315 protein-coding genes, 2 tRNA genes, 25 pseudogenes and 1 riboswitch are annotated in these 354436 nt (G+C 52.2%); of the genes and pseudogenes, 183 read left to right on the top strand and 159 right to left on the bottom strand.

The window, feature by feature from the left end:
- The coding region (locus tag B9P82_RS13540) for a transposase (RefSeq protein WP_143704275.1) at positions 1-188 on the top strand (188 nt) is incomplete at its 5' end.
- 112 nt (positions 189-300) lie between these two features.
- Here the strand turns inward: B9P82_RS13540 and B9P82_RS13535 are convergent.
- Positions 301-756 (bottom strand): annotated as a pseudogene (locus B9P82_RS13535) (transposase); the annotation flags it as partial.
- Between B9P82_RS13535 and B9P82_RS28985 the strand changes: the two are divergent.
- Positions 743-955, top strand: a pseudogene (locus tag B9P82_RS28985) (nucleotidyltransferase family protein); the annotation flags it as partial. The pseudogenes B9P82_RS13535 and B9P82_RS28985 sit on opposite strands and share 14 nt — an antisense overlap.
- Positions 956-994: 39 nt before the next feature.
- Here the strand turns inward: B9P82_RS28985 and B9P82_RS13525 are convergent.
- A protein-coding gene (locus B9P82_RS13525) for an IS3 family transposase (protein WP_101700475.1) occupies positions 995-2202 on the bottom strand; the annotation gives its coding sequence in 2 pieces (ribosomal slippage) (positions 995-1881 and positions 1881-2202; 1209 coding nt in all).
- A gap of 474 nt (positions 2203-2676) precedes the next feature.
- Here B9P82_RS13525 and B9P82_RS13520 point away from each other — a divergent pair.
- Genes B9P82_RS13520 through B9P82_RS13510 form a run of 3 tightly spaced genes read left to right on the top strand, consistent with a single transcriptional unit; the run spans position 2677 to position 4989 of the window.
- Complete coding sequence (locus tag B9P82_RS13520; RefSeq protein WP_101700474.1) at positions 2677-3057, top strand: IS66-like element accessory protein TnpA; 381 nt, start codon at positions 2677-2679, stop codon at positions 3055-3057.
- A complete protein-coding gene (gene tnpB / locus B9P82_RS13515) occupies positions 3054-3401 on the top strand; it encodes an IS66 family insertion sequence element accessory protein TnpB (RefSeq protein WP_101700467.1) in 348 nt (115 codons plus the stop codon). The genes B9P82_RS13520 and tnpB (B9P82_RS13515) overlap by 4 nt, the downstream gene beginning before the upstream one ends.
- Before the next feature lie 49 nt (positions 3402-3450).
- A complete protein-coding gene (locus B9P82_RS13510; protein WP_101700466.1) occupies positions 3451-4989 on the top strand; it encodes an IS66 family transposase in 1539 nt (512 codons plus the stop codon).
- A gap of 33 nt (positions 4990-5022) precedes the next feature.
- Here B9P82_RS13510 and B9P82_RS13505 read toward each other — a convergent pair.
- The 6 genes and pseudogenes from B9P82_RS13505 to B9P82_RS13465 form a co-directional block, all read right to left on the bottom strand.
- Positions 5023-5283: pseudogene (locus tag B9P82_RS13505) on the bottom strand (transposase); the annotation flags it as partial.
- 18 nt (positions 5284-5301) lie between these two features.
- A pseudogene (locus tag B9P82_RS13500) lies at positions 5302-5778 on the bottom strand (IS3 family transposase); the annotation flags it as partial.
- An 80-nt stretch (positions 5779-5858) separates the two neighbouring features.
- Positions 5859-7535 (bottom strand): reverse transcriptase domain-containing protein, encoded by a 1677-nt coding sequence (locus tag B9P82_RS29420; protein WP_371412084.1) that lies wholly within the window; start codon positions 7533-7535, stop codon positions 5859-5861.
- A gap of 1092 nt (positions 7536-8627) precedes the next feature.
- Positions 8628-9307, bottom strand: a pseudogene (locus B9P82_RS13475) (IS3 family transposase); the annotation flags it as partial.
- Positions 9308-9370: 63 nt separating this feature from the next.
- A pseudogene (locus tag B9P82_RS13470) lies at positions 9371-9559 on the bottom strand (IS21 family transposase); the annotation flags it as partial.
- 178 nt (positions 9560-9737) lie between these two features.
- Positions 9738-10313 (bottom strand): tyrosine-type recombinase/integrase, encoded by a 576-nt coding sequence (locus B9P82_RS13465; RefSeq protein ID WP_101700464.1) that lies wholly within the window; start codon positions 10311-10313, stop codon positions 9738-9740.
- A gap of 326 nt (positions 10314-10639) precedes the next feature.
- On the opposite strand from B9P82_RS13465, the gene B9P82_RS13460 reads away from it, so the two are divergent.
- The 12 genes and pseudogenes from B9P82_RS13460 to B9P82_RS13410 form a co-directional block, all read left to right on the top strand.
- On the top strand, positions 10640-11359 hold the full coding sequence (locus B9P82_RS13460; RefSeq protein ID WP_168188444.1) for a winged helix-turn-helix domain-containing protein: 720 nt from the start codon (positions 10640-10642) through the stop codon (positions 11357-11359).
- Entirely contained in the window at positions 11356-11823 is a 468-nt protein-coding gene (locus B9P82_RS13455) for a hypothetical protein (RefSeq protein WP_101700462.1), read from the top strand. The genes B9P82_RS13460 and B9P82_RS13455 overlap by 4 nt, the downstream gene beginning before the upstream one ends.
- Before the next feature lie 268 nt (positions 11824-12091).
- On the top strand, positions 12092-12760 hold the full coding sequence (locus B9P82_RS13450; protein ID WP_101700461.1) for a tyrosine-type DNA invertase: 669 nt from the start codon (positions 12092-12094) through the stop codon (positions 12758-12760).
- 892 nt (positions 12761-13652) lie between these two features.
- On the top strand, positions 13653-14192 hold the full coding sequence (locus B9P82_RS13445) for a fimbrial protein (protein WP_101700460.1): 540 nt from the start codon (positions 13653-13655) through the stop codon (positions 14190-14192).
- A gap of 150 nt (positions 14193-14342) precedes the next feature.
- Entirely contained in the window at positions 14343-16844 is a 2502-nt protein-coding gene (pefC, locus tag B9P82_RS13440; RefSeq protein WP_101700459.1) for a PefC/AfrB family outer membrane usher protein, read from the top strand.
- Between the two features lie 67 nt (positions 16845-16911).
- Positions 16912-17598, top strand: a complete 687-nt coding sequence (locus tag B9P82_RS13435; RefSeq protein ID WP_168188443.1) for a fimbrial chaperone — start codon at positions 16912-16914, stop codon at positions 17596-17598.
- On the top strand, positions 17585-18124 hold the full coding sequence (locus B9P82_RS13430) for a hypothetical protein (protein WP_143704274.1): 540 nt from the start codon (positions 17585-17587) through the stop codon (positions 18122-18124). Before B9P82_RS13435 ends, B9P82_RS13430 begins: the two co-directional genes overlap by 14 nt.
- A 91-nt stretch (positions 18125-18215) precedes the next feature.
- The gene (locus tag B9P82_RS28270) at positions 18216-19319 is read left to right on the top strand and encodes a hypothetical protein (protein ID WP_143704273.1); all 1104 of its coding nucleotides are present in this window, start codon (positions 18216-18218) and stop codon (positions 19317-19319) included.
- Positions 19320-19392: 73 nt separating this feature from the next.
- A pseudogene (locus B9P82_RS13425) lies at positions 19393-19578 on the top strand (IS3 family transposase); the annotation flags it as partial.
- Between the two features lie 399 nt (positions 19579-19977).
- Positions 19978-20514 (top strand): fimbrial protein, encoded by a 537-nt coding sequence (locus B9P82_RS13420; RefSeq protein ID WP_101700457.1) that lies wholly within the window; start codon positions 19978-19980, stop codon positions 20512-20514.
- Between the two features lie 199 nt (positions 20515-20713).
- Positions 20714-21169: a hypothetical protein gene (locus B9P82_RS13415; protein ID WP_143704272.1), complete on the top strand. Its 456-nt coding sequence runs from the start codon at positions 20714-20716 to the stop codon at positions 21167-21169.
- Between the two features lie 45 nt (positions 21170-21214).
- Positions 21215-21445, top strand: a pseudogene (locus B9P82_RS13410) (transposase); the annotation flags it as partial.
- Positions 21446-21474: 29 nt separating this feature from the next.
- On the opposite strand, the pseudogene B9P82_RS13405 reads toward B9P82_RS13410, so the two are convergent.
- The 3 genes and pseudogenes from B9P82_RS13405 to B9P82_RS13395 form a co-directional block, all read right to left on the bottom strand.
- Positions 21475-22067 (bottom strand): annotated as a pseudogene (locus B9P82_RS13405) (transposase domain-containing protein).
- Positions 22068-22247: 180 nt separating this feature from the next.
- Positions 22248-22598, bottom strand: coding sequence for an IS66 family insertion sequence element accessory protein TnpB (gene tnpB, locus B9P82_RS13400; RefSeq protein WP_101700455.1), 351 nt, complete (start codon positions 22596-22598; stop codon positions 22248-22250).
- Positions 22595-23008 carry an IS66-like element accessory protein TnpA gene (locus tag B9P82_RS13395; protein ID WP_101700454.1) on the bottom strand — a complete coding sequence of 138 codons (414 nt, stop codon included), beginning with the start codon at positions 23006-23008 and terminating at the stop codon, positions 22595-22597. The genes tnpB (B9P82_RS13400) and B9P82_RS13395 overlap by 4 nt, the downstream gene beginning before the upstream one ends.
- An 84-nt stretch (positions 23009-23092) precedes the next feature.
- Here B9P82_RS13395 and B9P82_RS29290 point away from each other — a divergent pair.
- The 5 genes and pseudogenes from B9P82_RS29290 to B9P82_RS28480 form a co-directional block, all read left to right on the top strand.
- Positions 23093-23713 (top strand): annotated as a pseudogene (locus B9P82_RS29290) (IS5 family transposase); the annotation flags it as partial.
- Positions 23714-25124: 1411 nt separating this feature from the next.
- A complete protein-coding gene (locus B9P82_RS28960) occupies positions 25125-25298 on the top strand; it encodes a type VI secretion system Vgr family protein (RefSeq protein WP_246842129.1) in 174 nt (57 codons plus the stop codon).
- A 175-nt stretch (positions 25299-25473) separates the two neighbouring features.
- Positions 25474-25872: a hypothetical protein gene (locus tag B9P82_RS28955; protein WP_246842126.1), complete on the top strand. Its 399-nt coding sequence runs from the start codon at positions 25474-25476 to the stop codon at positions 25870-25872.
- Between the two features lie 440 nt (positions 25873-26312).
- The gene (locus B9P82_RS13380; RefSeq protein ID WP_101700453.1) at positions 26313-26864 is read left to right on the top strand and encodes a hypothetical protein; all 552 of its coding nucleotides are present in this window, start codon (positions 26313-26315) and stop codon (positions 26862-26864) included.
- Positions 26849-27007 carry a hypothetical protein gene (locus B9P82_RS28480; RefSeq protein ID WP_168188442.1) on the top strand — a complete coding sequence of 53 codons (159 nt, stop codon included), beginning with the start codon at positions 26849-26851 and terminating at the stop codon, positions 27005-27007. The genes B9P82_RS13380 and B9P82_RS28480 overlap by 16 nt, the downstream gene beginning before the upstream one ends.
- Before the next feature lie 56 nt (positions 27008-27063).
- On the opposite strand, the pseudogene B9P82_RS13375 reads toward B9P82_RS28480, so the two are convergent.
- Positions 27064-27448 (bottom strand): annotated as a pseudogene (locus B9P82_RS13375) (transposase); the annotation flags it as partial.
- Positions 27449-27669: 221 nt separating this feature from the next.
- Here B9P82_RS13375 and B9P82_RS13370 point away from each other — a divergent pair.
- The 3 genes and pseudogenes from B9P82_RS13370 to B9P82_RS13365 form a co-directional block, all read left to right on the top strand.
- Positions 27670-28152 carry a carboxylesterase family protein gene (locus B9P82_RS13370; RefSeq protein ID WP_101700452.1) on the top strand — a complete coding sequence of 161 codons (483 nt, stop codon included), beginning with the start codon at positions 27670-27672 and terminating at the stop codon, positions 28150-28152.
- A pseudogene (locus B9P82_RS28950) lies at positions 28091-28417 on the top strand (carboxylesterase family protein); the annotation flags it as partial. The gene B9P82_RS13370 and the pseudogene B9P82_RS28950, both read left to right, overlap by 62 nt.
- A 63-nt stretch (positions 28418-28480) precedes the next feature.
- Positions 28481-29723 (top strand): annotated as a pseudogene (locus B9P82_RS13365) (carboxylesterase family protein); the annotation flags it as partial.
- Between the two features lie 710 nt (positions 29724-30433).
- Here B9P82_RS13365 and B9P82_RS13355 read toward each other — a convergent pair.
- From B9P82_RS13355 to B9P82_RS13345, 3 genes and pseudogenes are all read right to left on the bottom strand, one after another.
- Positions 30434-30613, bottom strand: a pseudogene (locus B9P82_RS13355) (ISL3 family transposase); the annotation flags it as partial.
- A 361-nt stretch (positions 30614-30974) separates the two neighbouring features.
- Entirely contained in the window at positions 30975-32165 is a 1191-nt protein-coding gene (locus B9P82_RS13350; protein WP_101700451.1) for a tyrosine-type recombinase/integrase, read from the bottom strand.
- A gap of 298 nt (positions 32166-32463) precedes the next feature.
- Positions 32464-32558, bottom strand: a tRNA-Sec gene (locus B9P82_RS13345).
- Positions 32559-32848: 290 nt separating this feature from the next.
- On the opposite strand from B9P82_RS13345, the gene B9P82_RS13340 reads away from it, so the two are divergent.
- From B9P82_RS13340 to B9P82_RS13300, 9 genes are all read left to right on the top strand, one after another.
- Positions 32849-34231 carry a glycoside-pentoside-hexuronide family transporter gene (locus B9P82_RS13340; RefSeq protein ID WP_016157778.1) on the top strand — a complete coding sequence of 461 codons (1383 nt, stop codon included), beginning with the start codon at positions 32849-32851 and terminating at the stop codon, positions 34229-34231.
- A gap of 10 nt (positions 34232-34241) precedes the next feature.
- On the top strand, positions 34242-36560 hold the full coding sequence (gene yicI, locus B9P82_RS13335; RefSeq protein WP_101700450.1) for an alpha-xylosidase: 2319 nt from the start codon (positions 34242-34244) through the stop codon (positions 36558-36560).
- A 446-nt stretch (positions 36561-37006) separates the two neighbouring features.
- Positions 37007-38560, top strand: a complete 1554-nt coding sequence (locus B9P82_RS13330) for a BglG family transcription antiterminator (protein WP_101700449.1) — start codon at positions 37007-37009, stop codon at positions 38558-38560.
- Positions 38561-38586: 26 nt separating this feature from the next.
- Positions 38587-39057, top strand: coding sequence for a PTS sugar transporter subunit IIA (locus tag B9P82_RS13325; RefSeq protein WP_003842172.1), 471 nt, complete (start codon positions 38587-38589; stop codon positions 39055-39057).
- Between the two features lie 19 nt (positions 39058-39076).
- Positions 39077-39397, top strand: coding sequence for a PTS fructose transporter subunit IIB (locus tag B9P82_RS13320; RefSeq protein WP_016155014.1), 321 nt, complete (start codon positions 39077-39079; stop codon positions 39395-39397).
- A 26-nt stretch (positions 39398-39423) separates the two neighbouring features.
- Positions 39424-40515, top strand: coding sequence for a PTS fructose transporter subunit IIC (locus B9P82_RS13315; RefSeq protein ID WP_003837581.1), 1092 nt, complete (start codon positions 39424-39426; stop codon positions 40513-40515).
- A gap of 11 nt (positions 40516-40526) precedes the next feature.
- Positions 40527-41378 (top strand): class II fructose-bisphosphate aldolase, encoded by an 852-nt coding sequence (locus B9P82_RS13310; RefSeq protein WP_101700448.1) that lies wholly within the window; start codon positions 40527-40529, stop codon positions 41376-41378.
- A gap of 80 nt (positions 41379-41458) precedes the next feature.
- Positions 41459-42319, top strand: coding sequence for a ketose-bisphosphate aldolase (locus B9P82_RS13305; RefSeq protein ID WP_016155012.1), 861 nt, complete (start codon positions 41459-41461; stop codon positions 42317-42319).
- Positions 42320-42368: 49 nt separating this feature from the next.
- Positions 42369-43052 (top strand): D-lyxose/D-mannose family sugar isomerase, encoded by a 684-nt coding sequence (locus tag B9P82_RS13300; RefSeq protein ID WP_101700447.1) that lies wholly within the window; start codon positions 42369-42371, stop codon positions 43050-43052.
- A 41-nt stretch (positions 43053-43093) separates the two neighbouring features.
- Here the strand turns inward: B9P82_RS13300 and B9P82_RS13295 are convergent, their stop codons facing one another.
- Positions 43094-44803 (bottom strand): AsmA family protein, encoded by a 1710-nt coding sequence (locus B9P82_RS13295; protein ID WP_101700446.1) that lies wholly within the window; start codon positions 44801-44803, stop codon positions 43094-43096.
- Positions 44804-44924: 121 nt separating this feature from the next.
- Positions 44925-46316: a xanthine/proton symporter XanP gene (gene xanP / locus B9P82_RS13290; RefSeq protein WP_003024026.1), complete on the bottom strand. Its 1392-nt coding sequence runs from the start codon at positions 46314-46316 to the stop codon at positions 44925-44927.
- A 225-nt stretch (positions 46317-46541) separates the two neighbouring features.
- On the opposite strand from xanP, the gene gltS reads away from it, so the two are divergent.
- Positions 46542-47747: a sodium/glutamate symporter gene (gene gltS, locus B9P82_RS13285; protein ID WP_016155009.1), complete on the top strand. Its 1206-nt coding sequence runs from the start codon at positions 46542-46544 to the stop codon at positions 47745-47747.
- A gap of 42 nt (positions 47748-47789) precedes the next feature.
- Here gltS and recG read toward each other — a convergent pair whose 3' ends face one another.
- Genes recG through gmk form a run of 5 tightly spaced genes read right to left on the bottom strand, consistent with a single transcriptional unit; the run spans position 47790 to position 53663 of the window.
- Complete coding sequence (gene recG / locus B9P82_RS13280) at positions 47790-49871, bottom strand: ATP-dependent DNA helicase RecG (RefSeq protein WP_101700445.1); 2082 nt, start codon at positions 49869-49871, stop codon at positions 47790-47792.
- A 5-nt stretch (positions 49872-49876) separates the two neighbouring features.
- The gene (gene trmH, locus B9P82_RS13275; protein WP_101700444.1) at positions 49877-50566 is read right to left on the bottom strand and encodes a tRNA (guanosine(18)-2'-O)-methyltransferase TrmH; all 690 of its coding nucleotides are present in this window, start codon (positions 50564-50566) and stop codon (positions 49877-49879) included.
- A gap of 10 nt (positions 50567-50576) precedes the next feature.
- Positions 50577-52691 carry a bifunctional GTP diphosphokinase/guanosine-3',5'-bis pyrophosphate 3'-pyrophosphohydrolase gene (gene spoT, locus B9P82_RS13270; RefSeq protein WP_003024038.1) on the bottom strand — a complete coding sequence of 705 codons (2115 nt, stop codon included), beginning with the start codon at positions 52689-52691 and terminating at the stop codon, positions 50577-50579.
- A gap of 18 nt (positions 52692-52709) precedes the next feature.
- Positions 52710-52985 carry a DNA-directed RNA polymerase subunit omega gene (gene rpoZ / locus B9P82_RS13265; protein ID WP_000135058.1) on the bottom strand — a complete coding sequence of 92 codons (276 nt, stop codon included), beginning with the start codon at positions 52983-52985 and terminating at the stop codon, positions 52710-52712.
- 54 nt (positions 52986-53039) lie between these two features.
- Complete coding sequence (gene gmk, locus B9P82_RS13260; RefSeq protein ID WP_019078035.1) at positions 53040-53663, bottom strand: guanylate kinase; 624 nt, start codon at positions 53661-53663, stop codon at positions 53040-53042.
- Between the two features lie 261 nt (positions 53664-53924).
- On the opposite strand from gmk, the gene ligB reads away from it, so the two are divergent.
- Entirely contained in the window at positions 53925-55604 is a 1680-nt protein-coding gene (ligB, locus tag B9P82_RS13255) for an NAD-dependent DNA ligase LigB (RefSeq protein ID WP_101700443.1), read from the top strand.
- Here ligB and B9P82_RS13250 read toward each other — a convergent pair.
- Entirely contained in the window at positions 55601-56218 is a 618-nt protein-coding gene (locus B9P82_RS13250) for a trimeric intracellular cation channel family protein (RefSeq protein ID WP_003024049.1), read from the bottom strand. The genes ligB and B9P82_RS13250 overlap by 4 nt on opposite strands.
- Positions 56219-56474: 256 nt before the next feature.
- Complete coding sequence (locus tag B9P82_RS13245) at positions 56475-57338, bottom strand: YicC/YloC family endoribonuclease (protein WP_080859272.1); 864 nt, start codon at positions 57336-57338, stop codon at positions 56475-56477.
- A 125-nt stretch (positions 57339-57463) separates the two neighbouring features.
- Between B9P82_RS13245 and rph the strand changes: the two genes are divergently transcribed.
- Both rph and pyrE read left to right on the top strand, forming a co-directional pair.
- The gene (rph, locus tag B9P82_RS13235) at positions 57464-58180 is read left to right on the top strand and encodes a ribonuclease PH (RefSeq protein ID WP_016154991.1); all 717 of its coding nucleotides are present in this window, start codon (positions 57464-57466) and stop codon (positions 58178-58180) included.
- Positions 58181-58245: 65 nt separating this feature from the next.
- Positions 58246-58887 carry an orotate phosphoribosyltransferase gene (gene pyrE, locus B9P82_RS13230; RefSeq protein WP_016157763.1) on the top strand — a complete coding sequence of 214 codons (642 nt, stop codon included), beginning with the start codon at positions 58246-58248 and terminating at the stop codon, positions 58885-58887.
- Between the two features lie 87 nt (positions 58888-58974).
- On the opposite strand, the gene slmA is transcribed toward pyrE, so the two are convergent.
- The 3 genes from slmA to coaBC form a co-directional block, all read right to left on the bottom strand.
- Positions 58975-59571: a nucleoid occlusion factor SlmA gene (gene slmA, locus B9P82_RS13225; protein ID WP_016154989.1), complete on the bottom strand. Its 597-nt coding sequence runs from the start codon at positions 59569-59571 to the stop codon at positions 58975-58977.
- A gap of 115 nt (positions 59572-59686) precedes the next feature.
- A complete protein-coding gene (gene dut, locus B9P82_RS13220) occupies positions 59687-60145 on the bottom strand; it encodes a dUTP diphosphatase (RefSeq protein WP_016154988.1) in 459 nt (152 codons plus the stop codon).
- On the bottom strand, positions 60123-61343 hold the full coding sequence (gene coaBC, locus B9P82_RS13215) for a bifunctional phosphopantothenoylcysteine decarboxylase/phosphopantothenate--cysteine ligase CoaBC (protein ID WP_101700471.1): 1221 nt from the start codon (positions 61341-61343) through the stop codon (positions 60123-60125). The genes dut and coaBC overlap by 23 nt, the downstream gene beginning before the upstream one ends.
- Positions 61344-61515: 172 nt before the next feature.
- On the opposite strand from coaBC, the gene radC reads away from it, so the two are divergent.
- The 4 genes from radC to mutM all read left to right on the top strand — a co-directional run bounded on the left by radC (position 61516) and on the right by mutM (position 63790).
- Entirely contained in the window at positions 61516-62181 is a 666-nt protein-coding gene (gene radC / locus B9P82_RS13210) for a RadC family protein (protein WP_016154986.1), read from the top strand.
- Between the two features lie 276 nt (positions 62182-62457).
- Entirely contained in the window at positions 62458-62694 is a 237-nt protein-coding gene (rpmB, locus tag B9P82_RS13205; RefSeq protein ID WP_003024071.1) for a 50S ribosomal protein L28, read from the top strand.
- 20 nt (positions 62695-62714) lie between these two features.
- Positions 62715-62882, top strand: a complete 168-nt coding sequence (gene rpmG / locus B9P82_RS13200) for a 50S ribosomal protein L33 (protein WP_003024094.1) — start codon at positions 62715-62717, stop codon at positions 62880-62882.
- A gap of 98 nt (positions 62883-62980) precedes the next feature.
- Positions 62981-63790 (top strand): bifunctional DNA-formamidopyrimidine glycosylase/DNA-(apurinic or apyrimidinic site) lyase, encoded by an 810-nt coding sequence (gene mutM / locus B9P82_RS13195; RefSeq protein ID WP_019078041.1) that lies wholly within the window; start codon positions 62981-62983, stop codon positions 63788-63790.
- 47 nt (positions 63791-63837) lie between these two features.
- Here mutM and coaD read toward each other — a convergent pair whose 3' ends face one another.
- Positions 63838-64317, bottom strand: coding sequence for a pantetheine-phosphate adenylyltransferase (gene coaD, locus B9P82_RS13190; RefSeq protein ID WP_047358802.1), 480 nt, complete (start codon positions 64315-64317; stop codon positions 63838-63840).
- Between the two features lie 8 nt (positions 64318-64325).
- On the bottom strand, positions 64326-65603 hold the full coding sequence (waaA, locus tag B9P82_RS13185; RefSeq protein ID WP_101700442.1) for a lipid IV(A) 3-deoxy-D-manno-octulosonic acid transferase: 1278 nt from the start codon (positions 65601-65603) through the stop codon (positions 64326-64328).
- 397 nt (positions 65604-66000) lie between these two features.
- Here waaA and rfaQ point away from each other — a divergent pair, with 397 nt between their 5' ends.
- From rfaQ to B9P82_RS13155, 6 genes are all read left to right on the top strand, one after another.
- Positions 66001-67071: a lipopolysaccharide core heptosyltransferase RfaQ gene (rfaQ, locus tag B9P82_RS13180; RefSeq protein ID WP_016157758.1), complete on the top strand. Its 1071-nt coding sequence runs from the start codon at positions 66001-66003 to the stop codon at positions 67069-67071.
- Complete coding sequence (locus B9P82_RS13175) at positions 67068-68192, top strand: glycosyltransferase family 4 protein (protein WP_101700441.1); 1125 nt, start codon at positions 67068-67070, stop codon at positions 68190-68192. The genes rfaQ and B9P82_RS13175 overlap by 4 nt, the downstream gene beginning before the upstream one ends.
- Entirely contained in the window at positions 68185-68982 is a 798-nt protein-coding gene (gene rfaP / locus B9P82_RS13170) for a lipopolysaccharide core heptose(I) kinase RfaP (RefSeq protein WP_101700440.1), read from the top strand. Before B9P82_RS13175 ends, rfaP begins: the two co-directional genes overlap by 8 nt.
- A 74-nt stretch (positions 68983-69056) precedes the next feature.
- Positions 69057-70067 carry a lipopolysaccharide 3-alpha-galactosyltransferase gene (waaO, locus tag B9P82_RS13165; protein ID WP_032932027.1) on the top strand — a complete coding sequence of 337 codons (1011 nt, stop codon included), beginning with the start codon at positions 69057-69059 and terminating at the stop codon, positions 70065-70067.
- 90 nt (positions 70068-70157) lie between these two features.
- A complete protein-coding gene (locus B9P82_RS13160; RefSeq protein WP_101700439.1) occupies positions 70158-71171 on the top strand; it encodes a glycosyltransferase family 8 protein in 1014 nt (337 codons plus the stop codon).
- 11 nt (positions 71172-71182) lie between these two features.
- Positions 71183-72325, top strand: coding sequence for a lipopolysaccharide N-acetylglucosaminyltransferase (locus tag B9P82_RS13155; RefSeq protein ID WP_210404996.1), 1143 nt, complete (start codon positions 71183-71185; stop codon positions 72323-72325).
- Between the two features lie 36 nt (positions 72326-72361).
- Here the strand turns inward: B9P82_RS13155 and rfaL are convergent, their stop codons facing one another.
- The 4 genes from rfaL to rfaD are packed head-to-tail and all read right to left on the bottom strand — an operon-like array spanning position 72362 to position 76547.
- Positions 72362-73570, bottom strand: a complete 1209-nt coding sequence (gene rfaL / locus B9P82_RS13150; protein WP_019078049.1) for an O-antigen ligase RfaL — start codon at positions 73568-73570, stop codon at positions 72362-72364.
- Between the two features lie 14 nt (positions 73571-73584).
- Entirely contained in the window at positions 73585-74562 is a 978-nt protein-coding gene (gene rfaC, locus B9P82_RS13145; RefSeq protein WP_101700437.1) for a lipopolysaccharide heptosyltransferase RfaC, read from the bottom strand.
- Between the two features lie 3 nt (positions 74563-74565).
- Entirely contained in the window at positions 74566-75612 is a 1047-nt protein-coding gene (gene rfaF / locus B9P82_RS13140; protein ID WP_016154975.1) for an ADP-heptose--LPS heptosyltransferase RfaF, read from the bottom strand.
- A gap of 2 nt (positions 75613-75614) precedes the next feature.
- Positions 75615-76547 (bottom strand): ADP-glyceromanno-heptose 6-epimerase, encoded by a 933-nt coding sequence (gene rfaD / locus B9P82_RS13135; RefSeq protein WP_003827312.1) that lies wholly within the window; start codon positions 76545-76547, stop codon positions 75615-75617.
- Between the two features lie 278 nt (positions 76548-76825).
- Here rfaD and yibB point away from each other — a divergent pair, with 278 nt between their 5' ends.
- From yibB to tdh, 3 genes are all read left to right on the top strand, one after another.
- On the top strand, positions 76826-77683 hold the full coding sequence (gene yibB / locus B9P82_RS13130; RefSeq protein WP_032932023.1) for a protein YibB: 858 nt from the start codon (positions 76826-76828) through the stop codon (positions 77681-77683).
- 279 nt (positions 77684-77962) lie between these two features.
- Positions 77963-79159, top strand: coding sequence for a glycine C-acetyltransferase (gene kbl, locus B9P82_RS13125; protein WP_046275754.1), 1197 nt, complete (start codon positions 77963-77965; stop codon positions 79157-79159).
- 9 nt (positions 79160-79168) lie between these two features.
- Entirely contained in the window at positions 79169-80194 is a 1026-nt protein-coding gene (gene tdh, locus B9P82_RS13120) for an L-threonine 3-dehydrogenase (RefSeq protein ID WP_016154972.1), read from the top strand.
- 67 nt (positions 80195-80261) lie between these two features.
- Here tdh and rfaY read toward each other — a convergent pair whose 3' ends face one another.
- Positions 80262-80948, bottom strand: a complete 687-nt coding sequence (gene rfaY / locus B9P82_RS13115) for a lipopolysaccharide core heptose(II) kinase RfaY (RefSeq protein WP_101700436.1) — start codon at positions 80946-80948, stop codon at positions 80262-80264.
- A gap of 244 nt (positions 80949-81192) precedes the next feature.
- On the opposite strand from rfaY, the gene B9P82_RS13110 reads away from it, so the two are divergent.
- A complete protein-coding gene (locus B9P82_RS13110) occupies positions 81193-82227 on the top strand; it encodes a glycosyltransferase (protein WP_101700435.1) in 1035 nt (344 codons plus the stop codon).
- Here the strand turns inward: B9P82_RS13110 and B9P82_RS13105 are convergent.
- Genes B9P82_RS13105 through gpmM form a run of 3 tightly spaced genes read right to left on the bottom strand, consistent with a single transcriptional unit; the run spans position 82214 to position 86026 of the window.
- Positions 82214-83185: a divergent polysaccharide deacetylase family protein gene (locus B9P82_RS13105; RefSeq protein ID WP_047415816.1), complete on the bottom strand. Its 972-nt coding sequence runs from the start codon at positions 83183-83185 to the stop codon at positions 82214-82216. The two genes, B9P82_RS13110 and B9P82_RS13105, sit on opposite strands and share 14 nt — an antisense overlap.
- 3 nt (positions 83186-83188) lie before the next feature.
- A complete protein-coding gene (gene envC, locus B9P82_RS13100) occupies positions 83189-84448 on the bottom strand; it encodes a murein hydrolase activator EnvC (protein WP_231390992.1) in 1260 nt (419 codons plus the stop codon).
- Between the two features lie 33 nt (positions 84449-84481).
- Positions 84482-86026, bottom strand: a complete 1545-nt coding sequence (gene gpmM / locus B9P82_RS13095) for a 2,3-bisphosphoglycerate-independent phosphoglycerate mutase (protein ID WP_047501311.1) — start codon at positions 86024-86026, stop codon at positions 84482-84484.
- Between the two features lie 247 nt (positions 86027-86273).
- Here gpmM and B9P82_RS13090 point away from each other — a divergent pair, with 247 nt between their 5' ends.
- From B9P82_RS13090 to cysE, 5 genes are all read left to right on the top strand, one after another.
- The gene (locus B9P82_RS13090) at positions 86274-86705 is read left to right on the top strand and encodes a rhodanese-like domain-containing protein (protein WP_005120473.1); all 432 of its coding nucleotides are present in this window, start codon (positions 86274-86276) and stop codon (positions 86703-86705) included.
- A 51-nt stretch (positions 86706-86756) separates the two neighbouring features.
- Positions 86757-87008 carry a glutaredoxin 3 gene (gene grxC, locus B9P82_RS13085; protein ID WP_003024152.1) on the top strand — a complete coding sequence of 84 codons (252 nt, stop codon included), beginning with the start codon at positions 86757-86759 and terminating at the stop codon, positions 87006-87008.
- A 46-nt stretch (positions 87009-87054) separates the two neighbouring features.
- Complete coding sequence (gene secB / locus B9P82_RS13080) at positions 87055-87522, top strand: protein-export chaperone SecB (RefSeq protein WP_003024155.1); 468 nt, start codon at positions 87055-87057, stop codon at positions 87520-87522.
- Complete coding sequence (gene gpsA, locus B9P82_RS13075; RefSeq protein WP_016154966.1) at positions 87522-88541, top strand: NAD(P)H-dependent glycerol-3-phosphate dehydrogenase; 1020 nt, start codon at positions 87522-87524, stop codon at positions 88539-88541. Before secB ends, gpsA begins: the two co-directional genes overlap by 1 nt.
- Positions 88542-88618: 77 nt before the next feature.
- Positions 88619-89440 carry a serine O-acetyltransferase gene (gene cysE, locus B9P82_RS13070; RefSeq protein WP_016154965.1) on the top strand — a complete coding sequence of 274 codons (822 nt, stop codon included), beginning with the start codon at positions 88619-88621 and terminating at the stop codon, positions 89438-89440.
- A 181-nt stretch (positions 89441-89621) separates the two neighbouring features.
- Here the strand turns inward: cysE and trmL are convergent, their stop codons facing one another.
- The 6 genes and pseudogenes from trmL to B9P82_RS13040 form a co-directional block, all read right to left on the bottom strand.
- Positions 89622-90095, bottom strand: a complete 474-nt coding sequence (trmL, locus tag B9P82_RS13065) for a tRNA (uridine(34)/cytosine(34)/5-carboxymethylaminomethyluridine(34)-2'-O)-methyltransferase TrmL (protein ID WP_016157744.1) — start codon at positions 90093-90095, stop codon at positions 89622-89624.
- 46 nt (positions 90096-90141) lie between these two features.
- Positions 90142-91482, bottom strand: a complete 1341-nt coding sequence (locus B9P82_RS13060) for an MFS transporter (protein WP_047415818.1) — start codon at positions 91480-91482, stop codon at positions 90142-90144.
- 195 nt (positions 91483-91677) lie between these two features.
- Positions 91678-92867, bottom strand: a pseudogene (lldD, locus tag B9P82_RS13055) (FMN-dependent L-lactate dehydrogenase LldD).
- Positions 92864-93640 (bottom strand): transcriptional regulator LldR, encoded by a 777-nt coding sequence (gene lldR / locus B9P82_RS13050; protein ID WP_003024170.1) that lies wholly within the window; start codon positions 93638-93640, stop codon positions 92864-92866. Before lldR ends, lldD begins: the two are co-directional and overlap by 4 nt.
- Positions 93637-95292 (bottom strand): L-lactate permease, encoded by a 1656-nt coding sequence (lldP, locus tag B9P82_RS13045; RefSeq protein WP_016154960.1) that lies wholly within the window; start codon positions 95290-95292, stop codon positions 93637-93639. The genes lldR and lldP overlap by 4 nt, the downstream gene beginning before the upstream one ends.
- Before the next feature lie 262 nt (positions 95293-95554).
- Positions 95555-95917, bottom strand: a complete 363-nt coding sequence (locus B9P82_RS13040) for a YibL family ribosome-associated protein (RefSeq protein WP_016154959.1) — start codon at positions 95915-95917, stop codon at positions 95555-95557.
- A gap of 292 nt (positions 95918-96209) precedes the next feature.
- Here B9P82_RS13040 and B9P82_RS13035 point away from each other — a divergent pair, with 292 nt between their 5' ends.
- The gene (locus tag B9P82_RS13035; protein ID WP_016154958.1) at positions 96210-96416 is read left to right on the top strand and encodes a hypothetical protein; all 207 of its coding nucleotides are present in this window, start codon (positions 96210-96212) and stop codon (positions 96414-96416) included.
- Between the two features lie 12 nt (positions 96417-96428).
- Here B9P82_RS13035 and mtlR read toward each other — a convergent pair whose 3' ends face one another.
- The 3 genes from mtlR to mtlA form a co-directional block, all read right to left on the bottom strand.
- A complete protein-coding gene (gene mtlR / locus B9P82_RS13030) occupies positions 96429-97019 on the bottom strand; it encodes a mannitol operon repressor MtlR (protein WP_005120486.1) in 591 nt (196 codons plus the stop codon).
- Positions 97016-98164 (bottom strand): mannitol-1-phosphate 5-dehydrogenase, encoded by a 1149-nt coding sequence (gene mtlD / locus B9P82_RS13025; protein WP_101700434.1) that lies wholly within the window; start codon positions 98162-98164, stop codon positions 97016-97018. The genes mtlR and mtlD overlap by 4 nt, the downstream gene beginning before the upstream one ends.
- Before the next feature lie 128 nt (positions 98165-98292).
- Positions 98293-100206, bottom strand: coding sequence for a PTS mannitol transporter subunit IICBA (gene mtlA, locus B9P82_RS13020; protein ID WP_094168823.1), 1914 nt, complete (start codon positions 100204-100206; stop codon positions 98293-98295).
- 533 nt (positions 100207-100739) lie between these two features.
- Between mtlA and B9P82_RS13010 the strand changes: the two genes are divergently transcribed.
- The 9 genes from B9P82_RS13010 (at position 100740) to B9P82_RS12970 (ending at position 110872) form a co-directional block, all read left to right on the top strand.
- Positions 100740-101102: a DUF3302 domain-containing protein gene (locus tag B9P82_RS13010; protein WP_016154955.1), complete on the top strand. Its 363-nt coding sequence runs from the start codon at positions 100740-100742 to the stop codon at positions 101100-101102.
- A gap of 2 nt (positions 101103-101104) precedes the next feature.
- Entirely contained in the window at positions 101105-102241 is a 1137-nt protein-coding gene (locus B9P82_RS13005) for an HlyD family secretion protein (RefSeq protein WP_016157740.1), read from the top strand.
- A 70-nt stretch (positions 102242-102311) separates the two neighbouring features.
- A complete protein-coding gene (locus tag B9P82_RS13000; RefSeq protein ID WP_101700432.1) occupies positions 102312-102920 on the top strand; it encodes a glutathione S-transferase in 609 nt (202 codons plus the stop codon).
- A 98-nt stretch (positions 102921-103018) separates the two neighbouring features.
- The gene (selA, locus tag B9P82_RS12995) at positions 103019-104410 is read left to right on the top strand and encodes an L-seryl-tRNA(Sec) selenium transferase (RefSeq protein WP_016154951.1); all 1392 of its coding nucleotides are present in this window, start codon (positions 103019-103021) and stop codon (positions 104408-104410) included.
- Positions 104407-106251 (top strand): selenocysteine-specific translation elongation factor, encoded by a 1845-nt coding sequence (gene selB / locus B9P82_RS12990; RefSeq protein WP_016157738.1) that lies wholly within the window; start codon positions 104407-104409, stop codon positions 106249-106251. Before selA ends, selB begins: the two co-directional genes overlap by 4 nt.
- A 188-nt stretch (positions 106252-106439) precedes the next feature.
- Positions 106440-107591 carry an L-threonine dehydrogenase gene (yiaY, locus tag B9P82_RS12985; protein ID WP_101700431.1) on the top strand — a complete coding sequence of 384 codons (1152 nt, stop codon included), beginning with the start codon at positions 106440-106442 and terminating at the stop codon, positions 107589-107591.
- 92 nt (positions 107592-107683) lie between these two features.
- Positions 107684-109222 (top strand): aldehyde dehydrogenase AldB, encoded by a 1539-nt coding sequence (gene aldB / locus B9P82_RS12980; protein ID WP_019078065.1) that lies wholly within the window; start codon positions 107684-107686, stop codon positions 109220-109222.
- Between the two features lie 184 nt (positions 109223-109406).
- Positions 109407-109730, top strand: coding sequence for a DUF3302 domain-containing protein (locus tag B9P82_RS12975; protein ID WP_016154947.1), 324 nt, complete (start codon positions 109407-109409; stop codon positions 109728-109730).
- Between the two features lie 5 nt (positions 109731-109735).
- Positions 109736-110872: an HlyD family secretion protein gene (locus tag B9P82_RS12970; protein WP_016154946.1), complete on the top strand. Its 1137-nt coding sequence runs from the start codon at positions 109736-109738 to the stop codon at positions 110870-110872.
- A gap of 48 nt (positions 110873-110920) precedes the next feature.
- On the opposite strand, the gene B9P82_RS12965 is transcribed toward B9P82_RS12970, so the two are convergent.
- Positions 110921-111874, bottom strand: coding sequence for a LysR family transcriptional regulator (locus B9P82_RS12965; protein WP_016157735.1), 954 nt, complete (start codon positions 111872-111874; stop codon positions 110921-110923).
- 121 nt (positions 111875-111995) lie between these two features.
- Here B9P82_RS12965 and B9P82_RS12960 point away from each other — a divergent pair, with 121 nt between their 5' ends.
- Positions 111996-112736 (top strand): MipA/OmpV family protein, encoded by a 741-nt coding sequence (locus B9P82_RS12960; RefSeq protein WP_016154944.1) that lies wholly within the window; start codon positions 111996-111998, stop codon positions 112734-112736.
- 237 nt (positions 112737-112973) lie between these two features.
- Positions 112974-113447: a 4Fe-4S dicluster domain-containing protein gene (locus tag B9P82_RS12955; protein ID WP_101700430.1), complete on the top strand. Its 474-nt coding sequence runs from the start codon at positions 112974-112976 to the stop codon at positions 113445-113447.
- A gap of 36 nt (positions 113448-113483) precedes the next feature.
- Here B9P82_RS12955 and avtA read toward each other — a convergent pair whose 3' ends face one another.
- The gene (avtA, locus tag B9P82_RS12950; protein WP_049271770.1) at positions 113484-114734 is read right to left on the bottom strand and encodes a valine--pyruvate transaminase; all 1251 of its coding nucleotides are present in this window, start codon (positions 114732-114734) and stop codon (positions 113484-113486) included.
- Between the two features lie 176 nt (positions 114735-114910).
- Entirely contained in the window at positions 114911-116941 is a 2031-nt protein-coding gene (malS, locus tag B9P82_RS12945; RefSeq protein WP_101700429.1) for an alpha-amylase, read from the bottom strand.
- 315 nt (positions 116942-117256) lie between these two features.
- Between malS and B9P82_RS12935 the strand changes: the two genes are divergently transcribed.
- Positions 117257-118081 carry a protein bax gene (locus B9P82_RS12935; RefSeq protein WP_016154930.1) on the top strand — a complete coding sequence of 275 codons (825 nt, stop codon included), beginning with the start codon at positions 117257-117259 and terminating at the stop codon, positions 118079-118081.
- Positions 118082-118123: 42 nt separating this feature from the next.
- Here the strand turns inward: B9P82_RS12935 and xylR are convergent, their stop codons facing one another.
- The 4 genes from xylR to xylF all read right to left on the bottom strand — a co-directional run bounded on the left by xylR (position 118124) and on the right by xylF (position 123185).
- On the bottom strand, positions 118124-119302 hold the full coding sequence (gene xylR, locus B9P82_RS12930; RefSeq protein ID WP_016154929.1) for a D-xylose utilization transcriptional activator XylR: 1179 nt from the start codon (positions 119300-119302) through the stop codon (positions 118124-118126).
- 80 nt (positions 119303-119382) lie between these two features.
- Positions 119383-120564 carry a xylose ABC transporter permease XylH gene (xylH, locus tag B9P82_RS12925; protein ID WP_016154928.1) on the bottom strand — a complete coding sequence of 394 codons (1182 nt, stop codon included), beginning with the start codon at positions 120562-120564 and terminating at the stop codon, positions 119383-119385.
- A complete protein-coding gene (locus tag B9P82_RS12920; protein WP_016154927.1) occupies positions 120542-122083 on the bottom strand; it encodes a xylose ABC transporter ATP-binding protein in 1542 nt (513 codons plus the stop codon). Before B9P82_RS12920 ends, xylH begins: the two co-directional genes overlap by 23 nt.
- A gap of 109 nt (positions 122084-122192) precedes the next feature.
- Positions 122193-123185 carry a D-xylose ABC transporter substrate-binding protein gene (gene xylF / locus B9P82_RS12915; protein WP_016154926.1) on the bottom strand — a complete coding sequence of 331 codons (993 nt, stop codon included), beginning with the start codon at positions 123183-123185 and terminating at the stop codon, positions 122193-122195.
- Positions 123186-123550: 365 nt separating this feature from the next.
- Between xylF and xylA the strand changes: the two genes are divergently transcribed.
- The 4 genes and pseudogenes from xylA to yiaA all read left to right on the top strand — a co-directional run bounded on the left by xylA (position 123551) and on the right by yiaA (position 127371).
- A complete protein-coding gene (gene xylA / locus B9P82_RS12910) occupies positions 123551-124873 on the top strand; it encodes a xylose isomerase (protein WP_016154925.1) in 1323 nt (440 codons plus the stop codon).
- Between the two features lie 71 nt (positions 124874-124944).
- Positions 124945-126398 (top strand): annotated as a pseudogene (xylB, locus tag B9P82_RS12905) (xylulokinase).
- A gap of 166 nt (positions 126399-126564) precedes the next feature.
- Positions 126565-126933, top strand: coding sequence for an inner membrane protein YiaB (gene yiaB / locus B9P82_RS12900; protein ID WP_046275784.1), 369 nt, complete (start codon positions 126565-126567; stop codon positions 126931-126933).
- A complete protein-coding gene (yiaA, locus tag B9P82_RS12895; protein ID WP_080859290.1) occupies positions 126934-127371 on the top strand; it encodes an inner membrane protein YiaA in 438 nt (145 codons plus the stop codon).
- A 40-nt stretch (positions 127372-127411) separates the two neighbouring features.
- Here yiaA and B9P82_RS12890 read toward each other — a convergent pair whose 3' ends face one another.
- Positions 127412-128407: an acyltransferase gene (locus B9P82_RS12890; protein WP_101700470.1), complete on the bottom strand. Its 996-nt coding sequence runs from the start codon at positions 128405-128407 to the stop codon at positions 127412-127414.
- Between the two features lie 173 nt (positions 128408-128580).
- Between B9P82_RS12890 and B9P82_RS12885 the strand changes: the two genes are divergently transcribed.
- The 3 genes from B9P82_RS12885 to glyS all read left to right on the top strand — a co-directional run bounded on the left by B9P82_RS12885 (position 128581) and on the right by glyS (position 131975).
- Positions 128581-128889 (top strand): YsaB family lipoprotein, encoded by a 309-nt coding sequence (locus B9P82_RS12885; RefSeq protein WP_016154920.1) that lies wholly within the window; start codon positions 128581-128583, stop codon positions 128887-128889.
- A gap of 95 nt (positions 128890-128984) precedes the next feature.
- Positions 128985-129896: a glycine--tRNA ligase subunit alpha gene (gene glyQ, locus B9P82_RS12880; RefSeq protein ID WP_001168551.1), complete on the top strand. Its 912-nt coding sequence runs from the start codon at positions 128985-128987 to the stop codon at positions 129894-129896.
- 9 nt (positions 129897-129905) lie between these two features.
- Positions 129906-131975 (top strand): glycine--tRNA ligase subunit beta, encoded by a 2070-nt coding sequence (glyS, locus tag B9P82_RS12875; protein WP_101700428.1) that lies wholly within the window; start codon positions 129906-129908, stop codon positions 131973-131975.
- 63 nt (positions 131976-132038) lie between these two features.
- Here glyS and cueP read toward each other — a convergent pair whose 3' ends face one another.
- From cueP to B9P82_RS12860, 3 genes are all read right to left on the bottom strand, one after another.
- Positions 132039-132578 carry a copper-binding periplasmic metallochaperone CueP gene (cueP, locus tag B9P82_RS12870; protein WP_046275781.1) on the bottom strand — a complete coding sequence of 180 codons (540 nt, stop codon included), beginning with the start codon at positions 132576-132578 and terminating at the stop codon, positions 132039-132041.
- 187 nt (positions 132579-132765) lie between these two features.
- The gene (gene cspA, locus B9P82_RS12865) at positions 132766-132978 is read right to left on the bottom strand and encodes a transcription antiterminator/RNA stability regulator CspE (protein WP_000014594.1); all 213 of its coding nucleotides are present in this window, start codon (positions 132976-132978) and stop codon (positions 132766-132768) included.
- A gap of 279 nt (positions 132979-133257) precedes the next feature.
- Positions 133258-133548 (bottom strand): HTH-type transcriptional regulator, encoded by a 291-nt coding sequence (locus B9P82_RS12860; protein WP_016154916.1) that lies wholly within the window; start codon positions 133546-133548, stop codon positions 133258-133260.
- A 380-nt stretch (positions 133549-133928) separates the two neighbouring features.
- Between B9P82_RS12860 and B9P82_RS12855 the strand changes: the two genes are divergently transcribed.
- Positions 133929-134639 (top strand): DUF3053 domain-containing protein, encoded by a 711-nt coding sequence (locus B9P82_RS12855; RefSeq protein WP_016154915.1) that lies wholly within the window; start codon positions 133929-133931, stop codon positions 134637-134639.
- Positions 134640-134697: 58 nt separating this feature from the next.
- On the opposite strand, the gene ghrB is transcribed toward B9P82_RS12855, so the two are convergent.
- From ghrB to B9P82_RS12825, 6 genes are all read right to left on the bottom strand, one after another.
- Entirely contained in the window at positions 134698-135672 is a 975-nt protein-coding gene (ghrB, locus tag B9P82_RS12850; protein WP_016154914.1) for a glyoxylate/hydroxypyruvate reductase GhrB, read from the bottom strand.
- A 22-nt stretch (positions 135673-135694) separates the two neighbouring features.
- Positions 135695-136975, bottom strand: coding sequence for an MFS transporter (locus B9P82_RS12845; RefSeq protein ID WP_003827389.1), 1281 nt, complete (start codon positions 136973-136975; stop codon positions 135695-135697).
- 70 nt (positions 136976-137045) lie between these two features.
- A complete protein-coding gene (locus B9P82_RS12840) occupies positions 137046-137984 on the bottom strand; it encodes a sugar kinase (protein ID WP_101700427.1) in 939 nt (312 codons plus the stop codon).
- Between the two features lie 3 nt (positions 137985-137987).
- Complete coding sequence (locus tag B9P82_RS12835; protein ID WP_101700426.1) at positions 137988-138737, bottom strand: sugar phosphate isomerase/epimerase family protein; 750 nt, start codon at positions 138735-138737, stop codon at positions 137988-137990.
- Between the two features lie 99 nt (positions 138738-138836).
- A complete protein-coding gene (locus tag B9P82_RS12830; RefSeq protein ID WP_005133828.1) occupies positions 138837-139853 on the bottom strand; it encodes a LacI family DNA-binding transcriptional regulator in 1017 nt (338 codons plus the stop codon).
- A gap of 101 nt (positions 139854-139954) precedes the next feature.
- The gene (locus B9P82_RS12825) at positions 139955-140617 is read right to left on the bottom strand and encodes an OmpA family lipoprotein (RefSeq protein WP_016157720.1); all 663 of its coding nucleotides are present in this window, start codon (positions 140615-140617) and stop codon (positions 139955-139957) included.
- Positions 140618-140776: 159 nt separating this feature from the next.
- Between B9P82_RS12825 and B9P82_RS12820 the strand changes: the two genes are divergently transcribed.
- On the top strand, positions 140777-143110 hold the full coding sequence (locus B9P82_RS12820; RefSeq protein WP_101700425.1) for a molybdopterin guanine dinucleotide-containing S/N-oxide reductase: 2334 nt from the start codon (positions 140777-140779) through the stop codon (positions 143108-143110).
- On the opposite strand, the gene B9P82_RS12815 is transcribed toward B9P82_RS12820, so the two are convergent.
- Positions 143079-143519, bottom strand: a complete 441-nt coding sequence (locus B9P82_RS12815) for an N-acetyltransferase (RefSeq protein ID WP_016157718.1) — start codon at positions 143517-143519, stop codon at positions 143079-143081. The two genes, B9P82_RS12820 and B9P82_RS12815, sit on opposite strands and share 32 nt — an antisense overlap.
- Positions 143509-144078, bottom strand: a complete 570-nt coding sequence (tag, locus tag B9P82_RS12810; RefSeq protein WP_047358205.1) for a DNA-3-methyladenine glycosylase I — start codon at positions 144076-144078, stop codon at positions 143509-143511. The genes B9P82_RS12815 and tag overlap by 11 nt, the downstream gene beginning before the upstream one ends.
- A 159-nt stretch (positions 144079-144237) precedes the next feature.
- Here tag and B9P82_RS12805 point away from each other — a divergent pair, with 159 nt between their 5' ends.
- From B9P82_RS12805 to B9P82_RS12755, 11 genes are all read left to right on the top strand, one after another.
- A complete protein-coding gene (locus B9P82_RS12805; RefSeq protein ID WP_016154907.1) occupies positions 144238-144939 on the top strand; it encodes an autotransporter outer membrane beta-barrel domain-containing protein in 702 nt (233 codons plus the stop codon).
- A gap of 251 nt (positions 144940-145190) precedes the next feature.
- Positions 145191-146393, top strand: a complete 1203-nt coding sequence (locus tag B9P82_RS12800; protein ID WP_016154906.1) for an L-lactate MFS transporter — start codon at positions 145191-145193, stop codon at positions 146391-146393.
- A 210-nt stretch (positions 146394-146603) separates the two neighbouring features.
- A complete protein-coding gene (gene eptB / locus B9P82_RS12795; RefSeq protein ID WP_047358204.1) occupies positions 146604-148298 on the top strand; it encodes a kdo(2)-lipid A phosphoethanolamine 7''-transferase in 1695 nt (564 codons plus the stop codon).
- Positions 148299-148389: 91 nt separating this feature from the next.
- A tRNA-Pro gene (locus B9P82_RS12790) sits at positions 148390-148466 on the top strand.
- 487 nt (positions 148467-148953) lie between these two features.
- A complete protein-coding gene (locus tag B9P82_RS28470; RefSeq protein WP_137398959.1) occupies positions 148954-149190 on the top strand; it encodes a hypothetical protein in 237 nt (78 codons plus the stop codon).
- A complete protein-coding gene (dppA, locus tag B9P82_RS12780; RefSeq protein WP_016154904.1) occupies positions 149105-150712 on the top strand; it encodes a dipeptide ABC transporter periplasmic-binding protein DppA in 1608 nt (535 codons plus the stop codon). The genes B9P82_RS28470 and dppA overlap by 86 nt, the downstream gene beginning before the upstream one ends.
- Positions 150713-150873: 161 nt before the next feature.
- Entirely contained in the window at positions 150874-151893 is a 1020-nt protein-coding gene (dppB, locus tag B9P82_RS12775; protein ID WP_016154903.1) for a dipeptide ABC transporter permease DppB, read from the top strand.
- A gap of 9 nt (positions 151894-151902) precedes the next feature.
- On the top strand, positions 151903-152805 hold the full coding sequence (gene dppC, locus B9P82_RS12770) for a dipeptide ABC transporter permease DppC (RefSeq protein ID WP_016154902.1): 903 nt from the start codon (positions 151903-151905) through the stop codon (positions 152803-152805).
- 10 nt (positions 152806-152815) lie between these two features.
- Entirely contained in the window at positions 152816-153799 is a 984-nt protein-coding gene (gene dppD, locus B9P82_RS12765) for a dipeptide ABC transporter ATP-binding protein (RefSeq protein ID WP_101700424.1), read from the top strand.
- A complete protein-coding gene (gene dppF / locus B9P82_RS12760) occupies positions 153796-154800 on the top strand; it encodes a dipeptide ABC transporter ATP-binding subunit DppF (protein WP_003827418.1) in 1005 nt (334 codons plus the stop codon). Before dppD ends, dppF begins: the two co-directional genes overlap by 4 nt.
- Before the next feature lie 176 nt (positions 154801-154976).
- Positions 154977-156179, top strand: coding sequence for a sigma-54 interaction domain-containing protein (locus tag B9P82_RS12755; protein WP_016154900.1), 1203 nt, complete (start codon positions 154977-154979; stop codon positions 156177-156179).
- Positions 156180-156212: 33 nt separating this feature from the next.
- On the opposite strand, the gene B9P82_RS12750 is transcribed toward B9P82_RS12755, so the two are convergent.
- On the bottom strand, positions 156213-157511 hold the full coding sequence (locus B9P82_RS12750) for an SLC5/6 family protein (protein WP_047501356.1): 1299 nt from the start codon (positions 157509-157511) through the stop codon (positions 156213-156215).
- Positions 157512-157628: 117 nt separating this feature from the next.
- A pseudogene (megL, locus tag B9P82_RS12745) lies at positions 157629-158824 on the bottom strand (methionine gamma-lyase).
- Positions 158825-159249: 425 nt separating this feature from the next.
- Between megL and B9P82_RS28255 the strand changes: the two are divergent.
- From B9P82_RS28255 to B9P82_RS12715, 4 genes are all read left to right on the top strand, one after another.
- Positions 159250-159357: a type I toxin-antitoxin system toxin Ldr family protein gene (locus tag B9P82_RS28255; RefSeq protein WP_016154898.1), complete on the top strand. Its 108-nt coding sequence runs from the start codon at positions 159250-159252 to the stop codon at positions 159355-159357.
- Between the two features lie 226 nt (positions 159358-159583).
- The gene (gene hmsP, locus B9P82_RS12735) at positions 159584-161590 is read left to right on the top strand and encodes a biofilm formation regulator HmsP (RefSeq protein WP_032931922.1); all 2007 of its coding nucleotides are present in this window, start codon (positions 159584-159586) and stop codon (positions 161588-161590) included.
- 157 nt (positions 161591-161747) lie between these two features.
- Positions 161748-163034, top strand: a complete 1287-nt coding sequence (gene dctA, locus B9P82_RS12725) for a C4-dicarboxylate transporter DctC (RefSeq protein ID WP_003023301.1) — start codon at positions 161748-161750, stop codon at positions 163032-163034.
- Between the two features lie 222 nt (positions 163035-163256).
- A complete protein-coding gene (locus B9P82_RS12715) occupies positions 163257-164750 on the top strand; it encodes a M16 family metallopeptidase (protein ID WP_101700423.1) in 1494 nt (497 codons plus the stop codon).
- A 64-nt stretch (positions 164751-164814) separates the two neighbouring features.
- Here B9P82_RS12715 and B9P82_RS12710 read toward each other — a convergent pair whose 3' ends face one another.
- Complete coding sequence (locus B9P82_RS12710) at positions 164815-165744, bottom strand: 2-dehydro-3-deoxygluconokinase (RefSeq protein ID WP_101700422.1); 930 nt, start codon at positions 165742-165744, stop codon at positions 164815-164817.
- A gap of 230 nt (positions 165745-165974) precedes the next feature.
- Between B9P82_RS12710 and pdeH the strand changes: the two genes are divergently transcribed.
- Together pdeH and B9P82_RS12700 are read left to right on the top strand one after the other, a co-directional pair.
- Positions 165975-166742 (top strand): cyclic-guanylate-specific phosphodiesterase, encoded by a 768-nt coding sequence (pdeH, locus tag B9P82_RS12705; protein ID WP_016157708.1) that lies wholly within the window; start codon positions 165975-165977, stop codon positions 166740-166742.
- 76 nt (positions 166743-166818) lie between these two features.
- Positions 166819-168879 (top strand): AsmA family protein, encoded by a 2061-nt coding sequence (locus B9P82_RS12700; RefSeq protein WP_019078089.1) that lies wholly within the window; start codon positions 166819-166821, stop codon positions 168877-168879.
- A gap of 93 nt (positions 168880-168972) precedes the next feature.
- Here the strand turns inward: B9P82_RS12700 and B9P82_RS12695 are convergent, their stop codons facing one another.
- From B9P82_RS12695 to B9P82_RS12685, 3 genes are all read right to left on the bottom strand, one after another.
- A complete protein-coding gene (locus tag B9P82_RS12695) occupies positions 168973-170295 on the bottom strand; it encodes an MFS transporter (RefSeq protein ID WP_003023312.1) in 1323 nt (440 codons plus the stop codon).
- A 294-nt stretch (positions 170296-170589) separates the two neighbouring features.
- Positions 170590-171618 (bottom strand): inner membrane protein YhjD, encoded by a 1029-nt coding sequence (gene yhjD / locus B9P82_RS12690; protein ID WP_019078090.1) that lies wholly within the window; start codon positions 171616-171618, stop codon positions 170590-170592.
- Positions 171619-171665: 47 nt separating this feature from the next.
- Positions 171666-172565: a LysR family transcriptional regulator gene (locus B9P82_RS12685; protein WP_047358198.1), complete on the bottom strand. Its 900-nt coding sequence runs from the start codon at positions 172563-172565 to the stop codon at positions 171666-171668.
- Between the two features lie 119 nt (positions 172566-172684).
- On the opposite strand from B9P82_RS12685, the gene B9P82_RS12680 reads away from it, so the two are divergent.
- On the top strand, positions 172685-173443 hold the full coding sequence (locus B9P82_RS12680) for an SDR family NAD(P)-dependent oxidoreductase (protein WP_016157705.1): 759 nt from the start codon (positions 172685-172687) through the stop codon (positions 173441-173443).
- 548 nt (positions 173444-173991) lie between these two features.
- Positions 173992-174594, top strand: coding sequence for a helix-turn-helix transcriptional regulator (locus tag B9P82_RS12675; protein ID WP_016154889.1), 603 nt, complete (start codon positions 173992-173994; stop codon positions 174592-174594).
- 18 nt (positions 174595-174612) lie between these two features.
- On the opposite strand, the gene B9P82_RS12670 is transcribed toward B9P82_RS12675, so the two are convergent.
- Together B9P82_RS12670 and B9P82_RS12665 are read right to left on the bottom strand one after the other, a co-directional pair.
- The gene (locus B9P82_RS12670) at positions 174613-174963 is read right to left on the bottom strand and encodes a glycoside hydrolase family protein (protein WP_016154888.1); all 351 of its coding nucleotides are present in this window, start codon (positions 174961-174963) and stop codon (positions 174613-174615) included.
- Positions 174964-175034: 71 nt separating this feature from the next.
- A complete protein-coding gene (locus tag B9P82_RS12665; protein WP_101700421.1) occupies positions 175035-175589 on the bottom strand; it encodes a GNAT family N-acetyltransferase in 555 nt (184 codons plus the stop codon).
- Positions 175590-175756: 167 nt separating this feature from the next.
- Between B9P82_RS12665 and B9P82_RS12660 the strand changes: the two genes are divergently transcribed.
- Complete coding sequence (locus B9P82_RS12660) at positions 175757-177346, top strand: STY4199 family HEPN domain-containing protein (protein ID WP_016154886.1); 1590 nt, start codon at positions 175757-175759, stop codon at positions 177344-177346.
- Positions 177347-177373: 27 nt separating this feature from the next.
- Here the strand turns inward: B9P82_RS12660 and B9P82_RS12655 are convergent, their stop codons facing one another.
- Entirely contained in the window at positions 177374-179023 is a 1650-nt protein-coding gene (locus tag B9P82_RS12655) for an alpha,alpha-trehalase (protein WP_029139724.1), read from the bottom strand.
- Between the two features lie 425 nt (positions 179024-179448).
- On the opposite strand from B9P82_RS12655, the gene B9P82_RS12650 reads away from it, so the two are divergent.
- Entirely contained in the window at positions 179449-180843 is a 1395-nt protein-coding gene (locus B9P82_RS12650; protein ID WP_016154884.1) for a cytochrome-c peroxidase, read from the top strand.
- 381 nt (positions 180844-181224) lie between these two features.
- A complete protein-coding gene (dinQ, locus tag B9P82_RS12640; protein ID WP_003837776.1) occupies positions 181225-181308 on the top strand; it encodes a damage-inducible type I toxin DinQ in 84 nt (27 codons plus the stop codon).
- 66 nt (positions 181309-181374) lie between these two features.
- Here dinQ and gorA read toward each other — a convergent pair whose 3' ends face one another.
- Both gorA and B9P82_RS12630 read right to left on the bottom strand, forming a co-directional pair.
- On the bottom strand, positions 181375-182727 hold the full coding sequence (gene gorA, locus B9P82_RS12635) for a glutathione-disulfide reductase (RefSeq protein WP_046274489.1): 1353 nt from the start codon (positions 182725-182727) through the stop codon (positions 181375-181377).
- A 104-nt stretch (positions 182728-182831) separates the two neighbouring features.
- Positions 182832-183674, bottom strand: a complete 843-nt coding sequence (locus tag B9P82_RS12630; protein ID WP_016154881.1) for a 23S rRNA (adenine(2030)-N(6))-methyltransferase RlmJ — start codon at positions 183672-183674, stop codon at positions 182832-182834.
- 214 nt (positions 183675-183888) lie between these two features.
- Between B9P82_RS12630 and prlC the strand changes: the two genes are divergently transcribed.
- Positions 183889-185931 (top strand): oligopeptidase A, encoded by a 2043-nt coding sequence (gene prlC, locus B9P82_RS12625; protein ID WP_046274490.1) that lies wholly within the window; start codon positions 183889-183891, stop codon positions 185929-185931.
- An 8-nt stretch (positions 185932-185939) separates the two neighbouring features.
- Positions 185940-186692, top strand: coding sequence for a 16S rRNA (guanine(1516)-N(2))-methyltransferase RsmJ (rsmJ, locus tag B9P82_RS12620; protein WP_101700420.1), 753 nt, complete (start codon positions 185940-185942; stop codon positions 186690-186692).
- Positions 186693-186790: 98 nt separating this feature from the next.
- Here rsmJ and B9P82_RS12615 read toward each other — a convergent pair whose 3' ends face one another.
- The 8 genes from B9P82_RS12615 to B9P82_RS12585 form a co-directional block, all read right to left on the bottom strand.
- A complete protein-coding gene (locus B9P82_RS12615; protein ID WP_029139725.1) occupies positions 186791-187078 on the bottom strand; it encodes an HPr family phosphocarrier protein in 288 nt (95 codons plus the stop codon).
- 2 nt (positions 187079-187080) lie between these two features.
- Positions 187081-188253, bottom strand: coding sequence for a mannitol dehydrogenase family protein (locus B9P82_RS12610; protein ID WP_019078100.1), 1173 nt, complete (start codon positions 188251-188253; stop codon positions 187081-187083).
- Between the two features lie 17 nt (positions 188254-188270).
- Positions 188271-188969 (bottom strand): DeoR/GlpR family DNA-binding transcription regulator, encoded by a 699-nt coding sequence (locus B9P82_RS12605; protein ID WP_016157694.1) that lies wholly within the window; start codon positions 188967-188969, stop codon positions 188271-188273.
- Positions 188970-189008: 39 nt separating this feature from the next.
- Complete coding sequence (locus tag B9P82_RS12600; RefSeq protein WP_016157693.1) at positions 189009-189437, bottom strand: PTS mannitol transporter subunit IIA; 429 nt, start codon at positions 189435-189437, stop codon at positions 189009-189011.
- Positions 189434-190579 (bottom strand): PTS transporter subunit EIIC, encoded by a 1146-nt coding sequence (locus tag B9P82_RS12595; protein WP_246842123.1) that lies wholly within the window; start codon positions 190577-190579, stop codon positions 189434-189436. The genes B9P82_RS12600 and B9P82_RS12595 overlap by 4 nt, the downstream gene beginning before the upstream one ends.
- Complete coding sequence (locus tag B9P82_RS28940) at positions 190576-190881, bottom strand: hypothetical protein (RefSeq protein ID WP_246842122.1); 306 nt, start codon at positions 190879-190881, stop codon at positions 190576-190578. The genes B9P82_RS12595 and B9P82_RS28940 overlap by 4 nt, the downstream gene beginning before the upstream one ends.
- A 30-nt stretch (positions 190882-190911) precedes the next feature.
- On the bottom strand, positions 190912-191721 hold the full coding sequence (locus B9P82_RS12590) for a sorbitol-6-phosphate dehydrogenase subunit (RefSeq protein ID WP_101700419.1): 810 nt from the start codon (positions 191719-191721) through the stop codon (positions 190912-190914).
- A gap of 451 nt (positions 191722-192172) precedes the next feature.
- Positions 192173-193372, bottom strand: a complete 1200-nt coding sequence (locus B9P82_RS12585; protein ID WP_101700418.1) for an NAD(P)/FAD-dependent oxidoreductase — start codon at positions 193370-193372, stop codon at positions 192173-192175.
- A gap of 232 nt (positions 193373-193604) precedes the next feature.
- Between B9P82_RS12585 and B9P82_RS12580 the strand changes: the two genes are divergently transcribed.
- Positions 193605-194108, top strand: a complete 504-nt coding sequence (locus tag B9P82_RS12580; protein ID WP_101700417.1) for an RrF2 family transcriptional regulator — start codon at positions 193605-193607, stop codon at positions 194106-194108.
- A 200-nt stretch (positions 194109-194308) separates the two neighbouring features.
- Here B9P82_RS12580 and dtpB read toward each other — a convergent pair whose 3' ends face one another.
- Entirely contained in the window at positions 194309-195781 is a 1473-nt protein-coding gene (gene dtpB / locus B9P82_RS12575; protein WP_019078104.1) for a dipeptide/tripeptide permease DtpB, read from the bottom strand.
- Between the two features lie 281 nt (positions 195782-196062).
- Positions 196063-196500, bottom strand: a complete 438-nt coding sequence (gene uspA / locus B9P82_RS12570; RefSeq protein ID WP_003023368.1) for a universal stress protein UspA — start codon at positions 196498-196500, stop codon at positions 196063-196065.
- A 393-nt stretch (positions 196501-196893) separates the two neighbouring features.
- Between uspA and uspB the strand changes: the two genes are divergently transcribed.
- Positions 196894-197229, top strand: a complete 336-nt coding sequence (gene uspB, locus B9P82_RS12565) for a universal stress protein UspB (RefSeq protein WP_003023371.1) — start codon at positions 196894-196896, stop codon at positions 197227-197229.
- A 64-nt stretch (positions 197230-197293) separates the two neighbouring features.
- Here the strand turns inward: uspB and pitA are convergent, their stop codons facing one another.
- Positions 197294-198793, bottom strand: a complete 1500-nt coding sequence (pitA, locus tag B9P82_RS12560; RefSeq protein ID WP_016154875.1) for an inorganic phosphate transporter PitA — start codon at positions 198791-198793, stop codon at positions 197294-197296.
- A gap of 229 nt (positions 198794-199022) precedes the next feature.
- Here pitA and B9P82_RS12555 point away from each other — a divergent pair, with 229 nt between their 5' ends.
- Entirely contained in the window at positions 199023-200216 is a 1194-nt protein-coding gene (locus B9P82_RS12555; RefSeq protein WP_046274493.1) for a BaiN/RdsA family NAD(P)/FAD-dependent oxidoreductase, read from the top strand.
- A gap of 38 nt (positions 200217-200254) precedes the next feature.
- Here B9P82_RS12555 and B9P82_RS12550 read toward each other — a convergent pair whose 3' ends face one another.
- Entirely contained in the window at positions 200255-201268 is a 1014-nt protein-coding gene (locus B9P82_RS12550; RefSeq protein WP_101700416.1) for a magnesium transporter, read from the bottom strand.
- Positions 201269-201323: 55 nt separating this feature from the next.
- Positions 201324-201507, bottom strand: a riboswitch (M-box (ykoK) riboswitch).
- 411 nt (positions 201508-201918) lie between these two features.
- Here B9P82_RS12550 and B9P82_RS12545 point away from each other — a divergent pair.
- Genes B9P82_RS12545 through B9P82_RS12535 form a run of 3 tightly spaced genes read left to right on the top strand, consistent with a single transcriptional unit; the run spans position 201919 to position 206854 of the window.
- Positions 201919-202986 (top strand): HlyD family secretion protein, encoded by a 1068-nt coding sequence (locus B9P82_RS12545; RefSeq protein WP_101700415.1) that lies wholly within the window; start codon positions 201919-201921, stop codon positions 202984-202986.
- Entirely contained in the window at positions 202983-205730 is a 2748-nt protein-coding gene (gene rbbA / locus B9P82_RS12540; RefSeq protein ID WP_101700414.1) for a ribosome-associated ATPase/putative transporter RbbA, read from the top strand. The genes B9P82_RS12545 and rbbA overlap by 4 nt, the downstream gene beginning before the upstream one ends.
- Positions 205730-206854 (top strand): ABC transporter permease, encoded by a 1125-nt coding sequence (locus B9P82_RS12535; protein ID WP_019078107.1) that lies wholly within the window; start codon positions 205730-205732, stop codon positions 206852-206854. The genes rbbA and B9P82_RS12535 overlap by 1 nt, the downstream gene beginning before the upstream one ends.
- Positions 206855-206933: 79 nt before the next feature.
- Here B9P82_RS12535 and nikR read toward each other — a convergent pair whose 3' ends face one another.
- On the bottom strand, positions 206934-207335 hold the full coding sequence (nikR, locus tag B9P82_RS12530; RefSeq protein WP_005121550.1) for a nickel-responsive transcriptional regulator NikR: 402 nt from the start codon (positions 207333-207335) through the stop codon (positions 206934-206936).
- Positions 207336-207426: 91 nt separating this feature from the next.
- Positions 207427-208287, bottom strand: coding sequence for a LysR family transcriptional regulator (locus B9P82_RS12520; RefSeq protein WP_101700413.1), 861 nt, complete (start codon positions 208285-208287; stop codon positions 207427-207429).
- A gap of 99 nt (positions 208288-208386) precedes the next feature.
- Here B9P82_RS12520 and B9P82_RS12515 point away from each other — a divergent pair, with 99 nt between their 5' ends.
- On the top strand, positions 208387-208893 hold the full coding sequence (locus B9P82_RS12515; protein WP_101700412.1) for a phenolic acid decarboxylase: 507 nt from the start codon (positions 208387-208389) through the stop codon (positions 208891-208893).
- Here B9P82_RS12515 and acpT read toward each other — a convergent pair.
- The 20 genes and pseudogenes from acpT to B9P82_RS12415 all read right to left on the bottom strand — a co-directional run bounded on the left by acpT (position 208885) and on the right by B9P82_RS12415 (position 226129).
- Complete coding sequence (gene acpT / locus B9P82_RS12510) at positions 208885-209475, bottom strand: 4'-phosphopantetheinyl transferase AcpT (RefSeq protein ID WP_046274499.1); 591 nt, start codon at positions 209473-209475, stop codon at positions 208885-208887. The two genes, B9P82_RS12515 and acpT, sit on opposite strands and share 9 nt — an antisense overlap.
- A gap of 1 nt (position 209476) precedes the next feature.
- Positions 209477-210706 (bottom strand): beta-ketoacyl-ACP synthase, encoded by a 1230-nt coding sequence (locus B9P82_RS12505; protein WP_016157680.1) that lies wholly within the window; start codon positions 210704-210706, stop codon positions 209477-209479.
- Positions 210703-211434, bottom strand: coding sequence for a 3-ketoacyl-ACP reductase FabG2 (locus B9P82_RS12500; protein WP_101700411.1), 732 nt, complete (start codon positions 211432-211434; stop codon positions 210703-210705). The genes B9P82_RS12505 and B9P82_RS12500 overlap by 4 nt, the downstream gene beginning before the upstream one ends.
- Complete coding sequence (locus B9P82_RS12495) at positions 211431-211907, bottom strand: hotdog family protein (RefSeq protein WP_101700410.1); 477 nt, start codon at positions 211905-211907, stop codon at positions 211431-211433. The genes B9P82_RS12500 and B9P82_RS12495 overlap by 4 nt, the downstream gene beginning before the upstream one ends.
- Complete coding sequence (locus B9P82_RS12490) at positions 211904-213073, bottom strand: beta-ketoacyl-[acyl-carrier-protein] synthase family protein (protein ID WP_101700409.1); 1170 nt, start codon at positions 213071-213073, stop codon at positions 211904-211906. Before B9P82_RS12490 ends, B9P82_RS12495 begins: the two co-directional genes overlap by 4 nt.
- Before the next feature lies 1 nt (position 213074).
- Positions 213075-213749, bottom strand: coding sequence for a DUF3261 domain-containing protein (locus B9P82_RS12485; RefSeq protein WP_077249789.1), 675 nt, complete (start codon positions 213747-213749; stop codon positions 213075-213077).
- A complete protein-coding gene (locus B9P82_RS12480; RefSeq protein ID WP_101700408.1) occupies positions 213746-216064 on the bottom strand; it encodes an MMPL family transporter in 2319 nt (772 codons plus the stop codon). Before B9P82_RS12480 ends, B9P82_RS12485 begins: the two co-directional genes overlap by 4 nt.
- On the bottom strand, positions 216033-216638 hold the full coding sequence (locus B9P82_RS12475) for a LolA family protein (protein WP_019078114.1): 606 nt from the start codon (positions 216636-216638) through the stop codon (positions 216033-216035). Before B9P82_RS12475 ends, B9P82_RS12480 begins: the two co-directional genes overlap by 32 nt.
- Positions 216635-217057: an acyl-CoA thioesterase gene (locus B9P82_RS12470; RefSeq protein ID WP_101700407.1), complete on the bottom strand. Its 423-nt coding sequence runs from the start codon at positions 217055-217057 to the stop codon at positions 216635-216637. The genes B9P82_RS12475 and B9P82_RS12470 overlap by 4 nt, the downstream gene beginning before the upstream one ends.
- 3 nt (positions 217058-217060) lie before the next feature.
- Complete coding sequence (locus B9P82_RS12465; RefSeq protein ID WP_101700406.1) at positions 217061-218752, bottom strand: glycosyltransferase family 2 protein; 1692 nt, start codon at positions 218750-218752, stop codon at positions 217061-217063.
- Positions 218743-219096, bottom strand: coding sequence for an ApeI family dehydratase (locus B9P82_RS12460; protein ID WP_016157672.1), 354 nt, complete (start codon positions 219094-219096; stop codon positions 218743-218745). Before B9P82_RS12460 ends, B9P82_RS12465 begins: the two co-directional genes overlap by 10 nt.
- A complete protein-coding gene (locus B9P82_RS12455) occupies positions 219083-220444 on the bottom strand; it encodes an AMP-binding protein (protein WP_016154857.1) in 1362 nt (453 codons plus the stop codon). The genes B9P82_RS12460 and B9P82_RS12455 overlap by 14 nt, the downstream gene beginning before the upstream one ends.
- On the bottom strand, positions 220441-221022 hold the full coding sequence (locus B9P82_RS12450; RefSeq protein WP_101700405.1) for a COG4648 family protein: 582 nt from the start codon (positions 221020-221022) through the stop codon (positions 220441-220443). Before B9P82_RS12450 ends, B9P82_RS12455 begins: the two co-directional genes overlap by 4 nt.
- Before the next feature lie 6 nt (positions 221023-221028).
- A complete protein-coding gene (locus B9P82_RS12445; RefSeq protein ID WP_016154855.1) occupies positions 221029-221280 on the bottom strand; it encodes an acyl carrier protein in 252 nt (83 codons plus the stop codon).
- Positions 221281-221292: 12 nt separating this feature from the next.
- Complete coding sequence (locus tag B9P82_RS12440; protein WP_016154854.1) at positions 221293-221550, bottom strand: phosphopantetheine-binding protein; 258 nt, start codon at positions 221548-221550, stop codon at positions 221293-221295.
- Complete coding sequence (locus B9P82_RS12435) at positions 221531-222364, bottom strand: lysophospholipid acyltransferase family protein (RefSeq protein ID WP_170975113.1); 834 nt, start codon at positions 222362-222364, stop codon at positions 221531-221533. Before B9P82_RS12435 ends, B9P82_RS12440 begins: the two co-directional genes overlap by 20 nt.
- On the bottom strand, positions 222343-223065 hold the full coding sequence (locus B9P82_RS12430; RefSeq protein WP_019078117.1) for a beta-ketoacyl synthase chain length factor: 723 nt from the start codon (positions 223063-223065) through the stop codon (positions 222343-222345). The genes B9P82_RS12435 and B9P82_RS12430 overlap by 22 nt, the downstream gene beginning before the upstream one ends.
- A 40-nt stretch (positions 223066-223105) precedes the next feature.
- Positions 223106-224166: pseudogene (locus tag B9P82_RS12425) on the bottom strand (class I SAM-dependent methyltransferase).
- 68 nt (positions 224167-224234) lie between these two features.
- On the bottom strand, positions 224235-224612 hold the full coding sequence (locus B9P82_RS12420) for a hypothetical protein (protein WP_029139728.1): 378 nt from the start codon (positions 224610-224612) through the stop codon (positions 224235-224237).
- Between the two features lie 470 nt (positions 224613-225082).
- Positions 225083-226129 carry an AI-2E family transporter gene (locus B9P82_RS12415; protein ID WP_101700404.1) on the bottom strand — a complete coding sequence of 349 codons (1047 nt, stop codon included), beginning with the start codon at positions 226127-226129 and terminating at the stop codon, positions 225083-225085.
- Between the two features lie 133 nt (positions 226130-226262).
- Here B9P82_RS12415 and B9P82_RS12410 point away from each other — a divergent pair, with 133 nt between their 5' ends.
- Complete coding sequence (locus B9P82_RS12410; RefSeq protein WP_047358184.1) at positions 226263-227480, top strand: MFS transporter; 1218 nt, start codon at positions 226263-226265, stop codon at positions 227478-227480.
- 3 nt (positions 227481-227483) lie between these two features.
- Here B9P82_RS12410 and B9P82_RS12405 read toward each other — a convergent pair whose 3' ends face one another.
- Together B9P82_RS12405 and B9P82_RS12400 are read right to left on the bottom strand one after the other, a co-directional pair.
- The gene (locus B9P82_RS12405; protein ID WP_101700403.1) at positions 227484-228041 is read right to left on the bottom strand and encodes a DcrB family lipoprotein; all 558 of its coding nucleotides are present in this window, start codon (positions 228039-228041) and stop codon (positions 227484-227486) included.
- 72 nt (positions 228042-228113) lie between these two features.
- Positions 228114-228779 (bottom strand): 7-cyano-7-deazaguanine/7-aminomethyl-7-deazaguanine transporter, encoded by a 666-nt coding sequence (locus tag B9P82_RS12400; protein ID WP_016154846.1) that lies wholly within the window; start codon positions 228777-228779, stop codon positions 228114-228116.
- A 168-nt stretch (positions 228780-228947) separates the two neighbouring features.
- Here B9P82_RS12400 and tusA point away from each other — a divergent pair, with 168 nt between their 5' ends.
- A complete protein-coding gene (gene tusA, locus B9P82_RS12395) occupies positions 228948-229193 on the top strand; it encodes a sulfurtransferase TusA (RefSeq protein WP_003827551.1) in 246 nt (81 codons plus the stop codon).
- A gap of 46 nt (positions 229194-229239) precedes the next feature.
- Here the strand turns inward: tusA and zntA are convergent, their stop codons facing one another.
- Together zntA and B9P82_RS12385 are read right to left on the bottom strand one after the other, a co-directional pair.
- On the bottom strand, positions 229240-231438 hold the full coding sequence (gene zntA / locus B9P82_RS12390) for a Zn(II)/Cd(II)/Pb(II) translocating P-type ATPase ZntA (protein ID WP_047358183.1): 2199 nt from the start codon (positions 231436-231438) through the stop codon (positions 229240-229242).
- 74 nt (positions 231439-231512) lie between these two features.
- The gene (locus B9P82_RS12385; protein ID WP_016154844.1) at positions 231513-232139 is read right to left on the bottom strand and encodes a lysoplasmalogenase; all 627 of its coding nucleotides are present in this window, start codon (positions 232137-232139) and stop codon (positions 231513-231515) included.
- Positions 232140-232280: 141 nt separating this feature from the next.
- On the opposite strand from B9P82_RS12385, the gene B9P82_RS12380 reads away from it, so the two are divergent.
- Positions 232281-232655 carry a DUF2500 domain-containing protein gene (locus tag B9P82_RS12380; RefSeq protein ID WP_101700402.1) on the top strand — a complete coding sequence of 125 codons (375 nt, stop codon included), beginning with the start codon at positions 232281-232283 and terminating at the stop codon, positions 232653-232655.
- 84 nt (positions 232656-232739) lie between these two features.
- Here the strand turns inward: B9P82_RS12380 and B9P82_RS12375 are convergent, their stop codons facing one another.
- Together B9P82_RS12375 and rsmD are read right to left on the bottom strand one after the other, a co-directional pair.
- On the bottom strand, positions 232740-233015 hold the full coding sequence (locus tag B9P82_RS12375) for a DUF1145 family protein (protein ID WP_016154842.1): 276 nt from the start codon (positions 233013-233015) through the stop codon (positions 232740-232742).
- Positions 233005-233601: a 16S rRNA (guanine(966)-N(2))-methyltransferase gene (gene rsmD, locus B9P82_RS12370; protein ID WP_016154841.1), complete on the bottom strand. Its 597-nt coding sequence runs from the start codon at positions 233599-233601 to the stop codon at positions 233005-233007. Before rsmD ends, B9P82_RS12375 begins: the two co-directional genes overlap by 11 nt.
- Before the next feature lie 276 nt (positions 233602-233877).
- Here rsmD and ftsY point away from each other — a divergent pair, with 276 nt between their 5' ends.
- From ftsY to rpoH, 4 genes are all read left to right on the top strand, one after another.
- Entirely contained in the window at positions 233878-235404 is a 1527-nt protein-coding gene (gene ftsY, locus B9P82_RS12365; protein ID WP_101700401.1) for a signal recognition particle-docking protein FtsY, read from the top strand.
- Positions 235405-235406: 2 nt separating this feature from the next.
- Positions 235407-236075, top strand: a complete 669-nt coding sequence (ftsE, locus tag B9P82_RS12360; protein WP_003023420.1) for a cell division ATP-binding protein FtsE — start codon at positions 235407-235409, stop codon at positions 236073-236075.
- Positions 236068-237126, top strand: coding sequence for a permease-like cell division protein FtsX (ftsX, locus tag B9P82_RS12355; protein WP_016154839.1), 1059 nt, complete (start codon positions 236068-236070; stop codon positions 237124-237126). Before ftsE ends, ftsX begins: the two co-directional genes overlap by 8 nt.
- A 255-nt stretch (positions 237127-237381) precedes the next feature.
- A complete protein-coding gene (rpoH, locus tag B9P82_RS12350) occupies positions 237382-238236 on the top strand; it encodes an RNA polymerase sigma factor RpoH (RefSeq protein WP_005121585.1) in 855 nt (284 codons plus the stop codon).
- Positions 238237-238467: 231 nt separating this feature from the next.
- Here rpoH and dapA read toward each other — a convergent pair whose 3' ends face one another.
- Genes dapA through B9P82_RS12320 form a run of 6 tightly spaced genes read right to left on the bottom strand, consistent with a single transcriptional unit; the run spans position 238468 to position 242782 of the window.
- Positions 238468-239358, bottom strand: a complete 891-nt coding sequence (dapA, locus tag B9P82_RS12345) for a 4-hydroxy-tetrahydrodipicolinate synthase (RefSeq protein WP_101700400.1) — start codon at positions 239356-239358, stop codon at positions 238468-238470.
- A complete protein-coding gene (locus B9P82_RS12340) occupies positions 239358-240278 on the bottom strand; it encodes a phosphoglycerate dehydrogenase (protein WP_101700399.1) in 921 nt (306 codons plus the stop codon). Before B9P82_RS12340 ends, dapA begins: the two co-directional genes overlap by 1 nt.
- Position 240279: 1 nt before the next feature.
- Positions 240280-241134, bottom strand: coding sequence for a PTS system mannose/fructose/sorbose family transporter subunit IID (locus tag B9P82_RS12335; protein WP_101700398.1), 855 nt, complete (start codon positions 241132-241134; stop codon positions 240280-240282).
- The gene (locus B9P82_RS12330; RefSeq protein WP_101700397.1) at positions 241127-241873 is read right to left on the bottom strand and encodes a PTS mannose/fructose/sorbose/N-acetylgalactosamine transporter subunit IIC; all 747 of its coding nucleotides are present in this window, start codon (positions 241871-241873) and stop codon (positions 241127-241129) included. Before B9P82_RS12330 ends, B9P82_RS12335 begins: the two co-directional genes overlap by 8 nt.
- A 15-nt stretch (positions 241874-241888) precedes the next feature.
- Positions 241889-242374 (bottom strand): PTS sugar transporter subunit IIB, encoded by a 486-nt coding sequence (locus tag B9P82_RS12325; RefSeq protein WP_049283116.1) that lies wholly within the window; start codon positions 242372-242374, stop codon positions 241889-241891.
- A gap of 6 nt (positions 242375-242380) precedes the next feature.
- Positions 242381-242782 (bottom strand): PTS sugar transporter subunit IIA, encoded by a 402-nt coding sequence (locus B9P82_RS12320; protein WP_101700396.1) that lies wholly within the window; start codon positions 242780-242782, stop codon positions 242381-242383.
- Between the two features lie 529 nt (positions 242783-243311).
- Here B9P82_RS12320 and livJ point away from each other — a divergent pair.
- Positions 243312-244415, top strand: a complete 1104-nt coding sequence (livJ, locus tag B9P82_RS12315; protein ID WP_101700395.1) for a branched chain amino acid ABC transporter substrate-binding protein LivJ — start codon at positions 243312-243314, stop codon at positions 244413-244415.
- 157 nt (positions 244416-244572) lie between these two features.
- On the opposite strand, the gene panM is transcribed toward livJ, so the two are convergent.
- Positions 244573-244956, bottom strand: a complete 384-nt coding sequence (gene panM / locus B9P82_RS12310) for an aspartate 1-decarboxylase autocleavage activator PanM (RefSeq protein WP_016154837.1) — start codon at positions 244954-244956, stop codon at positions 244573-244575.
- 424 nt (positions 244957-245380) lie between these two features.
- Between panM and livK the strand changes: the two genes are divergently transcribed.
- The 11 genes from livK to ugpQ all read left to right on the top strand — a co-directional run bounded on the left by livK (position 245381) and on the right by ugpQ (position 255850).
- The gene (gene livK, locus B9P82_RS12300; protein ID WP_101700394.1) at positions 245381-246490 is read left to right on the top strand and encodes a high-affinity branched-chain amino acid ABC transporter substrate-binding protein LivK; all 1110 of its coding nucleotides are present in this window, start codon (positions 245381-245383) and stop codon (positions 246488-246490) included.
- 61 nt (positions 246491-246551) lie between these two features.
- Positions 246552-247478, top strand: coding sequence for a high-affinity branched-chain amino acid ABC transporter permease LivH (livH, locus tag B9P82_RS12295; protein WP_003023435.1), 927 nt, complete (start codon positions 246552-246554; stop codon positions 247476-247478).
- The gene (gene livM, locus B9P82_RS12290; RefSeq protein ID WP_101700393.1) at positions 247475-248752 is read left to right on the top strand and encodes a branched chain amino acid ABC transporter permease LivM; all 1278 of its coding nucleotides are present in this window, start codon (positions 247475-247477) and stop codon (positions 248750-248752) included. The genes livH and livM overlap by 4 nt, the downstream gene beginning before the upstream one ends.
- Positions 248749-249516, top strand: coding sequence for a high-affinity branched-chain amino acid ABC transporter ATP-binding protein LivG (gene livG, locus B9P82_RS12285; RefSeq protein ID WP_101700392.1), 768 nt, complete (start codon positions 248749-248751; stop codon positions 249514-249516). The genes livM and livG overlap by 4 nt, the downstream gene beginning before the upstream one ends.
- Positions 249517-249533: 17 nt before the next feature.
- Entirely contained in the window at positions 249534-250247 is a 714-nt protein-coding gene (gene livF, locus B9P82_RS12280; RefSeq protein ID WP_085951092.1) for a high-affinity branched-chain amino acid ABC transporter ATP-binding protein LivF, read from the top strand.
- 101 nt (positions 250248-250348) lie between these two features.
- Complete coding sequence (locus tag B9P82_RS12275) at positions 250349-250630, top strand: hypothetical protein (RefSeq protein ID WP_016157661.1); 282 nt, start codon at positions 250349-250351, stop codon at positions 250628-250630.
- A 248-nt stretch (positions 250631-250878) separates the two neighbouring features.
- Positions 250879-252195 (top strand): sn-glycerol-3-phosphate ABC transporter substrate-binding protein UgpB, encoded by a 1317-nt coding sequence (ugpB, locus tag B9P82_RS12270; RefSeq protein WP_016154831.1) that lies wholly within the window; start codon positions 250879-250881, stop codon positions 252193-252195.
- Between the two features lie 112 nt (positions 252196-252307).
- A complete protein-coding gene (ugpA, locus tag B9P82_RS12265) occupies positions 252308-253195 on the top strand; it encodes a sn-glycerol-3-phosphate ABC transporter permease UgpA (RefSeq protein WP_016154830.1) in 888 nt (295 codons plus the stop codon).
- Positions 253192-254037: a sn-glycerol-3-phosphate ABC transporter permease UgpE gene (gene ugpE, locus B9P82_RS12260; protein ID WP_003023450.1), complete on the top strand. Its 846-nt coding sequence runs from the start codon at positions 253192-253194 to the stop codon at positions 254035-254037. The genes ugpA and ugpE overlap by 4 nt, the downstream gene beginning before the upstream one ends.
- Before the next feature lie 2 nt (positions 254038-254039).
- Positions 254040-255110 (top strand): sn-glycerol-3-phosphate import ATP-binding protein UgpC, encoded by a 1071-nt coding sequence (locus B9P82_RS12255; RefSeq protein WP_016154829.1) that lies wholly within the window; start codon positions 254040-254042, stop codon positions 255108-255110.
- On the top strand, positions 255107-255850 hold the full coding sequence (gene ugpQ, locus B9P82_RS12250) for a glycerophosphodiester phosphodiesterase (protein WP_019078127.1): 744 nt from the start codon (positions 255107-255109) through the stop codon (positions 255848-255850). Before B9P82_RS12255 ends, ugpQ begins: the two co-directional genes overlap by 4 nt.
- On the opposite strand, the pseudogene B9P82_RS12245 reads toward ugpQ, so the two are convergent.
- Positions 255847-256286 (bottom strand): annotated as a pseudogene (locus B9P82_RS12245) (DUF2756 family protein). The gene ugpQ and the pseudogene B9P82_RS12245 overlap by 4 nt on opposite strands.
- Positions 256287-256404: 118 nt before the next feature.
- On the opposite strand from B9P82_RS12245, the gene ggt reads away from it, so the two are divergent.
- Complete coding sequence (gene ggt / locus B9P82_RS12240; RefSeq protein WP_046274514.1) at positions 256405-258150, top strand: gamma-glutamyltransferase; 1746 nt, start codon at positions 256405-256407, stop codon at positions 258148-258150.
- Between the two features lie 82 nt (positions 258151-258232).
- Here the strand turns inward: ggt and B9P82_RS28930 are convergent.
- The 3 genes and pseudogenes from B9P82_RS28930 to yhhY form a co-directional block, all read right to left on the bottom strand.
- Positions 258233-258344, bottom strand: a pseudogene (locus B9P82_RS28930) (hypothetical protein); the annotation flags it as partial.
- A pseudogene (locus B9P82_RS29415) lies at positions 258339-259220 on the bottom strand (hypothetical protein); the annotation flags it as partial. The pseudogenes B9P82_RS29415 and B9P82_RS28930, both read right to left, overlap by 6 nt.
- A gap of 46 nt (positions 259221-259266) precedes the next feature.
- Positions 259267-259755 (bottom strand): N-acetyltransferase, encoded by a 489-nt coding sequence (gene yhhY / locus B9P82_RS12230; RefSeq protein ID WP_101700390.1) that lies wholly within the window; start codon positions 259753-259755, stop codon positions 259267-259269.
- A gap of 457 nt (positions 259756-260212) precedes the next feature.
- On the opposite strand from yhhY, the gene B9P82_RS12220 reads away from it, so the two are divergent.
- The 5 genes from B9P82_RS12220 to gntU all read left to right on the top strand — a co-directional run bounded on the left by B9P82_RS12220 (position 260213) and on the right by gntU (position 265300).
- Positions 260213-261250, top strand: a complete 1038-nt coding sequence (locus B9P82_RS12220) for an oxidoreductase (RefSeq protein ID WP_016157655.1) — start codon at positions 260213-260215, stop codon at positions 261248-261250.
- A gap of 123 nt (positions 261251-261373) precedes the next feature.
- On the top strand, positions 261374-262069 hold the full coding sequence (gene yhhW, locus B9P82_RS12215; RefSeq protein WP_016154822.1) for a quercetin 2,3-dioxygenase: 696 nt from the start codon (positions 261374-261376) through the stop codon (positions 262067-262069).
- A gap of 223 nt (positions 262070-262292) precedes the next feature.
- Positions 262293-263288, top strand: a complete 996-nt coding sequence (gene gntR / locus B9P82_RS12210) for a gluconate operon transcriptional repressor GntR (protein ID WP_016157654.1) — start codon at positions 262293-262295, stop codon at positions 263286-263288.
- A 141-nt stretch (positions 263289-263429) separates the two neighbouring features.
- Positions 263430-263960 carry a gluconokinase gene (gene gntK, locus B9P82_RS12205; RefSeq protein ID WP_003023475.1) on the top strand — a complete coding sequence of 177 codons (531 nt, stop codon included), beginning with the start codon at positions 263430-263432 and terminating at the stop codon, positions 263958-263960.
- A complete protein-coding gene (gene gntU / locus B9P82_RS12200; protein ID WP_016154820.1) occupies positions 263960-265300 on the top strand; it encodes a gluconate transporter in 1341 nt (446 codons plus the stop codon). Before gntK ends, gntU begins: the two co-directional genes overlap by 1 nt.
- 94 nt (positions 265301-265394) lie before the next feature.
- On the opposite strand, the gene B9P82_RS12195 is transcribed toward gntU, so the two are convergent.
- Positions 265395-265841 (bottom strand): hypothetical protein, encoded by a 447-nt coding sequence (locus B9P82_RS12195; RefSeq protein ID WP_016157653.1) that lies wholly within the window; start codon positions 265839-265841, stop codon positions 265395-265397.
- Between the two features lie 486 nt (positions 265842-266327).
- Positions 266328-266921, bottom strand: coding sequence for an NAAT family transporter YhgN (yhgN, locus tag B9P82_RS12190; protein ID WP_003023480.1), 594 nt, complete (start codon positions 266919-266921; stop codon positions 266328-266330).
- A gap of 191 nt (positions 266922-267112) precedes the next feature.
- On the opposite strand from yhgN, the gene asd reads away from it, so the two are divergent.
- The 6 genes from asd to glgP all read left to right on the top strand — a co-directional run bounded on the left by asd (position 267113) and on the right by glgP (position 277952).
- Positions 267113-268219 carry an aspartate-semialdehyde dehydrogenase gene (gene asd, locus B9P82_RS12185; RefSeq protein ID WP_016157652.1) on the top strand — a complete coding sequence of 369 codons (1107 nt, stop codon included), beginning with the start codon at positions 267113-267115 and terminating at the stop codon, positions 268217-268219.
- A gap of 364 nt (positions 268220-268583) precedes the next feature.
- Complete coding sequence (gene glgB / locus B9P82_RS12180; RefSeq protein ID WP_016154817.1) at positions 268584-270767, top strand: 1,4-alpha-glucan branching enzyme; 2184 nt, start codon at positions 268584-268586, stop codon at positions 270765-270767.
- Positions 270767-272743 carry a glycogen debranching protein GlgX gene (gene glgX, locus B9P82_RS12175; protein WP_101700389.1) on the top strand — a complete coding sequence of 659 codons (1977 nt, stop codon included), beginning with the start codon at positions 270767-270769 and terminating at the stop codon, positions 272741-272743. The genes glgB and glgX overlap by 1 nt, the downstream gene beginning before the upstream one ends.
- Positions 272744-272756: 13 nt before the next feature.
- A complete protein-coding gene (gene glgC, locus B9P82_RS12170) occupies positions 272757-274052 on the top strand; it encodes a glucose-1-phosphate adenylyltransferase (RefSeq protein WP_016154815.1) in 1296 nt (431 codons plus the stop codon).
- Positions 274052-275485: a glycogen synthase GlgA gene (gene glgA, locus B9P82_RS12165; RefSeq protein ID WP_016154814.1), complete on the top strand. Its 1434-nt coding sequence runs from the start codon at positions 274052-274054 to the stop codon at positions 275483-275485. Before glgC ends, glgA begins: the two co-directional genes overlap by 1 nt.
- Before the next feature lie 19 nt (positions 275486-275504).
- A complete protein-coding gene (glgP, locus tag B9P82_RS12160; RefSeq protein WP_016154813.1) occupies positions 275505-277952 on the top strand; it encodes a glycogen phosphorylase in 2448 nt (815 codons plus the stop codon).
- A gap of 108 nt (positions 277953-278060) precedes the next feature.
- Here glgP and glpD read toward each other — a convergent pair whose 3' ends face one another.
- Positions 278061-279569 carry a glycerol-3-phosphate dehydrogenase gene (gene glpD, locus B9P82_RS12155; protein ID WP_047415950.1) on the bottom strand — a complete coding sequence of 503 codons (1509 nt, stop codon included), beginning with the start codon at positions 279567-279569 and terminating at the stop codon, positions 278061-278063.
- A gap of 198 nt (positions 279570-279767) precedes the next feature.
- On the opposite strand from glpD, the gene glpE reads away from it, so the two are divergent.
- The 3 genes from glpE (at position 279768) to B9P82_RS12140 (ending at position 281869) form a co-directional block, all read left to right on the top strand.
- Positions 279768-280094 (top strand): thiosulfate sulfurtransferase GlpE, encoded by a 327-nt coding sequence (glpE, locus tag B9P82_RS12150; RefSeq protein ID WP_016157651.1) that lies wholly within the window; start codon positions 279768-279770, stop codon positions 280092-280094.
- Positions 280095-280264: 170 nt separating this feature from the next.
- Positions 280265-281095: a rhomboid family intramembrane serine protease GlpG gene (gene glpG, locus B9P82_RS12145; RefSeq protein ID WP_016154811.1), complete on the top strand. Its 831-nt coding sequence runs from the start codon at positions 280265-280267 to the stop codon at positions 281093-281095.
- Between the two features lie 15 nt (positions 281096-281110).
- A complete protein-coding gene (locus B9P82_RS12140; RefSeq protein WP_003023499.1) occupies positions 281111-281869 on the top strand; it encodes a DeoR/GlpR family transcriptional regulator in 759 nt (252 codons plus the stop codon).
- A 41-nt stretch (positions 281870-281910) separates the two neighbouring features.
- Here the strand turns inward: B9P82_RS12140 and malT are convergent, their stop codons facing one another.
- A complete protein-coding gene (malT, locus tag B9P82_RS12135; RefSeq protein WP_101700388.1) occupies positions 281911-284616 on the bottom strand; it encodes an HTH-type transcriptional regulator MalT in 2706 nt (901 codons plus the stop codon).
- A gap of 629 nt (positions 284617-285245) precedes the next feature.
- On the opposite strand from malT, the gene malP reads away from it, so the two are divergent.
- Entirely contained in the window at positions 285246-287639 is a 2394-nt protein-coding gene (malP, locus tag B9P82_RS12130; protein ID WP_101700387.1) for a maltodextrin phosphorylase, read from the top strand.
- 9 nt (positions 287640-287648) lie between these two features.
- Positions 287649-289735: pseudogene (malQ, locus tag B9P82_RS12125) on the top strand (4-alpha-glucanotransferase).
- A gap of 80 nt (positions 289736-289815) precedes the next feature.
- Here the strand turns inward: malQ and gntT are convergent.
- The 3 genes from gntT to gntX form a co-directional block, all read right to left on the bottom strand.
- Positions 289816-291132 carry a gluconate transporter gene (gntT, locus tag B9P82_RS12120; RefSeq protein WP_003023507.1) on the bottom strand — a complete coding sequence of 439 codons (1317 nt, stop codon included), beginning with the start codon at positions 291130-291132 and terminating at the stop codon, positions 289816-289818.
- Positions 291133-291511: 379 nt separating this feature from the next.
- Positions 291512-292087 (bottom strand): Fe-S biogenesis protein NfuA, encoded by a 576-nt coding sequence (nfuA, locus tag B9P82_RS12110; protein ID WP_003023509.1) that lies wholly within the window; start codon positions 292085-292087, stop codon positions 291512-291514.
- Between the two features lie 58 nt (positions 292088-292145).
- Positions 292146-292829, bottom strand: coding sequence for a DNA utilization protein GntX (gntX, locus tag B9P82_RS12105; RefSeq protein ID WP_016157647.1), 684 nt, complete (start codon positions 292827-292829; stop codon positions 292146-292148).
- Between the two features lie 37 nt (positions 292830-292866).
- Here gntX and bioH point away from each other — a divergent pair, with 37 nt between their 5' ends.
- Positions 292867-293637, top strand: a complete 771-nt coding sequence (gene bioH / locus B9P82_RS12100) for a pimeloyl-ACP methyl ester esterase BioH (protein ID WP_016157646.1) — start codon at positions 292867-292869, stop codon at positions 293635-293637.
- A 44-nt stretch (positions 293638-293681) separates the two neighbouring features.
- On the opposite strand, the gene B9P82_RS12095 is transcribed toward bioH, so the two are convergent.
- The 6 genes from B9P82_RS12095 to greB form a co-directional block, all read right to left on the bottom strand.
- Complete coding sequence (locus tag B9P82_RS12095) at positions 293682-294644, bottom strand: Rpn family recombination-promoting nuclease/putative transposase (protein WP_075848111.1); 963 nt, start codon at positions 294642-294644, stop codon at positions 293682-293684.
- A gap of 236 nt (positions 294645-294880) precedes the next feature.
- Positions 294881-295117, bottom strand: coding sequence for a [Fe-S]-dependent transcriptional repressor FeoC (gene feoC / locus B9P82_RS12090; RefSeq protein WP_003023516.1), 237 nt, complete (start codon positions 295115-295117; stop codon positions 294881-294883).
- Between the two features lie 11 nt (positions 295118-295128).
- A complete protein-coding gene (feoB, locus tag B9P82_RS12085; RefSeq protein ID WP_016157644.1) occupies positions 295129-297447 on the bottom strand; it encodes a Fe(2+) transporter permease subunit FeoB in 2319 nt (772 codons plus the stop codon).
- Positions 297448-297465: 18 nt separating this feature from the next.
- Positions 297466-297693 carry a ferrous iron transporter A gene (feoA, locus tag B9P82_RS12080; RefSeq protein ID WP_003023519.1) on the bottom strand — a complete coding sequence of 76 codons (228 nt, stop codon included), beginning with the start codon at positions 297691-297693 and terminating at the stop codon, positions 297466-297468.
- Positions 297694-298125: 432 nt separating this feature from the next.
- On the bottom strand, positions 298126-300459 hold the full coding sequence (locus B9P82_RS12075; protein WP_016154803.1) for a Tex family protein: 2334 nt from the start codon (positions 300457-300459) through the stop codon (positions 298126-298128).
- 98 nt (positions 300460-300557) lie between these two features.
- Complete coding sequence (greB, locus tag B9P82_RS12070; protein WP_016154802.1) at positions 300558-301031, bottom strand: transcription elongation factor GreB; 474 nt, start codon at positions 301029-301031, stop codon at positions 300558-300560.
- 225 nt (positions 301032-301256) lie between these two features.
- Here greB and ompR point away from each other — a divergent pair, with 225 nt between their 5' ends.
- Both ompR and envZ read left to right on the top strand, forming a co-directional pair.
- On the top strand, positions 301257-301976 hold the full coding sequence (ompR, locus tag B9P82_RS12065; protein WP_001157751.1) for an osmolarity response regulator transcription factor OmpR: 720 nt from the start codon (positions 301257-301259) through the stop codon (positions 301974-301976).
- A complete protein-coding gene (gene envZ / locus B9P82_RS12060; RefSeq protein WP_029139732.1) occupies positions 301973-303325 on the top strand; it encodes a two-component system sensor histidine kinase EnvZ in 1353 nt (450 codons plus the stop codon). The genes ompR and envZ overlap by 4 nt, the downstream gene beginning before the upstream one ends.
- Before the next feature lie 74 nt (positions 303326-303399).
- Here envZ and pckA read toward each other — a convergent pair whose 3' ends face one another.
- Positions 303400-305022, bottom strand: coding sequence for a phosphoenolpyruvate carboxykinase (ATP) (pckA, locus tag B9P82_RS12055; protein ID WP_016154801.1), 1623 nt, complete (start codon positions 305020-305022; stop codon positions 303400-303402).
- A 378-nt stretch (positions 305023-305400) separates the two neighbouring features.
- On the opposite strand from pckA, the gene B9P82_RS12050 reads away from it, so the two are divergent.
- Positions 305401-307119 carry a DUF4153 domain-containing protein gene (locus B9P82_RS12050; RefSeq protein WP_101700386.1) on the top strand — a complete coding sequence of 573 codons (1719 nt, stop codon included), beginning with the start codon at positions 305401-305403 and terminating at the stop codon, positions 307117-307119.
- A gap of 82 nt (positions 307120-307201) precedes the next feature.
- Here B9P82_RS12050 and hslO read toward each other — a convergent pair whose 3' ends face one another.
- The 4 genes from hslO to igaA form a co-directional block, all read right to left on the bottom strand.
- On the bottom strand, positions 307202-308080 hold the full coding sequence (hslO, locus tag B9P82_RS12045; RefSeq protein WP_016157640.1) for an Hsp33 family molecular chaperone HslO: 879 nt from the start codon (positions 308078-308080) through the stop codon (positions 307202-307204).
- A 24-nt stretch (positions 308081-308104) separates the two neighbouring features.
- Positions 308105-308506: a ribosome-associated heat shock protein Hsp15 gene (gene hslR, locus B9P82_RS12040; protein WP_016154798.1), complete on the bottom strand. Its 402-nt coding sequence runs from the start codon at positions 308504-308506 to the stop codon at positions 308105-308107.
- Positions 308507-308516: 10 nt separating this feature from the next.
- Positions 308517-309185: a GMP/IMP nucleotidase gene (gene yrfG / locus B9P82_RS12035; RefSeq protein WP_016157638.1), complete on the bottom strand. Its 669-nt coding sequence runs from the start codon at positions 309183-309185 to the stop codon at positions 308517-308519.
- Positions 309186-309247: 62 nt separating this feature from the next.
- The gene (gene igaA, locus B9P82_RS12030; RefSeq protein WP_049040650.1) at positions 309248-311383 is read right to left on the bottom strand and encodes an intracellular growth attenuator protein IgaA; all 2136 of its coding nucleotides are present in this window, start codon (positions 311381-311383) and stop codon (positions 309248-309250) included.
- Between the two features lie 322 nt (positions 311384-311705).
- On the opposite strand from igaA, the gene nudE reads away from it, so the two are divergent.
- Positions 311706-312266 carry an ADP compounds hydrolase NudE gene (nudE, locus tag B9P82_RS12025; RefSeq protein ID WP_016154795.1) on the top strand — a complete coding sequence of 187 codons (561 nt, stop codon included), beginning with the start codon at positions 311706-311708 and terminating at the stop codon, positions 312264-312266.
- A gap of 58 nt (positions 312267-312324) precedes the next feature.
- On the opposite strand, the gene mrcA is transcribed toward nudE, so the two are convergent.
- Positions 312325-314877 (bottom strand): peptidoglycan glycosyltransferase/peptidoglycan DD-transpeptidase MrcA, encoded by a 2553-nt coding sequence (mrcA, locus tag B9P82_RS12020; RefSeq protein WP_047415970.1) that lies wholly within the window; start codon positions 314875-314877, stop codon positions 312325-312327.
- Between the two features lie 120 nt (positions 314878-314997).
- On the opposite strand from mrcA, the gene B9P82_RS12015 reads away from it, so the two are divergent.
- The 13 genes and pseudogenes from B9P82_RS12015 to B9P82_RS28925 form a co-directional block, all read left to right on the top strand.
- The gene (locus B9P82_RS12015) at positions 314998-315777 is read left to right on the top strand and encodes a type IV pilus biogenesis protein PilM (RefSeq protein ID WP_047415972.1); all 780 of its coding nucleotides are present in this window, start codon (positions 314998-315000) and stop codon (positions 315775-315777) included.
- Entirely contained in the window at positions 315777-316316 is a 540-nt protein-coding gene (locus tag B9P82_RS12010) for a PilN domain-containing protein (protein WP_047418319.1), read from the top strand. Before B9P82_RS12015 ends, B9P82_RS12010 begins: the two co-directional genes overlap by 1 nt.
- Positions 316300-316755 (top strand): HofO family protein, encoded by a 456-nt coding sequence (locus B9P82_RS12005; RefSeq protein WP_080859340.1) that lies wholly within the window; start codon positions 316300-316302, stop codon positions 316753-316755. The genes B9P82_RS12010 and B9P82_RS12005 overlap by 17 nt, the downstream gene beginning before the upstream one ends.
- The gene (locus B9P82_RS12000; RefSeq protein WP_016154790.1) at positions 316745-317158 is read left to right on the top strand and encodes a HofP DNA utilization family protein; all 414 of its coding nucleotides are present in this window, start codon (positions 316745-316747) and stop codon (positions 317156-317158) included. Before B9P82_RS12005 ends, B9P82_RS12000 begins: the two co-directional genes overlap by 11 nt.
- Entirely contained in the window at positions 317061-318308 is a 1248-nt protein-coding gene (gene hofQ, locus B9P82_RS11995; protein WP_101700384.1) for a DNA uptake porin HofQ, read from the top strand. Before B9P82_RS12000 ends, hofQ begins: the two co-directional genes overlap by 98 nt.
- A 404-nt stretch (positions 318309-318712) precedes the next feature.
- Entirely contained in the window at positions 318713-319234 is a 522-nt protein-coding gene (gene aroK / locus B9P82_RS11985; protein WP_003023552.1) for a shikimate kinase AroK, read from the top strand.
- A gap of 57 nt (positions 319235-319291) precedes the next feature.
- Positions 319292-320380 (top strand): 3-dehydroquinate synthase, encoded by a 1089-nt coding sequence (gene aroB / locus B9P82_RS11980; protein WP_016154788.1) that lies wholly within the window; start codon positions 319292-319294, stop codon positions 320378-320380.
- Between the two features lie 96 nt (positions 320381-320476).
- Positions 320477-321762 (top strand): annotated as a pseudogene (gene damX, locus B9P82_RS11975) (cell division protein DamX).
- Between the two features lie 117 nt (positions 321763-321879).
- Positions 321880-322716, top strand: a complete 837-nt coding sequence (gene dam, locus B9P82_RS11970; protein ID WP_016154786.1) for an adenine-specific DNA-methyltransferase — start codon at positions 321880-321882, stop codon at positions 322714-322716.
- 17 nt (positions 322717-322733) lie between these two features.
- The gene (gene rpe, locus B9P82_RS11965) at positions 322734-323411 is read left to right on the top strand and encodes a ribulose-phosphate 3-epimerase (protein WP_003023561.1); all 678 of its coding nucleotides are present in this window, start codon (positions 322734-322736) and stop codon (positions 323409-323411) included.
- Positions 323404-324162: a phosphoglycolate phosphatase gene (gene gph, locus B9P82_RS11960; protein WP_101700383.1), complete on the top strand. Its 759-nt coding sequence runs from the start codon at positions 323404-323406 to the stop codon at positions 324160-324162. Before rpe ends, gph begins: the two co-directional genes overlap by 8 nt.
- Positions 324155-325159: a tryptophan--tRNA ligase gene (gene trpS, locus B9P82_RS11955; RefSeq protein WP_016154784.1), complete on the top strand. Its 1005-nt coding sequence runs from the start codon at positions 324155-324157 to the stop codon at positions 325157-325159. Before gph ends, trpS begins: the two co-directional genes overlap by 8 nt.
- Before the next feature lie 158 nt (positions 325160-325317).
- A pseudogene (locus tag B9P82_RS28925) lies at positions 325318-325395 on the top strand (hypothetical protein); the annotation flags it as partial.
- Positions 325396-325472: 77 nt separating this feature from the next.
- Here the strand turns inward: B9P82_RS28925 and B9P82_RS11945 are convergent.
- The 6 genes from B9P82_RS11945 to tsgA form a co-directional block, all read right to left on the bottom strand.
- Positions 325473-325643 (bottom strand): YhfL family protein, encoded by a 171-nt coding sequence (locus tag B9P82_RS11945; RefSeq protein ID WP_016154783.1) that lies wholly within the window; start codon positions 325641-325643, stop codon positions 325473-325475.
- Between the two features lie 307 nt (positions 325644-325950).
- Entirely contained in the window at positions 325951-327324 is a 1374-nt protein-coding gene (cysG, locus tag B9P82_RS11940) for a siroheme synthase CysG (RefSeq protein WP_016157628.1), read from the bottom strand.
- 11 nt (positions 327325-327335) lie between these two features.
- Complete coding sequence (gene nirC, locus B9P82_RS11935) at positions 327336-328145, bottom strand: nitrite transporter NirC (protein WP_047501468.1); 810 nt, start codon at positions 328143-328145, stop codon at positions 327336-327338.
- A gap of 187 nt (positions 328146-328332) precedes the next feature.
- Complete coding sequence (nirD, locus tag B9P82_RS11930; protein WP_016154780.1) at positions 328333-328659, bottom strand: nitrite reductase small subunit NirD; 327 nt, start codon at positions 328657-328659, stop codon at positions 328333-328335.
- Entirely contained in the window at positions 328656-331199 is a 2544-nt protein-coding gene (gene nirB / locus B9P82_RS11925; protein WP_016154779.1) for an NADPH-nitrite reductase large subunit, read from the bottom strand. Before nirB ends, nirD begins: the two co-directional genes overlap by 4 nt.
- Positions 331200-331526: 327 nt before the next feature.
- The gene (tsgA, locus tag B9P82_RS11920; protein ID WP_016154778.1) at positions 331527-332708 is read right to left on the bottom strand and encodes an MFS transporter TsgA; all 1182 of its coding nucleotides are present in this window, start codon (positions 332706-332708) and stop codon (positions 331527-331529) included.
- A gap of 264 nt (positions 332709-332972) precedes the next feature.
- Between tsgA and ppiA the strand changes: the two genes are divergently transcribed.
- From ppiA to B9P82_RS11895, 5 genes are all read left to right on the top strand, one after another.
- Positions 332973-333545, top strand: coding sequence for a peptidylprolyl isomerase A (ppiA, locus tag B9P82_RS11915; RefSeq protein ID WP_003023595.1), 573 nt, complete (start codon positions 332973-332975; stop codon positions 333543-333545).
- Positions 333546-333651: 106 nt separating this feature from the next.
- Complete coding sequence (locus B9P82_RS11910) at positions 333652-333819, top strand: YhfG family protein (RefSeq protein WP_016157626.1); 168 nt, start codon at positions 333652-333654, stop codon at positions 333817-333819.
- The gene (locus B9P82_RS11905) at positions 333809-334411 is read left to right on the top strand and encodes a putative adenosine monophosphate-protein transferase Fic (protein ID WP_046275257.1); all 603 of its coding nucleotides are present in this window, start codon (positions 333809-333811) and stop codon (positions 334409-334411) included. Before B9P82_RS11910 ends, B9P82_RS11905 begins: the two co-directional genes overlap by 11 nt.
- A gap of 31 nt (positions 334412-334442) precedes the next feature.
- Positions 334443-335006 (top strand): aminodeoxychorismate synthase component 2, encoded by a 564-nt coding sequence (pabA, locus tag B9P82_RS11900; RefSeq protein ID WP_016154776.1) that lies wholly within the window; start codon positions 334443-334445, stop codon positions 335004-335006.
- Between the two features lie 85 nt (positions 335007-335091).
- A complete protein-coding gene (locus B9P82_RS11895; RefSeq protein ID WP_019078160.1) occupies positions 335092-336309 on the top strand; it encodes a bifunctional acetylornithine/succinyldiaminopimelate transaminase in 1218 nt (405 codons plus the stop codon).
- A 42-nt stretch (positions 336310-336351) separates the two neighbouring features.
- On the opposite strand, the gene B9P82_RS11890 is transcribed toward B9P82_RS11895, so the two are convergent.
- Complete coding sequence (locus B9P82_RS11890; protein ID WP_016154774.1) at positions 336352-338439, bottom strand: YccS/YhfK family putative transporter; 2088 nt, start codon at positions 338437-338439, stop codon at positions 336352-336354.
- A 51-nt stretch (positions 338440-338490) separates the two neighbouring features.
- A complete protein-coding gene (crp, locus tag B9P82_RS11885; protein ID WP_000242758.1) occupies positions 338491-339123 on the bottom strand; it encodes a cAMP-activated global transcriptional regulator CRP in 633 nt (210 codons plus the stop codon).
- Positions 339124-339431: 308 nt separating this feature from the next.
- Between crp and B9P82_RS11870 the strand changes: the two genes are divergently transcribed.
- Positions 339432-339839, top strand: coding sequence for an OsmC family protein (locus B9P82_RS11870; RefSeq protein WP_016154773.1), 408 nt, complete (start codon positions 339432-339434; stop codon positions 339837-339839).
- 93 nt (positions 339840-339932) lie between these two features.
- Here the strand turns inward: B9P82_RS11870 and B9P82_RS11865 are convergent, their stop codons facing one another.
- From B9P82_RS11865 to B9P82_RS11850, 4 genes and pseudogenes are all read right to left on the bottom strand, one after another.
- Positions 339933-340802: a phosphoribulokinase gene (locus B9P82_RS11865; protein ID WP_003827751.1), complete on the bottom strand. Its 870-nt coding sequence runs from the start codon at positions 340800-340802 to the stop codon at positions 339933-339935.
- 53 nt (positions 340803-340855) lie between these two features.
- Positions 340856-341074 (bottom strand): YheU family protein, encoded by a 219-nt coding sequence (locus B9P82_RS11860; RefSeq protein ID WP_003023615.1) that lies wholly within the window; start codon positions 341072-341074, stop codon positions 340856-340858.
- A pseudogene (locus B9P82_RS11855) lies at positions 341071-342139 on the bottom strand (hydrolase). The gene B9P82_RS11860 and the pseudogene B9P82_RS11855 overlap by 4 nt, the downstream one beginning before the upstream one ends.
- Before the next feature lie 104 nt (positions 342140-342243).
- The gene (locus tag B9P82_RS11850; RefSeq protein ID WP_049041318.1) at positions 342244-344145 is read right to left on the bottom strand and encodes an ABC transporter ATP-binding protein; all 1902 of its coding nucleotides are present in this window, start codon (positions 344143-344145) and stop codon (positions 342244-342246) included.
- Positions 344146-344277: 132 nt separating this feature from the next.
- Between B9P82_RS11850 and kefG the strand changes: the two genes are divergently transcribed.
- The 4 genes from kefG to slyD all read left to right on the top strand — a co-directional run bounded on the left by kefG (position 344278) and on the right by slyD (position 347543).
- Positions 344278-344829 (top strand): glutathione-regulated potassium-efflux system ancillary protein KefG, encoded by a 552-nt coding sequence (kefG, locus tag B9P82_RS11840; protein WP_003023629.1) that lies wholly within the window; start codon positions 344278-344280, stop codon positions 344827-344829.
- Positions 344829-346634: a glutathione-regulated potassium-efflux system protein KefB gene (kefB, locus tag B9P82_RS11835; RefSeq protein WP_101700382.1), complete on the top strand. Its 1806-nt coding sequence runs from the start codon at positions 344829-344831 to the stop codon at positions 346632-346634. The genes kefG and kefB overlap by 1 nt, the downstream gene beginning before the upstream one ends.
- 8 nt (positions 346635-346642) lie before the next feature.
- The gene (locus tag B9P82_RS11830) at positions 346643-346843 is read left to right on the top strand and encodes a YheV family putative zinc ribbon protein (RefSeq protein WP_016154768.1); all 201 of its coding nucleotides are present in this window, start codon (positions 346643-346645) and stop codon (positions 346841-346843) included.
- 94 nt (positions 346844-346937) lie between these two features.
- Complete coding sequence (gene slyD / locus B9P82_RS11825; protein WP_003023634.1) at positions 346938-347543, top strand: peptidylprolyl isomerase; 606 nt, start codon at positions 346938-346940, stop codon at positions 347541-347543.
- Positions 347544-347592: 49 nt separating this feature from the next.
- On the opposite strand, the gene B9P82_RS11820 is transcribed toward slyD, so the two are convergent.
- Positions 347593-347811 carry a protein SlyX gene (locus tag B9P82_RS11820; RefSeq protein WP_003023639.1) on the bottom strand — a complete coding sequence of 73 codons (219 nt, stop codon included), beginning with the start codon at positions 347809-347811 and terminating at the stop codon, positions 347593-347595.
- A gap of 232 nt (positions 347812-348043) precedes the next feature.
- On the opposite strand from B9P82_RS11820, the gene fkpA reads away from it, so the two are divergent.
- The 9 genes from fkpA to B9P82_RS11775 all read left to right on the top strand — a co-directional run.
- Complete coding sequence (fkpA, locus tag B9P82_RS11815; protein WP_016154767.1) at positions 348044-348862, top strand: FKBP-type peptidyl-prolyl cis-trans isomerase; 819 nt, start codon at positions 348044-348046, stop codon at positions 348860-348862.
- A 167-nt stretch (positions 348863-349029) separates the two neighbouring features.
- Positions 349030-349752, top strand: a complete 723-nt coding sequence (locus B9P82_RS11810; RefSeq protein ID WP_003023643.1) for a helix-turn-helix transcriptional regulator — start codon at positions 349030-349032, stop codon at positions 349750-349752.
- Complete coding sequence (gene tusD / locus B9P82_RS11805) at positions 349752-350138, top strand: sulfurtransferase complex subunit TusD (RefSeq protein WP_016154766.1); 387 nt, start codon at positions 349752-349754, stop codon at positions 350136-350138. Before B9P82_RS11810 ends, tusD begins: the two co-directional genes overlap by 1 nt.
- Positions 350138-350497: a sulfurtransferase complex subunit TusC gene (gene tusC, locus B9P82_RS11800; RefSeq protein WP_016154765.1), complete on the top strand. Its 360-nt coding sequence runs from the start codon at positions 350138-350140 to the stop codon at positions 350495-350497. The genes tusD and tusC overlap by 1 nt, the downstream gene beginning before the upstream one ends.
- A 7-nt stretch (positions 350498-350504) precedes the next feature.
- Positions 350505-350792, top strand: a complete 288-nt coding sequence (gene tusB, locus B9P82_RS11795) for a sulfurtransferase complex subunit TusB (protein ID WP_016154764.1) — start codon at positions 350505-350507, stop codon at positions 350790-350792.
- 125 nt (positions 350793-350917) lie between these two features.
- Positions 350918-351292, top strand: coding sequence for a 30S ribosomal protein S12 (rpsL, locus tag B9P82_RS11790; protein ID WP_003023654.1), 375 nt, complete (start codon positions 350918-350920; stop codon positions 351290-351292).
- A gap of 95 nt (positions 351293-351387) precedes the next feature.
- On the top strand, positions 351388-351858 hold the full coding sequence (gene rpsG / locus B9P82_RS11785; RefSeq protein ID WP_016154763.1) for a 30S ribosomal protein S7: 471 nt from the start codon (positions 351388-351390) through the stop codon (positions 351856-351858).
- 96 nt (positions 351859-351954) lie between these two features.
- The gene (fusA, locus tag B9P82_RS11780) at positions 351955-354069 is read left to right on the top strand and encodes an elongation factor G (RefSeq protein ID WP_016154762.1); all 2115 of its coding nucleotides are present in this window, start codon (positions 351955-351957) and stop codon (positions 354067-354069) included.
- Between the two features lie 69 nt (positions 354070-354138).
- Positions 354139-354436: GTP-binding protein (locus tag B9P82_RS11775; RefSeq protein WP_000031686.1), on the top strand; the 298-nt coding region annotated here is incomplete at its 3' end.

The raw sequence follows: 354436 nt of genomic DNA, 5'->3' as shown, positions 1-354436 counted from the left end.
CAGAACTTCAACGTGTATCTGCGGGGATGGAAACCGATGCAGCGGCAATATGTGAAGCCATAATCAGCAGGTGGAGTAATGGTGTTGTCGAGGGCCATGTAAATCGTCTGAAGATGCTGAAACGGCAAATGTATGGCCGAGCCGGGTTCGAGCTACTGAGACGACGGGTGATGAGTCCTCTGGCATGAAAATCTCCACCCAAGTTGCGGAAGACCCACTTTTTACCCGTTGTTGACAATAGCAATCGGCTTTGTTGAATAAATCGGATTTAGATAAAAGCTTCCCTTGTCGCTGACTTCCTCAGGCAATCCGTACGCTTTCTGGCATGCCTGCGCGCGTTATTTTGTTTAATGCGCGGATCATGGCCATCGCCTCCCCAACCTACGCATCATAATCCCGCAACGTAAGATGCCCACCAAACAGCTGTTTGACACGGTACATTGCCGTTTCAGCCACCGAACGTCGGTTGTAAGCCATGTGCCATTTCCAGTACGCATTGCTTCCTGTCAGCCGTTGCCGGGCAACCGCCTGATTTCTGTCGGCATATTCAGCCGGCCAGTAACCTGCGCGGGTTCGCGGCGGGATAAGCGCCCTGATTTTCTTCCGCCGCAGTTCGTCGTGGCACCGCCTGGTGTCATAAGCTCCGTCGGCTGAAGCGACCCTGATTTTCCGGTGTGTCTGGCGGATAAGCCCCGGGAATGCCTCTGCATCAGTCACGTTGTTCAGGGACAGGTCAGCACAGATAGACTGGTCAGTGAAGAATCAAGCCAGGATGCATCAACGTAATGGTGATTATCCCTATACCTCAACGAGAAATGCTCTACTGCACTGGCCTGAAACAGCTACAGCTATAGCTGTCAGATTGGGGAAGGAAGGTCTTGATATCACAGCGCCTTATGGGCTCTCCGACCTATTTGAACTGCGTTTACGACCGACTCCTGCATTTGAAGGTGAAAATGATCTTGACCCGCCATCTCCGGACAGCTTTTGTATCCTAAGTTAACGATGCCCGCTGCCGCCGGTATTCCCTCGGAGAGTGATATCCCAGCGCGCTGTGCGGGTGGTTTTCATTGTAATGCGTGAACGCTGCTGCAAGGTTTCGCAGGGCTGTTCTCACATCCGGTTTTGGCATGAACGCGATATAGTCTTCTTTCATCGTTTTCACGAACCTTTCGGCCATGCCATTGCTCTGCGGGCTGCTCACCGCTGTTGTGCAGGGCTCCAGATTCAGCTCTCTCGCGAACCTCCGCGTTTCATGCGCGGTGTACGCTGAACCGTTATCCGTCAGCCATTGCACTGGTGTGTCCGGCAACCTGTCACCGAAGCGCTTTTCCACCGACCTCAGCATCACATCCTGCACCGTTGAACTGTCGTAACCCCCGGTGCTTGCAGCCCAGTCTATGGCTTCTCTGTCGCAGCAGTCCAGCGCGAACGTGACCCGCAGCTTTTCACCGTTGTCGCAGCCGAACTCGAAGCCGTCTGAACACCAGCGCATATCGCTTTCTGCTACTGCGATTTTGCCTTTATGCTCACGCTTTGGTCGCTCTGGTTTGTCATGCAACAGCAACAGGTTATGCTCGCTCATTATCCTGTAAAGTCGTTTGGCATTAACCGGCGGCAGCCCTTCTGTGCGACGTTGCTTACGCAGAATGCCCCACACACGACGATAGCCGTAGCCAGGCATGTCGCTGATGATGTCGAGGATCTCCGACAGGATTTCAGCGTCTGCTTCGTCATTACGCCGGTTACAGCGCCCGTCCTGCCAGTCGGCAGAACGGTTAATCCGCAGTGACAGCTGCGCACGCGACACGCCCATGGTGCAGCTGACCAGGGCTATTCCCCATCCTTTGGCAACAAGGGCGCGTGCGCTATCCATTTTCGCGACTGGCCGTACTCCACGGCTTCTTTCAGGATCTCAACTTCCATCGTCTTCTTGCCCAGAAGGCGCTGAAGCTCCCGGACCTGCTTCAGAGCAGCAGTAAGCTCAGAAGCTGGAACGACTTCTTCTCCGGCCGCAACGGCGGTAAGGCTGCCTTCCTGATATTGCTTCTTCCACTTAAACAGCAGGCTGGGCTGAATACCGTGCAGGCGGGCGACATGGGAGACATTCATGCCCGGCTCCATCGTCTGCTGGATAATGGCGATCTTCTCCTGAGGAGTTTTACGTTTGCGGACTTCTTGCCCTAACAGGATCCCGGTCATCTCAAAATTGGCGTTAGTGTTAGACATATATTCAAGCCTATCTCTTATCTGGAGATACAGCTACTGTCCGGTGTTTCAGGGGGCTACATCAATTTGAAGGTGAAAAGCTGAACTCTTTTAAACAACGGGTTACTACAAAGCAATGGTTGGAACGTTATCCCAAGTTACAGTTCATCGTACCCATATAACCACAATATACAAATATCCCGGCTCTTGCGGTTCGATCGTATGATTGACAGTCCGCTTCTGGCACAAAGCTGCCCGTTGGCCAAATGGAAGTAGACACATTTGAACCTGTCGAGTATCAGCCAGTTTACTGTCGTCAGCCTGAAACTACAGAATGTACAGCTATGCGTGAACTGAACGCTGTGCCTGATTTTAGGTAAGCGTACAGCGTGAACCGTCTGGTCATAATCTGAAGTATCCGACAAAGTGGTGTCCACCAAATAAGTAGTGGGAACCAAAGTGTCAGATATGCAGAAAAATATGACGCCTGGCAGGCGTAAAGGCTGCCCTAATTATTCTCCTGAGTTTAAACAGCAGCTCGTTGCTGCCTCCTGCGAACCCGGGATATCCATCTCAAAACTGGCGCTTGAAAATGGTATTAACGCCAATCAGTTGTTCAAATGGCGCCAACAATGGCGCGAGGGAAAGCTGCTATTACCTTCTTCAGAGAGCCCTCAGCTACTTCCTGTGACTCTCGATGCCGCTGCCGTACAGCCAGAACCGCTCGCTGAGGACCCGGAAACCCTCAGTATCAGCTGTGAGGTAACGTTCCGGCACGGGACGCTCCGCCTCAATGGCACTGTCAGCGAAAAGCTTCTGACTCTGCTGATACAGGAGCTGAAGCGATGATCCCGTTACCTTCCGGGACCAAAATCTGGCTGGTTGCCGGTATCACCGATATGCGCAACGGCTTCAACGGCCTGGCTACAAAGGTACAGACGGCGCTGAAAGACGACCCGATGTCCGGCCACGTCTTCATCTTCCGGGGCCGCAGCGGCAGTCAGGTCAAACTGCTGTGGTCCACCGGCGACGGGTTGTGCCTGCTGACCAAACGGCTGGAGCGTGGGCGCTTCGCCTGGCCGTCAGCCCGTGATGGCAAAGTGTTCCTGACCCCGGCGCAGCTGGCAATGCTCCTGGAAGGCATCGACTGGCGGCAGCCCAAGCGGTTGCAGACCTCCCTGACCATGCTGTAGGCCTCTTTATCCTGGTTGTCGCAGAATAAGCCTGGTAAAATAATGGCTTATGAACGACACCTCCTCTGACGATATCCTTCTGCTGAAACAGCGCCTTGCCGAACAGGAAGCGCTGAACCTGATCCTGCTGGAAAAGCTGGCCAGCCGGGAGCGCGAAATAGACCACCTGCAGGCACAGCTGGATAAACTCCGCCGGATGAACTTCGGCAGCCGCTCTGAAAAGGTCTCCCGCCGTATCGCGCAGGTGGAAGCGGACCTGAACCGGCTGCAGACAGAAAGTGATACGCTGACCGGCCGGGTGGATGACCCGGCAGTACAGCGCCCGCTGCGTCAGACCCGCACCCGCAAACCGTTCCCCGAATCACTCCCTCGTGACGAAAAGCGACTGCTGCCAACTGAACCGTGTTGCCCGGACTGTGGCGGTGCGTTGAGCTACCTGGGTGAAGATACCGCCGAACAGCTGGAGCTGATGCGCAGCGCCTTCCGGGTTATCCGGACCGTGCGGGAAAAACATGCCTGTACTCAGTGCGATGCCATCGTGCAGGCCCCCGCGCCTTCGCGGCCCATCGAGCGGGGCATCGCCGGACCGGGGCTGCTGGCCCGTGTGCTGAGCTCAAAGTATGCAGAGCATACCCCGCTGTACCGCCAGTCAGAAATATACAGCCGCCAGGGTGTGGAACTGAGCCGTTCGCTACTGTCGGGCTGGGTGGATGCTTGTTGCCGGCTGCTGTCACCGCTGGAAGAGGTGCTTCAGGACTATGTCCTGACCGACGGCAAACTCCATGCCGATGATACCCCCGTCCAGGTGCTGCTGCCGGGCAATAAGAAGACGAAGACCGGGCGGTTGTGGACGTATGTTCGAGATGACCGCAACGCCGGGTCAGCGCTAGAGCCGGCGGTCTGGTTCGCCTACAGCCCGGACAGAAAAGGCATCCATCCGCAGACCCATCTTGCGGGGTTCAGTGGTGTGCTGCAGGCGGATGCATACGCCGGGTTCAACGAGCTGTACCGGGATGGCCGGATAACGGAAGCCGCCTGCTGGGCTCACGCCCGTCGTAAAATCCACGATGTGCACGTCCGCACGCCGTCGGCGCTGACAGATGAAGCCCTGAAGCGAATCGGCGAGCTGTATGCCGTTGAGGCGGAGATAAGGGGAATGCCGGCGGAACAACGGCTTGCTGAGCGTCAGCGGAAAACGAAACCGCTGCTTAGTACCCTGGAAAGCTGGTTACGTGAAAAGATGAAAACGCTGTCGCGACACTCGGAACTGGCGAAGGGGTTCACGTATGCGCTAAACCAGTGGCCGGCGCTGACGTACTATGCAGATGATGGCTGGGCCGAGGCGGACAATAACATCGCTGAAAATGCGTTGCGGATGGTCAGTCTGGGGAGAAAGAACTGGCTGTTCTTCGGCTCTGACCACGGTGGTGAGCGGGGAGCACTGCTGTACAGCCTGATCGGGACGTGCAAACTGAACAGCGTGGATCCAGAAGGCTACCTCCGCTATGTGCTTGACGTCATCGCCGACTGGCCAGTCAACCGGGTCAGCGAACTGCTACCCTGGCGCATCACACTGCCAACTGAATAACGCATCCCTGTCAATACGGCTCTCGCTGTACGCTTACGATTTTAGTACCCCGAATACTATATGGATTAGTTTCCGCATAACGGCTCCGACGACAAGCATCCTCGGTTTGCCTGCAAGCAACAGTCGTTGCCCGAATGACTTTATATCTGGGTTATATCTCAGTGCGACCAACGCAGGCATATAAAGGGCACTTCTTAGTCGCGAATCACCCATTTTTGACATACGCGTCTTGCCTCTGACAGAACTACCGGATTGATGGTGACGTGGATTTAGCCCCAGGTACGCAGTGACTTCTGAATCGCCACGGATAATCTAGACACTTCCGAGCCGTTGATAATACTGGTTTTCATATTCTGTCGGTGACATCTGATCGCTAGAACCATGCCGACGCTTACTGTTATAAAACATTTCGATGTAATCAAAAACATCGCTGCGGGCTTCTTCCCGCGTTCCGTAGATCTTTTTCTTTATCCGTTCGCGTTTCAACAACTGAAAAAAGCTTTCTGCAACCGCATTATCATGACAGTTACCGCGACGGCTCATGCTCCCCTCCAGGCCGTGTGATTTCAGGAACGACTGCCACTCATGGCTTGTGTACTGACTGCCCTGATCCGAATGAACCAGCACCTGTTTTTGGGGATTACGCCGCCATACAGCCATCAGCAGTGCGTTCAGGACAATGTCCTTTGTCATCCGGGATTGCATGGACCAGCCGATAATTTTGCGTGAGAACAGATCAACAACCACGGCAAGATACAGCCAGCCTTCGTGGGTCCTGAGTAGAGTAAGAGGCAGGGCGTAGTCGGACTATTTCCCTGCCTCTCCTCCCCGAACCGGACGTGCACCTTTCAGCGCATCCGGCTCTCCATTTAAACACTGGTGAACGCCATTGCCACTTCAGTGTAGCGCGATGTATACGTGTTTCTGGTTTCCGTCCTCAGATAGGGATTACCTTCGGGTAGACGCCAGCGGAACAGCTTCTTGCCTTGCCCCACCAACCGGTACAGTATTTCGCCACTGAGCTTGCCGTGGTTGGTTTTACCAAATAAAACCCACGTTTTGCTCTGACCCGGTTTCGGTGATTTACACCACCACCTCATCAGGGAAGCGATACCTGTACGGTATTTGCGGGCCAGCCAGTGAGCCAGCTTCCAGAACACGACACCGTCGATATAACCGAAGACTTTGGCCTTAAAATCAACGAACTGATAGAACATGGCCCAGCCTTTCAGTTTTCGGTTGAGCTGTTCAGCCATATCGACTTTGCTTTCACTGTAGTTGCCTGATAACAGTGCTGTCAGCGATGCGGCGAAGTTTCTGGCTTTCTCCTGCGGGATCGTTGAGACCACTCGCATCTCGCCATAACGACTGCGTTTGCGAATGATCCTGTGCCCCAGAAAGATAAAGCCGTCATTAACATGGGTGATTTTAGTCTTATCCATGTTCAGCCTGAGTTTCNGTGCTGTCAGCGATGCGGCGAAGTTTCTGGCTTTCTCCTGCGGGATCGTTGAGACCACTCGCATCTCGCCATAACGACTGCGTTTGCGAATGATCCTGTGCCCCAGAAAGATAAAGCCGTCATTAACATGGGTGATTTTAGTCTTATCCATGTTCAGCCTGAGTTTCAGACTGCCTTCGAGCACACCCCGACACTCCTCCCTGATGGCTTCCGCCTGTGCTTTGGTGCCTTTGATGATGAGGACAAAATCATCGGCATAGCGGCAGTACGCCACCGCGGGTTTCCACTGCCAGTTTTCTCTGACCGCCGTACTTCGGCCCCGCTGGATACTGTTATTCCAGTACCACCGATCTTTTCTGGCTTTCCCGCTCAGGTAGCGCTCATGCAGGTATTGATCGAACTCATTCAGCATGATGTTCGACAATAGCGGCGATATAACACCGCCCTGTGGCACACCTTCACTGGCCGCCCGAAAGAGACCGACATCGATATGTCCCGCCTTGATGATTTTCCACAGCAGAGTCATGAAACGTGCGTCACTGACCCTGCGGCGTACTGCCTTCATCAGTAGTCGATGATGTACGGTGTCGAAGTAACTGGACAGGTCGCCTTCAATCACCCAGCGTCCCCGTGTTTCACCGCAGTCGGTGAGCTGTAATTTCACCGTGCGGATCGCGTGGTGGACACTGCGTTCAGGCCGGAAGCCATACGAGAGTGTATGAAAATCACTTTCCCATATCGGCTCCATCGCCATCAGCATGGCACGCTGAACAATACGATCCCGCAACGCGGGGATACCCAGTGGTCGCAGTTTGCCGTTGCTTTTAGGGATGTAAACCCGTCTGGCGGGCAGGGGCCGGTAGTGACCTGAGAGTAATTCATCCCTGAGGATTTGCAGCTCAACAGCCAGTCTGGCCTGTAGCATTGTTTTGTTCACGCCATCAACACCGGAAGTATGCGCCCCCTTTGATGAAAGCGTGATCCGCGCCGCTTCAGCCAGCCATTCTGGTTGTGTTATCAGACGCAGCAGCCGTTCAATCCGTCGGGACGGATCGGTGGTTGCCCATGTGGCAAGCTTGCGTTGCATTTCGCTGATTATCAAAGGTCTTCACCTCATTGGGTCAGTTAATTCACGTCGCAAACACATTTAAACTGCTTCCCTTCGCCATGTAATGGGGTTTCCCCATCGCGGACTACTACGGAAGCTCCGCCAGCCAGCGCGTCATCGGAGCCATGCCCCCTTAACATCCGTCGCTGACCTTCCCCGGTTTACCTGCCTGGACTCAGACATACTGAGGAGGCTGCCCGTCGCACTCTTTATCCTTGCTTGCCGCAAGTTGGCAGAAGTCAGCAACGCGAGCGTGATAGACGCTGCTGCCCCGGTGTTTCGCATACATGTCAAAACACCTTCGACCGGCAGTGCTTACGTATCACTGCCAGTTCCTCCTGCACGGCCTGTCAGATCACGTAGGCCGTGGTGACGTTTTCAACCCACAGAGGCGGATTAACGGGTTCATGTTCTTCAGCCTTTCAGTACTTAACCTTGAGGATCATCTCGGCTTAGTGATCTCGCCNAGCGTGATAGACGCTGCTGCCCCGGTGTTTCGCATACATGTCAAAACACCTTCGACCGGCAGTGCTTACGTATCACTGCCAGTTCCTCCTGCACGGCCTGTCAGATCACGTAGGCCGTGGTGACGTTTTCAACCCACAGAGGCGGATTAACGGGTTCATGTTCTTCAGCCTTTCAGTACTTAACCTTGAGGATCATCTCGGCTTAGTGATCTCGCCTCAATCCCCGTTGTCAGCGGGTTACATCACCCTGCGGGCATGCCGCAGGTCACTGCCGCTCAGGTTCTCCNCCTCCTGCACGGCCTGTCAGATCACGTAGGCCGTGGTGACGTTTTCAACCCACAGAGGCGGATTAACGGGTTCATGTTCTTCAGCCTTTCAGTACTTAACCTTGAGGATCATCTCGGCTTAGTGATCTCGCCTCAATCCCCGTTGTCAGCGGGTTACATCACCCTGCGGGCATGCCGCAGGTCACTGCCGCTCAGGTTCTCCGCCGTCACACCCGGTGGGATTGTTGGGTTTCTCATCGTGAGTTACCGGTTCAATATTCCAGACAGACTCGTGGTTCATTTGAGCGTCCATGCTCGCCCTGAACTCCGGGCACACTGTAGGTTATGTCCGTTACCCAACGCTCATCCGGAGCATCCGGATTGAACTGTCGCTGGAGCCTGTCGGGCGACACGATACTGGCCTCGCCTTTACGTGCCCGCGGGCTCCGGTATCCGACCTGAGCCTTTATCCCGACACGTTTCATCAGTCGCCAGACTCTGTTCACTCCGCACTGTTGCCCGCTGTCCCGCAGATCCAGATGGATTTTGCGATAACCATAGACGCATCCCGATTCCAGCCAGAACTGTTTAATCTGTCCTGTCAGTCTCAGGTCTGCCTGATGGCGTTGTGAATGCGGCTGCTGAAGCCAGGCGTAAAAACCACTGGGATGTACATCCAGCACCCGACAGAGCAGGCGAACAGGCCAGCAACAGGTGTTGTCACGGATAAAGGCGTACCTCAGTCGGACAGCTTTGCGAAGTACGCCGCGGCTTTTTTTAATATGTCCCGTTCGTCGGTAACCCGCTTCAGCTCTTTCTGGAGACGGCGGATCTCGGCCTGAGCATCTGACTGTTCTTTATTAGTGGAAGAATCCGGACCGTAGCTCTTTATCCAGGCGTAAAGGCTGTGGGTGGTGATATCGAGACGCGTTGCAACGCTGGCAACAGAATAACCGCGATCAACAACCTGTTTGACTGCTTCAATTTTAAACTCTTCGGGATAACGCTTACCGCTCATGGGCACCTCTCTTTAAGCCATCTTAAATGACTCTGAGGTGTCTGTTAAACCCGTGGCGATTCAGTCCCAGACGGCCTCAAGCGGATCTTTACGTGTCCGCCAGTGACGATTACCGGTTTTTGACCACTGATCTTTTTCTATTCTGCGACCGGAGCGAATAGAGATACCGGCCTTCATGGTCGAGATATGCTGGGTTACACTTTTTTTACGCTGAGTCATGTAATAACTGACCTGATGAGTATTGAGCGTCACGCAATTTCCCTTGGGCATCATGTACATGATGCTCAGATTACAAAATCGGCCAGAATAATCAGCGCCAACCGGACTGAGTTATTGTTGTCTCATACCCCACATACGCCGACAGATTTTATCGCCAGCACTATAAGATTGGATAAATGTCTTATATTACTGGTGGCATCACATACCTGTATTACAGAACAGAGTCATGGCCTGATGCCCAGACGCGTGAAAACCGTTTGCAGTTACTGGCCGTATAATGCACTGTGTGACGGATATTACGGTGTCCCAGATAATCCTGTATCAGACGGGTGTCCAGTCCCTGATTGGCCAGAGCATAACCGCAGGAATGTCTCAGCACATGGGGATGTAGTCTGACAGGTAAATCCGCCATTTCACCGTATCCCCTTACTAGGGAATAGACCTGCTGACGCGATATCCTTTTTTTTCTGGATGAAATGAAAAGCCAGGGAGATATATTTTCGCCGAGTTTTTCCTTTCGTATATTCAGCCATTGCAGCAGCCATATTTTTTCTTCATTCTGTATCGGATGGGTTGTTGAAAAGCCATTTTTGATACGCCTGATATAAATCTCGTTACTGTCAAGTGAAAGACTGGATAACTGTATACTTGTCAGTTCGCTGACACGCAGTCCGTGTATATACATCATGATTAAAATGCACCGATCCCGTACGTATTCTTCAGTGTCCGGGATTGTTCGCATCAGTGTATTCCACTCACCCTGGGTGATATAACGCCGTGCTTTCATATCATTCCTGCTATGTGACAAATTTCATATTGTACAGAGTACTGCCAAATTGATTTGACAGACATTAAAATCGGAAATTCTAGTGAGTATGGTTTTTTTATCTGTTATTTATGTGTTTTTCACATTTTGATTCTGTTGATAAGTGTTTCTTTACCTGGGTGTACAAAACTTCACTCCTGCCTCATACTTAGCCTGATACTCTCTGTACGTCATCTCTGGTGCATTCCAGCGGCGGGGAGGCAATCTTCAGCCAGTCGTAAGGGGCGGGTAACGTCGTCAGTATGTATGTCCGGCATTGTGTTTTCAGGAAGGTTTCTGCTGAATTTATGTTCATTATCAATAAAGATGTTTCCTTCAATGAGGAAGACGGCAATCTGGAAAATCAGGTTGCAGAAGTGTCCGTTCTGATGGCGGCCTCAACCCGCCGGCTGCTGGAGGTGCTTATTAAAAATCAGGGCAACCCTGTGACGAGAGACTGCCTTTTTAAAACGGTCTGGGATGACAACGGCATGCGATCATCGAACGGTAATTTAAATCAGTATATAAGTATTCTCAGAAAACAACTGGATCAGGTGGGATTACCGGACAATACTATTATTACCATTCCCAGAGTCGGTTTTATGTTTAATCCGGATATCCTGATATCCCAGGAAATATCTGTCACAGCTGTACCGTTTCACCGGGTGAATGGGATGCTTCGCCCTATTATTTCCGGGTCACGGTACTGTCTGGTATTCGCCATATCTTTTATTTTATTTTTTGTTGTCGTGTCTGTTTTTTATTTCTATACGCGGGGGGCGGGATTGATTACACTGGATAAACTGGCCGGGTATCCTGCAAAATGTCACGTATATGCTCTTCCCGGAGAGGGGGTGGTAAATAAAATGGAACCTGTCAAGTTTATTTCTGAGAACTGTGGTTCTGGCACGGAATACTTTATTTTCATGCCTCCCCCGCCTTCTCGTGAAAGGCTTATTGTTTCCTGTGAGATAAGTTTTCCTGGGTATTTCATTCACTGCCATAACCGGCGGGATGTAAAAGAATGAAAAAGTTCATAATCGCTTTTCTTGTTATTCTTTTTCTGACAGGAGGGGCTCTGTGGTATTTCTTCCACATGTCCGGCACAGCGCTGAATTGCCAGTCCACATTTGAAAAAAATACTACTGACGGCTTTCATGCCAGGGGGGTTATCGCCTTTCACTTTTTCAGGGATCACACTGGCGTGGCAAGTGTTTCAGGGGAAGTTATTACTGAATCCGGTGTTTATATCCTGAACCGTGAGGCAGGTTTTACTTATGAGGAGGTGGATAGACGAAAAGGGGTTTTCAGAATGAAAAAAACATATTTCAACAATCTGTACCGGGATAATATACCGGCGCGGTATGCCAGTAATATTGGTATGAATATGCAGTTCAGGAAAAGCGATTATCTGATAATCAGAAAAATAAATAAAAATACGTTCCTGTTCACTTATCCTGCCGCCCCGGTGATGCTCTGCGTGACGAAATAACGGCATCAGAGTCTTCTGTCAAATCTGTGGGGAGAATGATTAGCAACCCCACATGTTATCAGGTTGTTAATTTTTTTTGTTTCCGCAATGATACCCGCCGTGTGAAGATCGGGATGCCGGCTCATTACCCCCCTCGGGTACCGAGAAAAGAGTGTTAAGCCCTTCCGATACCGGATATCCCGGTCAGCATACAGCTCTGCTGCAGGCATCCGTGGCCTGATGGCTCACCTGCAGTGTCATTCACTGTAATATCGAAGAGGATTATCTGATGACACGACGTCGCTATCTCACTGCGTACGAGGTCTCGGGCATGATGGATGCTGTCCGCTCCGGCGGCAACGGTACGCGGGATTACTGTCTCATTCTGCTGGGTTTTCGTCACGGGTTGCGCATCAGTGAACTGCTGTCCCTGCGCTACCAGGACATGGATCTGGAGGCGGGACGAATAAGTATCCGGCGCCTGAAAAACGGCTTTTCCACCATTCATCCCCTGGCGCAGGATGAACTGGTTGCCATCCGAAACTGGACCCGGGTTCGCAGCTCGTGGCGCGGGGCGGATATCACGGATTCGCTGTTCCTCTCCCGAAAAGGAGGGCCAATGAGCCGTCAGCAGGCTTACCGGATAGTCCGTGCAGCCGGAGAACGTGCTGGCACAGTCACCAGCACAACACCCCATATGCTCCGGCATGCCTGCGGTTACGAACTGGCTGAGCGGGGCGCGGACACCCGACTGATACAGGATTATCTGGGACACCGAAATATCCGCCACACTGTGCGGTACACGGCAAGCAATGCGGCCCGTTTTATCGGGCTGTGGGAACGGGAAAATTTATGTGATACCCGGCGAAATGCAGAGGTAAAGAACAGCGGTGTAATACCTGAAAAACCGGTCAATTGGGACCAAACTGTAATTATGATAACCAAATCATCACTCTAAATGCAATTTAGTCCTTAGTTAAATTGTGTGTTTTGCTGCTAACCTATTCATACGGAGTGTTTTTTACCTTAATGCTCTCCCTGCTATCCACAATCGTTTTTTCTTCCTGAATCCCCTTTGACCGGTCCGCCCACCTCCGGTATGCGACTGAAGGCAGCACACATCCCTGTGACTGTCCCTTATTCCTCACTCATCTGGTTTTTTATCCCTTAATTTTCGACCTGTCTGGTGCGTTATAACGACGGGTCAAAATGGTCCCAACTGACACGTTTTGTGACGAATGTTTCGCCACGTTTCCTGCGATGGAAATGTGGGTATCTGCGGTGAGAGGCGTTTTACTGGTCCCACTTTGAGCAGGGGGCTGAGCATAAATCATCGCCGGGGGTACTGATGTCCAGAGGGAAAGAGGCATCATGCTGGAGTACCGGTGAGCGCAACGACGTCGGTGAAAATCCGGAGCCAGGGGATACAACGGTGCCTGTCACGTCATTTTTTTACATCCGAAAACACCCGGCAGGGTGATGGGACCGTCAGGGTCGTGCGGTAGCTATGGCTTGCAGTTATATCGGGAATTAATCCGGCATTTTAATGCCAGCACAGACCGCAGCTCTGATGTTCAGTGTGGTCTGGTAGTAATGATGCACGTGATATTAAAAAGTATAAATTTAAACAAGGAAATTGAAATGAAAAAAACATTACTGGCTGTTTCAGTTTTATCCCTGATGGCCGCATCCGCTTCTGTTTTTGCTGCGGACGCAGGCNCTTGCAGTTATATCGGGAATTAATCCGGCATTTTAATGCCAGCACAGACCGCAGCTCTGATGTTCAGTGTGGTCTGGTAGTAATGATGCACGTGATATTAAAAAGTATAAATTTAAACAAGGAAATTGAAATGAAAAAAACATTACTGGCTGTTTCAGTTTTATCCCTGATGGCCGCATCCGCTTCTGTTTTTGCTGCGGACGCAGGCCTGGGTACTGTTCAGTTTGTCGGTACCGTGAACTCCACAACTTGTGACATCGTCATGGACAACGATGGCTCCATTACCGGTGGTAACTATATTGACCTGGGCTCAGCCACTGTAGGCAATAAGGGTGCATTAAAACACTTCACTATGAAAGCCAAAGCGACGGATGGTGGCACCCCGGGCTGCTCCGCTATTCATGATGCAGCGGTAGTCGCTATTACCTGGTCAGGCGGTACATTTACTGCAGCCGGTCTGGACAATGCCACAGGTACTGCAACGGGTACTGTTGCAGAAATTAAGGATTCCAATGGTGGCGGAGTGTCACTGACCAGCAGCAACAAAGTCAGCACCACAACGGGGGCAATCCTGAAGGGTACAGGTCTGATTTACGGTGTGCAACTGAGTGCGGGTACCACTCCGGGGACCTACGCGTCAAGTGCAGCGTATACCGTGGCTTACAACTGATTGTCATGTCCTTCCCCTGCCCGGGGAAGAATGCGGCATGAATAAATAAAGGTATCACGGCGCTGGTGTCGTAAAAAAGGGGGGCTCTTTTTTGATTTTCATCGTGATAACAGCATCTCCTGATGACGCAACCGGAAGGCGGATATAATAATGAGTCAATCTTCCCGAAAACATCCATCTGCCCTGTCTTTCCTTGCATTAAGTGTGGCAGCCTCTTCGGGGGGGGGGTACGCACAGGAATTTAATACCGCATTTCTTCAGGGAACGACAGACATTCCCTCGGCTCTGAAGGACGGAGTAAAATACCCGGCGGGTGAGTATTACGTGGATGTCTCCCTGAACGGAGAGCGAACCACCCGTATGGCGTTGACAGTGTCGCCTGATGATGAAAAAAACGGACAGCTTTGTCTGAGCCCCGAGTGGCTGCAAAATGCCGGTATTTATTTCCAGAAAGATGCCTATCAAAAGACATTTGACAGCGTACGGGGATGCTATGCACTGGGGCGCATGCCGCAGACGCAGGTTTCGCTTAATATGGCTACTCAGACGCTGGATATCTCGATTCCGCAGGCCTGGCAGCCGTCCAGGGGGGATGCATCTCGCTGGGATTACGGTATTCCGGGGCTGCGTATGACCTATAACGGTAACTTTAACCGGAATGTACAAAACAATAATAATGACGGCTATGACTATAACAATGACACCCTGAACGCCTATGGTAATGTAAATGCCAGCCTGAACATTGGGCGCTGGATATTGTCCAGTGACATGAATGCCTCCCGCAATACCTGGGGGAATGAGTTCACCTCCAACAGTCTCTCGCTTTCGACAGCGGTCAGTCAGATTCAGGGAGACTTGCTGCTCGGGCGTTCGCAGACGCGAACTGAGTTGTTTTCTGATTTTGGATTCTACGGGGCTGCCATTCGCTCTAACAGCAACATGCGCTCATGGGAGACCCGTGGGTATGCGCCGGTCATTACCGGGGTGGCCTCTTCCACCTCGCGTATTACCATCTCCCAGAACGGGTATACCATCTACTCGCGTGTAGTGCCGCCAGGCCCCTGGAGGCTGGATGACATTAACTCCACCAGTAACGGCACGCTGACCGTTACGGTGGAGGACAGTGGCGGGAAAAAGACGGTGACGGAATACCCTGTAGCCACTCTACCCACTCTATTGCGTCCGGGAGATTACCGTTACAACGTGGCGGCTGGTCAGCGTAATGACAGTGATAAACTCAGCGATGCCTTCAGTTCCGGAGGCGGGACGTTTGGTCTGGTCAGTTATGACTATGGTTTTCCGGGCTACACCCTGAACTTCGCCTCAATCGTTCATAACCGTTACCAGGCGGGAGGCGCGGGTATCACCCTGCCCCTTGGGGCATGGGGGGCGGTATCCGGCAGCATCAACGGCAGCCGGGCGGAGTATGACGATAACACCCGTCGTCAGGGTGTGAGCACTGGTGTCAAATATGCCAAAAGCTTCACCAGCCGGACAGACTTGCAGTTGCTGACATACCGCTACCAGAGCCCGGGGTATACTGAATTTGCCTCCTGGCGTCCGGAGTATTCGGATGTCACACTGTATGGACGTCCTAAAACCCGTTATGAGGCCCGCCTGTCCACCAACCTGGACTGGGGATACCTGAGTGCCTCCTACTGGCAGCAGAGTTACTGGAATAAAGGGGGGGGGGGGCAAGGTGCCACTCTATCGCTCAGCACGACCGCGTTCCGGGATGTGTCGGTGTTCCTGAACGCCAACTACTCTCGGAGTAAATATTACACTGGATATTTTACAGGTTACGGCAGCAGCAGTGGTAATTACAACAGTACCAGCTTGCGACAGGACAACTGGTCCATGTCAATGGGGGTTAGTATACCGTTCGATTTTGGGAGTATCCGTCATTACAGCACCAGTTCGGTGAATTATGACCAGGTGGCAGGGACGTCACTGAACGAAAGTGTGTCGGCACAGGTTAATCAGCGTCTGAACTATAACCTTAACGGCGGAATGGACGCGGATGGCTATGGCAGTGCATCGGCCGCTATGTCGTATGCATTTGACCGTATGCAGACTAACCTTGCGGTGGCTCAGAACCGTCAGTCAACTACACTGTCCGGGAACATGGCAGGCTCCTTACTGGCGACGGTTCCTACCGGTGTGCTGCTGACCCGTGAAGCTTCAGACACAGTTGCCGTGTTGAAGATTAAAGACACGCCAGGGGTGACCTTTGGCAGCTCTCTTCCGACAAGGGGAGACGGTACCACGGTCATGTATCTGAGCAGCTACACGCCGAACGTCATCACCATAAACCCGGAAAACGTACCGGACAGTGCGGAACTGCTTAATACTTCCTTTAATGTGGTGCCGACAGAGAAAGCCATAATTTATCGCGAGTTTGGTTACCAGAAAATAATGCGTTACATCCTCAGGGTGAAGGACGCTCAGGGTAAGGTCCTGACAGGTGGTAGTGCGGTGACAGAGCAGGGGCTGGATGCGGGCTTTATTGCTACTAACGGGGTGTTACTGATGAATCTGTTGAGTCCGCCGCAGACGATAAAGGTTAGTCTGTTGGACGGGCGTACCTGCCAGTTCAGGGCGGGGGGACTGAAACCGGCAGAGAACAGCGTACAGGAAGTCCGGTGTGAATAGTACCTGGAAGTGGCCTGTGAGGAAAGATGCTGCAGAGAAAGCGGAGCGATAACAGATGAGGATAAAAATGCGTTTACTGAAAGTGATGTGTGTCATGACGGCAACGCTGATGACCGGGCAGGCGGCAGCAGCGTTCACCCTGAACGGGTCACGGTTTATTTACGAGGAAGGGAAGAAAAACATATCGCTGGAAGTGACCAATAATGCGAAAGAGACCTATGCCGGACAGGTGTGGATAACCAATATCTCACAGAACAAGTCAGATGTATTTATGGTGCCAGCACCGCCATTTTTCAAAGTTGTTGCGGGGCAAAAGCAAATCATTCGACTGTCGAAGGTTAGTGATGCCCTGCCGTCAGACCGGGAGTCGTTGTTCTGGCTGAACGTACAGGAAGTGCCGCCAAAACCGAAGGTGGAGGACGGGCAGAATATATTATCGATTGCGATGAACACGCAAGTAAAGCTGATATACCGGCCAAAGGCACTGGTGAAGGCGCGTAATGACGCAGAAAAAAATCTGACGCTGGTGACTCGTGATGGCCGGATGTGGGTGAATAACCCGACGCCGTATTACTTTGCGGTGACGGAGATCAAGGTGAACGGGAAGGTTGCATCACTACCGGCGGAGAAAAAGAATGCGCTAACAATTCTGGCACCCTTTACAGCGGCAGATACAGGTCTGGCACCGGGCGGTAAGGTGTCTGTAAAATCAATAAATGATTATGGCGGGATAGATGATTATGAAATTCAGTAAACTACCTCTTATGTTGCTGTCATTGCTGGTGTCTGCAGCGGTCGTGTCTGGTGTGCAGGCTGCAACAGCCACATCAAACGTGACCATCACGGCAACATTCGTCTATCCGCCCTGCAGTATCACAGTGGACAAAACATCCGTACCACTGGGTACTATTGATATTGGTACAGATATCGATTACACGGTCGGGAATATTACCCTGAGGACGAGCTGTCAGTTTGCCGACCAGACTTCGCAGGTGTATGCCACAGTGATAACAGGGACGGTCAACGGGGCTGCAGTGAATATGGCGAAAACGGCAGACAGTACGGCATCGGGAGCACTGCTGTCACTGAAAGCGGTGGGAGGTAACTCAGCCGGTGAGGTCATCGCATATAGTCCGGTCACCCCGTTTTGCGCGGTGACATCAAGCGGTGCAGTGGCACCCGCGACACGGGATTGTGTGCTGACCCCCCATGTGGATGCCCGGAGCACCACACCAGGCGCGGTTCAGGCTGTGATGACCTTTACGGTTGTGAACAGCTGAATCCTCTGTTGCATATTCGGGACCTTGTTCGTTAGGTGACACTACCTATTTTGACATTGCCTAGGTTGGTTTATATTTGGCGGATACTAACATGAATATACTTTCAGCAAATAAAGAGTTTAAAACTGTACTATGTCGGTGGATGTTAATATTCTTTTCTCCAGCTTTGGTGATGGTTCCGAAGACTACTTATGCTGCAGGTTGGACATATAATTGCGTTATAACAAACAGGAGTGGATATCTGAGCACTCCGAATTACTCGTACATAGGAACGTCTACCGTACCGATTAAGGGTGAGCTAACACTCAGTACAACTGCGATCATAACGACGAACTCATCTGTTAATTTTGATCTGTCTGATACGTATCAGAACACGCTGAAAAATGACTTGCTTTTACCTGTTCGTGCTCTGCATTCGGCGGCGAATACTAACGGCGTGAGCGGGTCGGGAGCCGTCACAGCGTTCTTACATGCGTGGTCTGCTCCAGGAGTGACCGGAATACAAAGTCCTCCTGAAGGTGGCAGAATATCAGATGTAATTGGAGTAACAACTGCATCATATATTTCACCAGCAACAATTCATTATGAAAGTAACTCCAAGCAAATTGCTCGTACAAATTTTCATTCAGGGTTATCTACAGGCACTGACATAAGCAACCCAATTACGAATTATTCGGTCACATCAAGCATTGGTCCGTTAAACGAATATGCTCCTTCGTCAATGTCGTTTACTATAACGATGCCCACAATAGCGGGTTCATATTTAAACATTCAAAACTATCGACCTACGGGGGGGTTTAGTTATGCGCCCTCATATAATAATCTTGGTTCAGTAGTATGTTCACGCAACGCTACTCCCTTATCTTTAACTATTACCCCTCCTAATGTCAATTTTGGAACAGCTATCGTTGGCTCAACCAATATAATCGCTCAGCCTATAACCTGGAGCACTTCAGGCAGTGGTCAGGCGGGAACCTGGACGCTCACGTTTGACTCTGCGACCAAAACTGGCAACTACATCAATCTTGGCGGTGCAAATATCTCCATTCTTGATACCGCGAGCAATCAGGTACCGCTGGGAACACCGTTAAACATCGGCGGAACATCCGGTAGTTACACCCTGTCACTCGACCCATCAACCGGAACAGATGGAACCAAAAGCGCAAATCTGTCTGTAACGGTAACGGCGAACTAATGCGGGTGGGCTGGCAGAAACTTAAAAAACCTGAATTGTCCATGAACCTTAAACTAATTTGAAACATTACCGCTTTTTCCAGTTATTGAAACGCGAGCGGGTAAAGAAAAAGATCTACGGAACGCGGGAAGAAGCCCGCAGCGATATTTTTGATTACATCGAAATGTTTTATAACAGTAAGCGTCGGCATGGTTCTGGCGATCAGATTTCACCGACAGAATATGAAAACCAGTATTATCAACGGCTCAGAAGTGTCTAGATTATCCGTGGCGATTCATTCAGGCGTCGGATATGGATCACTTTCGCACCGTTGGTAACACTTGCAGTTATATCGGGAATTAATCCGGCATTTTAATGCCAGCACAGACCGCAGCTCTGATGTTCAGTGTGGTCTGGTAGTAATGATGCACGTGATATTAAAAAGTATAAATTTAAACAAGGAAATTGAAATGAAAAAAACATTACTGGCTGTTTCAGTTTTATCCCTGATGGCCGCATCCGCTTCTGTTTTTGCTGCGGACGCAGGCNCTTGCAGTTATATCGGGAATTAATCCGGCATTTTAATGCCAGCACAGACCGCAGCTCTGATGTTCAGTGTGGTCTGGTAGTAATGATGCACGTGATATTAAAAAGTATAAATTTAAACAAGGAAATTGAAATGAAAAAAACATTACTGGCTGTTTCAGTTTTATCCCTGATGGCCGCATCCGCTTCTGTTTTTGCTGCGGACGCAGGCGAGGGTGTTGTTCAGTTTGTCGGTACCGTGAACTCCACAACTTGTGACATCGTCATGGACAACGATGGTTCCATTACCGGTGGTAACTATATTGACCTGGGCTCAGCCACTGTAAACTCCGTGAGCGCAGGAAAGCACTTCTCTCTGAAAGCCAAGGCGACGGATGGTGGCTCCCCGGGCTGCTCCGCTATTGCTGATGATGCGGTAGTCACTGTTACCTGGTCAGGCGGTACATTTGGTGAGGGCGGTCTGGATAATGCAACCGGTACTGCAACGGGTACTGTTGCCATTATTAGGGCGTTCGGATCGACACATACACTGACCAGAATCAACAAAGTTGACACCACAACGGGGGCAATCCTGAAGGGTACAGGTCTGATTTACGGTGTGCAACTGAGTACGGGTCCCACTCCGGGGACCTACGCGTCAAGTGCAGCGTATACCGTGGCTTACAACTGATTGTCATGTTCTTCCCCTGCCCGGGGAAGAATGCGGCATGAATAAATAAAGGTATCACGGCGCTGGTGTCGTAAAAAAAAGGGGGCTCTTTTTTTGCGTACAGCATATGCAGGATAAATCAGATGTGACGACCTAGTTTTTGGAGCAACTATACCAGTCGTCAATCGGGGAAAACAATATTCTTCTTCGTGCCACAGTAATGAATAACAGGCCATGGACCCTCCAGGTTAGTGACACAGTAAGTGCGTATAAAGATTATGGCGACGTACCGTGGAAAGATAAACTAATCGACGTCTATACCAAGATAACAGATAAAGCGGTGAAGAATGTCCAGTTTGCGCTGGAAGGCTATCTGAATGCAGTCAGCAGTGCGCTGGCCGGGATGCTGGACAAAGCTGCCGACAGATTATTACCTTCTCTGGTGGCTCTGGCTGCGTCATATGGCATGGGACTGAAGGTGATAAGCAGCACGGGTGAGCGAAAATATTTCATCAGTGCCATCGTAAGGCAATTGGGAGAAATGACCGATCTTGAAGGGCGTATCTCAGCATCCCGCCTGCGACACTATGTCGAAATCGAAGTACGCAGGATGGAAATTGCCGGTGTATCGATGGTGGGGATTCACCAGCAGAAATCACTAGGCAGTGTCCCTTAATCACCTGAGCTATAGTAACTATCTGTTTCCACAACATATTGAACTATGGCTCGCTACGACCTTTCCGATGAAGCATGGACTATCATCCTACCCTTGCTCCCTGCAAAGCTTGCATCTCCACGGGCCGGACGCCCATGGGCTGAACATCGTATGATCATCAACGGCATGTTCTGGGTGCTGTGTTCAGGCGCACCATGGCGCGATTTACCTGAACGATACGGTCCATGGAAGACCGTTTACAACCGCTTTAACCGATGGTCAAAATCGGGTGTGATGTAAGCGTAAAGTGAGTGCCGTATTGACGGCTATTTATTGGTGAGATCTACGTTCCATGGCAGAAGTTCTGCCACTTTGTTCGATGGCCACTCCGGCAGCACGCTCAGGATATATCTGAGGTAGGCTTCCGGATCGATGCCATTCAGCCTGCACGTTCCGATCAGACCATACAGTAGGGCTCCACGCTCGCCACCATGATCGCTGCCGAAGAAGATGTAGTTTTTCTTGCCAAGACAGACCGCTCGTAGCGCGCGCTCAGCAGCGTTATTAATGGGCGACGATGGCGGGACTGCCGCAACTGGCGAGGTACCTGTGGATCGTCTTCCCGTCCGTTGTAGCGATCGCTTTCCTGCTCCTGCTGTTTCAGCAGGGCTTCGGCTTCTTCAACCTGTCGGCGAAGTTTTTCTGAGCGGGTACCGAACAGCATTCGGCGCAGTTTTTCTATCTGTGCCCGCAGGTGCTCTATTTCGCGCTCTTCGTTCTCTATTTTCTCTTCAGCGCGGGCCAGCGCCGAACGCAGGAACGACTCAGTCTCTGCAACGAGACTGAGCTGGTTGTCTTTCTGGCGGAGCGCATCTTCCAGCGCGACGATACGGGCGAGATAGTCCTGNAGGTGCTCTATTTCGCGCTCTTCGTTCTCTATTTTCTCTTCAGCGCGGGCCAGCGCCGAACGCAGGAACGACTCAGTCTCTGCAACGAGACTGAGCTGGTTGTCTTTCTGGCGGAGCGCATCTTCCAGCGCGACGATACGGGCGAGATAGTCCTGACTCATGACCCTATTTATAATGCGGTCATGTTCTTTTTACAACATTGTCAGTGAGTTAAGGCATGCTGTTTTTGGCTGACGCCAGTCCAGCTTATCGAGGAGCATAGCGAGTTGTGAGCGGGTGATCGCGATTTTACCGTCGCGTACAGCAGGCCAGAGGAACTGGCCTTCTTCCAGTCGTTTGGTAAACAGACACAGACCATCTGCATCTGCCCAGAGGATCTTCACGGTATCACCCTTGCGGCCACGGAAGATAAACAGATGACCGGAGAACGGGTTCGCCTCAAGTGCATGCTGTACCAGCTCGCCAAGGCCATTGAAGGACTTACGCATATCGGCTACGCCAGCAACCAGCCAGATACGGGTGCCTGACGGAAGGGATATCATTGGCTTCTCCCGGTCAACTCGCGGAGCAGCACGACCAGTAACTCCGGTGACGGGTTCTCCAGCGTCATTTTGCCGTGGCGGAACTCAACACAACAGGAGGTGGCATTCAGCGCTGGGAACTGATCCAGGTCTGTATTCGTCTCACCTTTTGGCGCTGGGTCAGGTATCACCTCGACAGGCAGCAACATCGGTGATGGTGAAGATTCAACTGTTGCCGGAAGACGACGTGATATGCGGCCTTCATCCTGCCAGAGCCGCAGCCATTTGAAGATGACGTTATCATTGATGCCGTTTTCGCGGGCAATCTGAGCAACGCAGGCACCGGGACGGGAAGCCAGTTCAACCATACGGAGCTTGAAATCATTTGAATAATTTTTACGGGGTTCTTTTCGCCAGGATTGGGATTCCATACTTAGATGTCCGTCTGTACAGGTGGACGTCTACGTTACCAGCACTGGCTTGATGGCTACATACGGCGCTGGGTTTACGCTTACGGTGTGATTAACATTATTTTCAATAGGTTACTTTCGACTCTTGACACCCATGGCCTCGTGGACTGGTCAGCTACTGCTCTGGATGGCAGCAATATCAGGGCGCTCAGGTGCGCCGCCGGTGCGCAAAAAAACATCCCGATATCACAGGAGATAACAGCCTGGGTCGCTCTCGCGGTGGTTTTGGCACCAAAATCCATCTGGCTACAGACGGAGTGGTCTGCCGTTAAACATCGTTCTGAGTCCCGTTCAGGCTCACGAAAGCCTGTTTGCACAACGTCTTCTGGACGGTATTGGAGTTCAGCGCCAGAACGGCAGTATGAAGCGCCGTGGTCATGCTGTACTGGCTGACAAAGCCTACTCCGGTCAAGCATTGCGTAACGAGCTGAAAAGAAAAGGCATAAAACAGTTATTCCGCGAAAATCCAATGAAAAACTGGTAGCAGACGGTCGTTCACAACTCGATCGTGATGCCTACCGTAATCGCAACGTTGTTGAGCGGTGCTTTGGCCGCCTGAAAGAATACCGTCGCATTGCCACACGTTACGACAAAACGGCGAGGAATTATCTGGCGATGGTAAAACTGGGTTGCATCCGACTGTTTTACAAAAGGTTATGCAATTAAGGGACACAGCCTAGTACATAAGAGAATTAACTTTATGTCTTGATGGTATATTGATAATGTTTTATTTCAGAAGAATGCGGGTGAGCAGGGTGTAAATGAAGTAACTGTGCGATTTTTAATTCCAAAATATCAGTAGTTAGAAAAGAGTTCAGGGGAAATGACAGGATACGCGCTGAAGTGAAAAATGTTGCCGGGTATGTCCGGATGATATAATTGCAGTAGGTAGTTTTACTGGAAGTATTAAACTTTCCGGATGGAGATTTCGTCCGATGAATTCGGTAATGACTGAACTACTGTTTAACAACGTGGTGGTATATAAACCTCCCGTTTCTTCCGGACAGATAAAAATATTATCCGTTTTGTCGTTGCCATTATCAGGGGTAAAGATAAACGGGCTGACAGGAGTGTCGTTACTCTGCCAGGAAAGGTTATTAAACTGCATGATCTTGCTCTGATTGTAGTGGTTTAAGGTGTTTATTTTCAGAGTGGGATTAGCTGACTGCAATGAAGGGGGGACACATGTCAGGGGCAATTATGGCCAGCCAGAATACGCAGACTTATTATGGGTCGACACCGTACTGTACACGGAAAAATATCCACTGATACATTATTACGGATTGATAGTGCTGGAGTGATTTTATTGATGACGACCTGCATACCCTGAGATAGAAATTTCCTGTCATTTTCACTGCGCGGAAGACTATTTATTCTGTTTTTTCTTATGCTGGTTTGTGTGTATTCTTATGTTTAATTTATGAGTTAATGGTCTTTTGAATATGATGGCGCAGATTCGTCTCAGTGTTACCGGAGCTGGCTGATAACAGGCCAGACTGCGATATGAGCGCTACCAGCAGATCGTCACGGGACGTGTGAGCAGTCCGGTTCTGACCCCGTGTGAAGTGCTGGAGTCACATGGCAGTGGATTGCCTGACTCGCAGAAGGATGGCATTGTCATCACCGGTATTCACGCCACAGGTACATACGATAAGAGCTTTCAGTTGCACTTTACCTGCATTCCTTGCAGTGAAACGGTCTGCTACCGCCCTGCCCTGCTGAACCGCCCGGTGATGACCGGCTCCCTGCCTGCGCGGGTGGAGAGCGATGAGAAGCACGACACCTATTATTATCTCGACAACCAGGGGCGTTATCGCATCCGGCTGGATTTTGACCACAACAGCACTGAACAGGGCTATGCCTACCTCTGGCAAAACCTTATGCCGGAGATACCTACGGTTTCCATTCCCCCGCTGCTTGATGGTACCGAAGTCTCGGTAATGATTGACGGTGGTGACCCGGACCATCCGAACATTTCACATGCTCAGTATGATTCTGAGCACCTTGACCACGTTACCCGCGATAACCACACGCGCAACATCTGGCGCACGGCCTGGGATAAGACAACAAATTCCGCCTGGAAGATAAACATCAGGAAAAGCATTTCAAGTTCGCGACACCGTCTGGCAAGACGCAGCTTAGCGGCGGCCATGTCGCGGACATTGCGCGTGAGCCCCGCAGTACCGGTGTTGAACTGCAAACCGATGAGTATGGGCGTCGCGCACCTGACAGGAATGTTCGTGACTGCTGATACGCAGGCAAAATGCCAGGGGGCGAGGCTTGAAATGACCCCGGCAGTAAACCGCTTCAAACAGGCCAGCCGCGAAATTGAGGCGCTGAATAATGCTGCTGAAGCAGCAAAGGTGCTGGTCAGTGATATCCGTACCTAAAACAATCTGGTGACGCAGAGTATCGCGGATTTACAGTTGACCGTGATGCTGGCGTCTACACAGCAGAGCGTTGCTTTTACCTCGGGTGAACATCTCCAGCTTATCGGTACGCAGAATACGATGCTCACTGACAGACGACTTATTGACAAGGGCGCGATGGGCAATGTTTCCGTCAGTGCAGAGCAGGAAGACGAATCGATCCTGACCCTGAATAAGGTGAAAACAGAAACGGACGCACAGAAGCAGGAGTTCTGGTTTTTACCGCATGCAAATGGCTATGTGCAGAAAATAAATAAGTTTGTCGGAATACGACCTCGAAAAGCGAGGATTTACCACGGCAGAGGACGAAGCGCCAAGCTTCTATCATCTGGATGGCAAAACGCCGCTGAAGGGGCTATATTATCCTTTGCGATTCGCAACAGGCAAAATAGTTGAGATCAGACAGGCTATAATTATATAAAAGGATGAATAAGAATAGAGGGGAATTCTAATTTAACTTACGCCTAACTTTTGTGATTGGTGTAAGGATTATTTGAAAAAATGCGCGGGAAAAGATATTTAAAACATAGAGATCAAAATTTGATCATGGTGATGTGCAAAGCAGGAAGTGGTGGTAATAATATGAGGTCAAATAATTAATGTCGTTTTTATACTAAAATGTATAAATAGCGGTTAATATGAAGAAACAATTTAATCAGTGTTGTTTATTTTTTTATAAAATGATTAAAGTTGTTAATTGTAATCTATGTTGCAATTTAATTTATGAGCATTCCAGTTTTGATAAATATGGCACATTTTTAGTGTAAGTGATTTTTATTTTGGGTGTGGGGTACTTACAATAAGCAAGAGATTTAGAACGGTAAAACACAACAAATATGAAGAAGAATGTATATTATTATCTGCCAGTGTATTCTCATGACTGGACGCGAAGGATTGGACTTGAGAGCATTGCAGGGGGATATGACAATTTGAGTTTGAGTTTGAGTTCGAAAACAGATATGTGTGATGGTACAGTCTCTTTTGTTGACTCCATTTGTAAGAGTGGGATGACTCCTGAGATGGTCATAATTGATCTGCCGGCGAGAAGTAATGTTGGACTAATTGTTACTTTAAGAAAGAACTTTCCAGAAACAGTGATGATGTTTGTACAGAAAGGTTTTTTGTACTCAGATCGCATGGTGGCGGAATACATGGGGGGAATACTTTTAAAGGAATATGATGTCATATTTGCATGTTATCCCCATTTCAGTATAACTGAGTTTATTAGTTCAGGGGATTTAAACTTTCCGCAGCCGCCAGTCAGGGTATTAGGAAAAGAAATAACTATAAAGCAGGTGCTAAACGCGTTGGACTGCTGGATAGGGCAACGACTGCCTAATATGATTTCATCTGCGCGCGGGCGAGAGATATTATGGGCTGGATGCTGAATGGTGAACCTGTAACAAAAATAGCAGTCAAGACAGGCAGAAGTAGAAAGTTAATGTATCACTACCGCTGGATGATGATGCAGACGCTGGATATTAAAAATTATAGTCGGGATTTTATTTCCTCTCTGACGGTTAAGGCGTAAGCGGATTTGTTGAATAAATCAGATTTCGGAAAAAGATCCCCTTAGCGGGGCGTATTTTAGGCGATACGAACGCTTTCTGGCATACCTGCCTTCGTCATTTTTTTCAGCGCACGCACCATCGCCATAGCCTCCGCAATTGAGCGATGATTGTATTCTGTTATTCATTTCCATCGCGCATTACTCCCACTCAACCGCTTATTCGCTACTGCACAGTTACGGTCTGCATACTCACCGGGCCAGTAACCCGCTCCTTTTCGGGGAGGGATAAGAGCGCTGATTTCTTACGCCGCAGTTCATCGTGGTATAACCGGTTATCATAAGCACCGTCCGCTGCTGCTGACCTGATTTTCGGTGTATCTGTCGGATAAGATCCGGGAATGTTTCTGAGTCCGTAACGTTGTTCAGCGACAGGATTGCGCAGAAGATTTCATGTGAGTTTGATTTATTCAACAAAGCCTGAAATATTTTGATTTTACTTCCCTATGATTTACAGGTATTAAAAATGTTAAATTCTTACTCATGCTTGGTCGAAATCAAACAGGGTAAAATAATGGGTTTTACTTTTGATGGTATTCATTCATGGCGTGGTATTCCTTATGCTACTCCACCAACCGNCCTGAAATATTTTGATTTTACTTCCCTATGATTTACAGGTATTAAAAATGTTAAATTCTTACTCATGCTTGGTCGAAATCAAACAGGGTAAAATAATGGGTTTTACTTTTGATGGTATTCATTCATGGCGTGGTATTCCTTATGCTACTCCACCAACCGGCCAACTACGCTGGCGTGCTCCACGCCCCCCTGAACCCTGGGAAAATATACGTGATTCAACCCTGTTTTCTTTTGCAAGCTGCCAGGATAGTGAATACTATAAAAAATATAATGGTGAACCAGGGATATTCTCTGAAGATTGTTTATATTTAAATATCTGGTCTCCGGCTGTACGTGGACATTCTTTACCTGTCATGGTGTGGCTTCACGGTGGTAGTTACACGAGTGGATCCGGAAGCTTACCGACCTATGATGGCTATGCACTTGCCCGTCGTAATGTTGTTGTTGTTACTATCAATTACCGTCTCGGATATCTGGGNGGCTGTACGTGGACATTCTTTACCTGTCATGGTGTGGCTTCACGGTGGTAGTTACACGAGTGGATCCGGAAGCTTACCGACCTATGATGGCTATGCACTTGCCCGTCGTAATGTTGTTGTTGTTACTATCAATTACCGTCTCGGATATCTGGGGTTTTTCGCTCATCCAGCCCTTGAAGATGAAGATTGTGTTCATAATTTTGCCTTGCTCGATCAGATTTCAGCATTGCAATGGGTCCGGGAGAATATCTCAGAATTTGGTGGTGACCCGACAAATATTACGTTATTTGGTGGGTCCGCAGGTGCTCGTAGTGTCATGTCATTAATGGCCTCTCCCCTGGCAGCAGGATTGTTCCATAAAGCCATTATCCAGAGTGNCGATCAGATTTCAGCATTGCAATGGGTCCGGGAGAATATCTCAGAATTTGGTGGTGACCCGACAAATATTACGTTATTTGGTGGGTCCGCAGGTGCTCGTAGTGTCATGTCATTAATGGCCTCTCCCCTGGCAGCAGGATTGTTCCATAAAGCCATTATCCAGAGTGGATATACATTGCCTGATACGCCCAGCCAAAAAGCTTTAGAGCATGGCATTGGTTTAGCAGAAAAATTTGGTTTGCCTAATGCAACGGCGGAGCAACTTCGTGCACTCCCTCCTGAGATTTTTAGCTCACTGAATGGCATACCAGGAAATTCTCCCACACCAATTTCTGGCGATTCGGTTCTACCTGTTCCCACACTTGATGTTTTCCTTGCTGGAAAACACCAACGTATGCCTGTTTTGATTGGTTCTAATAGCGATGAAGCAAGTGTCATGGCTGGTCTGGGTATCGATTTTTCCATGCTGATTAAAAATATTAGACATGAGAGCCGTTTTGGCTTTGAATTAATCAAGTTATTGTATTCTGGTGTGAAAGGGGACGTTGAGTTGGGGCGTGTGGTTTGTCGCGACATGGCATTTACTACACTTGGATATATTGTCATGAAGGCGCAACAGCAAGTCAATGAACCTTGCTGGCGCTACTGGTTTGATTATGTTACTGAAGCAGAACATGAAATTTATCCCAGAGGGACATCCCATGGAGATGAGTTACCGTATATTTTTGATAATTTACGTAAAACGGTACCACCACTAACGTGTATTAATAAACGTGATTCTTTATTTGCTGGGTATGTTGCTGATTATTGGGTCAACTTTGCTAGAAATGCTTCCCGTTCGTGNGCAACAGCAAGTCAATGAACCTTGCTGGCGCTACTGGTTTGATTATGTTACTGAAGCAGAACATGAAATTTATCCCAGAGGGACATCCCATGGAGATGAGTTACCGTATATTTTTGATAATTTACGTAAAACGGTACCACCACTAACGTGTATTAATAAACGTGATTCTTTATTTGCTGGGTATGTTGCTGATTATTGGGTCAACTTTGCTAGAAATGCTTCCCGTTCGTGTAATGTCTTATATGGCCCGGTTAAATGGCCTGCCTGTATTCGTGGTCGTGATAGAGTGTTAAGGATCGGGATTGATAAATATGCGGGTTTTAAAGTCGAGAAACGTTTTATGCATGCTAGATTAGCACTTTTCAAAAAGGTAATGAAAAAGCATGTAAAACTGTCGTAAATTTCAACTTGGTTGTATGAGGGGGNAATGTCTTATATGGCCCGGTTAAATGGCCTGCCTGTATTCGTGGTCGTGATAGAGTGTTAAGGATCGGGATTGATAAATATGCGGGTTTTAAAGTCGAGAAACGTTTTATGCATGCTAGATTAGCACTTTTCAAAAAGGTAATGAAAAAGCATGTAAAACTGTCGTAAATTTCAACTTGGTTGTATGAGGGGGCTATAACTCCTTTACCCCTGGTTTGTGGTATTCTGAAATGGTGCTTATTAGATATCTGTCAGATGAATTTCGGTTTGGATTAAATGTTGTAGGGACAATTCCATGATAATACTTTGGCTAAATCTATCAATGAGCCTATCAAAGGTGAATGTATCTTTCACACACGCGTGGNGGTTTGTGGTATTCTGAAATGGTGCTTATTAGATATCTGTCAGATGAATTTCGGTTTGGATTAAATGTTGTAGGGACAATTCCATGATAATACTTTGGCTAAATCTATCAATGAGCCTATCAAAGGTGAATGTATCTTTCACACACGCGTGGGAAAATAATATGTGACTGATGGTTATTGTATAGATGGAATTTATACCATGCCGAATGCATCACTCATATACAATAAGCATAGACCTGTAAATCATCTGTGCTTTTAGATAATAGTGGATTGGCCCCTATATTTCCATACACTTTTTATCACTTAACCCATTACTGGTTCGGCGCCGCCGACAACTATGAACCGATTTGCTGCGCTTAAGGCATTCAGGACATAGTGCAGTTTTACGCGTGGCACGAAGATGGGGGGTTATCCCATCAGAACTAACATTTTGTCGGCTGGATTGCCAGCCGCAAGGCAACTGCAAAAGCTTCTTAAGTGAAGGCATAGCATTGTCCATAACTTAAAACAGCTTAGATCCTTGTTAACTAGAAAGTTTCATCAATATTTCTCCACCCAAGTTGTGGAGGACCCACTTTTTACCCGTCGTTGACACATGGGTTTGAAGGGTAAATGATCGCCAGTAAATATCAGTTTATGCCCTCCGTTGATCACCTGTATTTCTTTGAGAAGTTCGACAGGCTATCGGTAAGAGGGATAATATACGGTGTGTGAATTTTTGAGCTCTGCAGTGAAATGTTTCCCCCTGGATCGCTTCACGCTAAAGTCCATGCTGCGCGGTAAATATGCCAGAAGGCTATAGAACAAACAAAAAATTAAAGAATGGCGTTCTCCACACCTTCAGGTGCGGAGAACAACCACTAACTGTTTGTCAATGAACTGAGGAGCTTGTCAATATAATCAGCGTACCACTGCATCATTTCCCGCCTTCCATCCAGATATTGAGCATGATTGTAAGTACCACGTATCGAGTTCTTATCAACATGTGCAAGCTGCGTTTCAATCCACGCAGAGTTAAAGCCCTTTTCATGCAGGATGGTGCTCATCGTGTGGCGAAAACCATGCCCCGTCAGTCTGCCTTTATACCCCAACAACTCAATGACCTGATTGATGCTTTCCTTGCTGATCGGCTTGCGAGGATCATTCCTGCCAATAAACACCAGATGGTGATGTTTTGATATCGGCTCAAGCTGTTTAAACAGTGCGATAACCTGCTCTGAGAGCGGCACAATATGGGGCCGCTTCATTTTCATTACTTCCGCTGGGATCTCCCATAGTTTTGTTTCAAAATTGATATCCTCCCAGCGTGCGAAACGCAATTCTTGCGTGCGTACACCGGTTAACATAATGATCTGAGTCGCTGTTTTCGTGATAACGCTGCCGGTATAGCCTGCCAGATCGCTGAGGAAGTGGGGAAGTTCATTGGCAGTAAGGAAGGGGAAATGTACTTTTTTCGGCGTAGCTAATGCGCTGGCAAGGTCGGGAGCGGGGTTGTAGTCGGCCCTGCCTGTGACAATTGCATAGCGGAACACCTCGCCACAGCGCTGACGAACCTTGCGCATTTTCTCCAGCGCTCCGCGTTTCTCCATTTTACGTAGTGCTTCTAGTAGTTCCATTGGTTTGATTTCAGCTATAGGACGTTTGCCGATATAGGGGAAGATATCTTTTTCAAAGGTATCGATGATTTCATCACGATAGCGTAATGACCAGCGATCGGCTTTGGTCTGATGCCACTCGCGAGCAACCGCCTCGAAAGTGTTTTTCAGGCTCATTTGCTGGGCCACTTTCTCTTCTTTCTTTACTTCGCTCGGATCGCTTCCCGCAGCAAGAGTTTTTCTAGCTTCGCTGCGCTTTTCGCGCGCATCGGCCAGTGAAACATCGGGGTAGACGCCAATAGACAGCATCTTTTCTTTACCGGCGAAGCGGTACTTCATTCGCCAGTATTTGGAACCATTAGCGTTAATCAGCAGGTACATACCGCCGCCATCAGCCAGCTTATAGGGCTTTTCTTTTGGCTTCGCGGTTTTCACTTTAACATCGGTTAGCGCCATGACATTCTCCAGCTTTTGATGAATCCATCCTCCTGGGGATTTCCGCCAGTAACTAACCTGATACCCCCAACGCACCCCTTGTATAACAAAGATGTCTTTAAATCCCATTGTTATATATCACATTTTTACCATTATGGGGGTGCTGATATTCTAAGAGGAAAATGACACCCCCGAATGCACCCCCAAAAACTGCTTGATGCAGGTTGAAGCTGGTTGACCTCAGGATATAAAGAAGGTTTGATATATAAGGAATTGCAAGGGTTTTTGTTGACACCGGGAGAGTTCAGTAGAGGCTAATTGGCGGAAGATCACAGGAGTCGAACCTGCCCGGGAACGCTGGCGTCCCCAACTGGATTTGAAGTCCAGCCACCTCACCGGAGATGACGATCTTCCGCGCCTCGATTGCTACATGGAGGCGGGGCGCATTATAGCTACTTCCAAAGGTTTCCACACCCCCTCACTCACTTTTTTAACTTCCGTTTCTCTATACCATGACCAGTTTCAAATAAATCCCCGCAAAATCCATTACTTACACTTAGACACATTTTTAGACGCTACGCTGATCACAGAAAACAAGAATCGTAATTTGATAACGAGATATCGGAATACCCGCGCTCACAGGGATGGTTTACAAGAACTGTAACCGGTATCAGGGCGTGTGAAAGTGCTAACAAGGATGCGTAATGAAAAGTGAAATTCTGTCTGTTAAAGAGAAGATTGGCTACGGAATGGGCGATGCGGCTAGCCACATTATCTTCGATAACGTCATGTTATATATGATGTTCTTCTATACCGATATTTTTGGTATCCCAGCCGGATTTGTCGGCACCATGTTCTTACTGGCCCGCGCGCTGGATGCCATCTCAGACCCTTGTATGGGGTTGCTGGCTGACCGTACCCGTTCGCGCTGGGGGAAATTCCGCCCATGGGTGTTGTTTGGCGCACTGCCGTTTGGTCTGGTTTGCGTGCTGGCCTACAGCACGCCGGATCTCAGCCTGAACGGCAAAATGATTTATGCCGCAATCACCTACACGCTGCTGACCCTGCTTTATACCGTGGTCAATATTCCCTACTGCGCGCTGGGCGGCGTGATCACTAATGACCCAACGCAGCGTATCTCCCTGCAATCATGGCGCTTTGTGCTGGCGACGGCGGGCGGCATGCTCTCCACCGTGCTGATGATGCCGCTGGTGAATCTGATTGGTGGCGAGGATAAAGCGTTCGGCTTTCAAGGCGGGATTGCGGTGCTCTCCGTGGTGGCGTTCCTGATGCTGGCGTTCTGCTTCTTCACTACCAAAGAACGCGTGGAAGCGCCGCCGAGCACCACCTCTATGCGTGAAGACCTGCGCGACATCTGGCAAAACGACCAATGGCGCATCGTCGGCCTGCTGACCATCCTCAATATTCTGGCCGTCTGCGTTCGTGGCGGGGCGATGATGTATTACGTCACCTGGATTTTGGGTAAGCCGGAGGTGTTTGTCGCCTTTCTCACCGCCTATTGCGTCGGCAACCTGATCGGCTCTGCGCTGGCAAAACCGCTGACCGACTGGAAATGCAAAGTCAGCGTCTTCTGGTGGACCAACGCTGCGCTGGCGGTAGCGAGCCTGGCGATGTTCTTTGTGCCGATGCACGCCAGCATCACCATGTTTATCTTTATTTTTGTCATTGGTGTACTGCACCAGCTCGTTACGCCAATCCAGTGGGTAATGATGTCCGATACCGTTGATTACGGCGAATGGTGCAACGGTAAACGCCTGACGGGGATCAGCTTTGCGGGCACGTTGTTCGTGCTCAAGCTGGGTCTGGCGCTCGGCGGGGCGCTGATCGGCTGGATGCTGGCGGGCGGGGGCTACGACGCCGCCGCGAAAACCCAGAACAGCGCCACCATTAACATCATCATCGCCCTGTTCACCATTGTCCCGGCTATTTGTTACCTGCTGAGTGCCGTGATTGCCAAACGCTTCTATACCCTGAAAACGCCGTATCTGACGGAAATTATGAGTCAGTTGGCTCAGGGCGCGCGCCGCAACCAGCAGGATTTCACGACGAAAGAATTACAGAACTAAGGAACTGACGATGAAAATTAGCGATGGAAACTGGCTGACCCAACCTGGACTGAATTTAATACACCCAATTCAGGTGTTCGACGTTGAACAGCAGGGTAACGAGATGATTGTCTACGTTGCGCCGCGCGATGTGCGTGAACGTACCTGGCAACTGGATACCCCACTCTTCACCTTACGCTTTTTCTCGCCGCAGGAAGGGGTGGTGGGGGTACGTATGGAGCACTTCCAGGGCGCGCTGGATACCGGCCCACATTACCCGTTGAATGTGTTGCAGGACGTCAATGTTGAGATGCGAAACACCGCTGAATTTGCCGAACTGAAGAGCGGCAATCTGAGCGTTCGGGTGACCAAAGGCGAGTTCTGGTCGCTGGATTTCCTGCGTAATGGTGAACGTATTACCGGCAGTCAGCTAAAGAATAGCGGTTACGTGCAGGATACCCACAGCGGGCGTAATTATATGTTTGAGCGTCTGGATTTGGGCGTGGGGGAAACGGTGTACGGGCTGGGCGAGCGTTTTACCGCGTTGGTACGTAACGGCCAGACGGTGGAAACCTGGAACCGCGATGGGGGCACCAGTACCGAGCAGTCTTACAAGAACATCCCGTTTTATCTCACCAACCGCGGCTACGGCGTGCTGGTGAACCATCCGCAGTGCGTGTCGTTTGAAATCGGCTCTGAGAAAGTGTCGAAAGTGCAGTTCAGCGTTGAAAGCGAGTATCTGGAATATTTCGTCATCGACGGCCCAACGCCGAAGGCGGTGCTGGATCGCTATACCCGCTTTACCGGCCGTCCGGCGTTGCCGCCAGCCTGGTCGTTCGGTCTGTGGCTGACCACGTCATTCACCACCAATTACGACGAAGCGACGGTGAACAGCTTTATCGACGGCATGGCCGAGCGCAATCTGCCACTGCACGTCTTTCACTTCGACTGTTTCTGGATGAAGGCCTTCCAGTGGTGCGACTTTGAGTGGGACCCGGTGACCTTCCCGGACCCGGAAGGTATGATCCGCCGCCTGAAAGAGAAAGGGCTGAAGGTGTGCGTATGGATAAACCCCTACATCGGTCAGAAATCCCCGCTGTTCAATGAACTGAAAGCGAAAGGGTATCTGCTCAAGCGCCCGGACGGTTCCCTGTGGCAATGGGATAAATGGCAGCCGGGCCTGGCGATTTATGACTTCACTAATCCACAAGCCTGCGAGTGGTATGCCAACAAGCTGAAAGGTCTGGTGGATATCGGCGTTGACTGCTTCAAAACTGACTTTGGCGAACGCATCCCCACGGATGTGCAGTGGTTTGACGGCGCCGATCCGCAGAAGATGCACAACCATTATGCGTACATCTACAACGAACTGGTGTGGAACGTGCTGAAAGAAACCGTCGGTGAAGAAGAGGCGGTGCTGTTCGCCCGTTCGGCCTCCGTGGGCGCACAGCAGTTTCCGGTGCACTGGGGCGGCGACTGCTACGCCAACTATGAATCGATGGCGGAAAGCCTGCGCGGTGGCTTGTCTATTGGCCTGTCCGGCTTTGGCTTCTGGAGCCACGATATCGGCGGCTTTGAGAATACCGCTCCGGCGCACGTCTACAAGCGCTGGTGTGCGTTTGGGCTGCTCTCCAGCCACAGCCGCCTGCATGGCAGTAAATCCTACCGTGTGCCATGGGCGTACGATGACGAATCCTGCGATGTGGTGCGCTACTTCACCGAACAGAAATGCCGCATGATGCCGTACCTGTATCGTGAAGCAGCGCGCGCTAATGCGCAGGGCACCCCGATGATGCGCGCGATGATGCTGGAGTTCCCGGACGATCCGGCGTGTGATTATCTCGACCGCCAGTACATGCTGGGCGATAGCGTGATGGTCGCGCCGGTGTTTAGCGAGGCGGGCGATGTGCAGTTCTACCTGCCGGAAGGACGCTGGACGCATCTGTGGCGTAATGATGAGGTGTCTGGTAGCCGCTGGCATAAACAGCAGCATGACTTCCTGAGTCTGCCGGTTTATGTGCGTGACAATACCCTGCTGGCGTTGGGCAGCAATAACCAGAAGCCGGACTACGCCTGGCACGAAGGGACAGCGTTCCAGCTGTTCCATCTGCAGGAGGGGCGGGAAGCAATCTGTGAAGTTCCGGCTGCTGACGGCTCGGTTATCTTCACGCTGAAGGCGACGCGCACGGGTAATACCATCACCGTGCAAGGTAGTGGAGATGCGCGTAACTGGACGCTGTGCCTGCGAAATATTCAGAAAATTGGCGGCATTAAATGCGGTTCGCATATGGGCAGCGAGCTGGGTGTAGTTATTACTCCACAGGGCAGTGAGCTGACGATTACCTTGTAAGCATGTGTCGACGTGGTGCCGGATGCGTCTTATCCGGCCCACGCCGCGAGCAGCGTTCCAGATCTGAAAATCAAAAACATCCCGACTTAAATTTTTACCTCCCCATATTTGCGAGCGCTATCACTCTAATTCCCGCGAAAAATGTGATCTGCGCCGTAAATATCTCACTATTTCCTCTTTTTGTCTTATTTCTGTCCGGAATACAGGACACGATTTAGTATTGTTGGCGCATCGTAGTCCTCTTATATTTATCATCACGGATTACACGTGGAGCATAAATGCTTCTTTATTACCTAAATAATTCGAGTTGCAGGAAGGCGGCGACGCAGCGAATCCCCTGAGCGTACATAAGTACGTGACAGGGGTGAGCGAGGAAAGCCAACGCACATGCAGCTTGAAGTATGACGGGTATAGATATTTAATCTGGTATGTAATAAGGGTAAATAATGCAAATGATTACCTCGCGACAAAACAGATTATTAAAGTTTCTTCTGTCCCGGAAGGAATATGTTACGCTGCTAAAAATTGCCGAATATTTATCTGTTTCAGAGAAGACCGTCCAGCGCGATCTGCGGTTACTGGAACAATGGTTATCGGAATGGAAAATATCTATCGATAAACGTGCCGGTGCGGGCGTGATATTAAGTGCCGATAACATTACTGACCTTTTATATCTGGATCAGTTATTAGGGTCGGAGGGTGATGATGCTGACGGCATGATGAATAATTCACGGCGGGTTAAGATAGCCTCGCAATTATTAAGTGAAACGCCGCATGAAACATCGATCAATAAATTATCCGAACGTTATTTTATTAGTAGTGCATCGATTGTTAACGATCTGAAAGTGATTGAATCGTGGATTACCCCGCTGGGTCTGTCACTGATTCGCAGCCAGAGTGGTACACACATTGAAGGCAGCGAGAGCGGGGTGCGCCAGGCGATGGCGTCGCTGATTAACGGTGTGATTAACCATAATGAACCTGGAAGCGTGATTTATTCACGACTTGATCCGGGCAGTTATAAAGCGTTAGTGCATTACTTTGGCGAAGAAGACGTTTTATTTGTCCAGACGCTGTTGCAGGAAATGGAGAACGATCTGTGCTGGTCGCTGGGCGAGCCTTATTACGTCAATATCTTTACTCATATTCTGATCATGATGTACCGCATTACGCGGGGCAATGCGCTACCGAGAAAAGAAGAAAGCATCACGTCATGTGATGAGAACATCTTTTCCATTGCCAGTCGCATGATTCAGCATATCGAAAAACGCATTGCCCACCCGCTGCCGGAAGACGAAGTCTGGTTTATTTATCAATATATTATCTCCTCCGGTATGGTGATTGAGGAGCATAACGATGTGAGCGTGATTGGCCATATGCACTCCAGCGACGAAGCACGCTTGATCACCCATCGGCTGATTGCCACCTTCGCCGAAATGGTTGACTGCGATCTTAGCCAGGACACTGCGCTGTATGACGGATTGCTGATCCATATTAAGCCGCTGATTAACCGCCTCAACTACCAGATCCGCATTCGTAATCCGCTGCTGGAGGACATTAAAGGCGAGTTGCAGGACGTCTGGCGTCTGACTCAGTGCGCGGTGAATCGGGTGTTTAGCGGCTGGGGCGAGCGGGCCGTGTCGGATGATGAGGTGGGATATTTAACCGTGCATTTTCAGGCCGCGATGGAGCGTCAGATAGCGCGTAAACGTGTGCTGCTGGTCTGCTCAACCGGTATCGGCACCTCTCACTTACTCAAAAGCCGCATTCTGCGCGCCTTTCCGGACTGGACCATCGTCGGCGTGGTGTCGGCAGGCAGCTTGCCCTCCGTCCTGACGGACGATATTGAACTGGTGGTATCGACGATCAATTTACCTGCCGTTGCCATACCGGTCGTGTATGTCACCGCCTTCTTCAATGATGCGGATATTAAGCGGGTAACAGAAACGGTTATTACGGAAAAATTACATCGGGCGACGTCGCTGGTCGTTGAAAATTAATGTCTGAACTCCATGAGGTATGATTTATGGACATCACGAAAATACTCAATACAAATCGCGTTATTTTGGACATGAAGGCCACAAACAAAACGGAGGTTATTGAGGAACTGACGGATATTCTGCAAAAAGATGGGGCAATTAGCTGTCGGGAAACGTTTATTCAGGATGTCTGGCAGCGTGAATCAGAAGGCTCGACCGGATTCGAAAATCATATTGCGATTCCGCACGGGAAATCCTCGGCGGTGGTCAATACCACGCTGGCGATTGGGCGTACCCGCCAGGATATTCCCTGGGAAACCCTGGACGGCAGCAACGTGCGCTGCATCATTCTGTTTGCCGTACGCCTTGAAGATCAAAACACCACCCATATTCGTCTGCTTTCGCAGGTTGCCGGCGCGTTGGCGGATGACGACATTATTGAACAACTGTTAGTCGAAAGCAGTCCACAGAAAATTATTGAGCTTTTTAGCCAATATGCTGAATCCAATGTCTGCTAAATAATACGTGGAGCATGTTATGAATATTGTTTGTGTTGCCGCCTGTACGGCGGGTATTGCGCACACCTATATTGCCCGTGAGAAGTTAATTAAAGGTGCTAAAGCGCTTGGTCATAATATAAGAGTAGAAACCCAGGGGACTATCGGCACGGAAAACGAACTGCTGACAGAGGACATTTCTGCTGCTGATGTCGTGATTCTTGCTGTGGATGTAAAAATAAAAGGGGAGGAACGATTTTTAAATAAACGTATTGTGCGAGTGAAAACTGAAATTGTCATAAAGTCGCCCATTCAGTTTCTTGAAAAGGTCGAAAAATCATTAGTTAATAATAACCAGTAGCGATCCCCATTCTGGAGGGATTTCACATGAGTGAAAATAAAATTCCGCTATCTCAGGAAATAAAAAGACATTTATTAACGGGGATTTCGTGGATGATCCCGTTAATTGTTGCCGCCGGGATCTGTATTGCTCTCGGGCAAATACTTGGCGGCACTAACGTGGGTGAAAAAACAGGAACCATCCCCTGGATGCTCAACCAGATTGGCGGTTGGGGGATGGGGTTAATCGTACCGCTGATTAGTGCGGCGATTGCGTACTCCATTGCTGACCGCCCCGGATTCGCGCCGGGTCTGATTGTCGGCTTTGTCTGCGGTGAAATTCATACCGGTTTTATCGGCGGGATGCTGGGCGGTTTTCTGGTCGGTTATACCGTCCTGCTGCTCAAGCGCTATATCCGTTTGCCGCAGTCGATGCAGGGGTTGATGCCCATCATGGTGTTGCCGGTACTGAGTACCGTCATTGGCGGCCTGTTGATGATGACGCTCATTGGCAAACCGATAGCCTGGCTGCAGGACGCGTTGATTCATCTGCTGGAGTCCATGCAGGGCGGGTCACGCTTTTTAATGGGGGCCATCCTTGGCGCAATGGCGACATTCGACTTTGGCGGACCGGTGAATAAAACCATGTCGCTCTTTGCTGACGGCATGTTGGTCAGCGGCGTGTACGGTCCGGAAGCGGTGAAGTTTGTCGGTTCGATGATCCCTCCGTTCGGCATTACGCTCTCCTTTTTGCTGACACGTCACAAGTACACCCGTGCGGAGCGCGAGGCGCTGAAAGCGGCATTCCCGATGGGGATCTGCATGATTACCGAAGGGGTCATTCCCATTGCGGCGCGCGACCTGCTGCGCGTGGTGGGGTCCTGCGTGGTGGCCTCGGCGATAGCGGGCGGTCTGATTATGGTGTGGGGCGTCGAAAGCCCGGTACCGCACGGCGGCATGTTCGTGGTCCCGCTCTTTACACATCCGCTACTGTTTTGCCTGGCGCTGGGGATCGGCACGGTGATTTGCGGCGTCATGCTGTCGTTGTGGAAGAAACCGGTGACCGAACGTGACGAAGAGTTTGATGAACTTAGCGATCAAAAGCTGAAAGACGAAGAGATCACCTTCACCCTGGAATAACCGGAGGCCGTATGTTTGCCGATATGAAAAGCATGGTGACGAAAGCCTGGCGCGAGCAGTACGCGCTGCTGGCTATCAACTGTATGAACCTGGAAAGCGCCCGTGCGGCGGTGCGGGTGGCTGAGAAACACCGTGCGCCCATCATTCTGAATCTGTATCAGGGGCATCTGGGCCATTTTCCTGCACCGATAGCGGTGGCGGTCGTCAAAACGCTGGCAGAGGAAGCGTCGGTACCGGTCGCGCTGGCGCTGGATCATGGAAAGGACCCAGTACGCATTCGCCAGGCTTTTCGCGCCGGATTCAGCGGGTTAATGATCGACGCCTCCGCCTTTGCGCTGGAGGAGAACATTCGCCAGACCCGGGCGGTGGTCGAGCTCGCGACCAGCGTTTCTCTGTGCGTGGAAGGTGAGCTGGGGCATCTGGCCGACGCCCCGCGCTATGATCACGCAGCTAACGCTGATTTGATGACCCAGGCCGCCGATGTGGAGCCCTTTATCCAACAGACCGGGATCGATTTACTGGCGGTCTCGGTCGGCACGGCACATGGCATGTACGCGCCCGGTGTCATACCCGCCATTGATTTCCAGCGACTGGAGGAAATTGCCCGTTTATCAACGGTGCCGCTGGCGCTGCATGGCGGCAGCGGGACGCCGTTTGACCAGCTACAGCGCTGCCCGACGTTTGGCGTCGCCAAGATAAACGTTGGCGCGGCGGTTTTCGAGGCCGGAAAGGCTGCTCTGCTGCATACCCTGTGTCGCGACACATCCGGTGAACTCGTTGATGCCCTGGCCCTGATGGAGCAGGCCTGCGAGGAAGCCATTATTTCGTACCTGCAGGCCAGCGGCGCTATCGACAAAGCCTGATTCGTTTTCTGTAACGCCTTCTATGCCTCTGCGACGACGCACTGGCAGGGCTTTCTACACCCTGAAACTGGAGAATTAACATGTTAGTTTCGATGAAAGAATTACTGCAACCTACCCGTCAGCACGGTTTTGCCATCGGCGCATTCAACGTGGCGGACAGCTGCTTTGTACGTGCAGTAGTGGAAGAAGCGGAAGCAACCAATACCCCGGCGATTATCTCCATTCACCCCAGCGAACATGATTTTGTAGGCGATGCGTTTTTTAGCTACGTCCGTGATATCACTCTGCGCAGCCCGGTTCCCTTTACTCTGCATCTGGACCACGGCGCTTCGGTCGAGCATGTCCTGCGGGCGATTCAGTGTGGGTTTACCTCGGTGATGATTGATGGCTCGCTGTTGCCGTATGAAGAGAACGTGGCGCTGACCCGCGAAGTGGTCAAGCTGGCGCATGCGGTAGGCGTTTCGGTGGAGGGGGAACTGGGTACGATTGGTCAAACCGGGACGTCAGTGGAAGGCGGTGTATCGAAGGTCACTTATACCGATCCTGATCAGGCACAGGATTTTATCGCCCGTACCGGCGCGGATACGCTGGCGGTGGCGATTGGAACTGCACACGGCATCTACCCGAAAGGGATGCAGCCAGAGCTGCAAATGCACATCCTGCGCGAGATTGCCGGGCGAGTGGACATTCCGCTGGTGCTGCACGGAGGTTCCGCGAACCCGGATGCGGAAATTGCCGAATCCGTTACGCTGGGCGTTGGCAAAATCAACATTTCCAGCGATATGAAATACGCTTACTTCCAGAAAGTCCGCGAAATCCTGGCGAAAGAAACCTGGTGGGACCCGAACGTTATTTACCCGGAAGCCATTAGCGCCGCGCGGGATGTGATCCGTCACAAAATGAAACTGTTCGGCTCAACTGGCAAAGCGTCACTTTACTAACCGCATACAGGCGGGGTGACCCGCCTTTTTCGCAACAAGGAAAAGTGGAATGAAGCGTTCACATATTAATTATGCCGTCGATAAAGCGCATGCCATCGCCGAGACTTTTCGGGTTTGCCTGCCTGACTTTGCGTATTTTACGGCTGATGCCTGGCGGCAACAGGATCACACTCTGTGGCGTGAAGTGATCGATCTCCAATTGGGCTGGGATATAACCGACTTTGGGCGCGGAGATTTTGCGCAAACGGGGCTGACGTTACTGACGTTGCGCAATGGTCAGTTAGGGTCAGCCAGCTACCCCAAACCGTACGCCGAAAAGATGCTGCAGATTCAGCAGGATCAGCAGACGCCATGGCATTTTCATCGCCATAAAATGGAAGATATTGTTAACCGCGGCGGCGGTGATTTATGTATGCAGTTGGCGTGGGCTACGCCTGATGACGGGTATGATGCCCGGCGCATTGTTGAGGTTAGCGTCGATGGTCAGCGGCGTTCCGTTGGCGCTGGCGAGACGCTGGTATTGAAACCGGGGCAGGGGGTATGCCTGCCGCCGCGGTTGTATCATCGCTTTTGGGCGGAGAAAGCGTTCGTGCTGGGCTGGGAGATCTCGATGGTCAATGACGACCTGCATGATAATCACTTCCTTGAGCCAGGCGGTCGCTTCCCGGCGATAGAAGAGGACGAGCCGGTGAAGTGGCTGTTGTGCAGTGAATATGCGCGCTTACAGCGATAAACGGCGACCCAGTCGGCAATTCGCCGCCGGGCCGTCAGATTTTACTGCGCAGCGGGTGGGGCGGTAACTTCACTACCGGATACCACGCCCGCCTGCATGGTTTGCGTTACCTGCTGTTTCTCCACGTTCACCGCATGCAACTGGCCGCTGACCGTTGGCTTGAGTGGCGCATCGGCTTGAATATTGCCGCTGGCGGTAAGCTGGATGTTACCGTCGCCGGAAAGCGGCAGTGCGGGCCATCCCCACTGCTGCAGAATCGTCATTGGCACGCCGCGCCCGTTCAGGCTGACCTGAGTTTGACGCTGAGGCAACTGTGAAATACTGGCAGTGGCCTCCAGCAACCCTTTTTCCGTATAGGCGCTTAGTTCGCTGATATTGATGGTGCTGCTGTTCGCCGTCAGCGCCAGCGAAGGACGACGCACGTCGGTGCGGTTAAAGGTGCCGGCAGCGGCGTTGAGGTTAGCGCTCCCGCTCCAGATCCCCCACTGATTGTTCTGCACCAGCCCGAGGTTAGCACCGTAGCCGTCCAGCGCGGTGAGCTGCCATGGGAAGCTCGGGTCGATATCAATCACCAGATTACGGCTGGCGCTGAATTTCTTCAGCGTCAGGCTGGCTAGCCAGCCTGGTAGAGGTTTCATCCACAGCTGTTTCCACTTTTCCGGCAGCGTGTACTCCAGACCGGCAATGGCAGCATCATCGAGGACCAGCGCTTTGTTGTTGCGCTGCCAGTTTCCGGATGTTCTGACCATTCCCCCTTCCCAGCGGGTGGTGAACTGACGCAGCGCTATGCCCTGCGGCGAGAACTCGGCGTTCATAATCGGATCGAAAAAGTGCAGAGAGCCGTAGATAAACTCGCTGGCGTTCATCGACAGTTTTCCTTCCTGAGTTTGCCAGTCGTCCTTGCTGAAGGTCATGTTGCGCAAGCTCAGATCGAGATCCGTCACCGCCCAGTCAGGGCCTTGCAGACGGGCATCTGTTACTTCCAGACGACCAATTTGCAGGGAAGGAATAGTGCTTAACGGAGCAAAAAACTCGGCCAGAGATTTGTCGCTTTGCAGCCGAATATCGTTCAGGCGCAGATTCTCTACTACCCAACTACCGTCGGCATTGCGTTGCGCCACGCCGGTTAATGCGCCACGCGCCACGTCTGCGCCAATATTGCTCAGCATCACACGGTCATGGTCAATACTGCCTTCAATCAATACGTTGGTCGTGGGGACGTCATTCAGCGTCAACGAACTGGCGCTGAGCTGAATTTGCGCTTTACTCCCGAGAATTTTACCCGCCTCAGGACTCCAGGGTATGACTCCGCCGTTAACGCGCTGCGCGCTCAGGGTCCACTCGCTACCGGGACTGTTAAGCGCCATATCTTGCAATTGCAGGCGATCGGCCTGGAACGGCAGCGGCGCAGTTTGCTGGGAAAGATTCAGCGTGCCGTTTTGCAAAAGGATGGTGTCTACGTGCAGCGGGTCGGTGATTTGGCGGCTGCTCAGTCCAATATCGACCGTTTTGGCGACCAGCGTTGCGGGCTGACCATCCCGGCCAAAGGTGACGTTTTCCAGCAGAATATGGGAAGGAGAAGAAAACCGGTGATCGATGGCATCAAATGCCAGATGGTAGCTGCTGTTCTGCGAAACCCAGGCGCTGACGTGCTCTGCGCCCCAGCGGGTTTGCAGTAGAAAATATAAGCCGAGGATCGCCACTGCAAGGGCGATCAGCACGTAAAGAAGCAGCTTTCCAATAAATTTCATGGTCTTCCATCCCGCGAAGTGCACATAGTCAAGTTATGCACGATTTAGGCGCAATGCTCAAGGCGGGAATGGTGAAAGAGCGTTACAGCGGCGTTGATTCAGAATCAACGCCGCATTTTGCTTATTGCTTCTCTGGTGGGAACACCAGATTCAGAACGATAGCGGTAATACCGCCTGCGGCAATGCCGGAAGAGAGCAGGTTTTTCACCCAGTCCGGAGCGAACTGCAGGATCAGCGGCTGCTGGGAAACGCCGAGGCCGACGGCCAGCGACAGCGCGATAATCAGAATTGCGCGGCGGTTCAGCGGTTCGCGGGATACGATACGCACGCCGGATGCCGCGATAGTACCGAACATCACCAGCGTAGCACCGCCGAGTACCGGCTCAGGAATATGCTGTACAAAACCGCTGACCGCCGGGAACAGGCCCAACGCGATCAGCATCAGCGCAACCACAAAACCAACGTAGCGGCTGGCAACACCTGTTAACTGAATAACCCCGTTGTTTTGTCCAAAACAGGAGTTCGGGAAGGTGTTGAATACGGCTGAAACAAACGAGTTCAGACCGTTCGCCAGTACGCCGCCTTTCAGGCGTTTCATGTACAGCGGACCAGAAACGGGCTGCTCGGAGACATCGGAGGTGGCCGTAATATCACCGATGGTTTCCAGCGAGGTAATCATAAACACCAGCATCAGCGGCAGCAGTAAGCTCCAGTCGATACCCAGGCCATAATACAATGGCGTTGGCACCATCAGCAGGTCCTGACTTACCGGCGCGGTATTTTGCGGCAGCATATCCATAAACCACGCCAACAGGTAACCTGCCGCCATCGCAATCACCAGTGACGCAACGCGCAGGTACGGGTTGCGCTGGCGGTTAAGCAGGATAATCAGCGCCAGCACGACGCCTGCCAGCAGTAAATTCTTTGGCGCGCCAAAGGTGTTGTCGCTCATTGCCGCATAGCCGCCGCCAATCGACGTCAGACCCACCTGAATCAGCGACAGGCCGATAATCATCACCACCACGCCTGAGACCAGCGGGGTAATGATACGACGCGCCAGATGCAGTACACGTGAGATAACCATCTCAGTGCAGCTTGCCAGCATCAGTGTACCGAACAGCGCCGCCATCATGGTTGGGACATCTGCACCACCGGTTTTTAGCGCTGTACCGCCCATAATCAGTGGCGCAACAAAGTTAAAGCTGGTGCCCTGAATGGATAATAGCCCTGAGCCGACCGGCCCCCAGGCTTTGATCTGAATGATAGAAGCCACGCCGGAAGCGAACAGCGACATACTGATTATGTGTTGAGTATCCTGAGCCGGTAAACCGAGCGCCTGGCAAATTAACAGCGCTGGGGTGATTACCGCGACGAACATGGCCAGCAGGTGCTGACAGGCGGCAAACAGGGTCTGGGCTAGTGGGGGGCGATCTTCAAGACGGTAAATCAGTTCACTGTTGTGAGTCTGCGCAACCGGTTGCGCATTTGTTGACTCTACGGCGTTAACGGACATCAGAGGCAATCCCATGGTGGAAAAGCGGTGATTTTATCTGACCATGGCGGAAATGCAAACGTTTGCTACCAGGTGTTCTTAATATTTAAAACGGATAAACAAACATTTTTATATAACTTTTCATGATTTTCTGCTTAAAATCCACACCGAAAACTCAATAAGAGCTAAAAATCGGTCTGGAATGCATCGTGCGTGATTGTGCTAAACGCACTAATGGAGTTGTAAATGTTTTATCTCGATACGTTATCAACGCTGGTTGCGGCAACCCTTGTGTTGCTGCTGGGACGTAAGCTCGTCCAGTCTGTTTCCTTCCTGAAAAAATACACCATTCCTGAACCTGTAGCTGGCGGATTGCTGGTGGCGATTGCGCTGCTGGTGCTGAAAAAAAGCATGGGTTGGGAAGTGAACTTCGATATGACCCTGCGCGATCCGCTGATGCTGGCATTCTTCGCCACTATCGGCCTGAACGCCAATATTGCCAGCCTGCGCGCGGGTGGCCGTGTGGTGGGTATCTTTCTGATTGTGGTTGTTGGCCTGCTGCTGATGCAAAACGCCATCGGTATTGGTATGGCGACTCTGCTGGGTCTGGATCCGCTGATGGGTCTGATCGCCGGTTCGATAACCCTCTCTGGTGGGCATGGAACCGGGGCAGCATGGAGCAAACTGTTTATTGAGCGCTATGGTTTCGCTAATGCGACGGAAGTGGCGATGGCTTGCGCAACGTTTGGCCTGGTGCTGGGCGGATTGATTGGCGGCCCGGTGGCCCGCTATCTGGTCAAACACTCTACCACGCCAGACGGCATGCCGGACGATCAGGCTGTGCCTACCGCATTTGAAAAGCCGGATGTCGGACGCATAATCACTTCGCTGGTGCTGATTGAAACCATTGCGCTGATCGCCATCTGTCTGACGGTGGGTAAAATCGTTGCACAAATGTTGGTCGGAACGGTGCTGGAACTGCCGACTTTCGTCTGCGTGCTGTTTGTTGGGGTGATCCTCAGTAACGGCCTGGCGTTAATGGGTTTTTATCGGGTGTTCGAGCGCGCGGTTTCGGTGTTGGGTAACGTTAGCCTGTCGCTGTTCCTGGCGATGGCGCTAATGAGTCTGAAGCTGTGGGAGTTGGCTTCTCTGGCCCTGCCGATGCTGGCAATCCTGGTTGTGCAGACCATTTTCATGGCGCTGTACGCGATATTCGTCACCTGGCGCATGATGGGTAAGAACTACGATGCCGCCGTGCTGGCAGCCGGACACTGCGGTTTTGGCCTCGGTGCGACACCCACGGCGATTGCCAACATGCAGGCAATTACTGAACGTTTTGGACCATCCCATATGGCGTTTCTGGTGGTGCCGATGGTGGGGGCGTTCTTTATCGATATCGTCAATGCGCTGGTGATTAAGCTGTATCTGCTGCTGCCGATTTTTGCGCAATAATGTCTGTGCGGCGGAGTCACATCCGCCGCCGCTATGAATCGACTATGCGTTGGAGTAGCGCTCGGTTTCCGGCATCCAGCGTTCAATCAGCGCCACAGCCTGTTGCGGGTAACGTTCGTGAATATGACGGGCAATGCGCTGAACTTCCGGGATAATCGCCTGATCGCGCAATAAATCTGCGACTTTGAATTCTGCCGTTCCGGTCTGGCGCGTACCCAACAGCTCGCCGGGCCCGCGGATCTCTAAATCTTTTTGCGCGATCACGAATCCGTCGTTGCTGTCGCGCAGAACCTGCAGACGTTTTTGCGCGGTTTTTGACAGCGGCGATTTGTAGAGCAGGACGCAGTGGGAGGCCACCGCGCCACGACCTACGCGACCACGTAGCTGGTGCAACTGCGCCAGGCCCAAGCGCTCCGGGTTTTCAATAATCATCAGGCTGGCGTTAGGTACGTCTACGCCCACTTCAATCACTGTGGTGGCAACCAGCAGCTGCAATTCGCCCTGCTTAAAGGCCGCCATTACCGACTGCTTCTCTGCGGGCTTCATACGGCCGTGTACCAGGCCAATATTCAGCTCTGGCAGCACCAGTTTAAGCTCTTCCCACGTGGCTTCAGCGGCCTGAGCTTCTAACAAATCAGACTCCTCAATCAGCGTACAGACCCAGTACGCCTGGCGCCCTTCATGGGTACAAGCGTTGCGCACGCGGTCAATAATATCGCTGCGACGGGTATCCGGAATTGCCACCGTGGTGACCGGCGTACGCCCCGGAGGGAGTTCGTCAATGACCGACGTGTCGAGATCGGCATAGGCGGTCATCGCAAGCGTACGCGGGATTGGGGTGGCGGTCATGATTAGCTGGTGTGGATGGAAACCCTGCTGCTGGCCTTTCTCCCACAGCGCCAGGCGCTGATGTACGCCAAAACGGTGCTGTTCGTCGATGATAACCAGTGCCAGTCCGTTGAACTGCACCTGTTCCTGGAAAATTGCGTGCGTGCCGACAATCATCTGCACCTCACCGCTGGCGATAGCTTCCTGCTGTGCCTGGCGCGCTTTGCCTTTCTGTTTACCTGCCAGCCAGCCTACTTCAATGCCCAGTGGCGCGAACCAGTTGCGGAAGTTATTGGCGTGCTGTTCAGCCAGCAGTTCGGTGGGGGCCATCAGCGCAACTTGCTTACCATGTGCGATGGCACGTAGGGCGGCCAGCGCCGCAACCAGCGTTTTACCGGAGCCGACATCGCCCTGTACCAGACGCATCATGGGGACATCCAGTGCCATATCGCGTTCGATCTCAGCGGTAACGCGGGCCTGGGCGCCGGTGGGTTTAAACGGTAGAGCCGCCAGCAGCTTATCTTTCAGCGCGTTGTTTGCGATCAGCGGCTGGGCGTGGAAACGTTGCGCCCCGGCGCGTAGTGCCAGCATGCTGAGGTTATGCGCCAGCAGTTCTTCCAGAATCAGACGTCGCTGTGCTGGATGCTGACCGGTTTCCAGATCGCTCAACTGCAGTGACGGCGGTGGACGGTGCAATGTGCGCAGAGCTTCCGGCAGGCTCATCATGCCCTGCAACAGCTCTGGCGGCAGCAGTTCGGCAATGGCGCAGGTATCGAGCAGGTCCAGCGCTTGATCGGTCAGTTTGCGCAGCGTGGCCTGCTTCACGCCTTCGGTGGTTGGATACACCGGCGTGAGCGTTTCCTGCAATTCCGGCGTGCTGAGATCGCCCTGCACGCGATACTCCGGGTGGATCATTTCTGCGCTGTATTTTCCGCGTTTGGCTTCGCCATAGGCCAGCACCCGGCGACCGGTGGCGAGACTGTTTTTCATTGCGGCGCTGAAGTTGAAAAAGCGCATGGTGAGAATGCCGGAGCCATCACTGATCTGACAGGTCATCATCCGGCGTCCGCCGAAGGTGATATTGCAGTTCAGCACTTCGCCTTCTACGGTGGCGTAAACGCCCGGCAGCAGTTCGCCAATCGGGTACAGGTGCGTGCGGTCTTCGTAACGCAGAGGGAGGTGGAGCAGAAGATCCTGCACGGTGTGCAGGCCAATTTTCGCCAGTTTACTGCTTTGCGCTGCGCCAACGCCGGTCAGAGAATTGAGTGGGATGGCATCCAGTAAACGGCCTTTCATCGCGTTTATCTCGCAGATTGCATAGTGGCCCACCACGTTGCATCGGCTTCAATTTCGCCCTGCGTGTTTACGTGGGGGTAGGGAAGACCTTTGCGCTTAGCGACATTCGCCAGCACCGGATAACCGCCTTCAAACAGCAAACGCTGCTGCTCATCTTGCGCCAGCATGCTGTTTTCTCGTTGGTACATGCCGGCGTTTTGCCGCTGGCGCTGTGCTTCGTACAGAATCAGCGCGGAGGCGACCGAAACGTTCAGCGACTGCACCATGCCAGTCATGGGAATGATGATGTCCTGATCCGCCAGATACAACGCTTCCTGAGTGATGCCGGTTTTCTCCTGGCCCATCAGGATGCAGGTGGGGCGCGTGTAATCAATCTCGCGAAAATCCACGGCTTTATCTGACAGATGTGTTGCCAGAACCTGCATACCCTGGCTTTTTAAATGTGTGACCGCATCGCCAATAGTGCGGTGAGTCTTCACCTGAACCCAACTGTTGCTGCCTGCGGCAGAAGAGGCCATGGTGCGCATACGGCTACCAGGCCAGACGGCGTGGACTTCATGCACGCCGACCGCGTCTGCAGTACGAATGATTGCAGAAACGTTATGAGGTTTGTGGACCTGCTCCATGCAGACGGTCAGATCGGGCTGACGACGTGCGAGCATCTCGCAAATACGTGCATAACGTTGAGTATTCATAAAACGTGTTCTAGTTACGGTTACGGGTGACTTTTATCACGTCCGGCATGACGCGGATTTTGCGCATGATATTCGCCAGGTGCACGCGATCGCGAGCGGTCAGGCGAATAAAGGCGCTATAGACGCGGCCATCTTTCTCTTCCGTATTCAGACTTTGAATGTTGGAGGTGGTCGTGTTGATTGCCGCCGTCAGGTTCGCCAGAGCACCCTGGTGGTTAAACATATCCACCTTAATCTCGGTGATGAACTCCTGCTCTGTCTCTTTATCCCATTCCACCGCCATAAACTTCTCTGGCTCTTTTTGATAGCCACGAATGTTACGGCAGGATTCATGGTGAATCACCAGACCTTTACCCGGGCTGACGTGGGCAATGATTGGATCGCCAGGAATCGGACGACAGCATTTCGCGAAGGTGATCAGCACGCCATCTGCGCCTTTGATCGGCAGATGACCGTGGCCAGATTGTGCTGGCACGTTTGCCGTTGCTTCGCCCTGCTGGAGGTTTTTCGCTACCACCACGCTCATGGCGTTACCCAGACCGATTTCCGCGAGCAGATCGTCAAGGGTGGCAAGCTTCATGCGTTCAAGCTCACGCTGGATGCTCTCTGGCGGGATCTCAGCCAGTTTACGGCTACCGCCTAAGGCATGGTTGAGCAGTCGACGACCCAGACTGACGGAATCATCGCGCTTGAGGTTTTTCAGCAGTTGGCGAATTTTGGCGCGCGCTTTCGAACTGACGACGAAGTTGAGCCACGCTGCATTCGGACGGGCGCCCGGAGCGGTAATAATCTCAACGGTCTGGCCACTAAAGAGCGGCTGCGAAAGCGGGTAAGGTTGTCTGTCGACGCGTGCGCCGACGCAGGCGTGACCGATATCGGTATGCACGGCGTAGGCGAAGTCGACAGGCGTTGCACCGGCAGGCAGTTCGACAATGCGCCCTTCCGGTGTGAAAACATAAATCTCATCCGGGAAGAGATCAGATTTGACGCTTTCAATAAATTCAAACGAGCTACCGGCGCTCTGCTGCAGTTCCAGCAGGCTCTGCATCCAGCGTTGAGCGCGGATTTGTGCGGTGGTGCTGCTTTCGCCGCCGTGCTCTTTGTAAGCCCAGTGCGCTGCTACACCCATCTCTGCCATCTGGTCCATGTCTTCGGTACGAATCTGTACTTCAACCGGGACGCCGTGAGGGCCGATCATTGAGGTGTGCAAAGACTGATATCCGTTCGCTTTCGGAATGGCGATATAGTCTTTCACGCGACCAGGACGAGGTTTGTACAGGCTGTGCATCTGGCCGAGTACGCGATAACAGGTATCGGAATCATGAACGATAACGCGAAAAGCGTAGATATCCATGATGGAGTGAAAACGCTGCTCTTTGAGCACCATTTTGCAGTAAATAGAGTACAGGTGCTTCTCGCGGCCACTTACGCGACACGGAATGCCTGCCTCCTGTAAACGCCCTTCGATTTCCGAGAGGATTTTTTGGATCATCTCTTTGCGGTTGCCACGAGCGGCTTTAACCACTTCTTTAATCACGCGATAGCGGTTCGGGTACAGCGCTTCAAAACCCAGCTCTTCCAGCTCGGTTTTAATGTGATGAATACCTAAACGGTGTGCCAGCGGACTATAGATTTCGAGGGTTTCACGGGCGATGCGGCGACGCTTGTCCGGGCGTAATGAGCCCAGCGTGCGCATGTTGTGGGTACGGTCAGCGAGTTTGATGAGAATGACGCGGATATCCTGCACCATCGCCATAATCATCTTGCGAAAGTTTTCGGCTTGCGCCTCTTTCTTATCGCGAAACTTAAGCTTATCAAGTTTCGACACCCCTTCTACCAGTTCAGCAACGCTTTTACCAAAAAGCTGTTCCATGTCCTGGTAGGTGGCTGGGGTATCTTCAATCACGTCATGCAGCAGCGCAGCCATCAGCGTTTCATAGTCGAGTTTCATCTCGGCCAGAATGCAGGCTACCGCTACCGGGTGCGTGATATAGGGTTCACCGCTTGAACGTGTCTGGCCCTCGTGAGCGTCACGTGCAACGAGATACGCCTGCCGAAGACGCTTAATCTGGTCTTCCGGCAGGTAGTTTTGAATCAGTTGATTCAGGCTTTCAAACAGATACAAGGGCGACCCGCTTTGTGATTAACGACGACCTTCAGCAATAGCGGTAACGGCTTGTAATTCAGCGGCTTCCTGCTCTTGCTGTTCCTGGCGCTCACGCACGTCGAGGATCTGGTTGTTGATCAGACCTTCTTCGATTTCGCGCAGCGCGATAACGGTAGTTTTATCGTTTTCTTCCGGTACGAGCGGATCCTTTCCGCCTACCTGCATCTGACGAGCGCGACGCGCGGCGACCAGTACCAGGTCAAAACGGTTACCAATTTTCTCTACAGCGTCCTGAACAGTTACGCGTGCCATACTTAAAATGCTCCACAGGTGAAGAAATGACTGGGCATGATACTGAATGTGGGTTCAGTCTGCCAACAGTTTGCTGATTAAAGCGTCATGACGCTGCTTTTGGCGGCTCATGCGCAGACGTTCGGCGCGAATGATAGTTTTCAAATCGCCCAGGGCGGTATCGAAATCATCATTCACAATAAGATAATCATATTCGGCGTAATGGCTCATTTCTGCAACAGCTTGCGCCATACGTTTTGCGATCACGTCTTCGCTATCCTGACCGCGGCCACGAAGACGGCGATCCAGCTCAATCTTAGATGGCGGCAAAATAAAAATACTGCGCGCATGCGGCATTTTTTGACGAATCTGCTGCGCACCTTGCCAGTCGATATCTAAAAAGACGTCTACGCCGGATGCTAATACTTGCTCAATGGTCTCACGCGAGGTGCCGTAGTAATTACCGAAAACCTCAGCGTGTTCCAGGAACGCGTCTCTGCCAATCATGGTTCTGAATTCGTCATGGTTCACAAAAAAATAGTGTTCACCGTGCACTTCCCCCGGGCGCGGTGCGCGCGTGGTGTGCGAAACAGAAACCTGGGTGTCATACAACGGTTGGGTCTTTAATAAAGCCTGAATCAGGCTGGATTTACCCGCGCCACTGGGGGCAGAAACAATATAAAGCGTGCCTTGAGCCATGAGTATCTTAATGTATGTGATTGTCGAAAGAGAGCCTACATACGGGCTTATTATACACGTAGCCGCTATGTGACGTAGCCCTTGTCACACTTTTTGCGCATGTTTATTGCGTTTTGCGTACCAGTTTCCTGTTTTATCCGCGATTTGCAGCAATTCGTGCAAATGTCAGGAACGTTGCTCGCAGGATGAGTTTTTGCCGCTCTGTTTCCATTTCAATTCGCGTTATACCTGCCGGGAAACGTATGGTTCAGCGGAGATAGCATGGGATTATGGAAATGCATAGGGCTGGTTTTGCTGATGTGGTATCTACCCTCATGGGCGGTATGCCCCGTCTGGTCGCCAGCCAGGGCACAAGAAGAAATTTCACGGCTACAGCAGCAGATAACACAGTGGAATGACAGTTACTGGAAACAAGGGGAAAGTGTCGTAGACGACGCTGTTTATGACCAGCTCAATGCGCAACTCATCCAATGGCAGCGCTGTTTTGGCGATGAAGCCCCATCAGATCTATCTGCGCCCCCAATAAGTGGAACAGTCTCGCACCCCGTTCCCCATACGGGAGTTCGAAAACTTGCCGATAAGCAAGCGCTACAGCAATGGATGCATGCTCATAGCGATCTCTGGGTGCAGCCGAAGGTGGATGGCGTGGCGGTCACGCTGGTTTATCGCAATGGAAATCTGATACGGGCGATTAGCCGTGGTAACGGCCTGAAAGGCGAAGACTGGACGCAAAAGGTTCTTCAGATCCCTTCCGTTCCACGTACTACCAGCGGGCTGCTCTCTAACAGTACGTTGCAGGGGGAGATATTTTTGCAGCAACAAGGGCATATTCAGCAGCAGAGAGGGGGAATGAACGCCCGCTCAAAGGTTGCTGGAATGATGATGCGCCAGAGCAACCCGGAAATGTTACGTTCGCTGGCTATTTTTATCTGGGCCTGGCCTGATGGTCCAGTTGCCATGTCGGAAAGACTTGAGCAACTCACTGCTGCCGGGTTCAGTTTCACGCAACGATATACTCAGGCCGTGAAGAGTGCGGATGACGTCGAGAAGGCGCGTGCCAGGTGGTGGACTTCAGCGTTACCTTTTGTGACGGATGGTGTGGTGGTGCGAACGGGAAAAGAACCGCGGGCGCAATATTGGCTACCCGGACAGGGAGACTGGCTGGCAGCGTGGAAATATCCTCCCGTGGCCAGGGTATCTGAGGTGACGGGTATTCAGTTTTCCGTTGGCAAAAGCGGGAAAATTGCGGTGGTTGCATTGCTGGTCCCCGTCATGCTGGATGATAAGCGGGTGCAGCGCGTCAATATTGGCTCAGTACGGCGCTGGAATGAATGGGATATTGCGCCTGGCGATCAGATTCTGATAAGTCTGGCCGGACAGGGGATTCCCCGTATAGATGAGGTGGTCTGGCGCAGCACCCAGCGTAATAAGCCAGCACCACCTGAGGGGCGCTTCAATTCACTAACTTGTTTTTATGCCACAGCGGAGTGTCAGGAACAGTTTGTTGCCAGGCTCGTCTGGCTGGGGGCCAAAGATGTGTTAGGGCTGGAGGGTATGGGCGAGGCGGGATGGCGGGAGCTACATCAGACGTATCGCTTTGAACATATCTTTTCCTGGCTTGGATTAACACAGGAGCAGCTACAGTCCACATTTGGCGTGAACAAAGGGGGGAAGCTGTGGCATCAGTTCAATCTGTCACGCCATCTTCCATTTACGCGCTGGGTGATTGCCATGGGAATACCGTTAACACAGGCAACGTTGAATGCCAGTCGGGATGGATCGTGGCAGCAGTTACGGGAACGCAGTGAACAAAGCTGGCGGCAACTTCCTTTCATGGGGGAGCGACGGGCACGACAGGTTATTCAGTGGCTGGAGGATAAAGAGATCACAGCGCTGAGCAACTGGTTAGCTGCTCAGCGGATCACGGGCTTTATGCCTTAATGGCCTTCATGGCGATAGTAAAATACCGGCAGCCCCAACTTCAGGCGCAGCGCCAGCAGTCGGGCGGTAAAGCCAAAGAGCAGGGTAGAGATCACCACCACATCGTGGCTGGAGACATAATGTTGCAGCACGATATACAGCACAGCAGCGGCAAACGAAACGCCGGCATACAGTTCTTTCTGGAATACTAACGGGATGCGTTTGCAGAACATGTCACGTAATACACCACCAAAGACGCCGGTAGTGACCGCAGCGACCACGGCAATAATCGGTCCATGACCCATATCCAGCGCCACCTGGGCGCCAATAATAGAAAAGACCACCAGGCCCAGCGCATCCAGGACGAGGAATATTTTACGCAGATAGGGCATGACGGGGGCAATAATGGTGGTGAGTACCGCAGCGGTCGCCACGATAATAACGTATTCAGGGTGCTTTACCCAGCCGAGCGGATAGTGGCCGAGAAGGATGTCGCGTACCGAGCCGCCGCCAATGGCCGTCGCGGTGGCAATGATAATGACGCCAAATGTATCCATACGGCGACGCCCAGCCGCAAGCGCACCGGTCATGGCTTCGGCAGTAATACCAATTAAATATAAAACGTGTAACAGCATGTATTCCCCCTGATTTGCTGGGGCTAAGGTTAACGATTTGTGCGCATTGTCACGATTGAGATTTTCTAAGGTGAAGCGATTTTAATAACTACAGCTAATGTGATTTTGCTGTAAATGCGTTATGGCATGCGCTTTACTTTATGAATGGTGACAATAAATGATGAGAAAATATAATTCGAACTGGATGGGTCACAACCGAAGTGTTGGGAAAAACACGTAGCCCCGCCGTTTATGGGGGGGCTACGTGGAATGGAGTTTACTCGATATTCTGAATTTGCTCGCGCATTTGCTCGATCAATACCTTCAGTTCAATTGCGGAATTAGTCACCTCGGCATTGATAGACTTGGATGCAAGAGTGTTCGACTCACGGTTGAATTCCTGCATCATGAAGTCCAGACGGCGGCCAACAGCCTCTTTTTTCTTCAGAATGTTGTAGGTTTCTTTGACGTGGGCTTCCAGACGATCTAACTCTTCTGCTACATCGATGCGCTGCGCCATCAGCACCAGTTCTTGCTCAAGGCGGTTATTCTCCAGTTGCACCTGGGCGTCTTCCAGTTTGGCTACCAGACGCTCACGCTGCCATTGCAGAATTTCCGGCATATGTGCACGCACTTTAGCGACTTCAGTGCTGACGCCTTCCAGACGCTGCTCGATCAGCGCTTTCAGCGCCTGACCTTCGGTTTCTCGCGCGATGATGAAGTCATCCAGCGTACCGTCAAGCGCGGCGAGGATTTCGGCGGCAATGGCGTCCAGATCTTGCTCCTGGGCAGCCATTACGCCTGGCCAGCGCAGGATATCAACTGGGTTAATTTCACCTTCATCACTCTGCATTTTGACCCAGTTAGCAGCGCTAACGAGCTGTTTAGCGAGCTTTTCATTTAGAATCAGCTCGCCCTGGGCGCTGGCATCAGGCTCAAAACGCAGCGTACACTCGACTTTACCGCGCGTCAGACGCGTGCGTATGCGTTCGCGAACAACGGGTTCAAGACTACGGAACTGTTCCGGCAGGCGAAAATAAGTTTCCAGATAACGCTGGTTTACCGAGCGCATTTCCCAGGTAGCGCTACCCCATTCACCCTTGATTTCACGCCGGGCGTAGGCGGTCATGCTGCGGATCATAGACGTTCCTGTTTTTAAAGATGAGATGGGAGGATTATAGCCATCCACGTCTTGTCAGGATAGGAATAACAGTCGGAAGTCCGTATAATGCGCAGCCACATTCGTTTCAAGCCGGAGATTTTATCATGCGTCCAGCAGGTCGTAGTGCCAACCAGGTGCGTCCCGTCACCCTGACCCGTAATTATACAAAACACGCTGAAGGCTCCGTGCTGGTCGAATTTGGTGATACCAAAGTGCTGTGTACCGCCTCTATTGATGAAGGCGTACCGCGTTTTCTGAAAGGTCAGGGCCAGGGCTGGATCACCGCAGAATATGGCATGCTGCCACGTGCCACGCACACCCGTAACGCCCGTGAAGCGGCGAAAGGTAAGCAGGGCGGTCGTACCATGGAAATCCAGCGTCTGATCGCTCGTGCGCTGCGCGCCGCCGTTGATCTGAAGACGCTCGGTGAATTCACTATTACGCTGGACTGCGATGTTATTCAGGCAGATGGCGGTACGCGCACTGCATCAATTACCGGCGCATGCGTGGCGTTGGCTGATGCGCTGAACAAGCTGGTTGCGAGCGGTAAACTGAAAACTAACCCGATGAAAGGGATGGTCGCCGCGGTTTCCGTGGGCATTGTGAACGGTGAAGCGCTATGTGACCTCGAATATGTTGAAGACTCTGCCGCAGAAACCGACATGAACGTGGTGATGACTGAAGACGGCCGCATTATAGAGGTGCAGGGCACGGCAGAAGGCGAGCCGTTCAGCCATGAAGAACTTCTCACCCTACTGGCGTTAGCCCGAGGGGGAATCGAATCCATTGTAACGACGCAGAAGGCGGCGTTAGAAAATTGATTTTAAAGGCGACTGATGAGTCGCCTTTTTTTTGTCTGTAATAAAGTGAGATGAGGAGCGAATCCATGAAACCGTATCAGCGCCAGTTTATTGAGTTTGCGCTTAGCAAGCAGGTACTAAAGTTTGGCGAGTTTACGCTGAAATCCGGGCGTAAAAGCCCCTATTTCTTCAACGCCGGGCTGTTTAATACCGGGCGCTGCCTGGCACTGTTAGGCCGTTTTTATGCCGAAGCGTTGATGGATTCCGGTATTGAGTTCGATTTGCTGTTTGGTCCGGCCTACAAAGGTATCCCGATTGCGACCACCACGGCTGTTGCGCTGGCGGAACACCACGATAAAGATTTGCCGTACTGCTTTAACCGTAAAGAGGCGAAGACCCACGGTGAAGGCGGTAATCTGGTAGGTAGCGCACTTGAGGGACGTGTAATGCTGGTGGATGATGTTATCACCGCAGGTACGGCTATTCGTGAGTCGATGGAAATTATTCAGGCTAACGGCGCCACGCTGGCGGGGGTACTGATTTCTCTCGATCGTCAGGAACGCGGTCGCGGCGAGATTTCAGCTATTCAGGAAGTGGAACGCGATTATGGCTGCAAGGTGATTTCTATCATTACCCTGAAAGATCTAATTGCGTATCTGGAAGAAAAACCAGAAATGGCAGAACACCTGGCCGCAGTACGGGCGTATCGCGAAGCGTACGGCGTATAAGAACTGCCGGATGGCGCTGCGCTTATCCAGCCTACGCACCGCGGGGTTCGTAGGCAAAATAGGCGAGGTCGCCATCCAACAACGGTGTTACTGCAATTGAGCGGCAACCAACGGCCAGCGGATGTCGAAATCATCCGTTGGGCGGTATTTAAATTCGCTACGTACAAACCGGGACAGCATACCTTCGCAGAAAGCCAGTAACTGGCTGGCCAGCAGCGTTTCATCCACGGTGTAGCCTTCACCTTCACGCATTCTTTTTTCTCGCAGAACCTGGCGTAACTGCGCCTCAATTCGCTCAAAAAGCTGGTTAATACGGCCTTGCAGACGGTCTTGCTCGAACATCAATGCGTGTCCGGTCAGAATTCGCGTCAGGCCAGGATTACGTTCACCGAACCCTAAAATCAGCAGTACGATCAGACGCAATCGCGCGTTAGTGTCCTTTTCATCTTTCAAAATCAGATTGATACGGGTAATCAGACTATCTTCGATAAACTCAATCAGGCTATCGAACATGCGGGTCTTGCTGGGAAAATGGCGATACAAGGCCGCTTCGGAAACGCCCACAGAGGCCGCCAGTTTAGCTGTCGTGATGCGTTGGCTACCATCGCTGGACTCAAGCATCAGTGCCAGAGACTGAAGTATTTCTTCGCGACGATTCCTTTTCGCAGTTTGCTTTTCTACCATGTTACAAAATACCCCTGAAAATAAGCTCTTGCCAGCAGGCATCCACACAGCGACCGCAAACGGGTGTTTGCGGTGTGTTATTGCGTTATTACGCTGTGAGATACTTTTCTGCGGGTTACTTGCGCCCGGAATGGCCGAAGCCACCTTCGCCACGATCGGTGGCTTCAAACTCTTCCACCAAATTAAATTCAGCCTGGACGACCGGTACAAATACCATCTGCGCGATACGTTCGCCCGGTTCAATAGTAAAGTTGTCCTGACCACGGTTCCAGATTGAAACCATCAGCTGGCCCTGGTAGTCGGAATCAATCAAACCGACCAGATTGCCCAGTACGATCCCGTGCTTATGGCCCAGCCCGGAGCGCGGGAGCATCACCGCCGCAAGAGAAGGATCGGCAATGTGGATAGCTAACCCGGTTGGCACCAGCGTTGTTGCGCCAGGCGCCAGTTCTACGGCGTCATCAAGACAGGCACGCAGGTCAAGTCCGGCAGAACCAGAAGTGGCGTACGTCGGGAGCGGAAATTGTTGCCCTACGCGCGGGTCCAGAATCTTAACGTCGATTTTTTTCATCATAACGGGTCACGATCTCGTCGAGTAATAATTGGCCCAGGAGTTCTTTGCGCTCAAGCGGTAAGACTTTATCTCCATCCTGCCAAAAAAGGTGTAATGCGTTGCTGTCGCTGTTAAATCCTTGAGTGGACAGCGAAACGTCGTTCGCACAGATCACATCAAGGTTTTTGCGGATGCGTTTTTGCCGGGCATATTCTTCCACATTATTTGTTTCGGCGGCAAACCCAACGACAAAAGGACGATTAGCATCCAGTGCGGCAACACCAGCGATGATGTCCGGGTTTTTAACCATTTTTACTGTTAATTCATCATCCTGCGTTGCCTGTTTTTTGATTTTTTCACTGGCGACTGTTTCAGCGCGATAATCAGCGACTGCGGCGCAGCCGATAAAAATATGCTGTTGTTGCACCGCAGATTGCACGGCGGCTTCCATTTCCAGCGCGGTCATCACATCAATGCGCTGGACAAAAGGCGGTGTAGGTAACGAAACCGGACCTGATACCAGCGTGACGTTTGCCCCGCGTTTTGCGGCAGCGGCCGCGATAGCAAATCCCATTTTCCCCGAGCTGTGGTTGGAAATATAACGCACGGGATCAAGCGGTTCACGCGTCGGGCCTGCTGTAATCATGATGTTGAGATGTTGCAGATCTTTGACAGGTGAAAAATGTTCTGCCGCCATATCCACAATTGTTAACGGATCCAGCATACGTCCAGGACCGACATCACCACATGCCTGACTACCGCTGTCAGGACCCCAAATGAGCAAACCGCGCGAGGCAAGAATGCCCAGATTGTGTTGGGTAGCGGCGGCGCGGTACATCTGCTGGTTCATAGCCGGCAGCACGGCAACAGGCGCTGGCGTTGCCAGACAGATCGTAGACACCAGATCGTTGGCCATACCTGCGGCAACGCGGGCAATCAGGTCTGCCGTCGCAGGGGCCAGTATAACCAAATCGGCCCATTTCCCCAGTTCAATATGGCCCATCGCGGCTTCGGCTGCGGGGTCAAGCAGGCTGTCGGAAACGGGATAGCCCGAAACCGCCTGTAAGCTCAGAGGAGTAATAAACGCTTTTGCTGCTTCGGTCATCGCCACGCGGACGTCTGCGCCGCGTTCCCGTAAACGACGCACCAGCTCAGGGGTTTTGTACGCAGCAATCCCGCCACTGACGCCAAGTACGATTTTTTTACCGGCCAGGCTCATCATGATCTTTCCTGTTGGGTTTCACCAGAAGGCGGATATTTTATCACAATCCGCAATGTGTCGTGCTTTTGCCCGCGCTCCAGTTTGCGAGGCTCTACGAAGAAGTGAAAACAGAGCGTCGATTCGCCGCTGGCGTTATGCCACTATGCGGACGCGAAAGGAGGGGAAAAGCATGGAAAATACAGGACGTATAATGCCTCGGGAAAAGCTGTTGGCGCAGGGGGCCAGTTCGCTGACCGACGTAGAGCTACTGGCTCTTTTTCTACGCACCGGGATACTGGGTAAAGATGTGCTTACGCTGGCGAAAGAGATGCTTCAGCATTTTGATTCGTTGTATGGCCTGTTGTCTGCTGATTACATGGATTTCAGCTATGTTCAGGGCATCGGTATCGCGAAGTACGCACAGTTGAAGGGAATAGTGGAGCTGGCAAGGCGCTACTACAACGTACAGGTGATAGAGGAGCGTGCGATACTTAGCCCGGAAATGGCGCGTGAATTTCTGCAAAGCCAGCTTTCGCAAGAGGAACGCGAGATCTTCTATGTGATCTTTATGGATTCTCAACATCGCGTGATTAAACACCGTAAACTTTTTTCCGGAACGCTAAGCCACGTTGAAGTGCATCCGCGAGAAATTGTCCGTGAAGCGATAAAAATGAATGCTTCTGCGGTGATCCTTGCACATAATCACCCTTCGGGGTGTGCAGAGCCGAGCAAAGCAGATAAACTCATCACCGAGCGTGTTGTGAAATGCTGTCAGTTCATGGATATCCGGGTGCTTGATCATCTGGTCATTGGGCGCGGAGAGTACGTTTCTTTTGCGGAACGCGGTTGGATTTAACGCACTTTACGCGATCCATCGGGATCTTTGTCTGTTCGGGACTTGAGCACATCGCTGACTCAGCGTATACTACGCCACCTTTGAGAATCTCGGGTTTGGCATTTGGGCCTGGCAATCGAGAGTTCGCAAATACGCAAAATCATTCTTGTTGCGTCCAATGACGAGGCAACGATGAAAGATTTAGTGTATTGAACTGCGATAACCGGGCTGAGAAGCCTGACGAGGCGCCAATACCCCATACGAAGCTCGAGCTAATTTGATTTTTGGAGAATAGACATGTCCCGAGTCTGCCAAGTTACTGGCAAGCGTCCGGTGACCGGTAACAACCGTTCCCACGCACTGAACGCGACTAAACGCCGTTTCCTGCCTAACCTGCACTCTCACCGTTTTTGGGTTGAGAGCGAGAAGCGTTTTGTCACCCTGCGTGTATCTGCTAAAGGTATGCGTGTTATTGATAAGAAAGGCATCGAAACAGTTCTGTCTGAACTGCGTGCCCGTGGCGAAAAGTACTAAGTACTAAGAGGAAATAAATCATGGCTAAAGGTATTCGTGAGAAAATCAAGCTGGTTTCTTCTGCTGGTACTGGTCACTTCTATACCACCACGAAGAACAAACGTACTAAGCCGGAAAAACTGGAGCTGAAAAAGTTCGATCCAGTTGTTCGTCAGCACGTTTTATACAAAGAAGCGAAAATCAAATAATTTCCGCTTTGATGTAAAGAAAAACCCTGCCTCGGCGGGGTTTTTTGTTTTCTGGCCGTCCCCATATTAATGAGACCTGATACACCGCCGGAGATACTATGCCTGAATTACCTGAAGTCGAAACCAGCCGCCGCGGTATTGAGCCGCATCTGGTGGGGGCAACGATTATGCACGCGACTGTGCGTAACGGTCGTTTGCGTTGGCCAGTATCAGAGGAAATCTATCGTCTGAGTGATAAACCTGTCCTGAGCGTACAGCGGCGCGCGAAATACCTGCTGCTGGAGCTATCAGATGGCTGGGTAATCATTCACCTGGGGATGTCGGGTAGTTTGCGTATCCTTTCTGAAGAGCTTCCGGCAGAAAAACATGACCACGTCGACTTAGTGATGAGTAACGGCAAAGTCCTGCGCTATACCGATCCGCGTCGTTTTGGCGCCTGGCTGTGGACTAAAGAGCTGGATGGGCATAATGTCCTCGCCCATCTTGGCCCTGAGCCGCTGAGCGACGATTTCAATGCTGGTTATCTGCAGCAGAAATGTGCGAAGAAGAAAACTGCGATTAAACCCTGGCTGATGGATAACAAGCTGGTCGTGGGGGTGGGAAACATCTATGCCAGCGAGTCGCTGTTTGCGGCTGGTATCCATCCTGACCGTCTGGCGTCATCTTTGTCGCAGGATGAGTGCGAACTGCTGGTGCGCGTTATCAAGGCGGTTTTGCTGCGTTCTATCGAGCAGGGCGGGACCACGCTGAAGGACTTTCTGCAAAGTGACGGTAAGCCGGGCTATTTTGCCCAGGAGTTGCAGGTCTATGGGAGAGAAGGTGAACCCTGTCGCGTATGCGGCGCGCCAATCATTGCGACAAAACACGCTCAGCGCACAACGTTTTATTGCCGTCGCTGTCAGAAATAACACCATTATCGGCCGGACGTAGCGAATGCCTCATCCGGCCAGACGCATTACTTCAGTTTACTCAATAATGCCTGATGAACATTTTCCGGCAGAAAGTGCGCTACGTCACCCTGGTGGCGGGCAACTTCTTTCACCAGTGACGATGAGATAAATGACCACTCTTTAGACGGCATCAGAAAGACGCTTTCCAGTTGTGGCATCAGATGACGGTTCATATGGGCCAGCTGCATTTCATACTCAAAATCAGCTACCGCACGCAGGCCACGGATCAGAATGTTAGCCTGATTATCGCGGGCAAAGTTTGCCATCAGGTCGCTGAATCCCAGAACCTCCACATTACCGAGATGCGCCGTTGCCTGTTGTGCCAGCTCAACGCGCTCTTCCAGAGTAAACATCGGTTTTTTACTGGGACTTGCGGCAATTGCCAGGATTACGTGATCGAACATGCTTGTCGCTCTTGTCACGATATCGATGTGGCCGTTAGTAATGGGATCAAAGGTTCCTGGATAAATCGCCCGTTTTTGCATGACTTGCCTCAATGCGTTTTGGATGGCAGATAAGGTTCCAGCAGCTGCAGCAGACGCTGAAGCGCGCCCTGATTTTGATACAGAACTTCAACTGCGTGACGGCCATAAAAATTACGATAATCTGCATCGGTCAGTAAAGAAGAGACCTCTTTCACCAGCGTAGTTGCGTCGGTGACGGTGATCAATCCGCTTGCCTGTTCGAGGCGGGCGCAAATATCTTTAAAATTAAAAGTATGTGGCCCCATCAGTACTGGAATGGCGTGAGCCGCGGCTTCCAGTGGGTTGTGTCCACCGCGTTCAACCAGCGAACCGCCAACAAAAGCAAGGTCGGCAATGCCATACAGCAACATCAACTCGCCCATTGTGTCGCCGATTACGACCTGGGTTCCTGATGACGGAACTTCGCCCGAAGAACGTGTCGTATAGCTTAGCCCAGCCTGGCGTACGAGGTTAATGGCATCCGGGAACCGTTCAGGATGTCTGGGTACCAGAATCAGTAAAAGATTAGGGAACTGGTTTAATAACGCCTGATGGGCGGCAATGATAATGCTTTCTTCGCCGTCGTGCGTGCTGGTTGCAATCCATACCGGGCGGTGAGGTGCCCATTGACGGCGCAATGTAATCGCTTTTGCGGCCAGCTGCGGCGTGACGGAAATATCAAACTTCAGGCTGCCGGTAACGGTGACCTGATTGCTTCTGGCACCAAGCGTGATAAAACGAGCGCCATCTTCTTCGTTCTGGGCGGCAATCAACGTAATTCGGCGCAGTAGCCTGCCAACAAACTTACCTAATTTAGCGTAGCCAGCAGCTGAGCGAGCGGAAAGACGTGCATTGGCAATGACCAGCGGAATATGGCGCTTATGCAGTGCCGCGATTAGATTCGGCCACAGCTCGGTTTCCATAATTAACACCAGCTTGGGGTCAACTTTATTCAGGAAACGGTTTAGGGCATCCGGTAAATCGTATGGCAGATAAATATGCTGAACGTCAGGGCCAAAAGCGGATTGTACGCGCTCGGAACCGGTTGGCGTCATGGTGGTGACCGTGATCGGCAAGTCGGGGTAACGATGTCGCAGAGCGCGGACTAATGGGATAGCTGCCAGCGTTTCGCCTACGGAAACCGAATGAAGCATGATACCGCCTGGTTTTAGCGGACGGCGGTAAAAGCCGTAGCGTTCACCCCAGCGTTTACGGTAGGCCGGAGCCTTACGTCCGCGCACCCAAAGCCGTATCCAGATCAAAGGCTGAATAAGGTAGAAAAGGGCGGTGTAAAGCAATTCGAGCATAATGGTAGCTGACTTATGAATGTGCTGGGGATTCTATGTATTTAGCTGTGGCTTTACCAATACTTTTCCTATTTTTAAATTAAATAGCGTCCCTCGCGGGGGATGTCCAGGGTACCAGCATCTTTTGCATCTTTACGTTTTCTGTTGATATTTTCCGGTTTAGTCGAGATAGAGGGCTAAAAATCAAAAGGTCTGAACATATTAATTCATTGATTTATATGATTTAAAATCATTGGCTGTGCAAGAATTATTCGAGTCGGAACATGGCGAAAGAAGTGATACACTAGCGCGTAAAAAATCAGTGCGATATCAGTAATCAGGTAGCTGTTGAGCCTGGGGCGGTAGCGTGCTTTTTTCTGCTTAACTTTACCGGACACTCACGATAAAAGAGCCGCTTGTGGATAAGCCAATTAATAGAATTCTGGTCATAAAAATGCGTTTTCACGGAGATATGTTGTTAACAACTCCGGTCATTAGTACGCTAAAGCAGAACTATCCTGATGCGAAAATCGACGTGCTTCTCTATCAGGATACCATCCCAATTTTGTCGGAAAACCCAGAAATTAATGCCCTTTATGGTATTAAAAATAAAAAGACAAAAGTAACTGATAAAATTACTAATTTTCTGCACCTGATCGGAACGTTGCGCGCAAACGGGTATGATTTAGTTGTAAACCTTACCGATCAGTGGATGGTTGCGATACTGATGCGGCTACTGAACGCGCCAATCAAAATCTCTCAAGATTATGCACATCGGCAATCTTCTTTTTGGAAAAATAGTTTTACATGTCTGGCTCCGCTTAGCGGTGAAAATGTGGTGGAAAGCAATCTGTCTGTGCTGGCCCCGTTGAAACTTAAATCGACTGTTACGCATACAACAATGAGCTATCCTCCGGATAGCTGGGAACGTATGCGCACAGAATTAAATCGGGCTGGAGTTGGTGATGAATACGTTGTAATTCAACCAACGGCACGCCAACGCTTCAAGTGCTGGAATAACGAAAAGTTTTCACAGGTAATTGACGCCTTACACCAGCGTGGTTTGGAGGTAGTTATGACCTCAGGCCCAGGCGAAGACGATCTGGCTTGCGTGAATGAAATTGCACAAGGTTGCAAAGAAAAGCCCGTTACTGCTCTGGCGGGAAAGATGAGCTTCCCCGAGCTAGGAGCGGTCATCGATCATGCGCAGTTGTTTATTGGGGTGGACTCTGCTCCGGGACACATTGCTGCTGCGGTTGATACACCATTGATATGCCTGTTTGGCGCAACGGATCATAATTTTTGGCGACCATGGTCAAAGCAGATGATTCAATTTTGGGCTGGTGATTATCGTCCGATGCCTCCACGCGAGCAGCGCGATCGCAATGAAATGTATCTTTCGGTGATACCCGCTGACGATGTTATTGCTGCTATCGATAAATTATTACCGGGTAGACTTGTGCCGCCACAAGCGGGGAGTCCCGTATGATTGTTGCTTTCTGTTTGTATAAATACTTCCCATTCGGTGGGTTACAGCGTGATTTTATGCGCATTGCGCAAACTGTAGCGGCACGTGGTCACCAGGTTCGTGTCTATACGCAGTCCTGGGAAGGTGAGTGTCCTGACGTTTTTGAATTGGTTCTTGTACCGGTCAAGTCCCGGACAAACCATGGTCGCAATGCGGAGTATTATTCCTGGGTCCAGGCACATTTACTTCAGCACCCTGTCGATCGGGTTGTTGGTTTTAATAAAATGCCAGGGCTGGATCTCTACTATGCTGCTGACGTTTGCTATGCCGAGAAAGTGGCACAAGAAAAAGGTTTCCTCTATCGGTTAACTTCACGATATCGGCACTATGCAGAGTTTGAACGCGCGACGTTTGAGCAGGGTAAACCGACGCAACTATTGATGCTAACTGATAAGCAGATTGCTGATTTTCAGAAACACTATCAGACAGAAGCTAAACGATTTCATATTCTTCCTCCAGGGATTTATCCGGACAGGAAGTATAGCCAGCAGATTCCGAATAGCCGTGAAGTTTATCGCCAGAAAAACGGTATAACAGAGCAACAAAATCTATTATTGCAGGTAGGTTCTGATTTCACTCGTAAAGGTGTGGATCGTTCAATACGTGCACTGGCCTCGTTACCAGAAACGCTTCGAACTAATACGCTACTGTATGTTGTTGGACAAGACAGACCGAGAAAATTTGAGGCGCTGGCGGAAAAACTTGGCGTACGCAGTAATGTCCATTTCTACTCTGGCCGTAATGATGTTGCAGAATTAATGGCTGCGGCTGATATATTGATGCATCCAGCTTATCAGGAGGCGGCAGGTATTGTTTTACTAGAAGCAATCACTGCCGGGCTGCCGGTGTTGACCACAGCCGTATGCGGTTACGCGCATTATATTGTTGATGCTAATTGTGGTATGACAATTACAGAACCATTCCGGCAAGAAACGCTGAATGAAGCCTTACGTAAAGCGCTAGTAGAGCCTTCATTGTGTTTGGAATGGAGGGCAAATGCACGACACTATGCGGATACGCAAGATTTATACAGCCTACCGGAGAAAGCTGCGGATATGATTACGGGTGGTTTAGATGGTTGAATTAAAAGAACCGTTAGCCACACTATGGCGCGGGAAAGATGCATTTGAAGAAGTTAAAAATTTACAAGGTGAAGTATTCAGAGAACTGGAGACTCGCCGTACTCTACGATTTGAACTAACGGGTAAAAGCTATTTTTTAAAATGGCACAGAGGCACTTCTCTGAAAGAGATTGTTAAAAACCTACTTTCATTACGCATGCCAGTATTAGGTGCTGATAGAGAATGGAATGCCATTCATCGCCTGAGTCAGTTAGGTGTGGATACAATGACAGGTGTGGGATTTGGTGAGAAAGGGGTGAATCCACTGACTAAAACCTCGTTTATTATTACTGAGGATCTTACACCAACTATCAGCTTAGAAGATTACTGTGCTGATTGGGCCACAAATTCTCCCGATGTGAAAGTGAAGCGTATAATTATTGATCGTGTTGCCACCATGGTGCGTAAGATGCATGCTGGTGGTATCAATCATCGCGATTGCTATATTTGCCACTTTTTATTACATCTGCCTTTTTCAGGGCATGAGGACGATCTCAAGATTTCAGTGATTGATTTGCACCGTGCTCAGATTCGGTCGACTGTTCCCCAACGCTGGCGCGATAAGGACTTAATCGGTCTCTATTTTTCGTCCATGAACATTGGATTAACCCAGCGTGATATTTATAGATTTCTACGCATCTATTGCGAGTTGCCGTTGAAAAGCATCCTAAGTCAGGAGGCTGATTTGTTCAAGGAAGCTCAGGTTAAAGCTAATAAAATACGCGAAAGAACAATCCGTAAATCTCTGTGATTAATTTATCCTGAACTATTTGAAATGCATCATGTGAGAACATGGTCTATTTCTCAAAAATTGGTAAGAGTCAAATGTCTCAATTTAGCGATAAAGAAGTTATCCTTTCTGTTTTTGAGTACGATTTTCGGGAAAATGCTTCTGCAGACTGTTTTAATATCGGTTATGGTATTGACAGGAATTTTTTATTTGGCTGCGGTGTATCAATAGCCTCTGTATTATTGTCGAATAAAAAAATCGATTTCACATTTCATATATTTACTGATTATTTCGATGAGAGTGATAAAGCCAGATTCGCCGATCTTGCTAAACAATATCAATCCTGTATCAAAGTTTACCTAATTGATTGCAATAAATTAAAAGACTTACCTAGTACAAAAAACTGGACTTATGCAACATACTTCCGTTTTGTTATTGCAGATTATTTCTATAATAAAATAGATAAATTATTATACCTGGATGCTGATATTGCTTGCCAGGGTAGTGTACGAGAACTGGTCGATTATAAGTTTTCCGCAGATGAGATCGCTGTCGTTGTAACGGAAAGAGATTCCGAATGGTGGCATAATCGTTCTGTAACGCTGGCCACTCCAGAATTAATCACCGGATACTTTAATGCTGGATTCTTACTTATCAACATCAATGCATGGCACAGTAATAATATCTCTTCCCGAGCCATCGAAATGTTGCGAGTTCCAGAATGGGTGGAAAGAATAACTCATCTTGATCAAGATGTCCTTAATGTGTTGTTAGCCGGAAAAGTAACTTTTATCAATGGTAAATACAATACACGCTTTAGCATTAATTATGAACTGAAAGATAAAGTAGTCAATCCTGTGAATAATGAAACTGTCTTCATTCATTATGTGGGACCGACAAAACCCTGGCATGAGTGGTCCAACTATCCGGTATCGAAGAGTTTTTTAGTTGCGAAAGAGGCCTCGCCCTGGCATTCAGTAGCGCTTCTCAAACCGACCAATAGCAATCAATTCAGATATTGTGCAAAGCATAAATTTAAACAAGGGTTATACGTTCAGGGACTGTGTAACTACTTTAATTATTATCTGACCAAGTTGAAAGGTTAACTGCTGGCTAAGTACATTGTTAAAATAATCAACAGCAATGCATATCTTAGCCGCTGGAAAATATAGCTGAAATAATTAAAGGTAATTAACTTGGACTTCAAAAGATTAACTAACTTCAAAGATATTATTGAGTTAGACAGACGTGTTACACCATGTGATGATCGTGACACTTTTAATATCTCATGGGGAATCGATAAAAATTACCAAACTGGTGCGGCAATTTCTATTGCCTCAATCCTTGAAAATAATAAAGAGAGTAATATTAATTTTACTTTTCATATTATTGCGGATTATTTAGATCAAGAATATATTGTACTTTTGACACAATTAGCAGAACAGTATAAAACAGTTATTAAGCTATATCATATTGATTCTGAACCGTTGGTGTCACTACCTAAAACAAATATATGGCCAGTGTCAATATACTATCGCTTGCTTTCATTTGATTATTTTTCTGAAAGATTAGATCGACTGCTATATCTTGATGCTGATATTACGTGTAAAGGCTCTTTAGAGGATCTTGCCGCACTGAAATTTGATGGGGAATATGGTGCGGTTGTAGTAGATGTTGATTCAATGCAGGATAAAAGTGCAGAGCGTCTACATAATCCTGAGTTTAAAGGCAACTACTTTAACTCGGGTGTCATGTATATAAACTTGCAGCAATGGCTTAACTCTAATTTAACGAAAAAATTCTTCGAACTATTGTCAGATGAAAGTATAGTTTCCAGAGTAAAATATCCTGACCAGGATATTTTAAATATCATGTTTTTGCATCATGCGGTATTACTACCGAGGAAATATAACTCAATTTATTCATTGAAGTCTGAGTTTGAGATTAAAAATAAAAATCACTATAAATCAGTGATTAATGAAGAGACAGTATTTATTCATTATACTGGTGTAACAAAACCATGGCACGAGTGGGCTAACTATTCCTCAGCACAATTTTTCCGCACAGTATATGAGAAGTCACCATGGAAGAATCAGCCTTATCAAGTTGCAAAACAAAAGCACGAATATAGAGAAGAATATAAACACCTTCTTTATCAAAATAAAATAATTCCAGGCCTGATCGCAGCAATTAAATATAAAACAATGTAATGGTGATCTTTATGATTGATAAAATCATATTTACTGTAACACCTATTTATTCTATTCCACCACGTGGTGCCGCAGCAGTTGAGACCTGGATGTATCAGGTTGCCCAAAGAACCAAATTCCCTAATTGTATTGTCTGTATAAAGAATGAAGGATATTCTGATTATTCTTACGTAAACGAAAGATGTAGTATTCATCGTATTGGATTTAGCTCGGTATATAAGCGTATTTTCCAAAAGTGGACTCGGCTGGATCCGTTACCTTATTCAAAGCGCATACTGAAAGTTGCCGAAAAGTTTGAGATAACCGATCAAAGTGTGATTGTTGTCCATAACAGTATGAAGCTATATCGACAAATTCGTTCGCAAGCTCCTCAGGCTAAAGTTGTGATTCATATGCATAATGCGTTTGAACCTAAGTTGCTTGATAAAAAAGTTAAGATGATCGTACCAAGTTTGTTTTTGAAGAACTATTATCAATCTTATCTTCCTGAAGCTGATATTGTTATTGTGCCTAATGGTATTGACCTGGATATCTATCAATCGTCATATGAATCAATATCAAAAAATAAATTAAGTATTCCCCCTGAAAGCAAGGTGGTATTTTTTGCTGGACGTATAGTCCCTGATAAAGGCGTTCTCTTACTTCTGCAGGCTTTTGAAAAGTTGCTGCATGAGAACAAAAATCTGAAGCTTGTGGTTGTTGGTGATCACATGGAAGTAAGTAAGAACGATAAAGGTGATTATCAGCGTGAAGTTCGGGAAATAGCTGAGCGCCTCAAACCACATTGTATTATGTTAGGTAGTATCTCACCCGAGAAAATGCACTATTACTATCCACTGGCAGATATAGTTGTGATTCCTTCTCAATTTCAGGAGCCATTTTGTATGGTGGCTATTGAGGCTATGGGCGCTGGAAGACCTGTATTAGTCAGTACTCGAGGCGGCATGGTTGAGTTTGTTAAAGATAAAATTACAGGCTATCACCTTACAGAGCCGATGACTGCAGAAACTATTGCTCAGGATATTACCAGGGTAATGGCGGAAAGTAGTTTAGCGGATACCGCCCAACGAGGTCAGCAATATGTCTTTGGAAACTATAGTTGGTCTGCGGTTACACAACGGTTTGAAGAGGTTATTTGTAACTGGTTCGAGTGAAAAAAAGGCTACATAAAGTAGCCTTTTTTTACTATTTTATTTATTCTTCAGCGCTAACAGAAAACCTGCAAAAATACCCAACAGATCTAACTCAATCTGCTCAACGTTGCCACGTATAATAAAATAACCGAAAAATGAAAGTAAAATTATTATATAAGCATTGTATGGGGAATAGTAATTCTCCCTAAATGCATGCGTAACACATTCTCTCACAATGCTAGTGTACACCAGTATTAAACCCACAAGTCCAAGTAATCCTGTACCAAACCATACAAAAAGAATAAGGTTGTGTGGTCCAATTGACTCGCGGAATGTCCAGTTTGGATAATCAACAACACGCTTGTTGTATACAGTTTTATAAGCGTTATTACCAAAACCATAACCAATAACTGGATTTTCTAAGATTAGGTCAAACGCACTTCCTTGCGTACCGTTAGTATAGCGATATGAACTGTCAGTTTGCTGCAATTTAAAGGTCAGTTTTTCTGACATATCTTTGTGTGAAAATATAGCTGTCAGAGCAACAATAGCTACGAGGATTCCTACAGTAAGCAATCGCCATTGTTTGTACATGATTATCCATGTAAGAGCAATAATGAATACAGATAACCATGCGCCACGGGACAATGTTCCAAGAATTAAAAAGGTGTATATCGCCCCTAACAACAGGAATAATATACGGTATTTCGCTGATTTAACGAGCCATAGATTCAGAAGCACTGGGAATAAAAACACCATTGCATCTGAAATTCCGCGATGTTGGTAATTAGTAAAAGGCATGATTCCTTGCTGATAGTCCTGATAATAAAGGACAAGTTCTGAAAGGCATCGCAAACTAAGAGCTGTAAGGAACGAGAAGAATATCAACTTTGAAATGGTTTCTTTGCTTTCTTCTCTTAGTAATACAGGGATCGCAATAGTGCATAATAAGACATTTTCAACAACTGAGTTGTTTATCTCTTTCAGGCTAGCTTTTAGTTCAGGAGTGAACACTAAAGAGACGAAGGTAGCGATTACAAGAAATGATACACTTGCAAAAACAAATGTTTTAAAAATAGGAATATAATGTCGAGGATTCTTACATAAATAAACTATCGTTGTGATAGTCATCAGGATGACAATCAAATGTTTATAACGCGTAATACCACCTAAGAAATAGGTGGCGACAAACAGAAATATAAGTCCTCTATTCCAGTTTATCTTCCAGTTTTTTTTCTCATCTAAAAAAAACTTTGTTAAAGCCATCATTTCTCCGACACTTACAGACAATTATTTAAAAAATCGCAATTAATTGATTTCAATACGGTCGAAGAACGTAAGTCTGAAAGATTTTCACTTCCTGAGCGACATACCACTTGATTCTTCCCATACCCACCAATCAATCCTGGGTCCGTTGGACCGTACAACGTAATATTTGGGCGATCCAGTGCAGCGGTTAAATGACTCAGGCCTGTATCAACCGACACCACAAATTTTGCCCCCGCCAGTACGCGAGCGACCTCTCCCAAAGTCATCCGTGGAAGAACATCAACATAAGAAAAACCATTTGCCAGCCTACGGGCTCGTGCTTCTTCATGAGGAGCACCCCATGGCAGTTTAATACGTATGCCAGCGTTATTTAACAAGCCAATTAGCTCCCGCCAGTTGGCTTCTGGCCAGTGCTTATCATCACGCGTTGTGGCATGCAGAAATACGGCATACTGGCCCGCATCAGCATTACGTTCTTTCAGAAAATGCTGAGCGATAGCGTAATCACCCTGCGACTGGGGCCTGGAATATCCCAGACTTTTGGCGAACAATTCACGCGTACGTTCTACCGCGTGCTGCTGTTTGGCAATGTGATGTTTGTGATTATAAAACAGGCTCGCCAATGGTTCGCGCGCCGTGCTCCAGTCCATACCATGCTTGATGCCACGTGCTAGACGCGTAACCAACGCCGCGCTTTTTACCAGACCCTGCGCATCAATTATCGCGTCATACTGCTGTAAACGCACCGCATCGCGAAAGGCTTTACGCTCGGCTTTAATCGGCGCTGAAAACCAGGCTTTACGCCAGCGGCGGATCGCCACTGGGATCACCCGGTCAACGGCTGCATGCCAGGATGGGATCTGCGCGAAGCCTTCTTCCACTACCCAATCAAATTGAATATCCGGCATGACCTGCTGCGCATCGGTTAATGCCGGTAACGTATGCAGTACATCGCCCATAGACGATGTTTTAACGATCAGTACCCGCATCCGTCAGGCTTCCTCTTGTAACAACAGGTCGTTGAGTTCTTCCAGCACGCGCTGGGGTGTGATGTCAATCAGGCTCTGATGATAGCCTTCTGCTGCATCTCCCTTGCGTACTTTGTGATAGCCCGTAATCAAGCGAATTACGCGAGCCTTGTGTGAAAGCGGCGGAGTAAAATCCGGGCTGCTGGGGCCATATAACGCTACCAGAGGTCGATTCAACGCTGCGGCAACGTGCATTAATCCAGAGTCGTTGGTGACCACCGCTTTGCAGGCGGCGAGCAGAATGACGGCCTGCTCCAGCTGTGTTTCGCCCGCCAGATTACGGCACCAGGCCTGCTGATCAACGCTCAGCGTCGCCAGGATCTCATTTCCGGCGTCATGGTCTTTTGCAGAGCCAAAAAGCACAATCTGATGGCCTTCATCGATCAGTTGCTTCGCCAGGTCTGCGTAGTGGTAATGTGGCCAGCGTTTCGCTGGACCAAATTCCGCACCAGGGCAAAAGCCGATGATGGGGCGTTCGGCAGAAAGGGAAAACTGGCGACAGGTCAGGGACTTTTCACCTTCGCTTACCTGCAACTGCGGCCATAGCAGAGGCTGCGGTAAATCTTTAGCTGACAGCATTACGCCTTTATCATAGGCCAGGGCTACATAGCGTTCGACCATCAGCGGCCAGGCATCTTTATCCAGCACGCGCGCATCGTTTAGCAGGCCGTAGCGCATTTCACCACGCCATCCGGTACGATGGGGAATGCCAGCAAAAAACGGTACCAGCGCGGATTTAAACGAGTTAGGCAGCACATAGGCGCGGTCATAGCGTTTTTCACGCAGGCTATGACCGAGTTTACGCCGCTCGCCGATCTCCAGCGCGCCGTGTCCCAGCGGCATGGCGATAGCTTCGTTAACTTCAGGCATGCGCGACAATAACGGACGGCACCATGCAGGTGCCATCACGTCGATTATCGCCTGGGGATAGCGCGCCTTAAGCGTGCGATAGAGACTTTGCGACATCATCATGTCGCCCACCCAGGACGGGCCTACCACCAAAATTTTCATACTTACGCGTCGCGGTTCAGCCAGGCCATATATTCCGTTACACCTTCAGCAACGGTTTTAAACGGCTTGTCATAGCCCGCAGCACGCAGATTAGTCAGATCGGCCTGGGTAAACGCCTGATAGCGACCTTTCAGTTTTTCCGGGAATGGGATGTACTCAATGCTGCCTTTTTTGTGGTACGCAAGCGTTGCATCGGCAACGGCCTGGAAAGATTCCGCACGACCGGTACCAAGGTTAAAGATGCCGGAAACCCCGTTTTCCAGGAACCACAGATTCACCGCAGCCACATCGCCTACGTAAACGAAATCACGCTTGAAGTTTTCACTGCCTTCGAACAGTTTTGGTGTTTCGCCATTGTTGAGCTGGGTGTTGAGGTGGAAAGCGACGCTCGCCATGCTGCCTTTATGGCCTTCACGCGGTCCGTAGACGTTGAAATAGCGGAAGCCAACAATCTGAGAATTGGCTTCTGGCAGGATCTGACGAACGTACTCGTCGAACAGGAATTTTGAGTAGCCGTAAACGTTCAGCGGTTTCTCATATTCACGGGATTCGATGAAATCAGAAGTGCGGCCGCCGTAGGTGGCGGCAGAGGACGCATACAGGAACGGAATTTCACGCTCCAGGCAGTAGTGCAACAGCTCTTTGGAGTATTGATAGTTGTTATCCATCATATACTTGCCGTCCCACTCGGTAGTGGAGGAGCATGCGCCTTCGTGGAAAATCGCTTCGATATCGCCGAAATCTTCTCCGGCCATAATCTGGATCAGGAAGTCTTCCTTGTCCATGTAGTCAGCAATATTCAGATCCACCAGGTTAACAAACTTGGTGCCATCTTTCAGGTTGTCCACCACCAGGATGTCGGTGATGCCTTTATCATTCAATGACTTGACGATGTTGCTGCCGATAAAGCCCGCGCCGCCGGTAACGATGATCATAAATGTAACCTTCGAATTTTGGAGTCAGAGACAATCTCAGACACTAATGTCTGTAATCATACCATCACATCGGCATCCCTTCAGCCTCTTAAGTAAGATGGTGGGTCGGTAGAAGGCCTATAAACACCAGTATAATAATGCTTATTTAATGGTTATTAAGTCTATTAAATTAATCTTAAATGTACTTAGTTTTTTTATATCCATCTATGTATATTATATGTACAAAAACAAAAACTATGTGATATAATATTTTTTTTATTAATGGTTTGAAAATGGTTATGAAATCGTCTACCACTATTGTGACAGCATATTTTGATATCGGTAGGGGGGAGTGGACTGTTAATAAAGGCTTCCGTGAAAAACTTTCCCGATCTTCTGATGTCTATTTTGACTACTTCAAACGGTTAGCCGCTTTAGAAAATGACATGGTTATTTTTACCTCGTCTGAGTTTGAAGACAGAGTTGCGGAAATACGCAAAGGTAAGCCCACAAAAATTATAACCATAGATTTAGGTAAAAAATTTAAGCATATTAATAATAAAATAAGACAAATTCAGCAGGATGATACCTTTAAGAATAAATTAGAGACGCGACAGCTAGGTAACCCTGAGTACTGGTCTCCAGAATATGTGTTGATCAATAATTTAAAAGCATATTTTGTAGTGAAGGCCATAAATGCAGGCTTAGTTAATACTCCGATGGTTGCCTGGGTAGACTTCGGATATTGCCGTAAACCGCAGGTTACTCGCGGATTAAAAGTATGGGACTTCCCTTTTGACCGTAATAAAATGCATCTCTTCACGATTAAAAAGGGTCTGGTTATATCATCCAGAAAACAGGTTTTTGATTTTATGATCGGAAATCATACTTATATTATCGGCGGCGCTATTGTTGGTTCACCAGAGAAATGGAAAGAGTTTTACTCATTAGTCACTGAGTGTCAAAAAGAGACTCTCAGAAATAATATTGTTGATGATGATCAGGGTATTTTTGTCATGTGTTATTACAAGCGCCCTGATCTATTAATGCTTAATTACCTTGGTCGGGGCAAATGGTTCGATCTGTTCCGTGTTTATCGGCGAACCGCTTTAGGTGCAAAACTCCAGGCATTGCGAATTTTTCTCACTCGAAAGTAGTGGCTTGAATGAGATTGAAGGGTTACCTAACCAGATAGAATGCTGCAAAGGCATTCTTCTGCTATTGCTGTTGTTTTTTTATGATTTTTTATAAAATCCAGCCAATTCAATTGGTTGCGATTCAGTGCGTCCAATGAATCCATACGACGGCATCACTGATTAGCCATGTGGGTATACGTGATTTATGCTTCATTTTGAAGAAGTGATGATGCGTCATCTCGTATCAGCGTATAGCTTTGGGTAATATGTGCTGAAATTTGCCCAGTCTGGAGAATTGAAATGCGTGGGGATTTTTACAAACAGTTAACGAACGATCTCGAAACCGCACGTGCGGAAGGATTGTTTAAAGAAGAGCGCATTATTACGTCTGCCCAGCAGGCGGATATCACCGTGGCGGACGGAAGCCACGTTATTAACTTTTGTGCGAACAACTATCTGGGGCTGGCTAACCACCCGGAACTGATTGCAGCTGCAAAAGCAGGTATGGATTCTCACGGATTTGGTATGGCTTCGGTCCGCTTTATTTGCGGTACCCAGGACAGCCATAAGCAACTGGAGCAAAAACTGGCGGCATTCCTCGGTATGGAAGATGCCATTCTTTACTCTTCCTGCTTTGACGCCAACGGCGGCCTGTTTGAAACGCTGCTGGGTGCAGAAGATGCGATTATCTCAGATGCGCTCAACCACGCTTCTATCATTGACGGTGTTCGCTTGTGTAAAGCAAAGCGTTTCCGTTACGCCAACAACGACATGGTCGAGCTGGAAGCGCGCCTGAAAGAAGCGCGTGAAGCGGGAGCCCGTCATATCCTGATCGCCACCGATGGCGTGTTCTCTATGGATGGTGTGATCGCTAACCTGAAAGGCGTTTGTGACCTGGCGGATAAATACGACGCGCTGGTCATGGTTGATGATTCCCATGCTGTCGGCTTTGTCGGCGAAAATGGTCGTGGCTCACATGAATACTGTGACGTGATGGGGCGTGTGGACATCATCACTGGTACGCTGGGTAAAGCGCTCGGCGGCGCATCTGGCGGGTACACCGCAGCGCGCAAAGAGGTTGTTGAGTGGTTGCGTCAGCGTTCCCGTCCGTATCTGTTCTCCAACTCATTGGCTCCTGCAATTGTTTCTGCCTCCATTAAAGTGCTGGAGATGGTCGAAGCAGGCAGCGAGCTGCGCGATCGCCTGTGGGCGAACGCACGTCAGTTCCGCGAGCAAATGTCTGCCGCAGGCTTTACGTTAGCGGGAGCGGATCACGCAATTATCCCGGTCATGTTGGGGGATGCGGTAGTGGCGCAAGAGTTCGCCCGCGAGCTGCAAAAAGAGGGGATTTACGTTACTGGATTCTTCTATCCGGTGGTTCCAAAAGGTCAGGCGCGTATTCGTACCCAGATGTCTGCGGCGCATACCCCTGAGCAGATTACGCGTGCTGTTGAGGCGTTCACACGCATTGGTAAACAACTGGGCGTTATTGCCTGAGGATGTGAAATGAAAGCGTTATCCAAACTGAAAGCGGAAGAGGGCATTTGGATGACCGACGTTCCTGAACCGGAAGTCGGCCATAACGATTTGCTGATTAAAATCCGTAAAACAGCCATCTGCGGGACTGACGTTCACATTTATAACTGGGATGAATGGTCGCAAAAAACCATCCCGGTACCGATGGTCGTTGGACATGAATATGTCGGCGAAGTTGTTGGCATCGGCCAGGAAGTTAAAGGCTTTAAAATCGGCGATCGCGTTTCAGGCGAAGGTCATATCACCTGCGGGCATTGCCGTAACTGCCGCGGTGGACGTACTCACCTGTGCCGCAATACGACCGGTGTTGGCGTAAACCGTCCTGGCTGCTTTGCAGAATACCTGGTGATCCCGGCATTTAACGCGTTTAAAATTCCGGACAACATCTCTGACGACCTGGCGTCTATCTTCGATCCGTTCGGTAATGCGGTGCATACGGCGCTGTCGTTCGATCTGGTTGGGGAAGATGTGCTGGTTTCCGGCGCGGGTCCAATCGGTATTATGGCGGCAGCGGTTGCCAGGCACGTTGGCGCACGCCACGTGGTGATTACCGATGTTAATGAGTATCGCCTTGAACTGGCGCGTAAAATGGGCATCACTCGCGCGGTCAACGTGTCGAAAGAGAGTCTGACCGACGTGATGGCTGAACTGGGCATGACCGAAGGGTTTGATGTCGGTCTGGAGATGTCCGGCGCGCCGCCAGCGTTTCGCGCCATGCTGGACACCATGAACCACGGTGGCCGTATTGCTATGCTGGGTATTCCACCATCAGACATGTCCATCGACTGGACTAAAGTTATCTTTAAAGGATTGTTTATTAAGGGTATCTACGGTCGTGAGATGTTTGAAACCTGGTACAAGATGGCCGCATTGATTCAGTCTGGTCTGGATTTGTCACCGATTATCACCCATCGATTCTCCATCGATGAATTCCAGCAGGGCTTTGACGCGATGCGCTCGGGCCAGTCAGGGAAAGTGATCCTGAGCTGGGATTGAATGCTCGACTTGTATTAAATGCTACCAACGGCCAGATTCTTTATTCTGGCCGTATAAAGAATAAATACTATTTGCCACGAAGCTTTCTGGATAAAGATCTTATCGCTTCTTTGAGCCAGATGAGCTTATAGATTAATCCTTTTCCTTTGATGTGAATATGATATTTTCGCTGCAAAGCTAAAATATCATTAGCCTGGCAAATCTTCATATTTCCCTTACAGGATAAGTCAATTATTCTTAATTCACCGCCTGGCGTACGAATGAAATTTCCAGGATGGATATCATTAGATGCCAACCCGGCTTTGTGAAGGCGCAGAACGCACTGCTTCACTTCATTGGCATTCTTATGGTTAATTTCTTTTAAAGGAGTGCCTTCAACATATTCATGAATAATATAAACATCATGACACTGACGAAGGCGTACTTTTTCAGCGGCATAGTAGAGATCCGCTGTACAGGCGCGCATTTCCGGGGAGAGTGTGTCCAGCTTCTTGATGAGCCTGGAATAAAAGGGGCCGGAGATAAAATTCTGCATTTTTTTCTCAAATCGAGGATCAACTTCACGGTCGTTTTTGATGATAAATTTTTGTGAGTTGTACTCGACCAGTTCTACACTGCGCATGGCGTTACCACTGCTCAACGGTTTGCCACTGATTTCTTTGTTTATATACTTATTCATCAGTGACTTAAGGTCTGTTTTGGTCTCTTTGCAATAGACCGTATAACCTTTTTCATGTGTCTTACTGATGGCCATCACTTTCCTCAATATCAGTGTACATCGCGCGTTAATTTACAGGGGTATAGTATACAGGTTGTGTCCCTCAATATGTAGACGATCTGAGCTATCACAGGCCGCTGAGCTCAGGCGCCGCATGGCATTTTCCCATACTGGTTGCTTTCGCTGCGCCGCTTCTGAAAATTAAACGTTCTAACCTTAATAATTCCTTAATGAAACTGTAGTAAAAGTCATCAGTGTACTGACAAACTTGGGTTATCTGATGAGAAACCGCACAAATATGTTGAGTGTTATTATTCCGTTGTATAACGCGGGTGATAGTTTTCGGGGTTGCATGGAATCTTTGATCGCACAGACATGGGCTGCGATAGAGATCATTATTGTGGATGACGGTTCAACGGATAACTCTGTTGATATTGCAAGACATTATGCTGATAACTATTCCCATGTCCGGTTGTTACATCAGGCTAACGCCGGGGCATCTGTCGCGCGTAATCGTGGTCTGGCAGTGGCCAAAGGGGATTATGTTGCATTTGTCGATGCCGATGACCTGGTTTATCCCAATATGTATGAAACCCTGATGACCATGGCGCTTCAGGATGACCTCGATCTGGCACAGTGCAATTCTGATTGGTGCATTTTCGAAACGGGGGACACCTGGCAATCAATACCGACGGACCGTCTGCGGTCTACGGGTGTATTGACCGGCCCCGACTGGTTACGTATGGCATTGGCTTCACGCCGTTGGACGCATGTGGTCTGGATGGGGGTTTATCGCAGAGATGTTATCGAGAAAAACAAGATAGCGTTTATTCCAGGGTTGCATCATCAGGATATTGTATGGACGACGGAGTTTATGTTTAACGCCAAACGTGTGCGATATACCGAGCAATCATTGTATAAATACTTCTTACACGATCAATCAGTTAGCCGTCTTAAAAGACAAGGCTTAAAAAATCTCAATTACCAACGCCACTATATTAAAATTACACGGTTATTGGATAAGTTGAATCGTGAATATGCGGGGCGGATTACTATTTATCCGGAATTTCATCAGCAAATAACCTATGAAGCATTACGCGTTTGCCACGCAGTACGCAAAGAGCCGGATGTCCATATTCGTCAACGCATGATTGCAGAGATTTTTGTCTCTGGTATGTATAAACGCATGATTACTAACGTACGCAGCGCCAAAGTTTTGTACCAGGCGCTGCTATGGTCATTCCGTCTCTGGAAATGGCGCGATAAAACATCCTCGCCTTCTCGTATTGCCCGTAAAACGCTTAATTTACGTTAGCGTTCATAGCGCTGGGTGAGGATGTATTCCCCCAGCCCTGCCATTGCAGGCGCATGTACTGCACCAGCGTGCTTTGGGTGATGCTTTCACCGAGCACGCTGAAGAAGCGGCTGGCGTAAACCGGCTCTAACGGCTGCTTCGGTTTGCATAATCTCACCCCGCGGAAAGGATTACGTGGCGCATCAGGTTTACCATTCTTCGGCGGTGTAAAGTTTGGTCTGGAGGTGTCTACCTGTGGTTCATTGAGCAGGCTGCTTGGGCGAACCAGCGTAATGTCCGCAGGCAGGTTATAAAGCATTTGCTGCAGGACGCGAACCGTCGAAGGGTGAGGATGCCCAATGGCAATTGCTGAACCGTTGCGGCGCGCAAGCTCAACGGCACGATTAAACTGACGGCGAATATCGGCTTCGTTTTGCGTGTCATCCAGGAAGACTTTGCGTTTGATAACCTTCACGCCGGTTCCTGATGCTGCGCGCATTGCCTGACTGTTGCCGATGGTCATACTGTCCAGGAAGTAGAGATCGTAGCGTTCCAGCGCCTGCATCACCTTCTGCATACCGAACAGGCTGGAGGTCATCGCGCTGCCCATATGGTTGTTCAGCCCGACCGCATTCGGTACTTTGCTTACCGCGTCGCGAATAATCCGCTCAATCTCTTCGCTGCTCATTTCCGGGCGCAAAGTATCTTTCTCTAACGGCTGTTTGCTCAGCGGCGCCATCGGCAGATGGATTAAAACTTCATGCCCGCTGTTATGCGCTTTAATCGCCATTTCACGCGCGTGTGGGGCATTAGGCAGAACGGCAACGGAGAGGGTGGAAGGCATCGCCAGAACCTGATTTTCGGTGTGTGGACGATAGCCGAAATCATCAATAACGATGGCAAGTTTGCCAGCAAAAACAGGTGTTGCGAAGGCCAGCACGCTGGCGAGAGAGAATAATAGACGACGAAATTGAGGCAAAACTTATCTTCCCAACCACGGCTGTGGATTGACCGCCTGACCCTGGCGACGAATTTCGAAATAGAGTGCCGGCCTGCCCTGTCCGCCGCTGCTACCCACAAGTGCAATAGGCTGCCCGGCGCGAACCTGCGTACCGACGCTGACCAGCGCGCTCTGGTTATAACCGTAAAGGCTCATATCGCCTTTACCGTGCTCAACGACGACCACCAGACCGTAGCCCTGCAACCAGTCCGCCAGAATGACGCGGCCATCGGCAATGGCTTTAACTTCGGTGCCTTCGGATGCGCCAATAACCATCCCCTTCCAACGTAGCTCACCTTGCAACTGTTCGCCATAACGATGTAGCGTTGGACCACGAACGGGCCAGAATGCCTGGCCGCGTGGGGAACCTAAACCGCCGGTACGGGACATCAGTGATTTTTCGCTTTCGGTTGGCTTGTAGGTTGAGCCTTTCCGTGACGCATCCTTCTGTTTGTCACGTACGGCCTGCGCCTCGCGAGCTTCACGTTCCGCGCGTGCTTTGGCTGCGGCTTCGGCACGAGCAATGCTGTTGCGCAGGCGTGATTCGTTGGCGCGCATTTCGCCCAGTTGCTGCTGACCCTGCTGAATCGATGACTCCAGACCCGAGAGCGTCTTCTTGCGTTCATTACGCGCCTGCTCCAGCTTAGCCTGCTGAGCGCGCTGTTCGTACAGCAACGTCTGCTGTTCGCTCTGCTTATCTTCCAGCTCGGCTTTTTGCGAGTCGACCTCTTCGCGGGTTTGTTTCAACTGCGCGATGGTTTCCTGCCGCGCCTGGTTCAGATAGCCGAAATAGGCCTGCAGGCGTTGCCCGCGCTGGCTCTCTTCCCCGCTCAGAATGAGCTGAATACCGGTGTGTTCGCCCTGGCGAAACGCTGCGTCAAGTTGGGCTGCCAGGCTACGCTCTTGCGCAGCCCGCTGTTTTTCCAGCTTCGCGAGGGCGGCATTCATCTCTGTGATTTGTGCATTCAGCTGTGCCAGCGAGTTTTGCGTTTCGCGTAGTTGCCTGGCGGCAACGGCGATGGCCTGTTCCTGAGCTTTAAGTTGAGCGAGGAGAGTGGAGCGTTGTTGTTGTTGTTGGCGTACCGCGCGTTCTTTTGCCGCGATATCAGCCTGAATAGATTTGAGCTGATCGCGCTCGTCCGCGTGGGCGGAAAAGGCGCACAGCAATACGCCAGCGCTAAGCGCGCTGGCGTAGAACAAGGGCCTGACTGAAAGCTTTCGCAGTTTCACGGCCCAAGTGATGGTATTAATCGCCTTTCCCCTCATGGGGAGGGATTATTCCACGATGAACAGCGGCTTACCAGTCATCTCTTGCGGGATTTCCATACCCATCAGCGTCAGCATCGTCGGGGCGATATCAGAAAGTTTGCCGCCTTCAACTGCTTTGACGTTTTTACCACCGACATAAATCAGCGGAACGGGCAGGTTGGTGTGTGCTGTATGCGCTTGACCGGTGGACGGATCGCGCATTTGCTCTGCGTTACCGTGGTCCGCGGTGATCAGCAGTTGGCCGCCAACGGATTCAACCGCTTTAGTCACCTGCTCAACGCAGTGATCCAGCGCTTCAACCGCTTTAACCGCAGCTTCCATCACCCCGGTGTGACCAACCATGTCGCCGTTCGGGTAGTTACAAATGATGGTGTCGTATTTTCCGCTCTGAATCGCAGCAACCAGCTTCTCGGTCAGCTCAGCAGAGCTCATTTCCGGCTGCAGATCGTAGGTCGCGACTTTCGGCGAATTGATCAGGATGCGATCTTCGCCTTTGAACGGCTCTTCTACGCCGCCGTTAAAGAAGAAGGTCACGTGGGCATATTTTTCAGTTTCGGAAATACGCAGCTGCGTTTTGTCATTCTTCGCCATCCACTCGCCAAGGGTGTTGGCCAGAGACGCTGGTGGGTAAGCAACAGCCGTTTTGATGTCGGCTGCGTATTCGGTCAGCATCACAAAGTTGAGGTTAACGACTTTCTTACGGGTGAAGCCGTCGAAGTCAGCGTTAACAAACGCACGGGTGATTTCACGCGCACGGTCAGCACGGAAGTTCATGAAAATCAGCGTATCGCCGTCTTCCATGGCGGCTTCAGCCTGGCCTTCAGCACGGATCACGGTCGCTTTCACGAATTCGTCGTTTTCGTCGCGGGCATAAGCAGCCTGCAGGCCTTCAACAGCCGTAGCGAACTGGAACTCGCCTTTTGCCAGCGTCATCAGGTCATAAGCCTGTTCAACGCGATCCCAACGGTTGTCGCGGTCCATGGCATAGTAACGACCAATGATGGACGCTACGCGGCCTTTGCCCAGCGCGGCAAATTTCTCTTCGAATTTCTGCAGCGAATGTTCAGCGCTGCGCGGCGGGGTATCACGGCCATCAAGGAAAGCGTGCAGATAGATTTTCTCAGCACCGCGTTCAGCTGCCATTTCGACCATCGCCATGATGTGATCTTCGTGGCTGTGAACGCCGCCAGCAGAGAGCAGGCCCATGATATGAACCGCTTTGCCGCTATTTTTTGCCTGGTCGACCGCATCGGTCAGCACTGGGTTAGCGAAGAAAGTCCGTTCTTTAATTTCAACATCCAGACGGGTCAGGTCCTGATACACGATGCGGCCCGCGCCCAGGTTGACGTGACCCACTTCGGAGTTGCCCATCTGGCGATCGGGCAGGCCGACTTCCAGGCCAGAGGCATCAATCAGGGTATGCGGACGTTTTGCCCACAGAGCATCCATTACCGGGGTTTTGGCATTAAAGATGGCGTTATCCTGGCTGTCTTCACGATAGCCATAGCCATCCAGAATCACCAGTACCATAGGTTTTTTAGAAACCGACATTGCGACAACCTCACACTCAATAGACAAAAATAATTGCGTAATTTTACTACAGCTGAATCGATAAAATAGCCCCAGAAGATCAAATAATCGACCAGAGCGTGTCGCAGAGGGCGCGGATTTACGTTTTTTTTTCCGTAGCGCCCCGCAAAAATGCAATCCAATGCACGCTCTGGCTGTATTTGCGCCAACGCGCAGGTATACTCCTTTCCTGGTTTTTTAATCACTAAGTCGGGAGTTGTTACCCCCCATGCAAGAAATTATGCAATTTGTTAGTCGCCACCCTGTATTGAGTATCGCCTGGATTGCGTTACTGGCGGCTGTATTATTTACCACGTTTAAGAGCCTGACTTCGAAAGTGAAGGTAATTACGCGCGGAGAAGCCACTCGTCTTATCAACAAAGAAGATGCGGTGATTGTGGATTTACGTCAGCGCGACGACTTCCGCAAAGGCCATATCGCGGGCTCCACTAACCTGCTGCCGAGCGAAATCAAAGCCAACAATTTTGGCGAGCTGGAAAAACACAAAAACAAACCTGTTATTGTGGTTGATGGCTCTGGTATGCAGTGCCAGGATTCAGCAACTGCGCTGATTAAAGCCGGTTTTGAGCAGGTATCTGTACTGAAAGACGGCGTAGCGGGCTGGAGTGGCGAGAATCTGCCACTGGTTCGCGGCAAGTAATTTACCCGTCTTCTTTCATGCCTCAGGGTAAAAGAACACTGGAGATAAGTCATGGCCAATATTGAGATCTATACCAAAGCGACCTGCCCGTTTTGCCATCGCGCAAAGGCGCTGTTGAACAGCAAGGGTGTGAGTTTCCAGGAACTTCCGATTGACGGCGATGCCGTGAAGCGTGAAGAGATGATCAAGCGCAGTGGCCGTACAACGGTTCCGCAGATTTTTATTGATGCACAGCACATTGGTGGTTGTGACGACTTGTATGCGTTGGATGCACGTGGTGGACTGGATCCACTGCTGCGTTAAGGCGTACCGAAGTATTTAAAGGACAACACTAAAGGGTTTTCTCAACATGTCAGAACAAAATAACACTGAAATGGCTTTCCAGATCCAACGTATTTATACCAAGGATGTGTCTTTCGAAGCGCCAAATGCACCACATGTTTTCCAGAAAGATTGGCAGCCAGAGGTTAAACTGGATCTTGATACCGCATCTACCCAACTGGCAGATGATGTGTATGAAGTAGTGCTGCGTGTCACCGTAACGGCTTCTCTGGGTGAAGAAACTGCGTTCCTGTGTGAAGTTCAGCAGGGCGGTATTTTCTCCATCAGTGGTATTGAAGGGACTCAGATGGCGCATTGCCTTGGTGCATACTGCCCGAACATTCTGTTCCCGTATGCCCGCGAATGCATCACCAGCCTGGTTTCCCGCGGTACATTCCCGCAACTGAACCTTGCGCCGGTCAACTTTGATGCGCTGTTCATGAACTATTTACAGCAGCAGGCTGGCGAAGGTACTGAAGAACATCAGGATGCCTGATGAACCAAAGTAATGCTTCAATGACTGTGATTGGTGCCGGCTCGTACGGCACCGCTCTTGCCATCACCCTGGCAAGAAATGGCCATCAGGTTGTCCTGTGGGGCCATGATCCGAAACATATCGCGACCCTCGAGCACGATCGCTGCAACGTCGCGTTCCTCCCTGATGTGCCTTTTCCCGAAACGCTGCGCCTGGAAAGTGATTTAGCCACTGCGCTGGCCGCCAGTCGTAATATTCTGGTGGTGGTGCCTAGCCACGTCTTTGGCGAAGTGCTGCGCAACATCAAACCGCTGATGCGTCCTGACGCGCGTCTGGTCTGGGCGACAAAGGGTCTGGAAGCGGAAACGGGACGCCTGCTGCAGGACGTCGCGCGTGAAGCGCTGGGGAATTCTATTCCACTGGCGGTTATCTCCGGTCCGACGTTCGCCAAAGAGCTGGCGGCGGGCATGCCGACGGCGATTTCTCTGGCCTCGACGGACGACACCTTTGCTGACGATCTCCAGCAGTTGCTGCACTGTGGCAAGAGCTTCCGCGTTTACAGCAATCCGGATTTCATTGGCGTGCAGCTTGGCGGCGCGGTGAAAAACGTCATTGCGATTGGCGCGGGGATGTCTGACGGCATCGGTTTCGGCGCGAATGCGCGAACCGCATTGATCACCCGTGGACTGACCGAAATGTCTCGCCTTGGCGCGGCGTTGGGTGCCGATCCTGCCACCTTTATGGGGATGGCGGGTTTAGGCGATCTGGTGCTGACCTGTACCGACAACCAGTCGCGTAACCGTCGTTTTGGCATGATGCTCGGCCAGGGGATGGACGTGCAGGGGGCGCAGGACAAGATTGGTCAGGTGGTTGAAGGCTACCGCAATACGAAAGAAGTTCGTGAATTGGCGCACCGTTTTGGTGTTGAGATGCCAATAACCGAGGAAATTTATCAAGTATTGTATTGCGGAAAAAACGCGCGCGAGGCAGCATTGACGTTATTAGGCCGTGCACGCAGGGACGAGCTGAGTCGCCACTAGCTGTAAGGAACTGTTGAATATAACGACCCGACCCGCGAAGAACGGGTCGGTCGTTTTGCTACCTTCTGGAGTACGCAATGCCGTGTGAAGAACTGGATATCGTCTGGAAAAACATTAAAGCGGAAGCCCGGGCACTGGCGGAATGTGAGCCAATGCTGGCCAGTTTTTATCACGCAACGTTGCTCAAGCATGAAAACCTCGGCAGTGCGCTGAGCTATATGCTGGCGAATAAACTCGCTTCTCCGATCATGCCCGCCATTGCCATTCGCGAAGTCGTGGAAGAGGCCTACGCGGCCGATCCTGAAATGATTGCCTCAGCGGCCTGTGATATTCAGGCGGTACGCACGCGTGATCCGGCTGTCGATAAATATTCCACCCCACTTCTGTATCTGAAGGGCTTTCATGCGCTTCAGGCCTACCGTATCGGTCACTGGCTGTGGCATCAGGGGCGTCAGGCGCTGGCGATCTTCCTGCAAAATCAGGTGTCCGTTAGCTTCCAGGTAGACATTCACCCGGCGGCAAAAATTGGCCGTGGGATTATGCTCGATCACGCCACTGGTATTGTGGTCGGTGAAACTGCCGTGATTGAAAACGACGTCTCTATTTTGCAATCCGTCACGCTGGGCGGGACCGGTAAAGCCGGCGGTGACCGCCATCCGAAAATTCGTGAAGGCGTGATGATTGGCGCGGGAGCAAAAATTCTCGGTAACATTGAAGTCGGGCGCGGCGCGAAGATTGGCGCAGGTTCCGTCGTTTTACAGCCGGTACCCCCGCATACCACTGCAGCAGGCGTTCCGGCACGCATCGTCGGTAAGCCTGACAGCGATAAGCCGTCCATGGATATGGATCAGCATTTCAACGGGATACATCATACTTTTGAGTATGGAGATGGTATCTGATTTCGAGCTATCTTACCTGGCAGATTGAACCTGAGCTGTGCTCGTCATCCTCACGTATTGCGTGTACGCTCCGGTGACTGTGCGCAGTCCGTGTTCAATCTGTCTGCGCCGATAACGCTCGAAATGAATTTCATCAAATTAATGTAGGTCGGATCAGGCGCTAGCCGCCATCCAACAATCATCAGCTACGCAGTACCGCGCCCGGATACCCTAGCTGGCGCCAGGCCTCATACACCACCACCGACACCGCATTTGACAGGTTCATACTGCGACTGTCTGGCATCATCGGAATACGAATTTTTTGTTCGGCCGGCAACGCGTCAAGGATGCTGGCTGGCAGACCGCGTGTTTCCGGACCAAACATCAGATAATCCCCGTCCTGATAGCATACCGCGCTATGCGCTGGCGTACCTTTGGTGGTCAGAGCAAACAGGCGCTGCGGATGTTCTGCGGCGACGAAGGCGGCGTAATCAGGGTGGCGCAGCACGGCGGTAAATTCATGGTAATCCAGCCCCGCGCGACGCAGGCGCTTGTCGTCCCAGGTAAAGCCCATTGGCTCTATAATATGCAGACGAAAGCCGGTGTTGGCGCAAAGACGGATAATATTGCCGGTATTTGGCGGGATTTCTGGTTCGAATAAAACGATGTTAAGCATACTGCCCCCTTGATAACGGGGGGCAGAATAGCAGAAAGAGCGGGTACTATGCGACGGTCAGCGCGTGCGGTTTATAGCGTTGCAGCTTGTAAATTGTCGCGGCAGCAGCGACCAGGGCCGGAAGGCTGAGGAACATTAAGATACTGTCTGCCTGCCATTGCAGGGAAAGCAACTGGGCGCTCATCATCGTTCCGGCTACGCCGCCGAAGCGGCCCACGCCCTGCATCCAGGCAATGCCCGTCGCACGGCAGTGGGTTGGATAAAACGTGGCGGCCAGCGTCTGCAGCCCGGACTGCGCGCCGTTCATGGTAATCCCCATCAGGAAGATCAGTGCGCCGAACAAGATGATGTGGTTATGTTCAAACCCGAGAGCGAGGGCAAACAGCATCGTCAGAATAAAGCCGAGTGAGACCACTTTATGGGCTTCCCAGCGGTCCATTAACCAACCGGCCAGCAGGATCCCCGCCGTACCGCCAAAGGTAAACAGCGATGTCAGCCAGGCGGATTCGGCCAGCGGATAGCCCATTCCCAGCATCAGCGTTGGCATCCAGCTCAGTAGCACGTAATAGATAACCAGCCCCATAAAGTAGGTCATCCAGAGCATCAGCGTACCCGGCAGCCAGGGCATACTAAATAACTGTGCCACGCTGCTTTTTTTGACCGTGATACGGTCTTCATCCAGATAAAACTGGGTAACCTGTTCCAGACTTCCCGACATAAAGCGTTGAGCAATGCGTTTAATCTGTGCAACCCCTTTACCGCGGTGAACCAGATACTTAACCGACTCTGGCAGGAACAGCACCAACAGTGCGGTGAGGACCAGCGGGGCGATCGCACCAGCAAGCAGAACACTGTGCCAGCCGTAGTTGGGGATCAGCCAGGAGGAGATCACGCCGCCGCCCGCAGCCCCTAACGGAAAGCCACAGTACATGGTGTTAATCGCCATTGAACGACAGCGTTTCGGGGCGAATTCTGACACCAGGGTGATGGCATTGGGCATTGCCGCGCCAAGCCCAAGCCCGGTGAGAAAGCGCCAAAACGTGAGCATATTCAGCGTCTGGGCATAGGCGGTTCCCAGACTGGCGAGGCCAAAGAACAGACAGGAAAAGACCAGGACGCGCTTACGACCCATACGATCGGAAATCGGTCCGGCCAGCAGGGCACCAAATGAGAGGCCCAATAGCGCGGCGCTTAACACCGGTCCAAGATCTTGTTTCTTGATCCCCCAGTCGGCTGAAAGCGTGGGGGCAATATAGCCCATCGCCGCCGTATCGAAGCCGTCAATGGCTAAAACCAGAAAACCCAGGACAATAATGACCCAGTGGAAGCGCGAAAAAGCACTGTCATCTATCGCCTGCTGGATATTCACTTTTCCGGAATAAGCCATGTCACCCTCGCCCGTTATGATGGTTGTTATATGTATAAAATGCTGTTGTATTAGCTTGTCTATACATTTGGCAGGTGGATAAAAAGTTGTCAAATATATTGGTTGTAAATGTTAACTAATCGTTATTTTTGGATAAAAAATGGTCGGGCTGAAAACAGACCGACCATTCAGAAAATGGGGTTTACGGGGATGTTGTTACGCTGCGCTACCCTGGACCAGAGGTGCCAGCGCGGCAGGCAGGCTCTTACCCAGTTCCTGTACCAGCGAATCACGGCTGATTTCGCTAATCGACTTCGCACCGGTCAGGGTCATCGCCACCTTCATCTCTTTCTCGATCAGGTTCAGCAGATTCGCCACACCGGCCTGGCCGTGGGTCGCTAGCGCGTACAGATAAGCACGCCCCAGCAGCACGCTATCCGCGCCCAGCGCTATCATGCGTACAACGTCCAGACCATTGCGGATCCCGCTATCAGCCAGAATGGTAATATCGCCTTTCACCGCATCGGCAATGGCGGGCAGCGCACGAGCTGAAGACAGCACGCCATCTAACTGACGGCCACCGTGGTTAGAGACAACGATACCATCCGCGCCAAAGCGTACGGCGTCGCGGGCATCTTCAGGGTCGAGGATCCCTTTGATCACCATCGGACCATCCCAGAATTCACGGATCCACTCGAGGTCTTTCCAGGAAATCGACGGATCGAAGTTATTCGCCAGCCAGCCGATGTAATCTTCAAGGCCGGTGGGTTTGCCCAGATAAGTCGAAATATTGCCTAAATCATGCGGGCGACCGTTCAGACCAACGTCCCATGCCCACTGTGGATGAGTGACTGCTTGCCAGTAGCGCCGCAGTGCCGCATTTGGACCGCTCATACCGGAATGGCATCACGGTAGCGTGCGCCAGGCGTTGGCATATCGACGGTAAAGACCAGCGTGGAGCAACCCGCCGCTTTGGCGCGCTCCAGTGCGTTACGCATAAAACCGCGATCGCGCAGCACATACAGCTGGAACCACATCGGACGCTTGATGGTCGGGGCGACTTCTTCAATCGGACATACGGACACTGTGGAAAGCGTAAACGGAATGCCTTTGGCATCAGCGGCGGCGGCGGCCTGAACCTCGCCCCGGCGTGCGTACATGCCGCACAAGCCGACAGGCGCGAGGGCTACCGGCATGGAGAGTGTTTCGTTGAACAGCTTGGTTTCCAGGCTCAGGTCGGACATATTCTTCAGTACGCGCTGGCGCAGCGCCACCTCTGACAGGTCTGCCACGTTACGGCGCAAGGTGTGCTCGGCATACGCCCCGCCGTCAATATAGTGGAACAAGAAGGGGGGCAGGATACGCTGGGCTGCGGCGCGATAGTCGCTGGCTGCTGAAATAATCATGTGTTGTTCTCCCTGCTATTCTCACCAGGATCACCGGGCAGGCGCGTAATACGCGCCTGCCGGGCCTGATCTTCATCAAATCGTTTAATTGTGGTGTGGACAAAACTGAGGTGCGCCATCATGGCCTTACGCGCCCCGTCGGCATCCCCGGCAACAATGGCGTCCAGCACGGCCTGATGCTGCGCCGTCAGTTGAGAAAATACCGGCGGTACCAGGTACATACGTTGGCGGCTCTGTTTTACCGAAGACTGCAGGACGTCGAAGAAACCGCGCATGGTCTGCAACAGCACCACGTTGTGCGAGGCTTCCGCAATGGCGAGATGAAAACGAACGTCAGCCTGCGAGGCGAGATCCGGATCTTCGCTTTGCGTGGCCTCGAAACAGAGCCTGATTTTCTCTTTATCCGCGGCGGTGGCCCGCATGGCAGCGTGCCAGGCGGTACTGGCTTCGATGGCGTGGCGGGCCTCCAGAATATCGAAACTGTAATCAGGATCGTCCGCCAGCAGGGTTTTCAGCGGCTGAACGATGTTTTGTTCAGACCAGGCCTCATGCTGCCAGCGGATAAACGTCCCGCCGCCACGACGGCTAATCAGTACGCCTTCACTGACCAGTTTTGCTAACGCCTCGCGCAGCGAGTTACGCGATACGCCGAGCTGTACGGCCAGTTGGCGCTCAGCGGGCAACTTCATGCCCGCCTCCAGCTGTTGTTCTTCAATCAGCGCCCGCACACGAGATGCGACTTCGTCTGACAGGCGTCTGGGCATCACTATCATGGAATCATCCAGGTTAAGACATAGGCCTGCAGCGTGGTAATCACACCCACCATGCAGGTGAAAATCAGGCTGTGTTTCACGGTAAAGCGGAACAGGTCAGACTCTTTCCCCACTAATCCCACTGCCGCACAGGCGATAGCGATAGATTGCGGCGAGATCATCTTGCCGGTCACGCCGCCGGTGGTATTTGCCGCAACCATCAGCACATCCGAAACGCCGATTTGCTGAGCAGCCGTAGCCTGCAGGGCGGCAAACAGTGCGTTTGATGAGGTGTCGGACCCGGTCAGAAATACCCCCAGCCAGCCGAGGAACGGTGAGAAGAAGGTAAACGCGCTGCCGGTGTGTGCCAGGGCCAACGCCAGGGTTGATGAAAGCCCGGAGTAGTTTGAGATAAACGCGAATGCCAGCACCATTCCGATGGAGTAAATAGGTAATGCCAGATCTTTCAGCGTGCTGCCAAAAGTCTGCAGCGCTGCGGACGGCTTCATCTTCAACCAGACGATAGACAGCAGGGCGGCAAACAAAATCGCGGTACCGGTCGCGGAGAACCAGTCAAATTTATACACCGCCGCGTAGGCTGTGGCTTCGTGTACGACCGGCGGCATACGGGCAACCAGCTTATCGAGGTACGGAACCGGAATATTGACCACCCAGTGGTACATCGCGCCGCCTGGCGCAAACAGCGCTTTAAACGGCGGTACGCTCCACAGCGTGACGGTGGCGGTCAGGAACAGGAACGGAGACCAGGCGCGGACCACCTGTCCAGCGGTATAGTGGGTGCGAGCCAGCGTCTGATCGACCTGTGAAGCGCCCATATCGCCAAAGCGGAAGATGCGTACCGGCTGCCAGCGTTTCAGGAACAGCGTCAGGCAGACCAGCGAAACCAGAGACGAGATAATGTCTGGCAGTTCTGGCCCGATAAAGTTAGAGCTGAGGTACTGCGCGATAGCAAACGAGCCGCCAGCGACCATCACCGCAGGCCAGGTCTCTTTTACGCCGCGCCAGCCATCCATAATCGCCATAATCCAGAACAACACGATAATGGTCAGGAACGGTAACTGACGGCCCACCATCTGACCAATCTCGAAACTATCCAGCCCGGTAACCTGACCGGCAACCAGAATCGGAATGCCCATTGCGCCAAAAGCGACCGGAGCGGTGTTTACGATCAGACACAAACCTGCCGCGTACAGAGGATTAAAGCCCAGACCAACCAGCAGTGCGGCGGTAATCGCTACCGGAGCGCCAAATCCTGCCGCCCCTTCGAGGAATGCCCCAAAGGAGAAACCGACAATCAGCATTTGCAGACGTTGGTCCGGGGTAATCGAGAGTATTGAGGAGCGGATGATGTCGAACTGCCCGGTTTTCACCGAGATTTTATAGACGAATACCGCGGCGATAATGATCCAGGCAATTGGCCACAGACCATAGAAGAAGCCGTACACCACGGAAGCCAGAGCGTGATCGACCGGCATTTTGTAAAACAGCAGGGCGACCGTCAGAGCGATCACCACCGTCCATGACGCCGCAACATAGCCTTTCAGCTTGAGCTTAATCAGGGCGAAGAAAAAGAACAGGATAGGGAGCGATGCGATCAGACTGGAAAGCCAGATGTTACCGGCCGGGTCGTAGTTCTGTTGCCAGAGATTCATTGCAGGTCTCCTGGGGGCCGCCGACATAATGGAATGAGTCTGTGCTCATCTCCTGGTCACATTATGTGTAAAAGTGGCCCTGCCAATATTGTTGTGTAGGGGTAATGACAATGAATGGTTAATCAAATGTTATTTATTGGCAACGGTATTGTACGCACATTTTAATGAAATGTGAGGTGCTGGTAGGATCTGGCTGAAATTGGTAGGGCCAATTGCGAGGAGAAGGGAAGGACCGGGCAAGCGAATGTTGCCCGGTGGGAGATCAGAACTCGCTCTTCGCGAAGCCCGTCATCTCTTTCAGGCCCATTTCACGGCCAAGCTCGGTCATCGGGTGAACGACGATCAGGCCGCGCACGCTCTTCTTCAGCTTGCCCATGTCGGCCTGTTCTTTTTTGGTGATAGCACGACGGAAAGGAAGTTTCGCCAGCTTTTGCGCTTCTTTGCTCAGCTTCTGGCCGTGGACGTCACGCAAACGCGCGATCTCGGTTTCCAGCGTTTCTTTCTCTTGCTCCAGCTCGGCATATTTGTCGGCGGCTTCAACCAGGGACAGGTCTGCCTGCTGGTGGCGGATAGCGTCCAGACGATCGCTCAGGCGTTTAATTTCGTTTTTTTCGACTTCTTTCATAGGATAGCTTCTGATAAAAATAGGATGAATATCCTATAGTATGCGCGCAGAGCGGGATTATTCACAACTAATCGAAGATAAATAATCAAATGTTGCAAGTATTATTCAGCTAATGAAAATACTAATATTTTGATTAATATGGAATTTTAAGTGATAAGGTCGGCCGTGGTGCTTTTTATTGACGGGTTCATAGTGAAGCACGTTTTCCTCAATATAATCGCCCAACCGATCCTAAACTTAAATGAGCAACCGCGCAGGCTGAGCGCGGTTAATACATGGAGGAGGGAAGATTATGGCGAAAATAGGTGAGAACGTTTCGGCCCTTATTGATAAGACGGTCGATTTTATGGCTTCAAGCCAGGCTTTTCGCGAATATCTGAATAAAACACCACCGCGCAACGTTGTCCCTACTGAAATACCGCAGGAGAATGCGCAGCTGTATCTGCAACGTCTGGCGTATTATCGGCAGCTGTATCGACCGCAGCAGGAAGAGAAGTAAGCCTGCAGGGTCTTATTTTTGAAAGGCTTTTTTTAAGCTGATTTTAGAAATCAGCTCGGTCAGGGAAAGTACCATCGTGGAGCGTACCATCTGCTGGTAGCGCTGAATCTGCATTGCGTGCAAACCTGAGTCTGAGGTATCAAACTGCGGTGGCGGCGGGAGTGCCGTCACGCAGTGGAGTTCGCCAAACGGGCCAAGAATTTCGTCGTCGGTGAACGCGTATTCATTACCGTCATGGTTTAACTCTTCCCGCAGCGCCATCAGAAGCTCCGCATCTTCATACTCCGGCCGGCTGAGTACGCCCAGACCGTAAATTAGCTTCAGACGAACGGAAAGATCGCCCAGCGGACCGTCGCCGTCGAGCAGGGGTTCTACGGCATATTTTACCGCATAGTCGTCTTTGCGAAATACCTGAAGCACAAGGATATTCACCGCTTCGGTGAGCAGTTCTACGGCGGTGATGAGGAAGCTGCGTACGGTTTTGCCAGCATTCAGACGCTCAAGCACACGATTTTCAAAGGCCTGCGTTTGTTCCATTATTGCCTGCATATCTGACAATCTGTCATTTGGGCGCAGGCTGACCTGCGCCACATTCTCTATCATTTGGTTGCGTTATATGCGTTAACCGCCTCCGCCACCACATCACTGTTGGCATCCAGACCGGAAACCTGCGCCAGCGCGGCCTGTGGACCTTTTTCGTCAATCAGCGCGGCCAGTTCCTGGGCCTGCGGATCTTCTTCACTGCGATAGTGCATCGCTGCAGCAATACCGGTGACCAGATTCGCGTGCGGCAGGCCATACTCCAGCGTGCCCAGCAGCGGTTTAATCAGACGGTCGCCCGCGCTCAGTTTACGCAGCGGCTGACGCCCCACGCGCTCAACGTCATCTTTCAGATACGGGTTTTCAAAGCGACCGAGGATTTTCTGAATGTATGCCGCATGTTTTGCTGCATCAAAGCCATAGCGTTTGATCATTACCGCGCCGCTCTCTTCCATCGCACCTTTTACCACTGCACGGATTTTCTCGTCGAGAATCGCGTCACGGATGGTCTGATGACCGGTCAATTTTCCGAGGTACGCGGTTATAGCATGCCCGGTGTTCAGCGTGAAGAGTTTACGTTCGACAAATGCCATCAGGTTATCAGTTAATTCCATTCCCGGGATGTCAGGCAGTTCGCCTTTGAACTGTGTTTTGTCGACAATCCACTCACTGAAGGTTTCGACGGTGACTTCCAGCGGATCGTTGGTCGCAGAAGCCGAAGGGGGAACAATGCGGTCCACGGCGGAATCGACGAAGCCAACATGTTCTTCAACCCAGGATTTGTCTTCATCTGCCAGCGCGTTCATAACGTAGCCTTTCAACTGGGTGGTTCCGCGCACCATGTTTTCACAGGCGATAATATTCAGCGGAGTGGCGATGCCCTGCGCCTTGCGTTTAACCAGCCCTTTGGCGATGGCCGGAGCGATACGCTCAAGCACGACCGGACCGACGGCGGTAGTGACTAAATCTACGTGGGCAATCAGGTCGACAACATCATCGCCGATGCTGCTTACGGCGTTGACGCCGGAAACGGTATCAACCTGCTCGTTTTCACCCACCACATGAACCTGATAGCTATGACGGGCATTCAGGGCATCGAGCACGACCTGGTTTACATCCGCGAACGTCAGTTGTATCCCCGCGTCCGCCAGCAGTTTGCCGATAAAGCCACGACCGATATTACCTGCGCCAAAATGTAATGCTTTCATAGTATTAACCTTCATTAATGTTTTTACCCAAGAGGGCTGGGGTGAGGCGTTTCCCTCAACCTAACCCTCTCCACAAGGGAGAGGATTTTGTTGGCCCGGTAAGCATGAGCGCCACCGGGCAATAACGTTTACTTACGACCAGCCAGCAGTTCCAGAACTTCATCCACGCTGGTGGTATGGGCCAGACGTTCGATCACGGATTCGTCATCCAGAGCGTTGGTCAGGCTGGTGATCACCTGGATATGTTCATTGTTACGTGCGGCGATACCAATGACCAGGCGGGCAATATCGTCTTCTTCTTCACCGAAGCGCACGCCTTCCGGGTACTGGCAGAACACCACGCCGGTTTTCAGTACGCGGTCTTTGGCTTCAACCGTACCGTGCGGCACTGCGATGGACTCACCGAGGTAAGTCGGGGTCAGTTTTTCGCGGTCCAGCATCGCCTCGACGTATTCTGGCTCAACGTAGCCGCCTTTCACCAGTTGCTCACCGGCAAAGCGAATCGCTTCTTCTTTGTTAGTGGCTTTACGGCCGAGGAAGATATTCTCCGCACCCAGTTTGAACAGGTGGGTATCACCCTCTTCAAAGCTGTCTTTCAAGTGATCGCGGACTTTCTCTTCGTTCACGTTGTGGCGCTGTGCTGCAACCAGACGTTCGGTCAGGCTGGCGTACAGGCCGCTGTCGAGGAAGTTGGTCAGCGAAATGTGCTGCGCCTGAGGCACCTGGCGCATCGCACGTTCGGTCAGGTCACGGTGAGTAATGACCAGATCGACATCCGGCGGCAGATTGTTAATCGCGCTGTTGGTGACGGAAATCTGAGACAGACCGGCATCCTGCACTTTCTTGCGCAGTACGCCCGCACCCATGGCGCTGGAGCCCATACCCGCATCGCAGGCAACGATGATTTTACGCACATGGCTCAGGTCGTTAGTCACGTCGCCAGCCGCCAGCGGAGATGCACCTTTGGATTCCGCTTTCATGTCGTGCATACGACGAGTTGCGGCATCAATGTCATCATCTTCTTTCACTTTGCTGGTTTTCAGCAGAATGGCTGAGACGACAAAGGAGACAGCCATTGCGGCACAAATAGCAGCGATGTTCGCGAAGTAAGCACCCTTCGGCGTCATTGCCAGCACGGCCAGGATAGAACCCGGAGAAGCCGGAGAAACCAGGCCGCCGTTCAGGATAGTCAGGGTAAATACGCCAGTCATACCGCCGAGGATAACGGCCAGGATCAGACGCGGGTTCATCAACACGTACGGGAAGTAAATTTCGTGGATACCACCCAGGAAGTGGATGATAGCCGCGCCGCCTGCAGACTGCTTAGCGCTGCCGCGACCGAAGAACATGTATGCCAGCAGAACGCCCATACCCGGACCCGGGTTAGCTTCAATCAGGAAGAAGATGGATTTGCCCATCTCGTGGGACTGCTGAATACCCAGCGGTGAGAAAATACCGTGGTTGATGGCGTTGTTGAGGAACAGGATTTTCGCCGGTTCAACGAAGATAGACGCCAGCGGCAGCATGTCATGGACAACCATGAAGTTAACGCCTGCCGCCAGGATTTTGGACAGTGCTTCAACCAATGGGCCAATGCCAAGGAATGCCAGAATGGCGAGGATCATCCCGATGATGCCTGCGGAGAAGTTATTCACCAGCATCTCAAAACCGGACTTGATCTTACCGTCTACCCAGTTGTCGAAATGTTTGATAGCCCAGCCGCCCAGCGGACCTGCGATCATCGCGCCGAGGAACATTGGCATATCGGCACCGACGATAACGCCCATGGTGGTGATAGCACCCACCACGCCGCCACGCTCGCCGCCAACCAGCTTACCACCGGTATAACCGATCAGCAGCGGCAGCAGATAGGTGATCATTGGGCCGACAAGCTTCGCCAGCGTTTCGTTCGGCAACCACCCTGTCGGAATGAATAATGCGGTGATAATACCCCACGCGATAAACGCGCCGATATTTGGCATCACCATGTTACTGAGGAATCGACCAAAGCTTTGCACTTTGATCTTAATATCGGATGACATAAAAACACCCCTTCTTATGTTTGCTGTCGCGCAGGCTAAAAGCCCGAGGTTTGTTAATGTAGCGGCAGGAGGTAGCCGGACCCTGTAGATACTGCGAAATCTGGCACTGAATCGTTCAACTGTCCAGTCGACGGCTTTTTATGTGACGTTTGTCACGTAAATATAGGGTGTATGGCGTTAGTTAATGTGATTTTAATCACAAAATATCGGTACAAAAAAACATCACAGGTCAAGAATTGGCTAAAAATGGGCGTTAAGTGTGAGGTTGTTCACGTTTTTGCTTTGGCTGTTTGTTGGATATTTGTGATCTACTTCGCAATAAATATTTGTCTGGATTTCTCCTGGTGTGATCTGGAGCGGATTCTGTTTCATCACCTATTTCTTGCAACTACCCCGCAAGCCATCAACCTGAAAATTTATACCCTGGTGGTATGGCGGAAATGGCTAACTGCAATTATGTTCAAATTACCAGCCATGACTCCTTTCGGCTGCCTGCAATTGAAAGCTCTGATTAGCGTGAATACGAGGCGGGTATGTTTCTAAACTATTTCGCGTTAGGTGTGCTGATCTTCGTTTTTCTGGTTCTGTTTTACGGAATCATCGCCATCCATGATATTCCCTATAACATGGCTAAGAAGCGCAACCATCCCCATGCCGATGCCATCCATACGGCGGGTTGGGTGAGCTTATTTACGCTGCATGTTATTTGGCCCTTCCTGTGGATCTGGGCCACGCTCTATCAGCCAGAACGAGGCTGGGGAATGCAGTCACACATCACGCCGTCCGGGAAGGAACCTGACCCTGAAATTGCCGCGCTGGCCGCGCGCATCACCCAGTTGGAAAATAGACTGGATGGGGAGAAAAAAAACGATAACTCCACCTTTCCGGAGATTTGATCATGGACTTGTTGATTGTCCTGACCTATGTGGCATTCGCCTGGGCCATTTTTAAAATATTCCGTATTCCGGTAAATCAATGGACGCTTGCTACCGCCGCATTAGGTGGGGTGTTTATTGTGGCGGGACTGATTTTATTAATGAACTATAACCACCCGTATACCTTTACGGCGCAAAAGGCGGTTATTTCAATTCCTGTTACCCCACAGGTCACCGGAATTGTTAGTGAGGTGACAGATAAAAATAATCAGCTGATTAAAAAAGGCGAGGTGTTATTTAAACTCGATCCCGTTCGTTATCAGGCGCGGGTCGACAGGCTGCAGGCCGACCTGGTGACCGCTACGCACAACATCGACAATATGAAAGCGCAGCTGTCTGAAGCCGTAGCCAATACCACCCGCGTTTCCGCTGAACGAGATCGCCTGTATAAAGATTATCAACGCTATTTGAAGGGCAGCCAGGCGAAGGTTAATCCATTCTCTGAAAGCGACATCGACAATGCCCGGCAAAACTACCTGGCGCAGGATGCGCTGGTCAAAGGCTCCGTTGCTGAACAGACGCAGATTCAGAGCCAGTTAGACAGTATGGTCAATGGAGAGCAATCTCAGGTTGCGTCTCTGCGCGCCCAGCTCGCTGAAGCCAAATACAATCTTGAACAGACTATCGTACGTGCGCCCAGCAACGGTTATGTAACACAGGTGCTTATCCGGCCCGGGACCTATGCCGCCGCGCTGCCTCTGCGCCCGGTGATGGTATTTATTCCGGAACAAAAACGGCAAATCGTGGCGCAATTCCGCCAGAATTCGTTGCTGCGCCTTAAACCGGGTGATGAAGCGGAAGTGGTCTTCAACGCGCTGCCAGGCCAGGTATTCTCCGGCAAGCTCACCAGCATTCTGCCGGTTGTTCCGGGCGGTTCTTATCAGGCGCAGGGAGCATTACAGTCCTTAACGGTGGTGCCGGGTACCGATGGCGTGCTGGCCACGATTGAGCTGGCTCCCAATGCCGATGTGGATGCGCTGCCGGACGGTATCTATGCCCAGGTGGCGGTCTATTCCGACCATTTCGCACACGTTTCAGTGATGCGTAAAGTGCTGCTGCGCATGACCAGTTGGATGCATTACCTTTATTTGGATCATTGAGACCGTCATCACCTGCCATTTGCACTGACCTGAGCCATACTGATATTTTTGTTGGCAAAAAGGACCCGGCATGAAACTCATTGGCAGCTATACCAGCCCTTTTGTGCGTAAAATTTCTATTCTGTTACTGGAAAAGGGCATCACTTTCGAATTTGTGAATGAACTCCCCTATAACGCAGATAGCGGCGTGGCACGCTATAACCCGTTAGGAAAAGTGCCCGCGTTGGTTACCGATGAGGGCGAGTACTGGTTTGACTCTCCGATCATCGCGGAATACATAGAACTGCTGGATATTGCGCCAGCGATGCTGCCGCGTGAACCACTGGCGGCGCTGAAGGTACGCCAGTTGGAAGCGCTGGCCGATGGCATTATGGATGCCGGTTTAGTCTCGGTACGCGAACAGGCTCGCCCCGTCGCACAGCAGTCAGAAACCGAACTGTTACGCCAGCGAGAAAAGATTACCCGTAGTCTGGATATGCTGGAAGGTTATCTGGCGGAGGGTACGCTGAAAACGGATACGGTTAACCTGGCAACCATTGCGATTGCCTGTGCCGTCGGTTATCTCAATTTCCGTCGGGTTGCGCCCGGCTGGTGTGTTGATCGCCCGCGTCTGGTCAAACTGGTGGAAACGCTCTTTCAACGCGAAAGTTTTGCCCGTACGGAACCGCCAAAGGCTTGATACACATTATACTCGCCTAAGCAAAGTCACGGTACAATCCTTCCTATATCGATATCCCTCTCCACGGTGGAGAGGGCCACCAACAGCCAGGCCCTTTCATGACAACCGACATGCGTTCACTCTACAGCCAGCTTCCTGCTATCGATCGTTTATTGCGCGATAGCGCCTTCCCAGCTTTACGTGAGTCTCACGGTCATACCCGGGTGGTTGACCTGCTGCGTCACATGCTCGACGAAGCCAGAGAAGCTATTCGCGACACGCACGCGCTCCCGGCATGGTGTGAGGACTGGGCGCAAGAGGCCTGCGCCCGGCTGGAACGAGAATCGCAAAGTGCGCTGCGTCCGGTGATTAACCTGACCGGAACGGTGCTGCATACCAATCTTGGTCGCGCATCGCAGGCCGAAGAAGCGATCGAGGCGGTGGTGCAGGCGATGCGCACGCCGGTGACGCTGGAATACAGCCTGGATGATGCCGGGCGTGGGCATCGGGATCGGGCCCTGGCGGATTTACTCTGCCGTCTGACGGGGGCGGAAGACGCCTGTATCGTCAATAACAATGCGGCAGCGGTTTTGCTGATGCTGGCGGCCACAGCTAACGGCAAAGAGGTGGTCGTTTCACGCGGAGAACTGGTAGAAATTGGCGGCGCATTTCGTATTCCGGACGTGATGTGTCAGGCCGGATGTATTCTGCGCGAAGTGGGTACCACCAACCGGACCCACACGAAAGATTATCGTCAGGCGGTAAATGAAAACACCGGTCTGCTGATGAAAGTGCATACCAGTAATTACAGCATCGAAGGCTTTACGAAGTCGGTGGATGAGGCAGAGCTGGCTACTATTGGCAAGGAGTTGGATGTTCCGGTAGTGGCGGATCTCGGCAGCGGCTCGCTGGTCGATCTCAGCCAGTATGGATTACCGCAGGAGCCGATGCCGCAACAGCTGATTGCCGCTGGCGTCAGCCTGGTGAGCTTCTCTGGCGATAAATTACTGGGAGGGCCGCAGGCAGGGATTATTGTCGGTAAAAAAGAGATGATCGCGCGCTTACAGAGCCATCCGCTGAAACGTGCATTACGGGCTGATAAAATGACGCTGGCTGCGCTGGAAGCGACGCTGCGGCTCTACCTGCACCCGGAAGCGCTGGCAGCGAAGTTGCCGACGTTACGCCAGCTCACCCGCTCGCAGGAGGCTGTCCACGCGCAGGCACAACAATTACAGGCACGGCTTGCTGATCATTACGGCGACGAATTCGCCCTGAACGTTATGCCTTGTTTATCGCAGATAGGCAGCGGTTCGCTACCTGTTGATAGGCTGCCCAGCGCGGCATTAACCTTTACGCCACATGACGGGCGCGGTAGCCGCCTCGAAGCACTGGCCGCCCGTTGGCGTGCGCTGCCCGTGCCGATCATTGGGCGAATTTATGATGGTCGCTTATGGCTGGATCTGCGCTGCCTTGAGGACGAGACCCGGTTTATGGAGATGATGCTGAAATGATTATTGCAACCGCCGGACACGTTGACCACGGAAAAACAACGTTATTACAGGCGATTACCGGCGTGAATGCCGACCGTTTGCCGGAAGAAAAAAAGCGCGGCATGACCATCGATCTCGGTTATGCCTACTGGCCGCAGCCGGACGGAAGGATTCTGGGATTTATCGATGTTCCCGGACACGAAAAGTTTTTGTCCAACATGCTGGCGGGTGTCGGCGGGATTGACCATGCGCTGCTGGTGGTGGCGTGTGATGACGGCGTGATGGCGCAAACGCGTGAGCATTTGCAAATTCTGCAACTGACGGGCAACCCGCAGATCACCGTGGCGCTCACGAAAGCCGATCGCGTGGATGACGATCGCATCAACGCGGTACGTACTGAGGTGCATACTGCGCTTGAAAACTATGGATTCGCCGATGCGGTTCTGTTCGTGACGGCTGCCAGTGAAGGTCGTGGAATCGAAGAACTGCGCGATCATTTACAGCAATTAACGTCGCGCGAGCATGCCCGCGATTGCAGCTTTCGCCTGGCGATTGACCGTGCCTTTACGGTCAAAGGCGCGGGTCTGGTGGTGACCGGGACGGCGCTTAGCGGTGAGGTGACTGTTGGTGACACGCTGTGGCTCACGGGCGTCAACAAACCGATGCGCGTACGTAGCTTGCATGCGCAAAATCAGGCCACCGATCGCGCGCAGGCGGGGCAACGTATTGCGCTGAATATTGCTGGTGATGCACAAAAAGAAGAGCTTAACCGCGGCGACTGGCTGCTCTCCGATGCACCGCCAGAGGCGTTTACCCGCGTGATTGTCTCTTTAGAGCATGCCGCGCCGCTGATGCAGTGGCAACCGCTGCATATTCACCACGCGGCCAGCCACGTCACCGGGAGAATCTCGCTGCTTGAAGGGACGCTGGCGGAACTGGTGTTTGATACACCGCTCTGGCTCGCCGATAACGACCGTCTGGTGCTACGCGATATTTCGGCCCGCACGACGCTGGCTGGCGCGCGTGTGGTAACGCTCAATCCGCCGCGTCGCGGGAAGCGTAAGCCGGAATATTTGCAGTGGCTGGCAGCGCTGGAGAAGGTACAGAGTGACGGCGAAGCTCTGGCGCTACATCTGACGCGCGGGGCGGTGAATATTCCTGACTTCGCCTGGGCGCGTCAGCTCAACGGCAACGGTATGCGTCCGTTGATTGAGCTGCATGGCTTTATTCAGGCGGGATACAGTCTGTTGAATGCTGCCGTTGCAGCGCGCTGGCAGCGGAAAGTCCTTGATACGCTGGCAACGTACCACGAGCAGCACCGTGATGAACCAGGACCTGGGCGAGAACGCCTGCGCCGTATGGCTTTGCCGATGGAAGATGAAGCGCTGGTCCTGCTGCTGATTGAAAAGATGCGTGAGAGCGGAGCCATCCATAGTCATCATGGCTGGCTGCATTTGCCGGATCATAAGGCCGGTTTCAGCGAAGAGCAGCAGGCTATCTGGCAAAAAGCAGAACCGCTTTTTGGCGATGAGCCGTGGTGGGTGCGCGATTTGGCAAAACAGACGGGCACAGATGAGCAGATGATGCGTGTGGCGTTACGACAAGCAGCGCAGCAGGGCATCATCACCGCGATCGTCAAAGATCGCTATTACCGTAATGATCGTATTGTGGCCTTTGCCAATATGATCCGCGAACTGGATCAGGAGAAAGGATCGACCTGTGCTGCCGATTTCCGCGACAGGCTTAACGTTGGACGCAAATTGGCTATCCAGATTCTGGAATATTTTGACCGCATTGGTTTTACGCGTCGCCGGGGAAATGATCATTTATTACGCGATGCTTTGCTGTTTCCCGAAAAGTAATGAAACAATTAATTCAGGAATTAAATGAATTAATACAAAATAGATATTGATTGAAATAAGCACATTAGATTATGAACCTAATGTGCTTTTTAATTGTGGGTGTTATTAAAATAACAACCACGATCATATTTTGTTGGATATTTCACTCGTATGCTTCCTGACTCTTTAGAGTAATTAAGGATCGTACAATGGCTGCTTCAACATTTTTTATTCCTTCCGTGAATGTAATCGGCGCTAATTCATTAAAAGACGCAATGAATACAATGGCGGAATATGGTTTTCGTCGTACGCTGATTGTCACGGATGCCATGCTGACAAAATTAGGTATGGCTGGCGAGATTCAAAAAGCATTACAGGAACGTGATATTTTCAGCGTAATTTTCGACGGTACGCATCCTAATCCCACGACCAGTAACGTCGCTGCTGGCCTGCATATACTGAAAGAAAATGAATGTGATAGCGTTATTTCCCTCGGCGGCGGTTCTCCGCACGATTGTGCGAAGGGCATTGCGCTGGTGGCGGCTAACGGCGGTGATATTCGCGATTACGAAGGTGTGGACCGTTCTGCAAAACCACAACTACCGATGATCGCCATTAACACCACCGCGGGCACGGCATCTGAGATGACCCGTTTCTGCATCATTACCGATGAAGTACGTCACATTAAAATGGCGATTGTGGATAAGCATGTTACGCCGCTGCTGTCCGTTAATGACTCCTCGCTGATGGTCGGCATGCCGAAGTCCCTGACAGCGGCAACCGGTATGGATGCGCTGACCCACGCCATTGAAGCCTACGTGTCTATTGCTGCAACGCCGATTACCGATGCGTGCGCGTTGAAAGCGGTCACCATGATTGCGGAAAACCTGCCGGTCGCCGTTGCAGATGGCTGCAATGCTCAGGCGCGCGAAGCCATGGCTTACGCGCAGTTCCTCGCGGGCATGGCCTTTAACAACGCTTCTCTTGGTTATGTGCACGCAATGGCGCACCAGTTGGGCGGCTTCTACGATCTGCCGCACGGTGTATGTAACGCAGTGCTGCTGCCGCATGTGCAGGTCTTCAATAGCAAAGTGGCGGCCGCTCGCCTGCGTGATTGCGCTGCTGCAATGGGCGTGGACGTTGCTGGCTTGAGCGCAGAGCAAGGGGCGGAAGCCTGCATCGCGGCGATCCGCGAACTGGCGCAGAAAGTGAATATCCCGGCCGGTCTGCGTGAGTTGAACGTGAAGGAAGAGGATATTGCCGTACTGGCGACCAATGCTCTGAAAGATGCCTGCGGTTTCACTAACCCGATTCAGGCGACTCATGAAGAAATCATGGCGATTTATCGCGCTGCTATGTAATTCGTGATACCTGTCGTAAAGCAGTAAATGGCTGGCGAATAATTCGCCAGCCCCGTCTACCCTTGTAGTACCCCTACAGCAAGGAGACGGTCATGACCAATAACCCCCCTTCAACGCGTATTTATCCCGGCGAGTATGGTTACCCTCTGAAGTTAAAAGCCCGATACGATAACTTTATCGGCGGTGACTGGGTTGCCCCGGTGGACGGCGAGTATTACCAAAACCTGACGCCGGTAACCGGGCAATTACTGTGCGAAGTGGCCTCTTCCGGCAAAAAGGATATCGATCTGGCACTGGATGCCGCGCACAAAGTAAAAGACAAGTGGGCGCAGACATCCGTGCAGGACAGGGCGGCGATACTGTTCAAAATCGCCGATCGTATGGAGCAAAACCTGGAATTGCTGGCGACGGCAGAAACCTGGGATAACGGTAAGCCCATCCGCGAAACCAGCGCGGCAGATGTTCCGCTGGCGATTGACCATTTCCGCTATTTCGCTTCCTGTATTCGTGCGCAGGAAGGGGGTATAAGCGAGGTTGATAGCGAGACCGTGGCTTATCACTTCCATGAACCTCTTGGCGTGGTAGGGCAAATTATCCCGTGGAACTTCCCGCTGCTGATGGCCAGCTGGAAGATGGCGCCCGCGCTGGCGGCGGGTAACTGCGTCGTGCTTAAACCCGCGCGCCTCACGCCGCTGTCCGTGCTGTTGCTGATGGAAGTCATCGGCGATCTGCTCCCGCCAGGCGTGGTAAACGTGGTAAACGGTGCGGGTGGGGAAATCGGTGAGTATCTGGCGACGTCTAAGCGCATTGCGAAAGTGGCGTTTACCGGCTCAACGGAAGTTGGGCAGCAGATCATGCAATACGCCACGCAGAACATTATTCCCGTCACGCTGGAGCTGGGTGGGAAATCGCCCAATATCTTCTTCGCTGATGTGATGGATGAAGAAGATGCGTTTTTTGACAAAGCGCTGGAAGGTTTCGCGCTGTTTGCCTTCAATCAGGGTGAAGTGTGTACCTGTCCGAGCCGTGCGTTAGTACAGGAATCTATTTACGAACGTTTTATGGAAAGAGCTATTCGCCGGGTGGAGAGTATTCGCAGCGGCAACCCGTTAGACAGCGTGACGCAAATGGGTGCGCAGGTCTCGCATGGTCAACTGGAAACCATTTTGAATTACATCGATATTGGTAAGAAAGAAGGGGCTGATGTTCTCACCGGCGGGCGGCGCAAGCAACTGGATGGCGACTTAAAAGAAGGTTATTACCTCGAACCAACCATTCTGTTTGGCAAGAACAACATGCGGGTTTTCCAGGAAGAGATCTTCGGGCCCGTGCTGGCCGTCACGACCTTTAAAACCATGGAAGAGGCACTGGAAATCGCCAATGACACCCAATATGGGCTTGGCGCTGGTGTCTGGAGCCGTAACGGAAATCTGGCGTACAAGATGGGCCGTGGGATTCAGGCGGGGCGTGTATGGACCAACTGTTACCATGCTTACCCGGCCCATGCGGCATTCGGTGGCTATAAGCAGTCGGGCATCGGGCGCGAGACGCATAAGATGATGCTCGAGCATTATCAGCAAACCAAATGTCTGCTGGTGAGCTACTCGGATAAACCGCTGGGACTATTTTAATTTCTCATCACTTATTGCCCGGTTTTGCGCCGGGCATATCTTTATTCTGCAGTTATATATAAACCCATATATCGTTATATAAATAAGACGATTGCATCCAATCTGGTCATTCCACTACTATTATCAACTCTATTGTGTAAATCAAATTGCAGCCGAATTTTTAATTTAAATCCCTGAGGCAAATATGTTCCTTAATTATTTTGCATTAGGAGTGCTTATTTTTGTATTCCTGGTCATTTTTTACGGGATTATTATTCTGCATGATATTCCCTATCTCATTGCAAAGAAACGTAACCATCCTCACGCTGACGCAATACATGTCGCGGGCTGGGTGAGTTTGTTTACCTTACATGTCATGTGGCCCTTTTTATGGATCTGGGCAACGCTTTATCGCCCGGAACGCGGGTGGGGCATGCAAAGCGCGGATTCTTCCCTGATCCAGTTGCAGGCCAGGGTTGCCGATCTGGAAAAGAAACTGGGTGAGGCGAAGACCTCTCCGGCGGAGTAATATCGATGGATTTATTGATCGTTCTGACCTATGTGGCGTGCGCATGGTCAATATTTAAGATTTTTAAAATTCCTGCCAATAAATGGACAGTACCCACTGCAGCATTGGGCGGTATATTCATTGTTTGCGGGCTTATATTACTGATGAATTATAACCATCCGTATACATTTAAGGCGCAAAAGGCAGTAATTTCTATTCCCGTAGTACCGCAAGTCACGGGGGTCGTGACGGAAGTGACGGATAAGAAGAATACGCTGATCAAAAAAGGTGAGGTACTGTTTAAACTTAATCCAGGACGTTACCAGGCACGAGTTGATCGCCTGAAAGCTGATATTGTCACTGCACAACATAAAGAGCAGGTGCTGGTAGCGCAGTTAGACGAAATGCAAGCCAACACGCAGCGGGCAAAGGCTACGCGTGACAAGCTAGCTAAAGATTACCAGCGCTATGCGCAGGGGAGTCAGGCGAAGGTCAATCCTTTTTCTGAACGCGATATCGATGCGGCGCGGCAAAACTATCTGGCGCAGGAAGCAGCGGTGAAATCCTCCGTTGCGGAACAACAGCAAATCCAGAGTCAGTTAGACAGCCTGGTGCAGGGTGAGAATTCGCAAATTGCCAGCCTGAAAGCGCAGTTAGCCGAAGCGGAGTTCAACCTGGACCAGACAGTGGTTCGCGCGCCCAGCGATGGTTACGTTACGCAGGTGCTGATGCGACCGGGAACCTATGCCGCCGCGCTGCCTATGCGTCCGGTGATGGTGTTTATCCCGGATCAAAAACGGCAAATTATCGCCCAGTTCCGGCAAAACTCGTTGCTGCGATTGGAGCCAGGCGATGAAGCTGAAGTGGTGTTTAACGCCCTGCCGGGTAAGGTTTTCAGCGGCAAACTGGCTGCCATCAGCCCGGCCGTACCGGGGGGGACATACCAGTCGAATGGGGCGCTGCAATCCTTAAATTCTACGCCCGGATCGGAAGGGGTGATCGCCACGATTGAGCTGAATGATAATGTGGATGTGAACGCTCTGCCTGATGGGATTTATGCGCAGGTCGCGGTTTATTCTGATCACTTCACCCATGTGTCAGTGATGCGTAAGGTTCTGCTGCGTATGACCAGTTGGGTGCATTATCTGTATCTCGATCACTAGGCGCAGGCTATTTTGCTTACCATTTTGAACCTGGTACCCTAATTTCGCTTACTCAGGCTGCTGTTCCAGCGCCTGAGTAAGTTGCTGGCGGATTTCTGCCAACATCTCATCAAGAATAAACTGTACCCGCCACGGCTGGTATTCACGTTTGCGGAAAATCACCACCAAATCCAGCCACCATTCATGTTGTTCTGAGAAACATGGAACCAGCGACCCGGATTCAACATCTTTTTGCACACTCGCATTTGGCGCAAAAACAATGCCCAGATGGTTACGTGCCAGCGCCAGTGCAGACTGTGTATTGTCGCAGACATAATTTCCGGTTACCCGATAATCGTGCATCTCCTTGCCTCCGGCAGAAGTGAAACGCCAGATATTAGCCTCATCTATCATCATGGAATCAATCAGGATACAGGAATGTTCTTCCAGTTCATCAGGGCTACTAATAGGATGTGCTTTGATATACTCAGGGCTGGCAAAAGCCGTCACCGCATATTTAGTAATGAAACTGGCAACCAGAGATTCATCTTTAGGATGCGCATAGGTAATTAAAATATCACAATCTTCAGGGAAGTCGACACCTTCAAAAAATGCCTTTCGTTCCAGGTTACATGTTTTAAGTGAGAGGCTAATTCCACCGATATCCTGAATTTTTGCGATCACATGTTGCGATAAATAAGCAATTATGCCCGTCGGAGCATATACGGTTACCCGGCCACGTTTTTCGTGCTTATAATCAGCAATGAAATTATTGAGCTGATCGTTTCTGTCCAACATGTCATTGATGTAAGGAAGCAGCGCTGTACCAAACGGTGTGAGGGTGAGCTGTCGAGTGGTGCGATCAAATACCTTTAGTCCAACTTTGGATTCAAAATCAGCAAGATACTTACTAACGTTGGCTTGTGCGATGCCGAGAACCGTAGCGGCATGACTGATGTTTTCACTGGCAGCAATTACCGAAATAATCTTCAGTTCCCGGTGTTTGAGTTGTAATTTGTTCATCGCCAAACCCAATATATATATGTTTGTATATATTACTATATAAATATGAATCTTGCACCGATGAAATTGTAAGCATTATTATGCACGCGTTTTGTATCTTATTTTAAAATGGAATGTGGGCATGTTAATTAAACGCAATATTGTGGCGCTATTCGCCTTTTCATTTATGGCGAGCGCAACTGCCGCAGAATTTTCTATTGGCGGCGGCGCTGTATATAACGAATCTCCTTATCGTGGATATAATGATAACGTTCACGCAGTACCGCTTGTCAGTTATGAAAGTGAATCATTTTATTTTAGGCAAACAACGTTAGGTTATATTCTTTCAAAAAATGAAAGTAATGAATTTAGCATTACTGCCTCATACATGCCGCTTGAGTTTGATCCGGGTGATAACGACGATCAAGCGATGAAGCAACTGAACAAGCGTGACGCAACCGCGATGGCGGGTGCTGCATGGTATCACCATGAGAAATGGGGCAGTGTGAAAGTCTCTGCAGCAGCGGATGTGCTGGACAACAGCAACGGTTGGGTTGGGGAAATGTCTCTGTTTCGCCAAATGCCGATGGGCAAGCTGACGCTGACGCCGGCGATTGGCGTGCTCTACTATGACGAAAACTTCAACGAATATTACTACGGCATCTCTGGCAATGAATCCCGCCGTAGTGGGTTATCAAGTTACTCCCCTGGCGATAGCTGGACACCGTATGTTGGCCTTTCCGCTAAATACGCATTGACCAGCAATCTGACGCTGCTGGCCAGCGCCAACTATAGTGCGCTGCCAGATGATATTAAAAATAGCCCGATGGTTGACCGTGATGACAGCTTTACCTTTATGTCCGGTCTGACCTGGCGTTTCTGATTCTCACCCGTTTGTCCTCAGGGAGGAGGGCAATCTTTTCAATGCGGTAGACTGGATAAGACCCGAAGCATCGTCATCCGGCTCATTTCCAATGAGCTGGGTTTTACCGTTCGCGATTAGGCGGATCGCCATAGTTGTTCAGGCACCTGACAATATTTAACCGTTTCCCCTGTCCGATCAAGGCGTCAGGGGCAACCTCTCTGGCACTCTGTGGTTTTCACGCAGACGGAGGGAGTAATGAACGCGTTTATTATGGCGGATGCGGCAAAATGTATTGGGTGTCGTACCTGCGAAGTTGCTTGCGTCGTCGCGCACCAGCAAAACCAGGACTGCGCGTCGGTCTCTTCCACTGCGTTTACCCCGCGCATCCGCGTGATCAAAGACGACGCCTTTACGACGGCAGTCGCCTGCCATCAATGCGAGGACGCTCCCTGTGCAAATGTCTGCCCGACGCACGCAATTCGTCGTGAACATGGGCATATCTTCGTTGAACAGGCGCGTTGTATAGGTTGTAAAAGTTGTATGCTGGCCTGCCCGTTTGGGGCAATGAATGTCGTCGCCCGCTCGTCACGGGTGCAGGCGATAAAATGCGATTTATGCTGGCACCGTGATGCGGGACCCGCGTGTGTCGAAGCCTGTCCGACCAGCGCGTTGCAGTGTATAGATGCCGTCAGTATTCAGCGCCAGCGTCTGTGTTCACTACCACAGTAATGTGAGTCCCGACCTGTGGTTAGGCCGGGACTTGCATTAGCCTTCCTGCCAGGCGCGTTCGATCTCTTCAGCCAGAATCTTCACTCCAGCTTCGATTTTCTCAGGTTCTGGCACGTAGTTCATCCGCATGCACTGATGCGTATGCGGCCAGGGTTTATCCAGACCAGGGAAGAAGTAATCACCGGGAACCATCAGCACGCCGCGCGCTTTCAGACGCTGATACAACAGTTCGGTGGTGATAGGCAAATCTTTGAACCATAACCACAGGAAAATCGCGCCCTCCGGTTTATGAATAAGGCACCGATCTTCAGATAAATAGCGGCGAATGATCGCAATCGTCTCCTGAACGCGCTGATAATAAAACGGCTTGATCACCGTCTCGGACAGGCGCAGAAGGTCGTTGCGCTTAATCATTTCGCACATGATTGCCGGACCCATTCCGCCAGGCGCGAGGCTGATAATGCCGTTCATGTTGGTGATGGCGGTGATGATTTTTTCATTCGCGATAATGATGCCGCAGCGGGAGCCTGGCAGACCCAGCTTGGAAAGGCTCATGCACAGCACAATGTTGGGGTTCCACAGCGGGCGCGCTTCGCTAAAGATGATGCCGGGGAACGGTACGCCATAGGCGTTATCAATCACCAGCGGGATCCCATGCTGGTTGGCCAGCCGGTCCAGCTTCATCAGCTCTTCATCGGTGATCACGTTGCCTGTCGGGTTTGTCGGACGTGACACGCAGATCATGCCCGTCTCTTCACCGATGTGCAGGTGTTCAAAATCAACGTGATACTTAAACTGACCTTCTGGTAACAGTTCGATGTTTGGACGCGCGGAGACAAAGAGATCCTCTTCCAGCCCGGAATCGGCATAGCCAATGTATTCCGGAGCTAACGGGAACAACACTTTTTGCGTTGTTCCGTCGGCGCGGCGTCCGGCGAACAGATTGAATAAGTAGAAAAATGCGCTCTGACTGCCATTTGTCAGTGCAATATTTTGTGGCTCGATATCCCAACCCTGCTTCTCACGTAGCAGTTTCGCCAGCTCAGTCAGCAGCTCGGTTTTACCTTGTGGACCATCGTAATTGCAAAGCGCATCAGTGACTTTGCCGTTTTCCAGCATATCTGCCAGCAGAGACTGAAAGTAATTTTGCATCTCTGGAATTTGCGCCGGATTGCCGCCACCGAGCATGATGGCGCCTGGGGTGCGTAAACCGTCGTTAAGGTCCTCCATCAGGCGTGTGATGCCTGAATGGCGGGTAAATTTGTCGCCAAAAAGTGAGAATGTCATAGCAGGTGGTCTGTCGAACTGAGTAATAAAGTGGCTAACCATAGCGCTACCCATGGCAGGGTGCAAATCAGGGGTATCAGGCCGGATTGAGATTTTGTGCTACTGATTTTTATTTGGCTGGTTTTTAATGTTGAGTAAGGCTTCCCGCTGCGTGCACAGCGAGAAGCCTGCCGGGATCAGGGCTGACCGGCCCACACCACCATCACCTTATCGTCGCCATGCTCACGAATAAATCCGTATCCCTTCGTCAGCGGCAGCGTGATTTGTTTACCGGCGCCAATGGCGGGATGTCTGGCCCTGAACTGACTGATTCGCTGCCAGTGGGCGACGCTGGCGGCAGATTTCCCGGTCACATCCTGCCAGTTCATCTCTGAGCGCGTACCCTGTAATGGGTCTGAGCCGGTTGGGCCAAAGGGGCGGGCCGACTCGTCGCCATAAAAGAGTTGAACCGCGCCAGGTGCCAGCAGCAATAGCTCGGCGGCGTTGTCTCCACCTTCGCGGAACAGACGTGTATCGTGCGAGGAGAGATAGCTCAGGACGTTGAAGTCCTGCAATTTATCCGCCATCTGCTGCCAGGTGGGGTCCATATTTGCCAGACAATCGACGGCCTTTGCCGCCTGCTCCTGGTAGTCGAAATTGATCATCGCATCGAAGCCGTGACGGTAATAGTCGCTTTGCATCACACCGTGACCCCAGGCCTCGCCAGTCATCCAGAAGGGGTTATCATCCAGCGCTTTTTCCGGATTGGCTTTCTTCCATTCGACCAGCGCCGCGCTGGCCTGTGTTTTTAGCTGCTGCCAGGCGGGAAGCTCGACGTGTTTAGCGGTGTCGACCCGAAAGCCGTCAATTCCATAATCACGCACCCACTGACTGAGCCAGTGCGTCAGATAATCCCGGGGCGCGTAATCGGCGATGGCTTTGGCGTGCGTATCCGGCTTGTGCTGATAAAAGTTTGGCAGCCCGGAAGGCGTGGTGGATTCGGTTTTCAGATCGGGCAGGAAAGCCAGCGACATCGTCAGGTCGTCAAAGCCAGGATTGTCGTAATCGCCAATATCGGTGCGGATCCAGTTTTTTCCCCACCATTTTTCCCAACCAGCTTTATCGCTAAAGTTGATGTAATCATTGAAACTGTGCCAGCTTTGCCCGGCGGATGGCTGCCAGTCCGTCCAGCGTTCCCCGAGCGTTTTTTTCAACTCATCGCCCGATAGGTACAGTGCCCCAAAATGATACTCCTGCATATCCGCCAGCGTGGCGTAGCCGGTATGGTTCATCACCACATCAAACAAGACACGGATGCCGCGCTGGTGTGCGCCATCAACCAGCGCACGCAGGTCCGCTTCGTTTCCCATATTGGCGTCAAGCGTGGTCCAGTCCTGGGTGTAGTAGCCGTGGTAAGCGTAGTGGGGGAAGTCCCCTTTGGCGCCACCGCCGACCCAGCCGTGGATTTGCTCAAACGGCGCGCTGATCCACAGGGCGTTGACACCTAACTGTTGCAGGTAGTCGAGTTTGCTGGCGAGCCCGCGCAAATCGCCACCGTGGAACGTGCCAATTTCCTGCATGCCGTCGTTGCGACGCCCATAGCTATGGTCGTTACTCGGATCGCCATTCACAAAGCGGTCCGTCAGGACGAAATACACCGTGGCGTTATGCCAGTCGAAAGCTGCGGGGGCATCGGTTTCCGCCCGTTCCAGTAGCAACAGCCCGTTACTGGTTGCGGCGGGCTGTAGGGTAATCGACCCGTTTTTTACCGTTGCCGTTTGCTGGCTGTAGAAATCACGCACCACGGCACCTTCCGGGAAGGTCTGGCTCACGTCCAGCGTTAAGGGTGAACCGTCCCATTTCGGGCATTGGCGAATCTGGGTGGTGACGGTGTCCTTAGCACTTTTTACCAACAGCATCAGCGTCGGCGTACCGGAGCGGGTATCGATTTCCAGCGTGTAATCGCCGTCTTTGAATAAACGCCACTGTGGCGGCGCGCCTTCACAAGGTTTTAGCGACAGCATCTGGTTGAGTTTTATCGCATCAGCAGGCTGCCAGCACTGTTGGTCAAAATTCAGGGTTAAAGGACGGGTACCCTTCGTCAACGCTGCATGGCTGACGAATTTACCCGTACCTTCCGCTTCGAAGGTGGGAAGTCCTTGAGACGTCCATGATGAGGCGATGGCAATGCTGGGCATTAGCGCCAGCGCAACGGCGGCAAGTTTCATAGTGCTGTCCTTGATGCTGCGATTTTCGCCAGTTTGCCAGTGAAATCAGGCCGGAAACTCCTCCTTTGAGTTGATTCCGCCAGGAGGAGAAGTGAGGGTGAGCGATCGCGAGCAAAAATGAACTGATTTTGCGATAACCTCCACATTTTCTTCGAATTAATGGCACCCAGAACCGTTAATACGTGACATAGTTTCAGAATTGGACTATTCCTGTGGGTGCTCTTGACGGCTATTTTTGATATGATTTGAGATTCATCTCTCATTTTTGTGAAAAATATAAGGTGTTGGAATGTATAAATCCGACCAGGAGACCTAATGATATTGACTCCCATTCGACGATATGGGGCAATGATTCTTATGTTACTCACCGTTGCATTTTCGGGTGAGGTGCTGGCAAAGACACACACGGCGACAACGAGTCACAAGCCCCAGATAACCAAGGCAAGTAATAAACAGGTTAGCAGTAAACAAGAGTATTCTCGCAATAGTGCAAAGAGTAGTTCACTTCCTGATTTGCGAAAATACCCTTCCGGAACACCAAGGAAAAAAGCGTTTCTCCGGACGGTTATGCCTTATATTACCAGTCAAAATGCTGCCATTACGGCGGACCGTAACTGGTTGATTTCAAAACAGTACCAGAACCGCTGGTCACCGACTGAGCGTACGCGTATGAAAGACATCGCGAAGCGCTACAAGGTGAACTGGTCTGGTAACACGCGTAAAATTCCGTGGAATACGCTGCTTGAGCGTGTAGACATTATCCCGACCAGTATGGTGGCAACCATGGCTGCGGCAGAAAGCGGCTGGGGTACGTCGAAGCTGGCGCGTAGCAACAACAACCTGTTTGGCATGAAATGTGGCAAGGGTCGTTGTAACAATGCTCCGGGTAAGGTGAAAGGCTACTCACAGTTTGAATCAGTGAAAGAGTCGGTGAATGCTTACGTCATTAATTTGAATACGCATCCGGCCTACTCTTCCTTCCGTAAGTCACGTGCGCAGTTGCGTAAAGCCGATCAGGAAGTCACCGCCACCGCGATGATCCATAAGCTGAAGGGTTATTCCACTAAGGGACAGAGTTATAACAACTATCTGTTCGCAATGTATCAGGACAACCAGCGTTTAATCGCCGCGCATATGTAATTTCGAGTGCCGGATGGCGACTTCGCCCTCCGGCTATCATCCTTATAGCAACACTTCACTGTTCACATCGCGATACTCTTTTGGCGTCGTGTCGTACTCTTTCTTGAATACCGAATAGAAATACTGCAGAGATGGGTAGCCGCACATCTGTGAAATTTCGTTGATTGAAAGCGTGGTAGAAATCAACAGGCTGCGTGCCTTTTCCAGCTTTTCGGCATGAATCACGGCGTGAATGGTCTCTCCGACCTCTTCTTTAAAGCGCTTCTCCAGATTCGAACGTGAAATCCCTACTGAGTCCAACACTTGATCAACCTTGATACCTTTGCAGGCATGGTTGCGAATGTAATGCATCGCCTGAATAACGGCAGGATCGGTAAGTGAACGATAATCTGTAGACTGACGCGCAACAACGCGTACAGGAGGAACCAGAATGCGCTGTAAGGGTATCTCTTCGTGAGCCAGCAGGCGGTGGAGTAGTTTGGCTGCCTGATATCCCATCTGTCTGGCCCCCTGAGCGACGGAGGACAAGGCGACTCGTGACAGGTAACGGGTCAGCTCTTCGTTATCGATACCAATGACGCACAGTTTTTCCGGTACCGGAATATGCAGATGTTCACAGGCCTGCAGAACGTGCCGCGCACGTGCGTCGGTGACGGCGATAATCCCGGTTTGTGGAGGTAAGGTTTGCAGCCAGTCCGCCAGCCTATTTTGCGCGTGCTGCCAGTTCTCCGGCGCGGTTTCCAGCCCCTGATAGACGACGCCGCGGTACTTCTCTTTGGCAACCAACTGGCAAAACGCATATTCACGTTCTGCGGCCCAGCGTTTACCGCTTGAAGCCGGAAGACCATAAAATGCAAACCGGTTAATCCCTTTCTCTTTCAGATGCAGGAAGGCGCTTTCTACCAGCGCGTGGTTGTCGGTGGCAATGTAATGTACTGGTGGATAATCTTGCTGCAGATGGTAGGAACCCCCAACGCCAATGATCGGAACATCCACATCGACAAGTAATTGCGCAATATCATCATCGTCATAATCGGCAATAACGCCGTCGCCTAACCACTCTTTAATGTTATCAATGCGAGCACGAAAATCTTCTTCTATGAAGATATCCCACTCCGATTGCGACGCTTGCAGATACTCGCCAACCCCTTCAACCACCTGACGGTCGTAGGCTTTATTGGCATTAAATAACAACGTAATACGATGACGTTTATAAAACATGGTTCTTTTCCTGCTGAATCATGTAGATAAGACAATGCCGGTTGCATTAACCGGCATTGAGATACACCCACTTCTTAAATTCAGGAACGACGTTTGGTTGCTGAGTCCATCCATACCGCCAACAACAATATCGCCCCTTTCACTATGTATTGCCAGAAGGTGGGGACGTCCATCATACTCATTCCATTATCGAGAGAAGCCATAATGAATGCGCCCATGACGGCGCCGGCAACACTCCCGACCCCTCCCGCCAGGCTGGTTCCCCCGATGACACATGCGGCAATGGCATCCAGTTCTGCAATGTTCCCTGCGGAAGGGGAACCTGCGCCAAGCCGGGAGCTAAGAATGAGCCCGGCAATGGCGACCATCAAACCATTAATAGCGAAGACGGCAAGTTTGGTGCGTTCAACGTTGATACCTGAAAGGCGGGCGGCTTCCAGGTTCCCGCCAATGGCGTAAATTCTCCGACCGAATGCAGTGCGCGTGGCCATAAACATCCCACCGAGCAGCAGCAGCGTCAGCAGCAGGACGGGCGTTGGAACACCACGATAATCGTTTAATAGCCAGATTGCCCCTAAGACGACAATGGCTGTGAATGCCTGGCGACCCACAGCCGACGTTGATGCGGGAGTGGCAAGGCCTAACGCCTGGCGACGCATACGGCCTCGCCATTGCCAGCCAACAAACGCCATTAAGCCGAGAGCACCGATGACAAAGCCTGTGCCATCAGACAAGTAGCTCTGACCAATCTGAGACATTGCTGCGCTGGTGGGGGATACGGTGGTGCCGTTGGTGATGCCAATCAGAATACCGCGGAAAGCCAGCATTCCCGCAAGGGTGACGATAAACGACGGAACCTTGCGGTAAGCAACCCACCATCCATTCCATGCCCCGAGGAGCAATCCCAGAGTCAAGGTTACGATCACCGTCAGCGGTAAAGGCCAGCCTAGCCAAACATCACAGATCGCCGCTACGCCGCCCAACAATCCCATCATGGAACCGACAGAGAGATCGATTTCAGCGGAAATGATCACAAACACCATACCCACGGCAAGAATACCGGTAATCGCAGTCTGTCGAAGCAGGTTCGAGACATTACGTGCGCTCAGGTATGCGCCATCAGTGGTCCACGTGAAAAACAGCATAATCACGATAATCGCCGCAATCATGACGAAGACTTGCAAGTTAAGCGATTTTATTGCTGGGAAACCACCTGTGATAGAGGGAGAAAGTTTCGCTTCAGACGGATTGTTTTTCGACATGATGTTCGCTCCTTAATGCGGCTTCCATCACCTGCTCCTGAGTCAGGTTATGATTTACCAGGTTAGCTTTCAGTTTTCCTTCATGCATCACGAGGATGCGATCGCTTAGTCCGAGCACTTCAGGTAATTCAGAGGAGATGACAATCACGGCAATGCCTTCCTGGACGAGCTGGTTGATGAGTTTGTAGATTTCATATTTGGCGCCGATATCAATACCCCTGGTGGGTTCATCAAGAATGAGAATCCGGGGATTTAACAGGAGGCAACGCGCGAGAATCGCTTTTTGCTGATTCCCTCCGCTCAGACGCCCGATCGCAAGGTCGGGGGACGATGTTTTTACTTTGAGCTGTTGAAGCGATTCCAGAATGCATTTTTGTTCAGCGGCATCATCAAGATGGCTCATGCCCCCGGTAAATTTATCGAGTGCAGCCAGCGTGATATTTTTCCCCACAGCCATCACCGGAACAATGCCATCTTTTTTTCTGTCTTCAGGCACCATGGCGATGCCATGAGCAATAGCTTGCTGGCAGTTATGGATATGCACCTGAGTGCCTTCAATAAAAATCTTTCCCTCCCAACGACCAGACCAGACGCCAAACAGACACTGTACGGCTTCGGTACGTCCTGCACCGACGAGTCCGGCAATGCCGAGAATTTCGCCCTGCTTGAGTGAGAAAGAAATGTCGTTGACGCGTTTTATATGGCGATTGACGGGATGCCAGGCTGTCAGATTCTCAACCCGTAAAATCTCTTCTCCCGTGATATGAGGCTCGCTGGGGTAAAGTGCGGTGAGCTCACGACCAACCATCATGGTGATAATATCGTCTTCAGTCATGTTGGTCGCATCGCGTGTGCCGATGTGTTTACCGTCGCGAATAACGCAAATGGTATTCGAGATGGCCTTAACTTCATTCAATTTGTGTGAAATATAAATGCAGGCGATATCATGCTGTTGTAGGTCACGTATAATATTCAGCAGTATTGCAGTTTCCTGCTCGGTGAGGGAGGCCGTTGGTTCATCCAGAATAAGTAAGCGGACCTGCTTATTCAGCGCTTTTGCAATTTCTACCAGCTGTTGTTGCCCTAATCCTAAATCGCCCACGCGCGTATCTGGCGAAATAGACAAACTGACCTGATCGAGTAATTTTTGACAGCGTAACGTCATCATCTCGTAATCAAGAACGCCGTTACGGGTCATTTCGTTACCGAGGAAAATATTTTCCAGTATTGTTAACTCTTTCACCAGGGCTAATTCCTGGTGGATGATCGCAATACCCTTACGTTCGGTATCACGAATATGGCTGGCACGGATGGCTTCGCCAGCAAAAATGATCTCGCCTTCGTAGGTTCCATGCGGGTAAATTCCGCACAGAACTTTCATTAGCGTCGATTTACCCGAACCATTTTCACCGCATAATGAAATGATTTCGCCAGCATTGATCCTAAGGCTAACGTTATCAACCGCCTTCACTACGCCGAATGTCTTGGTAATGTTTTTCATTTCAAGAAGATATGGCATAACTGCTCCACATAAGCCAATAAGAGAACCCTGCGTGGACATTCACGTATATCCGTGGCGAATTTGACACCACGTTTTATTGCCCTCTGATTTGCAGAGGGCACATGGCTTACAGATCGCTTTTCTTGTGGAATCCGTCTTTAATGACGGTCTCGTTAATATTGTCTTTGTTAACATCAATAGGTGTGAGTAGTCGGGAAGGGACGTCTTTCAGGCCATTATTCAGCGAAGTATCTGCTTTAGGCTGTTGATCATTTCCCAGTTCGACGGCGATTTCCGCAGCGGTATTTGCGAGCAATGTAATAGGTTTATAAACCGTCATGGTTTGAGTCCCGGCGACAATGCGCTTGATGCCTGCAAGGTCTGCATCTTGTCCGGAAATAGCGACTTTTCCTGATAATCCTTGCGCACTCAGCGCCTGAATCGCACCGCCAGCTGTAGCGTCATTTGAGGCAACTACTGCGTCAATTTTGTTATTGTTGGCGGTTAGCGCATTTTCCATAATCTTCAACGCATTCTCCGGTAACCAGCCGTCAACCCATTGATCGCCCACCACCTTAATTTTTCCGCTGTCGATATACGGTTTTAATACTTTCATTTGTCCAGCGCGGAACAGCTTCGCGTTGTTATCAACGGGTGAGCCACCCATCAGGAAATAATTCCCTTCGGGAACAATATTGACTAATGATTGAGCCTGTAATTCACCTACTTTTTCATTATCGAAAGAGATATAAAAATCGATGTCAGCATCATTGATCATGCGATCGTAAGCCAGCACCTTGATCCCTTCTTGTTTTGCTTCTTTGATAACATTGCTTAATACCTGGCCGTTGTAAGGGATTATCACAAGGACATCCACGCCCCGGTTTATCATGTTTTCAATCTGCGACATTTGGGTTTCTTCATTACCATTCGCCGATTGTACAAATACTTTCGCACCAAGCGATTCAGCTTTGTTGACGAAAATATCGCGATCTTTCTGCCAGCGTTCCAGGCGGAGATCATCAATCGCCATACCGATTTTTACTTCTTTGGCATGACCTGCGACACTGGTGAGTAAAAGGGATGTGCAAACAGCAAGTAAAATGTTCTTCATCTTCATAATCGTGATGCCTTTTGTAGGGGAGAAATAGCAGTAAAAGTAACAATCACAGCATAAGACGTAGCAGAGTTTTAACAGGTAACGGCGGGAAGGCAATTATAGATTTTTATCTTCCAATTACGTTTTTTGGTTTATTTCTTGATTTATGACCGGGATCGTATTTTAAATGATTCGTTACCTGGGTTGCATTTAAGTTTGATAAGTAACAATTTTTAAATTGGTCAGATTTTATTTTGAGAAGTAGCGCACACTTGTGAATTATCTCAATGGCAGTATGAAATAACATAATTGAGCAATAGGTGGGGAGTGCCCAATATTACGACATTATCCATCAACCGCCGCATTACCTGATTATGGAGTTCATTATGCCAGCCTATTTTGACCAGCTTGAGCGCGTTCGTTATGAAGGCACCAAATCAACTAATCCATTAGCATTTCGCCACTACAACTCTGATGAGTTAGTGTTAGGCAAGCGTATGGAAGATCACCTGCGGTTTGCTGCCTGCTACTGGCACACTTTCTGCTGGAATGGTGCAGATATGTTTGGTGTTGGTGCATTTAATCGCCCGTGGCAGCAGCCCGGTGAAGCGCTGGAATTAGCGAAGCGCAAGGCGGACGTGGCGTTCGAGTTTTTCCACAAACTGAACGTGCCCTACTACTGCTTCCATGACGTGGATGTCTCCCCGGAAGGCGCGTCGCTGAAAGAGTACAAAAACAATTTTGCGCAGATGGTTGATGTACTGGCGGCAAAACAGGAACAGAGCGGCGTGAAGCTGCTGTGGGGAACGGCAAACTGCTTCACCAACCCACGTTACGGCGCGGGCGCGGCCACGAACCCGGATCCGGAAGTGTTCAGCTGGGCCGCCACTCAGGTGGTTACGGCTATGGATGCCACGCATAAATTAGGCGGTGAAAACTACGTTCTGTGGGGCGGTCGTGAAGGCTATGAAACGCTGCTGAATACCGATCTGCGGCAGGAACGTGAGCAAATTGGTCGCTTCATGCAACTGGTCGTGGAACACAAACACAAAACCGGTTTCCAGGGCACTTTGCTTATCGAGCCGAAGCCGCAGGAACCGACCAAGCACCAGTACGATTACGATGCGGCGACCGTATACGGATTCCTCAAGCAGTTCGGTCTGGAAAAAGAGATCAAACTGAATATCGAAGCCAACCACGCCACGTTGGCGGGTCACTCATTCCATCACGAAATCGCCACCGCTATCGCGCTGGGCCTGTTTGGCTCTGTCGATGCCAACCGTGGGGACGCGCAACTGGGCTGGGATACTGACCAGTTCCCGAACAGCGTAGAAGAGAATGCGTTGGTGATGTACGAAATCCTGAAAGCCGGCGGCTTCACCACCGGTGGCCTGAACTTCGATGCCAAGGTTCGTCGTCAGAGTACCGATAAATACGATCTGTTCTATGGTCATATTGGCGCGATGGATACCATGGCGCTGTCGCTGAAAATTGCGGCGCGTATGATTGAAGACGGTGGTCTGGATCAGCGCGTGGCTAAACGTTATGCCGGTTGGAATGGTGAGCTGGGCCAGCAAATTCTGAAAGGGCAGATGACGCTGACGGAAATTGCGCAGTACGCTGAACAACACAACCTGGCGCCAGTGCACCAGAGCGGTCATCAGGAATTGCTGGAAAATCTGGTGAACCATTATTTGTTCGACAAATAACGGGTCTCTGAGCATGTCCGTAAGCCCGGTCAGCTCGCGCGACCGGGCCTTTCTTTAAGGAACGATGCCCTATGTATATCGGGATAGATCTTGGCACATCAGGCGTAAAGGCCATTCTGCTCAACGAGCAGGGCGATGTGGTCGCTTCGCAAACAGAGAAACTCACCGTCTCGCGCCCGCACCCGTTATGGTCAGAACAAGACCCAGAGCAGTGGTGGCTGGCAACGGATCGCGCTGTGAAAGCCCTGGGCGGCAGCATTCACTTCGCGAGGTGAAAGCGTTGGGGATTGCCGGACAGATGCACGGCGCGACGCTGCTGGATGAACAACAGAAGGTATTGCGCCCGGCTATCCTGTGGAACGATGGTCGCTGCGCCGAAGAGTGCGTCATGTTGGAGAGCCTGGTTCCGCAGTCTCGTGCCATCACCGGCAACCTGATGATGCCTGGCTTTACCGCGCCAAAGCTGCTGTGGGTACAGCGCCACGAACCGGAGATTTTTAGCCGGGTTGATAAAGTCCTGCTGCCGAAAGATTACCTGCGCCTGCGTATGACCGGCGATTTCGCCAGCGATATGTCTGATGCGGCTGGTACCCTGTGGCTGGATGTTGCGAAGCGTGACTGGAGTGATGTCATGCTGGAAGCCTGTAAGCTGACTCGTGCGCATATGCCTGCGCTCTATGAAGGCAGTGAGATTACCGGAACATTGTTGCCAGCAGTCGCCAGGGCCTGGGGAATGCAGGAGGTTGCGGTGGTCGCCGGAGGCGGGGATAACGCAGCGGGGGCAGTTGGCGTGGGCATGATGAATGCCGGTCAGGCGATGCTATCGCTGGGTACTTCCGGGGTCTATTTTGCGGTCAGCGACGGCTTTCTCAGCAAACCGGAAAGCGCGGTCCATAGCTTTTGCCATGCCTTGTCTGAACGATGGCACCTGATGTCCGTGATGCTAAGTGCGGCATCCTGCCTGGACTGGGCGGCAAAATTAACCGGACTGGCGAGCGTTCCTGCGTTGATTGCCGCAGCGCAACAGGCGGATGAACACGCTGAGCCGGTCTGGTTTTTACCCTATCTGTCCGGTGAACGTACGCCGCACAACAACCCGCAGGCAAAGGGCGTATTTTTCGGTCTGACGCATCAGCATGGTCCGGCGGAGCTGGCACAGGCGGTGCTGGAAGGCGTTGGTTTTGCATTGGCTGAGGGTATGGACGTGGTACACGCCTGCGGCGTGCAGCCCTCCAGCATTACGCTGATTGGCGGCGGGGCGCGCAGCGAATACTGGCGTCAGATGCTGTCTGACATCAGCGGATTGCAGTTGGATTACCGTACTGGCGGCGATGTTGGTCCTGCTCTCGGTGCGGCGCGTCTGGCGCAGATTGCCATTAATCCGCAGCAGCCATTATCAGATCTTCTACCTCAGCTTACGCTGGAGCAGGCGCATTATCCTGATGCCGAGCGCCATGCCCTTTACCAACAGCGTCGGGAAACCTTCCGCCGAATCTATCAGCAATTACACCCGCTGATGTCCTGACCCTAAATCCCCTCTGGTAAACAGAGGGGATTTATCAAATATATATTTCAATCTAATTAATAATTAGCGCGCATGAATTTATTCTGAAAGTCCGGCGTAGTGACCTTTTCTGTGTTGTCTTTAGCGGGTTATTCATATTGTATCCATGATGGATAAGGAGGTCCCAATGAAGACGACAAGGCTGTTGCCATGGATATTATTCTTCTCTGGTGCATTGATTTACGTTATTGGCTTATGGCGGGCATGCCCGTTATTGAGTAGCAAAGGCTATTTTTTCGCCGTGCTGATGACGGGAATGTTTGTGACGTACGTTTATCAGCGTGCAGATAATCTCAATCAGAACGATGAACACTTCGCCTCTGTATGTCAGATGGTGGCGCTCATCACGGTAGGGGTGCTGTTGGTGGGCGTATTGAATGTCCCATTATCACCCCTCGAAAAGGGGCTGTTCCCGCTGGCATTCATCGTATGTTTACTGGGGCAAGTTTTACTCATGCGTTCAGCAGAATATTTATCTAAAGGACCGGAACTCTAAATGGAAAACAGGATATCAACTTATTCACCGGCATTTAGTATTGTGTCATGGGTCGCGCTTCTCGGCGGCATTGTGGTTTATCTGCTGGGGTTGTGGAATGCCGATATGCAGTTGAACGAAAAGGGGTATTACTTTGCTGTTTTGGTGCTTGGTTTGTTTTCTGCTGCGTCGTATCAAAAGACGGTACGGGATAAATATGAGGGGATCCCGACTACGCCGATTTACTACATAACCTGTCTTGCCGCGTTTATTATTGCGGTTGCATTGTTGGTTATCGGTTTGTGGAATGCCACGCTGCTGCTAAACGAGAAAGGGTTTTACGGCCTGGCCTTCTTTTTGAGCCTGTTTGGTACCGTTGCGGTGCAGAAAAATATCCGTGATAGTGGCTTTGAGCATCCAAAAGAAACGCTGGCAGTCGCAGACGATTTTACGGAGTGATCGTATGCCCTCGATGGTTACCGATCGAGGGCTTTTATTGTTAGCTCACCAGTCTGCGCGTATCGATGCGCTGTAACAATACAGACAACAGTAAACTTCCCGCCAGCGTGGCGCTAAAAATCCACAGCATATCCAGCGGCGGCCAGTTTTTGAGTTCTACACCGTTGGTGCGTAGCGCGTGAATGATCAGCGCATGAAAGCCATAAATGCCCAGGGAGTGGCGGGAAATAAGGCCCAGTACCGGCAGAGTGCGCGTACTGAGCGTATTTTTGACCAGCGTCAGGAGGGAGGTAGCACAAATAAACACCGCCGGGCCGCAATAGAGATACCAGGTATCGGCAAAATTGCCTCGCCAACGCAGTTCATGCAACGTGCCTCGAGAAATAATAAACACTGCGGTGATAAACAACGCCGCACAGAGCCAGGTAAGCGCGCGCTTGTGCGTATCCATCATACCAATCGCTCGGCCTAGCATACCGTACACGATGTAGTAGAACGTGTCGCCACTGATGTACAGGTTGATGGGAAGCCACTCAAAACCGCCAATTTTTTGTGAGACGGTATTGGGATTGGCAATCACCCCAATCACTACCATAAGCGCCAGCAGCATCTTGCCGCTGATATTTTTTACCTGTATCAGCGGGGAAACCAGGTAGATTACGGCGATCGCGAAGAAAAACCACAGGTGATAGAACACCGGCTTTTGCAGCAGGTTTTTCAGCGACAGCTCAGCGTTGATCGAGGTAAACAGCAGAATGTAGGCCAGCGCCACGCTGCTGTAAAACAGGATGCAGAGCGCAATGCGCATGAAATGGCGCGGTTTGGCGCTGCGCTCGCCAAAAAACAGATAGCCCGAAATCATAAAGAACAACGGGACGCTGACGCGAGAGGCTGAATTGAGCACATTGGCCAGATCCCAATTCAACGGGCTGACGCTTTGCGCATTGGTGATGTACCAGGTCGTGGTGTGGATCATCACAACCATGAGACAGGCTATCCCGCGCAGGTTATCAATCCAGAATATTTTGGGCTGCATCAGTTCCTCTGTATCCATTAAAAAAAGTCTGACCGAAAATTTGCGAGCGTAGCTCACTGGAAAAATCCGAGTTCTTACGCTAAAGCTTGAGATGGTCTGATGAGATTCTCAAAATAGCATCCGTTTCCAGACACTTAATAATAAGACTGACCAGCAAACCAGGCGGTAATAAAATGATGATGAAGTATTTCTTTTCCGCGATCGTTACCCTTTTACTGGTTGCGTGCGCCGACACCCAGCCGCCTGCACCCGCGCAGAAGGCGCAAAAGATCAAAGTCAGTGCAACACGTTCGCTGGATATGGAGTCACTGTGTAAAAATGAGGCGGCACAAATCTACAACACTGGTGTGCAGAAAATTGATATCTCCGGTCTGGAACAATTTCAGGGCAGCTATGAGATGCGTGGTTCTACCTTCCGTAAAGAGAGTTTTGTCTGCTCTTTTGATGCAGACGGGCAGTTTTTACACCTTTCCATGCGCTAAGTTCCCCCTTTTTCCCGTTTCGTACTGTATATCTTGCAGCCAGCGGGTATACTGACCGCTTCCTTTAAATCCACACGTATCCAGCACGAAATAATATGCAAAAGTTTGATACCAGGACCTTCCAGGGCTTGATCCTGACCTTACAGGATTACTGGGCTCGCCAGGGCTGCACCATCGTTCAACCATTGGACATGGAAGTTGGCGCGGGGACATCTCACCCAATGACCTGCCTGCGGGCGCTGGGACCGGAACCGATGGCGACTGCTTATGTGCAGCCTTCTCGTCGTCCGACCGACGGCCGCTATGGCGAAAACCCGAACCGCTTACAGCACTACTATCAGTTCCAGGTAGTGATTAAGCCGTCTCCGGACAACATTCAGGAGCTGTACCTGGGTTCTCTGAAAGAGCTGGGTATGGACCCGACCATTCACGATATCCGTTTCGTGGAAGATAACTGGGAAAACCCAACGCTGGGTGCCTGGGGTCTGGGTTGGGAAGTGTGGCTGAACGGCATGGAAGTCACGCAGTTCACCTACTTCCAACAGGTTGGTGGTCTGGAATGTAAACCAGTGACCGGGGAAATTACCTACGGTCTGGAACGTCTGGCCATGTACATTCAGGGCGTAGACAGCGTTTACGACCTGGTCTGGAGCGACGGCCCGCTGGGTAAAACCACTTACGGCGACGTGTTCCATCAGAACGAAGTGGAGCAATCCACCTACAACTTCGAATACGCCGACGTGGACTTCCTGTTCACCTGCTTCGAGCAGTACGAGAAAGAAGCGCAGCAGCTGCTGGCGCTGGAAAATCCGCTGCCGCTGCCTGCGTATGAACGTATTCTGAAAGCCGCCCATAGCTTCAACCTGCTGGATGCGCGTAAAGCCATCTCTGTCACCGAGCGTCAGCGCTATATCCTGCGTATTCGCACCCTGACCAAAGCAGTGGCAGAAGCTTACTACGCTTCCCGTGAAGCCCTTGGCTTCCCGATGTGCAACAAAGACAAATAAGAGGCGGCCATGTCTGAGAAAACTTTTCTGGTGGAAATCGGCACTGAAGAGCTGCCACCAAAAGCACTGCGCAGCCTGGCTGAGTCCTTTGCTGCGAACTTTACCGCGGAGCTGGATAATGCTGGCATCGCGCACGGCAACGTGGAGTGGTTCGCCGCGCCGCGTCGTCTGGCGTTGAAAGTCGCTGCCCTGGCTGAAGCACAACCCGACCGTGAAGTAGAAAAACGCGGCCCGGCTATCGCCCAGGCGTTTGACGCCGAAGGTAAACCGAGCAAAGCGGCCGAAGGTTGGGCGCGTGGCTGTGGCATCACGGTTGATCAGGCTGAGCGTCTGACCACCGACAAAGGCGAGTGGCTGCTGTATCGCGCGCATGTGAAAGGCGAAAGCGCTGAAGCGTTGCTGCCGAACATGATCGCCACCTCACTGGCGAAGCTGCCGATCCCGAAACTGATGCGCTGGGGCGCGTCTGACGTTCACTTCGTGCGTCCGGTTCACACCGTGACGCTGCTGCTGGGCGATAAAGTTATTCCGGCAACTATTCTGGGTATTCAGTCCGATCGCGTGATCCGCGGACATCGCTTTATGGGTGAGCCGGAGTTCACCATCGATAATGCCGATCAGTACCCAGAAATTCTGCGTGAGCGCGGCAAAGTGATTGCGGATTACGCTGAGCGTAAAGCCAAAATCAAAGCCGATGCCGAAGACGCGGCGCGTAAAATTGGCGGCAACGCCGATCTGAGTGAAAGCCTGCTGGAAGAAGTCACCTCGCTGGTGGAATGGCCGGTCGTGCTGACCGCGAAGTTCGAAGAGAAATTCCTCGCTGTTCCGTCCGAAGCGCTGGTACACACCATGAAAGGTGACCAGAAGTACTTCCCGGTATACGCGAACGACGGCAAACTGCTGCCGAATTTTATCTTCGTTGCCAACATCGAATCCAAAGACCCGCAGCAAATCATCTCCGGTAACGAGAAGGTGGTTCGTCCGCGTCTGGCGGATGCCGAATTCTTCTTCAATACTGACCGTAAAAAACGTCTGGAAGACCATCTGCCGCGTCTGCAAACCGTGCTGTTCCAACAGCAACTGGGTACGCTGCGCGACAAGACTGACCGTATCCAGGCGCTGGCGGGCTGGATTGCTGGTCAGATTGGCGCTGACGTTAACCACGCAACGCGTGCTGGCCTGCTGTCCAAGTGTGACCTGATGACCAACATGGTCTTCGAGTTCACCGATACCCAGGGCGTGATGGGCATGCACTACGCGCGTCACGATGGTGAAGCGGAAGATGTCGCTGTGGCGCTGAACGAGCAGTATCAGCCGCGTTTTGCCGGTGATGACCTGCCATCTAACCCGGTTGCCTGTGCCGTGGCGATTGCCGATAAGATGGACACACTGGCGGGTATCTTCGGTATCGGTCAGCATCCGAAAGGCGACAAAGACCCGTTTGCGCTGCGTCGGGCCGCGCTGGGCGTACTGCGTATCATCGTTGAGAAGAACCTGAATCTGGATCTACAAACGTTGACCGAAGAAGCGGTTCGTCTGTATGGCGACAAGCTGACTAACGCCAACGTGGTGGATGATGTGATCGACTTTATGCTCGGTCGCTTCCGCGCCTGGTATCAGGATGAAGGTTACAACGTCGATACCATTCAGGCAGTACTGGCGCGTCGTCCGACTCGTCCGGCTGATTTCGACGCACGTATGAAGGCGGTTTCGCACTTCCGTACGCTGGAAGCCGCGTCCGCGCTGGCTGCAGCGAACAAGCGTGTATCGAACATCCTGGCGAAGTCTGAAGAGACGCTGAATGACCGTGTAAATTCGGCAACGCTGAAAGAGCCGGAAGAAATTGCGCTGGCGCTGCAGGTTGTGGTGCTGCGCGATAAGCTGGAGCCTGTCTTTGCAGCTGGTCGTTACCAGGAAGCGCTGGTTGAGTTGGCGGAACTGCGTGAACCGGTTGATGCGTTCTTCGAGAAAGTGATGGTCAACGTGGAAGATAAAGATCTGCGTATTAACCGTCTGTCTATGCTCGCAAAACTGCGCGAACTGTTCCTGCGCGTAGCGGATATTTCTCTGCTGCAGTAACGCTCCTGAGCTGACTTAGAAAAGCCGGATAAGCATTGTGCCATCCGGCTTTTTTGTATGTAGTTAGCGCAGCTGTAATTTTGTCAGACAGGTCTGGCTGTCTTCCATCGTCTTGATGGGATACTCCGCCGTTTTACCGTTGTAACTTACCGCGATTGTGCCTGCCATATTGCGCGGTAGCCATACCCCGACGAAGCCATTTCGACCACTCTTCATCACTTTTTGTACCACCACCTCACCCTTGTTATCCGTCACTTTGACATTGAATGCCTTCTCCGGCATTTCGCCCTGGCAGCCAGAAAGGCTGTGGTTGAAGCAAGGATGTGTTTGCCATTCATAGGGGGCAAATGACAGATAGAACTTGTCACCGAGCGGTAGGGTATAAATCTGATCGCCCGAAGAGAGCTTCAGTTCGGTACTGGTGATAGATGCTGAGTACGGCAGCGGGCGGTTCTGTGGCGACTGGTCAATGGTCTCGACGATTTGCTCGACGGATTTACCGCTGAGCCCGTGTTCCGCCAGAAAAGCAGCTTCCGGAGTTGCTGCGAACGCGCTACCGGTTGTGAGCAAACCTAAAACCAGCAGCAGTGAGGATTTCGACATAACTTCAATTCCTTGTGAATATTGTGGAATACAGACTGGCTCACTATAAAGCTTGCCCTTAGGGAAAGGTCAAAGGGAGGACGGGTAAAGTAATGCAAAGAAGCGTTTGGGCGGGGAGTCTTGCGAAGTACAGATAAAAAAAATCCCCGCCGTTTGGCAGGGATTCAGAATTTTGAGCTTTTTAAGCTTACAGGCTGGTTACGTTGCCAGCTGCCGGGCCTTTAGCGCCGCTTTCGATGGTGAAGGAAACTTTCTGACCTTCGTCCAGAGATTTGTAGCCATCGTTCTGGATAGCAGAGAAGTGTACGAACACGTCTTTAGAGCCATCGTCAGGAGTGATGAAGCCGAAACCTTTGTCAGCGTTGAACCATTTTACGATACCAGTCATTTTACCGGACATAGTGTATTACCTTTTAAAAAATAAGTGTGCCTTTCGGCGATATGGCGTGCTTTACAGATTTTTTAACAGTAAAGGAAATGCTCACTACGAAGGGTATCAACGATAACTCTTGAAGGGACTTGCCTTACTAACTGCTGTAATGGTCTGTACGTCAAACCGTTGAGGGCATTAACTCATTTTACGCATGTGGATGCAACTACTATTTTCTTTTTTGTGGATAACCCCCTTAAGGGAACGGCCCTTTTACAGGGCCGTTCATAAGTAAAATTGAAAAATAGTTCAATCCATCAGTTGCTTACTTAATCTTGGGTCTGCCTGAATCAGGCGCATTAACTTCAATTCGGTATTGGAAGGCTTTACGCGTTTAGACTCCCATTCATGAATCGTCGCGACCGTCACGCCCATCACCCGGGCAAAATCATCTGTTTTTAAACCTGTCCCTCGTCGTAGCTGTTCAAATTCGGTGAAAGGGTTGGTTTTTTGCGTCAGAGTAACCGTCTGCGATACATCTTTAAAAACAATCTGCTCCAGACTGCTCAGCAGTTCAAACATAGGATCTTTGTATTCCATTGAGAACTCCTACAAATCACACAGCGGGATCGTGAATTTCATCGAAGCTCATTAAGAGTAGTCGGAAAAAATGAAGCCGGATTTTAGGTTTGTGTGATGGATTCGTTTCAGCGGATCGTAGTCGACAATCTTTTGCAGGCTAACGAACTGATAAAGGTCGGGATCTGCGAACGATCGATCCCAATTGTAAAGATGACTAAAATATGACGTCGTGTGGTAAATGGCGCATTGTTTAGCAAAACGATGGGTGGCGGGAGCGGTTATTTTCCCCCACAAGATTACGCGGAAAGGGTATCTTGCGGGGCTGACCTGGACTATCCTTGTCAACGTCAGGCACGCGGGTGTCGTTGTGCGCATTTTTGGGTGAAAGGAGTATTAAAATGGCGACAGGTAAGTCCTGCTCTCGCTGGTTTGCGCCTGTTTTGGCGCTCTTAATGGTAGTTGGCCTGAGTGGGTGTTTTGATAAAGAAGGCGATCAACGCAAAGCGTTTATCGATTTTCTGCAGAATACTGCAATGCGTAGCGGAGAGCGTTTACCAACGCTGACCGCCGATCAGAAAAAACAGTTTGGCCCGTTTGTGTCCGATTACGCGATTCTGTATGGCTATTCGCAGCAGGTTAATCAGGCAATGGACTCCGGTCTGCGCCCGGTGGTTGATAGCGTAAATGCGATTCGTGTTCCTCAGGATTATGTGACTCAGCGCGAACCGCTGCGTCAGGCAAATGGTGCGCTGGGCGTGTTAGGGCAACAGTTGCAGAATGCGAAACTGCAGGCAGATGCTGCGCATGGCGCGCTGAAGCAGGGCGAGGATCTGAAGCCGGTCTTTGACCAGGTCTACAATAAAGTCGTCACTGTACCTTCAGAGGCGCTACAGCCGCTGATCCCTGCCGCGCAAATCTTCACGCAGCAGTTAGTGCAGGTCGGTGATTTTGTGGCACAGCAGGATACGCAGGTGAGCTTTGTCGCTAACGGTATCCAGTTCCCAACTTCACAGCAGGCAAGTCAGTACAACACGCTGATTGGCCCGTTGGCCTCTCAGCATCAGGCATTTAATCAGGCCTGGACTGCTGCGGTGAATGCCGCTCAGTAATGAAGGCGATGTAATACATAAAAGGCCGGGTAAGCGTAAGCGCTACCCGGCCTTTTGTTTATGGCGCGACCTGCGGGTTCACGCAATTCTTCTCAACGCGTCCTTGCAGCGCATCGATTAAGTTATCCACCGCACAGGCCGCCATGTTATAGCGCGTTTCATGCGTCGCTGAACCTATGTGCGGTACGGCTACCACGTTTGGCAACGCCAATAACGGTGAGTCTGCTGGTAATGGCTCCTGCTCAAACACATCCAGGCCTGCGGCATGAATTTCCCCGCTTTGCAGGGCGGCAATCAGCGCTTTTTCATCGACCACTGGCCCACGCCCGGCGTTAATGAAAATGGCGGAGGACTTCATTTTGGCAAACTGTTCGGTACTAAACAGATGATGCGTTTCTGCGGTTAACGGCAGGATCAGGCAGACAAAATCGGACTCCTGCAACAGCGTATCGAGGTCGCAGTAACGCGCGTTGAAGCGTTCTTCCGCCTCCTGGTGATGACGGCGCGCGTTATAAAGAATCGGCATGCTAAAACCAAAATGCGCGCGTTGCGCCAGCGCCAGACCAATACGGCCCATGCCGACAATCCCCAGCGTTTTGTGGTGTACATCCGTACCAAACCAGTCCGGCCCGATACTTTTGGTCCACTCGCCAATTTTCACCCGTTCAGCAACTTCTACCACGCGGCGAGCGGTGCTTAACACCAGCGCCATTACCGTATCGGCGACAGTTTCCGTCAGCACGGTTGGCGTGTGCATCAACAGCACCTTGCGCGCGTTGAGGGCATCGACGTCGAAGTTGTCATAGCCTACGGAAATCGTGGATGTCGCACGTAGCCTGGGCATTCTCTCCAGTAGGGCGGTATTGACGGCTTCACTGGAACCCAGCAGACCTTCCGCGTTGGCAAAAGCCTCTGCGTGCTGTGCGACCGTTTCCGGGCGCAGGTTAGGCACATGAGTCACAGTAAAATGCTCTTCCAGGCGATGCAGTAAATCGTCAGGTAACGCTTTATAGAGAATAATGGACGGCTTCATGCGAATCTCCGTAAGTTAAAATTTAAGCGTGGCGTGCGCCAATAGGTAATTGCTGATTATTAGCAGGCTTAACAATTAAAGTTAGCCATACTGAGACAAAAAGCGCTACCCCCATAAATATGTACGAGGCGGATGGGCTGCCGGTTGCGCCATTGAGGTAGCCGACAAACCATGAACCAAAGAATGAGCCTAGCGCGCCCATGCTGTTAATCAGCGCCATTGCACCCCCGGCGACGTTGCGCGGCAGCATTTCCGGGATGATGGCGAAGAAGGGGCCATATGGGGCGTACATTGCCGCACCCGCAATAACTAACAGCGTGTAAGAAATCCAGAAGTGGTCTGCACCCACGGCCCAGGAGCCGATAAAAGCGAAAGCGGCTATCAATAACAGCGGCCAGACAAACAGTTTACGGTTTTGCAGCTTATCGGAGGCCCAGGAGACGAGGATCATCGCCGCCGTCGCCGCCAGATAAGGTACGGATGACAGCCAGCCAACCTCTACCATGCCCAGATTTGCGCCGCCGTTGCGGATAATCGACGGTAGCCACAGGACAAAACCATAGACGCCAATACTCCAGGCGAAATACTGCATGCACAGCAGGATGACGTTACGTGAGCGGAAGGCCTCGCTATAGTTACGCACGGCTTTGATGCCTTGCTGCTCTTTTTCCAGTTGCGCCTGAAGGGCGGCTTTTTCAGATTCTGACAGCCAGCCGACCTGAGACGGTTTGTCTTTTACCAATACCCACCAGCAGAACGCCCAGATGATGGCCGGGAAGCCCTCGATGATAAACATTTCCCGCCAGCCCAGCGCCTGAATCAGATAACCGGAAACCACAGACATCCACAGGACGGTAACCGGGTTACCGAGGATCAGGAAAGTGTTAGCGCGCGAGCGCTCGGATTTCGTAAACCAGTTGCTGATATAAATCAGCATTGCGGGCATCACCGCGGCTTCAACGACGCCAAGAATAAAGCGGATGGCGGCAAGCATTGGAATATTGCTGACCATACCGGTTAACGACGCGCATGCGCCCCAGAGGATCAGACAGACAAAAATCAGTTTTCGTACGCTGCGCCGTTCTGCGTAAATCGCGCCTGGGATCTGAAAGAAGAAATAGCCGAGGAAAAACAGAGCGCCCAGCAGGGAAGAGATCCCTTTGGTAATGCCGAGGTCCTCGTTGATACCGGCGGCGGAGGCGAAGCTGAAGTTCGCACGGTCAAGGTACGCCAGGCTATACGTGATAAACACGATTGGCATAATGTACCACCAGCGTTTTGCTGCATTAGTTGAGCTATTCATAGACTGCCCTCTGGTTATGCTGATACGCCGCCTCTGTATGTAGGGTACAGAGACAGAGTTGGCCGGGAGTTTATTCCCCTAATTGTTCACGTGTGGGTAATCCTTCGCTGTCGCCCTGAACCTGAATGGCCAGTGCGCCGATTTTATTGCCGCGCGTCACCGCCTGATGCAGCGAACGGCCTTCCAGCAGGGCACTGATAACGCCCACGGCAAAGCCATCGCCTGCGCCGACCGTATCGACCACGTTGTCGACTTTTACCGGTGCAACGCAACCTTGTTCACCGCTGGCTGTTTTGTACCAGGCACCATCAGCCCCGGTTTTGATGATCACGGCCTTCACCCCGTGGCGCAGATAAAAGTCGGCGATGGCTTCAGGCGTCTGTTGGCCGGTTAAAATCATCCCCTCTTTTAATCCAGGTAAAACCCAGTCAGCCTGGAATGCCAGCTGGTTCAGTTTTTCCACCATTTCGGCTTCGTTTTTCCACAGCACCGGACGCAAATTTGGGTCGAACGAGATAGTTTTCCCCTGGGCTTTCAGCGTGCGGGCGGTGTGCGCCAGTAGTTCATAGGAGCTGGCAGAAAGCGCTGCCGCCACGCCGCTCAGGTGCAAGTGGCGCGCGCTGGCGAAATAGTCCTCGTGATAATCCTCAACGCTGAGGTGGCTGGCGGCGGACCCTTTGCGGAAATACTCCACAATGGGATCGGTTCCATTTTCGACCTTAGATTTAAGCTGAAAGCCGGTAGCGTAACGCCCGTCCTGGGTAACTCCCTGCGCATCTATCCCTTCTTTTTCCAGCGACTTAACGATAAAACGACCAAAACTGTCGTTGCCTACGCGGCTCACCCAGCCGACCTTCAGGCCCAGACGAGCAAGACCGGTCGCCACGTTGAGTTCAGCGCCTGCAACGCGCTTGATAAACTGCTCTACATCCGTGAGTTCGCCGGTTTGCGTGGCGACAAACATCGCCATCGCTTCACCAATAGTGACCGCATCCAGTGAATTTTTCATGTGTTACTCCTCGCGTAACAGCTCGACGTAGTGGCGGGTAACCGCCGTCAAATCCTGCCCTTCCAGGGGGAACTCAATACCGCGCGGAACATCGTTGGGCAGCGTTTTTAACAGCGCCAGCCAGCGTGAATCTGCTTCATCAGGCGGTATGGCACGGTAGCTATCGCGATGCGTAACTGCGGCTTTGACATGGATATATCCGACGGTTGGCGCCAGGTTCTGCGCGGCCTGTTCCGGGGAGTCGCCAACCCACAGCCAGTTGCCCATATCGAAAGCCAGAGATATCGGCAGGTTTTGCGTCTGACAGGCTTCATTGAAACGTTGCATCGGCTGCAGGCGTCCGCAGGCGGTCTGATCGTTTTCCACAACCAGCTCCATTCCGCTGTTGTCCAGCCATTCACGTAAATCGTCGAACTGTTCGGTATGGGAAAAATGACCGAGAGAGACTTTTAACCACAGCGCCTGTAGGGCCTGCGCTTCTTCGAGAAGCTGCGGAAGTCGGGGATTCAGGTTCCCATCCTCAAGGAATAACGGTTCAGGCGCTGAATAACAGGCCAGCAGGCCGAAGAGTTCGATTGCAGAGGCCATTGTGGACAGCGTTTTCAGCTCGGCGTCGGTTAATAACTCGCGGCGGATTTCGACGCCGTCAGCACCGGCTTCGGCAATGATGGGCAACATTGCCGTTTGCCCGCCTGCGGCCCGCACCTGGTCGTAGCCGTAGGCGGCGGTAACCACCATAATTTTTCTTTTCATGGAAACTCCAGACTAGCATTCTTTTTATAACGCTAGATGGAACCGGTTCCAAAGAAAAGCTCATGATGTCGAATTTATGATCACCATCACGAAGGAAATTTAACGGGCGGTTGAGCCGCGCACGATCAGCTCGCCGGAGAATACCTGTTCCTGAATGGCAGCAGAGCCGCCATCAATTCGGCGTACAACCTGCTCAACGGCGGTGTAGCCAATCTGCCATGTGGGTTGTTTCAGCGTTGTGATACCGACGCCCGCCAGCTCCGCCCATTCCAGTTCGTCAAAACCGAGCAGGCCGATATCGCTGCCCCAGTTAAGGCCAATGCGCTTCAGGGCGCGGGCAACCTGCAGCGTGAGAGCGCCGTTGGCAGAGATAACGGCTTTGCGCATCCCCCGATGCTGCTGGTGAAACTGGCGCAGCGTGTCATCCAGTTGCGTATTGTCCGTTAGCGGGACTTCGGCATTTTGCGCGATAACGCCGGGGTACTGTGCGAGCGTGGCGCGAAAAGCGCTCAGGCGTTCGCGGCGGGTATTCACCATGCCCAGCGGTTCGCTGAGGAACAGGATGGCTTCAAAACCTTGCTCGACCAGATGTTCAGTGGCAACCGTTGCCGCCTGGGTGTTATCCAGCCCGACCATATCACAGGCAAAATCGGGAATTTTACGGTCAATCAGAACCATCGGCAGCGCAGACTGTTGCAGGCGGTTCAGCCCCTCTTCGCGCATTCCAACGGCGTTGACCACAATCCCTTCGACCTGGTAGCTGCGCAGCAGGTCGAGATAATGCAGCTCCTGATCCACTTCGTTGTTGGTGTTACACACCAGCGGGGTAAAGCCCTTATCGCGACAGGCGGCTTCAATACCGCTTAACACGTTGACGGAGTAGGGATTAGTAATATCGGCGATGATCAGGCCAATCAGGCGGGTACGACCGTGTTTCAGGCCTCTTGCCATCAGGCTGGGACGGTAGTCGAGATCGGCAATGGCTTGTTCAATGCGGGCCAGTAGCGCGTCGGAAAGCAGGTGCTTTTCACCGTTGAGGTAGCGTGAAATGCTGGTCTTGCCGGTTTTTGCGGCTTTCGCCACATCGCTGATGGTTGCCCGTGTTGATTTGCTCATCGCTGATTTCCCTAAATTTGGTGACAACACCTTAACGCGAAAATCAACGATGGCAAGTGCTTCATGCCGGATAAGACGCTGCCATTATCCGGCACAAAACGTTACTGGAGCGGGCTTAAGGTGATCTCTACGCGGCGGTTTTGTGCTTTACCTTCCGCCGTGCTGTTACTGGCGATCGGGTTTGCCGGGCCCATACCCTGAGTGCGGATACGGTTAGCGGCGACGCCTTGAGTGATTAAGGCGCTGGCCACAGAGTCCGCGCGCTGCTGCGACAGGCGCATATTTAGATCCTGACTGCCGGTGCTGTCGGTGAAGCCGAGCACGTTGACGGCGGTTTTATTGTACTCTTTCAGTACCATTGCCACGCCGGTCAGGGTGTTGGCACCCGCAGGTTTCAGGTTGCTGCTGTTGCTGTCGAAGGTGACGTTATTTGGCATATTCAGGATGATGTTATCGCCACTGCGCGTCACGCTGACGCCCGTTCCCTGCATTTTGTCGCGCAGTTTTGCTTCCTGCACGTCCATGTAATAGCCGACACCGCCGCCAACGGCCGCGCCAGCCGCCGCACCAATCAGAGCGCCTTTGCCGCGATCTTTCTTCGAGGAAGAGAGTGCGCCAATACCCGCGCCGACCAGAGAGCCAATACCCGCGCCAATGCCGGATTTACCCGCTTCGCGTTCTCCGGTGTAAGGGTTTGTTGTGCAGCCAGAAACCGCCAGGGCGCCGCTCACGATGGCAGCAATAACAAAAACACGTTTCTTCATCTTAATTCCTTAATGACTTTTTCTTCTTTGCCACAGCGACCGTGGCGGTTGATTATGACGTGTGAACATGAAGAAAATTCCAGGGAAGACTCTGAAATTTGTAAGTAACATTGAACGGCATAATAAATAAGCCGTCACATCGCATTCAGGAGCGCCATCTTGGCTAATTCACCCGCACATTACTCGGTGTTAACCGCCGCCCACTGGGGACCTATTCTCGTCGAAACCGATGGCGAGACGGTTTTCTCCTCTCGCGGCGTGCTGCCCACCGCCCATCCCAACTCTTTGCAAACCGTGGTGCGCGACCAGGTACACAGTAAAACGCGGGTACGTTTTCCCATGGTGCGTAAAGGCTTTCTCGCCTCGCCGGAGGATCCGCAGGGTGTGCGCGGGCAGGATGAATTTGTTCGTGTCAGTTGGGACGACGCGCTGAATCTTATCCATACGCAGCATAAACGCATCCGTGACAGCTACGGCCCGGCCTCGATTTTTGCCGGTTCCTACGGCTGGCGTTCCAACGGCGTGTTACACAAAGCAGCGACCCTGCTACAGCGTTATATGGCGCTGGCGGGTGGTTATACCGGGCATCTGGGGGATTACTCGACGGGTGCTGCGCAGGCCATCATGCCGTACGTGGTGGGCGGTAACGAAGTTTACCAGCAGCAGACCAGTTGGCCGGTGGTGCTGGAGAACAGCGAAGTGGTGGTGTTATGGAGCGCCAATCCGCTGAATACCCTGAAAATTGCCTGGAACGCCTCCGACGAGCAGGGCCTCGCTTACTTTGAGGCACTGCGTGGCAGCGGGAAGCGGTTGATCTGTATCGATCCGATGCGATCGGAAAGCGTCGATTTCTTTGGCGAGAAGATGGAATGGATCGCTCCGCATATGGGGACCGACGTGGCGCTGATGCTGGGTATCGCGCATACGCTGGTGGAAAACGGCTGGCACGACGCGGACTTTCTCGCTCGGTGTACGACCGGATATGACCGTTTTGCCGACTATCTGCTGGGCAAATCTGACGATGTTGCAAAAACGGCAGAATGGGCCGCTGAAATTTGTGGTGTTCCGGCGGCGAAAATACGTGAACTTGCGGCGATATTTCACCAAAACACCACCATGCTGATGGCGGGGTGGGGTATGCAACGCCAGCAGTATGGCGAGCAGAAACACTGGATGATTGTCACGCTGGCTGCCATGCTCGGGCAAATCGGGACGCCTGGCGGCGGCTTTGGGCTGTCGTACCATTTTGCCAACGGCGGCAACCCAACGCGCCGCGCTGCGGTGCTGGCTTCAATGCAGGGCAGCGTTAAAAACGGCACCGACGCGGTGGATAAAATCCCGGTGGCGCGAATTGTTGAAGCGCTGGAGAACCCGGGTGGTTTTTATCAGCACAACGGTATGGACCGCCATTTCCCGGACATCCGTATGCTGTGGTGGGCGGGCGGCGCTAACTTCACCCATCATCAGGACACCAACCGTCTGATTCGCGCCTGGCAAAAACCGGAGCTGGTGGTTATCTCAGAGTGTTTCTGGACAGCCGCAGCGAAGCATGCCGATATCGTGCTGCCGGCGACGACGTCTTTTGAGCGTAATGATTTGACCATGACCGGCGATTACAGCAACCAGCATCTGGTGCCGATGAAGCAGGTTGTATCGCCGCAGGATGAAGCGCGAAATGATTTTGATGTCTTTGCCGAGCTGAGTGAACGCTGGGAGAAGGGCGGGTATGAGCGATTTACCGAAGGCAAAAGCGAGCTGGAATGGCTGGAGACTTTTTACAACATTGCCGGGCAGCGTGGGGCTAGCCAGCAGGTGACGTTGCCGCCATTCACCGAGTTTTGGCAGCGGAATGCGCTGATCGAAATGCCAGAAAACGCCGCCAGCGCGGAGTTTATCCGTTTCGCGGATTTTCGCCGCAACCCACAGGCGCATCCGCTGAAAACGGACAGCGGTAAAATTGAAATCTACTCCGCGAGGATTGCCAGTTACGGTTACGCGGACTGTGCGGGGCATCCGATGTGGCTGGAGCCGGATGAGTGGTTCGGTAACGCCGAGCCGGGCCAGTTACAGCTGCTTTCCGCCCATCCGGCGCACCGTTTGCACAGTCAGCTAAATTACAGCGCGTTGCGCGAACAGTATGCGGTAGCGGATCGTGAGCCCGTCACGATTCATCCGCAGGATGCCAAAGCGCGCGGTATTGCGGATGGCGACACGGTCAGGGTGTGGAACCAGCGTGGGCACGTTCTGGCGGGAGCGGTCGTGACGACGGGAATTAAACCCGGTGTCATCTGTATTCATGAGGGCGCCTGGCCTGATTTGGATCTCGCCGCCAACGGTATTTGTAAAAATGGCGCCGTCAACGTGCTGACCAAAGATCTCCCCAGCTCGAAGCTGGGGAATGGCTGTGCGGGCAACACTGCGCTGGCGTGGCTCGAAAAATACAGCGGACCAACGTTGACGCTTACGGCGTTTGATCCGCCTGCCAGCCCATAATCCACGTGGGATGGTGAGTCTCTTCCTGCCATGCGCCATCTTCAATGCGAAAACCCAGCGCATGGTAGAAGTTCACCGCTGATTGATTCTTCTGGTAGACCTCGAGGCTGAGTAACGAAAAGCGCTGCTGTACATGCTGCACCAGCGCTTTGCCGATCCCGCTTCTGATGGCGGCAGGCGCGACGAACAGCGCGCCGAGAAAGCGGTCGTCAATGACGCTGGCAAAGCCTTTGAGCACCCCTTCTTCTTCCCATACCCAGGTTTGTGCGGCTGGCAGGTAAACATCCCGCACGATGGATTCACTTTCGCGCCAGTAGCGTTCTTCGATAAACGGATGGGCATGGATCGTGCTTTCCATCCACAGCGCCAGAATCGACGGTAGATCGTCAGCCTTTGATTCACGAATCATGTTGTTCTCCCGGGTAACAGATACAGCTGGTGACATGGTCGTTGACCAGGCCGCATGCCTGCATAAAGGAGTAACAAATGGTGGTGCCGACAAACTTAAATCCGCGTTTTTTTAACGCTTTAGACAGAGCATCTGACGCAGGTGTAGAGGTGGGAATATCGCTCAGGTTGGCGGCGCGGGTCAGTTGCGGTTGGTTATCAACAAACGACCAGACGAACTCGCTAAACGATTCTCCGTTTTGCGCCATGGTCAGAAAGGCGCGAGCGTTGCCGATAATGGCCTGAATTTTTCCTCTATGGCGAATAATGCCGGCATCCAGTACCAGTCTTTCCACATCCTCTTCGGTCATGGCCGCCACTTTTTCCGGGTCAAAATGGTGGAAGGCGTGGCGATAATTTTCCCGTTTCTTAAGCACAGTGATCCACGATAAACCGGCCTGTTGGCCTTCCAGACAGATCATTTCGAACAGCTTGTTGCCATCTGTTTCGGGGACGCCCCATTCCTTGTCGTGGTAGGCAATGTAAAGTGGGTCCTGGCTGACCCATCCGCAACGCTGCATATTCTTCCTCGCTGTTTTTACTGGCGTAAAAATTTCATTCGGCCCGCCTTGACGCGCCAGCTAAAAAGACAATATTTAATACAGGGCCTGATGGGCCCGATATCCTTCACACAATGACAATAATATCGCCGAATTCGGCTCTTTTCTGGAGTCGCGTTGATGATTATAAGAAACAGTAGTGGTCGCCAAAGGTTAACTCTGGCGAGCGTCGTAGTTTGTGCGCTGTTCATCAATACAGCATATGGCTGGCAACAAGAATATATCGTTGATGCGATGTCAGGGCATACGGCTGAACGTTATACATGGGACAGCGATCACCAACCACGTTATAACGACATTCTGGAAGAACGTATTCGCTCCACTCAAAACGTGGCGGGTCCCGTGGTGAATCTGGCGGATGAAACGCCTATGGATGCGACCAGCGGCATGAGTATGGGCTGGAACTTTCCGCTTTCAAGGCAGGTGATGACTGGTCCGGTGGCCGCGCTGCATTATGACGGTTCGACCACGTCTACTTACAACGAATTTGGCGATAGCGTGACGTCGGTAACGCAGAACGATCCGCTGTGGCATGCCAGCGTCAGCACGTTAGGCTGGCGAGTCAATTCTCAGTTCGGTGATGTGCGACCGTGGGCGCAAATCAGCTATAACCAGCAGTTTGGCGAGAATATCTGGAAAGCGCAGTCGGGCCTCAGTCGCATGACGGCGGCGGGTCAAGACGGTAACTGGCTGGATGTTACCGTTGGCGCAGATATGCTGTTGAACCGGCACATGGCGGCTTACGCGGCGCTTTCGCAGGCGGAAAATAGCACCAATAACAGCGACTATATGTACACCATGGGAGTGAGTGCCAAATTTTAACGCAAACAATCATCATATAAACATCTCTGTTACATATTGAGATCAACAATCACACGCCCCTCAGCGATAGCGTGTACTAACTCTTACGATAAAATTCAGTAACCCGACTTTTTGTCTCGTCATTCATTCCGCATTCCAGGCATTTCATTCCGTCCTGGTGGCATTTCATGCCGTTTTCTCCTGGCCATAAAAGCGCTTCGGTATGGTTGTTGGCAGAGAATTTCCCATTTTGCTTATGCAGGAAGACTGCCATGAAAACTTCTGATTATCAGCGCACTCGCTGGCTAACACTGATCGGCACGATTATTACCCAATTTGCTTTAGGTTCTGTTTATACCTGGAGCCTGTTTAATGGCGCGCTCTCTTCTAAGCTCGATGCGCCGGTCAGTCAGGTGGCATTTTCTTTTGGCTTGCTGAGCCTCGGGCTGGCGATTTCCTCTTCCGTTGCCGGCAAGCTGCAGGAACGTTTTGGCGTGAAACGCGTCACCATGGCCTCCGGTATTTTACTCGGCGTCGGTTTCTTCTTAACCGCCCATTCCAACAGCCTGATTATGCTGTGGCTGAGCGCCGGTGTGCTGGTTGGTCTGGCGGATGGTGCAGGTTACCTGTTAACGCTTTCCAACTGCGTAAAATGGTTCCCTGAGCGTAAAGGGCTGATTTCCGCCTTTGCCATCGGTTCTTATGGCCTTGGCAGCCTCGGTTTTAAATTTATCGACAGTCAACTGCTGAGCACCGTGGGCCTGGAAAAAACCTTCATGATTTGGGGCGCGATCGTACTGGTGATGATCGTCTTTGGCTCCACGCTGATGAAAGATGCGCCGAATCAGGAAGTGAAAGCGAAGAATGGCGTAGTTGAGAACGACTACACCCTGGCGCAGTCCATGCGCAAACCGCAGTACTGGATGCTGGCAGTCATGTTCCTGACGGCGTGTATGAGCGGTCTGTACGTCATTGGCGTGGCGAAAGATATCGCACAAAGCCTGGCGCATATGGATGTGGCGACGGCGGCGAATGCGGTTACCGTCATTTCTATCGCGAACCTGTCGGGTCGTCTGGTGCTGGGGATTCTGTCCGATAAAATCTCCCGTATTCGCGTGATCACCATTGGTCAGGTCGTTTCGCTGGTCGGTATGGCTGCACTGTTGTTCGCGCCGCTGAATGACGTAACCTTCTTTATGGCCATTGCCTGTGTCGCATTTAACTTTGGCGGCACCATCACCGTATTCCCGTCACTGGTCAGCGAGTTCTTCGGTCTGAATAACCTGGCTAAAAACTACGGTGTTATTTACCTGGGCTTCGGTATCGGTAGCATTTGCGGTTCCATTATCGCCTCGCTGTTTGGCGGGTTCTATGTGACCTTCTGCGTCATCTTTGCGCTGTTAATCATTTCGCTGGCGCTTTCTACCACTATTCGTCAGCCACAACGTAGCGTCTATACCGAGGCGCACGCCTAAATCTATTAGTAGTATGATTAATACCTGGCGCATATATTTACAAAAATTTATGCGCCATTTTCATTCTCTATAAGCACTTTTGCTCCCTCCTGTGGTCTACTTACCCGCGCCCGTAGACATTTCACCTCTGCTGTTGTCGCATTTTTCCTCTGTCAGGTCTGATTGATCGCTGCTCAGGGTTTTTTATCCCGATTTCCAGGGTTTGTTTGCATGAGATACATTAAGTCGATGACGCAGCAGAAACTCAGTTTCTTGCTGGCAATCTATATCGGTTTGTTTATGAACTGTGCTGTATTTTTCCGTCGTTTTAGCGGATATGCGCACGATTTTACCGTCTGGAAAGGACTTTCCGCGGTTGTTGAATTGGCCGGCACTGTGCTGGTGACCTTCTTTTTACTACGACTTCTCTCTTTGTTTGGCCGCCGCGCCTGGCGTGTCCTGGCAACCTGTTTGGTGCTGTGTTCTGCCGGCGCCAGTTATTATATGACCTTCCTGAACGTGGTAATTGGTTACGGTATTATCGCCTCCGTAATGACCACGGATATTGATTTATCGAAAGAAGTCGTCGGCTGGCATTTCATCGTGTGGCTGGTTTCGGTCAGTATTATTCCCTTGGTGCTGATTTGGAGTAACCGCTGCCGCTACACGTTGATGAGACAAATTCGTACACCGGGCATGAGGTGGCGTAGCGTAGCGGTGGTTTTGTTAGCTGGCCTGATGGTATGGGTACCAATTCGCCTGCTGAGCATGCAACAGAGAAGCGTGGAGCGAGAAACTGGTATCGATTTACCCAGCTATGGCGGGGTTGTGGCGAACTCTTATTTGCCGTCAAACTGGCTCTCTGCGCTGGGTTTGTACGCCTGGGCACAGGTGGATGAATCCTCAGACAACAAATCGCTGATGAACCCGGCGAAGAAATTTACCTATGTTGAGCCCAAGAACCTCGACGACACCTATGTGGTCTTTATTATCGGCGAAACCACCCGCTGGGACCATATGGGGATTTTTGGCTATGAGCGAAATACCACGCCAAGGCTCGCCCAGGAGAAAAACCTGGCCGCGTTCCGTGGATATTCCTGTGACACAGCGACCAAGCTTTCGCTGCGCTGTATGTTTGTGCGTGAAGGTGGGGCGGAAGAAAACCCGCAGCGTACCCTGAAAGAACAAAACGTCTTTTCCGTGCTCGGTCAGTTAGGGTTCAAGACAGACCTCTACGCGATGCAAAGCGAGATGTGGTTCTACAGCAATACCATGGCGGAGAACATCGCTTACCGAGAGCAGATTGGCGCAGAGCCGCGTAACCGTGGCAAGAACGTTGACGATATGCTGTTGATTACCGAAATGCAGCAGTCTCTGCAACCGAATGACGATGATGGCAAACGTCTGATTATTCTGCATACCAAAGGTTCGCATTTTAACTACACGCAGCGCTACACCCGCGACTATGCGCAGTGGAAGCCGGAGTGTGTCAATGTGGATAGCGGTTGCTCGAAAGCCGAGATGATTAACTCTTTTGATAACTCGGTAACCTATGTTGATCACTTTATTACCAAAGTGTTTGATCAACTGCGGGATAAGAAAGCGATAGTGTTCTACGCCGCCGATCACGGTGAGTCGATTAACGAGCGTGAGCACCTGCACGGTACGCCGCGTAAAATGGCTCCGCCAGAGCAGTTCCGCGTTCCTATGCTGGTGTGGATGTCAGATAAATATCTGGAAGACCCAGACCATGCGAAGGCGTTTGCACACCTGAAGCAAGAAGCTGATATGAAGGTGCCGCGTCGTCATGTGGAACTGTACGACACTATCTTGGGTTGCCTCGGTTACACCTCGCCAAATGGCGGTATTAACGAGAATAACAACTGGTGCCGTATCCCGGACGCGAAGAAGGTTACGGCTCAGTAATTGGGCTGCTGACTTTCTCGCCGATCAAATGGCATTTTGATACTAAGGGATTGACGGGGGCGCGGCTGAGCAGTAAGATGCGCCCCGCATTCGGTGATTGGCGCAGCCTGGTAGCGCACTTCGTTCGGGACGAAGGGGTCGGAGGTTCGAATCCTCTATCACCGACCAAATTCAAAACCCTGCTCAACGAGCAGGGTTTTTTGCATTAGTGGCGAGTAATCCTCTCTCTCCGACCAAAATTGACCTTCCTTTTATCTGCAAAAATTGTGCACCACTTCCCACTGACTGTTAACGATTCTGTGACATATTCCATTGCCTTTTTTTATATTTGCTTGAAACTTTTTTTGCGCTACTTATGGCTGAACTTGGCATTTTCCGCTGTGCGCTTTAGCGTTCATGGCATTAATCGCTCAGATATGCAGCATTAATTTAGAAAGTTTTAATAATTTGCATAAATGTTAATCACCAAATGTTGCGAAATATGAAGATGTTTATTCTGGCATAGTGCGCGTAGCACAAATTTCCCTGCTGAAAATGTCCTTCTGCACTTTTTTTAATCTTTGTTTGCGAATTCTCACCGTTGGTGTAAATCACGGTTACCTGTATTGACGTTTTCACATTCTGTTGACAGATTGTAGGGCATGAGGGGCATTTCATGGAGAATCCGCACTGCAACTCAGTCGCTTATGTGAACGGAATCCCTATCCTCTTAACGCCGACCCGGCCGGGTAAAAAACAAAAAAGGCCAGGCGGTGCAAACCCACTGCAAAGGGTAAAACAACAAACATCACATTTGGAGCAGAAGAATGAGTATTTCCTTGAAGAAGTCAGGGATGCTGAAGCTTGGTCTGAGCCTGGTGGCTATGACCTGCGCCGCAAGCGTACAGGCTAAAACTCTGGTTTATTGTTCAGAAGGATCTCCTGAAGGCTTTAACCCACAGCTTTTCACCTCTGGCACGACCTATGATGCCAGCTCCGTACCGATCTATAACCGCCTGGTCGAGTTCAAAACCGGTACAACTGAAGTGATCCCGGGCCTTGCTGAGAAGTGGGAAATCAGCGAAGACGGTAAAACCTATACCTTCCACCTGCGCCAGGGCGTGAAGTGGCAGGACAACAAAGATTTCAAACCGACGCGCGATTTAAACGCCGATGACGTGGTGTTCTCTTTCGATCGTCAGAAAAATGCCCAGAACCCGTACCACAAAGTCTCTGGCGGTAGCTATGAATACTTCGAAGGGATGGGTCTGCCAGATCTGATCTCCGAAGTGAAAAAAGTGGACGATAAAACCGTTCAGTTCGTGCTGACTCGCCCGGAAGCGCCTTTCCTGGCTGACCTGGCGATGGACTTCGCTTCTATTCTTTCCAAAGAATATGCAGACAACATGCTGAAAGCCGGTTCCCCGGAGAAAGTGGATCTGAACCCAATTGGGACCGGTCCGTTCCAGCTGCAGCAGTACCAGAAAGACTCCCGTATTCTGTATAAAGCATTCGAAGGTTACTGGGGCACCAAGCCACAGATTGACCGTCTGGTCTTCTCCATTACGCCTGACGCTTCCGTGCGTTACGCCAAACTGCAGAAGAACGAGTGCCAGGTGATGCCGTACCCGAACCCGGCAGATATCGCGCGCATGAAGCAGGATAAAAACATTAACCTGATGGAGCAGGCCGGTCTGAACGTTGGCTACCTCTCTTTCAACACCGAGAAGAAACCGTTTGATGACGTGAAAGTCCGTCAGGCGCTGACCTACGCGGTGAACAAAGAAGCCATCATTAAAGCGGTATATCAGGGCGCTGGCGTTGCCGCGAAAAACCTGATCCCACCGACCATGTGGGGCTATAACGACGACGTTAAAGACTACACCTACGATCCTGAAAAGGCTAAAGCGCTGCTGAAGGAAGCGGGTCAGGATAAAGGCTTCACCGTTGAGCTGTGGGCCATGCCGGTACAGCGTCCTTACAACCCGAACGCCCGCCGTATGGCGGAAATGGTTCAGGCTGACTGGGCGAAAATTGGCGTTCAGGCCAAGATTGTGACCTACGAGTGGGGCGAATATCTGAAACGCGCCAAAGCGGGTGAGCATCAGGCGGTGATGATGGGTTGGACCGGTGACAACGGGGATCCGGACAACTTCTTCGCCACCCTGTTCAGCTGTGCGGCAGCGAAAGACGGTTCCAACTACTCTCGCTGGTGCTACAAGCCGTTTGAAGATCTGATCCAGCCGGCGCGTGCGACCGACGATCACAACAAACGTATTGAACTGTACAAGCAAGCTCAGGTTGTTATGCACGATCAGGCCCCGGCTCTGATTGTTGCTCACTCCACCGTGTATGAACCAGTGCGTAAAGAAGTGAAAGGCTATGTGGTTGATCCATTAGGCAAACATCACTTCGAAAACGTCTCTGTCGAATAATTAAAAGCAAGCCAGGCAGCGCTACGGACCGTTAAGTCGGGTCACCGTAGCGCCACCTGACAGTAATGCTTTATCTCCCTCTCGCTGGAGGGGGAGATAAGATTTGTGAGCAATACAGATTCACGGTTCCAGGCCGTGCGTCATTAGAGAGAATCCGGGTTATGTTGCAGTTCATTCTCCGACGTTTGGGACTCGTCATCCCCACGTTTATCGGTATCACTCTTCTCACCTTTGCTTTCGTTCATATGATCCCCGGCGATCCGGTAATGATCATGGCGGGTGAGCGTGGAATTTCCCCTGAGCGTCATGCTCAACTGTTGGCTGAACTCGGTCTGGATAAACCGATGTGGCAGCAGTACCTCCATTACATCTGGGGGGTTATGCATGGTGATTTAGGTATCTCGCTGAAAAGCCGATTACCGGTGTGGGAAGAGTTCGTTCCTCGCTTTAAAGCAACGCTGGAACTTGGCGTCTGCGCGATGATTTTCGCCGTTGCGGTGGGTATTCCGGTGGGTGTACTTGCCGCCGTTAAGCGCGGCTCCATTTTCGATCACACTGCCGTTGGCCTGGCGCTGACGGGTTACTCCATGCCGATTTTCTGGTGGGGCATGATGCTGATCATGCTGGTTTCCGTGCAGTGGAACCTGACGCCGGTTTCCGGTCGGGTGAGCGACATGGTGTTCCTTGATGATTCCAATCCCCTGACCGGTTTCATGCTGATTGACACCGCCATTTGGGGTGAAGAGGGCAACTTTATCGATGCGCTGGCGCATATGATCCTGCCGGCAATGGTGCTTGGCACCATTCCTCTGGCGGTAATTGTGCGTATGACTCGTTCATCAATGCTGGAAGTACTGGGTGAAGATTACATTCGTACCGCACGCGCCAAAGGCCTGACCCGTATGCGCGTCATCATCATTCACGCTCTGCGTAACGCGATGCTGCCCGTTGTGACCGTTATCGGCCTGCAGGTCGGTACGTTATTGGCTGGGGCGATCCTGACCGAGACTATTTTCTCGTGGCCGGGACTGGGACGCTGGTTGATCGATGCGCTACAACGCCGTGATTATCCAGTGGTACAGGGCGGGGTACTGCTGGTCGCGACGATGATTATCCTCGTCAACCTGCTGGTAGACCTGCTGTACGGCGTGGTGAACCCGCGTATTCGGCATAGGAAGTAAGGGGCCATCATGTCACAGGTTACTGAAAATAAAGTTATTGCTGCACCGGTGCCCATGACCCCGCTGCAGGAGTTCTGGCACTATTTTAAACGCAACAAAGGTGCGGTTGTTGGGCTGGTGTACGTTGTCGTGATGATCCTGATTGCGGTCTTTGCCAACGTCCTCGCGCCGTACAACCCGGCAGAGCAGTTCCGCGATACGCTGCTGGCTCCTCCTGCGTGGCAGGAAGGCGGTACCATGGCGCATCTGTTTGGTACTGATGATGTGGGCCGCGATGTGCTGTCCCGCCTGATGTACGGTGCGCGTCTGTCTCTGTTGGTCGGCTGTCTGGTGGTGGTGCTCTCCCTGCTGATGGGCGTGATTCTCGGGCTGATTGCCGGTTACTTTGGCGGGATTGTCGATAACGTCATCATGCGTGTGGTCGACATCATGCTGGCACTGCCGAGCCTGTTACTGGCGCTGGTGCTGGTGGCGGTATTTGGGCCCTCGATTGGCAACGCCGCGCTGGCGCTGACGTTCGTGGCATTGCCGCACTATGTGCGTCTGACGCGCGCCGCCGTCCTGGTGGAGGTTAACCGCGACTACGTTACCGCATCCCGCGTGGCCGGAGCCGGTGCGATGCGCCAGATGTTCGTCAATATTCTTCCTAACTGTCTTGCGCCGCTGATTGTTCAGGCGTCGCTTGGCTTCTCTAACGCCATTCTCGATATGGCTGCCCTCGGCTTCCTGGGGATGGGCGCACAGCCGCCTACGCCGGAATGGGGCACCATGCTCTCTGACGTGTTGCAATTTGCCCAAAGCGCCTGGTGGGTCGTGACCTTCCCGGGGCTGGCAATCCTGCTGACGGTGCTGGCATTTAACCTGATGGGTGACGGTCTGCGTGACGCGCTCGATCCCAAACTGAAGCAGTAAGAGGTTCGAGATGGCGTTATTAAATGTAGATAAATTATCGGTGCACTTCGGCGATATGGGTTCCGAATTCCGTGCCGTAGACCGCATTAGTTACAGCGTGAACCAAGGGGAAGTGGTTGGCATTGTAGGGGAGTCCGGCTCTGGTAAGTCCGTCAGCTCGCTGGCGATCATGGGATTGATTGACTACCCAGGCCGCGTTATGGCCGAAAATCTGGAGTTTAATGGTCGTGACCTGAAGCGCATCTCTGAGAAAGAGCGTCGCCAGTTAGTGGGCGCGGAAGTGGCGATGATCTTCCAGGACCCGATGACCAGCCTTAACCCGTGCTACACCGTCGGCTACCAGATTATGGAAGCCATTAAGGTGCACCAGGGCGGCAACAAAAAAACGCGTATTCAGCGGGCGATTGACCTGTTGACGCTGGTGGGGATCCCCGATCCGGCCTCGCGTCTGGATGTCTATCCGCACCAGTTGTCTGGTGGGATGAGCCAGCGCGTGATGATCGCGATGGCGATTGCCTGTCGTCCAAAGCTGTTGATTGCCGACGAACCGACAACGGCGCTGGATGTGACCATTCAGGCGCAGATCATCGAGCTACTGCTGGAATTGCAGCAAAAAGAGAACATGGCGCTGGTCTTAATCACGCACGACCTGGCGCTGGTGGCCGAAGCGGCGCACAAGATCATTGTGATGTACGCCGGGCAGGTAGTGGAAACCGGGGCCGCGCAGGATATTTTCCGCGCGCCGCGTCATCCGTATACCCAGGCGTTGCTGCGCGCGTTGCCGGAGTTCGCTCAGGATAAAGCGCGTTTGGCTTCGTTGCCGGGCGTGGTGCCTGGTAAATATGACCGCCCGACCGGTTGTTTACTGAACCCGCGCTGCCCCTATGCGACTGACAAATGCCGCGCTGAAGAACCTGAACTGAACCTGCTGGAAGGCGGTCGTCAGTCGAAATGCCATTACCCACTTGATGATGCCGGGAGGCCTGGGCTATGAGTACGCAAAAGGCCGCTTTGCCACAGCCGCTGTTGCAGGCAATTGACCTGAAAAAACACTACCCGGTGAAGAAGGGGATGTTCGCCCCGGAACGCCTGGTGAAAGCGCTGGACGGCGTCTCCTTTACGCTGGAACGCGGCAAAACGCTGGCGGTGGTAGGCGAGTCGGGCTGTGGGAAATCCACCCTTGGTCGCCTGCTGACGATGATTGAAGTCCCGACCGGCGGCGAGCTGTATTACCAGGGGCAGGATCTGCTTAAGCACGACCCGCAGGCGCAGAAGCTGCGCCGGCAGAAAATCCAGATTGTGTTCCAGAACCCTTACGGTTCCCTGAACCCGCGCAAGAAAGTAGGGCAGATTCTGGAAGAACCGCTGCTGATCAACTCCACGCTAAGCAAAGAGGAGCGTCGTGAAAAAGCGCTGGCGATGATGGCGAAAGTGGGGCTGAAAACCGAGCACTACGACCGCTATCCGCACATGTTCTCCGGCGGTCAGCGTCAGCGTATTGCCATCGCTCGCGGGCTGATGCTTGATCCAGACGTGGTGATTGCCGACGAACCGGTCTCGGCGCTGGACGTTTCTGTTCGTGCGCAGGTGCTGAACCTGATGATGGACTTGCAGCAGGAACTGGGGCTGTCATACGTCTTTATCTCGCATGACCTGTCGGTGGTAGAGCACATTGCCGATGAGGTGATGGTGATGTATTTAGGCCGTTGCGTGGAAAAAGGAACGAAGGATCAGATCTTCAATAATCCGCGTCATCCGTATACGCAGGCGCTGCTCTCCGCGACGCCACGCCTGAACCCGGACGATCGCCGCGAGCGTATCAAGCTGACCGGTGAGCTGCCAAGCCCGCTGAATCCACCGCCGGGCTGTGCGTTCAATGCCCGCTGCCGTCGGCGTTTTGGTCCGTGTACCCAGCTTCAGCCGCAGTTGAAGGATTACGGTGGACAACTCGTGGCCTGTTTCGCTGTTGACCAGGATGAAAATCCACAGCAATAAACGTGGGTTATGACCTGATAACCGGAGCCTTGTGCTCCGGTTTTTTTATATTTTGTTTTTACGTCCACAATGTGAGTCCTCTGGCAGAACATTATTCCACAGCGTCTAAAATGTAGTCAGATTTCCTCTCGTCACAGAAATATCTATTTCGCAGTTGCTAACTGTCAGGAGCAAATGTGGTCACGATACGCTGGGATATTAAAACAATTGATCGTCTGTCGATGGTTGAGGATGTCCTGAAGGAATTTTCCTGCTGCGATATCAATATCATCTCTATGAAAGTCACGCCTGGACGGATCCTGATTAAATCCTGGTGCCGTCAGTTACAGGATATTTCCTGCGTGCAATCCTGTTTAGGCCGGCGCGCCGATATTATTAACGTCGCTTACCTGTGTGAAGAGATAAGCGAACTGTCAACGCCTGAGCCGGAACGCCCGCGCTATTTCTCTGACATTATTTGTAGCAGCCAGAGCATGCACTCGCTTATCGAAAAGGCGATAAAAATTGCCGACAGCAAATATACCGTTTTGATCCGCGGCGATACGGGTACTGGCAAAGAACTGCTTGCCCGGGCTATCCATAATTCCGGGCAGCGACGTTTTTATCCGTTTATTCCGGTCAACTGCTCTGCGCTACCTGAGTCGTTGATGGAGAGTGAATTCTTTGGCTATGAGAAAGGGGCTTTTAGCGGTGCAGATTGTAAAGGCAAAAAAGGGCTGTTTGAAATGGCCGATAAAGGCACCCTTTTTCTCGATGAATTTGGTGAAATGTCGCTGAGCTTACAGGCTAAATTACTGCGCGTACTTCAGGATGGCGGGATCCGTCGCGTTGGCGGGGCGCAAATTATTCCGGTCAATGTGCGCATTATTGTGGCAACCAACGCCAATCTGGAAGAGATGGTGGAACAACGTCTGCTGCGCGCCGATCTCTATTACCGCATCAATGTACTTTCACTGACCATTCCGCCCCTGCGGGAGCGCCCGCAGGATATCAGCCTATTGATTCGCCACTTTGTGCAGAAATACGCGAAGGAATTCCAGCGACGGATCATTCTGGATAAAGCCTGCTTTGATGCCCTGCATCATCACACCTGGCCGGGAAACGTTCGCGAACTGGAAAATACCATCATTCGCCTGATGCTGATGGCGGAATCCGATGTCATTACGCGGGAAGAATTAGGGATGGTGAATTTGCCTGCTGTTGAGCTGACGCCGACAGAGCGTCCTTTTAAAGAACAGGTTTTGTGTGCTGAACGCCAGCTTATTGAACAGATGGTGGAAGAGAATGTGTCGTCGCGGCATATCGCTAAAGCGCTGGGGGTGTCACATACCACGGTACTGAATAAAATTCGCAGCTATCAACTGGAGAGTGTGAGTTAAGCGCCGTCAGTGACTGACGGCGCTGTAAACGGATTAGTCAATCAGCTTCAATAATGGCGACAGGCACAGCAGGATCCCGTACAACAGGATTAGCCAGGTTTTCAGCCCGCGTAGTTTTTCCAGTTGCGTTACTTTATAGATCAGGAAAAACGGAATAATACAGGACACAATCCCGTAAAGTGGGCTGCCCAACTGGAAGAACACCAGTACCGATACACGAAATGACACCCAGATCACCAGGGTGATAACAATAAAGGTGCAAATACCCAGCGTAAGCACCAGGGGATTAATTTTCTCCACATCAATAACGCGGCTCAGAACATTAAGAATAATACCCTTAATCGCCTCGTGGAACCCCAGATAAATACCAAAGAATGCGGTTAATACGGCGAAGATATTTAGCACCGTTGAGGTGATATGAATAATTTGCCCAGGAATGACTTGCGCTGCCAGCGCCAGTGCGGAAATATTTTGTTCGAAGGCCGAAACGGCCTCTTCATGACTAATAGAAAAGGTAAAAGAGAATGAGAAAAACAGAATGACCGCAATCAGCGTAATGTAACTGATGCGATGTGTGCGTATTGCCATGCGGGTGGCGAGAACCCGGTCCGCTACCCGCTTGCGGTAGGCGATGTTCATTGGGTTCAACACCTGAATAAACACCGCCGAGAAGAAGCAGAACGGGATGGTCAGCAGCACGTCGCGAAAAAAGACCGATGCTTCAGGGAATGCGCTGATATTAGCGAAGTTCCAGTGCGGAACCATCGCAAAACCAAACACGATGATGATCCCCACTTTGACTACCACCATCGGGCCGGAGATTTTAAACAGCAGCTTTTCTCCTCCGGAAGCAATGGCCACCAGCACGGCAAAAATGGCCACTTTATAGATTATCGATTGTGAAAGATCGGCATCGGTTAAACCGAAGGTTTTGATATATGAGGCACTGTCAAAAACCACGGATAAGGAATAGATAAATATGCCGTGAATAATCATCAAAAAATAGATGACGCCAAGAAATACACCCCAGTTTTTTCCCAGGTAATGACTGATAATATCGGTATAGTCATTACAAGTTTCACTTTCTGATAATGTTTTTAAATAAATATCCTGCACAATATAGGTTGCTGGATAGGCAATAATAAAGGCGACGATAAATACCCAAATGCCTGTTAAGCCTATTTGTACCGGCATCAGTACCGTTCCAGCACCAATTGCCATACCGATACACAGTAATACCCAGCCAAAGTCGTATTTCGTAAACGGTATTTTCTTTGAGAATGGTACGGTGGTTGCTGTATTGTTGCTTAGTTGTAATGTGTCGTCCTGCATAGAACCCCCTGCCCAAAATACGCGCACTCCCCGAAACAGGATTGCGCGTATTACCAGACTGTTGTGCCTTGATTCTCAACAACCTGAACCGATCGGCGTCGGTTCAGGTCATAATGGTCAGAATGTTGCCTTTCTGATGGCGTGTTCAAGGTCGTTAATAATATCTTCTGGATCTTCAAGACCTACAGAAAGACGGATAAGCCCGTCGGTAATACCTGCTTTAAGCCGTTCCTCTGGCGCAACGGGCGAATGTGTCATAGACGCTGGGTGCTGAATGAGGGTTTCGGTATCACCGAGACTGACCGCGAGGAGGCACAATTCTACAGAATTGATCATCCGTCTGCCAGCCTCGAGGCCGCCAGCGATTTCGAGCTGATAATTCCTCCTGGCAGGCTCATCTGTCGCTGGCCCAGCTCATACTGCGGGTGTGAAGACAAGCCAGGATAATAAACGCGGGTAATGGATGGATGCCCCTCGAGGAAGCGGGCGATTTTCAATGCGTTTTCACAGTGGCGTTCCATACGTATACCCAGTGTTTTAACGCCGCGTAGCGTCAGCCACGCGTTGAAAGGGCTCATGCAGCCGCCGGTGATATCTTTCAGACCAACAAACCGCGCCTGGTCAATAAACTCCTGCTTACCAACAATGATGCCGCCAATCACGTCTCCGTGACCGTTGATATATTTAGTGACGCTGTGTACCACAATATCCGCGCCTAGCTGTAAAGGCTGCTGGCAGTACGGTGACATAAAGGTGTTATCCACCACCAGCAATGCGCCTTGTTGATGGGCGATACCGGCTACTGTTTCAATGTCGACCAGCGACAGCGTCGGGTTAGCGGGCGTTTCGATATACACTACTTTGGTTTCCGGGCGCATGGCGGCGCGGATTTCTTCAGGCTTTGCCGCATCGACGAAGCTGACGTTAATCCCAAACTTCGGCATGCTGTGCGACAAAAACGCGTGGGTGCAGCCGTAAATCGCGCTGGCGGAAACGATATGGTCGCCCTGCTGGCACAACGTCAGCAGCGTGGTGGTGATGGCAGAAATACCGGATGCGGTTGCCAGCCCGGCTTCACCTCTTTCCAGTACCGCCAGCTTTTTCTCCAGCGCATCGGTGGTGGGGTTACCCAAACGGGTGTAAATGTACCCGGACTCCTCGAGCGCAAAGCGGGCGGCACCTTGTTCGGCGCTGTCAAAAACAAACGTTGAAGTCTGGAAAATAGGCGTACTGAGCGCGCCAGTAGAAGGGTCGGGTTGTTGCCCCGCGTGAACGATCTGGGTGTTGAATCCGTAAGTACGACAGTCAGACATGATATCTCCTTTGATTCGGAACAGAACAGCTCACAGTCAAATAGCAATCGCTGTGCCAGAAAATGAAGGTATAGATATCAATGAGATATGTCTTTTTCTGTATTGAAGAGCGGCAGGAATGTTGCCAACTGGCAAGAATCTTTCCAGCGTAATGGTGAGAAAACAGGTGAAATGCGAGGCGCTACGCAGAGCCGTATATTGCGCAGTGATATGGCAAGTAGGCTACCGTAGAATCAGCGGCAAGCCGGGAATTCCCGGTGAGGCGCAATGTTGCGGGGGCTTGATCCCCGGCGGCATCGGTTGCTGGAAAGAGAAAACCCCCGCACGTTGTTCGGTATAAACCTGGCAACAAAACGGGGGCTAACTTGAACCTGAACAACTCAAGAATAGCCGTGAACAGTTGCCATTGCAACACAGGCGGCTATATGACGCTCGCACAGTTAGGCGTGGCCTTCTGGCACGATTTAGCGGCTCCGATCATCGCTGGCATTATTGCCAGCCTGATTGTGAGCTGGCTGCGTAACAGGAAGTAATGCACCTTGCGGGCGTCTGTCTGCCGTGATGGCAACATGCGCCCGAACCAGGCCGCAGGGGGTAACTTTGCGGCCTTTTTCGGCTTAAATGCAGATAAATCTCGTCGCCAGGTGCCTATCCTGTCGGGATAATGCATGCTGGGAAGTTTTCAGATACCGCCTCTCTTAATACCGCTACGATCGGGTATACTCTGACGGCAGTTTCGTCTATCCGTGGAGAGTCAGTTTGCGTGTCAGTCGCTCGTTAACAATTAAGCAGATGGCAATGGTTGCGGCCGTTGTCATGGTGTTTGTGTTTATTTTTTGCACCGTTTTGTTGTTCCATCTGGTCCAGCAGAATCGCTACAACACGGCTACGCAACTGGAAAGTATCGCTCGCTCCGTCCGTGAGCCTCTGTCGGGCACGATCCTGAAAGGGGATATTCCCGAAGCAGAAGCTATTTTAAGAAGTATTCGACCAGCAGGCGTGGTCAGCCGCGCCGATGTGGTGCTTCCCAATCAGTTTCAGGCGCTGCGGATGAGCTTTATTCCTGAACGCCCGGTTCCGGTTACGGTGACTCGCCTGTTTGAACTTCCGGTACAAATTTCGCTGCCGGTCTATTCTCTTGAGCGTTCAGCGAATCCGCAACCGCTGGCGTATCTGGTGCTGCAGGCGGATTCGTACCGTATGTACAAGTTCGTGATGAGTACGCTCTCAACGTTAGTGACCATTTACTTACTTCTCTCGTTAATACTCACGGTAGCCATCTCATGGTGTATTAACAGATTGATTTTGCATCCATTACGTAAAATAGCGCGTGAGCTGAACGACATTCCCCAGCAGGATCTGATTGGCTATCAGCTGGCATTGCCGCGTCTGCATCAGGACGACGAGATTGGCCTGCTGGTGCGTAGCTATAACCTCAATCAGCAACTGATTCAGCGCCGCAGTGAAGAGCAAAGCGACCATTCAATGCGATTCCCGGTTTCTGAGCTGCCCAACAAGTCGTTTCTGATGGCGCTGCTGGAGCAGGTTGTGAACCGCCAGCAGACAACGGCGTTGATGATTGTCACCTGCGAAACCCTGCGTGATACCGCGGGTGTGTTATCCGAGACCCAGCGGGAAATCCTGCTGCTTACGCTGGTTGAAAAGCTGAAGTCAGTATTGGCCCCCAGAATGGTGCTTACCCAGGTGAGCGGCTATGACTTTGCCATCATCGCACATGGTGTAAAAGAACCCTGGCACGCTATTACGCTAGGTCAGCAAGTACTCACTATCGTTAACGAGCGATTACCGATTCAGGGCATTCAACTCCGTCCAACCTGCAACATTGGGGTGGCGATGTTTAATGGCGATTTGACCGCAGAACAGCTTTACCACCGCGCACTCTCAGCCGTGTTAACGTCGCGTCACAAGGGTAAAAACCGGATTCAGTTCTTTGACCCGTTGCAGATGGAAGAGGCGCAACAGCGTTTGACGGAAGAGAACGATATTCTTACCGCGCTGGATAACCATCAGTTTGCGCTCTGGATGCAGCCGCAGGTGGAGATGTCCAGCGGTAAGGTATTGAGCGCAGAAGCATTATTGCGAATGCAGCAGCCAGACGGAAGCTGGGAGCTGCCAGAAGGGTTAATCGACAGGATTGAGTCCTGTGGCCTGATGGTGACGGTCGGTTACTGGGTGCTGGAGGAGACATGCCGCCAGCTGTCAGCCTGGCAGGAACGCGGCCTGATGTTGCCGCTCTCGGTGAACCTGTCTGCGCTGCAGCTGATGCACCCGAGTATGGTGTCGGATCTGCTGGAATTGCTAAACCGCTATCGCATCAAGCCTGGGACGTTGATTCTGGAAGTGACCGAAAGCCGGCATATTGATGATCCTAACGCCGCTGTGGCTATTTTACGCCCGCTGCGCAACGCGGGCGTGCGTATCGCGCTGGACGATTTTGGTATGGGGTATGCGGGTCTGCGACAACTGCAGCACATGAAGTCGCTCCCGGTGGATGTACTCAAAATCGATAAGATGTTTGTCGATGGCGTCCCTGAAGATTGCAGCATGATCTCCGCCATCATTCAGTTGGCGCATAGCCTCAATTTGCAGATGATCGCTGAGGGCGTCGAAACCGAAGCGCAACGCGAATGGTTATCACAAGCGGGGGTAGAAGTGGCACAAGGGTTCCTGTTTGCCCGGCCGGTTCCGGCGAATATCTTCGAAGAACGTTATCTGACGCCGAAAAACGCTGATTACAAAAGTTAAAAAAGGTCTCGCTTGTGCGAGCCAGCTCAAAATTTTTAACATTTCTGTATCAATTATGATCCAGGCGCATTTCTGTCATGTTGTGTGGGTGTTACTTTAAGGCCGCAGGTTAAACAAAACCTTACAAGACCTGTGGTTTTTACTTTAAGGACACCCTATGAAAACCTCTATATTCAAAAGCCTTTACTTTCAGGTCCTGACAGCAATTGCCATAGGTATCCTCCTTGGCCATTACTACCCTGAATTAGGCGCCCAAATGAAGCCACTTGGTGATGCTTTCGTGAAGCTCATCAAAATGGTCATCGCACCTGTCATCTTCTGTACTGTCGTGACCGGCATTGCAGGCATGGAAAGTATGAAAGCCGTAGGCCGCACCGGTGCGGTTGCACTGCTTTATTTTGAAATTGTCAGTACGATTGCGCTGATCATCGGCCTTATCATCGTCAACGTGGTGCAACCCGGTGCCGGTATGAACGTCGATCCGGCGACGCTGGATGCCAAAGCGGTTGCGATTTACGCCGAACAGGCAAAAGACCAGGGGATCGTAGGCTTCCTGATGGATATTATCCCGGGTAGCGTCATTGGCGCGTTCGCCAGTGGCAACATCCTGCAGGTATTGCTGTTTGCGGTTATGTTTGGTTTTGCGCTGCATCGTTTAGGTAGCAAAGGCCAGATGATTTTCAACGTGATTGAAAGCTTCTCGCAGGTTATTTTTGGCATCATCAACATGATCATGCGCCTGGCGCCGATCGGTGCTTTCGGTGCCATGGCCTTTACCATCGGTAAATATGGCGTCGGGACGCTGGTGCAGTTGGGTCAGTTGATCATCTGTTTCTACATCACCTGTATTCTGTTTGTGGTTGTGGTGTTGGGCTCGATTGCGCGCGCAACCGGCTTCAGCATTTTCAAATTCATCCGCTATATCCGTGAAGAACTGCTGATCGTTCTGGGCACCTCTTCTTCCGAGTCCGCGCTGCCGCGTATGCTCGATAAGATGGAAAAACTGGGCTGTCGCAAGTCGGTTGTCGGGTTGGTTATACCCACGGGCTACTCGTTTAACCTCGATGGGACATCAATCTATCTGACGATGGCGGCGGTGTTTATCGCTCAGGCCACCAACAGCCATATGGATATCTTCCATCAGATAACCCTGCTGGTGGTGCTCCTGCTCTCTTCAAAAGGTGCTGCGGGTGTGACCGGGAGTGGCTTCATTGTTCTGGCCGCGACTATCTCCGCTGTGGGCCATTTGCCGGTTGCTGGCCTGGCGCTGATTCTCGGTATTGACCGCTTTATGTCTGAAGCCCGTGCGCTGACTAACCTGGTCGGTAACGGTGTGGCAACTGTTGTAGTAGCGAAATGGGTGAAAGAACTGGACCATAAAAAGCTGGATGATGTGCTGAATAATCGTGCGCCGGATGGCAAAACGCACGAAATATCCTCTTAATCTCTCCACTTATGCCCGTAGTCCCTTCCAGGACTGCGGGCGTTTGCGCATAATTAACCCCTGTGCCTGAAACCGCCGATTCGGCGGCGTCGGGATTTTTTCACTTCCTCCGTGACATTTTTATGTTCTTGCGGTCTAACACGAAGTGTTTTTAACGTCATATTCAGAGAGCCCTCTCGCGGGCTGTCTTTTTATTTCCAGGATAGTTGATCAGGGGTTCACATGCAGGGCACAAAAATTCGACTTTTAGCGGGCGGCTTGCTGATGATGGCCACTGCCGGCTATGTGCAGGCAGATGCGCTCCAGCCTGACCCGGCGTGGCAACAGGGCACGCTGGCAAATGGGTTACAGTGGCAAGTTTTAGCCACTCCCCAGCGCCCCAGCGACCGTATTGAGGTTCGCCTGCTGGTCAATACCGGTTCACTCACCGAAAGTACACAACAGAGTGGTTTCAGCCATGCGATCCCGCGTATCGCGCTGACGCAAAGCGGTGGCCTCGATGCTACGCAAGCCCGTTCTCTGTGGCAGCAGGGGTTCGATCCCAGTCGTCCCATGCCGCCCGTTATCGTTTCCTATGATTCCACGCTATATAACCTCAGTCTGCCTAACAGCCGCAACGATCTGCTGAAAGAGTCACTTTCTTATCTGGCGAATATTTCCGGTAATCTGAGCATCTCCCCTGAATCGGTCAATCATGCGCTGAGTAGCGAAGATATGGTTGCAACCTGGCCGTCAGATACCAAAGAGGGATGGTGGCGCTATCGTCTGAAGGGATCGACGCTGCTGGGTCACGATCCTGCCGATCCGCTGAAAACGCCTGTTGATGCGACGAAAATCCAGTCCTTCTACCAGAAATGGTATACCCCGGATGCGATGACGCTGATTATCGTCGGTAACGTAGATGCGCGCAGCGTGGCTGATCAAATCAATAAAACCTTCGGCGAATTAAAAGGTAAACGCGAAACGCCTGCGCCGGTACCCACGCTCTCTCCGCTGCGTGCAGAGGCCGTAAGCATAATGACCGATGCGGTACGTCAGGATCGCCTGTCTATTATGTGGGATACGCCGTGGCAGCCGATCCGTGAATCTGCCGCGCTGTTACGTTACTGGCGCGCTGATTTAGCCCGTGAAGCGTTGTTCTGGCACATTCAGCAGGAGCTCACCAAAAACAATGCTAAAGACATTGGCCTTGGCTTTGACTGTCGGGTGCTGTTCCTGCGCGCGCAATGTGCCATTAACGTTGAATCACCGAACGGTAAGCTGAACGCGAACCTCAGCACGGTTGCGCGTGAGCTGGCCAAAGTGCGCGATAAGGGGCTGCCGGAAGAAGAATTTAATGCGCTGGTGGCGCAAAAGAATCTGGAACTGCAGAAGCTGTTTGCCACCTATGGTCGCACCGATACCGATATTTTGATCAGCCAGCGTTTGCGCTCGCTGCAAAACCAGGTCGTGGATATTGCGCCTGAACAGTATCAGCGTTTACGCCAAAGCTTCCTGAACAACCTGAGTGTTGAGATGCTGAATCAGGACCTGCGTCAGCAACTGTCGCAAGATATGGCGTTAATTCTGTTGCAGCCGAAGGGTGAACCTGAATTCAATATGAAGGATCTGCAGGCGACGTGGGATAGCATTATGGCGCCGGCTACCGCCGCGGCAACGTCGGTAGAAACGGATGAATCACATCCTGAAGTGACGGACATCCCGCCGGTGCAATAAGGGAATCGTGACCTGCAGGCCGGACGCGACGTTAACGTCTAATCCGGCCTGCCAGAACGCCAGATTACTGCGGCATGGCGTCGCGAGGAATAATCGCCCCGCGATGCTGAATAACGGTGCTTGCCGTCAGGTGCCCGCGTTTTGCGGCATCAGCGGCATCGCCACCGGTCAGACGTACCGCCAGATACCCGGCGCTGAAGGAGTCTCCCGCAGCGGTCGTATCGATAACCTTCTCTTTCGGTAGTTTTACGGCCGGAACGTCGATGAGTTCTTCGCCTGCGATGGAAACCAGGCAAGAGTCTGCACCGCGTTTCACAACCACTTCCTGTACGCCAGCCGCGTGAGTACGGGAAATCACCTCGGCAACCGGTTTTTCACCCCACAGCGCGTCTTCATCATCCAGCGTCAGAAACGCGATATCGGTGCATTCCAGCATTTGCTGATACACCTGCTGGGTCTCTTCTTTACTGCTCCACAGACGTGGGCGGTAGTTATTGTCAAAAATGACCTTTCCACCGTTGGCGCGGCATTCTTGCAGCAGCGACAGCAGCTTGTCACGACTTGCCGGGCTTAAAATAGCCAGGCTGATTCCGCTCAGATACAGATAGTCAAATGTCGCCAGTTCTTCGCAAATAGCGGCGGACTGTTCGCTCTCAAGCCAGAATTTTGCGGCGGCTTCATTACGCCAGTAATAGAAGGTGCGCTCGCCGGTGCTATCGGTTTCAATGTAATAGAGGCCCGGCAGGCGGTTTTCCATGCGTTGGGTTAATGAGGTATCCACATTTTCGCTCTGCCAGGATTCCAGCATTTGTTGGCTAAAACTGTCGGTACCCAGTGCAGTCACATAGTGTACGGAAAGTGCCGCAGCATCGACCTGACGGGCGATATAAACGGATGTATTCAACGTGTCGCCACCGAATCCGCGCTGAACGTCAGCGCCTTTCTGTGACAGCTCAATCATGCATTCGCCAATCACGGCAATCTTTCTGGACATAGTCGTAACCTGCTCTGAAAAAAATTAGCGTTAGTGTGCGCTGTGGGTGTTAAGTGGTCAACTATATTAAAACATCGTTCCATTATTTTTTTGAGCCAGCACGTGTTCTGCGTCGTTTTTTGCCGCTTAGTTTCTATTTTGCGTAGGGCTGAACGTAAAGTTCTTCGCCTGAGCGCCGATAACCTTTGACGAGTCCGGTCAGTCACACTCTTATTTACAGGACATCTCAGATGATAAAGCAGGTTACCCAGCAGCTAATTACGCTCGATGCGAGTATTGAAAACTTGCAGGAGAGACGCTATTGGCTGCAGTGCGAGCGTGCTTACACCTACCAGCCGATTTATCAGACCAACGGACGGCTGATGGCCGTTGAGCTGCTGACCGTCGTGAGCCATCCTGAAAACCCCTCCCAACGTATCGCGCCGGACCGCTATTTCGCCGAAGTGGCCGTACGACATCGTGTAGATGTGGTGAAAGAGCAGCTCGTACAGCTTGAACAAAAAGGGGCGTTTTTCAAAGCCCACGATCTGCTGGCATCCGTGAATGTCGACGGGCCAACGCTGATTGCAATGCGCCAGGATCCCGAAATCCTGAAAATCATCGAATGTCTGCCGTGGCTGCGCTTTGAACTGGTGGAGCATATCCGCTTGCCGAAAGGTTCGTCGTTCGCCTCAATGTGCGAGTTTGGCCCGCTCTGGCTGGATGATTTTGGTACCGGAATGGCAAACTTCTCGGCTCTGAGCGAAGTGAGTTACGACTATATCAAAGTGGCGCGGGATCTGTTTGTCATGCTGCGCCAGACGCCGGAGGGCCGCAATCTCTTTACGCTGCTGTTACAGCTGATGAACCGCTATTGCCGCGGTGTGATTGTCGAAGGCGTTGAAACGCTGGAAGAGTGGCGTGATGTGCAAAACTCACCGGCTTTCGCTGCGCAAGGCTATTTTCTCTCTCGTCCAGTGCCTCTGGATACCCTTGAAGACGTAATTCTGTCGCTTTGATAAGGATGTAGAGCGCCTCCTTTCCTCTGCTGGACTATCTTTAGGACAGGCAAGGAAGAAAGTAAGGAGGTTAAACATGACGAGAACAGGCAAAATAACCACTTCAGTAATAGGGGTTTTCTTGTTGTTGATCGTCGTACTCATCATCGTGATTGCGACATTTGACTGGAACCGGCTCAAACCGACCATCAACCAGAAAGTCTCTACAGAACTCAACCGTCCCTTCGCCATACGGGGTGACCTGGGCGTGGTTTGGGAACGCCAAAAACAGGAAACCGGCTGGCGTAGCTGGGTTCCGTGGCCGCATGTTCATGCTGAGGATATCATCCTCGGCAACCCGCCGGACATTCCTGACGTCACCATGGTGCATCTCCCGCGCGTTGAAGCCACGCTCGCCCCACTGGCATTGCTGACAAAAACCGTCTGGCTCCCGTGGATCAAGCTGGTAAAACCCGATGCGCGGCTTATCCGCCTGTCGGAGAAAAACAATAACTGGACCTTTAACCTGGCAGGGGATGAAAACCGCGATCCCAATGCGCCGCCATCAGCCTGGTCTTTCCGGCTGGATAACATTCTGTTCGACCAAGGTCGCATCGCCATTAACGATAAGGTGACGAAGTCAGAGATTGAGATCCTGGTCGATCCGCTGGGTAAGCCGTTGCCCTTTAGCGAAGTGACTGGCGCAAAAAGTAAAGAGAGCAACGCCCACATTGAGGACTACGTGTTTGGCCTGAAAGCGCAAGGCCGATATAACGGCGAACCGCTAAGCGGTAGCGGGAAGATAGGCGGAATGCTGGCACTGCGCGGTGAAGGAACTCCTTTCCCGATTCAGGCTGATTTCCGTTCGGGTAATACGCGTGTGGCGTTTATGGGTACGATAAACGATCCGATGAATATGGGCGGGGCGGATCTGCGGCTTAAATTCTCGGGAGATTCGCTAGGGGATTTGTACGATTTGACCGGCGTGCTGCTCCCGGATACGCCGCCGTTTGAAACCGACGGACATCTGGTCGCGAAAATTGACCCGGAAAAATCCTCTGTTTTTGATTACCGCGATTTTAATGGCCGAATTGGCGACAGCGATATTCACGGAACGCTGGCCTATACCACCGGTAAGCCGCGCCCAATGCTGAAAGGGGATGTTGAGTCACGCCAACTGAGGCTGGCTGATTTGGGGCCGCTGATCGGTGTGGATTCAGGCAAAGGGGCGGAGCGGGCTAAACAATCTGAACAGCGCAAAGGTGAGAAGAGCGTCCAGCCCGCGGACAAGGTCTTGCCGTATGACCGTTTTGAAACCGACAAATGGAACGTGATGGACGCTGACGTACGTTTCAAAGGACGGCGTATTGAGCACGGCAGTAGCCTGCCGATCAGCGATCTCTCCACCCATATCATCCTGAAAAATGCCGACCTGCGCCTGCAGCCGCTGAAATTTGGCCTCGCGGGAGGCAGCATTGTCTCCAGCATCCATCTGGAAGGGGATAAAAAGCCGATGCGGGGGCAGGCGGACATCCAGGCTCGCCGCCTGAAGTTAAAAGCGCTGATGCCGGATGTGGAGTTGATGCAGAAAACGCTCGGTGAAATGAACGGTGACGCCAGGTTTAGCGGGAGCGGAAACTCGGTAGCGGCGCTGCTTGGTAACAGCAATGGCAACCTGAAGCTGCTGATGAACGACGGTTTGATCAGCCGGAATCTGATGGAAATTGTTGGCTTGAATCTGGGCAACTATCTTGTTGGACAGATATTTGGTGATGACGAGGTGCGGGTGAACTGCGCGGCGGCGAATCTGGATATTGTTAACGGCGTAGCCCGCCCGCAGATTTTTGCCTTCGACACGGAAAACGCGGTCATTAATGTCACTGGTACGGCGAGTTTTGCGTCGGAGCAACTGGATTTAACCATCGATCCGGAGAGCAAAGGCATTCGTATTATTACCCTGCGTTCGCCGCTGTATGTTCGCGGCACCTTTAAGAATCCGCAGGCCGGTGTGAAGGCCGGGCCGCTGATTGCGCGCGGTGCGGTTGCTGCCGCGCTGGCAACGTTAGTGACGCCCGCGGCGGCCTTGCTGGCGCTGATTTCACCTTCTGAAGGAGACGCTAATCAATGCCGGACCATTTTGTCGCAAATGAAGAAGTGATTTTTGCCGTTGTCGGATGGCGCTAACGCTTCGCTTCTGCGGCCTACATTTCATGCTCAACGTAGGCCGCAGACGGTGCTTACAACCAAAGAATCACAATGATTGATGGCGGGTTTCGTGGGTTAACAGCAGCGCAATCAGCGTTAACGCCGCCATTGATGCCAGATACGTACCGACCGCCGCCAGGCCGTAATTCGCCTGCAGCCATGCGGCAATGTAAGGGGCAACGGAAGCACCAAGAATCGACGAAACGTTGTACGAGAACGACGCCCCCGTGTAGCGCACTTCGGTCGGGAACAGCTCCGGCAGTAGCGCGCCCATCGGACCAAATGTCAAACCCATCAGGCTCAAACCAAGCAACAGGAAGGCGAACACCAGCACCGGATTGCCAGAGCCGAGCAGCGGTTTAAAGGCAAACAGCGCAAACAGAATAATAAGCGTGGTGATGATGAGCATGCTCTTGCGACGACCAAACGCATCGGCCAGCAGGCCTGCCACCGGCACCATGACGCCAAAGCCAATAACCGCCATCATCAGCATCCACAACACTTCATTACGCGGTAGGCCAAGCCCTACAGGCGCCGCGGCGGTGCTGAACGTCATGGAATAGACGGTCATGATATAGAACAGCGTATAGGTCGCCAGCATGATGAACGTGCCGAGGATCGTCACGCGGACATGTTTTGTCAGCAGGGTACCCAGCGGGATTTTCACCTGTTTTTTCGCCGCAGCCACTTTGGCAAAGACCGGGGATTCATGCAGCGAAACGCGAACGTACAGACCGATAATCACCAGCACCGCAGAGAAGATGAACGGTACGCGCCAGCCCCAGCTCATAAACTGCTCGTCGGTCAGCAGCCAGGAGAGCAGCAGGAAAGTGCCGTTGGCGAAGAAGAAGCCGATAGGTGCGCCCAACTGCGGGAATGATCCGTACAGCGCGCGTTTACGCGGCGGTGCGTTTTCCGTCGCCAGTAACGCCGCGCCGCCCCATTCACCGCCCAGTCCTAAACCCTGACCAAAACGCGCCAGCGCCAGCAGCAGCGGGGCGAAAATACCGATAGTTTCATAGCCCGGCAGCAGGCCAATGACAACCGTCGAGATCCCCATAGTGAGCAGTGAGGCAACCAGCGTGACTTTACGCCCTACGCGATCGCCAAAATGCCCGAACACAGCAGAACCGATAGGCCGTGCCACAAAGGCGATGGCAAAGGTGGCGAGGGACTGCAGCGTTGCCGCGGTCGGATCCCCCTGCGGGAAGAAGATATGGGGGAACACGATCACCGCGGCGGTGGCGTAGATATAGAAGTCGAAGAACTCAATGGCAGTGCCAATGAGTGAGGCGACGACGACTTTATTGCGCGAGTTGACCGGGGTGTGTTCCTGTTCGTTGTCGAGCGTTGTGGCTGTTGCTTGCATAATATTTTCTTATTTTTGGTCGAACGAAAGGTCATATTACGCACAGCAAAAGAGACATTTCAATCTGTAACAAACCTTGCGATCGGTCAAAAATAGAGCAAAAAGGGGATAATTTTTAGGCTGGAGATTTCACTTCCATGAAATGCTTCACATAATTTAAAACTTGGATGATAAAACTGGTTTTTGGTTAAACAAAAGTTACGGACTGGATTTTAATTCTGATAATGCGCAGGATTTCGACGTAAGCATTGGGTTGGCCGGATAAGCGCAGCGTTATCCGGCAGTTAACAAAGATTAGCGGTGGGTTTTCCCCGGCATTCGCGGGTCGTCTTTGTATTCTGCTGTGGCAATCCAGGCAGCGCAAAACAGAGTCAGACGGGCGAAGAAGTAGAAGAACGCCATCAGTCCAAGTACGGAACCAAACGCCGCTCCTGACGGCGATTGCACCAGTGATGGCAGCGTGTACGTCATGATCATTTTGATGACTTCAAACCCCAATGCTGCGATAAACGTGCCGCGAATGAGCGCTTTTTTGCGCGGTCGGTGACGCGGTAGCCGCCAGAAAATCCAGAAGAATAGCAAGTAGTTGGCGAAAATAGAGATGGTCAGGCCGATCAGCCGCCAGGCGGGCTTCAGCCATTCGATGCCGTCGAGATACAGCGCAGAGATAATCATCTGCTGGGCGGAACCGGCGATGGAGGTAATGGACAGCGTAACAATCAGCGCAATCAGCAAGCCAATCAATGAGACAAAATCACGCAGATATTTGACCCAAATTTTTTCCTGATCCTGTGGGGTCCGCTCCCAGACATCCCGCGACTGGGCACGAATAGCTTCGCGCAGGTTTCCCATCCAGTTAATTCCGGAATAGAGCGCGATGGCAAGACCCACCAGACCGACGGTGGTGCGTTGCTGAACGGCGGTATTGATGGTGTTTTTCAGCGTGGAGGCGAGCGTCGGATCGCTGACGTTGAGCAGGATTTTGCTGAAGATATCCTGCAACAGCGTAGGGTGCGAAGCGAGAATAAAACCCGCGGCGGCAAACGACACCATCAGGATAGGGATCATCGACAGAAACGAGAAGTAGGTAATGGCGGCGCCAAACTGATTTCCCATACGATCGTTAAATCTCTCCGCGGCGCGAATCAGATGGGCAATCATGGGCTGGCGTTGAATTTTATCGGCGAAGGTCAGGGCGGTTTTCAGCGCCTGGTTGGTCTTACCGTTGGTTTCTGTATTTTTACGCTCCAGGGGCTCAATTTTTGGGATTGGTGCGTGCTCAAGTTCCTGAATGGGGCGTTTAATCTCTTTTTCCTGCGTCATCAGGGCAGTAATCCTTGTTCTGTTCATTCTCAGGACAGTATAGCTTGTCAGTCCACATAGTCTTTCATCACGCCGGTCAGCCATTCCATAAACAGATGTACGCGGCGGGAGAGGTTACGGCGATGCGGATAGAGCAATGAAACCGGTAATGGTTCGGCGCGATATTGCGGCAATACTTCAATCAGCGTACCGGCGCGCAGGGCATCACGCACGCCCACGCGCGGTACCTGAATAATGCCCAGACCGGCAAGACATGCCGCATGATACGTTTCGGTACTGTTCACCGTCAGCATGCCGCCGGTTTTAACCCATTTAGCACCGTTGTCTGTCGCCACTTCAAAGCCTTGCGCACGCGTTCCCAAATTGACTGAGTAGTGCACCACCGCATGCGAGGCTAAATCCTCCAGGCTTTCCGGATAACCAAAGCGGGCGAGGTATTGCGGGCTGGCGCAGTTAATCTGCGTGAGTTTCCCCAGCGGGCGCGCAATCAGCCCTGAATCTTTCAGCGTCCCCACGCGTACCACACAGTCGAAGCCTTCGCGGATCAAGTCCACCAGGCGGTCGCTGCTGCTAAGTTCGAGCTCAAGCCCCGGATACTGATGCAAGAAGCCCGGTAAGCGGGGCATCACCAGATTTCTCGCCACACCAACCGGCATATCGACGCGCAGCTTGCCGCTGATGCTGGCCGGGTCATGATGGAATAGCCCATCCAGTTCATCGAGATTGCTCAACAAATCTTTCGCTCGTTCGTAATAGATCATGCCGTCTTGCGTGAGCTGAACGCGGCGGGTTGTGCGGTGCAACAACTGTGTGCCCAGATGATTTTCCAGGGCCTGGATTTGACGCGATACGCTACCTTTAGGAAGTCCGAGGGTGTCTGCCGCGCGCGAAAAGCTCTCCAGTTCTGCGACGCGGATGAACAACTGCATTGCGTGAATTTTATCCATTCTCATGCCCTATTGTTGTTCTAAATGAAACAGTAATGCGCAGTTAGCGGTATTTATTGTTTTTCTACCACCTAATAAGCTTTGTCTCAATCTTCACAACACCTGAAATGAGGTTTCTTATGACGCAACGTATCGCATTGGTGACCGGCGGCGGCCGTGGACTCGGTAAAAACGCGGCGCTAAAGCTGGCGAGTAAAGGCATTGGTGTCATCCTGACGTGGAACAGCAATGAAAAAGAAGCGCAGCAGGTTGTGGATGAAATTCGCCAATCTGGCGGTAAAGCTGCAGCATTACCGTTGAACGTCGGAAATATTTCCACTTTCCCTCAGTTTGTCAAACAGGTGCAGGAAACCCTACAAACGCACTGGCAAAGCGACACCTTTGATTATTTATTGAACAATGCCGGAGTTGGCATTAACGCGCCTTATCCGGCGTTCACTGAAGCGCAATTTGACCAGCTTTTGGACATCCATTTTAAAGGACCTTTTTTCCTGACACAGAACTTGCTGGCGTTGATCAACAACGGCGGACGCATTCTTAATGTCTCGACCGGATTGTCGCGCTTTGCGCTACCGGGTTACAGCGCTTACGCTGCCATGAAAGGGGCGATGGAGGTGTTAACCCGTTACCAGGCGAAGGAGCTGGGAGAGCGCGGCATTACGGCGAATATTATTGCGCCTGGGGCAATCGAGACGGATTTTAGCGGCGGAAACGTGCGGGATAATGCGCAATTGAATGCCTACATTGCATCGCAGACGGCGCTGGGGCGTGTTGGGTTACCGGACGATATTGGCGACGCCATTGCTGCGTTGCTCAGCGATGAGCTGGCCTGGATGACGGCACAGCGTATCGAAGTCTCTGGCGGGATGTTCCTCTAATCGACTGCCTCTTACTTAGCCTTTTGAGCAATCGAAAACTGGCGCGCCATCAGAAATCAAAATATAGCTGGTGGCGTTTGCCGGTATTATTTGGAATCTGATACTGCGATCAGCGGTGCTGAAAGAGAGGGGGGATAAACGTTCTGAAGAGTTCATTCTTCTTCGGGAGTGGATTTGTTGCATCAGAAACTATGATCACCTTCCCATTCTCATGTCCGTATGATCATTTAATGCGATATTTTGTTTTGTAACATATTTGTCTGTTATCGTGAGTTCCTTATTTTTAGCTAAGAATATAAACTTTGGATTATTAATATTAGCAATCCAGTTTTGAACATCAAATATTAAGGATTTTCTGAACATTTGACCCCGATTTTGATCCTTTGTGTGATTCTTTGGTTTCAGCTGTAACTATTTATAACGTCTGCTTCTTTCTTCTCCGTCTATCGGTAAAATGGCCTCCGCCAAATGGTGACTTCATATTTTGCCCTTCGGATAATACCCTTCCGCGTGTTAAGGCTAATATCTTATTCAGACGGAGATAAATAATGCAGTTAATAATGTTTGACAGGCAGTCAATATTTATTCATGGAATGAATGTAATTTTGCAAGAGCGTATTCCAGGAGTGAATGTTCAGGGTGTCAGTCAGGCAGATGATCTTTGGCGGACGCTGGAAGACAATCCTGATGCACTGGTAATGCTGGATGGAGATTTTGACGCTGAGTTCTGCCGTAGCTTGCTGCAACAGATAGCAGAGCGCTTTGCGAAGGTAAAAGTGCTGGTAACCGCAACGGACTGCCGTAAAAAATGGCTACAGGAAGTCACACAATTAAACGTGCTGGCCATTGTTCCGCGCGATTCTGATGCGGAAACCTTCACGCTGGCACTCAATAGCGTCGCGATAGGTATGATGTTTATCCCCAGAGATTGCATCACAGCGACCGAATGTGGCGGGCAAAATATCAGATTGCTCAGCGCGCGTCAGCGGGAGATTCTGACGATGCTGGCCGCCGGAGAATCTAATAAACAAATTGGTCGATTATTAAATATCAGCACTGGAACGGTAAAAGCCCATCTTGAATCGCTGTATCAGCGCCTGGAGGTAAAAAACCGTACGCAGGCGGCAATGATGCTAAACGACACCCTATAATGGGAAAATATTTCACAGTCAGACTGTTTCTGGCTGTGAAATAGCCCCCGGCCAGAATTCAGCAGTGCAAAACCGGCTAATCCCCACGCTGAGCATCCATGCAATTAACGCTTCCTGTTGAAACCGATCTTGTATTTGCGGCATTTCCTTATGGATGAATGCCTCGCAGATATTTATATCCGCGAGCAGCAATGTTTCGGCTTGCATCAGCATAATTGGCGCATCAAAGGATTCATCTGCGGTGATTTCGTGCCCGTAGCCAATGACCCAGATCCCCTTTTTGTCCTGATACTTTTCCAGCGACAGGCCCTGCCATTGCTTAATAAATGCGATACAGGCGGGCGTGAAATGCGTCGAATGCAGCGGCATAATAATCTCTGTACAAAGAGACCTATTTTAAGAAACACACCCCGTTACGCCAGCCGCCATCCAGCCATTTTTTACAGCAAAACGCCTGATGGCGCGGGCGGCTGATATTCCTGTTTTAACAGGCCGAAAATCCAGTCATCATGCCAGGTTTGATGTAGCCAGTAGCTTTCTCGCAGCGTGCCTTCGAGAATGAACCCGACCTTTTCCAGTAGACGCCGTGAGGCATCGTTTCCTGCGGTGACGCAGGCCGTCAGTCGGCGTAGTCCTCCGGCGGTAAACGCATAATCGCAAACGGCATGCAGGGATTCAGCGCCATAACCTTTGCCCTGCGCCTCGGGAGTGAGCAGAAAGCCGACCTCGGCACATTCATTTCTATCCTGAATATATCCGGTTACCCCAAGCGGTACGCCCGATGCCTTATCGCACAGGACCAGGCACAGCCAGTGTGGACTGCCGGGAGACCATTCAGGCAAGCGGGAGTCAAAGACTGTCCGTATCTCCTCTTCGGTACGCGAGTCAGCGACAAAGCGCATCACATCTGCGTTCTGCTGTAGCGTTAAGAAAAACGCCCAATCGTCATGTGTGAGCGGGCGGCAGATCAAACGCGAGGTTTTCAGTACAGGCACAGGCTTATCTCCAGAATAATTTTCAATGATTGTGTGGAAGTCACTGTAAAACATATTTATTTGCTATATGAATGTGTTTTAGTCTGTGGCGGCACAGCGCTGCATTTAAAAAAGATAACTACACACCATTGTGAGGCCGCACTTTTTGGGTCCTTTTAGGGAAGATAATGACCAATAGCGCGTTACAGGCGACATGTACACCATTCGAACATTGTTTGGGGATAATCCGGCAGGCCTCGGTAGAAATTTTACTGATGCTTGGCGTGCGCGTCGCAGAGGGTAAAGATCCACGCTGGTTTCTCGAGCAGCTTGACCAGGCGCGATTGAATCTGGGAGGTTGGGGTGTTGTCGCCAGGCGGTTGCAGATGAATGACGCGCAATTGAGTCAGTTCACGTTGCGGCTACGCCATCTTCAGCAGAGCGTGCCGCAATATGAAAATGGCCAGGACGTCAGTGAAAACCAGCTGATTTCTGCGCTGCGCTTTGTCGCTTCTCTGGAACAGTTGCGCCAGCAACAGCCCCTCCTGAAGTATCCAACCGAGATTGAACGTGCAGAGCCGGATGCGCAGATGCGGGCGCAGCGTCAGCTTCGCGCAATAGAATTAACCCTCAAATCGCTGATTGCGCGGGTATGGCCGGATCAACATCCGCTCAACAGCTTCCTGAAACAGCACTTTGGCGGTGAACGTCTGCGTCGCTGGTTAAAGCTGGGGGAAAGTCGGGATGCGCTGGACGGCATGATGTTTAGCGAACTGGCGCTGATGGTTGTCGATAAGAAGTTATTCGTTCGGCATTTTAGCGAGATTTTTAACGATACCTCGGTGCTCATGTCGTTTGTTGAGCCACGTATCACGCTGAGGATGTTCCTGGATGACTGCCGCCTGGCCCGTAACTGCGTTATCGCGCAGCAGCCGCTAACCTCAGTACAACTGCTGTTGCTGGATTGCCAGTACCGACAGATTACTCACCCTGTGCAGCGGGCATTTGAAGAACGGCGTACGCGCATTAATCCTGCGTCGTATCTGGCGTCCGATGAGGCGACGGTTCGCCAGTTTTGGGAAAACGCAAAGCAAAAAGACGAGCAGGCAGGGGGCGATAAACAGGAAATCGCAGACAGTATCGATCCGCCGGAGAAGCGGGCCAGGCGCACGGCGGAAGAACGTGAACAGCTGATTTCCGGCATGTTGTGGGTAGCGGTCGGTGTGATGGTGCTGGTGATTTCGCTGGGCGCGTTCTGGTTATTCACTTCGCCAGCGCCACAAGCGTCTTCCGGGCTATCCGTTGAAATCGTGCAGGAGGAGCCACGGCGTGATGCCCCTGGTGCGCGGGAGTCGGTGACCCGAATGGGCATCACCTGGGATGCCTTTAACATGCGCGCGGCTATCGAGCGCAACGACACCCGTGTGACGTCACTTTTCCTACAGGGCGGGATGGACTGGAAGCTGGCGTGGACGGAGCAGGCATTCTCGGCAGGCAATACCGAGGTGTTGAGGCTGCTGCTGCGTTACCCTTCGCAGATGAGTGAGAGTAAGCCATGTCGGCAGTTTATGACCACGGTCAGCCATGCGATGGCGAATGGGGCGTCACTCACATCGCTGCATAAAAGCTATCTGCAAAGTTTTTGTTCGGTGCCGGCGGTTGTCGCGCGTCAGCAGTATGACCTTGAACAGGCCGAGCTACGCGTTCGCGCGCAGCCAAGCCCAGAGAACAAGAAATGGCAGAAAATTCACGCCGAACTGTACGATGCGATTAACTGACCGTCTGATAATTCAGACCGTCAGCTGCTAGGGTTCGCCATACAGACCGATGAGTCGGCGCACCACGCCATTGGTCCAGCCAAAGCCGTCCTGCAACGGATATTCTCCGCCGCCGCCTTCGCGCGGCGCGGCGTCGGCGATGTGGTATTTTTCGATAAGCTTGTGGTGTTCCTGATAAAAGAGATTCACCGTTTTCAACCAGTTACGGGCGATTTCATCCCCTAGATGGTCGTCGCCGTAAAGTTTGAAACCTTGGATCGCCATCCACTGCAGCGGCGCCCAGCCGTTGGGTTTATCCCATTGCTCACCCGTTTCATGCTCCGTGGCTAAAATCCCTCCGGGGGTTAGCAGGCGACTGCGGACCGCATTGGCAAGTCGGTCGGCTTGTTCATGTGTTGCCATGCCGACATACAGCGGCACAATACTGGCGGCAGAGAACAGGGCCATTTGTTCGCGCCGCCAGTCGTAATCGCGATAGCAGCCGTTTTCATCGTCCCAAAGATAGCGATTCACCGCATCGCGGCGGTCATTGGCTTTCTGGCGAAACTGCGCTTCAGTGTCTTTGTCGCCTTTCAGTGCGGAAATATTGGCGATAGTGCTCTCCAGCTTGTAGAGGAACGCGTTCAGGTCAATAGGGATGAACTGAGTGGTGCGTATGCTGGCAAGACGGCCTGCATCGCGTAGCCAGCGCGAGGAGTAATCCCAGCCGGAGGCCGCGCCCGCGCGCAAATCCCGATACACTTCATTGGGTGGGCGACCCGAATGCTTGGCGGTCTCGACGTCTTCAAGCCACGACTCATCGCGCGGCGTATCACGATCGTCCCAATAGCGGTTGAGCAGGGAGCCGTCCGACATTCTGATCACGTGACGGTAGGCCTGGTTGAGTACCAGGGAATCTGCGCCATCCATCCAGAACGCGTACTCCATTTTTAGATGATCAAGGTAACGACGCGCGCCGCGTACGCCATCCTCTTCAAACAGTTCGACCATTAGCGCAAAGACCGGCGGCTGCGAGCGACTCAGGTAGTAAGTACGGTTACCGTTCGGGATATGACCATAGTTTTCAATCATCCAGGCAAAGTTATCCGCCATACATTTCAGCAGATCTTCGCGACCGCTCTCCGCCAGACCCAGCATGGTGAAGTAGGAATCCCAGTAGTAGGTTTCACTAAAACGCCCGCCGGGCACAATATATGACTGCGGTAACGCCAGCAGCGAGGACCAGGGAATGTGATCCTGTGGCTCGCGCGTCAGCACCGGCCACAGTTGATCGATATGCTCTTTCAGCGAATTTGCCGGGTCAGAAACATATTCACTGGAGGGCGTTTCCGGGAGCCAGAAGTGGTTCTCGACGAAGCGTCGCAGATCAAAGTCGCGGTGGCGTTTAACCTTGCGATAGCGGATCAAAATATCCAGCGGATCCATTTTCGGCGCACAGTCGGGGAAGGTTTTGCTATCGGCAAACAGTTTCGACGACTGAACGTGTTCGAACAGCTCGAGGTAACGATCGGCGGGAGTTAACGCATCTGAGGCGGGTAACCCTTCAATCATCTCCGGTTCAGGCTCCGCCTCAATCATTTCATCCAGCTTTAACTCGCACGGATCCATTTCATAAAGCAGATCGATGTCGATCGTCATTTCTTCAGAAGGGGCGTGGGGTAGTTTCTGGTTGAGCATAATGCGAAAGACCTCCGATGGACGTTGAAAGATTAAGGCTATTGCCCGTTCGTCAATTAAGCGTAGACATTCGCTTCGGTATCTGGTGAGTAAAGCGTGCGGTCGATCACATTTTAGTGCTGCGCAATATCCAAAAAATAAATCTATCCCAATGAAAATAATGAATAATTCCGAATTCTGCACAACCTGAGGATATTCCATTTTCAGAACATTCGATTGCAACGAGGTGTGAACACAACCTGGTAACGTTTAACTCTATAATAGGCACAGGCTATTCTATCGATAGTTCTCCTCCATGTAATTGCTTGATACTTATCAAAATAGTAATCCCCTCATTTCCTATGATGGTCAGGTCTGACAAAGACTGTCTATTAATTATTCTAATTTTCTGGGTCACAATAACTCACAACGGTGAGGGTAAAATAATGAAAATCATTACCCGTCTTACCGTGATTGCCATAGCTGGCGTCGCGATTTGTTATTTTGGATTATCCGGTTATGTGTGGTATCACGATAATCAACGGAGTAAACAGGCTGATGTTCAGGCCTCTACGCTGGAAGAAAATAATAAAGTACTAGGGTTCTTACGTGAAAAAGGATGCGATTATTGTCACACTCCTTCGGCTGAATTACCTTTCTATTCTTCTTTTCCCGTCGCTAAGCAGTTGATGAATTACGATATTCAACTGGGATACAAATCATTCAATCTGGAGGCCGTTCGTGCGGCGCTGGTCGCGGATAAACCCGTTTCGCAAAGCGATCTGAATAAAATTGAGTGGGTGATGCAGTACGACACCATGCCGCCGACGCGTTATACCGCATTGCACTGGGCTGGCAAAGTAAGCGATACGGAGCGAGCAGAGATCCTGGGCTGGATTGCGAAACAGCGTGAGCAGTACTACGCCAGTAACGATACTGCCACGCAGCATCGTAATGAACCTGTACAGCCGATACCGGAAAGCATTCCGACCGATGCCCGCAAAGTAGCGCTTGGTTTTACGCTTTACCATGACCCGCGTATTTCCGGCGACAGCACGATTTCTTGTGCGCACTGTCACGCCCTGAATGCGGGCGGCGTGGATGGCCGGAAAACGTCAATCGGTGTAGGCGGCGCGGTTGGCCCTATCAATGCGCCAACGGTATTTAACTCGGTCTTTAACGTTGAGCAATTCTGGGATGGCCGTGCGCCAACATTGCAGGCGCAGGCCGGTGGTCCACCGTTGAACCCTATCGAAATGGCGTCTAAATCCTGGGATGAAATTATCCAGAAACTGGACAAGGATCCGCAACTTAAGCAAGAGTTCATTGCCGTTTATCCGCAGGGATTCAGTGGGGATAATATTACCGATGCGATTGCTGAGTTTGAGAAAACGCTGATTACGCCAAATTCGCCGTTTGATAAATGGCTGCGTGGTGATGAAGCGGCCTTAACCGCTCAGCAAAAACATGGCTATCAGTTGTTTAAAGATAATAAGTGCGCGACCTGTCATGGCGGTATTATTTTAGGCGGACGTTCATTTGAGCCATTGGGTCTGAAAAAGGACTTTAATTTCGGCGAGGTCACTGCTGCAGATATTGGCCGCATGAACGTCACCAATGAATTACGTGACAAGCTGCGTCAGAAAGTCCCTGGATTGCGTAACGTTGCGCTGACTGCGCCCTATTTCCATCGCGGTGATGTGCCTACGCTCGACGGCGCGGTAAAACTGATGCTGCGTTATCAGGTGGGTAAAGAACTGCCGCAGGAAGATATCGACGATATCGTGGCATTCCTCGAAAGCCTTAATGGGGTATATACACCGTATATGCAGGGTAAATAATTTCTCTCTGGTCCAGATTCGGACGTAAAAAAACCGACTTCGCGTCGGTTTTTTTACGCTTCAGCCCGAGTTGGTGGTTCTGGCCGAAGTGAGAGTTCCATCATCTAACCCTTCAATCGTATTACCATACCGGTAGTATTGCAAGAATACGCTGGTTGTTTTGATTAAAACAACTGTATACTTATCCAGTTAGCTCTGAAGCATTTTCATTCCGGACGCGCGCTAAACGCTTTCTAAGTCCTGATCGGCTGTACGGGTGGTGCCGTTGGCCGATGCTCTGGCCGGAGTGAGAGTTCCATCATCTAACACTGGGACATGCGCCGTGACAGGCAATGGATGAGTAAGCGGATGCATTCTCACTCCCTCTGATGGAGAAAACGGGTGATTGATAAAGCAATCATCGTTCTGGGAGCGTTAATCGCGTTGCTGGAGCTGATCCGCTATCTGCTGCAACTGCTGAACTGATAGCGGAAACGTAACTAAGGGCAAAGAGCTAACCCCTCTTTGCCCTTTAACATTCATGAAGCGCGATTAACGCATGGTCACGAACTCTTCAGATGCCGTTGGGTGAATGGCAACGGTGTTATCAAAGTCTTTCTTGGTTGCGCCCATTTTCAGAGCGACCGCGAAGCCTTGCAGCATTTCATCCATCCCAAAACCAATGCCGTGAATACCGACAATCTTCTCTTCCGGGCCGACGCAAACCAGCTTCATGCGGCACGGCTGACGGTGGGTGGTGACAGCGGTATACATCGCGGTAAACGATGATTTATACACTTTCACCTGATCATCGCCGTGCTGTTCGCGAGCCTGCTGCTCGGTCAGGCCCACGGTACCAATAGGCGGATGGCTGAAGACCACGGTCGGGATGTTGCTGTAGTCCAGATGTTCGTCCGGCTTATTGTTAAACAGACGCTCGGACAGACGACGGCCCGCGGCAACGGCAACCGGCGTCAGCTCAACGGCCCCGGTGTTATCGCCGACGGCATAAATACCCGGCACGCTGGTGTTCTGGAATTTATCAACGACGATGTAGCCTTTTTCGTTGGTTTTCACGCCAGTAACCGCCAGGTTGAAGTTGTCGGTGGCAGGTTCACGACCGATCGCCCAAATCAGGCAATCTACCGTTTCGCTACGACCATCTTCCAGTTGCAGGGTCAGGCTACCATCAGCGTTTTTAACGACCGCTTTTGGAATCGCGTGAGTATGCAGAGTCGGGCCTTCGGCGTTCATCACCTCAACGAGCGTGTCGACGATCATCGGGTCGAAGCTGCGCAGCGGCGCGTGTTTACGAACGAACAGATGCGTTTGTGCGCCCAGACCGTTAATTACGCCCGCCAGTTCAACGGCGATGTAGCCTGCGCCAACAACGGCCACGCGTTTTGGCAGCGCGGGCAGCTCAAAGAAACCGTCGGAGTCGATACCGTATTCCACACCCGGAATGCTCGGATGGCTCGGGCGACCACCGGTAGCAATCAAAATATGATCGGCAGTAATGGTTTCACCGTTCACTTCAATGGTTTTGGCATCCACAAAGCGGGCAAAGCCTTTAATCACATCGACATTATTTTTGCCCAGCACGTTGTCGTACGAGGTATGAATGCGATCAATATAAGCGGTACGCGTGGCGATCAGTTTATCCCAATCGAACTTATTGATGGTGGTGTCGAAACCGTAATCCGGCCCGTACATGTGGATTGCTTCGCGGACCTGTGCGGCATGCCACATCACTTTTTTCGGTACGCAGCCAACGTTAACGCAGGTGCCCCCTAGCTCTTTGGCTTCAATCAGCGCGCATTTCTGGCCGTACATTGCTGCACGGTTAATGGAGGCAATACCGCCGCTGCCGCCGCCAATAGCGATGTAATCATAGTGCTTGGTCATGACCGCTCCTTCATGTTCATTGTAGGGCGGAGAAGCGTTACGCCATCCGCCAAAATATTCGCGATTGTATACCTGAAATTAAAAGGTTCCACCGATGACTGCGATTACTCCGGCACGATCCAGCTTACCGACGTATGACCGGTTCCTGCCGGAACCAGTTTGCTGTGCAACCACGGCAGGACACTGTTCATCTGCTGCTCCAGCTTCCACGGCGGGTTTATTACAATCATACCGGACGCCGTCATGCCGCGCTGATCGCTGTCCGGACGCACCGCCAGCTCAATCTGCAGAATTTTGCGGATACCGGTGTCTTCCAGGTCGTGGATCATGCGTTTGATTTGCTGGCGCAGAACTACCGGATACCACAGCGCATAGGTGCCGGTTGCGAAACGCTTATAGCCTTCGTTAATACCGGTCACCACCGCCTGGTAGTCGCTTTTGATTTCGTAGGGGGGATCGATAAGGATCAGCCCGCGACGGGAAACCGGCGGTAATTTTGCTTTTAGCTGCTGATAACCATCGGCTTTGGCCACGCGTGCGCGCTCATCTTTCTGGAATTCGCCGCGCAGCAAAGGAAAGTCGCTCGGGTGCAGTTCCGTTAATTGCAGGCTGTCCTGTTCTCGCAGCAGCTGGCGAGCAATTAACGGAGAGCCGGGGTAATAGCGCAACTGGCCGCTACGGTTGAAGTGCTTCACCACGCCAATGTAGGGTTCCAGTTCGGCAGGCAAATCGTCCTGCTGCCAGATACGGGCGATCCCTTCCAGATATTCACCGGTACGTTCGGCATGCTCACTGCTCAGCTGATAACGGCCTGCGCCAGCATGGGTATCCAGATAGAGAAACGGTTTTTCTTTCTCTTTAAGCGATTCGATGATCAGGCTCTGGACGGTGTGTTTAAGGACGTCGGCGTGGTTGCCAGCGTGATAACTGTGGCGATAACTCAGCATGGGTAAACGTGTTCCAGGTTATAAACGTAGGCCCGAAAACAGCGCAATATCGGGCGAAAATAAAGCGTATCGCCATAGTATACAGAAAAGTCGTCACTGCCGCGAAAGCGCAACGCCTGGCATTGAAATCCTCTACACTTAACCCCATTGTACAAATTAATATGCACAGCGCCGGATACGCGCTTCATTCACTCTTTTCAATAGGACCGCGCTAATGACCAATCCATTGCTGACCCCCTTCGAACTGCCGCCATTTTCTAAAATTCAGCCTGAGCACGTCGTGCCTGCCGTGACTAAGGCGCTGAACGATTGCCGCGAAAACGTTGAGCGAGTGGTTGCGCAGGGCGCGCCGTACACCTGGGAAAATCTTTGCCAGCCGTTGGCGGAAGTTGACGATGTGCTGGGGCGTATTTTCTCTCCGGTTAGCCACCTGAACTCGGTGAAAAACAGCCCGGAATTGCGCGAAGCCTACGAACAAACGCTGCCGCTGCTGTCTGAATACAGCACCTGGGTTGGGCAACATGAAGGTCTGTACAAAGCGTACCGCGACCTGCGTGACGGCGATCATTACGCTACCCTGAACACCGCACAGAAAAAAGCGGTCGATAACGCGCTGCGCGACTTTGAGCTTTCTGGTATTGGTCTGCCGAAGGAAAAACAGCTGCGCTATGGTGAGATTGCCACCCGCCTGTCTGAGCTGGGCAATCTCTACAGCAATAACGTCCTCGATGCCACGATGGGCTGGACTAAGCTGGTGACTGATGAAGCGGAACTCTCCGGCATGCCGGAAAGCGCGCTGGCGGCTGCAAAAGCCCAGGCTGATGCTAAACAGCAGGAAGGCTACCTGTTAACGCTGGATATCCCAAGCTACCTGCCGGTGATGACCTACTGTGATAACCAGGGGCTGCGTGAGGAGATGTATCGCGCTTACTCCACTCGCGCGTCTGACCAGGGGCCAAACGCTGGTAAATGGGACAACAGCCCGATAATGGAAGAGATCCTCGCGCTGCGCCACGAGCTGGCACAACTGCTGGGCTTTGAAAGCTACGCTTTTAAATCTCTGTCCACCAAAATGGCGGAAAACCCGCAGCAGGTACTCGACTTCCTGACGGACCTGGCGAAACGTGCCCGTCCTCAGGGCGAGAAAGAGCTGGCTCAACTGCGCGCCTTCGCGAAAGCGGAATTTGGTGTCGATGAGCTGCAGCCGTGGGATATCGCTTACTACAGCGAGAAACAAAAACAGCACCTCTATAGCATCAGCGACGAGCAGTTGCGTCCATACTTCCCGGAAAACAAAGCCGTTAACGGCCTGTTTGAAGTGGTTAAACGTATTTACGGCATTACCGCTAAAGAGCGCACTGATGTTGACGTCTGGCACCCGGAAGTACGTTTCTTCGAACTGTATGACGAAAACAACGAACTGCGCGGCAGTTTCTATCTTGACCTGTATGCCCGTGAACATAAACGTGGCGGGGCGTGGATGGACGACTGCGTCGGCCAGATGCGTAAAGCCGACGGTACGCTGCAAAAGCCTGTTGCCTACCTGACCTGTAACTTTAACCGCCCGGTGAACGGCAAACCCGCGCTGTTTACCCACGATGAAGTGATCACCCTGTTCCACGAGTTCGGCCACGGTCTGCACCATATGCTGACCCGTATCGAAACCGCCGGTGTTTCAGGTATCAACGGCGTGCCGTGGGATGCGGTCGAACTGCCGAGCCAGTTTATGGAAAACTGGTGCTGGGAGCCCGAAGCGCTGGCATTTATCTCTGGTCACTTTGAGACCGGTGAGCCGCTGCCCAAGGAGTTGCTGGATAAAATGCTGGCGGCGAAAAATTACCAGGCGGCGCTGTTTATTCTGCGTCAACTGGAGTTTGGCCTGTTTGATTTCCGTCTGCATGCGGAGTTTAACCCACAGCAAGGGGCGAAAATCCTCGAAACGCTGGCGGAAATTAAAAAGCAGGTCGCCGTGGTGCCGGGCCCAACGTGGGGCCGCTTCCCACATGCCTTCAGCCACATTTTTGCTGGTGGCTATGCGGCGGGTTACTACAGCTACCTGTGGGCCGACGTGCTGGCGGCGGATGCATTCTCTCGCTTTGAAGATGAAGGGATTTTCAACCGTCAAACCGGACAATCGTTCCTCGATAACATTCTCACCCGTGGTGGTTCTGAAGAGCCGATGGAACTGTTCAAGCGCTTCCGTGGCCGTGAGCCGCAACTGGATGCAATGCTGGAGCATTACGGGATTAAAGGCTGATTATTCACGTGAAAATCTGCTTAGTAGATGAAACAGGCGCCGGAGACGGCGCCTTATCTGTTCTTGCCGCCCGCTGGAATCTTACGCACGATGAAGATAACCTGATGGCGCTGGTGATGACACCGGAACATCTGGAACTGCGTAAACGTGATGAGCCCAAACTCGGCGGTATCTTCGTGGATTTCGTTGGCGGTGCGATGGCCCATCGGCGCAAATTTGGCGGTGGTCGCGGCGAAGCGGTGGCGAAGGCGGTTGGCATTAAAGGCGATTACCTGCCGGATGTGGTTGATGCGACTGCAGGGCTGGGGCGCGATGCGTTTGTGCTGGCCTCAGTAGGCTGCCGCGTGCGAATGCTGGAACGTAACCCGGTCGTGGCGGCGCTGTTGGATGATGGCCTGGCGCGAGGGTATGCTGACCCGGAAATCGGTCCGTGGCTGCAGGAACGTTTACAACTGATCCACGCCTCAAGCCTGACGGCGTTAACCGATATCACCCCGCGTCCGCAGGTGGTGTACCTCGACCCGATGTTCCCGCATAAGCAGAAAAGCGCGCTGGTGAAAAAAGAGATGCGGGTGTTTCAGTCGTTGGTGGGGCCGGACCTGGATGCGGATGGGCTGCTGGAGCCTGCGCGTCAGCTAGCCACTAAACGTGTGGTAGTGAAGCGCCCGGATTACGCACCGCCGCTGGCGGATGTCGCCACGCCGAACGCGGTAGTTACGAAAGGGCATCGGTTTGATATTTACGCGGGGACTCCTGAATAGCCTTTCCACTTAACTCGATCGTGGGTGGTGGTCATCATAATGCTCCCAAATCTTCGGATGTTGGCGCTTATTTAAAAATAAGCGCCAATGATATTAGCTTATTCACCTAAACCATTTTCGATTTCGGCGCTAAGTTTTTGTAATGCAATTTGGGCATCTTCACCCAGGAATACGATATTGACTTCATGGCCTTTTTTTATACCCAGGGACATGAGAGCCATTAGACTCTTTGCATTTACGTATTTATCACTTCTTGCAAGATTTGCGATCTTAACTTCACATTTAAAGGGTTTTAATGTCGCAACCAGGTTTGCTCCTGGACGAGCATGTAGACCATGCTCATTTTTTATGATGAAACGAGCATTGCAATTGGCATCAGGCATCATAATTAACACTGTGTCGTTGGAATTAAATTTTCAGCATCCAGCGCTAAATATTGCTGTGCAACATTAAGCGTCACAGGGTGATTTTTAGGTAAGCCAATGATTTCGGCAGCGGTAGTCAGCAATCCCATTCGTTGCATTTTCTGTTGCAGTTTGACAGAGGCTTGATCGTCTTCGGCATAATAAGCAAGGCCGCAAGCGATCGCTTTTGTGAGGGGGGTGTAATCGAGGTCGTGTTTAAGACAAAGTTGCACGACACCCATTAAGCGATCCTGATAAGCCAATTTCCGAATAGGATCATAGGCGACACGATGAATCGAATCCGGGAGTTCGTTTTTAGCTTTAGGTAAGTACTCCAGATCTTTTAATGCTTCACGCGTGATTTGTGGGTATTCGGTCATTACCGCAGTAATTGTGACATCGTGTACCGCATTGGCCAAATCTGAAACCTGAGGATCGGCTGAGGCATCAGGAATGGTTTTGTAACCTTTCAGGTGTCCATACCAGGCGGTAGTAGCGTGAGGGCCATTGATGGTAAATACTTTGATGTCTTTAAGCATTTCCAGATGTTCGCGTGGCTCTAGCCATTCCACACCACTGATGTCGTTATAAAGAGGAGTTTGAATGATCAATGAGGCAACGGCGGTGCTGTCTATCTGGGTTGCGTAGTGCGTTTTGGCATCGGTGGAGCGTCTGACAATTGAGTCGCGGATCGCTACGTGGGTGTCGAACCATTGACGCGCTTCAGCAGATGGGATTGCGTCACGGTACCAGCCTTCAATATCTTTAATAATATGATTTTTATTTGTCAGGCAAATTAATGACATTTTTTTGTTTGGGTCGATATGATATTGATGCTCAAAACATTTGCCAAGATACTGAGCGGATTCTGCAAAATCCTCTGGATAAAGTGGACACATAATGACAGACGACTCAAGAAAGTCATTCATGACAGAATAGTTGTCATCGGTCAAAAAAGCATTAAAGTTGGTGATCTCGTGTAAAATGATGTCATCAGTACGAAAAACCTGAACGGTATATTTGTTTTCACGGTTCAGTTCATCAATAACTCTTTGGTCTTTATCCAGAAATGTTATATCCCAGCCAGCATTGTCAAATGTTTCGCCCACAAAGCCTTTACCAAGGCGGCCAGCGCCTATAATTAATACGCGTTTCATTATAACTCCTCATATTATTAGATATCCTTGCTCGTGAATATATGATTTATATCCTTGAGTGAGGACACCACGAAATTAGATCTGGTCTCAAGTTTTTCTTCGGTTACAAGAATGGCAACTTCATTAGAGACTTCAGCCATTTTTTGTTTGGTATAACACTCATCCAGATCGGGAATAGTTACACCGACTTCACTGTCAACATGCGCAACACCCATAAAGTATATATCCGGGCGAATAGCATTTAATTCGCGAATAGTTTCAGCACCAATTAAAACCAAAGAGTTTTTATAAAGCCTGCCCCCTAATCCTATAACCTCTACATTCTTGTAATCACTTAATAAATGCAGAATAGGGATGTTATTAGAAACAACAGTGCATTTTAAATCTTTGGGTATTAGCTTTATGAGTTCGTAGTTAGTTGTTCCTCCGTCAATTAAAATGACGCTATTTTCTTTAATTAAATGTACGGCTTTCTTTGCCAGCTTTACTTTCTCATTGGTGTTCAGATCCTGCCGGACATTAAACTCAGTGATGGCAGGCCCGACGCGTATTGCGCCACTATGAACACGATGAATTACTCCTTGATTCGCAAGCTCATTTAAGTCGCGTCTTATGGTGTCCTCAGAAACCTTAAGACGCTCACTTAATTTACTGACAACAATCTTTTTCTCTTTCTCAAGTATTTGAAGAATAATATCTTGTCTTGCCGCTTTCATCGTAATGACTCATTTTATTCAGAGAATAATGAGTATATCTTAGATGTTTAGCACTTGTAAAATATATTCTATAGAGTTAGCGGTTCGTAATGCCTGAACATTCTTTTCTTCAATGCAAATTAAGGCGATTTTATTTAACAAGTCCATATGTTCGCCTTCTTTACCCGCGATACCTATGGTTATATAGGCAGTATTTCCATCACCAAAGTCTATACCGTCAGGAAACTGTACTAAAGAAATGCCTGACTTAATGATTTCGCAATCTGAACCATCCGTACCATGTGGTATTGCTAAACCATTGCCTAAATAAGTTGAAACAATCTCCTCTCTGAGTTTCATTCTCTGAACGTATTTATCTGTCACATAGCCATTCATTTTCAGAATATTTCCAGTAAGGGTTATAGCTTCAAATTTATCGTTGGCATGTGCATTAAGAATAATGTTCTCGGGGATAAAGATGTCACTCATGCTGGCACCTCTTCATGGTTTTCATGATTATGCGATTTTATAAACGCAACTGTTTCGTCATAATCACTCAACTTAATAAAGTTATTAACGGTCATAAACACAGTATCGGTGTTTTCACAGCTTAATTTTGCGCGCTCAAGGAGCCCAGATAAAGTAATTACCATATCGTAGTCTCTACCCACTCGGTTTGCTGAATCGTTAATAACCTTAATATAGCCGAGCCCTTCTTCTTGTAGTCGTTTACGTAGAACAGAAGCGCCCATTGCGCTAGAACCCATCCCGGAATCACATGCGACCAATATACGTTGCACCTTTTTTACGCTGGTATTGGGTAAGCCTGGGACAAAATCAGCCACAGATTTAACCTGACGCCCGCCGACAGTCACTGGGCTTTCATCATCATCTTCTGAACCGGGGCTGATTTTAAGTATTAACCAGCCCAGCGCGCATGACACGATAAATCCTGCGCTGATGGACACCAGATTGGCAACGATGGCGCTTTTCGGCGTCATCATGGCGATAGCGATTAAACTGCCTGGAGATGCAACGCCGATCAACCCGCCTTCCATGATGACTTGTAAGAATAAGGAGACGGCAAGTCCTCCCATTGTGGCGAATACCAGTAATGGATTTGCCAGCACAAACGGAAAATAGACTTCACCGATCCCCGCTATACCTGCAATAAACATCGCCATCGGTGCTGTTTTCTTCGCGCGTCCACGTCCAAACAGGGCTATCGCCATTAATGTTCCGAGCAGTGGGCCATTATTGGTATCTACCAGGAACATGATTGATTTACCCAGTTCGGGAACCTGGGCGAAACCAATTGGTGCGAGAATGCCGTGGTTAACCACATTATTCAGGAACAGAACCTGAGCGGGCGCCATAAACACTGACAGTAAAGGGAGTAAATTATTGCTGGTACACCAGTTTACCCCTGACGTGATAATGACAATCAGCAGGCGGATAACCGGCCCAACGGTCATATAGGCGAAAATAGCGCAGATCAGGCCAATAATTCCGAGACTGAAATTATTGACGAACATTTCAAATCCCGGCTTAATTTTGTCCTGCACTTTTTGGTCAAATTTCTTCAACAGCCAGGAAGAGAGTGGCCCCATGACCATCGCCCCACTGATCATCGTGATTTCTGACCCGACGATAACGCCCATTGTCGCGAATGCAGCAATGACCCCTCCACGTTACCGTGGATGTTATATCCTGCGGTATAGCCAATCAGTAATGGAAAAAGGTAATTTAGGATTGGGCCAACCATTTCACCTAATTTTTCATTAGGGAACCAGCCATTAGGGATAAAGATGGCGGCCATTAAACCCCATCCCACAAACGCTCCCAGATTCGGCATAACCATGCCGCTCATAACTCCACCAAACTTTCTAATTTTTGCTAACGCAGGGCTATTGGCAATTCGACTGTTCCCCATGGTCGGCTCCATTCTTATATTGATGAGTGATTAATGATGCGATTTACCGCCGGTAATATTGATTACGGACCCGGTGATATAAGAAGAATGATCGGAAACCAGGAAAGAGATCAGGTCGGCAATCTCTTCAAGTTTCCCCGGACGACCAAGAGGAATAATGCCTTTATAGTCTTTATGAACATGATTTGGATCGGTTCCTCGTGTGTAAGCCAGCGCCCGGAAATTGGCTTCGCTGTTCATTGGCGTTGGTACATTGATGGCTGGCTCAACGCTAACAACGCGCACATTGTGGGGGCCCAACTCTTTCGCCCATGAAAATGTGAAGGCGTTAACGGCGGCTTTCGTTGCGGAATAGCAGCTCTGCCCGCGTGAACCCTGAACACCTGCTTCGGAAGTCATATTGATAATGACGCCTGATTCTTGTTCGACCATCTGGCGCCCAATGGACTGCGATACCAGAAAAACAGCTTTCTGGTTAACATTGACCATAAAGTCGAAATCATCTTCGCTCAGTTCATATTCTGGTTTTTCTTTAAATACATCGACTAACAGGCGTGGACGGCTGACACCAGCATTGTTGACTAAACCGTCTATATGACCAAACCTCTTTACCACTGAGGCCGTGAGCTGCTCAACTTCTGTTTTTTTGGTCACATCGCATTTGATGAAGATGATGTCGTCGAACTGGCTGAAGTTTGTATTGGGTGATAAATCGGCATAAACCACGGTTGCACCGTTGGCGTAGAGATTCTCAACCATTTTTTCACCCAGGCCCATACTGCCACCCGTCACGACCACGACTTTACCGGAAAGATCCAACCACTTTGTTGCTTGATCCATTTACGTTCTCCCACTTTTCACGATTGACTGACAGCAGCTGCCTGGGTATTTGACATTCGATGCCCGCAGCATTTTGTTTACATGTTTATGCGGTTTTTTGCGTGTTTATAATCTATGCGCAGAAAAACGCATTGCCTACGAAGATCGTTGATTTTTGCGATGCTAATCACAGGATACATTTTAAATTCTTTTAATTCAGTTGGTTGCTTATATTTCTTGTGTTTTGCGTAAAGGATCGCATTTCTGGCGTGTACGATTGTTAATCGATTCATTAATGCGTTTATTTGCGCGTTTGCTTTTTTAATGCGTCTTTATGCGTGATTAAAATTGAGGGGAATAATTGATAAAGAACCATGTATATAACTGATGGGGCATTGCTGGGGAGGTTGTATGGCACTGGCGACTTCCTGACAGAGTGATTGTCCGTCAGGAAGACTATGTTTACTGGAGGTTAGACAAACGGTGCGTATGGGTCAGCCATCTCAAATGCGACGGCTCTTTCCGCTTTCGGCGGATAAATCAGTTCACTGACAATCGAGACTTTCAGTTTCTTCGCTTCTGCGCGAGTGAGTTTGACCTGCTGATCCCATCCTTCGGTATACACCGCGCCCCACGCGCCGAGATCCAGACAGGTGACGTACATCTCCTGACGGTACGGTGAAGGTTCTACACCCAGCAGGCTTGCAGCGGCGTTATTACCGGCAAATTTACCCAACAAAATAGCGTGCTGGCAGGTCATTAACGCATGGTTGCCTTTGTCATCGGTGGCGGCGTAGGCCACATCGCCAGTGGCGTAGATATCATCATGACCTAAGACCTGCAGATTGGCATTCACATGCAGGCGGCTCTGTCGATCGCGCGGGGCGTTAATCTGTGCTGTCAGGCTATTGGCCTGCACGCCGACGGTCCAGATAACTGTCTGAGAGGCAATAACCTGCCCATCTTTCAGCGTTACGCCGCCGGCATCCACGCTTTCTACTTCTGCATTTACCAACCATTCGATGCCCAGTTCAGCGGAGGCTTCGATTATCACGTCGCGTAATTCCTGGCTCCAGCGCCCGGCAGGCTGAGCACCGCGTTCAACTACGACCACTCTGGTCTTAGCATCGGCACCCAGAATCTCACGCAGACGACCAGGCAATTCCAGCGCCATCTCAATCCCGGTAAAGCCGCCACCACAGACCACCACCGTATTGCGAGCCTCACTTTCCGGCTGTAATGCCAGGTCTGTAATGTGCTGCTCCAGTGCGGTGGCGCTCTCGAGCTGGTCGAGGTCAAACGCATGCTCGGCTGCACCGACAACGGCGTCGCGGTTAACGTGACTCCCGCTGGCGAGTACCAGGCGGTCGTAGCGGCGCAGATGAATTTCACCGTTGGCATCTTTCCAGCTCACCTCTTTAGAGTCCGGGATGATCTGCTCGACGCGACCTTGCAGGAAGTTGACGCCGGTAACGTCAAACAAGGGTTGCAGTGGGGCGACCAGGGTTTGTACGGCGCGTTCATAAAAGCGTGGGCGGACACGCAGCTCTGGCTGTGGTGCAATTACTGTAATATCAATGGCCTGCTGATGTTTATCCGCCAGTCGTGCGGCGCTTAATGCTGCCCACATACCGGCAAAACCGGCGCCCACGATCAGAATTCGTTTACGCATTGGGGGGTTCTCTCTGGTGACTACGAACAATTTACTCGGATTTTATTTGTCGTAGTTAAGGATTGCAATGCGATCAGGAACCTTTTTGTCCTGATGTCGTAGAGTGTTTGATTATCTATTTGATAAATATATGATTAAAGTTTTTATATAAATATGGGTTGTGCTGCTGTCTGGAATGAATGAGACGAAAAAGCTACAATTAACTCAGATTCATTTTGGCTGAGATAAGAGAATGGCATTTTACAGTTCCGGGGTTGAGTACGGCATTCATAGCCTGATGTGTATGGTCGACAGCAAGGGCGACGCGCGGGATATGAGCGTGCGGGAAATTGCCGAGCTGCAAAGCGTGCCGTATGACTACCTGGCGAAAATTTTCACCCGTTTGTCGAAAGCGGGCCTGGTGCGCAGCATTGAGGGAAAGGGGGGCGGTTTCCAGTTGGCTAAACTTGCTGAACACATTACGGTGCTGGACGTGGTGAATGCCATTGATGGCGATAAGCGCATCTTTGAGTGTCGTGAGATTCGCCAGCGGCTGGCGCTATTTGAGGAGCATCCGCCGGAGTGGGCCTGTGAAGGCATTTGTGGTGTGCGCTCGGTAATGGATATGGCTCAGCAGCGAATGGAAGAAGCGCTCGGTCAGCATACGATTCTGGATTTGGCGCGCAAAATGTACCGCAAAGCGCCGGACACTTTTGTGGTCGAAGTTCAGGAGTGGATTAACGCTCGCAAAGGGTAGCGATTGAAAATTCCCGGTGCTCATCCTCGGTTAGAAGCGTTTTCCACTGGTGTGATAAAACTGAAGTCTTAATCAACGCAATATCGTTCATGGTCATGTCCATGCATGATGACCTGTTTGTATAAACTACGCTCTTACAATGCAGGACTTAAAAGGCAAAAAAAAACCGCGATGTGACTCGCGGTTAATGATAAAAAAGCTTATTTACTGCTATCTGGCGTATTAATCATTCGGTTCAGCCAAGGCACCATAATCGCCATCACCACCGTGACAGCCAGGGTGACCAGGCCTATCTTACTGAAGACGTTGGTGTAGATCGGCAGCGTTTGCAGCGGGTCGGTGATGTTCTCCGGTACGGCAGTAAACGTGGCGACATACCCGCCCATCAGGAAGGCGGCGGCTTGCGTCAGGAACCACATCCCGAGAATAAAGCCCATCAGGTGCTGCGGCACGAGAGCGGCGACCATCGCCAATCCCAGGGCACTAATCAGCAGTTCACCCAGGCTCTGGAACAGATATACCAGCACGATAAACCACGGCGACGTCAGCCCCTGCGCATCCGCAAACCACATCCCGGCAGCGGCTGCCGTCAGGAAGCCCAACGAGCACAGGAACATACCGAGCGTAAATTTCATCGGCATAGTCAGGTCTTTGCCTTTGTTTCCCAGACGGGTATAGATCGCGGCCAGTACCGGACTTGCCAGCACCACCCAGAACGGGTTCAGCGCCTGGAAGCTCACTGGGTTAATGGCGAAACCGAGAATTTCATGGTGCACGTTATTGATAGCAAAGAAGTTCAGCGATGTCGGCATCTGCGCGTACAGCACGTAGAACACAACTGCTTCCAGCATCAGGATGAAGGCCACGAACATCTTGTTGCGCCCGGTTTTATCCAGTTTGAATGCCTGACGGAAGAAGATGATAGTCACGGCAATCGACAGGACGATCAGCACCAGGTTGGCAATCTGCACGTTGTGCATCAGCCAGGCGCAGATAAATACCATCACTACCGTACCGGCCAGCACGTACAGCAGATTACGGAAATTCAGTGGCTTATGGTCTGGCTCAGAACCGATATTTTTTACCATCCCACGGCAGGCAAAGTAGACCAGCAGCGCGACAATAAGCCCGGCCCCGCACAGGTTGTAGGTCACCGCGTAGCCAAACTTATCGGCAATCACCGGCGCCAGCGACAGCGACAGCAACGAACCGATGTTAATCGACATATAAAACAGGGTGAAAGCACCGTCCAGACGGGCGTCTTTTGGTGGATAGCATTTTGACAACAGGCTTGCCGGGTTGGCTTTAAACAGCCCGTTACCGACGGCAATGGTACCCAAAGCAATAAAGATCAGATCGGGCTTGAGCAGCGACATCCCGGTCATGAAGTAGCCGATTGCCAGCACAATGGCACCGAGAACCAGCGTGCGCTTAGTGCCTAACAGGTGGTCGCCGACGTAGCCGCCGATCGAGATCAGGCCGTAGACCAGCGCAGCAAAGGCACCAAAGGTGACAAATGCCTGTTCCTGTGAAAATCCTAGCTGCTTAACAAAGAATACCGCCAGGATGCCCTGAACGCCGTAATAGCCAAATCGTTCCCATAATTCTACAAAGAAGATCATGAAGAACGGACGAGGTTGCTGCAGCAAGCCCGTAGGTGCAGTTTTATTCATATTCCATCGCCTTTCAAAGCCATCCCGAAAAGTATGAACGCGTATGCTTAAACGCGCCGAAAAAGTCTTATTTTGTTATAGACTGCGGCTATTAGCCGCGAGAGTAGAGTATTATAGAGATTGTTTTCGATCCAATTAGTTGATCACACTAATTATGATTTGTTTGTTGGATTGATGTACTAATTTTGTCCGAGTGATAAAAACAAAAACGCCCGCACAGGCGGGCGTTTACAGGCTTAACTACTTGCAGCAGGCCGGGCTATTTCCCGGCGGCAAGCATTTTATGCTTCTTCGTCGTCACGCAGCGGAACAATCAACATGTCGACGTGGACGGTGTTGATCAGTTGGCGCGCGGAGGACATCAGTTTGCTCCAGAAATCCTGGTGGTGACCACAAACGACCAGATCCATGTCGTATTTTTTGATGGCATCAACCAGAACCTGACCCAGGTCGCCGCTACCGCTCAGGGTTTCGGTGATTGGGTAGCCTGCGTTGGTGGACAGCTCGGTTAACGCGTGGTGGGTTTCTTCAGAAATGCGTTTCTGCATGTCGCCCAGATTCACGTCGATAAGGCCGGTGTACAGGTCGGAATAGTTTACGTCAACGTGGATAAGGGAAACTTTAGCATTGTAAGGCCGCGCCATAGAGACCGCTTTTTCAACCAGAACTTTGCTTTCCGGAGAAAGATCAACCGCGATAAGAATGTGTTTATAAGCCATAGTGTTACTCCTTCCATAAGTTGTCGATGACTAGCCTGCTGGCGTTTCTCTGCCGCCGCGTCATCCGCGTCCTGCGAACCTTGTGCGCGGGGCTAGCCCAGTCGTAAAAACGTACCATATAAGGACTATCCTTACATTATAGCGACCAGAATAATCCGTCAATCCGCCTTGCTTGCCAAGCAGTTAAACAAATTTTTTAGTTAATTGCATTGATAGCGATTAACCTTCTGGCAAAAAAATTAACTAATCTCCTACACTATCTAGAGGGGCGTTCGAATGCGTGATACTAATACGAACGGTTTCTTCAGTACTCTTCACTGAATGGTTTGGCAGGGTATCGGGGAGCGGTAGTCCCGGAAAGGAGTTCCGTGGGCGGGTCGCCGGGGAGGGGGTATGATAAGCACCATTGCATTGTTCTGGGCTTTATGTGTCGTTTGCATTGTTAATATGGCGCGCTATTTTTCTTCGCTACGCGCACTGCTAGTAGTACTTCGTGGTTGCGATCCATTGCTTTACCAGTATGTAGATGGAGGGGGCTTTTTTACCTCGCATGGGCAACCGAACAAGCAGATGCGTCTGGTGTGGTATATCTACGCTCAGCGTTACCGCGATCATCATGATGATGAATTTATTCGCCGCTGTGAGCGGGTTCGCGGTCAGTTCATTCTCACCAGCGCGCTATGCGGTCTGGTGCTAATCAGCATGGTTGCGCTGATTATCTGGCACTGATTCCAATGACAGATACAAAAAAAGCGGGCCAGTTTCCTGATCCGCTTTTTTACCGCGCATTCTCTTAGATAAGCTTCAGGGAGAGCCAGTACAGCCCGCCGGAAAGAAGAATTGCTGCTGGCAGGGTGAAGACCCAGGCCATCAGAATGCTGGTCACCGTTTTACGCTGCAAACCGCCGCCATCAACAACCATCGTTCCCGCAACGGAAGAGGAGAGAACGTGTGTGGTGGAAACGGGCATACCGGTGTAGCTGGCAAGACCGATAGAGACTGCGGCGGTCATCTGCGCCGACATCCCCTGGGCATAGGTCATGCCTTTCTTACCGATTTTCTCACCGATAGTGGTTGCCACGCGACGCCAGCCAATCATCGTACCAATACCCAGCGCCAGTGCGACGGCCATAATGATCCAGATAGGCGCGTACTCAATGGTGCTCAGCATGTCAGATTTCAGTTTCTTCAGCAGACGCTGATCGTCAGCGCTTACGCCAGGCAGCTTAACCACTTTATCGGTGGTATCAGAGATGCACAGCATAATACGGCGCAACTGACCACGCTGTTCGACGCTTAACTTGTCGTAGGTTTCCAGATTCGCCAGCATACCTTTCGCACGTTCCAGCGCGTTGATGGTATTCGCCGGGTGGCAATGGAACTCGGTCGGCGTCGCTGGTGCCGCATCCGTCGGGGACGGAATCAGCTGGTCTACGCCTGTGGCCTGTTTAAGCAGGTCAGGGCGCTGCTGGAAGAAGACTTCGACGTTATTGATTGCATCGCGGGTACGGGTAATTTCGTAACCGGAAGCATTCATATTCACCACGAAACCTGCTGGCGCTACGCCAATCAGCACTAGCATCACCAGACCAATGCCTTTCTGACCATCGTTCGCGCCGTGGGAGAACGCCACGCCGATAGCGGAGAGGATCAGTGCAATACGCGTCCAGAACGGCGGCTTTTTCTTTCCGTCTTTCTTTTCACGTTCTGCCGGCGTCAGGTGGATACGGGCACGTTTTTTCGTACCGCTCCAGTAGCGACGCAGAATGAAAATAAGACCACCTGCAACTACCAGACCGACAATAGGTGAGATGATAAGCGAGGCAAAAATACCGATAACTTTCGGGATGTTAAGTGCATCCACCACCGAGGTGCCGTTCATCAGCGCATTGGTTAAACCAATACCGATAATGGCGCCAATCAGCGTGTGGGAGCTGGATGCAGGCAGACCAAAGTACCAGGTACCCAGGTTCCAGATAATTGCCGCCAGCAACATGGAGAACACCATGGCGAGGCCATGTGACGATCCCATATTAAGCAGCAGATCCGTTGGTAACATATGCACGATGGCATACGCCACGCTGAGACCACCCAGCAAAACACCAAAGAAGTTGAACACCGCAGCCATGACCACCGCCAATTGCGAACGCATTGCACGGGTATAGATCACAGTTGCGACAGCATTGGCTGTATCATGGAAGCCATTAATTGCTTCGTAGAACAGCACGAAAGCCAGAGCAAGCAATAGTAAAAGCCCGGTATGTAAATCCAGGCCAGCAAACAAATGTAGCATAGGACGTTACGCCATTTTGAGGACATGAACGCGGCGCATTATCAGTGACTTTGGCGGCGCGGGCAAAGTGAAATATAGAGTTTTTTTGATTTGTCTCCTGCTTTGTTTTACACCACTAAAGAATTATCCTATATATTTCAGATAAATACCCTTTATCGGTAGTTTGGTGCTGGTGCGACCACTGAGGAATCTTTACAATTCACTCCCGCTTTTTAGAGAGGATCGCAACGTGGAAAGGTTTGATACCGTTATTATAGGCGCTGGCGCAGCGGGTATGTTTTGTGCCGCGCAGGCAGGACAAGCAGGTAGTCGCGTACTGCTAATTGATAATGGTAAAAAGCCCGGGCGCAAGATTCTCATGTCTGGCGGGGGCCGCTGCAACTTTACCAACCTTTATGTCGAGCCGGCTGCGTATTTGAGCCAAAACCCGCATTTTTGCAAATCGGCGCTGGCGCGTTATACACAGTGGGATTTTATCGATCTGGTGGGTAAGCACGGTATTGCCTGGCATGAAAAAACGCTAGGCCAGCTTTTCTGCGATGATTCTGCCCAGCAAATTGTCGATATGCTGGTGGATGAGTGTGAAAAAGGTAACGTAACTATGCGGTTACGTAGCGAAATCCTGAGCGTTGAGCGAGATGGTGACGATTTTATCCTGGAATTGAATGGGATGAGTGTCGGCACGAAAAAGCTGGTTATTGCCTCCGGTGGTCTCTCTATGCCGGGTCTGGGCGCGACGCCGTTTGGTTATAAAATTGCGGAACAGTTCGGCCTGAACGTTTTGCCTACGCGCGCAGGTCTGGTGCCTTTCACCTTACATAAGCCGCTACTGGAGCAGCTTCAGGTGCTCTCTGGCGTATCCGTTTCTTCCGTTATCACCGCCGAGGACGGCACCGTATTTCGTGAAAACCTGCTCTTTACGCACCGCGGGCTTTCTGGTCCGGCCGTGCTGCAAATTTCCAGTTTTTGGCAGCCAGGTGAATTTGTCAGCATTAATTTGTTGCCGGATGTTGACCTCGCGAGCTTCCTCGATGACCAACGTAGCGCACATCCTAATCAAAGCTTAAAGAACACCCTGGCAATGCAGTTGCCAAAGCGTCTGGTGGAATGTTTACAGCAGTTAGGGCAAATCCCGGATGTCTCGCTGAAGCAGCTTAATGTACGCGATCAGCAAACGCTGGTTGAGACGCTGACCGAGTGGCGGGTGCAGCCGAACGGTACGGAAGGGTATCGTACCGCTGAAGTCACGTTGGGCGGCGTCGATACCAACGAGCTGTCATCGCGCACGATGGAAGCGCGCAAAGTGCCGGGACTCTACTTTATCGGCGAAGTCATGGACGTCACCGGCTGGCTGGGCGGCTATAACTTCCAGTGGGCGTGGTCGAGCGCCTGGGCATGCGCGCAGGATTTGACACCTGCCTGACCGTGGTGCCCGACAACCTGGGCTGCCGGGCATTATCATTAGTTCAGACCAAGAAAATACTGGGCGATTTTAAAGTAGATAATCAACCCGGTACCGTCGATAAGCGTGGCGATAAACGGGGCCGAAACCACGGCGGGATCAATGCCGATACGCTTGAGCACCATGGGGATCACTGATGACACCACGGCGCTCCACAGCGTAATGCAAACCAGCGTCAGGCTGACGATTAGCGTGATTTCCACTCCGATACCCATCATCCACGCGCGCAAGCAGCCTGCCAGACCCAGCGTCAGGGCAATCAGCAGCGAAGTTGAAACTTCTTTGCGGATCACCCGACCCATATCGCGCAGCCGCACTTCTCCCAGCGCCATTGAACGTACCAGCGTTGAGGTGATCTGCGTACCGCTGTTGCCGCCAGTACCAATTAATAGTGGAATAAAAAAGGCCAGTGCAATAGCAGATTCCAGCGCCTCTTCAAAATGTTGAAGAACGCTGCTGGTATAGGCCTCTGCGACAAAAAGTAGCAGGAGCCAGACAGAACGTTTTTTCCACAATGTCCACGGGCTAATCTCCAGGTAGGGTTTTTCCAGCGGCAACGTTGCCCCCTGAAGCTGAACATCTTCGGTAACATCATCTTCCTGTAGATGAGCGATCTCTTTTTCCATCAGACAACCGACCAGCTCACCTTTCTCAACGACAGCCACCAGATCGAGTTCGCGTTCGGCTAACTCGGCAACGACCAGTGCCCGTTCATCATCAGGCTTTACATGAAACAAACAACTGTCCGTAAGATGGTTGATGTTCAGCGATGTATCTTTTTCCTGCAATAAGCGCTTGATGGATAACACCCCGCGCAGCGCTTTTCCAGCCACAACAAAGATCTGGCCTGGAATATCATCCGTTGTGAGCTGGGAGACAAAGTATTCACGAGCGCCGTTCACGCTGAGATGATCCGGCAGGGTAATAAAATCGGTGCGCATATATTGCGCGATAGCATCGCCATTGAAATCCGGCATAGGATGATGGGCGGCGCAGAGTGGCATAGATGACATGGTGTAATTCCCTATAAAAATCTCTCATAGGGGCGAACAAGACAGGGTTAGCGCAGGCGGATCCCTACGTCCTGGTTTTAGCACTGAACAACGTATCTGTCCGATGGTGAAATCGTCAGAAGTTACCTTGGCAACACCTTGATTCGATGGATGCCTGTATTTCCCTGAGTGGCCTCTCTCGATACCAGCAGGGCGGTAACTTGTATTTGTACAGGAGCCTCGCCATAACGAGATCGGTAAATGAGCCACTATTATAGCGATGTCTAATTATTGATTATGTTTATAGTTGTGAGTGTTTATCAATCGTTGATATACGAAATATTCCCTGTGCCAGAGCGCGATAGGGCTGAAGTGGAAACTACAACCGAATAGACATATTGAATCCAGGTGTTAGTATTCAATAGATAGCAGTTATGAGTATGCGTGTTTCATTTCCGGCCAGGAACGCTGATGATGACAACATTACTACCCGATTTCACAGCATTTTCGTCATTCACTTCCTGCGCGGCGCAGGTTGCCTTAACGCCTGTCCGCTCTCTGGCCATGGTTTCTTATTCCTTCTCATCCCGGATGGAATCTCCCGCTGAATAGCTATTCAGTGGGCTTTGTGACACGCATCGTTTGATAACAGGGATTACGGCGGGTCGAATATGGATAAGTTTAAGCGTCATGTGATGTGGTGGGGGACGGGCACCCTGGTCGTGGTGGCTGCGATAGCATGGTGGATGCTCCGTCCTGCCGGAATACCGGAGGGGTTCGCAGCCAGCAACGGCAGAATTGAAGCCACCGAAGTGGATATTGCTACCAAGATTGCCGGGCGAATTGACACGATCCTTGTGTCGGAAGGGCAGTTCGTTCGTCAGGGCGAGGTGTTGGCGAAAATGGATACTCGCGTGCTGCAGGAGCAGCGGCTGGAAGCGATCGCGCAAATCAAAGAGGCCGAAAGCGCGGTGGCGGCGGCGCGAGCGCTGCTGGAACAGCGGCAAAGTGAAATGCGCGCCGCGCAGTCGGTAGTAAAACAGCGCGAGGCGGAGCTGCAGTCGGTTTCTAAACGCCACGTGCGTTCCCGTTCGCTATCCCAGCGTGGGGCCGTGTCTGAGCAACAACTGGATGACGATCGGGCCGCGGCAGAAAGCGCACGCGCCGCGCTGGAATCCGCAAAGGCGCAGGTCTCAGCGGCAAAAGCCGCAATTGAAGCCGCTCGCACCAGCATCATTCAGGCGCAAACCCGCGTAGAAGCTGCGCAGGCCACCGAACGTCGTATTGCGGCTGATATTGATGACAGCGAGCTGAAAGCCCCGCGCGATGGTCGCGTGCAGTACCGCGTTGCTGAGCCGGGTGAGGTGCTTTCTGCGGGCGGGCGCGTCCTGAATATGGTCGATCTCAGCGATGTCTACATGACGTTCTTCTTGCCTACCGAACAGGCTGGCTTACTGAAGATTGGCGGCGAAGCGCGCCTGGTGCTGGATGCCGCACCGGATCTGCGTGTTCCGGCGACCATCAGCTTTGTGGCAAGCGTCGCGCAGTTCACACCGAAAACGGTCGAAACCAGCGATGAGCGGCTGAAGCTGATGTTCCGCGTTAAAGCGCGTATCCCGCCAGAGCTGTTGCAGCAGCATCTCGAGTACGTGAAAACCGGTCTGCCGGGCATGGCGTGGGTGCGTATCGATGAAAATCGAGCCTGGCCTGACGACCTGATGGTGAGGTTGCCGCAATGACGCATCTGGCGCTGGTTCCCGTTCCTCCCGTGGCGCACCTTGACGGCGTGAGTCAGCATTACGGGAAAACGGTAGCGCTGAACAATATCACGCTGGATATCCCCGCCCGCTGTATGGTGGGGCTGATTGGCCCGGATGGCGTCGGAAAATCAAGCCTGCTGTCGCTCATCTCCGGCGCGCGAGTCATTGAACACGGTAACGTGATGGTGCTGGGCGGCGATATGCGCGACCCGAAACATCGCCGGGATGTCTGCCCACGCATTGCCTGGATGCCGCAGGGGTTGGGGAAAAACCTGTACCACACGCTGTCGGTGTATGAGAACGTCGATTTCTTTGCCCGGCTGTTTGGCCATGACAAAGCGGAGCGCGAAGCGCGGATTGCCGAGCTGCTGAACAGCACCGGACTGGCGCCGTTTCGCGATCGTCCGGCCGGGAAACTCTCGGGTGGGATGAAGCAAAAGCTGGGGTTGTGCTGCGCGTTGATCCATGACCCGGAACTGTTAATTCTCGATGAACCTACCACCGGGGTCGACCCGCTGTCCCGCGCCCAGTTCTGGGATCTGATTAACAGCATTCGCCAACGGCAGACCAACATGAGCGTGCTGGTTGCGACCGCCTACATGGAAGAAGCCGAGCGCTTTGACTGGCTGGTGGCGATGAACGCTGGGGAGGTGCTGGCCACCGGGAGCGCGCAGCAGCTACGCGAAAAAACCAACTCCGACACGCTGGAGCAGGCGTTTATCGCGCTGTTACCCGAAGCCCAGCGTCAGGCGCATAAGCCAGTGGTGATCCCGCCGTATCACGCTGAGCAGGAAGAGATTGCCATCGAGGCGAAAGATCTGACCATGCGCTTCGGCAAGTTCGTGGCCGTTGACCACGTTAACTTTCGTATTCCGCGCGGGGAAATCTTCGGTTTTCTCGGCTCCAACGGCTGCGGTAAATCCACTACCATGAAAATGCTCACCGGGCTTCTACCCGCAAGTGAAGGTGAGGCGTGGCTGTTTGGGCAAGCGGTTGACCCGAAGAATATCGATACCCGTCGCCGGGTAGGCTATATGTCGCAGGCGTTTTCGCTCTACAGCGAGCTGACCGTACGGCAAAACCTCGAGCTACACGCGCGGTTGTTCCATATCCCCGAAGCAGAAATCCCGGGGCGGGTACAAGAGATGAGTGAGCGCTTTTCGCTGACCGATGTCGAAGATGCGTTGCCCGGCGCGCTGCCGTTGGGGATCCGTCAACGCCTGTCGCTGGCGGTGGCGGTGATCCATCGCCCGGAGATGCTCATTCTCGATGAACCAACCTCCGGGGTCGATCCGGTGGCGAGAGACATGTTCTGGCAACTGATGGTCGATCTGTCGCGTCAGGATAAAGTGACCATTTTTATCTCCACCCATTTTATGAACGAAGCGGAGCGCTGCGACCGCATGTCGCTGATGCACGCCGGAAAAGTCCTGGCCAGCGGCACGCCGCAGGAACTGGTGAAACAGCGTGGTGCCGCCAGTCTGGAAGAGGCGTTTATCTCGTGGTTACAGGAAGCGGCTGGTCCGGCGCCGGAGGCTCAGTTACCGCCAGCCAATGTCCCGGCAGTGCATGAAAACAGTCAGCCGCCGCACCAGGGATTTAGCCTGCGGCGCTTGTTCAGCTACAGCCGCCGCGAAGCGCTGGAGCTGCGACGTGACCCGGTACGTTCAACGCTGGCGCTGATGGGCACGGTGATCCTGATGTTGATCATGGGCTACGGCATCAGCATGGATGTGGAAAACCTGCGTTTTTCGGTGCTCGATCGTGACCAGACAGTCAGCAGCCAGGCGTGGACGCTGAATCTGGCGGGATCGCGCTATTTTATCGAGCAGCCGCCGCTCACCAGTTATGACGAGCTGGACAAACGGATGCGCTCGGGCGAAGTCGCGGTAGCCATAGAGATCCCGCCAAATTTTGGCCGCGATATCGCGCGTGGAACGCCGGTGAAGATTGGCGTCTGGGTCGATGGCGCAATGCCGAGCCGTGCGGAAACGGTCAGAGGCTACGTGCAGGCGATGCACCAGACCTGGCTGCAGGATGTGATGGCGCGTCAGCCAAATACCAGCGGGCAAAACGGACTGATGACCATTGAAACTCGCTATCGTTACAACCCGGATGTGAAAAGCCTGCCAGCGATTGTTCCGGCGGTGATCCCGCTGCTGTTGATGATGATCCCCTCCATGCTCAGCGCTCTGAGCGTGGTGCGTGAGAAAGAGCTGGGGTCGATTATCAATCTGTACGTGACGCCCACTACCCGCAGCGAGTTTTTACTCGGCAAACAGTTGCCTTACATCGTGCTGGGCATGCTGAACTTCCTGCTGCTGTGCGCGCTGTCGGTGTTTGTATTCGGCGTCCCGCATAAGGGGAGTTTTGTGACCCTGACGCTGGCCGCGCTGCTGTACGTCACCATTGCCACCGGGCTGGGATTGTTAATTTCCACGTTTATGAAAAGTCAGATCGCCGCCATTTTTGGTACGGCGATTATTACGCTGATCCCGGCGACGCAGTTTTCCGGGATGATCGACCCGGTCGCCTCGCTGGAAGGGCCGGGACGGTGGATTGGCGAAATTTACCCGACCAGCCATTTTCTGACCATCGCGCGCGGGACGTTCTCTAAAGCGCTGGATCTGACCGATCTCTGGCCGCTGTTTATTCCACTGGCGGTAGCCATTCCAGTGGTCATTGGTCTGAGCGTATTGCTGCTGAAAAAACAGGAGGGGTGATGCGCCGATTACGGAATATTTATAACCTCGGCATCAAAGAGTTACGCAGCCTGCTGGGTGACAAAGCGATGCTGACGCTGATCGTCTTCGCCTTCACGGTCTCGGTTTACTCTTCCGCGACCGTTCTGCCAGGGTCGCTGCACCTGGCGCCGATTGCCATTGCCGATATGGACCAGTCGCAGTTGTCGAATCGCATTGTGAACAGTTTTTATCGTCCGTGGTTTTTACCACCGGAGATGATTACCGCCGATGAGATGGATGCCGGGCTGGATGCCGGGCGCTATACCTTCGCTGTGAACATTCCGCCTGATTTTCAGCGCGATGTACTGGCCGGGCGGCAGCCGGATATTCAGGTTAACGTCGATGCCACGCGGATGAGCCAGGCCTTTACCGGCAACAGCTATATCCAGAATATCATCAGTGGCGAGGTGAACAGCTTTGTGTCGCGTTACCGCGATAACAGCGAGCTGCCGGTGGCGCTGGAAATGCGTATGCGCTTTAACCCTAATCTGGAACCCGCCCGCTTTGGCGCGGTGATGGCGATCATCAACAACATCACCATGCTGGCGATTGTGCTTACCGGGTCGGCGCTGATTCGCGAGCGTGAACACGGGACCATTGAGCACCTGCTGGTGATGCCGGTGACGCCGTTTGAAATCATGATGGCAAAAATCTGGTCGATGGGGCTGGTGGTGCTGGTGGTTTCCGGTCTGTCGCTGATGCTGATGGTAAAAGGTGTGCTTGGCGTACCGATTGAAGGCTCGATACCGCTGTTTATGCTGGGAGTGGCGCTGAGCCTGTTCGCCACCACGTCAATCGGCATTTTTATGGGCACGCTGGCGCGCTCCATGCCACAACTGGGGTTGCTGATGATTCTGGTACTGCTGCCGTTACAGATGCTCTCCGGCGGCTCTACACCGCGTGAAAGCATGCCGCAGGCGGTGCAGGACATTATGCTGACGATGCCGACTACCCATTTTGTTAGCCTTGCGCAGGCGATTCTTTACCGCGGCGCAGGGTTTAACATTGTCTGGCCGCAGTTCCTGACGCTGCTGGCGATTGGCAGTACGTTCTTCCTGATAGCGCTGCTGCGTTTCAGAAAGACGATTGGCACGATGGCGTAAATACTATTGCCGGGTGGCGGCTGCGCCTTACCTGGCCTACAAACGGGAATGAATGTAGGCCGGGCAACAAAACAAGCAATTACTCTTCTTTCGGCAGGCACTGCAGATGACCGTGGCGCACGCCGCGCTGGGAAATCACGTCATCGGCAAAATGCTGCACATCACCCATGTCACCTTTTAGCACAGCGATTTCCAGACAGTCGTCATGGTTGATGTGCACGTGCAGCGTGGCGACTGATAAATCGTGGTGGTGATGTTGGGTGGAAACAATACGGCTCGCCAGGTCACGCTTCTCATGCTCATAAACATACGAGAGCACTGCGAATCCCTGAGTGCCGTGCTCCTGGGTAGTTTCCTGCGCCAGTGCGCCGCGCAGAATATCGCGGATCGCTTCGGAACGGTTGTTATAGCCACGGCGCTGGCTCAGGCTGTCGAGCGTTTCCAGTAAATCGTCATCGAGGGTAATGGTGACTCGTTGCATCTGCAATTAACCTTTCATGTGGCGCGTGGGCGCACAGGGAGTAAGGGGAATAGCGTATTTTGTAACACACGTCCGGCATCCGGGGAAAAGGTTAATGCTCTCGCAATAAACGCAGCAGGGTTGTTACCTGTTCATCCAGCGGCGCGAGCGTGTCTTTGACGATCAGATGCAGCGGGGTGGCACGGCGAGCGCCATGGCTTAACGGCAGCGGTCGTAATAGCCCCTGCTCAAGCTGCTGCTGAATTCGCTCCTCAGGCAACCAGCCATAACCGACCTGATACATCACCGCCTCAATCGCGGCATCAATGGTCGAGAAGGTCCAGGCATCGCGCACCGCTTGCTGAGGGTTGTCGCGATCGGCAATGCGAATCAGCGGCCACGCGCGTAACGCGTCTTCATCCAGCGGCGCATCCAACATGCAGAGCGGGTGATCGCGGTGGGCAACGGCCACGAAGTCAATATTCATCAGCCATTCGCCGCGTCCGGTGATATCCTGGCGTCGGGTCAGGACCATCACGTCCGCATCGGCATGCGCCGCCAGTCGATCGTCACCATTCTCCAGTACTTCGGTCAAACGTACCTGCGTCTGCGGCCACGCCTGCTGAAACTGCTTGAGGATCGCGAACAGGCGTTTGCGTGGGAAGATGCTATCTACCATGAAATCCAGCCGCGTTCGCGTGCCGTTTTGCAACGTTGCTGCCCGGGTTTCCACCCATAAAAAGGCCTTCAGTAACGGTTTGACCTGGCCCAGCAGTAGCTCTCCCGCAGGGGTTAATACCGCCCTGCGACCTTCCGGCGTCAGCAGCGTCACGCCAAGCCGCTCCTGCAGTAGCGCCAGATTGTAACTCACCGAAGACTGGCTACGGTTGGTCTCTTCCGCAGCTTTAGCAAAGCTGCCCAGCTCCACGACTTTCTCCAGTAAGGCCCATTGCTCCAGCGTTGTCTTGTGCATAACTCATCTAAAAATTGAATGAATATGATGTAAACATAGCGTTATTCATCCAATTTTTGAAGCGGTAAGATCCTCGCATCAAGTAAGAGGAGAACGAATATGAGCACTTTTGATAAACATGATTTGAGCGGCTTTGTCGGCAAACATCTGGTCTATACCTACGATAATGGCTGGAATTACGAGATCTACGTGAAAAACGACACCACTCTGGATTACCGTATTCACAGCGGCATTGTGGGGAATCGTTGGGTGAAAGATCAGCGGGCGTACATTGTGCGGGTTGGCGAGAGTGTTTATAAAATTTCATGGACCGAACCGACCGGGACCGACGTCAGCCTGAGCGTGAATCTGGGCGACAAACTCTTTCACGGCACCATCTTTTTCCCACGCTGGGTGATTAACCATCCGCAAAAAACGGTCTGTTTCCAGAATGACCATATTCCGCTGATGATGTCATATCGCGATGCGGGTCCGGCATATCCAACTGAGGTGATTGACGAGTTTGCGACCATCACCTTCGTGCGTGACTGTGGGGCGAATAATGACAGCGTTATTGCCTGTGCGGCCAATGAATTGCCGGAAAACTTCCCGGAAAATTTACGCTAAGGCTTCCAGACGCTGCACGGCGTCGGCGGTCAGAGTAAACGGCGTGGGCGTACACACCGCCAGGCTCAGGGTATCGAGCTGGCACTGGCTGACTGAGAGTGAGGAGGTTAGCGCGGTGCTGTCGACACTGACAATTTGCCAGGCGCTGCCGCCACGCTGTTTCACGATAGCTTCTTTACGCGTCCAGATGCGCCAGAACGCCGCCAGCTGTTGCTCCGGGCGTTCGGCCTCAACTTCGGCATGTTCCCTGAGACTGAACACCGTATTTGCCAGCGTCTGCCAGTTATCGCGCGGGCGAACGACTTCAATATCACAGCCGACTTCCCCTTCGTCGCTGAGCAGCAGGGCAATATCATCACCGCTGTGGCTGAGATTGAACCACAGCGGTGTGTCGGCGGAAAAGGCCGGTTTTCCTTGCTCGCTGTAGACGATGTCCGGTAATGGCGAAAGAGTATGGGAAAGCAGCACGCGACCTGCCAGCCAGCGCGCACGACGAGCGCCTTGCGGGGCCTGCTCACGCAATGCGGCAGGCAGTGTGCCAGCGCTTAAAACAGAAACTTTCCCAAGAACGATCCGGTACATATCAGGGCCAACGTTTAATGATGATAGAAGTATTTATGCCGCCAAACGCAAAGTTATTGCTCTGCAAAAATTCGCAATCAATCTTGCGGGCTTTACCCATAATGTAATCCAGCGCTCCACAATTAGCATCTGGCTGACTCAAATTTAGCGTAGGCGCAAACCAGCCTTCTCGCATCATTTGCAGACTCATCCAGGCCTCTAGTGCGCCACAAGCGCCAAGGGTATGTCCAAAATAGCTTTTAAGCGAGGATAGCGGCACATTATCACCATAAATTGCAGCGGTTGCCTGACTTTCTGCAATATCACCGCGATCGGTTGCGGTACCGTGCGCTGAAATATATCCGATATCGCGGGCGCTAATACCGGCCATATTCAGCGATTTTTCCATGCAAATCTGCATTGTTTCGCGCTGTGGCTGGGTGATATGGGCAGCATCGCAGTTAGTGGCAAAGCTAACGATTTCACCATAAATCGTTGCTCCGCGCGCTTTAGCGTGTTCCAGCTCTTCCAGCACCAGCGTACCTGCGCCTTCTCCGATGACCAGACCATCGCGTTTTTCATCGAACGGGGAGGGGGTGGTTTTCGGCTCGTCGTTGCGCTGGCTGGTAGCGAACAGTGTATCAAACACGGCAGCTTCGGAAGGACACAGTTCTTCTGCACCGCCGGCGACCATCACTGTTTGATAACCGTGCCGAATGGCTTCCCATGCGTAACCAATTGCCTGGCTACCGGATGTGCAGGCGCTGGATGTCGGAATGACTCGCCCCCGAAGACCAAAAAATAATCCAGTGTTAACGGCAGTGGTGTGCGGCATCATTTGCACGTAGGTCGTGCCGGTGATGTTATTAGTATGCTTCTCGGTCAGCATGGTCGCGAACTCGCTCACTGGACCGGTACTACCGGTTGATGAACCATAAGCGATCCCGGTTTCACCGTTAGTCAGTACCCGATCGCCAATCAGCCCGGCCTGCTCAAGCGCCAGCTCTGTTGCGCGGGTGGACATCAGCGATACGCGACCCATGGCGCGAATTCGCTTGCGGGTATAGTGTTCCGGTAGAGTGAAGTCGTCGATCGGCGCTCCCAGCAGTGTGTGCAGCCCGTCATAAACCTGCCACTCCGGCATTTTGCGTACCGCATTTTCATATGCCAATAACCTGGCGGAGACAGCCTGCCAGTTTTCCCCAAAGGCGGTGACGCCGCCCATGCCTGTAATCACGACACGACGTGTCATAACATCCCTCCATTGATGGAAATCACCTGGCGAGTTACATAGCCCGCCACATCCGACATTAAATAACTGGCAAGCCCGGCCACTTCTTCAGCCTGACCTATCCGTTTCATGGGGATCATCGACATCGCCTCTTTCAATGCGGCTTCTTCCATCTCGATCATCCCGGTATCAATGAGTCCCGGTGCAATGCAGTTTACGGTAATTTTGCGTTTTGCCAGTTCGATGGCCAGCGCTTTAGTGGCACCAATAATTCCGGCTTTTGCCGCACTGTAATTGACCTGACCGCGGTTGCCCATCACGCCCGAAACCGAAGACAGTGTGATGATACGGCCCCCCTTGCGTGCGCTGATCATCGGCATAATGCACGGATGAATGACGTTGTAAAAGCTGTCGAGGTTGGTATGGATCACCGCATCCCAGTCGTTATCACTGAGCGCAGGGAAAGCGGCATCACGAGTGACCCCAGCGTTGCTAACAATGCCGTACCATGCGCCGTTTGCCTCAATATCTTGCGACAGTATTTCACGGCACTGCTCGCGATTGGCAACATCAAATGTCAACAGGCGCCCTGCGCCGCCAGCGGCGAGGATAGAATCCAGCGTTTCTTGTGCTCCTTGCATATCGCGATGATAGTGTACGCCGACCACAAAACCGTCCGCGGCCAGTTGTCTGGCGATGGCGCGACCGATACCTTTGCTGGCACCCGTAACTAAAACTGAACGGCTCATGTGGACGCTCCTTGTTGAAATAGCGTGTTAATTTCTTCTGATGTCGGCTGGAAGGTGTTGACGCGACCGGTTGCCAACGTCTCGTTGTCTGCCTGGATGGCACATTCAAAGCTACCGAATCGTGCATCCTGCATCAGCAATTTGACATGGATGCTCAGCTTCTTCCCGGCAGGCAGAACACCTGTGGCACAGACTAATTCACGTGAGCCCAGCACCATGCCTAACGTAATACTCGCCTGACCTTGTTGCTGGCGGTGCCAGCCAGACCAGACGCCAATGGTCTGCGCCATCAGTTCCAGTGCGAACCAGCCAGGTAGATTGCCATCGGGGTCGAGGAAAGGGGCCAGTACGCTGTTTGCTGATACCGTCACGTGGCAGATGGCGGTTTCGTCCGCCACACTGACGACCTCTTCAAGGAGCAGCATCGGCGCATCATGCGGCAAATAGTCGCCCGGTGATAAATAGTGGCTCATGAGATTCTCCCGAGCAGGATGCTGGCATTATTACCGCCGAAGGCAAACGAATTAGACAAGATAACCGGGCGAGTCAGCGGCTGTGGCTGTTCAATGATGCCGCAGGCTGGCAATGTTTCATCGCGTGGTGACTGGCTAAAATCCTGCGGTGGTAGCGGCAGGTCGCGTTGCAGAATCAACACACCGATAGCTGCTTCGGTGATCCCCGCGGCGCCCAGTGTGTGCCCGGTCAGGTGTTTGGTTGAACTGCACGGGACCGTTTCGCCAAATAGCGCGCTCACGACGTTGGACTCAATCTGATCGTTTAGCGGTGTGGCGGTACCGTGCAGATTGATATAGCCCACGTGTTCCGGCGTCATTCCTGCGTCGTTAAGTGCCTGGTCGATGGCGCGAATGGCACCTTCCCCCTGTGGATGGGGAGCCGAAATATGGTACGCGTCGCTGGATTCGCCGACGCCAAGGAGCGCGATAGGCTGTGGCTCGCGGGTTAATACCATCAAGGCGGCGCCTTCGCCAATGGTGATCCCACAACGGTCGCGGCCAAACGGCTGACACAGCGTTGGGGAGAGTGATTCCAGACTGTGGAATCCGTTGATTGGCATTCGGCTTAGCGTATCCGCACCGCCGACAATGGCGATATCGACCAGACCAGATTCGATCAAACGACGTCCGCTCATAATAGCCCTTGCACTGGACGAGCAGGCGGTTGAGAGCGTAAAGGCCGGGCCATCCAGCGCCAGCCAGTGGCTAAGAAAACGCGACGGATCGCCCAGTTCCTGTTGCGGATAGCGCCAGTCAGTGCTCTCTTTGCCGTTGAGCATCAAATCAACGTGAACGTCACCCTCATCCAGGCCGGAGGTGCTGGTGCCGAGAACAACAGCAATACGATCGCGACCAAATCGGGCGATAGCGTCGTCCACCTGCGGCTGGATTTGCATCAGTGCTGCCAGCAATAGCTGGTTGTTGCGCGAACGATGAGCGCTAAAGTGCTGAGGAATAGCGGGTAACTCACCGTCAACGCCTGCTAACACGGCGGATGGGTGTCCTTGCAGCCAACCCGTGCGCGGGCGCATTCCCGGCGCTATGCCACGAGTGAGGTTGGCTGCGATTTCATCAGTGTTATTGCCCAACGCGTTAATCATGCCAACGGCAGAAATGTAGATCATCTCAGTCACCCAGATATTGAATGGTGATGTGGTATTTAAAAACGTGCTGCTCAATGCTGATCGGTTCGCGTTTTCCTCTTCGATTCAGATACGTGATTTCCGTGACCACTTTGCCGCGTGCATTGCGCAGCTCACGCTTATCACCCGTATCGACGAGCGTCCAGCCTGTGGGTAATTGCGGTTGCCAGGTGCTAATCGGCCAATGGCTAAGCATCACGTCAGCCAGCACCTGGCTGGCTGGCGGCAATTGTGGAACGATGATCGATTGCTCGGTGTGCAGTCCTTTTTCATCGTAAGTCACGAGGAACAGGCGAATGCCGACTGATGACAGCCCGGCAAGTGTGATTTTCTTGTCATCAGCATTGAGCATGACCAACAGTGACTGAGTTTTGCCGTTAAAACTACCGGTTAGTAGTTGTTGCGAATTCACCGCGGGAGAAATCCCCGGAGCAGGTAGCGTTACACGAATACCCGGCTCTAACCAGGCTTGCGGGCGGCCTTTCTGTTCCGGCTGTGAGTGGCTGCAACCTGCCAGCAGCAACGTGGCGACGAGCAGGCCCCGTCGGATGGCGCTGCGCTTATCCGGTCTACAAATGGTGTGCTGACGTAGATCGGATAAGGCAATGCCGCCATTCTGCAAAAGCCCACTCAACCAACGAAATATCGGTTTACTCATCGTTTTTTCTTCTCTCTTTTCGTTGGCATCGCCAGCGGTGACAGCAAAAATGCGGTGAAAATACCGCTTACTAGCACAATGCCAAAACTGCTGATTGCCTGAGTGGCACTAAAGACCAGCATGCCGAGCGTCAGGAGCGTGGTCATCATCGCCAGCGTGATAGCCAGCAGCGACGTCAGTGGCGTACCGCGTGGATTACTGAAAAACAGCGTGTAGTTAATGCCAATTCCCAGTACCAGCACCAGTGCCAGCAGCGAGAACAAGTTGAGCGCATGACCGCTCAGGGCCAGTACTGCCAGACCACAACCTAAAGACAGCACTGAGGGCACCAGGCTAATTAAGCCCTTACGCCAGCCAAGCCGAATGATGGCGCCACAGGCAATCACCGCCAGCGCAATGCACAGCAGGCCGGTCAGAATATGGCGATAAAGGGCAAACAGGTTGTCAAAGCTGCTCTTGCGATCCACCCACGCCACGCCGGAATATTTCACGCTGAGCGTATTTAAAGCATCACTTTGTTTCACCCCTTCAACGGGAACCAATACGCTGCTTTCGCCATCAGCCAGAGACAGCCATAGCAAGCGCCAGCCTTCACTGGCTGGGCTGGCAAGCCAGGCATCGACGGTTACAGGCATGGCGCTAAGATCGGGGTTCACCGTTGCCAGCCCGGCGTTGTTTAGGGCTTTCGTGATGGCGGGAGAAGCATCTTTTAGCAGAGAGAGATCCTGGTGTTGCCGGGCGAGTGAATTGAGCGGAATAGTGCGATATCCGCTGAGTAATCCGTCTTTTTTTGCCTGTTCCAGCGCGGGGGTAAAGGTTTCCAGCCGCTCCAGCGTTTGCTGAGCGGATTTGCCGTACACCACAAACCACTTCTGGTCGACGCTTTGCCCGGTCAGGGCGGTAATCGCTTTTTCCTGAGCGAGAATTTCCTGCGGCAACGCCTGTAACTGGGAGATATCATCATCTACGCGCAGCGTCGCTATTCCTGCCAGCGAGAACAACGCCAGTGCCAGCGGCAGGCCAACGGAGAGTTTTTTATTGCGTCGCCATGCAGCAAGCCAGCGTAGCATGAGTACCATTGCCGGCACCGGGCGTACCGGCAACCGACGACACAACCACGGGTGCCAGAAAATGACCGTCAGGCAGGAGGCGCTCAGACCTACCGCCGCGAATACCGCCATCTGGCGAATACCGGGGAAGGGGGCCAGCATCATAATCAGATAAGCCGCTACGGTGGTGAGTAGCGCCAGGAGCAGGGCATTGCGCACTTTGGCAAGGCTTTGCCATGGCGATGTTTCCGCACCGTGCACCATTCGTTCGGTCAAATAGTAGAGCGTATAGTCGGCGGAAATACCGATGATGCTCATGCTCATCACCAGCGTCATCAGATGGAGCTCGCCAAAAATCAGCAGCGTGACGACGGTCCCCGCCAGCGCGCCAATGCCAATCGAAATCAGGCACAGCAGCAGCGGACGCAGCGAACGAAATACAGCCACGATGAGCAGGATCACCCCGAGCACAGTGGCTATGCCGAGAGTAGAGATATCTTTTTTCGCCTGCTGGCTGGCGTAATCGCTATAGAACAGCGTCCCGCGAGACAGCAGTTGAGCCTGTGGATAGTGGGCTTTGAGCTCACCTTCCAGCGTATTCAACGTGGTGACCAATTGGTGCGTCTGTTGCATATCAAACGATGAACCGGTCAGTTCGCCATGTAACAGATACCAATAGTTGCCTTGCTCATCCTGGGTGACCAGCCAGCCGTCCATCAGGCGCAGACGCTGCCCAGTTTTGACCATGGCCAGCTGCGAGCCACGCATCAGCATGAAGGGATCGTTTTGTAGCTCTTTGCCACTGACGCCGGAGAATGCGGAGTAAAGTTGGGACAGGATCCACTGGCCCTGCGCTTCGCCGCCGTTTTGCAGCCGGGCGCGGGTCTCGTTATCTATCAGGCCGTTACGATGTTGCCAGAAGAATGCCCCCCAGGCCTGCTGGCTGTCGGCATCCATTGGACCTTTTACCTGGGCTAGCGCGTGCGATTTTTGCAGTAAAGCCAGCCAGTCCCGGGCTATCGCTGGGTCCGGTTGCTTACCGGGACTCACCAGCCAGACCACCTGACGGTCAAGGCGCTGCATAAATCCCTCGTTCAGACCCGGAGGTATAGCGCCCAGCGTCTGCTTTGGCAACATGGCCAGCACGCTGCTGTTAAGGCGGGCCTGAGGTAGCAGCGTCAGAAAGATGCCCAGCAGAAGCAGGCTGATGACTCCCCATAACAACGCGGGACGTTTACTGGGCGGCAAAGCGTTGGCGTTCGTCATCGGTCAGTTGCGCTGGCGTTAGTTGGTGTTGGGAAAGCGCGATATCGGTGCGATCGCCCTGTTTATCATTGAGCTGAATGCTCTCCAGGTAGGTCTTTCCTGCTAAATCAATCGTCGCAAAAATCTTATCCAGCGGTGTGGTGATTGGCGTCAGGCGTAGCGTCCAGCGACCTTCTCCTAAGTCTGCGAACTCCACGCGGAAGTTTTGTTCCAGCACTTTACGATCCGCCTGGAATAACGCCCGCAGCAGATGATTAAACTGGAACATTTGCGGGTTATTCTCAGCGGTAACGGTCTGCGGTGGTTGACCGTTAATTGCCTGAACCATCCGTTTGTCATCCAGCAGCAGCTGCATCGGGAACGGGGACGTTTGATCCCACAGCAACCCCTTGTCGCGGGCGATCAACATCTTGCCCTGAGATCGCAGCGGTTGTGGTAGATCCTTTATCGTCCGGGTTTGATCGAAGTGGGCGCGAACCACCGGTTGCTCGGTAAAACGTTGTTGTAGGGAGTCGAGCGTCAGGGCACTGACGAAAGGGCTGACGAGCAGCACGAGCAATGGCCATAATTTCATGGTGTCACTCCCATCCGTTCAAACAGAATATCCGGGCTGACAAAGCACAGTTCACGGCTTTTTTCGTCGACGGCGACCTGGATGGTGTAGCCTGTTGTAGCACGTTTACCTGTTTCGGCATCAAAAATTTCGTAGCCGATTCGCAGGCGATTTTCGTACTCTTTAATTTGGGCGCGTACACGGATATGCTGCTCGAAAGTCAGCGCATTGCGATACTTCACCCGAGTGTCGACCACGGGCCACAGATAGCCAGATTCTTTCATCTGCCGATAGCCATAATCGAATTGGTTCAGCAGTGCCTCACGGGCAATCTCGAAGTAACGGAAGTAGTTACCATGCCACGCTACGCCCATCATATCGACGTCGTGAAACGGAATAGTTAGCTCGACTTCAGCCGTAAAACGGGGATCGTTAAGCACCCTTTACTCCTTGTCATTGGTGTCCGGCAGTTGCCAGAAATCGAAAAAGTTAAACCAGTCGAGGGGCGACTGAAGCGCATAGTGCTCAAGGCGTTCGGCGTAGCGATCGACAGTATTCTGTAATGCCTGTTGTCGTGTGGCGCGCGGTAAGAGCAGCGGGTCGGCAAACGGTTCGCAGTAGATGTGGAGTTTCTCCTGCTGGCGCAGGGCAAAAATCAGATCTACAGGGCAGCGTAAAATAGACGCAAGAATAAACGGGCCCTGAGGGAATGGCGCGTTTTGCCCCATAAAGCGGCTCCAGCACACACGCCACTCGCCGCCGCGTTGGGGATTGACTGCGATGCGATCGCCTACGATGGCTACCCATTCACCGCGCTCCAGTTTCTCTTTGAGCAGAATGGCAGTATCTGGACCAATACTGTTCACCGGGAGCAGATTTAATCCAGCCTGCGGCGCCATCTCTTGCATGATCTGTTTAAAGCGTTGGGCGTTATCGCTAAATACCAGCGCATTGATTGTTTTACTGCCCTGTAGCTGGGCCAGTGCCCGACAGGCTTCGACATCGCCAAGATGTGAAGCCAGCAGCAGTTTTCCCCGAGGATCGCTGACATTTAGCGTTTTTTCTGCGCCTGGTGCAAAAATCACATCGCGACCGAAGTGCAGTTCACCGCGCCAACTGGCAATCTTATCCAGCATCGCGCCGCCAAAACGCAGGAAATGCTGATAACTGGTCAGGTTTGGCGGTACTGGCATCCGGCGTGTGATCAGTTGCGCTCTTACGCGGCTAATCCAGCGTTGAGAGGCTTTTCGGGCAGTTGAAGCGCTGAGCCAGTATACGCCGACGACCGGATACAGCAGCAGGGAGAAGGCTTTGCGACCCAGTACATGCCAGACCAGCAGCATCAGACGCATTCCCCACAACCCTTTGACTTCCTGCTGCTGCGCCCAGTGTGTCGATGAACGACGACACAGCAGGGAGGGGATGCGCGGCAACATGCCAAAGAACAGGCGAGTGTGCATCAATGAAATGTGCAGATTGTCTTTAAGCGCGTCGAAATGGGATAGCCCGTCCTGCGGATAGGTGACTCGCGTGGGGATAAAATAGCTGGTGTTGCCTTGCCAGTAGAGGCGCACCATCACTTCAGTATCAAAATCCATCCGTTTGCCAAGCGTTACACGCTGTGCCAGTTGCAGCGTGGGGGCCACCGGATACACCCGGAAGCCGCACATACTGTCTTTGAGCTGCAACGAGAGCGTTTCTATCCACACCCAGATATGGGTTACCCAACGACCGTACAGGCGCGAGCGAGGGACCGAATCATCGTAAATCGGTTGTCCGGAAATCAGTGCTGTCGGATGTTCTTTTGCCAATGCAAGCAGCCTGGGAATATCTTCAATGGCATGTTGCCCGTCGGCATCGACCTGCACTGCATGACTGAACCCGGCATCTGCTGCCGTCTGCATTCCGCGAATAACCGCCGCGCCTTTTCCTGCGTTGATGGGCAGGCGAATTAACGTCAGATTGCTGTATTCTGTCGCCAGGCGTGCCAGTTCATCTCGTGTAGTCTCGTCGCTGCCATCGTCCACCACAATGCAGGGGAGATTGAACGGCCGAAGACGATCCAACACGTCCGACATCATCGCGCCGTGGTTGTAGCAGGGGATCAACACGCATGGGGAAAAGGTCAGCGGCATAACCGAATCTTCCCGCTGCTGGCGGTATGGCGCACGTCACCGTCGTGGCGCTGGTAGCTAAAAGTGAGCATCTGACGCGCTTCCTGCCAGCTCAGACTCAGGGTGACGGTGGCCTCTGGCAATAGCGGTGACTGGAACTTCACGTTTTGAATACTGTGAAAACGCCAGCCAGGGACCAGCAGCGTGGTGGCGTAATCCATCGCCCAGTTTAGCTGTGCAACGCCCGGCAGCAGTGGCTGCACGCTAAAATGCCCGCTGAACCAAAACAGAGAAGGGTCGAGTTGTAAAACAATCTCAGCCTGATGAGGCAGTGCCTGATGGCGCTCGATTTCATGGGGTTTCATGAAATAACTCCTGTAATTGCGCATAGACACGCTTGTTCATACTGTTGACCGGAATCTCATCAATCACCCGCCAGTAGCGGGGAACAGCGACCGGCTCCAGCCAGGGCAGCAGCGAACGTCGCCAGGTCAGTTCTTGCGGTTTACCACCGCACTCAAGCCAGCGTTGCCGGGCTTCGTCATCCAGTACCAGCAGGACACCAACGCCCTGACGTCCTCCGCGTGAGACGGGCAATGCTGCGACTTCACGGATACCGTCCAGTGCCAGTAAACGTTGCTCCACTTCGCTGAGTGAAATGCGTTTCTCTTCAATCTTGACCACCCGCCCGCGTCTGCCCATCAGGCGGAACTGTCCGTTTTCGATAAACTGAAGAATATCATCGAGTAACAGGCCATCATCAGCTGCAATTAGTGGTGAAAACACACGAAACGCGTCGTCTTCTGACTGGAATCTGACTCCGGGAAAAGGCAGCCATGTCACATCATCCTGATGGCGATAGCGCCACGCGAGGATTCCGGTTTCAGTGCTGCCGTAGATCTCATCGGGCCAGACATTCAGCCAGTCAGCAGCCTGCTTGACGTCCTGCCAAGACAGCATGCCGCCCGCGGAAAGAATCAACTCGATTGGCGGCGGTGTCAGGTGGTGGTCGAGGCGTTTCAGAAACGCCGGACTGCTGATAAACGCATACCGATGATCAGGGCTCAGTGCCGCCAGTTGTTCGGCATACCAAAGCATCGCCGCATGCAGCGGGAGGCCTAAAGCCATCGGCAAGAAGATACGAAACGTCAGACCATACAGGTGTTGCGGTACCACTGACGCGACGACCCGGCAACCTGCCAGACGATCAGCAAAACGCGTAGCGAGCAATGCTGCTTCGCTATCCAGACGAGCAATCGGTTTGATTACGCGTTTCGGCTGGCCGGTCGAACCGGAAGTGAATAGCTCCACAAAGGCGTCACTGCGTATTATCGGGAACGTGATGTCGTGGGCCACAGATGTCATGGCAGAGCTGACCACTCGCAGCGTTCCCTGCCAGTCCAGCGCTTTATCGCTCAGTACGCCATCAAACAGCAAGTGCTGCTCGTTTAACAACGAGACGCGACAATGTCCCGGGATCACCGGTGTTTTGCCAGCATGGAGCGTTGCCAGCAACGCGACGATGAATAAATAGCTGTTCTCGAAGCATAATGCCCAGCGTTCACCTTCCTGCTGCTGCAGTTGCGTTATCAACTGGGCCACATCATGGCGCAGATGGCCAAGTGTCCACGTATGATCTTCTTGCCACGCAACAGGAATGTCGTCCGGTCGTGGGGCACAGAGCCATTGAGCAAGTGTGAGGGGCTGCTTCATTGGGTATCTCGCTTTATCACCAGTTGGCGAACTAACCACTCGCCTACCATCAATGTCCCCATCAGCAGATAGGAAACCATACCGTTCCAGGTCGTCCACAGGGTCATATCGCCATTCAATGCAGTAAAGAGCGCAACGCTGCCATTGATGATGAAAAAGGCGCACCAGATTAGTGTCACAAGGTACGTGTAGCGCACGCCTGCTTCGGGCAGATTTGGTTCGCGCAGCCGCGCCAGACGTTCAACGATGGGCATCGCTGACCACAGAGAACCACCAAAAACCGACAGCATGACGGCGTTTACCACTACGGGATAAAACAGCAGCAGCTGGTGCGTTTTGAGCAGATAACTGGCAATGCATAAGGTGATACCCGCGATCACCACTACCTGTGTCACGACGCGCAACGGTCCCGCCTGTCGCCGGACCTGGCGAAAGCGTAAAAAAAAGAGTAGCGCCATTAACGGCAGCAACCAGTGCAGACTGTTATGCGCCAGGCCAAACCAGATCAAAAACGGCCAGGCCAACAACAGTAGACCTGTCAGCAGTTGTACGACTGGCAGGGAGCGAGTGCCTGACACGGTGAATTACGCTTCTATGAGAAGGCGTTCAACCGCATCGACGACATCTTGTACGGTGCGTACTGCTTTGAACTCTTCCGGCTTGATTTTCTTACCGGTTTTCTTTTGAAGATGCACGATCATGTCGACTGCGTCGATGCTGTCGAGTTCCAGATCTTCGTACAGGCGCGCCTCAGGCTTAATATCTTGCGGGTCAACTTCAAACAGCTTGACCAGCAGTGAGGAGACTTCTTCGTAAATGGCTTTTTGTTCGGTCATAACGGACTATCCTCAGGCACGTTGCGCGTGAATGAAAGATGCCAGCGTGGCGACGGAGAAGAAGTGCTGACGCATTTCTTCGCTCTCCGCTGAGAGGACCACGCCATACTCGTTTTTCACCGCCAGACCCAGCTCCAGGGCATCGATTGAGTCCAGGCCTAAGCCATCGCCAAAGAGTGCCGCTTCGGTTTCAATATCGTCAGCTGTTAGTTCGTCGAGATTCAATGTCGTTATAATGAGATTTTTGATTTCAAGATAAAGCGCTTGCATCATTAATTCCTGAAAGAGGTAAAGTACCTGGTTGTAATTGAAGCAAAAGATGCCGGTTCAACTGCCTTGCGGCCAGCGCCGGTTCTTGTGAATTTGCGTCGTAAAATTGGTCGATCTTAACCCGCTCGTGTACTGAAATGGTAAACATGGGTTTTACCGATGGGACGTCGTACCATTGGCTTTCTTTGTTCAGCATTTGTTCACTGCATTTAATGGTCACTATGCGTAAATCACTGCTGCAGCGCACGGCGATATTCGCCGCACCACGCTGTAACGTCATTTCCTCTCCGGGGCGTGTACGGGTTCCCTCGGGGAAAATTAAAATAGTATCGCCTTGTTCCAGACGTTGCTGGCACGCGGGCAATAGCGCGTCAACCTGGCTGTTAATCAGATAATCTGCCGCCCGGACCACGCCGCTGAGGAACGGATTTTTTAGTAGTGCACTTTTCACCAGACAGTCGGTTTCGGGCATTACCGATGCCAGTAGCACGTAATCGATGAGCGTCGGGTGGTTGGCGACGACCAGGCATCCTTGTTCATTGCGTAAAATATCTCGTCCTTCAATTTGGTAGTCCAACACACCAAGCCGTTTCGCCACCGTTAAAAAGAGGCGAAAACTGGCGGCGATGCTGCGTCTGGCGATACGCCGACGTCGGGCTTTATCCCATATCGCGATCAGCAAGACGTTAAACCAGAACGTAGAAAGAAGGAGTCCGCCGAGGCCAAACAGGGCAAAGCAAAGACCGGTCATCACCAGTCGCCATACCCGGTTAAGCCGCAGGAGCATCGTGTTCATCCCTGACTCCACTGCCATTGTACGCGTTCGCCAGACAGGGTAAACGCCTTGGTATCTTGCAAGTAATGTTGTAAAAACAATAGGCTTTGCGGCAACGTTGTCTCACCCCGCCCGCAGTGCGGACGGGTTTCACATTGCCAGCTATCACCGGATTCAATGACCAGCGCGACGGCAAACGGCCATGTTGGCATGTCAGGTGGTAACTGTGGGTGATAAAACTCGGGCAGAAAACCGTCGAAATCGACCATCAATACGCGCTGATATCCCGCCTGCAACAGCCCGATGACTTCACATAGCCCTTGCTGGAACGTATCCCTGCCAGCAGAAAGCGAGGAGGAGGCAATCGGTTTTTTCGCAGCGATCGTCAGGTTACCCACAGCAGAGTTATGTACAGAGAGGGCAAAATCGGTTGGTGAGAGTGCCTGCCCAGTCGCCAGGGCGTGCAGGATCCTGTAGTTACGCTCCAGTTCACCATGGCGGCTTGTATACAAAACAGCATTGATATCATGGCGGCGTAGCATCGCCAGCCCACAATCGACGGCCAGTTTGCTGCCGGAACTGAGGCGGCGAGCCGTCATCATCGGTAACTCGTTGAGCTTAGCCAATGGCGCAGTGGGATCGATGGCGTGCGAAAGCCGTGACCATTCATGCCACTGTTCTGTTTCGCTTAACCCTGGCGCCCTGGCCTGCCAGTCTATAATGTTGAAAGCAAATTTCATCAACGCGTATCCGCGGTAAATCGGTTGTTCCGATTGTTTCTTATTTTTTCTTCTGACATATCAATAAAGTATGCCCAACACCTAAGTTGTCGTGGCGTTCATCTACCTGAAAACCTGCCAGATTCAGATAGTGATAAAACCTCTCTACGCTGTAGAAACGGCTGTTGCCATTCGCCATACAGGTAAAATAAAGCGAAGACGCATTCAGGCTAAATGAGGCCGCTTCAAATTTTTGGGCATCCCAAAACAGTTCCATAATGAACAGCTTCGCGCCCGGTTTCATCACCCGGGCAACGTTGCGCAGCATAGCGATAATTTGTTCCGGAGAAAAACAGCCAGAAATTGACTCATCCACCAGATATCAGCGCCGGCAGGTAAAGGCGAGTCGCTAAGCATATCCACAGCATGGAAATTTATGCGATGAGATAATCCTGCATTTTCTATATTTTCGCGGGCAAGTGCAATTTGTTGCGGCAAATCTAATAGGGTGACAGTAATATTGTCATCATGTTGACAACAACGTAATGCCCATTTCCCGGTATTTCCGCCGACATCGTACAGGGTTGCAGGGGCGCTGGCGAATACATATGGCAATGCGGCATCAAATGCTCCATCTGAATAGTAATGATCGAAAGCAAACCAACTTTCACGCGCAGCCAGCGGTAATTGTGATAGTGCAGGATAGATTGTTGACCAGTCGCCAAAAGTTTTTAACCCTGCGGGTTTTCCTTCTTTCAGTGCATTTTCCAGATAGAACAGCCCCTGATAACAAACATCCTGGGTGAAGTCCATATTCACACGCGTCATCGTGTCATGTAAAAGAAAATGACCGACTTTAGCGAGGTAATAATATCCCTCTTTGTGGGTAATGATGCGCCCACTTAACCCCATATCCAACAGGATGCTGGCGGCATATTCGTTGATGGTGCTGTTTTCGGTAATCTCGTCGAGCGTGGCGCCGCGTTTACCTTGCTTGTCCAGCCAGGTGAGTACTCCAGCATTTCGCAGACACAACGCGGTTTGAAATAGCATAGGGGCAAAGGCGATACGTTGTGCTTCAGTAATGGCATCCAGTGCGCTAAGCGAATCCTGTTCGTACATGTGGGGACAACCTGTTAAATGGCAGATAGTAAGAGTATCGGGCCTTTTCGGCCCGACTTTAGGCGTAATTACAGATTGGCGCCGGCTGACAGATTAAGCTGGATGTCTTTATCCAGATTGCGTACCCAGCGGTTGTAGTTTTTGTGAATCTTTCCACCAGAAGCCTGCAGGTTGAGGCTGCTGTCATATTTGATGTCATAGCTGGTGGCGGTATAAGTGATACGGACTTCAGCCACATGATCGCGGGTTTGTTGGCGAGCTTTAATAATACCTGGTCCGGCTTCGGACATGACCCATTGGCGTTGAATACCGGCTTTTAGGATCGCGGTTTTAACCTGGTCCTGAGTATGTCCCGCGCTCACACTGGTGTGAACTTGATCAATCGGCGCAGTACGTGCACAACCCGCCAGTGCACCGACAACGGCAATGGCTGCAAACCACTTAATATACTGTTTCATTAAAACTCCCTCTCAAAGTACCGTTTATACATGTTAACTTATAAGCTCCGGAATCATGATGCACCCTTTATCACCTGCAATTTTATTTAAACTAAATTAGCGCTTTATTTCACTCTGTTGATAGCGAGGCAATGAGATGACCGGATGATAATATTCTATCACTTTCTTCAACAGAAACTTTTCAGCATCATCATCGGCGAGAAGTATAGATTTTTAGAGAAAACGTATCAAATAAAATAACCTTTAAATCTAAGTGGATAGTTTAAGTTAAATGCTTTGGATGTGTTCATTACTTTTATGTTTTTTGGCAAAGAATAATGCATGTGGATTATATATTTCCTTTATAAAAGAATGAATTCCTTTTCACTCTTTATTTAAGATAAGCCACTGTATATAGCTGTGTTGACGTCATTTTAACGTCAATATGGAAATATAATAACTACCTCGGTTGGTAGTTTTCAGGGTAGCCGACTTTTGGGCCTGCCGGGTCCCAGCAAAATTGCCAGTTTGCTACCGCCTGTGGTGGTTTCCATCCAGATTTTACACACGCTGGTTAACGGCACGGAAAGCAGCATACCTACCGGTCCAAGCAGCCATCCCCACACCAACAGAGAGAGAAACACGATTAGCGTCGATAATCCCAGCCGGTGCCCCATAATGCGGGGCTCAAGGATGTTGCCAATTACCATATGCACCACCAGAAACAGCGCCCCAACCAGCACGCATTCGTAAACGCCGTTGAACAGCAGCGCCTGGATCATGGGTGGAACGGCGGAAATGACCGAGCCAATGTTGGGCACGTAGTTTAGCAGGAATGCCAGCACACCCCACATCAGAGCAAACTGAATACCCATTAGCGCCAGCCCCAGCCAGACGATGGCACCGGTCCATAAGCTGAGCAACGTTTTCAGCGCCAGATAGTGAGAAACACCTTTCAGCGCCCGATGCAGCCCCGCAATATGGATTTGGGGGTTGTTCAGCGCAAAGCGCAGCTTATAGGGGACATGACGCACCTCAAACAACATAAAGACCACCGTCATCACCAGCAGAACGACGCTGGCCATGGCACCGGAAAGACTTGTCATCAGCGTGGTTGTGAAGGTCATCAGCTTGTCGGAGTCCATACGTTGCAGCATGCGCTCCGGGGACATATGCAGATTCAGAAAAGGTACCATCTCTTGCAGATACAGAACCTTGCGCGTCAGCTCCTTGTTGTATTTTGGCAGCATGGCCATGAATTCAGTAATGGATGACGCCAGAACGCCGATTAACGCCGTAAGAACGATCAGCATCACCACCACGACTAACGTTATCGCGACTGGCCGACGTACACCCCGGCGAATAAACCAGGTGACCAGCGGATTCAATACAATGGCAAAAAAAAGGGCCAGCAGAAGCTGTACGATGATATCCGCCGCGGCATGAATACCCGCGAGGATCACCACCAGAGCGGCCAGTTTGAGCAGAATGTGCAAACCCGTTTTATCGGGCTGGGCGGTTGTCATGTCGTCTTCCTGTTTGCGTTTTTGCATTAAGTGTAGCGGCTGGCTTGCGACTGATATTCCGAAACTGACTACTGATTTCTGCCCGGCAACATGGTAGAAATGAAACACTGTTGTGAAAACGTGGTGATCCTCCATGCCCGAACCCGTCGCTGAACCGACGCTTAGCGGTTTACGCCTTAATCTGCGTATTGTCTCTGTGGTGATGTTTAACTTCGCCAGCTACCTGACCATTGGTCTGCCGCTCGCTGTATTGCCAGGCTATGTCCATGATGTGATGGGATTTAGCGCTTTTTGGGCAGGGCTGGTCATCAGCCTGCAATATTTCGCTACGCTGCTGAGCCGTCCACATGCCGGTCGCTATGCCGACCTGCTGGGGCCAAAGAAGATTGTGGTATTCGGACTGTGTGGCTGTTTTTTAAGTGGTCTGGGCTACTTCCTGGCGGGCTTCACGAATGGCTGGCCGCTGGCCAGCCTGCTGCTGTTATGCCTGGGGCGCGTGATTCTAGGGATCGGGCAAAGCTTTGCCGGGACTGGCTCTACGCTGTGGGGGGTTGGGGTCGTTGGTTCAATGCATATCGGACGGGTGATTTCGTGGAACGGCATCGTGACCTATGGCGCGATGGCGATAGGCGCTCCGCTGGGCGTTCTGTTTTATGCCTGGGGTGGCTTACAGGGACTGGCGCTGACCGTGATGGGCGTGGCGCTGTTGGCAATACTGCTGGCGCTCCCTCGTCCGGCGGTGAAGGCCAGCAAAGGCAAACCATTGCCGTTTCGCGCGGTGCTTGGGCGTGTCTGGTTGTACGGCATGGCGCTGGCCCTGGCCTCAGCCGGATTTGGCGTGATCGCCACTTTCATTACCCTGTTTTATGATGCCAAAGGCTGGGACGGCGCCGCTTTCGCGCTGACGCTTTTTAGCTGCACGTTTGTGGGGACCCGCCTGTTATTCCCAAATGGTATCAACCGTTTAGGTGGACTAAATGTGGCGATGATCTGCTTTAGCGTCGAGATTGTTGGGTTGCTGCTGGTCGGGATGGCTTCCATGCCGTGGATGGCGAAAAGCGGCGTCCTGCTGGCCGGTGCAGGGTTTTCGCTGGTGTTCCCGGCGCTGGGCGTGGTGGCGGTAAAAGCCGTCCCGCAGCAAAATCAGGGCGCTGCGCTGGCGACGTATACGGTGTTTATGGATTTATCACTGGGAGTTACGGGGCCGCTGGCTGGGCTGGTCATGACCTGGGCGGGCGTGCCGGTTATCTATCTGGCGGCGGCAGGGCTGGTGGCGGTGGCGTTATTGCTGACCTGGCGATTAAAAAAACGGCCTCAGGTGGTGTCACCGGAGGCCGAGTCATCGTCTTAACCGTTACTGGATAACCAGCGTGTTAATGATGTTTTCTGCGGTAGTCTGCGCTTTTTGCTGATCGTCAGCAGGCAGCGTGATTTGCAGAGTCAGCAGTTGGTTATCGACTTTACCCAACACCACGGAAGAGTAAGCGGTCTGGCCTTTGGCCGAGATGATGCTGTCTAACTGCTGCAGCGTGTGGCCTTTCAGCTCAATAGATTTATTGGTGACGACCTGCAACTGCGGGTCGCGGCTACGCTGCTGATCTTCCAGGCGTTTTGCCAGCACAGCCAGGTCTTCGTTGGTATTGTCGCCAACAATCACAATCACCGCTTTCTGGCCGGTTGCGTCAGAATAAACGTGCATATTGTTCGCCTGGGTGCCCAGTTTGCCGCTCTGATCGGTCATATCCGCTGGCAGGGAAAAACTGAGTTTACCGTCCAGCAAGCTGACCGGGTGTCCGGTGGCGCTACTTTCTGCGGCAGCACCCTCTGCTGGCGCTTTTGTATCGCTATTATCACAGGCCGCAAGCCCCATAACCAGCAGGCCAATACCGACATATTTAACCAGATTGCGCATTGACTTCTTCCTTTCGATAAACGGCCATAACGGCTCATTCGTCCATCTTATCACAACTCGGAAAATGAACCTTTAACTCGTCTGCAATGCAGCGATTTCGGATTTATCTGCCAGCCTTTTCAGTAACATATTCAGCAGCACGCCGTACATCGGCAGGAAGAAAATAATGCTGATCAGCACTTTGAAGCAGTAGTCAACCAGCGCGATTTCCATCCAGTGCTCGGCCATAAAGGCATCTGGGCTGCGCCAGAAAGCGATAAAGAAGAAGGCTAACGTATCGCTGATGTTGCCAAACAGCGTGGAAGCCGTTGGCGCCAGCCACCAGCGACGGTTCTGACGCAGGCGGTTAAAGACATGCACATCCAGAATTTGACCCAGCGCGTAAGCCATAAAGCTGGCGGCGGCGATACGGGCGACAAACAGATTAAAGTGCAGCAGTGCGCCGAATCCCTGCCACGATCCCATATAGAACAGTGATGAAACGACATAGGAGATCAGCAGCGCGGGGATCATTACCGCAAAGATGATACGTCGTGCCAACGGAGCGCCAAAAATACGCACGGTCAGATCGGTCGCGAGGAAAATAAACGGAAAGCTGAAAGCGCCCCATGTGGTATGGAAACCAAAAATGGAGATCGGTAGCTGCACCAGATAGTTGCTGGAGGTGATCACCAGCAGATGAAATAGCGATAGCCAAAACAACGCTTTTACGCGTTGAGATTGTGTAAACGGAGTCATATTGTGACCTTTTTGTTGGATGGGGTGAGGGAACCCAATAAAAAACCGTCGCATGATACTGCTTTAAGAGCACATTGCAATGGTTGTTTTTCACGCAATCGTTAACCTGATTGGCTTACGCCACAACAGAGCGTAAAATAACGCCGTTTTTGAATGAACGAGACTACGATGAGCGATCTGTTTACCTCTCCCGACCATACTCTTGATGCCCAGGGGCTGCGCTGCCCGGAACCCGTAATGATGGTGCGTAAAACCGTGCGCGGCATGCAAGCGGGTGAAACGCTGCTGATTGTCGCCGACGATCCGGCGACAACCCGTGACATTCCTGGCTTCTGTACCTTTATGGAGCATGAGCTGGTGGCAAAAGAGACCGACTCTCTGCCGTACCGCTATCTGGTGCGCAAAGGCCAGTAATCTTAGCCGGATGGCGCTAATGCAACAGCCGTCCGGCACAGACTCATTATCCTTTACGTAGTAACCGCAGCGCGTTAGCGGTCACCAGTACCGTCGCCCCCGTATCTGCCAGCACCGCCAGCCACAGTCCGGTTATTCCGAGCAGCGTGGTGACGAGAAAAATCCCCTTCAGGCCTAGCGCAATCGCAATGTTCTGGCGAATATTGGCGTGGGTGGCGCGGGCTAACTGAATCATTTGCACCAGACCACGCAGGCGGTTGTGGGTCAGGGCGGCATCGGCGGTTTCCAGCGCGACATCGGTCCCGCTTCCCATCGCAATGCCAATGGTGGCTGCTTTCATTGCCGGAGCGTCGTTGATGCCGTCGCCGACCATCGCCAGCGGCGACTGTTGGTTAAGATGGGTAACGGCCTGTACCTTATCTTCCGGTAATAGACCCGCTTTGAATTCGAGACCCAATTCACTGGCAATAGCTGCCGCCGCTCGCGGGTTATCGCCCGTCAGAATCACCCCTTTCACGCCAATCTGATTAAGCTCGCTGATGGCGCTACGGGCGTCGTCGCGCAGCGTGTCCTGTAGAGCCAGCACGCCGAGAACGGCATCGTTACGCAGCACCAGCACCACCGTTTGACCCGCGCTTTCCAGCTCGCTTATCTGCCCGGCAAAAGCATCGGCAGGCTGCTTACCGGCGGCGCAAATCAGCACGCGTTCGCCGTTGACCAGTGCTTCAATGCCCGAGCCAACCAGCGCCCGCTGATCTTTTGCGACAGGGATAGTCAGTTCGCGCGTTTGGGCTTCCCGAACAATCGCCTGCGCCAGCGGGTGCGTCGCGCCTTGCTCTACTGCTGCCGCCAGCGCCAGCAGTTCTGCCTCGCCAATACCGCTTGCCGGGTGAATCGCCGTGACGCGCGGTTTACCGATGGTCAGGGTGCCGGTTTTATCAAACGCGACCTGCGTTACCCTACCCAACTGCTCCAGCGCGGCCCCGCCTTTGATTAACGCGCCACGACGCGCCGCGGCGGCAAGGCCAGAGGTAATGGCTGCGGGTGTGGAAATCACCAGCGCACATGGGCAGCCAATCAGCAGCAGCGTCAGCCCTTTATAAATCCACTCCTGCCAGGATGCGGCAAACAGCAGCGGTGGTACAAGGGTGACCAACAACGCAACCGCCATAATGGCTGGGGTGTAAATCCGGCTGAAACGGTCAATAAAGCGCTCAATGGGGGCGCGGCGTTCTTCCGCTTCTTCAATCAATTTCAGAATACGGTCAATGGCGCTGGCACCCGGTTCGGAGAGTACTTCCAGCGTTACCAGACGGTCCACGCTGGTGGCACCCGCCGGGACTTTCTCACCGGTGGCGCGCTCAACCGGTATCGATTCGCCGGTCAGGGCGCTTTCATCAAAGCTGGCAAATCCGGAGACCAGCTTGCCATCGGCAGGTAAACGCCCACCCGCGGCAACCTCGATAACATCGCCTGGCTGGAGAGTATTGATAGCAACCTCTTCGCGCTCGCCGTTACGCAGGCGCGTGGCGGTTTCCGGCTTGAGCGCCATCAGTGCGCTGACCCCTTTACGGGCGCGGCTGGCGGCCCATCCTTCCAGGCGTTCGCCAATTAAAAACAGCAGCAGCACCATGGCGGCTTCTGCCGTCGCGCCGATAAACAGTGCGCCAATGGCGGCCACGCTCATCAACGTTTCAATGGCAAAGTAGCTGCCGGTTTTCATCAGACGCAGGGCCTGACGGGCAATGGGATACAGACCTACCAGCGTGGTGGCGATAAATGCTATCTGGCCAAAGGGGTGATTGAACTGCTCCAGCCCCCAGCTAATCGCCATCATGATAATCAGCGAAATCAGCGGCAGGTTCTCTTTAAACCGCGACTCGGGGGCGGCGTCTGGCGCTTGCTCATCGCGCAGGGTATAGCCTGCCTTTTGCACTGCGCTTTCAACTTGCAGGCGGATATCGGAACCCGCGTCGACTACCAGTTTTTCGGTGGCGAACAGAACCTGGACCTGGTTGACGCCGTTGACCTGGCGGACCGCATTCTCCACTTTTCGGGCGCAGGCTGCACAGTCCATGCCTGCCACTTTCCAGGAGTAGCGGGTACCCATTACGGTACCGGATACGGGTGGTGGGGTGGAGCAACTTCCTTCGCAGCAGCAGTCGTCAGCCTTTTGTGGCGCAGGCGCTAGCTTGAAAGAAGAAAATTGTGGGGCTTTTTTGCCACTGGAATCGGGTGTCGACATGGCATCCTCCGGTTGATAATCATTTCATATTAACCGGAGGATACACTCTGGAGTCGACTCCAGAGTCAAGCGTTTTAAAGATACAACGAACGAACAATCAGGAAATGTCCGGCGAAGTAGCAGGCGGCAGCAATTGCGTTATCGGCGCGGAAGCGGCGACGGTAATGGCTACCCAGCCAGACAATGTTGCCGATGAACAGGAGTGATGCGCCCATAAAGGCCGACAGCGCCGGAGCGGTCGGGCGGAAGAACCACAGCTCACCAGCCATCCAGACCATCATCAGCGTGATACCAATAAAGGTACAGATAGCGATGCGTAGCTCTTCCAGACGTGTCCAGATCACGGCAATCAGCAACGCCCCCAGCACCACCAGCACCAACGGCAAAGGCCAGAAGAACGACAGCGTCATTTGGCTGGCGAAGTAAATGGTATACAGCAGATGCGACAGGAAGAATGCCCCCACGGCATACAAAAGGCGTTGGCGCGGTAACAGCGTCAGCGCATCGCCCAGCAGCGAGGCAAGCAGGCCAGCCAGCACCAGATAGCTGACAGCATTAAACATTGGCGCCTGCCAGGCCAGCAGCGCCAGCAGGAGTAACGTTAGGGGTTTAAAGACCCAGCGTTGCCAGGCGGGCCCACGATAGGAAGCATCCACGAACAACCATGCGGAAAGGCAGACAGCGATAAACGACCAAAGCATCTTAGTTCCTTGAATTCGTTATTTTTTCGTAAGCGGGGTGCTCACGGCTCTACTGTTCAGTGTAGAGGTCGACACTGCCAGATGACAACACCATAACAGGCAATGTATGCTTATTTCCGCATTTTCTGATGGGTTAATAATATGAGCAAACCACCACTTTTTTTCATTTTTATCATTGTCTTAATCGTTGTTGCTGCGTCGTTTCGCTTCGTTCAGCAGCGGCGTGAAAAAGCCGATAATGATACTGCGCCGTTAGTGCAAAAGCAGGTGGTGGTGAGTAACAAACGGGAAAAACCGCTTAACGATCGGCGATCCCGCCAGCAGGAAGTGAGCCCGGCGGGGACCAGCATCCGCTATGAAGTCAGTTTTAAGCCACAAAGTGGCGGCTTCGAGCAGACGTTTCGTCTGGATACCCAGCAGTACCATGCGTTAACGGTCGGGGATAAGGGAACGCTGAGTTACAAAGGTTCGCGTTTTGTTGATTTTACAGTGAACGCTAAGGTTTCATCTGACTGATGCCGGATGGCAGCTTACGCTTTGTCCGGCCTGGAGATTTTGTCGCCCCGGCCTGCTAAGCGCCGCCGGGCGAAAAGATCACAGTTACTTTTTCAACTGATCTTTAATCTTCTTCTGCCAAACCAGTAACTCAAAGACGCCGAACAGAAAAATACGGATTTTCTCTCCGCGGGTCATCTGCGGGCCATCTTTAGGCATGGTGCTTTTTAACAGCGCCAGTTGCATGCCATGCATCAGCACCATAAATATCAGTGCGACGTTAACGAAGATGTTAAGCGGGCGTGGAAAGGGTTGGAAAATATTGAGTAGTAAAAATGCCCAGACGCACAACATCAGCAGGCGTCCCAGGTTAATCAGCATCGTGTTCTCCTCGTGCTTCACGTTGGTAAAGGCGATAGGCGACCTGTCCGGCGACTTTTTCGCGGTACAGCGACCAGTTCACCGGAACCGGCGGCAAACCGTTTTCTACTTCGCTTTCAACGTAAATATACGCTTCATTTGCCAGCCAGCCATGAGTTTCCAGAAGAGTTAATGTTTCTTCCAGTAATCCTTTGCGAAACGGCGGGTCAACAAACACCACGTTATGCGGCGTACCCGTCTGGGCCAAAAATGTCAGGGTATTGGTGTTGACGACCCGGGCATGGGGGGCTTTCAGCGTGGCGAGATTGTTTTGTAGCTGCTGTGATACCGCGCGATCCATTTCCAGAAGCGTCGCATTTGCCGCATAGCGAGAGAGGGCTTCCAGCCCCAGCGCGCCGCTGCCGGCGAAGCAGTCCAGGCAGTGAGCATCGACCATTACCGGGGCCAGCCAGTTAAATAAGGTTTCGCGTACGCGGTCGGTGGTTGGGCGCAGACCGGGACTATTCGGAACCGGGAGTTTACGGCCACGCCATTGACCGCCAATAATGCGGATCTGGCCGCTACCAGAGTGATTCGGTTTTTTCATTTCAATTATTGCTCAATCCGCTGCTGACGTGTCATTCCAGGCGGTGATGTGAGTTAAGTTAACCCGTCGCCTTTCAAGTTACCTCTTCGTTGGCTGCACTTACTCACCCGAATCACTTACTAAAAGTAAGCTCATCGGGATTCGTGCGCTTGCCGCCTTGACGTAACTCGAAATTCATTGGGTATAAGTGATAGACTATTTCATCATTTTTTTAGCTGCTATGTACATAGCGTTGACGCTGTGCCATGAAGCAACAGCGGGGGAGTGTAGTCGCAAATGGCGAAAGAGAAAAAACGTGGCTTTTTTTCCTGGCTGGGCTTTGGTCAAAAAGAGCAGACACCGGAAAACGAGACAGAATTAAAAAACGAAGAACAACAACCGGTTGCTGAAGAAACTACCGTCGTTGACGAACAGCCGCGCGCCGAGGAAACCCGTAGCGAGGCGGAAACGGAAGCTTTTGCAGCTGAAGTTGTTGAAGTGACTGAACAGGTTGCGGAAATCGAAAAACTGCAGCCGGAAGCAGAACCTGTTGCCGAACAATCGCAGCCGGAGATTGAGCGGGTTGCTGAACCCGCTGCTGAACCCGTAGTGGAAACGCCAGCGGCGACGGTTATCGAACGCGAAGAATTGCCGCTGCCGGAAGAGGTGAAAACCGAAGAGGTTTCTGCCGAAGAGTGGCAGGCCGAAGCGGAAACCGTGGAAATCGTTGAGGCGGTTGAAGAGGAAGCCGAAAACGAACCGCACCTGACTGATGAAGAGTTGGAAGCGCAGGCGCTGGCTGCTGAGGCTGCTGAAGAAGCCGTGATGGTGGTGCCGGTAGAAGAACCTGCCGTAGAAGCACCGACAGAAGAAGAGGGAGTCCAGGAGCAGGAAAAACCAACGAAAGAAGGTTTCTTTGCGCGTCTGAAACGCAGCCTCCTGAAAACAAAAGAAAACCTTGGTTCCGGATTTATCAGTCTGTTCCGTGGTAAAAAGATCGACGATGATCTGTTTGAAGAGCTGGAAGAGCAACTGCTGATCGCCGACGTGGGCGTAGAAACGACCCGCAAGATTATTGCGAATCTGACGGAAGGTGCCAGCCGTAAGCAGCTCAAAGACGCGGAAGCGCTGTACGGCCTGCTGAAAGAAGAGATGGGCGAGATTCTGGCGAAGGTGGAAGAACCGCTGAATGTTGATGGCAAGACGCCGTTTGTTATCTTAATGGTTGGCGTCAACGGCGTGGGTAAAACCACCACTATCGGAAAGCTGGCGCGTCAGTTTGAGCAGCAGGGTAAATCGGTGATGCTGGCGGCGGGCGATACCTTCCGTGCGGCGGCGGTAGAGCAGCTGCAGGTCTGGGGTCAGCGTAACAACATCCCGGTGATTGCTCAGCATACCGGCGCGGATTCCGCGTCCGTCATCTTTGATGCTATCCAGGCGGCGAAGGCGCGTAATGTAGATGTGCTGATCGCTGATACCGCAGGGCGTTTGCAGAACAAATCGCACCTGATGGAAGAATTGAAAAAAATCGTTCGCGTCATGAAGAAGCTCGACGAAGATGCGCCGCATGAAGTTATGCTGACTATCGACGCCAGCACCGGGCAGAATGCGATAAGCCAGGCCAAACTGTTCCATGAAGCCGTGGGCTTAACCGGTATCACCCTGACTAAGCTGGACGGTACGGCGAAAGGCGGGGTCATCTTCTCGGTTGCCGATCAGTTTGGCATCCCTATCCGCTATATCGGTGTGGGCGAACGTATCGAGGATTTACGTCCGTTTAAGGCGGACGATTTTATAGAGGCACTTTTTGCCCGAGAGGATTAACAATGATTCGCTTTGAACATGTCAGCAAGGCCTATCTCGGTGGGAGACAAGCGCTGCAGGGAGTTACCTTCCATATGCAGCCTGGCGAGATGGCATTTCTGACCGGCCACTCTGGCGCGGGGAAAAGTACCCTGCTGAAGCTGATTTGTGGAATTGAACGGCCCAGCGCCGGGAAAATCTACTTCAGCGGGCATGACATCAGCCGTTTGAAAAACCGTGAAGTGCCGTTTCTGCGTCGTCAGATTGGCATGATTTTTCAGGATCACCACCTGTTGATGGACAGAACCGTGTTTGACAACGTGGCAATCCCGCTGATCATCGCGGGCGCCAGCGGGGACGATATTCGTCGTCGCGTGTCAGCGGCGCTGGATAAGGTCGGACTGTTGGACAAAGCGAAAAACTTCCCTATTCAGCTCTCCGGCGGTGAACAACAGCGCGTGGGCATCGCCCGTGCGGTAGTGAATAAACCTGCGGTATTGCTGGCGGATGAACCAACAGGGAACCTGGATGACGCGTTGTCGGAAGGGATCCTTCGCCTGTTTGAAGAGTTTAACCGCGTCGGGGTCACGGTATTAATGGCCACGCACGATATTGGCCTGATCTCCCGTCGCTCCTATCGCCAAATGGTTCTGAGCGATGGACATCTGCATGGAGGCCTGGCCCATGAATAGACGTGACGCTATTAATCAAATCAAACAGTTCGGTGGCCGACTGGATCGCTTCCGTAAATCGGGCGGCGCGCCGGGAGATGGCGGTCGTAACGCGCCAAAGCGGGCGAAAGCCGCGCCAAAGCCGAACTCGCGTAAAACCAATGTCTTTAACGAGCAGGTACGCTACGCGTTCCAGGGCGCGTTACAGGACCTGAAAAGCAAGCCTTTGGCGACGTTCCTGACGGTGATGGTTATTGCCATCTCCCTGACGCTGCCAAGCGTATGCTACATGGTTTATAAGAACGTCGACCATGCGGCAAGCCAGTATTATCCTTCTCCGCAGATCACCGTTTACCTGCAAAAAACGCTGGATGATGATGCAGCGGCGCGGGTGGTTGGTCAGTTGCAGGCCGAGCAGGGCGTGGAGAAAGTGAATTACCTTTCCCGCGATGACGCGCTGGGCGAATTCCGTAACTGGTCCGGCTTTGGCGGCGCGCTGGATATGCTGGAAGAGAACCCGCTACCGGCCGTGGCGGTAGTTATCCCGAAACTGGACTTCCAGGGCACGGAGTCGCTGAACACGCTGCGCGACCGTATCGCACAAATCAACGGTATTGATGAAGTGCGCATGGATGACAGCTGGTTTGCCCGTCTGGCGGCGCTGACTGGCCTTGTCGGACGCGTCTCCGCGATGATTGGCGTGCTGATGGTAGCGGCGGTCTTCCTCGTCATCGGTAACAGTGTGCGCCTGAGTATTTTTGCGCGTCGCGATACCATTAACGTGCAGAAACTGATTGGCGCGACGGATGGGTTTATCCTGCGTCCGTTCCTCTACGGCGGTGCGCTGCTCGGTTTTTCCGGCGCATTTCTTTCACTGATTTTGTCAGAAATTTTGGTGATGCGCCTGTCGTCAGCGGTTACTGAGGTGGCGCAGGTTTTTGGAACTAAGTTTGATATCAACGGCTTATCATTCGATGAATGCCTGTTATTGCTGCTGGTGTGCTCGATGATTGGCTGGGTGGCAGCCTGGCTTGCCACGGTTCAACATTTACGCCACTTTACCCCCGATTAAAAAATCTCTGGTATAATCTTTCCCTGCACTGAGTAGTTCGCTCTGCAGGGAAAGAGTCCCTGTTATCTCTTCCCAGCGTATTCATTGTGATGTCACATTTTGTGCGTAATCTATACACATTACGACATGGAACTTGTGGATAAAATCACTGTCTGATAAAAGATTGAATGATATTCTCGTTGCTCATAAGCTCTGGCATGGTTGTTGCTATTGGTTTTAGCCAACGCGTCAGATGAAAAGATTGAGAGGATTTGAATGACCAAAGAAATGCAAAATTTAGCTTTAGCCCCTGTTGGTAACCTGGAATCTTACATCCGGGCTGCGAACGCGTGGCCGATGTTGTCGGCTGACGAGGAGCGGCTACTTGCTGAAAAGCTGCATTACCAGGGCGATCTGGAAGCAGCTAAAACGCTGATCCTGTCTCACCTGCGCTTTGTTGTTCATGTTGCTCGTAATTATGCGGGCTATGGCCTGCCGCAGGCGGATCTGATTCAGGAAGGTAATATCGGCCTGATGAAAGCCGTGCGCCGTTTCAACCCGGAAGTGGGTGTGCGCCTGGTTTCTTTCGCCGTGCACTGGATCAAAGCTGAGATCCACGAATACGTTCTGCGTAACTGGCGTATCGTAAAAGTCGCGACCACCAAAGCGCAGCGTAAGCTGTTCTTTAACCTGCGTAAAACCAAGCAGCGTCTGGGCTGGTTCAATCAGGACGAAGTTGAAATGGTTGCTCGTGAGCTGGGTGTTTCCAGCAAAGACGTGCGCGAAATGGAATCCCGTATGGCGGCGCAGGACATGACGTTTGACATGTCTTCAGACGACGAGTCTGACAGCCAGCCGATGGCGCCGGTTCTGTACCTGCAGGATAAATCATCTAACTTTGCCGACGGCATTGAAGAAGATAACTGGGAAGATCAGGCCGCGAATAAACTGACCCACGCAATGGAGGGTCTGGACGAGCGTAGCCAGGACATCATTCGCGCCCGTTGGCTGGACGAAGACAACAAGTCGACGTTGCAGGAACTGGCCGATCGCTACGGCGTCTCTGCTGAACGTGTTCGTCAGCTTGAAAAGAACGCAATGAAAAAACTGCGTGCGGCGATCGAAGCGTAATCACGCTGTTTAACGCATTGCCCCTATAACCCCTGGATGCCCATTCGGGGGTTTTTTATGTCTTGAAACTTCAAACTGCTATCATGCTTTCCTCTGCCTGGTTTGCTTTTGCCTCTCTGGTGTTGTGGGGGGCCGAAGTGATTGATGCCCCTGCGCCTGACAAGGTGACATGTTTGCCCGGTTTCTGGGCAAACATGTCACCTTAATGCAGCCGAATACTGTCGGTATAACTTATTGTGGCAGGAGATTATAGGCTGCCAGCATCTCTTTGATATCCTGAGTGATGATTTCATTCGGCATATGTATTGGTCTTCTGGTAATGCCTGCGGTGATCCCCATTAAGTTAAGAGCCTCTTTCATTACTGCAGGTGCGGTCATTTTCTTAATGTTCATACGCAGCGCATCGATCTTATTACGCTCTTCCTGTGCTTGATCCAACTGCCCCGCGATAAAGTAGTTATACAAATCCACTTCAATCTTCGGTAAAACATTTGATGTGGCTGCGACGCTGGCAACTGAACCTTCTTTAAATGCATCAAGCATCAGCGAATCTGAACCGTTCAATACTTTAAAATTTTTGTGTTTTGAAATCTCAAGGTACTGTTTTTGTACTTCAAATTTGCCACTGCTATCTTTGATTGCCACGATATTATCGATATCAGCCAGGCGATTCGCTGTTTCGTATTCAATACTTAGGCCCGTTTGCCCTGGGAGATTGTATAGAATAATAGGTGCTGCTGTGCTGGCCGCAATATCATAGTAATGTTTATATAAATCTTCCTGATTAGGCACCAGATAGTAGGGGGTTACAACTGAAATGTAATCTGCGCCAGCATCAACGAGTCGTTGAGTCAGAGCAATAGTTTGCTGTGTGCTACAGCAACCGGCACCGGCGCAAATAGTTACGTCATCACCCACTTCATCAACAACTGCTTTGGTGAGTTCTACTTTTTCATCATCTGATAACAGATGAAATTCACCGTTGGTGCCACAAATAAATAATCCATGAACACCATTGTTGACTAACCAGCGAGCCATCTTTCTTGCTGCCGGGATATCCATTTTTTCCGTTTCATCAAATGGTGTCACCATCGCAGTAATAATTCCCTTAAGTTCTTTCATTATCTTTTCTCCAGTTCGTTGGTAACATTTTTAATCGAGATTTGAATTGTGTTAAGATCTGCTTCCTGAGTAAACGAAGCCGCATGTGGCGTGATCGAGTAATTTATGAGTTGTTTTGTTGCTTCTTTTCGTTCTTTAAGTTCAATATCTTCACTAGCAAAAGAAATTTTGTGAGTAATTAAAGCATTGTATAAACTATCTTCATCAATCAAACCGCCTCGTGCAGTATTTATCAATATTGCGGAAGGTTTCATTTTTTCGAATGCGTGCTGGTCAATCATGTGCCTGGTGCTATCTAATAAAGGCAAATGAAGCGAGATAACATCACTGAGCTGATACACCTCATCTAACTCTTTAAAGTTTATATACGGAAAAACCTGACTCTGATTGATATAAGGGTCGTATGCGATGATCTCCATACCCATAGCGTTAGCGATGTGGGCTACATGTTTGCCAATAGCACCAAGGCCAATCAGCCCTAATGTCTTTTTATGTAACTCAGTACCCACCAATCTTACATCATTACTGCATTTAGCCTGTTGTTCGATTTCAACATACTTTCTGGCACTGGATAGCATCATTAGAATAGCCATTTCTGCTACCGATACAGAATTGGCGTTGAGTGCTTTATGCACCACAATATTTCTGCTGTTCGCATACTCAACGTTAATATTATCTAAACCAACACCATATTTTGAGATTACTTTTAGTTTTTTCGCACAATCTATAACGTCTTGATCTAAAGGGTCGTTGCCTGTAATAATAGCATCGGCATCTTTAATTTTTACCATCAACTCTTCTTTACTAAAACGTCCGCCGCTCGTATTACATTCGACGATATAACCTGCTGCCTGTAATTCATCCAGATATTTTTGCCCCTTACTAAGAAAGGGCCTGGGCGTTATAAGTATTTTTTTCATATTACAATAAACCGAAGAATGAAAAAATAAGGCTTAAAGAGAGGATTGCTACCAGTATTCGTAGGAAATGCGGTCCACACTTCTGGATGTATATATAAATACCGAGAACCGCAACCAGGGGGAGTAAGTTAGGCACAATTTTGTCTAACATGTCCTGCAGGACAATAGTATTCCCCCCACCAGTAGTAATATGTAGCGGTGTCTTAATCTTTACATAAGTGGCAGAAAGCGCCCCCATCATCAACAGGCCGAACATACCTGCGCCTTCAATAATTTTATGGATACTGCCAGAGTGGAGTATCTCTAAAATTGACTCTTTCCCCTTTTTATAACCAATATTAAGTGCAAATCGGCTAGCGAAGAACATATAAACAACTTGATAGATCAATGGCAGTAATGCGGCTAATACGTACCCTTGCAATACAAAAGGAATACATACCCCAATAACAATAGGTCGCAATGTGCCAAAATCTAACGTATCCCCGATACCTGAGACTGGACCCATTAGCCCCGTTTTTAAACTGGTCACTAATTGGGTTGTGGCTGTTCGCTGTTCTTCAGGTTCCTGGGATGCTTTTTCTTCTAGTGCGATAGTGATGCCGTTTACCACTGAGCCCCAGTTAGCTTGTGTGTTAAACATCGTCAAATGGCGCTGTAACGCTTTTGAAAGATCCCTCTCATTTGGGTATAGCTTAGCTAAAATCCCTGTCATTGAATTACAAAAGGCTAGAGCCTGTAACCGTTCAAAATTTAATGATGTTTCTGAGAAAGCATGCCATTTTAACCAGACAATCTGCACATCTCTATTCGTAATTGGTGAGCTTTCGGCTTCCTTTAAGTCGATATTATTAGCCATTTTGTGTTCCTTTCGCAGTTTTTGATTGCATGTATAAGAGAACAGCACATAAACCAAAAATGGATATCCCTATGGTGTTTAGCCCTGAATATGTGACCAAGAAGAAACCAATGATGAATAACGGGATGTATTGTTTTTTACCGATCACAATGATAGTGATAGCAAAACCTAATGCTGGAAGAATATTACCAGCGATAGCTAAGCCGTTGGTGGTCCAGGAGGGTAACAGTTTGACAAATGAGGCAATAGCATCTGGGCCATACAAACAGGCAACGAAAACAGGAACGAAGCGCATAGGGAAGGCCAACAGAATAGGATAGATAGTTGCTACCCGCTGAATCCCTTTGATATCTGCTTTTTCGGCATAGCGATCGGCCATATGAACAAATGTGGTATTAACCGTTTTACGAACGTTTTCGAGAACAACCCCTAATAAACCTATTGGGATTGCCAACGAAATAGCTATTTCAGGTTTTATCCCCGCAGTAAGAGCAATAGGTATAGCGATGCAGGAGGCCAATCCCTCATCTGCTGGCGGGTTCCCACCAGGAGCAATACTACCTATATAGATCATCTGTAATGTCGCACCGACTGATAATGCAGTCGGCATATCATCAAAGATAATTCCCATAATGGGGGCAATAGATAACGGCATGCGCATGATTGAAAAGCCATACCATACCTTCGCTTGTGATATCCAATAAACTAAACCAATCAATATTGCTGTAGAAACGCCCATAAGTTCCTCTCCTTTTTAAGGTAACTTATTCTTTATTTTTTGCAGACTGGCTGGTTCTTCTTCTGGGATAGTCTGGAAATAAACTTTAATATTCCTGTCTTCTATTACTTGTAGTTTTTCTGCATCTTCTTTATTTATTGATATCTGATTAAAGACGATTTTTCTGCCAGGGATGTTTTCTATGCCGCCTACTTGCAACTCTTCAAGTTCTAATCCGCCCTGAATAGTCTTTAATGCTGAATCAATAGATTTGAAAAGGATTAAAAGTTTGCCAGTATAGAAATTTTTCTCATTCCAGCGGGTTGTCGTTTCCTCAATGGATGTCATGATTACTTCGATGCCGCTGGGGGCCGCCATTTTATAAACTTCGGCTAAAAAAGGATCATTATATAATTCGTCATCAATAACTATTATTTTATCGGCGTTGCTCCTTTTCAGCCATTTGGTGATAACCTGTCCATGAATTAGGCGATAATCAATGCGGGCATGTACTATACTCATATTCTATTATCCTTTATTAAATTGATAACTTTGAACCATATCTTTACCGGCATCATGAATACATTGAACATATTCTTCGATGGTGATTTCTTTATCGGAGTCTTGTAACATATTAGCTTCAAGCAGCATGGCAAGGTTTACGCCGCTAATACAATGAATAGGGTATTCTCTGGAGAGAACCGTCGCTACATTTGATGGTGTTCCACCATATATATCGGTAAGGATAACGGTTTTAATATTGGGTCTGAGTATTTTCCTTGTTTGCTCCATTAACGTTTCTGGTGACATCCCGATGATCAGAGAAATAGCCGTTGTATTTTCCGTTTTGCCAACAATCATTTCACTACTGTTTAATAACTCTTTACCTGCGTCACCATGTGTTAATATGATGATATCATAGAGATTCAATGGTTATCTTCCTTATATATATAATCCATATGTTTGATTTATATTTTGTATGTAACAGACTCCATTCTTGAGAGTGGTTTCTGCTCTTTGAATATATATTGTTTCATGGATTTTTAAACGTTACCAAGATCACATATTGAATGTATTGACTAATATGGCTATTTCTAGCGGATGCATATAACGCATAACAAAATAATATAATATTTGGTTTTTATAATTAATATTGTCATTTATATATATTCAACAATGCATCTTAATTAAGATTATATTTTATATCGATAATATAAGGTCATATTACGGAGATGAAATTGATATTTATAGTTTTGTCACCTATATGTTATGTCATCGCAAAAATTCACGTTTCAAATCCATAAAAATGGGGTATGTTTTAGCAGAGTATGCTGAAAATGCACGGTCAGCATGCCTAAATATCAATGTCTTATACTTGGTGTGACGCCAATATCAGAATAATGTGCTAAATAACAACATCACAACAAATGCAACAACCATAACAATGAGGAACCTCAGGATGAAAATGAAGGGTAAAGCGTTACTGGCAGGATGTATTGCACTCGCATTCAGCAACATGGCATTAGCAGAAGATATAAAAATTGCTGTTGTGGGGGCGATGTCTGGCCCGGTAGCGCAGTATGGCGATCAGGAATTTACCGGCGCAGAGCAGGCAATTGCGGATATCAACGCCAAGGGCGGCGTGAAAGGTGACAAACTGGTCATGGTGAAATATGACGATGCCTGTGACCCGAAACAAGCGGTAGCGGTTGCGAACAAAGTGGTCAACGACGGGATTAAATACGTAATCGGTCACCTTTGCTCTTCTTCCACTCAGCCTGCGTCAGACATCTATGAAGACGAAGGTATTCTGATGATCACTCCAGCGGCAACGGCGCCGGAGCTGACCGCGCGCGGCTATAGCCTGGTAATGCGTACCACTGGTCTGGATTCCGATCAGGGCCCAACGGCCGCCAAATATATCGTTGAAAAAGTGAAGCCGCAGCGCATCGCGATTATTCATGATAAGCAGCAGTACGGTGAAGGCCTGGCCCGCGCGGTGCAGGATGGCCTGAAAAAGGGTAACGCCAACGTGGTGTTCTTTGACGGGATCACCGCCGGGGAAAAAGATTTTTCTACGCTGGTAGCGCGTTTGAAGAAAGAGAATATCGATTTCGTTTACTACGGCGGTTACCACCCGGAAATGGGGCAAATCCTGCGCCAGGCACGCGCCGCGGGTCTGAAAACCCAGTTTATGGGGCCAGAAGGTGTAGCGAACGTGTCGCTGTCTAACATCGCCGGTGAATCTGCAGAAGGCTTACTGGTAACGAAACCGAAGAACTACGACCAGGTTCCGGCGAACAAACCCATCGTAGATGCTATCAAAGCCAAGAAACAGGATCCGAGCGGCGCATTCGTATGGACCACCTACGCCGCGCTGCAATCTTTGCAGGCCGGTCTGAACCAGTCTGATGATCCGGCTGAAATTGCCAAGTATCTGAAAGCAAACTCAGTGGAAACCGTGATGGGGCCGCTGTCATGGGATGCGAAGGGCGACCTGAAAGGCTTCGAATTCGGCGTGTTTGACTGGCATGCAAACGGGACGGCGACAGACGCCAAGTGATTTTCCCGGCGCCTTTCGTGCCGCAGGTGTGTTGGCTGCGTTATTCAACCCCGGTCACTTACTTATGTAAGCTCCGGGGATTTTATAACTTGCCGCCTGCCTGCAACACAAAATTCTTGGGAAAATACTCGTAATACAATTGGTTGGGGGCGGTTTTCTACCGTTTCTCCCAGCCATTCTCCTGGGCCGTAAATCCTAACACCTGCATAAATGCGGCCATCACGCTGCGGTCTTCAACGCCGACGTCGGCCATCCACCACGAACTCACGTCAGGGTTTTCCCGGATCACTTCTTCGATCAAATACTGCCCGACGCCGCGACGGCGGGTGATATCGCGCACGCGCAATGAATCCAGTGCGCCTTGTGTGCCGCTCAGGGTTACCCGCACGGCGCCTAACAGACGCTCGTTAAAGCGTGCGGCGTAGATCCGGTGCGTTTCATCTACGCTTAATGATGAGGCGGAATATTCCGGCCAGATTTTGCCCAGATCAATCAGGTCCTGGTCGCTAAAGTTATCTAAACGAACGATGGTCAGCTTCATTAACAGCATGTCCAAATCACAAAAGATGGAATCAGTGTACCGAAATAATTCGCCCGGATGCTTTCTCTTTTTAATGCGATTAACCAGGTTAATAGTTTTGTAACAACGACAATGACAGATTGAAACAGTAGAGATTGAAAAACAGGCAGGATAATACCCTGGAATGCAGCATTTTATTCCGCTCTTTATGCCGTTATTTTATGCTGACAAATGCACTTTTTTTTGTTTATCTATAGTGAAAAGCAGAATATTATCTTTTCTTAATCGACTGAAAAATAGAGATTTTAGCCGTAATTTGCTTAAAAAACTGCGCTAAACCATTAACGAGACTGGTAAAAATAGTACAGTTCAAAAAAAGCACAGTCTGCTTTTTAACCACATAAATACAAAATATATACATCATCACGAATGGGGATTCAGGAAAATGAAACGGAATGCGAAAACAATCATCGCAGGGGTGATAGCACTGGCAATGTCACACGCGGTCATGGCGGAGGATATCAAGGTCGCTGTTGTCGGGGCGATGTCAGGTCCGGTCGCGCAGTGGGGTGATATGGAATTTAATGGCGCACGTCAGGCCATTAAAGATATCAATGCCAAAGGCGGGGTCAAAGGCGACAAACTCGTTGCCGTCGAATATGACGACGCCTGCGATCCGAAACAGGCCGTTGCGGTAGCGAACAAAATCGTCAATGACGGCATTCAGTACGTTATTGGTCATCTGTGCTCATCTTCCACGCAGCCCGCATCAGATATCTATGAAGACGAAGGCATTCTGATGATTTCCCCGGGCGCGACCAACCCGGAACTGACCCAGCGCGGTTACGCACACATTATGCGTACAGCGGGCCTGGACTCCTCTCAGGGGCCGACCGCCGCGAAATACATTCTGGAGAAGGTGAAGCCGCAACGCATCGCCATCATTCACGATAAACAGCAATACGGTGAAGGCCTGGCGCGTTCAGTGCAGGAGAGCCTGAAAGCGGGCAAAGCCAATATCGTCTTCTTTGACGGGATCACTGCCGGGGAAAAAGATTTTTCTGCGCTGATCGCCCGCCTGAAAAAAGAAAATATCGATTTTGTTTATTACGGCGGCTACTACCCGGAAATGGGACAAATGCTGCGCCAGGCTCGCTCCGTCGGGCTGAATACCCAGTTTATGGGGCCTGAGGGCGTGGGCAATACGTCGCTGTCTAACATTGCCGGTGATGCCGCTGAAGGCATGCTGGTGACCATGCCAAAACGCTATGACCAGGATCCGGCGAATAAAGCTATCGTCGATGCGCTCAAAGCTGACAAGAAAGATCCAACCGGGCCGTACGTGTGGATCACTTATGCAGCCGTCCAGTCACTGGCGACAGCAATGGATCGCAGCGGTAGCAAAGAGCCGTTGGGCCTGGTGAAAGATCTGAAAGCACACGGGGCTGACACCGTGATTGGGCCGCTGAAATGGGACGAAAAAGGCGATTTGAAGGGATTTGAGTTTGGTGTCTTCCAGTGGCACGCGGACGGATCATCGACCGTCGCGAAGTAATAGCTGAAGACGAGTTATCCCACCGCCCGTACAAAGCGGGCGGGTTAAGAAAGGTTACCTTATGTCCGAGCAGTTCCTCTATTTCTTGCAGCAGATGTTTAACGGCGTCACGCTGGGAAGCACCTACGCGCTGATCGCTATCGGTTACACGATGGTGTACGGCATTATCGGCATGATCAACTTCGCCCACGGCGAGGTGTATATGATCGGCAGCTATGTCTCCTTTATGATCATCGCTGCGCTAATGATGATGGGTATTGATTCCAGCTGGTTACTGGTCGCGGCGGGCTTCGTCGGCGCGATTGTGATTGCCAGCGCCTACGGCTGGAGCATTGAACGCGTAGCGTATCGGCCCGTGCGCAGCTCTAAGCGCCTGATTGCGCTGATTTCTGCTATCGGGATGTCCATCTTCCTGCAAAACTACGTCAGCCTGACGGAAGGGTCACGCGATGTGGCGCTGCCCAGCCTGTTTAACGGCCAGTGGACTGTCGGCAGTAGCGAAAACTTCTCTGCTTCCATCACCACCATGCAGTTGGTTATCTGGATTGTAACCTTCCTGGCGATGCTGGCGCTGACGTTGTTTATCCGTTACTCCCGAATGGGGCGAGCCTGCCGTGCCTGCGCGGAAGACCTGAAAATGGCCAGCCTGCTCGGCATAAATACCGATCGCGTGATTGCGCTGACCTTTGTGATTGGCGCGGCCATGGCGGCGGTAGCGGGCGTACTGCTCGGCCAGTTCTACGGCGTAATTAACCCCTATATCGGCTTTATGGCCGGGATGAAAGCCTTTACCGCGGCGGTACTGGGCGGCATCGGCAGCATTCCTGGGGCGATGATCGGCGGCCTGATTCTGGGTGTCGCGGAAGCGCTCTCCTCTGCTTATCTGAGTACTGAATACAAAGACGTGGTTTCATTCGCGCTGCTGATTCTGGTGCTGCTGGTGATGCCGACCGGTATTCTGGGTCGCCCGGAGGTAGAGAAAGTATGAAACCGATGCATTTTGCAATGGCGCTGCTCTCTGCCGCTATGTTCTTCCTGCTGGCGGGCGTCTTTATGGGCGTCCAGTTGGAGCTTGACGGCACCAAACTGGTGGTGGATAGCGCCGCGGATATCCGCTGGCAGTGGGTGTTTATTGGCACTGGCGTGGTCTTTCTCTTCCAACTGTTGCGTCCAGCTTTCCAGAAGGGCATGAAGAGTGTCTCGGGACCGAAGTTTGTTCTGCCGGCGATTGATGGCTCTACCGTTAAACAGAAGCTGTTCCTGGTCGCATTGCTGGTGATTGCCGTGGCGTGGCCGTTTATGGTGTCGCGCGGTACGGTTGATATTGCCACGCTGACGATGATTTATATCATCCTCGGCCTCGGCTTAAACGTGGTGGTGGGGCTTTCCGGTCTGCTGGTGCTGGGCTACGGCGGCTTCTATGCTATCGGTGCTTACACCTTCGCGCTGCTGAACCACTATTACGGACTAGGCTTCTGGACTTGTCTGCCGTTGGCGGGTCTGGTTTCCGCTGCTGCGGGCTTTATGCTCGGCTTCCCGGTACTGCGCCTGCGCGGTGACTATCTGGCGATTGTGACTTTAGGCTTCGGCGAAATCGTCCGTATCCTGCTGCTCAACAACACTGAAGTGACCGGTGGTCCGAACGGTATCAGCCAGATCCCGAAACCGACCTTTTTCGGCCTGGAGTTCAGTCGTACTGCCCGTGAAGGCGGCTGGGACACCTTCAGCAACTTCTTTAACGTGAAGTACGATCCGTCTGACCGCGTTATTTTCCTCTATCTGGTGGCGCTGCTGCTGGTGGTCTTCTCGCTGTTTGTCATCAACCGTCTGCTGCGTATGCCGTTGGGTCGTGCGTGGGAAGCGCTGCGCGAAGATGAAATAGCCTGTCGCTCGTTGGGCTTAAACCCTACGCGCATCAAGCTGACCGCTTTTACCATCAGCGCCGCGTTTGCCGGTTTTGCCGGTACGTTGTTTGCCGCGCGTCAGGGTTTTGTCAGCCCGGAATCCTTCACCTTTGCCGAGTCGGCCTTTGTGCTGGCGATTGTGGTACTGGGCGGAATGGGCTCACAGTTTGCGGTGATCCTCGCGGCCATCCTGCTGGTGGTGTCACGCGAGCTGATGCGTGATTTCAATGAATACAGCATGTTAATGCTGGGTGGTTTAATGGTACTGATGATGATCTGGCGTCCGCAGGGCTTGTTGCCGATGACCCGTCCGCAGTTGAAGCTGAAAAACGGGGAAGCAAAAGGAGAGCAGGCATGAGTCAGCCATTATTATCCGTCAACGGCCTGATGATGCGCTTTGGTGGTCTGCTGGCGGTAAACAACGTTGAACTGGAGCTGAGACCACAGGAGATCGTCTCGTTAATCGGGCCGAACGGTGCGGGAAAAACCACGGTCTTTAACTGTCTGACCGGTTTTTATAAGCCGACGGGTGGGACGATTAAGCTGCGCGACCAGCATCTGGAAGGGCTGCCGGGTCAACAAATTGCGCAGATGGGCGTGGTGCGTACTTTCCAGCACGTGCGTCTGTTTCGCGAAATGACGGTGATTGAAAACCTGCTGGTGGCGCAACATCAGCAGCTGAAAACCGGCGTCTTCTCCGGCCTGTTGAAAACCCCGTCGTTCCGTCGCGCGCAGAGTGAAGCGTTGGATCGCGCCGCCACCTGGCTGGAGCGTATTGGTTTGCTGGAGCACGCCAACCGTCAGGCCAGTAACCTGGCCTACGGCGACCAGCGCCGTCTGGAGATTGCACGTTGCATGGTGACCCAGCCGGAAATCCTGATGCTCGACGAACCCGCCGCAGGCCTCAACCCGAAAGAGACCAAAGAGCTGGACGAGCTGATTGCTGAACTGCGTAACCATCACAACACCACTATTTTGTTGATTGAGCACGACATGAAGCTGGTGATGGGTATTTCCGACCGTATTTACGTGGTGAATCAGGGCACGCCGCTGGCGAACGGGACGCCGGAACAGATTCGTAACAACCCGGACGTGATCCGCGCCTATTTAGGTGAAGCATAATGGTGGTGACGCATAATATGGAAAAAGTCATGTTGTCCTTTGACAAAGTCAGCGCCCACTACGGCAAGATACAGGCGCTGCACGACGTCAGCTTGTATATCAATCAGGGTGAAATCGTGACGCTTATCGGCGCCAACGGCGCGGGAAAAACCACGCTGCTTGGTACGCTGTGCGGCGATCCGCGAGCGACAAGTGGGCGAATTGTTTTTGATGGTAAAGACATTACCGACTGGCAGACGGCGAAAATCATGCGCGAAGCGGTAGCGATTGTTCCGGAAGGGCGTCGCGTGTTTTCCCGCATGACGGTGGAAGAGAACCTGGCGATGGGCGGCTTCTTTGCCGAAAAGGACCAGTTTCAGGAACGCATCAAGTGGGTGTATGACCTGTTTCCCCGCCTGCATGAACGTCGAATTCAGCGTGCGGGCACGATGTCCGGCGGTGAACAGCAGATGCTGGCGATAGGCCGTGCGCTGATGAGTCAGCCGCGGCTGCTGCTGCTTGATGAGCCGTCGCTGGGTCTGGCGCCGATTATCATCCAGCAGATCTTCAACACCATCGAACAACTGCGCGAGCAGGGGATGACAATCTTCCTCGTCGAACAGAACGCTAACCAGGCGCTGAAGCTCGCCGATCGCGGCTACGTGCTGGAAAACGGTCATGTGGTGTTGGAAGACACTGGTGATGCGTTACTGGCTAACGAAGCAGTGCGCAGCGCGTATCTGGGCGGTTAACATTCTCTGAATGGACAAGGGGGCCTGATATGGCCCCTTTTTATTGCTCTATGTTATTATTGAGAATAGTTATCAATAATAAAAGTGAACATGGAGAAAGGATGATACGTTCCGGTATCTGCATGATGATTGGCGGTTTGTTTTGGACGCTTTCATCAAATACCCTGGCCTTAACACCGCCAGCGTTCGACCCGCGCGACCCTTCAATCTGGGAAGAGAAACCGGACAACTCGTTAGCGCAGTCCAGCTCGCCCTGTGAAGTGTTCACCTCCTCTGTCTGCCCGGGCTGGGAAGATGAGAAATCGGATATTCAGCGCGAACGTGAGCGGCGGGAACAGCAGCGTTTACAGAATGAATATGAACGACGCTGGCGTAAAGATTAATGTTCTTTGCTGGCTGCAACAGATAACGTCATCCTGGCCGGGTAAGACATAGCGCTACCCGGCTTTGTTGTGCACCACCCCGCATTTTCCTGTCACTACGCTTTCACCGCCTTGCCATCTGTTTGTCGCCTTACTATCTTTTTTTTGTAATAAAAAAGTTATTTTTCTGTCATTCGAGCATGTCATGTTACCCCCGCGAGCATAAAACGCGTGATATCGCGCATCCGGCACAACAAGAGAGATAACCGATGATATCGTTACGACATACAGCTTTAGGACTGGCACTTAGCCTGGCGTTTGCAGGTCAGGCTCTGGCCGTCACCACTATCCCGTTCTGGCACTCAATGGAAGGTGAACTGGGTAAAGAAGTTGATTCACTGGCGCAACGTTTTAATGCCGCCAATCCCGACTACAAAATTGTTCCGCAGTACAAAGGCAACTACGAGCAGAGCCTGAGCGCAGGTATTGCGGCTTTCCGTACCGGAAACGCACCTGCGTTACTGCAGGTTTATGAAGTGGGCACGGCAACGATGATGGCCTCGAAAGCCATTAAACCGGTCTATGAAGTATTCAAAGAGGCTGGTATTAACTTCGATGAGTCTCAGTTCGTGCCGACGGTTTCCGGTTATTACACCGACTCTAAAAGCGGACACTTACTCTCCCAGCCGTTTAACAGCTCCACGCCGGTGCTGTACTACAACAAAGATGCCTTCAAAAAAGCCGGTTTAGACCCTGAGCAGCCGCCAAAAACCTGGCAGGATCTGGCGGAATACACCGCGAAGCTGAAAGCAGCAGGCATGAAGTGCGGCTACGCCAGCGGCTGGCAGGGATGGATTCAGATTGAAAACTTCAGCGCCTGGAATGGTCTGCCGGTGGCCACCAAAAACAACGGCTTTGACGGTACTGACGCGGTGCTGGAATTCAATAAACCGGAACAGGTGAAACATATCGCCCTGCTGGAAGAGTTGAACAAAAAAGGGGATTTCAGCTACTTCGGGCGTAAAGACGAGTCTACCGAGAAGTTCTATAACGGGGATTGTGCCATTACCACTGCCTCTTCCGGTTCTCTGGCTGACATCCGCCACTACGCCAAATTCAACTATGGCGTCGGCATGATGCCGTACGATGCTGATGTGAAGGGCGCGCCGCAGAACGCGATTATCGGGGGAGCCAGCCTGTGGGTGATGCAGGGTAAAGACAAAGCAACCTACGAAGGCGTGGCGCAGTTCCTCAACTTCCTGGCGAAGCCTGAAATTGCTGCCGAATGGCACCAGAAGACCGGCTACCTGCCCATTACCACCGCCGCGTACGACTTGACCCGCGAGCAGGGCTTCTATGATAAGAACCCTGGGGCTGATATCGCCACCCGCCAGATGCTGAACAAGCCACCGTTGCCGTTCACCAAAGGGCTGCGCCTGGGCAACATGCCGCAGATCCGCACCATCGTAGATGAAGAGCTGGAAAGCGTCTGGACCGGGAAGAAAACCCCGCAGCAGGCGCTGGATGCTGCCGTTGAGCGTGGCAATCAGTTACTGCGCCGCTTTGAGCAATCGACTAAATCGTAATGTGAAATGCCGGGTGGCGGCTGCGACTTACCCGGCCTACAAATGCGTGTTGTTTGTAGGCCGGATACGGTGTGTGCACCGCAATCTGGCACCTTCCAGGAAAAGAACCTACATGTCTTCATCCCGTCCGGTGTTCCGCTCGCGCTGGCTTCCCTATTTGCTGGTGGCCCCGCAGTTGGTTATCACCGTTATTTTCTTTATCTGGCCCGCCGGTGAAGCGCTGTGGTACTCACTACAATCCGTTGATCCGTTTGGTCTTTCTAGCCAGTTTGTCGGACTGGAAAACTTTATCGCGCTGTTTCATGACCCGTACTACCTTGATTCATTCTGGACCACCATCAAGTTCAGTACGCTAGTCACGGTAAGCGGTTTGCTGGTGTCGTTATTTTTTGCGGCGCTGGTGAATTACGTGGTGCGCGGCAGCCGTTTTTACCAGACGCTGATGCTGTTGCCTTATGCCGTCGCGCCCGCCGTCGCCGCCGTATTGTGGATCTTCCTGTTTAACCCAGGACGCGGGCTGATTACCCATTTTCTCGGTGAGTTTGGCTATGACTGGAACCATGCGCAAAACAGCGGTCAGGCGATGTTTCTGGTGGTGTTTGCGTCGGTCTGGAAGCAGATTAGTTACAACTTCCTGTTCTTCTTTGCCGCACTACAGTCTATTCCGCGGTCGCTGATTGAAGCCGCCGCGATTGATGGTGCGGGACCGGTTCGCCGCTTCTTTAAGCTGGCGCTGCCGCTGATTGCACCGGTCAGCTTCTTTCTGCTGGTGGTGAATCTGGTTTATGCCTTCTTTGATACCTTCCCGGTGATCGATGCCGCCACGGCGGGTGGGCCGGTACAGGCGACCACTACGTTGATTTATAAGATCTATCGCGAAGGCTTTGTCGGGCTGGATCTCTCCGCCTCGGCCGCCCAATCGGTAGTGCTGATGTTCCTGGTCATTATTTTGACGGTGGTGCAGTTCCGCTATGTGGAAAGTAAGGTACGTTACCAATGATTGAGAATCGTCGTGGGCTGACAATATTCAGCCATGCCATGTTGATTATGGGGATCATGGTGATCCTGTTTCCGCTGTACGTCGCGTTTGTCGCGGCGACGCTGGATAACAAAGCAGTCTTTGAAACGCCGATGACGCTGGTTCCCGGCACACAGCTGCTGGAAAACATGAAATACATCTGGGTCAACGGCGTGGGCGTCAACAGCGCGCCGTTCTGGCTGATGATGCTCAACAGTTTCATCATGGCGTTCAGTATTACGGTAGGGAAAATCACCGTCTCTATGCTCTCCGCATTCGCCATCGTCTGGTTCCGCTTTCCACTGCGTAACCTGTTCTTCTGGATGATTTTTATCACGCTGATGCTGCCGGTCGAGGTGCGTATTTTCCCGACGGTGGAAGTGATCGCCAACCTGAAAATGCTCGACAGCTATGCGGGTCTGACGCTGCCGTTAATGGCATCGGCGACTGCGACGTTCCTGTTCCGGCAGTTTTTTATGACCCTGCCGGATGAACTGGTTGAGGCGGCGCGTATTGACGGTGCGTCACCGATGCGTTTTTTCCGCGATATTGTACTACCGCTGTCAAAAACCAATCTGGCGGCGCTGTTTGTGATCACCTTTATCTACGGCTGGAACCAGTATCTGTGGCCGTTGTTAATTATTACCGATGTCAATTTGGGCACTGCGGTGGCAGGTATCAAAGGCATGATTGCTACTGGTGAAGGCACCACACAGTGGAATCAGGTAATGGCAGCCATGCTGCTGACGCTCATCCCTCCGGTAATCATCGTGTTAGCCATGCAGCGTGCCTTTGTACGTGGCCTGGTCGATAGTGAGAAATAAAAATGGCTGGTTTAAAACTACAGGCAGTAACCAAAAGCTGGGACGGCAAAACCCAGGTGATTAAACCGCTGACACTGGATGTCGCGGACGGAGAATTTATCGTGATGGTTGGCCCATCCGGCTGCGGTAAGTCAACGCTGCTACGGATGGTGGCCGGGCTTGAACGGGTGAGCGGCGGCGATATCTGGATTGATAATAAACGCGTCACCGAAATGGAGCCTAAGGATCGCGGCATTGCGATGGTCTTTCAGAACTACGCGCTCTACCCACATATGAGCGTGGAAGAAAATATGGCCTGGGGGCTGAAAATCCGTGGGATGGGCAAGGAGCACATTGCCGAACGGGTGAAAGAGGCGGCGCGTATTCTCGAGCTGGGTGAACTGCTCAAGCGTCGTCCGCGCGAGCTTTCTGGCGGTCAGCGCCAGCGTGTGGCGATGGGGCGGGCGATTGTCCGTGACCCAGCGGTATTCCTGTTCGATGAGCCGCTGTCTAACCTCGATGCCAAGCTGCGCGTACAGATGCGTCTGGAGTTACAACATCTGCATCGCCGACTGAAAACCACCTCACTGTATGTGACGCATGATCAGGTTGAAGCGATGACCCTCGCCCAGCGGGTGATGGTGATGAACAAAGGCATTGCCGAGCAGATCGGCACGCCGGTTGAGGTATATGAAAAGCCTGCCAGCCGCTTTGTGGCGAGTTTTATCGGCAGCCCGGCGATGAATCTGCTGGACGGGCGCATCAGCGCCTCGGGCACCCATTTTGAGCTGGATGACGGCATGACGTTGCCCCTCGGCAGAAGCGCGAGGGAGTCTGGTGGGCGTAACATGACGTTGGGTATCCGCCCGGAGCATATTGCGCTAAGCTCGCAGGCCGAAGGCGGCGTGCCGTTGGTCGTCGACACGCTGGAAATGCTGGGAGCGGATAACCTGGCACACGGACGTTGGGGTGAGCAAAAGCTGGTGGTGCGACTGGCGCATCAGCATCGCCCGACGGCAGGCAGCACGCTGTGGCTGCATCTGCCAGAGAATCATCTGCATCTTTTTGATGGCGAAACAGGACAACGTGTATGAGTAACTGGCCTTACCCCCATATCGTCGCCCATCGCGGCGGCGGTAAGCTGGCACCGGAAAACACCCTGGCGGCGATCGACATGGGGGCGCGATACGGGCATACCATGATTGAGTTTGACGCTAAATTGTCGAAAGACGGTGAGATCTTCTTGCTGCATGACGACAACCTGGAACGCACCAGCAATGGTTGGGGTGTGGCAGGCGAGCTGAACTGGCAGGATTTATTGCGCGTGGACGCCGGTGGCTGGTTTAGCGGTGAGTTTAAAGGCGAACCGCTACCGCTGCTCTCGCAAGTGGCCGAGCGCTGCCGTCAGCACGGTATGATGGCGAATATTGAAATTAAACCCACCACCGGCACCGGAACGTTAACCGGCAAAGCCGTAGCGCTGGCCGCTCGGGAACTGTGGGCGGGAATGACACCACCGCTGTTGTCATCCTTTGAAATTGACGCGCTTGCAGCGGCGCAGCAGGCGGCGCCTGAACTGCCGAGAGGCTTACTGCTTGATGAGTGGCGCGAGGACTGGCGTGAGCTGACAACGCGGCTGGGTTGCGTCTCTATTCATCTTAATCACAAGCTGCTGGATGAAGCGCGCGTGGATGCGCTACGCGACGCAGGGCTGCGTATTCTGGTGTATACCGTCAACCGACCCCAGCGCGCGGCGGAACTGCTGCGCTGGGGAGTGGACTGCATCTGTACCGATGCCATTGATACGATTGGTCCGGATTTCCAGCCCTGTTAAGGCCCAATTGTTTTTAACGGAACGTTAGGCTGCGGCGTGCTGGAGGGCTTCAGCATGTCGCCGTTCTTTTTCTCCGACAGCATATGTTGCTTATTCAGCGAGCTGTCCGGGTTACGGGTTCCACTTAACATCCCACCGTTGCTGTTGGGCAGCATTTGCTGCTGGCTGGAATTAAACTCGCCAGGCTGAGACTGAAGGACGCGCTGGGAGTTGGAATTGATTTGGTTTTCCATATGCTGTTGTTGCATACGCGTTTGCGTTTGCAACTGCTGATTGAGCATCCCTTTCTGCTGAATCTGCTGCGATTGCTTTGGGTTTGCATACGCTGCTGGCTCGGGATCTGATAACCGGGTTGATTCGGGTTATTCATGGTGTTGATGGGCTGTGCAAAGCCTGCAAACGGCAACAGCATGGCTAAAAGTAAGAGTCGTTTCATCGCTTTTCTCCTCTCGGGGATCTCTTAAGTTTACTCCTTTCTCGCCGTTACGATGATTATTTCAGAGTTATGCACCAGGCTTAGTGGGGGCTGACCCCCATACATCTGGAGAATAACGATGATAAAACCGACGTTTTTACGCCGGGTAGCCATTGCTGCTCTGCTCTCAGGAAGTTGTTTTAGCGTTGCTGCCGCTCCGGCTGCACCGCCGCCGGTATCATACGGTGTTGAGGAGGATGTGTTCCATCCCGTGCGCGCGCAGCAGGGGATGGTGGCCTCCGTGGATGCGCTTGCCACCCAAGTGGGGGTGGATATTCTTAAACAGGGTGGGAATGCCGTCGATGCCGCCGTGGCCGTTGGCTACGCGCTGGCGGTGACGCATCCCCAGGCGGGCAATCTGGGCGGTGGCGGTTTTATGCTGCTGCGTACCAAAGACGGTAACACCACGGCGATTGATTTTCGCGAAATGGCCCCTGCTGGCGCGACCCGCGACATGTTCCTTGATGAGCAGGGCAACGCCGATGCGAAAAAGTCGCTGACGTCGCATCTGGCATCCGGTACGCCGGGTACCGTCGCGGGTTTCTCGCTGGCGCTGGAGAAATACGGCACGATGCCGCTGAACAAAGTGGTACGTCCGGCGATGAAGCTAGCGGAAGAGGGCTTTGTGGTTAATGACGCACTGGCCGACGATCTGAAAACCTATGGCAGTGAAGTGCTCCCTAATCACGAGAACAGCAAAGCCATTTTCTGGAAAGACGGCGAGCCACTGAAAAAAGGCGATAAGCTGGTACAAAAGAACTTGGCGAAAAGCCTGGAAATGATTGCCGAAAGCGGCCCGGATGCGTTTTATAAAGGCGCTATTGCCGATCAGATCGCCGGGGAAATGCAGAAGAACGGCGGGCTGATGACCAAAGAGGACTTAGCCAGCTATAAAGCCGTGGAGCGTACGCCGATTAGCGGTGACTATCGCGGGTATCAGGTCTTCTCCATGCCGCCGCCGTCCTCTGGCGGTATTCACATCGTGCAGATCCTCAATATTCTTGAAAACTTTGATATGAAGAAATACGGATTTGGCAGCGCCGACGCCATGCAGGTCATGGCTGAAGCGGAGAAATATGCCTACGCTGACCGCTCGGAGTATCTGGGCGATCCCGATTTTGTGAAAGTGCCATGGCAGGCACTGACCAACAAAGCCTATGCTAAAACGCTTGCCGATCAGATTGATATCAACAAGGCTAAGCCTTCCAGCCAGATTAAACCTGGCAAGCTCGCCCCGTATGAAAGCAATCAGACCACTCACTTCTCGGTGGTGGATAAAGACGGCAATGCCGTGGCGGTGACCTATACCCTGAATACCACCTTCGGGACCGGTATTGTGGCGGGTAACACTGGCATTCTGCTCAATAATGAAATGGACGACTTCTCTGCCAAGCCGGGCGTACCGAACGTATACGGTCTGGTGGGCGGTGATGCCAACGCGGTCGGACCGAAGAAGCGTCCGCTGTCATCTATGTCGCCGACTATCGTGGTAAAAGATGGGAAAACCTGGCTGGTTACCGGCAGCCCAGGCGGGAGTCGAATTATCACTACTGTGCTGCAAATGGTGGTCAACAGCATTGATTTCGGGATGAACGTCGCCGAAGCGACCAACGCACCACGCTTCCATCATCAGTGGTTGCCGGATGAGCTTCGTATTGAGAAGGGCTTCAGCCCGGATACAATCAAACTGCTGGAGCAAAAAGGACAGAAAGTGGCGCTGAAAGAAGCGATGGGCAGCACGCAGAGCATTATGGTTGGACCGGATGGCGCACTGTATGGCGCGTCCGACCCGCGTTCCGTGGATGATTTAACGGCGGGTTACTGAGGATAATGGCCCTCTTCGCTGGAAGAGGGCCGGTTTGGAAGGCCCAATGGCAGTTATTATAATTCATTGTCTCCAGGTAACCTTAGCTTCGTGTTGTTTTGCTCTCTTCATAGTCTTGTAAATATTTCTCCAGCGGCCAGGCAGTGCCTAAACCAACGATTTCACCGCTATCTTTTATCGATGATGAATGGCGCATATCGCTGCAGCGATTCAGACCAGCGGAATATTTGGCTGCTTTTATCCTGCAGGTTTACGCGCTCTAAATCATAAAACTCGTGCGTTTTTGCCGAACGCATTTTGAGGATATATTTACTTTCGCTGATGTCGTGCTGTCTTGTACCGTCTTTATTCCACTCTCCGGCGATGTCCGTATATTGATAAACAAGGTCGGAATACACGTTGATTATCCTGTTGTCTTTGATCGCATAGAGCTCCAGCACTTCATAAAATGCGCCGCCGCCGGAATACGCCTCAGAGTATCCACCGCGCACCCCAAACGCCAGCGTATCGGGTGCGATCCGGTACGGTGCCAGATCCAGTTTTGTATAATAGGCCAGCGGTCTGACGGACTCATCATCGCTCTCTTTTTCGGCGGTTTTATTCCACTCAGAGAGTTGGTTTAATGGTTTTTCCGAGCGTGCAATCGGCGTTAGCTGTTGGTCCTGCCAGGAAAAAACGCCGAGATATAATTTATTGGCGCGCCCGTTGCTGTAGTTTTCCGGACAGTTGTTATCCGCGTATTTCTTTGCCTGCCCGGCGTCGGCCGGATTGTCGGCGAAACAGGCGACACCGATATATTTGCCGTCTTTGCCCCAGGCTTTGGCACCCGTGAGGATCAGGTTGTCAGGATCTTCATTCGGCGCAACCCAGGCAATCCACGCGTTCTCAGATAATCCCTGTGGAAGCTCGCCAAATCCTTTGGCAGGGGTTGCTCCCGCCATTTGCTCAGCAAAAATCTGTTTACCTTCCGGGTGTTGAATAGCGCTGGGCACGGAATCGAGATTTTGTACGGTAGTGGCGAAAGCAGGGGAGAGTGCTGCCAGCAACACCAGGAGAAGGTACTTTTTCACTCTTGCGTCCTTTCAATAAGAAGGGCGATAAGACTCGCCCTTAATTTTATTTCACGCGCGCCATAAAGTAGGCATCAACGTATTCACCGTTGCGCAGGCCGTATTTCTTACCTGTGCCTTCGATTTCAAAGCCGTATTTCTTATACACCGCCACGGCCGGCTCATTATCAACAAATACCGTTAGCTCAATACGCTCGACGCGCAGCCAGTTGTCGCACATGTCGATCATCGTGCGAATCAACGCGCTGGCAACGCCGCGATTGTGCCACCGAGCATCCACGCAGATACCAAAATCGGCCACATGGCTGCGGCGCGGACGCTGGGCAACGTCGATGCACAAATGACCAACGACAATTTCATCAATGCAAGCGACCAGCTGTTTTATACCGGGTCGATCGGCTAGCCGCTCCTGCCACATCTCCACGGAAGGATGAGGAACCTGTAGCGTGTTGTGGTACACCTCCGGCTGGGCGTGGATCTGACGAATTGCGTCGTAATCTTTCGGTTCAGCGTGGCGTATCACTATCTCACTCATTCCTTATCTCCAGCAGGGTTAATTGTGTATTTACACTCGCTGAGAAAGAAAATTCCGTCAACTGCATTTTTTTGCAAAAAGAAGTAGACAAGTGCGAATGAGAATGATTATTATTGCTCTGCGTTCAGGGGAACCCCTACGGAGAACCTGAAAGCACGACATTGCTCACATTGCTTCCAGTATTACTTTAGCCAGCTTTTGCTGGCTTTTTTTTTTGAGGTTTTGTGTCTGCCTGGCTTACTTGCCATTTCGTCCCCGGGAAGTGCTCGTGCTCCTCACGTACATTTAGTACGCTCCGGGCCATGCGCGCTTGCCGTGAACAAACTGCCTGCGACGCCGACGGCCGATCCTGTCGCCCTGTGGTGCAGTTCAAGCGCCATCCGGCAAAGAATCCAACATTCAGTCTCCAGCCGCTTTGCGCTATGGTGTAGACAATCACCTTCGAAAGGATCGTCTCATGACCTTACACTGCGCATTTATTGGTTTTGGTAAAAGCACCACTCGCTACCATTTGCCGTACGTCCTCAACCGCAAAAATAGCTGGCATGTCGCGCACATTTTTCGCCGCCACGCCAAGCCGGAAGAGCAGGCGCCACAATATTCACATATTCACTTCACCAGTGACCTTGACGAGATCTTAAACGATCCGCAGGTGAAGCTGGTGATCGTCTGTACCCATGCTGACAGCCATTTTGAATACGCCAAACGCGCGCTGGAAGCGGGTAAAAACGTGTTGGTTGAGAAACCCTTCACGCCGACGCTTGCGCAAGCAAAAGCACTGTTCGAACTGGCGCAAAGCAAAGGGCTGACCGTTACGCCATATCAGAACCGTCGTTTTGATTCCTGCTTCCTCACCGCTAAAAAAGCGATTGAGAGCGGCAAGCTCGGCGAAATTGTTGAGGTTGAAAGCCATTTCGATTACTACCGCCCCGTGGCGGAAACCAAGCCGGGACTGCCGCAGGACGGCGCATTCTATGGTCTGGGCGTACACACCATGGATCAGATTATCTCGCTGTTCGGTCGTCCCGATTGCGTGGCCTATGACATCCGCAGTCTGCGCAACAAAGCGAATCCGGACGATACCTTTGAAGCGCAGCTGTTCTACGGCTCTCTGAAAGCCATTGTTAAAACCAGTCACTTGGTGAAAATCGACTATCCGAAGTTTATCGTTCACGGTACCAAAGGCTCGTTTGTGAAGTACGGCATCGACCAGCAGGAAACCAGCCTGAAGGCCAATATCATGCCTGGTGAGCCAGGTTTCGCTGCTGACGATTCCATTGGGATGCTGGAGTACGTTAACGATGACGGCCTGACGGTAAAAGAAGAGGTGCAGCCGGAAGTGGGGGACTATGGTCGCGTCTATGATGCGCTTTACCAGACGCTGACAGCCGGTACGCCTAATTACGTCAAGGAATCTGAAGTTCTTACCAACCTGGAACTCCTCGAACGCGCCTTTGAACAGGCTTCTCCGGCGACGATAACTCTCGCCAAATAGCTTGCGCAGACTCCTCTGGGCTTGTTCATTTTTTTTGAACAGAGGAGTCAATTTTCACCCTCTATGATCCCCGGCGGATTGAGTCCACACTTACTCCATCGAAAACATCTGGGGGTGAACACAATGATCTACTTACGCAAAGCTAATGACCGTGGCCACGCTAATCATGGCTGGCTCGATTCCTGGCATACCTTCTCTTTTGCCAACTACTATGACCCAAACTTTATGGGGTTCTCGGCACTGCGCGTGATTAACGATGACGTGATCGACGCAGGTCAGGGCTTTGGTACTCATCCCCATAAAGACATGGAAATCCTGACTTACGTGCTGGAAGGCGCGGTGGAACATCAGGACAGCATGGGGAACAAAGAACAGGTTCCGGCCGGTGAGTTCCAGATAATGAGCGCCGGGACGGGGATCCGTCACTCGGAGTACAACCCGAGCAATACTGAGAAGCTGCATCTTTATCAGATTTGGATCATGCCGCAGGAAAACGGTATTACCCCACGCTATGAGCAGCGCCGTTTTGATGCCGCTCAGGGTAAACAACTGGTGCTGTCGCCGGATGCCCGTGATGGCTCGCTGAAAGTGTACCAGGATATGGAGCTTTACCGTTGGGCACTGATCAAAGATGAGCAGTCGGTGCATCAGATTGCCGCTGAACGCCGCGTCTGGATCCAGGTAGTAAAAGGTAACGTGACAATTAACGGGACCAAAGCGACCACCAGCGATGGTCTGGCAATCTGGGATGAACAGGCCATTTCTATTCATGCCGACAGCGACAGCGAAGTGTTACTGTTTGACCTGCCGCCTGTATAAAAATACACGGCATCCTTCAAGCTGCATCTGTGTTGGCTTTCCTCGCTCACCCCGGTCGCGTACTTAATGTACGCTCCCGGGGATTTACTGCGTCGCCGCCTTGATGCAACTCGAATGATTTTGTGTATTTCTCACAATAAAAAACTCCTTTTTTTCTCTGCGAAGGTTCACGCACGTCCGTGGTAAACTGGGGGAATCTATCCCTTTTTAACGCTTCAGGACGATGAAAAAGAAAAGACCCGTACTTCAGGATGTAGCCGACCGCGTGGGCGTGACCAAAATGACGGTCAGCCGCTTTTTGCGTAACCCGGAGCAGGTCTCCGTGGCGCTGCGGGGCAAAATTGCCGCTGCACTTGATGAGCTGGGTTATATTCCCAATCGCGCTCCTGATATCCTTTCTAACGCCACCAGCCGCGCTATCGGCGTGCTGTTACCGTCTCTTACTAACCAGGTTTTTGCTGAAGTGCTACGCGGCATTGAGGCTGTCACTGACGCTCATGGTTATCAAACCATGCTGGCGCACTACGGCTATAAGCCTGAGATGGAACAAGAGCGTCTGGAATCGATGCTGTCGTGGAATATTGATGGCCTGATCCTCACCGAACGTAGCCATACGCCCCGTACGCTGAAAATGATTGAGGTTGCCGGTATCCCGGTGGTTGAGCTGATGGACAGCCAGTCCCCATGCCTTGATATTGCCGTGGGCTTCGACAACTTCGAAGCCGCGCGTCAGATGACAGCCGCTATCATCGCCCGCGGGCACCGTCATGTTGCCTATCTTGGCGCACGCCTTGATGAACGTACTATCATCAAACAGAGAGGCTACGAGCAGGCAATGCGCGATGCCGACCTGGTGCCGTACAGCGTGATGGTGGAGCAGTCCTCTTCCTACTCCTCCGGTATTGAACTTATCCGTCAGGCGCGGCGTGAATACCCGCAGCTTGATGGTGTCTTTTGTACCAACGATGACCTGGCGGTAGGGGCGGCCTTCGAATGCCAGCGTTTAGGGCTGAAAATCCCTGATGACATGGCGATTGCCGGATTCCACGGTCACGACATCGGGCAGGTGATGGAGCCGCGTCTGGCGAGCGTGCTCACGCCGCGTGAACGCATGGGCAGCATTGGCGCAGAACGTCTGCTGGCGCGCATCCGCGGTGAAGCCGTCACACCTAAAATGTTAGATTTAGGTTTCACCTTGTCACCGGGCGGATCTATTTAAGCCAACAAGTTTGAAGTAGCTCACACTTATACACTTCGAGCACGAATGGATATTGCTTCTCTATTTATCCGGCTGGACAATGTTACCGATAACAGTTACCCGTAACAATTTCCTGATTCTTGTACCAGTGGGGGCAACGCTTTGAGCACGACTAATCATGATCACCACGTTTACGTTCTGATGGGCGTATCGGGCAGCGGTAAATCTGCTGTCGCCAGCGAAGTGGCGCATCAACTGCAGGCTGCGTTTCTTGATGGCGATTTTCTCCATCCGCGCAGCAACATCATGAAAATGGCTTCCGGTGAGCCACTCAACGATGACGACCGCAAACCGTGGTTACAGGCGTTGAATGACGCCGCCTTTGCGATGCAGCGTACCAACAAGGTTTCGCTGATCGTCTGTTCCGCCCTGAAAAAAGTCTACCGCGACCAGCTACGCGACGGTAACCCGAACCTCTCTTTCATCTATCTGAAAGGGGATTTTGACGTTATCGAAAGCCGCCTGAAAGCGCGTAAAGGCCACTTCTTCAAAACGCAGATGCTGGTGACCCAGTTTGAAGCGCTGGAAGAACCGGGTGCGAATGAAAACGATGTACTGGTGGTCGATATCGATCAACCACTGGACGGTGTGGTCGCCAGCACCATTGAGGTTATTAACCAGGGCAGTAAGTAGTGAGTACATTAACGCTTGTTTTAACAGCAGTAGGGTCCGTTTTATTACTGCTGTTTTTAGTGATGAAGGCGCGTATGCACGCCTTCGTTGCTTTGATGGTGGTATCCATTGGTGCAGGTCTCTTTTCCGGTATGCCGCTCGATAAAATCGCGGCGACCATGGAAAAAGGGATGGGAGGCACGCTCGGTTTCCTGGCGATTGTTGTGGCGCTGGGGGCGATGTTCGGCAAGATTTTGCATGAGACCGGAGCTGTCGATCAGATTGCCGTCAAAATGCTGAAATCCTTCGGTCACAGCCGCGCACATTATGCGATTGGCCTGGCCGGTCTGATTTGCGCGCTGCCGCTATTCTTTGAGGTGGCGATTGTGCTGCTGATTAGCGTGGCATTCTCAATGGCGCGCCATACGGGGACAAACCTGGTTAAGCTTGTGATCCCGCTGTTTGCGGGCGTAGCGGCTGCTGCGGCATTTCTGCTGCCTGGGCCTGCGCCGATGCTGCTGGCCTCTCAGATGCACGCCGACTTTGGCTGGATGATCCTGATTGGCCTGTGTGCCGCGATTCCGGGCATGATTATCGCCGGGCCGCTGTGGGGGAATTTCATCAGCCGTTACGTCGAGCTGCACGTACCGGAAGATATTTCCGAGCCGCATTTGGGCGAAGGCAAAATGCCATCCTTTGGCTTCAGCTTATCGCTTATCCTGCTGCCGCTGGTGCTGGTGGGACTGAAAACTATCGCCGCACGCTTTGTTCCGGTCGGTTCTACAACCTATGAATGGTTCGAGTTTATCGGTCACCCGTTTACCGCGATTCTGGTTGCCTGTCTGGTGGCAATTTACGGTCTGGCGGTGCGCCAGGGCATGCCAAAAGACCGCGTGATGGAGATCTGTGGTCATGCGCTGCAGCCGGCGGGGATTATTCTGCTGGTGATTGGTGCGGGCGGTGTGTTCAAACAGGTTCTGGTTGATTCTGGCGTCGGTCCGGCGCTGGGCGAAGCGTTAACCGGTATGGGCCTGCCGATTGCCATCACCTGCTTCGTGCTGGCGGCGGCGGTGCGTATCATTCAGGGTTCCGCGACCGTGGCCTGCTTAACGGCGGTCGGTCTGGTGATGCCGGTGATTGAGCAGTTGAACTACTCCGGTGCCCAGATGGCGGCACTGTCTATCTGTATCGCGGGCGGCTCTATCGTGGTCAGCCACGTTAACGACGCCGGTTTCTGGTTGTTCGGTAAATTTACCGGTGCGACCGAAGCGCAAACGCTGAAGACCTGGACGATGATGGAAACCATCCTCGGCACGGTCGGTGCGATTGTCGGTATGATTGCCTTTCAGCTGTTGAGCTGATGGCATTGCCCGGTGGCACTTGCGCTTACCGGGCCTGGAAACGAGCACACATCCACACCGTAGGCCGGGTAAGCGCAAGCGCTACCCGGCTTTTTTATAGCACGACCAGCCCTTCTTCTGTTTTCAGCCAGCGCGGCGCTTTTAGCGTATCGGCGAAATAGCCCACAAGATCCTGCAGTAAGTCACCCGCCACTCGTTCCATCTCGTCAGACAGCGTTTTACTCATCAGCAGGTGCGTTAATAACTGACAGTAGCGCCCCATCTGGTCTGGTTCCGGCTCGAAAAGGGGAAAACGGGTCGGGAATGTTTCTACCGTCAGGCTCGCTTGCAGATGCTGCGGTACAGGCTCCGTTAAGGTCGGTTGCAATAACGCGAGACAGGCCGACAGACGTGCACAAATCGCCAGTTTTTCAACCGGGTCATGGCATTCAACCAGCCCTTCGACAAAACGCTCGCAGTTATCCGCCAGTTCGGTGAAATCCGTGGCATGGCTAAAGGGCAGGGTAAATAAAGAGTGTGAAAAGAGAGGGGTAGTCGCCATAGGGCAGCCTCCAATGAGTCAAATTTTACCGCCACCTAAGGGACCAACCTTTTGGTGGCGGGCTGAACGGAGTTGGTCCTACCGGCCTCATTGGATACCGGCGCGTCTTACGACGCCACCGTCCAGCCCACCATTGAGGTGTAGCTGGTCGCACGACAAAAGTGAATTTTATCGCGAATGAGGTAATCAGGGGACCAATCCTGGCACCTGATTTTGCAGGTGCAGCGAGAAGATAATGCCAATCCGCGATGCTGACAAGAGGGCATTCCGGAAGGCACCTCGCAGAAATGAATATACGTTTTTTCAGCGAGTTAAAAGTGTAAGGAATACCTGAAATTACAGCGGTGCCGGAGAGCCTGGATTGTTAAGAGGGCTGCGTAGCCCCCTTAACACGTTCACTGGTGACGAGATCTCAGAGAAGCAATGAGCATGACGTGAACGGAACTGTTCTCCGGGTAACATGCTATCTGAGCCAAAAAGGAGAGATTACCCCTTCATCCACATCCTTACGCCGTCGAGGAACATCTGGGTAGCCATCATCACCAGAATCAGCCCCATCAGGCGCTCCAGTGCGTTCACCCCTTTCTCGCCCAGCAGGCGTAAAAACAGCGAAGACTGCAGCAAAATCACAAAAGTACCACCCCAGGCGATCAGCAGCGCAATCACCAGATGCCCCATCTGGTTCGGATACTGATGTGATAACAGCATTAATGAAGCCAGGATTGTCGGGCCGGCTACCAGCGGAATCGCCAGTGGCACGATAAACGGCTCTTCGCCTGCCGGAAGCCCGGTGCTATTCCCGGTGGCGCTGGGGAAAATCATCTTAATGGCGATCAGGAACAAAATGATGCCCCCGGAGATCGAAACGGTTTCCGCGCGCAGGTTAAGAAATGCCAGTATTTTCTCGCCAGCAAACAGGAATATCAGCATCACCAACAGCGCAATGAACAGCTCGCGAATCATAATCGCGCGGCGGCGTTTTGGTTCGGTATGTTTCAATACGGACATGAAAATGGGCAAATTTCCGAGCGGGTCCATAATAAGGATCAATAAAACTGCCGCTGAAATGATTTCATTCATAACTCAAATTCCCTTACTATTACCGCGGACTTTCTGCTTGCTTGCGCAGCGAGATAAGTCGCATTACTGATGGCTTCGCTATCATTGATTAATTTCACTTGCGACTTTGGCTGCTTTTTGTATGGTGAAGGATAGGCCAGTAGGATACTGGTTAGCATACACAGCACACATCTCTGCAGGAAAAAAACGCTATGAAAAATGTTGGTTTTATCGGCTGGCGCGGTATGGTCGGCTCTGTTCTCATGCAACGCATGGTTGAGGAGCGTGACTTCGACGCCATTCGCCCTGTTTTCTTTTCTACTTCCCAGCTCGGGCAGGCGGCACCGACATTCGGTGGAACCGCGACCGGCACGCTTCAGGACGCTTTTGATCTGGATGCGCTGAAGGCGCTCGATATCATCGTGACCTGTCAGGGCGGCGATTATACCAACGAAATCTATCCAAAGCTTCGTGAAAGCGGTTGGCAGGGTTACTGGATTGACGCGGCCTCTTCGCTGCGCATGAAAGACGATGCCATCATCATTCTCGATCCGGTTAACCAGGATGTCATTACTGACGGCCTGAACAAAGGTATTAAGACCTTTGTCGGCGGTAACTGTACCGTTAGCCTGATGCTGATGTCCCTCGGTGGCCTGTTTGCTAATGACCTGGTTGACTGGGTTTCCGTGGCGACCTATCAGGCGGCCTCCGGCGGCGGCGCGCGCCATATGCGCGAACTGCTGTCCCAGATGGGTCATCTGTATGGCCATGTGGCCGATGAACTGGCAACCCCTTCCTCTGCTATTCTCGATATCGAACGTAAAGTGACGACCCTGTCCCGCAGTGGTGAACTGCCGGTTGATAACTTTGGCGTACCGCTGGCCGGTAGCCTGATTCCGTGGATCGACAAACAACTTGATAACGGTCAGAGCCGCGAAGAGTGGAAGGGACAGGCTGAAACCAACAAAATTCTTAACACCTCTTCCGTGATCCCGGTTGATGGTCTGTGCGTGCGCGTCGGTGCGCTGCGCTGCCACAGCCAGGCGTTCACCATTAAACTGAAAAAAGATGTGTCTATTCCGACCGTGGAAGAACTGCTGGCAGCGCACAATCCGTGGGCCAAAGTCGTACCAAACGATCGGGATATCACCATGCGTGAGTTAACCCCGGCGGCCGTTACCGGCACGCTGACCACGCCAGTAGGCCGTCTGCGTAAGCTGAATATGGGACCGGAGTTCCTGTCAGCCTTTACCGTGGGCGACCAGTTGCTGTGGGGTGCTGCGGAGCCACTGCGCCGTATGCTGCGTCAGTTGGCGTAATGTGGGACGGCCTGATGACGCCACGTTTATCAGGCCTACAAACGACGCGAACCACCTGGCCGGATCAGTCAATACTGCTTTCCGGCAGAGTGATTGCGTGTTTTAACAATGGGTGCTGAGTCACCCATTTTTTTGCGTAATACAGGAGTAAGCGCAGATGTTTCATTTTTTACCAGGAGTAAGATAAAGCATTGGCTATTCTTTAAGGGTGACTTAGTACCGGAGGTATTAAGTTGTTGCCTGAAGGTGGGACGACGCAGAGAGGATGCACAATTGTGCTGCGCCGTTCAGGTCAAAAAAAGTGTCACTACCTGATGTCGAAGATCAGTTGGAAGGCGTGACACCATAAAACAGGATGACAACCATGTCCGTTCGTATCGATAGAGACGTGATTAATGCGCTAATTGCAGGCCATTTTGCGGATCCTTTTTCCGTACTCGGTATGCACCAAACTGACGCTGGACTTGAAGTCCGCGCCCTATTACCTGACGCCACCGAAGTGTGGGTGATCGAACCCAAAACCGGACGCAAAGTCGGTAAGCTGGACTGCCTCGACTCTCGCGGTTTTTTCTGTGCTGTACTTCCCCGCCGTAAAAATTTCTTTCGCTATCAGTTAGCTGTTGTCTGGCATGGACAGGAGAATCTGATTGATGACCCTTATCGTTTTGGCCCGCTGATCCAGGATATGGATGCCTGGCTGTTATCTGAAGGTACGCACCTGCGACCTTACGAAACGCTGGGTGCGCATGCGGATACCATGGATGGCGTAACCGGTACGCGCTTCTCCGTCTGGGCGCCTAACGCTCAACGCGTGTCAGTGGTTGGGCAGTTCAACTACTGGGATGGCCGTCGCCACCCGATGCGCCTGCGTAAAGAAAGCGGTATATGGGAGCTGTTTATCCCCGGCGCGCAGCATGGTCAACTGTATAAATACGAGATGATCGATGCGAACGGTAAGCTGCGAATCAAAGCGGACCCTTACGCCTTCGAAGCGCAAATGCGCCCGGAAACCGCGTCGCTTATCTGCGGTCTGCCGGAAAAAGTGGTGCAAAGCGAGGAGCGAAAAAAAGCCAACCAGTTTGATGCGCCGATCTCTATCTATGAAGTGCACCTGGGCTCATGGCGTCGTCATACCGATAACAACTTCTGGCTGAGCTACCGCGAACTGGCGGATCAACTGGTGCCTTACGTCAAGTGGATGGGCTTTACCCATCTCGAACTGTTGCCGATTAATGAGCATCCGTTCGACGGTAGCTGGGGCTACCAACCTACCGGTATGTATGCGCCGACCCGTCGTTTCGGGACGCGTGATGATTTCCGTTATTTTGTGAATGCCGCACATCAGGCCGGACTGAACGTCATTCTCGACTGGGTGCCGGGCCATTTCCCGTCGGACGACTTTGGTCTGGCAGAGTTTGATGGCACCAATCTGTATGAGCACAGCGACCCGCGCGAAGGGTATCACCAGGACTGGAACACGCTGATCTACAACTACGGTCGCCGTGAAGTCAGTAACTATCTGGTGGGCAATGCCCTGTACTGGATTGAACGTTTTGGTATCGATGCGCTGCGCGTAGATGCCGTGGCGTCGATGATTTATCGCGACTACAGCCGTAAAGAAGGGGAGTGGGTCCCGAACGAATTTGGCGGTCGTGAAAACCTCGAAGCCATTGAGTTTTTACGTAATACCAACCGTATTCTTGGCGAGCAGGTGCCGGGGGCCGTGAGCATGGCGGAAGAGTCCACCGACTTTGCCGGCGTTTCAAGGCCACAGGATATGGGCGGTTTAGGGTTCTGGTATAAGTGGAACCTCGGCTGGATGCACGACACGCTGGACTACATGAAGTTGGATCCGGTTCATCGTCAGTTCCATCACGATAAGCTGACCTTCGGCATGCTGTACAACTACACCGAAAACTTTGTCCTGCCGCTGTCGCACGATGAAGTGGTACACGGTAAAAAATCAATTCTCGATCGCATGCCGGGGGACGCATGGCAGAAGTTTGCCAACCTGCGCGCCTACTACGGCTGGATGTGGGCCTTCCCGGGCAAGAAACTGCTGTTTATGGGCAACGAGTTTGCTCAGGGGCGTGAGTGGAACCATGACGCCAGCCTCGACTGGCATCTGCTGGAAGGCGGCGATAACTGGCACCACGGCGTACAGCGTTTGGTGCGCGATCTGAACCTTACCTATCGTCATCACAAAGCGCTGCACGAGCTTGATTTTGACGCCTATGGCTTCGAGTGGCTGGTGGTAGATGACAAAGAACGTTCGGTGCTGGCTTTCGTTCGTCGTGACAAAGTCGGTAATGAAATCATCGTTATCAGCAACTTTACGCCAGTGCCTCGCCACGGCTATCGCTTCGGTATCAATCAGCCGGGCAAATGGCGCGAGATCCTCAATACCGACTCGATGCATTATCACGGTAGCAATACCGGTAACGGCGGCGCGGTACACAGCGATGAAATCGCCAGTCATGGTCGTCAGCACTCACTGAGCCTGACGTTGCCACCGCTGGCAACGATCTGGCTGGTGCGGGAGGGATAATGACGCAACTGGCAACCGGCAACGCCACCCCCCATGGTGCAACGTATGACGGCCATGGCGTCAATTTCACCCTCTTTTCGGCCCACGCTGAACGCGTTGAATTATGCGTATTCGATGAGCAAGGCTGCGAACTCCGCTACGACCTGCCGGGGCGTAGCGGCGATGTCTGGCACGGCTATCTGGCCAACGCCCGTCCCGGTCTACGCTATGGCTATCGCGTACATGGTCCGTGGCAACCGCAGCAGGGCCACCGGTTTAATCCGGCGAAACTGCTGCTTGACCCTTGCGCGCGTCGGGTGGATGGCGAGTTAAAAGATAACCCACTGCTGCACGGTGGGCTGAATGAACCGGATCATCATGATAATGCCGCCATCGCTCTGAAGGGCGTGGTGGTGTCCGACCATTATGACTGGGAGGATGATGCCCCGCCGCGCACGCCGTGGGGCAATACCGTAATTTACGAAGCGCATGTCAAAGGGCTGACGTATTTGCATCCTGACCTGCCGGAAGAAATTCGCGGGACCTACAAAGCGCTGGGTCATCCGGTGATGATCGACTATTTCAAGCGCCTCGGCATTACCGCGCTGGAGCTGTTACCGGTGGCGCATTTCGCCAGCGAACCGCGGCTTCAGCGACTGGGCCTGTCAAACTACTGGGGCTACAACCCGGTGGCGATGTATGCGCTGCATCCGGCCTATGCCAGCTCGCCGGAGAGTGCGCTTGATGAGTTTCGCGACGCGGTAAAAGCGCTGCATAAAGCGGGTATTGAGGTCATTCTCGACATCGTTTTAAACCACAGCGCCGAGCTGGAACTCGAAGGACCTGTCTTCTCGCTGCGCGGAATTGATAACCGTAGCTATTATTGGATCAGAGATGATGGCGATTACTACAACTGGACCGGTTGTGGGAACACCATCAATCTGAGCCATCCTGGCGTTGTGGAATACGCATGCGAGTGCCTGCGCTACTGGGTTGAAACCTGCCATGTGGATGGTTTTCGTTTTGATTTGGCTTCCGTCATGGGGCGTACGCCTGAGTTTCGTCAGGATGCTCCGCTGTTTACCGCGATCCAAAACTGTCCGCTGCTCTCACGCGCCAAGCTGATTGCGGAACCGTGGGATATTGGTGAAGGCGGGTATCAGGTGGGGAATTTCCCCCCGCCGTTTGCCGAGTGGAATGACCATTTCCGCGATGCAACGCGACGTTTTTGGCTCCAGCGTAATCTCTCGTTGGGCGAGTTTGCCGGACGTTTTGCCGCATCCAGCGACGTGTTTAAACGCCCGGGCCGCAATCCCAGCGCCACGGTCAATCTGGTGACCGCGCATGACGGTTTTACGCTACGCGACTGCGTTTGCTTCACAAATAAGCACAATGAAGCGAATGGTGAGGAAAATCGCGACGGCACTAGCAATAACTACAGTGACAATCATGGTAAAGAAGGATTAGGCGGCTCGCTGGACCTGATTGAGCGGCGGCGCGACAGCATTCATGCGCTGTTAACCACGCTGTTGCTCTCCCAGGGGACGCCGATGCTGCTGGCGGGTGATGAGCATGGTCATAGCCAGCACGGTAATAATAACGCTTACTGCCAGGATAACGCCTTAACCTGGCTGGACTGGCAGCAGGCAAACAGTGGGCTAACCACATTTACCGCCGCGTTGATTCATCTGCGCCGGCAAATACCTGCATTAACAGGCGATTGCTGGTGGGAAGAGGGCGATGGCAATGTTCGTTGGCTGAATAAGTACGCACAACCCTTAAGTGCGGATGAGTGGCATAACGGCCCGAGGCAGATGCAAATCCTGCTTTCAGATCGTTTCCTGATTGCAATAAACGCCACGCTTGAGGTGACAGATATCGTTTTACCTGAAGGGGAATGGCACGCCATTCCCCCATTTGCCGGAGAGGATAATCCGGTGCTTACGGCGGTCTGGCAGGGACCTGCGCACGGACTGTGTGTGTTCCAGAGAAGATAAAAAGGAGTTAGTCATGGTAAGTTTAGAGAAGAACGATCGTGTAATGTTGGCGCGCCAGCTGCCATTAAAATCTGTTGCCCTGATCCTGGCCGGTGGCCGCGGTACTCGCCTGAAAGATTTAACCAATAAGCGTGCCAAGCCTGCCGTGCACTTTGGCGGTAAGTTCCGCATTATCGATTTTGCCTTATCCAACTGTCTTAATTCCGGGATCCGCCGTATCGGCGTGATCACTCAGTACCAGTCACACACGCTGGTGCAGCATATTCAGCGCGGCTGGTCGTTCTTTAGCGAAGAGATGAACGAGTTCGTCGATCTGCTGCCTGCCCAGCAGAGGATGCAGGGTGAAAACTGGTATCGCGGTACGGCGGATGCGGTGACCCAAAACCTGGACATCATTCGACGCTATAAAGCGGAATATGTGGTGATCCTCGCGGGCGATCATATTTATAAGCAGGACTACTCACGCATGCTGATCGACCACGTTGAGAAAGGCGCGCGTTGCACAGTGGCCTGTATGCCTGTGCCTATTGAAGAGGCCAGCGCGTTTGGCGTAATGGACGTGGACGACACCGATAAAATTATCGAGTTCGTTGAAAAACCTGCCAACCCGCCAGCGATGCCTAATGATCCGACCAAATCGCTTGCCAGTATGGGGATCTACATCTTCGACGCCGATTATCTGTATGAACTGCTGGCGGAAGATGATCTCGATGAAAAATCCAGTCACGATTTTGGCAAAGACATCATCCCGAAAATCACCGAAGCTGGCATGGCATATGCTCATCCATTCCCATTGTCCTGCGTACAGTCTGACCCGGAATCCGAGCCGTACTGGCGCGATGTGGGAACGCTGGAAGCCTACTGGAAAGCAAACCTCGATCTGGCTTCGGTGACGCCTGAACTGGATATGTACGACCAGGACTGGCCAATCCGTACGCATATGGAATCACTGCCGCCGGCGAAATTTGTTCAGGACCGTTCCGGTAGCCACGGAATGACGCTGAACTCGCTGGTCTCCGGCGGCTGTATTATTTCTGGTTCGGTGGTAGTGCAGTCCGTTCTGTTCCCGCGAGTGCGGGTGAATTCATTCTGTAACATTGATTCGGCAGTGTTGTTACCTGAAGTGTGGGTGGGACGTTCGTGTCGCTTACGTCGTTGCATTATCGACCGCGCCTGCGTTATTCCGGAAGGCATGGTGATTGGTGAAAACGCGGAAGAAGATGCACGTCGTTTCTACCGTTCAGAGGAAGGTATTGTACTGGTCACGCGTGAAATGCTGCGCAAACTGCAGATCAAACAGGAGCGATAATGCAGGTTTTACACGTTTGTTCAGAGATGTTCCCTTTGTTAAAAACCGGGGGACTGGCGGATGTTATTGGGGCGTTACCCGCAGCGCAAATCGCGGACGGTGTGGATGCCCGCGTGCTGCTCCCGGCGTTTCCTGATATCCGTCGCGGCATTCCCGATGCGCAGGTAGTGACGCGTCGCGATACCTTCGCCGGACGTATTACGCTGTTGTTCGGGCATTTCAACGGTGTGGGCATTTACCTGATTGACGCGCCGCATCTCTATGACCGTCCCGGTAGCCCGTATCACGACACTAACCTGTTTGCATATACCGATAACGTGCTGCGTTTTGCACTGCTGGGTTGGGTCGGCAGTGAAATGGCCTGTGGCTTTGACCCATTCTGGCGCCCGGATGTGGTGCATGCGCACGACTGGCATGCCGGTCTGGCCCCGGCGTATCTGGCGGCGCGCGGCCATCCGGCGAAATCGGTGTTCACTGTGCACAACCTGGCGTATCAAGGCATGTTTTATGCAAAGCATATGGATGACATCCAATTGCCATGGTCGTTCTTTAACGTGCACGGACTGGAGTTTAACGGGCAGATTTCTTTCCTGAAGGCCGGGTTGTACTACGCCGACCACATTACGGCGGTCAGTCCGACCTACGCGCGGGAAATTACCGAGCCGCAGTTTGCCTACGGCATGGAAGGTCTGTTGCAGCAGCGTCATCGTGAAGGACGTCTTTCCGGTGTGCTGAACGGCGTTGATGAAAAAATCTGGAGCCCGGAAACCGATCTGCTGCTGGCGTCGCGGTATACGCGTGAAACGCTGGAAGAGAAGGCGGAGAACAAACGCCAGCTACAGATCGCGATGGGACTTAAGGTTAACGACAAAGTGCCGTTATTTGCCGTCGTCAGCCGCCTGACCAGTCAGAAAGGGCTGGATCTGGTGCTGGAAGCGCTACCGGGGTTGTTAGAGCAGGGTGGACAGCTGGCATTGCTTGGTGCGGGCGATCCGGTTTTACAGGAAGGTTTCCTCGCCGCGGCGGCGGAACATCCAGGACAGGTGGGCGTACAGATTGGCTATCACGAAGCCTTCTCGCACCGCATCATGGGTGGGGCCGACGTAATATTGGTCCCCAGCCGTTTTGAGCCGTGTGGCTTAACGCAGTTGTATGGACTGAAGTACGGCACGCTGCCGCTGGTGCGGCGCACCGGTGGGCTGGCTGATACGGTCTCTGACAGTTCGCTGGAAAACCTGGCGGATGGTATCGCCAGTGGGTTTGTATTTGAAGATAGTAATGCCTGGTCGCTGCTACGCGCGATCCGGCGTGCTTTCGTATTGTGGTCCCGGCCTTCGCTGTGGCGGTTTGTACAACGTCAGGCCATGACCATGGATTTTAGCTGGCAAGTCGCGGCGAAGTCATACCGTGAGCTTTACTATCGTTTGAAATAGATATCCAGGAATCACCTATATGAATGCTCCATTTACTTATGCATCGCCCACACTCAGCGTAGAGGCACTTAAGCATTCTATCGCCTACAAGCTGATGTTCACGATTGGTAAAGACCCGGTCATTGCCAATAAACATGAGTGGCTGAACGCCACGTTGTTCGCGGTGCGCGATCGTCTCGTGGAGCGCTGGCTGCGTTCTAACCGTGCGCAATTATCCCAGGAAACTCGACAGGTTTATTATCTGTCAATGGAGTTTCTGATTGGCCGCACACTTTCCAATGCACTGTTATCGTTGGGTATTTATGACGATGTCAAAAATGCGCTGGAAGGTATGGGGTTGGATCTTGAAGATCTGATCGATGAAGAAAACGACCCTGGTCTTGGCAACGGTGGCCTCGGGCGCCTGGCGGCCTGCTTCCTGGACTCACTGGCAACGTTGGGTCTGCCGGGACGCGGCTACGGTATTCGTTATGACTACGGCATGTTCAAACAGAACATTGTTGATGGCCGACAGAAAGAGTCTCCGGACTACTGGCTGGAATACGGTAACCCGTGGGAATTCAAACGCCACAATACGCGCTACAAAGTGCGCTTTGGCGGGCGTATTCAGCAGGAAGGCAAGAAAACGCGCTGGATAGAAACTGAAGAGATCCTCGCGGTAGCCTACGACCAAATTATTCCCGGTTATGACACAGACGCCACCAATACGCTTCGCTTGTGGAATGCCCAGGCCAGTAGCGAAATCAACCTCGGTAAATTTAACCAGGGCGACTACTTTGCGGCGGTGGAAGATAAAAACCACTCCGAGAACGTCTCCCGTGTGCTGTATCCGGATGACTCCACCTATTCAGGACGCGAGCTGCGTTTGCGCCAGGAGTATTTTCTGGTCTCCTCCACGGTGCAGGACATCCTGAACCGTCATTATCAACTGCACAAAACCTACGACAACCTGGCAGATAAGATCGCCATTCACCTCAACGACACCCATCCGGTACTGTCGATTCCTGAGCTGATGCGTCTGCTGATCGATGAGCACAAATTCAGTTGGGATAATGCGTTTGAGGTCTGCTGCCAGGTCTTCTCGTATACCAACCACACCTTGATGAGCGAAGCGCTGGAGACCTGGCCTGTCGATATGCTGGGCAAAATTCTGCCGCGCCATCTGCAAATCATCTTTGAGATTAACGACTACTTCCTGAAGACGTTGCAGGAACAGTATCCGAACGATACCAGTCTGCTGGGACGGACGTCGATTATTGATGAATCCAATGGCCGCCGGGTGCGTATGGCATGGCTCGCAGTGGTGGTGAGCCACAAGGTTAACGGCGTTTCTGAGCTGCACTCCAACCTGATGGTGCAGTCGCTGTTTGCTGACTTTGCGAAGATTTTCCCGACTCGCTTCTGTAACGTCACCAACGGCGTGACGCCGCGTCGCTGGCTGGCGCTGGCTAACCCATCGCTCTCTGAGGTACTGGATGAGAACATTGGCCGCACCTGGCGAACCGATCTCAGCCAGCTAAGCGAGCTTGAACAGCACTGCGATTACCCGCTGGTAAATCAGGCGGTGCGCCGTGCGAAACTGGAGAATAAAAAACGTCTGGCAACGCTCATTGCCCAGCAGCTTAACGTGGTGGTGAACCCGAAATCGCTGTTTGATGTGCAGATCAAGCGTATTCACGAGTACAAACGCCAGTTGATGAACGTGCTGCATGTGATCACCCGCTACAACCGCATTAAGGCCGATCCTGACGCCGAGTGGGTGCCGCGTGTGAATATCTTCGCCGGTAAAGCGGCTTCGGCCTATTACATGGCGAAGCACATCATTCACCTGATCAACGACGTCGCGAAAGTGATCAACAACGATCCGCAAATTGGTGACAAGCTGAAAGTGGTGTTTATTCCTAACTACAGCGTCAGCCTGGCGCAGGTGATTATTCCTGCTGCCGACCTGTCTGAGCAGATTTCGCTGGCCGGGACCGAAGCCTCTGGTACCAGTAATATGAAGTTTGCCCTCAACGGCGCGCTGACCATTGGGACGCTGGACGGTGCCAACGTCGAGATGCTGGAGCATGTGGGCGCAGAAAATATCTTTATCTTTGGTAATACGGCGGAAGAGGTCGAAGCCTTACGCAGCCAGGGCTACAAGCCGCGTGAGTATTACGAGAAAGACGAAGAGCTGCACCAGGTGCTGACGCAGATTGGCAGCGGTGTATTCAGTCCTGAGGAGCCGGGGCGCTATCGTGACCTGGTTGACTCGCTGATCAACTTTGGCGACCACTATCAGGTTCTGGCGGATTATCGCAGCTACGTTGACTGCCAGGATAAGGTTGACGAACTGTATCGCCACCCGGAAGAGTGGACCACCAAGTCGATGATTAATATCGCCAACATGGGCTACTTCTCGTCGGACAGGACGATCAAAGAGTACGCCGAAAACATCTGGCATATCGACTCGGTGCGGTTGTAACAAGGGCAGGACGATCTGTAGGCCGGATGGATAAGGCGTTAGCCGCCATCCGGCAAAAGGCCCGGTAGCGCTGACGCTTACCGGGCCTACAGTTTTATATCGAGTGTCTTAAGACGCCAGCGACAGCTGCTGTTTCTCAATGTACTCCACCAGCCACTGGGTCATGCGCGACTGCTGTTCAGCGTTCAGCCACATACCTTCTTTCGTGCGACGCCACAGCGCATCTTCCGCACGGCGCACCCATTCGTGATCGACCAGATATTTCAGCTCGGCCTCATAGAACTCATGGCCGAAGTCTTCACCTAACTCGGCAAGCGAGGTGGCTTCCCCGATAATCCATTCGGTGTTACTGCCGTAGGTGCGCGAATAATGGCGCGCCAGCGACTCGGTCAGGAACGGGTAGCGACGGCGCAGTTTGGCCGCGTAATCTTCACGATCGCCGCCGATGTCACCGCCTGGCAGAATGCACTCTTTTGTCCACGCCGGACCGATTCCCTGATAGTACGACGCCAGTTTTTCCATCGCGTGTTCGGCCAGCTTACGATAGGTCGTCAGCTTACCACCAAAGACCGACAGCAGCGGCGCTTTGCCGTTTTCATCGTGGATATCCAGCGTGTAATCACGGGTGATAGCCTGCGGCGAGTCGGACTCGTCATCGCACAGCGGGCGTACACCCGAGTAGGTCCAGACGATATCGTCACGGCCCAGCTGTTTCTTAAAGTGCGCGTTGTAGACCTTCAGCAGGTAATTGATTTCACTCTCATCAATTTTTACCGCTTTCGGATCGCCTTTGTATTCGACGTCAGTCGTCCCGATGATCGAGAATTCGTCCATCCATGGGATGACAAACACAATACGTTTATCTTCGTTTTGCAGTATATAAGCTTGCTTCTGGGTATGGACGCGCGGCACTACGATGTGACTGCCTTTAATCAGACGAATACCGTACGGCGATGGCAGATGCATGCCGTCGTCGAAGAACTCTTTCACCCATGGGCCGGTGGCATTGACCAGACCACGCGCCTGCCAGGTGTGCTTTTTACCGGTATCGATATCTTCAGCTTCAACAATCCACAATCCGTTTTCACGGCGAGCGGAGGTAGCGCGAGTGCGGGTTAACACCTCTCCGCCTTTGCGTACGACCATTTGGGCGTTTGCCAAAACCAGTCGCGCATCGTCTACCCAGCAGTCAGAATATTCGAAACCGCGCACAATCTCAGGTTTCATTACGGAATCTGCGCCAAAACGCAAACCGGTCGAACTCGGCAAACTGGTGCGTTTGCCCAGATGATCGTACATAAACAGACCAATGCGGATCATCCACGCTGGACGCAGGTGCGGGCGATGGGGCAGACGAAAGCGCATCGGGAAGGCGATATGCGGTGCCATTTTCAACAACACCTCACGTTCGGCCAGCGCTTCGCTCACCAGGCGAAATTCGTAGTGTTCCAGGTAGCGCAGGCCACCGTGGATGAGTTTGGAGCTAGCGGAAGAGGTGGCGCAGGCTAAATCCTGCGCTTCCAGCATCAGCACGGATAAACCGCGTCCAGCGGCATCTGCCGCGATACCGGCACCGTTGATGCCTCCACCTATCACAATCAGATCTTTGGTTTCCATGCTGGCCTCTCGCACTTTCGTTATAGCTCATTAATGTTCGTTATCGAGCATAATAGCAAAGAATCGCGCCATTGGTAACATCGGATAAACAATTTACAGTGATACATATAACATTATGGCGTTTAACTGCCGTCGGGACGTACACTAAGAAGTAACATGTCTGAAAAGCGTCACCTGCAATATAAAGAAGAGAGAGCAATGGATCAGTTTGAATGTATTAATGTCGAAGAAGCGCATCAGAAGCTGCACCAGGGGACCGCGGTGTTAGTGGATATCCGCGACCCGCAAAGCTATGCGATGGGTCACGCCCCGCAGGCGTTTCATCTGACGAACGACACGCTGGGGTCATTTATGCGCGAGCATGATTTCGACACCGCCGTGTTAGTAATGTGTTATCACGGCAACAGCAGTAAAGGCGCGGCGCAATATCTTCTTCAGCAGGGCTATGACGCGGTTTACAGTGTTGACGGCGGCTTCGACGCCTGGCATCGACATTTTCCGGCAGAAGTGGCATACGGTTCGTAAGACTATACCCAAATTAATTCGAGTTGCATCGCGACGGCGACGCAGCAAATCTCCGGGAGCGTACGAACAGTATGTGACCGGAGTGAGTGAGGAAAGCCAACAAAGATGCAGCTCGAAGTAAGAAGGGTATATATACTGTCCTCTTTTGTGTGGAATAAGCGACAGCAACCATGTTGATGATTACCTCTTTTGCTAACCCCCGCGTGGCGCAGGCATTTGTTGATTATATGGCGACACAGGGCGTTATCCTGACGATTCAACAACATCAGCAAACGGATGTCTGGCTGGCGGATGAGTCCCAGGCTGAGCGCGTGCATGCTGAGCTGGCGCGATTTCTGGAGAATCCAGGCGATCCGCGTTACCTCGCGGCAAGCTGGCAGTCGGGTCATACCGACAGCGGTCTGCGCTATCAGCGTTATCCGTTCCTGGCAACTTTGCGCGAACGCGCAGGCCCGGTAACCTGGGTGGTGATGGCCGCGTGTGTGCTGGTGTTTATTGCGATGAACACGCTGGGCGACCAGACTGTGATGCTCTGGCTGGCATGGCCGTTTGACCCTTCGCTGAAATTTGAATTCTGGCGTTATTTCACCCACGCTTTTATGCACTTCTCGCTGATGCATATTCTGTTCAACCTGCTGTGGTGGTGGTATCTCGGCGGTGCGGTAGAAAAGCGTCTGGGCAGCGGAAAACTGATTGTAATTACCGTGATCAGCGCCCTGCTAAGCGGCTACGTTCAGCAGAAATTTAGCGGCCCGTGGTTTGGTGGGCTGTCTGGCGTGGTATATGCGCTGATGGGTTATGTGTGGTTGCGCGGCGAGCGCGATCCACAAAGTGGTATTTTCCTGCAGCGTGGTTTGATTATCTTTGCTTTGATCTGGATTGTTGCCGGCTGGTTTGATGTGTTCGGCATGTCGATGGCGAACGGCGCACATATCGCCGGGCTGGCCGTGGGTCTGGCAATGGCGTTTGCCGATACTATGAATGTACGAAAACGAACGTAATTTCAGGGAACAATAATGAAGCAAACACAACGACATGACGCGATCATCGAGCTGGTAAAGAAACAGGGATACGTCAGTACCGAGGAGCTGGTGGAGCATTTCTCCGTCAGTCCGCAGACGATTCGCCGCGATCTTAACGATCTGGCCGATCAGAACATGATTTTGCGCCATCACGGTGGCGCGGCGCTGCCCTCCAGCTCGGTCAACACCCCGTGGCATGACCGTAAAGCGACACAGACGGCGGAAAAAGAGCGCATTGCCCGCAAAGTTGCCACGCAGATCCCGAACGGTTCTACGTTGTTCATTGATATCGGCACCACGCCGGAAGCGGTGGCTCACGCGCTGCTCAATCACAGCAATTTACGCATTGTGACCAACAACCTCAATGTGGCGAATACGCTGATGGCGAAAGAGGATTTCCGCATAATACTCGCCGGTGGCGAACTGCGTAGCCGCGACGGCGGTATTATGGGCGAAGCGACCCTCGACTTTATTTCTCAGTTCCGCCTGGACTTCGGCATCTTAGGGATTAGTGGTATCGATAGCGATGGCTCCCTGCTGGAGTTTGATTATCACGAAGTTCGCACCAAGCGCGCGATTATTGAGAATTCACGGCATGTGATGCTGGTGGTGGATCACTCGAAGTTTGGGCGTAACGCGATGGTGAATATGGGCAGTATCAGCATGGTGGATGCGGTGTATACCGACACGCTGCCGCCAGCTGGCGTGATGCAGGTTATTGCGGACCATCATATTCAGTTAGAGCTGTGCTAAGTTAATTCCAGGCCTGATAAGCGTAGCGTATCAGGCATTAACTAAACCCCATACCCCATCATTTTCAGCAGTTTTTGCGCATGTTGCACCGCATCCTGGCGGTGTGCGACGCCGAGCTTTTGATACAAATTGCGGATGTGCGTCTTGATGGTCGTTGCCGCGACGGCCAATTCTCCGGCGATCTGCTCGTTGCTGTAGCCCGAATAAATCAGTCCCAGAACCTGCCATTCGCGCTGGGTCAGCGGGCTGGTGCGGATAAGCTCCGGTACTTCCGGGTGAGTAAGCAGACGCTCAACGAACCCTTCATCGAAGTGGGCGAATTTATGGCGGTGATGCTGGTTAATCTCACGCAAAATACGCTGGGCGCGGTGCTGATCGAGTTCCGGTAAGGTATTGAGCTGAATCAGCTGACGCAGTTGCTGCGCCATGGCCTCACCTTCAATGACAAAGTGACTGATAAATCCGGTGCGGTTCGCCAGCTGCAGCGCGTCGAGTAACACACGCTGTGCGTCATTTTTGCGCCCTGCCTGCCAGTAGAGCTGATTAAGCAGCAGCAGGTTACGGTTCAGATCGCTCATCAGGCGCAGATTGCGCGCATTTTCATTCAACTCTTCCAGCACAATCTCAGCCGGTTCAAACTCGCCCAGCAGGATCTGCGCGCGGGCGATGTTGCGCCACTGGCTTTGCAGGAAGTGGTTATTGGCGAATTCCGGTTTCGGCGTGTGGCGCAGCCAGTTGGCGGCCGAGTTTTTGTCGCCCACCATTTGCCAGTAAATCACCCGTACCTTATCGGCGTTCGAGATCCAGTCACTGTGATAGTGACCGTTACCCAGCAGGTTTTCCAGGCGGTTGAGCAGGCTACGCGCATTATCCAGATCCCCCCGGGCCAGCGAACATTGAATCAGCAGCGCCAGGCACTGTAGCTGTTGCTGCGGCTGGAATGTGGAAAGCAGTTCAATACCCGCGCGGGCAGACGCTTCCGATTCGTCCAGGCGCGCCCATGCCCACAGCAGCTGCGCGCGAATACGCACCAGGAACTCGTGCATCGGCAACTGTTCCAGATGCTGCTCTTTGATCAACTGAAACGCTTTTTCCTGAGTCTCCCAGGCGGCCTGTAAAAAGCCCTGGGCAAACAAAATTTCACTTTGCTGAATTAAACTCCACAGTGCGTAATGCCAGACGTCATGGTGGCGCGCCATTTGCTCGGTTTGCTGCATCAACGCCAGAGAACGCGTGAGATCGCCCTTGCAGTGCAGGACTTCACCGTGTACCGAGGTGGCGACGATACGGCTATAGAACCAGGCGATGGGTAACTCATCCAGCGCCAGCTTTGCCAGGCGCTCGGCTTCGTCAGGATTGCCGTCGTTAATCGCGACCTGCGCACGCAGGGCGTTAAATTCGGCGTGCAGCGTCGGTTCCATGTCGCCTTTCATTTCCTGCTCAGCGCGTGCCAGCAGGGTATTAACCTCGCCGTAGCGGTGCTGGCTTTGCATCAGCCAGGCTTGCAGCAGAACCAGACGCGGATTTTCCAGCAGACTTTCCCACGGCAGGGCTTTCAGCGACTCTTCCAGTAATGTCAGTTCGCTGTGGTTAAACAGTCCCCACGCATGGTTAAGCAGGATATCGCGCAGCATATGGGCGTCGCCGGCCGCCAGCGCGTGGTGGATAGCTTCGCTGGGGAAGCCTTGCGCCATCCAGCTTTCAGCGGCGGCGCGGTGTATTTCGGGCAGTTCGCTTGCCAGCTCCCACTGACAGCGCTGGCGTAAAAAGCTGCCAAACAGCGGGTGATAGCTGAACCACTCACCGACGTCATCCATCCGCTGCAAGAATAATCCCTGGCGCTCAATCTCCTCCAGCCGCATCTGGCCGTTTTCTTCCCCAGTGACCCGGACGATCAGCGCGTCGTTCATTGAGCGCAGAATGGCGCTTTTCAGCAGGAAGTGACGGGTGCCGAGGTCGACGCTGTCCAGCACTTCATCAACCAGATAATCGGACAGATGGCTGGCGTTGATCCCGGCGAGGCGGCGTGCGGACTGATGCGCAGAATGGTTGTTCTGGCGGGCGGAGAGGGCAATCAGCTGTAACGCCGTGGCCCAGCCAGCAACGTCATCGCACATCCGGCTGCTTTCTGCCGCTTCGATAGGCGAGGACAAACGTCTATCGAAAAATTGTTTGGCTTCCTGGTGGTTAAACGCCAGCTGTTGGCTGCCTATCTCCAGCAACTGATCGCGTACTCGCAGGTTGGCAATACCCAACTGTGGCAGGTTGCGCGACAGCACGACCAGCGTGAGGTTCTCAGGCTGATGACGCAGGAAGAAACGCATCGCTTCGTGAATTGCCGGATTGGAGATGAGATGATAATCATCCACTACCAGGTAGAGCGGGCGATGCCACTCGGCCAGTTCAATAAATAGCTGCGCAAACAGTGACGTCAGGCTGGCGTATTGGCGCTTTTGCACCATTGTTTCGCTGGTGGTGCAGTGCCCACCGGTTGCCTGTTGGATAGCGGCGATCAGATAGCTGGCAAAGCGCTCTTGCTGATTATCGCCTTCATCCAGAGAGTACCAGCCTAAGTCGTTCTTCCCCGCTGCCCATTGTGAAACCAACGTCGTTTTTCCATAACCAGCAGGACTTGTTATCAGGGCAAGCCTGAAATTGTTCGCGCCGGAAAGTTTAGCCAACAGGCGCTCACGAACCACCGTATGGTCGAGTCGAATCGGACGACTTAATTTAGACGGAATCAACATAAGTTAGTCACTTCACTGTGTGAAAATGGGGAAAAATGATTTTTTTTGCGCTTCGTAATTAATAGATATAAGGTCGGCCAGATTAGTGTTTTATGCAAGCTAAGCGGACTTTTTGTGTGTCTGATTTTGCACTATGTCACAAATCTATACATCTATTACATTAATTGCTTTAAAGAGTCACAACAGGCGTGGCGACTGGATCCGTCGGTATTTTGGCTGAGCCGAAAAATACCTCCCTTTTTATAAGGTTACTCAGTTGCTTAATGTAAAGAGCCGAATTTTGTGGCCGACTTAAAAGTTTTATGTGAATTATCTTATCCACCTTGGATATTTCAGGTTAGAAACTATTTCTCTGTTTACAGATTGTTTCCCATCGTCACCCCTCTATTTGATATTGTCGATTTATCTCTTGTTATTAATGCGTCGTCCGTTGGGCATTACAGGGGCGTTATGCCGGACTTACGCGAATTTACGGGCGATAACACCCTCTTTAAGTGGCAGCGATCACACTTTTATGCTCATCCCCGCTCCTCCTCCCTGCCTAATCCGTGCCAGGATGAGGAAGGTCAACAACGAGCCTGGCAAACTAGCGATAACGTTGTTTTATTACCTAAGGATCTGGAACCCCTATGTCACAGCCTACTTTCAACAAAGATCAATTTCAGGCTGCCCTGACGCGTCAGTGGCAGCGCTTCGGTTTACTGTCGGCTCAAGAAATGACGTCGCGCCAGTGGTGGCAGGCAGTGAGTGGGGCGTTGGCTGAGTTACTCAGCGCCCAGCCTGCGGCGAAGCCGGCAAAAAATCAGCGCCATGTTAACTACATCTCGATGGAGTTTTTGATTGGCCGTCTGACCGGCAACAACTTACTCAATCTCGGCTGGTATCATGCGGTGAGCGATGAGCTGAAAGCGCATGACGTTAACCTGACCGACCTGCTGGAAGAAGAGATCGACCCGGCGCTGGGTAACGGTGGATTGGGGCGCCTGGCGGCCTGCTTCCTTGATTCGATGGCGACAGTCGGTCAATCGGCGACGGGCTATGGTCTCAACTACCAGTACGGCCTGTTCCGTCAGTCATTTGCCGATGGGCAGCAGATGGAAGCCCCGGATGACTGGCATCGCGGCAGCTATCCGTGGTTCCGTCACAACGAGGCACTGGATGTGCAAGTAGGGATTGGCGGCAAGGTCACCAAAGAAGGGCACTGGGAGCCGGGGTTTGTTATCACCGGCCAGGCCTGGGATCTACCGGTTCTCGGCTACCGTAACGGCGTGGCGCAACCGCTGCGTCTGTGGCAGGCCAGTCACGCGCATCCGTTTAACCTGACCAAATTTAATGACGGCGATTTCCTGCGCGCAGAGCAGCAGGGCATCGACGCTGAAAAACTCACCAAAGTGCTGTACCCGAACGACAACCACACCGCGGGTAAAAAGCTGCGCCTGATGCAGCAATACTTCCAGTGCGCTTGCTCCGTAGCTGACATTCTGCGCCGCCATCATCTGGCAGGGCGTAAGCTGCATGAGCTGGCTGATTTTGAGGTGATTCAGCTCAACGATACTCACCCGACCATCGCCATCCCTGAGCTACTGCGTGTACTGATTGATGAGCACCAGATGAGCTGGGACGATGCGTGGGCTATTACCAGCAAGACCTTTGCTTATACCAACCACACTTTGATGCCAGAGGCGCTGGAGTGCTGGGACGAGAAGCTGGTGAAAGCACTACTGCCGCGCCATATGCAAATCATCAAAGAGATTAACGACCGCTTTAAGAAGCTGGTCGATAAAACCTGGCCGGGTGACGCTGAAGTTTGGGCGAAGCTGGCGGTGGTGCATAACAAACAGGTGCGTATGGCTAACATGTGTGTGGTCAGCGGCTTTGCGGTTAACGGCGTGGCGGCGCTGCACTCCGATTTGGTGGTGAAGGATCTGTTCCCGGAATATCATCAGCTCTGGCCGAACAAATTCCATAACGTCACTAACGGGATTACTCCGCGTCGCTGGATTAAGCAGTGCAACCCGGCACTTGCCGCGCTGCTGGATAAATCGCTGAAAAAAGAGTGGGCCAACGACCTCGATCAGTTGATTAACCTGGAAAAATACGCCGACGACGCGAAGTTTCGTCAGCAGTATCGTGACATCAAGCTGGCGAACAAAGCGCGTCTGGTGAAGTTTATTAAAGCGCGTACCGGTATTGAGATAACGACAAACGCTCTCTTTGATATTCAGATTAAACGCCTGCATGAGTACAAGCGTCAGCACCTCAACTTGCTGCATATTCTGGCGTTGTACAAAGAAATCCGTGAGAACCCGCAGGCCGATCGCGTGCCGCGCGTATTCCTGTTTGGCGCGAAAGCCGCTCCGGGTTACTACCTGGCGAAAAATATCATCTTCGCCATTAACAAGGTTGCAGAAACCATCAATAACGACCCGCAAGTGGGCGACAAGCTGAAGGTCGTATTCCTGCCGGATTATTGTGTCTCGGCGGCGGAAATGTTGATCCCAGCGGCGGATATCTCTGAGCAAATCTCCACCGCAGGGAAAGAGGCTTCCGGCACCGGTAACATGAAGCTGGCGCTGAACGGTGCGTTAACCGTCGGTACGCTGGATGGCGCAAACGTCGAAATCGCCGAGAAGGTCGGTGACGAGAATATCTTTATCTTTGGTCATACCGTGGAAGAGGTGAAGGCGCTCAAGGCCAAAGGGTACGACCCGGTGAAATGGCGTAAGAAAGATAAAGTGCTGGATGCTGTTCTGAAAGAGCTGGAAAGCGGGAAGTACAGCGACGGCGATAAACATGCCTTCGACCAGATGCTGCACAGTATCGGCAAGCAGGGCGGTGACCCGTATCTGGTAATGGCGGACTTCGCGGCCTACGTTGAAGCCCAGAAGCAGGTTGACGTGTTGTATCGTGACCAGGAAGCCTGGACCCGGGCGGCGATTCTGAATACCGCGCGTTGCGGCATGTTCAGTTCGGATCGCTCCATCCGCGATTATCAGACTCGTATCTGGCAGGCGAAACGTTAAGGAATCGCGATGGAAAGCAAACGTCTGGATAATGCCGCGTTGGCGGCGGGGATCAGCCCCAATTACATTAATGCCCACGGTAAACCGCAGTCTATTGGCGTCGAAACCAAGCGGCGTTTGCTTGACGCTATGCATCGCTCCACCGCCACCGCTCAGGTGGCGGTGACCCCGGTGCCGAATGTCATGGTTTATACCGCTGGTAAGAAAATGCCGCTGGCAGTTGAGGGACGCGGAGAGTTTACCTGGCTGCTGACCACCGAAGAGGGCGTGCAGCACAAAGGGCATGCCGTCGGCGGTAAATCGTTCAACCTTCCGGCGAAGCTGCCGGAAGGGTATCACACGCTTACCCTCACCCAGGGGGAGTTGCGTACCCATTGCCGCATCATTGTCGCGCCGAAACGCTGCTATGAGCCGCAGGCTCTGTTAGCCGGACAGAAGCTGTGGGGCGCATGCGTTCAGCTCTATACCCTGCGTTCAGAAAAAAACTGGGGGATTGGCGACTTTGGCGATCTCCGTGCCATGCTGGTGGAGGTGGCGCAACGCGGTGGCGCGTTTATCGGCCTGAATCCGATTCACGCGCTGTATCCGGCGAACCCGGAGAGTGCCAGTCCGTACAGCCCGTCGTCACGCCGCTGGTTGAACGTTATTTATATAGATGTGAACGCAGTAGACGATTTCCGCCTGAGTAAAGAGGCGCAGGCCTGGTGGCAGAAACCCGCGACTCAGCAAGCTCTGCAACGCGCGCGTGATACCGAGTGGGTTGATTATTCTGCCGTTACCGCATTGAAGATGACAGCGCTGCGTATGGCGTGGAAAAGCTTCTCTGCACGTGACGATGAGCAGATGGCGGCATTTCGTCAGTTTGTGATTCAGGAAGGGGATAGCCTGTACTGGCAGGCGGCCTTTGACGCGCTGCATGCACATCAGGTGAAAGAGGACGCACTGCGCTGGGGCTGGCCGGTGTGGCCGCAAGCTTTCCAGTCGGTGGATTCACCAGAGGTAAAACGCTTTTGCGAAGAGCATCGTGATGAAGTGGATTTCTACCTGTGGTTGCAGTGGCTGGCGTATACCCAGTTTGCTGATTGCTGGAAAACCAGCCAGGGCTTTGCGATGCCGATTGGATTATATCGCGATCTGGCTGTCGGCGTGGCCGAAGGCGGGGCGGAAACCTGGTGCGACCGCGAGTTGTATTGCCTGAAAGCCTCGGTTGGCGCACCGCCGGATATTCTCGGTCCGCTCGGGCAAAACTGGGGATTGCCGCCGATGGATCCGCATATCACACGGCACGCGCTTACGAACCGTTTATCGAACTGCTGCGTGCCAATATGCAGAACTGCGGTGCGTTGCGTATCGACCATGTTATGTCGATGCTGCGTCTGTGGTGGATCCCTTACGGTGAAACTGCCGATCACGGCGCCTACGTGCATTATCCGGTCGACGATCTGCTTTCAATTCTGGCGCTGGAAAGTAAACGTCATCACTGCATGGTAATTGGTGAAGATCTGGGGACTGTGCCGGTAGAGATCGTCAGCAAGCTGCGTGACAGCGGCGTGTACTCCTACAAAGTGCTTTATTTTGAGAATGACCATGAGAAAAACTTCCGCGCGCCGAAAGCGTACCCGGAACAATCAATGGCAGTCGCGGCGACGCATGACCTTCCTACGCTTAAAGGTTATTGGGATAGCGGCGATCTGACGCTGGGTAAGGCGCTGGGTCTGTACCCGGATGAAGTCGTGCTGCGTGGGTTGTATCAGGACAGAGAACTGGCGAAACAGGGGCTGCTGGACGCGCTGCACAAATACGGGTGCCTGCCAAAACGTGCTGGTCACAAGGCGTCACTGATGTCGATGACGCCGATTCTTAATCGCGGCATGCAACGCTACATCGCTGACAGCAACAGTGCGCTGTTGGGCCTGCAACCGGAAGACTGGCTGGATATGGCTGAGCCGGTCAATATTCCGGGGACCAGCGACCAGTACAAAAACTGGCGGCGTAAGCTCACCGCCACGCTGGAGCAGATGTTTGCCGATGACGGTGTGAACAAGCTGATTAAGGATTTGGATAAGCGCCGAAAAGCGGCCGCGAAGAAGAAGTAAAAAAGCCGGGGATTTCCCCGGCTTTTTTAGGGTGATAGCAGGTAGGCCGGGTAAGCGAAGCGCCACCCGGCACAGTTTTATCAGACCACCATACCCAGCAGCAGACACCCTACCAGACCGCAGACGGAGATAATGGTTTCCAGCATTGACCATGACTTGATGGTTTCACCGATGGTCAAGTTGAAGTACTCCTTGAACAGCCAGAAGCCCGGATCGTTCACGTGGGAGAAAATGACGGAACCGGAACCAACCGCAATAACCATTAGCTCAGGGCTTACGCCGGTCGTTGCAATCAGCGGTGCCACAATCCCACCAGCGGTGATCGCCGCAACGGTTGCGGAGCCCAGTGCGATACGCAGTACCGCAGCGATAGACCATGCCATCAGCAGCGGAGAAACGTTTGAACCGTGCATCATTGACGCGATGTACTTGTCCACGCCGCTATCCACCAGGACCTGTTTGAAGGCACCGCCACCACCAATGATCAACAGCATCATCGCGATGATTTTGATGGAGGACACCAGCGTGTCGTTGATCTGATCCATCGAACGTCCACGGTTCAGACCAAAAGTGAACATCGCAATCAGCACCGCGATAAGCGTTGCCATGACCGGGTCACCCAGGAATTCTGCCACCGTCAGGAAAGCGTGGCCTTTTGGCAGAATCATCTCCGCCACGGCGCGCATCGCCATCAGGATAACCGGTACCAGGGAGGTCCAGACGCTGACGCCAAAGCCAGGCATCTCTTCTTCGGTAAACGTTTTCGCGCTGTACAGACCTTCCGGGATTGGCTTATCGATACCTTTCAGGAAGCGAGCGTACACCGGACCGGCGAGAATAACGGTCGGGATTGCCAGAATCGTACCAAACAGCAGGGTTTTACCCATATCTGCGTGGAAAATGGTGGCAATAGCGGTCGGACCTGGGTGCGGCGGCAGGAAGCCGTGAGTTACGGACAGCGCAGCAGCCATCGGCACGCCAACATACAGCAGCGGGATGTTGGCAGCAGCGGCGATGGTGAACACCAGCGGCAGCATCAGCACGAAGCCGACTTCGTAGAACAGGGCAAAACCGACGGTGAAGCCGGTTAATACCACCGCCCACTGAATATGTTTTTTGCCGAATTTAGCAATCAGGGTGGTTGCGATGCGCTGTGCGCCGCCGCAGTCCGCCAGCATTTTGCCCAGCATGGCGCCAAAACCCATAATCAGGGCGAGGCTGCCAAGGGTTCCGCCGACGCCGGCTTTAATCGAACCGATGACTTTATCCAGTGGCATCCCTTGCATCAATCCGACAGCAAGCGCCACCAGGACGAGAGCGATGAAACCGTTCATTTTGAAACGGATCATCAGGAGGAGTAACAAGATTACACCGATAGCAACGATGACTAATGGCATGATTTACCTGGCCTTTACTTTGTTATGGGTAACGTCAGTGTTTAGATGACAAATTCCGATTGTCCCGACCGGGAACAGAGCATTCTCAGCACCAATGCTGGTTGCCTTCAAAACTAATCAGTTTAGCTGGCTGTTATGTGTGTGTCAGGTGCTGATGCGAATGATACGGGTAACATACGGCGCTTGAAAATCACCTGGGCAGGCAAAATTTAAATTATGAGAGGCTGGTCAAATTATGAGGGGGATTGTTGCAGGAAATATGCGGAGAAATGCAAGGTTGTAGGCCGGATAACGCGATTACGCTGCCATCCGGCATCAATGCCCGATGGCGGCGCGGATGCGTCTTAACGGGCCTACGGAAACTCTACAGGTTGAGGCGTTAGTAGTAAGAGTGCTCGCCGCGCTGGTGTTCGGTTAAATCGCGAACGCCTTTCAGTTCAGGGAATTCAGCCAGCAGCTGCTTCTCGATACCTTCTTTCAGCGTTACATCTACCATTGAACAGCCGTTACATCCGCCGCCAAACTGCAGAATAGCGTAGCCTTCATCGGTGATTTCCATCAGAGAGACGCGGCCACCATGACCTGCCAGCTGTGGGTTGATCTGCGATTGCAGCATGTACTCCACGCGTTCCATCAGCGGCGCATCATCGGCAACTTTACGCATTTTGGCGTTTGGTGCTTTCAGGGTCAGCTGGGAGCCTAACTGGTCGGTAACGAAATCGATTTCTGCATCTTCCAGATACGGTGCGCTCAGTTCATCAACATATGCGGTCAGCAGGTCAAATTTAATGGCGGTGTCGGTTGCTTCCACGGCGTCCGGCGGACAATAAGAAACGCCGCATTCAGCGTTAGGCGTGCCGGGATTAATCACAAATACGCGGATTTGTGTCCCTTCTTCCTGATTTGCCAGCAGTTTGGCAAAGTGCGCTTGTGCAGCATCGGAAATATGGATCATAGTAATGGCCTAATAGTTGACTATTTTACTTGGTTATAATACGCCCATCATCGAGGCTCTACAAGGTTCGACACAGGCACCATACCTGGACAGTCGCCGCGCCGTTGCGTAAAAGCAGCTGCGCGATTTCCGCGACGGTACTTCCGGTAGTGACGACATCATCCACAATGACCATATGGAGTCCCTGCACTGGCAATTCAAGGCGAAAGGCGTTTTTCAGGTTACGTTTACGTAATCGGGCGCTGAGATGGTGCTGTGTGGCGGTTGCCCGAACCCGCGTGATGGCCCGGCTGTCCCAGTCGCAGTCTAGCCAGCGAGCCAGGGGACGACACAGTAAGTCGCTCTGATTAAACCCTCTGCGCCAGTGCCGGCGTTGCCAGAGCGGGACGCTGACGAGCCTGTCCGGCAGAGGAAGACCGCTGACGCGCCGGGCCTGTAATACCTCCAGCAACAGCAAGCGTGAAAGAGCGGGGGCCATTTCGCCACGTCGGGAAAACTTGAGCTGGTGGATAAGCCCGCTCAATGGCGGAGCATAGTCGCTGACGGTAACTAGTCGCTGCCACGGCGGTGGTTTTTGCAGACAGCGCCCGCAGGGAACGACGGTATGTGCGGCAGGGAGTCCACATTGAGGGCACCGGCTGACGTGCTGATGCGTTGCCCGTGTGCAGACTGAACAGATCCCCCAATGCCCTAACGTCAGGGGCATTCGGCATAGCCAGCACAATCCCGGTACTGTTAGCATAGAAGCATCCTTTCAGGCTAAAAGAGAACAATAACTGATGAATGACATCTGGTGGCAGACCCAGGGTTCGGGAAATTGCCATCTTGTGCTGCTGCACGGATGGGGACTGAATGCGCAAGTGTGGCATTGCATAAGCGAGGAATTGAGTTCGCATTTCACGCTGCATCTTGTCGACTTACCGGGATTTGGTCGCAGCCAGGGGTTCGGCGCAATGTCGCTGGAAGAGATGGCTGAGCGGGTAGTAAAACAGGCACCGGAGAAAGCCATCTGGCTTGGCTGGAGTCTGGGCGGGCTGGTCGCAAGCCAGGTGGCGTTAACCCATCCTGAACGTGTTCAGGCGCTGGTGACCGTGGCGTCTTCCCCTTGCTTTAGCGCGCGTGACGAGTGGCCGGGTATCAAGCCAGAAGTGCTGGCAGGTTTCCAGCAGCAGTTGAGCGAAGATTTCCAGCGTACGGTGGAACGTTTTCTGGCGTTGCAGACGATGGGCACGGACACCGCGCGTCAGGATGCGCGAGCACTGAAGAAAACAGTGCTGGCGTTACCCATGCCGAAGGTCGAGGTGCTCAATGGCGGACTGGAGATCCTGAAAACGGTCGATCTGCGTGAGCCTCTGTGCGCTGTGGACATGCCTTTTCTGCGGTTGTACGGCTATCTCGATGGACTGGTTCCGCGCAAAGTGGTCCCAATGCTCGATGCCCTGTGGCCGCATAGCGAGTCGTTGATATTTGCTAAAGCGGCGCATGCACCGTTTATCTCGCATCCTGCAGAGTTCTGCGCAGCGCTGGTGGCGTTAAAAAAACGCCTATAAATCTGTTGTGTTGCCCGGTAGAGCCGCGCTTACCGGGCTTGAGATTAATGGCTGCGCGTAGCCAGATCCTCAGCGGTCAGGCCGGTAATTCTGAAGATGGTCAGCGGGTCGATACCATCAGCCTGCAGGGTTGATGCAATACGTAAAGCTTCCTCTCGTTTACCTTGTTGCAAGCCCGTTTGTAACCCTTCTTGTAATCCCTCTTGTAACCCTTTCATATGACCTTCCTGAAGACCATTAAGATGCCCTTCTTGTCGTAATCTTTCGGCGATAGTCATCAACTTTTCCTTATGTTGGGGTAAACGTTCGGCGACCTCATGAAGAAACTCGGTAAAATGTGTGGTGTCCCCGACCTGCATTAGATAATTAAACAAGGCTTTCAACTGGCTGTCATTAGCGTGTCCTTTAATAATCAGGATGGCCAGTTTTTCTACCAGCCCCATCAAATCGCGTTTACGAATATGTTTTTGGATGAGTTCCAACAGCGCCATCCGGCGATGCTGCATGATCTCGTCATCGGGAACCACGGTGATATCGATCAGTGGAAACGCTGCGGTATAAAGTTGTCTGGCAGCCTTTGGGTCGTCAAATTCGTCCAGCCAGCAGAGTGAGTAGGGGTATGGGCTTGCCGCGCCATGATAAAAAAGCATGGGTATCACTAGCGGGAGTTTTTTGTGACCTGCAGCCAAATGACGATGCATGACCGCAATGGCATAACGCATCAGCCGAAATGCCATATGGGCATCGGCGGTACTCTGATGCTCAATGATGGTGTAAATATAGCCATCGCCTTCGCGGGTTTTTAATGACCACAGCACATCGGAATAGTACGCGCGCAAATCGTCCTCAATAAAGCTGCCCGATTCCAGTTGTAGCGTGTTCAAATCGCACAGTTTTTGCAAAGAGGCTGGAAGATGGAGCCGAAGAAAGTCGCGTGCGGTAGCAGGGTGGTTTAAGAACGTTTTAAAAATCGCGTCATGCGGCGTAGCAGTCGTGTCAGTATTCATGGCGATCCGTCACCTGAGAAACAAGATGACGAGACTCTACTTCCCTGGTCGCCAGTAATCATCCACGAGTTGATAACGATGCGCGCCAGGCTGGAGGATAGATCTGCTTTGCTGAAACAGAGACATCTTTGTGGAATCCATTACGCAAAAAGCCGGATATCAGCATAAACGCTTTATCCGGCCAGGACGTTTGCAGTCATTTTTAGACCGGAAGCGTAGCGCCATCCGGCATCGAACTAGCGCAAAGCCCACCACTCGCGCAGGCAGGCTTTACCTTCCGGGCAGCTCTTGCAGCTTCCGGAAAGACACCCGTCGGCATCTTCCTGAATCCGCACCGCTTTGCCCATCTTTTCTAACTGATTCAGCATGGCGTCAATCATGGGCTGCGGGGTGTGCAGCGTGTGGCTAATTTGAGTTGCCTCCATGCGTCCCCGCAAAGCCAATAAATCACGAACCTGAATAAGCGATGCCATTGTCGATAACCTTAGTGGCAGTCGCCAGTGGTGCTGGAACAGCAGGAGCTTGCCGTCCTGTTGGTCGCCAGCAGTGCGAGATCCACGCGACTGCGAGCTCGACGCAGCAGGCCCAGCAACACAATGTTAAACAGGATGACAGCTAAAATGCACACCAGGCTGTAGGTCGGGTGCTCTTTGTAGCTGACCGCCTGATAAAACAGCGTCGACAGAGAGTAGGCGATGTTCAGGCCCCACAGAATCGAGAAGCTCATCCAGCCACGGCTGGATTCACGTGCAATAGCGCCCATTACCGAAATACACGGCACATACAGCAGCACGAAAATCAGGTAGCTGTAAGCGGCGGCAGCGCTGCCAAATTTTTCGCCCATCACACCCATTGCACCCGTAGCCATTTCACCGTCGCCCTTGCTGGCTTCAATAGGGTTAGCCAGTACGCTCAGGCTGAAGGTGTCTTTCAGGCTTTGCCAGGTCTCATCTACCGCGCCGAGCAGCTCGTCACCGAGGTGGAAATCTGCCGGGTTGAACTCTTCTTCCTGAATGTTTTCTGCGGTATAGAGCGTGTTCAGCGTACCGACAACCACTTCTTTCGCCATCGCGCCGGTGAACAGACCTACGGTTGCCTGCCAGTTATCTTCGTGAACGCCAATCGGCTTGAAGACCGGCGTGATTACGCGGCTGACGGAAGCCAGAGCAGAGTCGTTGATGTTGTCGACGATTTTTCCGCTCAGCGAGAAACTGTTAAACGCGCTGAGGAAAATGCTGACGATGATGATGACTTTACCCGCACGCAGAACGAAGCCTTTCAGGCGTTGCCAGGTCTGAATAATCAGACTCTTAATGTGCGGCACGTGGTACACCGGCAGCTCCATCACGAACGGCGTTGCTTCGCCACGCATGATGGTGTGTTTGAGCATCAGGCCGGTCAATACCGCCATAACGATGCCCAGTACGTACAGTGAGAAGACCGCCAGCGCACCGTTCTGACCAAAGAACGCAGCGGCAAAGACGGCGAAAATCGCCAGGCGAGCGCCACAAGACATAAATGGCGCCATCATGATGGTCATCAGACGTTCACGCGGGGCGTCCAGCGTACGTGCGCCCATCACGGACGGTACGTTACAGCCAAAGCCGACGATCAGCGGGACAAACGATTTGCCCGGCAGTCCCAGCGCCTGCATCAGACGGTCCATTACAAACGCGGCGCGCGCCATGTAACCGGAGTCTTCAAGGAAGGAGAGGAACAGGTACATCATGCCGATTTGCGGTACCAGTGGCAGCACGGTGTTAATCCCGCCGCCAAGACCTTGCGCCAAAAAGATAGTGAGCCAGTCCGGGAAGTGCAGCGTGTAGCCAATCCACTGAATCCCATGGATAAAGAGCGCTACGGAGCCGACGTCAAACAACGGTTGCAGCGCGCCGCCAATGTTGATGGCGAGCAGGAACATCAGGTACATCACGAACAGGAAAATCGGCAGCCCGAGGAAGCGGTTGAGGACGATTTTATCTACTGCGGTGGTGAAGCGGCTCGGCTCTGCCGTCAGGGTGTTGCTGACAGTATCGCAGATAGCGGCAATGCACTGATAGCGCGCATCGGCGATATGCAGTGCCGGATCGTCCATTGTTTCGCTCAGACGTGCAATGGCGGCATCAAGGTTTTGCGCGGCATCACCCGCGTAGGCCCGGCTGTAGATATCGCCTTCCAGCATCTGCAGGCCTAGCCAGCGGCGCTGTTTTAACGGCATATCTTTGGCCATCGCATCGGCGAGGGAATCCGCTTCCTGCAGCAGCGGCTGGGCATAATGAACCAGCTCGACGGTGTCGTTTTCTTTGTAGCGATCGATAGCCAGCTTTAGCGCTTCAATGCCGCGGGCGCGGGTGGATACCAGCGGAACCACCGGGCAACCAAGGCGAGCGGAGAGGGCATCGATATCGATACGGATTTGCTGCTTCTCGGCAATATCCAGCATATTCAACGCGACGATGCAGGGGATGCCCAGCTCAAGCAGTTGCAACGTCAGGTAGAGGTTGCGTTCAAGGTTTGAAGCATCGACCACGTTGATCAACAGATCCGCGTCGCCGCTTAAAATATAGTGACAGGCGATCTGCTCATCGAGAGAGGTCTGGGATGAGATTGTCGTCAGAGAATAGGTGCCGGGTAAATCAACCAGCGTGACCTGGTGGTCCGTCGTTGCGAAATGACCTTCTTTACGCTCAACGGTAACGCCAGCCCAGTTGCCTACACGCTGGCGTGCGCCGGTAAGCTGGTTGAATAAAGTAGTCTTGCCGGAATTAGGATTGCCAATTAAACCAATGGTTAGTTTTTTCATTTTTATAGACTCACTGTATTAACAGGAAACCGCTTCCACTTCTAATAACGCCAGATCTTTCTTACGCAATACCAGACTTACGCGACGCGTTTCGATATGGATAGGATCGCCGAGTGGGGCGACGCGTACCACGTTGAAAGAGGAGCCGGGTAGCATGCCAAGTGACAACAGTTTCTGACGATAAGCCGGGCTGATTTCACGGGCAAAACCGGTAATTTTCCACGCACTGTCAGGAGTGAATTGCATAGGGACCTACTTATATCTCGCTAACTGGATGATTACCTCATGGGGCGGCAAGGCGGCATGAGGCCAGATGATTAGCCAACGTAAGGAAAGAGTAAATAATCAACAGATCAATGATAATGAGAATGGTTTCTATCATCAATAGAATAAATGTGACGGAATGTACAATTGGATAATAATTTGCGCCAATTTTGATATTCCTCAATATTTATTCTGGTTGGGAACGAATGATTCGCGGAAATAATTAGTGAAGATCTTAATGTTTAATTAAGGTTTCATCTGTTAATGAAGTGATAAATATATGGCGGTAGAAAGCGGGAAATAGACTAAATATGCCGGATGGCGACGCTCACGCGTGTTATCCGGCTTACAAATTAATTGCAACAAGTTAGCCGGATAAGGAGGTTACACCCCCCATCCGGCACAAAAGTCACACTAGCGTTTTTTACCCATTGCCGCCGCCAGCGCATCCATCATGGCGCTGTTACCCGCAGGCTGTGCATCACGACCACGAGGTTTCGCGGCTTTTGGCGCCGGGCGATTGCTTTGAGTGCGATCGTTATTCCCGCCGCCGCGACGCGCATTGGTTTCACCCGGCTGCTCGTCCAGACGCATGGTCAGTGCGATACGCTTACGTTGCAGGTCAACTTCCAGCACTTTCACCTTCACAATGTCGCCCGCTTTCACCACGGTGTGTGGATCTTCGACGAACTTATTCGACAATGAAGAGATATGCACCAGACCATCCTGATGAACGCCAATATCAACAAACGCGCCGAAGTTCGTGACGTTAGTGACTGCCCCTTCCAGAATCATTCCCGGCAGCAGATCGTTCATGGTTTCTACGCCATCAGCAAACTGCGCGGTTTTAAATTCAGGACGCGGGTCGCGGCCTGGTTTTTCCAGCTCTTTGATGATGTCGGTGACGGTCGGCACCCCGAAGCGTTCGTCGGTAAAATCGGCTGCTTTCAGATTGCGCAGTTCGTTGCTGTTGCCCATCAGGTCACGCAGCGATTGTTCGGTTGCGGCCAGAATGCGTTCCACAATCGGATAAGCTTCCGGGTGAACGGTAGAAGCATCCAGTGGGTTATCGCCATGGTTGATACGCAGGAAGCCCGCGCATTGTTCAAAGGCTTTTGGCCCCAGGCGGCTAACTTTTAGCAGTTGCTGACGGTTCTGAAACTGACCGTTCTCATCGCGCCAGGCGACGATGTTTTGCGCCATCATGCGCGTCAGGCCAGCAACGCGGGTCAGCAGCGGCACGGAAGCGGTATTCAGATCGACGCCGACGGCATTCACGCAGTCTTCCACCACCGCATCCAGCTTGCGCGCCAGCTGCGTCTGGCTTACATCGTGCTGATACTGGCCCACGCCGATAGATTTCGGATCGATTTTCACTAGCTCCGCCAGCGGATCCTGCAAACGACGGGCGATAGACACCGCGCCACGCAGCGAAACATCGAGATCCGGGAACTCCAGCGCCGCCAGCTCGGAAGCAGAGTAAACCGATGCCCCGGCTTCGCTGACAATCACTTTCTGCGCGGTCACTTTGGGGAATTGTTTCTGCACGTCGAGGAAGAAACGCTCGGTTTCGCGCGACGCCGTGCCGTTACCAATCGCGACCAGCTCAACGTTGTATTTTTCACACAACGCCGCCACGGCAACGGCGGCTTTGGCTGCCTGGCCGGTATGCGGATAAATAGTGTCGGTCGCGACCAGCTTGCCGGTACCGTCAACCACCGCCACTTTTACACCGGTACGCAGACCCGGATCGAGACCCATTGTGGCGCGCAGCCCGGCCGGGGCGGCCATCAGCAGGTCATGCAGGTTACGGGCAAAGACGTTGATCGCTTCATCTTCCGCACGTTCACGCACGGTACCCATCAGCTCAGTTTCAAGGTGCATCAGCACTTTGATGCGCCACGTCCAGCTAACAACGCCTTTACGCCAGCTGTCAGCGGGGGCGTTGTTCAGGCGCAGTCCCAGGTGATCCTGGATAATCTGCTCGCCGTGGCTCTCTTTTGGCGGCTCATCGAATTGCGGATCGGCATTTAGTGAAAGCTGCAACACGCCTTCGTTACGACCACGGAACATGGCCAGCGCACGGTGGGATGGAACGGTAGAAATAGGTTCGTGGTGATCGAAGTAATCGCGGAACTTAGCGCCTTCCTCTTCTTTCCCACTAACCACGGCGGCAACCAGGTGGGCGTTTTTCCACAAATAATCACGCACTTTTGCCAGCAGCGCAGCGTCTTCGGCGAAGCGCTCCATCAGAATGTAGCGTGCGCCATCGAGGGCGGCTTTGGTATCGGCCACGCCGTTTTCGGCGTTGAGATATTTTGCAGCTTCGGTTTCCGGGTCATGGGACGGTTCGTTCCACAGCAGATCTGCCAGCGGCTCCAGTCCGGCTTCAATGGCTATCTGCCCACGGGTGCGGCGCTTAGGTTTGTACGGCAGATAGAGATCTTCGAGTTCGGTCTTACTTAACGTGCCGTTGATCGCGTTCGCCAGATCGTCGGTCAGTTTGCCTTGCTCGCCGATAGATTTCAGGATTGCCTGACGGCGGTCTTCCAGTTCACGCAGATATCCCAGACGGGTCTCCAGATTACGCAGTTGCGTATCGTCCAGACCGCCGGTGATTTCCTTACGATAACGTGCGATAAACGGCACGGTGTTCCCTTCGTCAAGCAGGCGAACGGCAGCTTCTACCTGTTCAGCACGAGCCTGAATTTCACCTGCGATAATGCGGCAGAAAGAATCATTCATCATGGATAGCTTCGTCTATAGGATAAAAAATCAGGGGATAGTTATACGGATTGACTGGCAAAAATGCCAGTCATCTACCGGGGCTTCGGATTGTTCCGGTCTCACTTAACGTATTCAATTTCGTTCACGTACCAGCTGGCTTCACCACCAGGGGTGTTGACTATCGCGAGATCGCCGACCTCTTTTTTCAGCAGCGCCCGCGCCATCGGTGAGTCGATAGAAATGTAATCTTTACGACCGAAGATCTCATCGTAGCCGACAATACGGAATTTACGGATGTCGCCATCGTCATTTTCTATCTCGACCCACGCGCCAAAGAAGACTTTGCCCTCTTGCTGCGGGGAGTAATCGACGATTTTCAAATTCTCCATGCACTTGGTCAAATAACGGACACGGCGGTCGATCTCACGCAGACGCTTTTTATTATACTGGTAGTCGGCATTTTCGCTGCGGTCACCCAGACTTGCGGCCCAGGTAACCTTTTTGGTGACTTCCGGGCGCTCTTCACGCCAGAGGTAATTCAGCTCTTGTTTGAGTTTTTCATACCCTTCGCGGGTTATCAGGGGCGTTTTCATCTTATTGTTTTACCTTCGACTCTGTGATGATGCGCACAATTAGTATTACGCGAGCATATCAACAGAATAAATAATGTATTGCGAGAAACATTGTATACTTAAGCTGCTGTTTAATATGCTTTGTAACAATTTAGCCTGGAATTCATACCAGAATTCGCTGGTGACTCACGTTAGCTTTCTTAAGAATATACACTTAATTGTTGCGAACCTTTGGGAGTAATAACAATGCAAGAGAACTATAAGATTCTGGTGGTCGATGACGACATGCGCTTGCGTGCGCTTCTGGAGCGTTATCTGACCGAGCAGGGCTTCCAGGTTCGAAGCGTCGCTAACGCTGAGCAGATGGATCGTCTGCTGACCCGTGAGTCCTTTCACCTGATGGTGCTGGATTTAATGCTGCCGGGAGAAGATGGCCTGTCTATTTGCCGTCGCCTGCGCAGTCAAAGCAACCCGATGCCGATCATTATGGTCACGGCGAAGGGTGAAGAAGTCGATCGTATCGTTGGGCTGGAAATCGGCGCTGACGATTACATTCCGAAACCGTTTAACCCGCGAGAACTGCTGGCCCGTATTCGCGCTGTACTGCGTCGTCAGGCGAACGAACTGCCGGGCGCGCCTTCTCAGGAAGAAGCGGTCATTGCTTTTGGTAAGTTTAAACTGAACCTCGGTACGCGTGAAATGTTCCGTGAAGATGAGCCAATGCCGCTCACCAGCGGGGAATTTGCGGTACTGAAAGCGCTGGTAAGCCACCCGCGCGAGCCGCTGTCCCGCGATAAGCTGATGAACCTGGCCCGTGGTCGTGAATATTCGGCGATGGAGCGTTCTATCGATGTCCAGATTTCTCGTCTGCGCCGTATGGTGGAAGAGGACCCGGCGCATCCGCGCTACATTCAGACCGTGTGGGGTCTCGGCTACGTCTTTGTTCCGGACGGTTCTAAAGCATGAGGCGAATGCGCTTCTCGCCACGAAGTTCGTTTGCCCGCACGTTATTGCTCATCGTCACCTTGCTGTTTGCCAGCCTGGTGACGACTTACCTGGTAGTGCTGAACTTCGCGATACTGCCGAGCCTCCAGCAGTTTAATAAGGTCCTGGCCTACGAAGTTCGTATGCTGATGACCGATAAACTGCAGCTGGAGGACGGTACGCAACTGGTGGTGCCGCCCGCATTCCGCCGGGAAATTTATCGTGAGCTGGGTATTTCCCTCTATTCCAACGAGGCCGCTGAAGAAGCTGGGCTGCGTTGGGCGCAACACTATGAATTCTTAAGCCATCAGATGGCGCAGCAACTGGGCGGTCCGACGGAAGTCCGCGTTGAGGTGAACAAAAGCTCGCCGGTCGTATGGCTGAAAACCTGGCTGTCGCCCAATATCTGGGTACGCGTGCCGCTGACGGAGATCCATCAGGGCGATTTCTCACCGCTGTTCCGCTACACGCTGGCGATTATGCTGTTGGCTATCGGTGGCGCGTGGCTGTTTATCCGTATCCAGAACCGACCGCTGGTGGATCTTGAACATGCAGCGCTGCAGGTGGGGAAAGGTATCATTCCGCCGCCGTTGCGTGAGTATGGCGCTTCAGAGGTGCGCTCTGTTACCCGTGCCTTTAACCATATGGCCGCGGGGGTGAAGCAGCTGGCCGATGACCGTACGCTGTTAATGGCGGGCGTGAGCCACGATTTACGTACTCCGCTGACGCGTATTCGTCTGGCGACCGAAATGATGGGCGAAGAGGATGGTTATCTCGCGGAATCCATCAATAAGGACATCGAAGAGTGTAATGCCATTATCGAGCAGTTTATCGATTATCTGCGTACCGGTCAGGAGATGCCGATGGAGATGGCGGATCTGAACTCGGTGTTAGGCGAAGTGGTCGCAGCGGAAAGCGGCTATGAACGTGAAATCGAAACTGCGCTGCTGCCGGGTAGCATTCAGGTGAAAATGCACCCGCTGTCGATCAAGCGTGCGGTTGCCAATATGGTGGTTAACGCCGCCCGTTACGGCAACGGCTGGATTAAGGTCAGCAGCGGTACGGAGACGCATCGCGCCTGGTTCCAAGTAGAAGATGATGGTCCGGGCATCAAGCCGGAGCAGCGTAAACACCTGTTCCAGCCGTTTGTCCGCGGCGACAGCGCGCGTAGTACCAGCGGCACGGGCCTGGGTCTGGCGATTGTGCAGCGTATTATCGATAACCATAACGGTATGCTGGAAATTGGCACCAGTGAACGAGGAGGGTTGTCGATCCGCGCCTGGCTTCCGGTTCCCTTCACTCGCGCGCAGGGCATCACGAAAGACGCATAAGAAAGGGAGGCGAAATGCCTCCCTTTTTGTTGCTGTAGGCCGGATAAGGCGAAACCGCCATCCGGCACTCTTCGTTACAGCTTCGGTCCGGCGCTAACCAGCGCTTCACCCGCAGGGGTATCGGTGTATTTCTCGAAGTTCTCGATAAACAGTTTCGCCAGTGCGTTGGCTTTTTCCTGCCACTGCTCCGGAGAAGCATAGGTATTACGCGGATCGAGAATGCGAGTATCTACGCCAGGCAGCTCGGTTGGGATAGCCAGGTCAAACATCGGCAGACGGAACGTTTCTGCGTCATCCAGCGAACCGTTCAGGATAGCGTCGATAATCGCGCGAGTATCTTTGATAGAGATACGCTTGCCGGTACCGTTCCAGCCGGTGTTAACCAGATATGCCTGCGCACCTGCCGCCTGCATACGTTTCACCAGTACTTCTGCGTACTGCGTTGGGTGCAGTGACAGGAATGCTGCGCCAAAGCAGGCTGAGAAGGTTGGGGTTGGTTCGGTGACGCCACGTTCGGTACCGGCCAGTTTGGCGGTGAAGCCAGACAGGAAGTGGTACTGGGTTTGGTCTGCCGTCAGACGAGAGACCGGCGGCAGCACGCCAAACGCGTCGGCGGTCAGGAAGATCACTTTGGTGGCGTGACCCGCTTTTGACACCGGCTTAACGATGTTATCGATGTGATAAATCGGGTAGGACACGCGGGTGTTTTCGGTTTTGGAACCGTCGTCGAAGTCGATGGAACCATCTGCGCGCACGGTGACGTTTTCCAGCAGCGCGTCACGACGGATTGCGTTGTAGATTTCCGGCTCGGCATCTTTAGACAGTTTGATGGTCTTCGCGTAGCAACCGCCTTCAAAGTTAAACACGCCGTCGTCATCCCAGCCGTGTTCGTCATCGCCAATCAGGCGGCGTTTCGGATCGGTGGACAGCGTTGTTTTTCCTGTGCCGGACAGGCCAAAGAAGACTGCCACATCACCTTTTTCCCCGACGTTTGCCGAGCAGTGCATGGAGGCAATGCCTTTCAGCGGCAGCAGGTAGTTCATTACGGAGAACATACCTTTCTTCATTTCGCCGCCGTACCAGGTGCCACCAATCAACTGGATACGCTCAGTCAGGTTGAAAGCCACGAAGTTTTCGGAGTTCAGACCCTGCTCTTTCCATTGCGGGTTAGTGCATTTAGCGCCATTCATCACGATGAAATCAGGTTTGAAATCAACCAGCTCTTCGTCGCTTGGGCGGATGAACATGTTTTTAACAAAATGCGCCTGCCAGGCTACTTCGGTAATGAAGCGTACGGAAAGGCGGGTATCGGCGTTAGCGCCGCAGAATGCATCAATGATAAACAGACGCTTGCCGGAAAGCTGCTGGGTGACTAATCCTTTCAGATGCTGCCAGGTTTCCGGGGAGAGCGGTTTGTTGTCGTTCTTACCTTTACCTTTGTCGGACCACCAGAGCGTGTCGCGCGTGGTGTCGTCACGGACAATATACTTATCCTTTGGCGAACGTCCGGTAAAGATACCGGTATCAACGGCAACGGCGCCCAGGTTTGTTAACACGCCACGCTCATAACCTTCCAGGTTTGGATCAAGTTCCTCCTGGAAAAGCGTGTCGTAGTCTGGATTGTAAACGATATCCTGAACGTCATTGATACCATAAGCCTTGAGATCTTGCGGGGTTAAACTGTTGTTCACACGCATTTCACTGCTCCTTAGCCAATATGTATTACCTGGAATAGTAAGGTTTTTTAGGGATTGCTAACCGCGACAAGGCTCATAGATTTACGCATCCGGGAAAATCACGGATAACCGAATGCGCTGCGACTCCTGTCACAAAGAGGCGGATATTATGGCAGGAAACCCTTTTTTGTTGTGGAAAATGTTCTTAAAACGTTAATAGAGAGTGTTTTTGGCGGGAAACTTGTGAGTGTAATCGCATTCACGTAAGAAAATAACGTAACTCATACATAAACAATATCGATTCACTTCCCGTCGCAGTGGTCCGGGATCGGCCTATCAATGCTCAAAATTGTGAAGTTGATGCAATAATTACCTTTTCTCTTCATTCTGGGTGACGACATGGATAGTGTTGAACTTTCACGTACTACTCGCTGGGGCATGATATCTATCGGCCTGTTACAGGGGATATTGTGCTACCTGCTGATGACATATCTGGTGCCGCATAATGACGGCTGGCTGTTCTATGGCATGCCCGCGACAATTGCTCTCTCTTCGGCGCTTTTACTCACCGTTGTCTCTTTCAAACAACGTGCGCTGTGGTACTGGATGGCGCTGATCTTTGTTGTCGTGCTGGCGATGAGCGTCTGGCTAAAGTGGCAAGTCGAGGGCAGCGATAAGTGGCGGCAAAATGATATTTTTATGTTGTACGGCTGGCGCTTACTGCTGATGGCGATGCTGGCATTGCCATGGATTCAGTACTCGCTCCACGCATCCCGCCAGCAGGCCCGCTATGCGCAGTTTTATACGAGTTTGTGGCTTAATGCGCTGACGTTACTGATTGTCTTTGTCGCCAACGGTCTGTTCTGGATGGTGCTCCTGCTATGGAGCGAGATGTTTAAGCTCGTTGGTATTACCTTCTTCGACACGCTTTTCTTTGATACCGACTGGTTTGGCTACGTGGCCTTTGGCCTGGTTACCGCACTGGCGGTGGTACTGACCCGCACGCAGTCGCGTCTGGTTGCGGCGGTCCAAAAGTTACTGACTTTGATCGCCACCGGTCTGTTACCCCTGGTCGCGCTGCTGGCGCTGATGTTTGTACTGACCTTGCCCTTCACCGGCCTGGAGGCTATCTCGCAGCGGGTATCTGCGGCCGGGTTGATGTCAACGCTGGCGCTGCTCCTGTTGCTGTTGATAGCCATCGTTCGCGAGCCGCAGAAAGAGGCGCTTCCCTATCCAGCCGCGTTACGCTACCTGATCAAATGCGCCCTGGTTGTCGCGCCCATCTATATGCTGATTGCCGGTTGGTCACTGTGGGTGCGAATTCAACAGTACGGTTGGACGCCCGAGCGTTTATATGGCGTGCTGGTGGTCTGCGTGCTGCTGCTCTGGTCGTTTGGCTATCTGGCGAGTATTTTACGCCGTGGGCGCAATCCGCTTGAGCTTCAGGGGAAGGTGATTCTTTGCGTGTCGTTGCTGGCGTTGGGGCTGTTGATTTTGCTGTCGTCGCCGGTTATTGATGCCTGGCGCATCAGCGTCAACAGCCATATGGGGCGGTATCACAGTGGCAAAATTAAGCCGGATCAGGTCAGCCTGTATATGTTGGGTAAGAGCGGAAAACCGGGACGTGCGGCGTTGGAGGCATTACAAAAAGATGCGGCGTTTAACCAAGACAGTAAGCGTCGGCGCGACTTAAATTCTCTGCTGCAAGGACGTCGCGATCCCATTCAGAACCTGACTACCACTCAACTAGCGCCGAAAGTGATGATTGCTCCAGGTAGCAGGCAACCCGATGAGACCTTCTGGGCGTTTGTCAAAGGGCAGAGCTACCGCATTACATCCTGCGTTGAGCAGGATGCATGCGTCCTGGTCGATCAGGACCTCAATGCTGATGGTAAGCCTGAGCAGGTGCTGTATGCTTTTGGCGATGGTGAGAGTCTGGTCTTTGCCAGGAAAGAGGATAAATGGGAACTCATCGCATCAGGTCAGCTACCTGCAGGATTCAATAAGGATAAACTGCTGCAGGCGGTGGCGAATCATCAACTGAATTCAGCCCCCAGAGTTTGGCGTGATATCACCATTGATGGCACCCGATTGCCGATGAATTATTACAACGAGTGAGCGTGTTGCGGATAGCGTTTTGATGGATGGCGGTGCGAACGCCTATCCGGTCGACGATTGTGGGCCGGATAGGCAGTAGTGATTAATGTACCTGCGGGTCCGCCGGGGAAGCGTTGCTGCGGATCTCAGCAATGTCCATGGCGTTAAACAGATAGTGGCTCCCGCAGTAATCGCAGTGCATATCGATCTCGCCTTCTTCCGCCAGAATGCTGTCCACTTCTTCGTCCGGCAGCGTTTTCAGTGCGCCAGCGCAGCGTTCGCGTGAACAGGTGCATTTGAACTCAACGTCCTGCGGATCGTAGAGAGTAACCTCTTCTTCGTGGTACAAGCGCCACAGCACTTCGTTGGCCGGGAGCGTTAACAGCTCTTCAGTTTTGATGGTTTCGGTCAGGGCTGTCAGGTGATCGAAATCATCTGCCTGCGCGTTTTGCGCTGGCATTACCTGCAGAAGCATCCCGCCAGCAGCGGGTTTGCCATCGACGTCGCCAGTACGGATAAACAGACGTGTCGGCAGCTGTTCAGAACGCATGAAGTAATCTTCCAGACAGGCGGCCAGCGTGTCGCCTTCCAGACCAACCACGCCCTGATAGCGCTCGCCTTCTTCTGGGGTAATGGTGATCACCAGGTAGCCGTTGCCTACCAGCGTTTTGAGATCAGCGCCTTCAGGGATATCGCCCTGCATACGGGCCACGCCGCGCATCTGCTGATTGTTGTTGCCGTTAATGACGGCCAGGCTCAGCGGACCATCGCCCTGCAGCTGTACGGTGATATCACCGGCAAACTTCAGCGTGGCGGTGAGCAGGCTGGTGGCGACCAGCAGTTCAGCCAGCACGTTCTTGACCGGCTGCGGGTAAGTATGATTTTCGAGGATCTGTTGCAGGGTTTCCGAAACGGTCACCAGCTCGCCGCGCACGGCAAAGTTTTCAAACAGATAACGATGTAATTGGTCATGTTGCGGCATAATCATCTCTCTTGCAGGTGACAGTCACTCGCTGTCGCCATGTTTAAATCGTAACAGGTCGCGGCGCTCTTTCTTGTCCGGTCGCCTGTCCGGGTGCGGCATGGTTAACGCGTTAAGTTTACGCGCCAGCGCCACTTTTTCGCGTTTTTCTACGCTTTCCGCAGTTTCTTCATACAGCGTAACGGCTTCCGTGGCCGGGCGACGCTGCTCGGTAATAGCCTTGATAATGACCGTTCGCTCGTCATTTCCCTGGCGCAGGGTGAGGGTGGCGTTCAGCTCGACAATCTTGCTCGGTTTGCTGCGCTGGCCGTTGTAATGCACCTTACCGCCTTCAACCATTTCGCGGGCTAGCGCACGCGTTTTGTAAAAGCGTGCAGCCCACAGCCATTTATCCAGTCTGACATCAGCAGAGGGCTTTTCTTTCATGGCGTCTCCTTCACATCAGTGAGGGGATCAGTCGGCGGTAGTCATTCAGTGACGGATGGCGTGCGTACTGTTTTTCCGCGATGCCTGAGTCGGGATTGGTCACGCCGAGGCAGTAACGAATACCGTACAGAGCAGCGGCGTCGAGAATGGGTTCGCTGTCATCAATAAACAGCGTCTTCTCTGCACTCATTCCCGTTTCTTCAGCCACAGCGTGCCATAACCGCTGATCCTCTTTGGGATAACCAAATGTGTGGGTGGAAAGTAATAAATCAAGGTGTGAGGCCAGACCGGTATGCTCCAGCTTCACCGCCAGGTTATGGGGATGCGCGTTGGTGAGCAAAATACGGCGCTTGCCGCTGGCTTTTAAGGCATCAAGAAACGGTACGGTATCTTCACGCAAAACGGCGCGCGGTCCCTGTTCCGTTGTCATGGCGCAAATATCAAGATCCAGGCATTCGCTCCAGTAATCCAGGCAGTACCAGTTTAGCGTATGCTGCACGGCATGATACTGCTGACGAATATAGTCCTGGGCTTCCTGGGGAGAGATACCCTGTTTCGCGCCATAGGTTTCCGGCACCAGTTTTTGCCAGAAATAGTTATCGAATGCCAGGTCGAGCAGCGTGCCGTCCATATCTAACAACACGGTATCGACATCCTGCCAGGCAATATTGATCTGCATGGAAACTCCCCAGAAGAAAACATGATGCGCGACAGGGTAGCATATCCTGTCGCGCGAGCGTGTTATCGAATCAGGCTTTCCGGGTTGTCAATCAGCGTTGGATTCAGGCAACTTTCGTAGTAGCTCTGAATTTCCGTGATGCGGGAGCGGTGACGCTGGTAGCGTCTGAAAGCCTGTATGCTGTTGTAGACAGCGCATCCGAGCATGGAGAACATCAGCAGCGTCGTGCCAAGGTAGCGCCATAATCCTGAACGATCCGGGATACGGTGCAGGCCAATGTGCTGGGTGCCATTGGCGTCGGTCGAAATATTGGTGACGATCCCCTCCGCGCGAAACGGCGTCTGCATCAGCATCTGCGCCAGACGCTGGAAGGCGTTCCACTGTTCTTGTGGGGGATAGTCATATAGCGAGGTTGTCGGCCACGGCTGATCGACCAGATCGCTGCCTTCGTCGCTGATAATCAGGAAACCGCCAGGGGCTGGGCTATTCAGCGTCTGGGCCGCTCGCGCAGTCTCGCGTGAAATAAACGGCGCCGTAGAGGTATTCACCAGATTATCCAACGACTCTGCGCTTACCGGACGCAGCAGCACGTTCACGCCATCCAGTTTGCCTGCGTTCGCCCGTTTCACAAGCGCTGTCCAGTCTTTACTGTTACCAAGGTTAACCAGTGCATTTTTTAAACGTACACATTCATCTTTGGCCGCGCACAGATCGGCCGTTTTCAGGACAATCTCGCCAAAATCGTCCAGTAACACCATTCCGGACTTTTGAATTGCCGAGCGTAACGATGCGCTGACGCGAGAGTCATCATCCGCTTTGGGGTGCAGTTGGCGGTTCACCGCCTGCGTGAGCGCGGTGGCTTTATTCACCAGATCGGACTCAGGCAGCGGTAATGCGCGCGCGTCATTCCAGATAATTTGCGTGCAATCGAAAGGCATAAACGGCGCGGAAGGCTGCGCATTCCAGCTCCCTTGGGTATGAATGTTACACATACCCGTACCGCTCAGATGCAGCGTGTCACCCACGCGAACGCCCGCGTTTTCAAGCTGTTTAACGCTGGTGGCTTCGATAGTTTGTGCGCCCTTCATCCAGGAAAGCGTAAGCTTTATCGGCATATCCAGCGGGATCCAAAACAGCAGCATCAGCAGCACCAGCAACGAGCCGCCCGCGATGACGGCGTTGCGCAGCCAGTGCTGTAACGGGAAGTTTTTGACTTCGTCATGCAGCGATAAAAAACGTCCCTGGCGAACAACGTGGCGATCGAGATAAATATCAATATCCGTTTGCTGGCCAAGATCTTGTGCGATGTAAGGCTGCCAGTGCGGTGGATAAATCAGATCGATAATACCTAGTGAGATATTATTAATTTGCTCCTGGTCGTTTTCGCCAAACAGCCCCCAGCGACGCGGCGTACCGCGCAGACAATGAATTTCCCGCAGGGCGGTTTTAGACGGTGGGGCGAACAGCCCCCACAGACCCGCCCCCAGTAGCAGCACCGCGCCACCAACTGTCCACGGAACAAACGTATCCGGGATTATCAAACAGAAAAAGAACAGCAGGAACGATGCGGCAATCAGTAACGCCTCGCGCAATCCCGATGGGCGGCTAAGCGCATATTCTTCATGGGTTTCCTGGCGAATATTCAGCAGTTCAATCTGCTCGCTTTCTTCACCGCGAATGGACGCCTGGGTAGAGGCGGTGTGCTGTAACGCATAGCCACGCGCTTCCTGCATATATTCCTGCAGCGTATGGCCGTTCAGGGAGATAACCAGCGGTATCGTATTGGTGTGGATTAGCTCAACGCTGTTTTCGTCATTGATGTATTGTTCCCAGAAAGGGGGAAGATGTACCTCAACGGAATCAAGATAGTAACGCCATTTGTTAGGATCGTCGGTAGTAATGCCGTAACGTGTAATCGCGTGCGTAAGCACGATGACGCTATTACTTTGGGCATTCAGCGTTAATGACACCGGCGCGGAGCTGGCGCCCGTTGGACCAGGTACCTGCTGAATTTGACTAAGGCTTTCGAGATAGTTTTCGACTGCACTGCGCTCTTCAGGCGTGAGTTTACGCTTCGAGGCGTCTGAGAAGACGTTGCTCAAGGGTAAATTTTTCCGTCTGGATTTCGTTCTGAGTAGCCATCCTGCAAGCAATGAGCAGGCCAGCAAAGCAGCTAAAAAAATCAGAATGGTGCTCATGCTTTCCCCATCTTACTTAGTCTGTCAGGCGTGGTCAGTCGCACCCTGTTCAATATTCGTGATTCTGTGGTTGGCTATCGGCAAGTGTGGAGTCGAACTTGAGCATCTTTAAGTACAGCCCAGTAAATGCGAATCATAGCAAAATCACTAAAAATGGAATATCAGCAAATTCCTGGAGTTATTTCAACCTATTGACTTTTAATTTGAAATAGGGATTAACTTTTAGTACGTTACATAAATGTAAATAAACGGCAATTCACATTGCCGAAACCGTGCGGTATATCGCACAATAACCCCAGATTTCACAGCAAAGATCCTCACAATGAGCAAATCATTACAGAAACCCACGATTTTGAAAGTGGAAACCGTCGCCCAATCCCGGCTGTTTAAAGTCGAAAGCGTGGACCTTGAGTTCAGCAATGGCGTACGCCGCGTTTATGAACGTATGCGCCCGTCCACGCGTGAAGCGGTAATGATTGTGCCGATTGTGGACGACCACCTGATCCTCATCCGCGAATACGCGGTCGGGACCGAATCTTACGAACTGGGTTTTTCCAAGGGGTTAATCGATCCTGGCGAAAGCGTGTACGAAGCGGCGAATCGGGAGCTGAAAGAAGAGGTGGGGTTTGGCGCAAAAGATCTGACGTTTTTAAAGAAACTCAGCATGGCGCCGTCCTATTTCTCCAGCAAGATGAACATCGTGGTGGCGGAGGACTTATATCCTGAATCGCTGGAAGGTGATGAGCCTGAACCATTACCGCAGGTGCGCTGGCCGCTGGCGCATTTGATGGACCTGCTGGAAGATCCTGATTTTCACGAAGCGCGTAATGTGAGTGCGCTGTTCCTCGTACGCGAATGGCTGAAAGGACAGGGGCGGCTTTAATTTCTCTTCACGAATAATAAAAAAGGCGCCGAAGCGCCTTTTTTTGAACGGTCAGGGATCAGAACAGTTCGTGCGTCTCACCATTATCGATAATGGTCGTCCCCACCTCATGCACCGCCTGTTGCGTCGGCTGAGTGCCTTCAATGAAGTATTCTGCGCGGCTGTTGCCACCGCTTGCCAGTTGACCGGTGCTGCGATCGATATTGACCGTCACGATACCCGGCGGCGGCGTCAGAGGCTGCTCAGGCACGCCTTCCAGCACGGACTTCATATAGGCATCCCATGCAGGCTGTGCGCTCTTTGCGCCGCCTTCGTAGCCGGAGATCTGGTCTTTGATCGCCCCAGAAGCCGTCGTGTGCCCGAGATTGCGGCGATGGTCATCAAACCCGATCCATACCGACGTCACCACGCCTGGCCCGTAGCCGGAGAACCATGCATCTTTAGAGCTGTTGGTGGTCCCGGTTTTCCCGCCGATATCATGGCGCTGTAAATCGCGACCTGCACGCCAACCGGTTCCCATCCAGCCCGGCTCACCAAAGATATTGGTGTTCAGGGCGCTTTTAATCAGGAAGGCCAGCGGCGTGTTGATCACGTGTGGAGCGTACTCCTGCGTGCCGCTTTGCGCGACCAGCGCCTGGTTTGCCTGCTCAAGCTGAGGCATAGGCACGGCGGCATTCTGCTGTTCCTGCGAGACGGCGACATCTTCGACGTTACTGTTTTCCAGCACGTTAGATTTCTGGGTATCACCATAAATCACCGGAATATCGCATTCCGGACAGGCAATTTTCGGCTTCGCCTCGAAGATAACGCCGCCCATATCGCTTTCGATTTTACTGATGAAATACGGATCGACCAGGAAGCCGCCGTTCGACATCACTGCATAACCGCGCGCCACCTGCAACGGCGTGAATGAGGCAGAACCCAGCGCCAGCGACTCGGTGTGCACAATGTTCTGTGCCGGGAAGCCGAAACGTTGCAGATACTCTGCCGCGTAATCCACGCCCATCGCGCGCATGGCGCGTACCATCACCACGTTTTTCGACTGACCCAGCCCCTGACGTAAGCGGATAGGACCGGCGTATTGCGGCGGTGAGTTCTTCGGCTGCCAGTCGGAACCCGCGCCGGCATCCCAGCGGGAGATCGGCACGTCGTTGAGCATGCTCGCCAGCGTCAGACCTTTATCCATCGCGGCGGTATACAGGAATGGTTTGATGTTGGAACCCACCTGACGTAACGCCTGGGTTGCACGGTTAAACTTGCTCTGGTTGAAGTCAAAACCACCGACCAGCGCCAGCACCGCGCCGTTTTGCGGATTGATGGAGACCAGTGCGGAGTTGACGTCCGGTACTTGCGCCAGCCACCAGGAATCGCCAACCTGGCGTACCCAGATTTGCTGCCCGGTTTGCACCACATCAGTCACTTTGCGCGGCGTCGGGCCTTGCTGGGTATCCGAGCGGTAAGGACGCGCCCAGCGCATGCCATCCATCCGTAATGACACTGACGTACCATCCGCCAGCGCGGCAATGGCTTCCTGCGGATTGGCGCTGGTAACAACCGCCGGTAGCAGGGGACCATAAGTCGGTAGCGCTTTCAGCGTATCGGTGATTTTCTTGCTGTCCCAACTGCTTTCGCCCACTTTCCACAGCACGTTCGACGGGCCGCGGTAACCGTGGCGCATGTCGTAATCCATCACGTTGTTACGTACTGCCTGCTGAGCAGCCTGCTGTACTTTGCGCGTAATGGTGGTGGTGATGCGATACCCGTCCTCATAGGCTTTCTCGCCATAACGATTATACATCTCCTGGCGCACCATCTCAGAGAGATACGGCGCGGAGAAGGCGATTTCCGGCGCGTGGTAGTTGGCGTCAATGGCTTCGCCGCGCGCCTGATCGTACTGAGCCTGCGTGATGTAGTTTTCGCTCAACATACGCGACAGTACGACGTTACGTCGCGCGGTTGCCCTTTCCATCGAATAGAGGGGGTTGAAGGTTGACGGCGCTTTTGGCAGACCGGCAATCACCGCAATTTCACTTAAGCTGAGCTGATCAACCGTCTTACCGAAATAGACCTGCGCGGCAGCACCAACGCCATAAGCGCGATACCCCAGGTAAATCTTGTTCAGATACAGTTCGAGGATCTCATCTTTACTCAGCAGTTGTTCAATGCGGATCGCCAGGAACACTTCTTTGATCTTACGCATCAGCGTACGTTCCGGGCTCAGGAAGAAGTTTCTCGCCAACTGTTGGGTGATGGTGCTGGCCCCTTGTGATGCATGGCCGGAGAACAGCGCGACGCTGGCAGCACGGAAGATCCCCACCGGGTCTACCCCGTGGTGCTCATAAAAACGACTGTCTTCGGTAGCGATAAAGGCTTTAACCATTACCGGCGGCATCTGATCCAGGGTGACCGGGATTCGACGTTTCTCGCCATATTGCGCGATCAGCTCGCCATCAGCGCTGTAAACCTGCATCGGGATCTGTAAACGCACATCTTTGAGCGTCGCGACGTCAGGTAATTGCGGCTCAATATAGCGATAGAGGCCATAAATCGAGCCTGCTCCCAGCAGGATGCAACATACTGCAAGGATTAATAAATACTTTACGAACTTCACTGGAGATTTCCCATTTAGTGGCATTTGGGCAGTTTATAAACAAACGCGCGGTAGTATAAAGGCAAGCCAGACGCATTGATATACCCGTTAAAGCAACGGGTGATAAGGAGATCATCAGCAATGGCTTTCAATATCTGGAAAATTGGTCTGCATATTCAGCAACATGAAGCGCTGGCTGTCGCCGCAGTTCACGACGCATCCGGGTGGTTTCTCCAGCGCTGGTGGCGTATACCGCTGACGCCTCAGGTTATCGTCGATGGCCACATTCGCGAGCCTGAACAGCTTGTCGCAGCGCTACTGCCGTGGAGCCGGGAACTTCCTCGCCGACACCATATTCATCTCTCTTTTCCTGCCAACAGGACGTTACAAAAAAAGTACCCTCGTCCGGAAATGATGCTGCGCGAGCCGGAGCAAGCCGCATGGTTATCCGGTTCGATGGCGCGTGAGCTGGATATGGCGCCGGATGCGCTGCATTTTGATTATAGCGAAGACACGTTAAGCCCGGCGTTTAACGTCACTGCCGCGCAAAGCAAAGAGATTTCAGCGCTTCTGACGCTTATCCAAACGTTGAAGGTACAGGTTACGGCGATTACGCCGGATGCCAGCGCGTTACAGCGATTTATACCTTACCTGCCAGAACATCATCAGTGTCTGGTATGGCGTGATGACACCCAGTGGCTATGGGCGACCCGTTCGGCATGGGGGCGTAAATCAACGGGCGATATTGGCTGTATCGACGAGCTTGCCGCGACATTATCGCTTTCCACGACAGCCATTGCGCTATGCGATCCCAGCGGCTTCGATCCTTTAAGCGTGGTGTCTGTACGCCAGCCGCCAATTCCAACGCAAAGCCATCGCTTCACCATTGCACTGGGACTCGCTATGGGAGGCACATGTTGATGATAGCGACCATCAATCTTCTGCCCTGGCGCCAGACGCGACGTCGCGTCTGCCTACGCTTCTGGAGTGTTTTATTTGGCGCTTCGCTACTGCTTAGTAGCGGCGTGTTGTTGCGCTATTACAGCGTTTTGAGCGTAGAAAACCAGGTCGAATTGTTGTTAGCGGATGCCGAAAAGACGCGGGCCGAGGCTTTAATGGCGCTAAAGTCGCGTGTGCAGCAGCGCCAGCAACGATGGCAACAGGTTCAAGCGCGGAACAAACAGCGTGAGCAGACCCGAAGCTGGCAGCGGGTTTTGCAAGGGCTGGCGGAATTACTGCCAGAGCAGGCGTGGTTAACAAAAATAACCTGGCAGCAGGAGACACTGGAACTGACGGGAAACACGCTGAGCTTTGCCGCGCTGAAGGCGCTGGAAGCGCAATTACGCCAGCTGCCGCTGTTTAAATTGGGTAGCCCTGGCGAAACGCAGCAGGATGCGCAGGGACGCTGGCAATTCCACTATCGACTGATGCGGAGCGGTGCGCATGAAAACGCTTTGTGATAGCTGGTTAGCACAGTCGCCGCGCTTTCGGCTCATCTGCGGCGGTGGCTGGATGCTGGGACTGCTCATCGTCGTCATGTTATGCCTCAGCTCCACCGCGCAGAAACGGGTTATGCAACAAGAGGCGCTAAATCAGCAACGAGCGGCCATTCAGGCACAATGGCGAAATTTATATCTGCTGGCGGCATCGCCAGAAGAGCTTGAAGAGACGCTGATTCCGTTCTCCCCACTGCTGTTTCAGACTCCTCTTGCACATCTTATCCACTGGCAACCCTCCGCACAGGGAGGAGAAATGACGCTGAAGCCAGGCTGGGATGCCATCCCGCCGATGTTTGACCAATTAGCGGAGCAAGGGATGAACGTCAGCCGGTTTTCTCTTTACGCAGAAGGTGCGGAGCTGCTGTTAACACTACAACTGGAGCGCCTGAATGATGGTTGAACGCTGGCTGTTGGCGTGCGTAAGCGTACTGATACTCACCGGTATGCGTAATCCCTTCCTGCCGCCGGAGGACCGCTGCCAAATTGCTGAGCTGTCGGCATGGCGCTATCAGGGAATATTGAGCCAGGGCGCGCGACCCATTGGCATTGTTCAGGATAGCCAGAAAAAATGGCAGCGGGTTGAGCGAAATGATGTCCTGAAAAACGGTTGGACGGTTACGCAGATAACGGCCCAGAGCGTAACCCTCGACACAGGGAAAAACTGCGAGCCGTCGCAGTGGCAGTGGCAACGACAAGGAGCGATAAATGAAGCGATGGATGGCATGGATAGTACTCGTACTGGTGGTCGGGATTCAGAGCGTACTGGCGGCGAAATCACAAAACGTGACGCTGGTGGTCGATGATGTGCCGGTTGTGCAGGTATTGCAGGCGCTGGCCGAACAGGAAAAGAAAAACCTGGTAGTTTCACCGGATGTCAGCGGTGTGCTGTCACTGCATTTGACGGATGTGCCCTGGAAGCAGGCATTGCAAACGGTGGTGAAAAGCGCCGGGCTGGTATTACGCCAGGAAGGCAACATTCTGCATGTGCATTCTGTTCAATGGCAGAGTGAAAATGCGGCTCGTCAGGACAATGAGCAGGCACGGCTTCAGGCCAGCCTGCCGTTGGAACATCGCAGTATCATTTTGCAATATGCTGATGCCTCCGAGCTGGCAAAAGCCGGAGAAAAGCTGCTCAGCGCCAAAGGAAGTATGACGGTGGATAAACGCACCAACCGCTTACTGCTGCGTGATAATAGCGTTGCGCTTAACGCACTGGAAACGTGGGTGGCGCAAATGGATCTGCCGGTTGCACAAGTCGAACTGGCGGCGCATATCGTGACGATTAATGAAAAAAGCTTGCGTGAGCTGGGGGTGAAGTGGTCGCTGGCTGACGCACAGCAATTGGGGGCGGTGGGGAACGTCACAACGCTTGCCAGCGATCTTTCTGTATCCACAGCCACATCCCGTGTGGGATTTAACATTGGCCATATTAACGGTCGTTTACTCGAGCTGGAGCTGTCTGCGCTGGAGCAAAAACAGCAGTTGGACATCATCGCCAGTCCACGCTTACTGGCTTCTCACCTGCAACCAGCCAGTATTAAGCAGGGTAGTGAGATCCCTTATCAGGTCTCCAGCGGTGAAAGCGGCGCGACATCCGTCGAGTTCAAGGAAGCTGTATTAGGGATGGAAGTCACGCCCACCGTATTGCAGAAAGGACGAATCAGACTGAAACTGCATATCAGCCAGAATGTTCCCGGGCAGGTGCTACAGCAGGCGGATGGCGAAGTTCTGGCTATTGATAAGCAGGAGATTGAAACCCAGGTCGAGGTAAAAAGCGGCGAGACGATTGCGCTGGGCGGGATTTTTTCACATAAGAATAAATCCGCAGCCGACAGCGTGCCGCTGTTAGGCGACATCCCCTGGCTTGGCTCTCTCTTTCGCCATGATGGTAAAGAAGACGAACGGCGTGAATTAGTGGTTTTTATTACGCCCAGACTGGTTTCAACGCAATAACTTATGCATGAAAAGCCGTTGTTTTTGCACTGAACACGTTTCAGAGATTTGACGTGCGGGTGTATTTAGCATACAAGGAGTACCGATTTGAGTGTCGGTACTTTTCTTTACTTATGCGGCAGTAAATACGCTTTGCCTTTCTGGTGGTGTGTCATAGGCTTATTTGGTGTCATTTGGCTGCGCGATACGTCGCCAGGTCTGATGTTTGCAGGGTAGCATGCCTGCCACGACCAGAAATGCGTAAGGTTTGGTGATTTATTCAGTTGCCAAACCCGCTTGAGTATTGAGATAATTTTCAGTCTGACTCTCGCAATATCTTATGAGGTTTCAGTTCATGTCCTGCTGCGCTGAGTGTCTGCGAAGCGGGTTTACCATTAACGAATAGTCTTAGTAGTACCGAAAAAATGGCAGAGAAACGCAATATCTTTCTGGTTGGGCCTATGGGTGCCGGAAAAAGCACTATTGGGCGCCAGTTAGCTCAACAACTCAATATGGAATTTTACGATTCTGATCAAGAGATTGAGAAACGAACCGGAGCTGATGTGGGCTGGGTCTTCGATGTAGAAGGTGAAGACGGCTTCCGTGATCGCGAAGAAAAAGTCATCAACGAGTTGACGGAAAAACAGGGTATTGTGCTGGCAACTGGCGGTGGCTCTGTTAAATCACGTGAAACACGTAACCGTCTTTCCGCGCGTGGCGTCGTGGTCTATCTTGAAACGACAATTGAAAAACAACTTGCGCGAACTCAACGTGACAAGAAACGCCCGCTGCTGCAGGTAGAATCGCCGCCTCGTGAAGTTCTGGAAGCGTTGGCTGACGAACGCAATCCTCTGTACGAAGAGATTGCTGACGTGACCATTCGCACCGACGATCAGAGCGCAAAAGTCGTAGCAAACCAGATTATTCATATGTTGGAAAGCAACTAATTCTGGCTGAATACACACTCGTCTGCGGGTACAAGTAACTAAGGTGGATGTCGCGTAATGGAGAGGATCACAGTCACTCTCGGGGAACGTAGTTACCCTATCACCATCGCGGCTGGTTTGTTTAATGAGCCAGCTTCATTCTTACCGCTGAAATCGGGCGATCAGGTTATGTTGGTGACCAACGAAACCCTGGCTCCCCTTTATCTCGATAAGGTTCGCGGCGTACTTGAACAGGCGGGTGTTAACGTTGATAGCGTTATCCTTCCCGATGGCGAGCAGTATAAAAGCCTGACGGTTCTGGATACGGTTTTCACTGCGTTACTGCAAAAACCGCACGGTCGTGATACCACGTTAGTCGCACTTGGCGGCGGCGTGATAGGCGATCTGACCGGTTTTGCGGCAGCCAGCTATCAGCGTGGTGTTCGTTTTATTCAAGTCCCGACAACCCTGTTGTCGCAGGTCGACTCCTCCGTTGGCGGCAAAACCGCCGTAAACCATCCCCTCGGTAAAAACATGATTGGCGCGTTTTACCAACCGGCGTCCGTGGTGGTGGATCTCGATTGTCTGAAAACGCTTCCTGCGCGTGAGCTGGCATCGGGGCTGGCGGAAGTGATCAAATACGGCATTATCCTTGACGGTGAATTTTTCAGTTGGCTGGAAGAAAATCTGGATGCGTTATTGCGTCTGGATGGTCCGGCGATGGCGTACTGTATTCGTCGTTGTTGTGAGCTGAAAGCAGAAGTTGTCGCAGCGGACGAGCGTGAAATGGGCTTACGTGCTTTACTGAATCTGGGACACACGTTTGGCCATGCGATCGAAGCTGAAATGGGTTATGGCAATTGGTTACATGGTGAAGCCGTTGCAGCCGGTATGGTAATGGCTGCTCGTACGTCAGAACGCCTTGGACAGTTTACCTCCGCTGATACGCAGCGCATCATTACGCTGCTGCAGCGAGCGGGCTTGCCGGTCAATGGACCGCGTGAAATGTCCAGCGAGGCTTATCTGCCGCACATGCTGCGAGATAAAAAAGTGTTAGCGGGAGAGATTCGTTTAGTGCTTCCGCTGGCATTAGGGAAGAGTGAAGTGCGCGGCGGAGTGTCGCACGAGGTGGTTCTTAACGCTATTGCTGATTGCCAGCCGGCGTAACAACAAGAAAGGTCTGGCTTGCGTTGCGAAACGTAGGTCTTTTAGCTTCAGGTTATGTGCAAAGTCGTAAGCATTAACCTTTGAGTGGGGTGTTAAATGGATGAATTCAAACCAGAAGACGAGCTGAAACCCGATCCCAGCGATCGTCGTACTGGTCGTTCTCGTCAATCGTCTGAACGCGATAATGAGCCGCAAATCAATTTTGATGATGTTGATCTGGATGCTGACGATCGCCGTCCTGCGCGCGCACGTAAAGAGCGTGAAGAAGAACGGGACATTGAAGAAGAGTATGAGTCTGATGACGATGACGTGGATGAAGAGCGTGTAGAACGCCGTCCGCGCAAGCGTAAGAAACCCGCCAGCAAGCCTGCCTCTCGTCAGTATATGATGATGGGGGTCGGTGTACTGGTGCTGTTGCTGCTGATCATCGGTATCGGTTCTGCGCTGAAAGCCCCCTCATCATCTCCCAGTGAGCAGGCTGGATCTGGCGAGAAGAGCATTGATCTTTCTGGCAACAACGCGACGGATCAGGCGAGCACGACTACGCCTGCAACAGGCGCTGAGCAGACCGCTGGCAATACCCAGCAGGATGTTTCCCTACCGCCGATTTCCTCTACCCCAACTCAAGGTCAGACACCTGCGGCAACTGAAGGCCAGCAGCGTGTTGAAGTGCAGGGCGATCTGAACAACGCTCTGACGCAACCGCAAGGCCAGGAGCAGGTTAACAATGTAGTGGTTAACTCTACGCTGCCGACCGAACCTGCGACCGTTGCGCCAGTTCGTAATGGTAATGCTGTGCGCCAGACTGCGAAAACGGAAACGACTGAACGCCCTGCTGCGACACACCAGGAACGTAAACAGGCCGTTATTGAGCCGAAGAGCAAACCGCAAACTACGGTGAAAGCGACGCAGACAGAGCCGAAACCTGTTGCTCAGGCAAAACCAACTGCAACTGCGCCGACGACCACAACCAAGGCACCTGTGGTTACCGCTACGCCGAAGGCGACCGTTGAGCCGAAAGCAACCGCGACTACAACGCCTGCGCCAACTGCGACGGCAACAACGTCAACACCTGTTGCTGGTGGAGCGAAAAGTGCTGGAAATGTCGGAGCGTTAAAATCTGCGCCGTCCAGCCATTACACGCTGCAGCTCAGCAGTTCTTCTAACTACGACAACCTTAACGGTTGGGCGAAGAAAGAAAACCTGAAGAACTACGTGGTGTATCAGACGACGCGTAACGGTCAACCGTGGTATGTTCTGGTAACAGGCGTGTATGCGTCTAAAGAAGATGCGAAACTGCAGTGTCTACGCTACCCGCCGATATTCAGGCGAAAAATCCGTGGGCAAAACCGCTGCACCAGGTTCAGGCCGATTTGAAGTAAGATAGGATATGTTCTGCAATGGTTTGCTGTTTCGCCCAATTGCGGGACAAAGACTAAAGCGCAGGATGCTGTCGGAGCTTTCTCCACAGCCGGAGAAGGTGTAATTAGTTAGTCAGCATGAAAAAAAATCGCGCTTTTTTGAAATGGGCAGGGGGAAAATACCCCCTGCTTGATGATATCAAACGGCATTTACCTCAGGGTGAATGCCTGATTGAACCTTTCGTGGGTGCCGGGTCGGTGTTTCTCAACACCGACTTTTCTCGTTATATTCTTGCCGATATCAACAGCGACCTTATCAGTCTCTATAACATCGTGAAGACACGTACCGATGAGTATGTGCAGGCTTCGCGTGAGCTGTTTATGCCTGAAACTAATCAGGCTGAGGTGTACTATCGGTTCAGAGAAGAATTTAATGCCAGTCAGGATCCGTTCCGCCGCGCAGTGCTGTTCTTGTATCTGAACCGCTTTGGTTACAACGGATTGTGCCGTTATAACCTGCGCGGCGAGTTTAATGTACCGTTTGGTCGTTATAAAAAACCTTACTTCCCGGAAGCCGAGTTGTACCATTTTGCTGAAAAAGCGCAGAATGCTGAGTTCCATTGTCTCTCCTATGAAGAGTGCATGGACCGTGCGGATAGCAACTCTGTGGTCTATTGTGACCCGCCTTATGCACCGCTTTCGGCGACGGCAAATTTCACCGCGTATCATACCAACAGCTTTAGCCCAAAAGAGCAGGCACATCTGGCCGAGATGGCAGAAAAGCTGGTCAGTAAGCAGATCCCGGTGTTAATTTCGAACCATGACACGCCCGATACCCGCGAATGGTACCGATCGGCGAAACATTTTCAGGTCAAAGTGCGGCGCAGCATTAGCAGCAATGGCGGCACGCGTAAAAAGGTGAACGAACTGCTGGCACTGTATAAACCAGGAGTTGTAACGCCTGCGAAGAAATAATTCTCAAGGAGAAGCGGATGAAACAGTATTTGATCGCCCCCTCAATTCTGTCGGCTGATTTTGCCCGCCTGGGTGAGGACACCGCGAGAGCGCTGACTGCCGGTGCCGACGTCGTGCACTTCGATGTCATGGACAATCACTACGTACCAAACCTGACCATCGGCCCGATGGTACTGAAATCGCTGCGTAAATATGGCATTACTGCCCCGATTGACGTTCATCTGATGGTGAAACCGGTCGATCGTATTGTCCCGGACTTCGCCGCCGCCGGCGCGAGCATCATTACTTTTCACCCGGAAGCCTCCGAGCATGTCGATCGCACTTTACAGCTGATCAAAGAGCATGGCTGTAAAGCGGGCCTGGTGTTTAACCCGGCAACACCGCTGAGCTATCTGGACTACGTCATGGATAAGCTCGATGTGATCCTGCTGATGTCCGTTAACCCAGGCTTTGGCGGGCAGTCCTTTATCCCACAAACGCTGGATAAGCTGCGCGAAGTGCGTCGTCGTATTGATGAATCTGGCTACGATATCCGCCTCGAAGTGGACGGCGGCGTCAAGGTGAACAACATTGGTGAAATCGCGGCGGCGGGTGCAGATATGTTTGTCGCAGGCTCTGCTATTTTCGACCAACCAGACTACAAAAAAGTCATTGATGAAATGCGCAATGAACTGGCGAAGGTAAGTCATGGATAAGTTTCAGGATATTCGGGGCGTGGCATTTGACCTCGACGGTACGCTGGTCGACAGCGCGCCGGGATTAACCGCAGCGGTGGATATGGCGCTGTATGCGCTGGAACTGCCGATTGCCGGTGAAGAACGCGTTATCACCTGGATTGGCAACGGTGCAGATGTACTGATGGAGCGCGCGCTGGCGTGGTCGCGTCAGGAGCGCGCCACACTACGTAAGACAATGGGTAAACCGCCCGTTGACGATGATATCCCCGCCGAAGAACAGGTGCGTATTTTGCGTAAGCTGTTCGACAGATACTACGGCGATGTCGCAGAAGAGGGGACATTCCTGTTCCCTGATGTTGCCGACACGCTGGGCGCGCTGCATGCGAAAGGATTGCCGCTGGGTCTGGTGACCAACAAACCGACCCCGTTTGTCGCGCCATTGCTTGAGGCGTTAGATATCGCCAAATACTTTAGCGTGGTCATCGGTGGTGACGACGTGCAGAATAAAAAACCGCATCCGGATCCGCTACTGCTGGTAGCAAGCAAGCTTGGCATCAAGCCTGAGCAATTGCTCTTCGTAGGGGATTCACGTAATGATATTCAGGCGGCAAAAGCTGCTGGCTGTCCGTCCGTTGGCCTGACTTATGGCTACAACTACGGCGAGTCGATCGCGCTGAGCCAACCCGACGTTATTTACGACCGTATTAATGAACTACTGCCCGTTCTCGGGCTTCCGCATAGCGAAAATCAGGAATCAAAAAATGACTAAGCCCATCGTTTTTAGTGGCGCACAGCCCTCAGGTGAATTGACCATTGGCAACTATATGGGTGCGCTGCGTCAGTGGGTGAGCATGCAGGATGACTACCATTGCATCTACTGCATCGTTGACCAACATGCCATCACCGTTCGTCAGGATGCTCAGCAGCTGCGTAAAGCAACGCTCGATACGCTGGCGCTGTATCTGGCATGCGGTATCGATCCTGAAAAAAGCACCATTTTCGTCCAGTCTCATGTACCGGAACACGCACAGTTAGGTTGGGCGCTGAACTGCTACACCTATTTCGGCGAGCTGAGCCGTATGACCCAGTTCAAAGATAAATCCGCACGCTATGCGGAGAACATCAACGCCGGTCTGTTTGATTATCCGGTGCTGATGGCGGCAGACATCCTGCTGTATCAGACCAACCAGGTACCGGTTGGCGAAGATCAGAAACAGCATCTGGAACTAAGCCGCGATATCGCCCAGCGCTTCAACGCCCTGTATGGCGACATCTTCAAAGTGCCTGAGCCGTTCATTCCTAAATCCGGTGCGCGCGTGATGTCGCTGCTGGAGCCGACGAAGAAAATGTCCAAGTCGGATGACAACCGCAACAACGTGATCGGCCTGCTGGAAGATCCGAAATCCGTGGTTAAGAAAATCAAACGTGCGATGACCGATTCCGAAGAGCCGCCTGTTGTACGCTACGACGTGCAGAATAAAGCGGGTGTTTCCAACCTGCTGGATATCCTCTCTGCCGTTACCGGCCAGAGCATTCCGGAGCTGGAACAGCACTTTGAAGGCAAGATGTATGGTCATCTGAAAGGTGAAGTCGCAGAGGCCGTTTCCGGCATGCTGACCGAGCTTCAGGAGCGTTATCACCGTTTCCGTAACGATGAAGCTTTCCTGCAGCAGGTGATGAAAGATGGCGCGGAAAAAGCCAGCGCACGCGCGTCTGTTACGCTGAAAGCGGTTTACGAAGCGATTGGTTTTGTCGCCAAGCCGTAATGCGCTCTGCGTTGCTGAAGAAACCGGGTTCTACCCGGTTTTTTTTCGCCTGTTCGCTGGTGAATCTCAAAAAATATGAAGCGCCTCGCCGTTTGCATATTTCCTTATATCAATCACTTTAATGAAGATATAAATATTCAATTTACTGAAGATATAAAATGCGTCGGATATTTATCAAGAGAGAGGAGGGACTGACAACCCTGGCCCGCTACCTGCTCGGCGAGAAGTGCGGTAACGTGTGAATGAGCATTTAACCTATAAATATAAAAACCGGGGATTTCCCGGTTTTTTTGTATCTGCGCAATCGCTTCTGTTACAGATCTGCAGCTGGGCCACAGCCACCAATAATTTTAGAAATAGAAATTGCCGGATGCAGGAAGTAATCGTAGGTGCAGTTATCTTTTTTGTTATCGACATGACCAGTACACGCGGTCAGCGTAGCCAGAACACCAGCAACGATAGTGATTTTTGCAAATTTCAGCATGTTAAAATCCTTGTAAGATATCTATTTTTAAATGGATGAAATCCATTTCTCGGCGGTTAAGATATCAACTAAAATAAACTTAAAGTAGTCCGGATTAGGACATAACAAGTTTTATATAAAATATGCTTTCAATGAATTTGAATGTTTTAAAAATACATTTAATTAATGATTAACGGTTGGGCTACTGAGGCGAGTATATAGCGTATATCGGTTATTTATTTCTATCGGAAGATAAATAAATGCCCTGAATATGAACTGTCCAACTTTATGGGGGCAGTCCAACATCAGGGCATTTTTCAGCGTTAAATTAATGGTTCGAGAACCAGTTCAGCTTATCGCGTAGTCCAACCACGCGGCCGACGATAATCAGCGCCGGGCTTTCAACCTGCTGCGCCAGTTCGCCGAGTTGCGAAAGCACCCCGTTAACAACGCGTTGCTTCACGGAGGTACCGTTTTCTACCAGCGCGACAGACATATCGGGTTGCATGCCAAATTCGATCAGTTTTTCCTGGATAGTAGCCGCCTGATTGAGGCCCATGTAGAACACCAGCGTCTGTTTCTCTGCCGCCAGGTTTTCCCAGTCCAGCTCGCCGCCGGTTTTCAGGTGCCCGGTGACCAGACGTACACTCTGGGCGTAATCTCGATGGGTCAGTGGAATGCCGGAATAGGCGGAACAACCGGATGCTGCGGTAATACCTGGCACAACGGAGAATGGAATACCGGCATGGCACAGGGTTTCCAGCTCTTCGCCACCACGGCCAAAGATGAACGGGTCGCCACCTTTCAGGCGCACGACGCGTTTGCCCTGTTGCGCTTCACGCAGCAGGATCTGGTTAATCTCTTCCTGCGGTACACAGTGGTAGCCCGCGCGTTTACCGACGAACACCCGGTCGGCATCGCGGCGTACAAGGTTCATGATGTCGTCGGATACCAGACGGTCATAAACCACGACATCCGCTTGCTGGATCTGCTGTAGACCTTTCAGCGTCAGCAGCCCGGCATCGCCAGGACCGGCGCCAACCAGCACTACTTCGCCTCGATGGTCCAACGGTTCGCTGAGCAACTGCTCGGTGGTTTCCTCGACGGCTTTCTGGTCACTGTTCGCCAGCGACTGCGCCAGGCGGTCATTCACGAACAATTTTTCCCAGAAGCGGCGACGTTCACCCATGCTGGCAAACTGTTCTTTCACTCGGGCGCGTAACTTGCCTGCATATTGCGCGACCTGGCCCAGATGCTGAGGCAGCACAGATTCAAGTCTTTCACGTAGCAGACGGGCAAGCACCGGCGATGTACCGCCGGATGAGACCGCCACCATCAGCGGCGAGCGGTCGATAATGGAGGGCATGATAAAACTGGCTGCTTTTGGCGCATCGACCACGTTGCAGAAAATACGACGTGATTCTGCGGCGGTGCTAACGCTTTGGTTGACTGCATCGTCATCGGTGGCGGCAATAGCCAGCCAGCAGGTGTCGAGCAGGGACTCGTCGAACGGTCCCTCAACCAGCGTCAGCATGCCTTCATCTGCCCATACGGTGAACTGCGGAATAAACGCCAGCGCATTAACCGTTATACGGGCGCCCGCTTCCAGCAGTAACCGCGCTTTGCGTTCTGCGACATCACCACCGCCGACGATCAAGCAGTCGCGGTCACGTAGTTGACAAAATATAGGCAAATGATCCACGACATTACCCCTTAATTATTGGCAGTAGCCTCTGGCTGGTTGATTTTTGCCGGAGCAGGACGCTCCGATTTTGGCGTAGCATACCAATAACCCAATCCCATGAATACGACACCGGACAAAGTATTACCGAGTGTCACCCACAACAGGTTATGACCAATTCCTGACAGGGTATAGGCTTCGCTGTGGTGGCCGAACCAGGAGAGGGCAAACAGCGTCATGTTGGCAACCGAGTGCTCGTAACCGGAAGCGATAAACGCCAGTAGACACCACCAGATAGCGAGGAATTTTGCTGCGCCCTCGGTACGAATTGCCATCCAGATTGCCAGACAAACCAACCAGTTACACAGTGCGCCTTTAAAGAACAGCACCGTTGCTGGCGCGGTAGTTTTCGCCAACGCCACCGAATGGACGATGCTGGTATCGACCGGCAGCAGGCTACCGCCGCCCCAACTATAAAGCAGAGCGACAAACACAGATCCGACCAGATTACCCAGCCAGGTTTGCGGCAGAATAGCCCACATCTGACCGTGACTGATGGTGCCCGCTTTGACGCCGAGCGTCAGGAACATGGTGTGACCGGTAAACAGTTCCGAACCGGCAATAATGACCAGCGTTAAAGCGATACCAAAGGTTGCACCCATTACCAGAGGACGAACGGACGGGTCGAGCAGATTACCGAGGGTGAAAATAAGAATGATGCCGAGACCGACGTAGGCCCCTGCCATTGCCGAACTGACCCAGAATCCGAGCGGGTTATTAGCCGAGAGGCGTGCGATGCGCGCAGCGTTAGCCGCACACTTATTAATAGTGTCTGTGAACATGTGTTGATTATCCTTGAAGTACAAACAATAAAAAGAAATCGTAACCGTAGGCCGGATAAGGCATTTATGCCGCCATCCGGCAATGTGCTTGTGCAATTGCCGGATGGCGCTACGCTTATCAGGCCTACAAATAAAAGACCTACAAATACGTCAAAAAAGGGGAGGCGTTGCGCCTCCCAAAAATTTATTAACCGCGCAGTTGCACCGTGCCGTCTTTCACTCGGGCTTCGTAATGTTTCACGGAGAACTGTTCGTCTTCCATGCACAGACCGTCGCTTAAGCGAAAGCGCTGTTTTTTCAGCGGGCTGGCGACCCACAATTCGCCCTGATGTTCAGCAATCAGCCCACGAGAAAGCACGCTGGACTCGAAGAATGGGTCGATGTTGCTGATCGCAAACACCTGGTCGCTGTGATACGGGCGGAAAATCGCAACTTGCTCGCTACCTAACAGGGCGCAGACGCCTGTTGCAGGCAGAATGTCATCGATTTTGCAGATGTTTTTCCACTGGCTCATGCGTTTTCCTCCACCAGAGTCACCGGGATACGCTCATAGGGCGTGGCCGGACGATGTTGTTCACGTTCAGGCACAACCTGGACATTCGGATCGCGTTGATCGCTGTTGATAAAGTGTTTGAAGCGAACCTGTGCGGATGGGGTGTTAACTGTCTCTGTCCACTCGCAGACCACCGCTTCACGCAGACGGGCCATCTCTTCTTCCAGGTGCTGGTTCAGCCCCAGTTTGTCGTCGATGATGACCGATTTCAGATATTCGATACCGCCTTCCAGGTTGTCTAACCATGGTGCGGTTCGGGTCAGTTTGTCGGCGGTACGGATGTAGAACATCATGAAACGATCAAGGTATTTGAGCAGCGTTTCGCGGTCGATATCCGCTGCCAGCAGGTCTGCATGACGAGGTTTCATCCCGCCGTTACCGCAAACGTACAAGTTCCAGCCTTTCTCAGTGGCGATGATACCCACGTCTTTGCCCTGTGCTTCCGCACATTCACGGGTACAGCCGGAGACGCCGAATTTCATTTTGTGCGGGGTACGAATGCCCTTGTAGCGGTTTTCCAGCTCCACGCCGAATCCGACGCTATCGCCGACGCCATAACGGCACCAGGTGCTGCCTACGCAGGTTTTCGCCATCCGCAGCGCTTTGGCGTATGCGTGACCGGTTTCAAAGCCCGCTTCAATCAGCTGACGCCAGATTTCCGGCAGGTCATCTTTTTGCGCGCCGAACAGGCCGATACGCTGAGAACCGGTGATTTTGGTATACAGGTTAAATTCACGCGCGATACGGCCCACGGCCACGAGGCCTTCAGGAGTAATTTCTCCGCCCGCGGAGCGCGGGATCACGGAGTAGGTACCGTCTTTCTGGATGTTCGCCAGGAAGTTGTCGTTAGTGTCCTGCAGCGGCGTGTGCTGTGGTTTGAGGATGTACTCATTCCAGCAGGAGGCCAGCAGGGAACCTACGGTTGGTTTACACACTTCACAGCCGTAGCCTTTCCCGTGTTTTGCCAGCAGCTCTTCGAAGGTTTTAATTCCTTCTACACGGATCAGATGGAACAGTTCCTGACGCGAGTACGGGAAGTGTTCACACAGGTTGTTGTTAACTTCGATCCCCTGTTTCGCCAGTTCAGCGTTCAGGACCTGCGTTACCAACGGGATACACCCGCCGCAGCCGGTACCAGCTTTGGTTTCAGCTTTCAGCGCCGCAACGGTGTGGCAGCCTTTGTTGATAGCGGCGATCAGCATGCCTTTGGTGACGTCGAAGCAGGAGCAAATCTGCGCGCTGTCCGGCAGTTTATCGACACCGATAGACGGCTTACCGCTGCCCGCGTGAGCTGGCAGAATCAGTGAGTCTGGGTTTTCCGGCAGTTCGATGGCGTTCAGTACCAGCTGCAGCAGGTTGCCGTAATCGCTGGTGTCACCGACTAAAACCGCCCCGAGCAGGGTTTTGTTATCTTCGCTAACGATGAGGCGTTTGTAGACTTCTTTGCTTTCGTCGAGATAGACGTAGCTACGGGCGCCCGGCGTGCGCGCATGCGCGTCGCCAATCCCGCCGACGTCAACACCGAGCAGCTTCAGCTTGGCGCTCAGATCCGCGCCTTCAAAGGCGTTTTCGGTTTCGAGAATATGGTCAACGGCAACCTGCGCCATTTTGTAGCCTGGAGCGACCAGACCATACACGCGGTTGTTCCAGCTGGCGCATTCGCCGATGGCATAGATGTCCGGATCAGAAGTCTGGCAAGTATCGTTAATCACAATACCACCGCGCGGCGCAACGTCCAGACCGCATTGGGTGGCCAGTTTGTCGCGTGGGCGAATACCGGTAGAAAAGACGATGAAATCGACTTCCAGTTCGCTACCGTCGGCAAAACGCATGGTTTTGCGCGCTTCGGTGCCTTCCTGGACGATCTCTTTAGTGTTTTTGCTGGTGTGGACACGCACGCCCATGCTTTCAATTTTGCGACGTAACTGCTCGCCACCCATGTGATCCAGCTGTTCGGCCATCAGCATCGGGGCAAATTCAATCACGTGGGTTTCAACGCCTAGGCTTTTCAGCGCACCGGCGGCTTCCAGGCCCAGCAGGCCACCGCCGACGACGGCACCACGTTTGCTACGGCGCGCGCAAGACTCAATGGCGTTGAGGTCTTCGATGGTGCGGTAAACGAAGCAGTCTTGGGTTTCAGAACCTTTAATCGGCGGGATCCACGGATAAGAGCCTGTCGCCATGATCAGCTTATCGTAATAGACCGTACGACCCGCGCTGGAGTGGATCACCTTCTCCTGGCGGTTGATGGTGATTGCGCGCTCGCCCACTAACACCTTAACACCATGCTTCTCGTAGAATCCTTCACGCACCAGAGAAAGTTCTTCGGCTGTGTGGTGGGAGAAGTAGGACGACAGGTGGACACGGTCGTACGCTTTGCGGGGTTCTTCACAGAAGACGGTAATATCAAAATTGGCAGCGTCGGATTTATCAAGAAGATCCTCAATAAAGCGATGGCCGACCATACCATTACCGATAATAGCGAGTCTGACTTTGCTCATTTTTGCCTCGATTTCTTTTCTATTACTGCCTACCTTAACGATTCAGCAACCCCGCTTATTGATGCAAATCAAATTCGCCTTTATATACTCCTTAAGAGGTATATGGCTGATTTAACTGCATTTTTATAAGTTACGGAATTAACAGGCTTTTCGTGTTTGTATAAATAGCGTACAAATTAAGGGGTTTTTGTAAGAATTGGCCTACAGCACCAGAGAAAGAAGAGGGCGCGGGAATAGGCCGGAGGGCGTCTGCGCCTTATCCGGCCTACAAACAGCTTGTCTTGTAGGCCGGATAAGATGCGTTAGCATCGCCATCCGGCACTCAGATTAATGTGTTGCGGGTGCGTTATGCTGGCGATGACGCGTGACGAACCCAAGAATAAAGCACATCACGAATACGACCGCATACAAGCCGTTAGCCGTCTGCAATGCCGCCAGCGGACCGCTGTGCGCCACGATAGGGCCAGTGACCACGAAGGTGAGCATAGTACCGATGGTGCCACAGGTTAGAACGAAGTTAACCAGTTTAGGTGATGCGACCTTCGTCTGCTGGGAGCCGAGGGTAATGATGGTGGTATAAATCGCGCTGGAGAAGAAGCCCAACGTCAGAATGAACCACGGCATATGCTCCGGCGTACCGGTGATAAACAGATACATCAGGACGGTAGCCACACCCGCCAGTACGGTCAGGATGCGCTGCAAATCGAAGAAACGCAGGATAAAGCTAAATGCCCACATGCCAACCATGTAAGACATCCAGAAGTCGCTGACCAGTTTACCTGCATCGTTCAGGCTCATGCCCAGACTTTTGGCGTATTCCGGCACCCAGGAGATAAAGCCCAACTGACCGAGGATGTAGCACAGCGCGGCGATCGCCAGGAACAGCACGCCAATGCCCCATTTTTCTTTTACCACTGGCGCGTCCGGTTGCTGCGCGTGTTTACCCAGCGCCGGGAATTCGCAGCCGAAGGTCAGCAGGAAAATGGCGACGTATACCAGGCCGATGCAGGCATAAACCCAATACCATTCGATGCTGCGCGCTAACAGGAATGCTGCCACCATCGGAAAAATCATGCCGGCCATGCTGAAGAAGGAGTCAGTAAACAGCAGGCGGGAACCGCGCTGGCGACCTTCGTACATCTGAGTCACCAGGAACGTACCAATCGACATGGTGATACCGCTCACCAGACCCAGTACAAACATGGCGGCTGAGAACAAGGCCAGGCTATGGCTGAGCATCAGTCCGGCGACCGCCAGAACCATCAGGATAAAGCCAAAGCGCAACTGGGTTTTCAGTGGCACAATTTCCATCAGCCAGGCATTCAGAAAAATAGAGATCAGAATGCCGGCATTCAGAAAGGTGAAGGTGTTACTCATACTGGAAACGGGCAAATGGAAGTAATCTGCGATGTTTCCCATCACCATCCCGGTGACAATTACCAACGCGCCTGTCAGGGCGTAGGAGAGAAAGCTAATCCATGTGAGCTTGATGCGATTGCTGTTAGTCATGACTGGCCTGTATAGAAGTGTTAGGCGCATTGACTGCGCCGTGAGCGGGCAGATTTTAGGCGCTTTAGTGATGCATTTAAATGTTTATTGGTAATTACTTGCTACGTTACATTTTTTTATGTGATCTAGATCTCATTGAATCTTGAGGCTATAAGGTTACATTTGTTTCAAGTACGTAAAATTAAGTAAAGGGATGGCCTTGTTCTTGAAGGCTCTTTAGAATCAATTCACTTGCTTCATTTCTGCTCTTGTTAAGGAATTCTCATGCTCAAATCGACTCTGGCGGCTGTTGCAGCTGTTCTCGCTCTTTCTGCTCTCTCTCCCGCAGCACTGGCAGCAAAAGGTGACCCGCATGTCCTGCTGACAACCTCTGCCGGTAACATTGAGCTGGAGCTGAACAGTCAGAAAGCCCCGGTTTCAGTGCAAAACTTTGTCGATTATGTCAACAGCGGTTTCTATAACAACACCACGTTCCACCGCGTGATCCCTGGCTTCATGGTGCAGGGCGGCGGTTTTACCGAGCAGATGCAGCAGAAGAAACCTAACCCGCCAATCAAGAATGAAGCTGATAACGGACTGCGTAATACCCGCGGCACGATTGCCATGGCGCGTACAGCAGATAAAGACAGCGCGACCAGCCAGTTCTTTATCAACATTGCAGACAATGCGTTCCTCGATCACGGCCAGCGCGACTTTGGGTATGCGGTCTTCGGTAAAGTTGTGAAAGGTATGGATGTCGCGGATAAGATCTCTCAGGTGCAGACCCATGATGTTGGTCCTTACCAGAATGTCCCGTCAAAACCGATTGTTATCCTGTCTGCCAAAGTCCTGCCGTAAACGTCTTTTGCGCGGGCAGTTCTTGTCCGCGTTCTTCCCCTTCTCTGCGTAACCTGAAATTGCCGCTTATACTTGTGGCAAGTGTCGGCTCATTCAGGGAGGTCACGTGAAAAAACTCACCGATAAACAAAAGTCCAGACTCTGGGAACAACGGCGAAATGCCAATTTCCAGGCCAGTCGGCGGCTGGAAGGCGTGGATATTCCACGGGTGACTCTGAGCACGGAAGACGCCCTGGCGCGTCTTGAAGAGTTGAGGGGGCACTATGAGCGATAAATTCGGTGATGGACGCGATCCCTATTTGTATCCGGGCCTGAATGTCATGCGTAACCGTCTGGGGATTCATCAGGCGCAGCGCCTGGCGCAGGCGGCGTATGAACTGACGGCGCTGCGTGCGGCCACTATCGAATTAGGCCCGCTTAAACGGGGCTTGCCGCATCTGTGCGCCATTCATCGCCAACTGTATCGGGATATTTTTGACTGGGCGGGACATCTGCGAGAAGTGGATATTTACCAGGGCGAGACCCGCTTTTGCCATTTCGCTTATATCGAGAAAGAGGGCAATGCGCTGATGCAGGACCTGGAAGACGAGTCCTGGTTGGTGGGGTTACCGGAAGATAAGTTTGTGGATCGTCTTGCGCACTATTATTGCGAAATCAACATGCTGCATCCGTTTCGTATTGGCAGCGGTCTGGCGCAGCGAATTTTTTTCGAACAGTTAGCGATTCATGCCGGGTATATATTGAGCTGGGATGACATTCCGGTTGAGGAGTGGAACCTGGCTAATCAGAGTGGGGCGATGGGTGACCTGTCTGCGCTTAGGGCGATATTTCGTAAAGTGGTAAGCGAAGCCCCGGAAACTGAGTAGAATAGCGCGGTTCTTATGTACCGGAGCCGCCATGATCCTGCTTATCGATAACTATGATTCTTTTACCTGGAACCTGTACCAATACTTCTGCGAACTGGGCGCTGATGTCCTTGTCAGGCGCAACGACGAACTGACGCTGGCGCAAATCGACGCGCTAAGCCCGCAAAAAATCGTAATATCCCCAGGCCCCTGCACGCCGGATGACGCTGGTATCTCATTGGATGTTATTCGTCATTTCGCGGGCAAGACGCCCCTGCTGGGTGTTTGTCTGGGACATCAGGCTATGGCGCAGGCCTTTGGCGCGACAGTGGTTCGGGCAGCTAAAGTGATGCACGGTAAAACGTCGCCAATTACGCATAACGGGCAGGGTGTTTTTCAGGGGCTCGCCAACCCATTAACGGTGACGCGCTACCATTCTCTGGTGGTTGCCCCCGCGACGCTTCCTGACTGCTTTGAGGTGACGGCCTGGAGTGAAACGCAGGAGATTATGGGCATTCGTCACCGCGAGTGGGATATGGAAGGGGTGCAGTTTCACCCGGAGAGTATTCTCAGCGAACAGGGGCATCAACTGCTGGCTAATTTCCTCAACCGGTGATTTGTGGTTGCTATTCAGTGATTTTTTATTCATATTTTGTGATTATAATTTCACTAACATTTCTGCTTAACAGGGTGGCAATGACATGGCAACTGAACAAACTGCAATTACGCGCGCGACATTCGATGAAGTGATTCTGCCGATTTATGCACCGGCTGAGTTTATCCCGGTAAAAGGAAAAGGGAGTCGAGTCTGGGATCAACAGGGCAAAGAGTATGTTGATTTCGCGGGCGGCATTGCAGTTACTGCACTAGGGCATTGCCATCCGGCCCTGGTGGAGGCGTTAAAAACCCAGGGTGAAACCCTGTGGCATACCAGCAACGTTTTCACCAACGAACCGGCGTTGCGCCTGGGCCGTAAAATCATTGATGCGACCTTCGCCGAGCGCGTGCTGTTCATGAATTCGGGTACTGAAGCTAACGAAACCGCCTTTAAGCTGGCGCGCCACTATGCCTGCGTGCGCCATAGCCCGTTCAAAACCAAAATCATTGCCTTCCATAATGCGTTTCACGGTCGTTCGCTGTTTACCGTGTCCGTCGGCGGGCAGCCGAAATATTCTGACGGTTTTGGACCAAAACCAGCGGATATCATCCATGTACCGTTTAACGATCTGCATGCGGTCAAAGCGGTGATGGACGATCACACCTGTGCGGTGGTGGTTGAGCCTATTCAGGGGGAAGGCGGCGTCACTGCGGCAACGCCGGAATTCCTGCAAGGTTTGCGTGAACTTTGCGACCAACACCAGGCGCTATTGGTATTGGATGAAGTGCAGAGCGGGATGGGCCGTACCGGCGATCTGTTTGCCTATATGCACTACGGCGTGACGCCGGATATCCTCACCAGCGCGAAGGCCCTCGGCGGCGGCTTCCCGGTGAGCGCGGTGCTGACCACCCAAGAGATTGCCTCCGCATTTCATGTGGGTTCGCACGGTTCCACTTACGGTGGTAATCCGTTGGCCTGCGCAGTTGCGGGGGCCGCGTTTGATATCATCAACACGCCGGAAGTGTTGGAAGGTATTCAGGCTAAACGTCAGACGTTTGTCCAACATTTGCACAAAATTGATCAACAGTTCGACATTTTCAGCGATATTCGCGGGATGGGGCTGCTGATTGGCGCCGAGCTGAAGCCGCAGTTTAAAGGCCGGGCGCGCGATTTCCTGTATGCCGCCGCGCACGAAGGGGTGATGGTACTCAACGCCGGACCGGACGTGATGCGTTTCGCGCCGTCGCTGGTAGTTGAGCAGGCGGATATCGATGAAGGGATGCAGCGTTTCGCACAAGCGGTAGCGAAAGTCGTTGCCTGATTACCTGTTGCCGGATAAGCACAGCGCATCCGGCAGTCGATCTTAACCTTTCATGTCCCGCAGACGGCGGCTCAGCCAGATTCCGTGGTGCGGTCGCTGACGCCATGCTACCGACGAAATGGTGTGCATGGTGTTCAGATGCCCCAGTATCCGTTGCAGATGCTGCTCAAGGGTGCTTAACGGACCGTGGGACAGCATCTCTGGCGCTTCGAGAATATTCACATCGCCTGAGCTTCCCGGTCCGTCATATTCCAGCCGCTGCTGACAGCGCTGGAGCGCAATTTCACAGGATTCCAGATACCGCTGCGCTAAATCAGGCGTCAGCATTGTGTGTTCCCTTGCCAGTGTGGTCATCGCGTTGATGTGCTCGACGATGAACTGGCTGTGCGTGACCCACAGTTTCATGTCCGCCAGGTAGTGCGAGTTGAATCCTGGCTCCTGCATCGCCTGGTTCAGTGAGTTGAACAACGTGTTATGCGCCTGATTGACCCGCATGCGTTGATACGCCAGCGGCGTGGCCTGCGGATCGTTGCTGAGGATCAGGCGAATGGCCTCCTGATCGGCTTCTAACGCATCATGGGCGTTCTTACGCAGCAGGCCGCTCTGCCACTGCGGCCACAGCCAGAGTGTACCGCCAAAGGCGATTAAGCAGCCAATAACCGTATCGACAAACCGCGGCACGATAAACTGCTCTCCGTTCAGCGTCAGCAGTTGCAGGGTGTATACCGCCGTGACCGTAAAGCCGACGGTAGCCCAGCCGTAGTTTTTGCGCATGATCAGATAGCTACCCAGGGTAATCAGCAGCATGCCTGCCAGCGTGTAACCTTCCTGAATATGAAAGTGCAGGGTGACCCCGGCAATGACCAGTCCAACGAGCGTTCCTGCTGAACGGTGTAAAATACGTACCCGGGTTGCTCCGTAGCCATTTTGCGTGACGAACAGGATCGTCATCAAAATCCAGTAAGGCTTTGGCAGGTGTAAAGCGCTGCCCATCAGGCTGGCGATACTCAGCATGACACTGATGCGCCCGGCATTACGTAGCGCCGGCGATTTCAACGACAGATAGTTTTTCAGGGCCGGGATCAGCGGCAACCGACGCTGCTTGTCCGCCATTAAATCTCGGGCGTACAGCGGTCGCTGGGTGCGTAGCACGCGGGCAATACGGCTGAAGTGCCAGTAGCAAAATTGTCCCACCGGATTGTCCGGATGCTGGTTGGCGATTTTCTCCAGCGTGCCAATCTGCTTGTCCATCGAGAAACGGGTCGGCAAGCGGTGATACAAAATATCATCGGCCAGTACCCGAAGGCGTTCGGCGACGGTGCGCGCATTCCAGCGAATCACCTGTTCGGCGTGGCTACGTTCGACCAGCTTTTGCACCTCTTCCGGCTGGTGGAGGCTGACGGAAATATGCTCCTGCAAGTCCAGTGCCTCCTGAAAGGCACGCAGCAGGCGCTTGTAATCGTTGTTGCGATGCGCCGACAGCATATGCATTTGCTGGTAGCACTGGGTAATCAGATCCACCGCTTTCTGCTGGCGAACCAGCAGGGGAGGTAGCGCTTTTTCCGGATCGGCATGCTGGGTCAGCAGGCTGTACTTGGCCTCACAGTAATCGGCTAATTCACGGTACAACAAGCTGAGCGATTCACGGAGCGGCTGCTCGCGCCACATCCAGAACCAGAACCAGTTGAACAGGCCGTACCATAACGTGCCCAGCGCATAGATCAGCAACGGTTCCCAGACGGGCATGTTCCCGACCAGGCTTAGCGTGAAAATCGCGGCGATAAGTGAGGCCGGTAACAGTCTGGCATGCAGAGGGCTGAGCTCGGCGGTTACGCCAAGAATCAGCGTCAGCCCGGTGAGGATAAGCGGCAGCGGTATGGCCTGTGCCAGCAGCAACTGCATGATCAGACTGCAACCGGCAAACAAAGACGCGCCAATAGCTAAACGTTTGAAAAAGCGCTTGTGCGGGGTATCAAGGCCGGCAATGTTGCAACAGGCAGGGACCAGGGAGAAGAGGAGCCCCAGATGAAGCTGACCGATGATCAGACCAACAGCCACAGGTAAACATAGCACCAGCGTCTGCCGTAGTGCGTAGTTGATCTCTGGGTGGTATATCAGTCTTCGCCACATCGGTGTAAACAAAAGTGGCGCATCACTGAGTAACGCGCCACTTCGATGGGGTTAACGGGTGCCGTAGACGACGATGGTCTTACCGTGTGCGGAGATCAGGTTTTGATCTTCCAGCATCTTCAGAATACGACCAACGGTCTCACGGGAGCAGCCAACGATCTGACCGATTTCCTGACGGGTGATTTTAATCTGCATGCCGTCCGGGTGGGTCATCGCATCAGGCTGTTTCGCCAGATTCAGCAGAGTCTGCGCGATACGACCCGTTACGTCGAGGAAGGCAAGGTTGCCGACTTTTTCAGACGTGACCTGCAGGCGACGAGCCATCTGTGAAGACAGGCGCATCAGAATATCCGGGTTGACCTGGATTAATTGGCGAAATTTTTTGTAGGAAATTTCAGCGACTTCACATGCGGTTTTGGCACGTACCCAGGCGCTACGTTCCTGACCTTCTTCGAAGAGGCCTAATTCACCAATAAAATCGCCCTGATTCAGATAAGAAAGGATCATTTCTTTCCCTTCTTCATCTTTGATCAGCACTGCCACTGAGCCTTTAACGATGTAATACAACGTTTCCGCTTTTTCACCCTGGTGAATCAGCGTGCTCTTCGATGGGTACTTATGAATATGGCAATGAGACAAGAACCATTCGAGAGTCGGGTCTGTTTGCGGTTTGCCAAGCACCATGCGCGGTTATCCTCTGTTATAAGCTGTCTCCAGAGCCAGAAAACGACGCTGCCTCTGGGTTTGCAAAAATATGCTTCCCGCTACCTGGGAAAGGGGCTGTCAAAAATTAACTGCAGCCTGTAATGTGATGTCCTCTGCATACATGCAGTACGTCAATGTATTACTGTAGCATCCTGACTGTTTTAGCATAGCTTTCGCCGTGTGTCTCCTGGTGTCTCGCTTCAGCATGACGCAGGTCGCCTTCCGTTGCGAGAATTGTTATGTACGCGTAATCTGTCAGGAAAATTGAAACATTGGAGTTACGAAATATGCAAGCGCGTGTAAAGTGGGTTGAGGGGTTAACCTTCCTCGGTGAGTCCGCCTCTGGCCACCAAATTTTGATGGACGGTAACTCCGGTGATAAAGCGCCGAGCCCGATGGAAATGGTATTAATGGCTGCGGGTGGTTGCAGCGCAATTGATGTGGTTTCGATCCTGCAAAAAGGTCGTCAGGATGTGACCAACTGCGAAGTTAAACTGACCTCAGAGCGTCGTGATGAAGCGCCGCGCCTGTTTACCCACATTAACCTGCATTTCATCGTAACGGGTAACGATCTGAAAGATGCGTCCGTTTCGCGCGCAGTCGATCTCTCTGCGGAAAAATATTGCTCCGTGGCGCTGATGCTGGAAAAGGCGGTGAACATTACCCACTCCTATGAAGTGGTTGCTGCTTCGTGATGTCATGCCTGATGGCGTTTCACTTATCAGGCCTACAGGATATAAACGCGTAGGCCGGATAAGGCATCAGCCGCCATCCGGCAAAATAACACCTTACTCTATCTTTTTGCCTTCCATCAGTCGCTGGACCAGCGGCAGCATAATCAATTCCATCGCCAGACCCATTTTCCCGCCCGGAACAACCAACGTATTGATATGGGAAATGAATGATCCCTGCAGCATGGCCAGTAGCCACGGGAAGTCGATCCCTTCCAGGTTCCGAAAATGAATCACGACAAAGCTTTCATCCAGGGATGGAATACTTTTGGCGGCAAAGGGGTTGGAGGTATCAACGGTCGGTACGCGCTGGAAGTTAATGTGCGTACGGGAAAACTGCGGCGTAATGTAATTGATGTAATCGTCCATTGAGCGCACCACCGAGTCCATCACCGCTTCGCGCGAGTGTCCCCGCTCGCTGGTATCGCGGGTCAGCTTCTGAATCCATTCCAGGTTCACGATCGGCACTACGCCAACCAGCAGATCGACATGCCGGGCCACGTTTTGCTGTGGGGTTACGACGCCGCCGTGCAGTCCTTCATAGAACAGGACATCCGTCGGTTCAGGCAGCGGCTGCCAGGGCGTAAATGTACCCGGAACCTGATTCCACGGTACGGCCTCATCGTAAGTGTGCAGATATTTTCGCGACTGACCTTTGCCCGTCTGGCCGTATTCGATGAAGGTTTGCTCCAGCAGACCGAAGTCATTAGCTTCGGGGCCGAAATAGCTGATATGCCGCCCGGCATCGCGCGCTTTGCGAATCGCCATGTCCATTTCCGGACGGGTATAACGATGAAAACTGTCACCTTCCACCTCGGCGGCGCGCAGATTTAACTGCGCGAAAATTTTACGAAACGCGAGGCTGGTGGTGGTGGTCCCCGCGCCGCTGGACCCTGTTACCGCAATCACCGGATGTTTGGCAGACATAACAACTCCATGAATAGGTTGAATTTTTATTATAGTCGGCCGTCGGCTACGGATTACTCGTGAATCTGCTTCCTCGGCATAATGTTGACCGTTTCATGCAGTTCGGACCATACCAGCACGGCTTCACCAGATTGTAGTTGGCGTTTGACGTCGGCGACTTTTTGTTCGAGCGAGCGTTCATGTTCACCATAATCGGTGCCTTCGCGCAAGACAAAGCTTTCAATCAGATTGTCCAGCGCGTCCGGGGAGATATCTTGCCAGGGGATGATCATGATGATGCCTCCAGATACGTTGTCAGCCAGTCCGGGATTCTGGATTCCAGCCACATCTCAGGACGGCGCACCGTGCCGCCAATGAATCCGACGTGGCCGCCGTGTTCCGTCAGTTGATACTCTACCTGTGAGGGCAGATTTTCCGGTTTAGGGATCACGTGATGATCCATAAACGGATCGTCTTTGGCATGGATAATCAGCGTGGGTTTGGCAATCTGGTTGAGCAACGGCATAGCGCTACACTGACGGTAATAGTCTATAGCATCAGCGAAACCGTGGATTTTGGCGGTGATCAGATCGTCAAAATCGCGAATGCGACGCAGAGATTTCAACTGGCCCAGACTCACCGGCAGCGATCCTGGATACGCCTCTAGCTTACGCGAGGCATTGGCTTTCAACAGGTTTAGCAGGTAGCGCTGATAGACCCGGGAGAATCCCTTGTCCATATGGTAACTACAGGCTTCCAGCACGAAAGGCGCGGAAACGATAACCGCGGCATCAATTGGAATCTCAGTACCTTCTTTTGCCAGCAGGCAGGCCAGCATGTTTCCACCGAGCGAATAGCCTACCGCCGCGGTCGGCACGCGACCGAACTCACGTGCCAGCCAGTGTAAAAACCAGGTGCCATCTTCTGTCTCACCGGAGTGATAAATACGGTTCAGACGATTGGGTTCGCCGCTGCAGCCGCGAAAATGCATCACCACGCCCAGCCAGCCGCGCTTTTGCGCTGCTTCAATCAAGCCATGTGCGTACGGGCTGTTCAGACTGCCTTCCAGACCGTGAAAAACCACCAGGCGCGGTTTATGTTTCGCCTGTTGCGGATCTTCACTCCATGCCAGATCGACAAAATCACCGTCGGGCAATTCCAGACGCTGCCAGTGGGCGTCGAACTTCACCTTGCGGCGAATTAAACGCGGCAGCATCGTCTGCAGATGGCGGTTACTGATACCGCGCATCGGACGGAATTCTCGAGAATCGTCGGTAGGTGGAGTTATTTCTGTGGACGTGATTTCAACCATAACACCAGAGCAATTAATAATCGGAAAGAATAACTATACCGCGCACAGCGCGTGCGGGTTAGCCAATATGTGATTTTGTCGCGAGTCAGTCAGCAGGCAATCATCGGCTATAGTGCCGGATGGCGGCTTCGCCTTATCCGGCACTCATGATTACTCGGCCAGCATCTGCTCAAGCTGTTCCTGAGCCTCCAGCCAGGCCATCTCGCACTCTTCCAGTCCGGATTTCGCACTGGCCTGCTGCTGCAAGCATGCTGTGAGTTCGGCTTTGCGGCTTTGGTCGTACAGTTCGCTATCGCCGAGTTTTTCTTCCGCCTGCGCCAGCTGTGCGTGCAGTTTCTCCATCTCTTTTTCCAGGCGGGAAATCTCTTTACGTAGCGGTTGCGTCAGGGTGCGCAGTTCAGCTTCGCGACGCTTCTGGTCTTTACGCGCCTGGGCGCTGTTAACGCTCTCTTTTGCCGGTTCGTCGCTCTGGTTTTCCTGTTTTTGCACATCGCTCAGCCACTGCTGATAATCCTCAAGATCGCCATCAAACGGCTCGACTTTCTTGTCGTGCACCAGATAGAGGTCATCGGTAGTAGAGCGAATCAGGTGACGGTCGTGCGAGACCACAACCAGTGCGCCTTCGAAATCGATCAGCGCTTCGGTCAGCGCCTGACGCATATCCAAATCCAGGTGGTTGGTCGGTTCATCAAGCAGCAGCAGGTTCGGGCGCTGCCAGACGATCAATGCCAGCACCAGACGCGCTTTTTCACCTCCGGAGAAGCGGCGAGTCTCTTCGCTGACTTTATCGCCCTGGAAGCCGAATCCGCCGAGGTAGTCTCGCAGTTTCTGCTCCAGCTCCTGCGGCGCCATGCGCGCCAGGTGCTGAATCGGTGATTCATCGGCGCGCAAAAACTCCAGCTGGTGCTGTGCGAAGTAACCCAGCTTGATGCCTTTTGCCAGGCCAATCTCGCCGTTGATGGGGGCCAGTTCGCCGGCCAGCAACTTAATCAGCGTAGATTTACCCGCGCCGTTGCGTCCGAGCAGGCCGATGCGAGACCCCGGTACCAGATTCAGTTTGATCGAATCGAGAATGACGCGGTCGCCGTAGCCGGCGCTGACCTTTTCCATCTTTAACAGCGGGTTCGGCAGGCTTTCCGGCTCGCGGAAGCTGAAGTGGAACGGGTTGTCCACGTGCGCAGGGGCAATCAGCTCCATGCGTTCCAGCATTTTGATACGGCTCTGCGCCTGCTTTGCTTTGGTGGCTTTGGCGCGGAAACGATCGATATAGCTTTGCAGATGCGCCACGCGCTCCTGCTGGCTTTCGTACATTGCCTGTTGCTGTGCGAGGCGGGTCGCTCGCTGGATTTCAAACGCGCTGTAGTTGCCGGTGTACTCGAACATCGTTTGCTGTTCGATATGAATAATTTTATCCACCACCGGGTCGAGGAAGTCGCGGTCGTGGGAGATCAAAATCAGCGTGCCCTGATAGCTTTTCAGCCATCTTTCCAGCCAGATCACCGCGTCGAGATCGAGGTGGTTGGTCGGTTCATCGAGCAGCAGCAGGTCTGAACGGCAAATCAGCGCCTGAGCCAGGTTGAGACGCATACGCCAGCCACCGGAGAAATCGCTGACGGGACGTTCAAGCTGTTCGTTGGAGAAGCCGAGGCCATGCAGCAGGCTGGCGGCGCGTGAGCGCACAGTCCAGGCGTCGATGGCATCCAGCTTGCCATGGACGGTGGCAATGGCGTGTCCATCGTTACGTTCGTTGGCATCGTTCAACTGTGCTTCCAGTTGACGATACTCGCGGTCGCCGTCAATCACATACTCCAGCGCCGGCTGTGGCAACGCAGGCGTTTCCTGATTAACCCACGCGAGCTGCCAGTTTCCCGGATAGGTAAATCCTCCGGCGTCGGCGCTGAGTTCATTTTTCAGCAATGCCAGCAGGGTAGATTTACCGCAGCCATTTTTACCTACCAGGCCAACTTTCTGCCCTGGATTAATGGTGGCCGTGGCATTTTCCAGCAAGACGCGCACGCCGCGACGAATTTGTAACGATGAGAAAACAATCATAAGGCGCCGTATGTTCAGACTATGTTAATTTATCATTATGATAATGTAATGTGTGGGCCATTTGCCGCACCGAGGCGCAATGGTAGCCCAAAACGTCGAAAATAGACAAAAGACAAAACCGGGAGGGGGATGATGTTCCAGCCAGCGAAAGTCTTGCTGCTGTATGCCCATCCGGAATCTCAGGACTCGGTCGCGAACCGGGTACTGCTTAAACCGGCCATGCAGCTCAGCAATGTTACCGTGCACGACCTGTACGCGCACTATCCTGACTTTTTTATCGACATTCCGCATGAGCAGGCGCTGCTGCGCGAGCATGATGTGATTGTTTTTCAGCATCCGCTCTACACCTATAGCTGCCCGGCGTTGTTAAAGGAGTGGCTTGACCGAGTACTGAGCCGAGGATTTGCCAGCGGCCCTGGGGGGAATCAACTGGCGGGAAAGTACTGGCGGAGCGTTATCACTACCGGAGAGCCGGAAAGCGCCTACCGCTATGACGCGCTAAACCGTTATCCAATGAGCGATGTACTGCGCCCTTTTGAGCTAACGGCCGGTATGTGCCGCATGCACTGGATGAGCCCTATCATTGTCTACTGGGCCAGACGGCAAACGAAGCAGGAGCTGGACAGCCATGCGAAAGCGTATGGCGACTGGCTGGCGAATCCGATCCCTGTGGGAGGCCGCTGATGGAAGGTTCTGATTTATTGACTGCCGGCGTGTTGTTCCTCTTCGCGGCGGTGGCTGCAGTTCCTCTGGCCTCAAAACTGGGTATCGGTCCGGTGCTGGGTTACTTGCTGGCGGGGATTGCTATCGGCCCATGGGGATTAGGGTTCATCAGCGATGTGGATGAAATCTTACACTTTTCCGAACTGGGCGTAGTTTTTCTGATGTTCATCATTGGGCTGGAACTTAATCCAGCCAAACTGTGGCAATTGCGGCGTTCAATTTTTGGCGTCGGCGCCGCGCAGGTGATGCTAAGCGCGGTCGTGCTGGCAGGGCTACTGATGCTTACAGCGTTCTCCTGGCAGGCAGCAGTGGTTGGCGGCATTGGTCTGGCGATGTCATCGACTGCTATGGCGCTACAGTTGATGCGCGAAAAAGGCATGAATCGCAGTGAATCCGGACAGCTGGGCTTTTCGGTGCTGCTGTTTCAGGATCTGGCGGTGATCCCCGCGTTGGCGCTGGTTCCGCTGCTGGCGGGATCTGCTGACGAACATTTTGACTGGATCAAAGTGGGGATGAAGGTGCTGGCCTTTGCCGGCATGCTGATAGGCGGGCGTTATTTGCTGCGTCCGGTTTTCCGCTTTATTGCGGATTCTGGCGTGCGGGAAGTGTTCACCGCCGCCACGCTGCTGTTAGTGCTGGGTTCTGCTTTATTTATGGATGCGCTGGGTCTGTCGATGGCGCTGGGGACCTTTATCGCGGGCGTTCTGCTGGCGGAAAGTGAATACCGACATGAGCTGGAAACGGCAATCGATCCGTTTAAAGGCCTGTTGCTTGGCCTGTTTTTTATCTCCGTAGGTATGTCGCTTAACCTTGGCGTGCTCTATACCCATATTTTGTGGGTGGCGGCGAGCGTGATAGTGCTGGTGGTAGTAAAAATGCTGGTGCTGTATGTACTGGCGCATCTTAACGGCATGAGAAGCTCAGAACGGATGCAGTTTGCCGGGGTTTTAAGCCAGGGCGGTGAATTCGCTTTCGTGCTGTTTTCAACGGCCTCTTCCCAACGGCTGTTTCAGGGTGACCAAATGGCGCTGTTGTTGGTGACCGTCACGCTGTCGATGATGACCACGCCGTTGGTGATGAAGTTGATTGATAAATGGCTCTCCCGCCAGTTTAACGGCACGGATGAAGAAGATGAAAAACCCTGGGTGGAAGATGATAAACCGCAGGTAATTGTGGTGGGTTTCGGGCGCTTTGGTCAGGTTATTGGTCGTCTGTTGATGGCCAATAAAATGCGTATTACCGTCCTGGAAAGAGATATCAGCGCAGTGAATCTAATGCGCAAATATGGCTATAAGGTCTATTACGGTGATGCCACGCAGGTGGATCTGTTGCGTTCCGCGGGTGCAGAAGCCGCACAGTCTATTGTTATTACCTGTAATGAACCTGAAGACACTATGAAGCTGGTGGAGCTATGCCAACAGTATTTTCCGCATTTGCATATTCTTGCGCGTGCGCGCGGACGTGTAGAGGCGCATGAGTTATTACAGGCTGGTGTGACGCAGTTTTCCCGCGAAACATTTTCCAGTGCGCTGGAGTTAGGGCGAAAAACGCTGGTTACGCTAGGGATGCATCCGCACCAGGCTCAGCGCGCTCAGCTGCATTTTCGGCGGCTGGATATGCGCATGTTGCGGGAACTGATCCCCATGCACACGGATACGGTACAAATCTCCCGAGCCAGGGAAGCCCGGCGCGAGCTTGAGGAGATTTTCCAACGAGAGATGCAGCAAGAGCGACGTCAGCTGGATGGCTGGGATGAATTTGAGTAGAGGTAACCATGGCAATTCGTAAACGTTTTATCGCAGGCGCAAAATGTCCGTCCTGCCAGGCGCAGGATACGCTGGCGATGTGGCGCGAAAATAATATCGATATTGTTGAGTGTGTTAAGTGCGGTCATCAGATGCGGGAAGCGGATAAAGAGGCGCGCGAGCACGTTCGCAAAGAAGAGCAAGTGATCGGGATTTTTCATCCGGACTAGCGATATGGCGCAGCTTTTTTTAAGCTAGAGGGTACACGGGTGCAGAATTCCGCTACAATCTGCGCCACTATTCTTTCCATGCTCAGGAGATATCATGAAAGTAGCAAAGGACCTGGTGGTCAGCCTGGCCTATCAGGTACGTACAGAAGACGGTGTGTTGGTTGATGAGTCTCCGGTGAGTGCACCGCTGGACTACCTGCATGGTCACGGTTCCCTGATTTCTGGCCTGGAAACAGCGCTGGACGGTCATGAAGTTGGCGACAAATTCGATGTTGCTGTTGGCGCAAACGACGCATACGGTCAGTACGACGAAAACCTGGTGCAGCGCGTTCCTAAAGACGTCTTCATGGGCGTTGACGAACTGCAGGTTGGCATGCGTTTCCTGGCTGAAACTGACCAGGGTCCAGTACCGGTAGAAATTACCGAAGTGGAAGACGACCACGTGGTGGTTGACGGTAACCACATGCTGGCTGGCCAGAATCTGAAATTCAACGTAGAAGTTGTCGCTATCCGCGAAGCGACCGAAGAAGAGCTGGCTCACGGCCACGTTCACGGTGCGCACGGTCACGACCACGATCATGACCACGGTCATGACGGTTGCTGCGGTGGTCACGGTCACGACCATGGTCACGAGCACGGTGGCGAAGGCTGCTGCGGCGGTGGCGGTAAAGGTAACGGCGGCGGTTGCGGTTGCCACTAATCGGTATATGGCATAAAAAAAAGCGGGAATATCCCGCTTTTTTTATGTCTCAATAATGTGGCGGCGGGGTCTCTTCAGACTGCGACGCGATGTGGGACGGCTGCGTTGCCTTGAGCTTCTCCGTCAATAAACGCAGATGGTCGCGGAGTTTTGCCATTTCCAGTTCATGCGCGGTCACCGTCACGTTGAGCTCTTCAATGGTTATCTCCTGAAATGCCAGGCGACTTTCCAGTTCAGCCAGGCGAGTTTCCATTGTTGTATCCTGCATGATTCACCTCTTTCTTTTTTCTCCGGCAGATCGCGGACTGCGGCGAATTCTACTTAACTTTGCCTGTTTGCACAGCACTCAATCTTCGGTCACGAAACTAATTTAAACAAAAAGAGTCTGAAAAGTGGTGATAATAGGGCGTGCCCGTATGTTGATTTGTTCTGCAACGCTTTATAGTACATTTTTATGTTAGCTAACCTTGGGGTGAGATGCCCCGGCCCTGGAGATATGGATGAAATCACTGTTTAAAGTAACGCTGCTGGCGACCACAATGGCTGTTGCTCTGCATGCCCCGATCACCTTCGCTGCTGACGCTGCGAAACCAGCCGCTACTGCTGACAGCAAAGCAGCATTCAAGAATGACGACCAAAAAGCCGCTTACGCGCTGGGCGCGTCCCTGGGTCGTTATATGGAAAACTCTCTGAAAGAGCAGGAAAAACTGGGCATCAAACTGGATAAAGATCAGCTGATCGCTGGCGTTCAGGATGCGTTTGCAGACAAGAGCAAACTGTCTGACCAGGAAATCGAACAAACTCTGCAGGCGTTTGAAGCACGCGTGAAGAGCTCCGCTCAGGCGAAAATGGAAAAAGACGCGGCTGACAATGAAGCCAAAGGTAAAGTTTACCGCGAGAAATTTGCTAAAGAGAAGGGCGTTAAAACCTCTTCTACTGGCCTGGTCTATAAAGTAGAGAAAGAAGGTACCGGCGCTGCACCGAAAGATAGCGATACCGTGGTAGTCAACTACAAAGGTACGCTGATTGATGGTAAAGAGTTTGATAACTCTTATACCCGCGGTGAGCCGCTCTCTTTCCGTCTTGACGGTGTTATCCCAGGCTGGACCGAAGGCCTGAAAAACATCAAGAAAGGCGGCAAAATCCAGCTGGTTATCCCGCCGGATCTGGCTTACGGCAAAACCGGCGTACCGGGCATTCCGGCTAACTCTACGCTGGTCTTTGATGTTGAACTGTTAGACATCAAACCGGCACCGAAAGCCGATGCGCAGCCAGATGCTGCACCGGCAGCTAAAGCTGCGGACAGCAGCAAAAAGTAAGTAACCAGATACCGCCGCCCACAGGGCGGCGGTTTTTTATTATCGACAGGATATAATTAATACTGGAAAGCGCCTTGTGCGCTGTATTACTTTAGATGCCCCTATAATAGTGATGAGCCTGCCCTGACAACATAACGACAGGCTCCTGAAAAGGAGTGCTTTTTTTCATGTCCAGGTCGCTTTTAACCAACGAAACCAGTGAGCTAGATTTACTGGATCAACGTCCTTTCGATCAAACCGATTTCGATATCCTCAAATCCTACGAAGCGGTTGTGGACGGGTTGGCGATGCTCATTGGTTCCCATTGTGAAATCGTATTGCACTCTTTGCAGGATTTGAAATGCTCGGCCATCCGCATTGCTAACGGTGAACACACGGGCCGCAAAATTGGCTCGCCGATTACTGACCTTGCGTTGCGTATGCTGCATGATATGACGGGTGCGGATAGCAGCGTGTCGAAGTGTTACTTCACACGTGCGAAAAGCGGTGTCTTGATGAAGTCGGTGACGATTGCCATTCGCAACCGTGAGCATCGCGTGATTGGTCTGCTGTGCATCAACATGAACCTTGATGTTCCATTCTCGCAGATAATGAATACCTTTATTCCACCGGAAACCCCGGAAGTGGGTTCTGCCGTTAACTTCGCTTCTTCGGTGGAAGACCTGGTTACCCAAACGTTGGAATTCACGATTGAAGAAGTGAATGCCGATCGTAATGTTTCCAACAATGCCAAGAATCGCCAGATTGTCCTGAATCTGTATGAGAAAGGTATCTTCGATATTAAAGATGCCATTAACCAGGTCGCCGATCGGCTGAACATCTCCAAGCACACGGTTTACCTCTATATTCGTCAGTTCAAAAGCGGCGATTTCCAGGGGCAAGACAAGTAATGCGTTTTGCCATTATGGTGACGGGGCCAGCTTATGGCACGCAGCAGGCGAGCAGCGCGTTGCAATTTGCTCACGCGTTACTCAAAGAAGGGCATGAGCTATGCAGCGTCTTTTTCTATCGTGAAGGTGTGTATAACGCCAACTTCCTGACTTCACCTGCCAGTGATGAATATGATCTGGTGCGGGCCTGGCAACAGCTGAACCAGCAGCATGGCGTGACGCTGAATATCTGCGTAGCTGCGGCGCTGCGTCGCGGCGTCGTTGATGAAACAGAAGCGAAGCGACTGGGACTGGCAGGGGCTAATTTACAATCAGGTTTTAACCTCAGCGGGCTGGGTTCGCTGGCTGAGGCATCCCTGACCTGCGATCGCGTGGTGCAGTTTTAATGAAACGTGTTGCTTTTGTCTTTTCTACCGTGCCGCATGGCAGTTCGTCTGGCCGCGAAGGGTTAGATGCCTTACTGGCGACATCGGCGTTAACGGAAGACCTCGGCGTATTTTTTATCGGCGATGGCGTTTTTCAAATCCTCCAGGGACAACAGCCGGATGTCGTGCTGGCTCGCGACTATATCGCAACCTTCAAGCTGTTAGGGTTGTACGATATCGATCAATGTTGGCTTTGTGCCGCCTCGTTACGCGAGCGGGGCCTCCAGCAGGGGGATAATTTTGTGGTCGATGCGACAGCGTTGGAACCGGAAGATTTACGCCGTGAGCTAGGCAACTATGACGTCATTTTAAGGTTTTGAGATACTCATGCTGCACACATTACATCGTTCCGCGTGGCTTACCGATTTCTCCTCTCTTCTTCGCCTGATTGGTAAAGACGATGAACTTTTATTGCTTCAGGATGGCGTGACCGCGGCAATAGAAGGAAGCCGTTTCCTTGAAAGTCTGCAAAATGCCTCCATTAAGGTCTATGTACTGGAAGAAGACATTAAAGCTCGCGGCTTAGGTGGTCAAATTTCAGACAGTGTCGTCAGGGTTAGCTATACTGACTTCGTCAGACTTACGGTGAAGCATCCCAGCCAGATGTCCTGGTAATTGTGGGATCGTTGTATATTTCTTGACACCTTTTCGACACCGACCTAAAATTCTGCGTCCTCATATTGTATGAGGTCGTTTTATTACGTGTTTACGAAGCGAAAGCTACAACCAGGAGCTATTTAATGGCAACAGTTAACCAGCTGGTACGCAAACCACGCGCACGCAAAGTTGCAAAGAGCAACGTGCCTGCACTGGAAGCATGCCCGCAGAAACGTGGCGTATGTACTCGTGTATATACTACCACTCCTAAAAAACCAAACTCCGCACTGCGTAAAGTATGCCGTGTGCGTTTGACTAACGGTTTTGAAGTGACTTCCTACATCGGTGGTGAAGGTCACAACCTGCAGGAGCACTCCGTGATCCTGATCCGTGGCGGTCGTGTAAAAGACCTCCCGGGTGTTCGTTACCACACCGTTCGCGGTGCGCTTGACTGCTCCGGCGTTAAAGACCGTAAGCAATCACGCTCCAAGTATGGCGTGAAACGTCCTAAGGCTTAATGGTTCTCCGTTAAGTAAGGCCAAACGTTTTATATTAATGTCAAACTAAACTCGTAGAGTTTTGGACAATCCTGAATTAACAACGGAGTATTCCCATGCCACGTCGTCGCGTCATTGGTCAGCGTAAAATTCTGCCGGATCCTAAGTTCGGATCAGAGCTGCTGGCTAAATTTGTAAATATCCTGATGGTAGATGGTAAAAAATCTACTGCAGAAACCATCGTATACAGCGCGCTGGAGACCCTGGCTCAGCGTTCTGGTAAAGATGGCCTGGAAGCTTTTGAAGTAGCCCTTGAAAACGTGCGTCCGACTGTCGAAGTTAAGTCTCGCCGCGTTGGTGGTTCTACTTATCAGGTTCCAGTTGAAGTCCGTCCGGTTCGCCGTAATGCCCTGGCAATGCGTTGGATCGTTGAAGCTGCTCGTAAACGCGGTGATAAATCCATGGCTCTGCGCCTGGCGAACGAACTTTCTGATGCTGCAGAAAACAAAGGTACTGCAGTTAAGAAACGTGAAGACGTTCACCGTATGGCAGAAGCCAACAAGGCGTTCGCACACTACCGTTGGTAATCCCTTCGGAGTTTTAGTCACCAGGCGGGCGCTTCTAGTAAGCAGCCCGCTTTGGGCTACTTAAATTGAACGCCTAAAAGATAAACGAGGAATCAAATGGCTCGTACAACACCCATCGCGCGCTACCGTAACATCGGTATCAGTGCGCACATCGACGCCGGTAAAACCACTACTACCGAACGTATTCTGTTCTACACCGGTGTAAACCATAAAATCGGTGAAGTTCATGACGGCGCAGCCACCATGGACTGGATGGAACAGGAGCAGGAGCGTGGTATTACTATCACCTCCGCAGCGACTACTGCATTCTGGTCTGGTATGGCTAAGCAGTATGAACCGCATCGCGTTAACATCATCGACACCCCGGGGCACGTTGACTTCACTATCGAAGTAGAACGTTCCATGCGTGTGCTTGATGGTGCAGTAATGGTTTACTGCGCAGTTGGTGGTGTTCAGCCTCAGTCTGAAACCGTATGGCGTCAGGCAAACAAATATAAAGTTCCACGCATTGCGTTCGTTAACAAAATGGACCGTATGGGTGCGAACTTCCTGAAAGTTGTTGGTCAGATCAAAACCCGTCTGGGCGCGAACCCTGTTCCGCTGCAGTTGGCGATTGGCGCTGAAGAAGCGTTCACCGGTGTTGTTGACCTGGTGAAAATGAAAGCCATCAACTGGAACGAAGAAGATGCAGGCGTAACCTTCACTTATGAAGATATCCCGGCTGACATGCAGGAACTGGCTGAAGAATGGCACCAGAACCTGATCGAGTCCGCTGCGGAAGCTTCAGAAGAGCTGATGGAGAAATACCTGGGTGGTGAAGAACTGACTGAAGAAGAGATCAAAAAAGCTCTGCGTCAGCGCGTTCTGAACAACGAAATCATCCTGGTAACCTGTGGTTCTGCGTTCAAGAACAAAGGTGTTCAGGCGATGCTGGATGCGGTAATTGATTACCTGCCATCCCCAGTCGACGTACCTGCGATCAACGGTATTCTGGACGACGGTAAAGATACTCCGGCTGAGCGTCATGCTAGCGATGAAGAGCCGTTTGCTGCTCTGGCATTCAAAATCGCTACCGACCCGTTCGTGGGTAACCTGACCTTCTTCCGCGTGTACTCTGGTGTGGTTAACTCCGGTGACACCATCCTGAACTCAGTGAAAACTGCACGCGAGCGTTTTGGCCGTATCGTACAGATGCACGCTAACAAACGTGAAGAGATCAAAGAAGTTCGCGCGGGCGATATCGCTGCTGCTATCGGTCTGAAAGACGTGACCACTGGTGACACTCTGTGTGACCCGGATCACCCGATCATTCTGGAGCGTATGGAATTCCCTGAGCCGGTAATCTCCATCGCGGTAGAACCGAAAACCAAAGCTGACCAGGAAAAAATGGGTCTGGCTCTGGGCCGTCTGGCTAAAGAAGACCCGTCATTCCGCGTTTGGACTGACGAAGAATCTAACCAGACCATTATCGCCGGTATGGGTGAGCTGCACCTCGACATCATCGTTGACCGTATGAAGCGTGAATTCAACGTTGAAGCGAACGTCGGTAAACCTCAGGTTGCTTACCGTGAAGCGATTCGCGCGAAAGTTACCGATATCGAAGGTAAACACGCTAAGCAGTCTGGTGGTCGCGGTCAGTACGGTCATGTTGTTATCGACATGTACCCGCTGGAGCCGGGTTCAAACCCGAAAGGCTACGAGTTCATCAACGACATCAAAGGTGGTGTAATTCCTGGCGAATACATCCCGGCCGTTGATAAAGGCATCCAGGAACAGCTGAAATCTGGCCCGCTGGCTGGTTACCCGGTTGTTGATCTGGGCGTGCGTCTGCACTTCGGTTCTTACCATGACGTTGACTCCTCTGAGCTGGCGTTTAAACTGGCCGCTTCTATCGCCTTCAAAGATGGCTTTAAGAAAGCGAAACCAGTTCTGCTTGAGCCTATCATGAAGGTTGAAGTAGAGACTCCGGAAGAGAACACCGGTGACGTAATCGGTGACTTGAGCCGCCGTCGTGGTATGCTTCGTGGTCAGGAATCCAACGTCACTGGCGTTGTTATCCATGCTGAAGTTCCGCTGTCTGAAATGTTCGGATATGCAACCCAGCTGCGTTCTCTGACCAAAGGCCGTGCTTCTTACTCCATGGAGTTCCTGAAGTACGACGATGCGCCGAACAACGTTGCTCAGGCCGTTATTGAAGCCCGTGGTAAATAAGCCACAGGATTAAAACCTAAGTCCCGTGCTCTCTCCCCAGGGGAGAGCACTATAGTAAGGAATATAGCCGTGTCTAAAGAAAAATTTGAACGTACAAAACCGCACGTTAACGTCGGCACCATCGGCCACGTTGACCACGGTAAAACTACCCTGACCGCTGCAATCACCACCGTACTGGCTAAAACCTACGGCGGTGCTGCTCGTGCATTCGACCAGATCGATAACGCGCCGGAAGAAAAAGCTCGTGGTATCACCATCAACACCTCTCACGTTGAATATGACACCCCGACTCGCCACTACGCACACGTAGACTGCCCGGGCCACGCCGACTATGTTAAAAACATGATCACCGGTGCTGCGCAGATGG

The organism is Citrobacter sp. L55 (assembly GCF_002850715.1).
Lineage (GTDB): Bacteria > Pseudomonadota > Gammaproteobacteria > Enterobacterales > Enterobacteriaceae > Citrobacter > Citrobacter braakii.
This window is presented reverse-complemented; position numbering and strand designations above follow the sequence as displayed.

Excerpts from the sequence above, each read along its gene's own strand:
- prlC (WP_046274490.1), top strand. The coding sequence starts at position 183,889 with ATGACCAATCCATTGCTGACCCCCTTCGAACTGCCGCCATTTTCTAAA.
- B9P82_RS12490 (WP_101700409.1), bottom strand. The coding sequence starts at position 213,073 with ATGATCTACATTTCTGCCGTTGGCATGATTAACGCGTTGGGCAATAAC.
- B9P82_RS12460 (WP_016157672.1), bottom strand. The coding sequence starts at position 219,096 with ATGAAACCCCATGAAATCGAGCGCCATCAGGCACTGCCTCATCAGGCT.
- mtlA (WP_094168823.1), bottom strand. The coding sequence starts at position 100,206 with ATGTCATCCGATATTAAGATCAAAGTGCAAAGCTTTGGTCGATTCCTC.
- pitA (WP_016154875.1), bottom strand. The coding sequence starts at position 198,793 with ATGCTACATTTGTTTGCTGGCCTGGATTTACATACCGGGCTTTTACTA.
- B9P82_RS13380 (WP_101700453.1), top strand. The coding sequence starts at position 26,313 with ATGAAGAAGAATGTATATTATTATCTGCCAGTGTATTCTCATGACTGG.
- B9P82_RS12590 (WP_101700419.1), bottom strand. The coding sequence starts at position 191,721 with ATGGATCAAGCAACAAAGTGGTTGGATCTTTCCGGTAAAGTCGTGGTC.
- kefB (WP_101700382.1), top strand. The coding sequence starts at position 344,829 with ATGGAAGGTTCTGATTTATTGACTGCCGGCGTGTTGTTCCTCTTCGCG.
- glpG (WP_016154811.1), top strand. The coding sequence starts at position 280,265 with ATGTTGATGATTACCTCTTTTGCTAACCCCCGCGTGGCGCAGGCATTT.
- grxC (WP_003024152.1), top strand. The coding sequence starts at position 86,757 with ATGGCCAATATTGAGATCTATACCAAAGCGACCTGCCCGTTTTGCCAT.
- B9P82_RS13445 (WP_101700460.1), top strand. The coding sequence starts at position 13,653 with ATGAAAAAAACATTACTGGCTGTTTCAGTTTTATCCCTGATGGCCGCA.
- B9P82_RS12050 (WP_101700386.1), top strand. The coding sequence starts at position 305,401 with ATGGATAGTGTTGAACTTTCACGTACTACTCGCTGGGGCATGATATCT.
- B9P82_RS12855 (WP_016154915.1), top strand. The coding sequence starts at position 133,929 with ATGGCGACAGGTAAGTCCTGCTCTCGCTGGTTTGCGCCTGTTTTGGCG.
- B9P82_RS13455 (WP_101700462.1), top strand. The coding sequence starts at position 11,356 with ATGAAAAAGTTCATAATCGCTTTTCTTGTTATTCTTTTTCTGACAGGA.
- dtpB (WP_019078104.1), bottom strand. The coding sequence starts at position 195,781 with ATGAATAAAACTGCACCTACGGGCTTGCTGCAGCAACCTCGTCCGTTC.
- rpsL (WP_003023654.1), top strand. The coding sequence starts at position 350,918 with ATGGCAACAGTTAACCAGCTGGTACGCAAACCACGCGCACGCAAAGTT.
- cysE (WP_016154965.1), top strand. The coding sequence starts at position 88,619 with ATGCCGTGTGAAGAACTGGATATCGTCTGGAAAAACATTAAAGCGGAA.
- gpsA (WP_016154966.1), top strand. The coding sequence starts at position 87,522 with ATGAACCAAAGTAATGCTTCAATGACTGTGATTGGTGCCGGCTCGTAC.
- B9P82_RS13010 (WP_016154955.1), top strand. The coding sequence starts at position 100,740 with ATGTTTCTAAACTATTTCGCGTTAGGTGTGCTGATCTTCGTTTTTCTG.
- B9P82_RS12095 (WP_075848111.1), bottom strand. The coding sequence starts at position 294,644 with ATGAATACTGACACGACTGCTACGCCGCATGACGCGATTTTTAAAACG.
- B9P82_RS12805 (WP_016154907.1), top strand. The coding sequence starts at position 144,238 with ATGATTATAAGAAACAGTAGTGGTCGCCAAAGGTTAACTCTGGCGAGC.
- B9P82_RS13110 (WP_101700435.1), top strand. The coding sequence starts at position 81,193 with ATGAGAAACCGCACAAATATGTTGAGTGTTATTATTCCGTTGTATAAC.
- rpoH (WP_005121585.1), top strand. The coding sequence starts at position 237,382 with ATGACCAAAGAAATGCAAAATTTAGCTTTAGCCCCTGTTGGTAACCTG.
- asd (WP_016157652.1), top strand. The coding sequence starts at position 267,113 with ATGAAAAATGTTGGTTTTATCGGCTGGCGCGGTATGGTCGGCTCTGTT.
- nirB (WP_016154779.1), bottom strand. The coding sequence starts at position 331,199 with ATGAGCAAAGTCAGACTCGCTATTATCGGTAATGGTATGGTCGGCCAT.
- B9P82_RS12960 (WP_016154944.1), top strand. The coding sequence starts at position 111,996 with ATGTTAATTAAACGCAATATTGTGGCGCTATTCGCCTTTTCATTTATG.
- dppB (WP_016154903.1), top strand. The coding sequence starts at position 150,874 with ATGTTGCAGTTCATTCTCCGACGTTTGGGACTCGTCATCCCCACGTTT.
- B9P82_RS28470 (WP_137398959.1), top strand. The coding sequence starts at position 148,954 with ATGGAGAATCCGCACTGCAACTCAGTCGCTTATGTGAACGGAATCCCT.
- B9P82_RS12545 (WP_101700415.1), top strand. The coding sequence starts at position 201,919 with ATGGATAAGTTTAAGCGTCATGTGATGTGGTGGGGGACGGGCACCCTG.
- B9P82_RS12330 (WP_101700397.1), bottom strand. The coding sequence starts at position 241,873 with ATGGGCGTTTCTACAGCAATATTGATTGGTTTAGTTTATTGGATATCA.
- B9P82_RS12195 (WP_016157653.1), bottom strand. The coding sequence starts at position 265,841 with ATGGCGACTACCCCTCTCTTTTCACACTCTTTATTTACCCTGCCCTTT.
- glgC (WP_016154815.1), top strand. The coding sequence starts at position 272,757 with ATGGTAAGTTTAGAGAAGAACGATCGTGTAATGTTGGCGCGCCAGCTG.
- B9P82_RS13155 (WP_210404996.1), top strand. The coding sequence starts at position 71,183 with ATGATTGATAAAATCATATTTACTGTAACACCTATTTATTCTATTCCA.
- B9P82_RS12385 (WP_016154844.1), bottom strand. The coding sequence starts at position 232,139 with ATGCTTTGGTCGTTTATCGCTGTCTGCCTTTCCGCATGGTTGTTCGTG.
- B9P82_RS12750 (WP_047501356.1), bottom strand. The coding sequence starts at position 157,511 with ATGCAGGACGACACATTACAACTAAGCAACAATACAGCAACCACCGTA.
- B9P82_RS28255 (WP_016154898.1), top strand. The coding sequence starts at position 159,250 with ATGACGCTCGCACAGTTAGGCGTGGCCTTCTGGCACGATTTAGCGGCT.
- gpmM (WP_047501311.1), bottom strand. The coding sequence starts at position 86,026 with ATGTCGGTTTCTAAAAAACCTATGGTACTGGTGATTCTGGATGGCTAT.
- B9P82_RS12825 (WP_016157720.1), bottom strand. The coding sequence starts at position 140,617 with ATGAAGAAACGTGTTTTTGTTATTGCTGCCATCGTGAGCGGCGCCCTG.
- rfaY (WP_101700436.1), bottom strand. The coding sequence starts at position 80,948 with ATGGCCATCAGTAAGACACATGAAAAAGGTTATACGGTCTATTGCAAA.
- glgA (WP_016154814.1), top strand. The coding sequence starts at position 274,052 with ATGCAGGTTTTACACGTTTGTTCAGAGATGTTCCCTTTGTTAAAAACC.
- trmH (WP_101700444.1), bottom strand. The coding sequence starts at position 50,566 with ATGAATACTCAACGTTATGCACGTATTTGCGAGATGCTCGCACGTCGT.
- B9P82_RS12400 (WP_016154846.1), bottom strand. The coding sequence starts at position 228,779 with ATGACTCCGTTTACACAATCTCAACGCGTAAAAGCGTTGTTTTGGCTA.
- B9P82_RS12845 (WP_003827389.1), bottom strand. The coding sequence starts at position 136,975 with ATGAATAGCTCAACTAATGCAGCAAAACGCTGGTGGTACATTATGCCA.
- slmA (WP_016154989.1), bottom strand. The coding sequence starts at position 59,571 with ATGGTAGAAAAGCAAACTGCGAAAAGGAATCGTCGCGAAGAAATACTT.
- B9P82_RS13035 (WP_016154958.1), top strand. The coding sequence starts at position 96,210 with ATGGCGAAAATAGGTGAGAACGTTTCGGCCCTTATTGATAAGACGGTC.
- envZ (WP_029139732.1), top strand. The coding sequence starts at position 301,973 with ATGAGGCGAATGCGCTTCTCGCCACGAAGTTCGTTTGCCCGCACGTTA.
- B9P82_RS13330 (WP_101700449.1), top strand. The coding sequence starts at position 37,007 with ATGCAAATGATTACCTCGCGACAAAACAGATTATTAAAGTTTCTTCTG.
- glgX (WP_101700389.1), top strand. The coding sequence starts at position 270,767 with ATGACGCAACTGGCAACCGGCAACGCCACCCCCCATGGTGCAACGTAT.
- pyrE (WP_016157763.1), top strand. The coding sequence starts at position 58,246 with ATGAAACCGTATCAGCGCCAGTTTATTGAGTTTGCGCTTAGCAAGCAG.
- B9P82_RS12380 (WP_101700402.1), top strand. The coding sequence starts at position 232,281 with ATGAGCAAACCACCACTTTTTTTCATTTTTATCATTGTCTTAATCGTT.
- secB (WP_003024155.1), top strand. The coding sequence starts at position 87,055 with ATGTCAGAACAAAATAACACTGAAATGGCTTTCCAGATCCAACGTATT.
- feoB (WP_016157644.1), bottom strand. The coding sequence starts at position 297,447 with ATGAAAAAACTAACCATTGGTTTAATTGGCAATCCTAATTCCGGCAAG.
- B9P82_RS12005 (WP_080859340.1), top strand. The coding sequence starts at position 316,300 with ATGAAAACGCTTTGTGATAGCTGGTTAGCACAGTCGCCGCGCTTTCGG.
- B9P82_RS13310 (WP_101700448.1), top strand. The coding sequence starts at position 40,527 with ATGTTTGCCGATATGAAAAGCATGGTGACGAAAGCCTGGCGCGAGCAG.
- B9P82_RS13510 (WP_101700466.1), top strand. The coding sequence starts at position 3,451 with ATGAACGACACCTCCTCTGACGATATCCTTCTGCTGAAACAGCGCCTT.
- tnpB (WP_101700455.1), bottom strand. The coding sequence starts at position 22,598 with ATGATATCCCTTCCGTCAGGCACCCGTATCTGGCTGGTTGCTGGCGTA.
- yicI (WP_101700450.1), top strand. The coding sequence starts at position 34,242 with ATGAAAATTAGCGATGGAAACTGGCTGACCCAACCTGGACTGAATTTA.
- B9P82_RS13420 (WP_101700457.1), top strand. The coding sequence starts at position 19,978 with ATGAAAAAAACATTACTGGCTGTTTCAGTTTTATCCCTGATGGCCGCA.
- ugpB (WP_016154831.1), top strand. The coding sequence starts at position 250,879 with ATGATATCGTTACGACATACAGCTTTAGGACTGGCACTTAGCCTGGCG.
- fusA (WP_016154762.1), top strand. The coding sequence starts at position 351,955 with ATGGCTCGTACAACACCCATCGCGCGCTACCGTAACATCGGTATCAGT.
- B9P82_RS11860 (WP_003023615.1), bottom strand. The coding sequence starts at position 341,074 with ATGATCATCCCCTGGCAAGATATCTCCCCGGACGCGCTGGACAATCTG.
- B9P82_RS13300 (WP_101700447.1), top strand. The coding sequence starts at position 42,369 with ATGAAGCGTTCACATATTAATTATGCCGTCGATAAAGCGCATGCCATC.
- coaD (WP_047358802.1), bottom strand. The coding sequence starts at position 64,317 with ATGCAAAAACGGGCGATTTATCCAGGAACCTTTGATCCCATTACTAAC.
- livF (WP_085951092.1), top strand. The coding sequence starts at position 249,534 with ATGGAAAAAGTCATGTTGTCCTTTGACAAAGTCAGCGCCCACTACGGC.
- B9P82_RS12140 (WP_003023499.1), top strand. The coding sequence starts at position 281,111 with ATGAAGCAAACACAACGACATGACGCGATCATCGAGCTGGTAAAGAAA.
- ugpQ (WP_019078127.1), top strand. The coding sequence starts at position 255,107 with ATGAGTAACTGGCCTTACCCCCATATCGTCGCCCATCGCGGCGGCGGT.
- mutM (WP_019078041.1), top strand. The coding sequence starts at position 62,981 with ATGCCTGAATTACCTGAAGTCGAAACCAGCCGCCGCGGTATTGAGCCG.
- yiaA (WP_080859290.1), top strand. The coding sequence starts at position 126,934 with ATGGAAAACAGGATATCAACTTATTCACCGGCATTTAGTATTGTGTCA.
- B9P82_RS12010 (WP_047418319.1), top strand. The coding sequence starts at position 315,777 with ATGATAGCGACCATCAATCTTCTGCCCTGGCGCCAGACGCGACGTCGC.
- fkpA (WP_016154767.1), top strand. The coding sequence starts at position 348,044 with ATGAAATCACTGTTTAAAGTAACGCTGCTGGCGACCACAATGGCTGTT.
- xylH (WP_016154928.1), bottom strand. The coding sequence starts at position 120,564 with ATGTCGAAAAACAATCCGTCTGAAGCGAAACTTTCTCCCTCTATCACA.
- glpE (WP_016157651.1), top strand. The coding sequence starts at position 279,768 with ATGGATCAGTTTGAATGTATTAATGTCGAAGAAGCGCATCAGAAGCTG.
- yiaB (WP_046275784.1), top strand. The coding sequence starts at position 126,565 with ATGAAGACGACAAGGCTGTTGCCATGGATATTATTCTTCTCTGGTGCA.
- zntA (WP_047358183.1), bottom strand. The coding sequence starts at position 231,438 with ATGTCGACACCCGATTCCAGTGGCAAAAAAGCCCCACAATTTTCTTCT.
- B9P82_RS12325 (WP_049283116.1), bottom strand. The coding sequence starts at position 242,374 with ATGAGTATAGTACATGCCCGCATTGATTATCGCCTAATTCATGGACAG.
- B9P82_RS12000 (WP_016154790.1), top strand. The coding sequence starts at position 316,745 with ATGATGGTTGAACGCTGGCTGTTGGCGTGCGTAAGCGTACTGATACTC.
- ppiA (WP_003023595.1), top strand. The coding sequence starts at position 332,973 with ATGCTCAAATCGACTCTGGCGGCTGTTGCAGCTGTTCTCGCTCTTTCT.
- B9P82_RS12550 (WP_101700416.1), bottom strand. The coding sequence starts at position 201,268 with ATGTCATCTATGCCACTCTGCGCCGCCCATCATCCTATGCCGGATTTC.
- acpT (WP_046274499.1), bottom strand. The coding sequence starts at position 209,475 with ATGTACCGGATCGTTCTTGGGAAAGTTTCTGTTTTAAGCGCTGGCACA.
- B9P82_RS12335 (WP_101700398.1), bottom strand. The coding sequence starts at position 241,134 with ATGGCTAATAATATCGACTTAAAGGAAGCCGAAAGCTCACCAATTACG.
- gorA (WP_046274489.1), bottom strand. The coding sequence starts at position 182,727 with ATGACCAAGCACTATGATTACATCGCTATTGGCGGCGGCAGCGGCGGT.
- rsmD (WP_016154841.1), bottom strand. The coding sequence starts at position 233,601 with ATGAAAAAACCGAATCACTCTGGTAGCGGCCAGATCCGCATTATTGGC.
- B9P82_RS13000 (WP_101700432.1), top strand. The coding sequence starts at position 102,312 with ATGAAACTCATTGGCAGCTATACCAGCCCTTTTGTGCGTAAAATTTCT.
- nudE (WP_016154795.1), top strand. The coding sequence starts at position 311,706 with ATGAGCAAATCATTACAGAAACCCACGATTTTGAAAGTGGAAACCGTC.
- xylF (WP_016154926.1), bottom strand. The coding sequence starts at position 123,185 with ATGAAGATGAAGAACATTTTACTTGCTGTTTGCACATCCCTTTTACTC.
- feoA (WP_003023519.1), bottom strand. The coding sequence starts at position 297,693 with ATGCAATTCACTCCTGACAGTGCGTGGAAAATTACCGGTTTTGCCCGT.
- eptB (WP_047358204.1), top strand. The coding sequence starts at position 146,604 with ATGAGATACATTAAGTCGATGACGCAGCAGAAACTCAGTTTCTTGCTG.
- yrfG (WP_016157638.1), bottom strand. The coding sequence starts at position 309,185 with ATGCAGATCAATATTGCCTGGCAGGATGTCGATACCGTGTTGTTAGAT.
- hslO (WP_016157640.1), bottom strand. The coding sequence starts at position 308,080 with ATGCCGCAACATGACCAATTACATCGTTATCTGTTTGAAAACTTTGCC.
- nirC (WP_047501468.1), bottom strand. The coding sequence starts at position 328,145 with ATGTTCACAGACACTATTAATAAGTGTGCGGCTAACGCTGCGCGCATC.
- mtlD (WP_101700434.1), bottom strand. The coding sequence starts at position 98,164 with ATGAAAGCATTACATTTTGGCGCAGGTAATATCGGTCGTGGCTTTATC.
- B9P82_RS28940 (WP_246842122.1), bottom strand. The coding sequence starts at position 190,881 with ATGGGGAACAGTCGAATTGCCAATAGCCCTGCGTTAGCAAAAATTAGA.
- B9P82_RS11810 (WP_003023643.1), top strand. The coding sequence starts at position 349,030 with ATGTCCAGGTCGCTTTTAACCAACGAAACCAGTGAGCTAGATTTACTG.
- pabA (WP_016154776.1), top strand. The coding sequence starts at position 334,443 with ATGATCCTGCTTATCGATAACTATGATTCTTTTACCTGGAACCTGTAC.
- rpe (WP_003023561.1), top strand. The coding sequence starts at position 322,734 with ATGAAACAGTATTTGATCGCCCCCTCAATTCTGTCGGCTGATTTTGCC.
- B9P82_RS11905 (WP_046275257.1), top strand. The coding sequence starts at position 333,809 with ATGAGCGATAAATTCGGTGATGGACGCGATCCCTATTTGTATCCGGGC.
- B9P82_RS12815 (WP_016157718.1), bottom strand. The coding sequence starts at position 143,519 with ATGATTCGTGAATCAAAGGCTGACGATCTACCGTCGATTCTGGCGCTG.
- mtlR (WP_005120486.1), bottom strand. The coding sequence starts at position 97,019 with ATGATAGAGAATGTGGCGCAGGTCAGCCTGCGCCCAAATGACAGATTG.
- pdeH (WP_016157708.1), top strand. The coding sequence starts at position 165,975 with ATGATAAAGCAGGTTACCCAGCAGCTAATTACGCTCGATGCGAGTATT.
- cueP (WP_046275781.1), bottom strand. The coding sequence starts at position 132,578 with ATGTCGAAATCCTCACTGCTGCTGGTTTTAGGTTTGCTCACAACCGGT.
- B9P82_RS13340 (WP_016157778.1), top strand. The coding sequence starts at position 32,849 with ATGAAAAGTGAAATTCTGTCTGTTAAAGAGAAGATTGGCTACGGAATG.
- recG (WP_101700445.1), bottom strand. The coding sequence starts at position 49,871 with ATGAAAGGCCGTTTACTGGATGCCATCCCACTCAATTCTCTGACCGGC.
- B9P82_RS13450 (WP_101700461.1), top strand. The coding sequence starts at position 12,092 with ATGACACGACGTCGCTATCTCACTGCGTACGAGGTCTCGGGCATGATG.
- B9P82_RS12605 (WP_016157694.1), bottom strand. The coding sequence starts at position 188,969 with ATGAAAGCGGCAAGACAAGATATTATTCTTCAAATACTTGAGAAAGAG.
- cspA (WP_000014594.1), bottom strand. The coding sequence starts at position 132,978 with ATGTCCGGTAAAATGACTGGTATCGTAAAATGGTTCAACGCTGACAAA.
- radC (WP_016154986.1), top strand. The coding sequence starts at position 61,516 with ATGGAAAATACAGGACGTATAATGCCTCGGGAAAAGCTGTTGGCGCAG.
- yibB (WP_032932023.1), top strand. The coding sequence starts at position 76,826 with ATGAAATCGTCTACCACTATTGTGACAGCATATTTTGATATCGGTAGG.
- pckA (WP_016154801.1), bottom strand. The coding sequence starts at position 305,022 with ATGCGTGTGAACAACAGTTTAACCCCGCAAGATCTCAAGGCTTATGGT.
- rfaC (WP_101700437.1), bottom strand. The coding sequence starts at position 74,562 with ATGCGGGTACTGATCGTTAAAACATCGTCTATGGGCGATGTACTGCAT.
- B9P82_RS12840 (WP_101700427.1), bottom strand. The coding sequence starts at position 137,984 with ATGAAAAATTCACTGGATGCGGTCACTATTGGTGAAGCGATGGCGATG.
- gph (WP_101700383.1), top strand. The coding sequence starts at position 323,404 with ATGGATAAGTTTCAGGATATTCGGGGCGTGGCATTTGACCTCGACGGT.
- B9P82_RS12430 (WP_019078117.1), bottom strand. The coding sequence starts at position 223,065 with ATGAAATTTGCTTTCAACATTATAGACTGGCAGGCCAGGGCGCCAGGG.
- ompR (WP_001157751.1), top strand. The coding sequence starts at position 301,257 with ATGCAAGAGAACTATAAGATTCTGGTGGTCGATGACGACATGCGCTTG.
- yhhW (WP_016154822.1), top strand. The coding sequence starts at position 261,374 with ATGATCTACTTACGCAAAGCTAATGACCGTGGCCACGCTAATCATGGC.
- rbbA (WP_101700414.1), top strand. The coding sequence starts at position 202,983 with ATGACGCATCTGGCGCTGGTTCCCGTTCCTCCCGTGGCGCACCTTGAC.
- B9P82_RS12505 (WP_016157680.1), bottom strand. The coding sequence starts at position 210,706 with ATGACACGTCGTGTCGTGATTACAGGCATGGGCGGCGTCACCGCCTTT.
- B9P82_RS12520 (WP_101700413.1), bottom strand. The coding sequence starts at position 208,287 with ATGCACAAGACAACGCTGGAGCAATGGGCCTTACTGGAGAAAGTCGTG.
- B9P82_RS12455 (WP_016154857.1), bottom strand. The coding sequence starts at position 220,444 with ATGAAGCAGCCCCTCACACTTGCTCAATGGCTCTGTGCCCCACGACCG.
- B9P82_RS12860 (WP_016154916.1), bottom strand. The coding sequence starts at position 133,548 with ATGGAATACAAAGATCCTATGTTTGAACTGCTGAGCAGTCTGGAGCAG.
- B9P82_RS12680 (WP_016157705.1), top strand. The coding sequence starts at position 172,685 with ATGACGCAACGTATCGCATTGGTGACCGGCGGCGGCCGTGGACTCGGT.
- B9P82_RS12375 (WP_016154842.1), bottom strand. The coding sequence starts at position 233,015 with ATGCTGATTAACCTGGGACGCCTGCTGATGTTGTGCGTCTGGGCATTT.
- dppD (WP_101700424.1), top strand. The coding sequence starts at position 152,816 with ATGGCGTTATTAAATGTAGATAAATTATCGGTGCACTTCGGCGATATG.
- B9P82_RS13465 (WP_101700464.1), bottom strand. The coding sequence starts at position 10,313 with ATGAAAGCACGGCGTTATATCACCCAGGGTGAGTGGAATACACTGATG.
- tusB (WP_016154764.1), top strand. The coding sequence starts at position 350,505 with ATGCTGCACACATTACATCGTTCCGCGTGGCTTACCGATTTCTCCTCT.
- B9P82_RS13250 (WP_003024049.1), bottom strand. The coding sequence starts at position 56,218 with ATGCTGTTACACGTTTTATATTTAATTGGTATTACTGCCGAAGCCATG.
- yhjD (WP_019078090.1), bottom strand. The coding sequence starts at position 171,618 with ATGACGCAGGAAAAAGAGATTAAACGCCCCATTCAGGAACTTGAGCAC.
- glyQ (WP_001168551.1), top strand. The coding sequence starts at position 128,985 with ATGCAAAAGTTTGATACCAGGACCTTCCAGGGCTTGATCCTGACCTTA.
- B9P82_RS12710 (WP_101700422.1), bottom strand. The coding sequence starts at position 165,744 with ATGTCCAGAAAGATTGCCGTGATTGGCGAATGCATGATTGAGCTGTCA.
- B9P82_RS12580 (WP_101700417.1), top strand. The coding sequence starts at position 193,605 with ATGGCATTTTACAGTTCCGGGGTTGAGTACGGCATTCATAGCCTGATG.
- rpsG (WP_016154763.1), top strand. The coding sequence starts at position 351,388 with ATGCCACGTCGTCGCGTCATTGGTCAGCGTAAAATTCTGCCGGATCCT.
- B9P82_RS11870 (WP_016154773.1), top strand. The coding sequence starts at position 339,432 with ATGCAAGCGCGTGTAAAGTGGGTTGAGGGGTTAACCTTCCTCGGTGAG.
- B9P82_RS12600 (WP_016157693.1), bottom strand. The coding sequence starts at position 189,437 with ATGAGTGACATCTTTATCCCCGAGAACATTATTCTTAATGCACATGCC.
- selA (WP_016154951.1), top strand. The coding sequence starts at position 103,019 with ATGACAACCGACATGCGTTCACTCTACAGCCAGCTTCCTGCTATCGAT.
- ftsX (WP_016154839.1), top strand. The coding sequence starts at position 236,068 with ATGAATAGACGTGACGCTATTAATCAAATCAAACAGTTCGGTGGCCGA.
- dam (WP_016154786.1), top strand. The coding sequence starts at position 321,880 with ATGAAAAAAAATCGCGCTTTTTTGAAATGGGCAGGGGGAAAATACCCC.
- B9P82_RS12955 (WP_101700430.1), top strand. The coding sequence starts at position 112,974 with ATGAACGCGTTTATTATGGCGGATGCGGCAAAATGTATTGGGTGTCGT.
- B9P82_RS12660 (WP_016154886.1), top strand. The coding sequence starts at position 175,757 with ATGACCAATAGCGCGTTACAGGCGACATGTACACCATTCGAACATTGT.
- igaA (WP_049040650.1), bottom strand. The coding sequence starts at position 311,383 with ATGAGCACCATTCTGATTTTTTTAGCTGCTTTGCTGGCCTGCTCATTG.
- aroK (WP_003023552.1), top strand. The coding sequence starts at position 318,713 with ATGGCAGAGAAACGCAATATCTTTCTGGTTGGGCCTATGGGTGCCGGA.
- B9P82_RS12075 (WP_016154803.1), bottom strand. The coding sequence starts at position 300,459 with ATGATGAATGATTCTTTCTGCCGCATTATCGCAGGTGAAATTCAGGCT.
- avtA (WP_049271770.1), bottom strand. The coding sequence starts at position 114,734 with ATGACATTCTCACTTTTTGGCGACAAATTTACCCGCCATTCAGGCATC.
- bioH (WP_016157646.1), top strand. The coding sequence starts at position 292,867 with ATGAATGACATCTGGTGGCAGACCCAGGGTTCGGGAAATTGCCATCTT.
- malP (WP_101700387.1), top strand. The coding sequence starts at position 285,246 with ATGTCACAGCCTACTTTCAACAAAGATCAATTTCAGGCTGCCCTGACG.
- B9P82_RS11890 (WP_016154774.1), bottom strand. The coding sequence starts at position 338,439 with ATGTGGCGAAGACTGATATACCACCCAGAGATCAACTACGCACTACGG.
- livH (WP_003023435.1), top strand. The coding sequence starts at position 246,552 with ATGTCCGAGCAGTTCCTCTATTTCTTGCAGCAGATGTTTAACGGCGTC.
- yhgN (WP_003023480.1), bottom strand. The coding sequence starts at position 266,921 with ATGAATGAAATCATTTCAGCGGCAGTTTTATTGATCCTTATTATGGAC.
- ligB (WP_101700443.1), top strand. The coding sequence starts at position 53,925 with ATGGGATTATGGAAATGCATAGGGCTGGTTTTGCTGATGTGGTATCTA.
- malS (WP_101700429.1), bottom strand. The coding sequence starts at position 116,941 with ATGAAACTTGCCGCCGTTGCGCTGGCGCTAATGCCCAGCATTGCCATC.
- B9P82_RS13305 (WP_016155012.1), top strand. The coding sequence starts at position 41,459 with ATGTTAGTTTCGATGAAAGAATTACTGCAACCTACCCGTCAGCACGGT.
- nirD (WP_016154780.1), bottom strand. The coding sequence starts at position 328,659 with ATGAGCCAGTGGAAAAACATCTGCAAAATCGATGACATTCTGCCTGCA.
- B9P82_RS13395 (WP_101700454.1), bottom strand. The coding sequence starts at position 23,008 with ATGGAATCCCAATCCTGGCGAAAAGAACCCCGTAAAAATTATTCAAAT.
- gltS (WP_016155009.1), top strand. The coding sequence starts at position 46,542 with ATGTTTTATCTCGATACGTTATCAACGCTGGTTGCGGCAACCCTTGTG.
- feoC (WP_003023516.1), bottom strand. The coding sequence starts at position 295,117 with ATGGCATCGCTTATTCAGGTTCGTGATTTATTGGCTTTGCGGGGACGC.
- B9P82_RS12275 (WP_016157661.1), top strand. The coding sequence starts at position 250,349 with ATGATACGTTCCGGTATCTGCATGATGATTGGCGGTTTGTTTTGGACG.
- greB (WP_016154802.1), bottom strand. The coding sequence starts at position 301,031 with ATGAAAACGCCCCTGATAACCCGCGAAGGGTATGAAAAACTCAAACAA.
- B9P82_RS12890 (WP_101700470.1), bottom strand. The coding sequence starts at position 128,407 with ATGCAGCCCAAAATATTCTGGATTGATAACCTGCGCGGGATAGCCTGT.
- xanP (WP_003024026.1), bottom strand. The coding sequence starts at position 46,316 with ATGTCCGTTAACGCCGTAGAGTCAACAAATGCGCAACCGGTTGCGCAG.
- rpmB (WP_003024071.1), top strand. The coding sequence starts at position 62,458 with ATGTCCCGAGTCTGCCAAGTTACTGGCAAGCGTCCGGTGACCGGTAAC.
- B9P82_RS12255 (WP_016154829.1), top strand. The coding sequence starts at position 254,040 with ATGGCTGGTTTAAAACTACAGGCAGTAACCAAAAGCTGGGACGGCAAA.
- livM (WP_101700393.1), top strand. The coding sequence starts at position 247,475 with ATGAAACCGATGCATTTTGCAATGGCGCTGCTCTCTGCCGCTATGTTC.
- ftsY (WP_101700401.1), top strand. The coding sequence starts at position 233,878 with ATGGCGAAAGAGAAAAAACGTGGCTTTTTTTCCTGGCTGGGCTTTGGT.
- B9P82_RS13315 (WP_003837581.1), top strand. The coding sequence starts at position 39,424 with ATGAGTGAAAATAAAATTCCGCTATCTCAGGAAATAAAAAGACATTTA.
- aldB (WP_019078065.1), top strand. The coding sequence starts at position 107,684 with ATGACCAATAACCCCCCTTCAACGCGTATTTATCCCGGCGAGTATGGT.
- coaBC (WP_101700471.1), bottom strand. The coding sequence starts at position 61,343 with ATGAGCCTGGCCGGTAAAAAAATCGTACTTGGCGTCAGTGGCGGGATT.
- B9P82_RS13005 (WP_016157740.1), top strand. The coding sequence starts at position 101,105 with ATGGACTTGTTGATTGTCCTGACCTATGTGGCATTCGCCTGGGCCATT.
- gntX (WP_016157647.1), bottom strand. The coding sequence starts at position 292,829 with ATGCTAACAGTACCGGGATTGTGCTGGCTATGCCGAATGCCCCTGACG.
- dppF (WP_003827418.1), top strand. The coding sequence starts at position 153,796 with ATGAGTACGCAAAAGGCCGCTTTGCCACAGCCGCTGTTGCAGGCAATT.
- B9P82_RS12700 (WP_019078089.1), top strand. The coding sequence starts at position 166,819 with ATGACGAGAACAGGCAAAATAACCACTTCAGTAATAGGGGTTTTCTTG.
- xylA (WP_016154925.1), top strand. The coding sequence starts at position 123,551 with ATGCCAGCCTATTTTGACCAGCTTGAGCGCGTTCGTTATGAAGGCACC.
- B9P82_RS12610 (WP_019078100.1), bottom strand. The coding sequence starts at position 188,253 with ATGAAACGCGTATTAATTATAGGCGCTGGCCGCCTTGGTAAAGGCTTT.
- dut (WP_016154988.1), bottom strand. The coding sequence starts at position 60,145 with ATGATGAAAAAAATCGACGTTAAGATTCTGGACCCGCGCGTAGGGCAA.
- B9P82_RS12535 (WP_019078107.1), top strand. The coding sequence starts at position 205,730 with ATGCGCCGATTACGGAATATTTATAACCTCGGCATCAAAGAGTTACGC.
- B9P82_RS12415 (WP_101700404.1), bottom strand. The coding sequence starts at position 226,129 with ATGACAACCGCCCAGCCCGATAAAACGGGTTTGCACATTCTGCTCAAA.
- B9P82_RS12465 (WP_101700406.1), bottom strand. The coding sequence starts at position 218,752 with ATGCCGCTGACCTTTTCCCCATGCGTGTTGATCCCCTGCTACAACCAC.
- B9P82_RS11895 (WP_019078160.1), top strand. The coding sequence starts at position 335,092 with ATGGCAACTGAACAAACTGCAATTACGCGCGCGACATTCGATGAAGTG.
- livG (WP_101700392.1), top strand. The coding sequence starts at position 248,749 with ATGAGTCAGCCATTATTATCCGTCAACGGCCTGATGATGCGCTTTGGT.
- B9P82_RS12670 (WP_016154888.1), bottom strand. The coding sequence starts at position 174,963 with ATGCCGCTGCATTCGACGCATTTCACGCCCGCCTGTATCGCATTTATT.
- dppA (WP_016154904.1), top strand. The coding sequence starts at position 149,105 with ATGAGTATTTCCTTGAAGAAGTCAGGGATGCTGAAGCTTGGTCTGAGC.
- lldR (WP_003024170.1), bottom strand. The coding sequence starts at position 93,640 with ATGATAGTGATGCCCAGACGCCTGTCAGACGAAGTCGCATCTCGTGTG.
- slyD (WP_003023634.1), top strand. The coding sequence starts at position 346,938 with ATGAAAGTAGCAAAGGACCTGGTGGTCAGCCTGGCCTATCAGGTACGT.
- B9P82_RS12500 (WP_101700411.1), bottom strand. The coding sequence starts at position 211,434 with ATGAGCCGTTCAGTTTTAGTTACGGGTGCCAGCAAAGGTATCGGTCGC.
- B9P82_RS11945 (WP_016154783.1), bottom strand. The coding sequence starts at position 325,643 with ATGCTGAAATTTGCAAAAATCACTATCGTTGCTGGTGTTCTGGCTACG.
- hslR (WP_016154798.1), bottom strand. The coding sequence starts at position 308,506 with ATGAAAGAAAAGCCCTCTGCTGATGTCAGACTGGATAAATGGCTGTGG.
- B9P82_RS12685 (WP_047358198.1), bottom strand. The coding sequence starts at position 172,565 with ATGGATAAAATTCACGCAATGCAGTTGTTCATCCGCGTCGCAGAACTG.
- B9P82_RS12495 (WP_101700410.1), bottom strand. The coding sequence starts at position 211,907 with ATGAGCCACTATTTATCACCGGGCGACTATTTGCCGCATGATGCGCCG.
- B9P82_RS12515 (WP_101700412.1), top strand. The coding sequence starts at position 208,387 with ATGAGCACTTTTGATAAACATGATTTGAGCGGCTTTGTCGGCAAACAT.
- dctA (WP_003023301.1), top strand. The coding sequence starts at position 161,748 with ATGAAAACCTCTATATTCAAAAGCCTTTACTTTCAGGTCCTGACAGCA.
- ugpA (WP_016154830.1), top strand. The coding sequence starts at position 252,308 with ATGTCTTCATCCCGTCCGGTGTTCCGCTCGCGCTGGCTTCCCTATTTG.
- B9P82_RS12975 (WP_016154947.1), top strand. The coding sequence starts at position 109,407 with ATGTTCCTTAATTATTTTGCATTAGGAGTGCTTATTTTTGTATTCCTG.
- rfaD (WP_003827312.1), bottom strand. The coding sequence starts at position 76,547 with ATGATCATCGTTACCGGCGGCGCGGGCTTTATCGGCAGCAACATCGTC.
- rpmG (WP_003024094.1), top strand. The coding sequence starts at position 62,715 with ATGGCTAAAGGTATTCGTGAGAAAATCAAGCTGGTTTCTTCTGCTGGT.
- B9P82_RS13415 (WP_143704272.1), top strand. The coding sequence starts at position 20,714 with ATGAATAACAGGCCATGGACCCTCCAGGTTAGTGACACAGTAAGTGCG.
- B9P82_RS12485 (WP_077249789.1), bottom strand. The coding sequence starts at position 213,749 with ATGAGTAAACCGATATTTCGTTGGTTGAGTGGGCTTTTGCAGAATGGC.
- B9P82_RS12965 (WP_016157735.1), bottom strand. The coding sequence starts at position 111,874 with ATGAACAAATTACAACTCAAACACCGGGAACTGAAGATTATTTCGGTA.
- B9P82_RS11865 (WP_003827751.1), bottom strand. The coding sequence starts at position 340,802 with ATGTCTGCCAAACATCCGGTGATTGCGGTAACAGGGTCCAGCGGCGCG.
- glgB (WP_016154817.1), top strand. The coding sequence starts at position 268,584 with ATGTCCGTTCGTATCGATAGAGACGTGATTAATGCGCTAATTGCAGGC.
- tnpB (WP_101700467.1), top strand. The coding sequence starts at position 3,054 with ATGATCCCGTTACCTTCCGGGACCAAAATCTGGCTGGTTGCCGGTATC.
- B9P82_RS12675 (WP_016154889.1), top strand. The coding sequence starts at position 173,992 with ATGCAGTTAATAATGTTTGACAGGCAGTCAATATTTATTCATGGAATG.
- B9P82_RS12220 (WP_016157655.1), top strand. The coding sequence starts at position 260,213 with ATGACCTTACACTGCGCATTTATTGGTTTTGGTAAAAGCACCACTCGC.
- B9P82_RS28480 (WP_168188442.1), top strand. The coding sequence starts at position 26,849 with ATGGGCTGGATGCTGAATGGTGAACCTGTAACAAAAATAGCAGTCAAG.
- trpS (WP_016154784.1), top strand. The coding sequence starts at position 324,155 with ATGACTAAGCCCATCGTTTTTAGTGGCGCACAGCCCTCAGGTGAATTG.
- B9P82_RS13245 (WP_080859272.1), bottom strand. The coding sequence starts at position 57,338 with ATGATCCGCAGCATGACCGCCTACGCCCGGCGTGAAATCAAGGGTGAA.
- B9P82_RS13460 (WP_168188444.1), top strand. The coding sequence starts at position 10,640 with ATGTTCATTATCAATAAAGATGTTTCCTTCAATGAGGAAGACGGCAAT.
- xylR (WP_016154929.1), bottom strand. The coding sequence starts at position 119,302 with ATGTTTTATAAACGTCATCGTATTACGTTGTTATTTAATGCCAATAAA.
- trmL (WP_016157744.1), bottom strand. The coding sequence starts at position 90,095 with ATGCTTAACATCGTTTTATTCGAACCAGAAATCCCGCCAAATACCGGC.
- B9P82_RS13060 (WP_047415818.1), bottom strand. The coding sequence starts at position 91,482 with ATGGCTTATTCCGGAAAAGTGAATATCCAGCAGGCGATAGATGACAGT.
- B9P82_RS11850 (WP_049041318.1), bottom strand. The coding sequence starts at position 344,145 with ATGATTGTTTTCTCATCGTTACAAATTCGTCGCGGCGTGCGCGTCTTG.
- B9P82_RS13325 (WP_003842172.1), top strand. The coding sequence starts at position 38,587 with ATGGACATCACGAAAATACTCAATACAAATCGCGTTATTTTGGACATG.
- selB (WP_016157738.1), top strand. The coding sequence starts at position 104,407 with ATGATTATTGCAACCGCCGGACACGTTGACCACGGAAAAACAACGTTA.
- B9P82_RS13320 (WP_016155014.1), top strand. The coding sequence starts at position 39,077 with ATGAATATTGTTTGTGTTGCCGCCTGTACGGCGGGTATTGCGCACACC.
- tusD (WP_016154766.1), top strand. The coding sequence starts at position 349,752 with ATGCGTTTTGCCATTATGGTGACGGGGCCAGCTTATGGCACGCAGCAG.
- rph (WP_016154991.1), top strand. The coding sequence starts at position 57,464 with ATGCGTCCAGCAGGTCGTAGTGCCAACCAGGTGCGTCCCGTCACCCTG.
- waaO (WP_032932027.1), top strand. The coding sequence starts at position 69,057 with ATGTCTCAATTTAGCGATAAAGAAGTTATCCTTTCTGTTTTTGAGTAC.
- rpoZ (WP_000135058.1), bottom strand. The coding sequence starts at position 52,985 with ATGGCACGCGTAACTGTTCAGGACGCTGTAGAGAAAATTGGTAACCGT.
- rfaF (WP_016154975.1), bottom strand. The coding sequence starts at position 75,612 with ATGAAAATTTTGGTGGTAGGCCCGTCCTGGGTGGGCGACATGATGATG.
- B9P82_RS12445 (WP_016154855.1), bottom strand. The coding sequence starts at position 221,280 with ATGACCGAACAAAAAGCCATTTACGAAGAAGTCTCCTCACTGCTGGTC.
- nfuA (WP_003023509.1), bottom strand. The coding sequence starts at position 292,087 with ATGATCCATATTTCCGATGCTGCACAAGCGCACTTTGCCAAACTGCTG.
- tusC (WP_016154765.1), top strand. The coding sequence starts at position 350,138 with ATGAAACGTGTTGCTTTTGTCTTTTCTACCGTGCCGCATGGCAGTTCG.
- B9P82_RS11830 (WP_016154768.1), top strand. The coding sequence starts at position 346,643 with ATGGCAATTCGTAAACGTTTTATCGCAGGCGCAAAATGTCCGTCCTGC.
- rfaL (WP_019078049.1), bottom strand. The coding sequence starts at position 73,570 with ATGGCTTTAACAAAGTTTTTTTTAGATGAGAAAAAAAACTGGAAGATA.
- B9P82_RS12655 (WP_029139724.1), bottom strand. The coding sequence starts at position 179,023 with ATGCTCAACCAGAAACTACCCCACGCCCCTTCTGAAGAAATGACGATC.
- glgP (WP_016154813.1), top strand. The coding sequence starts at position 275,505 with ATGAATGCTCCATTTACTTATGCATCGCCCACACTCAGCGTAGAGGCA.
- B9P82_RS12695 (WP_003023312.1), bottom strand. The coding sequence starts at position 170,295 with ATGCAAGCAACAGCCACAACGCTCGACAACGAACAGGAACACACCCCG.
- B9P82_RS28270 (WP_143704273.1), top strand. The coding sequence starts at position 18,216 with ATGAATATACTTTCAGCAAATAAAGAGTTTAAAACTGTACTATGTCGG.
- uspA (WP_003023368.1), bottom strand. The coding sequence starts at position 196,500 with ATGGCTTATAAACACATTCTTATCGCGGTTGATCTTTCTCCGGAAAGC.
- B9P82_RS12630 (WP_016154881.1), bottom strand. The coding sequence starts at position 183,674 with ATGCTGAGTTATCGCCACAGTTATCACGCTGGCAACCACGCCGACGTC.
- gmk (WP_019078035.1), bottom strand. The coding sequence starts at position 53,663 with ATGGCTCAAGGCACGCTTTATATTGTTTCTGCCCCCAGTGGCGCGGGT.
- hofQ (WP_101700384.1), top strand. The coding sequence starts at position 317,061 with ATGAAGCGATGGATGGCATGGATAGTACTCGTACTGGTGGTCGGGATT.
- ftsE (WP_003023420.1), top strand. The coding sequence starts at position 235,407 with ATGATTCGCTTTGAACATGTCAGCAAGGCCTATCTCGGTGGGAGACAA.
- kefG (WP_003023629.1), top strand. The coding sequence starts at position 344,278 with ATGTTCCAGCCAGCGAAAGTCTTGCTGCTGTATGCCCATCCGGAATCT.
- kbl (WP_046275754.1), top strand. The coding sequence starts at position 77,963 with ATGCGTGGGGATTTTTACAAACAGTTAACGAACGATCTCGAAACCGCA.
- B9P82_RS13430 (WP_143704274.1), top strand. The coding sequence starts at position 17,585 with ATGAAATTCAGTAAACTACCTCTTATGTTGCTGTCATTGCTGGTGTCT.
- B9P82_RS12015 (WP_047415972.1), top strand. The coding sequence starts at position 314,998 with ATGGCTTTCAATATCTGGAAAATTGGTCTGCATATTCAGCAACATGAA.
- B9P82_RS12480 (WP_101700408.1), bottom strand. The coding sequence starts at position 216,064 with ATGACGAACGCCAACGCTTTGCCGCCCAGTAAACGTCCCGCGTTGTTA.
- tdh (WP_016154972.1), top strand. The coding sequence starts at position 79,169 with ATGAAAGCGTTATCCAAACTGAAAGCGGAAGAGGGCATTTGGATGACC.
- B9P82_RS12935 (WP_016154930.1), top strand. The coding sequence starts at position 117,257 with ATGATATTGACTCCCATTCGACGATATGGGGCAATGATTCTTATGTTA.
- nikR (WP_005121550.1), bottom strand. The coding sequence starts at position 207,335 with ATGCAACGAGTCACCATTACCCTCGATGACGATTTACTGGAAACGCTC.
- B9P82_RS13175 (WP_101700441.1), top strand. The coding sequence starts at position 67,068 with ATGATTGTTGCTTTCTGTTTGTATAAATACTTCCCATTCGGTGGGTTA.
- B9P82_RS12920 (WP_016154927.1), bottom strand. The coding sequence starts at position 122,083 with ATGCCATATCTTCTTGAAATGAAAAACATTACCAAGACATTCGGCGTA.
- B9P82_RS12405 (WP_101700403.1), bottom strand. The coding sequence starts at position 228,041 with ATGCGCAATCTGGTTAAATATGTCGGTATTGGCCTGCTGGTTATGGGG.
- B9P82_RS13350 (WP_101700451.1), bottom strand. The coding sequence starts at position 32,165 with ATGGCGCTAACCGATGTTAAAGTGAAAACCGCGAAGCCAAAAGAAAAG.
- crp (WP_000242758.1), bottom strand. The coding sequence starts at position 339,123 with ATGGTGCTTGGCAAACCGCAAACAGACCCGACTCTCGAATGGTTCTTG.
- rfaP (WP_101700440.1), top strand. The coding sequence starts at position 68,185 with ATGGTTGAATTAAAAGAACCGTTAGCCACACTATGGCGCGGGAAAGAT.
- B9P82_RS12650 (WP_016154884.1), top strand. The coding sequence starts at position 179,449 with ATGAAAATCATTACCCGTCTTACCGTGATTGCCATAGCTGGCGTCGCG.
- B9P82_RS12410 (WP_047358184.1), top strand. The coding sequence starts at position 226,263 with ATGCCCGAACCCGTCGCTGAACCGACGCTTAGCGGTTTACGCCTTAAT.
- dppC (WP_016154902.1), top strand. The coding sequence starts at position 151,903 with ATGTCACAGGTTACTGAAAATAAAGTTATTGCTGCACCGGTGCCCATG.
- B9P82_RS12615 (WP_029139725.1), bottom strand. The coding sequence starts at position 187,078 with ATGATGCCTGATGCCAATTGCAATGCTCGTTTCATCATAAAAAATGAG.
- gntR (WP_016157654.1), top strand. The coding sequence starts at position 262,293 with ATGAAAAAGAAAAGACCCGTACTTCAGGATGTAGCCGACCGCGTGGGC.
- livJ (WP_101700395.1), top strand. The coding sequence starts at position 243,312 with ATGAAAATGAAGGGTAAAGCGTTACTGGCAGGATGTATTGCACTCGCA.
- B9P82_RS13040 (WP_016154959.1), bottom strand. The coding sequence starts at position 95,917 with ATGAAAGAAGTCGAAAAAAACGAAATTAAACGCCTGAGCGATCGTCTG.
- B9P82_RS13520 (WP_101700474.1), top strand. The coding sequence starts at position 2,677 with ATGCAGAAAAATATGACGCCTGGCAGGCGTAAAGGCTGCCCTAATTAT.
- tsgA (WP_016154778.1), bottom strand. The coding sequence starts at position 332,708 with ATGACTAACAGCAATCGCATCAAGCTCACATGGATTAGCTTTCTCTCC.
- tusA (WP_003827551.1), top strand. The coding sequence starts at position 228,948 with ATGAGCGATCTGTTTACCTCTCCCGACCATACTCTTGATGCCCAGGGG.
- dapA (WP_101700400.1), bottom strand. The coding sequence starts at position 239,358 with ATGAAAGAACTTAAGGGAATTATTACTGCGATGGTGACACCATTTGAT.
- ugpE (WP_003023450.1), top strand. The coding sequence starts at position 253,192 with ATGATTGAGAATCGTCGTGGGCTGACAATATTCAGCCATGCCATGTTG.
- B9P82_RS11820 (WP_003023639.1), bottom strand. The coding sequence starts at position 347,811 with ATGCAGGATACAACAATGGAAACTCGCCTGGCTGAACTGGAAAGTCGC.
- B9P82_RS12595 (WP_246842123.1), bottom strand. The coding sequence starts at position 190,579 with ATGATCAGTGGGGCGATGGTCATGGGGCCACTCTCTTCCTGGCTGTTG.
- waaA (WP_101700442.1), bottom strand. The coding sequence starts at position 65,603 with ATGCTCGAATTGCTTTACACCGCCCTTTTCTACCTTATTCAGCCTTTG.
- livK (WP_101700394.1), top strand. The coding sequence starts at position 245,381 with ATGAAACGGAATGCGAAAACAATCATCGCAGGGGTGATAGCACTGGCA.
- yiaY (WP_101700431.1), top strand. The coding sequence starts at position 106,440 with ATGGCTGCTTCAACATTTTTTATTCCTTCCGTGAATGTAATCGGCGCT.
- aroB (WP_016154788.1), top strand. The coding sequence starts at position 319,292 with ATGGAGAGGATCACAGTCACTCTCGGGGAACGTAGTTACCCTATCACC.
- uspB (WP_003023371.1), top strand. The coding sequence starts at position 196,894 with ATGATAAGCACCATTGCATTGTTCTGGGCTTTATGTGTCGTTTGCATT.
- yhhY (WP_101700390.1), bottom strand. The coding sequence starts at position 259,755 with ATGAGTGAGATAGTGATACGCCACGCTGAACCGAAAGATTACGACGCA.
- B9P82_RS13090 (WP_005120473.1), top strand. The coding sequence starts at position 86,274 with ATGCAAGAAATTATGCAATTTGTTAGTCGCCACCCTGTATTGAGTATC.
- malT (WP_101700388.1), bottom strand. The coding sequence starts at position 284,616 with ATGTTGATTCCGTCTAAATTAAGTCGTCCGATTCGACTCGACCATACG.
- B9P82_RS13435 (WP_168188443.1), top strand. The coding sequence starts at position 16,912 with ATGCGTTTACTGAAAGTGATGTGTGTCATGACGGCAACGCTGATGACC.
- ghrB (WP_016154914.1), bottom strand. The coding sequence starts at position 135,672 with ATGAAGCCGTCCATTATTCTCTATAAAGCGTTACCTGACGATTTACTG.
- B9P82_RS12800 (WP_016154906.1), top strand. The coding sequence starts at position 145,191 with ATGAAAACTTCTGATTATCAGCGCACTCGCTGGCTAACACTGATCGGC.
- ggt (WP_046274514.1), top strand. The coding sequence starts at position 256,405 with ATGATAAAACCGACGTTTTTACGCCGGGTAGCCATTGCTGCTCTGCTC.
- glyS (WP_101700428.1), top strand. The coding sequence starts at position 129,906 with ATGTCTGAGAAAACTTTTCTGGTGGAAATCGGCACTGAAGAGCTGCCA.
- B9P82_RS12970 (WP_016154946.1), top strand. The coding sequence starts at position 109,736 with ATGGATTTATTGATCGTTCTGACCTATGTGGCGTGCGCATGGTCAATA.
- B9P82_RS12475 (WP_019078114.1), bottom strand. The coding sequence starts at position 216,638 with ATGAAATTATGGCCATTGCTCGTGCTGCTCGTCAGCCCTTTCGTCAGT.
- B9P82_RS12715 (WP_101700423.1), top strand. The coding sequence starts at position 163,257 with ATGCAGGGCACAAAAATTCGACTTTTAGCGGGCGGCTTGCTGATGATG.
- tag (WP_047358205.1), bottom strand. The coding sequence starts at position 144,078 with ATGCAGCGTTGCGGATGGGTCAGCCAGGACCCACTTTACATTGCCTAC.
- glpD (WP_047415950.1), bottom strand. The coding sequence starts at position 279,569 with ATGGAAACCAAAGATCTGATTGTGATAGGTGGAGGCATCAACGGTGCC.
- B9P82_RS13295 (WP_101700446.1), bottom strand. The coding sequence starts at position 44,803 with ATGAAATTTATTGGAAAGCTGCTTCTTTACGTGCTGATCGCCCTTGCA.
- lldP (WP_016154960.1), bottom strand. The coding sequence starts at position 95,292 with ATGAATCTCTGGCAACAGAACTACGACCCGGCCGGTAACATCTGGCTT.
- B9P82_RS12435 (WP_170975113.1), bottom strand. The coding sequence starts at position 222,364 with ATGGCAGTGGAGTCAGGGATGAACACGATGCTCCTGCGGCTTAACCGG.
- B9P82_RS12585 (WP_101700418.1), bottom strand. The coding sequence starts at position 193,372 with ATGCGTAAACGAATTCTGATCGTGGGCGCCGGTTTTGCCGGTATGTGG.
- B9P82_RS12440 (WP_016154854.1), bottom strand. The coding sequence starts at position 221,550 with ATGCAAGCGCTTTATCTTGAAATCAAAAATCTCATTATAACGACATTG.
- B9P82_RS12885 (WP_016154920.1), top strand. The coding sequence starts at position 128,581 with ATGATGATGAAGTATTTCTTTTCCGCGATCGTTACCCTTTTACTGGTT.
- B9P82_RS12830 (WP_005133828.1), bottom strand. The coding sequence starts at position 139,853 with ATGAGCAAATCAACACGGGCAACCATCAGCGATGTGGCGAAAGCCGCA.
- B9P82_RS12835 (WP_101700426.1), bottom strand. The coding sequence starts at position 138,737 with ATGAAAAGAAAAATTATGGTGGTTACCGCCGCCTACGGCTACGACCAG.
- B9P82_RS12340 (WP_101700399.1), bottom strand. The coding sequence starts at position 240,278 with ATGAAAAAAATACTTATAACGCCCAGGCCCTTTCTTAGTAAGGGGCAA.
- gntT (WP_003023507.1), bottom strand. The coding sequence starts at position 291,132 with ATGCCATTAGTCATCGTTGCTATCGGTGTAATCTTGTTACTCCTCCTG.
- pefC (WP_101700459.1), top strand. The coding sequence starts at position 14,343 with ATGAGTCAATCTTCCCGAAAACATCCATCTGCCCTGTCTTTCCTTGCA.
- panM (WP_016154837.1), bottom strand. The coding sequence starts at position 244,956 with ATGAAGCTGACCATCGTTCGTTTAGATAACTTTAGCGACCAGGACCTG.